Annotated in this window: 429 protein-coding genes, 9 rRNA genes, 4 pseudogenes and 5 riboswitches (2 of these 447 running past the window's edge); of the genes and pseudogenes, 293 read left to right on the forward strand and 149 right to left on the reverse strand. The window is 46.2% G+C overall.

The annotated features are described in order from the left end of the window. From CEF21_RS03260 to CEF21_RS03270, 4 genes are all read left to right on the forward strand, one after another. Nucleotides 1–40 carry the 3' portion of a twin-arginine translocase TatA/TatE family subunit gene (locus CEF21_RS03260; RefSeq protein WP_123913353.1) on the forward strand. It extends 167 nt beyond the left edge of the window, so 40 of the gene's 207 nt are visible here — the last part of the coding sequence; its start codon lies beyond the left edge, outside the window; it ends in the stop codon at nucleotides 38–40. A 69-nt stretch (nucleotides 41–109) separates the two neighbouring features. After that, nucleotides 110–829, forward strand: coding sequence for a twin-arginine translocase subunit TatC (tatC, locus tag CEF21_RS03265; RefSeq protein ID WP_123913354.1), 720 nt, complete (start codon nucleotides 110–112; stop codon nucleotides 827–829). Between the two features lie 306 nt (nucleotides 830–1135). Next, nucleotides 1136–1312 carry a hypothetical protein gene (locus tag CEF21_RS21175; protein ID WP_164462046.1) on the forward strand — a complete coding sequence of 59 codons (177 nt, stop codon included), beginning with the start codon at nucleotides 1136–1138 and terminating at the stop codon, nucleotides 1310–1312. A 4-nt stretch (nucleotides 1313–1316) separates the two neighbouring features. Then, on the forward strand, nucleotides 1317–1598 hold the full coding sequence (locus CEF21_RS03270) for a hypothetical protein (protein WP_123913355.1): 282 nt from the start codon (nucleotides 1317–1319) through the stop codon (nucleotides 1596–1598). Nucleotides 1599–1736: 138 nt separating this feature from the next. Here the strand turns inward: CEF21_RS03270 and CEF21_RS03275 are convergent, their stop codons facing one another. The 4 genes from CEF21_RS03275 to CEF21_RS03290 all read right to left on the reverse strand — a co-directional run bounded on the left by CEF21_RS03275 (nucleotide 1737) and on the right by CEF21_RS03290 (nucleotide 5201). Next, nucleotides 1737–2669 carry an NADP-dependent oxidoreductase gene (locus tag CEF21_RS03275; RefSeq protein ID WP_123913356.1) on the reverse strand — a complete coding sequence of 311 codons (933 nt, stop codon included), beginning with the start codon at nucleotides 2667–2669 and terminating at the stop codon, nucleotides 1737–1739. 20 nt (nucleotides 2670–2689) lie between these two features. Further along, nucleotides 2690–3181, reverse strand: coding sequence for a MarR family winged helix-turn-helix transcriptional regulator (locus CEF21_RS03280; RefSeq protein WP_123913357.1), 492 nt, complete (start codon nucleotides 3179–3181; stop codon nucleotides 2690–2692). 18 nt (nucleotides 3182–3199) lie between these two features. Next, nucleotides 3200–4267, reverse strand: a complete 1068-nt coding sequence (locus tag CEF21_RS03285; RefSeq protein ID WP_123913358.1) for an alkene reductase — start codon at nucleotides 4265–4267, stop codon at nucleotides 3200–3202. A 517-nt stretch (nucleotides 4268–4784) separates the two neighbouring features. Further along, nucleotides 4785–5201 carry a MerR family transcriptional regulator gene (locus tag CEF21_RS03290; RefSeq protein WP_123913359.1) on the reverse strand — a complete coding sequence of 139 codons (417 nt, stop codon included), beginning with the start codon at nucleotides 5199–5201 and terminating at the stop codon, nucleotides 4785–4787. Between the two features lie 242 nt (nucleotides 5202–5443). Between CEF21_RS03290 and CEF21_RS03295 the strand changes: the two genes are divergently transcribed. From CEF21_RS03295 to CEF21_RS03340, 10 genes are all read left to right on the forward strand, one after another. Continuing rightward, nucleotides 5444–6484 carry an NAD(P)-dependent alcohol dehydrogenase gene (locus CEF21_RS03295; RefSeq protein WP_123913360.1) on the forward strand — a complete coding sequence of 347 codons (1041 nt, stop codon included), beginning with the start codon at nucleotides 5444–5446 and terminating at the stop codon, nucleotides 6482–6484. 379 nt (nucleotides 6485–6863) lie between these two features. Beyond that, nucleotides 6864–7418, forward strand: coding sequence for an RNA polymerase sigma factor (locus CEF21_RS03300; RefSeq protein WP_123913361.1), 555 nt, complete (start codon nucleotides 6864–6866; stop codon nucleotides 7416–7418). Beyond that, entirely contained in the window at nucleotides 7411–8169 is a 759-nt protein-coding gene (locus tag CEF21_RS03305) for a hypothetical protein (RefSeq protein WP_123913362.1), read from the forward strand. Before CEF21_RS03300 ends, CEF21_RS03305 begins: the two co-directional genes overlap by 8 nt. A 1-nt stretch (nucleotide 8170) precedes the next feature. Continuing rightward, nucleotides 8171–9046, forward strand: a complete 876-nt coding sequence (locus CEF21_RS03310) for an ABC transporter ATP-binding protein (RefSeq protein WP_123913363.1) — start codon at nucleotides 8171–8173, stop codon at nucleotides 9044–9046. Between the two features lie 5 nt (nucleotides 9047–9051). Beyond that, nucleotides 9052–10314 carry an ABC transporter permease gene (locus CEF21_RS03315; RefSeq protein WP_123913364.1) on the forward strand — a complete coding sequence of 421 codons (1263 nt, stop codon included), beginning with the start codon at nucleotides 9052–9054 and terminating at the stop codon, nucleotides 10312–10314. A gap of 173 nt (nucleotides 10315–10487) precedes the next feature. Continuing rightward, nucleotides 10488–11465: an ABC transporter permease gene (locus CEF21_RS03320; protein ID WP_123913365.1), complete on the forward strand. Its 978-nt coding sequence runs from the start codon at nucleotides 10488–10490 to the stop codon at nucleotides 11463–11465. Between the two features lie 169 nt (nucleotides 11466–11634). Next, entirely contained in the window at nucleotides 11635–13086 is a 1452-nt protein-coding gene (locus CEF21_RS03325; RefSeq protein ID WP_123913366.1) for an alanine/glycine:cation symporter family protein, read from the forward strand. 188 nt (nucleotides 13087–13274) lie between these two features. Further along, nucleotides 13275–13532, forward strand: coding sequence for a hypothetical protein (locus tag CEF21_RS03330; RefSeq protein WP_123913367.1), 258 nt, complete (start codon nucleotides 13275–13277; stop codon nucleotides 13530–13532). A gap of 184 nt (nucleotides 13533–13716) precedes the next feature. Continuing rightward, the gene (locus tag CEF21_RS03335; RefSeq protein WP_123913368.1) at nucleotides 13717–14163 is read left to right on the forward strand and encodes a ribonuclease domain-containing protein; all 447 of its coding nucleotides are present in this window, start codon (nucleotides 13717–13719) and stop codon (nucleotides 14161–14163) included. An 80-nt stretch (nucleotides 14164–14243) separates the two neighbouring features. Then, complete coding sequence (locus CEF21_RS03340) at nucleotides 14244–14519, forward strand: barstar family protein (protein WP_164462065.1); 276 nt, start codon at nucleotides 14244–14246, stop codon at nucleotides 14517–14519. 37 nt (nucleotides 14520–14556) lie between these two features. On the opposite strand, the gene CEF21_RS03345 is transcribed toward CEF21_RS03340, so the two are convergent. The 5 genes from CEF21_RS03345 to CEF21_RS03365 all read right to left on the reverse strand — a co-directional run bounded on the left by CEF21_RS03345 (nucleotide 14557) and on the right by CEF21_RS03365 (nucleotide 21547). Further along, nucleotides 14557–15072 (reverse strand): hypothetical protein, encoded by a 516-nt coding sequence (locus CEF21_RS03345; protein ID WP_123913370.1) that lies wholly within the window; start codon nucleotides 15070–15072, stop codon nucleotides 14557–14559. A 162-nt stretch (nucleotides 15073–15234) separates the two neighbouring features. After that, nucleotides 15235–16725: a M1 family metallopeptidase gene (locus CEF21_RS03350; protein ID WP_164462066.1), complete on the reverse strand. Its 1491-nt coding sequence runs from the start codon at nucleotides 16723–16725 to the stop codon at nucleotides 15235–15237. Between the two features lie 556 nt (nucleotides 16726–17281). Next, on the reverse strand, nucleotides 17282–18232 hold the full coding sequence (locus CEF21_RS03355; RefSeq protein WP_123913372.1) for an LCP family protein: 951 nt from the start codon (nucleotides 18230–18232) through the stop codon (nucleotides 17282–17284). 202 nt (nucleotides 18233–18434) lie between these two features. Continuing rightward, on the reverse strand, nucleotides 18435–19961 hold the full coding sequence (locus CEF21_RS03360; protein ID WP_123919941.1) for a glycoside hydrolase family 32 protein: 1527 nt from the start codon (nucleotides 19959–19961) through the stop codon (nucleotides 18435–18437). A 122-nt stretch (nucleotides 19962–20083) separates the two neighbouring features. After that, nucleotides 20084–21547, reverse strand: a complete 1464-nt coding sequence (locus tag CEF21_RS03365; protein ID WP_123913373.1) for a glycoside hydrolase family 68 protein — start codon at nucleotides 21545–21547, stop codon at nucleotides 20084–20086. Nucleotides 21548–22249: 702 nt separating this feature from the next. On the opposite strand from CEF21_RS03365, the gene CEF21_RS03370 reads away from it, so the two are divergent. From CEF21_RS03370 to CEF21_RS03515, 30 genes are all read left to right on the forward strand, one after another. Next, nucleotides 22250–23575, forward strand: a complete 1326-nt coding sequence (locus CEF21_RS03370) for a phenylacetate--CoA ligase family protein (RefSeq protein WP_123913374.1) — start codon at nucleotides 22250–22252, stop codon at nucleotides 23573–23575. Nucleotides 23576–23716: 141 nt separating this feature from the next. Continuing rightward, the gene (gene paaA, locus CEF21_RS03375) at nucleotides 23717–24631 is read left to right on the forward strand and encodes a 1,2-phenylacetyl-CoA epoxidase subunit PaaA (RefSeq protein ID WP_481747652.1); all 915 of its coding nucleotides are present in this window, start codon (nucleotides 23717–23719) and stop codon (nucleotides 24629–24631) included. Between the two features lie 15 nt (nucleotides 24632–24646). Beyond that, nucleotides 24647–25000 (forward strand): 1,2-phenylacetyl-CoA epoxidase subunit PaaB, encoded by a 354-nt coding sequence (gene paaB, locus CEF21_RS03380; protein ID WP_123913376.1) that lies wholly within the window; start codon nucleotides 24647–24649, stop codon nucleotides 24998–25000. Continuing rightward, complete coding sequence (gene paaC, locus CEF21_RS03385) at nucleotides 24997–25821, forward strand: 1,2-phenylacetyl-CoA epoxidase subunit PaaC (protein ID WP_123913377.1); 825 nt, start codon at nucleotides 24997–24999, stop codon at nucleotides 25819–25821. The genes paaB and paaC overlap by 4 nt, the downstream gene beginning before the upstream one ends. Before the next feature lie 16 nt (nucleotides 25822–25837). Next, nucleotides 25838–26329, forward strand: a complete 492-nt coding sequence (gene paaD / locus CEF21_RS03390; RefSeq protein ID WP_123913378.1) for a 1,2-phenylacetyl-CoA epoxidase subunit PaaD — start codon at nucleotides 25838–25840, stop codon at nucleotides 26327–26329. Between the two features lie 18 nt (nucleotides 26330–26347). Beyond that, entirely contained in the window at nucleotides 26348–26653 is a 306-nt protein-coding gene (locus tag CEF21_RS03395; RefSeq protein WP_123913379.1) for an EthD family reductase, read from the forward strand. Next, complete coding sequence (locus CEF21_RS03400; protein ID WP_123913380.1) at nucleotides 26646–27416, forward strand: enoyl-CoA hydratase-related protein; 771 nt, start codon at nucleotides 26646–26648, stop codon at nucleotides 27414–27416. The genes CEF21_RS03395 and CEF21_RS03400 overlap by 8 nt, the downstream gene beginning before the upstream one ends. A gap of 9 nt (nucleotides 27417–27425) precedes the next feature. Beyond that, complete coding sequence (locus CEF21_RS03405; RefSeq protein ID WP_123913381.1) at nucleotides 27426–28199, forward strand: enoyl-CoA hydratase-related protein; 774 nt, start codon at nucleotides 27426–27428, stop codon at nucleotides 28197–28199. A gap of 18 nt (nucleotides 28200–28217) precedes the next feature. Further along, the gene (locus CEF21_RS03410) at nucleotides 28218–29735 is read left to right on the forward strand and encodes an aldehyde dehydrogenase family protein (protein WP_123913382.1); all 1518 of its coding nucleotides are present in this window, start codon (nucleotides 28218–28220) and stop codon (nucleotides 29733–29735) included. Between the two features lie 74 nt (nucleotides 29736–29809). Then, nucleotides 29810–30664 (forward strand): 3-hydroxyacyl-CoA dehydrogenase, encoded by an 855-nt coding sequence (locus tag CEF21_RS03415; protein ID WP_123913383.1) that lies wholly within the window; start codon nucleotides 29810–29812, stop codon nucleotides 30662–30664. A 14-nt stretch (nucleotides 30665–30678) separates the two neighbouring features. After that, nucleotides 30679–31875, forward strand: a complete 1197-nt coding sequence (locus CEF21_RS03420; protein ID WP_123913384.1) for a thiolase family protein — start codon at nucleotides 30679–30681, stop codon at nucleotides 31873–31875. Nucleotides 31876–31885: 10 nt separating this feature from the next. Then, nucleotides 31886–32662, forward strand: a complete 777-nt coding sequence (locus CEF21_RS03425; RefSeq protein ID WP_123913385.1) for an enoyl-CoA hydratase-related protein — start codon at nucleotides 31886–31888, stop codon at nucleotides 32660–32662. Between the two features lie 98 nt (nucleotides 32663–32760). Continuing rightward, nucleotides 32761–33642 (forward strand): phenylacetic acid degradation operon negative regulatory protein PaaX, encoded by an 882-nt coding sequence (gene paaX, locus CEF21_RS03430; protein WP_123919943.1) that lies wholly within the window; start codon nucleotides 32761–32763, stop codon nucleotides 33640–33642. 755 nt (nucleotides 33643–34397) lie between these two features. Continuing rightward, nucleotides 34398–35366, forward strand: coding sequence for an NAD(P)H-dependent flavin oxidoreductase (locus tag CEF21_RS03435; RefSeq protein WP_123913386.1), 969 nt, complete (start codon nucleotides 34398–34400; stop codon nucleotides 35364–35366). A 115-nt stretch (nucleotides 35367–35481) separates the two neighbouring features. Then, on the forward strand, nucleotides 35482–36483 hold the full coding sequence (locus CEF21_RS03440) for an ABC transporter substrate-binding protein (protein WP_123913387.1): 1002 nt from the start codon (nucleotides 35482–35484) through the stop codon (nucleotides 36481–36483). 19 nt (nucleotides 36484–36502) lie between these two features. Then, entirely contained in the window at nucleotides 36503–37552 is a 1050-nt protein-coding gene (locus tag CEF21_RS03445) for an ABC transporter permease (protein ID WP_123913388.1), read from the forward strand. After that, nucleotides 37530–38327, forward strand: coding sequence for an ABC transporter ATP-binding protein (locus CEF21_RS03450; RefSeq protein WP_123913389.1), 798 nt, complete (start codon nucleotides 37530–37532; stop codon nucleotides 38325–38327). Before CEF21_RS03445 ends, CEF21_RS03450 begins: the two co-directional genes overlap by 23 nt. A gap of 155 nt (nucleotides 38328–38482) precedes the next feature. Further along, entirely contained in the window at nucleotides 38483–39265 is a 783-nt protein-coding gene (locus CEF21_RS03455; RefSeq protein ID WP_123913390.1) for a hypothetical protein, read from the forward strand. Between the two features lie 124 nt (nucleotides 39266–39389). Further along, nucleotides 39390–39797: a thioesterase family protein gene (locus CEF21_RS03460; RefSeq protein ID WP_123913391.1), complete on the forward strand. Its 408-nt coding sequence runs from the start codon at nucleotides 39390–39392 to the stop codon at nucleotides 39795–39797. Nucleotides 39798–39835: 38 nt separating this feature from the next. Next, nucleotides 39836–40942 carry a Leu/Phe/Val dehydrogenase gene (locus CEF21_RS03465; protein ID WP_123919945.1) on the forward strand — a complete coding sequence of 369 codons (1107 nt, stop codon included), beginning with the start codon at nucleotides 39836–39838 and terminating at the stop codon, nucleotides 40940–40942. Nucleotides 40943–40958: 16 nt separating this feature from the next. Continuing rightward, nucleotides 40959–42029, forward strand: coding sequence for a pyruvate dehydrogenase (acetyl-transferring) E1 component subunit alpha (gene pdhA, locus CEF21_RS03470; RefSeq protein ID WP_123913392.1), 1071 nt, complete (start codon nucleotides 40959–40961; stop codon nucleotides 42027–42029). A gap of 2 nt (nucleotides 42030–42031) precedes the next feature. Continuing rightward, on the forward strand, nucleotides 42032–43027 hold the full coding sequence (locus CEF21_RS03475) for an alpha-ketoacid dehydrogenase subunit beta (RefSeq protein WP_123919947.1): 996 nt from the start codon (nucleotides 42032–42034) through the stop codon (nucleotides 43025–43027). Between the two features lie 17 nt (nucleotides 43028–43044). Next, nucleotides 43045–44223 carry a dihydrolipoamide acetyltransferase family protein gene (locus CEF21_RS03480; protein ID WP_206427794.1) on the forward strand — a complete coding sequence of 393 codons (1179 nt, stop codon included), beginning with the start codon at nucleotides 43045–43047 and terminating at the stop codon, nucleotides 44221–44223. Beyond that, nucleotides 44223–45656, forward strand: coding sequence for a dihydrolipoyl dehydrogenase family protein (locus tag CEF21_RS03485; protein WP_123913393.1), 1434 nt, complete (start codon nucleotides 44223–44225; stop codon nucleotides 45654–45656). The genes CEF21_RS03480 and CEF21_RS03485 overlap by 1 nt, the downstream gene beginning before the upstream one ends. Nucleotides 45657–45777: 121 nt before the next feature. Beyond that, nucleotides 45778–47895, forward strand: coding sequence for a type IA DNA topoisomerase (locus tag CEF21_RS03490; protein WP_206427795.1), 2118 nt, complete (start codon nucleotides 45778–45780; stop codon nucleotides 47893–47895). Between the two features lie 280 nt (nucleotides 47896–48175). Beyond that, nucleotides 48176–49138: an AAA family ATPase gene (locus tag CEF21_RS03495; RefSeq protein WP_123913394.1), complete on the forward strand. Its 963-nt coding sequence runs from the start codon at nucleotides 48176–48178 to the stop codon at nucleotides 49136–49138. Nucleotides 49139–49161: 23 nt separating this feature from the next. Beyond that, complete coding sequence (locus tag CEF21_RS03500; protein ID WP_164462067.1) at nucleotides 49162–50352, forward strand: DUF58 domain-containing protein; 1191 nt, start codon at nucleotides 49162–49164, stop codon at nucleotides 50350–50352. After that, nucleotides 50349–52547 carry a DUF4129 domain-containing transglutaminase family protein gene (locus tag CEF21_RS03505; RefSeq protein ID WP_241156756.1) on the forward strand — a complete coding sequence of 733 codons (2199 nt, stop codon included), beginning with the start codon at nucleotides 50349–50351 and terminating at the stop codon, nucleotides 52545–52547. Before CEF21_RS03500 ends, CEF21_RS03505 begins: the two co-directional genes overlap by 4 nt. A 31-nt stretch (nucleotides 52548–52578) precedes the next feature. Continuing rightward, a riboswitch (purine riboswitch) is annotated at nucleotides 52579–52680 on the forward strand. 233 nt (nucleotides 52681–52913) lie between these two features. Next, the gene (guaA, locus tag CEF21_RS03510; protein ID WP_123913396.1) at nucleotides 52914–54461 is read left to right on the forward strand and encodes a glutamine-hydrolyzing GMP synthase; all 1548 of its coding nucleotides are present in this window, start codon (nucleotides 52914–52916) and stop codon (nucleotides 54459–54461) included. An 86-nt stretch (nucleotides 54462–54547) separates the two neighbouring features. Beyond that, nucleotides 54548–54649: riboswitch (purine riboswitch) on the forward strand. 137 nt (nucleotides 54650–54786) lie between these two features. Next, complete coding sequence (locus CEF21_RS03515) at nucleotides 54787–56115, forward strand: NCS2 family permease (RefSeq protein ID WP_123913397.1); 1329 nt, start codon at nucleotides 54787–54789, stop codon at nucleotides 56113–56115. Nucleotides 56116–56158: 43 nt separating this feature from the next. Here the strand turns inward: CEF21_RS03515 and CEF21_RS03520 are convergent, their stop codons facing one another. From CEF21_RS03520 to CEF21_RS03540, 5 genes are all read right to left on the reverse strand, one after another. Beyond that, on the reverse strand, nucleotides 56159–57547 hold the full coding sequence (locus CEF21_RS03520) for a DUF4179 domain-containing protein (RefSeq protein ID WP_123913398.1): 1389 nt from the start codon (nucleotides 57545–57547) through the stop codon (nucleotides 56159–56161). Continuing rightward, the gene (locus tag CEF21_RS03525; RefSeq protein WP_164462068.1) at nucleotides 57540–58088 is read right to left on the reverse strand and encodes a sigma-70 family RNA polymerase sigma factor; all 549 of its coding nucleotides are present in this window, start codon (nucleotides 58086–58088) and stop codon (nucleotides 57540–57542) included. The genes CEF21_RS03520 and CEF21_RS03525 overlap by 8 nt, the downstream gene beginning before the upstream one ends. A 114-nt stretch (nucleotides 58089–58202) precedes the next feature. Beyond that, nucleotides 58203–59342 carry a glycerate kinase family protein gene (locus CEF21_RS03530; protein WP_123913400.1) on the reverse strand — a complete coding sequence of 380 codons (1140 nt, stop codon included), beginning with the start codon at nucleotides 59340–59342 and terminating at the stop codon, nucleotides 58203–58205. A gap of 15 nt (nucleotides 59343–59357) precedes the next feature. Then, entirely contained in the window at nucleotides 59358–60623 is a 1266-nt protein-coding gene (locus CEF21_RS03535; protein ID WP_123913401.1) for a GntP family permease, read from the reverse strand. 119 nt (nucleotides 60624–60742) lie between these two features. Then, nucleotides 60743–61870: a sugar diacid recognition domain-containing protein gene (locus CEF21_RS03540; protein ID WP_123913402.1), complete on the reverse strand. Its 1128-nt coding sequence runs from the start codon at nucleotides 61868–61870 to the stop codon at nucleotides 60743–60745. A gap of 305 nt (nucleotides 61871–62175) precedes the next feature. On the opposite strand from CEF21_RS03540, the gene CEF21_RS03545 reads away from it, so the two are divergent. The 24 genes from CEF21_RS03545 to CEF21_RS03660 all read left to right on the forward strand — a co-directional run bounded on the left by CEF21_RS03545 (nucleotide 62176) and on the right by CEF21_RS03660 (nucleotide 93574). Next, a 16S ribosomal RNA gene (locus CEF21_RS03545) occupies nucleotides 62176–63714 on the forward strand. A 242-nt stretch (nucleotides 63715–63956) separates the two neighbouring features. Continuing rightward, nucleotides 63957–66884: ribosomal RNA gene (locus CEF21_RS03550) — 23S ribosomal RNA — on the forward strand. 75 nt (nucleotides 66885–66959) lie between these two features. Continuing rightward, nucleotides 66960–67075 (forward strand): 5S ribosomal RNA (gene rrf / locus CEF21_RS03555). 710 nt (nucleotides 67076–67785) lie between these two features. Continuing rightward, nucleotides 67786–69324, forward strand: a 16S ribosomal RNA gene (locus CEF21_RS03560). A gap of 242 nt (nucleotides 69325–69566) precedes the next feature. Then, nucleotides 69567–72494, forward strand: a 23S ribosomal RNA gene (locus CEF21_RS03565). 75 nt (nucleotides 72495–72569) lie between these two features. Then, nucleotides 72570–72685, forward strand: a 5S ribosomal RNA gene (gene rrf / locus CEF21_RS03570). Between the two features lie 1095 nt (nucleotides 72686–73780). Beyond that, nucleotides 73781–75319 (forward strand): 16S ribosomal RNA (locus CEF21_RS03575). Between the two features lie 242 nt (nucleotides 75320–75561). Beyond that, nucleotides 75562–78489: ribosomal RNA gene (locus CEF21_RS03580) — 23S ribosomal RNA — on the forward strand. Between the two features lie 75 nt (nucleotides 78490–78564). Next, nucleotides 78565–78680, forward strand: a 5S ribosomal RNA gene (rrf, locus tag CEF21_RS03585). Together the 16S, 23S and 5S rRNA genes form the textbook arrangement of a ribosomal RNA operon. Before the next feature lie 527 nt (nucleotides 78681–79207). Beyond that, entirely contained in the window at nucleotides 79208–79636 is a 429-nt protein-coding gene (locus CEF21_RS03590) for a cytidine deaminase (protein ID WP_123913403.1), read from the forward strand. Between the two features lie 27 nt (nucleotides 79637–79663). Continuing rightward, complete coding sequence (locus tag CEF21_RS03595) at nucleotides 79664–79864, forward strand: NETI motif-containing protein (RefSeq protein ID WP_123913404.1); 201 nt, start codon at nucleotides 79664–79666, stop codon at nucleotides 79862–79864. 82 nt (nucleotides 79865–79946) lie between these two features. Continuing rightward, nucleotides 79947–80048: riboswitch (purine riboswitch) on the forward strand. A gap of 102 nt (nucleotides 80049–80150) precedes the next feature. Then, on the forward strand, nucleotides 80151–80639 hold the full coding sequence (gene purE, locus CEF21_RS03600; RefSeq protein ID WP_123913405.1) for a 5-(carboxyamino)imidazole ribonucleotide mutase: 489 nt from the start codon (nucleotides 80151–80153) through the stop codon (nucleotides 80637–80639). Next, nucleotides 80632–81750, forward strand: a complete 1119-nt coding sequence (gene purK, locus CEF21_RS03605; protein WP_123913406.1) for a 5-(carboxyamino)imidazole ribonucleotide synthase — start codon at nucleotides 80632–80634, stop codon at nucleotides 81748–81750. Before purE ends, purK begins: the two co-directional genes overlap by 8 nt. Nucleotides 81751–81768: 18 nt before the next feature. Beyond that, the gene (gene purB / locus CEF21_RS03610) at nucleotides 81769–83061 is read left to right on the forward strand and encodes an adenylosuccinate lyase (RefSeq protein ID WP_123913407.1); all 1293 of its coding nucleotides are present in this window, start codon (nucleotides 81769–81771) and stop codon (nucleotides 83059–83061) included. An 80-nt stretch (nucleotides 83062–83141) separates the two neighbouring features. Continuing rightward, the gene (purC, locus tag CEF21_RS03615) at nucleotides 83142–83852 is read left to right on the forward strand and encodes a phosphoribosylaminoimidazolesuccinocarboxamide synthase (RefSeq protein ID WP_123913408.1); all 711 of its coding nucleotides are present in this window, start codon (nucleotides 83142–83144) and stop codon (nucleotides 83850–83852) included. Then, entirely contained in the window at nucleotides 83845–84099 is a 255-nt protein-coding gene (gene purS, locus CEF21_RS03620; protein WP_123913409.1) for a phosphoribosylformylglycinamidine synthase subunit PurS, read from the forward strand. The genes purC and purS overlap by 8 nt, the downstream gene beginning before the upstream one ends. Beyond that, complete coding sequence (gene purQ, locus CEF21_RS03625; RefSeq protein WP_123913410.1) at nucleotides 84096–84779, forward strand: phosphoribosylformylglycinamidine synthase subunit PurQ; 684 nt, start codon at nucleotides 84096–84098, stop codon at nucleotides 84777–84779. Before purS ends, purQ begins: the two co-directional genes overlap by 4 nt. After that, nucleotides 84763–86991: a phosphoribosylformylglycinamidine synthase subunit PurL gene (gene purL / locus CEF21_RS03630; protein ID WP_123913411.1), complete on the forward strand. Its 2229-nt coding sequence runs from the start codon at nucleotides 84763–84765 to the stop codon at nucleotides 86989–86991. Before purQ ends, purL begins: the two co-directional genes overlap by 17 nt. Then, on the forward strand, nucleotides 86967–88397 hold the full coding sequence (gene purF / locus CEF21_RS03635) for an amidophosphoribosyltransferase (protein WP_123913412.1): 1431 nt from the start codon (nucleotides 86967–86969) through the stop codon (nucleotides 88395–88397). The genes purL and purF overlap by 25 nt, the downstream gene beginning before the upstream one ends. Before the next feature lie 12 nt (nucleotides 88398–88409). Then, complete coding sequence (purM, locus tag CEF21_RS03640; RefSeq protein ID WP_123913413.1) at nucleotides 88410–89447, forward strand: phosphoribosylformylglycinamidine cyclo-ligase; 1038 nt, start codon at nucleotides 88410–88412, stop codon at nucleotides 89445–89447. Continuing rightward, on the forward strand, nucleotides 89444–90034 hold the full coding sequence (gene purN / locus CEF21_RS03645) for a phosphoribosylglycinamide formyltransferase (protein ID WP_123913414.1): 591 nt from the start codon (nucleotides 89444–89446) through the stop codon (nucleotides 90032–90034). The genes purM and purN overlap by 4 nt, the downstream gene beginning before the upstream one ends. Next, the gene (gene purH / locus CEF21_RS03650) at nucleotides 90031–91569 is read left to right on the forward strand and encodes a bifunctional phosphoribosylaminoimidazolecarboxamide formyltransferase/IMP cyclohydrolase (protein ID WP_123913415.1); all 1539 of its coding nucleotides are present in this window, start codon (nucleotides 90031–90033) and stop codon (nucleotides 91567–91569) included. The genes purN and purH overlap by 4 nt, the downstream gene beginning before the upstream one ends. An 18-nt stretch (nucleotides 91570–91587) precedes the next feature. Next, entirely contained in the window at nucleotides 91588–92859 is a 1272-nt protein-coding gene (purD, locus tag CEF21_RS03655) for a phosphoribosylamine--glycine ligase (protein ID WP_123913416.1), read from the forward strand. Between the two features lie 211 nt (nucleotides 92860–93070). Continuing rightward, a complete protein-coding gene (locus CEF21_RS03660) occupies nucleotides 93071–93574 on the forward strand; it encodes a YfiT family bacillithiol transferase (protein WP_123913417.1) in 504 nt (167 codons plus the stop codon). A gap of 405 nt (nucleotides 93575–93979) precedes the next feature. Here CEF21_RS03660 and CEF21_RS21830 read toward each other — a convergent pair whose 3' ends face one another. The 4 genes and pseudogenes from CEF21_RS21830 to CEF21_RS03670 all read right to left on the reverse strand — a co-directional run bounded on the left by CEF21_RS21830 (nucleotide 93980) and on the right by CEF21_RS03670 (nucleotide 95377). After that, nucleotides 93980–94372: a methyl-accepting chemotaxis protein gene (locus CEF21_RS21830; protein WP_481747653.1), complete on the reverse strand. Its 393-nt coding sequence runs from the start codon at nucleotides 94370–94372 to the stop codon at nucleotides 93980–93982. 45 nt (nucleotides 94373–94417) lie between these two features. Next, nucleotides 94418–94783, reverse strand: a pseudogene (locus CEF21_RS21835) (PAS domain-containing protein); the annotation flags it as partial. A 99-nt stretch (nucleotides 94784–94882) separates the two neighbouring features. Then, nucleotides 94883–94993 carry an EYxxD motif small membrane protein gene (locus CEF21_RS21770; RefSeq protein WP_346773365.1) on the reverse strand — a complete coding sequence of 37 codons (111 nt, stop codon included), beginning with the start codon at nucleotides 94991–94993 and terminating at the stop codon, nucleotides 94883–94885. Between the two features lie 132 nt (nucleotides 94994–95125). Next, nucleotides 95126–95377, reverse strand: coding sequence for a YgaP family membrane protein (locus CEF21_RS03670; protein ID WP_123913419.1), 252 nt, complete (start codon nucleotides 95375–95377; stop codon nucleotides 95126–95128). A 157-nt stretch (nucleotides 95378–95534) separates the two neighbouring features. Between CEF21_RS03670 and CEF21_RS03675 the strand changes: the two genes are divergently transcribed. The 6 genes from CEF21_RS03675 (at nucleotide 95535) to CEF21_RS03700 (ending at nucleotide 104028) form a co-directional block, all read left to right on the forward strand. Beyond that, the gene (locus CEF21_RS03675) at nucleotides 95535–97277 is read left to right on the forward strand and encodes an adenine deaminase C-terminal domain-containing protein (protein WP_123913420.1); all 1743 of its coding nucleotides are present in this window, start codon (nucleotides 95535–95537) and stop codon (nucleotides 97275–97277) included. Nucleotides 97278–97392: 115 nt separating this feature from the next. Further along, nucleotides 97393–97698 carry a YerC/YecD family TrpR-related protein gene (locus CEF21_RS03680; protein WP_123913421.1) on the forward strand — a complete coding sequence of 102 codons (306 nt, stop codon included), beginning with the start codon at nucleotides 97393–97395 and terminating at the stop codon, nucleotides 97696–97698. Nucleotides 97699–97821: 123 nt separating this feature from the next. Next, nucleotides 97822–98508 carry a heptaprenylglyceryl phosphate synthase gene (gene pcrB, locus CEF21_RS03685; protein ID WP_123919955.1) on the forward strand — a complete coding sequence of 229 codons (687 nt, stop codon included), beginning with the start codon at nucleotides 97822–97824 and terminating at the stop codon, nucleotides 98506–98508. Between the two features lie 67 nt (nucleotides 98509–98575). Beyond that, nucleotides 98576–100795: a DNA helicase PcrA gene (pcrA, locus tag CEF21_RS03690; protein ID WP_123913422.1), complete on the forward strand. Its 2220-nt coding sequence runs from the start codon at nucleotides 98576–98578 to the stop codon at nucleotides 100793–100795. Between the two features lie 26 nt (nucleotides 100796–100821). Beyond that, a complete protein-coding gene (ligA, locus tag CEF21_RS03695; RefSeq protein WP_123913423.1) occupies nucleotides 100822–102831 on the forward strand; it encodes an NAD-dependent DNA ligase LigA in 2010 nt (669 codons plus the stop codon). 60 nt (nucleotides 102832–102891) lie between these two features. Next, the gene (locus CEF21_RS03700; RefSeq protein ID WP_123919957.1) at nucleotides 102892–104028 is read left to right on the forward strand and encodes a CamS family sex pheromone protein; all 1137 of its coding nucleotides are present in this window, start codon (nucleotides 102892–102894) and stop codon (nucleotides 104026–104028) included. Nucleotides 104029–104427: 399 nt separating this feature from the next. On the opposite strand, the gene CEF21_RS03705 is transcribed toward CEF21_RS03700, so the two are convergent. Then, entirely contained in the window at nucleotides 104428–105384 is a 957-nt protein-coding gene (locus CEF21_RS03705; protein ID WP_123913123.1) for an IS3 family transposase, read from the reverse strand. Further along, complete coding sequence (locus CEF21_RS03710; protein ID WP_123913424.1) at nucleotides 105372–105680, reverse strand: transposase; 309 nt, start codon at nucleotides 105678–105680, stop codon at nucleotides 105372–105374. Before CEF21_RS03710 ends, CEF21_RS03705 begins: the two co-directional genes overlap by 13 nt. Nucleotides 105681–106218: 538 nt before the next feature. Between CEF21_RS03710 and pruA the strand changes: the two genes are divergently transcribed. Then, nucleotides 106219–107766 (forward strand): L-glutamate gamma-semialdehyde dehydrogenase, encoded by a 1548-nt coding sequence (gene pruA, locus CEF21_RS03715; RefSeq protein WP_123913425.1) that lies wholly within the window; start codon nucleotides 106219–106221, stop codon nucleotides 107764–107766. A gap of 60 nt (nucleotides 107767–107826) precedes the next feature. Here the strand turns inward: pruA and putP are convergent, their stop codons facing one another. Beyond that, nucleotides 107827–109308: a sodium/proline symporter PutP gene (gene putP / locus CEF21_RS03720; protein ID WP_123913426.1), complete on the reverse strand. Its 1482-nt coding sequence runs from the start codon at nucleotides 109306–109308 to the stop codon at nucleotides 107827–107829. Between the two features lie 1450 nt (nucleotides 109309–110758). On the opposite strand from putP, the gene gatC reads away from it, so the two are divergent. From gatC to CEF21_RS03745, 5 genes are all read left to right on the forward strand, one after another. Next, nucleotides 110759–111049, forward strand: a complete 291-nt coding sequence (gene gatC / locus CEF21_RS03725; RefSeq protein ID WP_035407683.1) for an Asp-tRNA(Asn)/Glu-tRNA(Gln) amidotransferase subunit GatC — start codon at nucleotides 110759–110761, stop codon at nucleotides 111047–111049. 15 nt (nucleotides 111050–111064) lie between these two features. Continuing rightward, nucleotides 111065–112522, forward strand: a complete 1458-nt coding sequence (gene gatA, locus CEF21_RS03730) for an Asp-tRNA(Asn)/Glu-tRNA(Gln) amidotransferase subunit GatA (protein ID WP_123913427.1) — start codon at nucleotides 111065–111067, stop codon at nucleotides 112520–112522. A gap of 14 nt (nucleotides 112523–112536) precedes the next feature. Then, nucleotides 112537–113967, forward strand: a complete 1431-nt coding sequence (gatB, locus tag CEF21_RS03735; RefSeq protein ID WP_123913428.1) for an Asp-tRNA(Asn)/Glu-tRNA(Gln) amidotransferase subunit GatB — start codon at nucleotides 112537–112539, stop codon at nucleotides 113965–113967. 200 nt (nucleotides 113968–114167) lie between these two features. After that, nucleotides 114168–114551, forward strand: coding sequence for a hypothetical protein (locus tag CEF21_RS03740; RefSeq protein ID WP_123913429.1), 384 nt, complete (start codon nucleotides 114168–114170; stop codon nucleotides 114549–114551). Between the two features lie 577 nt (nucleotides 114552–115128). Next, nucleotides 115129–115668: a GNAT family N-acetyltransferase gene (locus CEF21_RS03745; protein WP_123913430.1), complete on the forward strand. Its 540-nt coding sequence runs from the start codon at nucleotides 115129–115131 to the stop codon at nucleotides 115666–115668. A 358-nt stretch (nucleotides 115669–116026) separates the two neighbouring features. Here the strand turns inward: CEF21_RS03745 and CEF21_RS03750 are convergent, their stop codons facing one another. Together CEF21_RS03750 and CEF21_RS03755 are read right to left on the reverse strand one after the other, a co-directional pair. Further along, on the reverse strand, nucleotides 116027–117925 hold the full coding sequence (locus tag CEF21_RS03750) for an endonuclease MutS2 (protein ID WP_123913431.1): 1899 nt from the start codon (nucleotides 117923–117925) through the stop codon (nucleotides 116027–116029). Nucleotides 117926–118310: 385 nt separating this feature from the next. Continuing rightward, entirely contained in the window at nucleotides 118311–119264 is a 954-nt protein-coding gene (locus tag CEF21_RS03755; RefSeq protein ID WP_164462069.1) for a serine hydrolase domain-containing protein, read from the reverse strand. A gap of 117 nt (nucleotides 119265–119381) precedes the next feature. Here CEF21_RS03755 and CEF21_RS03760 point away from each other — a divergent pair, with 117 nt between their 5' ends. Together CEF21_RS03760 and CEF21_RS03765 are read left to right on the forward strand one after the other, a co-directional pair. Beyond that, on the forward strand, nucleotides 119382–119948 hold the full coding sequence (locus tag CEF21_RS03760) for a sigma-70 family RNA polymerase sigma factor (RefSeq protein WP_123913433.1): 567 nt from the start codon (nucleotides 119382–119384) through the stop codon (nucleotides 119946–119948). Beyond that, the gene (locus CEF21_RS03765) at nucleotides 119945–121048 is read left to right on the forward strand and encodes a DUF4179 domain-containing protein (protein WP_123913434.1); all 1104 of its coding nucleotides are present in this window, start codon (nucleotides 119945–119947) and stop codon (nucleotides 121046–121048) included. The genes CEF21_RS03760 and CEF21_RS03765 overlap by 4 nt, the downstream gene beginning before the upstream one ends. An 88-nt stretch (nucleotides 121049–121136) precedes the next feature. Here CEF21_RS03765 and CEF21_RS03770 read toward each other — a convergent pair whose 3' ends face one another. Further along, on the reverse strand, nucleotides 121137–122864 hold the full coding sequence (locus CEF21_RS03770) for an ABC transporter ATP-binding protein (protein ID WP_123913435.1): 1728 nt from the start codon (nucleotides 122862–122864) through the stop codon (nucleotides 121137–121139). Between the two features lie 188 nt (nucleotides 122865–123052). Here CEF21_RS03770 and CEF21_RS03775 point away from each other — a divergent pair, with 188 nt between their 5' ends. Beyond that, nucleotides 123053–123439 carry a hypothetical protein gene (locus tag CEF21_RS03775; RefSeq protein WP_123913436.1) on the forward strand — a complete coding sequence of 129 codons (387 nt, stop codon included), beginning with the start codon at nucleotides 123053–123055 and terminating at the stop codon, nucleotides 123437–123439. On the opposite strand, the gene CEF21_RS03780 is transcribed toward CEF21_RS03775, so the two are convergent. The 3 genes from CEF21_RS03780 to CEF21_RS03790 all read right to left on the reverse strand — a co-directional run bounded on the left by CEF21_RS03780 (nucleotide 123436) and on the right by CEF21_RS03790 (nucleotide 125781). Further along, nucleotides 123436–124776 (reverse strand): amino acid permease, encoded by a 1341-nt coding sequence (locus CEF21_RS03780; RefSeq protein ID WP_123913437.1) that lies wholly within the window; start codon nucleotides 124774–124776, stop codon nucleotides 123436–123438. The two genes, CEF21_RS03775 and CEF21_RS03780, sit on opposite strands and share 4 nt — an antisense overlap. Nucleotides 124777–124816: 40 nt before the next feature. Beyond that, complete coding sequence (locus tag CEF21_RS03785) at nucleotides 124817–125449, reverse strand: LysE family transporter (RefSeq protein ID WP_123913438.1); 633 nt, start codon at nucleotides 125447–125449, stop codon at nucleotides 124817–124819. Between the two features lie 86 nt (nucleotides 125450–125535). Further along, the gene (locus tag CEF21_RS03790) at nucleotides 125536–125781 is read right to left on the reverse strand and encodes a hypothetical protein (RefSeq protein ID WP_123913439.1); all 246 of its coding nucleotides are present in this window, start codon (nucleotides 125779–125781) and stop codon (nucleotides 125536–125538) included. Nucleotides 125782–125900: 119 nt separating this feature from the next. Between CEF21_RS03790 and CEF21_RS03795 the strand changes: the two genes are divergently transcribed. Next, the gene (locus tag CEF21_RS03795) at nucleotides 125901–126809 is read left to right on the forward strand and encodes a magnesium transporter CorA family protein (protein WP_123913440.1); all 909 of its coding nucleotides are present in this window, start codon (nucleotides 125901–125903) and stop codon (nucleotides 126807–126809) included. Between the two features lie 109 nt (nucleotides 126810–126918). Continuing rightward, on the forward strand, nucleotides 126919–127650 hold the full coding sequence (locus CEF21_RS03800; RefSeq protein WP_123913441.1) for a gamma-glutamyl-gamma-aminobutyrate hydrolase family protein: 732 nt from the start codon (nucleotides 126919–126921) through the stop codon (nucleotides 127648–127650). Between the two features lie 43 nt (nucleotides 127651–127693). Here CEF21_RS03800 and CEF21_RS03805 read toward each other — a convergent pair whose 3' ends face one another. Both CEF21_RS03805 and CEF21_RS03810 read right to left on the reverse strand, forming a co-directional pair. Continuing rightward, nucleotides 127694–128065 carry a DUF5412 domain-containing protein gene (locus CEF21_RS03805; RefSeq protein WP_123913442.1) on the reverse strand — a complete coding sequence of 124 codons (372 nt, stop codon included), beginning with the start codon at nucleotides 128063–128065 and terminating at the stop codon, nucleotides 127694–127696. A 61-nt stretch (nucleotides 128066–128126) separates the two neighbouring features. Beyond that, nucleotides 128127–128555, reverse strand: coding sequence for an NUDIX hydrolase (locus tag CEF21_RS03810; RefSeq protein ID WP_123913443.1), 429 nt, complete (start codon nucleotides 128553–128555; stop codon nucleotides 128127–128129). An 86-nt stretch (nucleotides 128556–128641) separates the two neighbouring features. On the opposite strand from CEF21_RS03810, the gene CEF21_RS03815 reads away from it, so the two are divergent. Both CEF21_RS03815 and CEF21_RS03820 read left to right on the forward strand, forming a co-directional pair. Further along, nucleotides 128642–129112 (forward strand): DUF2306 domain-containing protein, encoded by a 471-nt coding sequence (locus tag CEF21_RS03815; RefSeq protein WP_123919959.1) that lies wholly within the window; start codon nucleotides 128642–128644, stop codon nucleotides 129110–129112. 90 nt (nucleotides 129113–129202) lie between these two features. Then, a complete protein-coding gene (locus CEF21_RS03820; protein ID WP_123913444.1) occupies nucleotides 129203–129862 on the forward strand; it encodes a suppressor of fused domain protein in 660 nt (219 codons plus the stop codon). Nucleotides 129863–129962: 100 nt separating this feature from the next. On the opposite strand, the gene CEF21_RS03825 is transcribed toward CEF21_RS03820, so the two are convergent. Then, nucleotides 129963–130565, reverse strand: a complete 603-nt coding sequence (locus CEF21_RS03825; RefSeq protein ID WP_164462070.1) for a TetR/AcrR family transcriptional regulator — start codon at nucleotides 130563–130565, stop codon at nucleotides 129963–129965. Nucleotides 130566–130734: 169 nt separating this feature from the next. Between CEF21_RS03825 and CEF21_RS03830 the strand changes: the two genes are divergently transcribed. Further along, nucleotides 130735–131925: a YhgE/Pip domain-containing protein gene (locus CEF21_RS03830; RefSeq protein ID WP_123913446.1), complete on the forward strand. Its 1191-nt coding sequence runs from the start codon at nucleotides 130735–130737 to the stop codon at nucleotides 131923–131925. A 992-nt stretch (nucleotides 131926–132917) separates the two neighbouring features. Then, nucleotides 132918–133904 carry a diacylglycerol kinase gene (locus CEF21_RS03835; protein ID WP_123913447.1) on the forward strand — a complete coding sequence of 329 codons (987 nt, stop codon included), beginning with the start codon at nucleotides 132918–132920 and terminating at the stop codon, nucleotides 133902–133904. Nucleotides 133905–133937: 33 nt separating this feature from the next. On the opposite strand, the gene CEF21_RS03840 is transcribed toward CEF21_RS03835, so the two are convergent. From CEF21_RS03840 to CEF21_RS03850, 3 genes are all read right to left on the reverse strand, one after another. Next, entirely contained in the window at nucleotides 133938–134399 is a 462-nt protein-coding gene (locus tag CEF21_RS03840; protein ID WP_123913448.1) for a hypothetical protein, read from the reverse strand. Between the two features lie 130 nt (nucleotides 134400–134529). Continuing rightward, nucleotides 134530–135930 carry an APC family permease gene (locus CEF21_RS03845; RefSeq protein WP_123913449.1) on the reverse strand — a complete coding sequence of 467 codons (1401 nt, stop codon included), beginning with the start codon at nucleotides 135928–135930 and terminating at the stop codon, nucleotides 134530–134532. A gap of 159 nt (nucleotides 135931–136089) precedes the next feature. Continuing rightward, the gene (locus CEF21_RS03850; RefSeq protein WP_123913450.1) at nucleotides 136090–136338 is read right to left on the reverse strand and encodes a hypothetical protein; all 249 of its coding nucleotides are present in this window, start codon (nucleotides 136336–136338) and stop codon (nucleotides 136090–136092) included. Between the two features lie 213 nt (nucleotides 136339–136551). Between CEF21_RS03850 and rlmD (CEF21_RS03855) the strand changes: the two genes are divergently transcribed. Together rlmD (CEF21_RS03855) and dcm are read left to right on the forward strand one after the other, a co-directional pair. Next, complete coding sequence (rlmD, locus tag CEF21_RS03855) at nucleotides 136552–137931, forward strand: 23S rRNA (uracil(1939)-C(5))-methyltransferase RlmD (RefSeq protein ID WP_123913451.1); 1380 nt, start codon at nucleotides 136552–136554, stop codon at nucleotides 137929–137931. 986 nt (nucleotides 137932–138917) lie between these two features. Next, nucleotides 138918–140189 carry a DNA (cytosine-5-)-methyltransferase gene (gene dcm, locus CEF21_RS03865; RefSeq protein ID WP_123913452.1) on the forward strand — a complete coding sequence of 424 codons (1272 nt, stop codon included), beginning with the start codon at nucleotides 138918–138920 and terminating at the stop codon, nucleotides 140187–140189. Here dcm and CEF21_RS03870 read toward each other — a convergent pair. Continuing rightward, nucleotides 140178–141542, reverse strand: a complete 1365-nt coding sequence (locus CEF21_RS03870; protein ID WP_123913453.1) for a Sau3AI family type II restriction endonuclease — start codon at nucleotides 141540–141542, stop codon at nucleotides 140178–140180. The two genes, dcm and CEF21_RS03870, sit on opposite strands and share 12 nt — an antisense overlap. 80 nt (nucleotides 141543–141622) lie before the next feature. Between CEF21_RS03870 and CEF21_RS03875 the strand changes: the two genes are divergently transcribed. The 6 genes and pseudogenes from CEF21_RS03875 to CEF21_RS03900 form a co-directional block, all read left to right on the forward strand. After that, the gene (locus CEF21_RS03875) at nucleotides 141623–142267 is read left to right on the forward strand and encodes an HhH-GPD family protein (RefSeq protein WP_123913454.1); all 645 of its coding nucleotides are present in this window, start codon (nucleotides 141623–141625) and stop codon (nucleotides 142265–142267) included. Between the two features lie 396 nt (nucleotides 142268–142663). Further along, a complete protein-coding gene (locus CEF21_RS03880; protein ID WP_123913455.1) occupies nucleotides 142664–143374 on the forward strand; it encodes a PDDEXK family nuclease in 711 nt (236 codons plus the stop codon). Nucleotides 143375–143386: 12 nt separating this feature from the next. Continuing rightward, a complete protein-coding gene (locus CEF21_RS03885; RefSeq protein WP_123913456.1) occupies nucleotides 143387–144655 on the forward strand; it encodes a ParB/RepB/Spo0J family partition protein in 1269 nt (422 codons plus the stop codon). A 6-nt stretch (nucleotides 144656–144661) separates the two neighbouring features. Next, entirely contained in the window at nucleotides 144662–147250 is a 2589-nt protein-coding gene (locus tag CEF21_RS03890) for an SNF2-related protein (protein WP_123913457.1), read from the forward strand. 413 nt (nucleotides 147251–147663) lie between these two features. After that, entirely contained in the window at nucleotides 147664–149970 is a 2307-nt protein-coding gene (locus tag CEF21_RS03895) for a HelD family protein (protein ID WP_123913458.1), read from the forward strand. A 36-nt stretch (nucleotides 149971–150006) separates the two neighbouring features. Beyond that, nucleotides 150007–150444 (forward strand): annotated as a pseudogene (locus CEF21_RS03900) (DUF3427 domain-containing protein); the annotation flags it as partial. A gap of 232 nt (nucleotides 150445–150676) precedes the next feature. Here CEF21_RS03900 and CEF21_RS03905 read toward each other — a convergent pair. Next, nucleotides 150677–151147 carry a MarR family winged helix-turn-helix transcriptional regulator gene (locus CEF21_RS03905; protein WP_123913459.1) on the reverse strand — a complete coding sequence of 157 codons (471 nt, stop codon included), beginning with the start codon at nucleotides 151145–151147 and terminating at the stop codon, nucleotides 150677–150679. Between the two features lie 95 nt (nucleotides 151148–151242). Between CEF21_RS03905 and CEF21_RS03910 the strand changes: the two genes are divergently transcribed. Next, a complete protein-coding gene (locus CEF21_RS03910) occupies nucleotides 151243–152214 on the forward strand; it encodes an aldo/keto reductase (RefSeq protein ID WP_123913460.1) in 972 nt (323 codons plus the stop codon). Between the two features lie 119 nt (nucleotides 152215–152333). Here the strand turns inward: CEF21_RS03910 and mnmH are convergent, their stop codons facing one another. Together mnmH and selD are read right to left on the reverse strand one after the other, a co-directional pair. Further along, a complete protein-coding gene (gene mnmH / locus CEF21_RS03915) occupies nucleotides 152334–153377 on the reverse strand; it encodes a tRNA 2-selenouridine(34) synthase MnmH (RefSeq protein WP_123913461.1) in 1044 nt (347 codons plus the stop codon). 21 nt (nucleotides 153378–153398) lie between these two features. Continuing rightward, entirely contained in the window at nucleotides 153399–154451 is a 1053-nt protein-coding gene (gene selD, locus CEF21_RS03920; protein WP_123913462.1) for a selenide, water dikinase SelD, read from the reverse strand. 134 nt (nucleotides 154452–154585) lie between these two features. Between selD and CEF21_RS03925 the strand changes: the two genes are divergently transcribed. Beyond that, the gene (locus CEF21_RS03925) at nucleotides 154586–155653 is read left to right on the forward strand and encodes a permease (RefSeq protein WP_481747626.1); all 1068 of its coding nucleotides are present in this window, start codon (nucleotides 154586–154588) and stop codon (nucleotides 155651–155653) included. A 193-nt stretch (nucleotides 155654–155846) separates the two neighbouring features. Here the strand turns inward: CEF21_RS03925 and CEF21_RS03930 are convergent, their stop codons facing one another. Beyond that, a complete protein-coding gene (locus CEF21_RS03930; protein WP_123913464.1) occupies nucleotides 155847–157184 on the reverse strand; it encodes an amino acid permease in 1338 nt (445 codons plus the stop codon). Between the two features lie 939 nt (nucleotides 157185–158123). Here CEF21_RS03930 and CEF21_RS21840 point away from each other — a divergent pair. The 3 genes and pseudogenes from CEF21_RS21840 to CEF21_RS03940 all read left to right on the forward strand — a co-directional run. After that, nucleotides 158124–158330, forward strand: a pseudogene (locus CEF21_RS21840) (HAMP domain-containing protein); the annotation flags it as partial. 12 nt (nucleotides 158331–158342) lie between these two features. Further along, the gene (locus CEF21_RS21845; RefSeq protein ID WP_481747654.1) at nucleotides 158343–159269 is read left to right on the forward strand and encodes a methyl-accepting chemotaxis protein; all 927 of its coding nucleotides are present in this window, start codon (nucleotides 158343–158345) and stop codon (nucleotides 159267–159269) included. 20 nt (nucleotides 159270–159289) lie between these two features. Beyond that, the gene (locus CEF21_RS03940) at nucleotides 159290–160360 is read left to right on the forward strand and encodes a sugar ABC transporter substrate-binding protein (RefSeq protein WP_241156758.1); all 1071 of its coding nucleotides are present in this window, start codon (nucleotides 159290–159292) and stop codon (nucleotides 160358–160360) included. 56 nt (nucleotides 160361–160416) lie between these two features. Here the strand turns inward: CEF21_RS03940 and CEF21_RS03945 are convergent, their stop codons facing one another. Both CEF21_RS03945 and CEF21_RS03950 read right to left on the reverse strand, forming a co-directional pair. Further along, a complete protein-coding gene (locus CEF21_RS03945) occupies nucleotides 160417–160845 on the reverse strand; it encodes a YfmQ family protein (protein WP_123913466.1) in 429 nt (142 codons plus the stop codon). Between the two features lie 196 nt (nucleotides 160846–161041). After that, entirely contained in the window at nucleotides 161042–161713 is a 672-nt protein-coding gene (locus CEF21_RS03950; RefSeq protein WP_123913467.1) for an SGNH/GDSL hydrolase family protein, read from the reverse strand. 177 nt (nucleotides 161714–161890) lie between these two features. Between CEF21_RS03950 and CEF21_RS03955 the strand changes: the two genes are divergently transcribed. After that, complete coding sequence (locus CEF21_RS03955; RefSeq protein WP_123913468.1) at nucleotides 161891–163177, forward strand: esterase-like activity of phytase family protein; 1287 nt, start codon at nucleotides 161891–161893, stop codon at nucleotides 163175–163177. Nucleotides 163178–163220: 43 nt separating this feature from the next. Here CEF21_RS03955 and CEF21_RS03960 read toward each other — a convergent pair whose 3' ends face one another. Then, on the reverse strand, nucleotides 163221–164114 hold the full coding sequence (locus CEF21_RS03960; protein ID WP_123913469.1) for an aldo/keto reductase: 894 nt from the start codon (nucleotides 164112–164114) through the stop codon (nucleotides 163221–163223). A 49-nt stretch (nucleotides 164115–164163) separates the two neighbouring features. Next, on the reverse strand, nucleotides 164164–164784 hold the full coding sequence (locus tag CEF21_RS03965) for a GntR family transcriptional regulator (protein ID WP_123913470.1): 621 nt from the start codon (nucleotides 164782–164784) through the stop codon (nucleotides 164164–164166). Nucleotides 164785–164996: 212 nt separating this feature from the next. Here CEF21_RS03965 and garR point away from each other — a divergent pair, with 212 nt between their 5' ends. The 4 genes from garR to CEF21_RS03985 all read left to right on the forward strand — a co-directional run bounded on the left by garR (nucleotide 164997) and on the right by CEF21_RS03985 (nucleotide 169697). Then, nucleotides 164997–165890, forward strand: a complete 894-nt coding sequence (gene garR, locus CEF21_RS03970; RefSeq protein ID WP_123913471.1) for a 2-hydroxy-3-oxopropionate reductase — start codon at nucleotides 164997–164999, stop codon at nucleotides 165888–165890. A gap of 2 nt (nucleotides 165891–165892) precedes the next feature. Then, the gene (locus tag CEF21_RS03975) at nucleotides 165893–167326 is read left to right on the forward strand and encodes a four-carbon acid sugar kinase family protein (RefSeq protein WP_123913472.1); all 1434 of its coding nucleotides are present in this window, start codon (nucleotides 165893–165895) and stop codon (nucleotides 167324–167326) included. Between the two features lie 66 nt (nucleotides 167327–167392). After that, complete coding sequence (locus CEF21_RS03980; protein ID WP_123913473.1) at nucleotides 167393–168712, forward strand: gluconate:H+ symporter; 1320 nt, start codon at nucleotides 167393–167395, stop codon at nucleotides 168710–168712. A gap of 199 nt (nucleotides 168713–168911) precedes the next feature. Next, nucleotides 168912–169697, forward strand: coding sequence for an SDR family oxidoreductase (locus CEF21_RS03985; RefSeq protein ID WP_123913474.1), 786 nt, complete (start codon nucleotides 168912–168914; stop codon nucleotides 169695–169697). Nucleotides 169698–169825: 128 nt separating this feature from the next. Here the strand turns inward: CEF21_RS03985 and CEF21_RS03990 are convergent, their stop codons facing one another. From CEF21_RS03990 to CEF21_RS04000, 3 genes are all read right to left on the reverse strand, one after another. Beyond that, nucleotides 169826–170740 carry an HD-GYP domain-containing protein gene (locus CEF21_RS03990; RefSeq protein WP_123913475.1) on the reverse strand — a complete coding sequence of 305 codons (915 nt, stop codon included), beginning with the start codon at nucleotides 170738–170740 and terminating at the stop codon, nucleotides 169826–169828. A 22-nt stretch (nucleotides 170741–170762) separates the two neighbouring features. Beyond that, nucleotides 170763–171452 carry a hypothetical protein gene (locus CEF21_RS03995; protein ID WP_123913476.1) on the reverse strand — a complete coding sequence of 230 codons (690 nt, stop codon included), beginning with the start codon at nucleotides 171450–171452 and terminating at the stop codon, nucleotides 170763–170765. A gap of 302 nt (nucleotides 171453–171754) precedes the next feature. After that, nucleotides 171755–172189 (reverse strand): Lrp/AsnC family transcriptional regulator, encoded by a 435-nt coding sequence (locus tag CEF21_RS04000; RefSeq protein ID WP_123913477.1) that lies wholly within the window; start codon nucleotides 172187–172189, stop codon nucleotides 171755–171757. A gap of 262 nt (nucleotides 172190–172451) precedes the next feature. On the opposite strand from CEF21_RS04000, the gene CEF21_RS04005 reads away from it, so the two are divergent. Next, the gene (locus tag CEF21_RS04005) at nucleotides 172452–172649 is read left to right on the forward strand and encodes a DUF1272 domain-containing protein (RefSeq protein ID WP_123913478.1); all 198 of its coding nucleotides are present in this window, start codon (nucleotides 172452–172454) and stop codon (nucleotides 172647–172649) included. A gap of 54 nt (nucleotides 172650–172703) precedes the next feature. Here CEF21_RS04005 and CEF21_RS04010 read toward each other — a convergent pair whose 3' ends face one another. Further along, nucleotides 172704–173924, reverse strand: a complete 1221-nt coding sequence (locus CEF21_RS04010; RefSeq protein ID WP_123913479.1) for a hypothetical protein — start codon at nucleotides 173922–173924, stop codon at nucleotides 172704–172706. 135 nt (nucleotides 173925–174059) lie between these two features. Here CEF21_RS04010 and CEF21_RS04015 point away from each other — a divergent pair, with 135 nt between their 5' ends. Continuing rightward, a complete protein-coding gene (locus tag CEF21_RS04015) occupies nucleotides 174060–174683 on the forward strand; it encodes a class I SAM-dependent methyltransferase (RefSeq protein ID WP_123913480.1) in 624 nt (207 codons plus the stop codon). Nucleotides 174684–175137: 454 nt separating this feature from the next. Here CEF21_RS04015 and CEF21_RS04020 read toward each other — a convergent pair whose 3' ends face one another. Further along, nucleotides 175138–175827 carry an alpha/beta fold hydrolase gene (locus tag CEF21_RS04020; protein WP_123913481.1) on the reverse strand — a complete coding sequence of 230 codons (690 nt, stop codon included), beginning with the start codon at nucleotides 175825–175827 and terminating at the stop codon, nucleotides 175138–175140. 203 nt (nucleotides 175828–176030) lie between these two features. Between CEF21_RS04020 and CEF21_RS04025 the strand changes: the two genes are divergently transcribed. Next, nucleotides 176031–176348, forward strand: a complete 318-nt coding sequence (locus CEF21_RS04025) for an ArsR/SmtB family transcription factor (RefSeq protein WP_123913482.1) — start codon at nucleotides 176031–176033, stop codon at nucleotides 176346–176348. A 142-nt stretch (nucleotides 176349–176490) separates the two neighbouring features. Next, entirely contained in the window at nucleotides 176491–177423 is a 933-nt protein-coding gene (locus CEF21_RS04030; protein ID WP_123913483.1) for an aldo/keto reductase, read from the forward strand. 177 nt (nucleotides 177424–177600) lie between these two features. Here CEF21_RS04030 and CEF21_RS04035 read toward each other — a convergent pair whose 3' ends face one another. Both CEF21_RS04035 and CEF21_RS04040 read right to left on the reverse strand, forming a co-directional pair. After that, nucleotides 177601–177927 (reverse strand): hypothetical protein, encoded by a 327-nt coding sequence (locus tag CEF21_RS04035; RefSeq protein ID WP_123913484.1) that lies wholly within the window; start codon nucleotides 177925–177927, stop codon nucleotides 177601–177603. A gap of 47 nt (nucleotides 177928–177974) precedes the next feature. Beyond that, the gene (locus tag CEF21_RS04040) at nucleotides 177975–178226 is read right to left on the reverse strand and encodes a sensor histidine kinase (RefSeq protein WP_123913485.1); all 252 of its coding nucleotides are present in this window, start codon (nucleotides 178224–178226) and stop codon (nucleotides 177975–177977) included. A gap of 168 nt (nucleotides 178227–178394) precedes the next feature. Between CEF21_RS04040 and CEF21_RS04045 the strand changes: the two genes are divergently transcribed. Then, nucleotides 178395–179090 (forward strand): ABC transporter ATP-binding protein, encoded by a 696-nt coding sequence (locus CEF21_RS04045; RefSeq protein WP_123913486.1) that lies wholly within the window; start codon nucleotides 178395–178397, stop codon nucleotides 179088–179090. Further along, entirely contained in the window at nucleotides 179083–182322 is a 3240-nt protein-coding gene (locus CEF21_RS04050; protein ID WP_164462071.1) for an ABC transporter permease, read from the forward strand. Before CEF21_RS04045 ends, CEF21_RS04050 begins: the two co-directional genes overlap by 8 nt. Before the next feature lie 64 nt (nucleotides 182323–182386). On the opposite strand, the gene CEF21_RS04055 is transcribed toward CEF21_RS04050, so the two are convergent. From CEF21_RS04055 to CEF21_RS04065, 3 genes are all read right to left on the reverse strand, one after another. Continuing rightward, on the reverse strand, nucleotides 182387–183778 hold the full coding sequence (locus tag CEF21_RS04055; protein WP_123913488.1) for a HAMP domain-containing sensor histidine kinase: 1392 nt from the start codon (nucleotides 183776–183778) through the stop codon (nucleotides 182387–182389). Continuing rightward, on the reverse strand, nucleotides 183762–184451 hold the full coding sequence (locus CEF21_RS04060; protein ID WP_241156760.1) for a response regulator transcription factor: 690 nt from the start codon (nucleotides 184449–184451) through the stop codon (nucleotides 183762–183764). The genes CEF21_RS04055 and CEF21_RS04060 overlap by 17 nt, the downstream gene beginning before the upstream one ends. Nucleotides 184452–184526: 75 nt before the next feature. After that, nucleotides 184527–185579: a hypothetical protein gene (locus CEF21_RS04065; protein WP_123913490.1), complete on the reverse strand. Its 1053-nt coding sequence runs from the start codon at nucleotides 185577–185579 to the stop codon at nucleotides 184527–184529. A 361-nt stretch (nucleotides 185580–185940) separates the two neighbouring features. On the opposite strand from CEF21_RS04065, the gene CEF21_RS04070 reads away from it, so the two are divergent. From CEF21_RS04070 to CEF21_RS04140, 15 genes are all read left to right on the forward strand, one after another. Then, on the forward strand, nucleotides 185941–187122 hold the full coding sequence (locus CEF21_RS04070; protein ID WP_123913491.1) for an IS256 family transposase: 1182 nt from the start codon (nucleotides 185941–185943) through the stop codon (nucleotides 187120–187122). A 445-nt stretch (nucleotides 187123–187567) separates the two neighbouring features. Beyond that, nucleotides 187568–189043, forward strand: coding sequence for an N-acetylglucosamine-specific PTS transporter subunit IIBC (nagE, locus tag CEF21_RS04075; protein ID WP_123913492.1), 1476 nt, complete (start codon nucleotides 187568–187570; stop codon nucleotides 189041–189043). A gap of 147 nt (nucleotides 189044–189190) precedes the next feature. After that, the gene (locus tag CEF21_RS04080; protein ID WP_123913493.1) at nucleotides 189191–189706 is read left to right on the forward strand and encodes a DinB family protein; all 516 of its coding nucleotides are present in this window, start codon (nucleotides 189191–189193) and stop codon (nucleotides 189704–189706) included. 308 nt (nucleotides 189707–190014) lie between these two features. Beyond that, nucleotides 190015–190935, forward strand: a complete 921-nt coding sequence (locus tag CEF21_RS04085) for an ABC transporter ATP-binding protein (RefSeq protein WP_123913494.1) — start codon at nucleotides 190015–190017, stop codon at nucleotides 190933–190935. Then, the gene (locus tag CEF21_RS04090) at nucleotides 190932–192020 is read left to right on the forward strand and encodes an ABC transporter permease (protein ID WP_123913495.1); all 1089 of its coding nucleotides are present in this window, start codon (nucleotides 190932–190934) and stop codon (nucleotides 192018–192020) included. Before CEF21_RS04085 ends, CEF21_RS04090 begins: the two co-directional genes overlap by 4 nt. A gap of 32 nt (nucleotides 192021–192052) precedes the next feature. Beyond that, entirely contained in the window at nucleotides 192053–192295 is a 243-nt protein-coding gene (locus tag CEF21_RS04095) for a group-specific protein (protein WP_123913496.1), read from the forward strand. A gap of 187 nt (nucleotides 192296–192482) precedes the next feature. After that, a complete protein-coding gene (locus CEF21_RS04100; protein WP_164462072.1) occupies nucleotides 192483–193589 on the forward strand; it encodes an ABC transporter permease in 1107 nt (368 codons plus the stop codon). After that, nucleotides 193576–194832 carry an ABC transporter permease gene (locus tag CEF21_RS04105; protein ID WP_123913498.1) on the forward strand — a complete coding sequence of 419 codons (1257 nt, stop codon included), beginning with the start codon at nucleotides 193576–193578 and terminating at the stop codon, nucleotides 194830–194832. The genes CEF21_RS04100 and CEF21_RS04105 overlap by 14 nt, the downstream gene beginning before the upstream one ends. Before the next feature lies 1 nt (nucleotide 194833). Next, complete coding sequence (locus CEF21_RS04110) at nucleotides 194834–195559, forward strand: ABC transporter ATP-binding protein (protein ID WP_123913499.1); 726 nt, start codon at nucleotides 194834–194836, stop codon at nucleotides 195557–195559. Next, nucleotides 195560–196057, forward strand: coding sequence for an NUDIX domain-containing protein (locus CEF21_RS04115; protein ID WP_123913500.1), 498 nt, complete (start codon nucleotides 195560–195562; stop codon nucleotides 196055–196057). Nucleotides 196058–196144: 87 nt separating this feature from the next. Further along, nucleotides 196145–198172: a catalase gene (locus tag CEF21_RS04120; protein WP_123913501.1), complete on the forward strand. Its 2028-nt coding sequence runs from the start codon at nucleotides 196145–196147 to the stop codon at nucleotides 198170–198172. Nucleotides 198173–199858: 1686 nt separating this feature from the next. After that, nucleotides 199859–201142, forward strand: coding sequence for a kynureninase (kynU, locus tag CEF21_RS04125; protein ID WP_123913502.1), 1284 nt, complete (start codon nucleotides 199859–199861; stop codon nucleotides 201140–201142). Further along, on the forward strand, nucleotides 201143–201775 hold the full coding sequence (gene kynB, locus CEF21_RS04130) for an arylformamidase (RefSeq protein WP_123913503.1): 633 nt from the start codon (nucleotides 201143–201145) through the stop codon (nucleotides 201773–201775). It abuts the gene before it with no gap. Then, nucleotides 201772–202614, forward strand: a complete 843-nt coding sequence (gene kynA, locus CEF21_RS04135; protein WP_123913504.1) for a tryptophan 2,3-dioxygenase — start codon at nucleotides 201772–201774, stop codon at nucleotides 202612–202614. The genes kynB and kynA overlap by 4 nt, the downstream gene beginning before the upstream one ends. Nucleotides 202615–202764: 150 nt before the next feature. Further along, nucleotides 202765–204024, forward strand: a complete 1260-nt coding sequence (locus CEF21_RS04140) for a M48 family metallopeptidase (RefSeq protein ID WP_123913505.1) — start codon at nucleotides 202765–202767, stop codon at nucleotides 204022–204024. A 34-nt stretch (nucleotides 204025–204058) separates the two neighbouring features. On the opposite strand, the gene CEF21_RS04145 is transcribed toward CEF21_RS04140, so the two are convergent. Further along, nucleotides 204059–204571 (reverse strand): DinB family protein, encoded by a 513-nt coding sequence (locus tag CEF21_RS04145; RefSeq protein WP_123913506.1) that lies wholly within the window; start codon nucleotides 204569–204571, stop codon nucleotides 204059–204061. A 232-nt stretch (nucleotides 204572–204803) separates the two neighbouring features. Here CEF21_RS04145 and CEF21_RS04150 point away from each other — a divergent pair, with 232 nt between their 5' ends. Together CEF21_RS04150 and CEF21_RS04155 are read left to right on the forward strand one after the other, a co-directional pair. Then, complete coding sequence (locus tag CEF21_RS04150) at nucleotides 204804–205433, forward strand: 5-bromo-4-chloroindolyl phosphate hydrolysis family protein (RefSeq protein WP_123913507.1); 630 nt, start codon at nucleotides 204804–204806, stop codon at nucleotides 205431–205433. Continuing rightward, the gene (locus CEF21_RS04155; RefSeq protein ID WP_123913508.1) at nucleotides 205430–206326 is read left to right on the forward strand and encodes a toxic anion resistance protein; all 897 of its coding nucleotides are present in this window, start codon (nucleotides 205430–205432) and stop codon (nucleotides 206324–206326) included. Before CEF21_RS04150 ends, CEF21_RS04155 begins: the two co-directional genes overlap by 4 nt. Nucleotides 206327–206442: 116 nt before the next feature. On the opposite strand, the gene CEF21_RS04160 is transcribed toward CEF21_RS04155, so the two are convergent. Next, nucleotides 206443–207564 carry a histidine kinase N-terminal domain-containing protein gene (locus CEF21_RS04160; RefSeq protein ID WP_123913509.1) on the reverse strand — a complete coding sequence of 374 codons (1122 nt, stop codon included), beginning with the start codon at nucleotides 207562–207564 and terminating at the stop codon, nucleotides 206443–206445. 169 nt (nucleotides 207565–207733) lie between these two features. Further along, entirely contained in the window at nucleotides 207734–209017 is a 1284-nt protein-coding gene (locus CEF21_RS04165; protein ID WP_123913511.1) for a trypsin-like peptidase domain-containing protein, read from the reverse strand. A gap of 187 nt (nucleotides 209018–209204) precedes the next feature. On the opposite strand from CEF21_RS04165, the gene recQ reads away from it, so the two are divergent. The 5 genes from recQ to CEF21_RS04190 all read left to right on the forward strand — a co-directional run bounded on the left by recQ (nucleotide 209205) and on the right by CEF21_RS04190 (nucleotide 213938). Continuing rightward, a complete protein-coding gene (gene recQ / locus CEF21_RS04170) occupies nucleotides 209205–211343 on the forward strand; it encodes a DNA helicase RecQ (protein ID WP_123913513.1) in 2139 nt (712 codons plus the stop codon). Nucleotides 211344–211357: 14 nt separating this feature from the next. Next, nucleotides 211358–211663 carry a putative quinol monooxygenase gene (locus tag CEF21_RS04175; protein WP_123913515.1) on the forward strand — a complete coding sequence of 102 codons (306 nt, stop codon included), beginning with the start codon at nucleotides 211358–211360 and terminating at the stop codon, nucleotides 211661–211663. 56 nt (nucleotides 211664–211719) lie between these two features. Further along, complete coding sequence (locus CEF21_RS04180) at nucleotides 211720–211950, forward strand: hypothetical protein (RefSeq protein WP_123913517.1); 231 nt, start codon at nucleotides 211720–211722, stop codon at nucleotides 211948–211950. A 284-nt stretch (nucleotides 211951–212234) separates the two neighbouring features. Then, entirely contained in the window at nucleotides 212235–212843 is a 609-nt protein-coding gene (locus CEF21_RS04185; RefSeq protein WP_123913519.1) for a TetR/AcrR family transcriptional regulator, read from the forward strand. Nucleotides 212844–212900: 57 nt separating this feature from the next. Further along, nucleotides 212901–213938, forward strand: coding sequence for an SDR family oxidoreductase (locus tag CEF21_RS04190; RefSeq protein ID WP_123913521.1), 1038 nt, complete (start codon nucleotides 212901–212903; stop codon nucleotides 213936–213938). Nucleotides 213939–213991: 53 nt separating this feature from the next. On the opposite strand, the gene CEF21_RS04195 is transcribed toward CEF21_RS04190, so the two are convergent. The 4 genes from CEF21_RS04195 to bacA all read right to left on the reverse strand — a co-directional run bounded on the left by CEF21_RS04195 (nucleotide 213992) and on the right by bacA (nucleotide 216523). Further along, complete coding sequence (locus tag CEF21_RS04195; RefSeq protein ID WP_123913523.1) at nucleotides 213992–214441, reverse strand: RDD family protein; 450 nt, start codon at nucleotides 214439–214441, stop codon at nucleotides 213992–213994. Beyond that, nucleotides 214438–214929 (reverse strand): RDD family protein, encoded by a 492-nt coding sequence (locus CEF21_RS04200; protein WP_123913525.1) that lies wholly within the window; start codon nucleotides 214927–214929, stop codon nucleotides 214438–214440. Before CEF21_RS04200 ends, CEF21_RS04195 begins: the two co-directional genes overlap by 4 nt. Next, nucleotides 214913–215428, reverse strand: coding sequence for an RDD family protein (locus CEF21_RS04205; protein ID WP_164462073.1), 516 nt, complete (start codon nucleotides 215426–215428; stop codon nucleotides 214913–214915). Before CEF21_RS04205 ends, CEF21_RS04200 begins: the two co-directional genes overlap by 17 nt. Nucleotides 215429–215722: 294 nt before the next feature. Beyond that, nucleotides 215723–216523 carry an undecaprenyl-diphosphate phosphatase gene (bacA, locus tag CEF21_RS04210; RefSeq protein ID WP_123913529.1) on the reverse strand — a complete coding sequence of 267 codons (801 nt, stop codon included), beginning with the start codon at nucleotides 216521–216523 and terminating at the stop codon, nucleotides 215723–215725. Between the two features lie 169 nt (nucleotides 216524–216692). Here bacA and CEF21_RS04215 point away from each other — a divergent pair, with 169 nt between their 5' ends. Next, nucleotides 216693–217346: a YkvA family protein gene (locus CEF21_RS04215; protein WP_346773366.1), complete on the forward strand. Its 654-nt coding sequence runs from the start codon at nucleotides 216693–216695 to the stop codon at nucleotides 217344–217346. 202 nt (nucleotides 217347–217548) lie between these two features. Then, nucleotides 217549–220008 carry a YhgE/Pip family protein gene (locus tag CEF21_RS04220; RefSeq protein ID WP_164462074.1) on the forward strand — a complete coding sequence of 820 codons (2460 nt, stop codon included), beginning with the start codon at nucleotides 217549–217551 and terminating at the stop codon, nucleotides 220006–220008. A 41-nt stretch (nucleotides 220009–220049) separates the two neighbouring features. Here CEF21_RS04220 and CEF21_RS04225 read toward each other — a convergent pair whose 3' ends face one another. Continuing rightward, nucleotides 220050–220487: an Lrp/AsnC family transcriptional regulator gene (locus CEF21_RS04225; protein ID WP_123913534.1), complete on the reverse strand. Its 438-nt coding sequence runs from the start codon at nucleotides 220485–220487 to the stop codon at nucleotides 220050–220052. Between the two features lie 118 nt (nucleotides 220488–220605). On the opposite strand from CEF21_RS04225, the gene CEF21_RS04230 reads away from it, so the two are divergent. From CEF21_RS04230 to CEF21_RS04270, 9 genes are all read left to right on the forward strand, one after another. Further along, a complete protein-coding gene (locus tag CEF21_RS04230) occupies nucleotides 220606–221019 on the forward strand; it encodes a carboxymuconolactone decarboxylase family protein (RefSeq protein ID WP_123913536.1) in 414 nt (137 codons plus the stop codon). 181 nt (nucleotides 221020–221200) lie between these two features. Continuing rightward, a riboswitch (SAM riboswitch) is annotated at nucleotides 221201–221364 on the forward strand. A gap of 125 nt (nucleotides 221365–221489) precedes the next feature. After that, on the forward strand, nucleotides 221490–222563 hold the full coding sequence (locus CEF21_RS04235) for a sugar ABC transporter substrate-binding protein (protein ID WP_123913538.1): 1074 nt from the start codon (nucleotides 221490–221492) through the stop codon (nucleotides 222561–222563). A 19-nt stretch (nucleotides 222564–222582) separates the two neighbouring features. After that, nucleotides 222583–224115, forward strand: coding sequence for a sugar ABC transporter ATP-binding protein (locus CEF21_RS04240; protein ID WP_123913540.1), 1533 nt, complete (start codon nucleotides 222583–222585; stop codon nucleotides 224113–224115). Next, complete coding sequence (locus CEF21_RS04245; RefSeq protein ID WP_123913542.1) at nucleotides 224084–225067, forward strand: ABC transporter permease; 984 nt, start codon at nucleotides 224084–224086, stop codon at nucleotides 225065–225067. The genes CEF21_RS04240 and CEF21_RS04245 overlap by 32 nt, the downstream gene beginning before the upstream one ends. A gap of 117 nt (nucleotides 225068–225184) precedes the next feature. Continuing rightward, nucleotides 225185–225643 (forward strand): Lrp/AsnC family transcriptional regulator, encoded by a 459-nt coding sequence (locus tag CEF21_RS04250; RefSeq protein WP_123913544.1) that lies wholly within the window; start codon nucleotides 225185–225187, stop codon nucleotides 225641–225643. Further along, nucleotides 225644–226270 (forward strand): LysE family translocator, encoded by a 627-nt coding sequence (locus CEF21_RS04255; RefSeq protein WP_123913546.1) that lies wholly within the window; start codon nucleotides 225644–225646, stop codon nucleotides 226268–226270. Further along, nucleotides 226257–226838, forward strand: a complete 582-nt coding sequence (locus CEF21_RS04260; protein WP_123913548.1) for a LysE family translocator — start codon at nucleotides 226257–226259, stop codon at nucleotides 226836–226838. Before CEF21_RS04255 ends, CEF21_RS04260 begins: the two co-directional genes overlap by 14 nt. Before the next feature lie 78 nt (nucleotides 226839–226916). After that, entirely contained in the window at nucleotides 226917–227654 is a 738-nt protein-coding gene (locus tag CEF21_RS04265) for a UDP-galactose-lipid carrier transferase (RefSeq protein ID WP_481747627.1), read from the forward strand. A gap of 81 nt (nucleotides 227655–227735) precedes the next feature. Further along, nucleotides 227736–229187 carry an NAD(P)H-binding protein gene (locus CEF21_RS04270; RefSeq protein WP_123913550.1) on the forward strand — a complete coding sequence of 484 codons (1452 nt, stop codon included), beginning with the start codon at nucleotides 227736–227738 and terminating at the stop codon, nucleotides 229185–229187. Nucleotides 229188–229324: 137 nt separating this feature from the next. Here the strand turns inward: CEF21_RS04270 and CEF21_RS04275 are convergent, their stop codons facing one another. Further along, nucleotides 229325–229810: a QueT transporter family protein gene (locus CEF21_RS04275; protein WP_123913552.1), complete on the reverse strand. Its 486-nt coding sequence runs from the start codon at nucleotides 229808–229810 to the stop codon at nucleotides 229325–229327. A 6-nt stretch (nucleotides 229811–229816) separates the two neighbouring features. Further along, nucleotides 229817–229861, reverse strand: a riboswitch (PreQ1 riboswitch). Between the two features lie 9 nt (nucleotides 229862–229870). Continuing rightward, nucleotides 229871–230104 carry a hypothetical protein gene (locus CEF21_RS04280; protein WP_123913554.1) on the reverse strand — a complete coding sequence of 78 codons (234 nt, stop codon included), beginning with the start codon at nucleotides 230102–230104 and terminating at the stop codon, nucleotides 229871–229873. Between the two features lie 84 nt (nucleotides 230105–230188). Here CEF21_RS04280 and CEF21_RS04285 point away from each other — a divergent pair, with 84 nt between their 5' ends. The 3 genes from CEF21_RS04285 (at nucleotide 230189) to CEF21_RS04295 (ending at nucleotide 235129) form a co-directional block, all read left to right on the forward strand. After that, complete coding sequence (locus CEF21_RS04285) at nucleotides 230189–230419, forward strand: helix-turn-helix domain-containing protein (RefSeq protein WP_123913556.1); 231 nt, start codon at nucleotides 230189–230191, stop codon at nucleotides 230417–230419. A 545-nt stretch (nucleotides 230420–230964) separates the two neighbouring features. Next, entirely contained in the window at nucleotides 230965–233655 is a 2691-nt protein-coding gene (locus tag CEF21_RS04290) for a dynamin family protein (RefSeq protein ID WP_123913558.1), read from the forward strand. A 94-nt stretch (nucleotides 233656–233749) separates the two neighbouring features. After that, nucleotides 233750–235129 carry a tetratricopeptide repeat protein gene (locus CEF21_RS04295; protein ID WP_123913560.1) on the forward strand — a complete coding sequence of 460 codons (1380 nt, stop codon included), beginning with the start codon at nucleotides 233750–233752 and terminating at the stop codon, nucleotides 235127–235129. Nucleotides 235130–235134: 5 nt separating this feature from the next. Here CEF21_RS04295 and CEF21_RS04300 read toward each other — a convergent pair whose 3' ends face one another. Next, nucleotides 235135–235932, reverse strand: coding sequence for an SDR family NAD(P)-dependent oxidoreductase (locus CEF21_RS04300; protein ID WP_123913562.1), 798 nt, complete (start codon nucleotides 235930–235932; stop codon nucleotides 235135–235137). A 130-nt stretch (nucleotides 235933–236062) separates the two neighbouring features. On the opposite strand from CEF21_RS04300, the gene CEF21_RS04305 reads away from it, so the two are divergent. Beyond that, complete coding sequence (locus CEF21_RS04305; protein ID WP_241156761.1) at nucleotides 236063–236686, forward strand: exonuclease domain-containing protein; 624 nt, start codon at nucleotides 236063–236065, stop codon at nucleotides 236684–236686. Nucleotides 236687–236824: 138 nt separating this feature from the next. On the opposite strand, the gene CEF21_RS04310 is transcribed toward CEF21_RS04305, so the two are convergent. Together CEF21_RS04310 and CEF21_RS04315 are read right to left on the reverse strand one after the other, a co-directional pair. Then, nucleotides 236825–237022, reverse strand: coding sequence for a YwbE family protein (locus CEF21_RS04310; RefSeq protein ID WP_123913564.1), 198 nt, complete (start codon nucleotides 237020–237022; stop codon nucleotides 236825–236827). Beyond that, on the reverse strand, nucleotides 237022–237228 hold the full coding sequence (locus CEF21_RS04315; protein ID WP_123913567.1) for a hypothetical protein: 207 nt from the start codon (nucleotides 237226–237228) through the stop codon (nucleotides 237022–237024). The genes CEF21_RS04310 and CEF21_RS04315 overlap by 1 nt, the downstream gene beginning before the upstream one ends. A 151-nt stretch (nucleotides 237229–237379) precedes the next feature. Between CEF21_RS04315 and CEF21_RS04320 the strand changes: the two genes are divergently transcribed. Next, nucleotides 237380–239731 carry a sensor domain-containing protein gene (locus tag CEF21_RS04320; protein WP_123913569.1) on the forward strand — a complete coding sequence of 784 codons (2352 nt, stop codon included), beginning with the start codon at nucleotides 237380–237382 and terminating at the stop codon, nucleotides 239729–239731. Between the two features lie 183 nt (nucleotides 239732–239914). On the opposite strand, the gene CEF21_RS04325 is transcribed toward CEF21_RS04320, so the two are convergent. Both CEF21_RS04325 and CEF21_RS04330 read right to left on the reverse strand, forming a co-directional pair. Continuing rightward, entirely contained in the window at nucleotides 239915–240760 is an 846-nt protein-coding gene (locus CEF21_RS04325; protein ID WP_123913571.1) for an STAS domain-containing protein, read from the reverse strand. Nucleotides 240761–240864: 104 nt separating this feature from the next. Then, on the reverse strand, nucleotides 240865–241428 hold the full coding sequence (locus CEF21_RS04330) for a hypothetical protein (protein ID WP_123913573.1): 564 nt from the start codon (nucleotides 241426–241428) through the stop codon (nucleotides 240865–240867). Between the two features lie 175 nt (nucleotides 241429–241603). Here CEF21_RS04330 and CEF21_RS04335 point away from each other — a divergent pair, with 175 nt between their 5' ends. The 12 genes from CEF21_RS04335 to CEF21_RS04385 all read left to right on the forward strand — a co-directional run bounded on the left by CEF21_RS04335 (nucleotide 241604) and on the right by CEF21_RS04385 (nucleotide 251794). Next, the gene (locus CEF21_RS04335) at nucleotides 241604–242371 is read left to right on the forward strand and encodes a threonine/serine exporter family protein (protein WP_123913575.1); all 768 of its coding nucleotides are present in this window, start codon (nucleotides 241604–241606) and stop codon (nucleotides 242369–242371) included. A gap of 13 nt (nucleotides 242372–242384) precedes the next feature. Beyond that, nucleotides 242385–242837, forward strand: a complete 453-nt coding sequence (locus CEF21_RS04340; RefSeq protein WP_123919969.1) for a threonine/serine exporter family protein — start codon at nucleotides 242385–242387, stop codon at nucleotides 242835–242837. A 64-nt stretch (nucleotides 242838–242901) separates the two neighbouring features. Next, the gene (locus tag CEF21_RS04345) at nucleotides 242902–243315 is read left to right on the forward strand and encodes a BlaI/MecI/CopY family transcriptional regulator (RefSeq protein ID WP_123913577.1); all 414 of its coding nucleotides are present in this window, start codon (nucleotides 242902–242904) and stop codon (nucleotides 243313–243315) included. Between the two features lie 3 nt (nucleotides 243316–243318). After that, entirely contained in the window at nucleotides 243319–244152 is an 834-nt protein-coding gene (locus CEF21_RS04350; protein WP_123913579.1) for a M56 family metallopeptidase, read from the forward strand. A gap of 62 nt (nucleotides 244153–244214) precedes the next feature. After that, nucleotides 244215–244601, forward strand: coding sequence for a DoxX family protein (locus CEF21_RS04355; protein ID WP_123913581.1), 387 nt, complete (start codon nucleotides 244215–244217; stop codon nucleotides 244599–244601). 20 nt (nucleotides 244602–244621) lie between these two features. Beyond that, complete coding sequence (locus CEF21_RS04360; RefSeq protein WP_123913583.1) at nucleotides 244622–245323, forward strand: DsbA family protein; 702 nt, start codon at nucleotides 244622–244624, stop codon at nucleotides 245321–245323. A gap of 299 nt (nucleotides 245324–245622) precedes the next feature. Continuing rightward, entirely contained in the window at nucleotides 245623–246408 is a 786-nt protein-coding gene (locus tag CEF21_RS04365) for a YhfC family intramembrane metalloprotease (protein ID WP_123913585.1), read from the forward strand. A gap of 500 nt (nucleotides 246409–246908) precedes the next feature. After that, nucleotides 246909–248642 carry an ABC transporter ATP-binding protein gene (locus CEF21_RS04370; RefSeq protein ID WP_123913587.1) on the forward strand — a complete coding sequence of 578 codons (1734 nt, stop codon included), beginning with the start codon at nucleotides 246909–246911 and terminating at the stop codon, nucleotides 248640–248642. Beyond that, nucleotides 248629–250410 carry an ABC transporter ATP-binding protein gene (locus CEF21_RS04375; protein ID WP_241156762.1) on the forward strand — a complete coding sequence of 594 codons (1782 nt, stop codon included), beginning with the start codon at nucleotides 248629–248631 and terminating at the stop codon, nucleotides 250408–250410. The genes CEF21_RS04370 and CEF21_RS04375 overlap by 14 nt, the downstream gene beginning before the upstream one ends. Nucleotides 250411–250481: 71 nt before the next feature. Beyond that, complete coding sequence (locus CEF21_RS21695) at nucleotides 250482–250607, forward strand: hypothetical protein (protein ID WP_277423925.1); 126 nt, start codon at nucleotides 250482–250484, stop codon at nucleotides 250605–250607. 242 nt (nucleotides 250608–250849) lie between these two features. Further along, on the forward strand, nucleotides 250850–251191 hold the full coding sequence (locus CEF21_RS04380; protein ID WP_123913591.1) for a helix-turn-helix transcriptional regulator: 342 nt from the start codon (nucleotides 250850–250852) through the stop codon (nucleotides 251189–251191). A 78-nt stretch (nucleotides 251192–251269) separates the two neighbouring features. Next, on the forward strand, nucleotides 251270–251794 hold the full coding sequence (locus tag CEF21_RS04385; RefSeq protein WP_123913593.1) for a type 1 glutamine amidotransferase domain-containing protein: 525 nt from the start codon (nucleotides 251270–251272) through the stop codon (nucleotides 251792–251794). 456 nt (nucleotides 251795–252250) lie between these two features. Here CEF21_RS04385 and CEF21_RS04390 read toward each other — a convergent pair whose 3' ends face one another. From CEF21_RS04390 to CEF21_RS04400, 3 genes are all read right to left on the reverse strand, one after another. Then, entirely contained in the window at nucleotides 252251–252454 is a 204-nt protein-coding gene (locus CEF21_RS04390) for a YbdD/YjiX family protein (RefSeq protein WP_123913595.1), read from the reverse strand. Then, entirely contained in the window at nucleotides 252447–254522 is a 2076-nt protein-coding gene (locus CEF21_RS04395) for a carbon starvation CstA family protein (protein WP_123913597.1), read from the reverse strand. The genes CEF21_RS04390 and CEF21_RS04395 overlap by 8 nt, the downstream gene beginning before the upstream one ends. A gap of 104 nt (nucleotides 254523–254626) precedes the next feature. After that, a complete protein-coding gene (locus CEF21_RS04400) occupies nucleotides 254627–255379 on the reverse strand; it encodes a lipase family protein (protein ID WP_123913599.1) in 753 nt (250 codons plus the stop codon). A gap of 157 nt (nucleotides 255380–255536) precedes the next feature. On the opposite strand from CEF21_RS04400, the gene CEF21_RS04405 reads away from it, so the two are divergent. After that, entirely contained in the window at nucleotides 255537–256805 is a 1269-nt protein-coding gene (locus CEF21_RS04405) for an ATP-binding protein (protein ID WP_123913601.1), read from the forward strand. A 210-nt stretch (nucleotides 256806–257015) separates the two neighbouring features. On the opposite strand, the gene CEF21_RS04410 is transcribed toward CEF21_RS04405, so the two are convergent. Then, the gene (locus CEF21_RS04410; RefSeq protein WP_123913603.1) at nucleotides 257016–257570 is read right to left on the reverse strand and encodes a LysM peptidoglycan-binding domain-containing protein; all 555 of its coding nucleotides are present in this window, start codon (nucleotides 257568–257570) and stop codon (nucleotides 257016–257018) included. A 513-nt stretch (nucleotides 257571–258083) separates the two neighbouring features. Here CEF21_RS04410 and CEF21_RS04415 point away from each other — a divergent pair. Further along, nucleotides 258084–258374 (forward strand): annotated as a pseudogene (locus tag CEF21_RS04415) (GNAT family N-acetyltransferase); the annotation flags it as partial. A gap of 21 nt (nucleotides 258375–258395) precedes the next feature. Here the strand turns inward: CEF21_RS04415 and CEF21_RS04420 are convergent. After that, complete coding sequence (locus CEF21_RS04420) at nucleotides 258396–259115, reverse strand: 3-ketoacyl-ACP reductase (protein ID WP_123913605.1); 720 nt, start codon at nucleotides 259113–259115, stop codon at nucleotides 258396–258398. A gap of 74 nt (nucleotides 259116–259189) precedes the next feature. Beyond that, a complete protein-coding gene (locus CEF21_RS04425; RefSeq protein ID WP_123913607.1) occupies nucleotides 259190–260113 on the reverse strand; it encodes a DMT family transporter in 924 nt (307 codons plus the stop codon). A gap of 110 nt (nucleotides 260114–260223) precedes the next feature. Between CEF21_RS04425 and CEF21_RS04430 the strand changes: the two genes are divergently transcribed. Beyond that, the gene (locus tag CEF21_RS04430) at nucleotides 260224–260979 is read left to right on the forward strand and encodes an SDR family NAD(P)-dependent oxidoreductase (RefSeq protein ID WP_123913609.1); all 756 of its coding nucleotides are present in this window, start codon (nucleotides 260224–260226) and stop codon (nucleotides 260977–260979) included. A 124-nt stretch (nucleotides 260980–261103) separates the two neighbouring features. Here CEF21_RS04430 and CEF21_RS04435 read toward each other — a convergent pair whose 3' ends face one another. Beyond that, nucleotides 261104–261754 carry a nitroreductase family protein gene (locus tag CEF21_RS04435; RefSeq protein ID WP_123913611.1) on the reverse strand — a complete coding sequence of 217 codons (651 nt, stop codon included), beginning with the start codon at nucleotides 261752–261754 and terminating at the stop codon, nucleotides 261104–261106. A 49-nt stretch (nucleotides 261755–261803) separates the two neighbouring features. Next, complete coding sequence (locus tag CEF21_RS04440) at nucleotides 261804–262655, reverse strand: VOC family protein (protein WP_123913613.1); 852 nt, start codon at nucleotides 262653–262655, stop codon at nucleotides 261804–261806. A gap of 157 nt (nucleotides 262656–262812) precedes the next feature. Here CEF21_RS04440 and CEF21_RS04445 point away from each other — a divergent pair, with 157 nt between their 5' ends. Then, nucleotides 262813–263145, forward strand: a complete 333-nt coding sequence (locus CEF21_RS04445) for a winged helix-turn-helix transcriptional regulator (protein ID WP_123913615.1) — start codon at nucleotides 262813–262815, stop codon at nucleotides 263143–263145. Between the two features lie 470 nt (nucleotides 263146–263615). Here CEF21_RS04445 and CEF21_RS04450 read toward each other — a convergent pair whose 3' ends face one another. Beyond that, nucleotides 263616–263972, reverse strand: coding sequence for a hypothetical protein (locus CEF21_RS04450; RefSeq protein WP_123913617.1), 357 nt, complete (start codon nucleotides 263970–263972; stop codon nucleotides 263616–263618). A 55-nt stretch (nucleotides 263973–264027) separates the two neighbouring features. Between CEF21_RS04450 and CEF21_RS04455 the strand changes: the two genes are divergently transcribed. Next, complete coding sequence (locus CEF21_RS04455) at nucleotides 264028–265209, forward strand: IS256 family transposase (protein ID WP_123913619.1); 1182 nt, start codon at nucleotides 264028–264030, stop codon at nucleotides 265207–265209. A 30-nt stretch (nucleotides 265210–265239) separates the two neighbouring features. Here the strand turns inward: CEF21_RS04455 and CEF21_RS21465 are convergent, their stop codons facing one another. Next, nucleotides 265240–265563, reverse strand: a complete 324-nt coding sequence (locus tag CEF21_RS21465; RefSeq protein ID WP_206427796.1) for a hypothetical protein — start codon at nucleotides 265561–265563, stop codon at nucleotides 265240–265242. 99 nt (nucleotides 265564–265662) lie between these two features. Here CEF21_RS21465 and CEF21_RS04465 point away from each other — a divergent pair, with 99 nt between their 5' ends. Beyond that, entirely contained in the window at nucleotides 265663–266445 is a 783-nt protein-coding gene (locus tag CEF21_RS04465; protein WP_164462075.1) for a MerR family transcriptional regulator, read from the forward strand. Next, on the forward strand, nucleotides 266438–268192 hold the full coding sequence (locus CEF21_RS04470) for an ABC transporter ATP-binding protein (protein ID WP_164462076.1): 1755 nt from the start codon (nucleotides 266438–266440) through the stop codon (nucleotides 268190–268192). The genes CEF21_RS04465 and CEF21_RS04470 overlap by 8 nt, the downstream gene beginning before the upstream one ends. Before the next feature lie 45 nt (nucleotides 268193–268237). On the opposite strand, the gene CEF21_RS04475 is transcribed toward CEF21_RS04470, so the two are convergent. The 5 genes from CEF21_RS04475 to CEF21_RS04495 form a co-directional block, all read right to left on the reverse strand. Next, nucleotides 268238–269467 carry a cation:proton antiporter gene (locus tag CEF21_RS04475; RefSeq protein WP_123913623.1) on the reverse strand — a complete coding sequence of 410 codons (1230 nt, stop codon included), beginning with the start codon at nucleotides 269465–269467 and terminating at the stop codon, nucleotides 268238–268240. A 6-nt stretch (nucleotides 269468–269473) separates the two neighbouring features. Next, nucleotides 269474–269971, reverse strand: a complete 498-nt coding sequence (locus CEF21_RS04480; RefSeq protein ID WP_123913625.1) for a cation:proton antiporter regulatory subunit — start codon at nucleotides 269969–269971, stop codon at nucleotides 269474–269476. 16 nt (nucleotides 269972–269987) lie between these two features. Next, nucleotides 269988–270212, reverse strand: coding sequence for an AbrB/MazE/SpoVT family DNA-binding domain-containing protein (locus CEF21_RS04485; protein ID WP_123913627.1), 225 nt, complete (start codon nucleotides 270210–270212; stop codon nucleotides 269988–269990). A 246-nt stretch (nucleotides 270213–270458) separates the two neighbouring features. Next, complete coding sequence (locus CEF21_RS04490) at nucleotides 270459–271649, reverse strand: MFS transporter (protein ID WP_123913629.1); 1191 nt, start codon at nucleotides 271647–271649, stop codon at nucleotides 270459–270461. A 70-nt stretch (nucleotides 271650–271719) separates the two neighbouring features. Continuing rightward, entirely contained in the window at nucleotides 271720–272133 is a 414-nt protein-coding gene (locus CEF21_RS04495; RefSeq protein ID WP_123913631.1) for a MarR family winged helix-turn-helix transcriptional regulator, read from the reverse strand. A gap of 227 nt (nucleotides 272134–272360) precedes the next feature. Between CEF21_RS04495 and CEF21_RS04500 the strand changes: the two genes are divergently transcribed. Continuing rightward, nucleotides 272361–272978 (forward strand): cell wall hydrolase, encoded by a 618-nt coding sequence (locus CEF21_RS04500; protein WP_123913633.1) that lies wholly within the window; start codon nucleotides 272361–272363, stop codon nucleotides 272976–272978. Nucleotides 272979–273040: 62 nt separating this feature from the next. On the opposite strand, the gene CEF21_RS04505 is transcribed toward CEF21_RS04500, so the two are convergent. Beyond that, complete coding sequence (locus tag CEF21_RS04505) at nucleotides 273041–273223, reverse strand: hypothetical protein (RefSeq protein WP_123913635.1); 183 nt, start codon at nucleotides 273221–273223, stop codon at nucleotides 273041–273043. A 211-nt stretch (nucleotides 273224–273434) separates the two neighbouring features. On the opposite strand from CEF21_RS04505, the gene CEF21_RS04510 reads away from it, so the two are divergent. Further along, nucleotides 273435–274724, forward strand: coding sequence for an ATP-binding protein (locus tag CEF21_RS04510; RefSeq protein WP_241156763.1), 1290 nt, complete (start codon nucleotides 273435–273437; stop codon nucleotides 274722–274724). Between the two features lie 363 nt (nucleotides 274725–275087). Here CEF21_RS04510 and CEF21_RS04515 read toward each other — a convergent pair whose 3' ends face one another. The 3 genes from CEF21_RS04515 to CEF21_RS04525 are packed head-to-tail and all read right to left on the reverse strand — an operon-like array spanning nucleotide 275088 to nucleotide 276303. After that, nucleotides 275088–275402, reverse strand: coding sequence for a DMT family transporter (locus CEF21_RS04515; RefSeq protein WP_123913637.1), 315 nt, complete (start codon nucleotides 275400–275402; stop codon nucleotides 275088–275090). Next, nucleotides 275402–275737: a DMT family transporter gene (locus CEF21_RS04520; protein ID WP_241156764.1), complete on the reverse strand. Its 336-nt coding sequence runs from the start codon at nucleotides 275735–275737 to the stop codon at nucleotides 275402–275404. Before CEF21_RS04520 ends, CEF21_RS04515 begins: the two co-directional genes overlap by 1 nt. 2 nt (nucleotides 275738–275739) lie before the next feature. Then, entirely contained in the window at nucleotides 275740–276303 is a 564-nt protein-coding gene (locus CEF21_RS04525) for a TetR/AcrR family transcriptional regulator (RefSeq protein WP_123913641.1), read from the reverse strand. A 153-nt stretch (nucleotides 276304–276456) separates the two neighbouring features. Between CEF21_RS04525 and CEF21_RS04530 the strand changes: the two genes are divergently transcribed. From CEF21_RS04530 to CEF21_RS04550, 5 genes are all read left to right on the forward strand, one after another. Next, a complete protein-coding gene (locus tag CEF21_RS04530; protein WP_123913643.1) occupies nucleotides 276457–277626 on the forward strand; it encodes a DEAD/DEAH box helicase in 1170 nt (389 codons plus the stop codon). A 920-nt stretch (nucleotides 277627–278546) separates the two neighbouring features. Next, the gene (locus CEF21_RS04535) at nucleotides 278547–280715 is read left to right on the forward strand and encodes a DNA topoisomerase III (RefSeq protein ID WP_123913645.1); all 2169 of its coding nucleotides are present in this window, start codon (nucleotides 278547–278549) and stop codon (nucleotides 280713–280715) included. A 21-nt stretch (nucleotides 280716–280736) separates the two neighbouring features. Continuing rightward, nucleotides 280737–282632 (forward strand): ABC-F family ATP-binding cassette domain-containing protein, encoded by a 1896-nt coding sequence (locus tag CEF21_RS04540; protein WP_123913647.1) that lies wholly within the window; start codon nucleotides 280737–280739, stop codon nucleotides 282630–282632. A gap of 227 nt (nucleotides 282633–282859) precedes the next feature. Beyond that, nucleotides 282860–283522 carry a cobalamin B12-binding domain-containing protein gene (locus CEF21_RS04545; protein WP_123913649.1) on the forward strand — a complete coding sequence of 221 codons (663 nt, stop codon included), beginning with the start codon at nucleotides 282860–282862 and terminating at the stop codon, nucleotides 283520–283522. After that, nucleotides 283512–284267, forward strand: coding sequence for an STAS domain-containing protein (locus CEF21_RS04550; protein WP_123913651.1), 756 nt, complete (start codon nucleotides 283512–283514; stop codon nucleotides 284265–284267). The genes CEF21_RS04545 and CEF21_RS04550 overlap by 11 nt, the downstream gene beginning before the upstream one ends. Before the next feature lie 40 nt (nucleotides 284268–284307). Here the strand turns inward: CEF21_RS04550 and CEF21_RS04555 are convergent, their stop codons facing one another. Together CEF21_RS04555 and CEF21_RS04560 are read right to left on the reverse strand one after the other, a co-directional pair. Further along, entirely contained in the window at nucleotides 284308–284805 is a 498-nt protein-coding gene (locus CEF21_RS04555; protein WP_123913653.1) for a hypothetical protein, read from the reverse strand. Between the two features lie 433 nt (nucleotides 284806–285238). Further along, a complete protein-coding gene (locus tag CEF21_RS04560; protein ID WP_123913655.1) occupies nucleotides 285239–286795 on the reverse strand; it encodes an ABC-F family ATP-binding cassette domain-containing protein in 1557 nt (518 codons plus the stop codon). A 368-nt stretch (nucleotides 286796–287163) separates the two neighbouring features. On the opposite strand from CEF21_RS04560, the gene CEF21_RS04565 reads away from it, so the two are divergent. Next, entirely contained in the window at nucleotides 287164–287892 is a 729-nt protein-coding gene (locus CEF21_RS04565) for a 5-formyltetrahydrofolate cyclo-ligase (RefSeq protein WP_123913657.1), read from the forward strand. Between the two features lie 31 nt (nucleotides 287893–287923). Here the strand turns inward: CEF21_RS04565 and CEF21_RS04570 are convergent, their stop codons facing one another. After that, nucleotides 287924–288949, reverse strand: a complete 1026-nt coding sequence (locus CEF21_RS04570) for an NADP-dependent oxidoreductase (RefSeq protein ID WP_123913659.1) — start codon at nucleotides 288947–288949, stop codon at nucleotides 287924–287926. 145 nt (nucleotides 288950–289094) lie between these two features. On the opposite strand from CEF21_RS04570, the gene CEF21_RS04575 reads away from it, so the two are divergent. Next, complete coding sequence (locus tag CEF21_RS04575) at nucleotides 289095–290063, forward strand: NAD(P)/FAD-dependent oxidoreductase (protein WP_164462077.1); 969 nt, start codon at nucleotides 289095–289097, stop codon at nucleotides 290061–290063. Between the two features lie 165 nt (nucleotides 290064–290228). Here CEF21_RS04575 and CEF21_RS04580 read toward each other — a convergent pair whose 3' ends face one another. Beyond that, nucleotides 290229–291686, reverse strand: a complete 1458-nt coding sequence (locus tag CEF21_RS04580) for an aldehyde dehydrogenase family protein (protein ID WP_241156765.1) — start codon at nucleotides 291684–291686, stop codon at nucleotides 290229–290231. Between the two features lie 176 nt (nucleotides 291687–291862). On the opposite strand from CEF21_RS04580, the gene CEF21_RS04585 reads away from it, so the two are divergent. Continuing rightward, the gene (locus CEF21_RS04585) at nucleotides 291863–292948 is read left to right on the forward strand and encodes a nitric oxide synthase oxygenase (RefSeq protein WP_123913663.1); all 1086 of its coding nucleotides are present in this window, start codon (nucleotides 291863–291865) and stop codon (nucleotides 292946–292948) included. A gap of 165 nt (nucleotides 292949–293113) precedes the next feature. Here CEF21_RS04585 and CEF21_RS04590 read toward each other — a convergent pair whose 3' ends face one another. From CEF21_RS04590 to CEF21_RS04605, 4 genes are all read right to left on the reverse strand, one after another. Continuing rightward, the gene (locus CEF21_RS04590; protein WP_164462078.1) at nucleotides 293114–294406 is read right to left on the reverse strand and encodes an O-antigen ligase family protein; all 1293 of its coding nucleotides are present in this window, start codon (nucleotides 294404–294406) and stop codon (nucleotides 293114–293116) included. Nucleotides 294407–294916: 510 nt separating this feature from the next. Beyond that, nucleotides 294917–295186 carry an acylphosphatase gene (locus tag CEF21_RS04595; protein WP_241156766.1) on the reverse strand — a complete coding sequence of 90 codons (270 nt, stop codon included), beginning with the start codon at nucleotides 295184–295186 and terminating at the stop codon, nucleotides 294917–294919. A 14-nt stretch (nucleotides 295187–295200) separates the two neighbouring features. Beyond that, nucleotides 295201–295764: a thioredoxin family protein gene (locus tag CEF21_RS04600; RefSeq protein WP_123919977.1), complete on the reverse strand. Its 564-nt coding sequence runs from the start codon at nucleotides 295762–295764 to the stop codon at nucleotides 295201–295203. 70 nt (nucleotides 295765–295834) lie between these two features. Then, nucleotides 295835–297118, reverse strand: coding sequence for an MDR family MFS transporter (locus CEF21_RS04605; protein ID WP_123913669.1), 1284 nt, complete (start codon nucleotides 297116–297118; stop codon nucleotides 295835–295837). A 122-nt stretch (nucleotides 297119–297240) separates the two neighbouring features. On the opposite strand from CEF21_RS04605, the gene fosB reads away from it, so the two are divergent. The 3 genes from fosB (at nucleotide 297241) to CEF21_RS04620 (ending at nucleotide 298712) form a co-directional block, all read left to right on the forward strand. Beyond that, nucleotides 297241–297660, forward strand: coding sequence for a metallothiol transferase FosB (fosB, locus tag CEF21_RS04610; protein WP_123913671.1), 420 nt, complete (start codon nucleotides 297241–297243; stop codon nucleotides 297658–297660). 321 nt (nucleotides 297661–297981) lie between these two features. Further along, complete coding sequence (locus tag CEF21_RS04615) at nucleotides 297982–298374, forward strand: hypothetical protein (RefSeq protein WP_123913673.1); 393 nt, start codon at nucleotides 297982–297984, stop codon at nucleotides 298372–298374. A 35-nt stretch (nucleotides 298375–298409) separates the two neighbouring features. After that, on the forward strand, nucleotides 298410–298712 hold the full coding sequence (locus CEF21_RS04620; protein WP_123913675.1) for a hypothetical protein: 303 nt from the start codon (nucleotides 298410–298412) through the stop codon (nucleotides 298710–298712). Nucleotides 298713–298732: 20 nt separating this feature from the next. Here CEF21_RS04620 and CEF21_RS04625 read toward each other — a convergent pair whose 3' ends face one another. Then, nucleotides 298733–300571, reverse strand: a complete 1839-nt coding sequence (locus tag CEF21_RS04625) for a solute:sodium symporter family transporter (protein ID WP_123913677.1) — start codon at nucleotides 300569–300571, stop codon at nucleotides 298733–298735. A gap of 212 nt (nucleotides 300572–300783) precedes the next feature. Beyond that, entirely contained in the window at nucleotides 300784–301158 is a 375-nt protein-coding gene (locus tag CEF21_RS04630; RefSeq protein ID WP_123913679.1) for a host-nuclease inhibitor Gam family protein, read from the reverse strand. 229 nt (nucleotides 301159–301387) lie between these two features. Here CEF21_RS04630 and CEF21_RS04635 point away from each other — a divergent pair, with 229 nt between their 5' ends. From CEF21_RS04635 to treR, 8 genes are all read left to right on the forward strand, one after another. Next, the gene (locus CEF21_RS04635) at nucleotides 301388–302218 is read left to right on the forward strand and encodes a glycerophosphodiester phosphodiesterase (RefSeq protein WP_123913681.1); all 831 of its coding nucleotides are present in this window, start codon (nucleotides 301388–301390) and stop codon (nucleotides 302216–302218) included. A 4-nt stretch (nucleotides 302219–302222) separates the two neighbouring features. Next, the gene (locus CEF21_RS04640; RefSeq protein ID WP_123913683.1) at nucleotides 302223–302597 is read left to right on the forward strand and encodes a DnaJ family domain-containing protein; all 375 of its coding nucleotides are present in this window, start codon (nucleotides 302223–302225) and stop codon (nucleotides 302595–302597) included. Between the two features lie 287 nt (nucleotides 302598–302884). After that, entirely contained in the window at nucleotides 302885–303229 is a 345-nt protein-coding gene (locus tag CEF21_RS04645) for a hypothetical protein (protein WP_123913685.1), read from the forward strand. Nucleotides 303230–303417: 188 nt separating this feature from the next. After that, the gene (locus CEF21_RS04650; RefSeq protein WP_164462079.1) at nucleotides 303418–304056 is read left to right on the forward strand and encodes a DUF429 domain-containing protein; all 639 of its coding nucleotides are present in this window, start codon (nucleotides 303418–303420) and stop codon (nucleotides 304054–304056) included. A gap of 143 nt (nucleotides 304057–304199) precedes the next feature. Then, nucleotides 304200–305090, forward strand: coding sequence for a cation diffusion facilitator family transporter (locus tag CEF21_RS04655; RefSeq protein WP_123913689.1), 891 nt, complete (start codon nucleotides 304200–304202; stop codon nucleotides 305088–305090). Nucleotides 305091–305278: 188 nt separating this feature from the next. Continuing rightward, a complete protein-coding gene (gene treP / locus CEF21_RS04660; RefSeq protein ID WP_123913691.1) occupies nucleotides 305279–306676 on the forward strand; it encodes a PTS system trehalose-specific EIIBC component in 1398 nt (465 codons plus the stop codon). 78 nt (nucleotides 306677–306754) lie between these two features. Next, nucleotides 306755–308443: an alpha,alpha-phosphotrehalase gene (gene treC / locus CEF21_RS04665; protein ID WP_123913693.1), complete on the forward strand. Its 1689-nt coding sequence runs from the start codon at nucleotides 306755–306757 to the stop codon at nucleotides 308441–308443. 21 nt (nucleotides 308444–308464) lie between these two features. Continuing rightward, nucleotides 308465–309184: a trehalose operon repressor gene (gene treR, locus CEF21_RS04670; protein WP_123913695.1), complete on the forward strand. Its 720-nt coding sequence runs from the start codon at nucleotides 308465–308467 to the stop codon at nucleotides 309182–309184. Between the two features lie 460 nt (nucleotides 309185–309644). Here treR and CEF21_RS04675 read toward each other — a convergent pair whose 3' ends face one another. Next, a complete protein-coding gene (locus CEF21_RS04675; RefSeq protein ID WP_123913697.1) occupies nucleotides 309645–311144 on the reverse strand; it encodes an FAD-dependent oxidoreductase in 1500 nt (499 codons plus the stop codon). Between the two features lie 237 nt (nucleotides 311145–311381). On the opposite strand from CEF21_RS04675, the gene CEF21_RS04680 reads away from it, so the two are divergent. The 3 genes from CEF21_RS04680 (at nucleotide 311382) to CEF21_RS04690 (ending at nucleotide 314294) form a co-directional block, all read left to right on the forward strand. Next, nucleotides 311382–312323 (forward strand): alpha/beta hydrolase, encoded by a 942-nt coding sequence (locus tag CEF21_RS04680; RefSeq protein ID WP_164462080.1) that lies wholly within the window; start codon nucleotides 311382–311384, stop codon nucleotides 312321–312323. A gap of 106 nt (nucleotides 312324–312429) precedes the next feature. Further along, nucleotides 312430–313713 (forward strand): lysine N(6)-hydroxylase/L-ornithine N(5)-oxygenase family protein, encoded by a 1284-nt coding sequence (locus tag CEF21_RS04685; protein WP_123913701.1) that lies wholly within the window; start codon nucleotides 312430–312432, stop codon nucleotides 313711–313713. A 65-nt stretch (nucleotides 313714–313778) separates the two neighbouring features. Next, complete coding sequence (locus CEF21_RS04690; RefSeq protein ID WP_123913703.1) at nucleotides 313779–314294, forward strand: type 1 glutamine amidotransferase domain-containing protein; 516 nt, start codon at nucleotides 313779–313781, stop codon at nucleotides 314292–314294. Nucleotides 314295–314330: 36 nt separating this feature from the next. Here the strand turns inward: CEF21_RS04690 and CEF21_RS21180 are convergent, their stop codons facing one another. Beyond that, the gene (locus tag CEF21_RS21180) at nucleotides 314331–314504 is read right to left on the reverse strand and encodes a hypothetical protein (RefSeq protein ID WP_164462081.1); all 174 of its coding nucleotides are present in this window, start codon (nucleotides 314502–314504) and stop codon (nucleotides 314331–314333) included. A 57-nt stretch (nucleotides 314505–314561) separates the two neighbouring features. Then, on the reverse strand, nucleotides 314562–314783 hold the full coding sequence (locus CEF21_RS04695) for a DUF1128 domain-containing protein (RefSeq protein ID WP_123913704.1): 222 nt from the start codon (nucleotides 314781–314783) through the stop codon (nucleotides 314562–314564). Nucleotides 314784–314897: 114 nt separating this feature from the next. On the opposite strand from CEF21_RS04695, the gene CEF21_RS04700 reads away from it, so the two are divergent. The 5 genes from CEF21_RS04700 (at nucleotide 314898) to CEF21_RS21185 (ending at nucleotide 318269) form a co-directional block, all read left to right on the forward strand. Further along, complete coding sequence (locus CEF21_RS04700; RefSeq protein ID WP_123913705.1) at nucleotides 314898–315344, forward strand: GNAT family N-acetyltransferase; 447 nt, start codon at nucleotides 314898–314900, stop codon at nucleotides 315342–315344. A 69-nt stretch (nucleotides 315345–315413) separates the two neighbouring features. Next, the gene (locus tag CEF21_RS04705; RefSeq protein ID WP_123913706.1) at nucleotides 315414–315887 is read left to right on the forward strand and encodes a low molecular weight protein-tyrosine-phosphatase; all 474 of its coding nucleotides are present in this window, start codon (nucleotides 315414–315416) and stop codon (nucleotides 315885–315887) included. 19 nt (nucleotides 315888–315906) lie between these two features. Next, nucleotides 315907–316236 (forward strand): hypothetical protein, encoded by a 330-nt coding sequence (locus tag CEF21_RS04710; protein WP_123913707.1) that lies wholly within the window; start codon nucleotides 315907–315909, stop codon nucleotides 316234–316236. 11 nt (nucleotides 316237–316247) lie between these two features. Beyond that, nucleotides 316248–317084, forward strand: coding sequence for a YihY/virulence factor BrkB family protein (locus tag CEF21_RS04715; RefSeq protein WP_123913708.1), 837 nt, complete (start codon nucleotides 316248–316250; stop codon nucleotides 317082–317084). 1047 nt (nucleotides 317085–318131) lie between these two features. Next, nucleotides 318132–318269: a hypothetical protein gene (locus CEF21_RS21185; RefSeq protein ID WP_164462082.1), complete on the forward strand. Its 138-nt coding sequence runs from the start codon at nucleotides 318132–318134 to the stop codon at nucleotides 318267–318269. Between the two features lie 42 nt (nucleotides 318270–318311). Here CEF21_RS21185 and CEF21_RS04720 read toward each other — a convergent pair whose 3' ends face one another. Together CEF21_RS04720 and CEF21_RS04725 are read right to left on the reverse strand one after the other, a co-directional pair. Continuing rightward, entirely contained in the window at nucleotides 318312–318458 is a 147-nt protein-coding gene (locus CEF21_RS04720; protein WP_123913710.1) for a BH0509 family protein, read from the reverse strand. Between the two features lie 108 nt (nucleotides 318459–318566). Beyond that, the gene (locus CEF21_RS04725) at nucleotides 318567–319727 is read right to left on the reverse strand and encodes an MFS transporter (protein WP_123913712.1); all 1161 of its coding nucleotides are present in this window, start codon (nucleotides 319725–319727) and stop codon (nucleotides 318567–318569) included. Nucleotides 319728–319850: 123 nt separating this feature from the next. Between CEF21_RS04725 and CEF21_RS04730 the strand changes: the two genes are divergently transcribed. Continuing rightward, on the forward strand, nucleotides 319851–320234 hold the full coding sequence (locus tag CEF21_RS04730) for an OsmC family protein (protein WP_123913714.1): 384 nt from the start codon (nucleotides 319851–319853) through the stop codon (nucleotides 320232–320234). A 434-nt stretch (nucleotides 320235–320668) separates the two neighbouring features. On the opposite strand, the gene CEF21_RS04735 is transcribed toward CEF21_RS04730, so the two are convergent. Next, the gene (locus tag CEF21_RS04735) at nucleotides 320669–321091 is read right to left on the reverse strand and encodes a pyridoxamine 5'-phosphate oxidase family protein (protein ID WP_123913716.1); all 423 of its coding nucleotides are present in this window, start codon (nucleotides 321089–321091) and stop codon (nucleotides 320669–320671) included. A 113-nt stretch (nucleotides 321092–321204) separates the two neighbouring features. Between CEF21_RS04735 and cax the strand changes: the two genes are divergently transcribed. After that, nucleotides 321205–322260, forward strand: a complete 1056-nt coding sequence (gene cax / locus CEF21_RS04740) for a calcium/proton exchanger (RefSeq protein WP_123919979.1) — start codon at nucleotides 321205–321207, stop codon at nucleotides 322258–322260. Between the two features lie 240 nt (nucleotides 322261–322500). Here cax and CEF21_RS04745 read toward each other — a convergent pair whose 3' ends face one another. Beyond that, nucleotides 322501–323505: a copper resistance D family protein gene (locus CEF21_RS04745; protein WP_164462083.1), complete on the reverse strand. Its 1005-nt coding sequence runs from the start codon at nucleotides 323503–323505 to the stop codon at nucleotides 322501–322503. Nucleotides 323506–323575: 70 nt separating this feature from the next. After that, nucleotides 323576–324139 carry a copper resistance CopC family protein gene (locus CEF21_RS04750; protein ID WP_123913720.1) on the reverse strand — a complete coding sequence of 188 codons (564 nt, stop codon included), beginning with the start codon at nucleotides 324137–324139 and terminating at the stop codon, nucleotides 323576–323578. 166 nt (nucleotides 324140–324305) lie between these two features. On the opposite strand from CEF21_RS04750, the gene CEF21_RS04755 reads away from it, so the two are divergent. After that, the gene (locus CEF21_RS04755) at nucleotides 324306–325094 is read left to right on the forward strand and encodes a YfkD famly protein (protein ID WP_123913722.1); all 789 of its coding nucleotides are present in this window, start codon (nucleotides 324306–324308) and stop codon (nucleotides 325092–325094) included. Nucleotides 325095–325298: 204 nt separating this feature from the next. On the opposite strand, the gene CEF21_RS04760 is transcribed toward CEF21_RS04755, so the two are convergent. Next, entirely contained in the window at nucleotides 325299–326255 is a 957-nt protein-coding gene (locus CEF21_RS04760) for an IS3 family transposase (RefSeq protein ID WP_123913123.1), read from the reverse strand. Further along, complete coding sequence (locus tag CEF21_RS04765) at nucleotides 326243–326551, reverse strand: transposase (RefSeq protein WP_123913424.1); 309 nt, start codon at nucleotides 326549–326551, stop codon at nucleotides 326243–326245. Before CEF21_RS04765 ends, CEF21_RS04760 begins: the two co-directional genes overlap by 13 nt. 46 nt (nucleotides 326552–326597) lie before the next feature. Here CEF21_RS04765 and CEF21_RS04770 point away from each other — a divergent pair, with 46 nt between their 5' ends. Then, nucleotides 326598–326861, forward strand: a complete 264-nt coding sequence (locus CEF21_RS04770; RefSeq protein ID WP_164462084.1) for a hypothetical protein — start codon at nucleotides 326598–326600, stop codon at nucleotides 326859–326861. 36 nt (nucleotides 326862–326897) lie between these two features. Here the strand turns inward: CEF21_RS04770 and yfkAB are convergent, their stop codons facing one another. Continuing rightward, nucleotides 326898–328019, reverse strand: coding sequence for a radical SAM/CxCxxxxC motif protein YfkAB (gene yfkAB, locus CEF21_RS04775; RefSeq protein WP_123913726.1), 1122 nt, complete (start codon nucleotides 328017–328019; stop codon nucleotides 326898–326900). 136 nt (nucleotides 328020–328155) lie between these two features. On the opposite strand from yfkAB, the gene CEF21_RS04780 reads away from it, so the two are divergent. The 30 genes from CEF21_RS04780 to CEF21_RS04935 all read left to right on the forward strand — a co-directional run bounded on the left by CEF21_RS04780 (nucleotide 328156) and on the right by CEF21_RS04935 (nucleotide 359207). Further along, entirely contained in the window at nucleotides 328156–328353 is a 198-nt protein-coding gene (locus tag CEF21_RS04780) for an SE1561 family protein (protein ID WP_123913729.1), read from the forward strand. A 113-nt stretch (nucleotides 328354–328466) separates the two neighbouring features. Further along, a complete protein-coding gene (gene manA / locus CEF21_RS04785; protein WP_123913731.1) occupies nucleotides 328467–329414 on the forward strand; it encodes a mannose-6-phosphate isomerase, class I in 948 nt (315 codons plus the stop codon). A gap of 324 nt (nucleotides 329415–329738) precedes the next feature. Next, a complete protein-coding gene (locus CEF21_RS04790) occupies nucleotides 329739–332102 on the forward strand; it encodes a glycoside hydrolase family 10-like protein (protein WP_123913733.1) in 2364 nt (787 codons plus the stop codon). A 331-nt stretch (nucleotides 332103–332433) separates the two neighbouring features. Beyond that, on the forward strand, nucleotides 332434–333759 hold the full coding sequence (locus CEF21_RS04795) for an ABC transporter substrate-binding protein (protein ID WP_123913735.1): 1326 nt from the start codon (nucleotides 332434–332436) through the stop codon (nucleotides 333757–333759). Between the two features lie 71 nt (nucleotides 333760–333830). Further along, on the forward strand, nucleotides 333831–334778 hold the full coding sequence (locus CEF21_RS04800) for a carbohydrate ABC transporter permease (RefSeq protein ID WP_123913737.1): 948 nt from the start codon (nucleotides 333831–333833) through the stop codon (nucleotides 334776–334778). A 20-nt stretch (nucleotides 334779–334798) separates the two neighbouring features. Next, nucleotides 334799–335623, forward strand: coding sequence for a carbohydrate ABC transporter permease (locus CEF21_RS04805; RefSeq protein WP_123913739.1), 825 nt, complete (start codon nucleotides 334799–334801; stop codon nucleotides 335621–335623). A 35-nt stretch (nucleotides 335624–335658) separates the two neighbouring features. Further along, nucleotides 335659–337017 (forward strand): FAD-dependent oxidoreductase, encoded by a 1359-nt coding sequence (locus CEF21_RS04810; RefSeq protein ID WP_123913741.1) that lies wholly within the window; start codon nucleotides 335659–335661, stop codon nucleotides 337015–337017. Further along, nucleotides 337014–339575, forward strand: a complete 2562-nt coding sequence (locus tag CEF21_RS04815) for a glycoside hydrolase family 38 N-terminal domain-containing protein (RefSeq protein ID WP_123913743.1) — start codon at nucleotides 337014–337016, stop codon at nucleotides 339573–339575. The genes CEF21_RS04810 and CEF21_RS04815 overlap by 4 nt, the downstream gene beginning before the upstream one ends. A 33-nt stretch (nucleotides 339576–339608) precedes the next feature. Beyond that, entirely contained in the window at nucleotides 339609–341285 is a 1677-nt protein-coding gene (locus CEF21_RS04820; RefSeq protein WP_123913745.1) for an ROK family protein, read from the forward strand. A gap of 17 nt (nucleotides 341286–341302) precedes the next feature. Next, nucleotides 341303–342190 (forward strand): ROK family protein, encoded by an 888-nt coding sequence (locus CEF21_RS04825; RefSeq protein ID WP_123913747.1) that lies wholly within the window; start codon nucleotides 341303–341305, stop codon nucleotides 342188–342190. A 19-nt stretch (nucleotides 342191–342209) separates the two neighbouring features. Next, the gene (locus CEF21_RS04830; RefSeq protein ID WP_123913749.1) at nucleotides 342210–343175 is read left to right on the forward strand and encodes an acetylxylan esterase; all 966 of its coding nucleotides are present in this window, start codon (nucleotides 342210–342212) and stop codon (nucleotides 343173–343175) included. Nucleotide 343176: 1 nt separating this feature from the next. After that, on the forward strand, nucleotides 343177–344712 hold the full coding sequence (locus CEF21_RS04835) for a DUF4127 family protein (RefSeq protein WP_123913751.1): 1536 nt from the start codon (nucleotides 343177–343179) through the stop codon (nucleotides 344710–344712). Further along, a complete protein-coding gene (locus CEF21_RS04840; protein ID WP_123913753.1) occupies nucleotides 344706–345389 on the forward strand; it encodes an N-acetylmannosamine-6-phosphate 2-epimerase in 684 nt (227 codons plus the stop codon). Before CEF21_RS04835 ends, CEF21_RS04840 begins: the two co-directional genes overlap by 7 nt. Nucleotides 345390–345612: 223 nt before the next feature. Then, nucleotides 345613–345915: a hypothetical protein gene (locus CEF21_RS04845; RefSeq protein WP_123913755.1), complete on the forward strand. Its 303-nt coding sequence runs from the start codon at nucleotides 345613–345615 to the stop codon at nucleotides 345913–345915. 5 nt (nucleotides 345916–345920) lie between these two features. Further along, nucleotides 345921–346568, forward strand: a complete 648-nt coding sequence (locus CEF21_RS04850) for an HAD family hydrolase (protein WP_123913757.1) — start codon at nucleotides 345921–345923, stop codon at nucleotides 346566–346568. 22 nt (nucleotides 346569–346590) lie between these two features. After that, complete coding sequence (locus CEF21_RS04855) at nucleotides 346591–346998, forward strand: hypothetical protein (protein WP_123913759.1); 408 nt, start codon at nucleotides 346591–346593, stop codon at nucleotides 346996–346998. After that, nucleotides 346986–347903, forward strand: a complete 918-nt coding sequence (locus tag CEF21_RS21850; protein WP_481747628.1) for a GNAT family N-acetyltransferase — start codon at nucleotides 346986–346988, stop codon at nucleotides 347901–347903. Before CEF21_RS04855 ends, CEF21_RS21850 begins: the two co-directional genes overlap by 13 nt. Before the next feature lie 141 nt (nucleotides 347904–348044). Then, nucleotides 348045–348581, forward strand: a complete 537-nt coding sequence (locus CEF21_RS04870) for a helix-turn-helix domain-containing protein (RefSeq protein ID WP_123913761.1) — start codon at nucleotides 348045–348047, stop codon at nucleotides 348579–348581. Nucleotides 348582–348601: 20 nt separating this feature from the next. Then, nucleotides 348602–349516, forward strand: coding sequence for an ABC transporter ATP-binding protein (locus tag CEF21_RS04875; RefSeq protein ID WP_164462085.1), 915 nt, complete (start codon nucleotides 348602–348604; stop codon nucleotides 349514–349516). Next, on the forward strand, nucleotides 349485–350306 hold the full coding sequence (locus CEF21_RS04880) for an ABC transporter permease subunit (RefSeq protein ID WP_123913765.1): 822 nt from the start codon (nucleotides 349485–349487) through the stop codon (nucleotides 350304–350306). Before CEF21_RS04875 ends, CEF21_RS04880 begins: the two co-directional genes overlap by 32 nt. A gap of 831 nt (nucleotides 350307–351137) precedes the next feature. Further along, nucleotides 351138–351845, forward strand: a complete 708-nt coding sequence (locus CEF21_RS04890; protein ID WP_123913769.1) for an SDR family oxidoreductase — start codon at nucleotides 351138–351140, stop codon at nucleotides 351843–351845. Nucleotides 351846–351952: 107 nt separating this feature from the next. Continuing rightward, nucleotides 351953–352816 carry an MBL fold metallo-hydrolase gene (locus tag CEF21_RS04895; protein ID WP_123913771.1) on the forward strand — a complete coding sequence of 288 codons (864 nt, stop codon included), beginning with the start codon at nucleotides 351953–351955 and terminating at the stop codon, nucleotides 352814–352816. A gap of 15 nt (nucleotides 352817–352831) precedes the next feature. Beyond that, the gene (locus CEF21_RS04900) at nucleotides 352832–353092 is read left to right on the forward strand and encodes a hypothetical protein (RefSeq protein ID WP_123913773.1); all 261 of its coding nucleotides are present in this window, start codon (nucleotides 352832–352834) and stop codon (nucleotides 353090–353092) included. Nucleotides 353093–353178: 86 nt separating this feature from the next. Then, entirely contained in the window at nucleotides 353179–354714 is a 1536-nt protein-coding gene (locus tag CEF21_RS04905) for a fumarate hydratase (protein ID WP_123913775.1), read from the forward strand. A 190-nt stretch (nucleotides 354715–354904) separates the two neighbouring features. Next, nucleotides 354905–355213, forward strand: coding sequence for a transposase (locus tag CEF21_RS04910; RefSeq protein ID WP_123913424.1), 309 nt, complete (start codon nucleotides 354905–354907; stop codon nucleotides 355211–355213). Next, entirely contained in the window at nucleotides 355201–356157 is a 957-nt protein-coding gene (locus CEF21_RS04915) for an IS3 family transposase (RefSeq protein ID WP_123913777.1), read from the forward strand. The genes CEF21_RS04910 and CEF21_RS04915 overlap by 13 nt, the downstream gene beginning before the upstream one ends. A gap of 236 nt (nucleotides 356158–356393) precedes the next feature. Next, nucleotides 356394–357206, forward strand: coding sequence for a pentapeptide repeat-containing protein (locus CEF21_RS04920; protein WP_123913779.1), 813 nt, complete (start codon nucleotides 356394–356396; stop codon nucleotides 357204–357206). 21 nt (nucleotides 357207–357227) lie between these two features. Further along, nucleotides 357228–357767, forward strand: a complete 540-nt coding sequence (locus CEF21_RS04925) for a GNAT family N-acetyltransferase (protein ID WP_123913781.1) — start codon at nucleotides 357228–357230, stop codon at nucleotides 357765–357767. Continuing rightward, nucleotides 357757–358356 carry a kinase gene (locus CEF21_RS04930; protein WP_123913783.1) on the forward strand — a complete coding sequence of 200 codons (600 nt, stop codon included), beginning with the start codon at nucleotides 357757–357759 and terminating at the stop codon, nucleotides 358354–358356. The genes CEF21_RS04925 and CEF21_RS04930 overlap by 11 nt, the downstream gene beginning before the upstream one ends. Nucleotides 358357–358556: 200 nt before the next feature. Then, the gene (locus tag CEF21_RS04935; RefSeq protein WP_123913784.1) at nucleotides 358557–359207 is read left to right on the forward strand and encodes a GNAT family N-acetyltransferase; all 651 of its coding nucleotides are present in this window, start codon (nucleotides 358557–358559) and stop codon (nucleotides 359205–359207) included. 21 nt (nucleotides 359208–359228) lie between these two features. Here CEF21_RS04935 and CEF21_RS04940 read toward each other — a convergent pair whose 3' ends face one another. Beyond that, nucleotides 359229–359528, reverse strand: a complete 300-nt coding sequence (locus CEF21_RS04940; protein WP_123913786.1) for a hypothetical protein — start codon at nucleotides 359526–359528, stop codon at nucleotides 359229–359231. A gap of 157 nt (nucleotides 359529–359685) precedes the next feature. Between CEF21_RS04940 and pdaA the strand changes: the two genes are divergently transcribed. Beyond that, complete coding sequence (pdaA, locus tag CEF21_RS04945) at nucleotides 359686–360465, forward strand: delta-lactam-biosynthetic de-N-acetylase (RefSeq protein WP_123913788.1); 780 nt, start codon at nucleotides 359686–359688, stop codon at nucleotides 360463–360465. 102 nt (nucleotides 360466–360567) lie between these two features. Next, nucleotides 360568–361428: a PPK2 family polyphosphate kinase gene (locus CEF21_RS04950; RefSeq protein ID WP_123913790.1), complete on the forward strand. Its 861-nt coding sequence runs from the start codon at nucleotides 360568–360570 to the stop codon at nucleotides 361426–361428. Between the two features lie 110 nt (nucleotides 361429–361538). On the opposite strand, the gene CEF21_RS04955 is transcribed toward CEF21_RS04950, so the two are convergent. Together CEF21_RS04955 and CEF21_RS04960 are read right to left on the reverse strand one after the other, a co-directional pair. Continuing rightward, the gene (locus CEF21_RS04955) at nucleotides 361539–362081 is read right to left on the reverse strand and encodes a GNAT family N-acetyltransferase (RefSeq protein WP_123913792.1); all 543 of its coding nucleotides are present in this window, start codon (nucleotides 362079–362081) and stop codon (nucleotides 361539–361541) included. A 91-nt stretch (nucleotides 362082–362172) separates the two neighbouring features. Next, entirely contained in the window at nucleotides 362173–362439 is a 267-nt protein-coding gene (locus tag CEF21_RS04960; RefSeq protein ID WP_123913794.1) for a hypothetical protein, read from the reverse strand. A 292-nt stretch (nucleotides 362440–362731) separates the two neighbouring features. Here CEF21_RS04960 and CEF21_RS04965 point away from each other — a divergent pair, with 292 nt between their 5' ends. Continuing rightward, entirely contained in the window at nucleotides 362732–363607 is an 876-nt protein-coding gene (locus tag CEF21_RS04965) for an alpha/beta fold hydrolase (RefSeq protein WP_123913796.1), read from the forward strand. Between the two features lie 340 nt (nucleotides 363608–363947). Here the strand turns inward: CEF21_RS04965 and CEF21_RS04970 are convergent, their stop codons facing one another. Beyond that, nucleotides 363948–364502 carry a helix-turn-helix domain-containing protein gene (locus CEF21_RS04970; protein ID WP_123913798.1) on the reverse strand — a complete coding sequence of 185 codons (555 nt, stop codon included), beginning with the start codon at nucleotides 364500–364502 and terminating at the stop codon, nucleotides 363948–363950. Between the two features lie 116 nt (nucleotides 364503–364618). On the opposite strand from CEF21_RS04970, the gene CEF21_RS04975 reads away from it, so the two are divergent. The 3 genes from CEF21_RS04975 (at nucleotide 364619) to CEF21_RS04985 (ending at nucleotide 366053) form a co-directional block, all read left to right on the forward strand. Continuing rightward, nucleotides 364619–365200: a LysE family transporter gene (locus CEF21_RS04975; RefSeq protein WP_123913800.1), complete on the forward strand. Its 582-nt coding sequence runs from the start codon at nucleotides 364619–364621 to the stop codon at nucleotides 365198–365200. 145 nt (nucleotides 365201–365345) lie between these two features. Further along, entirely contained in the window at nucleotides 365346–365699 is a 354-nt protein-coding gene (locus CEF21_RS04980) for a hypothetical protein (protein WP_123913802.1), read from the forward strand. Between the two features lie 24 nt (nucleotides 365700–365723). After that, nucleotides 365724–366053, forward strand: a complete 330-nt coding sequence (locus tag CEF21_RS04985; RefSeq protein ID WP_123913804.1) for a hypothetical protein — start codon at nucleotides 365724–365726, stop codon at nucleotides 366051–366053. 109 nt (nucleotides 366054–366162) lie between these two features. Here CEF21_RS04985 and CEF21_RS04990 read toward each other — a convergent pair whose 3' ends face one another. Together CEF21_RS04990 and CEF21_RS04995 are read right to left on the reverse strand one after the other, a co-directional pair. Then, nucleotides 366163–366408: a hypothetical protein gene (locus CEF21_RS04990; RefSeq protein ID WP_123913806.1), complete on the reverse strand. Its 246-nt coding sequence runs from the start codon at nucleotides 366406–366408 to the stop codon at nucleotides 366163–366165. Nucleotides 366409–366853: 445 nt separating this feature from the next. Beyond that, the gene (locus CEF21_RS04995) at nucleotides 366854–367123 is read right to left on the reverse strand and encodes a hypothetical protein (protein ID WP_123913808.1); all 270 of its coding nucleotides are present in this window, start codon (nucleotides 367121–367123) and stop codon (nucleotides 366854–366856) included. 282 nt (nucleotides 367124–367405) lie between these two features. On the opposite strand from CEF21_RS04995, the gene CEF21_RS05000 reads away from it, so the two are divergent. From CEF21_RS05000 to CEF21_RS05030, 7 genes are all read left to right on the forward strand, one after another. Further along, nucleotides 367406–368290, forward strand: a complete 885-nt coding sequence (locus CEF21_RS05000) for a DNA-3-methyladenine glycosylase family protein (protein ID WP_123913810.1) — start codon at nucleotides 367406–367408, stop codon at nucleotides 368288–368290. A 1-nt stretch (nucleotide 368291) separates the two neighbouring features. Further along, complete coding sequence (rlmD, locus tag CEF21_RS05005; protein ID WP_123913812.1) at nucleotides 368292–369713, forward strand: 23S rRNA (uracil(1939)-C(5))-methyltransferase RlmD; 1422 nt, start codon at nucleotides 368292–368294, stop codon at nucleotides 369711–369713. Between the two features lie 218 nt (nucleotides 369714–369931). Then, nucleotides 369932–371845, forward strand: a complete 1914-nt coding sequence (locus CEF21_RS05010; RefSeq protein ID WP_206427797.1) for an AAA family ATPase — start codon at nucleotides 369932–369934, stop codon at nucleotides 371843–371845. Continuing rightward, nucleotides 371842–373092: an McrC family protein gene (locus tag CEF21_RS05015; RefSeq protein WP_123913814.1), complete on the forward strand. Its 1251-nt coding sequence runs from the start codon at nucleotides 371842–371844 to the stop codon at nucleotides 373090–373092. The genes CEF21_RS05010 and CEF21_RS05015 overlap by 4 nt, the downstream gene beginning before the upstream one ends. Nucleotides 373093–373349: 257 nt before the next feature. Then, the gene (locus tag CEF21_RS05020) at nucleotides 373350–373952 is read left to right on the forward strand and encodes a hypothetical protein (RefSeq protein ID WP_123913816.1); all 603 of its coding nucleotides are present in this window, start codon (nucleotides 373350–373352) and stop codon (nucleotides 373950–373952) included. A gap of 574 nt (nucleotides 373953–374526) precedes the next feature. Next, nucleotides 374527–375864, forward strand: coding sequence for a NosD domain-containing protein (locus tag CEF21_RS05025; RefSeq protein ID WP_123913818.1), 1338 nt, complete (start codon nucleotides 374527–374529; stop codon nucleotides 375862–375864). Between the two features lie 285 nt (nucleotides 375865–376149). Beyond that, complete coding sequence (locus CEF21_RS05030; protein WP_123913820.1) at nucleotides 376150–376551, forward strand: hypothetical protein; 402 nt, start codon at nucleotides 376150–376152, stop codon at nucleotides 376549–376551. Nucleotides 376552–376739: 188 nt separating this feature from the next. On the opposite strand, the gene CEF21_RS05035 is transcribed toward CEF21_RS05030, so the two are convergent. Next, a complete protein-coding gene (locus CEF21_RS05035) occupies nucleotides 376740–377633 on the reverse strand; it encodes a LysR family transcriptional regulator (protein ID WP_123913822.1) in 894 nt (297 codons plus the stop codon). Nucleotides 377634–377765: 132 nt separating this feature from the next. Between CEF21_RS05035 and CEF21_RS05040 the strand changes: the two genes are divergently transcribed. Continuing rightward, nucleotides 377766–378344, forward strand: coding sequence for a LysE family translocator (locus CEF21_RS05040; RefSeq protein WP_123913824.1), 579 nt, complete (start codon nucleotides 377766–377768; stop codon nucleotides 378342–378344). 431 nt (nucleotides 378345–378775) lie between these two features. Here the strand turns inward: CEF21_RS05040 and CEF21_RS05045 are convergent, their stop codons facing one another. From CEF21_RS05045 to CEF21_RS05070, 6 genes are all read right to left on the reverse strand, one after another. Further along, nucleotides 378776–379267, reverse strand: a complete 492-nt coding sequence (locus CEF21_RS05045) for a DinB family protein (protein WP_123913826.1) — start codon at nucleotides 379265–379267, stop codon at nucleotides 378776–378778. A 434-nt stretch (nucleotides 379268–379701) separates the two neighbouring features. Next, entirely contained in the window at nucleotides 379702–380361 is a 660-nt protein-coding gene (locus CEF21_RS05050) for a hypothetical protein (protein WP_123913829.1), read from the reverse strand. Nucleotides 380362–380440: 79 nt separating this feature from the next. Continuing rightward, the gene (locus CEF21_RS05055; RefSeq protein ID WP_123913831.1) at nucleotides 380441–381277 is read right to left on the reverse strand and encodes a DUF4097 family beta strand repeat-containing protein; all 837 of its coding nucleotides are present in this window, start codon (nucleotides 381275–381277) and stop codon (nucleotides 380441–380443) included. A 53-nt stretch (nucleotides 381278–381330) separates the two neighbouring features. Then, the gene (locus CEF21_RS05060) at nucleotides 381331–382365 is read right to left on the reverse strand and encodes a DUF418 domain-containing protein (protein WP_123913833.1); all 1035 of its coding nucleotides are present in this window, start codon (nucleotides 382363–382365) and stop codon (nucleotides 381331–381333) included. Between the two features lie 49 nt (nucleotides 382366–382414). After that, the gene (locus CEF21_RS05065; RefSeq protein ID WP_123913835.1) at nucleotides 382415–383131 is read right to left on the reverse strand and encodes a CPBP family intramembrane glutamic endopeptidase; all 717 of its coding nucleotides are present in this window, start codon (nucleotides 383129–383131) and stop codon (nucleotides 382415–382417) included. Between the two features lie 244 nt (nucleotides 383132–383375). Continuing rightward, entirely contained in the window at nucleotides 383376–384332 is a 957-nt protein-coding gene (locus CEF21_RS05070) for a CPBP family intramembrane glutamic endopeptidase (protein ID WP_123913837.1), read from the reverse strand. Nucleotides 384333–384511: 179 nt separating this feature from the next. On the opposite strand from CEF21_RS05070, the gene CEF21_RS05075 reads away from it, so the two are divergent. The 3 genes from CEF21_RS05075 (at nucleotide 384512) to CEF21_RS05085 (ending at nucleotide 388205) form a co-directional block, all read left to right on the forward strand. Continuing rightward, nucleotides 384512–385222 (forward strand): response regulator transcription factor, encoded by a 711-nt coding sequence (locus tag CEF21_RS05075; protein WP_123913839.1) that lies wholly within the window; start codon nucleotides 384512–384514, stop codon nucleotides 385220–385222. Continuing rightward, nucleotides 385222–386961, forward strand: a complete 1740-nt coding sequence (locus CEF21_RS05080; RefSeq protein ID WP_123913841.1) for a sensor histidine kinase — start codon at nucleotides 385222–385224, stop codon at nucleotides 386959–386961. Before CEF21_RS05075 ends, CEF21_RS05080 begins: the two co-directional genes overlap by 1 nt. Before the next feature lie 287 nt (nucleotides 386962–387248). Then, the gene (locus tag CEF21_RS05085; RefSeq protein ID WP_123913843.1) at nucleotides 387249–388205 is read left to right on the forward strand and encodes a tRNA dihydrouridine synthase; all 957 of its coding nucleotides are present in this window, start codon (nucleotides 387249–387251) and stop codon (nucleotides 388203–388205) included. 98 nt (nucleotides 388206–388303) lie between these two features. Here CEF21_RS05085 and CEF21_RS05090 read toward each other — a convergent pair whose 3' ends face one another. After that, nucleotides 388304–388813 (reverse strand): hypothetical protein, encoded by a 510-nt coding sequence (locus tag CEF21_RS05090; RefSeq protein WP_123913845.1) that lies wholly within the window; start codon nucleotides 388811–388813, stop codon nucleotides 388304–388306. A 221-nt stretch (nucleotides 388814–389034) separates the two neighbouring features. Between CEF21_RS05090 and CEF21_RS05095 the strand changes: the two genes are divergently transcribed. The 3 genes from CEF21_RS05095 (at nucleotide 389035) to CEF21_RS05105 (ending at nucleotide 391337) form a co-directional block, all read left to right on the forward strand. Next, nucleotides 389035–389814: a polysaccharide deacetylase family protein gene (locus tag CEF21_RS05095; protein WP_123913847.1), complete on the forward strand. Its 780-nt coding sequence runs from the start codon at nucleotides 389035–389037 to the stop codon at nucleotides 389812–389814. 314 nt (nucleotides 389815–390128) lie between these two features. Beyond that, nucleotides 390129–390458: a PadR family transcriptional regulator gene (locus tag CEF21_RS05100; protein ID WP_123913849.1), complete on the forward strand. Its 330-nt coding sequence runs from the start codon at nucleotides 390129–390131 to the stop codon at nucleotides 390456–390458. 15 nt (nucleotides 390459–390473) lie between these two features. Beyond that, complete coding sequence (locus CEF21_RS05105) at nucleotides 390474–391337, forward strand: pentapeptide repeat-containing protein (protein ID WP_123913851.1); 864 nt, start codon at nucleotides 390474–390476, stop codon at nucleotides 391335–391337. 207 nt (nucleotides 391338–391544) lie between these two features. On the opposite strand, the gene CEF21_RS21510 is transcribed toward CEF21_RS05105, so the two are convergent. Both CEF21_RS21510 and CEF21_RS05115 read right to left on the reverse strand, forming a co-directional pair. Then, nucleotides 391545–391988 carry a DUF5412 family protein gene (locus tag CEF21_RS21510; protein ID WP_346773367.1) on the reverse strand — a complete coding sequence of 148 codons (444 nt, stop codon included), beginning with the start codon at nucleotides 391986–391988 and terminating at the stop codon, nucleotides 391545–391547. Between the two features lie 505 nt (nucleotides 391989–392493). After that, nucleotides 392494–393324 carry an alpha/beta fold hydrolase gene (locus CEF21_RS05115; protein ID WP_123913853.1) on the reverse strand — a complete coding sequence of 277 codons (831 nt, stop codon included), beginning with the start codon at nucleotides 393322–393324 and terminating at the stop codon, nucleotides 392494–392496. Between the two features lie 282 nt (nucleotides 393325–393606). Between CEF21_RS05115 and CEF21_RS05120 the strand changes: the two genes are divergently transcribed. The 3 genes from CEF21_RS05120 (at nucleotide 393607) to CEF21_RS05130 (ending at nucleotide 396272) form a co-directional block, all read left to right on the forward strand. Further along, entirely contained in the window at nucleotides 393607–394170 is a 564-nt protein-coding gene (locus CEF21_RS05120; protein WP_123913855.1) for a sigma-70 family RNA polymerase sigma factor, read from the forward strand. After that, entirely contained in the window at nucleotides 394163–395575 is a 1413-nt protein-coding gene (locus tag CEF21_RS05125) for a DUF4179 domain-containing protein (RefSeq protein WP_123913857.1), read from the forward strand. Before CEF21_RS05120 ends, CEF21_RS05125 begins: the two co-directional genes overlap by 8 nt. 106 nt (nucleotides 395576–395681) lie before the next feature. Further along, complete coding sequence (locus CEF21_RS05130) at nucleotides 395682–396272, forward strand: sugar O-acetyltransferase (protein WP_123913859.1); 591 nt, start codon at nucleotides 395682–395684, stop codon at nucleotides 396270–396272. A 57-nt stretch (nucleotides 396273–396329) separates the two neighbouring features. Here CEF21_RS05130 and CEF21_RS05135 read toward each other — a convergent pair whose 3' ends face one another. From CEF21_RS05135 to CEF21_RS05145, 3 genes are all read right to left on the reverse strand, one after another. Further along, complete coding sequence (locus tag CEF21_RS05135; protein WP_123913861.1) at nucleotides 396330–396701, reverse strand: iron chaperone; 372 nt, start codon at nucleotides 396699–396701, stop codon at nucleotides 396330–396332. A 15-nt stretch (nucleotides 396702–396716) separates the two neighbouring features. Continuing rightward, entirely contained in the window at nucleotides 396717–397085 is a 369-nt protein-coding gene (locus CEF21_RS05140) for a YciI family protein (RefSeq protein ID WP_123913863.1), read from the reverse strand. A gap of 128 nt (nucleotides 397086–397213) precedes the next feature. Then, nucleotides 397214–397708, reverse strand: coding sequence for a hypothetical protein (locus CEF21_RS05145; protein WP_123913865.1), 495 nt, complete (start codon nucleotides 397706–397708; stop codon nucleotides 397214–397216). Nucleotides 397709–397835: 127 nt separating this feature from the next. Here CEF21_RS05145 and CEF21_RS05150 point away from each other — a divergent pair, with 127 nt between their 5' ends. Beyond that, nucleotides 397836–398312 carry a DinB family protein gene (locus tag CEF21_RS05150; protein WP_123913867.1) on the forward strand — a complete coding sequence of 159 codons (477 nt, stop codon included), beginning with the start codon at nucleotides 397836–397838 and terminating at the stop codon, nucleotides 398310–398312. Between the two features lie 98 nt (nucleotides 398313–398410). Here CEF21_RS05150 and CEF21_RS05155 read toward each other — a convergent pair whose 3' ends face one another. From CEF21_RS05155 to CEF21_RS05165, 3 genes are all read right to left on the reverse strand, one after another. Further along, nucleotides 398411–399073 (reverse strand): DUF1801 domain-containing protein, encoded by a 663-nt coding sequence (locus CEF21_RS05155; protein ID WP_123913869.1) that lies wholly within the window; start codon nucleotides 399071–399073, stop codon nucleotides 398411–398413. Nucleotides 399074–399190: 117 nt separating this feature from the next. After that, nucleotides 399191–399394 carry a hypothetical protein gene (locus tag CEF21_RS05160; protein ID WP_123913871.1) on the reverse strand — a complete coding sequence of 68 codons (204 nt, stop codon included), beginning with the start codon at nucleotides 399392–399394 and terminating at the stop codon, nucleotides 399191–399193. 335 nt (nucleotides 399395–399729) lie between these two features. After that, complete coding sequence (locus tag CEF21_RS05165; protein WP_241156767.1) at nucleotides 399730–400662, reverse strand: GNAT family N-acetyltransferase; 933 nt, start codon at nucleotides 400660–400662, stop codon at nucleotides 399730–399732. 205 nt (nucleotides 400663–400867) lie between these two features. Here CEF21_RS05165 and CEF21_RS21775 point away from each other — a divergent pair, with 205 nt between their 5' ends. The 11 genes from CEF21_RS21775 (at nucleotide 400868) to CEF21_RS05215 (ending at nucleotide 411036) form a co-directional block, all read left to right on the forward strand. Next, complete coding sequence (locus tag CEF21_RS21775; protein ID WP_346773368.1) at nucleotides 400868–401077, forward strand: Uma2 family endonuclease; 210 nt, start codon at nucleotides 400868–400870, stop codon at nucleotides 401075–401077. 27 nt (nucleotides 401078–401104) lie between these two features. Continuing rightward, nucleotides 401105–401425 (forward strand): Uma2 family endonuclease, encoded by a 321-nt coding sequence (locus CEF21_RS21780; protein WP_346773369.1) that lies wholly within the window; start codon nucleotides 401105–401107, stop codon nucleotides 401423–401425. Nucleotides 401426–401520: 95 nt separating this feature from the next. Next, nucleotides 401521–402240 (forward strand): VCBS repeat-containing protein, encoded by a 720-nt coding sequence (locus CEF21_RS05175; RefSeq protein ID WP_123913873.1) that lies wholly within the window; start codon nucleotides 401521–401523, stop codon nucleotides 402238–402240. 138 nt (nucleotides 402241–402378) lie between these two features. Further along, nucleotides 402379–403668, forward strand: a complete 1290-nt coding sequence (locus tag CEF21_RS05180) for a glycosyltransferase (protein ID WP_123913875.1) — start codon at nucleotides 402379–402381, stop codon at nucleotides 403666–403668. Next, nucleotides 403652–404287, forward strand: coding sequence for a TetR/AcrR family transcriptional regulator (locus CEF21_RS05185; RefSeq protein ID WP_164462086.1), 636 nt, complete (start codon nucleotides 403652–403654; stop codon nucleotides 404285–404287). Before CEF21_RS05180 ends, CEF21_RS05185 begins: the two co-directional genes overlap by 17 nt. A 95-nt stretch (nucleotides 404288–404382) precedes the next feature. Next, entirely contained in the window at nucleotides 404383–405318 is a 936-nt protein-coding gene (locus tag CEF21_RS05190) for a sensor domain-containing diguanylate cyclase (RefSeq protein ID WP_123913879.1), read from the forward strand. 258 nt (nucleotides 405319–405576) lie between these two features. Then, nucleotides 405577–406353, forward strand: a complete 777-nt coding sequence (locus tag CEF21_RS05195; protein ID WP_123913881.1) for a hypothetical protein — start codon at nucleotides 405577–405579, stop codon at nucleotides 406351–406353. Next, the gene (locus CEF21_RS05200) at nucleotides 406350–407099 is read left to right on the forward strand and encodes a hypothetical protein (protein ID WP_123913883.1); all 750 of its coding nucleotides are present in this window, start codon (nucleotides 406350–406352) and stop codon (nucleotides 407097–407099) included. The genes CEF21_RS05195 and CEF21_RS05200 overlap by 4 nt, the downstream gene beginning before the upstream one ends. Nucleotides 407100–407281: 182 nt before the next feature. Then, on the forward strand, nucleotides 407282–408856 hold the full coding sequence (locus tag CEF21_RS05205) for a flagellar assembly protein A (RefSeq protein WP_123913884.1): 1575 nt from the start codon (nucleotides 407282–407284) through the stop codon (nucleotides 408854–408856). Between the two features lie 12 nt (nucleotides 408857–408868). Beyond that, nucleotides 408869–410428: a GAF domain-containing protein gene (locus CEF21_RS05210; RefSeq protein WP_123913886.1), complete on the forward strand. Its 1560-nt coding sequence runs from the start codon at nucleotides 408869–408871 to the stop codon at nucleotides 410426–410428. Beyond that, nucleotides 410428–411036: a PilZ domain-containing protein gene (locus CEF21_RS05215; RefSeq protein ID WP_123913888.1), complete on the forward strand. Its 609-nt coding sequence runs from the start codon at nucleotides 410428–410430 to the stop codon at nucleotides 411034–411036. The genes CEF21_RS05210 and CEF21_RS05215 overlap by 1 nt, the downstream gene beginning before the upstream one ends. Nucleotides 411037–411042: 6 nt before the next feature. Here the strand turns inward: CEF21_RS05215 and CEF21_RS05220 are convergent, their stop codons facing one another. From CEF21_RS05220 to CEF21_RS05235, 4 genes are all read right to left on the reverse strand, one after another. Continuing rightward, nucleotides 411043–411501: a hypothetical protein gene (locus CEF21_RS05220; protein ID WP_123913890.1), complete on the reverse strand. Its 459-nt coding sequence runs from the start codon at nucleotides 411499–411501 to the stop codon at nucleotides 411043–411045. 347 nt (nucleotides 411502–411848) lie between these two features. After that, on the reverse strand, nucleotides 411849–413030 hold the full coding sequence (locus CEF21_RS05225) for an IS256 family transposase (protein WP_123913892.1): 1182 nt from the start codon (nucleotides 413028–413030) through the stop codon (nucleotides 411849–411851). A gap of 90 nt (nucleotides 413031–413120) precedes the next feature. Next, nucleotides 413121–413402: a hypothetical protein gene (locus CEF21_RS05230; RefSeq protein ID WP_123913894.1), complete on the reverse strand. Its 282-nt coding sequence runs from the start codon at nucleotides 413400–413402 to the stop codon at nucleotides 413121–413123. Between the two features lie 39 nt (nucleotides 413403–413441). After that, nucleotides 413442–414188 (reverse strand): SDR family NAD(P)-dependent oxidoreductase, encoded by a 747-nt coding sequence (locus CEF21_RS05235; protein WP_123913896.1) that lies wholly within the window; start codon nucleotides 414186–414188, stop codon nucleotides 413442–413444. Nucleotides 414189–414299: 111 nt separating this feature from the next. Between CEF21_RS05235 and CEF21_RS05240 the strand changes: the two genes are divergently transcribed. From CEF21_RS05240 to CEF21_RS05260, 5 genes are all read left to right on the forward strand, one after another. Then, nucleotides 414300–415196 carry a LysR family transcriptional regulator gene (locus tag CEF21_RS05240; protein WP_164462087.1) on the forward strand — a complete coding sequence of 299 codons (897 nt, stop codon included), beginning with the start codon at nucleotides 414300–414302 and terminating at the stop codon, nucleotides 415194–415196. Between the two features lie 334 nt (nucleotides 415197–415530). Continuing rightward, nucleotides 415531–416781: an MFS transporter gene (locus tag CEF21_RS05245; protein WP_123913900.1), complete on the forward strand. Its 1251-nt coding sequence runs from the start codon at nucleotides 415531–415533 to the stop codon at nucleotides 416779–416781. A gap of 173 nt (nucleotides 416782–416954) precedes the next feature. Further along, the gene (locus CEF21_RS05250; protein ID WP_123913902.1) at nucleotides 416955–418409 is read left to right on the forward strand and encodes a protein adenylyltransferase SelO; all 1455 of its coding nucleotides are present in this window, start codon (nucleotides 416955–416957) and stop codon (nucleotides 418407–418409) included. 509 nt (nucleotides 418410–418918) lie between these two features. Continuing rightward, complete coding sequence (locus CEF21_RS05255) at nucleotides 418919–419758, forward strand: aldo/keto reductase (RefSeq protein ID WP_123913904.1); 840 nt, start codon at nucleotides 418919–418921, stop codon at nucleotides 419756–419758. A gap of 78 nt (nucleotides 419759–419836) precedes the next feature. Continuing rightward, a complete protein-coding gene (locus tag CEF21_RS05260) occupies nucleotides 419837–420640 on the forward strand; it encodes a class I SAM-dependent DNA methyltransferase (protein WP_123913906.1) in 804 nt (267 codons plus the stop codon). Here CEF21_RS05260 and CEF21_RS05265 read toward each other — a convergent pair. Continuing rightward, entirely contained in the window at nucleotides 420637–421479 is an 843-nt protein-coding gene (locus CEF21_RS05265) for an STAS domain-containing protein (RefSeq protein WP_123913908.1), read from the reverse strand. The genes CEF21_RS05260 and CEF21_RS05265 overlap by 4 nt on opposite strands. Nucleotides 421480–421720: 241 nt before the next feature. Here CEF21_RS05265 and CEF21_RS05270 point away from each other — a divergent pair, with 241 nt between their 5' ends. After that, nucleotides 421721–422392: a VanZ family protein gene (locus CEF21_RS05270; protein ID WP_123913910.1), complete on the forward strand. Its 672-nt coding sequence runs from the start codon at nucleotides 421721–421723 to the stop codon at nucleotides 422390–422392. A gap of 20 nt (nucleotides 422393–422412) precedes the next feature. Continuing rightward, on the forward strand, nucleotides 422413–423504 hold the full coding sequence (locus CEF21_RS05275) for a D-alanyl-D-alanine carboxypeptidase family protein (protein WP_123913912.1): 1092 nt from the start codon (nucleotides 422413–422415) through the stop codon (nucleotides 423502–423504). Nucleotides 423505–423580: 76 nt separating this feature from the next. Here the strand turns inward: CEF21_RS05275 and CEF21_RS05280 are convergent, their stop codons facing one another. After that, complete coding sequence (locus tag CEF21_RS05280; protein WP_123913914.1) at nucleotides 423581–424048, reverse strand: DUF2691 family protein; 468 nt, start codon at nucleotides 424046–424048, stop codon at nucleotides 423581–423583. Between the two features lie 548 nt (nucleotides 424049–424596). Here CEF21_RS05280 and CEF21_RS05285 point away from each other — a divergent pair. The 4 genes from CEF21_RS05285 (at nucleotide 424597) to CEF21_RS05300 (ending at nucleotide 430216) form a co-directional block, all read left to right on the forward strand. Next, complete coding sequence (locus CEF21_RS05285; RefSeq protein WP_123913916.1) at nucleotides 424597–425718, forward strand: sugar ABC transporter substrate-binding protein; 1122 nt, start codon at nucleotides 424597–424599, stop codon at nucleotides 425716–425718. A gap of 85 nt (nucleotides 425719–425803) precedes the next feature. Continuing rightward, nucleotides 425804–427324, forward strand: a complete 1521-nt coding sequence (locus CEF21_RS05290; protein WP_123919987.1) for a sugar ABC transporter ATP-binding protein — start codon at nucleotides 425804–425806, stop codon at nucleotides 427322–427324. A gap of 12 nt (nucleotides 427325–427336) precedes the next feature. Beyond that, nucleotides 427337–428509 carry a sugar ABC transporter permease gene (locus CEF21_RS05295; RefSeq protein WP_123913918.1) on the forward strand — a complete coding sequence of 391 codons (1173 nt, stop codon included), beginning with the start codon at nucleotides 427337–427339 and terminating at the stop codon, nucleotides 428507–428509. Between the two features lie 174 nt (nucleotides 428510–428683). Further along, a complete protein-coding gene (locus tag CEF21_RS05300; RefSeq protein ID WP_123913920.1) occupies nucleotides 428684–430216 on the forward strand; it encodes a response regulator in 1533 nt (510 codons plus the stop codon). 56 nt (nucleotides 430217–430272) lie between these two features. Here CEF21_RS05300 and CEF21_RS05305 read toward each other — a convergent pair whose 3' ends face one another. Together CEF21_RS05305 and CEF21_RS05310 are read right to left on the reverse strand one after the other, a co-directional pair. Next, complete coding sequence (locus CEF21_RS05305; protein ID WP_123913922.1) at nucleotides 430273–432699, reverse strand: DEAD/DEAH box helicase family protein; 2427 nt, start codon at nucleotides 432697–432699, stop codon at nucleotides 430273–430275. Next, nucleotides 432700–433023: a nucleoside triphosphate pyrophosphohydrolase gene (locus tag CEF21_RS05310; RefSeq protein ID WP_123913924.1), complete on the reverse strand. Its 324-nt coding sequence runs from the start codon at nucleotides 433021–433023 to the stop codon at nucleotides 432700–432702. Nucleotides 433024–433342: 319 nt separating this feature from the next. Here CEF21_RS05310 and CEF21_RS05315 point away from each other — a divergent pair, with 319 nt between their 5' ends. After that, the gene (locus CEF21_RS05315; protein ID WP_123913926.1) at nucleotides 433343–433789 is read left to right on the forward strand and encodes a hypothetical protein; all 447 of its coding nucleotides are present in this window, start codon (nucleotides 433343–433345) and stop codon (nucleotides 433787–433789) included. A 669-nt stretch (nucleotides 433790–434458) separates the two neighbouring features. Here CEF21_RS05315 and CEF21_RS05320 read toward each other — a convergent pair. Together CEF21_RS05320 and CEF21_RS05325 are read right to left on the reverse strand one after the other, a co-directional pair. After that, on the reverse strand, nucleotides 434459–435337 hold the full coding sequence (locus CEF21_RS05320; protein WP_164462088.1) for an ATP-dependent nuclease: 879 nt from the start codon (nucleotides 435335–435337) through the stop codon (nucleotides 434459–434461). Beyond that, entirely contained in the window at nucleotides 435313–436026 is a 714-nt protein-coding gene (locus CEF21_RS05325; protein ID WP_123913930.1) for a hypothetical protein, read from the reverse strand. The genes CEF21_RS05320 and CEF21_RS05325 overlap by 25 nt, the downstream gene beginning before the upstream one ends. A gap of 190 nt (nucleotides 436027–436216) precedes the next feature. Between CEF21_RS05325 and CEF21_RS05330 the strand changes: the two genes are divergently transcribed. The 3 genes from CEF21_RS05330 to CEF21_RS05340 all read left to right on the forward strand — a co-directional run bounded on the left by CEF21_RS05330 (nucleotide 436217) and on the right by CEF21_RS05340 (nucleotide 438578). Further along, entirely contained in the window at nucleotides 436217–437125 is a 909-nt protein-coding gene (locus tag CEF21_RS05330; RefSeq protein ID WP_123913932.1) for an RNA helicase, read from the forward strand. 695 nt (nucleotides 437126–437820) lie between these two features. Next, complete coding sequence (locus CEF21_RS21515) at nucleotides 437821–437988, forward strand: helix-turn-helix domain-containing protein (RefSeq protein WP_241156832.1); 168 nt, start codon at nucleotides 437821–437823, stop codon at nucleotides 437986–437988. Between the two features lie 107 nt (nucleotides 437989–438095). Continuing rightward, the gene (locus CEF21_RS05340) at nucleotides 438096–438578 is read left to right on the forward strand and encodes a GNAT family N-acetyltransferase (RefSeq protein WP_123913934.1); all 483 of its coding nucleotides are present in this window, start codon (nucleotides 438096–438098) and stop codon (nucleotides 438576–438578) included. An 89-nt stretch (nucleotides 438579–438667) separates the two neighbouring features. On the opposite strand, the gene CEF21_RS05345 is transcribed toward CEF21_RS05340, so the two are convergent. From CEF21_RS05345 to CEF21_RS05365, 5 genes are all read right to left on the reverse strand, one after another. Beyond that, nucleotides 438668–439540 carry an RNA polymerase sigma-70 factor gene (locus tag CEF21_RS05345; protein WP_123913936.1) on the reverse strand — a complete coding sequence of 291 codons (873 nt, stop codon included), beginning with the start codon at nucleotides 439538–439540 and terminating at the stop codon, nucleotides 438668–438670. Nucleotide 439541: 1 nt separating this feature from the next. Continuing rightward, nucleotides 439542–440828, reverse strand: coding sequence for a phytoene desaturase family protein (locus CEF21_RS05350; protein WP_164462089.1), 1287 nt, complete (start codon nucleotides 440826–440828; stop codon nucleotides 439542–439544). A gap of 246 nt (nucleotides 440829–441074) precedes the next feature. Then, the gene (locus CEF21_RS05355) at nucleotides 441075–442112 is read right to left on the reverse strand and encodes a DUF4179 domain-containing protein (RefSeq protein ID WP_123913940.1); all 1038 of its coding nucleotides are present in this window, start codon (nucleotides 442110–442112) and stop codon (nucleotides 441075–441077) included. Beyond that, entirely contained in the window at nucleotides 442102–442632 is a 531-nt protein-coding gene (locus tag CEF21_RS05360) for an RNA polymerase sigma factor (protein WP_123913942.1), read from the reverse strand. The genes CEF21_RS05355 and CEF21_RS05360 overlap by 11 nt, the downstream gene beginning before the upstream one ends. Nucleotides 442633–442740: 108 nt before the next feature. Further along, nucleotides 442741–443253: a hypothetical protein gene (locus CEF21_RS05365; protein WP_206427798.1), complete on the reverse strand. Its 513-nt coding sequence runs from the start codon at nucleotides 443251–443253 to the stop codon at nucleotides 442741–442743. A gap of 73 nt (nucleotides 443254–443326) precedes the next feature. Between CEF21_RS05365 and CEF21_RS05370 the strand changes: the two genes are divergently transcribed. After that, nucleotides 443327–444304, forward strand: a complete 978-nt coding sequence (locus CEF21_RS05370; protein WP_123913946.1) for a ring-cleaving dioxygenase — start codon at nucleotides 443327–443329, stop codon at nucleotides 444302–444304. A gap of 58 nt (nucleotides 444305–444362) precedes the next feature. On the opposite strand, the gene CEF21_RS05375 is transcribed toward CEF21_RS05370, so the two are convergent. Then, nucleotides 444363–444992, reverse strand: a complete 630-nt coding sequence (locus CEF21_RS05375) for a response regulator (RefSeq protein ID WP_123913948.1) — start codon at nucleotides 444990–444992, stop codon at nucleotides 444363–444365. A gap of 230 nt (nucleotides 444993–445222) precedes the next feature. Between CEF21_RS05375 and CEF21_RS05380 the strand changes: the two genes are divergently transcribed. Next, on the forward strand, nucleotides 445223–446650 hold the full coding sequence (locus CEF21_RS05380) for a DNA/RNA non-specific endonuclease (RefSeq protein ID WP_123913950.1): 1428 nt from the start codon (nucleotides 445223–445225) through the stop codon (nucleotides 446648–446650). 180 nt (nucleotides 446651–446830) lie between these two features. Then, nucleotides 446831–447814 carry a DUF3231 family protein gene (locus CEF21_RS05385; RefSeq protein ID WP_123913952.1) on the forward strand — a complete coding sequence of 328 codons (984 nt, stop codon included), beginning with the start codon at nucleotides 446831–446833 and terminating at the stop codon, nucleotides 447812–447814. Between the two features lie 94 nt (nucleotides 447815–447908). Here the strand turns inward: CEF21_RS05385 and map are convergent, their stop codons facing one another. Together map and CEF21_RS05395 are read right to left on the reverse strand one after the other, a co-directional pair. After that, complete coding sequence (map, locus tag CEF21_RS05390; RefSeq protein WP_123913954.1) at nucleotides 447909–448649, reverse strand: type I methionyl aminopeptidase; 741 nt, start codon at nucleotides 448647–448649, stop codon at nucleotides 447909–447911. Nucleotides 448650–449023: 374 nt separating this feature from the next. Continuing rightward, complete coding sequence (locus CEF21_RS05395) at nucleotides 449024–449974, reverse strand: MBL fold metallo-hydrolase (protein WP_123913956.1); 951 nt, start codon at nucleotides 449972–449974, stop codon at nucleotides 449024–449026. Nucleotides 449975–450186: 212 nt separating this feature from the next. Here CEF21_RS05395 and CEF21_RS05400 point away from each other — a divergent pair, with 212 nt between their 5' ends. Both CEF21_RS05400 and CEF21_RS05405 read left to right on the forward strand, forming a co-directional pair. Next, nucleotides 450187–451032 (forward strand): AraC family transcriptional regulator, encoded by an 846-nt coding sequence (locus tag CEF21_RS05400; RefSeq protein WP_123913958.1) that lies wholly within the window; start codon nucleotides 450187–450189, stop codon nucleotides 451030–451032. Nucleotides 451033–451094: 62 nt separating this feature from the next. Beyond that, a complete protein-coding gene (locus tag CEF21_RS05405; protein ID WP_123913960.1) occupies nucleotides 451095–452756 on the forward strand; it encodes an SWIM zinc finger family protein in 1662 nt (553 codons plus the stop codon). A 79-nt stretch (nucleotides 452757–452835) separates the two neighbouring features. Here the strand turns inward: CEF21_RS05405 and CEF21_RS05410 are convergent, their stop codons facing one another. Continuing rightward, a complete protein-coding gene (locus CEF21_RS05410) occupies nucleotides 452836–453426 on the reverse strand; it encodes a hypothetical protein (RefSeq protein WP_123913962.1) in 591 nt (196 codons plus the stop codon). A 193-nt stretch (nucleotides 453427–453619) separates the two neighbouring features. Between CEF21_RS05410 and CEF21_RS05415 the strand changes: the two genes are divergently transcribed. Beyond that, nucleotides 453620–454549, forward strand: a complete 930-nt coding sequence (locus CEF21_RS05415) for a transglycosylase SLT domain-containing protein (RefSeq protein WP_241156769.1) — start codon at nucleotides 453620–453622, stop codon at nucleotides 454547–454549. A 323-nt stretch (nucleotides 454550–454872) separates the two neighbouring features. Here CEF21_RS05415 and CEF21_RS05420 read toward each other — a convergent pair whose 3' ends face one another. Beyond that, complete coding sequence (locus CEF21_RS05420; protein WP_123913964.1) at nucleotides 454873–455973, reverse strand: AI-2E family transporter; 1101 nt, start codon at nucleotides 455971–455973, stop codon at nucleotides 454873–454875. 536 nt (nucleotides 455974–456509) lie between these two features. Between CEF21_RS05420 and CEF21_RS05425 the strand changes: the two genes are divergently transcribed. The 4 genes from CEF21_RS05425 to CEF21_RS05440 all read left to right on the forward strand — a co-directional run. Beyond that, a complete protein-coding gene (locus CEF21_RS05425) occupies nucleotides 456510–457850 on the forward strand; it encodes an ABC transporter substrate-binding protein (RefSeq protein ID WP_123913966.1) in 1341 nt (446 codons plus the stop codon). Between the two features lie 78 nt (nucleotides 457851–457928). Next, nucleotides 457929–458819: a carbohydrate ABC transporter permease gene (locus CEF21_RS05430; RefSeq protein ID WP_241156770.1), complete on the forward strand. Its 891-nt coding sequence runs from the start codon at nucleotides 457929–457931 to the stop codon at nucleotides 458817–458819. A gap of 22 nt (nucleotides 458820–458841) precedes the next feature. Next, nucleotides 458842–459732, forward strand: a complete 891-nt coding sequence (locus CEF21_RS05435) for a carbohydrate ABC transporter permease (protein WP_123913968.1) — start codon at nucleotides 458842–458844, stop codon at nucleotides 459730–459732. Between the two features lie 148 nt (nucleotides 459733–459880). Next, nucleotides 459881–461373 carry the 5' portion of a sensor histidine kinase gene (locus tag CEF21_RS05440; RefSeq protein WP_164462090.1) on the forward strand. It continues 262 nt past the right edge of the window, so the window shows 1493 of its 1755 coding nt (coding positions 1–1493); the start codon lies at nucleotides 459881–459883; its stop codon lies beyond the right edge, outside the window.

The following is a 461373-nucleotide window of genomic DNA, read 5'->3' on the forward strand; positions in this document are numbered from 1 at the left end:
CAGCAAGGAAGACACAATGGCTGTAAAAAGAGAATCTTAGGAAATAAAAGAGAGGGACGTGGCTGGTTGTCCAGGCGGGTTCCTCTTTTTCTAACATGGAGGGATAAACATGACACAACAGGAGTTTATTCAGAACCATTTGATGGAATTGCGGAAGCGGATCATAATCGTTGCTGTGGCTTATGCGGTCCTATTGATCGCCTGCTTTTTAAATGTAGAAAATATTTACCGCTGGATCCTTAATGATGCGGAGCTTAAACTTACGGTGCTGGGTCCTTCTGATATCCTGTGGATTTATTTTACGCTTGCGAGCATTTGTGCGTTTGCATGCTGTATTCCGCTGATCACCTACCATGTGTGGGCATTTATAAAACCTGCGCTGAAACCGGCGGAACGGACGGCAGCTTTACTGTTCATTCCATTGTTATTCTTACTATTTATTACCGGAGCGGCATTTGGCTATTTTTTAGTTTTTCCGATGGTATTTAAGTTTATTGTCTCGCTGTCGGATGGAATGGTTGAAACCATGTTCACAGCGGAAAAATATTTCCGGTTTTTATTTCAGATTGTCTTGCCTATGGGGCTGCTCTTTGAACTGCCGGCTGTCGTTTTATTTCTAACGGAAATCAGCCTGTTAACTCCCGGTTTTATGAGAAAATACCGGAAATATGTCTATTTCGGACTTGTTGTGCTGTCGGCTGTCATCACGCCCCCAGACTTCGTATCCCAGCTATTCATATTCATTCCCATGTGCCTGCTTTACGAAATCAGCATTTTACTCTGCTCATGGCGCTTGCAAAAAAAGTCGGGAATATCTTATAATCTGTGATTGATCTATACACATACATGTCACGATTCTTTAAAATCAGCATTGCATCATTCCTTCTGGTAAGTGATCATGAGCAGTCAAATCCCGAAATGAAAGAATGAGGCTTCTTACAAGTTGAGCAAACTTGCGGGAAGCTTTTTTATATAGACTGAGAGGTATTGAATTTCAGAAGAACTTCTATTACCGTTTAATATTCCGCTGCCACGTATTAATGTGTGATCTCTTATTTTTATGGATCTCCTCTGTCCCGGCCTCCATGTCGCGGCCCATGCAAACTCAGGAAGTCAGAATGGATCAGGAAGAGATTTGGTTTATTACCAAGTGGCTGGCCACGGAATCGCTTCGAGTATTCCTGAATCTCAAAAATACGTGAAGGATATAGACATTAATCTATTGATTGAAGCCATCGAAAACGAATTGGATGGCCAAATCGTTGATGTGAAGTCGGCAAACGGGGATACCGTTTCGGTCATCATCGAGTAGTGCCATGGTGCAAATAAAGGTGAAAACGAAAGGTGTACAATTCACGATTCCCCTCCCATATGCCATTCTTCATATCGGGATTGCGATTCTCTCCTCGAAATTTTTCCGGCGGAATGTAAACAGGTGGACCAAGGATTATTTGGCGGAAAAGAATTGGAGCTACATGATTCCGCCCATCGACAAAAAGCTGCTAAAACCATTCGTCAGCGAACTAAAAAATTATAAAGGCCTCCTCCTGGTTGATGTCAAAGCGAAGGACGGTACTGAAGTCAGGGTAAGGCTGTAGCTGACCCTGACAAAACGATCATGGAGAATTATTTCACCATAGTGAACCGCCCATACGAATGGGAATCCCCATGGAATTGCGGCCAGGAACGGATAAAGACCCCTGGATATAGGGGTCTGTGTACTCCATATTCAAAAGCTAGTTCATTTGCAGCAAAATTCTTCCGCGTCCGTGTCTTGCTTCGCTTTTCTCCAGTGCTTTGCCTGTTTCGCTGAGCGGGAATATGGAATCAAGCTCCGCCTTGATTGTACCGTCGGCGATTAGTTGGGCAATGGTCCGGAGATCTTCGTGAGTCGGGAATTTGGTGTTGAATTTGGCTGTAATGCCATACTTTTCTGCGTTTTCCTGAGAAGGATCCTGTGTCAGAGAGACAAGCATTCCGCCTCTCTTCAGAACAGCCCATGATCGATTCTCCGTGTCTCCCCCAACGGTATCGACAACGAGATCGGCGTCTTTGACAATATTTTCGAAAGCTGCCTCGGTATAATCGATGACTTGATCTGCGCCAAGAGATTTGACGAAATCGACGTTTTTGGCTGAAGCTGTTCCGATGACAGTGGCTCCCTTCCATTTAGCCAGTTGAACTGCATATTGTCCGACGCCGCCGGCTGCGGCATGGATCAGGACCGTTTGACCGGCTTCCAGTTCGCCTTCCGTAAATAAGGCTTTCCATGCTGCATCCGCGCCAGCCCTAATGGATGCGCCATCCTCGAAGGAAAGACCATCCGGCATTTTCATCAATTCCTTCACCGGAGCGATGGCATAATTCGCATAGGCTCCATTGACCATTCCGAAGACACGGTCGCCGGCAGCAAATTCGGTCACTCCAGGGCCGGCTGATTCAATCGTTCCGGATGCGTAAAACCCTGGAATGTAAGGAAGAGTTTTAGGGAATACGTCCTTCAGCCATCCATTTCGGATTTTGAAGTCAAGAGGAATGGCAGCAGCATATTTGATATGAACAAGTACTTCTCCCGCTCCCGGGTTTGGGCGATTGACTTCCTCAAGACTATATACTTCCGGACCGCCATATTCATTTACAAGAATGGCCTTCATTTTAGATTCAGACATTTACAATGACCTCCATATTTTTATGATTTTAAATTCTCATCTACCTTTAGCGCTACTTTGTTCAGCATTTCGATAAACAGGGTCTTTTCGTGATCCGTCAGGGCATCCGATGTAACGTCCTCCAATTTGTTCCAGGCTCCTAATACACTGGATTCCAGTTCCCGCCCTGCTTCGGTGAGTGTTACAAGGGTCACCCGTCCATCCTCTGGAGAGCGGCTCCGAGTAACGAGACCTGCATCCTGCAAACGTTTAACGGACTTTGCGATAGTCGAGTGGTCCAGACCGAGGGCCTGTGTGAGCCGATTCTGCGATTGGCGGTCGCGCTGCCAGAGCTGCATGAGCAAGAGTTCCTGCCCGGGAAACAAATCGATCTCACGGAGTAAATGTGCCGCTAATGCTCGGTGTGAACGTGCAAGTGCAAAAATGGAAAAACTGATTGGGTATTGCTGCTGAGTTGCGTTAACAGTGTCTTCGGTTTTTTCGGTATCGTTCGTGTTGTTTACGTGTTTCATGTCATAACCTCGTCTTTATTAATTTTTATTACTCAGTATAGCGTAGTCCGTGTAGCCTTTACTATCACCTCCATAAAAGGAAGCGTAGTCCGGTTCATTCAGCGGTGCACCGGTTTTTAGCCGTTCGATAAAATCAGGATTGGCTAATGCCCAAGTCCCGACAGGTGAGAGATCGGCAAGTCCGCTGTCTATGTCGTCTGTTAAGTTTTCAAGCGGTCTGCCGGCCCGGTTAACCAGCAGTGCCGTCGGCCACATGGAACGGACGTCTTGCAGGAAGGCATCGTTTCCGTCATGCACGAGGTGAAGATAAGCCAAATTCAAATTCGCTAATTGCGGGATCAGATATCGATATAAGTCCGTACTGCTTTTTCCTTCATCCAATCCGCCAAGCGGAATCCGCGGAGAAATTCTAAAGCCGGTCCGGTCGGCTCCAATTTCATGCACGATTGCCCTCGTAACCTCGATGGCGAAGCGTGCCCTGTTTTCAATGGATCCCCCGTATTCATCGCTGCGTTTGTTTGAATTCTCGGCAATGAATTGCTGCAGCAGGTACCCGTTCGCTCCATGGATTTCAACACCGTCCGCGCCGGCCTGAATGGCTGCAGCAGCTGCTTTTCGGAAATCATCGATGGTTGTTTCAATGTCTTCTTTGCTCATCTCCCGCGGGATCGGGATATCCTTCATCCCGGTGCCTGTGAACATTTCCAAACCCGGTGCAATGGCTGAAGGTGCAAGCGGCTGACGATGGTGAGGCGTATTGTCCGGATGCGACATCCGCCCGACGTGCATCAATTGAATGAAGAGGTGACCGCCAGCTTCGTGAACGCTGTCCGTGACTTTCCGCCATCCTTCAATATGCGATTCCGTGTAAATTCCCGGTGTTTGTAAATATCCCTGTCCGTCGTCAGAGGGTTGTGCCCCTTCGCTGATCAGCAATCCTAAGGATGCACGCTGTGAGTAATAAACAGAAGCAAGATCATTAGGCGTTCCGTCGGAATTAGCCCTGCTTCTTGTCATGGGAGCCATTGCCAAACGGTGGGAAAGCTTCATACGTCCAATCTCTATGGGAGTCCATAATTTTGTCATTGATTCAACCTCTTTCCAATTTGTGTTGCCGGCAACATAAATATAACACGCTATTATGTGGCTGGCAACATATTTATTGGAAAAATTTATAATTATTCTGGCGGACATTCCTTAATACAAATATGATTACTGCCAAACGCTTTAAATATAAGGTTTTTTATTTCTTTTTAAAGGGAACTGATGACTCATTATTGCGAAGCAGATGGAAGAAAAGGCTGATGAACGGAAGCAAAAATAGAGGCAAGAGAAGATGGGAAAGCAGAGAAATTCGTAATAAACATAGCCTGAAGCAGGGTGGAAGCAAATTAGGACCGTCTGAAAAGGTTAAACAGGGAGACACATTCTATGCGTCTCCCTGTTTAAGTTTAAATGCTGAGTCAGGCTGATTGAAGCGGAAGGGCGACACTCCTGCTTAGAGCAGCGGGACAGATGAGACCCCGCAGTCGCGAAGCGAAGGGGAGGCTCGCCACCCCTGAGCCCTGCAGCGGAAATCAGCCCAAATAATTTAAGGGTTAAATTAATATGGAACAGGAATCTCAATTTTTCCGCTCTTATGAATCTCCTCTGTCCCGGCCTCCATTGCTGTCTTGTAATAGAAGCATTTATGTTCAATAACCTCCATGGTTTTCTTCAGTTCATCCATCTGTGCTTCAACCGCCGCTTTTCTTTCTATGAACATGTCGTACCGCTGATGAAGGGTGGAATCCCCGTCAGAACACCAATCAATGAAACGTTTAATCTCTTTTATAGGCATCCCCGTGGATTTCAGGCATTCAATCACTTTTAACGCATTGATATCGGACTCTTTAAACAATCGCGTTCCGCTTGCTGTCCGTTCTACAAAAGGGAGGAGTCCTTCCTTGTCGTAGTATCGCAGCGTATAGACGGTTAGATTCAGTTCTTTTGCCGCTTCGCTGATCGAATAGGTTTTCATTCGTGATCTCCCTTTCCGGTTTAAGTATAGACCTTGAGCTAACTCTATGTTTGAAGGTATCACGAGAGTGAATGCATGTCAAAACCCGCAGATTGAAAAAAGCTTATCTCTTGACCTAGAGTTAACTATAGGAGGTAACATGGTTTCGTAAGAGAAAAAACAGGTATATAGATAAAGGAAGAATGTTTTCCTGTACCATGATTCTCTTAAAAATGAATCTACTACTTACTGGAGGTTTTTCTATGATTACTGCTAAAGCAAGAGCTGTTGACGGTCCGGACAAACCCTTTAAAGAAGCCGAAATTACACGGCGCGATCTAGATTCGAAAGATGTTCTGATTGAAATTAAATTTGCGGGAATCTGCCATTCTGACATTCATACGGCTCACGGGGAGTGGGGCGAGGTAAACTATCCGCTCGTGCCTGGCCATGAGATCGCAGGTATTGTCACAGATGTTGGACCCGAGGTAACCAAATACAAGGTCGGTGACCGGGTAGGAGTCGGATGTATGGTTGACTCCTGCGGTGAATGCGAGAACTGCCAAAAGGGTGAAGAGCAATACTGCCTAAAAGGAAATATTCCGACCTACGCGGGTGTTGATAAATACGGGGAGCCGACTCAAGGCGGCTATTCTACTCATATCGTGGTTGTTGAGGACTTTGTCTTAAGCATTCCGGATAATATTGAGCTGGATGCAGCAGCACCGCTTCTTTGTGCGGGAATTACGACTTTTTCCCCGCTTCATCACTGGAAAGCAGGCCCGGGCAAAAAAGTAGCGGTTATTGGACTCGGCGGTCTTGGCCATATGGCTGTTAAGATTGCCCACGCGATGGGTGCAGAAGTGACGGTCCTTTCTCAATCATTGAAGAAAAAAGAAGACGGCATGCGGTTCGGTGCTGCTGATTACCATGCGACAAGTGATCCGGAGACGTTTGAAAAGCTTGCCGGAAAGTTTGATTTGATCATTAACACGGTAAGTGCCAAGCTTAACCTGGATTCCTATCTTTCTCTTCTAACGCTAGACGGCAGCTTAGTAAATGTCGGGGCTCCTGCAGAACCGCTTTCCTTAAACGTGTTCTCTTTGATTGGCCACCGCCGTTCATTTGCCGGCTCCCTGATCGGCGGAATCCGTGAAACGCAGGAGATGCTGAATTTCTGTGCAGAGCATAACATTGCTCCTGAAATTGAGGTTATTTCTGCCGATCAAATTAACGAAGCATACGAACGTGTATTGGCTTCAGATGTGAAATACCGTTTTGTCATTGATATCAGCACAATGTAATTGAATATAAAAAGGGTGTCCGCGACTGGACACCCTTTTTTGTGTGCGAAAAATCTGAACGATTTGCAAATTCCCCCATTCCTTCGTCCTCAGCTAATCTTTTTTATTTTCCGGAATCAATTTTTAGCGTTTGGGGAATGGGCCGTGCATCTACTATAAGAGGGAAGATTGTGAGACTGGGATTTCTCTTTTGTCGTGATGCTCTGGCTGAATGTCCTTTTTTTTTGTCAGCTCCAGCCCTTTTATTTTTTCTCGCTCGTTAAGACGGACTCTGATAGTGTCATAGATGGAAAATATTTTTAAAAACGCTAAAACTTTTTTCAGCATCAATTCGAATATATAAATAGATGCAGCAAAATGTAAAATACGTGGTGAAGAAATGGACAAAGAGAAACAGTGGATTAAAAAGGTACAAAAGAATGGAAACAGTGAAGCGGCGAATATGCTGATATCCAAGTACTATCAAGAAATCTATTCATTTGTGTATAAACAGTCGCTCGATAGTGAGCTTTCCCTTGATTTAACTCAGGAGATTTTTATTCGTGTGCTTAAATCCATTCATCATTACAATGCTGCAAAAGCCTCCTTCAGAACTTGGCTTTACAGGATTGCCTCCAATAGACTGATTGATTACTATCGGTCGAAAAGCTATAAGTACAGACAGCTTTCAGAACCCATTAATGATCATGATTTTGAGATGGAAGAAGATATGATGCTTTCCTTGGAGTATAAAGAAGATGTTCAAAATATTTTAAGGCTCCTTAATCAGCTGGAGATGAGCTCCCAGCAAATTGTCAGGCTGAAGCTGTTTGCAGAGTATACCCTGAAGGAAATTGCTGAAATTGTCCAAGTTCCTTTATCAACAGTGAAGTCAAGGTACTATACGGCGCTGAAACTAATAAAAAAAGAAATGAAGGAGGACCGCGATGAATAAAGAAAAATTCGATATCCCTATGCCAGACCGCCAATCCATAACCGATGAGATTCAGCAGATTGTCACTGCGGGTGTCCGGAAAAAAGAATCGTTCCCGGCTTACCTTTATAAGCTGCAAAAGCAAATTGGAATGAAAAACTTGCTTCCATCCCGATTGGAAGAGATAGGAATTTTATTAACGGTCATAGTCATTTTGCTCATCTTGTCAGGCAGTATGAAAGGAGAGGTTGGAAATCAGGATTTATATGCTTTCATATTCCTTCTCTCCCCTTTGCTGTATCTTTCTTTATCCGTTTATTACTTTGCTCTAAGGCGCAGTACAGGTACTTATGAAGTAGAGATGATTTGCAAGTATAACTTGTACCAAATCTCAGCATTTCGGATGCTTGCCTTAAGTGTGATATCAATAGCAGTAAACAGCATCAGTATATTCCTATTAGCTATGTCACATAGTGAGCTGAGCTTTTTGAGGGCCCTGTTAATATCTATTGCATCGCTGTTCCTCTTTTCTGTTTTCTTTCTCTTTATCTTAATGAAAAAGCAGTCTTTAATGGCTGTCGTCTTTGTCACAGGAAGCTGGGTGGTTGTCAATGCAGGATTTAAGGTTATCCAGAGTGAGTTATACCTTGGGCTTTTAATGAAGGCACCGCTATTCGTTTATGTGATTGTTTTCACTGTTAGTTTTTTGGTCTATATCAACTACTTAAGCAAGCTTGTGTATTTTAGATCTTCGGAGGAGGGAGCACATTAAGATGCTGATGGTTAAAGATGTAAGCAAGCAATATGGGAGTTTTTCTGCGGTAAATAGAATAAACCTTGAATTTAATGACGGTCTCTATGCATTGCTTGCCCCTAATGGAGCGGGCAAAACTACATTATTAAAAATGATGGTTACCTTAATCACCCCAAGTGAGGGGGAAATTCTGTATAACGGAGATAACATTATTGATTTAGACGAGGATTACCGGGACATTCTTGGGTATTTGCCTCAGCACTTCGGTTTTTATAAAAACTATTCCCCAAAGCAATACTTATTGTATTTAGCCGCATTAAAGGGGATCGACAAGAAGCAAGCATTGACTAGGATATCGGAGTTATTGGAAAAAGTGGCTTTATCTGATGTAGCGAACAAGAAGATGAAAAAGTTCTCAGGGGGGATGATTCAAAGGGTAGGGATTGCACAGGCGCTTTTAAACGATCCGAAGGTATTAATCCTTGATGAGCCTACAGCTGGTCTTGACCCTAAGGAACGCGCCCGGTTCCGGCAGCTGTTATCAGATCTTGCACGGGAGAGGCTGGTCATTCTTTCGACTCATATTGTTTCAGACATTGAATCGATTGCCAATGAAGTCATTATGATTAAGAACCAGCAAGTATTATATAAAGATTCCGTTAAGAACATTTGCAAAACGCTGGAGGAAAGTGTTTATGAGACGACGATCAGCTATCAGCAGCTGGAAAATTTCCGCAGCCAATACGTTCTCCTTTCAGAAAAGCAGGAGCAGGGGGAAATGATTGTCCGGTTTGTCCACAGAGGGGAACCAGAAACAGATTGGGTCCCGGTGAATCCCCACTTGGAAGATGTCTTTATTTATGAATATCATGATGATTCCGTTTCAGGTGTGTGATGGTAATGAAGGTTATTTACTATGAATGCAGAAAGGCTGTGACATCCCCCGTCATTCTCTCTTTGCTGGTCTTGTTTACCCTTTATAACATCCAATTAATTTATAACGCTCCAACATTTAAAGATGAATTACATGTCGCTAATGAGCTGGCTGATCAATATGGGAGAACAATTACGTCTTCATCTCTTGAAAAACTAAGACAGGATTTGCAAAAGCCATTAGCAGATTTGAACGAAATCACCGAAAAGAAAACGTCTCAAACATTTCACAGTGCCACTGAGTTTTTTAATCAATTTCGGGTAGGAGAGACTGAGGTATATACGGAAAATGAAATGAGGGCTTTTAACCAGCTTTTTGTAAAAGAACAATATCTGGCTAAGGCGGAAACGCTGGATCAGCGATATGAACAGTTCGATGGTCATCAGATGGGTGAAGCAGCAATAAATAAATTCAGGATAACTGGTGATGCAGCTGAAACCTTGAGAAAGCAATATGATCAATTCTCTGCACGTTTGGAAGAGCTGCAAAAGAACAGCGAGCACAAACAATGGTTTTTTGATGGAGAAACCAACCAGATGCATTCGCTTCTATTCAAGACTGTGTTCAGACACTTACTCTTAGAAACCCTTATTATCATTGTACTGGCAACAGCGTTTATTTCAAATTTTGAGTTTGAAAACCGGACGAGTCAAGTCTCATTCTCATCAAAAAGAGGCCGGATGCTGATGAGGGATAAATTATTTGCAGCTCTGCTCGTTTCAGCAGGGATCACAGCGTTTATGTTCCTGGTTACATTGGGATTCTACTTCATAAATTTTGATTACTCTAACTTAATGATGTCTGCTGTGAGCAGCGGTTTTAATTGGGAGTTTGGTTTTTCTTATCTATCATGGTGGAAGATGTCTGTATTTTCCTATTTAATATGGGCGGTCGTACTTAGTTTTGTATGTGTGCTTTTGTTCGCCGCCTTAACGTTTGCTGTTTCGGTTTTGGTAAAGAACAGCTACTACACCTTTATCCTTGTTGCAGTGATCTTCGCGGCTCTATACCTGCTTCCGGGAGCAATGCTTTCTTCCTCTAACTTGATCTTTGCTGCCAGTTTCAATCCGTCGGTCCTTTTATTAAACCCTCAAACCTGGTTCATGGGGAATAAAGAACTCCTTATGTTTAAATATTTTGAGATGGTTACAGTGCTTGCATGGGCCATTATGTTAGGAGTATTATGCATGATCTGTTTAAAACGATTTAAAAAACAATCCATTGTATAAGGAGATTAGGGATGCGAATTGTAAAAAATGAAATGAAAAGGCTGTTTAATTGGAAGATGATCGCGGTCCTTATTCTGATTAATAGTATCCTTTATTTCTTGCTGATCGATTTTCATATAAAGTACTTCCCGAATGGACGACCCGATTTAGATTCCTATCGTGTTGGAGTGGAAATGGTCAATAAATACGGAAATACCATGGATAAAGCAGAAAATGCTGATTTTAAGAGAACGTATCAATATCGGGTGCAGGAAGCCGACCGGTTTTTCCAAAGTAGAGAAGATTTTAACAAGATAGGGATACGTACATACGAAGGGTTTAAGAGTATGGATATGGAAAATGAAAAAGCATCTGCTCTCAACAGTAAAGTCATGTTTGATGAACAAGTAGATTTGCTGTGGGAGCTGCAGGCAAGAAATACATTAATTGAATTCCACAATTTAAATGAGGAGGGTATTCAAAATGAAATTGCCTCCTCAAATTCCTGGCAGAAGGAGAGATTAGAAGAAATAAAGTCTAATGGGAGTTATCATGTATATCCGGAACTTGTGCTAGATAATTTTAAAGACTTCATCATATCTGTGGCGATAACGATTATGATTAGTGTTGTGCTGGTGATTTCACCTTTATTCATTCAGGATCGCTCCCGAAAAGTTGTTCATTTACAATATACGTCTAAAGCAGGAAGGAAGTTTTACAAAAAGAAGGTTACTGCCGGATTGCTATCTTCTTTTTTATTAATAACCGTTCTCCTAAGCGTTTATTTCAGCTTTTATTTTCAGAATAAAACATCTATGTTCTTTCAAGTTCCAGTCAATGCGTTTATAGGAAGTTATGATTGGTACGATTTTTCTCTTGGTCATTATATGTTGCTGAGTATATTAGCTATTTATATACTGGGGCTGGTTTTTGCCCTGCTTGCTATGTCCTTTTCAACTTTTGCTTCCAGCTTCATTGCACTGATTGGTTTTCAAATTCCCATTATCCTTGCATTCCTTATGTTTGGCACAGCTTTTTTTATTAATCATATGATTGATTACGTGTATCCTAAATGGGTAATCCCCACTGCCTATTTCTGTACAGCAGCCATAGGGCTATTATTTATAATCCTTCTTTGGAAGAGGGAGAAAAAATTGGACATTGTTCAATAATGGTAATAGGAACTTTACGGGTAATAGTATGACAGAAAGGGAGCAAGATGCTAAAGCGATCAATTTCTGCTTCAATGTGAGGAATTGTGACAAAAAATATTGTGGAAATATTCCGCCTAATCTATAATAAAAAGTAGGAATTTTCAGATAGTTAAAGGGAGTGAATAGGTTGGCGGAATTCGTTTCTGGTTTAAACAGCATCTTATGGAGCACCCCGGTGATATACATATTGCTTGGCGTAGGACTTTTATTTTCTATTTTAACCCGGTTTTTGCAGGTGCGGCACATTAAGGATATGATCATGCTGATGTTCCAGGGGAAAAGCTCGGAAGCCGGTGTTTCATCCTTTCAGGCGCTTTCCATTGCGCTTTCCGGACGTGTCGGCACGGGGAACATTGCCGGTGTGGCCACAGCGATCGCTTTTGGCGGTCCCGGTGCGGTTTTCTGGATGTGGGCGATTGCCTTCATAGGGGCTTCGAGTGCATTCGTAGAGTCTACTCTGGCCCAGATTTACAAAGTAAAGCAGGACGGTCAATATCGTGGAGGACCGGCTTATTACATTGAAAAGGGCATAGGCTGGAAATGGTTTGCGGTTCTTTTTGCGATTGCCGCGATCATTGCGATGGCTATTCTGATGCCGGGCGTGCAGGCCAATTCGATTGCCCTGGGGATGAAGAATGCGTTCGGACTATCTCCGGCCATCAGCGGGATTGCAGTTGTCGTTCTGTTAGGCTTCATCATCTTTGGTGGTACCAAAAGGATTGCGAACGCGGCACAGCTGATTGTTCCGTTCATGGCACTTGGATACATACTCTTATCCGTTATTATCGTTATTATGAACATTTCGGAATTGCCGAATGTGATCGGCTTAATTTTCAGAAGTGCCTTTGGTGCAGATTCTGCTTTCGGCGGGCTGATTGGAATGGCTGTTGCCTGGGGAGTAAAACGGGGAATCTACTCGAATGAGGCTGGCCAGGGGACGGGAGCCCATCCGGCCGCAGCGGCTGAGGTGTCCCATCCGGCAAAGCAGGGGTTGGTACAGGCCTTTTCGGTTTACATTGATACGCTGTTCGTATGCTCAGCGACTGCGTTTATGATTTTGTTTACAGGAATGTACAATACGCAGGCGGAAAACGGTTCGTTCATTGTCAATAATCTTAAAGGAATCGAAGCGGGTCCTGGCTATACACAGGCGGCCATTGACAGTGTACTTCCAGGGTTTGGTGCAGGATTTGTCGCCATCGCTCTTTTCTTTTTTGCCTTCACGACGATTATGGCCTACTACTATATTGCGGAGACGAACCTGACTTATTTGTTCAGAAAAAACAGCAAATGGACTTCGCTCGTATTAAAGGTGGTCATCATGGCAGCGACTTTTTACGGGTCAGTCAAAACAGCTGAAGTCGCATGGGCGCTGGGGGATGCGGGACTGGGCATCATGGTTTGGCTGAATGTCATTGCGATTTTGATTCTGGCCAAGCCGGCACTTCTTGCACTGAAGGATTATGAAAGACAGAAAAAGCAGGGACTGGATCCGGTATTTGATCCTAAGGCATTAGGGATAAAGAATGCAAGCTACTGGGAAACGAGCCAAACAGTCAAGAAAGAGAACATTTCATAGCGTTCACTCTAAAAATAGGCATCTCCATCTATGGGAGAAGCCTTTTTTTATGGTTTTTTTCTTAGAAAGGCGGCTATCCCTTCTGATTTGAAAATATATGATTCTGAAACCAACAGGCTTGTGGGATTTTATGGTTATTTTTTTCCTGGACAGGGAAAAGCATGCATGGGGAAAGGAGGGGAAAAACAATGAGTGAAGAGAAGAAGAAATTATATCTGTACCTCGCAGCAGGGACGGCTGGAAATATCATGGTTGGACTTGGCATTCTTCAGTATTTTATAGCCCGTCAAGATGCAGATGTCTATTTTCTGCCTCTTATTGGCTTTGCGCTCGTTACGAACTACATCTATTTTCTGGAAAAGAAGGCCGGTGTAGGCAAAAAGGTGATATGGATTCAGTCAGGGGCGGCTATTTTAATTTTTGGAGCAGCCCTCCTGTTTCTATGAGAAAAAGGATGGACTGGCTAGAGCAGGGAAAAAGATTCGCTCGTCTTTTTTCCTGCCTGCCGCTAGGAGCATCCTATCATTTTTAACCATCTATCCCATTCTTTACAATCACTTAACCATCTTTACAAGCCCCGCCTGTATAATTCAGCTTGTATTCAAAATGAACAAAACGGAGGCTGAAAGAATGAACAAGCTGTTAAAGTTTGGTGCGATGATTGCTCTTGTTTTTGCCCTGACGTTTGGTGGAGTAAGTGCTGGATCTTTAAAGGAAGCTCCTGAAGCGAAGGCGGCTGCTCTGGAAATGTATCCAACTAGTTTTACCGGTATTATTGATTACCTGAAAGCGTATGGAGAATTGCCCGCGAATTTTGTAACGAAATCGGTCGCTTCCCAGTATGGCTGGGTATCTAGCCAATGCAACCTGGCAGACGTTCTTCCCGGATACAGCATCGGCGGAGATGTGTTTTCGAACCGGGAAGGAAAGCTTCCTTCTAAATCGGGCCGTGTGTATTATGAAGCGGATGCCTATTATACATCCGGGTGCAGGAACGCATCTAGAGTGGTTTATTCCAATGACGGCCTTTACTACACAACAAGCGATCACTACGCTACGTTTAAAAGAGTCTATTAATAAACATGAGGGGACTTGCTTCTTAACAGCAAGTCCTATTTAATGAAAATGAATACATACTTAGCCTTGAGGTGAATCAAGTGACTGAACTGGTAGTGAACGGGAAAAATCTGCAGACCGTGAAGGAGATTCATCAGTTTTTCAAGACCGGGCTTTCCTTCCCGGATTTTTACGGCGAAAACCTGGATGCCCTGTACGATTGTTTACTGGATTATGCGATGCCCCCGATGGTGATCAAATGGGTTCATTTTGATGAAAGTCTGAAAAACCTCGGGGATCAGGCGAACAAGCTGGCAGATGTTCTGATGGAGGCATCAGAGGAAGTCAGCGGGCTGAAGGTTATCATTGAAAAATAGAGAGAAAAGACTTCCCATTGAACCGGGAAGTCTTTTCTTATTTGCGCAATGGTACTTGCACGGTTTCGTTCTCATCAAAATCTCTCAATGGGGACTCCGGGTGAAAAGAGGTGAGTTCTTCCTGTCTTCTTGTTTCAGGGTAAGGCTGTCTCCCTAATGAGCGGTACCGGATATGGAATTCTTCTTCGTATTCAGGGGTGTCGGATTTGGGAGGGGATTGTTTCATGCCTTCGATCCATGTCTCGAACCGGTACGTTCCCCGGTCGATAATGGCGCACAGGTCTTCAAGGGATTCGGTCAGATCGTTTAAGCAGTCCATTCCGTTTCGCAGCAGGATGCCCTTCGCATTGGCTTTTTCAATTGAATGCTCGAGTCTGTATGCTTCCTGGTTGTAAATAAACTGAATATAGCAGCTGTTGCGGTCCCAATTGAACTCGTAGTCTTCGATTTTCAGGCGCTTTATCACTTTTACAAGCTTTAATTCACAAACGTTTTGTTCTTTGTGGGGGAGGCCCCTGAATAGAACATTTTTGAAAAAACGATTCTTGAACATGTCCGTCACCGTCCTTTAAATTTGTGCCAAGCTTTTCTCTTGTTCTAGTAATTTCTACAAAAGGGACAAAATCCCTGCATAAAAAGTGTGCGGAATAAGGATAAATGGAGACTCCCTAAAGGAAGTCTCCATTTGTTAACACGAGCGGCTATCCGTCCTGCCTTAATACTGATCCGAAGGAAACACCCGATGCGCTCTGAAAAACGGGCTCAAGTCCTGGCCGGTGGATTTCTCCATGGCGGCAATAAAGTCTTTTGTCGTCGTAATCCCGAATTTCTTTTCGTTAAAATAGGCTTTCATCGCTTTATAAAACGCATCATCGCCGACTTCGAGGCGGAGGTCGTTCAGCGTTGTGGAGCCGTAGTCATAGATGGTGTAGTAGTAGGCATTGATCCCTTCGTCACCTCTGGCGGTAAAGTCAGATACTTTGCTTGAGACGTGATAGGACTCATCCGGAAGCGGAGGGACATTTAATTCATCCAGGCTGTTGTCATAAAGGGCTGCGGCATAGCTTGCGAATGATTCATCCAGCCATGGCTCATCGTATTCGTTATCGCCGATAATGCCGTAGAACCATTGGTGGCCGATTTCGTGGGCGTTCACTGATTTTACCCATTCCTGGCTTCTTCGTTCATTTAAGCTGATCATGACAAGCTGAGGATATTCCATGCCGCCGAACCAGCCTTCCATTGACACGACATCAAGCTCCGGCCAAGGGTATTTCCCGAATTTTTCACTGAACAGCTCGATGCTGTCTATGCCCGATTCAAGGAGCGAAGCGGCATATTTCGAATATTTGTCATCGTAATAAACGTTCACTTTTACCCCGTTTACTTTAGATGACAAGATTTTGTAGGTCGGATTCATTTCCATCGCAAAGTCACGCACATTTTCTGCTTTGTAGCGGTGGGTGGCAAGCTCTCCGTTTATACGTGGTTTCCCTTCTTCTGTACCCGTTGCCGCGATGACCTGCTTGCGGTCAGTTGTAACCGTGACGTCGTATTTGCCTGTTAGTGAATAGAACGATTCCCCCGCGTTAAAATAAGGGTCGACATTCCAGCCTTCCTCGTCATACACCGATAAAATCGGGAACCAGTTGCCCATTGAGACGGTGTCGCCATACCAGCCGAAGCGGTCCTGCTGCTCAGGGAACGCAACGCTGAAATTCATGGATACAGAGGCTTTTCTATTTTTTGCAAGAGATAAGTTCTGAATATGCAAGGCGGTATCCTTTACTTCGAATGCCGCTTTTGTCCCGTTTACCCGGATATCCGAGACATCCATACTGCCGCCTTTTTCTTTAAAGATATCCGCTTTTCCCCATAGATTGAAGTACAGTTCACTGAGGTTGTTCTTTACATTGTTTTTGAAGGTGACAGTCATTTTCCCTGTCAGTTTATGCGTTTTGGAATCGTACTTCACATCCATTATGTAGGATGGATCCGCAGGTCCCCTGACGTTGTCCCCGACGGTCTTATCTTTTTTCCCGGAGCTTTTGAAAACGGGCAGCGGTGCAGGATTAGAAGATGGTTTGTAAGCGGCCTGACTGGTACTGTACCCCTCTTGTTTTGCCTGTGCCGGCAGTGTAAATCCTGCCGACAATGCGGCGATGGACAGGCATGCGGCCCATTTTTTCAAAGTGAGCTTATTCATCCAATCAATTCCTCCTTCTACTCGGTTAGGTAAGTAATTCGATATTCGAAATAACTTCCCTTGAACCGTTTGTAGGATTTTGGGAAAATCAGGAGATAGGAAAGGAATCCTGTGCAGGGCCGTCAAGAGGTGTCGAATGAAGCCGCAAGCCATTAAAAAGAAGGGGGAAAGGAGTGGTTAAAAAGACCAAGGCCTTTCCGGCGGGAAAGGCATTAGGAAGAAACGGTTTTTACTTCAGCCCCGTCTGATAGTCTCAGAGAGCTTTCCTTCCTGAAAGCTTTTAGCGGCATAGCTGATATCCCAGCCTTTTTTTCTTTCTTTAGAAGGTATAGGCAACGGTATGGAATTTATCGCAATCTTCTCCGTCTTCCCTGGCTAAGCTTTCTTTTCCGCCGGCGATTTGTTCTGCTTCTTCAAGACTGCTATTGAAGGAAAAAGGGCTTTATCATTCTGTGCTTTTCTCCTTAAAAGCTAGTAAATGAACGGCTCCGATACTTTTTTCCCTCTTCTGTGTCAAATAAAAAGGCTGCCGGCAATTTGCCCGGCAGCCTGCTTATTATTCGGTTTCTCCTAAAAATTCCTTTAGTGCCGTTTGATTTTTTTCAAGATCCAGGTCCAGAACCGCTCCCGCCCGCTGGAAAGTCTTCGGTTCATAGGTCCCGTCCGCCGGAATTCGAAGAGTTTCAATGCCTTCATCCCGGTTTGTAAGGTAAGAGGTGGCGAGAGACAGCACTTCGCCTGAATCGATATTCGTATTGATATAAGGCTGAATGGTCCCGAGCAATTGTGGTGCCTTTACGACGCCGTTTAGGGTCAGGAGCTCACTGGTCACCTTGCCGATAATCTCCTGCTGCCGTTTAATCCGGCCGAAGTCGCTTTGGGCATCTTTTCTGAACCGGACATAGGCCAGGGTCTGTTTTCCATCAAGCCGCTGCAATCCCGGCTCAAGAATCATCCCAATATCCTTGGACATCCGTTTTTCGACATTGACTTCCAGTCCATCCGGGAAAGCGGTATCGATAATTTGAGAGAATCCTTTAAAATCGACTAATGCATAGTATTGGACATCGACATCAAAGTTTTCTTTGATGGTTTTTCTGAGAAGCTCAGCTCCGCCTATGGAATAGGCTGAATTGATTTTCATTTTTTCGTGACCCGGAATATCAACATAGGAATCCCGCATGATGGAGACAAGTTTAGCTGTTTTTGCATCGTGATCGTATTGGCCAATCATAATGGTATCGGTCCGGGATTTTTCTTCTCCCCGGGAGTCGATTCCAAGCAGCAGAACATTTACCTTGCCTTTTGTCATTACGCCATTAAAATCAACTTCCTGTTTATGAACATCTGTTGCTTTCATGGATTGATCGAGTGCTGTTTTATATTGAATATAGAAAAAGAGGACGGTGCTTGCTAGGAGAAGGAGGAATATGAGTAAAAAGACTTTGCGTGTTTTCCGGCTGCTTTTCTTTTTCTTGCCTCGGTCCAGGCGGCTTGTTTCAATCATCGCGGCTTCCTTTCATAAAGCGTCTTGTGCATATTATATCAAAAATTGTCAAAACGCGGAAAAGTTTTTGAAGCCGGGAAATACTTGGGCAGGCAATTCGGACAGGCAGTGAAGCGGTCCTGCAGCAGGATTGCTGCGTCTAAAGGCGCTTTTCAGAGCAAAAGGAAAAAGAGGCCGGTTTCATACCAGCCTCTTGATCGTATCATGATGATTGGGCTCCCGAACGGAAGTGTTTGATCTCTATTTTTTCAAACACAGCCGGCCCGCCTTCAGAGAATAGGGTGATTCCCTGATCAGACGGTTCTGGAAACACCTGATTGGACAGAACGCTTTTCCCGTCATCTACAAATACCTCGACGCTTGTCCGGTCCACCAATATTTTAACATGGACCTTTTTCTTGCCTGCGTCAAAAGGCGCTTTGCTTTCCACATATTTTTTGCTTTCATCCGGCTGTCCCGTGAAGCCCCTGTTCACATACGCGAGCCCCTGATCAGGGAGAAAACCGATATCAATGTGACGCTTTTGATCATCGGATTCGCGCAGCCGCAATCCGATGTTCTTAGCCTGGTCCCATGTCATATCGGCATCCATCTGATAGGTGTCCCCCTTCGTATCGAGTGTTTTGGATCCATTCACTTCTAGGCGGCTGATCGTATCCGCTGACTCGGTTAATTGACCGAGTGTCTGGACAGGCTGGGAAGTTAAGCTGTAGCTTTGATCTGCCTGCTTTTTAAGCCCAATCTCACGGACAATGGAATCCACTCCGTTGAACCCTTCCTTTACGGTTGGGGTGTTGTGGGGATAATCCCAGTTATTCATCCATGCCAATGCAAAACGCTTAGTCAATGGGTCTTCGCTTTTTCCATCTTCAAACGTCACGCCGCCGTACCAGTCAAAACCGTAATCCAGCCACTGGGGCTCCTGGTTTTCGGCAGTAAACGTTTTTCCGTCATAGGTGCCTGTCCAATACGCATACGTATTTGGTTTTCCGGCAGCTTTCCCATTTGCACTTGCCCCCATAACCCATTTGACCGTGCCGTCATCGGCACGCATCTGGAAAAGGTCCGGACATTCAATCAGCCCGATGTTTTCTGTTTTGAATTCTCCGGTATACGTCCAATCTTTCAAATTCCCGGACTCATAAAAACCGATTTTATCTCCTTCCGCCATGGTCATGACCCACTTCTGATGTTCATCATCCTTAATCACTTTCGGATCACGGAAAACTTCTGTTCCGGGATTGGATAGGACAGGTTCATCGCTGAAGGATTGAAACGTTTTTCCCCGATCGGTACTGTACCATAAATATTGTTCCTGTTTGCCGCCATCAGCTGAAGGCTGGGTAACAAGGGAAACAATTGCCCCTTCCCCGAAGCCGGCTGTATTTTTTTTATCTTCGACGACAGACCCGGACCAAATATCCCCGTTTTTGTTTGTAAATTTAGGGATGGCGACTCCTTCGTCTTTCCATGAAGCAAGGTCCTCAGAGGAAGCATGGCGCCATTCCGTTCCGCCCCCGTCTGGATAATTGCCGTTGTATAAATAATAGTAATGGTATTTCCCGTCAAAAAAGACCGGTTTCTGCGGATCGTTTTTCCATTTATCGGGCGTGCTGAAATGAAAAGCCGGCCGATAAGAAGACGATTCCTGAGGAGGTGCAGGTTTTGGGTCAGGCTGTTTTTTCCCATCCTGCCATTTGATCGTCATCATGGTGAAAAGACCCAGCATCAAAGCAGCAAGAGCGATCCATATGAAGGATTTTTTCGTGCTGTTCACTTCAATTGCCCCTTTCATGAACAGATAAAAGAAAATGGTGAGGATCATCACTCACCATTTTCTCTGCTATTGTTTTATTTGGATTTTTCATCCGCCTGAACTTCAAGCTGTCCTTGCTCAAGTACGCTGTTTTTGACAACAGAAGTCTGATCGCCGTCAATGTTCAATAAGAAGCTTGGTGCGAAAGAAGACTTCTGATCCTCGAAGAATCCTCTGTTTGTAATGTAGCTTGTGACAACAAAGTCATCACCGGATTTTTGCGGGATCGCATAGTGTGCATAGTTGAACGTTTTGTCATTCGGGTCCAGGTCATGATGGAGCACAATGCCTGTACCGTTCAGCGGCTTGAATTTGCCGTTAAGAGAATCGGCTACATAACCAAGCATATAGATATCTTCATTATCTACACCATCAATCGTCATCTTAGCACCGCGTGTATCAGTGAAGAGGTACCATTTGCCGTTGTGCTTGAAAATGTTCGGACGTTCAATTTCATCTGTTACGGTGTTAGAAGTAAGCAATGGCTTTTTCACGTTTTTCAATGTGTAGTCATCATTTAGTTCGATGATTCCCATAGCGCCGTTTGCAAGCTCCGCTGTTTTCTTTTTATCACTGTTCATCAGCTTTTCTTTTTCTGCTTCATAGAAAGATTTATCTCCGCCGTAGTAGGCACGGTTAAATAGAGATTGTTCCCCTTGGTAGCCTGTTTCAGTACCTGTATTTGCTTCAAATACAAGATATTTTTTTCCGTTTTCTTCAATATAGTGAGGGTCTCTCAGTGTATGGTTATCGCCGGATTCCATTCCGCCGCCATCCGTGAACTGTTTGATTGTCTGATAGAGTTCGCCGTCTCCGTCAAAGATGGACTTGTGATCGGATACTCCGTTCACTTTCAATTGGCCGGATGCAGGCTGTGACATGTTCACTTGTGCCGTTGTAATCGTTTGTTTACCAGCTTCACGGTCCGAGCGGTTCGTATAGAACAAACGGATTTCGCCGTCCTCTGTCATAATCGCAGAACCGGACCAGTCCTGATCCTTGTTTTTCAGATGCGGATCATTCGGGTTCACTTTATCGTTCTCGAATACTTTTCCTGCATTTTTCCATGCATCGATGGATTCATTGCCTTTTTTCTTATAGAACATATAGATGGATGTATCGTTGGCATCCTTCGGGTCACCGGCAAGGCCGAAAACGATGTCGTATCCTTTATAATCCGCAACGGTTCCGTCAGCGTTCGCTAGAGGCCAAGTGTCCCACACATCCAGCTTGATTTTGTTTCCATCTTTATCATAGCCGACTGCTGATTCAATATTTTTGATTTTTGTCTCATCGAACTGAGGGACAGTGTAGCGGGCTTTATCTTTTGCGATTTGGCCGGGAATTTTGCCCATATCTTCACGTGTCAGTTCGCCTTGCCCGTATGTTTTATTTTGATCTTTGTATTCTTGAGCAAAAGCCTGAGCGCCTCCGCCTAATACAATAGCAGAAGTAAGAGTTAATGCCGTTGTTCGTTTAAGAATCGTCTGGATGTTCATAATCGTCCTCATTTCTTAAATGTTTTATTAACTATCCTTCCAAAATCTGCAGTGACAAGGAACTGAATGAATATTTAAATGATAGCTGCAGCGCTGAAGCAGCTTTTGCAGAACCGGTTCCGCATGCAACTACAGAATACTGGCTGCACATTTTTCCGTCAAAGAGGACGAAAGTAACCGTTCCCTCTTTTTGAGGAATTTTGGTTGTATTTTCACAGGACTAAAGACTTAGTTTCAGTAAAGAAACACTTTCTATAAAATGAGCGGTTATGTATTCGTTTACTTTGAATAGATGGATCCGTCTGTGTGGAACCGGTTCCCCTCTGTTGGCGTTTTCAAATTCGATGAGCGTAATATAAACGTTGGCAAGGAGAAAAGGAGGGTGATGATCCGACTATTCTGAAAAAGAGGGCTTGTGAGAAAAACATGAGATGAATTCTTTTACATTCAGATTACAGTTGTGCCTCCTATGTTAAGGAATCTGATTCGAAAGAACGGATTTTAAAGAATGCCAATGATAAAGTGTGCCGGCTGGTTCTCTGCAAAAGATCTGAACTAGGTTTGAAGGATATAGATGGAATTTTCAGAAATTAATTGACGGTCTATTGCGTCCAATGTATGCTGGAAATAAAATATGACGTTTTTATTTATGTCGATAAATAAACGTTATAAATGACAGTAGGAGTAAGAGGGGGGATATGGTTGATTTTGCACAGGGAAGAGACACTGTCACGGATGGAAATGGAGAAACTGCAGCTCAAACATTTGAAAAAAACGGTTCATGCTGCTTTTGAAAAAAGCCCATTTTATAAGGAACGCTTTAAAACAGCGGGGATTACTCCGGACGTGATCCAGCAGCTCGATGATATCCAAAAGCTGCCGTTTACCCAGAAAAAGCACTTGCGCGAGCATTACCCGTTCGGATTATTTGCGGCTGACCGGAAGGACCTCATCCGGATCCATGCCTCCTCAGGGACGTCAGGGAAGCCGACGATTGTGGGATATACGAAACAGGATATCGAAAGCTGGGCGGATTTAGCCGCAAGAGGAATCGCGTTAGGAGGCGGAACTCCGGATGGGATTCTGCACAATGCTTATGGCTACGGCCTTTTCACAGGCGGACTCGGGCTGCATGCCGGCGGCGAAAAGCTTGGAATGGCGGTTATCCCGGTGTCCGTCGGGAATACAGACCGCCAGATTACGCTGATCGAGGATTTGCAGCCTGAGGTGATTTGCTGTACGCCTTCCTATGCGCTGAATATCGCGGAACGGATGAGGGAGCTTGGCAAGGATTCCTGTGCCACTTCTCTTCAGTACGGTATTTTCGGGGCAGAGCCGTGGTCGGAGGAGATGCGGAAAACGCTTGAGGAACGGCTCGGAATCAAAGCCTGCGACATATACGGGCTGAGTGAGGTGATGGGGCCGGGCGTGGCGGTGGAATGCCGAGAAGCGCAGGACGGACTGCATCTGGCAGAGGATCATTTTCTCACAGAAGTGATTGATCCGGATACATTGGAGCCGGTACCCGAAGGACAGCTTGGCGAACTCGTCTTCACGAGTCTGAAGAAAGAAGCGATTCCAATGATCCGCTACCGGACGGGAGACATCGCTTCCATTACAAGAGAGCCGTGTAAATGCGGGAGAACGACGGCGCGCATGTCCAGAATCAAGGGACGTATGGATGACATGCTGATTATCAGAGGGGTCAATGTATTTCCGTCAGAAATTGAACACTATCTGATCAAGGTACCGGAAATCAGTCCTCACTATCAGCTGCACCTGAATAAGCAGGGGCCGCTTGATGAAGTGACTCTTCATGTGGAGTTAAGCGATAGCGTTTACGCAGAAGCGGAGATGGATCTTGCCCATGAGAAAATTGAGGATCTCCGGAGGCGCATTCAGCAGCTGATGCGGGAGTCCTGTCTTGTATCCATTGATGTGCGTATTCTTGCACCGAAGTCGATCCCGAGGTCGGAGGGAAAGGCTGTGAGAATCGTAGATGCACGTTTTCCGCAGGCTTTTGCCTAGCTTCAGGAAAATTATTGAATTTAATATAATAATAATATATAATACCGTTATAAAATCGTCATATAAATAGAGAGGGGTATTGCGGTGAGTGTTGCTTCCTCGTTTAATCAGCGGACCGATGAGGAGAAGTATAAACGGTTTATGGAAAGAATTGAAGCCGGGGAAAAGATTGAAGCCGATGACTGGATGCCGGATGATTACAGACTGACCCTGATCAAACTGATTTCCATGCATGGCATCAGCGAAATAATGGGAGCGCTTCCGGAAAAGGAGTGGGTTCCAAAAGCTCCGTCTTTGAGACGGAAGCTTGGCATTATGGCAAAGGTTCAGGATGAAATGGGACACGGGCAGATGCTGCTTCGCGTGACAGAAGATTTAATGACTCCTCTTGGGAAAACAAGAGAGGACATAATGGACGATCTGTTCAGCGGAGATTTAAAGTTTCATAATGTCTTCCACATGGAAGCTCCGACATGGGCGGATGCCGGACTGATCGGCTGGCTTGTGGATGGCGCGGCGATTATTTCACAGACGAATATGCTCGGAGCCTCATACGGCCCATATGCAAAAGCGCTGCAGCGAATTTGTGCAGAAGAGGTTTTTCATGCCCAGCATGGGGAATCCATTATTCTCGCATTAACAGAAGGTACACCGGAACAAAAGGCGATGATTCAGGATTCCCTGAACCGCTGGTGGGAGGCGCTGCTTATGTTTTTCGGTCCGGCCAGTGCCGCCACAACCGGTTCATCCAAACAGGATACCACCATTAAATACAAAATCAGGACAAAAACAAATGAACAGCTCCGCCAGGACTTTTTTACAAAATATATTCCAAGGGTGCTGTCCATTGGCTTGAAGCTTCCGGATGAAACGATGCATTTCGATGAAGAGCAGAAGCTTTGGATCTATAAGCAGCCGGACTGGAATGAGTTCAAAAACATCATTAAAAACAACGGGCCGAAATCGAAGGACCGTCTCCGTCTTCGCAGGCTCGCCTATGAAAACAATAAATGGGTGCTTGATGCCCTGAACATGAAAAGCCAGAATGCTGTTTAGCAAGGGGTTGACCACATGACAGATAAGCAGAGGACAGAGTTTTTTGAGGTATTTGAAGTGTTCAGCAAGCGAACGCCATCATCTAATATGCAATACCAGTTCAGCCTGCTTGCGCCGAATCATGAGCTCGCGGCTGTGATGGCTCAGGAAAATTTTATGCGCCGGGAGCCGGTTGCGGACATTTGGGTCGTCAAACGGTCAGACATCCGGAAAATGACAGAGGATGAGCGCGAATCGCTTGCGCGTCTGGATAACAAAGATTACCGGACAACGAAGGGCTACGGCTATTTAAAGAAAAAATGGCGGGAATATGAGCAGGGGATGCTTGATGAAAAAGAGATTTTGTCCTGGGGTGAGGAGAGCAAATGACAAACGTTCACGATGCGCTTGAGGCAAAACAAAATGATGAATACAGGAAGGCTTTGTCAGAGCTCCTCTTCCAGCTCGCAGATGATGATTTCATTACGGCTTACAGAGGTTCGGAGTGGCTCGGCCTTGCCCCGCATATTGAAGAGGATATTGCCTACTCTTCCATCAATCAGGATACGATGGGGCATGCGGCCATTTACTATCAGCTGCTCGAACAGCTTGGAGCTGGGGCGGCTGACGCTCTAGCCCATGCCCGCCCTGTTCAGGATCGGAAAAATGCCATTATTTTAGAGGAAGTGAACGGGCCGGGCACTTATTTAGAGGAACCGAAGTATGACTGGGCCTTCACCGTCGTCCGGAACTATTTTTACGATCTCTATAAAAAAATCAAACTCGAATCCTTGAAAAACTCCTCCTATGAACCTCTTTCCCAGGCGGCCGTGAAAATTAACATGGAGCAGTATTATCATTTGATGCACTGGGAAACGTGGTTCAGGCAGCTGATCCTCTCAGGAGGGGAAGCAAAGACGAGGATGGTAAGAGCCATTGAGAAGGTGTGGCAGGATTTTGAGGGAGTGCTGACGCTTGGTGCTTTTGGCGGGGAGCTGGCGAAGCATGGACTGATTGAAGGAGAAGAACTGCTGAAGCAGCGGTTTTACTCCAAAATCAAGCTGATTTTCAGTCAGGTCCAGCTTCCTGAGCCGGCACCATGCGGCATGAAATCCGGAAATGGACGGAACGGTGAGCATACAGAGGATTTGAAGTCGGCGCTTGAAGTGTTATCGGAGGTTTACCGAAGTGACCCTTCGGCCGTCTGGTAAAGGGGCGTTCACACAAATGAATCAAGACGTAATCGGAAAAATAAGAGCTGTGCTCGAAACCGTGAAGGATCCTGAGATTAACTCTGTCAGTGTCATAGACTTGGGGATGATTGAATCCATCTGCTATCAATCTGGAAAAGCGGTCATTCAGGCGCTTCCGACATTCATGGGGTGCCCGGCCCTGGAAATCATTCAAAAGAATATTGTAAGCGCTGTTATGGAGCTGGATGAAATCAGCTCTGTCCAGGTTGAATTTATTTACAGTCCGCCGTGGACCTCTGACCGGATTACCGATGAAGGCCGTGAACGGCTGAAGGAATTCGGGATTGCCCCGCCGCCGGTATTTCTCGAAGAAGCCGGCATGTGGAAGGTGGATTGCCCTTACTGCGGGTCAGGTTATACAACCTTGGAAAATATATTCGGCCCGACAGCCTGCCGAAGCATTTTGTACTGCAAATCATGCAAGAACCCGTTTGAAGCGATGAAACCAATCTCTACTTTAATGTAGAAAAAGGAGAAGATGAACATGTTCAAAATGGTCGCCCTATTTAAAAAACCAGAGGATCCCCAAAGCTTTGATGAGTACTATTTCAACACTCACATTCCGCTGACACAGAAAATCCCCGGCCTTCAGGACGTGAAAATCACGAAAATCACCGGTTCTCCAATGGGGGAAAGCGAGTACTACTTAATGTGCGAAATGTTTTATGAAAGCAAGCAGGCCTTCAAGGAAGCATCTAAAACAGATGAATCCAAGGCTTCAGGAAAGGACGTTATGAAATTTGCCGGGAACCTTGTTACCTTCTTCTTCGGTGAAGAGCATAATGGATAACCTGCTTGAAACGGCGGTACACGGAAACATCGGTCTGATTACACTGAACCGGCCTAAGGTTCTGAATGCCCTGAACCGGCAAATGATCCGTGAAATTGCCGAAACACTGGAAGAATACGACCGGCGGGACGATGTCCGGGTGACCGTTCTGACGGGCAGCGGCAGAGCGTTCGCTGCGGGAGCCGATATTGATGAAATGGCGAATGAAGACCCGGTCCGGATGGAGCTGCTCAATCAGTTTGTGGATTGGGACCGGATGACCGTCATCAAGAAGCCGATCATTGGGGCGGTTCATGGCTTTGCTTTAGGCGGAGGGTTTGAACTGGCGCTTGCCTGCGACCTGCTGTTTGCTGCGGACACCGCAAAATTCGGTTTTCCGGAAGTGAATCTCGGCGTCATGCCGGGAGCCGGCGGAACCCAGCGGCTGACAAAGCTGATGGGGAAGACAAAGGCACTCGAGTATATTTGGACAGGGGAAATGATGACCGCACAGGAAGCCGAACGCTTTGGAGTCGTCAACCGCCTGTTCGCACCGGAGCTTTTAATAGAAGAAACGATGAAATTTGCAGCACGCCTGGCAGAAAAAGCGCCTCTTTCCATCCGGTTAAGCAAAGAGGCCGTATACAAGGCGCTGGATTATTCCGTTTATGAAGGGATGCAATTTGAGCGGAAGAACTTCAGCCTGCTGTTTTCATCGGAAGACCAGAAAGAAGGCATGCTTGCATTTCAGGAAAAGCGGCGTCCTTCATTTAAGGGGAAGTAGGGGGTCTGTATGTACGGAACGATCAAGTTCGAGCCGAAAAACGGTGTGGCCTGGCTTACGCTGAACCGGCCCGATAAACTTAATGCTTTTACCGGGCAGATGAATAAAGAAATCATTCAGGCACTAAAGGGAGCAGCCTCGGATGAAGCCATCCGCTGTGTGGTGATCACGGGGGAAGGAAGGGCATTTTGCTCGGGTGAGGATTTAGGAAGCATCGGTGAGGAAACGAATCATGGAGATATTCTAAGGAACCGCTACAACCCGATGGTCCGGGCACTGGCTGTTTTTGAAAAACCGGTCATTGCAGCGGTTAATGGAGTGGCCGCCGGCGCCGGATTCAGTTTGGCGCTTGGCTGTGATTTTCGGATTGCTTCAGAGAAAGCGAGTTTTATTCAGTCCTTTATCCACGTCGGACTTGTCCCGGATTCCGGGAATCACTACTACCTCCCGAGAATTGTAGGCACGGCTAAAGCGCTGGAGCTTGCGATCCTTGGCGAAAAAGTGACCGCACAGCAGGCGAAGGAGCTTGGGCTTGTGTACCGTGTCACAGAGGCTGAACTGCTGGAGCAGGAAGTGACCGCATTTGCGGAGAGGCTTGCGGCTATGCCGACATCAGCGATTGGCTTGATTAAACGGGCGGTCCGCGAAAGCTTTACTTCAAGCCTGGATGACATGCTTGAAAAAGAGGCGCAGTATCAGCGGATCGCCGGTCTGTCAGCCGACCACCGTGAAGGGACCGCAGCCTTTTTGGAAAAAAGAAAACCGCAGTTTTCCGGAAAATAAAAATCAGGAGTGATGAACATGAGTACAGTGAAAGACAAAAAGTTCGAAACATCTCCAACGATTCGCGAAACGTATCAGCTATTGATTAACGGAGAAAGGGTGGACAGCAAATCCGGAGAAACCTTTACTACATACAACCCGGCAACCGGTGATGCCGTAGCGGTTGTGGCGAAAGCTTCCATTGAAGACGCAGACCGCGCGGTGAAAGCAGCCAGGGCCGCATTTGATGCCGGCAAATGGAAACGGACACCGATCGGCAAACGCTCCCGCGTCCTGAACAAAATTGCTTCGATTATGAGATTGCGCTTCAATGAACTGGTGGAGCTTGAAATTCTGGATACGGGAAAAGCCCTTTCCGCAGCCCAGGGCCAGGTTATGCAGGCGATTGAGGATTTCGAATTTTACGCAGGCGCGATTGTCGGCCACCGCGGAGATGTCAACAACGTTCCGGGTCAATTTTTCAACTATACGCAAAAGGAGCCGGTCGGCGTCTGCGCGCAGATTATTCCATGGAACTATCCGCTGATGATGGCGGCCTGGAAGGTTGCCCCGGCCATCGCCGCAGGATGCTGTGTCGTCCTGAAACCGGCAAGCCTGACGCCGCTTACGGCGATCGTCCTTACAGAGATCTGCCATGAAGCGGGACTTCCTGCAGGAGTTGTCAACGTGATTCCGGGCGCAGGCTCCACTGTCGGAAATTACCTCGTTGAACATCCGGAAGTGGATAAAGTGGCCTTTACCGGTTCAACACCAATCGGAAAGGATATTATGGCGAAAGCAAGCCAGACGCTGAAACGGGTTACGCTGGAGCTTGGCGGAAAATCCCCGAACATCGTTTTTGAAGACGCGGATATCGAGGCGGCGGTTGCGGGTTCCCTTTACGGAATTTTTTACAACACGGGCCAGTCCTGTGAAGCGAGATCCCGCCTTTATGTAGAAGAAAGCATCTATGACGAGTTCATGGAGAAGTTTACTGAAAAGGCGAAAAAGCTGAAGCTCGGCAATCCATTTAATGAAGGAACGCATATCGGTGCCATCATCAGCAAGGATCAGCTTGAAACCATTGATGGCTACGTTCAGTCGGCAATCGCGGACGGAGCGACCATTGTGACCGGAGGAAAAGCAGCGGCAGTAGAAGGGTTTGAAGAGGGATACTGGTATGAGCCGACCATCATCACGAACGTGAACCATGACATGAAATCCGTTCAGGAGGAAATCTTCGGACCGGTTGTCGTGGTGATGAAATTTAATGGCGAAAAAGAAGCACTCGCGCTTGCCAATGATACGATCTACGGATTAGGCTCTGCCATTTGGACGACAAACCAGGCGCGCGCTACTCGCGTGGCAAACGAAATCAAAGCCGGCATCGTGATGGTAAACAGCCCGATTTCCGCTTTCCCGGGCACACCGTTCGGCGGCTACAAGCAGTCCGGGTTCGGACGCGAGCTTTGTGTCGAAACACTTGATCTCTACACAGAAACGAAAAGTGTGCTTTCCTATTTCGGCACCCGTCCGCTGAATTTTTTTAACGTATAAAAATCCATCCTATAGCGAGCGTTTCTCCCTAACCGGGGACCGCTCGCATTTTTTCGATCAAAGGGGGAAACGGTGTGATTGAACAGATAATGGTTGCCGGATCCGGAGTCATGGGAAGAGGCATCGCCTATGTTGCGGCAGCCGGAGGATTCCGCGTCGTGCTTGCGGATGTAAAAAAAGAAGCGCTTGAGAGCGCAGAAAAAGAAATCAATCTCATTTTTCAAAAGGCTGTCAGCCGGAATATCATGACGGAGGAACAGGCAGCATCGGCAAAAGACCGTCTCCAATACACAGCAAGCCTTGAAGACGGGGCTAAGCGTGCGGACCTGATTATTGAAGCGGTTCCGGAGAAAAAAGAAATCAAGCAGGCCGTCTTTGAAATCCTGGATGCCCATGCACCAGAGCACTGCTTTTTTGCAACGAATACGTCGACGATGAGTCCGACTGAAATCGGCTCCTTTACAAAAAGGCCGCAAAACGTCATCGCGATGCACTTTTTCAACCCTGTACATAAAATGCCGCTCATCGAAATCATCCGTGGACTTGAAACAAGTGATGAAACAGCGGAAGCGATTAAGGAAGCGGCGAGAAAAATGAAGAAGGAAACGGTTGTGATTAACGAATTTCCCGGATTCGTAACGAGCAGAATCAGTGCCCTCGTCGGGAACGAAGCATTTTACATGCTTCAGGAAGGCGTCGGTTCAGCAAAAGAAATCGATAAAGCCATCCGCCTCGGGCTGAACTACCCGATGGGGCCGTTTGAGCTTGGAGACCTCGTTGGGCTGGATACAAGGCTCAATAACCTAAACTACCTCCATGAAACGCTGGGGGAAAAATACAGGCCGGCTCCTCTTCTTGTCCAATACGTAAAAGCGGGAAGGCTCGGGCGCAAATCAGGGAAAGGCGTTTATGATTATCCAGAAAAGTAAAGGAGGGGCTTACAGTGCATGAAGCGGTCATAGTGGATGCCGTCCGGACACCGATCGGCCGGTACAAGGGGGCATTAAAAACCGTCCGGCCGGATGATTTGGGTGCAATTGTAATTAAAGGGCTGCTCGATCGGAACAAAGGCATTGAAGGCATCGAAGAAGTCGTTTTCGGATGCGCAAATCAGGCGGGAGAGGATAACCGGAATGTTGCCCGCATGTCCGCGCTTCTTGCCGGTCTTCCTGTTGAAACGGCCGGAACAACCATCAACCGTCTGTGCGGATCGGGACTTGATGCCGTCAACTATGCCGCTCGCGCCATTATGGCCGGGGAAGGCGATATCTTCATTGCCGGCGGAACCGAAAGCATGACTCGGGCGCCCTATGTCATGGGAAAACCCGAAGCCGATTATCCGCGCGGGAATATGGAACTGCTCGATACGACCATCGGCTGGCGTTTTATTAACAGAGCGCTGGAGGAGAAATACGGAACAGATTCTATGCCTGAAACGGCCGAAAACGTAGCTCGGCAGTTCGGCATTACAAGAGAAGAACAGGACCAGTTCGCCTATGAAAGTCAAATGAAAGCGGCAAAAGCGATGGAAAGCGGACGGTTCCATCAGGAAATCGTTCCGGTTGTGTTCCGCGATCGGAAAGGGAAGGAACATACGGTGAATCAGGATGAACATCCCCGTCCTGAAACCGTTCTTGAAAAACTCGCATCCCTGAAGCCGCTTTTTCCCGAAGGAACCGTAACAGCGGGAAATGCATCCGGAGTAAACGACGGGGCGGCTGCGCTGCTGATGATGAGCCTGGAAAAAGCGAAAGAGCTTGGTTTGAAGCCGCTCGCGAAATATAAAGTGTCCGCAGTTGCCGGACTCGAACCGTCCATCATGGGAATGGGGCCGGTGCATGCTGTGAAAAAGGCGCTTTCCCGGTCAGGGCTGACCATCGCCGATATCGGACTCACTGAACTGAACGAAGCCTTCGCGTCCCAAGCGCTCGCGTGCATAAACGAGCTTGGACTAGACCGGCGGAAGGTGAATGTGAATGGCGGCGCCATTGCGTTCGGCCATCCCCTCGGAGCAAGCGGAGCCCGTATATTAACAACTCTTTTACACGAAATGAAAAGGCAGCAAGTTCCGTTCGGACTCGCCGCCATGTGTGTCGGCGTAGGTCAGGGAATAGCGACCATTATTGAAAACATCGAATAGGAGGATTCCAGTGAAGAACCTGATTTTAGAAAAGAAAGACGGGCTGGCTTATGTCACCCTGAATCGTCCCGAATCACTAAACTGCTTTAACTATGAGATGCTGTCAGAGCTTGGTGAACTGGCTGAAAGACTCCGCTATGACCGGGAAATCAGGGTCATCATGTTTACCGGGGCCGGCGATAAATCCTTCAGCTCCGGCGCTGACCTAAAGGAAAGACGCACTCTTGGCGAGGAGGATGTTCGCCGCAATGTATCCAAAATCAGAACCGTTTTTCATGAAATCTCCAAGCTTCCCCAGGTGACCATTGCGGCCGTTAACGGCTATGCATTTGGCGGAGGCTTCGAGCTGATGCTCGCCTGCGATTTCCGTCTTGCAGCCGATCATGCCAAAATGGGCCTGACGGAAACAAGCTGGGCGATCATTCCCGGAGCAGGCGGAACCCAGCGCCTGCCGCGTTTGATTGGCGAAGCCCGGGCAAAGGAACTGATTCTGACCGCACGAAAAATAAATGCTGAACAGGCTTATCAGTACGGTATTGTAACAAAGGCCGTCCCGGGACCTTTATTAATGAAGGAGTGCGAGCAACTTGCCAATGAAATCCTGAGAAACGGCCCCGTGGCGGTGGAGCAGGCAAAATACGCCATCCGCAATGGGATGGATACGGATCTCGAGAGCGGACTGACCATTGAAGCGGAAGCCTATGAGCAGACGATACCGACGTACGATAGAAGAGAAGCGCTTCTCGCCTTTTCCGAAAAACGAACCCCTCAGTTTATGGGGAAGTAGTGGAAATGTATTGACAGAGGGGAACCTTTCATTGTCAAATGGAGGATAATAGAGCGCTTAACTTTTGATAGAGAGTAGTGAACGCAATGAATAGCACGATCAACACGAGATCCATGATTTTCACCCTATACGGAGATTACATCCGCCATTATGGCAATGAAATCTGGATCGGCAGCCTGATCCGCCTTCTGAAGGAATTCGGCCACAACGAGCAATCCGTCCGCGCCGCCATATCCAGAATGAACAAACAGGGCTGGGTCACATCCAAAAAAAACGGCAACAAAAGTTATTATTATTTAACCGAACGGGGTTCCATCCGGATGGAAGAAGCGGCCAAACGAATCTTTAAGCTCAGTCCGGACCAGTGGGACGGCAAATGGCGGCTTTTCATCTATTCCATTCCCGAAGAAAAGCGGGCCATCCGTGACGAATTGCGCAAAGAACTCGTCTGGAGCGGATTCGGAACCATGGCCAACAGCTGCTGGGTATCGCCGAACGAGCTCACAAAAGAAGTCTATGCCCTCATGGATAAATATGAAATCCGTCCATACGTTCACTTTTTCGTATCCCAATACGACGGGCCTCATGAAAACAAAAAGCTCGTCGAAGAATGCTGGGACTTAAACGAAATCAACAACCGCTACGAAGCCTTCATCGCCGAATACAGCCAGAAATACATCATCGATAAAAACAAAATTCAAAAAGGCGAAATGACCGACGCCGAATGCTTCGTCGAACGCACAAAACTCGTCCACGAATACCGCAAATTCCTGTTCAGCGACCCGGGACTGCCAGAAGAACTGCTCCCCGAAAAATGGCTCGGCAGCCACGCCGCCTCCCTGTTCAGCAGCTACTACCGCGAACTCGCCGAACCGGCAAGCCGCTTCTTTGAAGAGGTATTCCAAGAAGGCAACGAGCTGACCAACAAAGACTCCGAATACGATATCTTTCAGCATCCTTTGCTGGTAGAGGAGAAGTAGGGATTCGGTGATTTTAGTAGGACGGTGAATTTTTCTCTCTCTCTCTGCTTGCACTGACCCTCAGCACAGTACCGCGCCGGGGGAACAAGCAAGGAGCGAGCGACCCCTTATCCGAGCTCACTTGAACAGCAGGGGGGACGGAGGTTTCGTGCTTTAGCGGAGCGGGGGTCAGTGCATTGCACTGACCCCCAGTACAGTACCGTGCCGGGGGAACAAGCAAGGAGCGTGCAACCCCTTATCCAAACTCACTTGAACAGCAGGGGGGACGGAGGTTTCGTGCTTTAGCGGGGCGGGGGTCAGTGCAAAAATATGCGACGGTGCACTCTGCCAGCCTTCCGGTGTATGTGGTGGCGGGTGCCGGTTCTCAGTTCCCAGTTTTCCGTCGCTTGCGCTGGCGGGTGCCAGTCCCCACATCCTTCACCGCAGCGGGGGACAGAGGGAGCCCTCTTTGAAGCCTTGCGCTGCAAGGGATAGGAGAGCAGGTGCCGGAGCTTTATTTTGCTAATAGACAGCGGGTCAGGCACGGTGCCAGTCCCCACATTCTTCACCGCAGCGGGGGACAGAGGGGACCCTCTTTAAAGCCTTGTGCCGCAAGGAATCAGAGAGCGAGTGCCGGAGCTTTAACACTCTAATAGGTCGCGGGTCAGGCACCAGGCACCAATCCCCCTCCGGCACAACACAACCAAACACCAGCCCCCGCCTTCCCTGCCTCATAAAAATGTAAGCGTTACCAAAAAACAAAGGAGAACCAGCCAATGAACAGATTATGCGAGATCCTGGATATTGACGTCCCCATCATCCAGGGCGGAATGGGGAATATTAGCAATGCGCAGCTGACGGCGGCGATTTCGGAAGCGGGAGCGCTCGGTACGATTGGGGCGGGTACCCGGACACCGGAAGAAGTGGAACGGATCATTCTGGAGACGAAGGAGCGGACGAACCGTCCCTTTGCCGTGAATATTGCGTTATCTGTTTCCGCTCATGCAAAGGGCATTGCCGAACTAATTGTAAAGCACGATGTTCATGCGGTCTCTCTTTCCGCAGGGAACCCTGCTCCCTATATCCCGTTTTTTAAAGAGCGGGGGATAAAAATCCTTGCGGTGACGGCTTCTGTGAAGCAGGCGCTAAAGGCGGAAGCAGGCGGAGCCGATGCAGTCGTTGGAGAAGGGTATGAAGCGGCAGGTCTGAATTCTCCGCTGGAAACGACGACGCTTACACTGATTCCGCAGCTCGCGGATGCAGTAAGCATTCCTATAGCGGCGGCTGGCGGAATTGCAGATGGAAGGGGACTTGCGGCGATGCTTGCGCTTGGAGCGGAAGGGGTTCAGATGGGAACCCGGTTCATTGCGACGAAGGAAGCCCCGTTTTCGTCTCTTTATAAACAGCGCCTCCTTGAGTCAGACGATGCCGGAACGATGATCATCGGGCGTTCTGTCGGCCGTGTCAGAAGAGTGCTAAGAAATCCGTATTCGGGCTTTATTGCAGACCTGGAGCGGGAAGGCATGACGCTTGAGGAGTACAATGAGCGGACGAATGAAGACTTTCACATTTCCGGGGCTGTCCACGGAAACGAGGAAACGGGTTTTTGGAACAGCGGCCAAATCGCAGGGCTGATCAGAGAGATACCTTCCGTAAAGGATTTGATCGGAGAGATGAAAGCGGACATGGAGAAAACGATTGCCGGAATGGCGAGGTACAGCCGGAGTGGCCAAAGTTTAGATTGATAATTTTAAATATTCAAAAAACAAATTGACGGACTAATTTCCTGATGATACCATTACGGTAAAATAACGAGCTTCATATTTTCGGCACATAAGAGATTTTTAAAGGGGGATCTGAATGGGGAAGAAAACAGGAGTTTGGGTAAGCATGGCGGTAGCTGCGGGTCTGATGCTGAGTGGATGCGGAAATAAAGAGGGGGCGTCCGGAGGAGAAAGCGGCAGCGGAGGCGATTCAGGAAAAACGTACAAAATCGGCGTGACTCAAATCGTTGAGCATCCATCCCTGGATGATGCCTATAAAGGCTTCAAAGAGGCACTGAAGGATAAAGGAATTAAAGCGGAATTTGACGTCAAGAACGCGCAGGGCGATGCAAGTACAAATACCACGATTGCGGCAACACTGGTGAGCCAGAAGCCAGACCTCATCTTTGCGAATTCCACCCCAAGTGCCCAGGCGGCTCTAAGTGCAACGAAGGATATTCCCATTGTGTTCAGTTCTGTCACAGATCCGGTCGGAGCGGAGCTTGTCGCTTCTCTGGAAAAGCCGGGCGGCAATGTAACGGGTACGATTGATTCCCATCCGGAAGCCATTCCCAGCACGATGAAATTCATTAAGGACGAGCTTGGCGGGAAGAAGGTCGGCATGCTTTACAATGCGGGCGAGCAAAACTCTGTTTCCCAGGTGGAAGCGGTCAAAAAGCTGATGGGGGAGATGGGACTTGAAGCGGTAACGGCGTCCGTCTCAACGACTGCAGACGTCAAGCAGGCGGCCGAAGCATTGGCAGGCAAAATAGATGCCTTTTATATTGTGACGGATAACACGGTCATCTCCGCCATTGAATCGGTCGTATCTGTTTCCAATGATAAAAAGATTCCTCTTTTGACAGCTGATTTGGACTCGCTGAAACGCGGAGCTTTTGCAGCGTACGGCTTTCAGTACCATGATATCGGCTACCAGGCTGGCGAAATGGCGGCGGACATTCTGAAAGGGAAGAAAGCGGGGGAAATCGCGGTCGAAGTTCCTAAAAACCTGAAGCTCATGATTAATAAAAAAGCCGCGGAAGCGATGGGCGTTAAAATCAAACCGGAGTGGGATAAAAACGCGGAGTATACTGAATAAAAGTTAGGGGCGATTCACCATGTTTTCTGCATTATTCGGCTCAGTGGAACTGGGCGTTATTTATGCGATTATGGCGCTTGGCGTCTATCTTTCCTTCAGGGTTCTCGATTTTCCGGATCTGACCGTAGACGGAAGCTTTGTCACAGGAGCTGCTGTTGCGGCCGCGATGATTGTTCTTGGCTTTAACCCGGTTGCAGCAACGGCTGCCTCCCTTGCTGCAGGATTCGCCGCGGGGTGCATCACAGGGGTTCTTCATACGAAGGGGAAAATTAACCCGCTCCTATCAGGGATTTTGATGATGATTGCTTTGTATTCAATCAACCTGAGGATTATGGGGACGACTTCTGAAACGTCCATCGGAGTCCCGAACATCCCTCTTTTAAACTCGGAAACGCTTTTTACATCCATCTCTGATTTTACAAAAAATATCGGCTTGGACGCTCCGCTGAACAGTCTGCTATCGGCGATCGGGCTTGGGGATAGTCTCCCATCGACCTGGGGGATTCTGCTGTTTATGATGGTGATCACGATGCTCATTAAATTCCTGACAGACTTTTTCCTTAAAACAGAAACCGGTCTGGCCATTAGGGCAACGGGTGATAATCAGCGGATGATCCGCAGCTTCTCAGCCAATACGGATTATCTGATCATCCTGGGGCTGGGACTGTCCAATGCGCTTGTTGCCCTTTCCGGTGCCCTCGTTGCCCAATATGCGAAGTTCTCGGACATTGGAATGGGGATTGGAATGATCATTATCGGACTTGCATCGGTGATTATCGGAGAGGCGATTTTTGGGACGAAAACCATTGCGAGAACAACGCTTGCCGTTATTGGAGGAGCGGTCATTTACCGGATTGTCATTACCCTTTCTCTTCAAGTGAAAGGACTGGATACGGGTGACTTGAAGCTCATTACAGCGGTCATTGTTATCTTCGCCCTTGTGCTGCCCAAGCTGCTGGAACGGCGCAGGCAAAAGCTGCGGAAGGCGCGGAGATACAAAGAACGCATGCAGGAGCTGAACGGTGTCAGCGGAAAGGGGGAGGCCATTGCTGCATCTAAAGCAGATTAATAAAATTTTCAATGAAGGGACGCCCGATGAAAAAATTGCCCTTGATTCGATTCACCTTTCTCTCGAAAAAGGGGATTTTGTAACGATTATCGGAAGCAACGGGGCTGGAAAGTCGACGATGATGAATGTCATTTCAGGCGTAATTCCGCCGGATGTCGGAATCGTAGAAATTGAGGGGAAAGATGTGACACTCCTCCCGGAATACAAGCGCTCCAATCTGATCGGCCGGGTATTTCAGGATCCGATGGCAGGAACCGCTCCTTCGATGTCGATAGAAGAAAATCTGGCGATGGCCTATTCGAGAAACAAAAAGCGGGGGTTTAAAAAAGCGGTCACAAAAGGAAGACGGGATTTTTTTAAAGAATCACTGGAATCCCTTCATCTTGGACTTGAAAACCGGATGAATGCAAAAGTAGGGATGCTTTCGGGCGGGGAGAGGCAGGCACTCTCCCTTCTGATGGCAACCTTTACAGAGCCGGCGATTCTTCTGCTGGATGAACATACAGCGGCACTCGATCCTTCAAGAGCCGAGCTGATTACGAAATTAACGAGGGAAATCGTCAGCAAATACCGGCTCACCACGATGATGGTGACCCATAATATGCAGCAGGCACTCGATCTTGGCAACCGGCTGATTATGATGGACAAAGGACAAATCATTTTATCGGTAGACGAGGAAAAGAAAAAGGATCTCACCATTGAAAAGCTAATGAGCGAGTTCCAGCGAATACGGGGCGAGCAGATGGCGAACGACCGTGCTCTGCTGAATGCCTGATAGGAAGGGGGGGACCTCTTCCTTTTTTAGCTTTAGTTCCCAATGGAACGAAGACAAGAAGATTATAGCGACACGGAAGGGAAAGGCTTATGTTGGTCATTCAGTACCTCATTTATTGGACTCAAATCAAAAAAATCAAGTAGAGGGGGATGTTGATGGATACACAGCTGAGTATTTCAATTGTTATTTTAACGGCGATCGCTGAAGCGGCTGGTGTATTTCTTTTTGTGCAATATAAACGGGGAAATATTGAGGGGAATCCTTTTTTAGCCCTATTAAAAAAGGAATGGCTTGTCCTCTTTTATGCCTTTTTCAGATGGAAAAGAGGGAGGAAGGATACTGAAAGCAGTGCCCGGTCCTTTTTCTATCATAAAGGTTCTCTTTACACAGGCTTATTCATCGCGCTTCTCCATGAGCAAGTAATTGAGGCTATTGTGTTCCATATCTATTTAAAAGAAGAAGAGCCTATTAAAGCAGATATTCTCCTGGCACTCCATGTTTATAGCATTTTGTATATGCTGGGAGATTACAACCTTGTCAGAAACTCCCCCATACAGATTGTTCATAATAAGGTCCGCATGGTAATTGGAGCAAGAAGGTCGTTATCGTTTCATCTGAAGGATGTAGAAACCATTCAGCCAGCGAAAATAAAGTATCATAAAAACGGCGGGATGGTTCATGAAAAGAATGTATTTCATGCATCGGTCCTTCCACGGGTACTGACAAAGATTTTTGGAGTAACAGATGAGCTGAAATATGAAATTGTTTTTAAAGAGCCAGTCCTTTCCAGAGGATATTTTGGCCAACAAAAACCGGTTGCGAAAGCCTGGGTTTACATGGACCAGCCGGAACCTTTTATCGAAGCTCTAAAGGCAGAGATCGAAAATTTAGAGGATAATGCTGGAGATATTCATTGCGTGAAGGTCTTGCCAACGTAACTGATGGGACTTCCTTTTTTTATCCTTGAAATATATATAACGAAATGATAAGATTGCGTTAAATAAACGTTATTAGAAATAAATGTAAGATTGTGTCGAATCCAGCAGGTAAGGGCGGGGTTTTATGAAAAAGGGGATGGAGATTGGCTGCCAGGCTTCCTGTGATGTGACCGTGACACCGGATTTATTTGCCCAATTTGAAGGGAAGGTTGTTCATCCTGTCTATTCAACTGTCTCGATGGTGCACAGTATGGAATGGGCCTCGAGGAAGATCATTCTTCCTTTTTTGGAGGAAGGCGAAGAGGGGATGGGGGCTTCCGTTCAGGTTAAGCATATAGGCCCTGCAGGTGAAGGGGCGGTCATCCGGGTAGTTGCAACACTTGTTAAAAAAGAGAAGAATCTTGTGTATACGGAAGTAGAAGCCTTTACAGAAGCAAGGCTGATCGGAAAGGGAGAAGTCATCCAAATCATCCTCCCAAAGACCGAAATTCAGTCAAAAATTGAGCAGGCGGTTAAAGGAGAGACAAAATGAAAGCGTTTACTTTATTGGGGGAACGAGGGACAGCGGGAATGGATGTGTTCACGAAAATCAGCGGCCACGAGCAGGTTGTCTTCTGCAACGATCCTCATACAGGACTTAAAGCGATCATCGCGATACATAATACAACACTTGGACCCGCGCTTGGAGGCTGCAGAATGCGTCCGTATGCAACCGTGGAGGATGCCGTGAACGATGTCCTGAGGCTCTCCAAAGGCATGACGTATAAATGCGCTGCGGCCGATGTGGATTTCGGCGGCGGGAAATCGGTGATCATCGGTAATCCGCTTACCGATAAATCTCCGGAAATGTTCAGGGCATTCGGACAGTTTGTCGAGTCGCTTAAGGGTCGCTTTTATACAGGAACCGATATGGGAACGACTCCGGAGGATTTTGTCCATGCCGCGAAAGAAACACACTGCATTGTCGGTATTCCGGAAGAATACGGAGGAAGCGGGGATTCATCGATTCCGACAGCGCTTGGAGTCATCTATGGAATTAAAGCGACCAATAAAGCGGTGTGGGGAAATGATGCGCTTCAAGGCAGAACGTATGCGGTTCAGGGGCTTGGGAAAGTCGGTTTCAAGGTGGCGGAGCGTCTGCTGGAAGAGGGGGCGGATCTGTTTGTGACGGATATCAATGATCAGGCAGTAGAGGGATTGATTCAAAAGGCCTCGGATCTTCCCGGTTCTGTCAAAGCGGTGAGGGGGGAAGATATCTATTCCTGTGAGGCGGATGTCTTTGTTCCATGCGCCCTTGGCGGAATCATCAATGATGAGACGATTGGAAAACTAAAGGTGAAGGCTGTTGCGGGTTCGGCTAATAATCAGCTGGAACAGGAATTTCACGGAGAGGATCTGTGGAGAAGAGGCATTCTCTATGCTCCCGATTACATCGTCAATGCAGGGGGACTCATTCAAGTTGCAGATGAGCTGTATGAACCGAATAAGCAGCGGGTGCTGACAAAGACCAAAGCCATTTATACGTCCCTTTTGGAAGTATACAGGCATTCGGATGACCGGAGTATTTCAACAGCGGAAGCTGCCGACCTGTTTTGTGAAGAAAGGATTGAAGCAAGGAAGCACCGCAGCAGTTTCTTTACAGCCGGCCGAAAACCGAAGTGGGATGTAAAACGATAGAGCGGGAGGGGAAGGTATGGAAACCGGATTTGAAAAAATTCAGATTGTGGATGAAAACGGAAACCTCGTAAACCATGAATTCAGATCGCTGATCTCTGAATCTCTTACTAAAGAAATGTATCAAAAAATGATTCTTGTCCGTACGTTTGACCGCAAGGCAATTTCTCTGCAGAGACAGGGGCGGCTTGGGACGTATGCTCCGTTTGAAGGACAGGAGGCCGCTCAAGTTGGGAGCGCTTCTGCGCTGAAGGAGAAGGACTGGCTGTTTCCGACCTACAGGGACCATGCCGCCTCTATTACATTCGGACATTCCCTTCCACATGTCCTTCTTTATTGGAATGGAAGAATGGAAGGCTGCACCGTTCCAAGCGGCAAGAAGATTTTCCCGCCGGCTGTTCCGATTGCGACTCAGCTCCCGCATGCAGCCGGGGCGGCACTTGCTGAAAAAAGGAGAGGCACTGGCAATGCGGCGATTGTTTATTTCGGGGACGGAGCCACGTCTGAAGGCGATTTTCACGAAGGGCTGAATTTTGCCAGCGTGTTTAAATCTCCTGTTGTTTTCTTTAACCAAAACAATCATTTTGCGATTTCGGTCCCGATTGAAAAGCAGATGAACTCAAAGACCATTGCCCAAAAGTCTGTAGCTTACGGTATTCCCGGCTATAGACTGGATGGAAATGATATTTTTGCCGTTTATTTTTACACCTTGCAGGCTCTTGAACGCGCCCGCAGCGGGGAAGGACCGACGCTTCTGGAGGCGGTCACGTGGAGATACGGCGCCCATACAACGGCAGATGATCCGAAGAAATACCGCGATCAGGAGGAGAGCCTCAGCAAAAAAAGAACCATCGATCCGCTGCTTCGGCTCGAGCGCTTTATGAAAAATGAAGGAATGTGGGAAGACACTTGGGCGGAGCAGGTTCAAAAGGAAGCAGAGGAAATCATTGAAGCCGCTGTTGCAGAGATGGAGGCGTTTCCTCCGCCGGATGTGAATCATCTGTTTGACTATGTGTTTGCTGAGCCGACCTGGACGATCCGCGATCAGAAGGAAGAATACATGAACCATATGAGAGGTGCAGGCCGATGAGTATGGAGATGAAGGTGAAAACGAACAAGCTGACGATGGTTCAGGCGGTAACCGATGCACTCAGAACGATGCTTCAAAAAAATGATGAGGTCGTTCTTCTCGGGGAAGACATCGGGAGCAACGGCGGCGTATTCCGGGCAACGGAAGGTCTTATGGAAGAGTTCGGAGAAGAACGTGTGATGGATACCCCGCTGAGCGAAGCCGGGCTGATGGGAACGGCGGTCGGCATGGCGGTGAACGGGATGATTCCGGTAGCGGAAATCCAGTTCCTCGGGTTTATTTATCCGGCTTATGAACAGATTGCAACGCACGTTACCCGGATCCGGATGAGAACGATGGGCCGGTATACCGTGCCAATGGTGATCCGTGCACCATACGGAGCGGGGATTCGAGCGCCGGAAATTCACTCGGACAGTGCGGAGGCGCTTTTTACCCATATGCCGGGAATAAAGGTGGTTTGCCCCTCTACTCCGTATGATGCGAAGGGGCTGCTCATCGCAAGCATTGAGGACCCGGACCCCGTTTTGTTCCTGGAACCGCTCCGGCTTTACCGCGCAGGAAAAGAGGATGTGCCGGAGGGGGAATATACGGTTGAGATCGGGAAGGCAGTGAAGCGGAAAGAAGGCAGCGATGTCACGCTCATCTCATGGGGAGCGATGGCTGTACAGACAGCAAAGGCTGCGGAAAAACTGGAACAAACGGGAGTCAGCTGCGAGGTCATTGATTTACGGACGCTTTATCCTCTCGATCGGGAGACGATCGCACAGTCTGTTCAAAAGACGGGCCGGGCGGTTATCGTGCAGGAGGCGCACGCAACAGGGGGCCTTGCGAATGATGTCATGGGAGTAATCAATGACACGTCCTTCCTCTATTTGAGAGCCCCGATTGCAAGAGTAAGCGGCTTTGATGTGCCGGTTCCTTTTTTCGCACTGGAGGAGCACTATCTGCCTGGCACGGACCGGATTATCAAGGCCGTTGAAAACGTCATTCATTTTTAAGGGGAGCGGGTGAAAACATGCTGGAAGTCAAACTTCATGATATTGGAGAAGGAATGACAGAGGGGGATGTTCTCCACTATTTCGTCAAACAGGGGGAACGGGTGGAACGCGATCAGCCTCTGATTGAAGTGCAAACGGATAAAATGACAGCCGAGCTTCCCTCTCCTGGAGCGGGAATTGTAAAAGAGATTCTGATTGATCCCGGTACAACTGTTACGGTCGGCACGACGCTTTTAGTCATTGACCCGGCTACCGCAGGGGATGTAAAAGCTGCGGAAGTTCCTTCGGCGCCGCGCCTCGTTTCAGCCCGGGTGCTCGCCACTCCATTTACACGGAAGCTTGCAAGGGAACACGGAATTGACATTGAACAGCTGAAGGGAACGGGCCCGGCAGGCAGGGTAACAGATGAAGATGTTCTCGGCTGGGCGGGAAGAGAAGAGGAGCCAAAAGCCAAACCGGTATCTGCCGAGCCGCTTTCTTCAGAACCGTCCATGAAACCGGCCTCCGAAAACCGGACCATACCATTTAAAGGAAGAAGAAAGCAGATCGCGAAGAAAATGGTGCAGTCACTGAAAATCATCCCTCATGTCACCCATTTTGAAGAAATCGATATGACGGAATTGATGTCCTTCCGGAAAGAACTGAAGGAAGCGGGCCGCCCGGTTTCTGCGGCTGCCTTTTTTATTAAAGCTGCGGCCATCGCCTTGAAGGACTTCCCTGTTTTCAATGCCAGGCTGGATGAAGAAAAGGAAGTCATCATCCTTGAATCGCGATACAACATCGGTCTTGCCGTGGATTCTCCGGAAGGGCTGATTGTACCCGTCCTTCACCATGCCGAATCAAAATCCATTCTTCAGATCCACCGGGAAATGAAGGAGCTGAACGAAAAGGCGAGGGAAAACCGTCTTTCAAGAAGCGAACTGACAGGCGGCACGTTCACCATCAGCAACGTCGGTCCGCTCGGAAGCATGGGGGCGACACCGGTCATCAACCATCCGGAAACGGGACTTATGGCGTTTCATGCGACGAAGGAGAAGCCGGTCGTCCGGAACGGGGAAATCGTGATCGGTTTGATGATGAACCTTTCGATGTCCTTTGACCACCGCGTCGCCGACGGGGCGACGGCGGTTGCTTTTACAAACCGGTTTAAAGAGCTGATTGAACATCCAAAATTGCTGATAGTGGAGCTGGTGTAATGGTTGTAGGAGAATTGGCACAGGAGCGGGAAGTCGTCATCATCGGAGGCGGTCCGGGAGGCTATACCGCAGCCATCCGGGCGGCGCAGCTTGGATTGGAAGTCACGCTCATAGAAAAAGGGAATCTCGGTGGTGTCTGCCTGAACCAGGGCTGCATTCCTTCTAAAGTGTTTGCGAATGTTTCGTCCAAATTCAGCGGACTCCAGAAGCTCGGGAGCATGGGGATTGGAACGTCGGGGATCGCCCTCGATCTTGCCCAAACGGCTGAATACAGCCGGCAGGTAACGGCAGGATTGAGAAAAGGAGTGGAAGCCTTATGCCGGCAGGCGAAGGTAGAAATCGTCCCGGGCAAGGCAGCCTTTTTATCGGATGACCGGATCGGCGTGGAAAACGGCGATGATTTTCAGGTATTTACCTTTAAACAGGCCATTATCGCTGCCGGCTGTTCACCCCTTCCGCATCCGGCGATTGCCCCTGATCATCAGCATGTATTGGATTCGCGCTCACTTTATGCGCTTGATCAGCTGCCGGAGCATCTCATGGTATACGGAAACGATTATATGGCGGTCGAAGCCGCCTTCAGCTACCGTCATTTAGGATGCGAGGTGACGCTAATACATGAGGATGGACTGGCCGGACTGGATGCATCCATAGAAAAAGAACTGCTCAGAGTGATGAAAAAAGCGAAAATCAAGTGGAAGCAGGGAATGGTTTTAGAGAATCTTGAAAAACAGGATGACCGTCTGCACGTCTTTTTTAAAGGAGAGGACGGATCCGCCTTTGAGCTCGAAGGCAGCCATTTATATATCCAGACCGAGTATAGAGGAAATGCAGCAGACCTTGGATTGGCACGCCTTGGTGTCAAAACGGACGGCAGCGGATTCATTGAGATCGACCGGGAATGCAGGACATCCGCCGCCGGCATCTGGGCGGCCGGTGATATTACAGGCGGGAAGCGGCTTGCCGTTCAGGCGATCAGTCAGGGGAAAGCCGCCGCCGCCTCCATCGCGGGGCTGCCGGCAGAATGGAATGAAGGATTTCCTCCGCTTGTCATCCGAAGCCAGCCGCCGGTTGCCTGTGCGGGGTTAACAGAAGCAGAAGCAAGAAACCAGGGCTACAGGGTGAAAACAGGTCAGTTCTCATTTGCCGGTAACGGCTTCGCTTCCCTAACCGGTCAAAAAGACGGCATCGCCAAGGTCATTTCCGATGCGGAAAACGAAGTCATCCTTGGCATTCATCTCATGGGGGACGGGGCTCCGGAATTAATCAGCACAGGCATCACTGCTCTTGAGATGGCGGCGAGGGAAGAAGACCTGACGTTTCCGCTTTATCCGCATCCCAGCATGAATGAAGGCCTTCTTGAAGCGATGGAGGACCTGCAGGGAATGGCCATCCACAAGCCTCCCGCAAGAATAGTGTCACACCAAAAATGAACACGAAACGGACGATGCCGGATGCTCGTCCGTTTTTCCATTGGAAAAAAGAACCGGAACGTGAGAAAATAGAAAAAGAAACACGTGTTTGCTTTTTGGTGCATCCACTAAAAGGGGGAGAATGGATTTGATCGTCATTTTGGCAGAAAAACCGGATCAGGGGAAACTGCTTGCTGCTCCTTTTCCATCCGCGAAAAGAGAGGGCTATATTGAAATCAAGCCTTGCGGACCGTTTCCGCAGGGGGCCCTCGTCACTTGGGCTATCGGTCATCTAGTCGAATTGAGAAATCCCCAGGAATACGATCCGTCCTGGAAGAAGTGGTCGCTTGAAAGCCTGCCGATCATTCCTGAACGGTTTCAATATAAAGTTTCCAGAGATAAAGCAAAGCAATTTAATGTCGTCAAATCGCTTTTGAAGGACGCATCCGAAATTATTATCGGAACGGATGCCGCGCGGGAGGGTGAAAACATCGCCCGGCTCCTCATCATGATGGCAGGTGCTTCCCATAAGCCGGTGAAGCGGCTCTGGCTCTCTTCCTATACAGAAAATGCTGTGAGAAATGGCTTTGCCAACTTGAGAGACGGGAAAGAAAGCGAGTCTCTATTTTATGAAGCCCAGGCAAGACAGATCGGCGACTGGCTTGTCGGAATCAACGCAAGCAGGCTGTACACGCTTCTGCTCCAGCAAAAGGGAGTAAAAGAAAATTTCAGTGTCGGCCGCGTCCAGACACCTGTGCTGAAGCTGATTTATGACCGGCAAAAAGAAATTGAAACCTTCAAACCGGAGCCGTTTTTTGAACTCGAAGGTAAATTTAAGGTAGAAAACGGCACATACAAAGGCAAAATCCAGAAGAAGTTTAAAACCGAAGAGGAACTGCGGAAGGAAGTCAGTCCGGATATCACACCGGAAACGAACCGCTATCAGGCGGCGGTAAAGGACAAAACGGTACAGGAGAAGCGGATGAAGCCGCCTCAGCTCCACAGCTTATCCACTCTCCAGTCCAATCTGAACAGGCGAACGAAGATGAGCCCGACTACGGTACTGAAAACCGTTCAGAAACTGTATGAAAAAGGCTATGTCTCCTATCCGCGAACGGACAGCCAGCACATAACGAATGAGGAATTCTCTTATTTGAAGGTGAATCTGGAAGGCTATCAAAAAACCTTTTCCGTGAACTTTGCCCCGGCCTCGCTTTTCCCGTCCAGAAGATTCGTAGATGCAGGCAAGGTAAAGGATCACTATGCCATTGTTCCGACCGAAAAGCTCGTGACTCCCGCCAAGTTCGCATCTTTCACTCCGGCGGAAAAAACGGTGTATGAAGAAATTGCAAAAAGCGTTTTGAAAATGTTTATGGAAGACCACGTCTACGACGAGACAGTCATCACCACGTCCATTGGGAAAAATGATTTCATCACCAAAGGAAAAACGGTAAAAGTAAACGGGTGGAAAAGCTTAGAAGGCAGAGAAGACAAAAAGGAAGGAGAAGAGCCTTTGCCGGAAGTCCGAAAAGGCGAACCGGCTGAGGCGGTCCTTGAAGTGAAGAATGGGATGACCCAGCCGCCTAAGCCTTATACGCTCGGCCAGCTCATTACGTTAATGAAGACGGCCGGGAAGTACATTGAGGACAAAGAAATGAAGGATGCGTTAAACGCGGCAGAGGGACTCGGAACAGAGGCCACGAGGGCGGGAATTATCGATACGCTGATTCTGCGCGAATTCATAGAAGTAAACAAAAATAGTGTGTTTGTCACCCAAAAAGGGAGCATCCTCTGTGACGCCGTGGAAGGAACGCTCCTTTCAAAACCGGAAATGACAGCGAAGTGGGAGACTTTCCTGAAAGGGATTGGGGCAGGGCTGAAATCAAAGGATGTTTTTATTGAGAATGCAGGCAAGCTCTGCTTCTCCCTTATGGATCAGGCGAGGACGGACGTAGGCCGCCTGACACTTGAAGGAAGAGTGGAGCCTGCCCAGCATGAAGGCGCGATTTGCCGCTGTCCCGCCTGTAAGGAAGGGGATATTCTGGACCGGAGAACCTTTTATGGATGTTCCGCCTATTTGGAAGGCTGCAAGCAATCTTTTAATAAAAAAATCTTAAACAAAACGGTGAGCCCGGCTCAAATCAAACTTTTGTGCGAAAAAGGGAAAACGAGAAAAATTAAAGGATTTAAAGGGAAGAAAAATAGTTTCGATGCCTATTTGATCTTACGGGACGGAAAAATAGAATTTTCTTTTAAGTAGGCGCTGGTGCGGGCTGTATGACCGGGCAGGCTGAACTAAAAGAACAGGGACGGACGATGCGTTTGCACGTCCGTCTTTGTATTGGAAAAATGCTGCGGAACGTGCGAAAATAGGAAAGAAGACAAGTTTGTTTTTAATTGTTGAAATATTTCGAGATTTTAATAGGACTTAAGCACGGAAATGTCTGCCATTCCTGTCTTATTTTTAGACAAGTTTTGCAGGTTTTCACCGGCTCGCTTCGAATATAGTAAAAATAACGGATGTGGATGAGGAGGATACGATGGATTATTTAGAGACGATACACCCTCAGCTTGGCAGAGTAGTAGAAAATATCGAAAAGGTGATGGCCGGAAAACGGGAGGCGGCGATCCTCTGTTTAACGGCGTTATTGGCTAAGGGCCACGTTCTTTTGGAAGATGTTCCGGGAGTCGGAAAAACAATGATGGTCCGATCCCTTGCGAAATCCGTCGGAGCCGATTTCAAGCGGATCCAGTTTACACCGGACCTTTTGCCTTCAGATGTCACGGGCATCTCCATATACAACCCTCAGAAAATGGAGTTTGAATACCGGCCGGGGCCGATTATGGGAAACATTGTTCTTGCGGACGAAATCAACCGGACGTCCCCGAAAACCCAGTCTTCTCTTTTGGAAGGGATGGAGGAAGGAAACGTAACGATTGATGGGGTGACAATGCCTCTGGACAAGCCTTTCTTTGTGCTCGCTACCCAGAATCCGATTGAATACGAGGGAACATACCCGCTTCCGGAAGCCCAGCTGGACCGCTTCTTATTTAAAATAAAAATGGGATACCCGACTCCTCAGGAAGAGCTGCTCGTTCTGAACCGGCTTGACGGGGATGTGCCGATTACCCGGATTGAATCGGTTATTACAAAGGAAGAGCTTGTCAGCCTTCAGGATGAGATGGAAAAAGTATATATGGATGAAACCGTCAAGCGCTACATTATCGACATTGTCACGAAAACGAGAAACCACCCCTCCATATACCTCGGTGCAAGTCCGCGGGGATCGGTCGCATTGATGAAAGCGTCTAAAGCCTACGCCTTTTTATCAGGCCGTGATTATGTCATCCCGGATGACATTCAATATTTAGCGCCGTATGCTTTGCCGCACCGGATGATTCTCAAATCAGAGGCACGATACGACGGACAGTCAGCTGCTGACCTTGTGCAGGAAATCATCAGCCGCACTCCGGTGCCGGTCAAAAGGTCCATGACACCCTGATGGAAATTTTAAGAAGCTTGAAGTTGATCTGGAAACTGATTCTGCTGCTTCTTTTAACTTCTATGGCCTTTTGCTATGCCATGTTTCAGGGAGGGTTTGTAAGCTGGTTTCTCTTCTATGCCTTTCTTCCGTTTGCCGTCTATTCCATTCTGCTGGCGGTTTATCCAATCCAAACTTTTCAGGCATCCAGATGGATCAGCCAGGATCAGTTTTCAGCCGGAGACGTTTTAAAAGGGGAAGTGACACTGGAAAGGACGTTTCCATTCCCTCTTATTTATGTAATCGCAGAGGAATGTCTGCCTGCAGGACTAAAACAGACAGCCGCGGATCAGCCTGCTAGAAAGTGGTTCTTCCTTGGATTCCGCCGGAAGGCCGTGTTCTCCTATACCGTTCAGTCGATGAGGCGCGGGGAACATCATTTTTCCCATATCCGCATTAAAACAGGGGATTTCCTCGGGTTGTTTGAAAAAGAGACAAGAATCAGAACGGAAAAAACGATTTTAGTGTATCCCTCTGTTTTTCCGGTGACCTACAAACACTCCAAGCCCAAATATGAACAGGGAGCAAGCTCCTCTTCCCAGCGCTATATAAAAGACACATCGATGGCTTCGGGAATCAGGGAATACCAGCCCGGAGACCGGATGTCCTGGATTGACTGGAAGGCAACCGCAAAAAGGGATTCCTTCATGACGAAAGAGTTCGAACAGAACCGCACCCATGATGCCATTCTGATAATGGATCTGCAGGAATCAGATTCCTTTGAACCAATGATTACCTTCGGAGCCTCTATGGCAAAAGCCATCATTAAAACAGGGGCCCCGCTCGGATTTGTGCTGCTTGGTTCAGATTTGGACGCAATGCCTGTCCAGCCGGGGGAAAAACAGCTGCAAGCGATTTTCCGGAAGCTTGCAAAAACAGTGCCTGAACCAAGCGGAAGCTCCTTTTCCATCTGGGAGGAGCGGATGGCAAGCCAGGGAGGCTACCGTTCGGCCAATCTTTTTATCGTTTCGGTTTTGACGCTTGAACTCGTACGGAAGCTTGAATACCGGGCAAGCTACGGAGATTTAAAGCTTTATCTGGTCCGTAAAAAAAATGAGAAGCTTACCCATGAAGAAGAGGTTTTGCTGGATCGCCTGAACAAACGGGGAATCGCTGCCGAAGCGGTGTTTGAAGAAAGCTTCGGCCGTTCCTTGAAAGAGGTGAAGAGTCTGTGAAAGTTTTGACTTTGCCAAGAGGGGACTTCTTTTCGAAAGCCGCCGCCTTGCTGTATTATCTGTTTGCCTTCTTTTTGCTTTGGGAATGGCTCGTTCCTTTGGATATTTATACAGATACCGGATCGACACGTATTTTTGTTTTATTTATTGCCCTGAATTTTGTTCTGACGTATTTAAGGGTATCGTGGCTGATTTCCCTGCCGCTTCAATTTATTTATCTCATGATCGCGCTGGAGCAGCTGTTTTATAAGGGCCAGCCGCTGATGGAAGGATTCAGGAATTTCGCCGGGGAATTCGTTTACAATGTCGGACTGATTCCGGCCTCCTCCTGGATGGAGATGACCTCGCCATTCCGGACGTTCCTGTTTTTTGTTCTTCTCTGGCTGCTTGTTTACCTTCTCCATTACTGGATCATCGTCCAGAAACGCATCTTGTTTTTCTTCGTGATGACGCTGATCTATGTTACGATTCTTGACACGTTTACAGAATACGATGCTTCCTTTGCTGTGATCCGGATTGTCATCGCCGGGTTTTTCCTTCTCGGCATGCTTAACTTTGACCGCCTGAAAGGAACAGAGCAGCTGAAGGTGAAAAAATACACCCGCCTTAAATGGACAATGATGCTCTGTATCTTTGTTGCAGCCTCTATCCTGGCAGGAGTGGCTGCACCGAAAGCCGCTCCTCAATGGGAGGATCCCGTTCCGTTTCTGACTGCATATGGCTCGCTTGATGAAGCACTCAATGGTTCCGGCATGAAGAAAATCGGCTACGGCACAAATGATGAGAGTCTTGGAGGAGCCTTCATGCAGGATGATACGCCTGTATTAACGGCATCCGCGGAAAGACGCCATTACTGGAGAGTGGAGACGAAGGATGTGTATTCCGGAAAGGGATGGACAGCTTCTCAAAACGAAACCCAGCTTACTCTAGCCGAGAAGGATGGGATCCGAATCAGATGGTCTGAAGAGGGAACGAAAACGGAAAAGCTGAAGGCGGAAATAAAAATAGCGAATGAATACCGCTACAATCATGTAATTTATCCTCTCGGCCTGACGGAATATGTATCGGATGAAGCGAAAGGGCTGCTCGTGAACTTGAACACGGAGCAGATTACCCCATCCGGATTATCTTCAGGGGAAAAAATCAAGAGCTATGAAGTCCGTTATGACTATCCGAGCTATGACATTCCCTTTCTTCAGGGGATAAAAGGAACGGAAAATGTACCGGACGACATGATGGCCCGCTACACGCAGCTCCCTGATATGCCGCAGCGGGTTCTGGATTTATCCAAACAGCTGACTTCAATGGACGACAATCTATATGATAAAGCGAAAGCAATCGAGCGCCATTTAAATGGCCCGGATTTTACGTACAATACTCAGGAGGTAGGGATCCCGGCAAAAGACCAGGATTATGTGGATCAGTTTCTATTTGAAACAAAGCAGGGCTACTGTGATAACTTTTCCACCTCGATGACCGTTCTATTGCGGGCATCCGGAATTCCTGCAAGATGGGTAAAGGGCTATACCGAAGGGAATTACAAAGGGGCGGATACAGAAGGCTCCGGCCGCATCTATGAAGTGACCAATAATAATGCCCACTCATGGGTGGAGGTGTACTTTCCGGGAGCGGGATGGGTTCCGTTTGAGCCGACAAAATCGTTCACCAATCCATATAATTTTACGAGAGAGAGCGAAACGAATGCACAGCAGACCCCTGTTCCTCTGCCGAAGCCGGAAGAACCAAAGCCTGAAAAACCTGAAACTGCACCGGTTCAGGAGAAGTCCGGTCCATCTAAACAAACGTTTGATTGGAGCCAGATCAGCATAGGCAGCACAGGTTTTTACATCCTTATTGGCGCAGCTGTGCTGATGGCGGGATTTCTGTACGTGACAAGAAAAAAATGGATCACCCTGATTATGCTCCTGAAGTATAAAAATCGAAGAGATGATGAAGTCTTTTTTGCCGCCTATCCCGCCCTTCTGAAACAGCTGGAACGGTTCGGCTTCAAGAGGAAGGAAGGAGAAACGCTGAGAGAATTTGCGAAATCCGTGGATAACTCGCTGCAGTCTCATGATATGCTTCATATAACGAGCAGCTATGAGAAAGCCCTTTACAAGAGAGATGATGCCTTGGCGGAATGGGATAAAGTGGCGGAATTGTGGAAAAATTTAATTAAAAGGACATCATCTTGACCGGATGGGTTATGGTTGTTAGAATGGGGAAAATTAAACGAATAGTTTCCTTCATATATCCTCGATAATATGGTTCGAGAGTCTCTACCGGATTACCTTAAATGATCTGACTATGAAGGCAGGATACAGTCTGTGAAAAGCTGGGATTCTGCCTTCTTATATTTTTTTATATGAGGGCTGTCCCGGCTTTTTTATTTTTTCAATAAGGTGTTGATTTTTAACACCTGCTGACTGAAATGGAAGGCGTGACAACCCGGAAGGCAAAACGGCGGGGAGGTTCAAGCGGCCCGCCTGAATGCCTGCGTGCAAGCAGCAGCCGGATTTAACAAAGTTTACTAAATAAATAGCCAAAGAAGAGGTGCCGTTATGACAATTTCAATTCAAGACCAGGAAATGATTCTAGTACTGGATTTCGGAAGCCAGTATAACCAGCTGATCACACGCAGAATTCGTGAATTCGGTGTATACAGCGAGCTTCATCCCCATACGCTGACAGCAGATATGATTAAGAAAATCAATCCGAAAGGAATCATCCTTTCCGGCGGGCCGAACAGCGTGTATGGCGAGAATGCGTTCCGCTGTGACGAACGGATTTTTGACCTTGGCATTCCGGTCCTTGGAATTTGCTATGGTATGCAGCTTATGACGCATTACCTTGGCGGACGCGTTGAAGCAGCGGGCCATAGAGAATACGGTAAAGCCCGCATCAAAGTTCAGGATACCCCTGCTTTGTTCACGCAGCTTCCGGAGGAGCAAACCGTTTGGATGAGCCACGGAGACCTGGTTGCGGAAATTCCGCCTGAATTCAAAGTGGATGCCATCTCACCATCTTGTCCTTTTGCTGCGATGAGCAATGAAGAGCGCCGTCTGTATGGAGTGCAGTTCCACCCTGAAGTCCGCCACTCCGAGTTCGGAAACGACCTGCTGAAAAACTTCGTTCATGAAATCTGCCAGTGCCATGACGAGTGGACAATGGAGAACTTCATTGAAATTGAAATGCAAAAAATCCGCGAAACGGTTGGAGATAAAAAAGTGCTTTGTGCGCTGAGCGGCGGAGTGGATTCTTCCGTTGTAGCTGTCCTCATTCATAAAGCCATCGGTGATCAGCTCACATGTATCTTCGTAGATCACGGCCTTCTCCGCAAAGATGAAGCGGAAGGCGTTATGAAAACGTTCAGCGAAGGCTTTAATATGAACGTTATCAAGGTTGATGCGAAGGAACGGTTTATGGACAAGCTGAAAGGCGTCTCTGATCCCGAGAAAAAACGCAAAATCATCGGCAACGAGTTTATTTATGTATTTGACGATGAAGCAACGAAGCTTGAAGGCATTGAATTCCTTGCACAGGGTACGCTGTATACGGATATTATCGAGAGCGGGACGGCAACGGCTCAAACCATCAAATCCCATCATAACGTCGGCGGACTTCCAGAGGACATGCAGTTCAAGCTGATTGAGCCTTTGAACACGCTGTTTAAAGACGAAGTCCGCGCCCTTGGAAGCGAGATGGGGATCCCGGATGAAATCGTCTGGCGCCAGCCGTTCCCGGGTCCTGGTCTTGGAATCCGTGTGCTTGGTGAAATTACGGAAGAAAAACTGGAGATTGTCCGCGAATCCGATGCCATCCTTCGTGAAGAAGTGGCAAAAGCAGATCTTGAGCGTGAGATTTGGCAGTACTTTACCGTTCTTCCTGATATCCGCAGCGTAGGGGTTATGGGAGATGCGAGAACGTATGACTACACAATCGGAATCCGTGCCGTTACGTCGATTGATGGAATGACCTCTGACTGGGCGAGAATTCCCTGGGATGTGCTTGAGGTGATTTCAACACGAATCGTGAATGAAGTCAGCCATGTGAACCGCGTAGTGTACGATATCACGAGCAAGCCGCCTGCAACAATTGAATGGGAATAAAAGGGACACGAACGAAAACGAACATTTTTAATTAAATGTTCGTTTTTTCTATTGATTTTGTCGAATTATGCTGATAAAATGTTCATATAAGTGAATAGGTAATACGTCGTATAATATTGGGGATATGGCCCGAGAGTTTCTACCAAGCTACCTTAAATGGCTTGACTACGGCGATAGGACGGATGCGTTTTTTGCGCATTCATTGTATCGTAAACGGTCAAGCGCTCTCTGTATTTTTACAGGGGCGCTTTTTGTTTGAAATCATCCAATCTTATAAACTCCCAGTATGTGCGGCGGATTCCTTACTAATAGGAGGAACCACAAAATGAAAAAGTATTTTCAGTTCGAGGAGCTCGGAACGAATTACCGGAAAGAGATCATCGGCGGACTAACCACCTTCCTTTCCATGGCGTACATCCTGTTCGTGAACCCGAATACCCTCTCACTCAGCACGGTACCGGATCTTCCGGCAAGCATGAGAATGGATCCGGGAGCAGTCTTTACCGCAACGGCCCTTGCTGCCGCAGTTGGCACCCTGCTTATGGGATTGCTTGCCCGGTATCCTGTAGCCCTTGCGCCAGGTATGGGTTTGAACGCATTCTTTGCTTTCTCGGTTGTTCTCACAATGGGCATTCCATGGCAGACTGCATTATCCGGTGTGCTCGTGTCCGGACTCTTCTTTACGGTCCTAACCCTTTCAGGTCTTCGTGAAAAAATCATTAATGCGATACCGGCTGAACTGAAATTTGCGGTCGGAGCGGGAATTGGCCTTTTCATTACCTTTGTTGGGTTCCAAAGTGCAGGAATCATTGTCAATAACGATGCGGTCCTTGTCGGACTTGGCGATTTCCGTGATGGAAAAACCCTTCTTGCTGTTTTTGGAGTCATCATTACCGTGATTCTTCTTGTGAAAAAAGTAAACGGCGGGATCTTCTTCGGAATGCTGATTACAGCCGTAGTGGGAATGGTTACAGGTCTCATTGATCTTCCGACAAAGGTCGTTGGTGCCGCTCCAAGTCTTGCGCCGACTTTCGGTGCAGCCATCACCCATTTTGACCAAATCTTTACGCTGCAAATGCTTGTCGTGATTCTGACCTTCCTATTCGTTGATTTCTTTGATACAGCGGGTACCCTTGTTGCTGTATCCCACCAGGCTGGACTGACAAAAGATAATAAGCTGCCGCGTGCAGGAAAAGCGCTTTTTGCTGATGCAGGAGCAACGGTTGTCGGAGCGATTCTCGGGACATCCACGACGACTTCATACATTGAATCATCCGCTGGAGTAGCAGCGGGAGCAAGAACCGGATTCGCATCCGTTGTCACAGCTGTGTTATTCCTGCTGGCGTTATTCTTCTCGCCGCTTCTCTCTGTTATCACGCCATCTGTTACCGCTCCGGCATTAATCATCGTCGGAGTCCTGATGGTCTCCTCCCTCGGAGAAATCGACTGGAAGCGATTTGAAATCGCCGTTCCATCGTTCCTGACCATCATTGCCATGCCGCTTAGCTACAGCATCGCAACCGGAATCGCGATGGGCTTCATCTTCTACCCGATCACAATGATCATGAGCGGAAGAAGAAAAGAAATCCATCCGGTCATGTACGGACTGTTTGTGATCTTTGTACTGTACTTTGTGTTTCTCGCGCATCATTGATAGGAGAAAAAAACCGGGGCTATGGGAGCTCCGGTTTTTTCGTTTATCTTTTTTCCAGGTATTCTTTTTTGAGCGGTACTTTGACCTCGAATTCCTCAAGTGTTACAGGAGGGGGGCTGACAACAAGCTGCAAGTCCTTGCTGTAGGATGTTTTGAACTTTGCAATATGTGTCCTTCCGCTGTCGGCGGAATTCAGAGCTTGATCATCCAGCCATTTGGTTTCGTGTTTATCTTCTTTCACCATATTGAAAAAATATTTCCTCATTTGCGGGTCGTTGCCCTTAACCTCATAATGAATCCATACTTCATTCTTCTTTGGTTCAACCTTTGTAACTGTAATGCCGCCTTCTTTATTTTGCGGCATGTAGAGCGGAAGGTTTTCGGTAATGTCTTTCTTCACACTCTTATTCGGTTCAGGATAATAGTACTTTTTAGTCCGGATCATGATGTATTCCGGAATTCGCTGCTTCGGTTTAAAGATGGATATGGTCTTTTCGTTTATCTTGCCGTCTTTTCGTTCATGATCTGTGTGTTCGAAGTTCTTCATTTCGTAAGGTTTGCCTTTATCGTCAAACAGCCGGTAGCTCGTGTGGGCTCCATCAATATATTTTCCTCTCCAGTTGGACATGAGGGTGGAAAGCTGAATGCCAGTCGGAGCGAATACCACCTCTTTGACAGTGAATTCTGATTCTTTCTTCGCTTTTATATTCGGAGTGTAGCGGTATTCGGTTCCTTTTTTCTCCACCGGAAATGAGAATGCCCATTTTCCCATTAACTCTTTTGGAAATCCTTTATCATTTTTGTTGGATACGAATACAGATTTTGATTTAACCTCAAGGTTGATTTTTTCCGGCATTTTCTGCTTGAATTCAATGGTTGCAAAATTAAGGTTCTTCGGGGCCTCCTTTGGCATGCCCATACCCATCATGTCTTCTCCAAGTAGATGCTTATGGCGCATGTCTTCCCCGTTTGCGGTAAAGGTAAAGTTCGTTTGGATGCGGTCATATTTCTTACCTGTAAAGTCCACTGTATAGTACATGGACATTCGGGGGCCGTCATAAAGCACTTCTTTAATCGTGATTTTAATGCCTTTGTCCTCTGCTGACTGATTGATAATTTGCGGCTTGACCTTTTGAACTGCGTTCTTTAGTTCCGGACTTCCATATTGAGAAGAAAGAGAGCCGAGAGCGGGAAAGGCTGAAATCACTTCATCTTTAATCGGTGTTTGCACGGTTACCAGAAGGGCAATTAATCCGACGGCTACCGGGGTCAGGATGTAGGACATGGCTTTTTTAAAGCGAGGCTGGCGTTCTTTTAACGGCTCCTGCTTTCTGATTTTTTCAAATACCATATTTCGGTCCTGCGTGCTGAACTTCAGCTGCTGCCGCTCTTGATCACTAAGGTAGTCTTTTTTGTTAAATGATTCATTCATATCCAAGGGCCTCCTTTTGAAGAAGAGGCGTCAATTTGTCTTTAGCTCTGCGAAGTCTCGTCCGGACTGACGCCTCCGGTATTTTAAGCACTTCTGCTATTTCTTTTGTGGTGAGATCCTGATAGTACATCATAACCATGACTTCTCTGTATTTAACGGGCAGTTTTTCGAGAGAATGCCGAATGGCTGAGGCTTGTTCTTTCCGCTCAAATTGACTGGCAGGATTGGCTTCTGTATCTGCATGTTCCTTCGTTTTACCAGTCAGCACCATTCTTTTGTAGGCTGAGCTTTTCAGGTAATCCTTGCATTTATTAATCGTAATCCGGTACAGCCATGTTTTTATGTTTGAGTTTCCCTCAAACTGATCGAGATGGGTATAAGCTGAAACGAACGTATTCTGCACCAAGTCCTTTGCTGTTTCTATGTTTTTTACATAGGAGTAGGCAAGATAGGACAGTTCATCCGCATAGTGATCCATCAAGTCATGAAGGATTTCTTCTTTATCTAAGGGATAGGTTTCGTTTAATTTGCCGGCGTTCATTGGTTGCCCCCTTTCAAAACTTAGACGACGGCTTTTGAGAATACCGTTCATATTTTCAAGAGAATTTATGGAAAAAGAAAAAAGCTGCCGTAATGATCCAGGCAGCTGTCCATCTTAACCATTCTTTTTTAACTGTAGAATTCCTGCAAGGCTATAGGCGAATTGCTCCATGTTTTTTGGTCCGTCTGCCAAAGCCTGTTCAAGAGAGATCGCTCCCGGTGAGATAGAAAAGAGAGAGGTAAACCCTTTTTCCAGGAGGATATCTGAACGATTTCCAAGCGTACCGGCAACCCCGATAACGGGGATGTTTTGTTTCAGAGCCCGCTTTGCCGCGCCCATCGGGGTTTTTCCATACATGGTCTGCCCGTCTATTTTCCCCTCACCGGTAATCACTAAATCGGCTCCTGCAATCAGTCGGTCAAAATGAATCGCATCGAGAACGAGCTCGATTCCTCTTTCAAGCTTTGCATCAAGGAATGCCATCAGTCCTGCGCCAAGTCCTCCGGCCGCCCCGGAACCCGGGCAATTTTTTACTTCGATTCCGACATCCCTGCTTATAATAGAAGAAAGGTGGAGGAGGTTCTGATCAAGTTCCTTCACCATTTCAGGAGTGGCGCCTTTTTGCGGACCGAACACAGCAGAAGCCCCTTTTTCTCCGGTTAAAGGGTTGTCTACATCGCAAGCGGCTATAATTTCAATATCCTTTAGTTCAGGAAGCACCCCGCTTATTTCAATAGATGAAAGATCTCTTAACCCCCCGCCGCCAGGCTGGATCGAATCTCCTTCGCTATTGAGCAGACGGATACCTAACGCTTGCGCCATCCCGGCTCCGCCATCATTTGTAGCGCTGCCCCCAATCCCGAGGATGATTTTCTTTACCCCTTTGGATGCCGCGTCTTTAATCAATTCCCCTGTCCCCTTTGTGGTGGTATGCAGGGGGTTTCTAGAAGCGGGAGGAACGAGATGAAGACCGGATGCTTCCGCCATTTCAATGACCGCCGTTTTGCCTTCGTCGATCAATCCGTATACGGCTTTGACCGGAGTTGAAAGCGGACCGGTCACCGTTTTTTCAATCAGTACTCCGTTTGAAGAATGCACGATGGCCTTCACCATGCCCTCTCCGCCATCGGCGATTGGGATCTCTATAACGTTTGCATCAGGCCATTTCTTTTTAAATCCTTTTGAAAAAGCTCCCGCTGCTTCGGATGCGGTCATGCTTTCTTTAAAAGAGTCTGGAGCGATGACGATATTCATTCCTGCTCATCCTTTCTATAGAAACTTAAACACTCCAAAAATGAGAGTGGAGATAATCGCGAGCGCAAGTCCAATGAGTGTTTCGTATGGAATCAGCTTCAGGCGTTCCTTCGTGCTCATAAAAACGCTTCCTCCGGTTGCATGAAAAAAGCTTCCGTGAGGGAGATGGTCCAGAACCGTGGCGCCTGCATGAATCATCGCAGCACCCGCAAGTCCTGCCACGCCGAGATCCATAATAGCCGGACCGAAGACAGTGCTTGCAACGGTTGTTCCTGCAGTCGTTGAAGCTGTTGCCATGGACATAAGAATTCCCGAAGCCGGCGCCAGAATAAATGCCGGCAAACCAAGCGCTGTTAGTCCGTCGACCAAAGCGTCTTTTAAAGCAGAGTTGGCAATGATTCCTGCTAGTGTACCGGTACCGATCAGCATCACAGCGACCCCGGACATTTTTCCGAGACCATATGAAGCGAACTCGGTTATCTTTTTTGAATTGCGGGTGAAAATGGCCGTTACGATTCCTCCGATCGGCAATGCCAGAATCGGATCAACTTCGATGCCGGCGAGAGGTCTCAGTGATAACAGAATAATAGCGGCAGCCGGACCGCTAATGGCAGCAGCGAATGATGGCAGGTGTTCTTCGTTTTTCACCTCGATGTCCGAGTCCTTCACGGCTTCTCCTTTCTGGACGAGCCTCTTGGCAAGCAAATAGGTAACGGCGGCGCCAAAAATGGCAGGAATGATTCCGGCCGCCATCACAGATGTCAGCGGCACATGAAATGCATCCGCTGCAGCAATCGCATTTGGATTCGGAGACATCAGGTTCCCGGCTTTTCCTCCGCCGATCATAGCAAGAAGGATAGCTGTCTTGCTGATACCGGTACGCTTCGCCACAGCGAGTGCGATGGGAGCCACCGTAATAACGGCGACATCGATAAACACGCCAACAGCTGTTAAAATCAGAGTGGCGAGAAGGAGTGCGAGCAATGCGCGTTTCTCTCCAATTTTGGCAACAATCGTTTCTGCCATTACAGTGGCGGAACCCGATTCAATCAGGACCCCCGCCAAAACGCCTGCGGCCAATATTCTTAAAACAGCCGGGGTAATATCCTTTGCCCCTGTAATCATCAGCTGAATCGTATCGGAAAGACTGACCCCTCCTATAAGTCCGCCGATTAAAGCCCCTGCAATCATCCCGTAAGCAGGCGGCACTTTCTTTAATATGAGAAAAATAGCGACGGCAAGCGAAGCGAGCGCCCCTAGTAAAGATACTTCAACATTCATTTGTCTCATCCCCCTTTGACTAAATTGTAAGCGTTTTCTATAGAGGAGTCATCGTGCGGAAGGACAAAAAACAGCATTGAAAAACGCCTCTTAATGTGCAAGTGCACACTGGGAGGCGTTTATGATCTTTCTGCCATAACGGCTATTGTGAGCGCGGTAATCCCTTTAATGGTCTTGGGATTGTATCCTGTAATCTCCTCTATTTTCTGCAGCCGGTACCTGAGCGTGTTTCTATGGATGAAAAGAGTTTCGGAGATTCTGCTGATTTCTCCATCCATTTCAATAAAGGAGAAAAGCGTTTCTAATAAAACCTCACTTTGATCTGAGCTTTGCAGACAGGACAGAATTCGCTTATATTCATGAACGAGTGCCTGATTGCCTAAAGTCGATTCAAGAACAGGCAGGGCAAGCTCGCGATAGTCATACAAGTCTTGCTGGGGGTGTAGGCGTTCTCCGCAGTGTAAAGATTTTTCAGCTAACCGGAAGGAGTCCTGCAGCACTCCATCCGCATAATCTCCAAATCCTGCAGACAGGACATTCTGATCGTGATTGCAGCGGGCTAAAAAAGCAGACGTCCTTTCAAACAGCTGATTTCTGCTGTTCTCTGAAAAAGGTACGTTCACATCGATAAGGGCAACCAATTCTGTTTCGCTGAGAGGGATGACCAGACCGTTTCCTTTAAGCCATTGCTCAATGCGGCTTTTAGCAGCCGGCAGATCAAGCACAAGGGGGCTGCGTAAATGAAAGAAGACAGAAAACCTCGGCAAGGATAAATCAATCCCGAGTCTTGACCCGCGGTTCATCCATTTTTCTTTTTGTTCATCTGATGCATTCAGAAACTGAATAATGGTTTCATCCCTCATCCGGCTGTTTATATGAAGCTGGGCAGTCAGTTGATTCTGTTCTACTATCAGTTCAGCCGTCATTTTAACAATTTCGCCAAAGGATCCAACCTCGGATGGGGCGCCCGTGATTCCGATTACGCCGATTATCTCCTTTCTATAGAAGATAGGAAGGTTGACGCCCGGCTTTGCTCCCTTGTACAAAGAGACATTCTCATCACTGATGTCGATGCGCCCGTTCTTTTCCAGCGCGAACAGCGCCCCTTCATGCATCTTGTGAAGACGGGCTTTTTCACCAGTTGCAATAATGGTTCCTGCCTCATCCATAATATTTATATTGTAGGGGATGATTTTCATGGTTCGAGTGATAATCTCTTCAGCAATCTTTCGGGTAAGCATTCCCATGCAGGTCACTCCAAGTGGTTTTCTATTATCATAACAATCTATTTCTAAAGGAGGATAAACTTTTTTGAAAATAAGATTGACTCATTGAAAATATCATGGTAAAGTTTATTTCTTGCCTCATCAAAGGAGAAACACATCAGCGAATAAAACTTTTAAAAAAAGTTGTTGACGAATATCTGGAGATATGGTAAAGTAATAAAGTTGCTTCCGAACGAAGCGAACGAAACAAAATGATCTTTGAAAACTAAACAAATCGAAGTGCCAACGTTAATTCTAGAGCAACAAACAAGAGCTAGTCAAACTACTTTTTGGAGAGTTTGATCCTGGCTCAGGACGAACGCTGGCGGCGTGCCTAATACATGCAAGTCGAGCGGATCTCTTCGGAGATCAGCGGCGGACGGGTGAGTAACACGTGGGCAACCTGCCTGTAAGACTGGGATAACTCCGGGAAACCGGAGCTAATACCGGATAACCTTTCGAACCGCATGGTTCGGAATTGAAAGACGGTTATGCTGTCACTTACAGATGGGCCCGCGGTGCATTAGCTAGTTGGTGAGGTAATGGCTCACCAAGGCGACGATGCGTAGCCGACCTGAGAGGGTGATCGGCCACACTGGGACTGAGACACGGCCCAGACTCCTACGGGAGGCAGCAGTAGGGAATCTTCCGCAATGGACGAAAGTCTGACGGAGCAACGCCGCGTGAGTGATGAAGGTTTTCGGATCGTAAAGCTCTGTTGTTAGGGAAGAACAAGTGCGGGAGTCACTGCCCGCGCCTTGACGGTACCTAACCAGAAAGCCACGGCTAACTACGTGCCAGCAGCCGCGGTAATACGTAGGTGGCAAGCGTTGTCCGGAATTATTGGGCGTAAAGCGCGCGCAGGCGGTCTTTTAAGTCTGATGTGAAAGCCCCCGGCTCAACCGGGGAGGGTCATTGGAAACTGGAGGACTTGAGTGCAGAAGAGGAGAGTGGAATTCCACGTGTAGCGGTGAAATGCGTAGAGATGTGGAGGAACACCAGTGGCGAAGGCGACTCTCTGGTCTGTAACTGACGCTGAGGCGCGAAAGCGTGGGGAGCGAACAGGATTAGATACCCTGGTAGTCCACGCCGTAAACGATGAGTGCTAAGTGTTAGAGGGTTTCCGCCCTTTAGTGCTGCAGCTAACGCATTAAGCACTCCGCCTGGGGAGTACGGTCGCAAGACTGAAACTCAAAGGAATTGACGGGGGCCCGCACAAGCGGTGGAGCATGTGGTTTAATTCGAAGCAACGCGAAGAACCTTACCAGGTCTTGACATCCTCTGCCACTTCTAGAGATAGAAGGTTCCCCTTCGGGGGACAGAGTGACAGGTGGTGCATGGTTGTCGTCAGCTCGTGTCGTGAGATGTTGGGTTAAGTCCCGCAACGAGCGCAACCCTTGATCTTAGTTGCCAGCATTCAGTTGGGCACTCTAAGGTGACTGCCGGTGACAAACCGGAGGAAGGTGGGGATGACGTCAAATCATCATGCCCCTTATGACCTGGGCTACACACGTGCTACAATGGATGGTACAAAGGGCAGCGAAACCGCGAGGTTCAGCGAATCCCATAAAACCATTCTCAGTTCGGATTGCAGGCTGCAACTCGCCTGCATGAAGCCGGAATCGCTAGTAATCGCGGATCAGCATGCCGCGGTGAATACGTTCCCGGGCCTTGTACACACCGCCCGTCACACCACGAGAGTTTGCAACACCCGAAGTCGGTGGGGTAACCCGTAAGGGAGCCAGCCGCCTAAGGTGGGGCAGATGATTGGGGTGAAGTCGTAACAAGGTAGCCGTATCGGAAGGTGCGGCTGGATCACCTCCTTTCTAAGGAAGAATTATCAGCACCCATGCGGTGCAGCGATTAACGGACGCACTTCGAATTTGTTTAGTTTTGAGAGATCATTCTCTCTTAACTTGTTCTTTGAAAACTAGATAACGATATGAATGTCAAACATTCACACGAGTAAGAAAGAACCTTACGATTTTCTTCTGCGTCTATCGCAGAATGAAATGAAAAGTCTGAAGACATCTGTTTTCAGCTTCTAACGAAGATAACTCCGTTATCAGGTTAAGTTAGAAAGGGCGCACGGTGGATGCCTTGGCACTAGGAGCCGATGAAGGACGGTACGAACACCGATATGCTTCGGGGAGCTGTAAGTAAGCGTTGATCCGGAGATTTCCGAATGGGGAAACCCGCTGCTCGTAATGGAGCAGCATCCTGACTTGAATACATAGAGTCTGGAAGGCATACCCGGGGAACTGAAACATCTAAGTACCCGGAGGAAGAGAAAGCAAATGCGATTCCCTGAGTAGCGGCGAGCGAAACGGGATCAGCCCAAACCAGAAGGCTTGCCTTCTGGGGTTGTAGGACACTCAACACGGAGTTACAAAGGAACGGGGTAGGCGAAGCGGTCTGGAAAGGCCCGCCAGAGAAGGTAACAGCCCTGTAATCGAAACTTCGTTCCCTCCTGAGTGGATCCTGAGTACGGCGGGACACGAGAAATCCCGTCGGAATCCGGGAGGACCATCTCCCAAGGCTAAATACTCCCTAGTGACCGATAGTGAACCAGTACCGTGAGGGAAAGGTGAAAAGCACCCCGGAAGGGGAGTGAAACAGATCCTGAAACCGTGTGCCTACAAGTAGTCAGAGCCCGTTAACGGGTGATGGCGTGCCTTTTGTAGAATGAACCGGCGAGTTACGATTACGTGCAAGGTTAAGTTGAAGAGACGGAGCCGCAGCGAAAGCGAGTCTGAATAGGGCGAATGAGTACGTGGTCGTAGACCCGAAACCAGGTGATCTACCCATGTCCAGGGTGAAGTTCAGGTAACACTGAATGGAGGCCCGAACCCACGCACGTTGAAAAGTGCGGGGATGAGGTGTGGGTAGCGGAGAAATTCCAATCGAACCTGGAGATAGCTGGTTCTCTCCGAAATAGCTTTAGGGCTAGCCTCATAGCAAGAGTCTTGGAGGTAGAGCACTGATTGGACTAGGGGCCCTCATCGGGTTACCGAATTCAGTCAAACTCCGAATGCCAAAGACTTATCTATGGGAGTCAGACTGCGAGTGATAAGATCCGTAGTCAAAAGGGAAACAGCCCAGACCACCAGCTAAGGTCCCCAAGTATCCGTTAAGTGGAAAAGGATGTGGGGTTGCTTAGACAACCAGGATGTTGGCTTAGAAGCAGCCACCATTTAAAGAGTGCGTAATAGCTCACTGGTCGAGTGACCCTGCGCCGAAAATGTACCGGGGCTAAACGGATCACCGAAGCTGTGGACTGTTCTTTCAGAACAGTGGTAGGAGAGCGTTCTAAGGGCTGTGAAGCCAGACCGGAAGGACTGGTGGAGCGCTTAGAAGTGAGAATGCCGGTATGAGTAGCGAAAGAGGGGTGAGAATCCCCTCCACCGAATGCCTAAGGTTTCCTGAGGAAGGCTCGTCCGCTCAGGGTTAGTCGGGACCTAAGCCGAGGCCGAAAGGCGTAGGCGATGGACAACAGGTTGAGATTCCTGTACCACCTCTTTTCCGTTTGAGCAATGGAGGGACGCAGGAGGATAGGGTAAGCGCGCTGTTGGATATGCGCGTCCAAGCAGGTAGGCTCAAGGGATAGGCAAATCCGTCCCTTGGTTAAGGCTGAGCTGTGATGGCGAGGGAAATTAAGTACCGAAGTTCCTGATTCCACACTGCCTAGAAAAGCTTCTAGCGAGGAAAATGGTGCCCGTACCGCAAACCGACACAGGTAGGCGAGGAGAGAATCCTAAGGTGATCGAGAGAACTCTCGTTAAGGAACTCGGCAAAATGACCCCGTAACTTCGGGAGAAGGGGTGCTCTTTAGGGTGAATAGCCTTGAAGAGCCGCAGTGAATAGGCCCAGGCGACTGTTTAGCAAAAACACAGGTCTCTGCGAAGCCGCAAGGCGAAGTATAGGGGCTGACGCCTGCCCGGTGCTGGAAGGTTAAGAGGAGAGGTTAGCGCAAGCGAAGCTTTGAATTGAAGCCCCAGTAAACGGCGGCCGTAACTATAACGGTCCTAAGGTAGCGAAATTCCTTGTCGGGTAAGTTCCGACCCGCACGAAAGGCGTAACGATCTGGGCACTGTCTCAACGAGAGACTCGGTGAAATTATAGTACCTGTGAAGATGCAGGTTACCCGCGACAGGACGGAAAGACCCCGTGGAGCTTTACTGCAGCCTGATATTGAATTTTGGCACAGCTTGTACAGGATAGGTAGGAGCCTTGGAAACCGGAGCGCCAGCTTCGGTGGAGGCATCGGTGGGATACTACCCTGGCTGTGTTGAACTTCTAACCCGCGGCCCTGATCGGGCCGGGAGACAGTGTCAGGCGGGCAGTTTGACTGGGGCGGTCGCCTCCTAAAATGTAACGGAGGCGCCCAAAGGTTCCCTCAGAATGGTTGGAAATCATTCGCAGAGTGTAAAGGCACAAGGGAGCTTGACTGCGAGACCTACAAGTCGAGCAGGGACGAAAGTCGGGCTTAGTGATCCGGTGGTTCCGCATGGAAGGGCCATCGCTCAACGGATAAAAGCTACCCCGGGGATAACAGGCTTATCTCCCCCAAGAGTCCACATCGACGGGGAGGTTTGGCACCTCGATGTCGGCTCATCGCATCCTGGGGCTGTAGTCGGTCCCAAGGGTTGGGCTGTTCGCCCATTAAAGCGGTACGCGAGCTGGGTTCAGAACGTCGTGAGACAGTTCGGTCCCTATCCGTCGCGGGCGCAGGAAATTTGAGAGGAGCTGTCCTTAGTACGAGAGGACCGGGATGGACGCACCGCTGGTGTACCAGTTGTCTTGCCAAAGGCATCGCTGGGTAGCTATGTGCGGACGGGATAAGTGCTGAAAGCATCTAAGCATGAAGCCCCCCTCAAGATGAGATTTCCCATCATTTGAGTAAGACCCCTGAAAGATGATCAGGTTGATAGGTTCGAGGTGGAAGCGTGGCGACACGTGCAGCTGACGAATACTAATCGGTCGAGGACTTAACCTTTATTCAAGTAAGGCTTCCATTACTCGTGAAGCACATCGTTATCTAGTTTTGAAAGAGCAATCTTTCAACCTTATATCTGGTAATTATGGCAAAGAGGTCACACCCGTTCCCATACCGAACACGGAAGTTAAGCTCTTTAGCGCCGATGGTAGTTGGGGGTTTCCCCCTGTGAGAGTAGGACATTGCCAGGTACAAGAAAAAAAGGCTTGCCCCCTGGGGCAGGCCTTTTTTTGTGTTTGGTGTGAAAATGCACTGGGATCATCAGCAAAAAAACTGGCAGCTCAAGATACGCAGGGGGTGTTGGGTTAGGGGTATCCGTAAAAATATGTACTTTAGAATATAGAAGCAGTTAATTGGCTGAAATTCAAATTTGCGATAATACATAGGCTGGGATGATTTAAGAAGGTCCGGACAGCCGGAGATTTGATATTCTTGTGTACTGGTCGTGAGACCAAAGGGCACTTTCTTATCCGGCTATTATATAGTAAGGCAGATTTAACGATTAACAACATGAATAGTATTCACTACTCATTCCTTCGATATTTAGCTTTCCAAATGAGAACGTTCATAGGACTATATTTTTTATCCGGAATGTGAATTCGCTTGATTTCTTTTCTTTCTGTTGCGGAATGGATGAGGGGTAGATTGAGTGAGTTAACTGAGTGAGTTAACTGAGTTACAAGGGCTAGGTTGTTATTCAGGATTATTCTGCATGGGTGAATGTGCAGTTTCATTCTGGATATAAACTTTTCCAAAAAAGTATTGACCGGAAATGATACAGGTGGTATATTGTTAAAGTCGCTTCTGAGGAAACGGCCGAAACAAAATGATCTTTGAAAACTAAACAAATCGAAGTGCCAACGTTAATTCTAGAGCAACAAACAAGAGCTAGCCAAACTACTTTTTGGAGAGTTTGATCCTGGCTCAGGACGAACGCTGGCGGCGTGCCTAATACATGCAAGTCGAGCGGATCTCTTCGGAGATCAGCGGCGGACGGGTGAGTAACACGTGGGCAACCTGCCTGTAAGACTGGGATAACTCCGGGAAACCGGAGCTAATACCGGATAACCTTTCGAACCGCATGGTTCGGAATTGAAAGACGGTTATGCTGTCACTTACAGATGGGCCCGCGGCGCATTAGCTAGTTGGTGAGGTAATGGCTCACCAAGGCGACGATGCGTAGCCGACCTGAGAGGGTGATCGGCCACACTGGGACTGAGACACGGCCCAGACTCCTACGGGAGGCAGCAGTAGGGAATCTTCCGCAATGGACGAAAGTCTGACGGAGCAACGCCGCGTGAGTGATGAAGGTTTTCGGATCGTAAAGCTCTGTTGTTAGGGAAGAACAAGTGCGGGAGTCACTGCCCGCGCCTTGACGGTACCTAACCAGAAAGCCACGGCTAACTACGTGCCAGCAGCCGCGGTAATACGTAGGTGGCAAGCGTTGTCCGGAATTATTGGGCGTAAAGCGCGCGCAGGCGGTCTTTTAAGTCTGATGTGAAAGCCCCCGGCTCAACCGGGGAGGGTCATTGGAAACTGGAGGACTTGAGTGCAGAAGAGGAGAGTGGAATTCCACGTGTAGCGGTGAAATGCGTAGAGATGTGGAGGAACACCAGTGGCGAAGGCGACTCTCTGGTCTGTAACTGACGCTGAGGCGCGAAAGCGTGGGGAGCGAACAGGATTAGATACCCTGGTAGTCCACGCCGTAAACGATGAGTGCTAAGTGTTAGAGGGTTTCCGCCCTTTAGTGCTGCAGCTAACGCATTAAGCACTCCGCCTGGGGAGTACGGTCGCAAGACTGAAACTCAAAGGAATTGACGGGGGCCCGCACAAGCGGTGGAGCATGTGGTTTAATTCGAAGCAACGCGAAGAACCTTACCAGGTCTTGACATCCTCTGCCACTTCTAGAGATAGAAGGTTCCCCTTCGGGGGACAGAGTGACAGGTGGTGCATGGTTGTCGTCAGCTCGTGTCGTGAGATGTTGGGTTAAGTCCCGCAACGAGCGCAACCCTTGATCTTAGTTGCCAGCATTCAGTTGGGCACTCTAAGGTGACTGCCGGTGACAAACCGGAGGAAGGTGGGGATGACGTCAAATCATCATGCCCCTTATGACCTGGGCTACACACGTGCTACAATGGATGGTACAAAGGGCAGCGAAACCGCGAGGTTCAGCGAATCCCATAAAACCATTCTCAGTTCGGATTGCAGGCTGCAACTCGCCTGCATGAAGCCGGAATCGCTAGTAATCGCGGATCAGCATGCCGCGGTGAATACGTTCCCGGGCCTTGTACACACCGCCCGTCACACCACGAGAGTTTGCAACACCCGAAGTCGGTGGGGTAACCCGTAAGGGAGCCAGCCGCCTAAGGTGGGGCAGATGATTGGGGTGAAGTCGTAACAAGGTAGCCGTATCGGAAGGTGCGGCTGGATCACCTCCTTTCTAAGGAAGAATTATCAGCACCCATGCGGTGCAGCGATTAACGGACGCACTTCGAATTTGTTTAGTTTTGAGAGATCATTCTCTCTTAACTTGTTCTTTGAAAACTAGATAACGATATGAATGTCAAACATTCACACGAGTAAGAAAGAACCTTACGATTTTCTTCTGCGTCTATCGCAGAATGAAATGAAAAGTCTGAAGACATCTGTTTTCAGCTTCTAACGAAGATAACTCCGTTATCAGGTTAAGTTAGAAAGGGCGCACGGTGGATGCCTTGGCACTAGGAGCCGATGAAGGACGGTACGAACACCGATATGCTTCGGGGAGCTGTAAGTAAGCGTTGATCCGGAGATTTCCGAATGGGGAAACCCGCTGCTCGTAATGGAGCAGCATCCTGACTTGAATACATAGAGTCTGGAAGGCATACCCGGGGAACTGAAACATCTAAGTACCCGGAGGAAGAGAAAGCAAATGCGATTCCCTGAGTAGCGGCGAGCGAAACGGGATCAGCCCAAACCAGAAGGCTTGCCTTCTGGGGTTGTAGGACACTCAACACGGAGTTACAAAGGAACGGGGTAGGCGAAGCGGTCTGGAAAGGCCCGCCAGAGAAGGTAACAGCCCTGTAATCGAAACTTCGTTCCCTCCTGAGTGGATCCTGAGTACGGCGGGACACGAGAAATCCCGTCGGAATCCGGGAGGACCATCTCCCAAGGCTAAATACTCCCTAGTGACCGATAGTGAACCAGTACCGTGAGGGAAAGGTGAAAAGCACCCCGGAAGGGGAGTGAAACAGATCCTGAAACCGTGTGCCTACAAGTAGTCAGAGCCCGTTAACGGGTGATGGCGTGCCTTTTGTAGAATGAACCGGCGAGTTACGATTACGTGCAAGGTTAAGTTGAAGAGACGGAGCCGCAGCGAAAGCGAGTCTGAATAGGGCGAATGAGTACGTGGTCGTAGACCCGAAACCAGGTGATCTACCCATGTCCAGGGTGAAGTTCAGGTAACACTGAATGGAGGCCCGAACCCACGCACGTTGAAAAGTGCGGGGATGAGGTGTGGGTAGCGGAGAAATTCCAATCGAACCTGGAGATAGCTGGTTCTCTCCGAAATAGCTTTAGGGCTAGCCTCATAGCAAGAGTCTTGGAGGTAGAGCACTGATTGGACTAGGGGCCCTCATCGGGTTACCGAATTCAGTCAAACTCCGAATGCCAAAGACTTATCTATGGGAGTCAGACTGCGAGTGATAAGATCCGTAGTCAAAAGGGAAACAGCCCAGACCACCAGCTAAGGTCCCCAAGTATCCGTTAAGTGGAAAAGGATGTGGGGTTGCTTAGACAACCAGGATGTTGGCTTAGAAGCAGCCACCATTTAAAGAGTGCGTAATAGCTCACTGGTCGAGTGACCCTGCGCCGAAAATGTACCGGGGCTAAACGGATCACCGAAGCTGTGGACTGTTCTTTCAGAACAGTGGTAGGAGAGCGTTCTAAGGGCTGTGAAGCCAGACCGGAAGGACTGGTGGAGCGCTTAGAAGTGAGAATGCCGGTATGAGTAGCGAAAGAGGGGTGAGAATCCCCTCCACCGAATGCCTAAGGTTTCCTGAGGAAGGCTCGTCCGCTCAGGGTTAGTCGGGACCTAAGCCGAGGCCGAAAGGCGTAGGCGATGGACAACAGGTTGAGATTCCTGTACCACCTCTTTTCCGTTTGAGCAATGGAGGGACGCAGGAGGATAGGGTAAGCGCGCTGTTGGATATGCGCGTCCAAGCAGGTAGGCTCAAGGGATAGGCAAATCCGTCCCTTGGTTAAGGCTGAGCTGTGATGGCGAGGGAAATGAAGTACCGAAGTTCCTGATTCCACACTGCCTAGAAAAGCTTCTAGCGAGGAAAATGGTGCCCGTACCGCAAACCGACACAGGTAGGCGAGGAGAGAATCCTAAGGTGATCGAGAGAACTCTCGTTAAGGAACTCGGCAAAATGACCCCGTAACTTCGGGAGAAGGGGTGCTCTTTAGGGTGAATAGCCTTGAAGAGCCGCAGTGAATAGGCCCAGGCGACTGTTTAGCAAAAACACAGGTCTCTGCGAAGCCGCAAGGCGAAGTATAGGGGCTGACGCCTGCCCGGTGCTGGAAGGTTAAGAGGAGAGGTTAGCGCAAGCGAAGCTTTGAATTGAAGCCCCAGTAAACGGCGGCCGTAACTATAACGGTCCTAAGGTAGCGAAATTCCTTGTCGGGTAAGTTCCGACCCGCACGAAAGGCGTAACGATCTGGGCACTGTCTCAACGAGAGACTCGGTGAAATTATAGTACCTGTGAAGATGCAGGTTACCCGCGACAGGACGGAAAGACCCCGTGGAGCTTTACTGCAGCCTGATATTGAATTTTGGCACAGCTTGTACAGGATAGGTAGGAGCCTTGGAAACCGGAGCGCCAGCTTCGGTGGAGGCATCGGTGGGATACTACCCTGGCTGTGTTGAACTTCTAACCCGCGGCCCTGATCGGGCCGGGAGACAGTGTCAGGCGGGCAGTTTGACTGGGGCGGTCGCCTCCTAAAATGTAACGGAGGCGCCCAAAGGTTCCCTCAGAATGGTTGGAAATCATTCGCAGAGTGTAAAGGCACAAGGGAGCTTGACTGCGAGACCTACAAGTCGAGCAGGGACGAAAGTCGGGCTTAGTGATCCGGTGGTTCCGCATGGAAGGGCCATCGCTCAACGGATAAAAGCTACCCCGGGGATAACAGGCTTATCTCCCCCAAGAGTCCACATCGACGGGGAGGTTTGGCACCTCGATGTCGGCTCATCGCATCCTGGGGCTGTAGTCGGTCCCAAGGGTTGGGCTGTTCGCCCATTAAAGCGGTACGCGAGCTGGGTTCAGAACGTCGTGAGACAGTTCGGTCCCTATCCGTCGCGGGCGCAGGAAATTTGAGAGGAGCTGTCCTTAGTACGAGAGGACCGGGATGGACGCACCGCTGGTGTACCAGTTGTCTTGCCAAAGGCATCGCTGGGTAGCTATGTGCGGACGGGATAAGTGCTGAAAGCATCTAAGCATGAAGCCCCCCTCAAGATGAGATTTCCCATCATTTGAGTAAGACCCCTGAAAGATGATCAGGTTGATAGGTTCGAGGTGGAAGCGTGGCGACACGTGCAGCTGACGAATACTAATCGGTCGAGGACTTAACCTTTATTCAAGTAAGGCTTCCATTACTCGTGAAGCACATCGTTATCTAGTTTTGAAAGAGCAATCTTTCAACTTTATATCTGGTAATTATGGCAAAGAGGTCACACCCGTTCCCATACCGAACACGGAAGTTAAGCTCTTTAGCGCCGATGGTAGTTGGGGGTTTCCCCCTGTGAGAGTAGGACATTGCCAGGTACAAGAAAAAAAGGCTTGCCCCCTGGGGCAGGCCTTTTTTGTGTTTGAAAAACGAGGGGATGCGCTTATCGGCCGGGAATTCTGGAAACGAAGGGGGGGTGAGGTTATAATGGATCGTTCCCGTTCCAGGAGGAACGTTGTTGTTAGCAAATAACCATGGTTCTGCAAAAAGGTTTAGAGGAGAAGACGGATCCTTCAGACTGTGTGAGGTCATTTTAAGGGAAGAAGCGATATAATGGCGCTGTCTGCAGCTGGATAGGAGTGGTTCTGGAAGGAACTATGGGACAGTCCCCTCTGTCGAATTCTCTTGAAAAGTCGATATAATCCTATATTCGTCGATATATCAAAAAAATCGCCGATATACTTAAATTTTCGACGATATCCTTTCGGTAATCGTCGATTTATGGTTGCTTGGCTTCCTAAAATAAAGCTAAAACCTATATTCAGATGGATTTTTTCTTTTAACTCAGCAAAATGGCCCGGGGCGCCACGTTATTCAGCTGATATTGGCAGAGTTTTGTTTTTAATTGCTCTTTTCCATTTGTTTGTCGGTTCAGGAGGACATATATTTTGGCAGACTGTAATTTTTCAAAACTTATTTTATGGTGGGAGGAGCAGGTGGGACCTCTAGTTTGCTGCGTTTCTGGGCGGATTAATAATAGTTGGAGGCAGTACTGGCGAGTTAAAAGTATAAAGATACAGGGGCTTTAAATAAGTATGCATTCATTTCGCTGAGTTTCCGCTGCCGCAAAACCTGGATTGAATCGGGGACAAAGCATCAAAGTAAGACTGAGGAATGCAGAATATAAGAGGTTCATAGCCCTGCAGTTCAATAAAAAATATTCTAATATAAATCTGTTTTAAAAAAGTAGTTGACCAGGTTTATTTCAGGTGGTATATTATTAAAGTCGCTTCTGAGCGAAGCTGATAACGCCGGCAACGGCAAGAAAAAAGTGTTGACTCAAGCTTCCTTAAATGATATATTAATAAAGTCGCTTCTGAGGAAACGAACGAAACAAAATGATCTTTGAAAACTAAACAAATCGAAGTGCCAACGTTAATTCTAGAGCAACAAACAAGAGCTAGTCAAACTACTTTTTGGAGAGTTTGATCCTGGCTCAGGACGAACGCTGGCGGCGTGCCTAATACATGCAAGTCGAGCGGATCTCTTCGGAGATCAGCGGCGGACGGGTGAGTAACACGTGGGCAACCTGCCTGTAAGACTGGGATAACTCCGGGAAACCGGAGCTAATACCGGATAACCTTTCGAACCGCATGGTTCGGAATTGAAAGACGGTTATGCTGTCACTTACAGATGGGCCCGCGGCGCATTAGCTAGTTGGTGAGGTAATGGCTCACCAAGGCGACGATGCGTAGCCGACCTGAGAGGGTGATCGGCCACACTGGGACTGAGACACGGCCCAGACTCCTACGGGAGGCAGCAGTAGGGAATCTTCCGCAATGGACGAAAGTCTGACGGAGCAACGCCGCGTGAGTGATGAAGGTTTTCGGATCGTAAAGCTCTGTTGTTAGGGAAGAACAAGTGCGGGAGTCACTGCTCGCGCCTTGACGGTACCTAACCAGAAAGCCACGGCTAACTACGTGCCAGCAGCCGCGGTAATACGTAGGTGGCAAGCGTTGTCCGGAATTATTGGGCGTAAAGCGCGCGCAGGCGGTCTTTTAAGTCTGATGTGAAAGCCCCCGGCTCAACCGGGGAGGGTCATTGGAAACTGGAGGACTTGAGTGCAGAAGAGGAGAGTGGAATTCCACGTGTAGCGGTGAAATGCGTAGAGATGTGGAGGAACACCAGTGGCGAAGGCGACTCTCTGGTCTGTAACTGACGCTGAGGCGCGAAAGCGTGGGGAGCGAACAGGATTAGATACCCTGGTAGTCCACGCCGTAAACGATGAGTGCTAAGTGTTAGAGGGTTTCCGCCCTTTAGTGCTGCAGCTAACGCATTAAGCACTCCGCCTGGGGAGTACGGTCGCAAGACTGAAACTCAAAGGAATTGACGGGGGCCCGCACAAGCGGTGGAGCATGTGGTTTAATTCGAAGCAACGCGAAGAACCTTACCAGGTCTTGACATCCTCTGCCACTTCTAGAGATAGAAGGTTCCCCTTCGGGGGACAGAGTGACAGGTGGTGCATGGTTGTCGTCAGCTCGTGTCGTGAGATGTTGGGTTAAGTCCCGCAACGAGCGCAACCCTTGATCTTAGTTGCCAGCATTCAGTTGGGCACTCTAAGGTGACTGCCGGTGACAAACCGGAGGAAGGTGGGGATGACGTCAAATCATCATGCCCCTTATGACCTGGGCTACACACGTGCTACAATGGATGGTACAAAGGGCAGCGAAACCGCGAGGTTCAGCGAATCCCATAAAACCATTCTCAGTTCGGATTGCAGGCTGCAACTCGCCTGCATGAAGCCGGAATCGCTAGTAATCGCGGATCAGCATGCCGCGGTGAATACGTTCCCGGGCCTTGTACACACCGCCCGTCACACCACGAGAGTTTGCAACACCCGAAGTCGGTGGGGTAACCCGTAAGGGAGCCAGCCGCCTAAGGTGGGGCAGATGATTGGGGTGAAGTCGTAACAAGGTAGCCGTATCGGAAGGTGCGGCTGGATCACCTCCTTTCTAAGGAAGAATTATCAGCACCCATGCGGTGCAGCGATTAACGGACGCACTTCGAATTTGTTTAGTTTTGAGAGATCATTCTCTCTTAACTTGTTCTTTGAAAACTAGATAACGATATGAATGTCAAACATTCACACGAGTAAGAAAGAACCTTACGATTTTCTTCTGCGTCTATCGCAGAATGAAATGAAAAGTCTGAAGACATCTGTTTTCAGCTTCTAACGAAGATAACTCCGTTATCAGGTTAAGTTAGAAAGGGCGCACGGTGGATGCCTTGGCACTAGGAGCCGATGAAGGACGGTACGAACACCGATATGCTTCGGGGAGCTGTAAGTAAGCGTTGATCCGGAGATTTCCGAATGGGGAAACCCGCTGCTCGTAATGGAGCAGCATCCTGACTTGAATACATAGAGTCTGGAAGGCATACCCGGGGAACTGAAACATCTAAGTACCCGGAGGAAGAGAAAGCAAATGCGATTCCCTGAGTAGCGGCGAGCGAAACGGGATCAGCCCAAACCAGAAGGCTTGCCTTCTGGGGTTGTAGGACACTCAACACGGAGTTACAAAGGAACGGGGTAGGCGAAGCGGTCTGGAAAGGCCCGCCAGAGAAGGTAACAGCCCTGTAATCGAAACTTCGTTCCCTCCTGAGTGGATCCTGAGTACGGCGGGACACGAGAAATCCCGTCGGAATCCGGGAGGACCATCTCCCAAGGCTAAATACTCCCTAGTGACCGATAGTGAACCAGTACCGTGAGGGAAAGGTGAAAAGCACCCCGGAAGGGGAGTGAAACAGATCCTGAAACCGTGTGCCTACAAGTAGTCAGAGCCCGTTAACGGGTGATGGCGTGCCTTTTGTAGAATGAACCGGCGAGTTACGATTACGTGCAAGGTTAAGTTGAAGAGACGGAGCCGCAGCGAAAGCGAGTCTGAATAGGGCGAATGAGTACGTGGTCGTAGACCCGAAACCAGGTGATCTACCCATGTCCAGGGTGAAGTTCAGGTAACACTGAATGGAGGCCCGAACCCACGCACGTTGAAAAGTGCGGGGATGAGGTGTGGGTAGCGGAGAAATTCCAATCGAACCTGGAGATAGCTGGTTCTCTCCGAAATAGCTTTAGGGCTAGCCTCATAGCAAGAGTCTTGGAGGTAGAGCACTGATTGGACTAGGGGCCCTCATCGGGTTACCGAATTCAGTCAAACTCCGAATGCCAAAGACTTATCTATGGGAGTCAGACTGCGAGTGATAAGATCCGTAGTCAAAAGGGAAACAGCCCAGACCACCAGCTAAGGTCCCCAAGTATCCGTTAAGTGGAAAAGGATGTGGGGTTGCTTAGACAACCAGGATGTTGGCTTAGAAGCAGCCACCATTTAAAGAGTGCGTAATAGCTCACTGGTCGAGTGACCCTGCGCCGAAAATGTACCGGGGCTAAACGGATCACCGAAGCTGTGGACTGTTCTTTCAGAACAGTGGTAGGAGAGCGTTCTAAGGGCTGTGAAGCCAGACCGGAAGGACTGGTGGAGCGCTTAGAAGTGAGAATGCCGGTATGAGTAGCGAAAGAGGGGTGAGAATCCCCTCCACCGAATGCCTAAGGTTTCCTGAGGAAGGCTCGTCCGCTCAGGGTTAGTCGGGACCTAAGCCGAGGCCGAAAGGCGTAGGCGATGGACAACAGGTTGAGATTCCTGTACCACCTCTTTTCCGTTTGAGCAATGGAGGGACGCAGGAGGATAGGGTAAGCGCGCTGTTGGATATGCGCGTCCAAGCAGGTAGGCTCAAGGGATAGGCAAATCCGTCCCTTGGTTAAGGCTGAGCTGTGATGGCGAGGGAAATGAAGTACCGAAGTTCCTGATTCCACACTGCCTAGAAAAGCTTCTAGCGAGGAAAATGGTGCCCGTACCGCAAACCGACACAGGTAGGCGAGGAGAGAATCCTAAGGTGATCGAGAGAACTCTCGTTAAGGAACTCGGCAAAATGACCCCGTAACTTCGGGAGAAGGGGTGCTCTTTAGGGTGAATAGCCTTGAAGAGCCGCAGTGAATAGGCCCAGGCGACTGTTTAGCAAAAACACAGGTCTCTGCGAAGCCGCAAGGCGAAGTATAGGGGCTGACGCCTGCCCGGTGCTGGAAGGTTAAGAGGAGAGGTTAGCGCAAGCGAAGCTTTGAATTGAAGCCCCAGTAAACGGCGGCCGTAACTATAACGGTCCTAAGGTAGCGAAATTCCTTGTCGGGTAAGTTCCGACCCGCACGAAAGGCGTAACGATCTGGGCACTGTCTCAACGAGAGACTCGGTGAAATTATAGTACCTGTGAAGATGCAGGTTACCCGCGACAGGACGGAAAGACCCCGTGGAGCTTTACTGCAGCCTGATATTGAATTTTGGCACAGCTTGTACAGGATAGGTAGGAGCCTTGGAAACCGGAGCGCCAGCTTCGGTGGAGGCATCGGTGGGATACTACCCTGGCTGTGTTGAACTTCTAACCCGCGGCCCTGATCGGGCCGGGAGACAGTGTCAGGCGGGCAGTTTGACTGGGGCGGTCGCCTCCTAAAATGTAACGGAGGCGCCCAAAGGTTCCCTCAGAATGGTTGGAAATCATTCGCAGAGTGTAAAGGCACAAGGGAGCTTGACTGCGAGACCTACAAGTCGAGCAGGGACGAAAGTCGGGCTTAGTGATCCGGTGGTTCCGCATGGAAGGGCCATCGCTCAACGGATAAAAGCTACCCCGGGGATAACAGGCTTATCTCCCCCAAGAGTCCACATCGACGGGGAGGTTTGGCACCTCGATGTCGGCTCATCGCATCCTGGGGCTGTAGTCGGTCCCAAGGGTTGGGCTGTTCGCCCATTAAAGCGGTACGCGAGCTGGGTTCAGAACGTCGTGAGACAGTTCGGTCCCTATCCGTCGCGGGCGCAGGAAATTTGAGAGGAGCTGTCCTTAGTACGAGAGGACCGGGATGGACGCACCGCTGGTGTACCAGTTGTCTTGCCAAAGGCATCGCTGGGTAGCTATGTGCGGACGGGATAAGTGCTGAAAGCATCTAAGCATGAAGCCCCCCTCAAGATGAGATTTCCCATCATTTGAGTAAGACCCCTGAAAGATGATCAGGTTGATAGGTTCGAGGTGGAAGCGTGGCGACACGTGCAGCTGACGAATACTAATCGGTCGAGGACTTAACCTTTATTCAAGTAAGGCTTCCATTACTCGTGAAGCACATCGTTATCTAGTTTTGAAAGAGCAATCTTTCAACCTTATATCTGGTAATTATGGCAAAGAGGTCACACCCGTTCCCATACCGAACACGGAAGTTAAGCTCTTTAGCGCCGATGGTAGTTGGGGGTTTCCCCCTGTGAGAGTAGGACATTGCCAGGTACAAGAAAAAAAGGCTTGCCCCCTGGGGCGGGCCTTTTTTGTGTTTTGGATGGCATGCAAACGCTAAGGGTAAATGATCCTGCTGCTGATCATGTCGATTTTTAGGGTTTCGATAATAAATGGGGCATTTTCGAGAATATATGAAGATTTTCGATAATAAATCGGCCTGTTTCGATAATATATCCCCTGCGAAGGGAGATGCTGTTTTCTCAAGTGGCTGCTGGATGCATCTAATCCAGTCGAAAAGTCGATATCCCAGCCATTTTTGCCGGAAAATCAAAATAATAGCCGATATATTGCTAGCAGCCTATAATGTCGTATATCTTACGGACGACTTTAATTCAATTATCGTCCCAAGCTCCATTCCCTATTCCACGTGGTCTGTCCATTTTAGAGGTTTCAAATAGAATTGGACGAGTTTTAATCGATAATCCAGAAAGCCGATCATCTGGGACGGCAAAACCCAAACCCGATTTGTCCCCTTCAACATTCCCTATTATAATGAAACAAACAGAGGTGAAGATAAAATGCACACAGAAATTAGCTTACAGGATGAAGAATTGATTAAAGCTGCAAAAGAAATCATTATCCGTCACTATGAATACGGGAAGCACCATGTCGGAGCGGCTTTAAGAACAGCTGAAGGAGACATTATAACAGCTGTTCACATCGAAGCTTATATAGGCAGGGTAACCGTATGTGCTGAAGCCATTGCCATTGGCAAAGCGATATCGGAGGGGCACCGCACGTTCGATTCCATAGTAGCGGTAAGGCATCCGGGACCGGATGAAGCGGACCGCGAAATCAGGGTGGTCGCTCCGTGCGGAATGTGCAGAGAGCTGATTGGAGATTATGGAGAGAATATGAAGGTGATTTTGGATACGGAGGACGGTCTATCTAAACGGAGCATTCAGGACCTTCTTCCGCTGAAATACACCAGGCCTACTGAAACCTGATATAAATAATAAAAGAGGGATCTATTCATGAAAGATAAGCCTAATAAAAAGAAATTTGAGCTTGGAGAAAACGAAAGCATTGCTGATGTTCTGGATCGCATGAAAGAGGAGGGTTACAGCCCTGTCCGGCGAATAGAAGAGCCGATTTTCCAGGAAGTGAAAGAGAATGGAAAAACAGAGATTATTCCGGTGGGGAGATCCATTGTATTTGAAGGGAAACTGCTCTAAAACCGAACATTCATTATTCTGGATTGAATAACGTTCGATATTTTAAGTTGACATGTGACAAAATCTCTTGTTATGATAGACATGAAAATAACAACGAAACCTTCATATAAAATTGGGGATATGGCCCAAAAGTTTCTACCCGGACACCGTAAATGACCGGACTATGAGGGAAAGTGGATTAGCCAGCTTAGTAGATATACATACTATGCCCGGTTCGTATTGCTTTCTCTTAAGCATACGGCCGGGCTTTTTTATTTCACCTAAACGATGAGAGCGGGGGATTGCTGTGATTGAAGAAGTTGGAGTCATCATGGGAAGCCAGTCAGATTGGGAAACGATGAGACATACGTGTGAGGTGCTGGATGAGCTGGAGATTTTTTACGAAAAGAAAGTGGTTTCGGCTCATCGGACACCGGAGCTGATGTTTGATTACGCAGAGACAGCCCGTGAACGCGGAATCAAAGTCATCATAGCAGGAGCAGGAGGTGCCGCTCATTTGCCGGGGATGGCTGCCGCCAAAACCACGCTGCCGGTGATTGGCGTACCTGTTCAGTCGAAGGCTCTGAACGGACTGGATTCTCTTCTTTCAATTGTGCAAATGCCAGGAGGCGTTCCTGTAGCAACGGTTGCAATCGGAAAAGCTGGAGCCGTGAATGCCGCCCTTCTTGCTGCACAGATTCTTTCCATTACGGACACCCGGATTCAAACCCTGTTGGTAAAGAGGAGAGAGGCGACCCGGCAGGCCGTTCTCGAAAGCAGTGATGCCCTTGTTTAAGCGAATCGTACCCGGACAGACGATTGGAATCATCGGCGGAGGCCAGCTTGGCCGGATGATGGCACTGGATGCAAAAAATATGGGGTACCGGATTGCTGTACTTGATCCGACGCCTGATTGTCCGTGCGGGCAGGTTGCCGATATGGAGATTACAGCAGCTTATAACGATTTAGATGCGATTAAACAGCTTGCCGCTGTAAGTGACGTCATCACGTATGAATTCGAAAATATTGATTATGATGCTCTCGTGTGGCTTGAGAACAACGCCTATCTGCCGCAGGGAAGCCGGCTGCTCTCGCTGACGCAGGATAGGCAAACAGAAAAAGAAGCCATTCAGGAAACCGGCTGCCAAGTGGCGCCATACATCATTCTTGAGAACGGAAATGGGCTTGAGGATGCCCTTGAGGACATCGGTTTCCCTGCCGTATTAAAGACATGCAGAGGCGGCTACGATGGAAAAGGGCAGGCGGTAATCAAGAGTCCGGATGATATAGAAGAGGCGGAAAGGCTTTTGAATCTGGGGAAATGCATTCTTGAAAAATGGGTTCCCTTTGAGAAAGAGCTTTCCATCATTGTGACGAGGAATCCAAGCGGCGATGTTAAGGTCTTTCCGGCAGCTGAGAATGTTCACCGTGAAAATATCCTTCATCTAAGCATAGTTCCAGCGAGAGTAACAGCCGGCATCGAAAAAAGAGCTAAGGATGCGGCGCTGAAGCTGGCAGAACGCTTTGAGTTGGTTGGAACCCTTGCGGTTGAAATGTTTTTGACTGAAGATGGGGAAATTTTCATTAACGAGCTGGCTCCGAGACCGCACAATTCAGGCCATTACACCATGGATTTATGCGAGACATCCCAGTTCGAGCAGCATGTCCGGTCTGTTTGTGATTTACCGCTCGGAAGGACGGATTTAGTAAAAAAAGGACTCATGGTGAACGTGTTAGGCGAACATCTGGAGGCCGTTTTAAATAATCTTTCGTTTTTAGATGAAGCTGCGTTATACTTGTACGGTAAAAAAGAAAACAAGCCCAAGAGAAAAATGGGGCATGTTACCTTTAAAACGGACTTCATTGAAAAAACGATGGAGCAGATAGAAAATCAATGGGGTCAATAGAAGAACGGAGGATTTACAATGATTGAACGTTATACAAGACCGGAAATGGGAGCCATCTGGACAGAGGAAAACCGTTTCCAGGCATGGCTTGAAGTGGAGATTCTTGCATGCGAAGCATGGGCTGAGCTTGGGGTCATTCCTAAGGAGGATACGGTGCGCCTTCGTGAAAATGCTTCTTTTGATATCAATCGCGTTAAAGAAATAGAAGAGGAAACGAGACATGATGTCGTGGCCTTTACAAGAGCCGTTTCTGAAACGCTTGGCGAAGAGCGCAAGTGGGTGCATTACGGTCTTACTTCTACAGATGTCGTGGATACAGCGCTGTCTTACCTGCTGAAGCAGGCAAATAATATTTTGAGAGCTGACCTTGAACGCTTTGTTGAGATTCTTAAAAATAAAGCGATTGAACACAAGTATACGGTCATGATGGGCCGCACTCATGGTGTCCATGCAGAACCGACAACCTTTGGCCTGAAGCTTGGCCTGTGGTACGAAGAGATGAAACGGAATCTGGAGCGTTTCAACCGCTCTGCGGAAGGCATTGAATTCGGGAAAATGTCCGGTGCAGTCGGAACATATGCCAATATTGATCCGTTTGTTGAAACATATGTGTGCGAAAAGCTGGGTCTGAAGCCGGCTCCTATTTCCACTCAAACCCTGCAGCGCGACCGCCACGCTGACTACATGAGCACCCTTGCCCTGATCGCAACGTCGATTGAAAAGTTCGCCGTGGAAGTACGCGGACTTCAGAAGAGTGAAACGCGCGAGGTAGAGGAATTTTTCGCAAAAGGACAAAAGGGCTCCTCAGCAATGCCGCATAAACGCAATCCGATTGGTTCGGAAAATATGACAGGTCTAGCCCGTGTCATCCGCGGCTACATGATGACCGCTTATGAAAATGTACCGCTGTGGCATGAGCGTGATATTTCCCATTCCTCTGCGGAACGGATCATTTTGCCGGATGCTACGATTGCACTGAACTATATGCTGAACCGTTTCGGAAACATAATCAAGAACCTGACTGTGTTCCCTGAAAACATGAAGCGCAACATGGACCGTACCCTTGGGCTGATTTACTCCCAGCGTGTCCTGCTAGCTCTTATTGACTCCGGCATGGCTCGTGAAGCAGCGTACGATCTTGTTCAGCCGAAAGCCATGGAGGCTTGGGAAACGCAAGTCCACTTCCGTACGTTAGTAGAAGCGGATCCGGCTGTTACTGAACGGTTAACACCGGCTGTAATTGATGACTGCTTCGATTACAACTACCATTTGAAAAATGTAGATGCCATTTTTAACAGGCTCGGTCTATAGAAACTGAAGGGGCAAAGCAAAACTTTGCCTCTTTCCAATCTTAAGATTCCCAATATTCCGACTACAGGAGGGCGAAATCGATGGAATTGCTTTATGAGGGAAAAGCGAAGCGCATTTACAGAACAGAGCATGAGGGCGAATTTCTTGTCTCCTATAAGGACTCCGCTACGGCATTTAACGGAGAGAAAAAAACAGAGATAACCGGAAAGGGCCGTTTAAACAACGAGATTTCCGTTCTGATTTTTGAAAAGCTGAAAGAAGCGGGCGTTGCCAACCACCTGATCCGCAAAGTTTCTGAAACCGAGCAGCTGGTCGAGGAAGTCACCATTATTCCGCTTGAAGTCGTTGTGCGGAACACGGTCGCCGGAAGTATGGCGAAGCGTCTCGGCATCGAGGAAGGAACACCGATCCCTGAACCGATTGTTGAGTTTTATTACAAAGATGATGCGCTCGGAGATCCGCTTATCACAGAGAGCCATATCAAACTATTGAATGCGGCCACACCGGAACAAACAGAGGAACTGAAAACAAAAGCCCTCAAAGTAAATGAAGTCCTCATTCCGTATTTTGCTGAGAGAAATGTAAGACTGATAGATTTCAAACTTGAATTCGGCCTCCGTAAAGACGGAACGGTTTTGCTGGCGGACGAAATTTCCCCGGATACATGCCGCCTGTGGGACAAAGAGACAAACGAAAAGTTTGATAAAGATGTTTTCCGCCGCGATCTCGGCAGTTTGACGGAAGCGTATGAAGAAATCTTAAAACGATTGGGAGGACCCGCACATGTATAAAGTGAAGGTGTATGTCAGTTTAAGAGAAAGCATTTTGGATCCGCAGGGGAACGCTGTAAAAAATGCGCTGCACAGCATGTCCTACAGCGAGGTTCAGGATGTCCGCATCGGGAAATACATGGAGCTGATGATTGAGAAGACAGACCGTCCGCTTGAGGAAACAGTAAAGGAAATGTGTGAAAAGCTTTTAGCGAATACGGTCATCGAAGACTACCGCTTTGAAGCAGAGGAGGTTGTCGTTCAGTGAAATTCGCGGTGATTGTGTTTCCTGGCTCCAACTGTGACGTGGATATGTATCATGCGATTAAGGATGAGCTTGGTGAAGAAGCAGAATATGTTTGGCACGACGCAAACGATTTGAGCGGCTTCGACGGCATTCTTTTGCCTGGAGGCTTCTCTTACGGGGATTACCTGCGCTCCGGCTCCATTGCCCATTTTTCAAATGTCATGGCGGAAGTAAAAAAAGCGGCTGAACAGGGGAAGCCGGTGCTTGGCGTCTGCAACGGATTTCAAATTCTCCTTGAAGCAGGGCTGCTTCCGGGTGCGATGAAACGGAACGAAGGGCTGAAATTCAAGTGCGAATCTGCTTCTTTGAAGGTAGTCAATGCCAATACTCCGTTCACATCCGCTTATGAAGAAAATCAGGTCATCTCTGTACCGATTGCCCACGGAGAAGGGAATTACTTCTGTGACGAAACGACGCTGAAAAGACTGAAAGAGAACGGTCAAATCATTTTTACGTACAGCGAAAATCCGAACGGAAGTCTGGAGGATATCGCAGGGATTGTCAATGAACGAGGCAATGTCCTCGGCATGATGCCTCACCCCGAGCGAGCTGTGGACGCTATGCTAGGAAGCGCGGACGGCATTAAGCTGTTTCAATCGATCGTAAAAAACTGGAGGGAAGCACATGTCACTACTTCTTGAGCCAAATCCTGAACAAATCAAAGCAGAAAAAGTGTATCAGCAGATGGGAATCAGCGACGAAGAATTTGCGATGGTTGAATCCATTCTCGGACGCCTGCCCAACTATACGGAAACGGGAATTTTCTCCGTTATGTGGTCTGAGCACTGCAGCTATAAAAACTCCAAACCGGTTCTGAAAAAGTTCCCTGTCACAGGGGAGCACGTTCTGCAGGGACCGGGCGAGGGAGCGGGGATCGTGGATATCGGCGATAACCAGGCGGTTGTTTTTAAAATTGAGAGCCATAATCACCCCTCTGCTGTTGAGCCTTACCAGGGCGCTGCAACGGGTGTCGGCGGCATCATCCGTGATGTGTTCTCGATGGGTGCGCGCCCGATCGCTCTATTAAATTCGCTGAGATTCGGTGAACTGAAAACACCGCGCGTAAAGTATTTGTTTGAAGAAGTAGTAGCAGGGATTGCCGGCTACGGAAACTGCATCGGTATTCCGACCGTTGGCGGCGAAATCCAGTTTGATGCCTCCTATGAAGGAAATCCGCTTGTGAACGCTATGTGTGTCGGACTCATCGACCATAAGGATATAAAGAAAGGCCAGGCAAAGGGTGTCGGCAATACGGTCATGTACGTCGGTGCCAAAACAGGCCGTGACGGCATTCACGGAGCGACATTCGCTTCAGAGGAACTGAACGAGAAATCGGATGAAAAGCGACCGGCCGTTCAGGTAGGGGATCCGTTCATGGAAAAGCTTCTATTGGAAGCCTGTCTTGAAGTGATCCAAAATGATGCGCTTGTCGGCATTCAGGATATGGGGGCGGCGGGCCTTACGAGTTCGTCTGCTGAAATGGCGAGCAAAGCAGGCTCTGGAATCGAAATGAACCTCGATTTGATTCCGCAGCGCGAGTACGGAATGACGCCGTATGAAATGATGCTGTCCGAGTCCCAGGAGCGGATGCTGCTTGTGATTGAGAAAGGCCGCGAGCATGAGATTGAAGCGATCTTCGCGAAGTATGACCTTGAAGCCGTTTCAGTCGGGACGGTAACGAATGATAAAATGCTCCGCCTTGTTCATAGAGGGGAGGTTGTCGTTGAGATTCCGGTCGATGCGCTGGCAGAGGAAGCGCCGGTTTATCACAAACCTTCTTCAGAGCCGGCTTATTTCCGGGAGTTTCAGCAAATGGAGGAAACCGTTCCAGAGGTTGAAAACCTTGAGGATACACTGATCAGCCTTCTCAAGCAGCCGACGATTGCGAGCAAGGAATGGGTCTACAATCAGTATGACTATATGGTCCGCACGAATACAGTGGTCGCACCGGGATCCGATGCTGCGGTGCTGCGCATCCGCGGAACGAAGAAGGCGCTTGCGATGACAACGGACTGCAACTCGCGCTACCTGTACCTTGACCCGGAAACGGGCGGGAAAATTGCCGTGGCAGAAGCAGCCCGCAACATTGTTTGCTCGGGAGGAACACCGCTTGCCATCACGGATTGTCTGAACTTCGGGAATCCGGAAAAGCCGGAGATTTTCTGGCAGCTTGAAAAGGCGGCGGACGGGATGAGCGAGGCATGTACCGTTCTCGGTGCTCCGGTTATCGGGGGCAATGTTTCTCTTTATAACGAAACGAACGGAACGGCAATCTACCCTACACCCGTCATCGGAATGGTCGGTCTGATTGAGGATACGGATTACATTACCACTCAGGACTTCAAAGATGCGGGCGATTTTATTTATGTGCTTGGCGAAACGAAGGCTGAATTCGGAGGAAGCGAGCTGCAGAAGCTTGTGTACGGCGGCATTTCCGGAAAAGCCCCGGCCCTTGATTTAGCGGTTGAAAAGGAACGGATGGGCCTTTTATCAAAAGCCATCCGCGAAGGTCTTGTTCAGTCGGCGCATGATGCAGCAGAAGGCGGTCTTGCGGTGGCGCTGGCTGAATCGGCCTTTTCAGGAAAAGGACTCGGAGCAGATGTGGAGTTTAACGGTGATGCGGTAACGGCACTGTTCAGTGAAACTCAATCCCGTTATGTCATTACAGTAAATCCTGAAAAGAAAGAGCGTTTTGAGGAGTTAACGAAGGCTGCAAGAATCGGCCGGGTCACGGACAGCGGAAAACTAACCATTCGCGGAAGCCAAGGGGAACAGTGGGTGGATTTAAGCATCGAGAAGCTTGAAGACGCCTGGAGAGGAGCCATCCCATGCTTGCTGAAATTAAAGGATTAAACGAGGAATGCGGCGTTTTTGGAATCTGGGGTCATCCTGATTCCGCTCAGATTACGTATTACGGCTTGCACAGTTTGCAGCACCGCGGCCAGGAGGGAGCGGGCATTGTAACGACAGACGGAAAGACGATGGACTGCGAGAAAGGTCTTGGCCTGATTACGGATGTGTTCAACAAAGGCCAGCTTGGCGATATGAGCGGGAAGGCGGCGATTGGCCATGTACGCTATGCAACTGCGGGTGGCGGAGGCTTTGAGAACGTGCAGCCGCTTATGTTCCGTTCGCAAAACGGCGGTCTGGCGCTTGCACATAACGGGAATCTGGTGAACGCGAATCACTTAAAGCACCAACTTGAAAGCCAGGGGAGCATTTTTCAGACAACGTCCGATACGGAAGTGCTGGCTCATTTAATTAAACGAAGCGGCCATTTTTCTTTGAAGGATAAGGTGAAAAACGCGTTATCCATGATTAAAGGCGCTTACGCGTTTGTGATTTTAACCGAAACGGAAATGATGGTGGCGCTTGATCCGAACAGCCTCCGTCCGCTGTCGATCGGCCTGCTTGGGGATGCATATGTGGTCGCATCGGAAACGTGTGCCTTTGATATTGTCGGAGCGGATTACCTTCGAGAGGTCCAGCCGGGTGAACTGCTTATCATCAACGATGACGGGCTGAAGTCCGAACGGTTCTCCATGAACAGCAACCGAACCATCTGCAGCATGGAATACATTTATTTTTCCAGGCCGGACAGCAACATTGACGGAATCAATGTGCATACCGCACGCAAAAACCTCGGCAAGCGTTTGGCCCAGGAAGCGGCAGTGGAAGCGGACGTTGTGACAGGGGTCCCTGATTCCTCTATTTCAGCCGCCATTGGCTATGCGGAAGCATCCGGCATTCCGTACGAGCTTGGATTAATTAAAAATCGTTATGTCGGCCGGACATTTATTCAGCCGTCCCAGTCTTTAAGAGAGCAAGGGGTAAAAATGAAGCTTTCTGCCGTCCGCGGGGTTGTAGAGGGCAAGCGGGTCGTGATGGTCGATGATTCGATCGTACGCGGAACGACAAGCAGACGGATTGTGCAGATGCTGAAGGAAGCGGGAGCAACCGAAGTTCACGTCCGCATCAGCTCTCCGCCGATTGCCCATCCGTGCTTTTACGGAATTGACACATCGACTCATGAGGAACTGATTGCGTCTTCTCATAGCGCAGAAGAGATTCGTGAATTGATTGGTGCCGACTCCATTGCGTTCATCAGTCCGGAGGGCTTGCTTGATGGAATCGGGCGCCCGTATGAAGGCGAAACAAGAGGACAGTGCATGGCGTGCTTCACCGGCCGCTATCCGACGGAAATTTATGCCGACACGCTGCTGCCTCATGAAAAAGAAGCAAATACAGGTGCACGATAAGGAGGAACGGACATGTCAAAAGCCTATCAGGATGCAGGAGTGAACATCGAAGCCGGCTATGAAGCGGTTTCGAGAATGAAAAAACACGTGGAGCGTACGAAACGCGAGGGTGCCATCGGTCTGCTCGGCGGCTTTGGCGGTGTCTTCGACCTGTCGGCCCTGAATTACCGGAAGCCTGTTCTCGTATCAGGTACAGACGGCGTCGGAACGAAGCTTAAGCTCGCTTTTATGGCGGACCGCCATGATACAATTGGAATTGACGCAGTGGCGATGTGCGTGAACGATATATTGGCGCAGGGTGCGGAACCGCTTTTCTTCCTGGATTATTTAGCCCTTGGGAAAGCAGATCCTGAAAAAATTGAGCAGATTGTCAAAGGGATTGCCGACGGCTGCGAGGAAGCAGGCTGCGCGCTGATCGGCGGCGAGACGGCTGAGATGCCGGGTCTGTACGATGAGGACGAATACGATGTCGCCGGCTTCAGCGTCGGCGGAGCGGAAAAGGATGGGCTCGTGACCGGTGAAGACATTAAACCGGGTCATGTGCTGATCGGACTCACCTCAAGCGGTCTTCACAGCAACGGCTTCTCCCTCGTCCGGAAAATTCTCCTTGAAGAAGGCGGACTCCAGCTGAATCAGACAGTTGAGCCATTGCAAAAGCCGCTCGGCGAGGAGCTATTAACACCAACAAGAATTTATGTGAAACCTGTTTTAAACGTATTAAAGAATGTAAAAGTCGATGGAATGGCGCATATTACCGGCGGCGGTTTTATTGAAAACATTCCAAGAATGCTGCCGGAAGGAATGGGTGCAGAGATTGATTACGGTTCATGGCCGATCCATAAGATTTTTGACCTACTTGAGGAAAAAGGCAGCCTGAACCGGGAAGAAATGTTCAACATTTTCAATATGGGCATTGGTTTTGTTCTTGCCCTCAGTCCGGAGCGAATTCATGAAGCGATTGGAATTCTGGAAGAGCATGGCGAAAAAGCCTTTATTATCGGACGGGTCAAAGAAGGGTCTGGAGTCACTTTCGGCGGTGCCGCCCTATGATCGATAAACCGAAAATAGCCGTTTTTGCTTCAGGCAGCGGCAGTAATTTTCAGTCCATTGCCGACCATGTAAAACGCGGATGGCTCGATGCAGAAATTGTCCTTCTCGTCTGCGATAAGCCCGGTGCCCCTGTGACGGAGAAAGCAAGATTGGCAGAGGTCCCGGTTCTGGAGCTGTCGCTAAAATCATTTGAAAGCAAGGCAGCCTATGAAGCTGAAATTCTTTCAAAACTAAATGATCAAGGAGCCGAGTGGCTTATTCTGGCAGGATACATGCGTCTCATCGGACCTGTTCTGCTCGATGCTTTTCCAACAAAAATAATCAATCTCCATCCATCGCTGCTTCCGAAATTTCCGGGGAAGGACGCAATTGAACGCGCCTTTGAATCAGGAGATACGGAAACCGGCATCACCATTCATTATGTGGATGAGGGGATGGACACCGGTCCGATTATCGACCAGCTGACCGTGGCAATCCCGGAGTCCCTTGAACAGCTGAAAAGCAGCATCCATAAGGCAGAGCATGCTTTTTTTCCTGCCGTCCTGCAGCATGTACTGAAAATCAAGACAGAGGTGAAGCAATCATGACGATTAAACGAGCACTGATCAGCGTATCCAATAAAGAGAATCTTGTTCCGTTCGCGAAGCGCCTTGGCGAACTTGGAATTGAAGTGATTTCAACCGGCGGAACGAAAAAAATGCTTCAGGAAGCAGGCGTCAACGCAATTGGAATCTCTGACGTAACCGGCTTCCCTGAAATCATGGATGGCCGCGTCAAAACGCTTCATCCGGCCATTCACGGTGGACTTCTTGCTGTAAGAGACAACGAGAGTCATATGAACCAGCTGCACGAGAACGGCATTCAGCCGATCGACTTGGTTGTCGTAAATCTATATCCGTTCAAAGAAACGATTTCCAAGCCGGATTTCACTTTTGAGGAAGCCGTTGAAAACATCGATATTGGCGGCCCCGGCATGCTTCGCGCATCAGCAAAAAATCATGGAGACGTCACAGTCATTGTGGATCCGGCTGATTATGATTCCGTACTGGAACAGATTGAAAAAGACGGAGACACAAATCTGGATTTCAGACGCAGGCTTGCTGCGAAAGTATTCAGACACACCGCTGCCTATGATGCGCTGATTGCAGAATACATGACATCAGTGACCGGAGAAGAAAACCCGGAAACGATGACCGTTACATATGAAAAGAAACAGGATTTGCGCTATGGAGAAAACCCTCATCAGCAGGCGGTTTTCTATCAGACGCCCCTGAAACGGAAGGCATCCATTGCGGAAGCGAAGCAGCTTCACGGCAAAGAGCTTTCCTATAACAATATTAAAGATGCCGACGCTGCTCTTCAGATTGTCCGTGAATTCGATGCCCCTGCAGCGGTCGCTGTTAAGCATATGAATCCATGCGGAGTCGGAACAGCCAATACAATTGAACAAGCCTATCAGCGTGCGTTTGAAGCAGATCCTACTTCTATTTTCGGAGGAATCATCGCGTTGAACAGAGAAGTGAATGCGGCAGCCGCTGAAAAACTGCATGAGATTTTCCTTGAGATTATTATTGCGCCTTCCTTTTCGGAGGAGGCATTGGAAATTTTGACGTCGAAAAAGAACCTCCGCCTCCTGACGATTGAAGAGGAGGAAAAAGGAGCAGCAGCCAAGCAGCTTGTGTCCGTTGCAGGCGGTATGCTGATACAGGATGAGGATTCCCTCACCTTTGATGATGCGGTCATTTCCATTCCGACTAAGCGTGAGCCGACGGAGCAGGAGTGGAAAGATTTGAAGCTTGCCTGGAAGGTAGTCAAGCATGTGAAATCCAATGCGATCGTTTTGGCGAAGGACGAAATGACCATTGGAATCGGGGCAGGACAGATGAACCGAGTAGGCTCTGCTAAAATTGCAATCGAACAAGCAGGAGCAAAAGCAGAAGGAAGCGCAATGGGATCCGACGCCTTCTTCCCGATGGGTGATACAGTCGAAGCCGCAGCAAAAGCCGGCGTGACCGCGATCATTCAGCCAGGGGGATCCATTAAAGACGAAGAATCCATCCGTGCTGCAGATGAGCATGGCATCACCATGGTATTCACAGGCATTCGCCATTTCAAGCATTAAGAAGGGAGAGCGATCCTTTTGAACGTACTCGTAATCGGACGGGGAGGCCGCGAGCATACCATCGCATGGAAGCTCGCTCAATCCGGCAGGACAGAAAAAGTATTTGCAGCACCGGGAAATGACGGAATGACCGATTGTGCAGTAAGAGTTCCGTTGGACGAGCTTGATTTTGACGGTCTTATTGCGTTTGCAAAAGCGAATGGAGTTGGCCTGACGGTAGTGGGGCCGGAGGTTCCTTTGCTCGAGGGAATAGTCGAAGCTTTTGAAAAAGAGGGTCTGAAGATTTTCGGACCGGCGAGCGATGCCGCGATGGTGGAAGGCAGCAAGCAGTTTGCGAAAGAGCTGATGGAGAAGTACCGCATTCCGACAGCGGGATACGCCGCTTTCACCTCCTATGAAGAAGCAAGGGCGTACGTGGAGAAAAACGGGGTCCCCATTGTCATCAAAGCGGACGGACTGGCAGCCGGAAAAGGGGTAACAGTTGCTCTGACCATGGAGGACGCGCTTCAGTGCCTGAACGATTTCCTTCTCGATGAAAAGTTCGGAGAAGCGAGTAAATCTGTTGTCATTGAAGAGTTTCTCGAGGGAGAGGAATTTTCCCTCATGGCCTTCGTAAATGGAGAGAAAGTATATCCGATGGTCATTGCCCAGGATCATAAACGGGCGTTTGACGGTGACCTCGGACCGAACACGGGAGGAATGGGTGCCTACTCTCCTGTTCCGCAAATACCGGAAGAGGCTGTAGGGGAAGCCATTCGATCCGTGCTGGAGCCGGCTGCGAAGGGTCTTGTTCAGGAAGGCAGCCCGTTTACCGGGATTCTGTACGCCGGCCTTATGCTGACGGCAGACGGCCCGAAGGTGATCGAATTCAACGCGCGCTTCGGCGATCCCGAAACACAGGCCGTTCTTCCGAGAATGAAGAGTGACCTGGTGGACGTGATCGGAGCAGTGATGGAAGGCCGGGACTTTGAAATAGAGTGGAGTGAGGAAGCCGCTGTTGCCGTAGTGCTTGCTTCAGAAGGATATCCGGAAGCGTACGAAAAAGGAACGGTGCTGAACGGATTGGAGGATGCCGCTGGAGAAGCGGCTGTGTTCCATGCCGGCACCAAGCTTTCCGGAGACCGCTTTGTTTCAGACGGCGGGCGGATTCTTGCTGTTTCTGCAAACGGGAGGAGCATAAAGGAAGCACAGGAAAAAGCATATAAAGCGATTCGATATATGGACGGGAACGGCGTTTTTTACCGGACGGATATTGGACATAAAGCTTTTACAGCAAAAACCCCCTACTAAAAAGGGGGTTTTTCGTATTCGCTAATGGATATCTACGAAAAAAATGATAGATCTGCGAAAATATCAATATATCGGCGATTTTTAAAATTTTTCGACGAAAACAGAGAGATATCGATTTTTCGGGGGGATTCGACAATGCGCTGCCCATCCAAAACAAGCCATACTAAAAAGAATCCTCATCAAATAAAATAAGAGAAAGGAGGAATGAGCCATGGACGAAAAATATCCGATTGGACCGTTTCAGCATGAGGGAGTGATAACAAACGAACAGGTGGAGAAATGGATCGCCCAAATAGAAGAACTGCCCGGGCTGCTGCGCCAGGCGGTTGGCCATCTCACGGATCAGCAGCTGGATACACCGTACCGTCCCGGAGGATGGACCGTACGCCAGGTCGTTCACCATTTGGCGGACAGCCATATGAATGCGTTTATCCGGTTCAAGCTTGCCATGACAGAAGAGCGGCCCCTTATCAAACCGTATAACGAAGGAGCGTGGGCCAGGCTTTCAGATTCCCGCTTGCCTGTGGAGCCTTCACTTCAGCTGATCGAAGCCCTGCATATCCGCCTAGTGAACGTACTGCGCAGCCTGACCCATTCTGACCGTAAACGTGTTTTCGTTCATCCGGACTCCGGCGAGGTTTCACTGGGAAGAAACATTGGTCTGTATGCCTGGCACGGAAGGCACCATCTTGCCCATATTAAGAGCGCCATATAAAACAAGCCTCCGCACATGCGGAGGCTTGTCCTCATTTTTATAGGATGCTGCCGAGCAGTCCGCCAAGCAGACCATCGTCATCGTCATCGTCATTCAAAATCTCCTAATCACCAAGCTTACGGAGGCGGGATAAAAAAAGATCAGAATGTTTCAAGGGTTGGGAGGAAGGGGCGATCTGTAAACGCTGTTATTTCGCTGTCATCATGATTCGATTTAGACGGGGTTTTGAAATGACTGTGTAATGGAAGCATAAAAGCAGGGGGAGGTAATCTGTCTGTTTTAGTGAAAGGTTTTAGTGCAAGCTTTAACAATTGCCATTCAAAAGGACGTGTGAGCAGGTTATCATTTCTGACGAGGGTAAAAGCCGCTCTTAGTCTTTCAGCTTTTACCTTCGAAAGCGATTCGTTATGTGGCGGCCCCTTCAAATTCGGTAATGGTCGCGGTAAATTTAATTTGTGTCTCTTGGATGATTGCTTGAAGGGTGTTTGTCAGACTGCTGACTTTATGCGCTTCTTTTGTGATGTGCTCTACGTTGGAGTTTACTTTATCAATAGCTTCGTCAACGCTAGTTGATAATCTGCGGATTTCGTCTGCGACCACTTTAAAGCCTTTCCCTTGCTCACCGACACGTGCTGCTTCTATGGCTGCATTTAAAGCAACCATATTCGTCTGCGATGAAATATGGCTGATGGCCTTAGAGGTCTGGCTGATCAAATCGGTCTGTTTTTGCAGAGCCAGCACTGCCTGGCTGCTTTCCTTTGTATTGGCAACGACCAGTTCTGCCAATTCTTCAGGCATGCTCTTAAGCTCCGAAATAATGTTGAGCGTTCTGTTTTCCTGTTCCGTGATATTGGTGGCGATTTTTAAAACGGCTGTTACTTCTCCGGTTTCATCTGCCACGGGAATATAGGTAGCTTCAAACCAAAGCAGACTCCCGTTTTTGCTCACGCGCTCAATTTTCTCCTGAAACTTTTTCCCTTTTTTCAAATTAGACCACAGTGCCTTGTATTCCTCACTTTTTTGAAATGCGTCGGTACAAAAACTCTGGTGCTTCATTCCGCTCATCTCTTCCGGCCGGTAGCCCATCGCCGAAGCAAAGTTGCGGTTTACCCATATGACTTCTTTGTTCAAATTGAATTCAATCATAGCCAGATGTGTTTCAAGAGCTGTTATAACCGCATCTGTGTGTAAAACCTGAGTCATTATCATTCAATTGTCCTCCAAATATCTCTTTATACATTAGGTATATCGGACTATTCAGTGAATTCTTTAGTAAAATAAAGAACGTCCTGCAAACAGGACGTCCGACTATCTTACACGCCTTTTCCGCCTGACAAAAACAAACGCCAGTGCCACAATTCCTCCAATTAGAGAGGCATAAACGAAAAGCATATCTTTCATGTATTCGAGAAAATCCATCCAATCACCTCATTTTAAAGGGTCTGTCCCTGCTTTGCTAACGGAACTTAACTGCCGCTTAAGGGTTTGCAGCTAAAAACAGTACAGGACTGGCTAAGGCTCAGTCCCGTACTTTCAAAAAGGGACTGAACCTTAAGAAGGATTATAGGTGTCCCCGCTGTGTTCATCATCCTGATTCATTTCTTTCGCCTGATCATACAGAAGTGTCAGCGGACAAAAACGCAAAATGCCTTCCCCGACTTTCATGGCTCCAAGCATGATAAGGAGAATAAGCGATTCTCTCCAAGGTTTTTTAGCATACTTAGCGGAAGCGACTGCTAGTACCGTCAGTCCGACTGTAATGCGGACCAAAGCATTTACAATGCCGATATTTGGCTTTAACATTTGGAAACCTCCCTTAATTGTGAAAAATTTTCAAATTTATTTGATTCTTTCATGCATTAACGTATTAATTGTGATAACATGAAAAGGAAAATTAAGGGCCTGCGCCTCCAAACTAGTGAAAGCGTTTGCCTAATGATTCCAGAAGGAGGATTCAACGATGCCCGAACACCGATCCGCATGGAAAAATCACCAGATCCGTGAACAAATCCAAGTACTAGACCATGAACAAGCACCGACGGTCCTCTTGAAGAATGCGTTTATTTTGAACTCCTACATTAAACAATGGATCCGCGGGAACGTATGGATTTACGGCGACCGGATTGTATATATAGGCGAAGAACTGCCGAAAAATACCACTCAAACTGAAATCATGGACTGTGAAGGGCTTTATCTTGTACCGGGGTACATTGAGCCGCATGCGCATCCTTTTCAGTTATATAATCCCCAGACGCTAGCGAGGTATGCGGCGCAGCATGGGACAACGACTATGATTAGCGATAACTTAAATTTGCTGTTTCAAAACGATAAAAAGAAAGCGCTTACTTTGCTGAGGAAATGCAAGGAGGAACCCTTTCATCATTTCTGGTGGGCAAGGTTTGATCTTCAATCGGAAGTAAAGGGTGAGGATCTGATCCTTTCGCCTGACTGTGTTTCGTCCTGGCTGGATCATGACTGTGTCCTTCAGGGAGGGGAACTGACGGGCTGGCCGAGCCTGCTTGCCGGCGATGATTTAATGCTGGACCGGATTCAGGAAGCCAAAAAGAAACGAAAACGGGTAGAAGGGCATTTTCCGGGTGCATCGGAACGGACCCTTACGAAAATGAAGCTTTTCGGAATTGATGGCGATCACGAAGCCATGACCGGAAAAGAAGTGTATACACGTCTTTTGGCGGGCTATACCGTTGCTCTTAGACATTCATCGATCCGGCCGGATTTGCCAAAGCTTTTAAAAGAAATAAAGGAAATTCCAATTTCTTCTTATGAACACTTGTTTTTTACAACAGATGGAGCAACCCCTGCTTTTTATCAGGAGGGAGTGACGAATCCTCTAATTGAGATGGCACTGAGTGAGGGGTTTGATCCGATTGAGGTCTATCATATGGCGAGCTTCAATATTGCCCGCTACTACGGAATTGATCATATGCTGGGCTCGGTTACGGCTGGCCGGTTTGCAACATTAAACTTCCTGACAGATCCGTGCAAGCCCAATCCGGTTCATGTGATGGCTAAAGGAAAATGGCTGAAAAGGGAGGGGGTTAATGTCCAAAAGGATGTGCATGAGCTTCCCTGGAAGGAATGCGGATTTTCTCCGCTTCAGATGAACTGGGGGCTGACGATGGATGATCTCCAGTTTTCCATGCCGCTCGGACTCCAGATGGTGAATGGAGTTATTTTAAAGCCTTACTCCATCAGCCGGGATTTGGCGACGGATGAATTGTCAGCCGATCATGATGAATCGTTTCTCGCTCTGATTGACCGGAATGGAAATTGGAGGATCAATACCGTTTTGAAGGGTTTTGGAGGGGTGAAAGGCATGGCAAGTTCCTTCTCTGCAACAGGGGACCTTCTCTTGATCGGCAAAAGCAAAGCGGACATGGTGGCCGCATGGAAGCAAATGGTTGAAATTGGCGGGGGGATTGTGATTTGCGAAGACGGCCGCATTGTTTTTGAGCTTCCGCTCGAATTGAGCGGTACAGCTTCAAAAGCGGAACTGCCTGAATTAATGGAAAAATACAGGGAGTTTCACGGGTGCTTAAAAGAGAGAGGGTATGCGTTTGAAGATCCGGTCTATACACTGTTTTTCCTCTCTTCAACCCATCTGCCGTTTGTCAGGATTACCCCGCGGGGGATTTTTGATGTGAAGAAAAAAACGATACTCTTTCCATCGATAATGCGTTAAAATAGGAAAGGATAACGAATATTTATTCGTGTTCAGTGATTTTTACTCCAATCCCTTTTGACTTACTATTAGACCCGGCTAAATAGATGAACCTAAAATAAAGGAGAATGTCTGCATGCAAATTGATAAACTGCGCGGCAAAGAGCTTGATCAGTTATTTGAATCCGTGCTCTCCCTGAAAGACTTGGACGAGTGCTATCGATTTTTTGATGATTTGTGCACGGTGAATGAAATTCAATCACTGGCACAGCGTCTGGAAGTGGCAAGAATGCTCCGCGAAGGGTTTACGTATCATAAAATTGAAACGGAAACAGGAGCAAGCACCGCAACCATCTCACGCGTCAAGCGCTGCCTGAACTACGGAAATGATGCCTATACAATGGCACTTGAACGGATCCACAAACAGCCAAACGAATCATAAGAAGACGCCCGCTGCGGTGTCTTTTTTTTGCGCGCTTTTTCCAAAAATGAATGCCGCCCAGAAGGTGTTCTGCACCTCCGAATTTGATATAATAATGAAATGGTTAAAAGGGAGGCGTACATGATGTACGATGTGAAAGAATGGCGCCACGCGTTTAAGCTGGACCCGGACAAGCCGATAACGGATGAAGATCTTGAGAAGGTCTGCGAATCCGGGACAGATGCGGTAATTATTGGCGGAAGCGATCATATAGACGAAGAAGATATTTTAAATCTGATGGCCCGTGTCAGACGGTACCTCGTTCCTTGCGTACTCGAGGTTTCCACTCTTGAAGCCATCGTGCCGGGATTTGATTTGTATTTTATCCCGACTGTGCTGAACAGCCGGGATCCGAAGTGGATTGTAGAGCTCCATAAAAATGCAGTCAAAGAGTACGGGGAACTGATGGATTGGGATGAAATGCTCGTCGAGGGTTATTGCATTTTAAATGAAGACTGCAAGGCAGCGAAGCTAACAGACGCGGATACGGAGATTGATCTTGAAGATGTGAAGGCCTATGCCCGTATGTCTGAAAATATGTTCCACTTGCCGGTCTTTTATATGGAATACAGCGGCACTTATGGAAATCCGCAGTGGGTTCAGGAAGTCAGTGCAGTCCTCAATAAGACGAAATTGTTCTACGGGGGCGGAATCGCATCTCCGGAACAGGCAGCAGAGATGGGAAGCTTTGCAGATACGGTAATAGTGGGAAACATTATTTACGACGATTTGAAGGCAGCACTGAAAACGGTCAGCGCCGTGAAAAGCTGATTGCAAAAACAAGGGCACCGATTTAAAATAAAGGTAAGAACAAACGTTTGGTTAGGCGGTGGACAAATTGGATTTTATAGCGCAGCAGCTATTAAATGGATTGAATGAAGAACAGGGGAATGCCGTAAAGGCGACGGACGGTCCCCTTTTAATCATGGCAGGAGCGGGAAGCGGAAAAACGAGGGTGCTTACTCACCGGATTGCCTATCTTATGGCAGAGAAGCGGGTTGCTCCGTGGAACATTCTTGCCCTGACCTTTACGAACAAAGCGGCTCGGGAAATGAAAGAGCGGATCGGGCGCCTGCTCGGACCGGGGGCAGACGATATCTGGATCTCCACGTTCCACTCCATGTGTGTCCGTATTTTAAGAAGAGACATCGACCGCATCGGAGTCAGCCGGAATTTCTCCATTCTGGATTCAGCAGACCAGCTGTCGGTCGTTAAATCCATCCTGAAGGAACGGAACCTTGATCCGAAAAAATACGATCCAAGGGCGATTCTCGGTTCGATCAGCAGTGCGAAAAATGAACTGATTGATGCAGAGGAGTATGCTAAATCCTCAACAGGAGGAATGTTCGAGCAGATCGTAAGTGATATTTACACAGATTATCAAAAAAAGCTTCTGAAAAACCAGTCGCTTGATTTTGACGACCTCATTATGACAACCATCCGGCTGTTTGAACGAGTGCCGGAAGTGCTTGAGTTTTATCAGCGGAAGTTCCAGTACATTCATGTGGATGAGTATCAGGATACGAACCGGGCCCAGTACCTGCTTGTCAAAATGATGGCGTCCAGGTTCCGGAATCTGTGCGTAGTAGGGGACTCGGATCAGTCCATCTATGCATGGCGCGGAGCGGATATCTCCAACATTCTTTCCTTCGAAAAAGACTATCCGAATGCAGAAGTGATTATGCTTGAACAAAACTACCGCTCCACACAGAGAATTTTGAATGCAGCGAATCAGGTTATTCAAAACAACTCGAACCGCAAGCCGAAAAACTTGTGGACGGAAAACGATGAGGGGACGAAAATCACGTATTACCGCGCGGACTCTGAATCGGCCGAGGGGCAGTTTGTGGCAGGCAAAATTAAAGAGCTTTACGATCAGGGCAAAAGAAAATTCTCCGACTGTGCGATTCTATACCGGACGAATGCCCAGTCACGGGTGATGGAGGAAATCCTGATTAAGTCAAACATCCAGTACCAGATTGTCGGAGGCATTAAGTTCTACGACAGAAAAGAGATTAAGGACTTGCTTGCCTATCTCCGCATGATTGCCAATCCCGATGATGACATCAGTTTTGCCCGGATTGTAAATGTGCCGAAGCGGGGAATCGGGGCCACCTCGATCGACCGGGTGGCCGGCTATGCGGCGAATAACGACCTGTCCATGTATCAGGCCATTCACGAAGTTGATTTTATCGGTCTGCCAGCAAAAGCGACGAATGCCCTGATCGAATTCCGGGACTTGATCCGCAACCTTACTGGAATGCAGGATTACTTATCTGTTACGGAATTAACAGAAGAAATTTTAGAGAGATCCGGCTACAGAGAAATGCTGAAGACGGAAAAAAGCATTGAGGCGCAGAGCCGTCTTGAAAATATTGACGAGTTTTTATCTGTTACGCAAAACTTTGAGAAAAACAACGAAGACAAAAGCCTCGTCTCATTCCTGACCGACCTCGCCCTGATCGCCGATATCGATTCTTTAAGCGAGGAAGAGCAGGAACAGCAGGATGCGGTCGTACTGATGACTCTTCACTCAGCAAAAGGACTGGAATTCCCGGTCGTTTTCCTGATGGGGATGGAGGAGGGCGTGTTCCCTCACAGCCGTTCTCTTATGGAAGAAGGCGAGATGGAAGAAGAGCGCCGGCTTGCTTATGTAGGGATTACGAGAGCGGAGGAAGAACTGTATTTAACAAACGCTCAAATGAGGACCCTTTTCGGACGGACGAACATGAATCCGGAATCCCGTTTTATTGCGGAAATACCTGAAGAATTATTGGAAAACCTAAATGAGAAAAGAAAAGCCATGACGACTCCGTTCGGAAACACGAAGCGTGACCGGAAAGTTATGGCGCAGGTGAAACGTCCGGTGAAAGCATCCACCGGAGGAGAAGGCTTTGACTGGGGCGTCGGCGACAAAGCCGAGCACAAAAAATGGGGCACTGGAACAGTTGTCAGCGTAAAAGGCGAAGGGGACAGCAAGGAGCTGGATATCGCCTTCCCGAGTCCTGTTGGCATTAAGCGTCTGCTCGCTGCATTTGCTCCGATCAAAAAAGGATAAGATAGCCATAGGAAAGGGTTGGGATTATGACCGATTTTCAATCATCCCAGACAAGAGTTCAAGAGCTGCACGAACTGTTAAACCAATACAATTATGAATACCACGTTCTCGATAAGCCGAGCGTTCCGGATTCCGAGTACGATCAGCGGCTTCATGAGCTGATTGCCATCGAAGAGCAGTTCCCTGAGCTGAAGACACCGGATTCTCCATCGCAGCGTGTAGGCGGGGCAATTTTGGAAGGCTTCAGCAAGGTTGAGCATAAAACACCGATGCTGAGCCTTGGCAATGCCTTCAACGATCAGGATTTGCGGGATTTTGACCGCCGTGTCCGCCAGAATGCCGGAGACGATGTGCAGTACGTCGCAGAATTGAAGATTGATGGCCTTGCTGTTTCCCTCCGCTATGAAAATGGCGTGTTTGTCCAGGGAGCGACAAGGGGAGACGGTTCGATTGGAGAGGATATCACCGATAACCTGAAAACGATCCGCTCCATTCCGCTCCGGCTGAAAAAAGCGCTATCCATTGAGGTTCGCGGAGAAGCATTCATGCCTAAAAGATCGTTTGAAAAGCTGAATGAGAAAAAAATCGAGCTGGAGGAAGAACCATTTGCCAACCCGCGCAACGCGGCAGCAGGTTCTCTAAGACAGCTTGATCCGAAAATTGCCGCGAAACGAAATCTCGATATTTTCGTCTATGGTATAGGAGACCTTGGTGAAACTGGCGTCGAAAAACAGAGTGAAGGTCTCGATCTTCTGGACGAGCTTGGCTTTAAGACAAACCTTGAGAGAAAAAAATGCGAAAACATAGAAGAAGTCATTGAGATGCTGCACACGATTCAGGAGCAGCGCAATTCCCTTCCCTATGAAATTGACGGTGTCGTGATCAAGGTCGATGCATTAAGCCAGCAGCAGCAGCTCGGATTTACCGCGAAGAGTCCCCGGTGGGCCATTGCCTACAAATTCCCGGCTGAAGAAGTCATGACGAAGCTTCTTGATATTGAACTGAACGTCGGCCGTACCGGTGTCATCACCCCAACGGCCATCCTTGAACCGGTCCGTGTGGCGGGAACGACTGTCCAGCGTGCGTCCCTGCATAATGAAGACCTGATTCGCGAAAAGGATATCCGTTTAGGAGATTATGTGATCGTAAAAAAAGCCGGCGATATCATCCCGGAGGTCGTCAATGTTCTGGCCGAACACCGCACCGGAGATGAAAAGGAATTTTCCATGCCTGAGGCCTGTCCGGAATGCGAAAGCGAGCTTGTACGGATTGAAGGCGAAGTGGCTTTGCGCTGCATCAATCCAATGTGTCCGGCTCAACTGCGTGAAGGATTGATTCATTTCGTATCCAGAAATGCAATGAATATTGACGGTCTTGGCGAGCGCGTCATTGCCCAGCTTTTCAAAGAAGGACTGATTACAGACGTAGCGGATTTGTATGAACTCACAAGAGAGCAGCTTCTGTCCCTCGAACGAATGGGAGAGAAATCAACGGAAAATCTGCTGAATGCCATTTTGAAATCGAAAGAGAACTCCCTTGAAAAGCTTTTGTTCGGCCTTGGAATCCGCCATGTCGGATCAAAAGCGGCAAAAACGCTTGCCCAGACATTTGAAACGATGGACCGCCTCATGACAGCAAGCCGTGAAGACCTGCTGTCCATCAATGAAATCGGGGATAAAATGGCCGACGCGGTCGTGACGTATTTTGAAAAACCGGAAGTAGCCCAGCTGATCGATGAGCTGAAAAGCCATGAAGTGAATATGGACTATAAAGGACCGAAGCTTGTATCGCCTGAGGAAATCGACTCCGTTTTTGCCGGCAAAACCATTGTGCTGACCGGAAAGCTCGAGCAGCTGAGCCGCAATGAGGCAAAAGCAGAAATCGAAGCGCTTGGCGGGAAAGTAACGGGCAGTGTCAGCAAAACGACCGATCTTGTGATTGCAGGGGAAGCAGCGGGAAGCAAGCTGTCTAAAGCACAGGAGCTTGGAATTGAAGTATGGGATGAACAAAGAATGATTGAGGAATTAAAGAAATAGAGCAGAGCAGGGAGTGGGCATCTTTTGAAAAAATGGGCAGTCATACTGGCGGCGTGCAGCATGCTTTTAAGTGCATGCACGCCAAGCTTTGGTGACGACAATGAAGTAGTTCAGGAAACAGACAATGAGAAACAGAAAGCCATCATTCCGAAAAGCAGCATCTCCGACTCGGAATACAGTGTGGTTCTCCCCTTTAAAGCGGGGGCCGCAAGAGGACTGACAGCAGAAAACCTGAACACCCGACTCGATTTGGATAAATTTGAAACAGGTCTGATGGACATTGCGCAGGAACCTTTTCCTTCTGACAAAGATTTTTATTATCAGGAGGGCCAGTACCTGACGGAAGAACAAGTCAGCGGTTGGCTACGCTACAAATATGAAGGCGAAGCGTTAAAAACCAAGCAGGACGAAGCGAAAAAACAAAAAAAAGAATTTAAAAACACAGGGCTCAACCCCGCCATCTCGGATCTTGAACGAACTGATACGAAAAAATACCTGGCAAGCGTTCTTGAGCAGGACTATTTAAAACGGGTCGACAAGAATACGGTGAAGCTAGGCGGAGTTGTTATTGGCGTGGCGCTGAATTCTGTTCACTACTACAAACAGGACGACATTGCCAAGGAACAGAAACTGGATAATGCCACAATCCGCAAAGAAGGCGAAAAAATCGCAGCGGAAATCGTCAAGCAAACCCGGCAAAACAAAGAGCTCAACGATGTGCCGATTACCATCGCCCTATACCAGCAGGAGCCGAAATCTTCGATCGTCCCAGGACGTTTCATCGCTCAAAGCCAGGCCCGTCCCGGCAGCAGCAATCTGGATGGCTGGAAAGATATCAATGAAAGCTATCAATTTTTCCCGTCTCCAGAATCAAAAGAACAAAAACCGGAAGACGCCGACACCTTTGAACGGTTAAAGGAAGACATCGGAGACTACTTCCCGAATTACACGGGTGTCATCGGCAAGGCCTATTACAAAGATGACGAAATGAAATCTTTGAAAATCGAAATTCCGATGCAATTCTACGGAAAAGCCGAAGTCATCGCCCTGACCCAATTCGTCAACGACAAAATCAATCAGTACTTCCCGCAGGACTACATCGACCTTGAGGTCAACATCACCTCAACAAGCGGCCAGGAAGCACTAATCGTCCGAAAATCTGGAAGTGAAAAAGCGACGACACATATCTTTAAATAATGAGTGGAGACTGCCGATTTTGTTTGGCAGTCTTTTTTTGTGTGAGTGTTAGAGGCATAAGTTTTGAAGCTGTACTGGTATGGGCAGTCCTGGTGCAGGGGCCCTTACTTTGCTAAAGGATGAAAGCTCTGGCACCACTCCTTAAAACAGCTGGTTTATAAAGGATTGGAGATCAAAGCCTCCGTCCCCTGCAGTTTTTAAGAAGAGCGGGTGAGCTGCTCCTGATGCAACGTCCGAAGGCATTGATGAAGTTAGGTATTATTGAAAATCAAAATTTATTATCGATTTCGGGCCTTATATTATCGGAAAATAGAATATATTATCGAAATTAGCCTTTATATCGGCTGAGCCCCCTAATTTTGGACACGCTCTTCCGAATTCTAATGTTTTCTCCGTTTTTCAAAGAGCGATCTTTCTGGGTTTTACTTCACCCTTTTTATGTTTCTGAAAATAGACAGCTGGAGGCCAGTCCTCAAGGCTTCCATGCAGTCTTTTGTTATTGTAAAACTGAATGTATTCCTTCACGACTTCATTGGCCTCTTCGAATGTCTGGAATTCGTGCCGCTGGTAACACTCTCGTTCGAGGACGCTATGAAAGGACTCGATATAAGCATTCAAATTAGGTGACTTTGGAGGAATTCGTTCATGCTCCAGCCTCTCTTTGTTTTCCAGGCAGAACTCTTGAAATTGGATCCCGATAAACTGGGGTCCATTATCGGTTCTAAGCACCAGCTTCTCTTCGCCGGAATTTTCTATTTTACGGGCTCTCAGAGCCGTCTTAAGCATTTTTGTGATATCTTTCCCGCCACATGTTCTCCCTAAATAAAAGCCGACAATCTTCCGATCGTACACGTCTATCGCGCTTGCCAGGTAGAAAAAACGCTCTATGCCTGGGATGTATCCATATTTGATGTCAATCTGCCACATTTGATTTGGACCTGTGACGATTCGATTCCTGGCAATCTTTCTGGGGTACTTATTGTTTCGAATTTTTAAAGGGAACAGGATCCCCATTTCCTTGCACAGACGGTACACCTTCTTTTTACTGATGGTCAGATGGTGCTTCCGTTTTAGGCAGCTTGTCAGTTTCCGATACCCATAGACCGCCTCCATACCACCGATCAGCTTGACCAGGTACGCTTTGATTTGCTCGTCAGATACACGTTTTCCTTTTGAGTCTAAGGAAAAACCGGGGATAGGCCTTCCGCCAGCTACCCTTTTCGCCGGAATGGGATTGGCCTGTTGATAATAGTAAGTGGACTTAGATATTCCCACAATGTTGATTACCCGAGTGACCGCAAACCCGGCTTCTACCCATTCTTTTGCGAATTCGACTTTATCGGTTAGCGTTTCGATTTTTTTTTTATCATTTCTCGAAGCATTTCAACTTCCAGCTCTTTTTCCCCTAACAGTTTCATGGCTTGATCATATTTTTTCTGGATCTCATCCGTACCAGAGTTTTCAGAAAGGGGAGAGACACCCTCCATTTTCATCTCTAATTCGACTTCATCCCGATACTGGCGCACCCACCCAGACAGAGTAGAAGGAGCTACTGATAATTTCCTGGCTAGGAAAGCCGTATTGCCGGACTCTAATGCCATTCTGACATATTTCTTCTTTACGTCCTCAATCGGACCATTCTTTCTCTTCATCTTGGCCTCATCTCCTCTGCCCTCATTATATTTAGAATGAGTGGAGGTGTCCAAACTAGTTAGGGGGCCTGAGAGATATTATCGAAAATCAAAATTTATTATCGATTCCTCTTATTTCGACAAAATTTGTTTGGAACGACTAATCCTTAGCGTAAGCTCCTCAGTAGAAGTGGTTAGAACTTAGTTTCGGTGTCCAGCTCCGGGCGCTAGCTGTTCGGCCGCTTCACTGGCCCTGTCAAAGTAAAAGAGCGACTTTGTCAGTTCCAGCTCCACCGTCTCTCACAGCTGAGCAAGCGCCCTCCGCTTTTCTTCGGTGTCCAGCTCCGGGCGCTAGCGCTTCGGCCGCTTCGCTTCTTCTGTCGAGGCAAAGAGCGCCTCTCTGTCAGAAGCTCCACCGTCTCTCAGCGCTGATCAAGCGCCCTTCGCTTTTCTTAGTAAAATAAAATTTGTAACAATCGTTTCTATGTTTGAATGGTTGTGAATAATCAGTTAGAATAGATTTTGTAACCGTTTTATTTCAAAAGGAGGCGTATTTTAAATGGTAGTACCTTACAAGCATGAGCCGTTTACGGATTTTTCGGTAGATTCGAATAAAAGTGATTTTGAGAAAGGATTAGCGACAGTAGAATCCTATCTTGGTAGAGACTACGATTTGATTGTTGGCGGAGAAAGAATTTCCACTGAAGATAAAATCGTTTCTGTTAACCCTGCTAATAAAGAAGAGGTAGTCGGACGCGTTTCGAAGGCGAGCCGTGAGATCGCTGAGAAGGCGATGAAGATTGCCGATGAGACTTTTAATACATGGCGCAAGACGAAGCCTGAGGTTCGTGCAGATATTCTATTCCGCGCTGCTGCCATTGTACGCCGCCGCAAGCATGAGTTTTCTGCACTTCTTTTAAAGGAAGCGGGTAAACCATGGAATGAAGCGGATGCAGATACGGCGGAAGCTATTGATTTTATGGAATATTATGCGCGTCAAATGCTGAAGCTGAAAGACGGACAGCCGGTTGAGAGCCGTCCTGGTGAGTACAACCGCTACAGTTACATACCGCTTGGAGTAGGTGTTGTTATATCTCCGTGGAACTTCGCATTTGCGATTATGGCTGGAACGACGGTTGCTGCGCTTGTTGCAGGAAATACAGTTTTATTAAAACCAGCTTCCACGACACCGGTTGTGGCAGCTAAATTCATAGAAGTTTTAGAAGAAGCAGGCCTTCCAAAAGGCGTTGTCAACTATATTCCTGGAAGCGGAGCAGAGGTAGGCGACTATTTGGTCGATCACCCGCGCACTCGTTTCATTTCTTTCACAGGTTCCCGTGATGTCGGTCTGCGCATTTATGAGCGTGCATCCAAATTGAGCGAAGGCCAAATCTGGCTGAAGCGTGTAATCGCTGAAATGGGCGGTAAGGATACGATTGTTGTAGATAAAGAGGCAGATCTTGAGCTGGCTGCCCAATCCATCGTGAAATCAGCGTTTGGTTTCTCAGGACAAAAGTGCTCCGCTTGCTCCCGTGCGGTTATCGTAGAAGATGTGTACGATCAAGTGGTGGATCGTGTAGTTGAACTGACAAAAGAACTGACAGTCGGCGATACGACAGACGGATCCATCTTCATGGGGCCGGTTATCGATCAGGCTGCGTTTGATAAAATTATGGAATATGTGGAAATTGGACGCAATGAAGGACGCCTTCTTGCGGGCGGCGAAGGGGACAGCTCAAAAGGCTACTTCATCCAGCCGACTGTTGTGGCGGACGTTGATCCGAATGCCCGTGTGATGCAGGAAGAAATCTTCGGACCATTCGTTGCAATTGCGAAAGCGAAAGATTTCAATGAAGCCATTGAGATTGCCAATAACACAGAGTACGGTTTGACAGGTGCTGTTATCACGAACAACCGCGATCATATCGAGCAGGCGAGAGAAGATTTCCACGTAGGAAACCTTTACTTCAACCGCGGCTGCACAGGTGCGATTGTAGGGTATCAGCCGTTTGGAGGATTCAACATGTCCGGAACCGACTCTAAAGCGGGCGGTCCAGATTATCTTGTTCTTCATATGCAAGCGAAAACCACTTCTGAAACGCTCTAATCGAATATAGAAAAAGCCTGCTGACTTAGTTCAGCAGGCTTTTCTTATTTAAACAAACGTTTATTTGGTTTCTCTGGCCAATACCGTTTCCATCTCTTTAAAGTGATTCACTACTTCTTCAGATGGCGGTGCCGTCATCTTGCTGACCACAATAACCGCAATGAGACTCAGGAAGAATCCTGGAATCATTTCATATAAGAAATCGGTCAGGCCAGGTACTGTAAGCCAGATCAGAACGGTAACGGCTCCAGTAATCATACCGGCGAGTGCGCCCCATTTCGTCATGCGTTTCCAGTAGAGGCTCAGCAGGATCGCGGGTCCGAAAGCAGAACCGAATCCGGCCCATGCATTTCCGACAAGATCAAGAATTGTCCCGCTTGGCTTAAGGGAAAGCAGGATTGAAATGACCGCTACAACAAGTACAGCCAGTCTTCCGACCATAACGAGTTCCTTATCGGAAGCGTTGCGTTTAAAGAACGTTTTATAGAAATCCTCTGTCAGCGCGCTGGATGTAACAAGGAGCTGAGAGGAAATGGTACTCATAATCGCTGCTAGAATGGCTGATAGCAGGAATCCGGTAATCAGCGGATGGAATAATACATCTGAAAATTTGATGAAGATGGTTTCCGGATTGCCTAAGTCGATTTGATTGGCTTTTACATAAGCGATTCCGACAAGTCCGGTCATTAAGGCACCAACGATTGAAACAATCATCCAGCTCATTCCGATGCGGCGGGCCGGCTTTAATTCTTTAATGGAATTGATGGCCATAAAGCGGACGATAATATGCGGCTGTCCGAAATAGCCGAGTCCCCATGCAAGGAAACCAATTATTCCAAGTACAGTCGTTCCGCGGAATACATCAAACAGCTTTGGATCAATCGCTTTAACCTGATCAACCGTTGTACCAAGGCCGCCTAAATCAATCAGGGCAACAACAGGCACTAAGATAAGAGCCAGGAACATGATAATTCCCTGTACAAAGTCTGTCAGACTGACTGCAAGGAATCCGCCGAATAGCGTATAGGCAATGACAACACCGGCCGTAATCAGAAGACCGGTCATATAGCTTAATCCAAAGGAAGACTCAAACAGCGTTCCTCCGGAGACCATACCTGCAGAACAGTAAAGCGTAAAGAATATCACGATGACAATTCCAGAAAATAGTCGAAGCATTTTGGATTTGTCGTGAAAACGATTTTCGAAGAAATCCGGGATTGTAATCGAGTTATTCGCAACAATCGTATAAGTTCTAAGGCGCGGAGCAAGAATCAAATAGTTCGCATAGGCTCCGAGTGTTAAACCAATGGCAATCCACATAGCAGCAAGACCCGTAGAATACATTTCTCCCGGCAGTCCCATGAGCATCCATCCGCTCATGTCGGAAGCACCTGCGGAAAGGGCGGTTACAGCAGGACCGAGTCCGCGTCCTCCCAGCATATACCCTTCAACATCACCAGTAGATTGCTTGAAAGCATAAAACCCGATACCGAGCATCATGATGAAGTAGAGAGCTAATGATATATAAACTCCAATTTCCACAATATCTCTCCTATTCTCATTTTATTTTGCTACTAAACAAACCGCTCAATACCCTTCACACGGGATGAACCATCCCTCCGCACGCTGGACTAGCCGTGCGTTTCCGCTATAAGGACAGCGGCCATCCATTTTTTTGTCGTCATTTCATTGGAGCAAGGAAAGTGATCCTGCCCACCCCTCAAAGCGTTCAGCCCTCTTCGCCGGCATTCCGGCTTACCCCCTCCTGAAAATTAGCGCAGATTTGTCATCTGGAGAACCAGACGCTGAGTCAAAACAAAGATGTATGACAAATCAGGGTTACTTTTTACAGGAAGGACAGATCGAAAAAAGGGAAATCGCTGAAGCTTTATCGGTGTGTGAAATGGCGGCGAGCACCGTTCGCAGCTTACGGTTTCTTAACCTAACAAATTTATCCCCGGTCTTCAAGCAGTCTAAACGTGTCGAAAATTGGAAATGGAAGGCATGAGGTGTTCATGCTAAGGATATGGAAGCGGTTACTAGTAAAAATAAAAGTAAAACTATTCAGAAAATAAAAACAGGTGATTCTACCAAAAATTAAGACTGGGGATTTGTTTTGCACTGACCCTCAACAAGGTAACGCAGCGGGGGGCAGAGGAAGAATCGTAAGAAGTGTTGGAGCGCAAAGGCCGGCGAGGGATGGGGACGGAGGTTTAGTACGGTAGCGAAGCGGGGGTCAGTGCAGTGCACTGACCCCCAACAAGGTAACGCAGCGGGGGGCAGAGGAAGAATCGTAAGAAGTGTTGGAGCGCAAGGGCCGGCGAGGAGTGGGGACGGAGGTTTAGTACGGTAGCGAAGCGGGGGTCAGTGCAAACTTTTTATTATCGGTCCACCCAAACATCAGCGGCGGCGCCTGACCCCACTTCCTTCACCGCAGCGGGGGACGTAGGAAGAAACGTATGAAGCCTTATGTATCAACGGGTTACAAAGACGGTGCCGGAGCTTTAGTTCGGCAGCGGACAGCGGGACTGGCACCGTGCCTGACCCCACATTCTTTACAGCAAAAGGGGACAGAGACCGAAGCCGCCCAAACCTTACGTACCAATGGTTCACAAAATCGGTGCCGGAGCTTTCATCCTTTAGCGAACTGCGGGTCAGGCGCCGCCGAGTCGATCTGTCTCTACTGAGCTTTTCCGCCGCCAAGTCGATCTGTCTCTGCTGAGCTTTTCCGCCGGCGAGTCGATCTGTCTCTGGTGAGCTTTTCCGCCGGCGAGCCGATCTGTCTCTACTGAGCTTTTCCGCCGGCGAGCTGATCTGTCTCAGTCTTTGCTTTTCCGCCCCCGAGCATCCTCCTGCCTTCCATCAACCGGCCGTACAGCTTTTGCTCATCCGCCAATCCTTGCCTGCCACTGCAATGCCTTGCTTTATAGCACTAAATTTTGTTATCATCAGAGTATTGTTTGTGCACGATTTTATTGGAGGTGAACAGTTGATGTCACGCATTTCGACTGATCAGGTTAAGCACGTTGCGCACCTTGCCCGTCTTGCGATTACTGAAGAGGAAGCTCAGATGTTTTCCAAGCAGCTTGATGCCATTATTTCATTTGCAGAGCAGCTGAATGAGCTCGATACGGATAACGTTGAGCCGACGACTCACGTATTGGATATGAAAAACGTAATGAGAGAGGACAAGCCGGCTAAAGGTCTTCCGGTTGAGGACGTTGTGAAAAACGCTCCGGACCAGAAAGACGGATACATCCGCGTTCCGACCATTCTTGAATAAGGGAGGGAAACCTAGGTGTCATTATTTGACCATAAGATTTCCGAGTTAAAGCAGCGTTTACATAAAAAAGACATTACCGTTACGGATCTCGTTGACGAGTCCTACAAACGGATTAGCGAAGTAGAAGATAAAGTTCAGGCGTTCATGACGCTTGATGAAGAGCGCGCGCGTTCTTATGCGAAGCAACTGGACGAGGCAGTCGGTACACGCGATGAGTTCGGTCTCCTTTTTGGAATGCCGATCGGCGTAAAGGACAACATCGTCACGAAGGACCTTCGTACAACGTGCTCCAGTAAAATCCTTGAGAATTTCATGCCGATTTACGATGCAACGGTTGTGCAAAAGCTTCAGCAGGCAGAATCCGTTACAATCGGAAAATTGAACATGGATGAGTTCGCGATGGGTTCTTCTACAGAGAACTCCGGGTTCAAGCCGACAAGAAATCCGTGGAATCTTGAAACCGTACCAGGCGGATCAAGCGGCGGTTCGGCTGCATCTGTTGCAGCAGGCGAGGTTCCGTTCTCCCTTGGATCTGATACAGGCGGTTCGATCCGTCAGCCGGCAGCATACTGCGGCGTAGTCGGATTAAAGCCTACGTATGGCCGTGTCTCCCGTTACGGACTTGTGGCATTTGCGTCTTCTCTGGACCAGATCGGCCCGATTACCCGTACCGTTGAAGACAATGCGTATCTTCTTCAGGCAATTGCGGGCGGAGACCAAATGGATACAACCTCTGCAAATGTGGATGTTCCAGACTATGTTTCTTCCTTAACAGGCGATATTAAAGGCCTGAAAATCGCGGTTCCAAAAGAATACCTTGGTGAAGGTGTCAGTGAAGAAGCGAAAAACTCTGTCCTTGAAGCGCTAAAAGTTCTTGAGGCTCAAGGCGCAACATGGGAAGAAGTATCGCTTCCGCATTCCAAATATGCGCTTGCGACTTACTACCTGCTGGCATCATCTGAGGCTTCATCCAACCTTTCCCGCTTTGACGGAATCCGCTACGGATACCGTACAGACAATGCGGAAAACCTGATCGATCTTTACAAGCAGACCCGTGCGGAAGGCTTCGGAAATGAAGTAAAGCGCCGGATCATGCTTGGAACGTTCGCACTGAGCTCCGGCTACTATGATGCGTACTATAAAAAGGCGCAAAAAGTCCGTACGCTCATTAAAAAAGATTTCGAAGATGTTTTTGAAAAGTACGATGTCATTGTTGGGCCGACCACTCCGACTCCTGCTTTCAAAATCGGCGAAAAAACAAACGATCCGCTTACGATGTATGCGAATGATATTTTAACAATTCCGGTTAACCTTGCAGGTGTACCTGGAATTTCCGTCCCTTGCGGATTCTCAAACGGTCTTCCGCTCGGACTTCAAATCATCGGCAAGCACTTTGACGAAAGCACGATTTACCGTGTTGCCCATGTATTTGAGCAGGCGACAGACCATCATAAAGCAAAACCTGAACTGTAAGGGGTGAGAAACGAATGAACTTTGAAACGGTGATTGGACTTGAAGTCCACGTTGAGCTTAAAACGAATTCAAAAATCTTTTCCGCTTCTCCGAACCATTTCGGAGCGGATCCGAATACAAACACGTCCGTGATCGACCTCGGTTACCCGGGCGTCCTTCCGGTGCTGAATAAAGAAGCGGTGAACTTCGCGATGAAGGCTGCGATGGCGCTGAACTGTGAAATCGCAACGGATACGAAGTTTGACCGCAAAAACTATTTTTATCCGGATAACCCGAAAGCTTATCAAATCTCTCAATTTGACAAGCCAATCGGCGAAAACGGCTGGATTGAAATTGAAGTGGGCGGCAAAAAGAAGAAAATCGGGATTACGCGTCTTCACCTTGAAGAGGACGCGGGCAAGCTGAACCATACGGGCGACGGCTTCTCCCTTGTTGACTTCAACCGTCAGGGTACACCGCTTGTCGAGATCGTTTCCGAGCCGGATATCCGTACACCGGAAGAAGCGTATGCGTATCTTGAAAAATTAAAATCCATTATCCAATACACAGGTGTTTCTGACTGTAAAATGGAAGAGGGTTCTCTTCGCTGCGATGCGAACATTTCCCTTCGTCCAGTCGGCCAGGAGCAGTTCGGTACGAAAGCCGAGCTGAAAAACCTAAACTCCTTCAACTTCGTCCGCAAAGGATTGGAGCACGAGGAAAAACGCCAGGCAGAGGTTCTATTGTCCGGCGGGATCATCGAGCAGGAAACACGCCGCTTTGATGAATCCACAGGCAAAACAATCCTCATGCGTGTAAAAGAAGGATCTGACGACTACCGTTACTTCCCGGAACCGGATCTTGTGTCTCTTTACATCGATGAAGAGTGGAAAGAGCGCATCCGTGCGGAAATTCCTGAGCTTCCGGATGAGCGCAAAGCGCGCTATGTATCGGAGCTTGGTCTTCCTGCATACGATGCCATGGTTCTGACTCTTACAAAAGAAATGTCCGATTTCTTTGAAGCTACTGTCAAAACCGGTGCGGATGCAAAACAGGCATCCAACTGGCTGATGGGAGAAGTATCAGCTTACCTGAACTCAGAGAACAAGGAGCTTGAAGACACAGCTCTTACTCCTGAAGGACTGGCAGGCATGATCAAGCTGATCGAAGCAGGAACCATCTCTTCTAAAATCGCGAAAAAAGTCTTTAAAGAGCTGATCGAAAACGGCGGCGACGCAGAGAAGATCGTGAAGGACAAAGGACTTGTCCAAATCTCGGACGAAGGCGCCCTTCGCACATTCGTAAACGATGCGCTTGACGCTAATCCGCAGTCGATCGAAGACTTCAAAAACGGGAAGGACCGCGCAATCGGATTCCTTGTCGGCCAAATCATGAAAGCATCCAAAGGCCAGGCGAACCCGCCAATGGTCAACAAGCTTCTCATGGAAGAAATCAATAAACGATAAGAAACAAGCTTCCGGGGCGTTTGCTCTGGAAGCTTTTTTATGTCGAATCTTGCAGAATCGATCATATATCTGGATATTCGATAATAAATGGGTGAAATTCGATCATATATTCAGATTTTCGATAATAGATGGGACGAAATCGATAATAAACGGTCCGATCCCCCTTTCTGTTGTAAAATATATACAAGGAGGTGTGCAAATTGATCCGATTCCAGCAAAAAATGAGAACGGCCGCTGTCTGCTCGGTATGCGGGGCCTTGTTATTTGTGCTCGCGTTTATCCTAGAAGGTGGACGAGAGGCTGAAAACCCAGGTACGTTAATTGCGGTGCTTATCACTCTCTCCGTCTATGCCTTTATCATTTTTGGCATCATCGGGATCCCGGTTTCATACCTCGTAGATGTCATCACGAATCGCAAAAATCTGAAATTCCTTGTCTACTTCATGGCTGGGGCACTGATTCTTCAGCTCACCCATCTCTTTACGGACAATCAAACCTTACAATCCTCTCTTTTTCTTAGTTTGCTTGGAGGCATTACGGCTGCAGCCTTTTATTTATGCGAGAGGCTTCTTCTGCGCCATTAAAAAACGATCTGGTTGTGTTCTAACGGGTTCGGTTTTCGAGTACAAAAACTTAATTCGCACACTAATTGACAGTCCAATTTGAAACTAATTCGTACTGCTTTTTTTTGTTGAATATTAAGGTTTTCTGTGACATTGTGGGTGTTTTAGCACCCGAATTCACACCACTTTTAGCAGAGTGATTAAAATTCTCGACAGTATGCTAATTACTATGCGAATTGGTGTGTAAAAAGATTGTAAGTGGGTTTTTGGATATTTAGAGGAGCTTATTTAACAAACGTAGCAGGATTGTTGAACTTGAACCAACTGAAGACCACGCCTCTTATAGATATGAGAAAGAACCTGTTCAACATAAAATTTATGAAGTCTTAGCATATGAAGTTGCTTCTCTTTTATCTAAAGTTGAAGAGTGGTGGAATTCGGATAAAACAGCTCGTATTATTAAGAAAAAGACCAAACAACAAGGTGACATAAATTTTGATTGAACATCTATCCCGTTATTAAGCTATCGGGTACGTTTCTGCATAAAAAGTTGTGCTTTTTATTAATATAATTGTAGCTGAACATTGGAGGTGTATTGATGAAAATAAGAATAGTTACTAAAGAAGAATATAGTTTTATTGAAGACTTTGTATATGAGATATTCAAAAATACCAATTATTCGGACGGAGTAGCTGAAAAAGCTTTAGTAAGAGAAATCCGAGAAAAACCCTATTACATTCCCAGGCTTGATTTAGTTGTTGAGGAAAGAGGTGCAATTATAGGACACTTTATCCTTTCAAAACTTCCAATTAGTAATAAGTATGAAAATGAGATATTGATGTTATCACCAGTTTCAGTAGCAATTAATCATCAACGTCAGGGTGTAGGTAAGTATATGTTGGAGGAAGGAATTAAATTGGCTGCTAAAATGGGATATAAGGGAATAATTGTTGAAGGGGATTATCGTTACTATGAACGCTTTGGATTTAGAACATCAACGGAATTCGGAATATATGCATCCAAGAAAAATCTTCCACCTTCTGAGGAGAATTTGATGGCTATGGAGTTGTGTGAAAATGGCATGGAAAATATTTCAGGTGAAGTGGATTATTCAATTTATGATGCCTTGAGACATTAACAGGTAAGTACGCATGTTACTCTTTAATTATAGTATCCTTTGAACTAAAGGATGTTTTCTTTCAATAATGATCTTCCGCAATCGGGTGCTAATCTTCAACAAAGTAATACGGTAAAAAAGCTCGAGCGTAATGACTCCGAGCTTTTTTGTGTACTAATTTTACCGCTAAAAGGTCTGCTAATTCAACTGCGAATTACACTGATAATTAGAATTTTGCACTTCAAAACCAAACCCGTTATTTGTGTTCGGATCATTTTTCTTTTTATAAAGTATAGGTTAAATACCGCACCATTCATGTTGAGCTCCCATTTTATTTCCTCGTTCTCCACAGATTATAAGGGGAATTTCGAACTGACCTCTAGTCACTTTTCTTAATTTCTTTATAAATTTTCCGCAGTGCCTTTTTCGATCCCCGTTCGATATCGTGCCGCAGCTTTCTTGTCTGATAATCGGTGAAAAGCTGTTCCAAATCGTAGCCATCCGGATATAATTCGGCTGCTTTTAATTTTGGCGTAAGCTTCTTGTCGTTGATTTCGAGCATCTCCCCCTTATAGAAGACCGTTACATTACGGAATTTGTCCCGCTCTTTGTAAACAATCGCGGTGTCCTCGTAGTCAAGAAGCGTTACCTTGTCTCCCTTTTGATAATCAGCGGTTTGTGCAGGCGGTACTTTGTCAGCTTTCGGCTTTCTGACTTTGTTTGCATCCACTCTTTCCAGACGATATGCTTTGTTATCCATATAGGCTTCCGCTCTTTCAAGGACAGCGCTTCTCATGTTCATTTTCCTGGAGATCCAAAGGGCGTTGCTGTCCCCGGATTTTCCAATAATCAGCCGATAGGCAGGCTCAAGTGTTTCCTGATCAAACTGCATCGCGGCATTCATGAAGTCGGGATGCAATTCTGAGAAACGCTTGATCTCTCCGTAATGGGTAGTTGCAACCGTCATGCAGCCCATGTGATAAAATTCCTCCAAAATCGATATAGCAAGGGCGGCACCTTCGTTTGGTTCCGTTCCGCTCCCAATTTCATCGAACAGGAGGAGGGTATGATTAGTTGCTGCACTCATAATCTCCGATAGATTTTTCATATGCGAGGAGAAGGTGCTCAATGCATTTTCGATACTCTGGTTATCACCGATATCCGCAAAGATCTGATTAAATACAGAAATTTCTGTGCCTTTATCGGCCGGGATGTGAAAACCTGACATAACGGCAAGCGTGAGAAGTCCGATCGTTTTCAGAACGATGGTTTTTCCTCCGGCATTCGGCCCCGTGATTACAAGGCTGCGGTACTCGTTCCCGATCTCAAAATCAAGCGGCACAGCTTTTCCCGTCAGCAGCGGGTGACGGCACTGAACAAGTCTGATATGGCCCGTATCATTCAGCGCCGGTTCAATTCCCTGGATATGCTGGCTGTACTTTGCCTTTGCAAACACCATGTCGTACTGGCTGATCAGCTCCATGTTGATATGAATCCCGTGAAGGTTTTCGGATATGATGCCAATGAGGGTGGCAAGGATCTGATACTCCTCCACAGATTCCTCGGCTTTCAGCATTTCAAGCTCCCCGTTTAGCTTCCCCGCACCGGGTGGCTCCATGAAAACCGTCGAGCCCGTTGATGAAGCCTCTACTATGGAACCGGATACCTGATTTTTAAAAGATGCCTTGATGGGAATAGTGAACCGGTCATTTTTCCGGGTTATAAAGAAGTCTTGGATATATTTCTTGTTTTCACTGCTGTTCATAAATTTTGTCAGCAGCGCTTTTATTTTTTCTTCCTTTATCTCAATCTGTCCTCGAATTCGCCGCAGCACCCTGCTTGCTGAGGAATCCACAATTCCGTCTTTAATCGCCGTGTTGATTTCATCTTCTGCATCCATGTATTCAGACATGGATTGGGCGTAGGAGGCGAGAACAGGGGCAAAAAATTCGCGCTCAAGCATAAACCGCTTCAATTTCCGGCAGCCCCTTAGAAAATCGGAAAGACTGACTAATTCTCCGGGATTCAAAATCATGCCTTTTTGAGCATTCTGGAGGATTCCTTCAATGTTCGTTACGCCGGAGAATGGAACGTGTCCATCAGCATTTAAAATGGCCCGGGCCTCAGACGTTTCGTTTAAACGGTTTTTTACTGCTTTAAGGCTGGAAACGGGCTCCAGCTTATCCAGCAGATTTTTTCCGAGGCCGCTGACGCAATGGGATTTAATCATGTCCTTTAGCTTGCTGTACTGTAATTTATCAAATGTGTGTGTGTTCATTTTCATAGCTCCTCATTGTGATTTTTACCATCCATAATGAAGATACCTTGCTTCAGATTTCATGAACGTGCCGATTTTTAAACACAAAAAAAGCTGCAGAGATACCGCAGCTTTCCTTTTATAAGAAATAGACAAATAAAACGGCATCGATCCAGCCGGTTTGTCTGCTTTTTAAAAGGTGTAGGTATCTTCATAGGTTCGAAATGAATCCATAGCAAAATAAACGGCCTAAACCCGCATTTTTCATCAGATTCATTTCATTAAATTCGCCTAATTAGAACCTATACACACTCACAAAAGCACCCTCTTGTTTTATTTGGCTTCGTTCATTGCATCTGAAATACGATTTCATTTTATTCTATGAATTGAAAATAGTAAAGCCTTCTCAATTAACCATCCCGGCTGCCAAATCACCAAATGTCCTGACATCATCCATATAATCGAAATTCCGGTTCTGCCATGCTTGATTCAGCATTCTTACCGCAACGGCATTATACTCCGGCATGACAAGGCAAATGCAGCCCGTTATGCCGAGGAGCTGATAGGAGCCTTTTGGGACGTTGGGGCCGATTTCGTTCTTTGGAAAATCCTCTTCCTTCACCCACCAGAAGTATCCGTGCTTCGGCAATTGAGGCAATTCCGTAAATTGCACCGAAGTCATTTCATTGAAAGCATCTGGAGTTAATATTCCGGCATTTTTTCCTCTTGCAAGAAATAATTCTCCCCATTTAGCGAGATCTCTTGTGCTGCAATACAGGTTGCTGTCTACGCCGCTGTCATCCAGGTGCCGGGAAGGGTCCGATAGAAAATTTACAACTAAATTTTCCTCAGACTTTTCCCAGCCGCTCTCGGAAAATCCTGCTTTTTGAAACACCTGCTCGTTCAGTATCAGGGCCACGGTCTTTCCTGAGACGGTTTGAAGAAGGCTGATCAGCAAATTCACTCCGGCATTGTTATAAAACCAGTTTTCACCAGGAGGAAACATGCGGATCCAGTTTCCATCCTTTTCTGCGAGGCCATGTGTATGAGTAAGAACATGGCGGATGGTTATTCCTTCAATGACGGGAATTTCAGGAAAATAAGCGTAAAGATCCTCATCCAGCCCCCGGATTTTCCCCTCTGCGATCATGCAGGCAAGTGCAAAGCCGATATAGGATTTCCGTATGGATGCAATGTTGAACCTGGAGTCTTCCTGTACCTTCTGTGCACCGTATTCTCGGCTATGAGTCCCTGTATAGGATTCATAAACCGTCTTTCCGTCTTGAAGAATCAGGCAGGATAGCGCGGTTGCACCGGTTTCGTCATAAACTTTTACATTATGCTTTTCAATTGAATTCAAGTCTTCCACCCCCATTTTATTATAATAGAAATAAATTGAAAAAAATGAGAGATTCATCGATTACCATCGTTATATATAGTGTAAAAGCTTTTACAAAAAAATAAGGGGATTCATCAAATGAAGTGTAACGAGTCAAATTTTATAAAGCGCCTGCAGCGCAAAGATGAACAGGCATTGGAGTATATCGTTGATCAGTATTTGCCTCTTATAAAAGGGATTGTGGCGAAGGTTCTGACTCCGGTCAGGAACAGCGGGTTAATGGAGGAGTGCATCAATGATGTTTTTCTTTCCGTTTGGGATCACTCGAAGAAATTTCAAGGGGACCATACGGATTTCAGGAAATGGATTTGTTCAGTGGCTAAGTTTAAAGCGATTGACTACTACCGGAAAGCGAGCAAAAAACCAGAATACTCAGCTGAATATGTGGATGTGGGAACGGGCCGGTCTGCAGAAGACGAATGGATCAATTCAGAGGAAAGAACGGAAATCATTCAGTTGATGAATACTCTGGAATCGGTGGATCGGGAAATTTTCATGATGAAGTTTTTTATGGGATGTAAAACTGAGGATATTTCCAAGAAGCTTGGTTTAACCAAAACGGCAATCGATAACCGGATATACCGGGGGAAAAGGAAACTCCATGGCAAAGCGGCAAATCTGAGATTGGGAGAGAACGGTCTATGAAGGATATTTATGAGTTATTAAATGGCATGGATTTCGATGAGTCTGAATTTGAACCGATGGAAGTCAGTGAAGTTGAGAATGAAAAAGTCAAACGAGCATTGAAAAAATCCATTAAGCAAAAGAACAGGAGCAGCTGGAAGAAGGGAGCGGCAGCGGCTGCCATCTTCGCTTGCCTGTCAGCGGGAATGGTTGGAATGACGTTTCCTGCCTATGCAAGCAGTATTCCGGTTGTAGGAGACCTTTTTAAGTTTTTGGATACCGGAAAAACGGGGATGTACGATCACTATAAGGAATTCTCGACCGGACTGAATCTGACGGAAGAAAGCAGCGGGATTAAAGTAACCATTCAGGATGCGGTCTACGACGGGAAAACCGTCTCGATGACTTATGTCATTGAGAGTGATAAAAAGCTTGCTGAAAATCTTCTGATTGGTGGTTCTCCTGAAATAAAGGGCTCTCAAGCTAGTGCAGGCAGTTCGCAGATCACCAAGGTAGATGATCATCACTATGTGGGTCTATTCAAGTCTACCAATCTAAATCAAATGGATGCGGATCAGGTAAACATGGAATGGAAGATAAACTCGCTTTCCCTTCCTGATAGTCATACCAAGATAAAAGGTGATTGGAATTTTGCCTTTTCGTTAAATGCGGCGGAACAAAAGGAAGAGGTTTTCAATCTTAGTGCCAAGAAAGGCGGCGTTCAGGTCAGCATAACGAAAATCTCCCAAACCCCTATGTCCTTCAGCATCTTATATATTCAAAAAGCGGATGAAAAAATTCGGGATCAATGGGATGATATGATGGTTGAATTGGACGTAAAAGACAACTTAGGAAACAGCTATTCCGGGGAAGGGAATGGGGGATCCGGAAAGGATGCCTATTCGATTAGCTCGAGCAGCACCTTTGAAAAGCTTGATCCTAAAGCAACGGAGCTGATTGTCACCCCGCATGTGCAGCTCAGAAAGCACACTCCTGAAAATCATGGGGAAGCGGTCATTACTGAAGATGGGGAAAAGAGAGAAATTCCAGTTAAACAAAAGCCAGGGAAGGTCAAGGAAGAGATCGTGCTGGATGCTATGGTCATACCTTTAAGAGACTGATCAATAGAAAAAAGAGCGGACTGCATCTGTCCGCTCTTATACTTAAAGAGGCAGGGTAACGTTCCTGCCTCTTTTCTTTGTAAGATATCTATTGCACCCCCTGCAGCCTGGCATATGCACCATTTTTGGCCATCAGCTCCTGGTGCGTACCTTCTTCAGCAATCCCGTTATCCTTCAGCACGATAATCCGTTCAGCATTCCGGATTGTCGACAGCCTATGGGCAATGACGAGGGTGGTGCGGTCTTTGGCGAGCCGTTCGAGTGAGTCTTTGACTACCTTTTCGCTTTCGTTGTCCAGGGCGCTTGTCGCTTCGTCAAAAATGACGATCGGCGGGTTTTTCAGGAAGACGCGGGCGATGCTGAGCCGCTGCTTCTGGCCGCCGGAAAGCCTTACACCGCGCTGGCCGATGTCGGTGTCATAGCCTCTTGGCAGCTTCATGATGAACTCATGGGCGTGGGCGTTTTTAGCGGCTTGGATGATTTCTTCATCTGACGCATCCCGGTTTCCGTAGCGAATGTTCTCAAGGACCGTTCCGGCAAACAGATACACATCCTGCTGAACGATGCCGATATTTTTCCTTAGTGATGACAGGGTGATATCCTGAATGCTGATCCCGTCAATCGTAATTTCCCCTTGCTGAATGTTGTAGAAGCGGGGAATGAGCGAACAGATCGTTGTTTTTCCGGCACCCGACGGACCAACGAGTGCGGCATATTCTCCGGCTTCGATCTTGAGCGAAAGATGATTTACCACATTTGGCTGATCGTCCCCGTAGCGGAAGCAGACATTCCGAAATTCGATTTTCCCGCTGGCGTGCTTAAGTTCAATGGCGTCAGGAGAATCTTTAATATCCGGCTCAATCTCCATCATCTCTACAAACCGTTCAAAGCCTGTCATCCCTTCCTGATAGAGAACGGCCACATTGATCATCCTCTGAATCGGCTCAATCAGGAAGCCGACATACAGTAAGAACGTAATCAAATCGGCAAGATCCAATGAGGAATGAACAATCGCTGCTCCTCCTGCCACAATGACGGTGATGCTGATCAGCTGAATAAATACTTCAAATCCATTGGAAAACCAGGCTTCGTATTTGTAGCCGGCTTTTCTGCTTTCGAGGAAGCGGCTGTTTTCGTATTCGAATTTTTCTTTTTCCAGCTCTTCATTTGTATACGATTGGACGACCCGGATGCCGGCAAGATTATCCTCAACCTGTGCGTTAATGTCACTGATCCGGACTTTGTTTCGTTTTAAAGCAGCATTCACTTTCTTGTTAAAATATATCGCAAATGCAGCCATGAAGGGCAGGAAGGCGAAGATGGCCATGGTCAATGGAACGTTGATGGTCAGCAGGATGATAAAGGTTCCGATAAACTTTACAGAGTATTTCAGTAAGTCCTCCGGTCCGTGGTGATACAATTCGGATAGCCAGAAGAGATCGTTTGTCATCCGTGACATCAGCTGCCCGGTTTTTTGACTGTCATAAAAAGGAAAGGAGAGACTCTGGTAATGGCTGAAGAGCTCGCTGCGCAGGTCGCTCTCCATCAGTGCTCCCATCCGGTGCCCGTGATAGTCCATCACAAAGTTGAATCCCATTTGAAAGACAGCGAGGACGAGCATCGCCGCTCCAGTCAGCAGAATCTGATTGAGAGCATGCTCATCCACCCCTTCCAGAACATCCTTCGTGATGTACCGGGTGAGCAGCGGATAAACAAGGGAAATCCCAGATCCGAGAATGGAACAGGCCATTACGGCAGCAAACAAACGCCTGTAAGGCTTATAGTAAGAAAGGAATTTTTTCAATCGGTTAGTCAATTCATTTACCCCTCTGTCGTGCAGATTTCACGGAGCTGCACAGGCCAGGGGAACGAGCGGTACGTTACTTGCTGCCCCCTTTATGTGCGTGTGATGTTCCGGCCAATAAGAAGTTTTTCATTCGAATTCCTCCTAAAGTTTGTTAAGTAAAGTATACTGGATTTGGCGATTAATTCCAGGGGGTTTTTATGAAGATTTTTATTAGAAAGGTTATAACCGCTGCTGTTTCTGCGTTCATTTTCTCCATCGGGCTGCAGGCTTTTATTATGATAAATGCCCATTTAAGGGGTTTTCCCCCACCGGATGGGGCGGTGTTTTTTTTCCTGTATTCTTTCGGATTTTACGTGCTGACAGGAATTCCTGTTTCGGTGATGATCGATTTTTTGACGAAAGAAATGAGCAGCCGCTCAGCTGCCGCAGGTACCCGGATGACTCTTTATTTCCTTACTGGCGGGGCGGTCCTGAATCTGTTTTTTCGTTTTCATATTGGGGGATTTGTGATGGGCGGATGCGCGGCTTTATTATTTTTAGCAGTGGAATCCATCATAAAAAAGAGGAGAAGCATCTCCTCTTAGCATCCTGACTCACTTTGTTTCCACTTCTTTTTCATCACAAGGCACATCACACCGATGATGGCTGCGAACAGCAGGCTCAGGAAAAATCCGGAGCGGCCGGTTTTCTCCAAAAGGGTTCCCGCTATTGCGGCAGCGAGCAACAGGATACCGGCGACAGCGATCACTTTTTCCATGATGGCGAGCTTTAAGATTTTCAGAGACGAGAGGATAATGAAGCTCCAGTTATACAGCAGCATGATTCCGGCTGCCGTTGTGATGTATTCGTAGATTTTGCCGGGCAATATCAGGGCTGCGAGGATAGAGAGCAGCATACCGGCGGTGGCAAGGCCAAGTGACGGAAGGGCGAGCTTCCGTTTGCCTTTTGTTGTTTTGGCGAAAAATTTCGGCGCATCCCCGCCTTCCCCCAGTGTGACGAGCAGAGTCGTGACGCCGAACAGGGCGGCAGTGAGGGTGGAGAAGCCGGCAATAATGATGGCCGCATTGAAGACGTGCGGGAAAAAGGATAGATCGTACCCGCTGAGAGCCGTGACAAACGGGCTCTCTTTCTCGTTAAAGGCACCGATGGACGTCATGCTGACAGCAAGGGCGAGGGAGGCGATATAAATCGCCGTCAGCAAAATCAGCATGACGGAGCCTGCTTTCGGGGCGTCTTCCTTTTTCTCCAATTGCATCGCCATCAGTCCGATGACTTCAATTCCACCAAAAGCATAAAATGCATAAATGAGGGACGAGCCGAAGCCCTTCCAACCGTCACGGAAAAGCTGATCCTGTCCGAGCGGGAGGGACGGCTTCTGCGCCTCGCCGGGGATCCAGCCGGCAATAGCGGCAATAGCAAGAATAATAAACATGACAATCGCTGCCACCTTGGCAATGGCCATGATGTTTTCGAGACGGTCGAAGCCTTTTGTTCCGGCAAGAACGACAAGTATGGAAAGCACCGCGTACCCGGATGCGAACAGCCAGAGCGGCACATGGGGAAACCAGAATTTCGAAAGTATCGCAAGCGCCGTGAGCTGGCTGCCCATAATCAGGATGTTCGACATCCAGTAATTCCACCCGCAGCTAAACCCGGCCCAGCGTCCGAACGCTTTTCCCGAGTAGTAGCAAAACGAGCCCTTCTGCGGATCTTTGGCAGTCATTTTAGCAAGCAGTCTGTAAACGATATAGGTACCGAGCGCCGCAAGCAGGAACGAGATAATGATGGACGCTCCCGTAACTTTGATTCCAATGCTCGACCCGAGAAAATAGCCCGTCCCGATTGTGCAGCCAATTCCGATCAGCGACAGCTGCCACCACTTTAATTGTTCTTCCTTTTGATTTTTCTCCGTCACGGTCACTCCCCCAGTCTAGCCTTTATTTTTTCCGGGGGAGCTGATTTTATGTGTGATAGAAAAAAAGACGGAACGCTTCGTAACCAAAATACAAACCGAACCCGACAAGAGACAGGCCGGATAGACAGGAGATGACCTGCAGGGTCCGGCTGTTCAAAAATCCGCGTGCGAAGCTTGATGCTCCGGCCATGCAGACATCCCAAATAAGCAATCCGAGAAGGATTGAGCCGCTGTAAAAAAGCAGTTCTGTCTTTTCGTACATGGAGGCGGTTTTAGCGAGAACCGATCCGTAAATCCCGACCCAGAACATAATCGTCAGGGGGTTTGTCAGCGACATCATAAAGCCCGTCAAGTAAGATTTGGCTAGCGAATGCGAAAGCTCCTTCCTCAGTTCCAGACTTTTGCTTGCCTGAAGCAGGCTTTCAATGCCGGTATAGGTTAAAACGAAGAAGCCGAACAGCCAGACAAACGCTTTAACAATCGGAATTTCGATAAATTGGACGAGCCCCATAAAAACCGCAAGCATATAGAGAATATCAGCCGTAATCGATCCGAGGCCAATCAGCCAGGAATGGAAGAATCCGCGGTTAAATCCCCGTTCGATTTGTGCCGCATTGATTGGGCCGATGGGTGCTGCAAGAGAAATCCCGAGCAGGATATGACTAATAAAAGTATTCATTCGTCCTCTCCTTGTATGTTTTCTCTATATGTATTCCGGGGCTGTCCAAATATCCCAAAAATGAAGAAAAGCTATAACCATTCCGGTTATAGCGGACTTTGATCTTCAAGTGATTCCAGTGTTTCGTGCAGATGGATGGCCTGTTCCGCTGCAAGGTCGAGGTGATGCCGCTCTTCCGGATCAAGCTCCGCGTTTTGATGTTTCTCGATTTGCTCCTTAGCGAGCTGCAGCTTTTGAAGCGCATGCTGAAATTCCTGTGATCCCGGGTTTCCCTGGGCGTCCGTGACTGCTTTTTCCGCATGGTGAAGGGCATGCAAGGCATCTTCGATCATCGTCATTCCTCCTTTTTCCTCTAGCTTTCACCTGTGGGAAACCAACTATTCCGTTCCGCTGTTTACGTGGAAAATTTTTCGGCTATATAATACGAAACAGCGTAACAGGGGGGAAGTTCATGGGGGACAGCAGGGAGTATGTAAATTGGAAGTGGCTTTCTCTGGATTCATTTGACGACGAGCTTTTAGGGACACTTGACTATGCGGATCAATGGAAAAGCCTCATCCAGTACGGCCATGAAAATCAAATGCACGTACAGGCACTGAAGCTGGATGGGGAAGTTGTGTACGGTTCTCTCGTCTACAGTGATGAGGGCGAGGATGTTCAAAAAATACTCCGCTATTACATAAACAAACATCAGTTAGTAACGATTGGACTGGATACCCGGTCGCTGAAGCGGGTGAATGAACGGGACCTGCAACAGAAGCTTCAGGAATCAGAGCAGGCGCCGGAAGGTTTTTTCGTGCTTTTGCACGGATTGGCGAAGCATTACCTGGACGGGATTGATGAGTTTGAACAAAAGATGGAGAAGGTCCTGAAGGAAGTGCAGCGCAACAATAAATCGAATATCCTCAACAAAATCTATGATCTGCGGCATTCTCTCCTGTTCTGGAAAAGTCTGCTCCTGAAGGTCGTGGAAGTGAAAAAAGGAATCGAGGAAGCGTTCTTAGGTGAAACGGATTCGTGGACGGAGTATAAACGGATCGATAAGCAGCTGGAGAGGGCGATGTCGCTTCTGAAGGAATACCAGGAGGAAATTGACACCATTATCCGCCTTGAGGAAGTCATCTCCACGAACAATGGAAATGAAATTATGAAATCCCTCACCATCATTACGATCCTGTTTACCCCATTAACCGCATGGAGTGCGCTGTGGGGAATGAATTTCGAAAAAATGCCCGAGCTGAAATGGGAACTTGGCTACCCGCTCGCCATTCTCATTATTGTGGCTACAACGATTTTCATCTATTGGTATATGAACTCAAAAGGGTATATGAAGGATTTATTGAAGCGGAGGAAGGAATGAGTCTGGCCCGATTGAGGGCTTTTTTTATACGGGGAAATGGCTAAAGCACACGTGTAGACAAAATTTAATTAGGGTAAGGAAAGGGTATACGGGAAAAAAGGAGACGGAAATGATGGGACGCAAACCGATTATAGGAATTACAGGATCACAGAAAGAAGTGAACGGCATTGATCATTCCTTCGTGCATGCCAAATATCCGGAAGCGGTCTTGAGAGCGGGCGGCATTCCGGTTATTCTGCCGCTTGGAAATGAAGAAGCGGCAAAGGCCTGGGTGGATACGATTGATGGATTGCTGTTAAGCGGTGGAGAGGATGTCGATCCCCAATCATATGGAGCGAACCCGCATCCTGAGCTCGGCAAAGTGATTTTGGAACGGGATGAAACAGAAATTGCCCTCGTGAAGGAAGCGGAAAAGCAGCGGACGCCGATTTTCGCCATCTGCCGCGGAATCGCTTCGTTAAATGTGGCTCTCGGAGGCACGCTTACCCAGGACATTCACAGTCAGCTCAAAGACGGGATCAAACATCATCAGGAAGGCTCCCGCATTAACGCTACCCATGAGTGTGTGGTGGAAGAGGGAAGCCGGCTGCACAGCATTCTTGGGGAAACAAGGGTGAGCATCAACAGTATGCATCACCAGGCACTCGACAAAGTCGCCGCTAACCTGAAAGTGACAGCCAAAGCACCGGACGGCGTCATCGAAGCGGTAGAAGGCACAGACTCAGACTGGTCGCTCCTGGCCGTTCAGTGGCACCCGGAAGAAATGGCCGTGAAATACGAAAGCATGCAGCGGCTGTTTCATGCGTTTGTGGAAGAGTGCTCGGCGAAAGAAAAGGTGTAAACAGAAAAAAGCGGAACTCGCGTTATAAGGAGTTCCGCTTTTTTCAGTCATTTCTAAAATCATAGGTCTCATATGGTACATTGAGAATTCGGCCGTTGATTTGGACTGTATCGCTGTCGATCCATTTCATGCTTGCGGTTTCTTCCCGGTAATTCCAGTAAATATTTTTAGGCTTTCGATTCCCTTTGTTAAAATTCAGTTCTCCGCGTACGGCATAGCTTGTGGTCGCTCCCCCGTCTGATACATATGCTTTAAGTGTATAGGTGCCATCGGGTGACTGTGCCTCTTCAATCAGCTCTCCTTTTGGCAAACGGCTCATATCAAAAAAAGCCCAGTAAACTCCGCAGCTAATAAGCCCGACTAGCAGGAATAAAACAATCGTAATCTTCTTCAACCCTTTTTCCCTCCAGATCATCTAACGGCGGAAATGACACATCGATGGTGCCCGCAATGACACGCCCAGCAATCGTCAGCTGTCATTCATTCTCCCATTCTCTTAATTCAAAAACCCCGTGCTTTTCAAAATCCTCTAAGATGGCAGCGGGCATTTTACGCTTCGCCTGTTCCTTTGATGCCCATAAGTAATGAGCATGCTCCGGAGAAAGGGTGACGTCCTGTTCCTGCGTACGGCACAGGTATGTAAGGAGGACGACTTGTCTGGATGGATCGGTTTGGAAGGAGGATGCGTAGAGGATGTTCTCTACTTGAACCGTTATTCCGGTTTCCTCCCTGATCTCCCTTACAAGTGCCGCTTCTAATTCTTCACCGAAATCTATCTTGCCCCCTGGACATTCCCAGCTGCCTGCACCGGTTTCATCCTGTGCAGAACGCTGAACCATCAGGATCTTCCCTTCGTTTACGATGACTCCTTTTACGGCTGCGACCGTTCTTTCTGCTGCATTCATAGAAAAATCCCCTAACCTAATATTGTTAATAATTAACATTTTACAATAAAAAGCTGGTAAAATAATAGGGAATTGGGGGGACCATGATGTTTTCTGGAATTTTAATGATTCATATCGCAGCTGGATTCATCTGTTTGGTAACCGGCCTCGGTGCCATGCTGTCGCCGAAAAGAAACGGAAAGCACAGCTGGTTTGGTGAGGTGTACCACGGATCGTTCGTGGTGATTTTTCTAAGCTCCATAACGATGGCAGTCCTGCACTGGGAGGAAAGTGCGTACTTGTTTTACATCGGATTCTTTTCCTATTCCTTTGCCGTCATCGGGTACGCGGCGGTGAAAAAGAAATGGAAAAACTGGCTGCGATACCATATCAGCGGGATGCTCGGATCCTACATCGCAGTCATAACGGCAGTTTTAGTCGTGAACGCACCGAAAATCGCATTCCTTCAGTCCATTCCGGCTCTTTGGATCTGGTTTATCCCGACGATAATCGGCAGTCCGCTTATTGCCCTCACAAATGTTAAATACCGCACGAAGAAACCGTCAGCGGCCGGCTGATGGGTTTTTCTATTGGCCTCTTTTGCGTAGAGAACAATGAGTTTTATCGGGAATACAATCAGGCTTGCGGTCAAAGAGAGGGGATATCGAATGAAATTAGAGGAGTATAGAAGAAAAGCAGCGGAGGCAGAGGATTGGGCTCCGGGCTGGTTAGCCGTTGATGAGGTGTTCGACACCCTTTATCCGAACCAGGAACCGGCACATTTTGCGACAGATCTTCATAAACGGGCCATTCTCGGCGGGGACCAATATTTGGATGGCTATAGCATCTATCAATCTCCAAACGGCTACAAGCATATATTGACCTACGGGATGACAGAGCTTTACGCAAATGAAGAAGCGTTCGGAGGCGAATACAGCCGCTGGGGGTATGAAATGACCATCAAGCTGTACGAAGAGTCGAGCGAAGAATGCATGTGGGCAATTGATCTGCTCTCCAACCTTGCCCGCTATACCTTTACTCAAAAAAGATACTTTGAACCTTTTCAGTATATCGGAGGGAACGTGACCTCCATCCATATTGGGGAAGAATCAGCCATAACGGGCCTTCTCGTCGTTCCTGATACGGAAGCAGGAGGGGTAGACTCGGTCCACGGCCGGGTGGATTTTCTCCAACTGACAGGAATTACGCAAAGAGAATTGGACGTGCTGATCGAAGACCGCTCACAAGCGGAAAGCCTGATGGAGAGGATGAAAAAAGACAATCCTCATTTAGTGACAGACATGAAACGGACCCAGTCTTATTTGTGAGAACGGGTACACTGGATCGGGACTGGCACCCGGTCATCCAATTATGAACGCACATGGCCTTTTTTATTATCAGGGCCATGTGCGTTTTTTACATCTCATCCTAAAGAATCTCCACCCCAAAGCTGCGGGCCGGCCCATTGGTCATGAGTGTGACGATGCTGTTTGCCATATACCCCGGTGAATACATCATCCCGTTTTGCAGCCACCAGATGATCATACCGTGACAGGCCGATGCAATAAAGGTCAGGATAAGCTCTCGTGGCAAAAGCATGTTCTCTTCCTTTAATCCGGACTTGGAATATTCGGAATCGAAGCGGCCTTTAATAATCCCCAGCATTTTATGCGAGAAATCCTGACTGCCTTTTCCTCCAAGCATCGCCTGGAAAAAATTAGTGTGGCTGGAGACGGCCTCAAAAACGGAGGCGATCGAAACCTTTAAATTGCCGGTATGCAGCTTTCCGTCCATCAAATGCATGGACGGATTGATATTGCCGATTACATCCCCGAGTATGTCTTCTGTCAGCTTCTCCATCAAATCAAATTTATCCTGATAATGCAGATAAAACGTCCCGCGGTTGATCATCGCATGTTCAGTAATATCATGGATGGTCATGGCATCGAACCCTTTTTCCATCACAAGCTGGATAAAAGCGTCTTTGATCATTTTCCGGGTGCGGATGATCCGCAGATCTGTTTTCGTCATTTGCCATCCTCCCATTGACTATAATGAACAATTTATCTCTAAATGTTGTTTATCCGGCAAAGTGTATGTTTTTGATGATTGTAAGGATCTCCTATATAGAATACCATGTTTTATGTACAGTATGTAAGTTAAAGGACAAGGTGTTTATTATAATCAAGGAGGTAGACCAATGAATGTACTTAAACGGTTTTTTACCCAGCGGATGTTCTGGGGAGGACTTGCAGGTCTTGCAGCAGCTGCCCTTATTTTTACTTTCGCCTTTCTCGGGTCGGTTGTGAACCCGGCTCCGAAAGACTTGCCTGTCGCCCTGGTTGTCCAGGATGAAGGCATCCAGCTTCCAACCGGTCAAAAACTTGAAATAGGGAAACAGCTCGAGGACAAACTCACAGGCAATAAAGAGCTGCCGTTTAAATGGACGGCAGTAAAGGACGAGAAGACAGCCAAAGAGGGGATGAAAGACCGTGACTACTATGCGGCCCTCATTCTCCCTGCCGGCCTTTCTCAAAAAGCCGCGTCCATTCAGTCACCGAAGCCAGTCCAGGCAGAGGCAAAACTAATCCTCAATCAGGGGAAAAACCTGAACGCAGCGAACAGCATCGGAAGTATTATGGATAAAGTGTTTACAGGGGTTAACGGACAAATTCGCGAGCAGATGCTTGCTCCGATGAAAGCACAGGGAAAAATGATTTCTCCGGATCAGGCAAGCCTGCTTGCGAATCCTATCCAGCTGAAACTGGAAACGGTGAATAAGGTAGGCGAGAATAACGGGGGAGGGAACTCTCCGGTCATGATGACGCAAATCCTTTGGCTGACGACAATCATCAGCTCCATCCTCATTTTCCTGGCGATGAAAAAAGCATCGGATAACCGGATTACAGCCGGATTCATAACAGGCCAGCTGATCGCAGGACTCCTCTTTGTTGCGATGAACTCGCTCATCATTCTTTCCATTGCAACGGGAATCCTGGGACTGGAAGTGCCGGACTTCGCCGCTGCATATGGATTTATGGTGTTCACAGCCTTTATGTTCTTCCTTATGCAGGGAGCCCTTCTCAACTGGATTGGATATGGCGCGATGCCCATTCTCATTCTATTGTTCTTCTTCTCAAGCCCGGTCTTAAGCCTGGCTCCTGAATTCCTGCCGGAGGCAACGAGAACGTGGCTATTGTCGTGGATTCCGTTTACCCACACGGTGGAGGGCTTCCGCAGCTTATTCTTCTTTGGCGGCAGCGGGTTTGAAGAACAGCGCTGGATCCTTGGCATGATCGGCCTTGGGGCATTTGCCGTCATGGCTGTATCGATGGTCAAGGGGCTGAAGAAACAGCCGGTTTCACAAGAAAAAGCAGCAGCAGAAAATTAAAAAAATAGAAGGCTAGGGTAAAAAAACGAATGGAAGTGCCGATAAAAAGACTGAGCCGGTAAAACGGTGCAAAAACAAGAATATATCTCATCCAGAATCGTTTACCCCCTGAATCTTCTTCAATACCTCCAATCCAGACAGCAGCCATCACCGGCCGCTGTCTTTTCTTTTCGCTTTCAAAAAAGTTTAGGGGGAATTTTTCGGAGAAGCGATGTACACTTAAATAAAAATTAAAATGGAAAGGTCAGAATACATTGTCCCTTTTTATAAAAAAACTTCTTGCGGCTATTTTATCTTCTGTACTTGTCAGCTTTCTTTTTTCCCTCTATCAAAATACGTTTCGGCCAAGCCCTGATCCGGTCTCTGCTTTTTTAGATGACTGGGTGTTCGGATTAATTTATTTACCAGTTTTTTATATCCTGATCGGGGTACCATTTGCCGCTTTCATGGATCAATTTAGATCCCTCTCGTATGTTACAAAGTTGACTTTGTATTCACTATCGGGTGCTTTGCTTGGGGGAATCGTATCTTTTTTCCTTATGCTTGACGGCTTTCCGGCTCAAATTATTTTCTATCTCCCAATTTTAGCAATGGTTTGTTCAATCGTTTTTTTACATATTTATATGTTGTTAACAAAAAGCAGATTTAATGAAACTCAATGGAAACACGGAAGATGAGGCCATTCCATAACGGAATGGCTGTTTTTATATTTTCATCCACAATCACAGGTAAATTCTGGCTGACGCAGGCGGACAACTGACAGCATCAATCGGCTAAATAAGGGGGGAGGACGGCCAAATCATGTGGCCGATTGGACAATTAAAATAGAAGAGGCAAAATTAAACCTTCCCGTTCTTTTTTTGGAAGGATTGGTTTCAAAAACCAGTATTTGGGGGATTTTAAAGGAGCGGGCTAATTGAAGGTCTGGGTCAAAAATGGTAGACTGAATGGAGCATAATGGTACGAGAAATCACGTATAGGATGATGGGGAAATGAAAAGAGCGAGAATTATTTACAATCCAACCTCCGGAAGGGAAGCGTTCAAGCGCCATCTGCCGGAAGTATTAGCTAAATTCGAGAATGCGGGATATGAAACATCCTGCCATGCAACAACGTGCGAAGGCGATGCGACGGAAGCGGCGAAGGCTGCGGCGGAGCGCGGATTTGATCTCGTTGTGGCAGCCGGGGGAGACGGTACGGTCAATGAGGTGGTCAATGGGATTGCCAAGTTCGAGAAACGCCCTCAGCTTGGGATTATTCCGGTTGGGACGACCAATGACTTTGCACGGGCGATCGCCCTTCCGCTGAACGATGTACTGGCAGCGGTGGATATGCTGGTAGCGGGAGTCGCGATTCCGATTGATATCGGACGCGTCAACGACGGCTATTTCATTAACATTGCAGGCGGAGGGAAGCTGACGGAGCTGACCTATGAAGTTCCGAGCAAGCTGAAAACGATGCTCGGCCAGCTTGCTTATTACTTAAAAGGGATGGAAATGCTTCCGTCCATCCGTCCGACAGAGGTCGAGATTGAATATGACGGGAAGCTGTTTGAAGGCGAGATCATGCTCTTCCTGGTTTCTCTTACGAACTCAGTGGGAGGATTCGAAAAGCTTGCCCCGGATTCCAAGCTGAACGATGGATTGTTCGATCTCCTCATCCTGAAAAAGGCGAACCTAGCCGAATTCATCCGGGTTGCTTCATTGGCCCTGCGCGGGGAGCATATGAATGATGAGCACGTCATTTATACGAAAGCGAGCCGTGTGAAGGTCACGACGAAGGATAAAATGCAGCTTAACCTGGATGGAGAATACGGCGGACTTCTGCCGGCTGAATTTGAAAATCTTTATCAGCACCTGGACATCGTCATGTCCAAGGAAAAAGCGCACGAAATGTCCGAGCCTTCTGCTGAAGAGAAGGAAGAAAAAGTGGATAAAGGCCCGGTTAAAAAAGAAGAAAAACAGGCCGAAAAACAATAACAAGCAGACCGTTCGCGGCCTGCTTGTCTTTTTTTATGCCGATTGTTCCTTCAGCAAATCAAGGATTTCCCGCATTTGAACGACTTCTCTCGGAATCTCATCCTCTGCCTTTTCTGCTTTGGCGATTGGCTTAAGAAAATGTTCATAGGCGCTGGTAAACTCTTTATAAAAAACGGCAGCTGGAAAGGACGTCTTCTCAATCGTATCCAGAGATTGTACCGGCATTTTTTTAATATCGACCTGGCTGCGGTCTTTGCTGAACTGAAAGGCCACCACGTTTTCCGCTTCCACTCCGAACGGCGTCACTTTAAACGATTCAAATTTCCGGATCAGCTTCATCGCCATATCGTATAAAACCGTCTTGGAAACCTCCGTCAAAAACTGAACCGACTTTGCCTCATATGTAAAAACAAAACGTGTGTCCCCGTTCAGATACGTGAGGAAATGATCTCCCTCTGTCAGGTTCTCCGCGCCCAATGTTTCAATTTGAATCATCGTATTCCCTCCTTTCTGATTGGTCCATTATACATACCTTGTGTTACACGCTGGTATCATTTGGTTAACATATATATGTTTTCCCAAACGTTGCCCCCAAAAAAAAAGAGTGCCTGATTGGCACTCCGCGTTAACTCGCTTTTTTCATTTCTCTCTTTTTTTCTTTCGTTCCGGCTTTATAAAAGACCAAGCCGAGGATGATAAACAGCACAGGTCCGATTACCATCGGCGCATATTCGGAAACGGTTGTATCCGATGAGGGAATCAAAGTCAGGATGATGGTACCGACAACGGACAGCAGTCCGACTCCGGCGACGATGTATGCGGCTGTATTGTGTTTGATTTTAAACGGACGGACCGACGTCTTATCTGTGATCCGCAGCTTCACATAAGCGGAAATGAGGAACAGATACGGGATAAAGAATGCAAGGGTCGCCATGAGAATCAGCATGTTCAGGGCAGCTGAAATCGTCGGGATAAAAGCAGAGAATAAAAGGATGACCGTAACGCCTGCTGCCTGCCAGAGAATCAGATTCACCGGCATTTTGTCTTTATTGGTTTTCAGCAGCGCTTTAGGCAATACCTTTTTTCCGCTTTCGTACATCATGACGCTCGGATTCAATATCAGGAAGGATAGAGATCCGACGACGGCAACAACGAAACAAATTCCAAGAAGCTGCGATAAGCTAAACGGCAGGTTGAACTGGGCCGTCACTTTATCCGCGAACAGGTAGAGCGCATTCGCTGTCTGATCCGGTGTGATTTGAATCACAAATTGGAACGCGACGGTTGCCATGATGTAAATAACGGCAATGATCGCGGATGTGATGAAAATCGCTTTCGGGAATGTTTTTTGCGGATTTTTCACGTCCTCCGCAATCGTTCCGAGCATCTCCATGCCGGAGAAAGCAAACATGAGCGTCGATAAAAACATGATCGTATCAAAGGAAACGGAATTCGGCATCACCGATTCAGCCGAAAACGGAGTGGCGGAAGGCTGTCCGCTCACAAGACTCGCAATCCCGAAGCCGAAAATGAGAAGGGCCGGTACGACTACGCCCAGCGGTGCACCGATGGATGCGAGCTTTTCGCTCATCTGCGTTCCTTTCAGAGTCAGGAGTGTGATGAGCCAGAAAATCACGATGGAGATGATGTTCGTCGTCCATGTGCTGTCCATAATCTGCTGCTGGTTGATGGCATACGCCAGATTGACGGTAATGCCGATCAAGAGCGATGGGTAGTACGTAAAGTTCGCCACCCAGAAAAACCAGCCGGCGAGGAAGCTCGCCTTTTCGCCGAACGCACGCTTCACCCAGGCGCTGATTCCGCCCTGATCCGGGTAGGTGGTCGAAAGCTCGGCCACAATTAAACTGATAGGAATGAAATATAGGAAAGCTGCCGCGATCCAGAAGACAATCGCCGAGGGCCCGATCGTAGAGGCAAACGGGATGTTCTTCAATCCGAGAATCGCGTTGATGCTGATGAGGGACAGCCCCATCAAGCCCAGCTTTTTCGATTTGATCGTAGTCATGATAGTAACCTGCCTTTTGTGAGTATTTATTCACTTGATAGAATTATTATACACCTACTGTTTAAAAAGTTCCGATAAAAGTATATTGGGATTGTTTTGAAAATTTTGTTTGGGTTTAAATTTTTGGAGTGGCAGAAATATAGAGTAGGATTGACTCAATTACGAATTAATAAGGTTGTAAATATTAAATGCAAATATAACGGTGGTGATGACCACGGTGAATGCGTACACCGCAGCTAGTTTTTTATCTGTTTTATAAACATCTAATGCTTTAAGAAAGGAATAAATAGCAAAAATTCCTGCAAATGATTTTAAAATTAGGTCAGAGTAATCCCTGAAAATAAAACCTAAGATAGATAAAGCAGCAATGATGAGATAACCTATATCTAATTTGCTGAATTTAGCCAAATAACACAACTCCTTAACGTAATAATTTTTATATTATAGGTACAAGGCAATCGATATCCAATGTGAAAATCCGTCCACTTACAGGAAACATTGGTGATTTATATTATACCATTATTTGTCAGGTGTTATCAGCCTTAAGAGAACTTCCCCATGAATGCTTTGGTCTGGAATATGGTAAGATGATAGAAGCGAAAATTGAAAAGGACGATATGAATGCCAAATATAGATGTACCGGTTATGAAAAATGAATTGTATGATGTGACGTTCGAGGACCTGACCCATGAAGGAGCAGGAGTCGCCAAGGTCGAGGGCTTCCCGATTTTCGTGCAGAACGCCCTGCCAGGCGAACGCGCCAGCATTAAAATTGTTAAGGTGAAAAAAGGCTTTGCCTTTGGCCGCCTGATGGAAATAAAGGAACAAAGCCCCGAGCGAAGAGAAGCTCCATGCCCGATCTACAAGGAATGCGGAGGCTGCCAGCTTCAGCACCTGAGCTATGAAGGTCAGCTCGATTTCAAACGCAAGCAGGTCGAAAACGTCCTCAGCCGGATCGGCAAGCTCAACCTGGATGAAGTCACCGTCCACCCGACACTCGGCATGGATAACCCGTGGAACTACCGCAACAAAGCCCAGGTCCCGGTCGGCGAACGCGAAGGCGGCTTAGTCGCAGGCTTCTACCAGCAGCGCTCGCATGAGATCATCGATATGCAGAAATGCCTCATCCAGCAGGCTGAAAACGACGACGTCGTCCAGGCTGTAAAGGAAATCTGCAGCCGACACGGCATCCGTGCTTATAATGAAGAAAAGCACAAAGGCTGGCTCCGCCACATCATGGTCCGCTACGGCCAGATGACCGGCGAAATGATGGTCGTCTTCGTCACCAGAACGAACGACTTCCCGGACAAAAACGAAATCATCGAAGAAATCACAAGCCGATTCGGACAAGTGAAATCCATCGTCCAAAACGTGAACAATAAACGCACGAACGTGATATTCGGCGACGAAACAAACGTCCTCTGGGGCGAAGAATACATCTACGACAGCATCGGCGGCATCCGCTTCGCCATCTCGGCAAGATCGTTCTACCAGGTCAACCCGGAGCAGACAAAGGTGCTGTATGACAAAGCACTCGAATATGCCCAGCTGACCGGTGAAGAAACCGTCATCGACGCCTACTGCGGCATCGGAACCATCTCCCTGTTCCTCGCCCAGAAAGCGAAAAAAGTGTATGGCGTCGAAATCGTACCCGAAGCCATCGAAGACGCCAAACGCAATGCCGAGCTCAACGGACTGACCAACGCAGAATTTGGAGTCGGTGAAGCCGAAGTCGTCATCCCGAACTGGTACAAGCAGGGGATTAAAGCAGACACCATCGTCGTAGATCCGCCACGTAAAGGCTGCGATGAAGCGCTGCTTAAGACCATCTTGGATATGAAGCCGAAGCGGGTTGTGTACGTAAGCTGCAATCCGGGCACTTTAGCGAGAGACTTGCATGTGTTGGAGCAGGGAGGATATCAGACGGTTGAGGTTCAGCCGGTGGATATGTTTCCGCATACGATGCATTGTGAGGCGGTTGTTCGGATAGAGAGAAAATAGTCTAATATCTAGGCTTTCAAGGTTTTAAATTATATAGTGGTAAAGATCCCTCAGACTCAAAGTTTGGGGGATTTTTGCTTTTTCATATTTGAATGGAGGAAAACGGCAACCCTTGCATAATAAAATAGTCAATTAGAATAGGGTAATAAAGATTATGAAAATTGTAGGTTAAAATCAAATAATTCGATTAAATTATAGAAAAGTAAATGTAGGTAGCTACTCTCAACATATTTTGCTCTAGGTATAAAATCTAAAAATTAAATATTGATTTTAATTGTCTTATGAAAATAGGATAAATAAATAGTGATTATAGAATAGAGGATAAATTAGAAGAAATGAATGATTATGATTTAATTGGTGTTTATGGAGTGTGGGTAGATGAGTTGAAAGCTATGGAAATGATTAGTACGAATAGGTGATTGGTGAACTTGGAGTATATTTAGCGATTAAATATTATAAAGAAAACCCTGTACTACCTAGAGTTTAAGCTGCACCAACAGGAGCACAGAATATAGATGCAATCAGTATTAATGGAATCGATCTAGTATTAAATCTACGACCAGAAAGATTACAAGTGTATTCTACGGTTTAAATGAACCTGATAGCAAACTAGAAGGAGTGCAACAGTTTGAATACGTAATGATAGTTGTTTTTAATAAAGATATAACTGTAAATTCACTCTATGAATTAACATGGAAGTATTTCTTGAAGCATAAACGATGTCATAGTAGAATGAGAGCTTGGAACTGATATGTTAGTGAGGCGCTATTAGAAGATTGTAATAAGATACTCTAGAACCCAATTGTATTTCGGTGGTCGCTGATGGTTTTATCAGAAGAGTATAATTAAGAAGCTAGCGTTTTTATTGTTGTTAAAAAAGGTTTTTTATTATAAGATTATACATCTTTAGTAAGTTAATCCCTTGATCTTATACGAAAAATAGGGTATTATGTATATAAGGATTACCGAAAGGATGTTCGTATTGTATGCTGAACGTAATCGAACTTTTCGCAGGTGTTGGTGGCTTCCGGTTGGGACTAGAACGCAACGGCAACTTTCAGGTCGTTTGGGGAAACCAGTGGGAACCATCTAAAAAAGCACAAGATGCATTTGACTGTTATTCTAATAACTTTAAAGATAATGGAATTCATTCTAACGAGGACATCTCAACTGTTAGTGGCTCAGACATTCCTAGAGCAGAAGTTCTTGTAGGAGGCTTTCCATGCCAAGACTATTCAGTCGCTAGGTCCTTGAGCGGGGAGATGGGTATCCAAGGGAAAAAGGGTGTACTTTTCTGGGAGATCATGCGTTTGATCGAAGAACGTAGTCAAATCGGTATGAAACCCAAATATGTGCTGCTCGAGAACGTAGACAGGCTGTTGAAATCTCCTTCCAAACAAAGGGGTAGAGACTTTGGAATCATGTTGGCAGCTTTCAACGTAGCAGGGTATAACGTTGAATGGCGAGTGATCAACGCAGCAGATTATGGGATGGCACAAAGACGTAGGAGAGTGTTCATCTTCGCTTATGATAAAAATCTTAAGTATGCAAAGCGGATCCTGAAGAAGACGGATTTGAAAGTTCTAGAGAGTGAAGGGTTCTTTGCTGCTAAATTTCCAGTGACGCTGCCGTTAGAGAATATCAACAAGACGACAGAAGGAGAGTTAACGGAAGATATTGTTTCTGTATCGGATTCATATAATGGTAACTTCTATAACTCGGGAATCATGAGAGACGGCAAGTTCACTTCGATGGAACTGATTCCGATTAAGAAAGATCCTGTTCCACTTCTGAACATCCTAGAAGAAGAGGTAGATGAGAAATATTACCTCACCGATTTGGCGAAGGAAAAGTTTATCTACTTAAAGGGTCCCAAGAAAGTGGAAAGGACGGCAGCTAGTGGGCACAGTTACATCTTTTCTGAAGGGGGCATGTCTTTACCTGAGGTCATGACGATGCCTGGCAGGACGATGCTGACTAGTGAAGGTACTGTTAATAGGAGTACACATGTGGTACCAGATAAAAAAACCGGAAGGTGGCGTTACCTTACACCTATTGAATGTGAGAGGCTTAACGGTTTTCCGGATGACTGGACGGATACAGGGATGTCAGAGAGAATGCGATATTTCTGCATGGGGAACGCTCTTGTCGTCAACCTCATTCAATTGATGGCAGATAGGATATTCGAGATAGAAAATTTAGAACCTAGGAATCAAGAGCTTGATTCCAAAGAAGAACAGATTACCCTATTTGGGTAATCTGTTCTTTGTTGTTGGAGAGTTTTTTAGCACTTCACCTAGGATATAGGAGTTATTGAGCCAAAAGCATTTCTTAACAATGTTTACTCCATAGTGAGTAGGATAAGTGTCTTCACTATTAGCAGCATGAGGACGAACATGAGCGACTCTATTCTCGCTTGAACCAGGCAAACGGTCCGCTCTGTGTGCCAATATTCGATTTACGGTCTCTTCCCAGACTCTCCTCACTTCTTCCTCAAGATCTTCCTCAGGTAAACTCCAGAAGAATGCATCAGTCAGTTTGTAATCATCGTTTTCGGTTTGTACGTACAGTGTGAAGAGGAAACGCGTCTCTTGGAACATTAACCTTAAAGACGAGTCCTCCCAATCTTCTTGTATTATTTCCTTATACTTAAAGGACGGGAAGGACATACTCTCCTTGATCTTACAGTTCTTTTGAATCCGGATAGCTTTTATTTTAGTGTTTGATTTAATAAATTCCTCTGACTTGTTAAGATCTTTTAAATCTTTACTCACCATCCGTGCAATGACTTGTTGAGTTCTAGATTTGTTGTGATGAGGGACACCGAACTCATCACACAAGTCAGATAGTCTTTTCCCGAGATTAGGTCGGATTGAGTTTAGAACATATTCATCGATTGTAACTCTTTTAGCTAGCTCTGTATCCAAGATAGGTTGATAAGTCTTTTTCCTATTGAGGATGTATTGGTTCAGGATAAACGTCATATAAGAAGATTTTAATGAGAATGCACGTTGCATCGCTCGTTCACTAGAGAAGGGTTGATTTCTTAGGCTGTTTTTATTCATACCTTTTGTAGCTGCACTCAAGTAAACTGTATCCTTTTCTGACAGTTCATGAGCTCGGCCTTCTTTAATCTTATTGATGATAATCTCCCAGTCTTGTTTAATGATTTCAAGGTCTTTCTCGTAAAACGCAAAGAGCTGAGAATGAGTGAACTTAAAATCGTGACGGTTTAAATTTTCATCATATAAGTAAAAAATCAAGAGCAACAGTTTATTCTTTTTCCAGAACGAACTATCTTCGAAAGAATGTTTATACTCATCCATATAATTGATGATGTTTAAGACTAAACGTTCTTTCGCTGAGAATGTACCTCTTTTATTCTTTCGATAAGGTGTCACTTTTAGTTCAACCCCAGCTTCCGGAAAATCAGCTTCGTTTTTAGAGTTGGGCTTATAGCCGAAATGATGTTCCTCAATTAGTGTCCCGATGCCTCCTTTTTTGTTCACTTTCTCGATGAGGTCAGTTGGGATCACTTCATATATCGCTTTGTTTTCAAGAAGTTTTGCATATTGTTCAATCGAGGTAGGCGATGTTATATCGTAAAGCATGAAAGGGCTCCTTTACATGTTTTTTTTTCGAACGATGGGGTAGTTTATAAACACTCATTTAACTAGGAGGACTACCCTAGATGAAGTATAAAGAAAACGATATCACTTATTTTAGAGCCAAATTATTGGGATGGGGGAGAGAAAACTTCTATGATTTCTCATGGAGATCTATAGATAACCTCTGGCATGCTCTAGTCGCTGAAGTCATGCTTCAAAGGACCCGCTCTGACGTAGTTGAGCCAGAGTTCATCAAATTTGTCGAAAAGTACCCCACCCCAGAAGTGTATATAAATGATAAAGGACGAGATACGTTTAAAAACCTTGGATTGCCCTCAAGAGAGAATATCCTGATTGAAATAGCCAATCGTTTAGTGAAGGAGGAGCCTCTTTTTGAAAAGAATGACCTCCTCGCCATACCTGGTATAGGAAACTACACTGCTGCAGCTGTTAGGTCAATGTTCTTCAAAGTCAGGGACACTATTATCGATGGTAATGTTATAAGGGTGTATTCTAGATTTTTTGGGTTTATACGCAGTGAGAAACTATATAGGGATAAAGATTTCCTTGCTTTAGCCGAAAATGTGACTCCAGTAAAGAAATTTAGATTTTACAATTATGCTTTACTCGACTTTGGAAGAGAAATCTGTGCTCCTATCCCCAAGTGTCCGATTTGTCCTGTAAAGAGGAAGTGTGAGTACTATAAGAATAACAAGAAATCATTTTAATAATACATCGTTTAGTATTAGAATCTCAGAAGGGGATAACCATTTCTGTTTAATTTATAGCGGTAGATTGTTCTTTACAGTTGGCCAATGGGTAAGTATCTGCCCTAAACTTAATTTTCGGGAACAGAATTCTGTTTATTTCTCGACTTTACCCTCCTCATGAAATTTTCTCTTCTTTTTTATAGGGGATTTCATCGTATAGGTAGCCTCTTGAAAGTTCTTTAACATAATTAGTAACAAGTTCTTATATAAACGTCAATGATTTCAATTTTTAGTAGGTAATAATCTATTGCATTTTTGATATTGTAGCTTAATGACTAGATCATTCACTGATGATATAATCGATAAGAACTACGAATAGTTTATTTAAAACTATGAATACAGGAGAATATACTTGTGAATCAAAATGAAGAGTTAATTGTTTCTGCTCAAATTGAGATAGAAAATAGGATATCTAAGTATAAAGGAATGAAAGTTTCAGAAATAAAAGAGAGTATGTCCATGTCGCTGAAGGATAATAAAGCCTCATTTGTACAGTTAGCTAGGAAGATGATTGGAATAACAACTAATAAGTTTACTTTATGTGATAATAGGGTCAATGTTGTTTTAAAGACAGTTCGTTTAACAGGTATGGAAAAACCTGCAGAAGCCATGTCATTCATGCCAGTGGACTTCAAAGAATGGTCGGAAGCATCGTCTTGGGAAAGTAGTTCTCTATATAGGTATTTTAATGAAAAGACACTTTTACTATTCATTTTTCAACAATATCCTACCGGAAAGCGTGTTGATGATAGTGAAATGACTTTTCTAGATGTTAAGGTTTGGAAGATGTCAACATACGATTTAAGCCATGGTCTAAAAGATGTGTGGGAACAAGTTCGATATTTAATTAATGCAGGAAAATTAGAAGTCAATCCTGTGAAACAAAAAAACGGTAAAATCATTTATAAGAATAATTTACCTTCCAGTCAATTTAACTCACTAGGTCACTTAAGACCTGGTGCAATAAATGGCGATGATAAAGTACTTTTGTCAACGGGTCAAAGAATTGTAAAACAGAGATTTTGGTTTAACAGTGAATACGTAAAAGAAATAATAGAATTATAGGAGAAGCGAAAGATGGAGAATATAAACTTGTTTGATTTGTATAAGGAAGGCTTTGTTAAAGAAGGCGGACATAATGTAAATGTTCCAATTAAAAAGGCAAGTGGAGAAAAATACGATGGTAGAACTTACGCCATTCCACTTAAGTACCTATATTATAATGAGCAGAATGGTCGGATAGGGGTTTCACTTTCTGATTACGAAAGTACTACTGGTAAATTAAATGCAGGTCATAATGAAGAATACAATATGGTCATACAAAAAATGTTAGCAGATGATGCTGATGATATGACCAGAAAAGAAATGAAAAAGTTGATGCGAGATATTGCCATGAAAGGCCAAGATGAACCTGGTTATGTTTTAAGTGATGGACGAGTAATAGATGGTAATCGTCGGTTCACGGCAAAGCGCTTACTTGAACAGGATCCTTCAATAACAGAGCAGCAATATTTTGAAGCAGTCATCTTGGACGATTTATCGGTACAAAATTATGATGATCAAAAGAAAATAAAATCACTTGAATTGCAAATCCAATTCGGTAAACTTGGTAAAGTTGATTATAACCCAATTGACAGAGCTATTGATGCTTATAAGACGATTGTTAAAAATAATATTATGAGTGTTAAAGAATATACTGATTATGCTGGCCTGACACAGAACGAAGTTAGCAAACGGATATTAGAAGCTGAACTAATTATTAAATTTTTGGAATTTGCGAATACGAATCCAGATAACTATGCTTTAGCGAAACAGTTGGACTTGGATGGACCGCTCCAAGATATGATTCCTCAATATAAAAAGATTAAAGACTCGGATAACTTAGATCAACTATTAAATAGTTTATTTGCCAAAATAATCCAAATGCGCTCTTCCAAAGAAGATTTCAAGGCTGAGTTTAGACAAATAGTCAAAAATGTTGTGGGCACAAAAGATGAAGGAAAATTTATTGTTGATATGGAAGATGCCACAGATACGATAGTGGAAGCCTTGGATAAAGAAGATATTATAAAAAATAACGTAGATTTATTTGCTACCTTACAAAATAATCAGGAAGCTGTACAAGCTTTATCAGAAATTCAAACAATATCTACTAATCATTCTGAAAAGGCTAAGAACTATAAAGAACAAAATAAACCAGTTAAACTCGCTGAGAAGGCAATTAGTAGCATTGAGGCTATTGATAAAAGAGTTGTTACAGGGTTACCTAAAAATGAAAAGGCTAAACTAATGAGTGTTTTTGAGAAGTTAAAATTAAAAATTGATGACCTTCTTTCTGAGGAGTGACAAGCTTTGTTAAAAAGATTGCAAGGGAGACTCAAATCTAGTTATAACTCAATGATACAACATGTAGCACAGGAGTTTTATAATCCTGTATTAAGTGAATCTATTAGCTATAAACGAGTTAGTGGCTACTTCTCATCTAAAGCTCTTTCCATATACGCTGAAGGATTAGATAAAATATCAGAGAATGACGGATACATTCAATTTATTATTTCTCAAAATATTTCAGAAAAAGATTATGAAGACATTAAGGCGGGGTATCATGAACGCTCAAAAGGAGAAACCTTAACGTTATGTGATAAACAGCGGTTAGGAAATTTGGCTTTTTTAATTGCGCAAGGCAAAGCCGATGTAAAGTTTGGCCTAGTGAAGAACGGATTGTTTCATACTAAGTGGGGTTTGTTTCAAGATAGACAAAATGATGTTGTTTATTTTAATGGGTCTTTAAATGAGACAGCAAGTGCAATGGAAAACAATTTTGATTCATTTGATGTTGATTTCTCATGGGATGTAAGTGTCAATGTCCGCCAGCGTGTCCTGCAGAAAAAAGAGGAATTTTCTCGTTTGTGGAACGATGATTATCCTGGTGTCCAAGTGGTTGATGCTACAAAGATTATTTATAAGTTACTTCAAGAATTTGATACAGGTAAGATACAAAAGATACCAAACCCGGAACAGAATACAGTTATCTTTGATATGGATGAGGAGCATTTCTTTTTCATCGATAAAAGCGATGAAGAAGTAACTTTAAAAAAAACTTATAAGAACAAATTCAGTTTTTATGTAGATGAAGATAAGGGATATCCTTTTTTCAGGGGAGACTTATCATATCGAGAGATTGAAAAAATTATTGAGTTAGCAAATAATCAGTCGATTAAACGTCAATTTAACTTTATAGTCACATCACGAGTCGATAATCTTATAAATGCTCAGAAGTATTCAATTGGAGAATATCGAAAGTCTGGTTTGACACTAAAGAATCGAGATGAACGCTGGGAAGAAGAGTTTACAGAGTTTAAGAACGTTGTTGAAGAGGAAATTGCTCGTCCACTCAAGCCTCTGCAACTTCAGTCTGCCATGTACATGCTCACTCAAAAAAGAGCTGCAAACTTCTCTGTTCCAGGTTCTGGAAAAACAGCTATGTTATTGGGTGTCTTTGCTTATCTAAACAGTAAGCAAAAAGGAGAGCCAATAAAGCGAATATTAGTAGTGAGTCCAATTAATGCCTTTTTATCTTGGAAGGATGAATTTAAGGCAGTCTTTCAATCAAAAAAAGAGCTAAGGCTACTTAATATCCATGATCAGTCTATAAATGGAAATAAATATGCCTTCGAAGCTCAATGGGCAGCAGCTAATTTAGTCTTAATTAACTATGAATCATTGCCTAAATTTAAAGAATCAATAATTAAATGTCTTTCGAATAATTCAGATACAATGCTAGTTTATGACGAAGTACACCGTGTAAAGGGTGTACAAGCAAAGCGTGCGGTTGCTGCTTTAGAAATCGCGGATAAAGTAGATTATCGTTATGTTTTAACAGGAACACCTATTCCTAATGGATACTTAGATATTTATAATTTATTGCATATTTTATTTAAAAAGGAGTATAGTTCTTATTTTGGATTTGAGCAAAACATGTTAAAAAATCCAGATGGATGGCAAGTTGAAGAGATTAATGAGAAATTAGCTCCATATTTTTGGAGGACTAGCAAGGATGATTTAGGGGTTCCACCAGCTGATTTAGACAATATCATAAAGGTTTTACCCTCCGAAGAACAACTTCGCCTTGCAGAGATAATTTATACCACAGCCCAGAATCCATTAGCAACTTTGATTAGAATGATTCAATTATCAACAAATCCAGAAATCATAAATCAAGCGATAAGTTATAGCGATTTAGGATTTAGTGAATTTGACAGTGCTGACAATGATTCTTATGACCAGGTTAGCGCCAAGGTTAGAAAAGAGCTAGAGAATAGCATTCATGCTGCTGTTATTGGTGAGGTAAGTGAGTGGGATTTAGCTAATATAAGCTCTCCAAAGTTCGATGCAGGAATTAAACTTGTAATTGATATAGTGAAAAAACATGGGAAAGTTGTCGTCTGGGGATTATTTGTCGACACTTTAAATAAGATTACATGTAAGTTAAACGAACATGGAATTAATGCAAAAGTTATCTATGGTGCTACCCCTCGTGATGAAAGAGAAGATATTATTAATACATTTAAACAGGACACAGATGAAATACAAGTATTAGTCTCTAACCCAAATACTTTGGGAGAGTCAGTGTCCCTTCATACTATTGCTCATGATGCCGTTTATTTTGAATATAACTATAATCTCACTTTTATGTTACAGTCTCGAGACCGAATTCATCGACTTGGTTTAGCAGACAGTCAAAGAACCAGGTATTACTATTTAATGACAGTCAGCGATAGGGAGCTTTATAATTTTATTGATCAAAAAATTTACGATAAATTAGCTGATAAAGAAAAAACAATGAAGGAAGCTATTGATGGCGATTATCTTCTTCCTGAGTTTGTAGATAATGAGATTGAGGAAATGAAACGAATTATTGAATCGGAACGTATGTTTTAATATCAGCTCTATAAAAATTTTGTTTCATAGTACGATGTGATTTAGTAGTTCATTGATAGGTACACACATACTATCATCACTACTCAAACCAACTCAATTAAAAGTTTTCCGGTACATCACTAATGTGAAGTACCGGTGGCCTGATCTATTATTTACATAACTTAAGAATATTCAGATATTTAGAAATTAAATGTTGTCTTATATGATACGTGCTTGGTTAAAAAGTTGTATTAAAAACTCTCAAATTATCCATTTGGGAGTTTTTTCACTTGTTATTAAGTGTTTTGTAAAGCGTAATTGTTTAAGTGACAAAGATATACATTCGATATTATGTATTTTCTCCTATTAACATTATCCATATAGTGCTAAAATATGATTAAATTAGCACTATATGGATAAAGGGGTATCTTAGAATGAATAAAGAGGATTTAAAGGCTGAGCAAAATGTTTTGGATGAAACGATTAAACATATTAAGAATCAATCATATTTTATCTGGGAGTTATTAGAGAAAAAAAGAGAACAATTCAGTAATCGTGACAATTCACCAGGCGATGAGATTGTTTATAGAAGAGGTACTAAAGATAGGGCGCTTTTAAGGAATGCTGAAAAGGAGCCATACTTTGGCAGGATTGATATTATTGCTGATGATAACGAGATTGAAACGTACTATATAGGCAAGCAAGGAATAAGAGATAGAGCAGAAAATGTAATAGTTGTAGATTGGAGAATGCCTCTGGCATCTGTCTTCTACAATTTTATACCTGGCCATAGCAAACAATCATATTTTGTAGGTGAAGAGAAAAACAAAAACAAACAAACAGTAGAAGTACTGAAAAAGAAAGAATTTACTATTAGTAATCAAAAGCTTTTAAGAATAGTTCAGCAAATGAGTGATACCCAAAGTGCTCTAAATTATACACTTAGTGAATCTGGAGAAGAAATTTCTATAAAAGATGCTTTTTTAAAAGAAATTATTCAAAACAGTGAAACAACAGGGTATTTAAAAGAAATTATAGCTACGATTCAAAGGGAGCAGGATGTTGCTATTAGACAGCCTATAAATAAAGATGTAATTATTCAGGGCGTTGCAGGTTCTGGAAAATCTTCGATTGCACTTCACCGATTATCCTATCTTCTATTTAATAATAAACATATAAACCCAAAAGATATAATAATTTTAGGTCCTTCTAATCTATTTATTAGCTCAGTAAAAGAATTATTGCCAGAACTAAATTTAAATGGAATAAAGCAATCAACTGTCCACCATTTAATACTTGAGTTTATAAAACCTTATCTTAATAAGCCTGTAAACCTATCCTATCAAGAATATTTTGAAAGCATCTTATCTAAAGATAAAAACACTAATCAGCAAAAGTTGATTGAATTTAAAGGTTCTAAGAAGTTCGCAAATATATTAGAAACGTTTGTAGAAGACTTGAAAATTCAATATTTTAACAGAATCAAACCAATCGTATTATTACAAGAAATAATGGATACGGAATCTTTAATTAAAATATTTGAAGGGTACAAATATTTATCCTTCACAAATCAAATACAAAGATTCTTAAGGCATGTTGAGAATCACTTTGAAAGGGTTGCTGAAGAAAAAATAAACGAATTAAAAAAGCAATATGAATTTATTTCTCGAAGTTATTTACAGGATGCGGGGCTGGATCCATTTGAATTTAAACAGTTAAATAAGAGGATGAAGGAAATTTATGATTTTAAAGCTGGAAAAGTTCGGGAAGAGTTTAAAACCGTTATTTCTGAGTGGAAAGAGTCCCATAAAGCTCCTTCATTACTGAATATTTATAATCAAGTTACTTCATATGAAATACTGAAGATGTTTGGCAAGGAGATAGAACGTGACATTCCTGAGTTGTTTAAAGAGAATAAACTTAGTGAAATTACTTACTTTGATATAGCTCCCCTCTTTTATATTTATTTATTAATTTATGACAGACCTGTAGTTTTTGCACATATGGTTATAGATGAGGCTCAAGATTTAAGCTATGTTCATTTTGCTGCACTGAAGAAAATCACAAAAACTATGACGATATTAGGCGATACAGATCAATCCCTCTTTATGGGGTATGGGCAATGTGATTGGACTGGAATAAGCAAATCGCTGTTAAACATCGAGAAGGATTACTTGCTGAATTTAGATACCAGTTACCGATCAACGAGAGAAATAGTTGAGGCCGCAAATAAAGTGCTGCAAAATCATTTTGGTTCAGAGCACAAGAAAGTAGTACCTTTGAATCGAAGTGGGGAAGCAATTGAATATACAAAAGTAGAATCAGGAAAACAGCTAGTTGATGGGATTATAACTACAATTAAAAGTTGGAAGAGGAAGTATAAAAGGATAGCTATTATCCATAAAGACGAACAAAAAGCAAAAAAATTAGCTGAAATTTTAAGCAAAGAATATAACCGGGATGTAACTTATGTTAGCCCTGATCAGGAAGTTAACAATAAGGCAATAACCGTTTTAGCATCCTACTACACAAAAGGTATGGAATTTGATGCAGTTGTATTAGTGAATGTTAATGATAGTAGCTTTCCTAAGAATGATTTTAATGCCAAGTTATTATACGTTATGTTTACCAGAGCTCAGCAAAAGGCTAAGGTATTTTATCAAGGGGAGCCATCCTTACTCTTAGAAGGATTAATAGAAAAAATCCCACAGTATAGTTCTGTATTTGATGACATCCTATGAACATAGTCAATAAAAAAATGGAGGTAAGATTTTTTTCTCAATTGGGAAAATGACGAAAGTTCAACGGTATATGGGTACAAAACAAAGCACCAAACATGCCCTATTTTCATTACGTATCATAAGAAAAATGAAGTAGAAGAAAGCATCAACTATGGGGATGAATTTTTAAGTCAGGATCTACTAAAATGGTTTACGAGAAGCAATCGAACGCTTGAATCAAAAGAAGTAAAGGAAATCATCCAGGCTGACGAAGCCAACATTGATCTCCATATCTTTGTGAAAAAGGAAGATGGAGAAGGTAGTGATTTTTATTACTTAGGCAAGGCACACCCCGATAAGGAGAACATTAACCAAAGCAAGATGATCGCGAATGGAAAAGAGCTTCCGGTTGTTCATGTTCATATGGTGATGGAGCAGCCGATCGATTATAAGATTTATCAGTACCTTGTGAATGGGGAAGAGGAAATAAATTAATAAGCATAAAATAAAAATTAGTACCTGTAGATTGGAGTATTCATCTACAGGTATTTCTTATATATAAATTTCAAATTACGGGAGAAACCAGGAGTTAATATTTTGAGAAAATAGATAACGCCATTGGAGAAAAATCCAAGTGTATAACGTTTCAGGAGCATCCTATTATCTAAATGGAACTGACCAAAATAAGAAGGGAAAACCTGCATTTTCCCTTTTTCAATTTATTTAACTAAGAAGAGGGGTTATCAGAGAAGCTAATAGTCCCTCTTTTCACCCTCTCCCCAATCCTCCCAATCGACTCCACATCCTCCTCCGTCAACAAACTCAAAAAATGCTCCCTTATAGCCTCCGAAACAACCGGCCGGGCTTCATTCAAAGCGGTTTTTCCAGCTTCCGTAATAATAACTTGAACTCCCCGATCTGAGTCTGATGGTTTTCTTCGAACAAGTCCGCGCTTTTCCATTCGTGTCAGGTGGTGGGATAGCCTGCTTTTGTCCCAGGTCATGGAGTCGGCGAGTTCCTGCTGGCGGAGTTCTCCGTTTCCAAACTGATCGAGCCGGTCGAGGATTCCGAAATCCCCTTCAGAGAGGCCGGTTTGGTCTGTCAGGTCTTTGACGACGCGGCCGAAGATGCTCTGATAGGAGCCTTTCCACATATGCCATATATTCATTTCTTCTTGACTGATTTGTTTTTTCTTCATGCCGCTATCATATCACGGTTGACGTATCAACCTCAAGGTGCTACGATGTGTTTAAGTTGACGTGTCAACCTAATGACAAAGGGGTGGATGATGAAATGAACTATGTAAAGCTTGGAAGATCTGGGTTGGATGTTTCGCGGCTGTGTCTTGGTTGTATGAGCTTCGGTGTGCCGGAACGCGGCAATACTCCGTGGTCGCTAAATGAAGAGGAGAGCAGGCCTATTATTAAAAAAGCACTGGATATGGGCATTAATTTTTTTAGCACGGCAAATATGTATTCTGATGGAACGAGTGAAGAAATCGTAGGGCGTGCTTTAAAAGATTTTGCCCGGCGGGATGAGGTGGTCGTTGCCACGAAGGTATTTGTTCCAATGCGGAAGGGTCCGAATGGAATGGGGCTTTCCCGTAAAGCGATCATGACTGAGATTGATAACAGTCTGCAGAGGCTTGGAACGGACTACATCGATTTGTACCAGATTCATCGCTGGGATCCGCATACCCCGATTGAAGAAACGATGGAGGCTCTTCACGATCTAGTCAAGGCAGGAAAAGTGCGTTACATCGGAGCTTCCTCTATGCTTGCCTGGCAGTTCCTGAAAGCTCAGCATACGGCGGAGCTTCATGGCTGGACCCGCTTTATCTCCATGGAAAACAGGCTCAACCTGCTTTACCGGGAGGAAGAAAGGGAAATGCTGCCGCTTTGCAAGGAGGAGGGAGTGGGCGTCACCCCATACCTGCCGCTGGCTGCCGGCCGGTTAACACGGGAATGGAGTGAGCAGACCCACCGATCTGAAAATGATCAGGTTGCAAAGGCGCTGTTTTCAAGAACAGAGGGAGCGGACCGGAAAGTAGCGGAGAGAGTAGCGGAAGTGGCAGCTGGACGTGGCGTTCCGCGTGCACAAATTGCACTTGCCTGGATTCTGCAGAAGGAGGAAGTCACATCTCCAATCATCGGAGCGACGAAGGTGAACCATCTTGAAGATGCGGTTTCGGCATTGTCGGTTCGATTGACAGAGGAAGAGATGCATAGTTTGGAAGAGTTGTATGTGCCGCATACGCTTGTTTGAACAAACAAAAAACCACCTTCGCAGGTGGTTTTTTCAAAAACCTTAACCCTTCATTCCCCGCAGCATTTCTTCTTCAGAAAAGCTAAGTGAAAATTGATGGGCTTCATATCTTAATTTTATTACACCGTCTTCACAGGCACCGGCAAAATCCTAACCAGCTCAGTCAGCGCTTCCTCCGCATTTCTTACAGAAAGCGTGATTCTGTTTTCCTCCGGATACCGCATTGCAGTATGCTCGTAGCGCGGATCGTAGTAGTACTCAAGCAGCAGCATGACCGCGTCCTCGTACTCACGGGCGCTGAGGGACGCTTCAATTTGAGCAGCTGCCGGTGTATGAATTCGGGCCTTGATCCGGTAGAAGGCCTTCATGCATTCTTCATGGTGCTTCCATGGCTGGTAGTCTTCGACTAGGAACCTTGCGCGTTCCGTCCGGGGAATATCAAGGAACAGCTGGGTTCCCTGTTCTTTCTTTTCCGCGATGAATTCCGGGAGGACGGCTTTTCCGATTCGCTTGCTTTCCGCTTCCAGGACAACGAAAGAAGAGGACTGGAGCGGGAGGGCATCTTTTATGAGCAGAGAGTCGAACGTTTTTTGGTTGTGGGGATTCAGGCCGATCTGACCGAAGATGGAGCCTCTGTGATTCGCCATTCCTTCCAGATCAAGCACCGGATAGCCCTCCGCTTGAAGTTGATGGAGCAGCCATGTTTTTCCTGAGCCGGTATAGCCGTTCAGTACATAGGCCTTCGGTTTGAAGTCCATCGTTTCGATTTGATCGACGATCCACCGGCGGTATGCCCGCACTCCGCCATTCAGCCGGAACGTTTTGATGCCCATTAAATCGAGGACAGTAGCGGACGTTCTGCTCCGCATACCGCCTCTCCAGCAGAAAACCGCCTTGGATTCGGGGATCGCGCTGAAGGTTTTAATGAACTCCGGAAGCTTCGCGGATACGATTTCCAGGCCGCGGTCTTTTGCCGCCTGAACGCTGACCTGCTTATAAATCGTACCGATCTCAGCGCGTTCCTCGTCGTTAAAGAGGGGGATGTTCAAAGCGCCGGGAATGGATGCCTCTCTGTATTCAGACGGAGACCGGACATCCACTGCCACAATTTTCTTTTCTTTTTGCATCGCTAATAGCTGTTCAACTGAGAGATCCTGAAACACTGTTATTCCGCCCTTCTTTCATCAAAACTTCTCAGAAACGACAATATGGCCGGGATGATCCGCCGTTACTTCTCCGATCATAGCCGCTTCCACACCGGCGTCCAGAAGGTCTTTCAGCAGGGCATCTGCTTCTTCGTCGGCTGCTGAAATGAGCAGCCCGCCGGACGTCACCGCATCGCACAAAATAAACTGATCGATCTGATCCATGTTTTCCGGGAACGTCACATCTCCCTGCAGATGGGCGAAGTTGTTTTTCGTTCCGCCCGGGATGACGCCCTGCTCGGCAAGCTCGCGCACTCTCGGAAGGACAGGGACCGCTGTCTTTGCAATCCGGATGCCCGCTTTGCTTCCTTTCGCCATCTCAGACGTGTGTCCGAGCAGTCCGAAGCCTGTAACGTCCGTGCACGCATGAACGTCATAGGCAGCCATCGTTTCTGCTGCTGTTTTATTTAATGTGGCCATCACTTCTGTAACCCGGGCGATTTCTTCTTCGTTCAGCAAGTCTCTTTTAATAGAAGAAGTCAGGATGCCGACCCCGATTGGTTTCGTTAAAATCAGTTTATCACCGGGCTTCGCGCCTGCATTGGCCCTCACTTTATCAGGATGGACCGTTCCGGTTACCGCCAAACCAAACTTCGGCTCTTTATCTTCGATAGAGTGGCCTCCGACAAGGGTCGCGCCGGCTTCTTTCAGCTTATCGCCTGCCCCGCGGAGGATGTCTGCGAGGATTTGCTTGTCCAGATCCGCAATCGGGAAAGCAACAATGTTCAGGGCCGTAAGCGGTTTGCCTCCCATCGCATAAATGTCGCTGATGGCGTTCGCCGCGGCCACCTGGCCGAAGGAGTATGGGTCATCAACGATGGGAGTGAAGAAATCAAGTGTCTGGACAATCGCTAGGTCGTCCGTCAGACGGTACACGCCCGCATCATCGCTCGTATCAAGCCCGACGAGCAAATCGGGATTCGGCATGGCAGGGGGGAGGGAGCGGATGACCTCCTGCAGATCAGCCGGTCCGATTTTGCAGCCGCAGCCGCCTTTAGTTGATAAGGATGTTAATTTTATTTTTTGTGTCATAAGCCGCCAACCTTTCTGTATTCACTAAGATTATTATAAAGGACCTTTCCCGAAAAAGCATGGCAGAGGCATACTGCCTGTCTGCCGTGATATAATTTACTATTGTCCTGATTCTATAAAAAAGGGGAATGAAAATGGCTCAAAGTGCTCTTCAGCAACCACAGCCGTCGTCGGGTAAAAAAACCGCATGGCTTGTGATTCTATTTCTTGTGATTGCGGCGGCAGGTCTTTTTTATGTCAAATGGTGGCCTTATTATCAAAAAACATGGCTTGCTGCTTCCACACATTCAATTGGCGATTCAATTCTTGGCAGCGGAGAAGCCGGCGGGGCTCCTTCTTGGAGCGCTGCATGGGAATACGCCGTGGTTTATTTCAACGCTGTATGGAAAGCGGCTATCCTCGGGATTGTGCTCGGCTCGCTCATTCAGGTGCTGATTCCGTCCCAATGGCTGCTGCGTGTTCTCGGTAAAACAACCTTCGGAAGCACGGCTGCAGGCGGACTGGCTTCCCTTCCCGGAATGATGTGCACGTGCTGTGCCGCCCCGATGGCGGTAGGCATGCGGAAAAAGCACGTATCAGCGGGAGCAAGCCTTGCTTTCTGGATTGGCAACCCGGTGCTAAACCCTGCCGTTCTTGTCTTCATGACGTTTGTGCTGTCATGGAAATTCACGCTTCTTCGCTTAGTATTCGGTCTTATTTTAACGTTCGGCGTCAGCTACCTGGCTAACCGCTTTATGAAAGAAGAGGCACCGCTTCAGGCTGAAAAGATGGTGGAGGAAGCCGAAAAGGCTCAATCAGGTTCCTTCCTGTCAAGGTGGGGGAAAAGTTTGGGCAGCATGCTGCTGTACGTCGTTCCGGCTTATGTAATCTCCGTTCTTCTGCTCGGGGCGGCACGGGTATGGCTGTTCCCGAATGTGGGTGAAGCAGCGGCGAACAGCATCCTTGTCCTGATTCTCTTTGCGGTTGCCGGCATGCTCTTCGTCATTCCAACCGCAGCCGAAATTCCAATCATCCAGACCTTCATGGCGATGGGTCTCGGTGCAGGACCGGCCGGAGCGCTTCTCATCACGCTTCCAGCCATCAGTCTCCCGTCCCTGCTGATTGTGGCAGGTTCTTTTCCGAAGAGGGTACTTGCCTTTGTGGCCGGTTCCGTCGTGTTGCTTGGGATTGCGGCCGGGTTAATCGGGATGCTTATATTGTAGGAGAGAAACCAGCTGTGTTCCGCTTTTATGCGGGGCGGGGCTGGTTTTTATTATAACGAAAGGGTGGAAATGGACTTATTCACGTTGATTTTCTGGCTTTTCCGCCGTACATTGCTCACTTAAATATACGTTTTTCCCCACACAAAAACACCTCCAAAGAGCAGTTCCCCGCTCCCGAAGGTGTTCCTCATCATTACTTCACTCTCTTTGAATAAACCATCGAAACAACCACCAACACAGCCAAAATGCTGATGCATACAACAGTCCCGATCACATTGTCACGATTGAAGACAAAGGAAATGAAAATGACGGCCAAAGACAGGCTTGCCGCAATCGTTGTAAATGGCGCCCATTTCAGCTTGAAATACGGCTCTTTCGGATAGTGTTTGCGAAGCTTGATTTGGGCAAGGCAGATGCCGAGCCAGATCAGCAGGACGGTAAATCCGGGAATGGTCATCAAGTAGCTGATGACTTCATCAGGTGTCTGATAGGCCAGGAACACTCCGAAGATCAGGGCTATGGCAGTCAGGGCAATTCCGTTCACCGGAATATCCTGTTTAGACAGCCTGGCAAGCTTTTTTGGTGCTTCACCGTTTTGGGCCATGGAGTACAGGGTCCTGGATGTGGCATAAATGCCGGAATTGGCTGCGGATAAAACAGCGGTCAGGAGCACGAAATTCATGACGTGGGCTGCCCCCGGAATGCCTGTTGCCGTAAATACCTGGACGAATGGACTTTCCTTGCCGGAAACCTCGTTCCACGGAATCAGCCCGCAAATGATGAGAATCGGCAATACGTAAAAGAGGATGACCCGGATGACGGTGCTTTTAATGACTTTCGGAAGCACTTTTTCGGCATCCTTTGTTTCAGTAACGGCCACTCCGATTAATTCAGCTCCGCCGTATGAGAACATGACAACAAGGAGGGCGCTGAACACACCGGCTGCGCCGTTCGGGAAAAATCCGCCGTGCGCTGTGTAATTGGAAAGCGGTTCTTCAACAGGGCTTGGGATCACGCCGAAGATCATGCAAAGACCGAGAATAATAAACAGGGTAAGCGTAATGATCTTAATCCCGGCAAAGTAAAATTCAAATTCCCCGTAAAACTTTACCTGGGTCAGGTTAATCGCAATGATAAAGACCGCACAGATAAGAGCGAGCACCCACAACGGCACGGAGGCAAACCAGAATTGCAGAAAGCTTCCGGCTGCCAAAACCTCGACCACTGTTACAATAATCCAGTTGATCCAGTAAAGCCAGCCGGCGATAAAGGAGGTTCTGGCCCCAAAAGCCTTTGAAAGCAAATGCTGGGTGTTGTGATTCGGATAGACGGAGGCCATCTCCCCCAGTGCCGACATCACGATAAACAGCAGAAGCCCGCCAAGCAGATACGCAAACACAACGCTCGGTCCTGCCATATTCAATGTATCGGAACTGCCTTTAAAGATCCCTGTCCCAATCATCCCGGCGAGCGCGATGAATTGGACATGTCTTGGCAGCAAGCCTTTTCTAAGTGTTTTGTCCTGTTCCATAATTGTCCTGCCTTCCTGATAAACCATCTATCTATATTGCTTAAACGCTTTTATGCTTTTGCGCATTCAAGTTTCTAGTATAAGTGCGCGTCTGCCCGCCGTCAATTTGGATCTTTTTTATAAGAGGGTTCGTTCCAGTTATTTCTTAAAAACAGAGAAATTATAATCCGATGAAAGGCCGCTTCTCCTATTCAGCAAAAAAAAGTGCAGGATAACTTATGGCAATCGATGCATGGGCTTCAGCCACAGGACAAAAATTTAAATGACCTCCCCTCTATATAACTGGGTATTTCGACCGATATAAAAATTAGTACCAAATTGGTGGAAGCGGATACAAAGAGATCGCTGCTTCCGTTTTGTTTAGGGGGAGGGAATCATTTGTTTCAAACGATAAAGTGGAGAAATATCAAGATCCGCGGAAAATACAACCTTATTTTTTCATTTGCTGCGGCTGCCTTTTTAGTATCTGTCCTTATTACGTATTTTTATTTGGATTTATCAAGCCGAGAGCTGAAAGAAACAAGATCAAAAAATGAACTGTCCACGTATGCGGAAGACCTGGTCTCTCTCTATCAGGAGAAATACCTGCTCATTCCGGAATACATTTTGCTTTCGGATGATGAGAAGCTGGATCAGTATTTGCAGTACAGCAGCCAATTCGTGAAGACGGCGAAAAAGCTAAAGCCCCGCTTGGACAGGGGGCAGATGGACACCTTCAACAAGCTGATCGGCAATAACAACCAATTGGATCAGCAGTTTTTCAGCGTGGTCGTTCCAAATGTCCAGCAGATCAATACCGCCGAGTATAAGGAAATGCAGGCATTGGTCAATCAGCTGAAAGAGGATACATCAAAGCTTGGGAAGGAGCTGAAACATGCGGCAGCAAGCTCCAGTGAACAAGCGATGGATACGTCCCTGCACCATCTGTCAAATGTGACAATGATTCTCATCATTACCGCCGCAGCTTCCATCGGGCTATCGTTTTTGCTGCTTTATTTAGTCAGCGTGAACATAAGGAAGAATCTGAATAACGTCATTACGGTGAGTGAGGAGATTGCCGGAGGGAATTTGAATGTAAAGAATTTGGATTATGAGGGGACCGATGAAATCGGCCAGCTGTCAAAATCCATTAACTACATGGGACAGCGTCTTCGAGACATGATTTCCTCTATATCCAATCTCTCCAAAGAGGTGGACCTGCAAAGTGTGACGCTTCTTGAATCAACGGAAGAAGTGAAACAGGGAAGCGAACAGATTGCCTTAACCATTGAAGATATTTCGAAAAATGGCCATTCGCAGGCGGAGAACGCGGCCAAAATTTCCATGAATACGCAAGCGTTTAGTGACGAAATGGCAAACGCCAAAGAAAATACGGTGAAGCTTGTAGACTTTACGAATCAGATTCTTCAAGTTTCCATTCATGGCGATCAGCAGATGCATGAATCACAAAAGCAAATGACAATCATCAATGAGCTTGTAGAAACCTCTGTTCATAAAGTGAATGGGCTGGAAGCGAAGACACAATCCATTTCAGAGATTGTAGGTGTCATAAGGTCCATCGCCGATCAGACAAACCTTTTGGCGCTCAATGCTTCCATTGAAGCAGCCAGAGCTGGAGAGGCAGGGAAAGGATTTGCGGTTGTGGCAAGCGAGGTCCGAAAACTGGCTGAACAAGTATCAAATTCCATTCAGAGTATTTCCGCCATTGTTTACAGTGTCAAAGAAGAAACGACAGGCATCGCAAAGGATTTGACACAGGGATTTACCGAGGTTCATAAAGGATCGGAACAATTTGAGCGGACAAGGAAACAATTTTCGGATATAAAAAACCAGGTTGCGGATATGTCCGATCAGGTTAAGAACATTTCCGCCATTTTTAGCTCCGTTCAGGAATCGGGACAGGAAATCAATGAATCTGTCGAGCAGATTGCGGGGGCATCCGAACAAGCAGCTGCAGGATCTGAAGAAATTTCGGCAGCTGCACATGAACAAAGCCACTCCATCGACAGCATCTTCTCCAGTGCAAAAATGCTGACCGGCATGGTGGAACAAATGAACGGTTTGATTAAGAAATTTCAGCTCTAAGAAGGATGGGGGAAAAAGAATTGCTTAAGGTTCTTCATAAAAAAAGACTGGTGGGCATCCTGGTTTTAGCCATGCTTCTCCTCATTTCAGCCTGTACCGGTCAAACGGCCCGTAAACCGGAAAAAGCAGACCGGGTCAAGCTCGTGTCTGATGCGGGAAAGCCTTATATCGGTTTTGTGCTGGATACACTGAAAGAAGAGCGCTGGTATAAGGATAAAGCCTTATTCGAAGAGAAGGTCATTCAAATGGGCGGACAGGTAAAGACGCTTGCCGCCAATGGTCTGGATGATATTCAATTCAGGCAGGCTGAACTGCTTATCCAGGAGGGAGCGGATGTGTTAGTCGTCGTCCCTCATAATGCCGAACAATCAGCGAAGATTGCGGAAATGGCTCATAAAGCGGGCGTGAAGGTGATTTCCTATGACAGGCTGATAAAAAATGCAAACGTTGATTATTATATTTCCTTTGATAATGAAAAGGTAGGAGAACTTCAGGCGACTGAAATCGTCAAACGGGCGGCAAAAGGCAACTTCGCCTACATCGGAGGAGCAGAATCAGACAATAATGCGCTGCTGTTCCGCGAAGGGGCGATGAAGGTGATTCAGCCGCTCATCGACAAAGGCGATATTAAAGTCGTTTATGACCAATACACCGATGAATGGAAACCGGAAACGGCCCAAAAGAACATGCAGGCAGCCCTGGCTCAAAATTCAAATCGAATTGATGCGGTCATTGCCGCAAATGACGGAACAGCCGGCGGTGTCATCAATGCTCTGTCCTCTTCCGGTTTATCAGGGAAAATCCCTGTATCCGGGCAGGATGCTGAATTGATGGCAATAAAGCGCATTATAGAAGGTTCCCAGACGATGACCGTTTATAAGCCGATCACCCGGCTGGCAGAGGAAGCAGCGCAAGTGGCGGTGAAGGCTGCAAAGGGTGAAAAAGTAGCAGCGGATCGAACGGTGAATAATGGGAAAATCGACGTTCCATCCATCCTGTTGGATCCTATAGCCGTTACAAAAGAGAATATTAAAGACACCGTCATTAAAGACGGCTATTTAACGGAAGAAGAAATTTTTAGCGGCCAATAAATTTGTTTCAACGGGAAAAGCTGCCGGGCACGAAGCCCGGCAGCTTTTCTTAATAATCAATGGTTCCCCGCTAACGTGATCGAACCGTTTTGAAGACTCTCAGACAGCAGACTATAGGCGGCTGCCTTCTTGCTGGATTGTTTGAATACATCCACATGGTCGCTGTAGATATAGACAGAGAGCCTGACTTTCTTTTTCCCCTTCTTTGTAACCATAACAAGGGGAATGCCGGTGTTCGTTCCAGGAACATCGTATTCATCATACCGGTCAAAAAAGACCGCTTCATTAAAATGCTGGATAAATTGGATTTTTTCTTCTCCCTCCAGCGATTTTCCCATGTGCGTTACAGTGGTGTCCTCCTCAAGGACCTTTGCATGCAGTGCAAATTTGGCAAGCAGCCAATCCATAACAAAGGTCGGGGGGCTAGCCAGTACCACTTTAAGAGTGCTGACGCATATCAGCACGATAATCAGCCAGGTTGCCATTTATTGTTCATCTCCATATCAGCAGCAAACATACCGTTCTGTTATTCCATCGTAGCACAGGATCGGTTGTTCATCTTTGTCCATTGTATGAAATCTGAATGCATGTTTGCTGAGTAAACCGGAGGAGCGAGTCTCCTTTGAGAGGGAGTGATTTCACGGGCATCTTTGATTCAGTCCTTCATTCAGGCGCCGTCTCTTATGTTTTCCGCTTAATTAAATGAGAGATCTCCCTGCCGGCTACTCTGTAACCGGCAGAGGTTAAATGGATCCCATCGCCGCTGATTAATTCGTTCAGGGTGCCGGCTTGTCTCAAAGCGGTCCGGACGTCTGCGACCGCCACGTGCATTTCATCCGCCAAGGTCAGCAAGCGTTCATTATACATGCCGTGCCAATGCTCCATGCCGCCCTTCATACTGATCCAGTGGCCGATGGTGCTGCCGTATTGCCTGAACAGGTATTGGTAGTACCGCACGGGGTCGAGAGGGAGAAGTGTCATCACGATTGGTGTAATCCCGGCCATTATCATTTTCTCTATCATGGTTTTCATATTAGCGGTGAAACGGCCGGCGGGAACGATGGGCTGATGCTCCATTTCAGGATTCAGCACCACTTCCTTCCAATTGAAATTGCAGTCATTCCCTCCTATTCCAATGATCACGTAATCCGGATTTTCATCCAAAACGTCCTTCTGCAGTCTTTTTAAAAGAGAATCGGAATGATCGTTAAATACCCCCTTATTGACCACGGTTGAATCGAATTTTAAACATTCCTCCAGGTAATAGGGGTAATTCTTTTTGGTTATTCTTAATCGCCCTTTGACAGACGTTACGCCCCTCGTCAAACTGTCACCGAAGCAAATGATTTTCATCGCTGCATTTCCCCATCTTCTATAGTTTGATGATCCTATGAGCTGAAAGGTCAACCCTTTACTGTATTCACGGGATCAGAAGAAGATATAGACAGAAGGAAAAAACCGCTAAAATGATGCGGTTGCACTAATAATCCCGCCTTTATTGCCCATCATAAAAGAAAAAGGGGGATTAGGATGAATCTGCAAAATGCACTTAAAATGATCATTACGTCAGCCATTTGCTTTACTCTGTTCGCATGCTCCAACAATCAGCAGGAGACCAGGAAAGAGAAGGAGAGCGCTTCCGGCTCTTCTTCGGTAAAGCTGATCGGAAAATACCAGCTCGAAAATCCGCCGGTTTTAGCGAAAGGGATCCATGCGGGGATGGGATCATCTCTTGTACATCTCCCGGGAGATCCGGATCATGTTTTTTACTCTTCTTCCGACCGGGGCCCGAACGGGGAACTGACCGTAAACAAGGAAGAACGGAGAACGTTCCCGATTCCCGCCTATACTCCTGTCGTTTACCGGATCGAAATTTCCGAAGGGAAAATAAACATTACAGATACCATTCCGTTAAAGCTGCCCAAGGGGTCCGATCCCGTAACGGGAAAATCCCTTATTACAGGTCTGCCTAATGTGAAGGGGAAGGATGAAATCCCTTACGATGCGAAAGGGAAAAGGGTTTTGTCCTACGATCCGTATGGCCTGGATACAGAAGGTCTTGCCTACAATCCAGCGGATGAAACGTTTTGGTTAAGTGATGAATACGGGCCAAGTCTCGTTCAGATGAAAAAAGACGGAACCCTTATCCAGCGGTTCGTCCCATCGGGAATGGAAACGGCATTCAAAAACGCATCCCTTCTTCCTGTAAAAGGGAATTTGCCGGCGGTTTTATCAAAGCGGGCGGATAATAGAGGCTTTGAATCCGCAGCGATTACGCCGGACGGGCGCTATCTTTTCACCATGACACAAAGTGCCCTGGAGAATCCGGATGACAGCTCTCGAATCACCAGACTGTTAAAAATCGATCTAAAAGCTTCCAAGGTCATTGCTGAATACACCTATAGGTTTGAAGATGGCAAAAAGTTCGGAGTGGATCAGGAAGACATCGTTGCCTCTGATCTATATGCGATCGATGAGCACCGCCTGCTGGTGGATGAACGGGATACCGCTTCTGGAAAAGAAGCGAAATACAAGAAAATCTATCAAATTGATTTGCAGGAAGCAACCAATGTTTTAGACAAGGATCAGGCAAAGGGAAAAACGCTTGAACAAATGAACACAAAGGATTTGAAGGCTGAAGGAATTAAAACAGCGGCTAAAAAAGAAGTGCTCGATCTGTTAAAGTTCGGGTATCCTTACGAAAAGGCAGAGGGCATCACGCTCGTCGGCAAAAAACTGGCGGTCATCAATGACGATGACTTTGGCATGGCGGATTCGAACAGCAAAACGGAACTATGGCTGTTCCGTTTGCCGTAAATAGAAGGGGGAGAAGCTGTCTGAACGAAGCTTCTCCCCGGATTTAAATGATATCCAATGGCATTTTACTGTTTGGCTCAGGAAAGGCTTGATCTAAACGGTGAAGATCCTCATCTGTAAACTTTATGGAAGCGGCTTCTGCATTGGCCAGCACATGCTCCTCCTGAACCGCTTTTGGAATAGCGATGACTTGATTCGAACGGATGGTCCACGCCAGTGCGATTTGCAGGGGCTGAACATGATATTTTTCAGCAAGCTCTTGAATCACTGAATCCGATAAGAGCTGTTTTCTTAAAGAACCTCCCTGGGCAAGAGGACTGTAGGCCATGATTGGCATACGATGTGTTTGATGCCAAGGCATGAGATCGAATTCGATGCCTCTTGAACCCAGATGATAGAGGACCTGATTTGTCACACCATTTTTCCCGTCAGGCAAGGATTTAAGCTCTTCCATATCAGCGGTGTCAAAATTGGAGACTCCCCATCTGAGAATTTTACCCTCCGCCCGGAGTTTTTCCATTCCCTCAATGGTTTCCGTCAAGCTGACACGGCCTCTCCAGTGAAGAAGGTATAAATCCAGCCGGTCGGTTCCGAGCCGTTTCAAGCTGTGTTCACAAGCCTCAGTGATTTTATTAAGACCTGCATGATGAGGATATACTTTTGAAACTAAAAAGACGTCATCCCTGCGGCCTTTAATGGCTTCTCCTACTAAACGTTCAGAGGCGCCCTCCCCGTACATTTCTGCCGTATCAATGAGAGTCATACCCAAATCCAGCCCGAGTCTCAGCGCTCTGATTTCTTTCTCGGCATCGTTTGAATTGTCCCCAATATTCCACGTGCCTTGTCCGATAGCAGGCAAGGAAGTTCCGTCGGGCAGTGTAACTTGGCGTTCGGCTAACGACTGTTTGATTTCCTCTAAACCTTTCACATCCCTCATCCTTCCTCATTTTAGCTTTTCAGATCGAAAATCAAGAATATGAAAACGGCTAACTTCCCAGCAAATGCAGACAAAACTCCAAATCCGCTTTTAGATGCTCTTTCATCAGGTGCTCGGCTTTGTCTCCGTCTCTTTCGCGGATGGCGCTGTAGATTCCTTCATGTTCCTCAATTAAAAAGGGGCGATTGTAGAATACGACTGTCCTCCGGAATAGATAAATCATGGATTGCATCCGATCGATGATATCAATCATATGAGAGTTGTAGCTCGCTTTTACAATAATATCGTGAAAGCGCTGATTTGCCTGCATGATCTCGTCAGTGGTGCCGCTTTTTCCAACTTCAATGCATTCATAAAGTTCCTGCAGTTCATCTTCCTTTAAAAAGGAGGCTGCGCAGTTAGCGGAGTAACCTTCAAGTAAAATGCGGACGTGAAACATATTCCTCAGGTCTTTTTCAGTCGGAACGACCACTTTTTTGTTTACAATGAGTCCTTCATATTCCAGTTTCTTTATAGACTCTCTAATTGGTGTCCGGCTGACGCCCAATTCAGCTGCAAGTTTTTCTTCTACGATTTTCGTACCGCCAGGCAGCTCGCCGTTTAAGATCTTATCCCTGATGGCCTCATAGGAAGGGTGGCTGATCCGCTGGGTCCGGTCATTTCCAAACATGTTTTTCACCTCAAACTCTTTTGTTTTAACGTACTGCTATCTTATCAAATTCACTTATAAAAAAACTATAAACCAAATAAACGATTATAGAATGTTCTGTTTTGTATACGTTTTATAAATAATTGTATACAAATATTTATTAATTGTGTACAATACCATTTATAAAGAATGTTGGAAGCGATTTCAACCGAACGAAACAGGAGGCGTAAAAAATGGAACGGAAAATTGGATTTATAGGACTGGGAATCATGGGGAAACCGATGGCGCTCAATTTAATAAAAGCGGGACACAAACTGACAGTGTGTGATATTAATCAGGAAGCCGTAAATACTCTCGTTGAAAATGGTGCGGAATCCGCCGCTACTCCCAGAGAGGCAGCGGAAAAAAGCGAGATTATCATTACGGTTCTGCCTGCTTCCCAGCACGTAAAAGCAGTTGTTTTAGGTGATAACGGAATCCTGGCAGGCTCAAAAGAAGGCTCTGTCATCATCGATATGAGTTCCATCACACCGGAAGTGAGCCGTGAACTTGCTGCAGAGGCAGCGAAGTACGGGGTTGGCATGCTGGATGCGCCGGTAAGCGGCGGAGAGCCGAAAGCGATTGACGGGACACTGGCCATTATGGTCGGCGGGAAGGAAGACGTTTTTCAGAGCGTTGAAACGGTTTTATCCGGAATGGGGAAAGAGATAACGCTTGTAGGCGACAACGGATGCGGAGTGACAGCGAAGCTTGCAAACCAAATTATTGTCAACCTAAACATTGCGGCAATGTCGGAAGCACTTGTTTTGGCTTCAAAAGCGGGAATTGATATTGAAAAAATGTACAAAGCGATCAGAGGAGGCCTTGCTGGGAGCGCCGTGCTGGATGCGAAGGTTCCAATGATTCTTGACCGCAATTTTGTTGCCGGCGGGAGTATTGCGATTAACTTGAAGGACATCACAAATGTCATGGACACAGCTCATGAAATTGGCGTTCCGCTTCCTCTGTCCAGCCAGCTGCTTGAAATATTTCATGCATTAAAGATTGACGGCAAACTCAATGACGATCACGGAAGCATTGTCCGCTACTATGAGAAACTGGCTAATACGGAAGTAAAGAGGGGCTGACTATGAGGGAAAAACGTTTATCAGCACAGTATCTAACATCGTTTCCGCAGGCTGACAGCAAAAAGGCAGATGCAATGCTTGCTGAAACGCTAAAAACTTTAAATAAAAAAATTATTGTTTTGGATGATGATCCTACAGGTGTCCAAACGGTACATAACATTTCAGTTTATACAGACTGGAAGGCAGAGACCATCGAAGAGGGCTTCAAGGAAGAACAGTCCATGTTTTTCATTCTGACTAATTCCAGAGGATTCTCGGCTGAAGAAACAAAGAAAGTCCACCGTGAGATTGCAGAAAATATCGGGGTAGCCGCTGCCAAATTGAAGCAGGATTTCATCATCATCAGCCGGGGTGATTCCACGCTGAGAGGGCACTATCCACTTGAAACGGAAGTTCTGAAAGAGACGCTTGAAGCATCTTCAGACAAGACAGTGGATGGAGAAGTACTGCTTCCGTTCTTTCAGGAAGGCGGCCGGTTTACAGTCAACAATGTCCATTATGTCCAATCAGGTGAAGAGCTTGTACCGGCAGGGGAAACCGAGTTTGCGAAGGATCGCACGTTTGGCTACGCCAACTCCCACTTAGGGGAATGGGTGGAGGAAAAAACAAAAGGCAACTATCCGGCAGAAAGCACGCTGTATATCTCGCTGGAACAATTGCGCTCTTTCCAAGTGGATCAGATTGCGGAACAATTGTGCAGGGTGGAGAACTTTAACAAAATTGTTGTAAACGCAATCGATCAGACGGATGTGAAGATTTTCACGATTGCGCTGATTCAGGCAATGAATGCGGGGAAAGATTTTCTTTTCAGAACAGCCGCAGCCCTTCCGAAGATTATTGGCGGGGTACCTGATAAGCCCCTTCTCACACGGAACGAGCTGATAACAAATGAAACAGGAAACGGCGGACTCATTGTGGTTGGCTCGCATGTCCGAAAGACTACCGAACAGCTTAATGAGTTAAAAAAATTGAGCTGGATTGAATTTATTGAATTCAACAGCCACCTCGTCCTTCAGCCTGAAAAATTTAAAGAAGAAACAAACCGGGTCATTGAAACAGCAGAGGCCCATATTCAATCAGGCAAAACGGTTGCGGTTTATACAAGCCGGGAGCGCCTGGATCTTGGCGAAAACAAAAAAGAAGAAGAATTGAAATTGTCTGTGACCATCTCGGATGCCGTCACAAGCATTGTAAAAAGACTCGAAGTCACACCGGAATTTTTGATTGCCAAAGGAGGCATCACGTCCAGTGATGTTGGAACAAAAGGCCTCTCCGTGAAGCGCGCGACGGTTTCCGGTCAGGTGCGCCCCGGAATTCCCGTTTGGAAGACTGGAAAGGAAAGCAAATATCCAGGCATGTCCTATGTGATTTTCCCCGGCAATGTAGGGTCGGTTACTGACTTAAGGGAAGTCGTTGAAATGTTAAGCGGAAAATAAAAGATAGATTCGGAATGCAGGCTGCGTGCCTGCACTCCGGAATAGTAGGAGGAAAGGGAGAGAGTTATGCCGATATTGTTTATCACAATTGGAGTCGTCCTATTGTTGCTGCTCATGATTGTTTTTAAGTTAAACGCTTTCTTATCATTGATCATCGTGTCGCTGTTAGTCGGTATTATGGAGGGCATGAGCCCGGTTGAAGCGGTCGAGTCGATTACAAACGGGTTAGGCAGTACGCTCGGTCATCTCGTTCTTGTGCTCGGTTTTGGAGGGATGCTTGGTAAGTTGATGGCTGATTCCGGCGGTGCGCAGCGGATTGCCATAACACTTGTCCGTTCTTTTGGTCAAAAAAGAGTCCAGCTTGCAGCGGTGATTACAGCCATGATTGTTGGAATTGCGTTGTTCTTTGAGACCGGAGTCGTCGTGCTCATTCCGCTTGTATTCACGATTGCAGCGAGTGCCGGCGTACCGATTTTGTATATTGGAATGCCGGTAATCGCGGCTTTAATTACGATGCACGGCTTTGTTCCCCCGCATCCTGGACCTACGGCTGTCGCGGCTGTCTATGATGCGAATCTTGGGATGACACTGCTTTATGGCGTGCTGATTGCCATTCCAGCTATTTTTATAAGTGGTCCATTATACACAAGGCTATTTAAAAAAGAAGACTTAGAAGTACAGATTCCAAAAGGTTTATACAATCCTAAAGAGTTCACAGAAGAGGAAATGCCAAGCTTTTCTGTAAGCGTTTTTACTGCTCTCATCCCGGTCATCCTGATTGCCTTCCTGGCATTTGTAGAAATCGTGATTCCCGACTCCGGTCTTTTAGAGACAGCACAATTCCTGGGGGATCCCGGAATCGCTCTTTTAATATCTGTTGTTGTGGCCATTTTTACCTTTGGGATCAGCCGCGGCAAAAAAATGCCGGAAATTATGCAATCAATCACTGAATCAGTCAGCAGCATTGCCATGATTCTATTAATTATCGGAGGGGGCGGCGCCTTCAAACAAGTCTTAATTGACAGTGGAGTAGATAAATACGTAGCAGGGTTAATGGAAGGGTCCACACTTTCTCCATTGATTCTCGCGTGGTCTATTGCTGCAATTTTGAGAGTTGTATTGGGTTCTGCAACGGTCGCAGGATTGACCGCTGCCGGTATTGCTGCTCCTTTAGTGGGTGCCGCTCATGTCAGTCCCGAGCTGATGGTGCTTGCGACCGGAGCCGGAAGCATGACCTTCTCTCATGTAAACGATGCAGGTTTCTGGATTTACAAGGAATACTTTAATCTTACCATCGGCAAAACCATTAAAACGTGGTCGGTTATGGTAACAATCGCTTCCCTTGTTGGACTTGCAGGGGTGCTCATAATTAATCTGTTTATTTAAAGAATAAGAGAATAATAGATTGAAAGAAGGGCTGCCCGAAGCAGCCCTTTTTATGTGAAATAATCTGTTCGAGCATGGGTGAATGAGATGACCCTGCTTTTAAAATAGGCTAGTTAATCACAGGTAAGCAGATAGGTGTTTGATTCTTCTTGCCTATAGGGAAGAGAAGAAGTAGAGCATGATAAGGAGGAAATGAAGAATGAGCAAAACTATTTTTATCACAGGCGCGGGCACCGGACTTGGGAGGGGGGCAGCGCTGGGCCTCGCTAAAAAAGGCCACCGCGTCATAGCGACAACAGAAATCACTGCCCAGAAAACAGATTTGATGCAGGAGGCGCAAAGCCAAGGACTTGATATCGAAGTGTTCAAACTCGATATCACCAATGAGCGGGACCGGGCCCAGATTGAAAAATACGACATCGATGTATTTGTGGCCAATGCGGCCATCAATGAAGGCGGTCCTCTTGCAGAAGTGCCGATGGACCGGTTCAGGGCACTTTTTGAAGTGAACGTGTTTGCAACGCTTGAAACCGTTCAGGCTGCAGCCCGGAACATGGTGAAGAGGGGAAGCGGGAAAATCATCTTCATGAGTTCGATGGCGGGGATATCGGCCACTCCGTATGTAGGGCCGTATACAGCAACCAAACATGCGATTGAAGGAATTGCCCAAACGATGCAGTCTGAGCTGAAAGAATTCGGTGTCCAGGTCGCGACCATCAATCCAGGGGCGTACGATACAGGCTTCAACGACCGGAGTGCGGAGGAAAAATGGAAATGGTTTGATGAAGAAAAGCACTTCACGAAGAAGGAAGACATGCTGGAGCAGGCAGAAGGGCTGAAGGATCAGTTCGATCCGCAGGACATGATTGAAAAAATGATTGAAATCATCCCGGCCGATCATCACAAATTCCGCACCGTCCACCCGGAGGAAACCGAGAAACAGCTGAAGGAAACCGAACAGGAATGGTGGGGGATGGAGATTTGACAGCAGTTACTAGATAACGAAGAAAACGGACTCCTGTAAAAGGGGTCCGTCTTTTTGTTCCTTTTCTTATTTTTCAGCAGGTCCAAATAATAAAGAAACCGCAACTCCGCCCTTGATACAGAACACCCTTATTCTTTAGGAAGGACCCCATCAGAAATCAGCACTTGTTCAAGGGCATCAACAATCGGCTTTCTGTAATGACGGTTCGTTAATCCTTTTATTTCTTTCATGGCATCAACAGGGTTCAAGCCTTTTCTGTATACCCGGTCGGAGGTCATGGCATCGTATGTGTCTGCAATGGCAATGATTTGGGCTTCGGTTGAGATTTGGTCACCTTTCAGTCCGTATGGATACCCGGAACCGTCTAATCGCTCATGATGCTGAAGGATAATGTCACCAATGTAATGGTAGTAGGTAGCCTTTATCATTTCAGCGCCATCAAAGGAATGTTTCTTTAAAATCTCAAACTCTTCAAGAGTTAGCCGTCCAGGTTTGTTTAAGATCTCTTCAGGTACGTGAATCTTTCCCACATCATGGAATAATGAAGCGAAATATAGATTTTCCAAACTGTCTTTGGAAAGATGAAGTTGTTTTGCTATCTGTACAGAGTAGGTTTGAACGCGGGCACTGTGCTGATAAGTGTATTTATCTTTTTCCTCTACTTTTTGTACAATTTTAGTCAATTCATTAACACTCTCACTCATATAGTGAAAAGCAGGCTGTGTTGTAAACCACAAGAGTTTCATTTCAGATAATGATTTGAAATAGGTTGCTTCTTCAAGGTGCTGAAAATAGAAAAAATCTCCTGCTTTCAATATTATAGTGCTTTCTCCATCCTCATAAGAGCATTCCCCATTTAATATGTAGAAAAATTCCATTGTATAGGGCGAATCCCCGGGATAAACATAAAAGGTCTTTCCTTCAAGTATTGTCTGCAGGATGACTTCAGAGCCGTCTCCTTTAGCTAAAAGACTGTAATCGGATACTGAATCCGCTACTTTTTCCAGAAAGTTACCCTGCAATCCGAGATGAAGACCTTTCATGTCCAATCCCTCCAGAGTTTTATTAGTGGCAGACTCTTATAGGATCAATCCAGACTAAACGTCCTCCCAATTCAACCAGAGTCCACGAAGCTTCAGCTTGGATGCCTTTTTCTGCTGCTTTTTGAATCATGTCATTGGACATTTTTAGAGTCGTATCATATAAGTCGGTTATTAATTTATCAAGTTCGCGGGTGAACTTTTCTGTGCGGTCGTTGTATTTTTCTGTGTTTTTATCAAGGTTTTCTTTCAGTCTGGAAATTTTTTCGTCCAGTTTCTTTTGGTCTTTTCCTTCTGCCGGAGCCATAAGAGAAAGAGCATCGATTTCTTTTTTAATAGAAGTCATTTTAGCGCTGATTTTGTCAGTTTCTTTTTCTAGTTTACCATTAAGTTCAGCTAATTCCTTCTGAATTTTTTCGACTTTACCGGAATCGTTCGTTTTAGATAAATCGCTTTCAAGCTTGCTTTTTTGATCTTTTAATTTTACAACTGTGTCGCCTTCTTCTAATTTCTGAATATCCGCTAAATAATCTGCTTCAAGCTCGTCCGCCTCGATGACCGCCTTTGCGATTTTCTCTTCGATGGCCAAGTTTGTTTTTTCAATGGATGCCAGCACTTTTTCGGTGTCCGTGCTTGTTGAAGCTGCAAGTGCGCTTGTTCCAAAAGACGCGGACAGCCATACAGAAATAGAAATAACCAGAGCTTTCTTTAACATGTTTTTTCCCTCCGTTTTTTCATCCCATTAGGCCTTCAAGACGTGTTTAAGAGGCGGTGACAGATGGAGACTTATGCGGCATGCTCAAATGATGTTAAAGGAATCGCTCCGAATGCAATGCATCCTAATTCATATAGTGAATGAGCCAGGCAGGAAATCGGTTTCAAAAATCAGTATAAACTATCTAGTAGTATTTGACTATCTTAAATTGCTTTATAAAGAACAATAATCTAAGAAAATTCAATATATTGAAAATATGTGTTTGATTTTGTCGGATACAGGGTAATATATCACTTCTTTTTCTAGTGTTCGACATCGAAAAACGGCTTGTATGTTAAAGATGAGGACAAATTAATCAGAGTGGAAGGCTGTCCATATTCCATCGCCGCATCAATGAAATCCTCCAGCGTATGGACGGATTCGGTCACAACTTTAACAAGGTAGCTGTATTGCCCCGCAAGCCGGTGGCATTCCATCACCTCTTGATGATCGCTGCAGAATTCGCGGAAAGCCTTGCATCTTTTGGAATCAAACAAAATAAATGCGGTCACGTATTTATTGATTTTCTCCGGGTTGATCACGGCTCTGTAGCCGGTAATCACGCCCTTATCCTCAAGCTTTTTAACCCGTTCCTTCACAGCCGGCACAGATAAATTGATCCGGTGGCCAAGCTCGGTCATCGAAACGCGGGCATCCTCCTGAAGATGAAAAATGATTTTTTGATCCAGTGCGTCCATCCTTCAAACCACTCCTTAAAATATAAATCAATCAGATGAAAAGAACGTAAAAAATGAAGTTTTATCCGATTATTCCCTCACAAACTGTATGTTAAATGATTCCAGTTAGAAATACAATAAGAGGGCAGCTAGTTGAACGGGCTGCTGATGGCAAACGTTACAGGGCAGAAGAGATTCACAAAATGACTCTCGTCAATCTGCATTAAAAAATTCGCGGAAATCATGAAAAACGAAGTGTTAAAAAGAGAGAGGAGCTTGAACGATGGGACTTGAAATGAGAACGAACTGTGAGAAATGCGAGCATACACTGGATGCTCATTCTGCCGCATATATATGTGTTCATGAATGCACGTTCTGTGAAGAGTGTACGGAAGATATGCACGGGGTTTGCCCGAACTGCGGCGGGGAATTGGTGAAGCGCCCGAGAGCGGGCGGTGCCTGTCCGATTGGCCAGTCTTAATAGAAGAAACTCCCGGTCCATCCCTTTTCAAGTGAATCGGGATGGATTTTCTGATTAAATGCAAATACGGCCGTTTTTCTTTAGCCAAATGCGCTCATAAGCATCTGTGTAGCGTTCTTTCCAGCACTGTTTGTACCACTTTATATGTTCAGCAGGGACTTGTTCACCAATGAGTGTCCGGTTAAAACCGATGCCCAGCTGGATATTAGGATAGGAGGCTTTCTTCAGCCATAACCGCAGCAGTTCCACAATATCCCCGGCAGAGCGGTTTTCTGCAAACTCGATACTGTCCAAAACGAGCACGGCTCCGTCTTCACTTAGCCAAATCCAAGATTGAGCCAGTAAGTTTGAATTTTTTTCAAAGACTAAAAAGCCGCTTTCCGGGTTTATTAGCCCTTCCATCATGGAAGCTTCCCCGCTCCCATTTAATCGCTGGCAGCAAACGGTCAAATAGCCCAATATGACCTGCTTATGATCGTCAGGCTCCAAAATATAAGCGATCCCACGGCTGGAATCTGCTTTTTCTCGGTTAATGCTGCACATAAACGGAGTGTCGAAAGAAAACGGATATTTTGCTTTACACCGCTCCCATTCTCTTTCTTTCCGGTTTAGAGCGAAGTACGCTCTCTGCATGGATAAACTTCCTTCCCGGGGAAAATCCGGTTCCTCCCAATAGGCGATCCCATCAAGAACGGTTTCATTTTTGGTTTTCCCTGCCTTTGATAAAACCCACTGCTCCAATTCAGGATTCTCAAAAGGGTATTTGCAGGCGATGCCAGCGGCAAAGCTGTGTATATTTCGTTTATTCTGCCTCATGTGCCGGATGACAGATGGCAAGCGCTCTCTGAAAATAAGGCCGTATGTGATCCGGTCATATATAGAAGGGATTTCTTTATCGAGGGATAGGGCGAAGCGTATGCTGGAAATATGAAAGGTCCGGATCAGCATTGGGACATTCAGTTCCCCAATCATCTCTACTAAATAGATGAATATGTTTGGAATGCGATGGAACTTGCATTGAAAGCCCGTATACATTTTCCAGATAGAGAAAGCGGCAGGAAACTCGTTAAATTGCTTCTCGTATTCAACGTCATCCCGGCTTAATTTGTCCAGCACATCCATTACGTTTTCTGGAATGCTGAATTGGAACAGCAATTGAAATAATGGGTATTTTCTTTCGTATGCTTTCGCTATATCCTCAGGGCTGAAAGCAATTTCCTCCTCCTTCTCTCTGCTGTCGAAAGGATAAGAATGGCAGGATTCTTGAGAGGACATGGCCATGAACTCCTTTTTTCTATCAGTTTATTGACCAAGGAGTTTTTGCGTGCCATTTTAAACGAAGCTGCCCGTAAATTGCTATAGAATGTACGTGAGTCTATAATAACAGTAGACATATTTTAGGAGTGACCCATGAAGGAAGCCTATTATGACCACATCATGAATGTAAAAACAGAAAGATATCAGAAAGAAATCCTGCAGGCCGTGCACTATCATTATCATCGCTATGAGCCGACTCCCTATCGCGCGCTCGACGCCTTATTTGAATATTATAAGCTGGAAAGCGATGATCACGTGGTTGATTTCGGCTGCGGAATGGGACGCTTAATTTTTTATATCCATTATCATTTCCATGCTTCCGTTACCGGAATTGAAATGAACAAAGGGCTGTATGAAGCAGCACTTGAAAACCTGGACCGCTACGGCAAAAAAACAAAAAAGAACAAAGACAAAATCCAGTTCCAATGCTGCCTGGCTGAAGAATACCCGATTGGACCGGAAGATAATAAATTCTACTTTTTCAATCCTTTTTCCATCCAGGTATTTATTAAAATCGTTCACAACATTCTTCTTTCAGTGGAAAAAGAACCGCGTGAAACGGAACTTGTTTTGTATTATCCTTCCGAGGAATACATTCTCTTTTTAGAGAACCAGACAGGCTATGAGCTGAAAGAAGAGGTGTATGTACCTGAGCTCTACGAAAACAATCCGGCGGAAAAGTTTATGATTTACAGGCTTTCTTTCCTATTGGATTAAAATGATTAGAAAAGAATGGGTATCTTTCAATGGATTCCGCATAAGTGAGCCATTTTTCATCATAAAGTGAATAAAATTCATTATAAGGAAGCTATTTTTCATCATAAATTAAAAAAAATTCATCATAAACGGAAAAAATTCATTATAACTACTAGCCAAATGCAATTTCTGGTGATAAATCAGCAATTATACTCAGTGGAATTGATAACGAGGGGGTTCAAAAAGAATTAAGCACCCCTTCCTGATAATGTGCAGTATGAAAAAGCCAGCAGATGCAACGTTCTCCTGGCTTTTTTTATTATTTGGGTCTGTTAAAGCCTGATGTTGATTTTTAACACCTGTTGTTTGGAGTGGAAGGTGCGAGACTCCTGCGGGAACTGCAGCGGGACAGGTGAGACGCCGCAGGCGCAAAGCGCCTGCAACGGAAATTAACAGCCAATTTTAACAGAGCCCATTATTTAGAAAGAAAGTATTCAACTGCCGCCAAAAATTCAGGGAGCTTCTCATCATGAACAAAGTGTCCGGCGCCTTCAATCGTCACGAGTTCACAATCAGGAATCAACTCTGATACTTCCTTCAATTTATCCTGAGGGATGTGACTGGCCCCGCCGCCGATGATCAGAGTTGGAGCAGAAATGTCCGGAAGACGTGCCCACCAATTGGGATTGGGCTCATTCAGCTGCCTCATAATCGAAGGCACCACAGCCCAATCGAATGGAAGCGGATCGGAAGGTTCAGAAGGTATATCCAGCGGCTTATCCGGAAAGGGAGGCGGTGTGTCTTCGACAATCAGCTGTTCTACTCTTTCAGGAAAGATTTCCGAAAAGAGATAGGATACTGTCCCGCCCATGGAATGCCCCAAAAGGGTAAAGGTCTCCAAATTCATTGCATCTGCAAAATGAAGCAGGTCTTCGCACATTAGTTCAAACGAGTATTTCCCCGGCCTTGCACTTCCGCCTTGCCCCCTTTGATCAAGGGCCAGAACGCGGTATTTCTCTCCCAAAACAGCAGCGGCATGATCCCACGATTCACCACTCATCCCAAGTGCATGAAGCGCAACAATCGGCGGGGCAGAAGCTTCTCCTGTTTCCCGGTATTGGAAGGAAAGTCCGTTCAATTCCAGATGGTTTACGCGTGTTTCCATTCGATCATCTCCTTGGACAGTTTTGTCTGCTTGATGTACCAACTATGATTTAATTCAGCGGATAGGGGGGAATTCCCTTCCGGCCAAAATATTTATGCCAGCTGGAGGTGTAGTATGACACGCCAGACAGCTAAGATATAACGAGCAGAAGCTGTATTGCACTTTCTAGACATATGCTTTCTGGATACGATATAATATGGCACATGAGAATTCCTAATCATCCATCAGCTGAAAGTATACAGTTAACGAAAGTTCTTCACGCTTTAAGTGACCCAAATAGATTGAGGATTGTAAAGAGTATAGCTAGTAAGGGTGAAGAAGTTTGTACGTATTACTCTTATGAATTTAATATTTCAAAATCGACGGTTTCTCACCACATTAAAACGTTAAGAGAAGCCGGTATTATCAAGGTGCGTGTAGAAGGTTCCCAGCATTTCTACTCCATCAGAATGGAGGATCTGAACGGGAAATTTCCTGGATTAATGGAGATTGTTCTCTCAGCAGATCCTGAATCATATTAAAAAAGTCCTGGTCTATCCAGGGCTTTTTCTTTTTGGTTGTTAAAATAAATGAAGCATGATAACATTCTTTAAGTGTTCGATAATCATAGAATACTAGAACTCTAGAATGTAAAAAGTTAGCTTCAATGAGGAGGAAAAATCAATGAAAGAAGTTCTCTTAAATAAAGCAAATATAAAAGTGACGCAAATCGGGTTAGGGACCAATGCAGTAGGCGGTCATAATCTATTTACAGATTTAGATGAGGAACAGGGAAAAAATTTAGTAAAAGAGGCATTGAATCTGGGCATTGCATTTATTGATACAGCTGACGTCTACGGATTCGGACGGTCGGAAGAACTGGTAGGAGAAGTAATTAAACCCCATCGTTCTGAGCTAAAGCTTGCTACTAAAGGTGCTGTAGAAAAAATAGGGGAGAATACAAGGATTAACAACAAACCGGAGTATTTACGCGCAGCAATAGAGAAGAGTTTAAAAAGGCTTCAAACGGATTTTATTGATTTATATTACTTGCATTATCCGGACAACGAAACGCCTTTAACTGAATCAATCGGTGAATTATCCCGCTTAAAAGAAGAGGGGAAAATCGGGGCTATAGGAGTCTCCAACGTCAATCTGAATCAGCTAAAAGAAGCAAACCAGCACGGAGAAATTGATGTGATTCAATCCCCTTACAACATGCTGGACCGTTCGGCAGAAGAAGGCCTTCTTCCTTACAGCAGGGAACATAACATCTCCTTTGTTCCATATGGACCGCTGGCATTCGGAATTCTGGGTGGTAAATACAGCCGTTCACTGACATTAAAAGAGGGGGACTGGAGAAAGGAAGAACCTTTATTTCAACCGGAAACCTTTTTAACTGTTTTAGATAAGGTCGAAAAATTAAAAGCGATAGCCGAAGATAAAGAAGCCAGTCTATCCAATTTAGCACTCGCATGGCTCCTGTCACAAGACGGAATTGACACCGTAATCCCCGGCGGCAAGCGGGCTGAGCAGGTAAGAGAGAATGTGAAAGCAGATTCTTTAATTCTGTCATCTGGGGATTTGATTAAAATCGGATCTATACTCGGTAAATAAACATGTATCATAAGAATGACGAAAGCAAAAAAGCGGCTGGTGCTCCAGTCGCTTTTTATATTACGAGAGTTCCAAGCGGCTGCCCAGAAGGGGGGGATATAGCCGTTATGCAGTTAGATTAACCCTTCCCGCTGGTTTGCAGGGGCACCCCTTTGACGAGAATCCATGCAGTGCGGACTAAACGGCTTTTTTTTGATAAAACCTCCTGACTGTCCAAAATTCAATAACCAACAGGATAAATGCAGTTAGATAAATGAGACCGAACAATAGTAGGAACCAGATGATAAATGGCAGTGAGATCAAGGAAAGAATAAATGAACCGGTTTCAAGGAATTGCAGCCAAAAACTCACATCTTCTTTCTGTATTTCAAGCCAAACACTTGTCAGGGATGGAATAAGCGGGAGAATAACAAAAGAAGTATAATAGATGATTCGTTTTTTTGTTTTAATAAGGACATAAAAGTTGATCAGCAAAATCAACAGAATAAGAGATAGAATGACCATAACTAGACCTCCAAAATTGACAGGCTTTGCCCGAAAGCATAGCCTTCTTACTTCAACAACACCGAAAACACACTCCCGCCAGAATTACTCTCCTTCAGCACCAAATCTCCTCCCAGAGCCTTCGCAAGCATCCTGCTGAACGGCAGTCCGAGGCCGCGCACCTTCACTTTTTTCTTTACACCCCGAAAGAAGCGTTCGAATATATATGGCTGCTCACCTTCAGGTATACCTGGTCCGCTGTCGGCCAATTCGATCCGCTCTTCAAATAAAGACACTGTAATCCGTCCTTTCCCTTCCATCTCCTTGGACAGGCTTCGTTAATAGAAGTCTAAATGATTTACTGACTATGATTTATTTCGAGAGACAGCGGATCATTCCCTTTTAGCCAAACGATTTATCTATAAAATGGTAGATTGTGATATATTTACAATATACAGAATATACAAAAAATAAAAGGGGTCTATACTATGAACCAGACAATTGAATGCAAAAGGGTGGAAAAGGTATTTGAAGGGGACGGAATTCATACAGCTGCGCTTCAGGAAATTTCTATTACATTCCAAGAGAAAGAATTTGTTTCCATTGCAGGGCCATCGGGCTCAGGGAAATCAACGCTGCTAAGCCTGCTGGGGACACTGGACTTGCCGAGCAAAGGGGACATTTTTTATGGGGAAAGGAGTATTCGCGGGCTGAAAAAGAATGAACTCGCTGATTTTCGATTTGAGCAGATCGGATTTGTTTTTCAGCAGTTTCATCTGCTTCCGACACTGACCGCGCTTGAAAACATCCTTTCTCCTTTGATGGGACGGAAAGTTGCCTATAACAAAAAGGAAAGAGCGGAGCAGCTCTTGGAGCAGGTTGGACTAAAGGAAAAGGCCAATGCATTGCCGTCCCAGCTTTCAGGAGGACAGCAGCAGCGGGTGGCCATTGCAAGGGCTTTAATAAATGAACCAGGCTGGCTTCTGGCAGATGAACCGACGGGTAATCTTGATACGGAGACGGGAGAAATGGTATTTGAACTTCTTGCTGACCTGAATCGGAAGAAAGGCTGCGGGGTGATTTTTGTTACCCACGATCCGGAGCTTGCTGCAAGAGCACGGGTACAGATTGCAATGAAGGATGGAAACATTGTTTCGGTTCACCGGGAGAATCTCTATGTTTAAGTTCATCTGGAATAGCTGGTGGAGAAACAAGGAAAAATTTATTCTTCTTATGATCGGTGTGCTGATTATCAGCGTCGGGCTTAGTTTTCTAGTGGGGGTGTCCCAGGCAAACAACGGGACCATTGTTGATGCGCTTCAAAAGCGTTGGAAATCCTCTTATGACATTGTCGTCCGGCCCCCGGAAAGCAGAAGTGTAACCGAGGATATGAAGCTGTTGGAGCCGAACTTCATGAGCGGAATTGACGGCGGCATTTCAATGGAGCAGTACGAGGAAATTAAAGCCATGTCAGATATTGATGTTGCTGCTCCAATCGCCATGATTGGGAACTACAATAACGAAATCAGCTTAGGGAAAATGACCATAAAAGAGCCGGGAGTTTACCGGATGAAGCGGACGGAGAAGGATCACACGGGGGCAGGAGAGGAATCCTTTTCGAGCAACTTTTATTTTACTGTTGGAGCCTGGGCTCCGAGCGGGACAGGAAGGGAGTATGGAACGGGAATATTTTCAGGAGTCCTGAATTATGAAACTCAAATAATGATGGCTGCCATAGACCCTGAGGCTGAATCCCGATTAGTTGGAATTGACCAAGCGGTTATTAAAGGAGAAAACAGCCGTTTTTTTCAAACAGGGGACCATGCAGAAGTATATGATCTGGGAGATGGAGTGATAGAAAATCATGTTCCGGTTCTGATCAGCAGCAAATCGTTTTTAGATGGCGAGGTAACGTATACGGCGGAAAAGCTTGATTTGCCATTTAACACAAGTGAGCAGGCGAAAACAATGGAGAAGGTGGCTAAAGAGGGAGGAGAAGCCTATTTAGAAAAGCAAACAGGGACAGCTGTTGCCTCTGAAACCTTTACGACCGGCCAGGTTCAGCAAAAAACGCTTCAGCGGATTATGAACCCCGGTCAGAATGTAAAAGGAGCCGCATTAGAGGGGGCTGCGAGCGGATGGATGGGGTACAAGCCAACACCGGTGAATTACCGCCCGGTGACGAGTCCTTTTGGGGAGCGCTGGCCTTTCGCCTATGAAGTAAAGCCGTTTATCCAGCCGCAGGATTCACAATTCTACCTGTCCCAAACATATCGTCCGGTCAAATTATTCAGCGAAGATATCATGGATTGGCCAAGGGTAAAACCGAATTTTATCGGTGTTTTTGATCCTCAAAAGCTAAACCTGTCAAAGGATCCGCTGACCGAACTGCCGATGGAAACCTATTTTCCTTCAAAGGCGCAGTGGGTGCTGGATGAAAACCAAAAGCCGGTCAATCCACCTGTCACAATGAAGCCTGTGAATAACCCCTATGGATTTTTAACTAAGCCGCCTCTTATTTTAACCACACTGGATGCAGCCGAAAAAATTCTTGGCGATAAGCCGATCGCAGCGATCCGTGTGAAGGTAAAAGGTGTAGCTTCACTTGATGAAGCAAGCCAGAATCTGCTTAAAAAAACAGCGGAGAAAATTGAAAAGGAGACGGGCCTGGAAACCGATATCACCCTTGGTTCCTCCCCGCAGCCGGCACTTACTCATATTCCTGGTCTTGAAGGGAAGGAAGCGCTTGGCTGGATTGAACAGCCATGGATTAAAATCGGATCCTCTTTTGCCATTTTTAAAGAAGCGAAGGCAGGATTGTCAGCTGTTATCGGAAGTGTGATCCTCGTTGCGATTGTGTATGTATTCTCCTCCAATCTAATGATGATGTACGCCCGTAAAAAAGAATTCGCCGTTTTGCTTTCGCTGGGATGGAGACCGGGTCAGCTCTCAAAGCTGCTATTCCTGGAATCAACGATTCTCGGTCTGATTGTCTCCGTGATCAGCTGGCTGATTTTAGGCTGGATTACCATCACCAATGATCTCAAAACAGATGCTGTCAGGGTTCTGCTGATTGGATTTTTCGGGCTGCTCATCTACTGGCTTGGAACCATCATCCCATCTCTTGCAGTACGGAGAATCAAGCCTTACGAAAGCATGAAGGCTGGCGAAATCTCCAATCAGAAGCGATACGTAAAAACGGATCATTTGGCAGGGATGAGTTTAAATTATATGTTAGCGAGATGGAAAAGGAGCCTGTTAGCGATTGCCTCCATTGCAGTCCCATCCGCTATGTTTATGTTTTTTATCTTTATTACCTTCCGGCTGCGCGGAGTGATGTACACAACATGGCTCGGCCAATATGTTGCGGTTGAAATTGGGGTGATGCAGTATGTGGCGATGGGGATTGCCTTTCTGATTGCGATCCTGACTACTGTAGAAATCATCTGGCAAAACGTTGTTGAACGCCAGCCGGAGCTTGCGGTCATGAAAGCGATTGGCTGGAGAAACGGAACCATCCGCAAAATGATCTTGCTTGAGGGTGCGATCAACGGACTGGCTGCGGGTGTGATTGGCTTTATACTTGCTCTTTTCGCCATCAGGCAAGTGTATGGGCAAGTTCCGGGAGCTGAACTGCCGATTCTGTCCCTGACCATTCTGCTGCCGGTTCTGGCCGGAATGATTTCCGCCGTATTCCCTGCACAAAAAGCGGTGGGCATCCAGCCATATCAGGCTCTGAGCGGAGGCGTTCAAAACTCGAAAAAAACAGAGAAACAATTCAAGATCATCTTCTCTGGAGCCGGTGTCCTGCTGGCGACGGGGGTTATTCTTTTATTGGCTTCGGCCATACCATCCGCTCAGCCATCGAACGAGACAGCGGTTTCCGCTCCCGCAGCTGAAGGAACGAAAGGAGCCGCGATCAAAACGTATCATGCCAATAACAAAAAGGAAGAAACCCCTGACAAAAAAGAAAACAAAAAAAATGCGTTTAGCACGACGATCAGCGGTGCGGGATACATTATAAAACCGGGTGCCACACATGGAAATGATCCCTATTTAACCATTGGAGCAAAAACAGCATCCCCTGACAGGTTATCCGTGAAAAAGAAGGAAGCCGAGCTGATTACGCTCCCGGTAACAGTCGAAACCAAAAACGCCGATTCCGGCACACAAGTCTTTTATCCGCAGGGCTACACGATGCTGGATAGTCAGGGAAACATCTATGAACCGGTTGACGTTACTATTCTAGAGAAGAAAAATTTAGTCAGCACAAGACTGAAGAGTCCGGGTATGGCCAAAGTGCTTGTCACCTTTGAAGTCCCGAAAAAAGCTGAAAAACTGATTTTATCACCGAAGGAACTGTTCTTAGCAAGAAATGTAGTAGTAGAGGTAAAGGGGAAAATAATAGATAAATAATGGCTTTCTGACTGTGTTTATAAAGGACTGCCCCCTGTCTGGGAGCAGTCCTTTTTCAATTCTTTTACCGCAGCTTAACCGAAAACACACTCCCGCCCCGACCGCTTTCCTTCAGCACCAACTCCCCGCCCATAGCCTTCGCAAGCATCCTGCTGAACGGCAGTCCGAGTCCGAGACCGCGAACCTTCAATTTTTTCTCTTCACCGCGGAAGAAGCGTTCGAAGATATACGGCTGCTCACTTACGGGTATACCTGGCCCATTGTCCGCTACTTCAATCCGGTCTTCAAATAAAGACACGGTAATTTGTCCTTTCCCGGCCATTGCCTGGCTGGAGTTGTTCAATAAATTAATAAGGATCTGTTCCAGTCTGAGCGAGTCGGTTTCGAGGATGACGATTTGTTCTGGTGTGTTTACTTCATAATGAACCTCGTTTTGCTGGGTGACGCTCCATTGCCTGACAATTGTATGAATGAGTTCGTTCATATTGCATGTTTCCGGATGAATGGTAAAGGCGCCGGCAGACAGGGAGTTAAAGTCCAAAAGGTCGGCAATCATCGTTTGAAGACGGTGGATTTCTTTAAGCGTAATGTCCAGGAATTCCTGCCGTTCTTCACCGGTAACGATTCCGTCTCTTACGGCCTGGACAAGTCCGCTAATGGAGGTGACGGGTGTTTTTAAATCATGGGTCACGCCCGCGAGCAGCTCGGCTCTCAATTTTTCAAGCTGAATAAGCCGCTGTGTCATGTCTTCAAATGAAGTAACGAGGTCATAGATTTCCTGTTCCCGTACGTCAGAATTCAGCTTGACCTCGTATTGCCCTTCTTTGATTTCAGCTGCAGCAAGGGCAACCTCCTGAATCGGCTTTAAGATCCGCTTGGAGAGAAGATAAATCACGAGCCAGCCTAAAAGCCCGAGTCCAATCAGTAAAATAGCGATTAAGCGGTATTCCTGGTTGACATCTGCAAGCTCGTCCTCGGTCTGCATGACAACAATCCAGCCTTTTTGTTCCGAACCAATGACAATCGGCTCTTTAATGGTATAGACAGACGTTCCGTTAATCGTTAATCTCTGAACGGTATCATTATTGGAAAAAAAGGCTGCAGGAAGCTTCAGCTTTTCAGGTCCCATCTCGGGTCCGGGACCCCTGTGCGGCCCTCTTACCAGAACGCCTTTGTTATTCGCAATGAATATTTGAGGGGGGCGGCCCATATCCAAAACCCGGGCCCGCTGATCCATCCGCCTGTCAAAGTCTTTAAAATTTGTTTGGCCGTCAGCCGCGTCAGCCGATTCAGCGGCCAAATACTCCAGCAAATTCAGCCGGTTCTCAATCGTCGTCTGGCGGATCCACCAGAAGGAGCCGATACCTAGAATGAGCAGACCGATACAGAGGGAAAAAAGGTACCGGGTCGTCCAATATTTTAATAGAGTCGTCCGTTTCTTATTTTTCGTAAACACTGAACTGATACCCCAATCCTCTGAGCGTTCTGATTTCACCGCAGGCGGATGACCAATGGACGAGCGCCTGGCGGATCCGCTTCACCGCAAGGTCCACAGCCCGGTCGCTGCCTTCATAATCCATTCCCCATACGTGTTCGATTAAGTCTTCTCTCGTGAAGGTCCTGTTTGGCCTTGCTGCGAGGAAAAGGAGCAGCGAGAGATCCTTCGGAGTTAAGATGACGGATTCCCCGTTAATGGTGACGAGACGGGAATCAAAATAAATGCTCAAGTTGCCGAATTGCTTTCGGTCCTCGGATTCCAGGATTTTCGGCGAACGCCTTAGGACTGCGTTTACTCTCGCAATGACTTCTTCGCCGATAAACGGTTTTGAAATGTAATCATCCGCTCCCTGATTGAGTCCTTTTAATTTATAATCAATGTCGCCGAGCGCCGTCAGCATGATGACCGGACAGGCACTGACTTTTCTGATTTCCTCCAAAACCTCCCAGCCTTCTATACCCGGGAGCATCACATCGAGCAGCACAAGGTTAGGCGATTTTTCACGGAATACTGTAACGGCATCATTTCCGTTAAAGGCATGAAGCACCTCATATCCTTCATGCTTTAAATAAACGCTCAGCACTCTTGAGATGGTTTCCTCATCTTCTGCAACTAAAATGGTTTTATTCACGGGCGCTCCTCCTGTTTCTTCCACTATACAAGAAAACTCCCCGGCGATAAATACCAGGGAGTTCCTCATGTATTGTTAGATTCCCATTCCTTGAGGCGCAGCATCCGGTCCGTCTTGATCAGGCCCGCCTTCTCCCATACCGCCGTGTCCGCGTCCGCCGCCATCCGGCCCGCCATGTCCGTGTCCGAACCCATGTCCGAATCCGCCCAAACCTAAACCGAATCCGTCTTTATCTAGCAAATCGTTCAGTTTATCCGGATTCTTCGTTTTGATTTCTTCCGCCAAGTCACGAGTTGTTTTATTCGCCGTCGAAATGTTCAGCTCTTTTGCAAGCTTGGCAACTTTTTTATCCATCACTTCCGATGCGATTTGCTGAACGGTTTTGCCATCCACTGTGATTCCGTATTGTTTTGCATCCGCTTTTACTTTTGCAATGCGGACTTCCTGAGCCAGGTCGCGGATGTCTTTCCCGCTTGCTGAAATGCCGAGTTCTTTTGCTTCTTTGTTAACAGCTGCTGTGAAAACTTCCTGCCGGATTGTTTGCTGATCCTTGCCGCTTGTGGAAACACCAAGTTCTTTTGCTTTTTTATTCAGAGCGGCTGTGAACACATCCTGTCTGAGGGTTTGCTCATCTTTATTGTCAGCAGACACGCCGAGTTCTTTTGCTTTTTTCTTCAGCTGGGCAAGCTCGATCTCATGATGGAGGGTTTGCTCATCCTTGTTCGCTGTAGAAAGACCAAGCGCTTTTGCCTCTTTTTGAAGCTTCGCCAAGCGGACTTCCTGTGCCAGTGTTTCAAGATCTTTGCCTGATGTTTTAATGCCAAGAGCCTTCGCTTCTTTATTTAGAGCCGCAGTCCTGATTTCTTTCATAATTTCAGGAGCTGTTTTGCCGCTCGTGCTGATCCCGAAGGACTTTGCCTGAGCCAAAAGCTCGTCTGTATTTCCGCCGAAGAATCCTTTAGGGCCATGTCCTTTATGTCCGAATCCCTTTCCGGCGAATTCCTGTTTAACATTGCTTGAATCTGCCGTCTTCGTATTTGTATCGCTTGCCGCAAAAGCCGATGAAGCGGCATAGCCTCCAAGTAATACGGTTCCTGCAACCGCAAAGCTGATCACGGATTTTTTCATTTGTATTTCCTCCTAAGTATGTGGTTAAGGTTTTTCCTGCTGAACCTTATACTCATACTTTACCGGGCGAATGTGTCAGGCAAATGTCAGGGGCAAACTTTTTTTATCTCGGAAGGATAGCAGAGCTTGTTTGTGCAATTAATTCAGATTTTGTGCAATGTATGGGGAAAGTTCTGCAATTAATTCAGATTTTGTGCAAATTATGAGGAAAGTTCTGCAATTAATTCAGATTTTGTGCAAATTATGAGGAAAGTTCTGCAATTAATGATAGAGTCCATATAATTGTGTAAATAGAAAAAGGGTCATATCACCCTCATGTTACAATGTTTTCGACCAAGAAAAAATGTAATGGAGGATGAATATGACCCAAATTAATCTTACCCTAAATGTGGAGGACTTAAAAGACCACCTCTTGAATTCTAATCTGGACGCTGTCGTGAAATCATCACTTGTTTTGATTCTGAATCAAGTGATGGAAAGCGAACGGGATGAGCACCTGAACGCGGATGCTTATGAAAGAACGAGTGGCAGGACTGACTACCGGAACGGCTATTATGAACGAGACTTTCTTGTTTCTATCGGAAAGATTAACCTGAAGGTTCCCCGTACCCGAAACGGTGAGTTTTCCACCTCTGTGTTCGAGAAATATAAGCGGGCTGACCAAGCCCTCGTCCTGTCTATGATGGAAATGGTCGTCAACGGCGTTTCAACTCGCAAAGTGACGAAGATTATGGAACAGCTTTGCGGGGAAAGTGTGTCCAAGTCCCTTGTCTCCTCCATCACCAAAAAACTTGATCCCATTGTGAACGAGTGGGCTAGCCGCCCTCTGAATGTCATGTACTACAAGTATGTGTTTGTGGATGCTTTGTATATTAAGGTCCGCGAACATCAGCGTGTGGTTTCAAAAGCAGTTTATGTGGCCGTTGGGGTCAACTCTCAGCTTAAACGGGAAGTCATTGGGCTGGCTGTCAATCATTCCGAATCCAAAGAAGGCTGGACCCAATTCTTTAGCCACCTTAAATCTAGGGGATTTCAGTCTCCCAAACTGATGATTTCGGACGCCCATAAGGGCTTGAAGGCAGCCATTCAGGAATCCTTTGTCGGAACAAGCTGGCAGAGATGCACGTTTCACTTTAAAAAGAACCTGTTTGACCGCATGCCGAAGAAACAGGCAGAAGAATTAAAACACGCCCTCCTCCGTATTTTTGATGCCGCGAAACCAGAAGACGCAAGAGCTTTAAAAGAGGAGTTTATGCACACCTATGATGGAGAGCGCGGATATGAAACGGTGCTGACACTGTTGGACGATGGTTTTGAGGATGCCATCCAATTTATGAATGAACCTCTGGGCTTCCAAAAAAAGCTGCGGACCACCAATAACCTGGAACGCCTGAATGCTGAAATCAGAAGAAGAGAGCGCGTCATTCGAATCTTCCCCAATACCCAGTCTGCTTTTCGTCTGATCGGAGCTGTCTTGATGGACTATGAAAAATCCCTCGACCCTGGAGATCGAAAGTACATGTACGACGTGAAAGAGAACTAAGTTCTCTTCCTCTATAAAAAAATGCCCTATCTATTTTATAAGGTTGAAAACATGGTATGAATATTTACACAAGATAATGGACTTGACCCAATTAATTCGGATTTTGTGCAATAAATGAAGAAAGTTCTGCAATTATCCAGAAACTTGTGTAATGGATGATACAGGTTGTGCAATGAAGGAACGCTGTCGCCCAACCTATCCGTTATTTATGTGTCAAACAGCCATTTTTCTCCATTATCTCCTATCAACAATCAGAAAATTCTGTTATGATCATTTATGTATACGCTTACATAATCCGTCATACCTATATGTTAACAGGGAGGAAGCAAGCCGTTTTACTGAACTTATTTCTTTTATTGCAGAAAATGTTCCAGCGTAAAGGAACAACAGGCAGCGTTTATGGTACAACTAACAAAAAAGATGGTCTATGGGGGGAGTTTTCAGCATGATGAACTATTTGCAAAGGATTGGCCGTTCGTTAATGCTTCCGGTTGCGGTATTGCCGGCGGCGGCTATATTAATGGGGATCGGCTATTGGATGGATCCGGCTGGATGGGGGGCGTCGATTCCGGCCGCTGCTTTCCTGATAAAAGCGGGTTCCTCCATTATTGATAACATGGGAATACTGTTTGCAGTAGGAGTGGCTTTGGGGATGGCCAAGGAACGGGATGGTTCCGCTGCACTTAGCGGACTTGTAGCCTTCCTTGTGATCACGACCTTGCTATCAACGGATACAGTGGCCATGCTCCAGGGAGTAGATGCGGCAAAAGTAAATCCGGCCTTTGGTAAAATCGAGAACCAATTTATCGGAATTCTATCCGGTATCGTCGCGTCCGTTATGTATAACCGCTTCAGTCATGTGAAGCTTGTGGATGCACTGGCCTTCTTCAGCGGAAAGCGACTTGTTCCGATTATGTCCGCCGTTGCAATGCTTGTGGTTTCTGGTATATTGCTATTTGTTTGGCCGGTTGTATTTTCAGGCCTTGTTTCCTTCGGTGAAGCAATCAGTAAGCTCGGATTTGTTGGTGCCGGTCTGTACGGATTTTTTAATCGATTATTAATTCCTACAGGACTTCATCATGCACTAAACTCGGTCTTCTGGTTTGACGTAGCGGGAATCAATGACATTGGAAACTTCTGGTCCGGTAAAGGAACAAAAGGTGTGACAGGAATGTATCAGGCTGGCTTCTTCCCGGTGATGATGTTTGGTCTTCCGGCAGCGGGGCTTGCGATGTACCATACAGCAAAAACAAAGAATAAAAAGCAAGTCGCTTCCCTGATGCTTGCGGCAGGTGTGGCTTCCTTCTTTACAGGTGTAACAGAGCCTCTGGAATTCGCCTTCATGTTTGTGGCGCCGCTATTGTTTGTTGCCCATGCTGTTTTAACAGGATTATCCCTGGCAGTTGCGGCCTTTTTCCACTGGACGGCAGGCTTTGGTTTCAGTGCCGGGTTCATTGACTTCTTCTTAAGCTCAAGACTTCCTTTAGCAAACAGCCCGTACATGCTGATTGTTCAAGGACTGGTCTTTGCCGTCCTCTACTACTTTATCTTCCGCTTCCTGATTGTTAAATTCAACTTGATGACACCGGGAAGAGAAGAAGAGGATGCAGCTAAATTAGATGAAGGACTCGTACTAAACGAAGCAGCACCTGCAGCAGCAGGAGTGGATACAGAAAACAAATTCACCCTGATGGCTGCCAGAATCTACGAAGGACTCGGCGGGGACGAAAACGTCACATCCATCGACAACTGTGTCACCCGGCTTCGGATTGAAGTGAAAGACATGAAAGCCGTCGATCAGCAAAAAATCAAAGCAACCGGTGTACCGGGAATCAACATCGTCGGCGCCAGCAGCATTCAGGTCATTGTAGGGACGAATGTACAGTTTGTGGCGGATGAGATGCACAAGATCCGGAAGTGACTGGAGAAATTGGAAAGGGGTGCAGACTCCTTTCTTTTTTCTTTGTTTTATAAGGAATGATTGCCTTTTTATGGTACTGTTACAGAGGTACCCAGCGTAAGAACAGGAGTACCGAAATTTCTGCTTGTGTAAAGAGGGGTAGGTTTTATGGAATTTAAGGTGGAAAAAGTAAAAGGGTTTAGCCTGCAAATCGGCCATCTTGTCTCACAAATGAATTATGCCAGGAAAACAACTTTAGAAGCTGTACATGGCTTAACTACTGCTGAATTAGATTATTTGCCTGGCAAGGAAGGGAATAGTATCGGAGCCCTTTTATTCCATATGGCTGCTGTTGAAAAAGGATTTCAAATCGAGATTTTTGATGGCAGGAGACCGAATGAACAAGAGATGGAGGAATGGGGTGCACCCTATAGTCTTGGCGATACAGGGAGAGCACAGATCAAGGGAAACCCTTTAGATTTTTATCTCGGCAAACTAGAGGAAGTCAGAAGCAGAACCTTAAGAGAATTTGCCAATCTGGATGATGACTGGCTTTATGAAAACAGACCATGGGATAACCATCCATCGAATAACTACTTCATTTGGTTTCACGTATTCGAAGACGAGATTAACCATAGAGGCCAAATAAGAATGATTAGAAAAATGCTGTCCCGGAACGGCTGATATTGGTTACTTTCCCCCGGTATAGGAATTTAGGGGGGGTCACTGTTTTTTCAGTTCCGTTATAAAGTTACATGGTAGATCAAGAGAGAGGTGAACAAATGAAAGAGCGTATGGAAACGAGGGGTTCAAAAAGCAAAGCGGGGAAACTAATGAATGCTATTCTATATATTCTCATAGGCTTAGCCTTCTTACGTTTTATAGCAAACTATGTTTTGTGAAGAAGGGATAAATGCTAAACAGCAAGAATACATACCTATGTAAAAGATATTTGGGGCAGCGGGAAACTGCCTCATTTTGGAGTGTGAAAAATGAGCGAATCGATTATCAGTGTAAATGGCCTGGTCAAAAAATACGGAGATTTCACGGCTGTGAATGGAATCAATTTTGATGTAGATAGAGGCGAAGTGTTTGGTGTGCTCGGCCCGAATGGAGCAGGGAAAACGACGACGCTTGAAATGCTCGTCGGCCTCCGTAAGCCGGACGGCGGATCTGCTGATATCGGCGGATTTGATGTGGTGCGGGATTTGAATAAGGTGAAAGAAGTTATTGGGGTTCAGCTCCAGTCGACGACGCTGTTTGAGCTGCTGACGGTCGAGGAGATTTTGGTCCTGTATGCGAGCTTTTATAAAAAGCATATTCCGATCCATCCCCTCATTGAGGATATGCTGCTGACGGACAAAACGAAAAGCCGGATTAAGAGCTTATCCGGCGGACAGAAGCAGAGGCTTGCGATTGCGCTTGCTCTTGTTCACGACCCGTGGATTATTTTCCTTGATGAGCCAACGACGGGTCTCGATCCGCAGGCGAGGAGAACGCTGTGGGACATTATTTTTAGTTTGAAGGAAAAAGGGAAAACGGTAGTGCTGACGACGCATTATATGGATGAAGCCCACGTCCTTTGCGACCGGATTGCGATTATGGATCAGGGAAATCTGATCGCGCTGGATACACCGGCTGAGCTTGTCCGGAGCCTTCACTCTGAAAATGCGGTGGAGTTCCGTTTTGAAGAGGAAGCCGAACTGGATTTGACTCAAATAGAGGGAGTCAAGCAGGTCGGCAGTCAAAAGGACGCAACGATTCTGTATACGGATAATCTGCAGGCAACCTTAACGAGTCTCATCCAGACAGCTGCGGATCATGGCTTGAAGCTCGCTGATTTGCAGATCCGGACAGCAACGCTTGAGGACGTCTTTATCCATATGACCGGAAGGAGTTTGAGGGAAGCATGAAGGCATATTGGCAATTGACGTTAACCCAGCTGCGGATCTTTATCCGGAACCGCCAGGTCTTATTCTGGACGCTTGCGTTTCCAATTTTTCTGATGGTTATGCTCGGATCCTTTCTTGGAGGCTGCAACAGCATGTCTGTCACGGTCGGAGTGGTCGATGAGGATCAGTCGGCGGAGTCCAAAGCATTTGTTGAAGCACTCAAGAAAAATCAGGCGATGGAGCTTGAAAAGGAATCAAATGAAGAAAAAGCTTTCAGCGCAGTAAAAAAAGGCGACCTGCAAATCGCCATTGTCATTCCAAAGGATTATGCAGAAAAGCTCGGCAAGGGCGCCCCATTTAAAATGCCGGTCTACTATGATGAAACAAACGCGGCCGCGTCCCAAATCGGGCTTCAGCTCGTAAACGGAGCGGTGGATCAAATCAGCAAAGAGCAGGTCAATTACAAGCCCGTTGTTGTGACGGAAGCAAAAGGAATTGAAACGCTCAACCTCCAGTACATTGACTTCCTCGTACCCGGAATCGTTGCGATGATGATCATGAGCAACAATATGAACGGGGTAGCCGGTCAGATTGCAGCGTGGAGAGAGCGCGGGATTTTGAGAAGGATGCAGGGAACGACACTTAAAGCTTCGACCTTTATTGCCGCTCAAATTACCGCCCGCCTCATGCTGAACGGTTTGCAGGCACTGCTGGTGCTTATCATCGCCCAGCTCATCTTCGGGGTCGATGTCCGGGGCTCTTGGCTGACACTTGTCGGATTTGTTATTTTAGGAACACTGGCCTTCATGGCCATCGGATTTATCATCGCGGGAATTGCGAAAACACCGGAAAGCGCCGCGCCAATCGCTGGTTTCCTATCCTTCCCGATGCTTTTTCTTGGCGGCGTCTTTTTTCCAATCAAAGACATGCCGGATTTCCTGCAGCCGATCGTGTACGTTCTCCCGATTTCCCATTTAAGCCATGCGCTGAGGGAAGTCATGAACGTCGGCGCGTCCCTCATGACGCTTGGTACGGAAGCGCTGATCCTCGCCTGCTGGGTAGTAGGGGCTTTTATCATCGCGAGCTTTACGTTTAAATGGGAGTAAGAATAAGGAATAGATAGAGAGAGGTGATTTCTATGGGAATCTGCAGCATCGATCATTCACGTGAAGACGTCCTGAAAAAGCTTATGCAGCAGCAGGAACACCTGCCGCATAAAACGGCAATGGACACCGGGTTTTTTTTGCAGAACGAGCAGCCCCAGGAGACATTGAATGACGTCTTTCATCTACTGAAAAAATACGATCTCGCTTCTGCAGAAGAGCGGGAAGAACGCAATGACCGGCTGAACGCGCTGGTTTCCGGAGGAACAGAATCCTGAGGGGTTCTGTTTTTTTATGCAGAAAACACTATACTCGGTCAGAATTAGGCAGGAATCGTAAATTTATTGTTAAAAATTGTAATAAAATGTAGCTGGTAAATGTATTTTTCTGTAAAGTGAGGAGAGAGAAACACATTAGATTTCAGGCCGCGTCATTCGAGGTTTGATTATGCTTAGGGGGGACAACATGAGGGCCGTTCTTAAAGAGATAGCAGTGAACAAAAGGATCTTTACACTTCTATTTACAGGTTTTCTTTTATCACAGGCTCCAATCTTGATCGCTTTCTCAACACAAGATTATTACAATGAATTATTTTACGATTCGAAAAACGGCAAATTCGAAGACTACACTTTCATAACTTTTTCGGGAGTGAAAAAATTGGATCTGAACGAACTCCAAAGGCTGGCCCAATCTTCCTTCAAGTCTTCGAGCGTCATTACAGCGGACCGTTTCGTCACAACTTCCGCATTAGGAACGGTAAACATCGTGGGCATTTTAACGGGCAATGAAACTTGGAGTCCTCCTATCTTAAAAGGATCAACATTAGATGGTGAGAGTGACGGTATACTTGTCGGAAAAGATCTTTCTGACAATCTGGGAAACTTACATATGATGGATCAGGACTTTATTGTTACAGGAATAGCAGGGAAAGAGGAAAGCAGCAGCTATGATCAAAAAGTATACATGCCTTTCTGCGCTTTTCCCCCTGTCATGGAGCAGGAAATAAAAAGAGACAGAACGCTTCAGCTCCTTGTCCGATCCAACGAAGACAATAAAAACGAACTGAATGCTTTCCTGCAAAAGGTAAAGCAGACAGGCAGTTTCTACTCAGTCGAAGTCGCAAACGAAACAAAAAACTACGATAAAGAAAGACGCTCCAGACAAGATGTTAAAGAGCTATTAAGTCTTCCTTATGAACTGTCAGTTATGGCAATAAGCAGCTGTCTTCTTGTAAGTTCCTTATGGATCCATCTGAAAAGGCGGGATATTTCCACCAGGAAAGCGTTTGGAGCAAGCAATGCCGGCTTGTTTCTGTTTGTATTCTCTCAGGCATTCGTATGTGCCATGCTCTCCTCCGGACTTTCGCTAGTGATACAGTGGCTGCTGGCTGAAGCAGGCAATGATATGTTTGCGTACACCGGTTTAATGAGTCAGCTGAATCCTTCTCAATGGATTCTTTACCTCGTCATCCCAGTTGTTCTTTCACTTATTGCATCCCTGATCCCCGCCATTTATATAGTAAAAATTGAACCCGTTCAGCCGGTAAAGGAGTATTCGTATGTTTCGTATTAAACGTGCTCTGCTCGCAATAAAAAAGAGATGGGTTCTTTCTTTGCTCCTTCTCCTTCAGTTTACGATTGGATTATCGATTCTTACAGGTGCCGCCAGTCTGTTTAACAGCATCTTTTATATAAAAAACAGCGCAAACTCTATGTTGGATCCGGCATATACGTATCTGCCTTTATATGAAAATTTGGATCCCGCTTCCAATCAGTTGAAGAAAGAAGAAATGGATGAAGTTTTTAAGAGGCTTGAGGCAAATAAAGATGTTAAAGCGTATGGAACGTATTCCCAAGAGATCATTCCTCTTGATAAGACTACAGCTGTATTTAAAAAAGAAATGCTGGAGGAACTAACAATCGGTCCACTTTCGGAGTCTGACCCGATGGTGCGGGCTTTGGTAATAGATGAAAACTACAGCCGCTTTTTAAACCTTTCCTTATCTGAAGGAAAGGGATTTTCCTCCCGTGATTTTGAGACGGGCGGGACGATAACGAATGTCATAGCAGGCTCCTTTTTTAAGAAATACTTTCAAGTTGGAGATACCATCCATAACCAATACAAAATCATTGGTTTTTTGCCCGAAAACCAATTTATTGTATATGTGAATTTTTCCAATGCTTATCAGAAATCGGATAAGCTTATGCTGCTTCCTATGCCAGTAGAAAGGGCAGCTGATCCGGATGATCTGCTTATTAGACTGAAGCAAAATACGGTGCTCCAGCTCCGGGAAAATGCAGATTTAACGAAACTAAAGAGGGAAATGAAGCTGGATCGTACAGATGGGAAGGCAACGATCAATCATATGGAAAAGGCAATCAGCGATACCGTTCGTAATGCTCTTTCTAATAAAATTCCTCTATTCATTGCAAGTATAGGTGTTCTGTTTTTCTCTATAACAGGCATAGTCATTACTTCTATTGTTTCAATGAAGATGAGAAAACGGGAATTTGGCATCAGAATGGCTGTTGGAGAAAGTAAAGCAGGTATTCTGGTTCAGCTCGCTTTGGAAAACGTCTTTATTGCCATTGCCGGCTTTGGCCTGTCACAGCTTTACTTTTACTGCAAAAATCAGGTGTTTTTCCAGCTGTCCAGCCAGTTGGATGACGTTTATGCATCCAGCTTAACTTATAATACCCCTGTTGTTTTAACGGATTTGGGGGGATTGCTGTGTCTCCTTTTCGTTTCAAATCTGATCGTTTTTTTCTTTTTGCGGAAGCTTGAACCAAGGTCATTTACCGGAGGAATCAGCTAGAATGCATATGATAGAGTTAAAGAATATAGAAAATTTATATGGCTGTAGCGGAAATAAGACACTGGCTTTAAACGGTATATCACTGGAAGTTAAAAAGGGGGAGTGCCTCTCCATTTTTGGGCCATCCGGATCGGGGAAAAGTACGTTATTAAATATATTAGGATTGCTGGATGTCCCGGATAACGGAGAATATTCCTTAAACGGGAAAAGGATGAGCGGAGAAAATAAAATGCATCAGGCGAGAAACCAAATGATTGGTTTCATTTTTCAAAACTTCGCTCTGTTAAAGGATTACACCATTCTTGAGAATGTGGTCTTGCCTCTGAACTATAGAAGGATGCCTCAAAAAGAAAGAAATTCAAAGGCCGTTGCATGGCTAGAAAAGGTAGGATTGAAGGAGCATATACATAAAAAACCAGATGAATTATCCGGCGGACAGCAGCAAAGAGCAGCCATTGCGAGGGCGTTAATAGGGGACCCCGAACTGATATTGGCAGATGAGCCGACCGGAAATCTCGATCGGCAGACGAGCGATGACATCATGAGACTGCTGGTGCAATTAAATAGAGAGGGAAAAACCATGATTATTGCAACCCATAATATAGATATTGCAAAAAAGTGTGACAGGGTCATAGAAATCGCTGACGGAAGTGTGGTTGATTTTAATACGATTGAACGGGAGAGACTTAGTTTTCGGAGACCGCAGGTCAGCTCTGGCGATAAATAGATGCTTATTTCCGGAGGAGGCGAAGCTGTAACATTTCATATAAGAGTAAGAGCGGGTGGAATTATTGTAGAAGATGAATCCATTCTTTTAATCGAGTTTAATGACGAAAACGGTCTGCATTATAATTTGCCTGGCGGCGGAGTGGAGGAGGGAGTAACGGTGAAAGCTGCGGCTGCCAGAGAAGTGATGGAAGAGGCGTCGGTGCAGGTTGATGTCGGCGAACTCGTCTTCGTCTATGAATATGAACCGGAGATCAACACAAATAAGTATGGAGAAACATCATCTTTAACGTTATGGTTCGAGTGCACCCTGAAGGAGAATTCCAGACCCGAAATGCCGCTGAAGCCTGATTTCAGCCAAACTGGTGTGAAGTGGATCAAACTGTCTGAGTTAAATACTATCACCCTTTTTCCGGATGTGAAGGAGCAGATCGTACAATATGCAATCCGCCGAACCAGCATTCCATTGCTCGAGGAACATAGTCTCAAAGTGAACTAGCTGAAAATTCCCTGTTTCCCTGCCAACTTCCAAGGGTAGAGTACAAGACACGATTTACATACTTATCCAAAGGGGTGGCGAAACGAAGTGAGCAATCGCAAGGATGAACAGCTGGAACAGTACCGGGTTGACGATGAGGGGAAAAAACTGACGACGAATCAGGGGTTAAAGGTTTCTGAGGATGAGTTTTCGCTTAAGGCAGGAGAACGCGGACCGACGCTGCTTGAGGATTTTCATTTCCGCGAGAAGATGACGCACTTTGACCATGAGCGGATACCGGAGCGGATTGTGCATGCGCGCGGGTTTGCGGCTCACGGGGAGTTTGAAGTTTACGAGTCGATGAAAGAGTACACGAGAGCAGGATTTTTACAGGATCCTTCTGTGAAGACACCTGTTTTTGTGCGTTTTTCAACCGTTGCCGGGTCACGCGGTTCTGCTGAAACGGTCCGTGATGCCCGCGGTTTTGCGACGAAGTTTTATACGGAAGAAGGCAACTACGATTTAGTTGGCAACAACATTCCGGTGTTTTTTATTCAGGATGCCATCAAGTTTCCGGATTTGATTCATGCGGTAAAACCGGAGCCTCATAACGAGATCCCCCAGGCTGCATCCGCACACGATACGTTCTGGGATTTCGTTGCGAACAATCAGGAAGCGGCGCACATGGTGATGTGGACAATGTCCGACCGGGCGATTCCAAGAAGTCTGCGCATGATGGAGGGCTTTGGTGTCCATACGTTCCGCTTTGTAAATGAAGAAGGAAAAGCGCGGTTTGTCAAATTCCACTGGAAACCGCTGCTCGGCACGCATTCCCTCGTTTGGGATGAAGCGCAGAAGATCAACGGGAAGGATCCGGATTTCCACCGCCGCGACTTATATGATTCCATTGAAAACGGGGATTATCCGGAGTATGAGCTTGGAGTTCAGATGATTGAGGAAGAGGACGAGTTCAAATTTGACTTTGATTTGCTCGATCCGACGAAGCTGTGGCCGGAAGAGGACATTCCTGTTAAAATCATCGGGAAAATGACGCTGAACCGCAATGTGGACAATGTGTTTGCAGAAACGGAGCAGGTCGCCTTCCATCCAGGGTCCGTTGTACCGGGAATTGATTTCTCCAATGATCCGCTTTTGCAGGGACGTCTCTTTTCCTACACGGACACGCAGCTGATCCGCCTCGGCGGACCGAACTTCCATGAGCTGCCGATCAACCGTCCGGTGTGCCCGTTCTTTAACAATCAGCGTGACGGCTACGGAAGGCATACGATTAACCGCGGCCAGGTCGCGTACCATAAAAACTCGCTCGCAGCGAATACACCGGCTCCGGCCAGTGCGGACGAAGGCGGTTATGTTCATTACCAGGAAAGAGTGGAAGGGTATAAGATTCGCGCGCGCAGCGACAGCTTCAAGGATCATTTTTCCCAGGCCACGCTATTCTGGAACAGCATGAGCAAGCCTGAAAAGGAGCATATCATTGATGCGTTCAGCTTCGAGCTTGGAAAAGTGAAGAGCGAATCTGTTCAGCAGCAGGTTGTCGATATGTTCGCCAATGTCAGCCTGGAGCTCGCGCAAGGTTTTGCTGAAGCGATTGGCGTAACGCCGCCGGAGCAGGGCGGTTCCAACGTAACGAAATCTTCTCCTGCACTGAGCCAGGAAAAAACAGCGAAAAGTCCGGATACCCGGAAAGTCGGTGTGATTTTGGATGAAGGATTCAACGGACAGGAAGTCAGCTCGGTTCTTGAAAGCCTGAAAGCAAAAGGCATCCAGCCGGAAATCATCAGCAGCAAGCTCGGCAAGCTGAAGGGCACAGACGGAAGCGAGCAGAAAGTGGACCACACCTTCCTGACTTGCGACTCCGTTTTGTTTGATGCCATCTACGCAGTCGGAGGAAAGGGAGCTGGTAAGCGATTCTACCGTGATGCCTCCGCATTCCTTCAGGAAGCATTTATGCATTACAAACCGATTGGGGCGACCCATGAAGGGGAGAAATGGATTGAGGCGAATGAGATGAAGAATAGCCCAGGCGTTGTAAGCGGGCAAAATCCAGAAAAGTTTGCTGCTGCGTTTATCGGGGCGATTTCGGAACACCGCCATTGGGATCGGGAAGTAGTTTAATAGATAGAGTGGATGGCGGCCTTCCGATGGGAGGCCGCTGTTTTTGTAGGTACCTTCCCCGCGTGCGGTGGTCGAACCATGTCGGAAAATCGATATATCGAAAAAATCGCCGATATAATTTAAAAATCGCCGATATAATTTTATTTTAGTCGATATATCAAAAAAATCGCCGATATATCGCCAGAATAGCCGATAAATGCTCCATCCGGTCTGCCGGGTATGAGGCAAACCGTTGCATTTCGGTTGTCAATGTCCCTCTATCCAGCAGTGTTGGAGTCGAACCATTGAAAGCCAGCGGTGTCCTAGACTCCAACATTTGCAAATTCGTTCATAAAACTCACTGGCCCCCTCACTAGTTTAGACACCTTCCAACTTTAAATATAATGAGGGCAGAGGAGATGAGGCCAAGATGAAAAGAAAGAATGATCTGATAGAGGATTTTAAAAATATGTAAGATTGGCATTGGGATCCAGCAATACGGCTTTTCTAGCCAGGAAACTAGCGGCAGCTCCTTCCATCCTACATAGATGGGTGAATCCGTCAATATCGGGATAAAGTCAAATTTGCTGGCTTACTTACCTGATTTGGACTGCGAAAGTTGAGTTCATTATTTAGGAAATATTTAATTTTTATTTTTTGTTTTTGAAACTATCTAATAAAACTCCAAATCCAAATAAGATTATACCCACAAAAAAAGAATATTTAAGATAAATAGAATTGTAGTAACCTAATTGGTTTATCAAACCTAATAGGATTAAAATGATTCCTAAAATAAAAATAAATTTTCCGATTTTAAAATTATTCATAGAGTACCTCCAAATAAGCTGTAAAAATCCAATGAATTTATTAATTTTTTTTATTTCATGCGAATAAAGAGATGGTAGAAGAAACGGTATCAAGATCCAATTTATCACCTTAAGTAAATAAATGAAATTATAGGTTTATTATCCCTTATATGCTGATTTAATAATAACACTTAAAGATTTTTATTGTTGTTAAGATTCCTTATTTTGTAATAAAAACCAATTAATTAGCAGTTTGTGACCTCTCTGTTTTTATGATCCACAATCCCTGGCCAAATGCCCTCGAATAAAAAGCGAGAAGGAATGGGAGAACAAATAGAATAAACAAATAATATAAAACTTTTAAGGGACTACCATATGTGAAAAACTTGAACTTTCTCCCGGTTATGAAGAAATTAGAAATCATTCCTCGAGCATCAGGGGGATCAGGGTGCATGAACTTCTGGAAGACGTAACGCAATTTGTTTCAGTTCATCTGGAGACACATAATTCCGAAAAGGCAAAAATTTCTAACTATACGCCTACTATTGCGACATCAGGAAATAATGAGTTTCTGCTTAGGGCATTGCAATGTGTTAAAACGGTTCTGGGTCTTAGAAAATAACCTCAAGCAATCATTGCTACTTTCTCTCTACCCAGTTCGATCTTTTAAACGTCAGGAGGTATACCATTTTTCTGGTCACGAACATTTCCCGATTCGATAATAAAAGGTTCGCTTTCGATAATATCTGGTGATTTTCGATAATAAATCAGCCGATTTCGATAATAAATCAGGAAATTCGATAATAAACCGCCGCCCATTTAATTCCAACCTCTTTTGACAGCGTTATCATACGTAAAATATAATTCTACTAAACCCGAAACTGAAAGGACTGACTGAAAAATGTCCGCACAAATAGAACAAAACAGCCTGGAATTCGCTCAAAAGCTTGATCAGCAGGATCCGCTATCCCATTTCCGCGAAGAATTCTACATATCCGCAGATACCATCTATCTCGACGGCAACTCTCTCGGCCTGCTCTCCAAACGTTCCGAGCAGGCGGTCCACGATCTCCTGAACTCGTGGAAAACGTACGGAATTGACGGGTGGACAGAGGGGGAGCATCCATGGTTTTACCTTCCTGAAAAGCTTGGCGGACAAATGGCTCCGCTGCTCGGTGCCGAACCGGAGGAAGTTATCGTTACGGGGTCCACTACAGCGAACCTTCACCAGCTGATCGCCACTTTTTACAAGCCAAAAGGCGCGAGAACGAAAATCGTTACAGACGATATCACCTTTCCAACCGATATCTACGCCCTCCAAAGTCAGCTCAACCTAAAAGGATACAATCCGGATGACCACCTCATCAAAGTAAAAAGCCGCGACGGCCACACCTTAAACGAGGAGGACATCATCAAAGCGATGACAGATGAAATCGCCATCGTCATCCTATCTGGCGTCCAATACCGGAGCGGCCAGGTGCTGGACATGGAAAGACTAACCAGAGAAGCGCACAAGCGAGGAATACTGATCGGTTTCGATTTGTGCCATTCGGTCGGTTCCATCCCGCATCATCTGTCACAATGGGACGTGGATTTTGCCTTCTGGTGCACGTATAAACATTTAAACGGCGGTCCCGGTGCCGTCGGCGCACTTTATGTGAACAAGCGTCATTTCGGCTCAGCTCCGGGTCTCGCCGGCTGGTTCAGCTCGGATAAATCGAAGCAGTTTGATATGGAGCATGAGCTGACCGCAGCACCGCATGCAGGGGCTTACCAAATGGGAACTCCTCACATCTTGAGCATAGCGCCGCTGCTCGGGTCCCTATCCATTTTCAATGAAGCCGGTATAGAACCCATCCGCAGAAAATCGCTGAAGCTGACTGAATACATGATGGACCTGATCGGCCGGGAGCTATCGGAATACGGCTTCACCATCCGCAACCCAATCGATGAGACGAGAGGCGGGCATCTTTTCATGGAGCATCCGGAAGCGGCAAGAATCTGCCGGGCGTTAAAAGAAGAGAAGATCATTCCCGATTTCCGCTCGCCAAACGGAATCCGTCTCGCGCCGGTCGCCCTTTACAACACATATGAAGAGGTTTGGCGCACCATTCAAAAACTCAAAACCATTATGAAAGACGAAACGTATAAAAAATTCGAAAACAAGCGCGGAGTGGTGGCTTAAATGAAATGGATCGATATTTCCCAGCCGCTGAACCCGAAAATCGGCCACTGGCCGGGTGATACACCGTTTTCCTATGAAACGGTTTATACAAAGGAGCAGACCGGCTCCGTCAACATTGGAAAAATAACGACAAGCCTGCATACCGGAACCCATGTGGATGCACCGTTTCACTTCGATGACCGCGGACCGAAAGTAAATGAGCTGGACCTCAGCCTGTTTATCGGACCGGCGAGAGTCATCGATCTCACCAATGAAATTCAAATCAGCCGGGAAACACTAAGCCGCCATCACGTAGAAGGCGTTTCCCGTCTGCTGATTAAAACGGCCATTCCCAACAAACCGGAGACCTTCCCGGAAAACATTGTACCCCTTGATCCGGACTGCGGTGCCTTTTTGAACGAGAAAGGAATCTTCCTGATCGGGGTAGATGTTCCTTCCGTCGACCAGCTGGACAGCAAGGATATGGCCGCGCATCATGCTCTTTACGAAAACGGTGTCCACATTCTTGAAAACATCATGCTCGATGGGATTGAACCAGGGGACTATGACCTGATTGCGCTTCCTCTGCCAATTGAAGGTGGAGACGGTAGTCCGGTCAGGGCGGTCATCAGAAAAAGGGGGAATGGCGGATGACGGACAAACAGCAGCCAGCCGACTCGGAAAAATCCATCCATACCGATTTTAAGAACAACATGACCTACGGGGAGTACCTGCAATTGGATAAAATTCTAGCCGGTCAGGTGAGGCTCTCTGATCATCATGATGAAATGCTGTTTATTATCATTCATCAAGTGAGCGAGCTCTGGATGAAGCTCATTCTGCATGAACTGGAATCGTCTATCTCAGCGATTATTAAAGAAGATCTGCCGACTGCATTCAAGCAGCTGGCGAGGGTATCGAAAACCCAGTCTCAAATTATTCAGGCATGGGACGTGCTTTCTACTCTCACGCCTTCTGAATACATGGAGTTCCGCGATAAGCTTGGTCAGGCGTCCGGTTTTCAATCGTACCAGTACCGCCTGATTGAATTTGCGCTGGGGTATAAAACGCCGCATGTGCTGAAGATTTATGAAAAGGACCAAGAGCTTCATACCCGATTGGAAAAAGCGTTCCGTGAACCGGGCCTTTATGATGTGTCCATTCAGGCGCTGGCAAAAGCGGGTCTTACAATCAGCCCGGATGTCCTGAAAAGGGACTATACGAAGCCTTATCAAAAAGACAGCTCTGTTCAGGCTGCCTGGCTCACCGTCTACCGGAATACGGGTCAGTACTGGAATCTGTATCAGCTCGCCGAAAAGCTTGTCGATATTGAGGACTGGCTTCAGCAGTGGAGATTCCGCCATATGAAAACGGTGGAGAGGATTATCGGGTTCAAGCAGGGGACCGGAGGCTCGTCAGGCGTCCATTATTTAAAAAAGGTACTGGATCAGCGTTTCTTTCCGGAGCTTTGGGATTTGCGGACAGACATATAAGAAAGGCACTCCCGCGGTCAGGGGGTGTCTTTTTCTGCTGCTTAATCAGCTGCGCTTTTTAACCAAAAAATACTATTTTGTAAGAGAAAAGGATGATAGAATGATTTTTTGTGAAGAATATTTTAGTCGAAGAGGAGAACGGCCTAAACGATGAATCCCCCCAATAAACCGCTGATCCATAAGTATGAGGAATTGCTATTTGTTTTTTGTTTAATTACGAGCATTACAATTGTTCTTTCCCTAATGATTTCCGTTATCGGCGCAATCATCCTTGCTGTACTCGGTCTGTTGACCTGGTTCAGCCACGCGATGTCCATGGCGCATATCCAGGTAAACGGTGTACGATTAAGAGAAACCCAGTTTCCATCCCTGTATGAAAAAACAAAGAACCTGACTGAGAAGATGGGCCTCAAAAAAATGCCGGAGGTGTATATTGTAGAATCCGGCGGAATCCTGAATGCTTTTGCCACAAGAGTATTTGCTCTGTTCGGGAAAAATTTTGTTGTGCTTTATTCGGATTTTGCAGAGCTTGCAGAGGAATCGCATGACGATGAAGTAGAGTATGTGCTGGCGCATGAGCTGGCCCACATCAAAAGAAACCATGTCGGAAAGAATTTTTATGTTTTCCCAGCGATGTGGGTACCGTTTCTGGGTGAGGCGTATTCCCGTGCATGCGAGTATACGTGTGACCGGATGGCCGTTCATTATACTCAGAAGCCGGAAAGTGCAATCCGGGCACTGCTTGTTTTTGCTGCCGGAAAACGCATGTTTCAAAAGGTCAACGTGGCGGATTATCTGGAGCAGTACAACGAAAAAAAAGGGTTTTTGGTTACGCTGATGGAGCTGTTATCCACCCATCCTCCCCTTCCGAAACGAATTAGTGCAATTGAACAGTTTGCCGGTCTTCCGGAAACAGCGGTTCTCGGTAAGGCAACGAAGTATATTGTGACCTTGGCGGTTGGGGCCGGAATTCTCCTTCCCGCTGCTTTGACCGGAATTGGCATCTATGGGTTTGAAAAAATTTCCGGCTTGCTAAATGATGATACCCCGCTCAATACAGCTGTTTATGATGCGGATGTGGAAGAGGTGAACAGGCTCCTGGAAGAAGGAGCCGATCCCAATGAGCAAAATGATAACGGCGAGTCCCCGCTGGATCAGGCTATTTTTAATGAAGATGCCGAGATGGTCAGCCTTTTAATTGAAAACGGGGCGGACCCCAACAAAAAAGATGACTACGGCTGGATTCCTTTAATGACAGCAGTGGATTACGAATTAATGGATATTAGTGAATTGCTCCTTGAAGCAGGCGCTGATCCGAATCATGAGGATGAGGAAGGGCAATCCGCATTCAGCCTTGCAAAGCAGCTGGAGAATCAGGAGTTAACAGAGCTTTTGAAGAAGTATGAGTAAAAAAGGAGACACTCCATGGGAGTGTCTCCTTTTTTCAAAGATACCGCTCTTCCAAAATCCTCACATGATGCCGCTCATGCCCCGCAATGATCGCGGCAAGCGCAAGGACGGTGACTCGAGCTCCGTTCGCTTTTCCCTCCATCTTCCACGCTTCCGGATGCAAGCCTCTGAGCAGCGTCAATGTGGCCTTCCGGACAGCCGAGAGGTCTTCGATCCGTTCCTTCACACTGCGCTCATCAAAACGGGCGTTCCGAACGTAGCTGTCATCATCATATCCCGGAAACTCACGTGTCTCTCCACGGGAAATTCCGAGCAGGCGATAAGCCATAATTCTTTCCGTATCAGCGATGTGCCCCGCCACTTCCTTGATGCTCCACTTTCCGGGTGCATACTGGTGAAGCGCCTTCTCCTCCGGTAAGTTCTCAAGAAGGCGGATGGTTTGTTTCATTTGTTCTTCAAGAATTTCAAATATGTTCCCTTTCGGAAGCTGTTCAATATAGGGCTGATAATGCGGATGATAGTCATTTCGTTCAGGCCGCAGCAGCAAGGTGTTCCCTCCTTTTTAAGGATTCCTCTCCATTATACGCGAGCCGGCATGATGAGACGGCTGTATGTCTATAATGAATGTATGTAAGCCTTAAGCCGTATAGCCTTCTACCATCCAGGTTCTATGGAAGAAAAGGGGAAAATCGTGTACGATAAGAAGAAAGATAAATGAAACCGGAAACCGTTTTCTTACGTAGGAAAAGTAAGATATTTATGTCAGGAGTCGATTGAATATGAATCGGTTAATCCCGCATGTTGCAGGGGTATTTACAGCTTTGCCCGTTATGATGACGGTTTGGCTGATCAGTTTTTTCCCTATGTCCCAGCCTTATTTAGCCGCGTCGGGTATTTCCATGCTTGGAGGGGCAGCCGCATACGGTATGGCTGCTGCCATCGTCCATGCCCGTTTTTTGAAGAAACATGAACTGACGAGAAGCGAGTACCGTTTCATCCAGAAAAATCTAAAAGAGGCGAAACGGAAAATCAGCCGCCTCAGCCGGGCGCTTTTTTCAATTCGAAGTATTTCTGTACTCAAGCAGAGGGTGGATCTGCTCCGGGTCGTGAGGAAAATTTACCGCCTGGCTGAAAAGGATCCTAAGCGTTTTTACCGGGCTGAACCATTTTTTTATAAGCATCTGGATTCGGCGGTCGAACTGACGGAACGCTATGCGTTTTTGTCTACCCAGCCAAAAAAGAGCGATGAGATCCATTCCTCTTTAAAGGAATCAAACCGGACGTTAAGAGAACTCCTGTTTACGATTGAACAGGATCTGTACCACATTCTTTCCGACGACATTTCCCAGCTTCATTTTGAATTGGATGTCGCCAAGCACTCAATTCATGAAGCGAAGGATTTAAAATGAGCATGGAATCAAGCCCGTTTACAGAATCAGAACGGAAGCGGGTGCAGGAGCTGGCCGCTGAAATTAAGCCGGGGATGGGGGAGGAAATTGCATCCTTCGGTGTCCCGGCCCAGTCCGGGATTCTATCGCTGTCCAGTCAAATGATGAACTATGTAAAGGAAAAGGACCGGGGGAATGCAGGGCTGATTATCCGGGACCTTATGAAAAAGCTGGATAAAGCAGATCCTGACCGGGACCGGAAAGCTGGTTTTCTCACCAGGCTTTTCCCAAAGAAGTACGCCTCCCGTGAGGTCATATCGAGGTACCACCAAATGAGTGCGCAGCTTGACCGGGCCGTGATGAAACTGGAAAAGGGCAGGAACGTTCTCCAGGATGATCTTGCGATGCTTGATGAATGGTTTGCCCGCAACCAGGCGTATTTTAACGAGCTGAACTTGTATATAGGAGCGGCTGAGACGAAATTGTCGGAACTGAATAAGGCTCTGCCTGACTTGGAGAAGGCTGAAGACCGGCAAAAGTATGAGGATACCGCCCGGTTTGCAGAGCGATTGGACCGCCGTTTATATGATCTAAAAGTCAGCAGGGAAATTACACGTCAAAGTGCTCCTCAGATCAGACTGATTCAGCAGACCAATCAGCTGCTGATTGATAAAATACAAACATCCATTTTAACCTCGATTCCGCTCTGGAAAAATCAGATTACGATGGCATCCTCCGCCTTGAGGCGCAAGAACGCAGGAGAAACAAAAAGAACGATGGGAAGGCTTGACGGGAGAGCTGGAACACAGGGAAATCTTCTGAAACATTTAGAAGAATCTCTGGAAATTCAGCAGGAAGGCCAAAAACAAAGAGAAACCGCAGAAAAGAAGCTTGCCGGTTTAAACGGCGCATAAAAAATCGAGTGCTTAAACCGTCTGGTTTTTCACTCGATTTTTTATGTGCCACCCGAAACAACCGGGACTTTATATGGATTTATAATGGGTAATATGGTATAATAACCCATATGTATTTAACGGGCTGGCAAAACAATGGTAAAGGTTGTGAGGTGTTCATTCGATTCACATGATATGGATCCCCCGTGCTTCTCCACAATTTTTTTGCATACAAATAGACCGATTCCCGTGCCAAGCTCCTTTGTTGTGAAAAAAGGTTCAAAGATGGTTTTAATATTTTCTGAGGGGATTGCAGGTCCGTTGTTTGAAATGGAGATGACTGCCTGGCTGTTCTCGATGTATCCATTCACTGTGAGATTGCGGGGCTTTTCTTTATGCTTCAGCGCATCAATGGAATTAATGAAAAGATTGAGCATGACCTGCTTTAGTTCATCCCGATAGGTGGAAATCACCAAATCCTGATCCATCCTGCTGATCACATTCACATCCGTATCCACGATGCTTGGATATGTAAGCTCCCGGATATCTTCAAACAGCTTTGAAATCGAGGTATCTTCCTTTTCGGTTCCGTTAAAATCAGCTTTTGACGTATGAAGGAATTGAGTAATCCGGAAGTTCAGCTGATTGAGCTCGTGATTGATGATATCAAGATATTGAAAGTTTGGATAATCATTTCTTAAAAGTTTGATAAAACCCATGACAGAGGTGAGCGGATTCCGGAATTCATGGACAAAGCTTGAAGACATCTGACCCAGCAGGGCGAGCTTATCCTTATGGTTCTCATGAATATACGTGTTTTTCTCACTCAGTTCCTTGTTTTTCAAGTTTGTGTAAATCGTCACGGCATGGTAAGAAAACAAATCAAATTGATGATTAATATGATCAATAAAAAAGTGCAAGTCCTGAACCGGGATGGAAGAATGAAAAATGTTCCTGATAATGATGCTTCTCCCGGCGTTCACGTTGAAGACAAAATCCCCAATGTTGATGTCGGCCTGCAGCCGTTCATTTGCCACTTTGAAAGCCAGCTGCTTCAATTCCTCCTCTGATAAAGATCCGGCAATCGCCTGTTTGATTAAAGAGAACATTGTCGAGCCATTCTCCTTAATTTTTTCCTTATGCGGATCAATCTGTCCAATGAAAATCGTTTCATGCCATTCATTCAAAAAGGCAGACTGCTGCTCTTCCAGAAAACGAACCAAAAGTTTTTTGTGAGATTCGAGCAATGACCGTTTCATAGTTCTCCTCATTTCGCAGGATAATCATCTACTACTTTCCGAATAGTTAGTTTTTAAGAGTATTCGACAAAAAGAGCTAACTTCCTCTTTTGTTCACCATACATGAAACAAGAAAAGACAAAGCAAATTCATATAAATGAACGGCTCTGTCTGTTTTTTTATAAAAAATTTATGGAGTTTCTGTTATTGGAGGTGCTTCTTCATCCATCGTCTCATCGTCATAGGTCTCATCTGCTAGAGAGTCATCTGAGGATTCATCATTCCAGTCCTCGGTTTCTTCGGGAAGATCGGGATTCTCCTCTTCAGGAATGTCATCGGAGTAAGAATTCTCATTCTCTTCATCCTGCCACTCTTCCGAATACGATCCATTGTCATCATAGGAATCACTTTCTTCATAAGATTCGTCCCCGTCATACTCGTCCCCGTCTTCTGCAGAAGGGGCTTCGTATTCATCGCCGCTATCGAACTCATCACTGTAATCGCCCCCGTTAAAATACGGTTCGCTGTCTTCATATAAATCCTGATAATAATAGGTGCCTTCTTCTGTGTAGAAAAGGGTGGTGATTTCCTCTTCTGTCATCGGCTGGCTGACCCAGCCATGAATAACCGGCATCACTTTATAGAGCGGAATACTGAAGCCAATCGCTGCTTCCGTTGTGTGGCGGGCTGAATTAATGGCAATCACTTTTTCTGTTTTCTTATCCAGAAGGGGTCCGCCGCTGCTGCCGGGAGCAATCGGAGCAGAGATTTGATAGATTCCCTCATAAATTCGCGGTTCAATGGTAAACGTCCGGTTTACCCCGCTGATATTGCCGATTGTCGCTGTATTTTCAAACCCTTGCGGACTGCCGAGTGCAATGACCTCATCACCAAGCTCCGAAGAATCGGTCTCCTCAAGAGCAAACGGGGCCTGTCCCGCCAGACTTTCCACTCGAATAACGGCTATATCAACATCATTGCTGTAGCCGATCAGAGTTCCTGGATGGTCATTTCCTTTAGAATCCCTGACTGTCAGCGAGAGGGATCCTTCTGCTACATGCGCATTTGTCAGCACATCTCCTCGGTCATTAATAAGGAACCCTGAACCTTGCGAATGATCGCTAAGAATCGTGAATACTTTTGGCTGCGCATCTTCTATAATTTGGGATGTTTCTTTTGGCGGTGCGGGATTCTCTTTTTTTACGTTTGGAGAGTCCGTTTCCGCTTTTGCCGCAGTCTGCCTTACTTCTGCTGCTTGTACGTCTACTTGTGTTTTTTCTGAGGCTTTTGAGACAGCCTGATCCGGCTCTTTCATCCATTCCAGGTACAGGGCACTGAAAACACCCGCGCAGGCAAAAATCGATAAAATGAGCAGAGTAAGAAGCTTATAGGGTTTGGTTTTAAGAGAACGGCCGCATTGAGGGCAATATTTAGACCGTTCGGTAAGGGAGGATCCGCAATTTTTGCAATACATATGAGTTCTCCTTTTTGGGACTATTTAACTATTTTTCAGTTTAATGCAGTTTGGGAGTTTTTTCAATAAAAACCTAAAAGAAGAAAGAGCAAGGAAATTCGGCTTGAAAAATCATTTTCCGCTTTTTGCACCAGCAGACTCAGACTCTTATAATAAAAAAAGAAGTGGACAGAGAGGATGAAGAGACATGCTTGAACAGGCTCGATTGCTGCTCGAAAAGCATTACGGGTACTCGTCTTTCCGGAAAGGCCAGGAGGAGGCGATCCAATCTGCACTGGATGGAAACGATACGATGTGTGTGATGCCGACAGGGGGCGGGAAATCCATTTGTTATCAGATCCCTGCGCTTGTTTTTTCAGGTACAACCATTGTCATTTCACCGCTTATTTCCCTGATGAAGGATCAGGTGGATACCCTGCTGCAGGCAGGGATCCCAGCGGCCTATATCAATAGTTCTCTATCAGCCGGAGAGGTACAGGATCGTATGATGCGGGCAAAGCACGGGGAGTACCGGATGCTGTATATTGCTCCTGAACGGCTGGAGTCCTATGAGTTTATTAATCAGCTCCGTGAGCTATCCATTCCTCTTGTGGCAGTGGACGAGGCCCATTGTATTTCCCAGTGGGGCCACGATTTCCGTCCAAGCTATCAGCGGATTCACACAATGATTGAGAAACTCCCGGAGAAACCTGTGGTGATGGCGCTCACTGCAACCGCAACTCCGAAGGTTCGGGAAGACATTTGCCGCTCACTGAATATTGATGAAGACCATTCGATCCTTACCGGTTTTGCCAGGGAGAATTTATCTTTTTCCGTCATAAAAGGGCAGGACCGTCTTCGATATCTGAAGGATTTCTTGAAGAAAAATGAAACAGAGTCCGGAATAATTTATGCGGCGACGCGGAAAAACGTGGATCAGCTGCACGATGTCCTAAACAAAAGCGGCATTCGTGTATCCAAGTATCACGCTGGTATGAGCGATGAAGACCGGATTAGCGGACAGGAGGACTTTCTTCTGGACCGGACAGCGGTGATGGTCGCAACGTCCGCATTTGGGATGGGAATTGATAAATCCAACATTCGGTACGTTATCCATTTTCAGCTCCCTAAAAACATGGAAAGCTACTATCAGGAAGCAGGCCGTGCGGGGCGGGATGGTCTCGACAGTGAATGCATTTTGCTTTATTCCCCTCAGGACGTTCAAGTGCAGCGTTTCTTAATTGATCAGTCGAGTGACCGGATGCGGATGCCGCAGGAGCTCGAAAAACTGCAGCTTATGGTGGATTACTGTCATACGGAAAACTGCCTTCAGCGAAAAATCGTTCATTACTTCAGTGATTCGGACATGCCTCCATGCGGACGCTGCGGGAACTGCACAGACTCCAGAGAGAGCAAAGATGTGACAAAGGAGGCGCAAATGGTGCTCTCCTGTGTCATCCGGATGGGGCAGAAGCGCTTTGGCAAGGCGCTTGTGGCCCAGGTACTCACCGGATCACAAAACAAAAAAGTCGGCGAGCTTGGGTTCAATCGTCTGCCGACATACGGAATCATGAAGGACAAGAGTGCGAAGGAAGTCACTTCTTTTATAGAGTTCCTGATTTCACAGGACCTCATAGGAGTGGAGCATGGAACCTACCCCGTCATTTTTGTGAATCCGTCAGGGAAGGAAGTCCTCATGGGGAACGTGCCGGTTCAGCGGAAGGAAGCGGTGGAAACCAGGCAGCTTGCAGCGGACGACCCGCTGTTTGAAGAGCTCCGGATCGTAAGGAAACGGCTCGCTGAACAGGAAAAAGTGCCTCCGTTTGTCATTTTTTCCGATACGGCGCTTAAAAGTATGTGCGTGAAGCAGCCGGAAACACCGGAGGCCTTCCTTCAGGTTTCCGGAGTCGGTCAGCATAAGGCGGATAAATACGGCGAGACATTTATACAGGCTATTCAATTGTTTAAATCGCAAAATCCGGAGTACCAAAATGATCTTTCTGAAGATTCGCCGAGTGCAGGCAAGCCCGTCCGCAAACCATCTGCAAATTCACATTTAGATACACTTAAGCTCTATAAGGAAGGAAAGACCTTTAAGGAAATAGCAGAGGAGAGGGACCTTTCCATTCAGACGGTTGAAAATCATCTGCTGAAATGTCTGGAAGCAGGAGAAAACATTACGTATGAAGAATTTGTACCTGAAATCTATACGGACCAGATTGCGCAGGCGGTTGAGGAGACAGGCGCAGACCGGTTAAAGCCAATTAAAGAACAGCTTCCTGAAGACATAACGTATTTTATGATTAAAGCGTTTCTGTCCAGGAAAAAAGCAGAGCAAACCCGGTAAACGGAGGGGAAAAGATGGAGAAATTCGGATTGTTCGGCAAGATTCTCGCAAAAGAGGGGCAGGGCGGACAGCTCGCAGCTATTTTATTAGAAGCAGCAGAAGCGATGAAAGAAGTGCAGGGATGCGAATTGTATGTCGTCAGCACCGCGCAAAATGAACCCGACGCTGTAATGGTTTACGAGGTATGGAAGAGTGAGGAAGCCCATCAGGCATCGCTCACACTTGAGTCGACTCAAAACCTGATCAAACAAGCAAAGCCAATCATGGCCGGGATGGAAAGAATCAGCACATTGAAGCCGCTTGGCGGAAAAGGACTTTAAATTTTGGGGGCCGGCTTAAACGCTGGCCTCTTTTTGATGCTGGGGGAGTGTCGGGGATGAAGGGGGGAGCGTTTGTATCGGTTTTAGCAGTTATATTGGTTTTGATGGTTTCAGCAGTTTTAGCAGTTTTAGCAGGTTTAGCAGTTATATCGGTTTTGATGGTTTCAGTAGTTTTAGCAGGTTTAGCGGTGCCAGTCCCGCTGTGCTTCACCGCAGCGGGGGACAAAGGCTTGGAACTGTGGAGCCTTATGTACCAAGGGATGAGAGGGTCGGTGCCGGAGCTTTAGTACGGCAGTATAGTGCGGGTCAGGAACGGTGCCAGTCCCGTCATCCTTCACCGCAGCGGGGGACAGAGGCTAGAAACTGTGAGGCCTTATGTACCAAGGGATTGCGCTGGCTGGTGCCAGAGCTTTAGTACGGTGAAAGAGCGCGGGTCAGGCACCCGCCCTCCGACTATGTACGCCCCGCCAACCGTAAAGCCTACCGGCTTCTCCCTTTTCTCTATTCTTTCGACATTTTTCGATAAAAATCTTCCTTATGATGGACAGTTGCTCCAAAAGAAGGTACTATATTGAATGAACATTCAATCAAGGAAGGGGCGATCCGGCCTTTGGATTCAAAAGAAGGGAAATATGCTTCAATCTTGAGAGCGACCTTGGAGCTGATTTCCGAATATGGATTTCATGGTACATCTATGGCCAAGGTGGCGAAAAAGGCCGGAGTAAGCGCCGGCATTATTTATCATTATTTCAGCAATAAAGATGAATTGATTGAGGAATTATATATAAAAGTGAAACGGGAGTTTTCAGAGAAGATTATTACCGGGCTTGATGAAAAGCAGTCACTGAGAAAGCAAATACGCGAGCTTGTGAGACGGACAATTGAGGTGTCGGTAAACAGGCCGGAAGAGACGATTTTTATGGAGCAGTTTTTGCAGTCGCCCTATAACCGCCAGGCTATTCAGGAAACGGTGGATCCATACTACGAACCGATTATGCAAGTGTTCTATAAAGCAAAGCATGAACAGATGATTAAGCCTCTCCCGGATCCGGTCATCTTTGCGCTGACGCTTGAGGTGGCAATCACTCTAGCAAAACAGCATGCGGCTGGTGATATTTTTATGGATGAAAAGCTGATCGAAAAAGTAACGGAAGCTTGCTGGGAAGCCATTAGACAATAATACTCGTTTCATTGTTGAATGAACGTTCAATCTGTAAGCGAAGAGAGGACTTAGAAAATGGTAAAAAAAACCGTATTGGTCACCGGGGGAACGGGATACGTTGCCTCATGGCTGATTAAAGAGTTATTGGAAGAAGGTCATGAAGTAAGAATTACGGTGCGTGATAAATCCAGAACTGCAAATTATGAGCACCTGCTTCAGGCAGAAAGAGAATCGGCCGGAACCCTTCATGTTTATGAGGCGAATTTGTTAAGAGAGGGAAGTTTTGATGAAGCCGTAAACGGAAGTGAATATGTATTCCACACAGCTTCGCCCTTTTTTATCAGCGGATTTAGGGATGCAAAGAAAGACTTAATTAAACCGGCTCTGGAAGGGACACGGAATGTCCTCCGTTCTGTGGATCAATTCGATTCCGTAAGGCGCGTTATTCTTACAAGCAGCGCCGTCGCTATTTTTGGAGATAATGCAGACATGGATGGCAAGCCTGCCTTTACGGAGAGAGACTGGAATACAACCAGTTCCGCAGACCACCAGCCGTACAGCTTCTCTAAAACGGCAGCGGAGAAAGAGGCATGGGAGATGGCTGAAAAGCAGGACCGATGGGACCTGGTGACAATCAACCCAACCTTTATTCTTGGTCCCTCCCTTTCGAAAAGGACGGATTCCACAAGTATTGCGACGGTCCTGGATCTGCTGAAAGGCAAATACAAAACGGGTGTCCCCCGCTTGGTGAATGGAATCGTCGATGTAAGGGATGTTGCGAAAGCACACAGGCTTGCTGCTTTCAAAAATACGGCATCCGGACGGTATTTGCTGTCCAATGAAGAAGCCACTCTGCTCGATATGGCGAAAATTTTTGAAAAGAACTTCCCTAATCAGTATCCGCTCCCTAAATGGGAAGTGCCGAAGTTTCTGATTTGGCTTCTGGCACCGAAGATTGGGCTTACCCGCCCATTCGTGTCCAAAAATGTCGGGCTGCCGGCGAAATTTGATCACAGTAAAAGCGTGCGTGAACTGGGGATGACCTACCGGAGCCTTGAAACAACGCTGACCGATCAAAAGGAACAAATGGCGGAGGACGGGCTGATTGGATAGCTGTTCTGTCGAAAAAGAAAAACCGGATTCAGATTATCCTGAATCCGGTTTTTTTAAATATTGACTTGTCTATTTACCGGTTCGGGATAAGATTCTGTCCGGCTTTTAACCACATACGTATGGGCCATCATATCATGTAGCGCTCTTTTTCGATTCGTAAAGGCTGCCATTATAAATCCAATATATAGAACGAGTGCGCTGATAATCTGACCGATGTAGCGCAAGACGGCTCGTCCAGCTGTTAAACGTCCCCCGTTTTCATCGACTATTTTTAATCCGAGCAATTTCTTTCCAATAGTGCCCTGCCATTTGGTCGTAGGCATTAAAATCACATAAAGAGCAGATAAGGTTCCTATGAATAAGCGGATTGCCGTATTGGCTGCTGGATCTCCTCCTATCAGTAAAAAGCTTGGAATTCCAAAAATAATGAGAAAGATTACACCATCAATCAAGTAAGCTCCAAACCGAACCCAAAACCCTGCATATTTTACAGAATCATTCATGTGTATGTCTCCTTATCTAATCTGAATTTCTTTGAATCCCCGTATACCTCTACTCTGCTTTGAATCACATACGTTTTGACCATTAAGTCGTGAAGTGCCTGCTTCTTTGGGGTGAAGGCCGTAATGAGATAACCGATTCCAAAAGTGGCGTAGCTTACAGCGGAGCCTAAAAACCGCAATGCGGATTTTCCTCCTGTTAATTTTTCGCCATTCTGATCGACAATTTTAATGCCCACCAGCTTTTTGCCGATGGTTCCCTGCCAGTTAGTTGCCGGCATGTAGATGTCATAGCCGACGTACAAAAGCAATGCTATGAAAACGAACAGAATGCCAATCGGGCCGCTGATCGTTTCATCGTTGTCTATGAGGGAGGAAGTCAGGCCAATTGAAAAAAAGCAAAAATAAAAAACGATGGTTACAATAAAGTTATCAATGATTTGAGCTGCTGTTCTCAGCCAAAACCCTGCATGATTAACGGAATGTTTCATGCGTAATACTTCCTGTTTCCCCCGTTTTTTCCATTGCCGGCTGTACTTCAATCCGGCTCTGAATGACGTAGGTTTTCACCATTAAATCATGTAAAGCCTGCTTGCGCTCTGTGAAGGCTGTGATGATGTAGCCGACTCCGAACGTGAATCCAGTGACAATCATCGATAAATAGCGGAGGACAGATTTCCCAATGGTCAGTTTTTGTCCATATCGGTCGACAATTTTGATTCCTACCAGTTTCTTTCCGATGGTGCCCTGCCACTTTGTAACGGGCATTGCGATGTAATAGGCGAGAACGACCAGGAGGAAAAATGCGTAGCCCGCTATAACGACGACAATATTTATGTCATCAGGATTCCCGCTTAAAATGGAACTGCCCATAGCGGCACCGGCGATTAAAAAAATGAAAAGGTACATAAAGATGGAAACGATAAAACCATCAATGACATATGCAGCGAATCTTAGCCAAAACCCTGCGTGTTTAACTGGATATTCCATTACTAAATCCTCACCTTCCTTCCTTTTAAGGGAAATAATTGAAATTACTGGTTTCATTTACCCTGTCCGCATCCAGGGTAAACGGCCCTTTTAAAAAATGCTGGATTTGTCGTTTTTTCTGGACCCAAGGCCATTTCACTCACCTGGAACCGCCCGGCGCAGGTCTCACCTGTCCCGCTGCTCTCGGAAGAGTCTTATGCCCCTCGCTCCAATCCCCAGGTGTTAAAAATCATAAAAAAACCCCCGGATGAATATCGGGAGTTTACCATTCTATTATTTTTCGTAAACATAAGTCTATAGGACTTGGAAGATGAAGAAGACGATTGCCAGAATGAAACGGTAGATGGCAAATGGCGTTAGTTTTACTTTTGACAGAATCTTTAAGAAAGAGACGATGGCGATCATCGCAACGATGAAGGCGGTGATAAAACCGGCGGCAAACATGGGAATGTCTGCTGCAGAAAGAACGTCCATATTTTTTACTAAATCCAGCCCGCTTGCTGCGAACATGATGGGTACGGCTACGATAAACGTGAACTCTGCCGCGGTTTTGTGCGAAAGTCCGAGAAGCAGTCCGCCGGCAATGGTTGAACCCGACCGGGAAAATCCGGACCAAAGGGCGAGGATTTGAAACAGTCCGATACCGAAAGCCTGTTTGTATGTAACGTCATCAAGAGTGGCCGCAGTGACCGGTTTCTTCTTTTTTTCGGCAAATATCATGAAAATACCTCCCGCTATGAGCGCGCACAGAACGGGGATCGGCGAGAACAGGACCGTTTTGATAAAATCATGAAGAACAAGGCCGATTACGACGGCAGGCAGCATCGCCAGAATGATATGGATCAAATTTAAATTTCCCTTTATAGCGCTTTGATCATGTTTATAGAATCCGAACAAACTCCAAAGCCTCTTCCAGAAAACAACGACTACAGCCAAAATTGAACCGAGCTGAATGACCACTTCAAACACACTCGCTTTCTGACCGGTAAAACCAAGTAAGTGTCCAGCCAGGATTAAGTGGCCTGTAGATGACACGGGCAAAAATTCGGTCAAGCCTTCAACAAGACCTAAAATGATCGCTTGAATGATTTCCAAATGATAACACTTCCTCTTTCTCTGATTGTCCTGAAAACATGAGCTGAATTCTATCTTTCTTCACTATTTCCGATAAAAAAGGCATCATTTGCAGGATGCTGACATTACTGTATAGAATCGTTGACAAATTGTCAACGTCTGTTTAAGGTAAGGGGATAAATGCTAATAAATGAGATTGGCAGAAAGCGTGAGGGAAGAAAAGATGTGCGAACAAACAGACCGTGAGCTCGGTCCGCTCCTTAAATCACTATTAAAAGAGAAATCTTTATCCATAAGGAAATTCAGTGAATTGACAAAGATCGATAAATCTATCATTTCAAAAATCATCAACGGAAAACGGAAGGCGCGTCCCGAACATTTAAAGGTATTCGCTGACCATCTTGAATGGCCGCTCCCCCGTCTGTTTGCTGCGGCCGGCTATTCCGTTCAATCTGAACCGGCCCTTTCGGCAGAAGCGATCAGCAGCCTATTAAAATCGTCCGGTCTAGACGATGAAGTGTTTACGATAGCAAACGTTGAAAAGCAATTAGCCGTTTTTGAAGCGTATGGGCAAACGGAGGAAGGGAAAGAAACGATTTTGAATCGTTTTAAAAATAAAATCCAGCTTCTGGGCAGTGCAGGGCCTTTTATCCATACCCTGAAAGGCATGTATGAGAAATTCTGTTTGAATGCCGGTTCACCCGGTCAGATCGCTTCCTTTGCCGGGGTTCTTCTTTATTTTATTGTGCCGGTTGATGTTTTGCCGGATTACCTGTTTGCAGTCGGTTACCTGGATGATGCCATGGCCGTTCATTTGGTATCAGGCATGCTGCAAAGTAAATAGACATTTTCCTTTGGCCGGCTGTTTTGAACCCGGCAATCTTTTAAGAAAACAGATAGGTTATTACATAACAGAAAATATTTTCCCGCTCTATCCTAAAACAGGCAGGAATATTTACTAAATATTCAGTATATAAAAAGGGAGAGTGAATGAGTCCTTATTCACTTTTTTATATAGATATTTAGATGGATAACGGGGGATGTGCATGGGAAGATTTGAGGGATTAAGAGGAAGGTTCCAAAGCGGGGGCAGGAAAGGGATGCTGCTGGCGCTGATTGCCGTGCTGCTCGTCCCGCTTGTTTACTCGGGCGTGCTGCTGTCATCACGGTCAGGTCCTTATGATCATTTGGACAATCTGCCGGTAGCAGTCGTGAACAAGGATAAAGGGGCTGTATCCGGGAATGACTCCATTCATGCCGGAGACGATCTTGTAGCAGATTTAAAGAAAAGCAGCAGTCTCGGATGGAAATTTGTCAGTCCTGAAGAGGCTTCAGATGGGCTTAAAAACGAAAAGTACTATATGGTGATTGAAATTCCGGAGGATTTTTCTGAAAAGGTGACGACGGTTCTCGGCGATAATCCGGAAGTGCCGGAGCTCCGCTATATTCAAAACGAAGGACTCAGCTTCACGGCGGCACAAATTACAAAAGGAGCGGCTGAAAAAATCAAGGAACAGCTCGGAGATAAAATTACCGAAAACTATACGTCGAAGCTGTTCGCCCAGCTTGGGGATGTAGCGGACGGATTTAAATCAGGCGCAGATGGATCCAGTCAGATTTTCACCGGAACGGGTGATCTTCAGAAGGGGACAGGTCAGATTCTTGCCTCTTTAACAGGCAAATCAGCGGATATTGCGAAGCTTGCAGACGGTTCGAAAAAACTGGAGGCCGGCTCTAAGGAAATGCTGAATTCGCTTTCTGCAAAGCAGGGGAATATTTCGGCTCTTGCAGCCGGAACGAAGCAGGTGAAAGACGGAACGGGGACGCTGCTTCAATCTCTAACCGGAAAATCGGGGGATATTGAAAAGCTTGCAGCCGGATCTAAGCAGGTGAAAGATGGAACAGGACTTCTTTATCAATCATTAAAGCAGGGAACAGGGAAAATTGATTTGCTTGCGGGCGGAGCGGGCAGTGCAGCAAAAGGAGCGGCGGATCTGGATAAAGGAGCTGCTCAAGTGCTTGAAGGATTGAAGCAGTCCGAAGCCGGAAGCGCAAAGCTCAAGGAGGGCCTTGCCGTTCTTGCGCCTGGAAGCAGTGCCGCAGCAAAGGGCATGAGCGACCTGGATGCAGGAGCCGCCCAGGTAAATATGGGGGCGAAAGGCCTCGCGCAGGGACTGGAAGCCTATTTAGCTAAAAATCCCCAGCTGAAAACGGACCGCGAATTTTTAACACTCCTTCAAACGAGTAAAATTGTGGCGGGGGGTACGGAGAGCATCTCTAAAAACACCCAGCTCCTCAAAGCGGGAACCGCTCAAGTCGCAGGCGGCGTGCAGCAGGCGTCAGAAGGGGCAAATGCTCTTGCGGACGGCATGGCGAAGCTGAAGGATGGGCAGTCGCAGGTGAGCGGCGGGGCAGCCAAGCTCGCAGCGGGAACGAAAGCAATTGCGGATGGTAATCAGACTCTTTCCGCTTCATGGAAAGAACTGACCTCATCTGTAGCAAAACTGAACGCCGGGGCTTCTAAAGTAAGTGATGGCAATCAATCGGTGAACTCTGGCTGGAAGGAAATGCAGTCAGGTGTATCCGTGCTTTACAGCGGAACGCAGAAAATCTACAGCGGGAACACAGAAGTGGATGCAGGGTGGAAGACGCTGACGGCCGGGGCAGGAGATCTTCACACTGGACTCGTGCAGGTGAGTGGAGGAAACGAAACCGTGAAAAACGGCTGGAGCAAGCTCACCGATGGAGTAACCCAGCTGGATGCCGGAGTGATCAAGCTGAAGGATGGAAGCGGCCAGCTTGCAGCGGGTCTCGCGAGCGGAGCGGAACAAACCGGAGGCATTCATGCAGGGGATCAAAATATCAGCATGTTTTCTTCACCGGTTAAGCTGTCAGCGGAAAAAGTGAACAGCTATGAATTTTACCGTGACTCAACAGCCCCTTATATTTTGTCATTGGCTCTATTTGTAGGAATCTTGCTTCTTACGTTTGTTACGGACTTCAGGAAGCCGGCGGAAGCATCAGGCATTGGATGGTATGCAGGCAAGCTTGGCGAGCTGTCCCTGTTTGCTGTTTTACAGGCACTTGTCCTTTCAATTTTTACCCTTGTCATTTTGCAGCTTCAAGTTGAAAACGCTTTCTATTTTGTGCTGTTTACTATATTCACAAGTCTTGTCTTTATGTTCATTGTCTTTGCTTTAACATCTCTTGCGGGGAACATCGGGCGCTTTCTTGCCTTTGTCCTCGCTGTCGCACAAATCACCACAACCGGCGCGAGCCTCCCGGTCATTCTTCTTCCGGAAGGGGTTCAGGCATTAAGCGCATGGCTGCCGTTTACGTATTCGATTGCCGGGTTCAAAGCGGTGATCTCGCTTGGGAATACGAGCGTGCTTTGGGGCAATGCGCTCGTGCTGCTTGCCTTTGCAGCCGTATTTGCTCTTTTATCAGCAGGATCTATTTTTACTCCAGGGCGTTCCAGGGATGAGAATATGGAGCTTGAGGCATAAGTGTAAGAAAAAAGAACCAGTTTTTGGACTGGTTCTTTTTTTCATTTTGTAAAACGGAATCCCGTTTCCACTTCCGAGAAAACGATGTGAGTGACGGTTTGAGCAAGGCTTGAAATTCCGTCGATAAATTCCTCTATTTGCTGAAGGCTCTCAGCATGCATTTTGAGCATAAAGCAGGCGTTTCCGGCAATCCGGTGGCAAAACGCTGCGTTTGGCAGGCTTTCAATATGCCGTCTGAAAAGATTGTATTCTCCATTTTTCACGGTTGCTTCGATGATGCAGCTGACCGGATACCCCGCTTTGCCGTAATCGATATCCAATGTATAGCCTTTAATAATCCCGTATGATTCCATTTGCTTGATCCGTTCGGTCACAGCGGGAGCGGACATACCGATGCTGCGGCCCAGTTCTCTCATGGAAATCCGGCTGTTTTTGCTTAATTCATTTAAAATTTTCCGGTCTTTATCGTCGATTTTCATATGTAAAGTTTTTTCTCCTTTTACAAGTCTTTTTTGTCTATTAATCTTCATTTTTCCTTATGTAAATTATGTAATATACGAATCAACCTCTTTATTATTATGGAGAGGAGGAATGAAAATGACAACCATTCACTTTGCAGCACATGGAGATACACCCTTTCAAAAACTATTGGGTCACAATCAGGATATTATGATTCAGTGGACGAAACTTGGTGAAGTACTGGAGACGGACGGCGCACTATCCGCTGAGCTGAAAGAACAGGTAAGAAGAACGCTGGCCCAGGGAAACGGCTGTGAATACTGCAAGGCAAAGGGAAAGCCGGACCCCGCTTTGTTTGATGAGAAAACCTCTTTAGCGGCCGGATTTGCGGAAGTATTTCTTAAGCATAAAGGTTTCGTTCCAACAGCCGTCTTTGACGTAGTAAAAGAGGTGTTTACCGACAGGGAAATAAGCGAGCTCTGTGCTTTTATCAGCTTCAGCACGGCTTCCCAGTATTTCGGTGCAATGATGGCGCTGAAACCTGCGGAATAAAAAGATTTTGAACACTTAAGGAAACTGGGATGACTGCACATAAGAGGGCACACAGACGTGTATGATTCGGAGTCCGTTTATTTGCGCATGAATGAAAAATTTTCAAAAAAATGTTGCAGGCCGGTAAAAATGGTGATAATATTCAGCTCAGGCAATAAAATTTCATACTATTCAGATTGCACTCTTATCCAGAGCAGGCGGAGGGATTTGGCCCTATGATGCCCAGCAACCGACCGTAATTCCGTCGCGAGACGGGGCGCGAAAGCAAGACGCGCCAGGGTTTTAAACCCTGAAGGCACGGTGCTAATTCCAACAGAAAGTTTTTCACTTTCTGAGAGATAAGAGGCTTACGAAGACGACTTTAATTCTTCAAGCCTCTTTCTTTATGAGAAAGGGGCTTTTCCTATTTTTCCGGTAAGAAAAGCCCTCGAAAGGACGTCCGGAACATTTCTTTTAGGGGGAGTACGAACATGACAAAAAAATATGCAAAGATCATTTTGGCGGCGCTTTTCATTCTCGCCATGCTTGCGGGCTGCCAGCCGAAAGTGGGCGAGCAGGCAGGAACAAAAGCAAAGGCAAGCAAAGACAATCCGCTTGCAGGAAAGAAAATCGCCCTTATTATGCAGCAGAACCTTGGAACATTCTCAGCTCAATACATAGAAGGCGTTAAAGAGCAGACCGAAAAGTTTGGCGGCAAGACCGTTGTGTTCACATCTGACGGCGATCTGGCAAAAATGGCGTCCAATGTGGATGCCGCGGTTAATCAAGGATTTGACGCGATTCTGATTGATCACGGAACGAAGGAAGCGCTGACTGCCGGTGTCGAAAAAGCGATCAGCAAAAACATTCCGGTTGTCGCGTTTGATGCAGGCGTGGAATCAAAGGGTGTAACGTCCATTGAACAGGGTGACCAGCAAATGGCACAGATGACGCTTGATCAGCTGGCCAAAGATTCAGGCGGAAAAGCGAACATCGTGAAAATCTGGGTGGCCGGATTTGCTCCGATGGAACGCCGCCAGATCGCGTACCAGCAATTTTTGAAAGAAAACACAGGCATAAAAGAAGTGGCTGCATTCGGAGCCGCGACCCAAAACACAGCGCTTGATACACAGGCACAAATGGAAGCAATTCTGAAGCAATATCCGAATAAAGGTGAAATCACGGCCGTTTGGGCGGCTTGGGATGAGTTTGCTAAAGGAGCTGTCCGTGCTCTTGAACAGGCGGGAAGAACCGATATTAAGGTTTATGGAATCGATATGAGTGATGAGGATCTTCAGATGATTCAAAAGGAAAACAGCCCATGGGTCGCTTCCGCCGCTGTCGATCCGAAAGACATCGGACGCATTCAGGTCCGCTATGCTTATCAGAAAATCAATGGAGACACGGTTGAGGAAAAGGTAAAACTGAACCCTGTTTTTGTGAAAAAGGATGATCTCCCGAAAGAACAGGTGACGACGAATGATCTCGATCAGCACGTGGAAGGCTGGGGCAAAAGCGAACAGGGGTATACGGATGAGCTGAAAAAGCTCGAAGAAGGAAAATAATAGAGAAGGAGGGAGAAGGATGAGTCTTCTGCAAATGAAGAACATCTCCAAATCATTCGGCCGTGTCCGGGCGCTTGAGGATGCTCAATTTGAACTGAGAGCCGGGGAAGTTCATGCGCTGCTTGGAGCGAATGGAGCAGGGAAAAGCACGCTGATGAAAATTCTGTCCGGAGCGTACACGCAGGATAGCGGAGAAATCTCCATAAACGGGAAGCCTGTTCAAATCCGCTCGCCCAGGGAAGCGAAGGAACTCGGCATCGACTGTGTGTACCAGGAAGTGGATACAGCCCTCGTTCCCACGCTTACGGTTGCCGACAACATCATGCTTGATTCCTTCTCCTCCTCAAAAAAATGGACGGTTTCCCGAAAGAAACTGAATCAGGAGGCGAAGGAGGCTCTAAGGCTGCTGCAGGAGGACCGCATTCCTGCAGAAAAGCAGGCCTCAGAGCTAACCCTTGCCCAGAAGCAGATGGTCCTCATTGCGCGGGCGCTTGTCCGCAAGGCGAAAATCATTATTTTTGATGAACCGACGGCGCCGCTGTCGATTGAAGAAACGAAGCATTACTTCACAATTGTCCAAAGGCTTGTGAAGCAGGGAGTCGGCTGTATTTTTATCTCCCACAGGCTTCCTGAAGTGTTCGAAATTTGTGACCGGATCACGGTGATGAGAGACGGATCAGCGATTCAAACCTTTGAAACCGCAGATGTCAGCCAGGAACAGATTATTGAAACGATGCTTGGCCGCGCACTCGTACAGGAAATGGAGGAAGAGGGGACGGGGATCGGCCGGACCCTTCTCCAAGTAGATGGACTCGAGGATGAAGACCGCCTGAAGGACATCTCGTTCTCTGTTGCAGAGGGGGAAGTCGTAGCCGTTGCCGGATTGGTTGGGGCTGGAAAAACAGAGCTTGCCAAAACGCTATTCGGTTTGACCCGCTGGAAGAAAGGAACGCTTCTGCTAAACGGCAAGCCATTCCGTTTCAAGGAGCCAGCCGAAGCGATTAAAGCAGGATTGGCACTCGTTCCTGAAGAGCGGAGAAAGGAAGGGCTGTTCATCCATGAATCCATCCAGGCAAACATGTCCTTCCCTCATTTGAAATCCTTTTCTTCGTTTTTAAAAATGAACCGGAAAAAAGAAAAACAGCACGCTGAACAGATCATCACGGAGCTTGGAATCAAAACGGATTCTCCTTCGGCTCCAGCTGAAAATTTAAGCGGGGGCAACCAGCAGAAGGTGGCCATCGGGAAGTGGATGTCCGGGGACGCGAACGTTTACCTCTTTGATGAACCAACGAAGGGTGTGGACGTTGGAGCGAAAAAGGATATATTCCAGCTCATCCGCCGATTGGCTGAAGCAAGGAAAGGGATTCTTTATTTCTCCTGTGAAATCAATGAAATCCTCGGCATCGCGGACCGAGTCCTGATCATGTATGACGGCAGGATCGTAAAAGAACTATCAAAAGAAGAAGCCACACAGGACAGGATCCTGCTCTATGCAAGCGGCGGAAAGGAAGACATCCATGAAGGAAAAGCTCATCGGATTTTTGTTTAAATACGGCGCCATCGTCCTGATGGCGGTCATCTTGATTTATTTTAGCTTTGTCAACCACGCCTTTTTTTCTTATGGCAATCTATCCGATATTCTGCGTTCGATTTCGATTGTTACGCTGCTCGCCCTTGGCGTTACGTTCACACTCATCGTAGACGGGTTCGACTTGTCGGTTGGAGCGACCATGTCGCTTGCTACCGTCATTTCCTCCTCTCTCATGGTCTGGTATGAGCTGCCGCTGTGGCTCGTTTTGCTTCTGCCAATCGGAGTCGGAATCCTGGTCGGAATCTTTAATTCTATTTTAATCGTGAAAATCGGCATACCGGATTTGCTCGCAACGCTTGGTGCGATGTATATCATTACCGGGATCCACCGGACATACACGGAAGGATACTCGATTTACAGCCATATGCCGCTGACAGCGGGAGGCACCGCGCCCGGAGAGTTTTACAAATCGTTCCTGTGGATCGGACAGGGACAGATTGCGGGCATACCGGTTCCGGTTGTCATCATGCTTCTCTTTACTGCCATCGTCTATTGGATCTTAAGCCACACCCGCTGGGGCCGGATCCTCTACATGACCGGCGGAAACGCAGAAGCAGCCAGGCTGTCTGGAATCAGCGTGAATAAAGTGAAATTCGCAGCCTATACGGTATCAGGTGTGTTCGCATCGATGGCAGGTATTCTATTTGCCGCCCGCGTCGGCTCCGGACAAATCGACGCAGGCGCATCTATGCTCATGGAAGCAGTCGCCGCCGTCTTCGTCGGCTTCTCCGTTCTCGGAGCCGGAAAGCCGAACGCCCTCGGAACCTTTTTTGGAGCGGCACTGATCGGAGTGCTGCTCAACGGTCTCACCATGATGAACCTTCCCTATTATGCGTTTGAAATTGTGAAGGGAACGGTTTTGGTGCTGGCGCTTGCGGTTACGTATTTTCATGTGAAAAAGAAAGCTTAATAGAAGAAAAAAGGCTGGCTCCGGGCTGGCCTTTTTTGTTTGGCATATTTTTCATAGATGTTATTTATAAAAATAAGATATAATTAAAAAATACTTATTAAAAGAAGGTGAAATACATTGGATTCCTACGATATAAAAATAATTAAGCTTCTCATGGACAACTCCAGAATAAAATGGGCGGACCTTGCGGCTCAAATCGGATTATCCGCTCCATCGGCTGCAGAGAGGGTCAGCCGTCTGCAGGAGCAGGGGGTAATCAAGAAATTCGGAGCCGTTATTGATCCGGATTCAGCCGGGTGTGAGCTAACCGCATTTGTTGCGGTTTCATTAGCCCGACCCGAACACAGGACTCCCTTTTTGGAATTGATGAATCAGCTCACAGAGGTTCAGGAATGCCACCATATTGCAGGAGAGGATGACTATCTCCTGAAAATCCGCTGCCGGAATACGAAAGATCTGGACCGGGTGATCAGTCACGAAATTAAGTCGCTCCAGGGAATTGTAAGAACGAGAACGACGATTGTGATGGATACGGCAAAAGAAACGGCCATGCTGCCGATACATGGGGATAAGTAGATGGACTTTTTTCTTTATTTAAAAGGGGTCATCATTGGGCTTTCAATTGCAGCGCCTGTCGGTCCAATCGGATTGCTTTGCATTCAGAGGACGCTTTCGTTTGGGAGAATGTCGGGTTTCAGTACAGGATTGGGGGCTGCTTCGGCTGATGCGGTCTATGGGCTGATCGCTGGATTGGGATTGACGGTTATTTCGGATATTCTGATCGGGAACCAAATTTGGTTTCAGCTCCTCGGCACGCTCTTTCTTTTCTATTTAGGGGTGAAAGCCTTCTTGTCGAAGCCTGTCCCCATGGCGGAAAATGCCTCCGAACAAAACATTGTGATGAGTTATTTTTCGAGCTTTCTCCTGACACTGGCCAATCCGGTGACGATTCTATCCTTTGCGGCCATCTTCGGTGCATTTGGAATTGTCCATTCAGACGGCACCTTCACGACAGCGCTCATTCTCGTTCTCGGTATCTTCTCTGGATCCGCGCTGTGGTGGGGAATCCTAACCCTTGGTGCCGGCTGGTTCAGGAGGCGGATGAAGGAAAATGCCTTAACGGTGGTTAACCTTATATCCGGAGCGATCATGATGATTTTCGGAATTTATATTTTGGCAGGTGTCATTTATGCTCTTTCTTAAAGCTTTGATTCTTGGTTTTTCCGTTTCGGCCCCTGTTGGGCCAATCGGGATCTTGTGTATTCAGCGGACGCTCTCAAAGGGGAAGAGAGCGGGATTTTTAACGGGATTTGGAGCCGTTACAGCGAACATCATCTATGCAGGTGTTGCGGCGTTTGGATTTTCGGCTGTTTCTTCTTTTCTGCTGAAATATGAATTTTACTTAAAAATATTCGGCTCTGCATTTTTAATCTACCTTGGGATTAAGACGTTTTTTAAAAAACCGGCGAGCCAGGCCGCTCAATTAGAGGGGGAGACATTGTCCCGTATGTACGCTTCCACCTTTCTGCTCATGATCACCAACCCGGCAACGATCCTGAACTTTGCGGCTATGTTTACCGGCCTTGGGTTTGATAAGGGAATCGATTCCAGTGTGGCCCTGATCGGCGGGGTATTTCTCGGTGCAACCTTCTGGTGGATGCTTCTGTCCACTGGAGTGAGTGTTTTTAAGAAAAGGATCGTTCCCCATCTTTCGTTTGTAAACAAGGCTGCCGGGGCTTTAATTGTTCTGCTTGGCATCTTAGCCTTTTAGCCTTCCATCACGTTTTTTTTCATTCTTGCAGGGAAAAGAACGGTAAAGTTGATTTTACTTAATATGGAGGGAAAAGAGATGCTGGATCAAATTGATTTGTCTCAGACGATCGGGGATAAGGAGTACAAAAGCGAGCTGAAGGCGCTGCAGCTGAAACTGATGGGACTGCAGCGTGCGCTCGTTGAGAATAAAATCGGCTGCGTTCTTGTTTTTGAAGGATGGGATGCGGCAGGCAAGGGGGGATCCATTAAGCGGATTACGGAAGGGCTTGATCCAAGGGGCTACCATGTTCACCCGGTTTCCGCTCCGTCCGCAGAGGAAAAGGACCATCATTACTTACACCGTTTTTGGACGCAGATGCCGAAAAAAGGCGGAATTACGATTTTTGACCGCTCCTGGTATGGAAGAGTGCTCGTGGAAAGGGTGGAAGGATTCGCTTCCCGGGAAGAGTGGATGAGAGCGTATGAACAAATCAATCAGTTTGAGAAATTGATGACGGAAGAGGATTATGTGGTTCAGAAATTCTGGTTTCACATTTCAAAGGATGAACAGCTGAAACGGTTTAAAGAACGGGAAAAGAATCCTCTTAAGAAATGGAAGATTACAGACGAGGACTGGCGAAACCGGGAGAAATGGGATGCCTACGTGCCGGCAGTGGAGGATATGCTGCAGAAGACAAACACCACAGGTGCCCCGTGGCATGTCATTGAAGGAGAAGATAAGAAATTTGCCCGGGTCAAAACGCTTCAGCTTTTAACGCAGGCTTTGGAAATGAAAGCTTCGGAGAAAGGAATCAGTCTGAAAAACGACCGTTGAATGTTCCCTGTTCCGTTTAGCGGATTCCGATTTAAGGAAAACCAGGAGTATACGGATTTCAAACAGAGCGGAGTGGTTGAAATGGAACAGCGCGAGAAAATCGCCTTAACCGGGGCAAGCGGGTATATCGGAAATAATTTGCTGCAAAAACTTACAGGGTATTCAGACGTCATCGCCCTGTCAAGAAACGGGGATGACCGTGAAAACAGCGAGCATGTGGAATGGCGTTCGTGCGATTTATATTCTCTGGATTCGGCTGAAAAGGGGCTGGAAGGAGCCGACTATGCCGTTTATCTTGTCCACTCCATGATGCCGTCCGCCAAACTGACACAGGCAAAGTTTGAGGACATGGATCTGATTCTGGCGGATAACTTTGCGAGAGCCGCTAAGAAAAATGGCATTAAACAAATTATTTATATGAGCGGAATCATTCCGCAGGACACGGAAGAACTTTCACGCCATCTGAAAAGCAGGCTTGAGGTCGAAAAGGTGCTCGGGGCATACGGCACACCGGTTACAACCATTCGGGCAGGACTGATTGTCGGTCCGAAGGGTTCGTCCTTTCCGATTCTGACCAAGCTCGTGAAACGTCTTCCGATGATGCTGCTGCCGAAGTGGACAAGAACGAAAACCCATCCGATTGCCCTGAAGGATGTCCTGACTGCTTTGAAAAAGAGCATCGGGAACAAAAAGCTTTCCGGGAAGTCCATTGATGTCGGCGGTCCTGAAGTCATGACGTATGAGGAAATGATGATTCAGACAGCTGAAGTGATGGGCAGGAATCCAAAGGTTATTGAAATTCCCCTGATGACGGTCAGCCTATCAAGGCTTTGGGTCAGTTTGATTACCCAGTCCCCTAAATCGACCGTCTATCCGTTAATCGAGAGCCTGAAGCATCCGATGGTCGCCCAGGAGGAAAATATGGATGAAGAGATCAGCTACGGCCAGACTCCTTTTAAAGAAGCAGCGAAAGAAGCTTTAGAAGAGGAGAAAAAAGAGCAGGAGAAAGAGAAGGCTTCATCCTCTTCTTCAAAACGTTCAGGCGTTTCCGATGTCCGGTCCGTTCAGCGAATCCTGCTTCCGGAAGGAAAAGATGCTGACTGGACAGGCGACCATTACATGAACTGGCTGTCAAAGCTTGCCCGCCCTCTTCTGAAGGTAGAGACGAATCAGCAGCGGGTAAGCCGGTTCAAGTTAATCGGCTTCAAACAGCCGATTATGGAACTGAGCTATGCTCCTGAACGGAGCTCGTCGAACCGGGCGCTCTATTATATAACCGGCGGTTCTTTTGCCAAAGTAATCGATGGCAGCAGGGGAAGAATCGAGTTCCGGCAAATACCGGGTACACAGGAATGCATCATTGCCATTCATGAGTACAGGCCGTCCCTCCCTTGGATTCTATACCGGATTTCCCAGGCAAAGGTGCATATCATAGTGATGTACCTTTATAAAAGACATTTGCAGCACTTAATTGAGAAGTCAGAGGAACATAAACAGGAAGGTCCGGTTAAGAAGGTTGTTCATATAAATTAGGCTCTGTTAAAGCGCGAAGCTGATTTTTAATACCTGGAGCGGAAGGCTAGCGCCTGCAGCGGAAAATCAGCAGCCAAGTTTGACAGAGCTATAAATGAAAAAAACTGCTTCCCGGTTTGGGCAGCAGTTTTTTTGTATTAGACGAAATCTTTGAATTTCAGGCGTTTGTTCAAAGCATATACAATCGGCATCCCGGCGGCCATCACGACAAACTCGCCAACCGCAGTGGTCGCCCATGTGATCCAAAACGGAAGATCGAAGGCTAAGTGGAGCTCCCAGGCAATGATGAACATCGTGAAGGTAAAAACAAGCGTATTCACAATCATCAGGGCCCATGTGTTTTTAATGAATTTTGCTGCCAGAATTGTAATCAGCAGCGCCAGAATGGATTGGCCTGTCCCAAAAATAAGGTCATAGGCTTTCATTGGAGAAAAAAGAAGATTGGATAGAAACACTCCGAGCACAATGCCGAAAAAGTATTTTTTATTAAAGACGATCAGATGATTCAGCATTTCCGGCACCCGGAACTGAAATGCCGCAAAGGCAATCGGCTGTATAATAAACGAAACGGCAATATAAATCGCCGCTAAAATACCATTGGCTACTACTGTTTTTGTATTCATTTGTCCTGCTCCTTAGTTTTTTTTCGTGGGAGGATCTCGAACCACGTCCGAAAGTAGATATTATAGTACGATTGAGAGTTTTTGTAAATAGAAAGATGGTTCCGAAAGCGGTTTGCCCGTAATCGACAGGAAAATGCCCGTAATCGACAGGGAAATGCCCGTAATCGACAGGAAACTGCCCGTAATCGACAGGAAACTGCCCGTCATCGACATGAGACTGCCCGTCATCGCCGCGAAACCGCCCGTCATCACCACAAAACCGCCAGAGACCGCCCCGAAACTGCCTGCAATCACCACGACCCCCCCTCAATCCCGTTCTCCCTGTTTACCCATCCTCCCCCTATTCGTTATAATCATGCTAAGAGGAGGGGATTTCGCGTGTATTTAACGATTCAGGAAACAGCCGAATATCTTTCCCTGCCGGAATCGTACATTGAGATGCTGATTCATCAGAACCGGATCCGCTTCGTGTATGATGGACAGGTTTATCTGATTAATAGAGAGCAGTTCAACGGACACCTTGACCAGCTTGAGAAGGCGAAGAAGCAGCTGGAGGAGTGGAAGAACGAGCCGATTCCGGAGGATCCGGATGTAAAGGATGAGGATTGAACAGACAGCGTACGGTTGGTGAGAAGTATTTAAATCGACTATTAACCCGAACAATTAGGCGGGAGGTTCATGAATCGATCGCCTTATCGTTCGGGTTTTGTTTGTATTTCCTTTAAGAGTTTGTACATTTTATATGTTTTAAAACGAGTGGAATGAAGCGGAAAGGCACTCGACTCCTGCGGGAAGCAGAGGACGCTTAAGACCCCGCAGGCAAAGCCGAGGAGGCTTAAGCCTTCCTCCCCGCGGAAAGCGAGTGTCTGAAGCGTAATGGAACGGCTTACTTGATAGAACTAGGATTTGTTTTTGTGGCTCATTCATCTTGTAATGTCCAGGCCCCATTTTCTTTTCCACATAATCCTGAGCTTCGTTGGAAAATCACCCCGTAAATTTTACATAGATGTCGTATCTGTATTACAAATGAAATCATTTTGCAATGTGCCGGAAAAAATCAATGATAAAATATGAGAATAGATACCTATGAGGTGTAAAGGACTCATAGACGGGGAATTTCATTCTTACATACTCAATTTTTTTGGAGGTCACTCATGACGGTAGAAACGCAATTAAGCAAGAAAACATATTACGAAGAGCTCGCACCGGATGCAGGCATTCATCCTGTTCAAGTACTCGGTTCCATGCTGCTTGAGGAGCATATGAAGGAAGATGGAGATGCTTCCGGTATCCGGTTTGCTCAAGGTGAGGTTTATTTTCACAATAAGGATTATGAAGCAGCGATCTTTAAATGGGAGCATATCACGGACGGTCTGGATCAATGGGCGAAGAAAAACATGGCGGATGCGTACATGGAGCTTGGCATGGAGGCGTCGGCGCTTGATTTGTATAAGGGGATTGAGACGGACAGTCTTGTGCTGAAGGTGGAAGTGGCGCTGCAGCTGTTTTCTCTGTATCTTCAGCAGGAAAAGCAGGAGGCAGCGGTCCAATCCATTAAACGGGCGGTGGCGCTTGATCCGGATTATCAGAACATCGCCATGATTGCCCGCGCCTTTTTTGAAGAGCATGAGGATTGGGAAAACGCGGTCGAGCTTGCAGCGAATGAGACCATCCGCACTCAGTCACTCGACTGGGCAGAGGTGCTGAAATCATACATAGACCGAGAGCTGACAGAAAGGTTTGAGCCTTCTTATTTTAACGATGTGCTTGTGAGCCTGTACCATGTTAGCCCCAGCCATTTTGAGGATATGGTTCTTTCCCTGTGGAATGCCTATTCGGGCAAACCGAATCATTTGCCATGGCTCGTTAACTTTAATGACCTGTATCAATCCATCGATGGGGAGCAGTCTCACTCTTGGAAAAAGCTTTCAAAGCGGTATGAAGAGACCTATTTGCAGCTGATTGGCGGCCGTTATTCGACGAAAGAGCTTTCGAATGTCCTGCCGGCCTTCCTTGTAAACTGGCTGAGCCTGTCCGAATCAAATCATGCGATTTTATCATCGGCTGCCGTGCTCGCCTGGAATGATTTGTTTCCGGAAAGTATATCGGCTGAACATGTTTATCGTGCAGAGAATCTGGTGAGCTGGAAGCATCCGAATGGACAAACCGGTTTGGAGGAGAGTCTGGAACTTTTCGATGCAGTCAAAAAGTGGAGCCTTGAAAATGAGGTGGAAACCGGCCAGCAGACCAACTGGATGGTCGAAGAGCTTCTTGATCTGAATACGCGCCACCTCCTTGTAGCGGGTTCTGCGAGCTCCGGAAAATCTTCCTTTATTAACTCGGTGTTGGATGAGCCTGTACTGGGCGAGGAGAGCTCAACCGTTGTCATTGTCAAGGATCATCACGAGACCGAAATTAATGAGGTGAAGTCAGGTGTGCCATCAGACGGCCAGCCGGGCGAACGGTTTATTGAGTACAAGCTTCCATCTTCCTTCCTGAGGAAGCACGGCTTCTCCATGATTGATTCCCCGGGTTTTAACAGCAGGCTTGGCGGAAGAAACGAAGTCCATAACTATATTAACCTTGCAGACAGTATGTTGTTTGTTCTATCTGCCAACGCGCCTTTCACTGCGCAGGAAGCAGAGTTTCTTGTGAGAATCAGGGATCTTGCTCCTTCTATGCCGATCCACTTCCTATTAAATAAAATGGATACGGTCTACGGAGAGGAAGAGGTGGAGAGAGTTCTGGCTGATACGGAACAGAGAATTGCAGCCGTTTTCCCGGAGGCGAATGTATTCGCTTATTCTTCCCACTATAAGAGCAGTCAGCAGCTCGCGCGGTTCAATGAATTTTTGACGCGGAATTTTGAGCCGGCAAGAATGGCGGACCGTGTGGCGAAGCTGCTGTACGTCATCCGGACAACGATTACCGACCTTTTCGACAAGCGCCTTGAGCATGAGCGGGCGCTGGATAAATCGATTGCCTGGAATGAGGATATGGTGTCCAAGCTGAATGGCGCGCTTCACCAGCTGGAGGATCTGGAAAAAGAGAAAACGGCTGAAATCCGCCGTTATTTCCATACGGTGAAGACAGAAATCAGACAGGATATGAAGGTGAAAATTCCGGAAATGATCCGCAGCTGTGCGAAGCTTGTGCGGGAGGATAGTGATTTTGGCAAAATCCATCTCCAGCTGAATGAAGAAATGAACAGCAGGATCCAGCTTTATATGGAGGATACCATTCTGCCTATGTACCGGGATTCGCTTTATGAATGGATCGCTTCCTCTCAGGACGAACTGAAGCAAAGCCAGGTGTTTCTTGATGAAATGAGCAGCGGCTTCAACAAGCTGTTTGAAATGGACCGGATCGAGCTTGGATGTGATTTTAGAGTAATTGAGGACTGGCGCAGAGACGTTCAGCGCATGACAAGCGGGGTAACCGTGGAGAAAGTGAACATTCTCCTTCGTCACACGCCATCCCAGCTGCTTCTGAAAAGTGCAGGAAGACTGATTAATGCGATCGCGCAAAATAAAACAGTGATGGTAAACCGTTATACTCAATATATTGAGAATGAAGACTATTCGGAATTGGCCGAGTCGATCATTTCAAAATTCCTGCTGCCGTTCGATGTTTTTGAAAGTGGAATTGACCGTGACTTGGCACTGTTCTTCCAGCATCCGAATGATGTACTGAAGCAGACCATCGATGAAACGAGAGCGGACATTTCAGCGAAACAGGCAAAACTACTGGATATGAAGCAGAATCTGGCTCCATTCAAAGAGTCCCTGACTCTATTCGAATTGCGCCTTCGCCAATATGAGTGGATGCTTCTCACCAGCCGTTAAGGAACATGGGCAGACTTAAGAGCTGCCCTGTTTTTTTATGAGATTCTGTACATAAGTGGTAAACTAATAGAAAAGAACATTTGGAGGGATTCAATTGAGCGGACATACGGAATATGCAAGCGTGGCTCAAAGCGGAGAAAAGCCCGTAAAGCTCTTAGTGAAAAGACTGGCTTTTTACAACCGGATGCGAATCGCTGAAGCGGTTCACCCGGAAAAAGGCACCTACTATTTGTTCTTCTATCAAAATCAGTTTCTTACAGGCAAACAAACCACCCCGAAAAAAGGTTCGATGCTCAGCAGAGCGTTCCGGAAAGGAACGGTGCTGGATGCGCCCCATCCTCTTATAGATGCTCTATTTTCACCCCCGCAAGTGCTGCAGTTAAAAACGGTAACCCAGCTGTTCAAGGCAATATCCAAACAGCTGTCCCCCCAGGAAACGGTTTATATTCTTTCCCAGTTCGATTCGTTTATTTCAAAAGAGAAAATTACAGAAGCAGCTAAATCGTTCTTCTTCCATTACCGGAGAAGCGGACAGTTCCGAATGGCTCATCAGGTGCTGATCACCCTGCTTGATGCCGATCCCAAAAATCAGTGGGCCCATGATTTATCCCAGCACATGGACTATTTGAAATACCGCAAGCCCTATGAAGGCGGGTATCCGGAAATGAAGGCGGCCGATCCGCTTCATGCAGAAGTGCTGTCAAGAAAGAAGAAAAACACGGAACCGTCCTTTAAAAGACTGCAAAAGCTCCTGGCGGAACAAAACAGATGGATGGATCAGACCGCGCTTTATATTCACTATTTCAAAAAGGAAGAGGACCCATCGCCGGAATACTATGAAGCTTTTGCAAACCTGCTGTCTGCCCATTTTTCAGATAGGGAACGCGCCATCATTTTGTGGGACAGCTGCAAGGATCAGCTGAAAGAGGGAAGGGCGAAGCAGGATTTAATCGATGCGCTCTTAAGCGATCACCGTCTTGAGGATGCGGTATCCGTCCTGATCGGATCGGAAAATTGCGATTCTGCCAAACTTCTGTCCTTGCTTTCGAGTCCGGATATGGATTATAAAAAGCTGGATGAGGAGAAGCTTCAGAGTTTCTTCATCGCCAGGCAAAAGGAGGAAGCATGCGGGCAAATGCTTGGAATCATTGTGCCGAACATGCTGAAGCACCGTGATTTCACGTCCGTTCTGAACTGGCTTCTTCCCATACCGTCTCTCATGACGGAAAACTTCAAAAAAATGGCTGCCTACCAGGATGACCCGGAGCAGCAGCTTGAGCTTGGAAGGCTGTATCATGAACTGAAGCAGTATCAAAAAGCGATTGACTGCTTCAGCTGGGAGATGGAATTGAATCCATCCAGCCCGGAACCGGTCCAGTGTCTTTCAAAAACGTATCAAGAGATGGGCATGGCTCACGAGGCAAAAGCATACATGTCTATTCTGCATACGATGCAGAAGGCGTCGAGCAGCTGAAAAAGCTACATGACGCTGCCGCCTGATATTTTAATCGATTCTCCAACAATGTTGCCGGCTGCATGGGTGAGCAGAAACAAGATGGTTTGGGCTACTTCCTCCGGAGTGCTGATCCGTCCGGAAGGGATGCCTGCCGTTGCTGTTTTCAGCTGTTCTTCATAGCTGCGGCCCATTTTTTCGCCCTTTCGCTCGATGCTGTCCCGCCCCATTTTGGTATCCACATAGCCAGGGCAGACAGCATTGACACGGATGCCATGTTCAATCGCTTCAACAGCAAAAGACTGTGTAAATCCGATTAGCGCAAATTTAGAGCCGGCATATGCACTGTTTCCGGATGTGCCACGGAGGCCGGATAGAGAGGAGACATTCACCACGGCTCCTTTGCCGGCTTTCCGCATCTCTTTGTATACCGCTTGAGTGAAGAGAACGGTGGAGGTGAAATTCAGCTCCATAATTCTTCTTAAATCCTGTTCATCAAGCTCATCAAGAGGAGCACCGCCGGCAATTCCGGCTCCATTTACAAGACCTGTAATCGGGCCGTTCTCGAGGGAAGCTGCTTCAATGAGGCTTTGCCGGTCATCGGCGTCATCCAAATCCGCGCTGAACAGAAAAACGTTCGATTGGGGACTGATTTCCTCGCAATCTCCTTTTAGCAGAGAAAGCCTGTCCTCGTTCCTGCCGGTAATCGTCAGGTGGGCACCGGCTGCTGCACAGGCTTTTGCTGTTTCATAGCCGATTCCGCCTGTTGCACCTGTAATGAGAATGTGCTGGTCTTTTAATGCTTCACGAGAAAAGATGGTCATCGTTTATCCCCCTTGTTTTAATAGTAACCACATTCCCTTTCCTTAAAAGGGGGAAACACATGGATGATAGAGAGTTTGATACATATCGGTTAAGGTTAATAGAAATGAAAAAGCAGAAAGAGGGATCGTATTGATTGGAAACAAAGAGGTTATAACAGGAATGCTCCTGGATGTTGAAACGACAGGACTTTCACCAAAAACAGATGAAATGATTGAAATTGGGATTTTGCTGTTCCGCTATAATCAGATAACAGATGAGTTTTTAGAAATAGAAGAAGAGCACTCGTATTTGAGGGAGCCTCAATCCGAGACCGCTCTTGCAAACTATCCGCACGCACAGCGTGTCCACGGCATCCCGTTCGAATCTGTCGAGGGACAGGCTTTTGAAGATGAGCGTGTGCAGCAGGCCTTTGAAAAAGCGGACTTTGCCATGGCGCACAACGCCTCCTTTGACAGAAGCTTTATTTGTACGATGTACCCGGAAGCGGCCGATTTGAGGTGGCATTGCTCCGTCCGCCATATTCCATGGAAAGAATACGGCTTTTCCAACTCCAAGCTCTTGTACCTGATTCAGCAGCATGGACTTGGACATAATCAGACCCACCGTGCACTTGATGATGTCAAGCAGCTCCATCTGCTTCTTCAATGCAAGAACGAAGAAGGAGAATCCTACCTTAGCGCTGCGCTCTCCCGGCGGCCGATGGGGAAATATGGAGAGAAGAAGACAGGGTACAGGCGGTATGGGACGAGATAAACTAGTCCGGGAGTGAGGATACATGTTTATGGCTGTCCTGCAAAGTTCATAACTGCAGCATTCACCATAAAAAAAAGCGGCTTATACAAAAGGGAACTGCACCGTTCCTTTTTGCTAAGCCGCTTTTTTTAGTTTTGATTATTCTCCCAGGATTTCCTGCACCCGTCCTACTTGTCCATCCTGAAGACGGACTTTGATACCGTGGGGATGATTAGGGGAGTTCGTCAAAATATCCTTAACGACCCCTTCTGTCAGCTTTCCGGTGCGCTGGTCTGCTTTCAGAACAATGTTTACCCGTATGCCCGGCTGAATGCTGCTCCGTTTGCGGCCGTCCATCAGACGCCCGTCCGGCGGCGCTGATTGTTCGGTTTTTTGGTCAGCTGGTTAGTCATTTTTTTTGTTGATTTCACAAGACCATTATCGGCCTGTCCTCCGGATTGTTCTTTTTTCTTTGCCGCAAGCTTGTTTTTCATCGCTTCCTGCAGGCTCATCTTCGGTTTTGGCTGATCATTGGTTTGCTTGTTCTTCTCTTCCTGGCTCATTAAAAGCCCTCCTTTATGGTGAAGTGGTTAACTATTTCTGTGAAAAAGCTAAAAAAATAGTGAGATTGTCCCGATAATTATAATACGCAATCCTTTATTAACTAGATTAACATGCTTTGTGCATGAATGAGAGAGAAAAGGAAGATGAACAGTGGATCCTAATGGAGCAGAATATCTCGGAAGCTTTGTAGATCCCGTCATCTATGGAGTATGTGCATTCCTGAGTGTCTTAAGTGTATTTGGAATTTTAGCATATGCCATTAAACTGAAAAACAGCCCGTATACATCCGTTCTAAAAAAGATCATCGTATCAGCAGGAATCGGGTTTTTATTTTGGATCACTCAGCTTCTATTTTACACGTCTTTACGCGTTTCGGTTAGTCCTGATGGTGCAAGCATCGCTTTTTTGCCGATTTTTATTTTACTGCTGTTTATTTTGATTCAATTTATCGACTCCAGAAAAGCGGGCCGGAGAAATACGTACCACTATGCAAGAGTGTGCTTATACATGACGATTGCCCTTCTAGCGGCGGATTATGCCGGATTTTATCCCATTTATGCGGGCCAGATGGATTGGAACATCCTCCTGATGATTATCTGTGCGGCCATTGTGGTCGGAACGGTTTTTTCAGGGGCACAGCTGCTGTTTCTGATACTCGATGAAGAATCGATCAAGTCAGCCTTTTACTGGGGAGTGGCCGGGAGTGTGCTCATTGGAAGTGCTTTGTCTGTCATTCCGTACATGGTGATTTTTTCAGTCGTGAGTATCAGTGATCAGCATCATCCATTCGTTCTGCTTCCTTATACGATCGGTCTGATTTCGATGGCGGCACTGGAGTTTATTCCCTCTTACTATTCATATCGAAAATTGAATGTTAAAAAAGAAGAATATGCCTCTCTTTATCAGAACAACCTTGATGCCGTGTTTACGCTTGATCCGAGTGGGATCATTACGGGGTGCAACCGCGCGGCCGTCTTACTGACCGGTTATTCAGAAAAGGAAGTAGAGGGGGAAAGCTACAGCCTGATCGGAAGAAGCGAAGAAATCAGTAAAATGTATAAGAAAAAAGCCATAGCAGGAGAAGCTTTTTCTGTAGAGGTCAATATCAGGAAAAAGGACGGGTCCCTGCTTACGGCGATTGCTTCGGTGATCTCCATTACGGCTCACGGGAAGGCGACCGGTATTTATGTCATTTTAAAGGATGTTACTGAAATCAAAAAGGCCGAACAAACGATTCAGCAGCTTGCCTATTATGATGACCTGACAGGACTTCCGAACCTGAAACGATTCAGAGACCTGATCAGCACTTTCTCAGAACCATACACGCTTCTCTCCATTGAGATTGTGAACCTTCTTAGCATTGAGGAGCTATATGGGGAGAGGGCAGCGGATGAAGTGATTAAGGCTGCGGCCGGGAAACTGAAAACAAGCATGCCAGAAGGGTCTATTCTGGCCATCACCGATACCGGCGTTTTTTCTCTGGTGCTGTTTGGAAAGAAGCCGGAAGACTTGAACCGGAACAATTATTACGCACTGGAAAAACCGGTTTGCTATAAGGAAACGGTCATTAACATTACCGCTGCAGCAGGAGCAGCCATCTATCCGATGCACAGCAAGAGCCATGAAGAAGTATTTAAATATGCCAATATGGCTCTGAACGTTGCAAAAAACAGGAGTACAGAAAGGCAATTGGTTTTTTCCAATGAGCTGAATGAGGAATACCATAAAGCCTTATATATGGAGAATGAGTTAAGGAAAGCGATTCAGGAAGAGGAACTGTTTGTTCACTATCAGCCGAAATTCAATCTGGAATCAGGACAGTTTAACAGTGCAGAAGCGCTTGTAAGGTGGGTGCATCCTGAACTCGGATTTATTTCTCCTGGGGTATTTATTCCGATTGCGGAGAAAAAGGGCCTCATTCCAAGTCTTGAAAAGTTTGTGCTGAAAACCGCCTTCCTGCAAATGAGAAAATGGAAGCAATCAGGATATCCTTTCCAGCGGGTAGCGGTCAATTTCTCCCATTATCATTTTTATGATGACGGCATCGTGGATACAGTGAAAGAGGTTCTTGGAATGACGGGACTGAATCCGGAATGCGCGGAAATAGAAATCACGGAAAGCGCGATGATTGAAAATAAAGACGATACAATCCGAAAGCTGAATGAGCTGAAGAAATTGGGGATTAAAATCAGCCTGGATGACTTCGGGACGGGCTACAGCTCATTAAGCTATTTGCAGGAGCTTCCGATCGATGTATTAAAAATTGACCGGTCCTTCATCAATAAAATCAATTCGAGCAGGCAGAGCAATGCCATTCTCTCAAGCATCATCTCAATGGCAAGAGACCTGGACCTTGAGATTGTCGCTGAAGGAGTCGAGACAAAGGAGCAGCTTGATTTTCTTGATGCGCTTCATTGTCCGTCCATTCAGGGGTTTTACTTCAGCCCTCCGCTATCCCCTGCGGACCTTGATAAAATCGTTTATAAAACCACGTTCTCTTAAAAAAAGCAGCATCCGGTTGTCCGGATGCTGCTTTTTAATCTCTGTTAAACTTGGCTGTTTTGCGCCTGCTGGGTCCCGCCTGTCCCGCAGCTCTCAGCTCGGAGTCGCGCGCCTTCTACTTGAATCAACTGGTGTTAAAATCAACATCAGGCTTTAATAGAGCCTAATAGTAAATCACGGATTTTATAAATCTCTTGCCAATTTCCTTACCGCTTTTTGAAGGGTGCTTTCCGTTTTGATGCCGGAGAAATCAACGCCGAGCTGAATGGCTGTCTGAGCGACTTCAGGGCGGATTCCGCAAATGATGGTTTCCACGCCGATCAGTTTCAATGCTTCAACCAGCTGGAAGATCTCCTTCGCTACCATGGTATCGACTGTCACCACTCCGGACAAATCAAGAATCAGGTAATTGATTCCCAATTCAATGCTTTGCTGAAGGGAGGATTCCATGATGTTTTTTGCCCGTGCCGTATCAATGTCTCCGATGATTGGAAGAAGGCCGATATCCTTTGTCAGTTCAATGACAGGTGCACTGAGCTCCATAATCAGGGAAGATTGGGCTTCCAGCCGTGTTATCATAATTTTCATGAATTCACTTGTAAACGACTCAATGACATAATCCAAAGCCGAGTTCAATTTTCTTTCCCAGTAAAAAAGGTCCTGAATGGTTATGGGCAAATCCGTTTGACTTGCGAACCGTTCGACAAACTGCCAAAATACACGGCGGAACACGCCGAAATTGCGGGTAACCTCGGAGATGGATGTACGGGACTGGGCGCGGTCGGCTGCGGTTCTTTTTGTCCAGGCTGCGATGCCCTTTTTCATGTCTTCCTCGGACTGATCAAGAGACTTGGCCACGAGTCTTACGTAATTGGTATTTTGGTCCTTTATTTTTTGAGATACCTGCGGCGGGGCATCAAGCGAATAATCTGAACCTGGCTTAATCGACTGATGATTATACCATTCCTCGGTAAACTGGGGGGCTGTTTCCACAAGATACTGATAGAGTGCTTTCGCTTTTGTTTCCATAAAATCTCCTCGGTTGGTAAGTCATGCTTTGCTTCGTTTGAGATAAGGAAGGTATGAGTGCAAGAAATACATTATATGAAAATTATAACAGATTTATCAGGCGGTCAGTCACTTAAAACCTTTGGAAGCCCAATAGCCGCAGATAATTTCCAGCCATCCGGATCTTTTTTCGCGATAACCACCTCTTCATAATTCTCGGTTTGTCTTACATTAGGAATGCTTGCTTCAAAAAAAGTATAAATGGCCGCGGTTTTCAGATCACGGCCTGTTTTGTACACACGTGCGTCTTTTAAACGGATGTGAAAGTCATACTGCTTTAAAAAGATGCGGAAGGCGGACTGCTCATGATTATAATTGTACGTTTGGGCCGTCCTGGAGAGAGTGGTTTGATACAAAGCCAAATCTTCTGTCTGCAGAGCTTTGATGTGGTTCGTTAAAACCTCCATGATTTCCGCTTCCTCTTTTTTTGAAAGGGATGGTTTCCCTGATGCGCTCTTTTTAACTTGGACTCTGGAAGGACGCTGGCCGGATTCTTCTTTTATAAGGATGGGTTCCTTCGGTTTTAATGGGATAGCCGGGACAGAGATTGGTTTCACAGCCTTCTCCTGATCGCCGCATCCGGCAAGGAGAGAAAGCAGAAGAAGGATGACTGGTGCAATGTGTTTCATAATCGTTCCCTTTCTTGTTTGTGTAACTTTTGACTTAAGTTAACCACTTCTTTTTGCTGGGTCTAAAATCCTTCTTTGCTAAAAGAAAAATGGGAATTTCCTTTAAAAATTGTCCGCATTGCATTTTTCGGCTAAACTATAGGTGCTTAAACAATGCAAACTCAGGGAGATTTTTATGGATAAACAATTAACCTTTACATACGAAATCATGGATGTCTGTCTGCTGGCTGGAAAAATTATGCTTCAGAGCGGAGCAGAAACCTACCGGGTAGAGGACACGATGACGCGGATGGCCGCCGCTTTTGGATTCAGCCATTCCCACAGCTATGTGACACCGACAGGGATTATCTTTTCCGTCGAAGGGAAGGAACCGACGAAAACAAAATTGATTCGGATTGCCGAACGGACGACGGACCTTGAAAAGGTTGCACTCGTCAATGGAATCTCCCGGAAAATCAGCAGCGGGGAATTGAATGCAGACGATGCCTATCATGAATTGAAAATTGTCGAGAAAGCGAGCCATACATATCCCTTTTGGATGCAGGCGCTGGCAGCCGCCGTCTCGAGCGGATGCTTTCTCATTATGTTCATGGGGAAATGGCCGGATTTCTTCCCTGCCATTGTGACAGGCGGCATCGGGTTTATCAGCCTCATCTACTTTCACAGGCTCGTCCCGATTAAATTTTTCTCAGAGTTCCTGGCCTCGTTCATTATCGGTCTTCTTGCTTTTATTTTCGTTAAAACCGGTGCTGGCATGGAAGTGGATAAAATCATTATCGGTTCTGTCATGCCGCTTGTACCGGGACTTCTCATCACGAATGCAGTGAGGGATTTAATGGCCGGCCATCTGGTTTCCGGTCTTTCAAAAGGGGCGGAAGCTTTTTTAACCGCCTTCGCAATCGGATCTGGAATCGCCCTCGTTTTTTCTATTTTTGCAGCATAAGGGGAATCGGATGATGTTTGAACAGTTAATCACGAGCTTTATCGCCTCAGCCGCATTCGGCATGATTTTTAACGCACCCAGGAAATCTCTCATTAAATGCGGATTTGTCGGGATGCTTGGCTGGGTCATTTACTATGCAATGGTTGAAAATCACATGGATACGATCTTTTCTACCGTTGTCGCATCTTTTGTCATTGCCGTAACCGGACAGGTATTTGCAAAAATCTACCGGACGCCCGTTATTATTTTCAGTGTGGCAGGGGTGATTCCGCTTGTTCCGGGCGGGATGGCCTATGATGCCATGCTGAATTTTGTACAGAACGATTACAATACCGCATTAAGTCTCGCCGCAAAAGCATTTATGGTGTCCGGATCGATCGCAATCGGACTCGTATTTTCAGAAGTCATCAACCAGGCCATCCGTCAAACTCAGCTGAACAGGCTGAACAAGGTGCGCGGAAGGTGAGACAAAAAGAGGATTGACTTCCTCTCTTTATTTGCACTACAATCTGTAGTGTGAGGTGAAATGCATGAAAATCAATCGCTTCAAGTCCAATGAATCAGGTTTAAACCGCTTTTTCGGGCCGCTCGAGGCTAAAATTATGGAGATTCTCTGGAGCCGCGAGGAAATGTCGATTAAAGATGTGCAGGAGCAGCTGGAAAAGGAAAAGCCGATCAGCTTCAACACAGTCATGACCGTATTAAAACGTCTTCAGGAAAAAGAAGTAGTAGTCAGAAAGATTGAAAAAAGGACGTCCTATTACAGACCGGCTGTAACCAAAGACCATTTTCTTCAGGCACAGTCAAGAGAGCTTACGAACGATTTGCTGGATGAGTTCGGCCCTCTAGCCGTCAGCCACATGCTGGATGCTCTGGACGAAGCCGATCAGGAGCTCATTGAGAGACTCGAAGACAAGCTGAAACAGCTGAAAAAGGACGTGTAGTTCATGTGGGAAAAGCGTTCTAAACAAACATTCGCATTTGCGACGGTCCTGTCTGCGCTCCTTATGATGCAGATGATTCTGTACGCGTATCAAATGGTCTGCCAAGGAACCTTCGGATTCAGCATGTACGGCGCATGCCACAGCTTTCTGAAACAGGCTGGCCTTTCTGCTGTTGCGATCATGCTCGATGTCCTGATTCTTTTTACGCTGATGAGCCTCTTTTACCACCTTGGGAAACAGGTGCTGCTGTACAAAAGGTTTTCCCATAAACTCGAGTTAATCAAGGACCATGACGAGAGCAGCCGACTGGAAGAAAGGTTCGGGATGAAGGTCTCCGTTATCCCCAGCCCTGACCCCGCCGCGTTCACAGCCGGATTCTTAAAACCTGTTATTGTGCTTTCATCCGGCCTCCTTCAGCTTCTGAATGAGAAAGAGCTGGAAGCGGTCATCTATCATGAACAATTTCATCAGCTGCAAAAGGATCCGCTCAAGAAATGCATTCTTCAATTCATTGCCGGAACGCTCTGGTACATTCCGATTTTCAAATGGTGGAAAAAGCATTACGAGCTTTCAAAAGAAGTGCTCGCAGACCGCTGGGCAATTCAGGCAACCGGTGGAATTGCGGATTTAAGCCATGCCCTGCTGAAAATGATGAAGCACGGGAAGAAACAGAGGAGCTCCTTTACCGTTTCCATTAATCAGACAGCGATTAATTACCGCATTATGCACTTGCTTGATCCTGAAACGAGTGAACCGGTCAAGACCCCGCGTTCTGTCGTCATCGCATCTGTACAAGTTGTGCTTGTTATAGCGGGAATGTTCATCATCTCGCCATAACTTTTTTTATAAACAACTGCACTACGCTTTGTAGTGTGTTGTAAAATAAGGAGGAATGTATCATGCTAAATCATATGGGAACATTCATTATTCGAATTGTACTGGGAATCACATTTATTCTTCACGGGTATATGAAGTTTTCCGGAGGAATCGGTCAAACGGCCGGATTTTTTGAAAGTCTTGGAATTCCAGGCTTTATGGCATATGCAGTCGCCGTCATTGAACTTGTTGGAGGCATCCTGGTTCTAATCGGACTTGGGACAAGAGTCGTTTCCGTTCTGATGGCAATCGTTATGCTTGGAGCTATTTTTACGGTAGGATTAAAAAAGGGGTTCATCGGAGGCTTTGAATTGGACACAGCGCTGCTGGCAATGGCTCTCAGCCTGGTATTTACAGGAGCCGGCATGTATTCGGCTGAAGGGGCCCTGAAAAAAAAGCATCATGATTAAGAACAATAGGAAGTGAGCTAATGAAAAACGAACAAAATAAACATACATTTTCCCAAAAGCCTTTCGTATTCGGGCTGTTATTCGCGCTTCTGTTAGCTATTTTAATCGGCGGACTGTTCGTCGGCTACAACCGCTCTTCAATGAGCAACCCGGGAATCATCTCGTATGAGAACGAGCCCTACCTGGGTGATAAGGATGCACCGGTCAAAATTATCGAATTCGGTGACTACAAATGCCCGGTATGCAAAGGGTTCAATGATACATTCTTCAAGGAAATCGACAAGGAATTAATCCAGACCGGGAAGGTGCAGTTCTATTTCTTCCACCATCCATTTATTAATGTGGATTCCTACCGTTCAGCAGAATTCGCGGAGAGTGTCTACAAAGTACTCGGCAACGACAAGTTCTGGGAATTCCACGAAAAACTGTACGATGCCCAGCCGGCTGATCCGGAGGCAGAGAACCGGGACATTTATAAAAAAGATTACTTAACCAACCTCCTCAGCACGATGGCAAGCAAGGAAGAAGTGGCCAAGGTCGTTGAATCATACGACAAAAAAGAAGGCAAGCTTGCTTCCAACGAAGACGATGCCCTGGCTGTCCAGCTTGGTGTCACATCAACTCCGACCTTATTCGTGAACGGCAAGATGTTCCTCGGCAAGAACTTGGATGATTTGAAGACGAGAGTGGACGCAGCGGCGAAAGAGCAGTCAGAGGAATAGAAAGGTCAGACCCCTATGTGGTGGTCTGGCTTTTTTTATGGACAGGCTATGGTAAAGCATGTTGTTGATTTTAAAAGCGGAAGGCGTGAATTTCCGGGCTGAGAGCAGCGGGGCAGGTAAGACTCCGCAGTCGCAAAGCGTCGAGGAGCCAAGGACAAGCGAACGGCTGTAGCGGAAATCACCAACCAAGTTTAATGGAGCTTGTGGAAAAGATAGGAAACGCTGTTTGACGGTGATAAAATAGAAAGAAAAGCAGAAGAAGCCCCTTTTTGAGGAGCTCTGTGTAAGGGGGAAAATCCATGGTTTCACAATCCGCCATAATCGGCCTAGTATTCCAGCTCGCCTTATCGGTGATATTGCCGGCAGCCGGGTACATCTATTTGAGAAAAAAATATAAAATCGCTTTCCGTCCGGTTTTAGTTGGAATCCTCATCTTCTTTGTTTTTGCCAACGTATTGGGCGGAGCATTTAATCAGTTTATTTTAGTTGCCAATAAAGCGACTTCCCAAATTACAGAGAATCCGATTCTTTTTGCGGTTTACGGCGGACTCTCTGCCGGTTTTTTTGAAGAAATGGGAAGATTCATCGCGTTTGCATGGCTTCTTAAGCTATACCGGGAACGGAAGGATGGCCTTGCTTACGGGGTGGGCCATGGGGGGATTGAGGCACTGCTCGTTGGTGCACTTGGGAGCATTCAGCTTATCGTACTCTCCGGCCTGCAGAATTCAGGAAAATTGGAGGAAACAGTATCCGGACAAAATCTTCCCCCGGAAGTGCTGGATCAGCTGGCATCCGCTCTTGCTGGACTGACTTTTCCAACTGCCGTCATGGGCGGACTTGAGAGGGTGGCGGCATTCTTCCTGCAGATTGCCTTGTCACTCCTTGTGCTTTACGCTGTGAAAAACAAAAAATATCTGTACTTGCTTGCAGCCATTCTTCTGCATGCGCTCATTGACTTTTTCCCCGGGCTTTATCAGGCGAAAGTGCTCAATTTGTATGTAACGGAGATCATCATTTATCTTATTGGAATTGGTGCCTGGTTCTTTATTAAGAGGAGCAGCCGGATGAAGGGGCTGGATGGGTAAAGTGCCTGCGGTATAGAGAAGGTGCCTGGTACAGAAGAGGTGCCAGTCCCGCGATTCTTCACCGCAGCGGGGGACAGAGGGATAGAGTTTGGAAGCCTTATGCATCAAGGGTTTAAAGAGTTGGTGCCGGAGCTTTAGTCCGGTAAAATTTATGGGGACTGGCACGGTGCCAGTCCCCATAAATTTTACCGCAGCGGGGGACAGAGGAAGAAGCGTTGGAAGCCTTATGCATCAAGGGTTTGCGAAGGTGGTGCCATAGCTTTAGTTCACTGCTGGAGCGCGGGTCAGTCCCCAAAAAACCCGTCCGCACCAGAAACTAAATTGTTTATAAGCTATGAAGGCGGGTCAGCCCCCGCCAGCCGCCCCGATTTTCCCTAAGTCTCCCCCAAAAATCAAGTCCTCTTGTTTAAATTCTGCACATACCACAATCAAAATAATTAAATATTTTCCTGCATAAGGATATGATAGGAGTAACAAACCATACATAGAGAAGGGATCTTATGAAAAGGGTATTTTCGTTTTTAAAGCCGTACCGTTTGCCGGCAGGGCTTGCGCTGCTGCTTATGCTTGTCGAACTGACGGTTGAATTGCTGCAGCCGCTCATCATTGCCAGAATGATTGATCAGGGAATTCTTCAAAAGGATATGAGTGTGATTTGGCTTTGGGGAGCCGTTCTTCTTGGGATGTCTCTTTTCGCTTTTGCGGCCGGAGTGACGAATTCTTTTTTAGCAAGCCGTGTCAGTCAGGGTTTTGCGTATGATTTACGGAGCAGCCTCTTTAAAAAGGTACAGGCTTTCTCTTTTTCAAACCTCGATGAATTTCAGACCTCTTCCTTGATTACAAGGGTGACAAACGATGTTAATACGATCCAGATGACTGTTTTTATGAGTCTCCGGATTATGCTCCGTGCTCCGCTGCTTGTTATTGGCGGGACCATCATGGCTTTATTTGTGAATGCTAAGCTTGCCCTGATCCTTGTCATCGCGATCCCTATCCTTCTTTTTTTCCTTTTATGGGTGCTGAAAGTAGGCGGAGCGATGTTCCGGGCCGTTCAGGAACGACTCGATAAAGTGAACGGTGTGATGAAAGAGAACCTTGCAGGCATGAGAATCATCAAAGCTTTTTTAAATTCCGGGTATGAAATTCGCCGTTTTAACGGAGCCGCGGAGGACCTGAGAAAGAGAACGGCGACGGTTCTCCGCCTGATTGAAATGACGATGCCAATCCTGTATTTTGTCATGAATGCAGGGATTATTGCGATTCTTTGGTTTGGTGCCGGGGAGGTAACGTCCGGTGGAGCAAAAGTTGGAGAAGTAGTGGCGATCGTCAACTACAGTTTAAGAATCACCGCCGCAATTTCCATGTTTTCTTTCATTATTATGGCGTTTTCGAGAACGAGGGCATCATCCCGCCGTGTATCCGACGTGCTGAAAACGGAACCGGATCTTCATGATACCGAGCATGCAGCGGATGTACCGGAAATATCCGATGGGGAGGTGGAGTTTCGCGATGTCACGTTTTCCTATCCCGGAAGTGACACGCCTGTCCTGAGAGGGGTGAGTTTTTCGGCCGGCAAAGGAACGACCACGGCGATCATGGGCGCGACCGGTTCGGGAAAATCTACCCTCTTTCAGCTGATTCCCAGACTGTACGATGCAGCCGGGGGGAAGGTAATGCTTGACGGGACATCTGCAGAAAAGTACAGGCTGAAAAGCTTAAGGAACCGAATCGGCTATGTACCTCAGGAGTCTGTTCTTTTTACAGGCACGATTAAAGAAAACATTATGTGGGGCAAGCCCGATGCATCAATGGAGGAAGTCATCCAGGCTGCAAAAGACGCTCAAATCCATGAAACAATCGAGGCACTTCCGAAAGGCTACGATACGGTGGTGGGGCAGAAGGGGGTCAACCTTTCAGGGGGGCAGAAACAAAGAATGTCCATTGCCCGGGCATTGATCCGGAAGCCCGCCATTCTCCTGTTGGATGATAGCACAAGTGCCCTCGATTTGAAAACGGAAGGAAAGCTTTTAAAAGCGCTTGCCGGCTATTCGTGCACGACATTTTTGATTACCCAGAAAATCAGCACAGCTGCCGCATCCGATCAGATTCTTATCTTGGAAGACGGAGAGCTCGCTGAGCAGGGAGCGCATGAAGATTTGCTTGAAACCTCATCGATTTACCGCAGGATCTGGCAATCTCAAAGAAGGGGGGAGCATGCGCATGAGACCCTCTAATCATCAGCTGAAAGGAACAAAGCCGGCAAGACCGAATAACTGGCCGGCCGTTATCAGACGGATTTGGAACTATATGGACGGAAACAGGAGACTGCTCGGTCTTGTAGTGGTGATGATCATTGCAAGCTCCGGACTTGGCCTCCTCGGACCTTATCTAATCGGACAGACCATTGACCATTATATTGTGCCGTTAAAAACCGGGGGTCTTTCTGTGCAGCTTCTGCTGCTGGTTGCCGTTTACGCCGGCTTTTCTCTCGCAACCTGGCTGCAGAACTTTTGGATGGCGGGCATTGCCCAGCAGGCTGTTTATCGAATGAGAGTGCAGCTCTTTGAACATGTTCAGCAGCTGCCGATTGCTTTCTTTGACAAACGTCAGCATGGAGAGCTGATGAGCAGAATAACCAATGATATGGATAACGTCAGCCAAACGCTGAACAGTTCGTTTATACAAATCCTCTCCAGTGTGCTGACGCTTGTAGGCACCGTGGTGCTGATGCTCATATTAAGCCCGCTGCTGACCCTTCTCTCCATGATCATCATTCCTCTGATGGTATTCGGGATGAAGTGGATCACAAGCCGGACAGGGGAGAAATTTAAAGAGCAGCAAAAGCATCTCGGTTCTCTGAATGGGTACATTGAAGAAACGTTCTCCGGACAGAAAATTGTGAAGGCTTTCTCGCAGGAGGAAAGAGTGACGGAAGAATTTCTGGAACGGAGCGCTAAACTCAGGGAAGCGGGCTTTTGGGCTCAAACGTATTCGGGTTTTATTCCGAAGCTTATGAACGTCCTCAATAATCTCAGCTTCGCCATTATTGCGGCAGCCGGAGGATATATGGCGGTCAAAGGATATATTACCATCGGCACCATCGTGATTTTTATTGAATATTCGAGACAGTTTACGAGGCCTTTGAATGACCTGGCCAATCAGTTCAATACCATTCTTTCTGCTGTGGCAGGCGCAGAGCGCGTGTTTGAAATACTGGATGAAAAACAGGAAGAGCAGACGGGCAGCAAGAATCTTGAATCAGGAGTTACCGAAGGGGATGTCTCGTTCCGGAGCGTTTCGTTCGGATATGATGAAGAAGCTCTCATTTTAAAAGAGATTAATTTTCATGCGAAGAAGGGGGAAGTCGTTGCTTTTGTAGGGGCAACCGGCGCGGGTAAGACAACCATCATTAACCTTTTGTCGAGATTTTATGATCCAAGTGCCGGGACGATTTTGATGGACGGGCAGGACATTACGAAAATAAGCAGGACTGATTTACGAAAAAACATGGGTTTTGTGCTTCAGGATCCGTTTTTATTTGAAGGAACCATCAAAGAAAACATCAGGTACGGCCGTCTGCATGCTTCGGATCAGGAAGTAGAGGAAGCAGCCAGGCAGGCCAATGCTCATTCTTTTATCATGAAACTGCCGAAAAAATACGATACGCCGCTTAAACAGGACGGAAGCGGAATCAGCCAGGGACAGAAACAGCTCCTTTCCATTGCAAGAGCCATATTGGCAAACCCGGTTGTGCTCATCCTTGATGAAGCGACGAGCAGCATTGATACAATCACCGAGCTTAAAATACAGGATGCGCTTCGTCATTTAATGGACGGTAGAACAAGCTTTGTGATCGCCCATCGTTTAAATACGATCCAGCAGGCCGACCAGATTATCGTTCTTGACCACGGAGAGATTGTGGAGAAAGGCTCGCATGAACAATTGTTGTCCAATCGGGGCCCCTATTACAGCCTTTATCAATCTGCTGAGGATATAAGCTGATCTTCCATCATATGCTTAGAATTGAAAGAACTGGGGAATAACGTAACAAATGACTCAGTGGAGGGAACGGCATGCGGAAGATAACCGTCTGGCTTGAGAGAACAGCAACCTGGTTTGGCCGCAAAACGATACACGGTATTTTTTATACGAGTTTATTAGAGGCGAATATAAAAGAACAGGATTCCGCACGCAATTGAAGCGCTGCGCACATCCTGTTCTTTTTTTTGGAAAGGCACTGCTCCTCAATAGCAGTACGCAGAAGAAGTGAGAAGAGGTTTTCCTTTAAAAAAAGGTATCCTCATCAATATCCTATTCGCAATATTGGTTATCGACACCAAAACATCAAAAAAATTTTCTAGAATACCCAAATGAAGTATTGCAATATTCACTGAAACGTGCGTTATGGTTACAATAGGATAGAAGTGAGGTCGTGCCTGTCATGGAAAACCGTATTAAAGAAATAAGAAAATGCAATGGTGATACTCTGCAAAGCCTTGCGAAAAAAGTAAATTATGATTATAGCAATTTATCAAAAATCGAACGCGGTCTTTATGTGCCCTCCATTTCGCTTTTGAAAAAAATAGCAGAGGTTTACGAAGTCGAAATCAGCGATTTGCTTGTCTCAGAAAAACGAAGCAAAGAGGTTATTGATCTTCAATCAAATAATCTCTTAGTGAAGTATGATCTGGAGCTCGATGGCAGGAAAATTTCATCTGATGAAATCAGTGTCATTACCTCCATCATCCGAAAGCTTCGCAATGCATCATCGCAAAGTGAATAACGGGGAATGAAACTGGACAGCCCGCAATAGTTTTGCCCTTGCCACCCCCGTGATATACTGAATCCGGAGGTGTTTTGCATGCGTTTAGAAAACAAAAAAATCATTCAGCTCGCAAGCAGCGAATTTGAAGATCTGGAGCTGTGGTATCCGGTACTCCGTTTAAAGGAAGAAGGAGCCACTGTTCACATAGCTGGAGAAAAGCAGAATGAAACCTATATAGGGAAATACGGTGTCCCTGTCACAACAGACATCGCCTTTTCCGATGTGAAGCCTGAAGAATACGATGGCATTCTTGTGCCTGGCGGCTGGTCTCCGGACAAGCTTCGCCGCTACCCTGAAGTACTTGAAATGGTGCGCTATATGGATCAGCATGAAAAGCCGATCGGACAGATCTGCCATGCAGGATGGGTTCTGATTTCAGCAGGCATTCTAAAAGGCCGTAACGTGACAAGCACACCGGGCATCAAAGATGATATGACAAACGCGGGTGCCATCTGGCACGACGTGGCTGTTATTACCGACGGCCATATCGTATCCAGCCGCAGGCCCCCGGATCTCCCGCAATATGCAAAAGAATTTGCTGACTTGCTGGCAGGCCAATAAGAAGTACGCAAGAAAGCCCCCTTTTATGGGGGCTTTTTATTGTTTTTTTTGGGGAGGGGATCCATTTTTTGCACTGACCCCCGGTGTGCTAAAGGACGAAATCTCCGTCCCCTTAAACAACAGAAGCAGAAGAGAGAAGGGGCAACTGACTTTTTCCTCATTCCCCCGTTGCTGTACAGAAGTGGGGGTCAGTGCATTGCACTGACCCCCACTTCGCTAAAGGACGAAACCTCCGTCCCCCCAGCACCAAAACCCATACAGCAGACGGGGCAGATAAGTTATTCCTCTGCCCCCCGTTCCTTTAAAGGATGGAGGGTCAGTGCTATGCAAATCTGTTAGCTCCCCGATTATCCCTCTGTGAACTGGCTAAAGTAAATGTTTAGTATGGGCCCTCAATATGTTGAGAGCAGCGGGCATCCGCCTGCTTGGTTGAGCAGGCAGTCCCACTTCCAATCCTCAGCAGCACCTCGAAACCTTCCCGCCCTTTGCATTGTAGCGTTCCTCCTGTGCTTCGCAGAAGAATTCTTTCCTGGATTTCACGGGTTCCCCGGGGTGAACGGCTGTCATATGGGCGACGTATGTTTCGTAGCAGGGTACCCCGACAAGCAGGTTGAAAAATTGTTTCCGGTGGCTGAAGATGGCCGTTAATGTTTTAAGCATAGTGTTTATACTCTCCTTCCTCGCGTGGAATGTAAGGAGCTTCGTGCAGCTTGACATCTTGCTTTTTAAAGACGCGGATCCACATTCTCACAGCGGAGATAAGGACGGCGATGACGACGAGCATGAAGACCGCACACAGGGCTGCATCGACATAGTCGTTTACGATAATCTGGTTCATTTGAGTTTGATTAGCCGCCGGAGCGAGCACCTCTCCGCTGTTTCTTGCATCGCTGAATACCTTGGCATGAGCAAGGAAGCCGATTTTAGGATTGCTGTGGAAAAGCTTTTGCCAGCCTGCGGTCATCGTGACAATCAAAATCCATGTAGTCGGAAGAAGCGTGACCCACACATATGCTTTTTTCCCCATCTTAAAGAGGATGGTCGTTCCAAGAAGCAGGGCAATTCCGGCGAGCATTTGATTGGCGATCCCAAATAGAGGCCATAACGTATTGATGCCGCCAAGCGGATCGATGACTCCCTGGTAGAGGAAATAGCCCCATCCCAATACACAGATGGCCGTCGCAAGAATATTAGCCGGCAAATAGTCTGTTCTGGCAAGAGGTTTATACACTTGTCCGAGCAGATCCTGAATCATAAAACGTCCGACACGGGTCCCGGCGTCAATCGTTGTCAGGATAAACAGGGCTTCAAAGAGGATGGCAAAATGGTACCAGAAAGCCATAAGCGCTTTTCCGCCGAGAAAGCTTGAGAAGATGACAGACATTCCAATTGCAAGCGTAGGCGCTCCGCCCGTTCTCGACTGGATTGTTTCTTCTCCTACATCTTTTGCAAGTGTGGTTAAATCATCCGGGGTAATGGTGAATCCCCAGTTGGATACAGCGGCAGCGGCTGAAACCGCATCTGTGCCGATCACAGCGGGCGGGCTATTAATGGCAAAATAGATCCCCGGGGTAAGCACACAGGCAGCAATCAGAGCCATAACAGCGACGAAGGACTCTGTCAGCATCGCCCCATAGCCAATGGGTCTTGCGTGGCTTTCCCTTTCAATCATTTTTGGAGTCGTACCGGAGGAAACGAGCGCATGGAATCCGGAAACAGATCCGCAGGCGATGGTAATGAATAAAAACGGAAACAGATTTCCGGCAAAAACGGGACCTGTCCCATCAATAAATTGAGTAGCAGCGGGCATCTGAAGGTCCGGCGCAACGACTAAAATCCCAATGGCGAGACCGGCAATGGTTCCGACTTTTAAAAAAGTGCTCAAATAATCACGTGGAGCAAGAAGAAGCCATACCGGTATAACGGAGGCAATAAAACCGTACGCAATCATGAGAATGGCAATGGTTTCTCCATTAAATGTGAACATTGCGGCAAGAGCTGGATTCAAAGAAACATACTGTCCGAGCATAATCGAGCCGATCAGCAGCACACCGCCGATAACCGACCCTTCTCCGACACGGCCTGGCCTGATGTAGCGCATATAGATCCCCATGAAAATGGCAATCGGAATGGTGGCCGCAATGGTAAACATGCCCCACGGACTTCCAATAAGCGCTTTTACAACAACGAGCGCCAGAACGGCAAGAAGGATAATCATAATGCCGAGGATACCGATCATCGCGATGATCCCGGTGACCGGTCCGATTTCTTCTTTAATCATTTCTCCAAGCGATTTGCCTTTTCTTCTCATAGACCCAAACAGAATAATAAAATCCTGAACGGCTCCGGCAAGTACAACGCCTGCTACAATCCAGATTGTACCGGGAAGGTACCCCATTTGAGCCGCCAGAATAGGGCCGACGAGCGGACCCGCTCCGGCAATGGCGGCAAAGTGATGTCCGAACAGCACCCACTTGTTTGTCGGAACATAATCTTTCCCGTCATTCTGTGTCTCGGCGGGTGTCTTGCGGTTATCATCCAGTTCAAATACCTTTCTTGCAATAAAACGGCTATAAAAGCGGTAAGCGATGGCGTATACACTAAGGGCGGCGACGAGGAGCCAGATGGCGTTTATGGATTCCCCGCGGTTTAAAGCGAGGACTCCGAAGCCTGCTGCCCCCGCTGCTGAGATGAGCCCCCAGATCAAAATGGACCGAATAGCTTTCATATGTACATTCACCCCTTTGTTTTGTATAAGGGTAATTGTATTATACTATTCTGAAAATTTAAATAAATATTTAGATTTATTGGAATGAAATCTGCCAGACTGCTTTACATGTAAATCAGTCTGGTTAGTCCTTCAATTCCGATAAAATAGGTGTCTGGCATATGATTGCCGGCTAAAGAGCCTGTTTCAATCGTAAAGGTATAGGGCGTGTCAACATGCTGGTAAAAGTATTTCAGCTTACTCATTGGATTATAGACGAAAAAAGGAGGAAGCTTTGGCACCAGATCGGCCGTGTTGACAAAACGGATGCTGTTTGGAACGAGGCGGTCAAAAAGAGCCGCGAACCGTCCATCTCCCGTTCTTGGAGCCCCATAGTTATACATGACAATTGACCGGAATCCTGCGTTTGCGGCAGCATCGGCTGCGTGAAGAACGGCTAGTGCCCCGCCGAGACTGTGCCCTGTAATAAATAGATTTTTCTCTTTGGAAAGGGAAGAATACGTCTGGAAAATCTCGTCCCGGCACTTGGAATAGATGGATTGAAACCCTTGATGCACGAGGCCGCTGTTTTGGATATATGGATAGGGGGTCTGGCGGATGGTGGCATCGGCAATCCAGTCTGCGTCCGATTGTGTGCCCCTGAATGCAATGACCACTGCATCTTCTGATTCAAGGATAAATCCGAACCATTCCATCACACCGTTTGCACTCGATTTGAAAGCTTTGACCAGCTTAAAACCCGGAACAGGGTCAACCGGCCCGTTGCTTAAAAACTGGCGGTATGAATATACACACATATGAAGGAGGAACTCAGAAAGTTCCTTATTGTAAAAAGGCTTCTGTCTCTGCCGGTACATATTCGCATCACTCCGCAGCATGAGGCTTATGTATTACCATACGCGGAATGACGGGAGGGGTGCATGTATGAGGGGATGCTAAAAAATCCCAACTGAAAAAGAGGTGAAAGGGAAGGGGCTGTCGTATTTACTTTAAAAAAACCTGAGGGGTAATGAAATGATCGTAGAAAAATTGCTTCTTCACGTTCTGATTGTCCTTGCTCCGATCCTTGTTCACAGTTTGTTTATCTCCCACCGGCCTATTCCAATCGGACGTCCGTCTTACCTGATTGGCGCGGTGTACGGCATCACGGCTACGATTTGCATGGTGTTTGCCTATAAAATTTTTGGTTTGTACTGGGACCTGCGCTATGTGCCTCTGCTGCTTGCTGTCCTTTACGGAGGGGTGCGGGGAGGAATGACGGCACTCGGTATAATCCTCGTGACCCGCTTTTTCCTGGGGGGAGATGCCATCATTTATGGCATGACAGCAGTCCTTCTTTCGGCATTCAGCATATTTCTTATAGCAGCCAGGTTCAGGCGCTCTGAAACAAAGGGAAAGAAGACGGGCTGGGTGTTCTTTGCGGCAGTATGGCCGGTGCTGTTCCAGTTTTCTGTGCTCTCCCTCTATCTTCATTTCCATACAGATAATCCGGTGCTTCAAAGGAAAATGATTTATGTCTTGGCGGCCTTTGGATTGATTCAAATCGCGGCTTCCGTATTTGCGGCTCTTCTTCACGAGGCAAGCCTGGAACGGTCCCGGCTGCAGGAAGAGGTGTTCCGGTCAGAAAAACTGAATACCCTTGGAGAAATGGCTGCCTCCATTGCCCATGAAGTAAGAAATCCGCTCACCGTTGTGAAGGGATTTTTGCAGCTCATGCAGGCGGATCACCCAAAAACACAATTCCCCTATATCCCCCTTGTTTTAAGTGAACTGGAGCGTGCGGAATCCATCATCAGCGAGTATTTGAACTTTGCCAAACCGCAGCTTGAGAAACTGGAACAGTTTGAGCTTGGGGGATTTTTGGAAGATGTTGTCCAGCTGCTGAATCCGCTCGCAACAAAAGACGGTGTCCACTTAACCTGCCAGACAGAGGCGGAAATCCTTCTTGAAACAGACCGGAACCAGCTTTGCCAGGCAATGATCAATCTTATCAAAAATGCCATTGAAGCGACACCTGAGGGCGGGAATGTCCATGTATCAATGATTGCCTTCGGCAGGGAGGCAGAAATTAAAATTGCCGATACAGGCTCAGGAATGACGAAGGAGCAGCTCGCTAAAATCGGAAGTCTCTACTACACAACAAAAGAAAAAGGGACAGGTCTTGGAACGATGGTTTCTCTCGGGATTATTGATGCGATGGGAGGAAAGACGGTGTACTCAAGCCTGCCGGGAAAGGGAACAGAAGTCAGAATTTCTCTGAAGGCGAAGGGTTACTTGGAATAAGTGGGGAAAAAGTGCGGGTGTTCCAGTAAGTCTGTTTTTAAAGCTTCCCCCTTTGGCTGTATCTGCAGCATGCTGCTTCGCTTTTCCTGGGCGGTCGGTGCTCGCCGCCTAACCCATTCCTTTAGATCGACCCATTTTTACAAAGAAAACCCCCGGTATGCTGACCGGGGGTTTTCACTTCGATTATTTTCTTTGAAGCAGGTGCGCTATTTATTTTTTATAAACTTTAATCGTTACTTTTTTTGATCCCCACTTAAGGGCTGTGCTTTTGGAGGCGAAGAAAACATCGATTTTTCCGCGTTTGATGGCGCTGCCCTTGTCAGCAGCAATCGCTGTGCCGTACCCTGGCACATATACTTTTGAACCTAGCGGAATGACTCTTGGGTCAACAGAAATGACTTTTGCCCCGGGATTCTTTTTTAAGTTAATGCCTGTCGCTGTAATTCCGCTGCATCCTCTGCAGCTCGCTGTATAGGCAGTGGCTGTGACAGTGTAGGTTTTATATGCCCCTTGTGGAGCGGCTGCTTTAGCAGGTGCTTTTTTCTTGGAGGTAGACGGTGAAATGGTCAACTTTTGATTTGCTTTAATAACGTCTGTTTTCAATTTGTTCCAGGATTTGATCTGGTTCACAGTAACTTTATGCTTCTGAGCAATTTTCCATAGAGTATCCCCGGATTTAACTGTGTATGTAGCTGCGAAGGCATTGGCTGAGAATCCAAACGACAAGAACAAAACTGCACTGACTGTCAAAATAAACTTCTTCAAAAGTCCTAGTCCCCTTTATGTATATGATGGCTAATATTACTAGATTAATATGACAGATCTGTTTCAAACAGTTTCTATTTATGTTACAAAAACATTTCATTTAGTAATAATAGGTTTAAAAAAGATGTAATTTATCCCTTCTTGTTGCCCATCATGAAGGGATTGAAAGAGGATTCAGAAAAAAGATTATGCTGTAAAAGGAATTTGTTAACATACGATAGCATTAAGAAAACATGACTTTAGGAGGAGGGAGAGAGGGTTTGAAAAAGATGATGAGAATAATAGACTACAGCCTTGTTAAGAAATGAATAGATGGTGGAAAATTTCCTGATGAATGAAGGAGGTTTTAAGGAGGTCTTGTCAAATAACAGTAAATAATGCGAATAAGATAAAGGGATAGCGTGTTGGGATATAGAATGATCGAACAATTTAGCGGAGAGCAATTAAACGAATTGCATCAGCTGTTCCCAAAAAGAATGGCGGACTGAAAAACGGAATGCAAAGAAATTCACCCGGACATTCGTCAACTCAGAGTGCAAATTCCTGCTGCTTACCTATTGTTTTGAAGTGCTGCAGCTTTTAAGGGTGCAGATAAAAACCGATGAACGGAACGTAACGTCGCAAAGAGCGATTGAAAGGCTTGGGGCGGTTAAGGAAGGGGTGCTTCGGAATGAGAGGATTCTTGAGAACGGGTATGTCCGGAACGCCGTGCTGTATTCCATCATTAGTGAGGAATGGCCGTCTGTGAAGCAAGGATTGCTTGAAAGAGCTTTGTCATTCAATAAAAAAACAGCCCCCTTGTAAGGGAGCCGCTATAGCTGCGTTTTAAGGATTCGTTGACCACAGGCCAGCCGATTTAATAAACGTCCGTTTGTTTAACTTGAGCTGAGCCACCATGAATTCAGCGATGTCTTCCGCCTGCATGACGGAATCGGGGTTTCCGTCCGTCAGCTTGTTTTCAATAGCTAAATCCGTCGCCACGGTGCTCGGGGTAAGGGCGGATACCCTTATATTATGCTTGCGGACCTCCATGGCAAGAGATTCTGTCAGTCCGAGCAGTCCGAATTTGGAGGCGCTGTAAGCACTTGTTACAGGCGCACCTTTTTGGCCGGCTGTGGAGGAGACGTTAATAATGTCGCCTGCTTTTCGTTCCACCATTCCGGGAAGCACAGCATGGGTCACGTAGTAAGCTCCCATCAAATTCACTTGAATGATTTGCTCCCAGTCTGCCGGATCCAGCTCAAGGAAGCCGCCGAATTTAGCGATGCCTGCGTTATTGATGAGAATGTCCACGGAACCGAGGCTTGATTCCAGTTCTGCGACAGCCTTTTTCACTTGCTCATGGTCTGCCACGTCTGCTGTTGCATAATAGGCTTTAACTCCCAGCGCTTCTGCTTCTTCCGCCACTTGTTTTACATGCTCCTCTGTTCTTGCAAGAAGTCCGACATTCACGCCTTCCTTCGCAAGATGAAGAGCGGCGGCACGGCCGATTCCGCGTCCTGCCCCTGTAATGAGCGCTGTTTTGCCTTGTAGCGATTCACCCATTCTAAAAACCTCCTCAAAATTTAGTCCATGTGTTAATCATAATGTCTGCCTGCTATCCGTTCAAAACATCTGCTTTACCTCACTGAATCATAGCCATGTTTCCGGCGCAGTCTCATACGCATATCTTCATAGGCTCCAGAGCCGAGAATCACGCCTGAAATAATCAGAACGAGACCAATCAGGTGAGAGGCATGAACCGTTTCATTCAGGATCAGGACCGATCCTGCCAGCGCAAACAATGTATTCAGGTTCATAAAGATCGCCGATTCCGCAGCACCAACACGGGCGATGGCAAAATTATAGGTCATATGTCCGATCGCTGTGGCAAATACGGCCGACAGGAAGAACGCTGTCCAGACTCTCGGACTTCCGTTTGCCAGCGAAGAAAGGCCATTTTTTTCAGTAATCAGGCTGATGATGAACAGCATGACGGAACCGAAAAGCAGCATATAACCGGTAAGCAGCCGGGGATCAATGGTTTTACAGAACTTATTGATGATGACGAAGCTGCATGCCTGGGTCAGAATAGAGAAGAAAATGGAGATGTCTCCCGCATTCACAGCACTCATTCCGCCTCCGGCAAGGACCGTAAAGGATACACCGGCAAGCCCGAGGATAAATCCGGCCAGCCGGATGAAGGTCAGCCGTTTATTCAGGAAAATAATCGATAAAACAGCGACAAGTATAGGACCGAGTCCCAAAATGAGGCCTCCGTTTGTGGAGCTTGTCAGTGAAAGGCCGACAGACAGAAAATAATGGTGGGCGACCACGTTCAGCAGACCGCAGCACACAATCAGAACGGTTTCCCGAAAAGTCGGCAGCCGAAGCAATTTTAAAAAGGCAAGAATAATAAAAACACAAATACTGGCTGTGAAAATTCTCAGCGCTGTGATGGTTACGGGAGTAAATGTTCCAACGATGATCTTGAGCAGAGGAACATTAAACCCCCAGAGCATCATAATGCCGACGAGGATAAAATAAATGCGAGCGTTTTTCACCGGGTTCCCTTCTTTCAGAAGTCTTCATGTATCAGAGTATCACACTGTTTTTTCCATCACAAAGAAAGTTCTGATTTTTTGCTGATATAATAAAAAAGGAGGCGATAAGAATGAGACTAAAAGATCAGCTGGCGGTCGTAACCGGCGGTTCACGCGGGTTAGGTGCGGCGATATGCAGGGCGCTGGGCAGAGAAGGCGCCTTTGTTGCCGTCAACTATATGTACAATGAAGCAAAGGCGCAGGAAGTAGTGGATGGGATTATTTCAAAAGGCGGCATGGCAGCTGCAATTCGGGCGGATGTGACAGACGAAGCAGCCGTTCTCGAATTGCTGCAAAAGGCTGAAGCGGTTTCCGGACGGAAGGTAAGCATCCTTGTCAACAATGCAACGGGTCCGCAGCCGGAACTTTCCATGGAAGAGCTTAATTGGAAGGACTATGAGGATCAGCTGAACTTTTTTGTGAAAGCTCCTTTTCTCCTGATGAAAGCCTGTCTGCCTTCCATGAAGGCGCAGAAAAAAGGATCGGTCATCAATATCGGAAGTGAGGTTGTGCAGATGGGCAACGGCCACTTTTCCAATTATGTCACAGCCAAATCCGCAATGCTTGGCATGACGCGCTCATGGGCAAGTGAATTCGGGGAGCATGGGATCCGTGTCAATCTGCTTAACCCAGGGTTTATTCCTGTCGAGCGGCATGCAGATGTTTCGGGAGATGCCATTGAACAATACCGGTTGAGCATCCCGTTAAAAAGGATGGGCGTGCCTGAGGATGCAGCCAATACGGCCGTGTATCTCGCTTCTGAGGAGTCTTCTTTTATCACCGGACAAAGTTTATCGGTGAACGGCGGGAATACATACGGAATATAAAGCGATTTCACCTCGCGCGGGAGTCACAGCATGACCCATTAAACTATCTATGTAAAAATCAAAACCCCCTGAATGCTCAAAACAAAGCGTTCAGGGGGTTTTGAATTCAATCGTTTCTCTTTGCTTACTTATGAAATTTTACGCGTTCTTCAAGCGGCTTGTATTCCTTCGGTCCCGGAGGGGTTACCGGTTTTCCGAACGGCATTTGGGCAATCAGCTTCCAGCTGGCCGGAATATGCCATTCCCTTTGAATGTCTTCATCCGCAAGCGGGTTGTAATGCTGAAGGGAAGCGCCGAAGCCTTCAAGCTCAAGAGCTGTCCATACAACGTATTGAAGCATTCCGGAAGACTGCTGGGACCAGATCGGGAAGTTTTCGCGATATAAGGCGAATTGCTGCTGAAGAGATTCGACTACAGCTTGATCCTCAAAGAAAAGAACCGTTCCGTATCCGCTGCTGAATGAGTTCATTTTTTCCTCAGTCGGTCCGAATTGATCAGCCGGAACGATTTTACGGAGAGCGTCCGATGTGAAATTCCAGAGCTTTTCATGCTGCTCTCCAACTAAAATCACCACTCTTGCACTTTGGGAATTAAAGGCAGAGGGAGTATGTTTTACAGCATGCTCCACCACTTCTCTGATGCGTTCATCCGGAACAACGATGTCCTTGCTGATATCATAAAAGGAGCGTCTTTCTTCGATAGCTGTTTGAAAATCCTTCTTTCCCGTACTTCCTGCCTGTTCATTGCTCCCAAATACTTTATCGAAAAATCCCATATGTTTTCCTCTTTTCTGAATAGGTTTTTATAAACATAGCCTGCCCTTTTTATACGAGCAGATGAATCCAATTTCCGGAAGGGTCTGCTGTAATCAGAGCACCGTCTTTGAAGATTGTTTCTGTGCCCAGTTTTTCCAATCTTTCAGCTGCCTTCCGCCGTTCTTCCCCGCTGGGATAAACGATGGAGTAAGAGGCCATTCTGACGCTGTTTTCAGAGGGAGCGGGAGCACTGGTGCCATTCCAGGTATTCAGACCAATATGGTGATGGTATCCCCCTGTCGAAAGGAAAAGGGCCTGATTGCCGTATTTCGTGACGACTTCAAAACCGAGGCCTTCCGTGTAAAAGGTTTCTGCCTGGGCTAGGTCTGAGACATGCAGATGAATGTGGCCCATGACGGTGCCGGCTGGGATACCCCTCCAATCGTCAGCTGAGCTTTCGGCAAGCAGGTTTTCAGCCTGAAGCGGATCGGTCGCCATCTCCACCTGTCCGTTTGTCCAGTTCCACTTTTCATCCGAACGATCCGCATACACTTCAATTCCGTTTCCGTCCGGATCTGCAAAATATATCGCTTCGCTGACAAGATGGTCAGAAGCGCCCTGAATCGGATATCCGGACCCTAGAAGGTGGTGCAGGAACGCAGATAATTCCTTTCTGGATGGAAGGAGAATGGCGAAATGATAAAGACCGGTCCGGCGGGGTTCTTTTGGCAAAATGTATTTCTGAAGTTTCACGGTTAGGATCGGATGAGAGCCATCTGCCGTGAATGTGGCAGATTCATCCGTTTTTTGCAGAATAGCCAGGCCGATAATCGATGTATAAAATTCCACTGCCCGCTGCAGGCTGCCAGTCAAAAGGGTAACGCTGCTTACATAGGTGTTTGGATGCTGCTGAAACTTCAAGGGGATGCCTCCTTTTTTTGTTACAAATAATTAATAAGTTACTTTATGTAAGTAAATATATAATGAATAGTTTGTAGTGTCAAGGAAGTCGATTGTAAATTGTAACTTTTTTATTTTAAGTAATCATGAGGTATAATAAAAACAGGAGTGAGGATAAATGGAACAATCAAACATATGCCCGCGGTTTGAGCAAGCCATCAACATGCTCGGAAAACGATGGACGGGTCTGATCATCCATCAGCTGCTGGATGGTCCGAAACGATTCAGCGTCCTTGAATCTGCGACCGCCATCAGCGGAAGAGTCCTTTCAGACAGACTGAAAGACCTTGAACAAAATGGCGTCGTAACACGTAACATCATCCCTGAATCCCCTGTGCGCATCGAATACTCGCTTACAGCGAAAGGCTTGGCGCTCGAACCTATACTCAAAGAAATCGAAAACTGGTCCCAAGATTGGATCGAACAGGATCAGAACCAAACCGGCCAATGACCCCAATAGGGGGATTGGCTTTTTTTATGGAGTAAGGAAGTGGACTTCGGGTGGCATTTATCGGAATGCAGCACGGATGATTCGGATAGCGATGAGGATGCGTCGAGTGGAAAAGCTTACTAAAAGATGGTTGCGTACCCTAATTTGTCATCAACCCAGGGTCATGTCCATTATTTTGTGTAAAAACTCAATACTAATTTCAACCGTATAAATTAGATAGGGCATTTATCTACACAAGATCCGGATTAATTGCACAAGATTTGGGTTTATTTTAAAAAATTTCCGATTTATTGCACAAGATTTGAATTTATTTGAACAAAATTCTGATTTATTGCACAAGATTTGAATTTATTTGAACAAAATTCTGATTTATTGCACAAGATTTGGATTTATTTAAACAAGATTCCGATTTATTGCACAACATCTGGAATATTTGCATAAAATTCCAATTATTTGCGCGAAATCTGAATTTATCGCAAAAAAAAACCTATCCAGGTCGGGTTCAACGGAATACGGGCCAAGTTCACCGAAATACGGGCCAGGTTCACCGAGATATGGGCCAGGTTCAGCGAGATACGGGCCAGGTTCACCGGAATACGGGCCAGGTTCAGCGAAAAACGGGCCAGGTTCAGCAAAATACGGGCCAGGTTCAGCGAAATACGAGCCAGGTTCAGCGAAAAACGGGCCAAGTTCAGCAAAATGCGGGCCAGGTTCAGCGAAATACGGGCCAGGTTCAGCAAAATGCGGGCCAACTTCAGCGGAAAACGGGCCAAGTTCACCTGAATACGATAGAGTCCATATAATTGTGTAAATAGAAAAAGGGTCATATCACCCTCATGTTACAATGTTTTCGACCAAGAAAAAATGTAATGGAGGATGAATATGACCCAAATTAATCTTACCCTAAATGTGGAGGACTTAAAAGACCACCTCTTGAATTCTAATCTGGAAGCTGTCGTGAAATCATCACTTGTTTTGATTCTGAATCAAGTGATGGAAAGCGAACGGGATGAGCACCTGAACGCGGATGCTTATGAAAGAACGAGTGGCAGGACTGACTACCGGAACGGCTATTATGAACGAGACTTTCTTGTTTCTATCGGAAAGATTAACCTGAAGGTTCCCCGTACCCGAAACGGTGAGTTTTCCACCTCTGTGTTCGAGAAATATAAGCGGGCTGACCAAGCCCTCGTCCTGTCTATGATGGAAATGGTCGTCAACGGCGTTTCAACTCGCAAAGTGACGAAGATTATGGAACAGCTTTGCGGGGAAAGTGTGTCCAAGTCCCTTGTCTCCTCCATCACCAAAAAACTTGATCCCATTGTGAACGAGTGGGCTAGCCGCCCTCTGAATGTCATGTACTACAAGTATGTGTTTGTGGATGCTTTGTATATTAAGGTCCGCGAACATCAGCGTGTGGTTTCAAAAGCAGTTTATGTGGCCGTTGGGGTCAACTCTCAGCTTAAACGGGAAGTCATTGGGCTGGCTGTCAATCATTCCGAATCCAAAGAAGGCTGGACCCAATTCTTTAGCCACCTTAAATCTAGGGGATTTCAGTCTCCCAAACTGATGATTTCGGACGCCCATAAGGGCTTGAAGGCAGCCATTCAGGAATCCTTTGTCGGAACAAGCTGGCAGAGATGCACGTTTCACTTTAAAAAGAACCTGTTTGACCGCATGCCGAAGAAACAGGCAGAAGAATTAAAACACGCCCTCCTCCGTATTTTTGATGCCGCGAAACCAGAAGACGCAAGAGCTTTAAAAGAGGAGTTTATGCACACCTATGATGGAGAGCGCGGATATGAAACGGTGCTGACACTGTTGGACGATGGTTTTGAGGATGCCATCCAATTTATGAATGAACCTCTGGGCTTCCAAAAAAAGCTGCGGACCACCAATAACCTGGAACGCCTGAATGCTGAAATCAGAAGAAGAGAGCGCGTCATTCGAATCTTCCCCAACACCCAGTCTGCTTTTCGTCTGATCGGAGCTGTCTTGATGGACTATGAAAAATCCCTCGACCCTGGAGATCGAAAGTACATGTACGACGTGAAAGAGAACTAAGTTCTCTTCCTCTATAAAAAAATGCCCTATCTATTTTATAAGGTTGAAAACATGGTATGAATATTTACACAAGATAATGGACTTGACCCTGAATACGGGCCAAGCGACTCGTTTCGGCAAAATACGCAGCCGCGCGCCCGCGAGGCAAAATAAAAAAGCGATTCCTTCGTCACCAGTACCGTGAAGGGATCGCTTTTTATGTTTTTCGTATTCTTTTTTCCGTTTTTCCTGTTTCGTCATGGTTTTGCGTTCGTGCATGCTGTAATCAGGGGCTGCGCCTCTCCATGCTGCCGGGTCGGACCCGCCGCTGCGTATGTTGTGCTCTCTCTGTTTCCTGGCTTTGCTTTTCGCCATGTTTTATCACCTCGTAAATAGTATACCATTTTTATCCGGATGAGACTTGATTCTGACGTTACGTCAGGTTATATAATGAGTTTATGGGAGGGTGTGCCAATGAGTGAAGCCTTATATACGATTGGACAATTTGCAAAAAAGACCGGCGTAACCGTCCGGACACTCCGCTATTATGATCAGCAGGAAATGCTCAAGCCAAGCTTCGTCAGCGAATCGGGGCGGAGGTATTACAAGGATGATGATTTAATTGTGCTTCAGCAAATTCTTTCGCTTAAGTTCCTGGATTTCAGTCTCGGGCAGATCCGGGAACTGCTGGCAGCGGCTGATGGGGATTTAACGTCCTCGCTTACTATGCAAAAGGAGCTAATGCTGCAAAAGCAGAATCATATAAACCGGGTTATTCTCTCTTTGGATCATGCGATTGGCGTTCTCGAGACAGAAAAGCGGCCGAACCTGCAGATTCTCTCGTTTGTAATCGACAGCATTCAAAATGAAGAGGAGCATTTGGACTGGATTAAAGAAAATTTACCTGAAAAATATGCGAAGCGGGTAGGGGATATTACGGGGGAAGAATGGCTGGATCTCCATAAGAAGACCGCTTTGCTTTTCCAGGAGATGAAGGATGCGCTGAAGACCCGGAATCCTGAATCATCAGAGGTTCAGCGTCTTGCTGGTGAATGCCTGAATATGCTTGCCGGAATACTGGGGGAACAGGACATGCTGACTGACATGAATTCTTTGGACCTTGACTGGGAGCGTTTAGCGGAGGGGGCAGAACAGTCCATGTTTTCCGTTTCTCCCTTTACAAGGCAGGAAGAGAAGTTGATTGAACAGGCTTTTGAACATTATTACAGAGTGAAGGGGGAGGACAATCATGTCTGAACAAGGGAAGCAAGCAGATAAACAGCAGCTGTCCGCATTTATTGGCCTGCTGAAAAAACATAAACCCGCCACGTGGATGATTGCTGCCGTATTAATTTTAAGCCTGCTGGAAACAGGGGCCGGTTTGATTGTGCCAATCTTTACAAAGCAGCTGGTCGATCAGGCAGGGGCTGCTGCATTAAGCTCGGGGATGGTTTTCCTTCTGATTGGTGCATTTGTGCTGCAATCCATTGGAGCAGGATTTTCCTATTATATGCTCATGTATATTGGTGAGGTGATTGTAAAAGGAATCCGGGAGCAGCTCTGGGGACAAATTCTAAGGCTGCCTGTTCCTTATTTTGACCAGCATCAGTCCGGGGAAACGATGAGCCGGGTTACGCAGGATACAAATACGATTAAAACGCTGATTACCAGCCATCTTGTTACATTTGTATCCGGAATCATTGCCATTGCCGGTTCGGTTATCATCCTCTTTATGCTCGACTGGAAAATGACCGCCATCATGCTTGCCGTTATTCCATTATCCATGCTTATCCTGTGGCCAATAGGCAGGAAAATGTATAAGATTTCGAAGGAAACGCAAGATGGAATGGCCTCTTTCAGCGGTGATCTTGGACGGGTTCTTGGCGAGGTCCGACTCGTGAAGGCTTATAGCGGAGAAGAGATCGAAGAAGAAAAGGGCAGAAACGGAATTGGGCATTTGTTCAGACTGGGCCTTCGTGAAGCGAAAATCCAGGCAGTGGTCAGTCCGTTCATGACAACGATTATGATGGTCATTCTTGTCATCCTGATCGGCTATGGAGGAGTGAGGGTAGCGACAGGAAGCTTAAGTGCGGGTACATTGGTTGCCATCATCATCTACGTTTTTCAGATCATCGTTCCATTCACCCAGCTTGCTTCGTTTTTTACGGCCTTTCAAAAAGCGATGGGGGCGACAGACCGGATTCATGAATTGTTCAGTCTGAACACAGAAGATAAGGGATCTTCAGAAGCGGTTGTGGTGAATAAAGTCATGCAGTTTGAGAACGTTCACTTCAGTTATTCGGAGGATAAACCGATCTTGACCGATCTTTCGTTTACCATTGCACCAAGTAAGACGATTGCCCTTGTCGGACCGAGCGGCGGCGGGAAAACAACGATATTTTCACTGATTGAACGCTTTTACAAACCGGTGTCAGGTTCGGTGAAAATCGGGGGGCAGGATATCAGCACGCTAGACCTGCGCAGCTGGAGGAAGCAGATCGGCTATGTGTCTCAGGATAGCCCGATTATGTCGGGATCGATCAGGGATAATATCTGCTACGGCATAGAGCGGGAAATGGCGGATTCGGAAGTGGAAAATGCGGCACGGCTTGCCAATGCCGCAGAGTTTATTGAGAAAATGCCGGATGGGTATGAAACGGAAGTTGGAGAGCGGGGAGTGAAGCTTTCGGGCGGGCAAAGGCAGCGAATTGCCATCGCAAGAGCGATATTAAAAAATCCGTCGCTGCTCCTGCTTGATGAAGCAACGTCCAATCTGGACAGCGCATCAGAGGTTCTCGTTCAGCACGCGCTGAAAAACCTGATGAAGGGCCGGACTACTTTTGTCATTGCCCACAGGTTATCCACAGTCGTGGATGCAGATCAGATTTTAGTCCTGGAAAACGGAAAACTGACTGGGCAGGGGACACACGAAGAATTACTGAACGATCATGCATTATACAGGAAACTTGCCGAAAAGCAGCTTCAGCTGGAAACGGCAAATTGACTCCATAAATAAAAAGCCCAAGGGTATCTTGGGCTTTTCGCTTCTTTACGGAAGGGGTGTTTCTTTTACTTTCACTTTTTCCTTCGGCTGCTTCCATTTGAAAACCTTGTTCAGCGCGTTGTAGATATGCTTGGATTCCTTTGTGAGCAATGGTCCAAGGATGGCGAGGATGAGCACATAGAGGGCTGAAAAGGGCTGGAGCACAGCCATGAGTCCGCCTGAAAGGCCCAGATTCGCCATAATGATGGAAAATTCCCCGCGGGATACAATGGTCAGTCCGATATTGGCGGACGCTTTGTGTGACAAACCCGCTCTTCTTCCGGCAATCATCCCGGCAACGAAGTTCCCGATAATGGTAATCGCGACAGCTCCAAGTGCCAGCCATACAGCACCTCCAAGGGTGAATGGATCAATACTCAACCCGAAGCTGAAAAAGAAGATGGCGCCGAAAAAATCACGGAATGGGACAACGAGATGTTCGATCCGTTCACCCTGATCCGTTTCAGAAAAAACGAGTCCGAGCAGCAGGGCACCAATGGCTTCCGCCACATGGATGGTTTCTGAAAATCCGGCTATGAAGAAGAGAGCCGCAAACACGACGATGATAAAAATTTCATCAGACGAGATGTTGAGTAATTTGTTTAAAAGAGGTGTGGCTTTTCTTGCAATAATGAAGAAAGCCAGCATATAGCCAAGGGCAATCAGAACGGACAGGATGGTTCCGCCGATTGACGTGGAGTCTCCCAAAATCAAGCCGGAGACAACGGAGAGGTAGACTGCCAAAAAGATGTCCTCAAACATGATAATGCCCAGGATCAGTTCGGTTTCTTTATTCCCGGTACGCCGGAGATCTACAAGTACTTTTGCTACAATCGCACTTGACGAGATCGTAATGATTCCAGCGATGATCAAGACTTCTAATATCGGAAAGCCCATAATAAGAGCATAAAGGAATCCAAGAGCGAAGTTGATGCCTATATAGATGCTTCCGCCGACAACAATGGATTTTCCTGATTTTATGAGTTTTCCGACAGAGAATTCAAGGCCAAGATAAAAGAGCAGAAACAGAATTCCGATCCTGCCGAGAAAATCAATAAACTCGGCGCTCTCTATGAACCTCAGGTTGATAATGCCGATGACAGGAGCATGAGGTCCGACAAGCATCCCGATGACAATGAGAAACGGGATAATGGAGAAATTCAGCTTACCTGCCAAAATCGCGGCGAGAGCTACTAATAATAATGCGGTTCCTACTTCAAAAATTAGATGATCCATCTATACTTATCCCCCCTTATTCGATAGCAAATCCTTAATGATATTTTTCAAATCCTTTCTTTCTCCGGAGATTACGAGTGTATCTCCTGCTTCAATGATGGAATCCGGTCCGGGTGTCAGCTGTTTAGACTGGTTCTTTTTAATAATGGCGATGATGGTGATTCCATAGTTGCTGCGGACGTCGATATCCCCGATGGACTGATTGACAGCAGCTGCTCCCGGCTCTACTTTAAACCATTCGATAATCAAATCATCGAACGCAAGCTCAATGTTTTCCATCGCTTTTGGCTTGTATGTCATCCCGCCGAGGATCGCTGCAATCTGCCTTGCTTCTGCATCATTCATTGTGATATTGGAGATGCTTTCTTCGTGATCATCATCATCATAATGATACATTTCACGCCGCCCGTCATCATGAATGATGACAACAATTTTGTCATTGTTCCTCGTTACCGCTTCAAATTTCCGCCCGATTCCCGGTAAATCGCCTTCTCGAATGTTCATGATATGAACCCCTTTCTTATTCCTCTAATTGAGTTTTTGCCTTGCGCATCAGCTGCTTAAATTTTTCGTCGCTGACGATGTCCTGAACCTTATGAAGGGACTCCAAATCTGCTTTTGTCATAATCACAAGCCCGTCTTCTTCAATAAAAGCCACTCTTTCCCCTTCATGCAGGTCAAGCGTCTCTCGAACATGCTTCGGGATCGTGATCTGCCCCTTCGAGCTCAGTTTAGAAAATTCCATGTTCATTCTCCTTGTTTTCTTGGTTTTCTAGGAATTCCTTACTTTCCTTACTTTTATTCTAACAGAAATTTGGAAAATTAGCTAATGATAAGTATGAAAAGGTGTGAACCAGGCTAAATTCCGCGGCAGGCCGGTTGCTTTCCGGCAAGTGTTGTGATGGCATAAAAAAACCCCCGGGATGCTTATACAGCGTCCCGGGGGAGGGGGGTCATGATGTTTTATCTGAACCTGGCTTTTTAGTCAGGTTCACGATACGTGTTCTTTCGGTACATAATTCGATTGTTTTTTCCGGGTCACGGCAGTGAAAAGCACAAGCGTGACAATAATCAGTCCGGATGCATACAAGTACAGGTTTGAAAGCCCGAGATTCGCAGCGAGCATGCCAAGGATATAAGAGCCAAAGGCAATGCCGATATCAAAAAATGTAAAGAATGTTGACGTTGCATGACCGCTTCTGGAAGGATGGGCTTTTTGAATAGCCAGTGTCTGGAAGCAGGGAACAAGTGAACCATAGCCGAGTCCGATCAGCGCGCCTGATGCAAGGAGCATCCATGAGGAGTCTGTAAAGCTGAGCATGAGCATCCCGGCAGCAAAAATGATGAAGGATGGAATCATGACAATCGCGGGCCCTCTTCGGTCGAATGCCCGCCCGACGAACGGTCTTGATAAAAGCATGACCACGGCGAACACGACGAAAAAGTAGCTCGCTGTGTGGGCAAGGCCAAGGCTTTTTGCATACAGGGAAATAAATGAAATAATCCCGGAGTATGAGAATGCAACCAGTCCGCCAATCAAGGCAATGGGGATGACGGTTTTTTCAAAAAGATCCGAAGCCGTGAATTTCCTTGCCGGTACTTTGACATGTTCGATTTTAATAAGAAAGCTGAACAGAACGCCTGCAACTGCCAGGATGGAAAAAATCATGAACAGCACAGTAAACGTGGTGAACTGAAGAAGGGTCAGGGCCAGGAATGGGCCGAAAACGACGGCAAGGTTCATGGACATTGCATGGTAGCCGAGTCCTTCCCCGCGGCGCTCTTTCGGTATAATGTCCGCAGCAATTGCACCGGTTGCGGTTGTAATCAGGCTGAATGAAATCCCGTGAATAAATCTGAGTACAAGCAGGCCTGTGAACTGATCCACCCAGACGTAGACGACTGTGGTGAGCATGAAAACAATCATTCCCACAATAAGACAAAGCTTTTTCCCGTACCGTTCGAGAAGTTTTCCCCATACAGGCCGGACAAGGATAGCGGAAAGCATGAACGCCGTAATGACCAGACCGGCTTCTGTGTTTGATCTATTTAAATCTTCAATGACATAGATAGGAAGAGCAGTGAGCAGTGCGTAGAACGTTAAGAAGATGAAGAAGTTGATCAGAAAATTGCTGATAAAGCTCTTCGTCCAAATGGGAGCCTTTGTTGCAGATGATGTCATGTTGTACCTCCTTTGATGATTTTATCTTATAGAAGAAACGGGTTTTTTCCTAATAGAATGACTTGCAGATTTAATTCCAGCTGCCGATTTTCCCGAGAAGGGAAGTAAGAGTGCGGCGGTCATTTTCGTTTAAATCCCGGAGCATTTCTTCCTCGAATGCTTTAATAGACTGTTTGATCTGTTCAAGCTTTTCATCCGCCAGAGGAGTAAGACTGACAATCTTCTCCCGTTTGTCCGCCCCCGGCTCTCTATTAATCCAGCCGCTCTCTTCTAATCTGGCAATCGTCCTTGTAACGGTAGGAGCTTCCACATTTAAATAACGCCAGATTTCAGTTTGGGACATCGGTCCGAACCGGTCGAGACAATATAGAACAGACCATTGTGAACTATATATTCCGTGTTCCTGGAGCCTGGAGTTGGATTCCTTTGTTAAATAGCGGACCGCCTGATGAAGATTATGGATAATGTTGCTAGTATCCTCCATTTTTTCACCTCTATTATTTACCTAAGTAAACATTTTATCGGCATTTTAGACGAAAATCAACAGAAATAGCCGAATAAGTGTGAAATAGTGAAAAAACTTATGGGTCAATTGGCGAGAAGTGGATAGATTCCCTGTGAAACTCTTTACAGGGAAGTCCTATCCTTTGAAACCATATTTTATTTCTGTTAGGGTTGTTTAGGAGCAAACACAAAGGGAGGAAAACGAATATGAAAGCCAAAGGTCTAGTATTAGTTTCAAGCCTTGCGATAGGAGCTCTTACATTTGCGGGGCAAACGAACACAGCGAGTGCAGCTGAAAATTATAAAGTACAACAAGGTGACTCTTATTATAAAATCGGACAAGAATACGGCGTTGCAATTGATGCGTTAAAAGAAGCAAACGGCCGTGCCGATAATATGATTTACACAGGTGAAACCCTTCAAATTCCTGTTGCCGGCGCAGTGGATGTAAAAGGTGCTGAGCAAGCAGTTTCAGATGAAGATAAAGATCTAATGGCCCGTCTTGTAGAAGCGGAAGCAAAAGGCGAATCGTATGAAGGAAAAGTAGCGGTAGCCACTGTAATCATGAACCGGGTGGAAAGCGACAAATTCCCGGATAACGTCAAAGATGTAATCTATGAAAACGGCCAATTTTCACCGGTAGCCAACGGAGCGATTAATAATCCGGCAAGCCAGGAGTCTAAAGATGCGGTAAATGAAGCCATCTCTTATTCCAGCATCAGCAAAGGCGCACTCTATTTCTATAATCCGGATAAGGCAGGCTCAAGCTTCCTTGATGGAAAAGAAGTGACGACAACAATCGGCAACCACGTATTTGCTAAATAAATAATAGTAAAAAAGGAGCGGACCCACTCAAGGGATCCGCTCCTTTTTCTTATTGCAGGCATCTAGGCAGGCATCGTGTTCATCAGAACGAGCACGGCTCCGGCAAGTGCGCCAATCCCGATGCCGTAAAGCAGCCACGCCATCCGTTTGTTTCCTCTTGGGGCGTTCTTCATCCGTACAACGGTCACAAGCCGAAAGGTCATCAATAGAAAGGCTGCAGCAGCAAATAAGATAATTCCATTCATATTCTATTCCTCCCCGCTCTCAAAGCTCATGTAAACTATGTACCCATTTCCCCATCTTTTCAAATACCATTTTACCGATAAATTTTTCCCGAAACAAAAGGGAAATTCATCCTCTTTGAAGCATTCTATGATTTACCATAAGAATTTTCACATAACCGCATTTCTTTTCGTTACAATGAGAGAAGAATATTTGATTGCTAGGTGGACGATTATGGAACCCTCCAAAAAAATTGCTTTGCGAATTGCACTGATCTATTTAATCATCGGTATTTTCTGGATTTTTCTCACAGACCATCTATCGTTGCTGATGGCCAAAAGGGATCTGGATCTATACGATTTTTTTCAGCGCAATAAGGGCTGGATCTATATTCTGCTGACCTGTATCGGACTGTATATTCTTGTTTACAGGCGGACAAAACGAATTTTCCTTTCAAAGGAAAAGCTTGAGCAAAAAGAAAAAGAGCTTGAGAGAAGCAATGAGCATTACCGCTCCCTATTCCATCATAATCCTGACGGGGTATTTGAGACGGATACGAAGGGCAGTCTGACCGCTCTTAATCCGGAGGGGGAACTGATTCTCAATTGCAAAGAGTCTTATATAAAGGGAAGAGATGCCCGGGAATTCATTATTCCTTCTGAATGGGAACGGGCCAGCGCCCTTTTTCAGCAAGTGCTCTCAGGTTCTCCTCAAAAGTTTGAACTGACAGTCCGCAACCGGCTAAAGCAGGAGCGCATTTTACGGTGTTCACTCCTTCCCATCATCATAAAAGGGGAAATACAGGGGGTATTCGGAATTGGCCGGGATATTACAGAATATAAGGCCAACGAAGAGCTCATGATTGCTGCCGAAAAGATGTCAGTGATCGGAGAACTTGCCGCATCTGTCGCGCATGAAATACGAAATCCGCTTACCTCATTAAAAGGATTTGTCCAGCTCATGTCCTCGACAAGATCAGTAGACGACCAGCACTTGGATATCATGATGTCAGAAATAGACAGGATCAACCTGATCTCCGGCGAAATGCTTGCTCTTGGGAAGAAGCAGGATGTCCTGTTCAGGCAGGAGAATGTAAGGTCCATCCTCAATCACGTGATGGTTCTCCTTGAAGGAGAGGCCCACATGAAAAACGTCATGGTCCGGTTTGAAGATGACAGCGGAGAGCCGCTCAGCATTTACTGTGATCAAAATCAGATTAAGCAAGTCTTCCTTAATCTCCTGAAAAATGCCATAGAAGCTATCCCTGAATGCGGAGAGATTGTCATCAGCCTTTCCCGCAGCAAGGAAAACGTGAGAATTCGCATTGAGGACGATGGAACCGGCATGGAAAAAGAACGGCTGGAAAAACTCGGAGAGCCCTTTTACTCAACGAAGGAAAGAGGCACCGGCCTTGGTCTCGCCGTCTGTTTCAGCATCGTCAAACGGCACAAAGGCTCCATCCATTTTAAAAGTACAGTGGGAATCGGTACAAGCGTCATCGTTGAATTCCCGTTTGTAAAATAAAAAGAGGCGGGGACAAAAGGTTTCCGGCTCATAAACAAGCACTGTTAAACTTGGCTGTTGATTTCCGCTGCAGGCGCTCAGCGACCAGCGGGGCGTGTGGCGAGCCTCCTCGCCGCTTTGCGACTGCGGGTCTCACCTTCCCGCTGCTCCCGCAGGAGTCTCACGCCTTCCGCTTCAATCAACAGAGTTTAAAAAATCAGCAACATGCTTTAACATAGCGAAAAAAAACCGAACGATTATTTGAAACTCTGGTATAGAGTTTCGTAATCGTTCGGTTTTATTGTTTTTCATGCTTTTTAAAAAAAATATTCGGCATAGGGACAATAATTTCAGTTATGTCCCAGCCCCTTTTTGCACCGTCACTTACGCAATGATTTTTAAACCGATCGTTGAACCCAGAATGAGGGCGATGAACAAAATCCGCTGCCAGTCTTTCGATTCCCCGTACAGAATCATGCCAAGCACCGCCCCGCCGGCGGCCCCGATCCCTGTCCAGATTGCGTAAGCCGTTCCCATCGGGAGTGATTTCATTGCGATGGAAAGAAGAGTAAAGCTCGCCATAAACGATACAGCCAGCAGAAGGATGTTGGCTGCACTGCGCTTCCTGGCTACTCTATTCAGAAGGACAACGCCCAGCATTTCAAATAATCCTGCAGCGACAATCACAAACCATGCCATTAACCAGTCTCTCCTTCCGGATCTTTTGTTACCGCCTTAAGCCCGATGACCCCAACAAGCAGCGTGCCAATCAGCATCATTTTCGCCAAGTCGAAAGGCTCGCTGAAAAACAGGATATCCGCCAAAATCGTACCAGCTGTCCCAAGTCCGACGAATACGGCATAGACCGTTCCGACCGGAAGCTTGGAACTTGCCACAATCATCACGGTAAAACTCACCGCAATGGCAACAACCGTTCCGCTCCATGAGAGCCAGTCATTTGCGTGTTTTAAACCGATTACCCATGCCACTTCAAACACAGAAGCAAGCACAACATATACCCAATAACGGTTCACTCTTATTCCTCCCTTGTAATACCGGACCAGAAAATATTCCATGAAGCATCCAGCCTTTTAAGCTGTCTTTCTTTACCGCCGTAAAGCATTTCCACAAACAGGCTGTCGAGCACTCCGAGAAAGGCAATCGCCGCCTGCTCGGGGTCAACCTGGATCGGGGAGGCTTTAAAAAGGGCGGTCAGCGCCTCTTCCAGCGCATCAAGATGTTTATATACCTGAACCATGACATCTTCATACAAATGACTTGGCGGGAAAAACGACATGCGCAGCCAGAATCGTGTTTCCGGTGCTTCCTCATATTTTTTCATATAATCAGTCAGAAACGGATAGAGCATATTTTTCAAGTTTGCCCCGCCGGCGCTTAAATAAGCAATGGCACGCTCCAGCTCGCGCTGAAATACATCCTCCGCCGCCTTCAGAAAAAGCTCATCCTTGCTTTTGAAATGAGAGTAAATGGATTGTTTTTTAATCCCGGCCTCCTCTGCAATAAGCGAAAGGGAAGCCCCCTCATATCCGTGCTCAGAAAAAATCAGCAATGCTTTTTGTTTCAGCTCTTCACCAGTCATGCATATCCTCTCCCTTACGACCGTTCGTAAGTAAATGTAGCACACCCGGTTTTTCCAGTCAAATCTCTCATAGGGACATGGCTTTTCCAATTGAATAATGCTATGATTTACAATGTTCATTTGAAAAAAATTAAGAGAAAAGGTGTTGAAGGAATGTCTCAGGAAACCGTCTTTATACAAACATTCCAGCCATTTATCCAGGAAACATGGAATCAGTCTGCTTTTGAAGCCCCGACCTCGATACAAGTTCAATCGGTCCAGCCGGTTATGGAAAATAAAGATATTTTAGCGAAATCACCGACAGGAAGCGGCAAGACGCTTGCTTATCTCCTGCCCGTCCTTGAACGGCTGAATGCTGCAGGAAAACAGCCGCAGGCCGTTATCCTCGCATCCTCCCATGAGCTCGTGATGCAAATCCATTCCGTCATCCAGGATTGGATAAAGGGAAGCGAACTAAGAACCGCATCCTTCATCGGAGGCGCCAATCCGAAGCGCCAGCTTGAAAAACTGAAGAAAAATCCGCATATCATCAGCGGAACACCTGGAAAGATCCACGAGCTGATTAAAATGAAAAAACTCAAAATGCATGAAGTCAAAACCATTGTGCTGGATGAAGGCGATCAGCTGCTCGTCCCTGAACATCTGAAAACGATCACCGAAGTCATCAAAAGCACCCAGCGCGACCGCCAGATTCTCCTTTATTCGGCAACCCTTTCTGCAAAAACAGAAGAATTGGCAGCGGAAATGATGAACGAACCTGTCAAAATCAGTGTAGACCGTGAACAGGCCATCAAAGCCGAAGTACGCCACCTCTACATTGTCAGCGAACAGCGCGACAAGCTGAAGGCATTGGAGAAAATCATGCGGGCTGCACCAGTTAAAACCCTCGCTTTCATGAAAGACATCGGCAGCGTCAATGTAGCGGCGGAAAAGCTTGCCTACGACCGCGTTCCTGTCAGCATTCTTCACAGTGAAAGCGGAAAAACCGACCGTGAAGCAGCCTTAAGAAAATTCCGGAAAGGCGAAACGCCGCTGCTCATTGCCACGGACGTCGCCGCAAGAGGCCTTGACATCCAAAACCTCCAGCAGGTCGTCCACCTCGACTTCCCGGAAGACATCGACCAATTCGTTCACCGCTCCGGCCGCACCGGCAGACTCGGTTCCACCGCAGCCGGAACCGTCATCTCCCTCGTCACCGAACGGGAAGAACGCGAATTGAAACAATATGCTAAAAAGCTCGGCATCGAGCTCGAACGCAACGTATTGTTCGGCGGAAATATTCTAAGTGAAGAAGAACGGCTGCGGAATGGCCGGAAGAGATAATTTGGGAGGACCCTTGCTTAAATAGCAGGGGTCTTTTTTTGAGGGGAAACGGGGCTGCTGGAGATTGTGCGGGGGTCTGGAGGGTGACCGTTTTTGGTGGAGGGGGAGGCGATTGACCGTTTCGGGGGTCTGACCCGCTCTCTGATAAAGGGTGAAAGCTCTGGCACCTTCTCTGTAAATCGCTGGGGCGCAAGGGATAGGGATGGATGATCTCCGTCCCCCGCTGCGGTGAAGGATGTGGGGACTGGCACGGTGCCAGTCCCGCATTTCTGCATCAGACTAAAGCTCCGGCACCGGATCTTCAAACCGTTGCGGCGCATGGGATGAAGAAGGCAGACCTCTGTCCCCCGATGCGTTAAAGCAGCTGGGGTCAGGCACAGGATGAGACTCTGTAAACAAACATCGCCGCTGCTCCAACAGGCGCGGGGGGATGTTTGTGTGCATGCATGTTTTGCACTGACCCCCGCTCAGCTAAAGCACTAAACCTCCGTCCCCCTCCTCGAAAACTGCAGGCGGCACAGGTGATACTGCTCTCAATGCTTGTTCCCCTTTTGCTTTAAAGGGCCGGGGGTCAGAGTCATGCACTGACCCCCGCCTAGCTAAAGCACTAAACCTCCGTCCCCGCCTCCATAAAAACAAGTGTTCACTCCGCCCCCGTCATCCTTTGCTCCATCCCCCGCCGCGGTACCGTATTGGGGGTCAGTGCACCCGCCAGGTCCCGCCAGACCCCGCCATCCAATCAGAAGCCAATTCTCCTCCCCCAGAAAAGCGCACCCATTCCCCACTGGCCGGTATCGATTCTCCGATTCCTTGCACCAACCCCAATTTCTGATAAACTGTAAGAAGGTTATTTTCGCACGCTTGGATGCGATTTATATAGAAAAAAAGGCAGGAGGTTTCTGCCTTGAAAGGATGTTGACATGAGTAAGACAGTGGTTTTGGCTGAAAAGCCTTCTGTTGCGAGGGATATTGCGCGGGTGCTGAAGGCGGATCGGAAAGGCAATGGTTATTTGGAGGGCGGACAGTATATTGTGACGTGGGCTCTTGGGCATTTGGTGACACTTGCGGATCCTGAGGCGTATGATCAGAAGTTCAAGACGTGGGATTTGAATGAGCTGCCGATTATGCCGGATCGTTTAAAGCTGACGGTCATTAAGCAGAGCAGCAGGCAGTTTAATGCGGTAAAGGCCGTTTTGAACCGGGGAGACGTGAAAGAGATTGTCATTGCAACCGATGCCGGGCGTGAAGGGGAGCTTGTCGCGCGCTGGATTCTGGAAAAGGCGAAGGTGAATAAGCCGCTGAAGCGTCTGTGGATTTCTTCTGTGACAGACCAGGCGATTCGCCAGGGATTCAAAAACCTGAAGGACGGAAAGGAATATGAGTTTCTCTATCATTCAGCCGTTGCCCGTTCTGAAGCGGATTGGTTCGTCGGGATCAACGCTACCCGCGCGCTGACGACGAAGTTTAATGCGCAGCTTTCCTGCGGACGTGTGCAAACGCCGACGCTTGCGATGATTGCCAAACGGGAAGAGGAAATCAGCCAGTTTAAGCCGAAGCCATTTTACGGCATTTCTGCATCGGCAAACAATGGCCTGAAGCTGACATGGCGCCACAAGAAGACGAACGAAACGAGAATGTTCGACAAAGCCGAGGCCGACAGCCTGCTGAAAAAGCTTCAGCATGAAGAGGCAGTTATAAAGGAAGTAAAAAGAACAAACAAAAAAAGCTTTGCCCCTGCACTGTATGATTTAACGGAACTGCAGAGGGATGCATATAAGCGTTTCGAGTACTCGGCGAAACAGACATTGTCCATTATGCAAAAGCTTTATGAACAGCATAAGGCTGTTACGTACCCGCGTACCGATTCGAGGTATTTGACATCGGATATGGCCGGGACGCTGATGGATCGTGTCAAAGCGGTTGAAGTTAAACCGTACGCGCCTTATGCGGCAGCCATTTTGAGAAAAGGTATCAAGGTCAGCAAGGCGTTTGTGGATGACGCGAAGGTTTCGGATCACCATGCAATCATCCCAACAGAAGAAACGCCGCTGCTGTCTTCGCTTACAAGTCAGGAGCGGAATATTTATGACCTGATTGTGAGACGGTTCCTTGCTGTTCTCTCTGATCCTTATGAATATGAACAAACGTCCATTACGGCCGTAATCGGCGGCGAAGAATTTACAGCGAAGGGGAACCGTGTTCTTTCCCTGGGCTGGAAAGAGGCGGCGGGAAAAGAGGCGGATGAGGAATCTGCTTCAGATGTTCCGCTTGTAAAAGAAGGAGACCGTTTGAATCCGAAGCTTGTTCAGACGGCTGGAGAAACAAAACCGCCTGAACGCTTTAATGAAGGAACGCTTCTTTCAGCGATGGAAAACCCGGCGAAATTTATGGCAGGGGAGAATAAAGAGTTAATCAAGACCATCGGGGAAACGGGAGGTCTTGGAACTGTTGCGACCCGTGCGGATATTATTGAAAAACTGTTCAGCTCATTTGTCATTGAGAAGCGGGGCCGTGACATTGCGGTCACATCGAAGGGCAAGCAGCTTCTCGGACTCGTTCCGGAAGAACTGAAGTCTCCCGTACTGACGGCTGAATGGGAGCAGAAGCTTGCGGCTATTGCGAAAGGCAAGCTTCCGAAGGACCGGTTTATTTCAGAAATGAAGACGTATGCCGGTCAGGTCGTTACAGACATAAAGAACAGCGGGCAAAAATTCAAGCACGACAATGTGACGGGAACAAAATGTCCGGATTGCGGCAAGCTGATGCTTGAAGTGAAAGGGAAAAAGGGCAAAATGCTTGTCTGTCAGGACCGGGAGTGCGGCAGCCGGAAAAACATTTCGAAGACGACAAATGCGCGCTGTCCAAAATGCCATAAGCGTCTTGAGCTCCGCGGAGAAGGAGAAGGCCAAATTTTCACGTGTGTGTGCGGCCACCGCGAGAAGCTTTCCACATTTAATGAACGGAAAAAGAAAGAGAAGAATCATAAAGTATCAAAAAAAGAAGTCGCCAACTATATGAAAAAACAAGATGATGATGATTTTTCCAATAATGCTTTAGCGGATGCGCTTGCCAAGCTGAAGCTCAAATAAAAACCAAAGGTTGATCTTAGTATGAGCATGTTATCGGTTGAAAATTTATATAAAACATACGGGGAAAAGGTGCTTTTCGACCACCTTTCTTTCTCCATATCAGAAAAGCAGCGCATCGGTTTGATTGGTGTGAACGGAACGGGGAAGTCAACGCTTCTGAAATATTTGGCAGGTCAGGAAACGGCAGAATCCGGTTCGATGACCCATGCCAACCAGTTTCACATTGAATATCTGCCTCAAGCATCGGATCTGAACGAGGAGTTAACGGTGCTTGACCAGATTTATTTCGGGGAGGCCGCGATTATGAGAGGGATGAGGGACTATGAAAAAGCCCTCGCCCTCCTTGAACAGGATCCTGCGGATGAAAAAAAGCAGGCTTCCCTCATGGCCATGCAGCAAACAGTCGATGAACTGAATGCGTGGGACGCCATTACGACAGCTAAAACCGTCCTGACCCGTCTTGGAATTACGAGCTTTACCAAAAAAATAAGCGAGCTTTCAGGCGGCCAGAAAAAACGGGTCGCCATCGCGAAGGCCCTGATTCAGCCTGCCAATCTACTGATTCTGGATGAGCCGACGAACCATCTTGACCAGGATACGATCGAGTGGCTTGAAGCGTTTCTTGCCCAGTACAAAGGCGCTTTTATTGTTGTGACGCATGACCGGTATTTCCTGAACCGGGTGACGAACCAGATTTTTGAGCTTGATAAAGGAAAACTGTATACGTACGAAGGCAACTATGAAATGTTTTTGGAGAAAAAAGCGGAGCGGGAAGAACAGGAAATTCAAAGTGAAGTAAAGCATCACAATACCCTGAGACGGGAACTTGCCTGGCTGCGCCGCGGGGCGAAGGCGAGAACGACGAAACAAAAGGCACGCATCCAGCGTGTGGAAGATATGAAAGAGCAAAAGTTTGATACAGCGAAGCATGATCTTCAGTTTGCCCTCGGAAGTACAAGGCTCGGGAAAAAGGTCATGGAGCTCACAGACGTAAGTAAGCAATTCGGAGATGTGCCGCTCGTAAAAGATTTCAGCTACCTGGTCGTTCCCGGTGACCGCCTTGGACTGATCGGTCCGAATGGAACGGGAAAAACCACCCTGCTGAATATGCTGGCAGGGAAAATCCAGCCGGACAGCGGAGTGATTGAAACGGGAGAGACTGTGAAAATCGGGTATTACACACAGGACCATTCCGATATGGATGAGAACCTTCGTATGATTGATTACATTAAAGAAACAGCGGAGATTGTCCATACCATCGATGGAACGGCGATAACCGCCGAGCAGATGCTGGAGCGTTTTCTATTCCCGAGATCGATGCAGTATACCTACATCCGCAAGCTATCCGGGGGGGAACGCCGCCGTCTTTACCTTTTAAATGTACTGATGCAGGAACCGAATGTTCTATTCCTGGATGAGCCGACAAACGATCTGGATACGCAGACGCTCAGCGTGCTGGAGGAATACCTGGATCATTTCCCGGGCGTCGTGATTACCGTATCCCATGACCGGTACTTTTTGGACCGGGTCATTGATCAGCTGTTCATCTTTAAAGGACACGGCCTGATCGAACGTTTTTACGGGAACTACACAGAGTATGTGGAAGAGCGGAAAATCCAGACGGCCGAGAAAAAAGCAGCTAAACCCGCTGAAACGGCAAAACCCGTGAAAGAAACGAGGAAAAAGCTTTCCTATAAGGAGCAGCAGGAATGGAACGGTCTGGAAGATCAAATTGCAGCATTGGAAGAAAAACTGAGTGAACTTCAGACCGGGATTGATCAGGCCGGAAGTGATTTCGGCAAAATTCAAAAGCTGATGCAGGAGCAAAAGGAAACGGAAGAGAAGCTCGAATACTCAATGGAGCGGTGGGAAGAGCTCTCCCTGATCCTTGAGGAAATTGACCAGGCTAAATCCTGACAAAAACCGCCGGATGATCCGGCGGTTTTTACTGTACTATGGACGGATTCTGCTGTAAAATTCTAGTCATACTCTATTTTTGTTTTGACCCTGGCAGAGGCACAATCATTGCTAAGAATTGTTGGAATCCGCCGTCAGAATACTTAATTTACCAGTCTGATCTATTCGTTTTTTTGAATAAAAAATGATAGGGTAGTAAATAGAACGAATCAGTAAGGGGTGAAACGATGAAACCTCCTGAGAAATTTGCACACAGTCTTCTTGAGGGAGATCATAAATCCGCGTGGGATATGATTCATCGTCAAATGAACGAAGGTGCAAGTACCCTTGATTTATTTGAGGGGCTAATAACAAAAGCAATGAGATATATAGGCGAACTGTGGGAGAATAATGAGGTAACCGTGGCGGATGAGCATTTGGCTACGTCGACCTGCGATTATATCCTGGCAAAATATCACTATCTTTTGAGAGAGAAAAATGGGAACCCTTCTTCAGATAAAAAGAAAGCTATGTTTTTGTGCGTGCAGGATGAAGACCATTACCTTGGTCTGAAAATGGTCCATATTTTATTCGAGGAAAATGGCTGGGAAACGAAGTTTATGGGTCCCAACCTGCCGCTTGAATATGCAGTATCTGCGGCTCAGAGCTGGCAGCCGCATGTAATCGGTCTGTCTTTTAGTTTGAGCTACCGTGCAGGGGTGCTTAAATATTATATTGAGAAGCTCGAGGCCATAGAAACCGAACCGACCGTGCTGCTTGGAGGCCGTCTTCTTGCTACCCATGATTTTACCCAATATGGTTCTGAACGGACATGCTTCGTCCCGTCTCTTTATCAGCTTGCTGACTGGTTCCATTTAGAGCAGTCCGGAGGAGGTCAAGTTGTCAAATAGCAAACATATGCCTTTGGCATACTTCTTAATCAACAGGCAATTCGAGATCCTTGAATGCTCTGATGAAGCCAGGGATCTTTTTTCATTTCAGGATGATTCATCAATTCTTGAACTTGCTGATAGTGAGAGCCGCCCAAAGGCTATGAAATTTTTGACGGGGGACGGAAAAAAAGAGGCGGAGCTTGCTCTGCTCACAAAAAGCGGGACACTCGCAACCTTTAAGCTTGCGGTTAAGTGGGATGGTGAAATCGGGCATTTAGTCTGTCACCCCCAGGATTTGCATATGGCAGAGCTCATCAGCAAAATCAGTGATCAGCAGAGACGCCTTGCCGAGACGGATTTGGAGCTGCTTTTCCAAAAAGAAGCGCTTGAAAAATCATTGGAGAAAATCACCGAACTGTCTGGACCTGCGATTACAATATCACCGAAGCTGGTGCTCATTCCTCTGTTTGGAAATTTGGAGGAAAACTTGATCAGCAGGAACCGGACTAGATTGCTGAACAGTCTTTTTGAAAAAGACTTTGAACATGCCATCTTAGATTTTCACGGGATCGGATCGCTGACAGGAGACGGACTGGAAGAACTCGGGAAACTGACGGCTGAATTCAGGCTCATGGGTGTGGAACCGATGTTTACAGGCCTTACACCTTCCCATGTGAAAGCGATGAACCAATCGGAAGCCGCTCTTGATGTCCTGTCTGTCAGTACCTTGCCAAAAGCCATTCAAACCTATTTTTCTTCCTAATAAAAGCCGCCGGTTTATAAACCGGCGGCTTTTTCGCTTTCTATTCAATATTTTGCCATTCCAGGTCAATAAAGTTCTGGGATGCAAGCTTTTCTAGCCTTTTTTCAAAAGTTTCAGAGATTGAGGCCGCTTCCTCAGACTTGGCAGAGAACTCTTGGTCCAGCCGGTTTTGTTCATCCTCCGTATCCGCTTCATAATAGGCTCTATCCAGTTTCATCGATTCTAAGTAGCTTTTCAGCGATTTCATGTACAATCGGTGAATATCCGCCAGCCGTTCAGAATCCGGCCGAAACGCTTCTACTTTTTGCAGAAAGCCGGGATAGTTTTTATAGGCCTTATCAAGGATGGCTATATATTCCTCTTCGGACATCTTTTCATTTTGATACGCATCCTCGTATTCACTGATAATCTTATACTCGGCTGTATTCCAATCGGTCACTTGATCAATATAGGAATCAATTTCTTTTTGCTCCGGGCTGCACGCTGTAAGGAGAAGCGCCCCCAGCATAAAAAGGAAAAGCATGATCAGTCGGTTCATCTATTGTCTCCCTCGTCTGTTTTAATTTAGATGGGGCGGTTAGCCGCCGGTTGAGGTATATTGAAACAGGGATCGTACCCTGTCACACTTAGTGCAGCTATGAGGGCGTTCCTTTTTCCTTGGGCGGGCGCATGAAAGAGTCTTCCGCCTTCCGCTTCAATCAACAGTGAATAAATTAGCTCTCTTAAACTTGGCTGTTGCTTTCCGCTGCAGGCGCTCAGCGACCAGCGGGGCGGGCGGTGAGCCTCCTCGCCGCTATGCGTCTGCGGGTTCTCACCTGTCCCGCTGCTCTAAGCAGGAGTCTCGCGCCTTCCACTTCAATCAACTAGTTTTAAAAATCAACATTAGGCTTTAACCGAGCCAATAAATTAAAAACCCCCGGAATGCTCTCGCAGCCTTCCGAGGGAATCCATTTCCATCCAATGTTTTATGATTAAAATACCTTCGTCGTCCAGCTTTCGCAGTTCCACACCTCTGTCGCCAGTCCCTGATAAAATTCAGGTTCATGGGAGATCATGAGGATGCTTCCTTTATAAGCAAGGAGGGCACGCTTTAATTCTTCCTTTGCATCTACGTCCAGGTGATTGGTCGGCTCATCGAGTACGAGAAGGTTGCTCTCCGTGTTCATCAATTTGCAGAAACGGACCTTTGCTTTTTCCCCTCCGCTCAGCACTTCAATTTTGCTTTCAATGTGCTTCGTCGTCAGGCCGCATTTGGCAAGGGCTGCACGGACTTCCGCCTGATTAAGAGAGGGGAATGCGTTCCATACTTCCTCTATGCACGTATTATAATTGCTTGTTTTCACTTCCTGCTCGAAATAGCCGATGTTGAGATAATCCCCGCGTTCCACTGCGCCTGACAGCGGTTTGATTTCTCCAAGGATGCTGCGGAGGAGGGTTGTTTTACCGATTCCGTTTGCACCGACAAGAGCGATCTTCTGTCCGCGTTCCATCCGGAGGTTAAGAGGGTTTGAGAGGGGCTCATTGTACCCGATCACCAAATCCTTCGTTTCGAAAATCACTTTTCCTGCTGCGCGGGACTCTTTGAAGTTGAACTGAGGCTTTGGTTTTTCCGCAGCAAGCTCAATGACATCCATTTTATCCAGCTTCTTTTGACGGGACATAGCCATATTACGTGTAGAAACGCGCGCTTTGTTCCGGGCAACGAAGTCCTTTAAATCGGCAATTTCGGCCTGCTGTTTTTTAAAGGCTGATTCAAGCTGCTGTTTTTTCACTTCATATACTTTCATGAAATCATGATAATCGCCGACATAGCGGTTCAGTTCCTGATTCTCCATATGATAGATCAGGTTGATTACGCTGTTCAAAAAGGGAATATCATGCGAAATCAGGATAAAAGCATTCTCATATTCCTGCAGATAGCGCTTCAGCCACTCAATGTGCTGTTCGTCCAAGTAGTTCGTCGGCTCATCAAGTAAAAGAATGTCCGGCTTTTCTAAAAGAAGCTTGGCGAGAAGGACTTTTGTCCGCTGGCCTCCGCTTAAATCCTGAACCTCACGCTCAAGGCCGATATCGGTCAGGCCCAGTCCGCGGGCAACCTCTTCCACCTTTGAATCAATGACATAAAAGTCATTATTCGTAAGGGTGTCCTGCAATACTCCTACATCCTCCAGAAGTTTTTCAAGCTCTTCCGGAGTGGCACTGCCCATTTTATCGTACATGCCGTTCATTTCAGCTTCGATATCAAACAAATACTGAAAAGCGCCTTGCAAAACCTGGCGCATCGTCTGGCCCTTTTCCAATTGAGTATGCTGATCCAGATAGCCGACACGCACTTTTTTGGACCATTCCACTTTTCCTTCATCCGGCTCAAGCTTTCCGGTAATGATGTTCATGAACGTGGATTTACCTTCCCCGTTCGCTCCGATCAATCCGATGTGCTCGCCCTTCAAAAGACGGAAGGAAACGTTGTTGAATATAGCCCGGTCACCAAAACCGTGGCTGAGATCTTTAACTGATAATACACTCATTTTATACACCTTTTCCTTTTATATAGGCTATGTTCAAGCATGGTGCTGTAACGCCTGTTGATTGGAGAGGAAAGAAATCGGCGGAAACGGAAATCAGCAGGCAGTTTACCCGTACTTGTATAGTCAAAATGATTAGATTTATGCTCACTCCATGATTATATCGAACCAGGCTGTTTAGTTAAAGAGAGAGGAGGAAGAAAAAGAAAGAGAATTTCCGGAAAGAATGAAGGGGAATGCCGTTGCAATTTGATTATTTCCCGGGAAAAACTGCGGTAATTCATGTGTAATTTAGCGATTCAAGGCTGGATGGCTGACATCATGCTGTATTTCCTGATAATTTAAAGGAAAAACAAAAAAGGGGCTAAAACATGTCAAATAAAAAAGAAATCCGCGAAAAGGTATGGAGCCTTTTAGAAGAAGAGAAGCTCGGCAGGTTTCCGTTTCCTCTCAAGGGAAGAATTCCAAATGTGAAAGGGGCAGAAAAAGCCGCGGCGTTCGTTGTGCAGATGCCAGAATATAAACAGGCAAAGGTCGTCAAAGTGAATCCTGACGCGCCTCAGCTGCCATTGAGGGCACAGGTGCTGAAAGACGGGAAAACTCTTCTGGTGCCGACGCCGAGGCTGAAAGCAGGGTTTATCCAGGTGAAACCGGAATGGGTGCCGGCAGGGGAAGAACGAAGAGCAGCCAGTTTAAGTCATATAAAGGACTATGGAAAGCTATTGCCGTTATCAGAGATGCCGCAAATCGACCTGATTGTCGTCGGGTCTGTTGCGATGACCTCAGATGGCAGACGGCTCGGAAAGGGAGAAGGCTATGCCGACAGGGAATATGCCATCATAAGAGAACTTGGCAATCCGGAGGTCCCGGTCGTGACAACCGTCAACAGCCGGCAGGTTGTAGAGGATGATATTCCGGTGGAAGAATTTGATTTAACGGCGGATTGGATTGCAACAGAGGAAGGGCTGTTTAAGACAGGCTCGAATGTCAGGAAGCCTGAGGGCATTGTATGGAGCCGGGTTACAGAGGAAGAGCTTCATGAAATGCCGGTGCTGCAGGAAATCAAAGAATGGACGAAACATAAAAAAAATCCCCTTTAAGCCTTTATGCTTAAAGGGGATTTCTTCGTGATCAGATTTTCGCATAAAGCGGATCGGTCACTTTAACGAGCTGTTTCCCAAGGTTAGAGCCTTTGAACAGACCAAGGAATGCCTCCGGAATGTTTTCAAAGCCTTCGACGATGGTTTCTTCATATTTCAGGCTGCCATTCTGCACCCATGCTCCCAGCTCATGGGAGCCTTCTTCAAAGCGGTCTGCGTAGTCTCCGACAACAAACCCTTTCATCAAAGCACTTGATTTGATGAGCTTCGTTTGAACGCGGGGACCTAAATCTTCCCCGGCTTTATTATAAGAGGAGATGGCTCCGCAGATTGGAACACGCGCAAATTTGTTCAACAGGCTGTATACGGCATCGGAAATTTCACCGCCGACGTTGTCGAAATACACATCGACTCCATTTGGACACGCTTTTTCAAGCGCTTTTTCAACATCATCGGTTTTGTAATTAATGGTTTCATCGAACCCGATTTCTTTCAGGTACTTAATTTTGTCATCGGAGCCTGCAATTCCAACGACGCGGGCGCCTTTAATCTTTGCAATTTGACCGACAATGGAACCGACGGCCCCTGCAGCACCGGAGACAACGACGGTTTCGCCTTCCTGAGGCTGTCCGATATGAAGAAGCCCGAAATAGGCTGTCAGTCCGGGCATCCCTAAAACGCCAAGCGCAGTCGTGATCGGTGCCACATTCGGATCAATTTTGCGGACAGCTTTTGCCGGAACTGCGGAATATTCCTGCCAGCCAAGCATGCCGACAATGGTGTCTCCGCGTTTAAAGTCAGGAGAATTCGACTGAACGATTTCGCCGACAGCTCCTCCATGAATGACTTCATTAAGAGGGAAAGGCTCTACGTACGATTTCGTATCCTGCATTCTGCCCCTCATATAAGGGTCTACAGATAGGTAAAGGGTGCGGACGAGCACTTCTCCTTCTTTCGGTTCGGGGACATTGGTTTCAGTAAAGCGGAATGTGCTTGCATCCGGCATTCCGTTCGGACGCTGTGCAAGCTGGATTTGCTTTTGAGTTGTTTTTTCCATTGTCAATTCCTCCTTGAATTCGCGTATCTATATTTACCCTATCATCATGCACAAGCTTGTTCAAAGAATACACCTTGAAAAAGGCATATTCATTTTGGCGTGCAGGAAAGTTTCAGGGTAAAGTGGAAAAAGGGAGGGATTGAATGTGAAAATTGTCATTGTTGGTGCCGGCCTTTCAGGTTTAACGGCCGCAGCGGTATTAAAAGAAAATGGTCTGACAGATGTAACCCTGATTGATAAAGGGAGAAGTCCGGGCGGAAGGCTTGCTACACGGAGAATCGGCGGCGGAAGAGCAGATCATGGAGCGCAGTTTTTTACCGTAAGGACAGATGAACTGAAAAAAAGAACAGCTCAATGGCTGGAAGCCGGGTGGATAAAAGAATGGTACGCGGATCCATATCCCCGATATACCGGTACGGAAGGGATGAACAGTCTGGCAAAAAAACTGGCGGCCGATCTTGATGTGAGAACGGACATGAAGATTGTCCGCGTGGAGGAGGTGCCCGGAGGATTTCAGCTATTCTCTGAAAAAGGGGAAAGCATCCAAAGCGCTGCAGTCCTACTGACCATTCCAGCCCCGCAGGCAGCTGAACTGCTGAATGCAAGCTCAATACCCGGTGCGAAGGAGCTTGAGGAGATAAAATTTAATCCGTGCCTGGCTGCTTTAGTGACAGTGAAAGAGAAAAGCAGCATTGGCGATCACGGGCATCTTGACCGCTCGCTGCCGGACGGGATCGAAAGAATGGCCGATCAGTCCGCAAAAGGAATTTCACCTGTGCCGATTACAGTCATTTATATGACGGGTGAATGGTCGAAAGAGCATTTTGAAATGGCGGACGATGAAATTTTATCGCTGATTTTAAAGAAGGCAGAAGCGTATATAGGCGAAGGAAATGTGGAAGCAGTTCAGCTGAAGAAATGGCGGTATGCTGAAGCAGTAAAGCCTTATCAACACCCTTTTCTGGATTTGAATCAGAAGCATCCTTTCCTTATAGCAGGAGATGCCTTCTTGAAAGAAAACGATCCGGCCGGGCGGACAAGGTTCGAAAGCGCGTATCTGTCAGGGACAGCGGCAGGAGAAGAACTGGTTCGAAGAATGAGAGACAGTATATAAATCAAACGTTTGTTTAAGTCCCTGGGCACAGCCATTCACGCAGACAGCCCCGCTGGAATGGGCTGAAAAGAGAAAGAAAACCGTGCTTAAGCCATTGTGCATGGTTTCTGGCATAAGAAAACGCCGGATACAAATATCCGGCGTTTTTTACTGGATTGATATGAATTAAAAAGGATATTTCCTCGGCTCATCCATGACCCCGATCCATTTCACGGTTGTGAATTTTTCGATGGCCCACTCTCCGCCGAAGCGTCCGATTCCTGAGTGCTTCTCTCCTCCGAAGGCAACGTGTGCTTCGTCGTTTACGGATTGGTCATTTACATGAATCATGCCTGTCTCGATTTCTTTAGCGGCGCGGACCCCGCGGTGAACGTCTCCGCTGAAAATTGAGCCGCTCAGGCCGTATTCAGAATCATTGGCGATGGCAATGGCTTCCTCCTCATTTTTGGCACGGAGGAGCGGTGCCACAGGGCCGAAGATTTCTTTTTTGGCAATGGGCATGTCATTCGTTACTTCACCAAGGACAATCGGATGGAGGACATTTCCGTCCGCTTTGCCGGAGACGAGCATTTTTGCCCCCATCGCCGTGCTGTCTTCCACATCTTTGTGAATGCGGCTTAAAGCGTCTTCGTTAATCAATGGACCGACAGCCGTATTCTTGTCATTCGGGTCTCCTGCTGCAAGACTCTTCGCTTTTTCTATGAATTTTTCGGCAAAGGCATCGTACACCTCATCCACGACAATAATCCGGTTCAGTGCCATGCAGATTTGACCCTGGTGAAGGAACTTTCCAAAGACCGCTGCGTTTGCCGCCTGTTCTAGATCAGCATCCTCCAAAACGATCATTACATTATTGCCGCCAAGCTCGAGAGCCGTTTCCTTCAACCCTTTAGCTGCAAGCTCTGCGATACGCTGCCCAACTTCTGTAGAACCGGTAAAGGAAATGACTTTCGGAATGGGATGGAGAACAAATTCATCGCCGATTTCAGAGCCCCTGCCGGCTACAACATTAAGGACGCCTTTTGGCAGCTCTGCTTTTTCAAACAAATCAGCGAGCAGGAATCCGGATGTAACGAGAGTGTCGGAAGAAGGCTTCAGCACGACGGTATTCCCTGTAGCGATTGCCGGTGCAACCGATCTCATCGCTAAATGAAGCGGGAAATTCCACGGGCCGATTACACCGACAACTCCTTTCGCAGTAAGATATACACGGTTTTCTTTTCCGGGAATGTTTGAAGGAAGGATTTTGCCCTCCATCCGGTTAGGGAAGCTTGCTGATTCCTGAACGATATTTAAGGTAGCAGACCACTCGGCCTCCGCCTTAATCCGGGTGCTTCCTGATTCCTGAACAAGCCAGCTGATGATTTCCTCTCTCCGCTCGTTCAGCTGCCGGGCGACATTGTCAAGAATCGTTCTCCGTTCGGCAGGCAATGTCCGGCTCCAGCTTTTCTGAGCCTGTTTCGCTGATTGGTATGCCAGATCCAAATCGTTTTTGTCTGCCGAGCGTATCTCAAACAGCAGCTCTCCTGTAAAGGGATTCACATTCTCAATGGTTTTGTCGCTCGATCCATCTGTCCATTCACCGTTTATATAATGTTTCGTATAAGTCATTTGACCAGTCATCGTTCATTTCCTCCTTTTTTCTTACCGTATAAAAGTACCCGATTGGAGAGGGGCCAAAACGGCTGAATGTTTTCCGTCTGGATGATTTTACCTCTTTTGAACCATTGGACATTGTGAACCATTTCTACTATTGTTAAAATGGTAAAAAGTATAGTACGACACATAGGAGGACAGCGGTGACAGAATCAAATGACCTGTTCCTGAAGGCAAAAGAATTCATTCATATCAGTTATCATGAACTTGGGAAAGAAGCAGAAATCGAAGACCGCCTGCTCCGGATAAAAGAAGAGATTGCAACGTGCGGACAGTATGAACACACAATCGAAGAGCTTGAATATGGAGCGAAAATGGCATGGCGCAACAGCAACCGCTGCATCGGCAGGCTGTTCTGGCAATCCATGCACGTAATGGATGAACGCCAGGCAGAAACGGAAGAACAAGTGGCGGAAGCCCTAATCCGCCATATTGAATACGCATCGAACGGAGGAAAAATCCGTCCGGCTATTACGATATTTAAACCGAAAAAGGGGGAAGTCCACCCTATTCGCATTTGGAACCATCAGCTGATCCGCTATGCCGGCTATGAATCAGCCGAAGGGTACAGGGGCGATCCTGCATCTGTGCCGTTCACTAATGTGTGCAGGGAGCTTGGATGGGAAGGGGAAGGAACGGATTACGATATTCTCCCGCTTGTCATATCGACAGCGGACAACCCGCCGAAATGGTTTTCAATCCCTGATCGCGCGGTCATTGAGGTGCCGATTGTTCATCCGGAGCTCCCGGCTTTCGAGGATCTTTTCCTGAAATGGTACGGGATTCCGATCATTTCGGATATGAGCCTTGAAATCGGCGGCATCATTTATGGGGCAGCCCCCTTCAACGGCTGGTATATGGGTACGGAAATCGGAGCGAGAAACCTGGCGGACGAAAACCGCTACAATATGCTTCCGAAGGTCGCTTCCATAATGGGGCTGAAAACCGAACTGAATTCCTCCTTATGGAAGGACCGGGCGCTTGTAGAGCTTAACGCCGCCGTTCTTTATTCCTTCAAAGAAGCAGGAGTCAGTATTGTCGATCATCATACCGCAGCGGCCCAATTTAAGAAATTCGAAGAACGGGAAGAGCGGAGCGGGCGAGAAGTGACAGGGGACTGGACTTGGCTCATCCCGCCCATGTCTCCGGCAGCCACGCATATTTTTCATAAACACTATAACAATGAAATAAAGACACCGAATTATTTTTACCAGGAAAAACCTTATTAGAATGGAAAGAACCCGTCCTGCCTGAATTGGACGGGTTCTTTTTTGAATCAGCCGTTTAGCCGTTTAGTTCCCGGCTGAATGGCTGATTATCTCGTCCATTTACCATTTGTGAAAAAGAAAAAGACGTGCAGGCTTTCACACGTCTTTTCAGGTCTTTTATAAGAACTAATATTTTCCCTTATTCTTCTGGGACTTTGAAACATGATGGGACTTTTCGGTCTGAAGACTGCTTCTCAGGAACGCCCGCTTAATATAGGCTGCTGATTTTTGCACAACATGGACAGGCTCAGTGTAGCGGTCCCAGCTAGCAAGCAGGATGACGGTAATTAAGGCCGTCTGCGGCGAAACGAGCGGGTGATCGAGGATTCCTGTAAGGAAGATCACAGGAATCGAAATCATGAACAAATTGAGCAGCTGTTTCCGTTTTGATTCCATAAAATACAGACAGCAGAACTTAAAGGCAATCCCTCCGGCAAGAAGCAGGAAGGCCAGTCCGCCGATTGTTCCGTATTCCGCAAAAAAGGCGAGGAACATGTTATGGGCATGAGGGACGACTTTTCCGGTCAGCTGCACATACGATTCGGAAAATCCGAGCGGAGTTGTACCGAAAAAGGTGTTGTCCTTCCAAATGCTTAAGCTGTTCAGCCAGATTTCTTTCCTGGCAAGGGCCGAATGGTCAATCACTTCGGTTCTCGGGATGAGGGCAATCAGGTGATCCCTGACCGCATAGAGCATACCGAGACATGTAATCCCAAGCTTCGGGTTTAATTTGATTAATAAGAACAGAGATAAAATAAACATGGCTGCAACACCGGACCGGGATCCGGTTTGGAAAATCGCAGCGGCAATAATCAGAATCAGAGGAATCTGGTAAAACAATACCCGGTGCCCTCTGTTTTTTAAGTGGCCAATTATACTTGTTAAGACAAAAGTAAAGGTCAGCAGAAGCAAAAACGCTGTAAAGTTCGGGTTATAGGCACTCCCGAACAGTCTTGCTTCACTGTCTCCCGAACCTCCGATAAATTGGGTGCCGGTTAATAAGGCGAAAATCCCGTTAAACGTGTGATCTTTCAGCAGCAATCCGGATAAAAATAAATAAAACCCCCCGGCAATGACAATACGCTTATAGCGCTGAAACGATCCTAAGGTTAAGGTTTCTTTAATGTATAAGTACAATCCTAAATATCCGGCAATGAGTGCAACAATAAGCAGGTACGATCCGTTGCGGTGAACAATCGTTGAACCCGCGGCCGAAACGAGAAGGCAAAGAAAGAAAAATGTAGTTAAATTGAGCGTAAAGGATGCTCTGCGATAGACAGCTTTATTTAAATGATTCCATCCAATGACCACCAGCCACAAAATACCGGCAGGGGGCAGGATAAAGCAAAGACCTACACCAATCTCTAAGTGATAAGCTTGAATCCATGCTAACAGTTTTTGATATTTTAATTTAATCATGATTCTCCTCTTTCTTACCTTACCTTGGATCATCTTCAGGCAATGGTGAAGAATTTGCATTCACATGAAAGACTAAAAATTTCCAATTGGACAGTTTTTTAATCTTAATTCTTAATATATATCTATTTTTTAGGTGAATGAAACCCTCTTCCCCAATTCTTAACTAAAAATACACAAATCATACATAAAATCATTACACTTTTTTTACAATTCGCCTTGCCTATAAGGGTCCGGCAACCAACTTAAACACTTTACTGCTTTTCGATTGGCTCGTCAACTCGATGAAACAAAGATGCTGCCCGAAGAACTTTACCCGCTGCGGTGGCGGGGTAAACTAAGCAAATTATCCCAGCACGCTGAACCGGCTTGGCGGCAGGGCCCGCCGTCCTTTGCCTTCCGGAAAGGCGGCATCCGTCCAGAGGAAAGGGATTGTATGGATTTGGTAAAAAGATTGGGGAACGGATTGAAAGAAAAACCGGCCTGTCCAATGGCGGACAGGCCGGTTTTTTGTCAGTATCTAATATCAAAAGCGCTAAGCGCCTCGTCACTCTCGTAATCCATTTGCTCAATGTTTTCAACTTGTGCAAGCGGGCTTCCCGTTTTCATTTTCTCAATAAAAGAGGCAACCTGCTTCCCTTCTCCGTCCGCCACAATCTCGACGGACCCGTTGTCCATATTTTTGGCCCAGCCTTTAATATTGTGCTGGATCGCCATGGTTTGTGCATAATACCGGAAACCGACGCCCTGGACATGTCCATGTACAAAAAGCTTCGTTTTCACGGATATCACTCTCCTTATTGAATGCGATTTTTAATCGTTTCGATCAGATCGTCTTTAATTTGATTCCAAAAATCTGTGTCTGATGTGAAACGCTTTGCTACGGTTTCTGCAAATACAGCAAAGGCCTCTTTAAACTCAGGTGCATCCTTCTCGGGAAGAGATTGCTTTTGTTCATCCACCCATTCCTGGACAGCCGCAGTACGCGGACCCCACTTCGCCACTTCTTCTCCGTTCTCATTTGTGAAGATGATAATCGGAATGGAGCGGGCTGTTCCGTTTGTCAAATATTGATCCATCAATTCCAGGTTTTCATCGCGGATCAGGTAGCGTGTTTCAATAAGCGCCTCTTCCGATAGTCTCATGAGAATAGGCAGGTTCACCATCGCATCCCCGCACCAGTCGGCAGTCAGGACAATGGCGCGCAGATTTTCTTTTTGCAGAGTCTGCAGAAAGACACGGTCCTCTTCCTTCATTTGAAAACTATTATAAATGTGAAGCAGATTCTCCTGATGAACATTCATCCTGCTTATATACGTTTCCTTTGTCCAGCCTTTTTCAAACCATTCATTTAGCATGATGAACAGCCTCCTGTATAATTTTCTCATCTTCTACTATATAAAAGAACCTGGGCAATTGCGAGTATAGCGGCTAGCCCTGAACGTTCAGACCTTTCGCAGATGGATTGTCATAGCGCTGAAACATCACATAATAAAGGACAGCACCCGCACAGGCAAGCACGGAAAGGATGATAAACGTCCAATTGTATCCAAACCAGACGGTCATCGGGATCGAAAGGGGCGCAATCGTACGGCCAATCGTAAACCGCAGGCTCGCTGCAGCAAAATACTGGCCGCGCATGTCTTCCGGAGCAATTCTTGAGATGAAGCTCTGCTGAAGGCCCGCTGTCATCAGCTCGGCAAAGGTAAACAAGGCCATCGCTCCAAGGAATCCGATGGTACTCGACATTTGTCCGAACCAGAGGATGGATATCGCGTAAAAGACGGAAGACAAAATGAATACATTCCGTTCCCGGTATCTTGTCATCCAACGTGTAACAGAAATCGTGAAAATGGCCACAAGAAGCCCGTTTTCAGACAGCACAATCCCGAAGGACTGTTCTCCGTTCACTGTCAAATCCCAGCCGGGAAGGTTCCAGATCGTCTCATTTGAAATCATCTCTTTTATATAAACGGGCATCAGCAAATCAAGCTGCATAAAGGTCTGGGCACCGAGAACCCCTGCAAGGATATAAAGCATAAACGTTTTGTCGCGGAAAATAACCCCGTAATCCTTCACTTGGGAGCGAATCGCATGATACCATTTGAACTGTTCCGGCCTGTCGCTTTTTTCCAGAACAAGCGGAGCGGTTTCCCTTGTCCATTTAAACAGGATGAAAGCAAGCAGCATACATACCAGGCCTGAAACGACAAGCAGCTCCACCTTGTATTGAACATAAAAAATACTTCCGAGAATCGGTCCAAGAACAACGGCGATATTTAATGAAGTATAAAAAACGGCAAATACATCACTTCTGTCTTTTTCCGGCACCACATCCGCAATCATCGCCTGGCTCGCAGGCCAGTAAAGGGCGCCGAACACACCTGCAAGCGCAAAGCAGACAAACGCAATCGAAGGCATATCAACTGCCGGTGAAACGGCGATGCCGAAAACGATAAAGGAAATCCCCTGTCCGACAGAGGCAAGCACCATCATTTTCTTCCGCCCAAAACGATCGGCACTGTACCCGCCAAGCAAATTCGCAAAAACTGAAAAAACCTGTGCCGCTATTAAGAAAAGGCCAGCTGTCTCTTTGCCGAACTCATCTGAAAAATAAATCGCAAGAAAGGGGAAAAACATCCAGAACGTAATATTCATCAGCGCTTCCCCGAAAAGCCGTACTTTTAAATTCGCATCCCAATCTCTAATTCTCATCGCTGTACTACCCCAATTCCTGTAAAGTCACTTCTTCATCATAACTCGAAACGGCAGGAACCGGAACTGTTTAAGAGAAATATATCAGGAACGTTCATGTAGAACGGGAAAGGAGCAGAAGGATGAAAATCAACGGTCTTAACCACATGCTGTTTTCGGTATCCAGCCTGTCCCGTTCCATCTCCTTTTACGAGCAGGTCCTGGGCGCAAAACTGCTGGTAAAAGGAAAAACAACCGCCTATTTTGATCTCAGCGGAATCTGGCTCGCATTAAATGAAGAATCGGATATTCCAAGAAAGGAAATAAACAGCTCATACACACACATTGCTTTTTCAATAGAAGAAAAGGATCTTGGAATGTGGCTTGAGAAACTGGAACGACTGACTGTCCCTGTCCTCCCCGGGCGGGAACGGAACGAAAAAGACAAAAAATCGATCTATTTCACAGACCCTGACGGCCATAAATTTGAACTGCACACCGGCACCCTTCAGGACCGGCTGGAGTATTACAGGGCGGAAAAGGATCATATGGAGTTTTTTTAAGCTTCATTTTGGGATTTGGGGCATCGCGTCAGGCAGGGTTTAGGATGTGCGGCAGGAAGGTGAGCGGGCTGGAAAAGTTTGAGTTTTGGCAGGAAAAAGGCCTAATTCGGCAGGAAAATGAAGGCTGGCGGGAAAACGTTCGAGAACGGCCGGAAAAGGAACCGGACCGGCCGGAAAAGTCTGAGCTTTGGCCGGATAAAGGCCGGGTTCGGCGGGAAAATGGAGTTTGGCGGGAAAACGTTCAAGAACGGTAGGAAAAGGAACCGGGCCGGCCGGAAAAGATTGTGGTTCGGCAGGATATAGGCATGATTCGGCGGGAAAATGAAGGTAGGCGGGAAAACGTTCGAGAACGGCAGGAAAAGGAACCGGGCCGGCCGGAAAAGTCCGAGTTTTGGCAGGATAAAGTCCTGGTTCGGCGGGAAAATGGAGTTTGGCGGGAAAACGTTCGAGAACGGCAGGAAAAGGAACCGGACCGGCCGGAAAAGGAACCGTGCCGGCCGGAAAAGTCTGAGTTTTGGCCGGAAAAAGGCCGGGTTCGGCGGGAAAATGAAGGTTGGCGGGAAAACATTCGAGAACGGCAGGAAAAGGAACCGGGCCGGCCTGAAAAGTCTGAGTTTTGGCAGGATAAAGGCCTGGTTCGGCAGGAAAAGGAAGGTAGGCGGGAAAACGTTCGAGAACGGCAGGAAAAGGAACCGTGCCGGCCGGAAAGTCTGAATTTTGGCCGGAAAAAGGCCGGGTTCGGCAGGAAAATGGAGTTTGGCGGGAAAACGTTCGAGAACGGCAGGAAAAGGAACAGGGCCGGCCGGAAAAGTCTGAGTTTTGGCAGGAAAAAGGCCGGGTACGGCAGGAAAATGAAGGTTGGCGGGAAAACGTTCGAGAACGGCAGGAAAAGGAACCGGGCCGGCCGGAAAAGTCTGAATTTTGGCAGGAAAAAGGCCGGGTTCGGCGGGAAAATGGAGTCCTCCGGAATAGCAGAGTACGACAGGATATCAAGCTTCAAAAATAACAAGGCTTCCCCAAAGAGGCTCAACGCTAAAATCCCCTCACCGTAAAGCGGGAGGGGATAGAGTCATCAAATTTCCTGTTTGCTGCTGTATTTGACGAAGCTTGGGGTTACTCCATGCGGTACAAGCTTGCCGCGCTTCTTTATATCGTTCAGATTCATCTGCTGTTTTGCTACATAATCGGAATATCGCTTGTTCCAGAACTTCACGGACCATACCATGAAGAAGGCTGCAATGGCTGCGACTCCGGCCATGGCGGGCCAGAAATAAGGCGATACGATTGCCTGCTCGTACGCGAGTCCGATTGGTGAGAAAACGATGTAGGTCATGGCTACTAAAGCGATTAATAGAACGGAAGTGGACAAAGCATATTTCCATGGCACCATATCGACGGCCGCTCTGGATTTAAATTCGAATGGAGTCGACCTCGGTTTCATCCATCCAAAAGCCAGCATGATGGCAATTTCGACTGCAAATAGAATGGCGTAAATGTAGATGAAGTTGATTTCCCATTTAAATCCGAATAGCTGATCGGTTCCCCAGATAAGCATATAGTACGCGATCACATGGAAAATGATGATGAATTTGCATGCGATGGCCGGTACGTATTTGGTCAGTACACCAATCAGGACAATGGCGATAATCGGAACGTTAAAGAATCCGGTGAATTTCCTGATTAAATCCCAGAGTCCATTAGGAGCGTACATCAGCAAAGGGGCAATGAATAAGGTGACGAGTGCTAAAAATGTCCCGAACCATTGGCTGACCATGATGAGCCTTTTATCGCTTACCTTCGGATTGAATCGTGCTTTGTAGACGTCAAGTGCGAACATCGTGGCTGCACTGTTTAATAAAGAGTTAAAGGAACTGAATACCGCTCCAAGCAAGACGGCAAGGAAAATTCCTGACAGCCATGTCGGGAGCACTTCCGCAATCAATGTCGGGTAGGCAAGGTCAACTGATTTCAGTGAATCTCCGTACTGGTGGAAGACAATGACACCCGGGATCATCATGAATAAAGGAATCAGCAGCTTATAGAAACCGGAGATGATGACGCCTTTCTGGCCTTCAGCCAGGTTCTGAGCCCCGAGGGTCCGCTGGATGACATATTGATTGGATGCCCAGTAGAACAGATTGGCAATAATCATTCCCGTGAAAATTGTGCCAAATGGAACGGAATCCTGAGGACCGCCTATGGCATTCAGTTTTTCCGAATGGTTAGTCGTCAGTTCCTTAACTCCGTCAAGGAAATTTCCGCCGCCCAATGCGACAAATCCAAGAATCGGAACGAGTGCCCCGATTACGAGCAATCCGATTCCGTTTAACGTATCGGAGATGGCAACGGCCTTTAACCCGCCGAAGATGGCGTAGACGGCACCGATTATTCCAATCCCCCAAACAACGACCCAAATGGATTGTTCATAGCTGATTCCGAAAATAGAAGGAACATCAAATAGTTTAAGAACGGCGATGGCCCCGGAGTAAAGCATGGAGGGACTTGTAACGAATACATAGCCGAGCATGAAAAGAATGACCGTATATAGCCGAACGCCTTCATCAAAGCGTTTGCTCAAAAATTCAGGAAGGGTGGTGAAATTTCCGCCGAGGTATTTCGGCAAAAGGTAGAGAGCCATAATAATGATGGGAATCGCTGCGGTTACCTCCCAAGCCATGTTGGTAAGGTTCGTGCGGTAAGCTTGTCCATTCAAACCGACAAGCTGCTCAGCGGACAGGTTTGTAAGCAGAAGAGACCCGGCGATAAATGTACCGTTCAAACCCCGTCCCGCAAGAAAATATCCGTCTGAATCCCCTACGTCATTTTTGGATTTTTTATATGAAATCCAGGCGACGATGCCCATAAAAAGTGCACAAGTTAATAGTGTAAACCAGAGATTTCCCGCACTCATGTTGTTCTCCCCTTTAATAAAAATTCATCTTGCTGCTGTATGCGTACTGGTTAAATAACCAAATCAGAGGAAGTTTAAACGCTAAATATTTATATTGAAAACATAATTAGTTTAAAAGACTCACAGATTTATGCAGTGGTTTCTATCTGTACAAGGAAAAAGGAATTATTCTAATCTAAAAAACCGAACCCGGATGGATTCGGCGCTGGATTCTATTTTTCTTTTACGACAAGTGCTTTCGAAAGCTTTTGAAGAATACAGCCCTTCAGCTGCTCTCCGGATAAAATACCGAGAGTGAGAGCTGCATCAATTTTTTCTTTATCCGGTTTTTTCACCGTCCTGATGCAATCCTCCATGCGGAGCTCCTCGAGCCTGGCGACCAGCGTATCATCTGTATAAGCCTCAGTGGAACGGATTTGCCGCTGCACCACATAATCTCCAATTTGCGCCTTTCCCTTCTGGTTTTCGCCAAACCGGCCGTCAAAATAAGCATGCAGCTCTTCCTTCAGCTGCCCCAGTTCGGATTCAAGCTCTTTTATTTGCAGCGAAACAGCCCGGTAGCGAGCGACCTTATTTTCCATACTCATTAACTTGTCCCCCTCATGCCTTCTCTTACTAGATTCATATGGCAGTTGATCAGGAAATATGCTGAAAAGAAGAGCCGAAATAGTTCCTTCCTCACCGCCTCTATTGTAAATTTCCTGGTTCTGAGCTCCTTTTTTCCTTCACACAAAAATTGAAAAATCATCACAATCCCTTTATGATGAGTTAAAACGAAAGAGGTACGCTGTAGGAAAACGGTTAGGAGAGATTCTCTTGAAAAATTCCTTCCTCATTCTCTGCAGCGTCATACTCACAGGGCTCCTCCTGTCACATGCGGTAAAGGCATATGGAGAGCCGGTTACGGGAGGGGCAGAAAACAATATGCTGACAATTGCTCACCGAGGGGCATCAGGGTATGCACCTGAAAATACGAAGGCTTCCTTTGACAAAGCGCTTGAAATCGGAACAGATCTGATTGAATTTGATGTTCAGCGTACACGGGACGGCGAATTGGTCGTCATCCACGATACGAGTGTAAACCGGACAACGAATGGCAGCGGCGAGGTACGGGATTTACTTGCAGCCGACTTGAAAAAGCTTGATGCGGGAAGCTGGTTTTCCCCTGAATTTAAAGGGGAACGGATCATGACTTTTTCTGAGGTGCTTAAACGCTATAACGGGAAAGCAGGCATGCTGATCGAGTTGAAAAGCCCGTCGCTGTATCCCGGGATTGAACAGCAGGTAGCGGAGGAGTTAGCGAAATACCCGCTATCTGATAAAGTGGTCCAGTCTTTTGAGCAGGAGTCTATGAAAAAAATGCACCGGATTTTGCCTTATCTTCAGATTGGCGTGCTTATGAAATACCGTCCTCTCGGAATTCCGGTTAGGCAGCTGGAAGAGATGTCGGACTATGCTTCCTTTATTAATCCGAATAAAAAACTCGTTAATCGGGGTCTTGTGCAAAAAATCCATGCGCTTGGAATGAAAATCACTCCTTATACCGTGAGGGACAGAGCCTCTGCTGCTTCTCTGAAAAAGATGGAAGTGGATGGCATCATTTCGGATTATCCGGATTACATCAACGATATAAAGAGGGAGGAGTGAGGCGATGGATTTTATCACATTGGCCGCTGAGGATAAAATAAAAAAAGCGATCAAGGATGGCGAGCTGGACAACCTGGAGGGAATGGGCAAGCCGCTGAAGCTTGAAGACCTTTCGGGAATTCCGGAAAACCTCCGTATGGCTTACAAAATCATGAAAAATGCGGGAATGCTCACAGAAACGGACGTAAAAAAGGAATTAATGACAATCGATCATCTGATCAGCAGCGCTTCCAACGAGAAGGAAAAGCGGGAACTGACAGCGAAGCGGATGATCAAAGAACAGGAACTCGAGAAGCTCTTCAAAAAACGAAACGCGTTTTCCTCCCCCGCGTCAAGCTTTTATAAAGAAAAGGCAAAGCATGCGCTGTTGGGTAAGTAGGAAATCCTCTTTTTTTGGCTAGGTGCATCGTGCTGATTGGACAGGAACGGTCCCCTCAGACGCAAAGCGGAGAAGTGAGGATCAGGGAACGCCAGACAGCTAGTCAAAAGCCAAGTTTAACCTGCTGCTGAAGGCGTTCGCTCATTTTACAGTCCGGGTCTAATCAATAGAAAACCGCTGTGTGTCAGTAAGGTGAAAATTTTTTTCCGGGCCACTTATACATGCCCTCTCCCTTTGTCCTCTTCCGGAATAAGATACTACTATCTTACTAGAGAGGAGAGTGCGCAGTGGCAGGAGTAAAAACACTTATCAATACGACGGCAGCTACTCTTCAAATCACATTATACGGCCGCTTAGGCAGTAATCCTGTTAATCAGGGACCGGCAGTGAATGTAACACTGCTTCCAAACCAGACGCTGACCGTACAATACGGAAGTGATGCAAATCCGTTTTTGAATGGAATTGCGGTGTTCACCATTGCAAATAATGATCTGTACAGCAAAGTACAATTCGTTCTTGCAAATGATAGCGAATTGGACAGGGTGCTCAATACAAACAATGTGCTTGTGTTTTCAAAAGTACTGACAGACTATCTCGTTACAGGAGTAGTCAGCCCGTTTTTCCCTTCCTAAAGGAAGAAAGGCCAGGAAATGCTCTGGTCTTTTATTTTTGCTCATTTTTGCATGTTTCTCCCGATGTATAGACCGGGAAAGGAAGGGGGAAACATGCCATTATTTCAAAGCCATCAGGGTACATATAAACAAAAGAAAAATCTGTCGATGTTCCACGGGAAACATGTCGGAAAATGGAGGTAATGGAAATGTTTGTGCTAGGGGTTGATTTATCCGGGCCGTCTAATCATAAAGATACGGCAGCAGCTCTCTTTCACTTGGAGGGGAAAGACTTGAACCTCCTTTCGCTGAAATCAGGGCTCAGCGATTCGGACATTCTTGAAATCGTCTCCGGCACAGCAGGTGCCCCTCTTGCAGCCGGACTGGATGCTCCTCTTTCTTATAACGACGGCGGAGGGGACAGGCCGTCCGACAGCTGGTTCAGGAAAGAACTGTCCAGGCATGGCTTGCGCCCAAGCTCCATTATGCCTCCAACGTTAACGAGAATGGTGTATTTAACGGTAAGAGGGATCTCGCTTGCTTCGATGATGGAGAGGGTAAAGCCCGGAGTCTGGATTGCTGAAGTTCATCCGGGTGCAGCGCTGATGACACGGCTGTCAGAAAAGGAGAAAGAGCACGGGCTTCTGTATAAAAAGTCCGATGAATCAAGAAGCTATCTTATAGACTGGTTTCGAACGCAGCATATCCATGGCGTTACCGGCGCCTTGTCCACTCATGAAACCGACGCCGTCGCAGCCGCAATGGCTGTCCGGGACTGGATTCTCGCGCAGCCAAAAGCATTCTTTCCAAAAGAGCCTCCCCATCATCCGTATGACCTTTTGTGCTGATTTGTAATCAGTCATGAAATTTTGCCCCGGAAAACTTTTTTACACACCTCCCATATTCGTGTAACCCCCTAAAAAGGTTGCTGTAGACCCACACGAATTTGATCTGGTAGGATAAATCAGGATTAAAAAATGGAGGTCGGGTTATGAATGCACCAAAAATTGCTTTTCTTTCCGTACTAAGCAATTCATTTATTGTTATTTTAAAAGTTGTGGTAGGAATCCTTACCGGGTCTGTAGCGGTCCTATCTGAAGCGATTCACTCCTCGTTGGATCTTCTTGCCTCCCTTATCGCCTTTTTTTCCGTCAGGCTCTCAAACAGACCGGCTGACAAGGAACATCCGTATGGTCACGGCAAGGTTGAAAACATATCAGGGACCATTGAAACGCTGCTGATTTTCGTAGCGGGGATTTGGATCATTTATGAATGTGTGCATAAACTGCTCAATCCTGAACCGCTCCAGCTGCCTATGCTTGGCATCGGGGTCATGGTTCTCGGCGCCATCATCAATTTCATCGTTTCCCGGGTAGTCGGAAATGTAGCGAAAAAAACCAATTCGGTGGCGATGAAGTCAAACGCTCTTCATCTTTTAACGGACGTGTATACATCCCTTGGAGTTGCCTTCAGTCTGCTTTTAGTCAGCCTGACAGGATGGTATTTCCTCGATCCGATTATCGGGATCATTCTCGCGATTTACATTATGACAGAAGCGTATAAGCTGATGAAGGAATCGTTCCCTCCGCTGCTGGATGCCCGTCTTTCACCTGCTGACGAACAGCAGATTGTGGAAATTGTAGAGGCCTACAGCGACCGCTATATCGAGTTCCATAATTTCCGTACGCGCCAGGCAGGACCGGAAAACTATGTAGATTTCCATCTTGTTGTTCCATCTGCTATGGATATTGAAACGGCCCATAAGCTATGCGACCAAATTGAGGCCGATATCAACGAGCAGTTCGATAAAATCGAGGTTCTGATTCACTTGGAGCCTGAGCATGAACAGCTAAACAGTGAAGAAGAAATAAGCAGGAAATAATCCTGCTTATTTTTTTTGAGCGATTTTAGTTGAAAACGTGTACATACATGTTTATAATAACTGTATAACTTGTATATACATGTTGTTTGATGAAGAATGGAAGCGGATAGCATTTACCCGAAAGATCCATTCTTAAAATGAGCACAATTTGAATCACATAAATGAAAACGATTACGGGAGGGAAAGAGATGAGCAGCAACAAGCAATCAGCGAAAGAGATTGTAGAAGCAATCGGCGGAAAAGAAAATATAGCCGCTGCTACCCACTGTGTCACGCGGCTCCGCTTCGCTTTGAAGGACGAGAGTCTGGTAGATAAAGAAAAACTTGAGGGAATCGATGTCGTAAAAGGTTCTTTTTCCACGAACGGGCAATTCCAGGTTGTCATCGGGCAAGGAACCGTTAATAAAGTTTACAATGAAATGGCGGCTCAAACCGGAATCGGCGAAGCCTCTAAAGAAGACGTGAAATCGGCTTCCGAACAAAACCTGAATCCGCTGCAGCGGGCTGTTAAAATGCTTGCGGATATCTTTATTCCGATCCTTCCAGCTATCATTACGGCTGGTTTACTGCTGGGGATCAACAATCTGCTGACTGGAAAAGGCATCTTTTTCAAAGCCCCGCTGATTGAGGTATACCCGCAATGGGCCGATCTTGCAGGAATCATTAACCTGATTGCAAGCACCGCCTTCACCTTCCTGCCGGTGCTCATCGGCTGGTCGGCTGTCAAGCGGTTCGGAGGGACTCCGCTGCTTGGGATCGTTTTAGGGTTAATTCTTGTCAATCCTGAGCTGCTCAGCGCCTATGCCTACGGAACAGCAAAGGAAATTCCCGTCTGGAACCTCTTCGGACTTGAAATCGAGAAAATCGGCTATCAGGGCCAGGTGCTTCCAATTCTTGTTGCTTCCTACCTGCTTGCCGTTATTGAGAAATTCCTGACAAAACGGGTACCGGATGCGATTCAGATGCTGATCGTACCCCCTGTTACGCTTTTAATCACCGGGTTTGCGTCCTTCATTGCGATTGGACCGCTTACCTTTGCACTTGGAAACCTGCTGACAGACGGCGTTATCGCCCTGTTCGCAAACTTCGCTGCCATTGGCGGATTGCTTTACGGAGGATTGTACGCGGTGCTCGTTATTACCGGGATGCACCATACCTTCCTTGCGGTGGATCTGCAGCTTGCGGCTAAAGGCGGAACCTTCCTGTGGCCGATGCTTGCACTATCCAATATTGCCCAAGGATCTGCTGCCCTCGCGATGATGCTGACGGCAAAGGATGAAAAACAAAAGGGTCTTGCCGGAACAGCGGCCCTGTCTGCCTACCTTGGTGTGACAGAGCCTGCCATGTTCGGGGTGAACCTGCGATACCGCTATCCTTTCATCGCAGCAATCATTGCCTCCGCAATCGGCGGTCTCGTCATCAGCATCGGCGGAGTAAAGGCGTTCTCCATCGGCATTGGCGGAGTTCCTGCCTTCCTGTCTATTTCAAAGGAATACTGGCTGACTTTCGGAATCGGCGTACTGATCGTACTCATCGTCCCATTTGTCCTGACTTATATTATGGCGAAAACTAAGAAAGAAAAATAAAAAGGACGGGGACAAGCAATTGTCCCTTTCCCATTTTCAAAATCAAGCGAAAAAAACTATTAATGGTGGTGCATTCAAATGAAACATCCATGGTGGAAAAAAGCAACGGTCTATCAAATTTATCCGAAAAGCTTTAATGATACATCCGGAAACGGAACAGGCGATATTCAGGGCATAATCGAAAAACTCGACTACTTGAAGGAGCTTGGTGTGGATGTCGTTTGGCTGACCCCGATTTATTCGTCTCCGCAAAAGGATAATGGCTATGACATAAGCGATTACTATTCCATTCATCATGAATACGGCACGATGGAGGACTTCGACCGCCTCCTTGCTGAAGCGCACAAACGAGACTTGAAGATCATTATGGATATCGTCGTCAACCATACATCCACGGAGCATGAATGGTTTAAACAAGCTTCCGAATCCAAAGACAGTCCATACCGGGACTATTACATCTGGAAGGAGTCGAAAGAGGATGGCAGCGCGCCGACGAACTGGGTTTCCAAGTTCGGCGGTTCCGCATGGCAGCTCGATCCGAAAACAGGGGAAAACTATCTTCACCTTTTTGATGTGACACAAGCCGACCTTAACTGGGAGAATGAACAGCTCCGCAAAGAGGTTTACGACATGATGACCTTCTGGTTTGAAAAAGGAGTCGACGGCTTCCGGCTGGATGTCATCAACCTGATTTCAAAAAATCAGGACTTTCCTGATGATGACGGTTCCCTGGCACCCGGAGACGGAAGAAAATTTTATACAGACGGACCGCGCGTGCATGAATTTATGCAGGAGATGAACCGCGAAGTTTTCTCCAAATACGACGCGATGACGGTCGGTGAAATGTCTTCCACAACCATTGACCACTGCATCCGCTATTCAAACAAGGAAGGTACGGAGCTCAGCATGACCTTTAACTTCCACCACTTGAAAGTGGATTACCCGAACGGAGAAAAATGGGCACTGGCCGACTTTGATTTTCTAAAGCTGAAAGACATCCTCTCTTCCTGGCAGGTCAAAATGAACGAAGGCGGCGGCTGGAACGCCCTGTTCTGGTGCAACCATGACCAGCCCCGGATTGTGTCCCGATACGGAAATGACGGAGAGTACTGGAAAGAGTCAGCGAAGATGCTGGCAACAGTGATCCATATGATGCAGGGGACGCCATACATCTACCAGGGCGAAGAATTTGGCATGACCAATCCGAAATTCAGCCACATCAGTCAGTACCGTGACGTAGAATCATTGAATATGTACAAGATCATGCAGCAGGAAGGAAAAAACGAGGAACAAATTCTCGAAATCCTGAAAAGCAAATCAAGGGACAATTCACGGACACCGGTCCAATGGAATGCGGATCCGCAAGCAGGATTTACATCCGGCATCCCTTGGATTCCGGTTGCGGCCAACTATCCGCAAATCAATGCGGCAGCGGCAGTCGGGGAGAAAGATTCGATTTTCTACCATTATCAAAAACTAACCCGTCTCCGCAAAGAAGTAGACGTCATTACCGATGGAGACTACGAGCTGATTTTAGAAGATCATCCTGAAATTTTTGCCTATTTCCGCAATGGGGAAGGCGAAAAACTGCTTTCTGTAAACAATTTCTACGGCAAAGAAACAGAGTTCAAGCTGCCGTCTGACTATACTGTTGAAGGCTATCAATCCAAAATTCTCATCAGCAATTATGAAGACAGCCCGGCTGATTTTGAAAAAATTTCATTGCGGCCTTATGAATCCATCGTTTATCATCTAACCAAACAGTAAATACAGAAAATGGTGAAGAGGATGGCAAAAACAAAGTATCAAGTAGTCTATCAGGAACTTCTGGCAACCATTCAAGAAGGCAGGCTCAATCCGGGGGACGTACTCCCATCCGAAAATGTGCTGTCCGAAAAATATGAAGCATCGCGGGAAACCATCCGCAAAGCTCTTAATGTACTGGCCCAAAACGGACACATCCAGAAAATCAAAGGAAAAGGCTCGGTGGTCCTCGATACCCAGCGGATGAGCTTTCCGGTATCCGGACTGGTCAGCTTCAAGGAACTCTCCAAAACGTTCGGAGGAGAGGCGGTCACAGCCGTTCACCAATTCGCTCTCATCCAGGCAGACGAACGGATTGCCAAACACCTGACGTGCGGAGAAGGAACAGAAGTCTGGAAAATCGTCCGCTCCAGAGAGATTAGAGGGGAAAAAATTATTCTGGATAAAGACTACCTGGACAAGCGTGCCGTCCCGTTTCTCTCAAAAGAAATCTGTGAAAACAGCATCTACGAATACCTGGAAGGGGAGCTTGGCCTGAAAATCGGCTACGCCGAAAAAGAAATCACCGTCGAGGAATGCACAAACGAAGACCGCGCCTACCTCGACCTCCACGACTTCACCCACGTCGTCGTCGTGAAAAACTACGTCTATTTAGAAGATACCACCCTCTTCCAATACACAGAATCCCGGCATCGGCTCGATAAATTCCGATTCGTGGACTTTGCAAGGCGCGGCCAGATGTAAAAACCGGCACCAAAAGGATTCATATGACCTTTTGGTGCTGGTTTTTTTTATTGAAGGGTTAGTTTTGCGGGGGTGTTGTTTTGTTCCTGGTTTGGTTCTCGGGCTAAATGTTGCGGGGTCTGTCCCGGCATGCTTCACCGCATCGGGGGACAGAGGAAGCGGGCTGCGGGCCTTTATGTGTCAAGGACTTCCGTGCTCAGTGCCGGAGCTTTAGTACGGTAAAGATTTGCGGGCCAGGCACGGTGCCAGTCCCGCTGTGCTTCACCGCATCGGGGGACAGAGGAAGAAGACTGTGGGCCCTTATGCATCAACGGTTTGCGGTGCCGGTGCCGGAGGTTTAGTACTGCACAGAACAGCGGGTCAGACCCCGCGTTTGTCTGGGCATCGCATCCCCGAAAATCAACACTAAACTTCATAACAAATAAAGCAGCCAGATACGTCCACGGCTGCTTTTTACCAGTTATAAATACCCCCGCTTCAATTCACGCATCACCGATCTGTATACATGATACCCGCTTACGGATACGCCGGCTGTTCCTGCACCGGGAAACACGCTGTCTCCGCAAACCCATAATCCTTTTACACCCGTACGGTGGGAGAGGCTGTTGAATAAGGCATTGTCGAGCGTCTGGGGGAGGCCGCCGACCATGCCGTCTTTTCGTTTTGTGAACCTCTCCCATGCTTTCGGGGCGCCGGTTTCCTCTTTGACGATGCCTTCTTCGATTAAAGGGATGGCTCGCTGTATGCCAAGCATCATTTTGTCGCGGAGCTGCTGCTTGTAGGCGTCATATTTTTCTTTTGTGTCCCATAAGTCCAAGCTGGTGTGTGTACTGGCATTCAAAGTGCGGTATCCTTCAGGGGCACGGAGACGGTCTGCTGCCGAGGAAAGGGATAGGAAGAGGTGGTCTCCCTCTGTCATTTTCCCTTTATCATCGAGCAGCACCTGCTGGAAAAGGGGGCTTCCTTTCGGGATGGCCTCTTCCTTTACAGCCATATACATGGTCATTGTCCCCCATTGCCGGGACGCTGCTTTCTTGCCATACCGGTTTCCGATTTTCTCTTTGAGCGGTTCGTCCAGCACCTCAAGCAGATTCTGAACAGGAAGGGTGGAGATGAAGTGTCTGGCTGTCCACACCTTTCCTTTCTGATCGACGGCTTCGAACAGTCCCTCTGCGTTTTGGGATATGGATTGAATCCACGTTCGTTTTGATAAGACCGCTCCGTTTTTATATGCGTCATTCCTGAGAACCTCTGCCAGCTGATTGAGTCCTCCTTCTATATAAAAAGCTCCTTCATGATAAATGGTCAGGGCATAAGCCCCCATAATGGCGGAGCAACGGGATGTATCTGTCTGCATGGAGTCTATGAGCTGTGCATCCAGAAGATGGACGAAGGCGGGCACATCATGAAGGGTGTGTTTGTTCAGAAGCTGGCCGATTGTTTTCCTGAAATAGGGAAGCATCTTCATACTGCTTGGCTTCAGTGAAAATAACAGATCGGCGGTGTCCCTGAAATTTTTCAATGGCAGGACAGGAAGGGGGCCGAGCAATTTTTTCACTTCTGCTCCGATTTGCCACACTTCTCTATAGAAAGAGCGGATCCGGCCGGATGCCTCCGGGAAAACACGGGCCATTTCTTCAAGGTGCCGGGACCGGTCCTGTTTGTACTCTAAATATCCGCGGGGGGTGTGGATTCCCATTACTGTGTCAAGAGGCTTGGCATAGGGGAACGGGATGCCGAGTTTGTCAAACAGCCGCTGATGGATGCCGCCTTGTTCGAAGCCCATTCCGAGTGTCGCTCCTGCAGGAAAAAGAAACGGTCCGCGCTGAAACTTGCCGGCACAGCCGCCCCATTCATTTGAAGCTTCCGCTATGGTTACTTGCACACCGCGTTCTGCAAGGAAAGCCGCCGCGGTCAACCCGCTGATGCCTCCCCCTGCAATCAATACCTCACTGTTCATCGCCGGTTCCTCCGTTCATTGACTATAGTTGCATTTTAGGACTCTTTCCGCCGTGATTCCACTCTCCGCTCTTTTGTGAAATTTTCGGCCGTTCACATTTGGATGAACAATGCTCACATATTATTCTATTGGCTAATAAGATATAAAAATCTCTTTGGAGGCCGCTTTCCCCGCATAGAGACCGGGGGAAGCCAGGACCGTGAAATCCTAAAGAACAAAATGGGAAGAGGGTGGCTTATGATCTTGTGGATTGCAATTCTGTCCGCTTGTTTTGTCCTTTGCCTGGCTGCTGCTGCGATTCCTTTGTATTTTAGCAATCTCATTATTTTCCCCCGGAAAGTGGAATATAAAGAAACCTATGCACTTGGCGTGAAAAGCGGGGAAATCAATCCGGACCATTTTCACAAAATTGATAAGGAAGAACTGTTTATCGATTCCAGGCATGGGTACCAGATTCACGGGATGTTTTTCCCGGTAGAAAACAGCCGGAAAGCCGTCATCATTGCGCATGGGATTACGTGGTCGCTCTTTGGCAGCTTTAAATATGTCGAGATGTTTCATAAAAGAGGGTATCATGTGCTGTTATGCGATCACCGCTATCATGGCTTAAGCGGGGGGAATCATACATCATTCGGCTATTTTGAAAAGGATGATCTCCGGGCATGGGTAGATTATTTGTATGGAACACTGGGAAACGATGCTCTCATCGGTCTGCTTGGTGAATCTCTGGGCGCCGCTTCTTCCCTTCAGTATATAAAAGAGGACAGCCGGGTTGGCTTTTGCATCGCAGACTGTCCGTTCAGTGATTTGACGGCGCTTATGCGGTTAAGGCTTGCCCTGGATTTCAAAATCCGGTTCTCGCCGCTCATTCTTTTGACGAGCTTTGTAACGAAGATCCGGTATGGATGGGGCTTTCGTGAAATATCGCCTATTCGTGAGATGGAGAAGGTGGAGACGCCGATTCTGTTCATCCATGGGAAGGATGACGGTTTCATCCCCCTGCAAATGTCTCTTGATCTTTTCCGCAAAAAGCGGAAAGGGAAGAAGCGTTTATATTTGGTGGAGAAAGCGGGCCACGCCCAGGCGTTTTTAACAGACCGGAAAAAATATGAGGAACGGGTCTTCGATTTTCTCCAGGAAATTGAGGGGATGCAGATCGAACGGGATCCGGCACAGTAGAAAACAGACGGTTTTTTGAAAACGGATTCATCATTCTGCGCCGGTTATGTTCATCCTCAATTGGGTAAAGTTTAGGAGAGAAAATCCCAAGTGAGGAGAACGGTCTATGTATGATGTAGCAGGGATCGGAATCGGTCCCTTTAACTTAAGTATGGCGGCGATGCTTGAAGACGTCCCGGAGATCAGCGCTGTTTTTTTCGATCAGAAACCGGAGTTTGTCTGGCATCCCGGCATGCTCATTGAAGGGACGGATCTTCAGGTTCCCTTTCTGGCTGATTTGGTTACGTTCTGGGATCCAAAAAGTCCGTACACCTTCCTGAATTATCTTCATGAGCAGGACAGGCTGTATCATTTTTTCTTTTTTCGTCAAATGGCTATACCAAGAAGAGAATACAACGACTATGGTTTCTGGGTGGCTGAGCAGCTGGAGTCCTGCCGGTTCAGCCATGAAGTGATATCGGCTGTATACAGGGGAGATCATTACGAACTGGCTGTTCATCATCATGGAATAAGGGAGACCATCCGGGCGAAGCATGTTTTGCTGGGAACGGGCAGTGTTCCGCTCATTCCGATGAAGCTTGATGGCGTCAAAGAGGACGATGTCTTTCATTCGATGGAATACCTGTACAGAGCAGAGTCTCTAAAGGAAGCGGAATCGATTACAGTCATCGGTTCAGGCCAGAGTGCCGCCGAAATTTTCCATGATCTGCTGAAGGCTCAAAAAGAAAAACGGTACCATCTAACCTGGTTTACGAGATCCTCCGAATTTCTCCAGCTGGAGTCGGCGAAACTTGCGCAGGAAGTATTCAGTCCGCAATATGTGGAGTATTTCCATCGGCTTGGCTATAAGGAGCGTATGGAAGCTCAGGAACAGCTTGGTCCGCTGAGGAATGGCGTGGATCAAAAGACGCTTACGGGCATTTATGAATTGCTGTATCACCGTTCCGTCTCCGGTCAGAAGCAAAAGGTCACCATTCAGCCTCTTACAGAAGTAAATGCGATCAAAGGAACGGAGGGAGGATGCAGTCTTTCCTGCCGCCAATGGCAGGCAGATCTCGAATTTACCCATCGAAGCGAAAAGGTCGTTCTTGCTACTGGCTATGAGCCGCATATGCCTGAATGGCTGGAAAGCATGAGGGAGGACATCATCTGGGAGGATGAGAAGCGGTTTAAAGTACATGATGATTTGAGAATAGCTTTTAAGGATGAGCGGAAAAATCACCTTTTCACCTTAACGAACATCGCCCATTCTCACGGAACAGGAGCAACCAACCTCGGTCTCTCCGTTTACCGGAATCAAAAAATCATCAATCGGATCCTTGGGGAAGAAAGGTACAAGCCCTCTAACCCGTCCATCTTTCAGCGATTTTTTCCAGAAGGCACACCTTGATGTTTGCAACTTAACAAAGCGGGTACATTTATTTATAGAGCACAATACAATTGGAGGTTTTACAAATGGGTAAAAAAGTAGCTGTTTTACTGACAAATGATTTTGAAGATGTAGAATACACAGATCCTGCGAAAGCCTTTAAAGAAGCAGGCCATGAATTAACCGTAATCGAAATGGAAAAAGGCAAAACGCTAAAAGGCAAGCAGGGGGAAGCAACGGTTACAACGGATGCTTCTATCGATGATGTAAGTCCAAGTGACTTTGATGCGCTGCTTCTGCCGGGAGGATTCTCTCCGGATCAGCTCCGGGCAGATGACCGTTTTGTCCAGTTTTCCAAGTCCTTTATGGATGACAAAAAACCGGTATTCGCGATTTGCCACGGACCTCAGCTGCTGATTACAGCGAAAGCACTGGAAGGCCGCGACGCAACCGGCTTCAAATCAATCCGTGTCGACATGGAATACGCAGGCGTGAACTTCCACGATAAAGAAGTGGTGGTATGCGGAAACCAGCTTGTAACAAGCCGTGAACCGGATGACATCCCTGCATTCAACCGCGAAGCATTGAACTTGCTGAAATAAAAAGACCACAAAAAGGCTTCCCGTTTAGCGGGAAGCCTATTTTTGTGCGTCGGTATCGTTTTCTTCCGGTTCATCTTCATCATCAATCGGATCAATATGCTCGGCATCCTCCGGCCGGATGCCGGTTTTTAAAGCAAAAAAGATCAGAAAAATAGCAGCAATCAGAAACAGGAACAGGGCAGCCGTGAGGAGCCACCAGCTTGTGAACATCAAGCATTCCCCCTTTGCCTACTTATATGCACAAAAAGGGGAGCTGATTCCGCAAGCTTATTTTTTCAGCTGGCCGAGCTCTTCAGCAATCGACTGCATTTCGCTTGGACTGAAGTTGTCTTTTTTCATTACGTAATCATAAAGCTCTTTCAATTCTGTATACATTTCTCCATCAAAATGCTCCGGCTTAATGGCTCCGATGTTAATCATGCGGAGTTTTGTTGTAATCTGGTCGACCATATATTGTACATTTTCAGATGATTTTTCTGTTAAATTCAAAGGTCTCTTCCTTTCTGGGGCTTTGTTTTTCTTATTGTACCATGCGGGAAGGAAAAAGGAGATGCCTGTCTAAATTTTAAGGGAGAGGATATTGAACAGAAGGAGTATGAATCCATGAAAGTGATAAAAGCGTCAATCGAAAACATCGGGGACATTGTTCCTTTATTTAATGAATACCGTCTGTTTTATAAGCAAAAAGAAGATCTGGATGGAGCCAGGCAGTTTATTGCCGAACGGCTGGAAAAGAACGAATCCGTCATCTTTTTGGCAGAGGATGAGCATGGCTATGCAGGATTTGTGCAGCTCTATCCTTCGTTTACCTCTGTTGGCATGAGCCGGACATGGATTTTAAATGATCTGTATGTCCAGGGGCGGGCAAGGAATAGGGGAGCCGGACAGATGCTGATCGACAGAGCCGCCGACTGGTGCAGGGAAACAGGTGCGATCAGGCTGAACCTGGAAACAGGCGCAGAAAACACAGGAGCACAAAGGCTTTATGAGAAAAATCAATTCGTAAAAAATGAGGATTGTTTCTTTTATTCAAGAGAAGTGGGACAGTAAGATTGGATTCTTTTTTAAAGTTGAGGTAAAGTTTTGAGTAGCGAAATAACTTGAAGAGAGGGCTGCTCATTGATACATGTTTTATTTGTCTGTCTCGGGAACATCTGCCGGTCACCGATGGCAGAAGCTGTATTCCGGGGAATGGTGAAAGAGGACGGATTGGAAGATAAAATTACGGCGGACTCAGCGGGGACTGGAGATTGGCATATCGGGAAAGCGCCCCATGAGGGGACTCAGGAAATTCTCACACGTCATTCCATTAGCTTTGAAGGCATGGCTGCCAGACAAGTGATCAAAGAAGATTTATCCCGCTTTGATTACATCATCTGCATGGATGCCGAAAACCTTGGCAATGTCCGCAGAATGGCGGGATACAGCCAAACCGGGCACATCGGACGCCTGCTTGATTATGTAGATGACGCGGAAGTGCTGGATGTGCCGGATCCTTATTTCACCGGCAACTTTGATGAAGTGTATGAACTTGTCGGAAAAGGATGCCGCGGGCTGCTTGAAGAAATCAAGAGGAATGATAAACTTTCATAATAGAAAAGGGGCATGCTAAATGGGAGAGAAGAATATACTTTTGCGGAATGTCTGCATCGGAGCAGCAGCAGGATTTGTGATTTCAATGTTTCATAAGCCGACGCGAGAAGCGGTGCTGGAAGAGGCAAGGGAAATCGGAGATATGGCTGCGCATTACTACCGCAATCCATCTCTATTATCAGAGGATGTTAAGCTGAAATTAAATGATGCGAAAGATATGGTTCAGCACGTAACGGAGGATCTCCGTTATGTAAACGAAAAAGTAAACGAACTGAAAGAAACCACTCCTGCCGTACTGGAAGCAATAAAAGACGCAAAGGAGCGGATTATCTCAAACAAAACGGACTGAAGGTGATGTGAGTGAGCAGAAGAAAAAATCCTAATATTTTAATTGAACTCCTCAGACGATTCTCAAGGGATGAGGTGGCCGGGCTGTCCGCAGAACTGGCCTATTTTTTTCTGCTTTCCCTGTTTCCTTTTATGATTGCCCTTATCACATTGATTGCGTTTATCCCATTATCCGTCGAAGACCTGCTGAAGTTTATCCGGCAATATGCGCCGGCCGATTCCATCATGGTGATGGAAAGTGCCCTCTATCAGCTCATGAATCAGGAAAGCGGCCTCCTGTTTACATTCGGGATTCTGGCTGCCATCTGGTCCGCTTCAAACGGAATCGATTCCATCATGCGTGCGTTCAACCGGGCCTATGACGTGAGGGAAAACCGCTCCTTTTTAAAATCACGAGCCATTGCTATCCTTTTGGCCATCGTGATGATGGCCGTCATTGTCATTGCCCTGCTGTTCCCTGTTTTTGGACAAGAAATCGGCCTGTTTGTCTTCAGTGCCTTTGGCATACCGGAGCTGTTTTTTACCGTTTGGAATATCATTCGCTGGGTGGCAAGTGCCATTATTATTTTCTTTATCTTCATCCTGCTTCACAAGCTCGCACCCAATAAGCGAATGATGTGGAGCCAAGCCTTTCCGGGCGCTCTTCTTTCAACCGTCGGATGGATCGTCGTTTCCTACCTGTTCTCCAATTACGTGAGCAACTTCGGGAACTACAGTGCCACCTATGGAAGCATCGGCGGCATCATTGTCTTTATGATCTGGTTTTATTTGACCGGCATGATCATCATCATGAGCGGGGAATTAAACGCCATTTTGGTAAAAAGAGACGAGGATACAGAAAAGCCGTGAGCGGAATTCTATAGGAGAAGCGATAAAGCTTCTTCAACCAGAACCGGGAGGAATGCACAATGGCAAACCAATCCAAAAAAGGCGGAAGCCACACAAAGCAAAACTCCAAAAGCAAACCAAGCCATAAAACAAGCGGCAGTGCAAACGGCCAAAATGGATACCATTAAAAAATGAAAAGCTGATCCTTAGGGGTCGGCTTTTTTTATTTTGCATGGACCCTCAGTACGGTACCAGACTAAAGGTCCGTACCTGTTTTGAGGGAAATGTTGCTGGAGAAGGGTTCAAACGGTGTCTCTTCGTTCCCCCGCTGCTTTAGAGGGGCGGGGGTCAGTGCTTTGCACTGACCCTCAGTACGGTACCAGACTAAAGCTCCGTCCCTATTTTGAGGGAAACGTTGCTGGAGAAGGGTTCAAACTGTGTCTCTTCGTTCCCCCGCTGCTTTAGAGGGGCGGGGGTCAGTGCGCTGCACTGACCCTCAATACACTACCAGACTAAAGCTCCGTCCCCGTTCGGCGAAAAACCTTGCTGCAGAAGGGTTCAAACGATGTCGCCCTGTTCCCCCGCTGCGTTAAAGGGGCGGGGGTCAGTGCTCTGCACTGACCCTCAATACACTACCAGACTAAAGCTCCGTCCCCGTTCGACGAAAAACCTTGCTGCAAAAGGCTTCAAACGATGTCCCCCCTGTTCCCCCGCTGCATTAAAGGCGCGGGGGTCAGTGCAAAACCAAACTGCGCTATACAAAAGAGAACAAACGTTCTATAATAAAAAGAGCACATTCATTTAAAATTTTGGTCTTAAATTAAATAAAACCGGGTATAGCATGAGTAGAGCAATTTACAAGGTTTTGCCGGTGAACTTTATAGGTCTGCATGACGTCATTTTTTGTGAAAAAAGTTCAGTCTATGGTAGGTGGACAAGTCTGGAATTTAAAAGTAAAGTTAAGACAGACTACCAAGCCTGCAAAGCGGGAACGGCACTCCTTGTAAGATCAGCATAGTCTTCCGCAAGATGTCACGGAAATTTGTGAAATGGAGAGGGCGATCGATAATGAAAACAGGGAACAGATTAAAAAGACTGGAAGCATTCGTTGAGAAGTATAAGAAGCTGGGTATGAGAATTGAAATCGCGAAGTCTCGCACGGAATGGTCGGATGAGACGAAAAGTTTAGCTGCCCTTAAACCATAAAAAATCACCCTCCTATTGCCGGGTGATTTTTTTTTTTGCTTTCTATTCCCCTAACTCAATATGGCGGCTGTATACATTTGTGTAGATATGCTCCACTTCTTCGTCGGTCATGTACATGAACATTTCTTTATCCATTTCTTTCATTGCTGCAATGTATTCCACCATGTTTTTCCGTTCCTGTCTGCTCATTTTCATCCGCTCCTTTTGTTATGGTACAGTTTTTATTTTATGTATTTATTATATAACAGATAATTCAGAATGTTCAACTGTTTTTTCCAATTCCATAAAAAAAGCCGCCTATTGTTTGCAGGCGACTGTTTTTTCTTGCTTTCTTCCCTTCAACATAAAAACGGCTAAGACAGACAGGAGCAGGAAGGCGACGATATGAAAGAAGCTGCTTCCGGGCATGTATTCCATGTAAAGCCCCCCGATGACCGGGCCGCTGATGCTCCCGACGCTGAAACAGATTCCGCACAGGAGATTTCCCGCTGGCAGCAAATGCTTCGGAAGCAAATCCGCCATATAGGTGAGGCCGAGTGAAAAAGTCGATCCCAGCACCATTCCGGCAAGGAAGAAACAAATGAGCAGCAGAATAAAGGAGTGGGTAAAGCTTGCTGCTAAAAAGGACAGGAATCCTAAGAACAAAACGATTGGAATGATGAGTTTTCTTCCGAATTTATCACTGAGAATTCCAAGAGGCAGCTGAAAAATAATGCCTCCGACTGCAAAAGCAGGGAGCAGGATCGCTACATTTTCAGGAGAAAACCCCTGCCTGAGGGCATAAACAGGGTAGTTCCCATTAAGGGAAGACTCGAGAAATCCGTAAACAAACGGAGGCAAAAACGCAATCCATGACAGCTTCCAAGCCTCTTTAAATCTCGCTGTGCTCCCGGCAGGCCCGGAAACCTCCTGCTCCGGAAAATCGTTTCTTAAAATAAAGGCAAGGCCCCAAATCAAGAGACTGACGGATCCGCTGATGATGAAAGGGAGATTTGGATTTACAGCAGCTAAACTAGTCAGAACAGGGCCTGCGGCAAATCCAAGTCCGAAGCAAAGTCCGTACAGGGAAATATTTTTCCCTCTGTTTTGGTCAGAAGAAATAGAGGTAATCCACGTTTGGGTGGAAAAGTGAAGCATATGATCCCCGATTCCGACAAGAAGCCTCAGGACAAACCAAATCCAGAAGGACTGCAGAACAGGAAAGGCGAAAAGGCTGGCCATGACGAGAAAGCCGCCAATGATAATCATTTTTTTATAGCCCAGCTTCTGCAGAGGCTTTTCCATAAAGGGGGAAGCGAGCAGTACGCCGATATAAAGGCCTGTTGCATGAAGCCCGTTTAATGAAGAGGGATAGCCCTGCTGTTCAAAGAGGATGGCAATCACAGGCAGCAGCATCCCTTGGGAAAAACCGGAAACGGTCACAATACTGATTAAGATGGCAAAGCGTATTTTATTCATAAGTTAACCCCGCTGATGTAAATTTCTCACTTTTTTAAGCCTATCACCGCCGGGAGCCTCAGGCAACAAATTTTAGAATATCGGTGAAAAAGGATATGATAAGGAAAAAGAGGGGGAAATCTGATGAACTTTAACATGACGGAAAAAGGATTTGCTGCGGACTTGGAGTTTGGGAATCTTCAGGTTTCAGGCGATGAACAATATGGGTTTAGACCTTATCAGCTAATGGTAGCTTCGGTTGCTGTATGCAGCGGCGGGGTTCTCCGGAAAATTCTCGAGAAAAAGCGTCTCCACATCGAAGACATTCAAATCGAGGCGAAAGCGGAAAGAAATGAAGCGGAAGCAAACCGGATTGAACGGATTCATGTTCACTTTGCGATTAAAGGGAAAGACCTTAAAGAAGAAGCGATTGCAAAGGCGATGGAGCTGACTCGGAAGAACTGTTCCATGGTCCGGTCTGTAGAAGGCAGCATAGACATACAAGAAACGTTTGAAATCATCGGGTAAGGAGTATCTGGTAAGTCCGGTTTAAAGCTTCTCTCCCTTTTTATCTAGCATTTGTTTTGCTGATTTCCGCTGCAGGCTGCTTGCTTTCCGCGGGGCGGGCGGTGAGCCTTCTCAGCGCTTTGCGCCTGCGGGGTCTCACCTGTCCCGCTATTCCCGCTGGAGTCAAGCACCTTCCGCTCCAATCAGCAATACCAAGTTTGTTCAGAAATAAGTGTTTTAAAAAACCCCCTGGGCACCCAGGGGGTTTTGGTTTTCATTATAATTCCTCTTCAAGATTCAAGACTTTTCAGACAGCCGCATTGTAAGGATTGTTCGAGGTGCGGGGCTCTTGAGTCAGCCAAGTAAAGTGAAGATGGCTTCTCTTGTTTAATAGGTATGATTCTGCTCAGATCGGGCGAAATTGAAAAAGAACGGTCATCAATGACCGTCCTTTTCTATTTCATTTCAAGTGTTTCCGGATCATCTCCGGCTTTTGCATAATAGCAGAACTTTTCAGGTTCAAGCTTCAGGAGCATGAAATCCGGATCGTCCGGACCTTTGATCCAGTCTTTCAGCTTCTCATTCCAGAATTTTTCTTTAAGGGAAGCGGACTCTTCAACAGATGCTTTCGCTTCCACCTCGGCATACTCATCCTGAAATCCTTTTCCTTCATAGCCAAGCAGAAGATGGACCGAAGGGTTTTCGTTAATATCCTCTGCCTTATGGGTTTTTTTGCTTGTAGCGGTATAAAGGGTCAGCCCTTCGTGAAAAAATAGCATGAAACGGGAGTAGGGCTTGCTGTTCCGGACGGTTGCCATCGAGCCGATTTGATGGTTGTCGAGCAGTTTTATAATTTTTGCTTCCAGGTGATTAGACATTTTTTCATTCCTCCTTGCTTTCTAGGTTAATTTGCATCAAAAGCGGGGAAACATACATGAGGACCGGCATCTGGAAATACATATTAATGATCAAAGAAAGTAAGGTGAAGGTAATGATGAATCGTATTTTTCTTATAGCTGTTATTGCAGGAATCCCGCTGTCTGTTCTTGGCAGCCTGCTCCACTGGCCTTCCTTGATCATGTTCGTCGTATACTGTTTGACGATTATTGCCCTTGCAGGATTTATGGGAAGGGCGACTGAAAGTTTAGCCATTGTGGCAGGGCCCAGAATCGGAGGCCTCCTTAATGCCACGTTCGGGAACGCCGTGGAGCTGATTATCTCGATTTTTGCCCTCCAGGCTGGCTTGAACGGGGTTGTTCTCGCTTCCCTGACCGGTTCTGTCATCGGAAACCTGCTGCTTGTTGGAGGATTATCCTTCCTTATCGGGGGATTGAAGTATAAGAGACAGGAATTTAATGTCTATGATGCCCGCCATAATTCAGGGCTCCTCATTTTTTCAATTATTGTCGCTTTTGTGATCCCGGAAGTTTTTTCAATGAATATGGAAGAAGCCAAGACGCTCTCATTCAGTGTCGGCATCTCGATCATTCTGATTCTTCTTTATCTTTGCGCCCTGTTCTTCAAACTTGTGACCCACCGCGGGGTGTATAAGCACAAAACCGATGAAGCGGGCGAACATGAAGAGCCGGAATGGAGTGCGAAAAAAGCGGTGGTTGTCCTGCTGCTTGCCACAATCGCGGTTGCCTATGTTTCGGAAAATCTGGTCCATACATTTGAAACTGTCGGAGAGCAGCTTGGATGGAGCGAGCTGTTTATCGGGATTATCATTGTCGCCATCGTCGGAAATGCTGCAGAGCATGCATCCGCGATTGTGATGGCGTTCAAAAACAAGATGAATGTCGCGGTAGAGATTGCCGTCGGATCCACCCTGCAGGTCGCTATGTTCGTAGCACCGCTACTAGTCCTGCTATCGCTCATGTTTGAAAAGAGCCTCACGCTTGTGTTCACGCTGCCTGAGCTGATTTCCATGGTCACTGCGGTCTTCCTGACGATTATCCTGACCAATGACGGAGATACGAACTGGTTCGAGGGGGCGACCCTGCTCGCGGCGTATTTTATTATGGGGATTGGATTTTACCTGCTTTAATTAAAAAAGAGAACTCCGCGATACGGGGTTCTCTTTTTTACGCCAGTTTCAGGCTTATGTGGCGGTTCCTGTTACACCTTCGCCATTAAAAAAAGCGGCTGGCCCGATAAGGAGCCAGCCAATCATTTGTAGGACGAAACCACAATCACACTTTAAATTGCTTACCTACATCATATAATTTTAGATTAAATTTGTAAATATTCAGATAAAAAATATAAAGAGGGCAGGAATCTGCCCTCTTTAAATGCTGGTCATGATAAAGAGATACGAAGAGACCGTAAACAGCAGTCCGAATAAAAAAGCGGATACGGCCGAGGCGTGTTTCCGGAACTGGAGGACCAGGAGAATCATGAAGACGATGGCGAGCAGTCCGAACAATACGCTCGATCCGCCTAATGAAAATCCGATGTCCGTGTCAGGGGACAGCAGCTTAAACAACGAGGAAAGCCCGTCGCTTGCCTTGACCACCTCGATATTATGAGGCGGGTTCTGCTGGCCGAGCACTCCGGTTACCGGGAAAACAAGGAGAAGAAACAAGCTCTCCGTCCTCGTCCATCTTCTCGGGTCCCTGTCGCTCCCTTGCTTTAAAACCCTCTTCATATAAAAACCATTCATGAATCCGAACACAAGCACTGGTACGATAATCAGATGCTTAATGAGCAAGTATTGGCCATAATCAATCGCCCACGTTTGGGGATAGTTGGCTACGTTCATAAGGAGCGTCATCATCAAAAAGCCCGTGAAAATGACTAGGGCAACCAGGATCCATGCAACGGGAGAAAACCACTTAAGGAAAGAAAGCCAGTTTCGGCTGTTTTTTGAAAACCAGCTCACTTGAAGAAGAATCCCGATCCATACACTCATGGTCAGAAAGTGAATGGCGTGGTACAGCACCCCGTAACCGCTGAGGGAGGCGGTGTGGCTGTTCACGCTGATCGAAAAAATAAGGCAAATCACAAAAAATAAAGAAATGGTCCGGTATTGTACATCGTCAAAAATCGGTGCAAACGTGATAAATAAATAAAACATAATGATAAGGACAAGCGAAAGGGCCCACATCTGCCCAATCTGGAAATCCTTGATCACCTGCACAACGGCCCCAAAAAATCCTTTTGTTTCATAAAAGCGGGAAGCAAGCTGCAGGACAGGAGAAATAGAAAAAACAGCCACTCCGAGCGTGGCGAGCTGCATCCATCTTTTCGGCATATGGATATCCGGTTTTTTGGACGCCGGTATATAGGACATAAAAAGGGCCCCCATAAGAATCGAAAAGCTGAAATAAAGCCCGACTTCGGAAATCATAATCCAAAGCATATTAACGGCGGCCTTTTCTCATGGAGAAAAAGATCGCGGCAACCGCAGCAACAGCCAATATGGAGCCGATGATCACGATGGTGCTGTCGTTCGCTGGCTCTGAAGCCGTCTTTTCTTTTGCTGCCGGTGCTTCTTTTTTCTCTGTAGCAGGAGCTTCTTTTTTCTCAGCAGCCGGAGCCTGCTCGGTTTTCTCCTCGGAATCTGCAGCAGGAGCGGGTACATTTAAGGTGAACTCCATGGAATCTTTTATGACGTGTCCATCAGCGCCAACGATATCCCAGTTTACCGTATACGAACCGTTCTCCATTTGTTCAGGAAGAGTTCCGGTAAGCGTACTGCCGTTTATTTGGACATTCTGAACCGGCACCTCTGTTCCATCTTTCGAAACTTTAAAGGTACTGGACTCTTCAATTTTCGTGCTGAACGTAAGATCAATCTGATTTAGTTTCTCAGTGACTTCTGCACCCTGTTCAGGGTTTGAACTCTCTAACTCAGAGTGGGCGAGAGCACCGGTCTGATGAAAGGTTAAAAAGGCGAATAATAAAAGAACAATGATTTTTTTCATATCACTTACTCCTTTCAGGGTCACTTTTTATTTTACCAATATTTCGGCCGGATACATGCATAAAGTGTGTTCAATTGTTGAAAAGCATCATTTTTTAGTGGATGGCGGATAATCCGGCCAATGCATGAAAAAACTATGGGAAATGAAGCTGGAAGGAGATTCTCCCATGAAAATGAAGCAAATCACGATTTGTTTAGCTGTGCTCTTATCTGTGTGTTTTTCAAGCATTTACATGACGGAAGCGAAAACAAAAGTTCCCTCATCGGTTCTTGATATTTCCAAGGAAAACACCTATCCCAATCCGGCACAGAACCTTCCGTATCTGCAGCCGAGTGAACTGGCAAGAGAGCTCGCTGAATCATCAACCGTACCTATAGAAAATCCGGACCTGATCAAACAGCTGAATGAAACAACGATTTCAGATTCGCCGCTTGCCGTCGGCTACCGGGCCACCATTTACCTTGGACACTGGGCTTTGAACTATGAATCCAGTGAGACAGCAGCCAACTGGGAATACCAGCGCATCAACTCGAATCTCTCTGACAACCGCGGAGGGAAAGCAGCAGCTCAAATTCACTACAAACAAAACGACCAGAAAAAAGTAAGAGGCGGCCTTACATCCGAAGTCCCTATGGTCGATGATGTCAAAAACATGATGCTGCTCAAAGCCATGAAAAAAACGAGCCTGCCGCTATCGTTTGAAACCATCATCGGCGCAGGAACCAAAAAGGACCAAATCTACAACGTACCGGTGAAGAAAATGGGCTACCTTTACGCCTACGCTCCAGCCATCAGCGAAAAAGGGAAAGTCACATATGGAGAAGTATACCTGGATCTAAAAGGGAACAAGCGGAAAATCATCGTGAAAAACGTGACCTCTCAAGGAATCGGAGCATGGATTCCTGTGCAGGACCATTTGTCATTCGGTTACATGGTATCGGACCGCCCGAGATAATCAGCGGGTAATCACCGTTCAGGGAAGCTGGACGGTGTTTTTTTAGCTTTGAAGAGAGGGAGTGTGACGGTTACGGGCGGGAGTTTGTCGGTTACGGGCAAAAGTGTGTCGGTTACGGGCAAAAGCTTGTCGATTGCGGGCAAAAGCGGTTGAGCCCCCTAATTTTGGACACGCTCTTCCGAATTCTAATGTTTTCTCCGTTTTTCAAAGAGCGATCTTTCTAGGTTTTACTTCACCCTTTTTATGTTTCTGAAAATAGACAGCTGGAGGCCAGTCCTCAAGGCTTCCATGCAGTCTTTTGTTATTGTAAAACTGAATGTATTCCTTCACGACTTCATTGGCCTCTTCGAATGTCTGGAATTCGTGCCGCTGGTAACACTCTCGTTCGAGGACGCTATGAAAGGACTCGATATAAGCATTCAAATTAGGTGACTTTGGAGGAATTCGTTCATGCTCCAGCCTTTCTTTGTTTTCCAGGCAGAACTCTTGAAATTGGATCCCGATAAACTGGGGTCCATTATCGGTTCTAAGCACCAGCTTCTCTTCGCCGGAATTTTCTATTTTACGGGCTCTCAGAGCCGTCTTAAGCATTTTTGTGATATCTTTCCCGCCACATGTTCTCCCTAAATAAAAGCCGACAATCTTCCGATCGTACACGTCTATCGCGCTTGCCAGGTAGAAAAAACGCTCTATGCCTGGGATGTATCCATATTTGATGTCAATCTGCCACATTTGATTTGGACCTGTGACGATTCGATTCCTGGCAATCTTTCTGGGGTACTTATTGTTTCGAATTTTTAAAGGGAACAGGATCCCCATTTCCTTGCACAGACGGTACACCTTCTTTTTACTGATGGTCAGATGGTGCTTCCGTTTTAGGCAGCTTGTCAGTTTCCGATACCCATAGACCGCCTCCATACCACCGATCAGCTTGACCAGGTACGCTTTGATTTGCTCGTCAGATACACGTTTTCCTTTTGAGTCTAAGGAAAAACCGGGGATAGGCCTTCCGCCAGCTACCCTTTTCGCCGGAATGGGATTGGCCTGTTGATAATAGTAAGTGGACTTAGATATTCCCACAATGTTGATTACCCGAGTGACCGCAAACCCGGCTTCTACCCATTCTTTTGCGAATTCGACTTTATCGGTTAGCGTTTCGATTTTTTTTTTATCATTTCTCGAAGCATTTCAACTTCCAGCTCTTTTTCCCCTAACAGTTTCATGGCTTGATCATATTTTTTCTGGATCTCATCCGTACCAGAGTTTTCAGAAAGGGGAGAGACACCCTCCATTTTCATCTCTAATTCGACTTCATCCCGATACTGGCGCACCCACCCAGACAGAGTAGAAGGAGCTACTGATAATTTCCTGGCTAGGAAAGCCGTATTGCCGGACTCTAATGCCATTCTGACATATTTCTTCTTTACGTCCTCAATCGGACCATTCTTTCTCTTCATCTTGGCCTCATCTCCTCTGCCCTCATTATATTTAGAATGAGTGGAGGTGTCCAAACTAGTTAGGGGGCCTGAGAGAAAGCTTGTCGATTGCGGGCAAAAGCTTGTCGATTACGGGCAAAAGTGTGTCGATTGCGGGCAAAAGCTTGTCGGTTACGAGCAAAAGCTTGTCGGTTACGAGCAAAAGCTTGTCGGTTACGGGCGGGAGTTTGTCGGTTATGGGCAAAAACGTGTCGATTACGGGCAAAATTATGTCGATTACGGCCAAAACAGGGATTTGCGTCTGCCATATGCAGGATTGAACAACATTTAAAACCGCATCCAAAAAAAACTGCAAAGCCCTAAGGCTTTACAGTTTAGCTTTCTTCACGGTGAAATCTTCATTGGCATAATAGCTGTTCTTCACCAGAATATTCGGACCGAGGCATTGCACGCTCGGACAGTGGCAGCTTAGGGACTTGGCGATCGCTGAACCGGACCACTTTTCATAGGCACTTTCAAGAGTGGATGTCTGAATATTCCCGAGTGGAGGGGTATCTCCAAAGTCTGTTACAATGACTTCGCCTGTAAAAATATTCACGTTCAGGCGGGAGCGGCCATCCGGATCATTCCGGACCGTTACATTTTTGGAAGCACGCAGTCTTCTCATCAGCTTCAAGTCTTCTTCGGAATCGCTGCATGCGTAAAACGGCAAGGTCCCGAACAGCATCCACACATCTTCATTCCGCACGTCCAGCAGATGATGGATCGCTTGGCGTGTTTCCTCAAGGGAAAGTGTTTCAAGCGCGCTTGCAAAGTCACTTGGGTACATAGGATGCACCTCATGCCTTTGACACAGCATTTCCTCTGTAATCTGCTTGTGGATTTTCTCGAGGTGAGGGAGTGTGCGCTTATTCAGCATCGTCTCTGCGGACACGGTTACACCGGCAGCCACAAGCGCCCGGCTGTTTTCGACCATCCGGTCAAAATACTTTGCCCGCTGCTCAAATGTCGGCTTTTTCTCCATCATCGCGAAGCCGCCTTCCGCGAAGTCCTCCATCGTACCCCAGTTATGGGAGATATGCAGAACATCCAGGTAAGGAATGATTTTTTCATACCGTGCCAAATCAAGCGTCAAGTTGGAATTAATCTGAGTGCGCACACCGCGTTCATGCGCATACTTCAACAGCGGTACCACATAGTTGTTCACCGACTTCATCGACATCATCGGCTCACCGCCTGTAATACTGAACGACCGCAGATTCGGAATTTCATCCAAACGGCGGATCAGCAGGTCCAAAGGAAGCGCGTTCGGATCCTTCGGTGTCAGCGTATAGCCGACGGCGCAATGCTCACACCTCATGTTGCAAAGCGTTGTCGTCGTGAACTCGACGTTGGTGAGCATCGGCTTTCCATATTGTTCTATGTCCATATAAGCTTCCCACGGGTCGTAGGAAGGAGTAATAGGGGGTAAACTGTGAGTAGTGCTCATCGAAAAAACTCCTTTAATAGACGTACATGTAAATAAAATCACAAAATTCATCTTATCACGAAACCTTGTATTCGTGCAGTTGTCAATTCCCGAGAAATCCGCTACCATGAAAACGGTGAAAGGAGTGAACAGAAAAATGGGAAACGCGACAAAAGATAAAGACTCACAAATAGATTATTTAAAAAACCGCCTGAATATGTTCATGGAGGTCATCGATTCAATGGATCCGGAATCAACGGATCTTGAAGATGTGGACCGCCTGATTCAGATGCTGGATGATTTAGAGGTTAAATTCGACCGTTTTAAAAAGGATTGGGATCAGGAAGAAGAGTGAGGAGATCATCTTAGGGTGGTCTTTTTTTTGCATGCAAAAAGAAAAACTTTTCTAGTATATGGAGAAATCATGTAATATAAGGAAGGGAATACATCAGATGGGAGAGAAGCATAATGCATGCACAGCCTTTATTTTTCGGGCCGGTCTTCAAAGAAAGAATTTGGGGAGGGAGCAATTTGGCTTCCTTTGGGTATGAGCTGCCTTTTGAACAGACTGGGGAATGCTGGGCTTTTTCAGCGCATCCAAACGGCCAGAGCACCGTGGAGAATGGAGAATTGGCAGGGAAAACGCTGGGAGAACTTTGGGAGCAGCACCGGGAATTGTTCGGTCATCTTCCAGGGGATCGTTTTCCGCTTTTGACAAAAATACTAGATGCAAACCATGATCTATCTGTACAGGTTCATCCTGACGATGGGTATGCAATGGAACATGAACAAGGTGAACTGGGCAAAACAGAGTGCTGGTATGTTATCGATTGTGAAGAAGGAGCAGAGCTCATTTTCGGCCATCATGCCCGGACAAAAGAAGAGCTTGAACAATGGATTGACGAAGGGACATGGGATCAGCTTCTGCGCAGGATTCCTATTAAAAAAGGGGATTTTTTCTATGTGCCGAGCGGAACCGTTCATGCTCTCTGCAAGGGATCGGTCGTTCTTGAAACTCAGCAGAATTCAGATACAACCTACCGGCTGTATGACTATGACAGAAGAGACGCATCCGGAAGCCTGCGTGAACTTCATCTTGATAAATCAAAGGACGTCATTACGGTTCCGCACGCCATGGATTCACTGAATATTCAAATAGATGCTGTTCCCGGTAAGAAGGTTACGCAATATGTGAATGTGAATCATTTTACTGTCTGCAAATGGGAGATTGATGGGGAAGCCGAGTTCGTTCAGGATCAGCCATTTTTACTTTGCTCTGTCATTGAAGGTGAGGGGACTCTTATTAAGGCCGGGATGAGCTACCGTTTGAAAAAAGGAATGCATTTCCTTGTTCCGCACGCATTTGGGGATTTTAAACTGAGCGGTTCAGCTCAATTAATTGTTTCACATGTATAGGAAAACTTGAAATTCAAACATAGAACTTATTTAAGAATAATAATTGTCAGGAAACTTACTGATAAAGACAATACTGGAAAACAGCTATTGTCTTTTTTTTTATGGGCGAAATAACTCAGGATGGTTTAAGGTCAAAGGACCTGTTCTTGAAGAATCCAAATGAAAATAAATTTCAGAAATTATTAATTTATTAAAATTTTTTCAAAAACTGCTTGTGCCATTTCGAACCTGCGTTTATTATAAAAACTTGAAAGCGCTACCAAGACATCTGTGACGATTCTTTCTTCCTCTTCCAGCGCAAATAACCGAAAAGGAGAACAAAGAATGAACAAAAAAACGAGAGTCATGTCCGGTTCCGTCCTTGTTTCAAGTCTTGTATTATCCTCGCTTGGGTTAACGGGAAATGCCGCTGACGCCCTGTCCAATCCGCCAGTAAATGTCATGACGGTTGAGGATCAATCAGGGGATCGAATGGCCATTAATGGTGTGAATCAGCTGGCTAATGACAATAAGCTCATTTTGTTCAATGATGCTTTCAGCTATTACACCGAAACAAGAAAAGGCAGCAAAGAAGCGGTTTTAGAAAAAATCGGCCTCAATCAGTACAAGGTTGTCAAGCGAACAGATGGCGACAGTGCCATACCGGAAAACGGATTGGTTCTTTCAACGGGGACTGTCCCTTCCGCAGAAGCTGCAAACTTCTTATCTCAGCTGAACATGGGGGAGACCATCAAGCTATATGAGCCGGTGGAAAAATCTCAGGAAAAAACCGCAAATGCCGTTGATCCAACGCGTGCATCAAATCCGGCAGGCGCCCCTTTCGATGGATTCAGAGGGCCGGATCAATTGATTGTTTATACACCTGCATTTGGTGAAACAACGAAGACCAATCCATACGGATATGAAATTACGGTGGAAAATGGATTTGTTACGAAGCTTGGCGGGGGAGGTTCAAAGATTCCAAAGAATGGATTTGTTGTAAGCGGACATGGCATCGCTTCACAGTGGATTTCCGCCAATTCCATCATCGGGGCTAAAGTGTCCGTCGATGCGAACGGATTAGTAAAAATAACGCAGGACGTAGACAGCTTTGCTTTCCAAAGTGAACAGGCGATTAACCAGGCAAAGGCTTCTATTGCCAAAGCAAAAGCAGAATTCATTGATGCCGATCTGCCAAATGCAGAGCAGGCCCTTCAATTGGGACAGGACCTGCTTGAAAAAGCAAAAGCGGAAACAGATTCTGCTGCAGCACTTGATTTTACCCGCCAGGCAACCCAGGCTGCTTATGATGCATATTACTATTCTCTGCCTTCTCATGCAGCTGAGCAGCGAGCGATTTGGTACCGGCCTGAAGAGACAACGCTTGAGGGAGTGAAACAGGTATTGGACCGGATGGAGAAGGCAGGCTTTAATTCCGTTTACCTGGAAACAACGTTCCATGGTTATACCATCTATCCAAGCAAAACAATGGAATCGTATGGGCTGCCTGCCCAGCATCCGAGATTCCAGAACGCTCAGTACGGCCAATACGGCAAAGACTTGCTGAAGGCGTATGTGAAGGAAGGGAAAAAGCGCGGTTTATCGATCCAGGCGTGGACAGATGGCTTTATGGTAGGGGAAAGCAGTCTTGGAACCCCATCCCAGTTTGTTAAATATCCGGAATGGGCAGCCATTCAGCGGAATAATACGACAGGGAAGCCGGCTCCTGATTCATCAAGCAAATATTATTGGCTGGATATTGCCCAGCCAAAGGTGCAGCAGTTTATGCTCGATATATATAAAGAGATGCAGGCAGATTACGATATTAAAGGGCTGAATATTGACTATATGCGCTACCCTCACCAGCCTTTTGAGAAGAGCTATGGGTTTAGCAGTGCGGTTCGGAAAGCATATACGGAGCAATTTGGAACCGACCCATACACCCTTGATCCAAAAACGGATCCCGAACAATGGGAGAGATGGACGAAATGGCTTCAATCCAGGGAAAATGAGTTCGTGGAAAAACTGCATGACCAGTCCAAACAATTGGATCCTAAATTTATGATGACAGCCACACCGGAGCCGGGACCTGAAGCGGCTCTTATAAGCGATTGGAAGGATGATATCGACGGGGTCATTCCGCAGGCGTACGGACACGATTTCAACAGCATTCAAAAAACGGTGCAGGATAGCAAAAAGCTGATGCCTGAAGGAACGATGTATTACACGGGAATCTATTCGTTTTACCATCATCTAAGCGAGATGGCGAGCGTGGATGATGTAATGTCGGCCAAGCACGGAACTTCAGGGGTGAACATGTTTGCATTCGGACAGGCAAGCGCTCCGTCTGTAGATGCTCTTGGCAAAGGGCCTTGGCGCGAAAAAGCGGTAAATCCGGGTGAAGAGCCCATTTTAGCCGCGCAAACTGTTTTGAAGAAGATGGATGAGCAGCTTAAATCTATTTATTTGAAGCAGGGGGCTGTAAACAAAAAAGAAGCCGATCATTTGAAGCAGGGAATCCGGATCATGACACTCGCAGTTCAGACAAATCCTGAAAAAAGCGGCAGGGCTTTCGAATCGTTCATCAGCTATATAACAACATTAATTGAACAAGATAAAATCAGCGCTGCTGCAGGCGAAAGGATGAAGGAGCAGGCGGGAGAAGCTTCATTCTGGGTGGAATATGCAGTAAATCATCAAAATCAATAAGGAAATCAGAGAGAGACTGGCTTTATAGGTTCCTGCTCAGCAGGGACATTAGAGTCAGTCTTTCTTTTCCGGAAGATTGATTCTGAATTTGAATTGATAACCGGCAGAAGCCTTGAAGCTGTTACTGAATCTGCAGAGTGGTTGCATAAAAAAGTCAAAATTCAATGTTTATATGCTCGAACCATTTCGTTTAGAAATTAATTTTCAAAATAAAAATAACTTGTAAAATAATTTTACAAAAGGATTGAAAAATATTTACAGCCCTTGTATGATGAATTTAAGTAAAGATAAGGAAACGCTTACAAAAATAGTTTGAGGGGGAATTGGGGATATGAGTAAATGGACAAAAAAGGTAGCAGCGGGTTCAATTGCAGCAGCACTCTCATTTAGTTTGGCTGCATGCAGCGGCAAGGAAGAGGCTTCAGGATCTGGTTCCAAATCTGAAGAGCTGTCAGGTAAGGTTACACTTTGGACAGCATCACTAAAAGGAGAACCGTTCGATACATACTTTAAAAAACTCGAAACAAACTTTGAAAAGCTTCATCCGAAGCTGGACGTTGTCATCGAAGACATACCTCAAAATGAAATGGAACAAAAGGTGCTGACTTCCCTGACAGGAGGGGATGTACCGGATGTCGTAAACTTGAATCCGCACTACATGTCCAATATTGCGGCTCAGGGCGGGCTCCTTGACTTAACAGACATGGTCAATGATGAAACGAAGAAATCGTTTGTTGAAGGACCTTATGAATCCGGAATGTATGACGGAAAATTATACGCACTGCCATGGTACTTAACAACTACCGTTTCCTGGTACAACGGCGGGCAGTTTGATAAAGCAGGCATTAAAGAACTGCCTAAAGATACTCAAGGGATTTATGAAACAGCTAAAGCCGTAACAAAAGCGACAGGAAAGCCTTCCTATTATCCTGTGATAAATGACGGAAATACCATCATGGAGAAAATGGTATCTCTTGCAAACGGCGAGCCAATCGTGAAAGACGGCAAAGCTTCATTTGAAGACAACCAAAAAATAGTGGAATTCTTCACCCTTACTCAGAAAATGTATAAAGAGGGCCTGATCCCGCAAGAGGCAGCGGAAGGTTCCCTTAATACAGGACAGCAATTATACATGGCGGGGAATGCATCCTTCCTTGAAGGCGGAGTGACGTTCCTTGGACCGGTTGAATCCGGTGCCCCGGATGTATATAAAGGTTCTAAAGCAGGGCAGCCGCTTGAATCCGGTGAAGCTCCTGTCAACGTTGCGGTTATGAACTTTGCCGTTCCGGCTAAAACGAAGAATAAAGAGGCTGCGGTAGAGCTTGCTGAATATGTAGCGAATGCTGAGAATCAATTGGAATTCGCGAAAACTGCCGGTACCGTTCTTCCTGCAACAAAAGAATCTCTGGAGGATGATTACTTTAAAAATCCAGGAGACTCACCGAAAGCACTTGGAATGCTTCAAGCGTCAGAGTCTCTGAGCCGCGCGAAAGTGTTGATTCCGCCAACTGAAAACAGTGCCGATCTCCGTGCTGCAACGAAGAATATTTTCGTGAAAAATCTCCAGGGCAAGCTTAAACCTGAAGAAGCGGTGAAGGAATTGGCATCTGAATGGAACAAAGCCTTTGAAAAATCCGGTGAAAAAGTAACCTTTTAAAGGTGTGTCAACAAAAGACTAGCTTTGTATTTTTAAAGGCTAGTCTTCATTTTTTGAAAGGGGAGACCGAAGTGAACAGAGAACCTGCTATCCTGCAAAATATCCAAACTAAAGCAGAACCTGTCCCAGAAAAGAAAAGACGATGGGGAATGAAGCTGCTTACACCATGGCTCTTTCTGCTTCCTGCCATTTTAATACTGGGGATTTTTTTAATCCTTCCAATTCTTGAAGCATTTAAATGGAGCTTTTTAGATTACAAAATTATCGCAGATACCGGTGAATTTGTTGGATTGGCCAACTTTAAAGAAATTTTCACCGACAAGAATTTCTGGCTGGCCCTCATAAATACGCTCGTGTTTCTGGCCATTGTCCTTCCACTGAATATTTTTCTGCCGATGATTCTTGCCGTTCTTGTAAATCAAAAGATTAAGGGAGTCGGTACATTCCGGATTCTATATTATCTTCCGGTCATTACCCCTATGGTGGTAGCAGCCCTAATGTGGAAAATGCTGTACTCGCAGAGCGGGTTAATTTCTAAATTTCTTGTTTCTATTGGCGTTTTTGATTCTCCTACGAACCTGCTTGTTCAATCATCCACAGCTCTGGCAGCTGTAGCCGCAATTACCGTCTGGAAGGGACTCGGCTATTACATGATCATTTATTTAGCGGGTCTGCAATCGATTCCAAAGGATGTCTATGAATCTGCAAGCATTGATGGAGCCTCGCTGTTTCAGCAGTTCCGTCATATTACGGTTCCCATGCTGGTGCCTTCTATCACACTCGTTTCTGTCATGACGATTATTGCGGGAATGAAGGTGTTCGAAGAAATTGCGCTGACAACAAACGGGGGGCCATCGGGTGCAACCACAACTCTTGTAATGTATATTTACGAAAAGTTCAAGAGCCTTGATGTCAGCATCGCATCTGCAGCCGGTCTGGTTTTGCTGGTGCTCGCCATTGCAGCGTCTCTCTTGCAGATGAAACTGACAAGCAAGCGTGAAGATGATTTAAGAGCGTAAAAAAGAAAGGAGAAATCAGGATGGAGAAAAAACGCTTCAGCCAAAAAATCGGCATTTATGCGGTCATGCTTTTCATTACCCTTCTTACAGTCGGGCCGTTTCTTATAACGCTCTTCATTGCCGTTAAATCGCCAAGTGAAGGAATCTATGAAAATATTCTTCCTGCAGATCCAACGATGGGAAACTTTTTCACGGCCTTTGAAAAAGCTAATTTCGGTACATATTTTTTGAATACGGTGATTGTCACAGTGATTGCGATTCCGCTAAATCTGCTGTTTTGCAGTCTTGCGGCCTATCCGCTGGCACGCATGGACTTTAGAGGACGCAGCGTCGTGCTCGCTTTGATCATTTCGACCATGATGGTTCCCTTCCAGCTTTATATGGCTCCTCTTTTTCAGCTTGCTGGAGAGCTCGGATTGCGCAACACACATATCGGATTAGTGGTCATGCAGGTATCCACGGCATTCGGAATTTTCCTGATGCGCCAAGCGTATCTAAGAATACCTAAGGAGCTTGAGGAGTCCGCTTATCTGGATGGTGCAAATAAATTCAAGGTTTGGTATATGGTAGCCATGCCGTTAGTAAAGCCGACACTCGTGACACTTGCCATCTTTACGTTTATGGGAACGTGGGGCGATTATTTATGGCCGCTGATCAATTCGACGGAGAGCAGCATGTATACACTTTCCATTGGACTGGCTCAGCTATCCCAGAATTTTGACGGGTCTAACTTAAAGCTTGTCAGCGCAGCGTCGATCCTGACAACGATTCCGACTTTGCTGATTTTCATCTGGCTGCAAAAGTACTTCATTTCAGGTGCCACAGACGGTGCGGTCAAAGGATAAGAATCTTCTATTATACAAACCTGGAGGCGGAACGGATGGACACACTATCTTTCTTTGGACGGGAACTGCCCGTTCTTTATAAAGCCGACTGTGTTGTGGCGGGCGGCGGAACAGCGGGTGCAGCGGCTGCCATCGCTGCGCTGGAGGAAGGGCTGCACACGGTCATTGTTGAAAAGACGATTGCTCTCGGAGGCACTCAGACAAATGCGCTCGTTTCACCGATGATGCCCACCTATATGAAAGGCAATCGGGTAAACCGTTTAATCATTGAAAGGCTGAATAAGGAAAACATACAGACGGATGATGGAACGACAGCATGCAGCTGGTTCAATACCGAGACGCTGAGCGGTGTATTGGAGCAGCTCATCACAGAGCGGGGAGGCAGCATTTTATATGATGCCAATATCGTCGATTGCATCAAAGAAGGCAGCCGGATTACGCACCTGATCATCAACACATGTGAGGGGCTTGCAGCCATAGAGGGCAAAACGTTTATTGATGCAACGGCGGATGCGCTTCTTTCCCGTACAGCAGGGGTTCCCGTCGAATCAGGAAACAAGGAAGGACACAACCAGCAAATTTCCTTCCGGTTCGAGATGGCCGGAATTGACATTGAAGCTTTGAGGACATTCATGCTTTCCAAAAATGAAACATTTTGCAAAATCGAAAATCCAGCCTTTTTTGAAATTGCGATGGTGCCTGGAAAAGGGCATGTACTGGAATCCTTTTTTCAAAAAGGACTGGAAAACGGGGATTTGATAGAAGAAGACCTGCGTTATTTTCAAGCCTTTACCCAGCCGGGAAAAACCGGGGTCATGTCGTTTAACTGTCCGCATATTCCGGGTATTCACCGGACGACAAGCGCCGTTCTCCGATCACAGGGTGTTACAAAAGGGCGGGAAATGATTCGCCGGCTAACCCGATTTTTGCCTAAATACATTCCGGGATTCGAACATTCCTTTTTAGTCAAAGAAGCCTCTCAGCTTGGCATTCGTGAATCATATCGAATCATTGGCCAATACGTACTCACCGAAAAAGACTATGTTCAGAGAGCCAGATTTCGCGATGGAATTGCAAGGGGCGACTGGTATATTGATGTACACAGTACGGCTGCCGAGCAAGTGGAAGAAGCGAAGTTCTCACGCGGAGAATATTATGAAATTCCCTACCGTTCCTTGATTACATATGAAATAAGCAATTTAATCGCAGCAGGAAGGCATATCTCCAGTACATTTTTTATGCAGGCATCCCTTCGGATTCAGCCGACAGTAAGAGAGGTCGCAGAGGCGGCAGGCGTTGCCTGTGCCTACTCGGTCCAAAACGGAATAAGCTTGAATGAATTAGACGGAGCGATTATTAAACAGCAGCTTAGTACAGCGGAGGGACAGCGATGAAATCAGTAAAGGAAGTTCATGTCTTAAACCATACTCACTGGGACCGAGAATGGTATGAATCGTTTGAAGAGTTCCGTTATAAATTGCGGAATGGCATGCGTTACGTTGACGAACTGCTTTCATCCGGACGCATCGAATCCTTTTTTCTGGATGGCCAGACCATCGTCCTGGATGATTATCAAGAGATTGTCAGTAAAGAGGAGTATGCCCGGCTGATCTCATGGATTGAAGAAGGAAAAATAGAAGCAGGCCCATGGTATCTCCTTGCGGACGAATTTTTAGTATCGGGTGAATCCATGCTGAAAAATCTGGAGATTGGCATCAAAAAAGCAAAGGAACTCGGCTCATCGTGGAACATTGGGTATTTGCCTGATACGTTCGGCCATGCAAGCCAGATGCCGCAAATCTTTAAAGGATACGGGATTGATACGGCCATAGTCTGGCGCGGCGCTGTTTCGGACCGATTTGAAAATATGTGGGAGGCTCCGGACGGGAGCGAAGTGTTTACATTTGTCCTTCCGTTATTTGACGGCTATTATCAAACCTTTTTAAAGCACGAGGATTTTACGGATAAAGCAAAGGCTTATCTTGATAAAAATGAACCGTTTTTAACCTATGGAAAAGCATTGTTTATGAACGGCGCGGATCATACGTTCACCGCAAACGATTTACATAAAAGAATGGATAGATTAAATGAGGCATTTCCGGACATTCATTTTAAACAGTCCCTTATGTCTGAATATGCAAAGGCGTTTAAGGGAGAGAAGCCGGTACGGAAAATACTGGGGGAACAGCGTGATGCCTCTAAAATATTTATTCTGCCGGGAGTTTACTCCACTCGTTCTTACCTGAAGAAACACAATCAAATGTGCGAGGATGCTGCGGTAGGAATGATGGAAGCGTTGAATGCATGGACAAACGGACGTACAAATTCAGAGCATTTTATGGATTACGTATGGAAGCTTATCCTGCAAAATCAGCCGCATGACAGCATTTGCGGCTGCAGCATTGATGAGGTCCACGAAGAAATGGAGACAAGGACGAAAAAAGTGCTGGGCGCAATCCGCCAATATGCGAAGGATACATTGAATGAGGAATATCCGTTTGACTATTTGGATGAGAAGACCGAAAAGCCATATCTGTATGTTGTAAACAATACCCCGATAAAGGATGTTTACCGGGTAAGAACGGAAATACGGATTCCGGCTGCCCTTGATTTGGGAGCAATTAAGCTTTATCACCACGATGCTGAAATCCCTTTCGATGTCATTAGAAGAGAAGTGAAAGAGGAATTCCTGCGGCACATCCTTGCAGAGCCGCATTACGCACAGTATGCGGTATATCATGTCGAATTCATGCTTCCATTTGCAGGAGTGGAAACGAAACGAATCAGGATTGAGACGGACACCTCAGAAACGGCCGTTTTAGAACATTCAGAGTCAGACTGGATAGAAAATGAATTCTATACCGTTCAATGGAATCAGAGCGGCTTGATCATTACGGATCGCGAAACCGGGGCTGTGTATGAAAATCAGCATGTATTCGTTTCATCAATGGACGCCGGGGATACATACAATTACTCTCCCCCGCTCCATGATTGCCAGAGCCGGTCTATATTGACAGCCGTAACCGATATAAAGAAGGGGAAGACGTCACAGTCCGCCATCCTCCATTATGAAATGGAACTTCCGGCTGCTCTAAACGAAAACAGGACGGGGCCAAATGGAGAAACAGTCATCAATAAGATGACCACCGCTATAACGCTTTATCATAAAAAACGGCTGATTGCCTTTCACACAACCATCCTCAATCAGGCGAAGGATCAAAAGCTCCGAATCGGGTTCGCTTCAGGGAAGACGGATAAGAGCTTTGCAGATACGGCATTTGATCTGATTGAACGAAAAACACTCCGTGAGAAGATTTGGGATGCTCCTGCAAATAAGGAAGCGGTCATGAATCAGTATCCAACCTACTCAACTGTCATCGCAAACGAACATCAGCTTGTTCAGCGCGGACTTCAGGAGTACGAAATTGATCAGGTCGATGGAGAGGATTATGCATTTCTTACCGCAATCCGAAGTGTAGGATGGCTTTCAAGACGGGATCTTCGGACAAGGGGGAACGGGGCTGGACCAGGCTTTGAAACTCCGGGAGCCCAATGTTCAGGAGAGCATGAATTTGAGTACGGGCTGACGCTTGGAAAACAGCATCAGTCGTTGAACGAAGCAAGATGGCTGCGCCACCCCGTTCTGACTCAGCAATCGGGTTCGCTGAAGGATGAAACGGTATTGTTTAAGCAAACATCGCCCGATATCGTGTTTTCATCCTTTATTCAAAAGGAAAAGAATTCTTTTGATATCAGGTGCTTTAACCCGGCATCGGAAACAAGAATGACGGAGCTGCACTTCGGATTTGATCCTGCCGCGGTTTTTGAAATTGATTTTTCCGGTGAAGTGCTGATGGCATATGAAGCGTCACCTGTAACGGCCGTTGCTTTTAAACCTAAACAAATAAAAACATTTCGTATAAAAAGAAGAGAGCAGCAAAGTGAAGACTGATTGCTCCTGCCATAGAAAAGAAGGTGATGACCAATGAGGAAATTTATAGCATTTGATATTGGCGGAACGTTAATCAAATACAGCGTCCTGCTGGAAGACGGAACATTCGCGGCGAAATATGAAACGGAAACAGAAGCCCACCTAGGTGGAGCGGCAATCGTTGAGAAAGTAAAAACGTATGGAAAGAAACTAGCCGATGAGCACGATATAAGCGGAATTTGCATTAGTACAGCGGGGCAAGTGGATTCCAGGGAAGGAAGTATTTTATATGCATCCTCGCTCATTCCCGAATACACGGGCATTCCTCTGAAAAAAGAATTGGAGGATTATTTCAGGCTTCCGGTTGAAGTGGAAAACGATGTAAATTGTGCGGGCCTGGCAGAATCCTGGATTGGCACCGGAAAAGATGCGAAAAGCATCTTTTGCTTAACGATTGGAACTGGAATCGGCGGGAGTTATATTTTGGATAACAAGCTTCATACGGGACACAGCTTCAGCGGAGGAGAAATCGGCTACATTCCGATTGAAGGAAGCCAGCTGCAGGAACTTGCTTCCACGCGTATTCTGATTCAAAACGTTGCAAAACTGAAAGGAATCAGGGAACAGGACATTGACGGAAAAGAAATTTTTGCACTTGCACAAGCAGGAGACGAAGTTTGCGTAAAACAGATTAACCGTCTTGTCTATTATCTATCGAAAGGCATAGCGACGATTGCTTATATGATGAATCCGGAAATGATTATCATCGGCGGCGGAATAACGGCCCAAAAGGATTATCTGTATCCGCTTATCATGGAGCAGCTCGGAAAAGACCTGATTCCGGCCATTTTGGACAAAACACAGATAGAAATTGCCAGAAATTTAAATGATGCGGGAATGATTGGCGCACTCCGGCATTTTCTCCTGCAGGAATCGCTTAAGCCCCTTAAAAGCATGACAGCGATGATTGAATCTAATATGCATAAGCTTACAAAACGGGAGCAGATGATTGCAAACTTTGTCATTCTTAATCTCGAAGCGGTTCCAAACAAAACCATTTCAGAAATGTCGCGGCAGATCAATGTTTCAGAAGCAACCATTACGAGATTTTGCCAGAAACTTGAGTTCGGCTCTTATAACAAGCTCCGGCTCATGGCGAAAGAGGCAACGGTCAGTACGAGGCTGTATGAACAAGCGAAGCCGTCGAGTCTGACAGAGGTAAAGCATACGTATATGAGTATGCTGAAAAAATGTGACAGCCTATACGATCTGACGGATATTCAAAAATTCTCAAGCCAGCTTCTTTCGGCAAAACAAATTTTTCTCTATGGAGCGGGAGAAATGTCAGTCGTTGCCAGTCAGCTCAAATTCAAACTAATGAAGCTCGGTATGGCAGCTGATACTTTTTCAAGCCATTACGAAAGAGAAATGTCCTCCTATGCCTTGACACCTGAAACGGTGGTAATCGGCCTCAGCGCATCCGGCTATGCTTCTGATATTGTCAGCATCATGGATACGGCAAGAAGCAGGGGAGCAGTAACAATTGGAATCACAAGTCAGCAGGATTCTCCATTATCAAGAGCTTCAGATATACGGATGCTGATACCTGCTGCAGAAGAAATAGAAGGAAACAGCAGCTCACTTAGCGAAGTTTCCGCCTATTATCTGCTTGATGTTGTATTCAAAGGCATGCAGGATCTTCAAATTAAACAGCTTAGCCGAAAGGTGTAGCGAAAGGGGGGCTTGATTTGGCGATAGGAGCTATCGAAGCAGGCGGAACGAAATTTGTATGCGGAGTCGGAACGGTCAATGGCGATATTACCGAACATTGTCAAATCCCAACGGGGGATCCGGAAGAAACTTTGGAACAGGTCATAGCATTCTTTTCCGATTTTCAATTAGAGGCACTTGGAGTCGGTACTTTTGGGCCGGCTGACCTTGATGAAACGAGTGCTTCCTATGGCAGCATTACAACGACTCCAAAGCTTAAATGGATGAACTTTCCTTTGTATAGCCGTCTTAAGCAGGAATTGGGTGTACAGATAGCGTTTGACACAGATGTGAACGCTGCTGCACTAGGAGAACTCACCTGGGGAGCTGCACAGGGGCTGGACAGCTGCATGTATATGACGGTCGGAACGGGAATCGGAGTGGGGGCTGTCGTAAAAGGAGAGCTGCTTCACGGAATGAGCCATCCGGAAATGGGGCACATTCTCGTGCGCCGTCACCCGGATGATTCTTTCCGCGGCAGCTGCCCATATCACGGCGATTGTCTGGAAGGACTTGCCGCAGGGCCTGCTCTTGAGAAAAGATGGGGGTCAAAGGGGGATGAACTTGCGAATCGCGCAGAGGTTTGGGAAATCGAAGCGGATTATATTGCCCAGGCACTCGTGAATTATGCGCTCATTCTCAATTCAAAGCGGCTGATCCTCGGAGGTGGAGTGATGAGGCAGAGGCAGCTCTTTCCGCTCATCCGCAAAAAATTCGGGGAATACATGAATGGCTACATTCAAAACCCATACGTCGACAATCTTGATACATATATCGTACCTCCGGCACTAAAAGACTTTTCAGGATTAAAGGGTGCCCTTGCATTGGCGGGCCGAACACTTGCCGCCTCATCCTTGCATCCATAATACTCATATTTGGAGGAAGATGATGAACCTGTTTGATATGCCGCTTGAAGAGCTGGAGGGATACAAACCTCCGCAGACGAAAAAAGAGAATTTTGATTCGTTTTGGGACAGGAGAATCGAAGAAAGCCGATCCCAGCCTCTGAATATCGGGACGAGTCAGCAGCCGTATTGGGTGCAGGGAATTGAAGTGCATACCGTGAGTTTCGACGGTTTCCAAAACTCTAAGATTAAGGGGATGTATGTGAAGCCTGTCAATGAGAGAACGGATACACCGGCTGCCGTTCTTTTTCATGGCTACAACTGGAACACTCTTCAGCCAAGCTATGCTTTCAAATATGCAGTTCAGGGAATTCCGGTTCTTATGGTACACGTGAGGGGTCAGAACATAGAGTCCCCTGATCACAGCCTTTACAGCAATGGAGGGCCTTCCGGCTGGATGACACAAGGGATTCTGGAACCGGATCAATATTATTACAGCCATGCCTATATGGATGCCTTTCGGAGCATAGACGCCGTAAAGCAAATTTCAGGAAAAACACGGGTGTTTGCTGAAGGGGGAAGCCAGGGAGGCGCACTTGCGATTGCGGCAGCTGCCCTTCAGGAGGATTTGCTGTTTTCCTGTGCGGATATTCCATTCCTCACTCACTTCAAGCGGTCTGTTCAACTTGCTTCAGAAGGTCCATATCAGGAAATCTACCATTATTTTAAAGTACACGATCCGCTCCATAAAACAGAGAAAACCGTCTATGAAACGCTCAGCTATGTAGATTGCATGAATCTTGCAAGCCGAGTTCAATGTCCTGTAATGGTAGGGATTGGTTTGGAGGACAATGTATGTCCGCCGTCAAGCGGATTCGCCTTGTACAATCATCTGTGCGGCGAGAAGCAGGTTAGAGTGTATCCGGAATTCGGCCACGCTCTCTCTGCCATTCATGAAGAAGAAAAATTGAAGTTTGCCGCATCTTTCATTAAAGGAGATTCCTAGCATGAATATCGTATATATTCCGATTGATGAACGCCCATGCAATATCGATTATGTCGAAAGGATGGCACGAACATCCTCCAAGATCGAGTTAATCTGCCCGGACAGAGCCCTTTTAGGCAGGAAAAAAGAAGCTGCGGACGTGGAACGTTTATGGTGCTGGCTGAAAGAATCAGCAAAAACGGCAGATGCTCTCATCATTAGTATCGATATGCTCGTTTACGGAGGCCTCCTTCCATCCCGCCTGCATCACCTTTCTGAAGACACGGCCAGCCGCTGGACAGAACGGCTCCGCTCACTGCGTGCCGATTATCCAAAACTGCCGGTTTATGCCTCGAACCTGATCATGCGCACGCCGAAATACAGTTCAAGCGATGAGGAACCCGACTACTATGAACACTGGGGCCGTGAATTGTTTCTTCGTGCCTTTTTAACAGACAAACAGAGTCGGGAAGGGCTCGCGGAAAAGGAAAAGGCTCAGCTTGACGACATCACAGCAAGGCTCCCGCACCTGTACATTCACGATTATGAGAAACGGCGCAGCTTTAATTCGCAAATGAATACGCACATGCTGGAGCTTGTAGCAGAGGGCGTTCTTACGTTCTTAGCGATTCCGCAGGACGATAGTGCGGAATATGGATACACCGCGATCGACCAAAAAGCGGTCTCGGAAAAACGCGAAGCACTCCGTCTTCATAAAAAAGTCCATATGTACCCAGGCGCAGATGAAGTGGGCGCAACGCTCCTCGCGCGGGCATACAACGATCTTAAAAGGCAAAACCCGAAAATCTATCCGATCTGGAGCAGCACGCTTGGCCCCGGGCTTATTCCGATGTATGAAGACCGACCCTTTGCCGAAAGCATGAAAGCGCATATTATGGCGGCAGGCTGTTCGCTTGCTGATTCTGCGGATGATGCCGACTTCATTCTTGCCTATAATACCCCTGGACGAATTATGCAGGAATCTTGGAATCAGAATCAGAAGGATATTACCTATACCAGCTTCCGGAACATGCTGATGTTTTCCGAGCAGATTACTGAATTTGTAGAAGAAGGAAAGAAAGTGATCGTCGCGGATTCCGCCTATGCAAACGGAGGAGACCGGGAGCTAATCACCCTGCTGGATGATGCCCGGGTACTGGACCGTCTGCTTTCCTATAAAGGCTGGAATACAAACTGCAATACTCTCGGTACAACGATCTGCCAGGGGATCCTTGCAGAAGCGGGTCAAGAGAAACTCATTAAAGAAAATCTGATTTATCACTTGCTCGATGATTATTTCTATCAGTCAGAGATTCGAATGGAGATGACGGCAGCCTTTTCTGAGGAGAGCGGTCTTACCTACTTTGATTTAAAAGAAGAAGCGGAACGAATCTGCCTCGATCGGAATGAACGGCTGAGAGAGAGATTCAATGCTCTAATCCTCTCAAGCTTTGAAAATATGGAGCTGGTGGAAATCAAAACCTTCGCCCCTTGGAACCGGATGTTTGAATGCGGAATTGAACTAAAAACAAAAATACGGGAGGAATCGCCATGCTGAACAAAATTCAATCTGGGCTGGTTGTTTCATGCCAGGCGCTTGAAGACGAGCCTCTGTTTGGAGCCGATATAATGAAAAGGATGGCGGATGCCGCTAAAAGAGGGGGCGCAGCAGCTATACGTGCAAATGGAGCCGCGGACATCCAGGCAATAAAGGACTACGTGCAGCTGCCCATCATCGGCATCATCAAAGCTGAATACGAGGATTCGCAAGTATACATAACGCCAACCATGAACGAAATCCAACAGCTTATTGAGACCGGTGCTGATTTAATTGCCCTTGACGCTACGAACCGAACACGCCCCGGAGGAATTGAGCTTCCTGAGTTTATGGAACAGCTGAAACGCACCTATCCCGAGCAAAAATGGATGGCCGACTGCTCGACCATTGAGGACTGCAAAACGGCGGAGCAGCTAGGCTTCGATTGCATAGGGACGACTCTTTACGGCTATACAGATGAAACAGCCGGAAAAAAATTGTATGACCAGGACTTTCAATTTTTAAAAGAAGTCATTCTAAATGTGAGCCTCCCCGTCATTGCAGAAGGAAACGTCCTGACACCGGAGATGGCTGCAAAAGCATTAGCCTGTGGAGCCCATGCTGTAGTGGTAGGCGGAGCAATTACGAGGCCCCAGCAAATCACGGAACGATTTGTGAAGGAAATGCAGACTTATTAGAGGTTTGAGATGTTTGAATGGGGATCATCCATCAGATTCAGCAATTGAGCAGGCAGTAGCGGAATGGAATGTTCCTTTGCTGCCTTTTTTGTGTTCAGACTAAGCTGGATGATGGCTGCTGAGAAAAGCAGGAATTGGAAAAAGGATTAAAGTCTCGTTGAGGAGAATTCAATCATATTGGCTTTTTGGAAGACAAGAATGAAGGAAAAAAGTGGGTGGACAAATGAAATTCAAGCAGATCCTGCTTGTGCTTGCCGAAATCCTTGCCATCCTTACCGCTTCAATCTATCTATACACTCAGTCAAAATTGAATTTCATTAAAGAGAAGGTTGTTTCCCTTCATCCTGAAATCACAAGAGTCAGCAAAACCGCAGCGCTTGGGAGCTGGGGAGAATTCTATTCAGAGTTCGTTCTGGAAGTGGAGGCGGATGGGGTGCATTACCGCTTATGGACGGATGGAGAAGGAAATCCGGACCCTTTTGGTGAATGGGAACGGATCGGAACCTCTAAATTGAAAGGAAAGTGAATGGAATGAAAGCCATAATTTTTGATTTTGACGGCACGCTTGCAAACACGCTGCCCATTTGCTTTGAAGCCTTTCAGGATGTATTCAGGAAATATGACCAAAGAGACGTGACCTCAGAGGACATTGTTGCGATGTTTGGACCTTCAGAGCCGGATATCATCCGCAAAAATCTTTTGCATGAAAACAAAGAGGAAGCAATCGAACACTTTTATTTCGTATACAAGGAAAACCATCATCAGCTTGTAAAGCCGAATGAGGAAATCAGTGACCTGCTGCAAATGGTAAAGGACCGCGGCATGAAACTCGCCATTGTAACAGGAAAAGCGAGAAGAAGTCTGGATCTATCTCTTGAGGAACTTAAGATGAACGTTTCATTTGATGTCATCATTACGGGAGACGATGTGGAAAAGCCAAAACCTGATCCGGAAGGCATTCTTAAAGTCCTTTCGCAATTAGGCATAGACCACACTGAAGCAATGTTTATAGGAGACAGCGACGCCGATATTGGAGCTGGACTTGGAGCGGGAGTGCTGACAGTCGGGGTTCAGTGGCTGCCGGAATTTCAGACGGCTGAATTCAGCCGTAAACCCGATGCAATGTATACAAGCATAGGGGAATTTAAAAAGACACTAATAGCCATGGAAGTTAGATAAACACCATTGAGGAGACATACATATGACGAAGACTAGACGCATTATTTATTGGATGTGGATGTTCGCATCCATGTTCCTTTCGCTAGCGGTTTGCAAGCTCGCCATACCGGTAAGAAGCGACTACTTTCCAGATGCGGTGGATTACCTTTTCAGTTTTATTTTCCTGATTGGGGCTGCGGTCTGCTGGAGTACGATTGTTTATGGAGCAGGGAACTATGTAAAGTCGAGAAATCAACAGGGGCTTTTGGGTCTGCTATTGTTTGTCCTGCTTGTCACTATTTACGCTTACTTTTTCAGGGGGATGTATTCCCGGCTGACTTATTTCCTACTGCCGTTTACCGGGACCCTTGTGATTGGATTTTTACATTACGGCCTTACCTATCTTTTACATAGAAAACGAACAAAGGGGAAACCAGAATGGACATTCTAGAAATCAGCGAGCATCCTGAACTTTTTGAGAAGGCTCTTCAAGTCTTCTGGGGAGAATGGGGAAGCGAAGAGAACCGCGCGTTTTACGAAGACTGTATGAAGCACTCGTGTAAAACTGAGTCCAATCTTCCGAGGTTTTATATCGGACTCCAAAACGATGAAATTATCGGTACATACGCATTGCTCAGAAATGATATAAACAGCCGCCAGGATTTGCATCCGTGGCTTGCCTGTCTGTATGTGCATCCGGACTACCGGGGAAAAGAGCTCGGAAGTCTGCTTCTTGAGCATGGGCTTCGGGAAGCTGCGGAAAAAGGATATAAGACTCTTTATTTGACTACGGATATAGAGGGCTATTATGAGAAATACGGTTGGATTCATTTCGGTGAGGCATATGGACCCGGCGGGGGATCGATTAAGGTTTATGCGAAAGAAACAGGTAAAGCTGAAAAACGGGGCCCCCTTCGTTCCAAGATTCGGCCCTTTACGGAGCAAGATCTTCCCATGATTCTTACCCATTCTTCTCAGGCTATGCGTGACGGTACCCTTGGCGAAGCCCGCCCGTCAGATGAAAAAGCGAGTAAGCTTGTTCAATCACTCTTGGATAAAGGGTGCACGTATCTCGTTGCTGGGGATGGAGACTCCTTTCACGGATGGGTGCTGATTGGAAAAGGGAAGGATTCGCTGACAGATAAAACATTTGGATTTGTCTATGAACTGTATGTACTTGAACCTTTCAGGAAAAATGGGCTTGGCAGGAAACTGATGGAAGAAGCTATGAACCAGTTTAAGTCGGAAGGTTATGAAGAAGTTCGTTTAAGCGTTTATGCAGGGAATCACGCGGTACTAATTTATGAAGAAATGGGATTTGCTCCGCGGACTTTAACAATGAACTGTAAAATATAATGAGACCTGTAGCGTTGATCAAATGGTAAATGGATACCATAAGAAGGAATATCTCCAATCATCGGGGGTATTTTTTTATTTGATTATTCTCGTTTTATATTATATTATCAAAAGTGATAATAATAAGAGGTGAGATTTGCAATGAATCAAACATCAAAAGCGAAGCTCCTCCTGCACCCGGTCAGGATGAAAATTGCCCAGGCTTTAATCAATGGGAGAGAGCTCAGTGCCCAGCAGCTTTCGGAACGGATGGACGAAGTTCCTCCGGCCACCCTGTACCGGCATATCAACAGGCTGCTGGAAGCTGACATTATTGAAGTCGTTCAGGAAAATCCGATCCGCGGAACAGTGGAAAAAATCTATGCGCTAAAGAAAATCGGGGATGCGACACCGGAAGACCTTGAAAAGATTACAAAGGAAGAGCACCTGGACTTGTTCGCTGCATTTACGAATCAGCTTGCGGGCATGTATGAAGACTATTTAAACCAGGAAGCCTTTAGTGTGATAAAAGATGGGGTCGGATACGGGGTGGCGAGCGTCCATTTAACGGATGAAGAGTTCATGGAACTGATGGGGAAAATGTCGGGCCTGCTCATGGAAGCGATGGAGAAGCAGCCGTCACCTGAACGGAGAACAAGGCATATTTCAACCATCATGATTCCGGATCCGAAAAAATAAAGGCAAGGGAGGCGGCTTTATTGTCCACTATTATTGAAGTTTCAGGAGCTGCGAAGTCGTTCGGCAAAGACATCGTGTTGGACGGAGTGGATTTCACTGTGAAAAAGGGAGAAATTCTTGGTCTGCTTGGACCGAACGGGGCAGGGAAGACGACACTGATCCGAATCCTGAACGGGGTCATCACTCCGGATACAGGAACAATCCGGGTTGCTGGTTTCGACCCTGCAGCAGAAGGCGATGACATCAGGAAAATTTCCGGTATTGTAACGGAAAACGCCGGTCTGTATCACGAGATGAGCGGACTGGATAATTTGAAGTTTTTCGCAGACCTTTATAAGGTACAGGACAAGAGCGAAATCGGCCGTCTGCTGAAGTTGTTTGATATGGAGGAGTATCAGCATAGACTGGCTGGAACGTACAGTACGGGGATGAAGAAGAGACTGGCCCTTGCGAAGGCGCTCCTCCATAAGCCGGAAATTTTATTCCTGGATGAACCAACGAACGGCCTCGATCCGAACGGAATCAATCTCGTTCTCTCCTACTTGAAAAAATACAACGAAGAAACAGGAACAACGATTATCATCTGCTCCCACGTATTGCACCAGCTGGAAACCATCTGCGATTCCTTTGCCTTTATGGAAAATCATACGATTGCAGAACAAGGCTCCTTATCCCAGCTTACCAATAAATATATAACGGAGCTCTCGGTTGTGATCGAGACGGATTGGCCGGGAAGGAACGGTATGGACATCGTTAAAGAAGGGTTTCTCCGCTGCCGGGTAAAATCCAAAAAGGAAATTTCTAATCTTCTAAAGGAAATCCTGCAAACCCATTTTGTCTATTCGGTCAGCATCGAAAACATCTCCATTGAAACGATCTACTTCAAAATAAGGGAGGCCCATCATGGACAAAACCGTCATCACAGCGATCTTTAAAAAAGACATCAAGCAGCTGGTCCGGACGAAAAACCTGTTTGTCACGCTTATCATCATCCCGCTGATGTTTAGCACGGTTTTCCCCGTCGCTATGTCCTGCTTCGTCCTGTTTGCGGACGTGGGAAGCATGATGGACCCGGCCATGCTTCAGCTGATCGATAAAATGATAACCGGGCTTCAAGCCGGTACAATGCCGGAGCTGAATCAGAAATTTTTCTACATCTTCACGAATTATCTGTATCCGTCCTTATTTTTGCTCATTCCAATCATCACGTCCTCTGTCATTGCCGCCAACAGCTTCGCCGGAGAAAAGGAGCGACGGACGCTGGAAAGCCTCCTGTTTTCACCAATCACCATAAGAGAGCTTTTCGCAGGGAAAGTACTGGCTTCCTTTATCCCATCGGCTGCCGTTTCCTTCATCAGCTTCATCATAGGAGGCATCATCATCAATGTGACCGGGTTCATCCTGTTTGAGAAATTAATCTTTCCGTCAGGCAAATGGCTTGTCCTGATCCTTTGTCTGTCACCGCTTGTCATGATGATGACCATCCTGTTAAACGTCATCATTTCAGCAAAAGTGAAAACCTATCAGGAAGCGCAAAATATCGGCGGAATCATCGTTCTTCCCGTCATCGGGATGCTCGTCGGCCAGCTGAGCGGGCTTTTCCTGCTTGGGATTGAGCTCATGCTGATGATATCGGCTGGAGTTCTGCTGCTGAATGTTTTCCTGTTTTACTGGATTATGAAGTTTAATAATCGGAATTCGCTGTTTGAGAATCAGATTGGATGAGAAGGGGCTATCCAGATATCAGTTTTTAAGAGAATTACTTGAAAGTAGAATGGTTTTGGCTGATTTCCGCTGCAGGCTGCTCGCTTTCCGCGGGGCGGGCGGTGAGCCTCCTCAGCGCTTTGCGCCTGCGGGGTCTCACCTGTCCCGCTGCTCCCGCAGGAGTCTCGCACCTTGCGCTACAATCAGCCCAACACAATTTTGCTAATAGCAATATTTATAAAACATCAGTCAGCGAGATGAAAATCCATGATTGTAGCTCGGACAGGCTAAATAAAGAAATTAGTGCAATTCAATTCCGGCAACCTATAGGATAAACTCTGAAAAAAATACTTCTATAGTTTTTTTCATAATCCTAATTAAAATAATAACCAGTCAATATCATAAAACCAAAAATACCAAATAGAAGAAAATACAAGTGAATGAGAAACAGCAATGTTGAGATGGCTTTCCAGATTATTCTTTTAGAACTAAATAATTTCGCTGTAAAATATAGTCCAATCAAAGCAAGGACGATATGGGGAAATCCGTATAAGTTTATAGAGACAGAAAATAAGATTAGGCAGATTATTAGAGCTGAGGCAAACCCAAATAGATATGGCTTATATTTATCCACAATTCGTCACCCTCTTTACCAAGTTGTAATATATGGTATTCCGATTTTATCATAAATAAACAGCCGGATTGTCTTGTCACCCAATCGCCTGACTCCTGCTTCAAGCGAAAACAGGGAAACACGTTCTATGTGTTTCCCTGTTTATTAGAGTAAATGAGACTTGCTGCTTTAATCTTCGGGTATAGAATAGCAAGGATCAATTCGAAAGGGGAAAGCATATGGAAAAGACGAAGGTTGCCGTTATTACGGGGGCAAGTGCCGGTCTTGGAAAGGGAACGGCGAAAGTGTTTTTGGAGAATGGCTGGAATGTGGTCATCGCAGCAAGAACGGAGGAAAAGCTCCTGAAAGCGAAGGGGGAGCTGTCAAAGGAAAAGGGCCGGGTTCTTGCCGTCCCGACGGATGTTTCCGATTACGGCCAGGTTAATCATCTGATTGAATCGGCGATAACGGAATTCGGGAGAGTGGACGTTTTGGTCAACAATGCAGCCATTGACTTTCCAGGCTCCATTGAGGAAGTGACAGCTGAACAGTGGACAAAAGTGATGGATGTGAATGTAAACGGAGTATTTTACTGCTCGAAGGCTGTATTTCCCTATATGAAAAAGCAAAAGTCCGGGTATATCATCAACATCTCTTCAGTGGCCGGAAAGAAAGGCTGGCCCAATGCGACAGCCTATTGCTCGTCGAAGTTTGCCCTCACCGGTTTTACACAGGCTCTGAACGGAGAAGGAAAGCCCCATAATATCCGCTGCTCCGTCGTGTATCCGGGCGGAATGGATACGGATTGGCACGGGGGAGACGCGCATCCTGAATTTTTGGCGCCGGAGGACTGTGGAAGATTCCTGTTTCATATGGTCACTCAAAACCCGGGCTTTGTCGTAAACGAAGCGGTGATTTCTCCCATTGTGGAAGTCGGGTACCCATAAGTTCAGACAGCCCTCCCGGAGTTTCGGCTCAAGGAGGTTTTTTTGTTTTCTATAAATTAACAACTCTTGTATGATGTTTATATAAATAAATAGGGGGGGCTTGGAAAATGAAAATCGAATTTCTTGGCACAGGCGGGGCGATGACGATCCCAAGGCCGCTATGCCGGTGCGCGGTTTGTGAGGAAGCGAGAGAGCTTGGTGTCCCCTACAGCCGTTCCGGTCCAAGTCTATTTATACACGGGCTCAATCTTCTCTTCGATACGCCCGAAGACATCTATTTTCAAATCAACCGGTCCTCCATTCCATCCATCGATGGTGTGTTTTATTCGCATTGGCATCCGGATCATGTGATGGGCCGACGGATTTTGGAGTCGCTGAATGCGGATTGGAGAAATCATCCGCCCAATCACACGAAGACAAAGGTGTATTTGCCGAAGCAGGTAGCCGTGGATTTTCAGCGCTTCCTTGGCAGCGGGGATCACTTTGCATTCTTCGAGCAGCAGGGATTTGTGGATCTTCGTGAATTAAAAGACGGCGATTCCGTCTGGGTGAAGGACACGATCATCACACCGTTCCGGCTGGCCGAAGACTATGTGTATGCCTTTTTACTCGAGAATTCCGGGGAAAAAGTCGTGATCGCCATGGATGAAACGAACAACTGGAAACCGGGTCCGGAGGTAAAGGGCGCGGACCTTGCTATCCTGCCGGCGGGCATTTTCGTGACGCATCCGCTGACCGGAGAGCGATTGATTGCAGCCGATCATCCTCTATTAAAAGAAGAATGTACGTTTACAGAAACCATTGAAATCATCAAAGCGCTTGGGGCGAAAAAAACCATGCTGACCCATATCGAAGAAATCAGCGGCTTGAGCCATGACGACCTGAAAGAGGTTGAAAAAGTACTGGCGGCAGAGAAGCTGAATGTGGAATTTGCCTACGATACCCTTATCGTCCATACGGATCATCAATAGAAAGAAGGATGAAGAATGCTGGACTTATTGGATGGATTGCTGGACATCCTCGACATTTTTCCTTCCAGAAGGGAAAGAATGTTTAGAAGAAAAATGAAAGAGCTTCGCCGGCTTGAATGGTTTGAACGGGAATATAGTTCTGCTGTAAATGGCTTTAATGACCGCTTTCAGGAGTATATTTTATCGATTGATTTAAAGCTTTTGGATGCCGATCCTGACTATGCCGTGAAAACCAGAGCGGAGCTTGACCAGCTGATGAAGCGGGAAAGACTATGAATCATGTATCCCCTTACAATTCCAAAAATGAAGGAGTATAATAAATTTAGAGATTACCATACATAAGCACAAAGGGGAGAGTACGGTTGGAGAAATTTTATGAGAGCATGGTTGAGCTGATTGTGGAAACATCCACACGGCTTCCAAAGGATGTAAGAAGAGCGATTCAAAAAGCAAAATTAGGTGAAAACGCAGGGACGCGCGCCGCGATGTCGCTCGACACCATTACCGATAATATCGCCATGGCGGACGAGAATGTCTCGCCAATCTGCCAGGATACGGGCCTGCCAACCTTTAAATTGAAGGTGCCGGTCGGTGCGAACCAGATCAAAATGAAGGAAGCGATCAAGCGGGCGATTGCCGAGGCGACGAAGACCGGGAAGCTCCGTCCGAACTCTGTAGACTCTTTAACGGGCGGCAATACCGGCGACAACCTTGGCGACGGGACACCGGTCATCAAGTTCGAGCAGTGGGAGAATGACTACATTGACGCGCGCCTCATCCTGAAGGGCGGCGGCTGTGAGAACAAAAACATCCAGTACAGCCTGCCTTGCGAGCTGGACGGGCTTGGCCGCGCGGGACGCGATCTGGACGGAATCCGCAAGTGTGTGATGCACTCCGTTTACCAGGCTCAAGGCCAGGGATGCAGTGCCGGATTTATCGGCGTCGGCATCGGCGGCGACCGGACGAGCGGGTATGAGCTTGCGAAGGAGCAGCTGTTCCGGAGCAATGAGGACGTCAACCCGATCCCGGAACTCCGGGAGCTTGAGGAGTATGTACTGGAAAACGCCAACAAACTGGGGATCGGCACAATGGGCTTCGGCGGCGAAACGACGCTGCTTGGCTGCAAGGCCGGCGCCATCAACCGCATTCCGGCGAGCTTCTTCGTTTCCGTTGCGTACAACTGCTGGGCCTTCAGACGCCTTGGCATGAAAATCAATCCGGAAACCGGCGACATTCAGGAATGGCTGTACCAGGAAGGCGAAGAAATCGATTTTGCCAAAGAGGTAGCGGCTGCGGCTGAGGAGATCGCTCCGGCTGAAGAAATTATTCTGGAAGCACCGATTACGGAAGAAAAAATCCGCTCCCTTAAAGTGGGCGATGTCGTGAAAATCACCGGCATGATGTACACAGGCCGTGACGCCATCCATAAATACCTGTCCGAAAACGATGCGCCGATCGATTTGAACGGGCAGATCATCTACCACTGCGGACCGGTCATGCTGAAGGATGAAAACGAGCAGTGGCACGTGAAAGCAGCGGGTCCGACAACAAGCATCCGCGAAGAGCCTTACCAGGGTGACATCATGAAACGCTTCGGCATCCGCGCCGTCATCGGAAAAGGCGGTATGGGCGCCAAAACGCTGAAGGCACTTGAAGAGCACGGCGGCGTCTACCTGAACGCTATCGGAGGCGCGGCCCAGTATTACGCCGACTGCATCAAATCCGTCGAAGGCGTCGACCTCATGCAATTCGGAATCCCGGAAGCGATGTGGCACCTGAAGGTACAGGACTTCAAAGCCGTTGTCACAATGGATTCCCACGGAAACAGCCTTCATCAAGACGTCGAACAGAGCTCGCTTGAGAGACTGGCGCAGTTTAAGGAGCCGGTTTTTAAATAAAACGGGGGCTGCGGGCTGTGTCCGTGTATCGAAATACGGCGGGCCAGCAGGATATCGGCGAAAATTCTGGGATATCGACGAAATTTTGATTATATCGACGAATTTCCCGGGATATCTCTCAGGCCCCCTAACTAGTTTGGACACCTCCACTCATTCTAAATATAATGAGGGCAGAGGAGATGAGGCCAAGATGAAGAGAAAGAATGGTCCGATTGAGGACGTAAAGAAGAAATATGTCAGAATGGCATTAGAGTCCGGCAATACGGCTTTCCTAGCCAGGAAATTATCAGTAGCTCCTTCTACTCTGTCTGGGTGGGTGCGCCAGTATCGGGATGAAGTCGAATTAGAGATGAAAATGGAGGGTGTCTCTCCCCTTTCTGAAAACTCTGGTACGGATGAGATCCAGAAAAAATATGATCAAGCCATGAAACTGTTAGGGGAAAAAGAGCTGGAAGTTGAAATGCTTCGAGAAATGATAAAAAAAAAATCGAAACGCTAACCGATAAAGTCGAATTCGCAAAAGAATGGGTAGAAGCCGGGTTTGCGGTCACTCGGGTAATCAACATTGTGGGAATATCTAAGTCCACTTACTATTATCAACAGGCCAATCCCATTCCGGCGAAAAGGGTAGCTGGCGGAAGGCCTATCCCCGGTTTTTCCTTGAACTCAAAAGGAAAACGTGTATCTGACGAGCAAATCAAAGCGTACTTGGTCAAGCTGATCGGTGGTATGGAGGCGGTCTATGGGTATCGGAAACTGACAAGCTGCCTAAAACGGAAGCACCATCTGACCATCAGTAAAAAGAAGGTGTACCGTCTGTGCAAGGAAATGGGGATCCTGTTCCCTTTAAAAATTCGAAACAATAAGTACCCCAGAAAGATTGCCAGGAATCGAATCGTCACAGGTCCAAATCAAATGTGGCAGATTGACATCAAATATGGATACATCCCAGGCATAGAGCGTTTTTTCTACCTGGCAAGCGCGATAGACGTGTACGATCGGAAGATTGTCGGCTTTTATTTAGGGAAAACATGCGGCGGGAAAGATATCACAAAAATGCTTAAGACGGCTCTCAGAGCCCGTAACATAGAAAATTCCGGCGAAGAGAAGCTGGTGCTTAGAACCGATAATGGACCCCAGTTTATCGGGATCCAATTTCAAGAGTTCTGCCTGGAAAACAAAGAGAGGCTGGAGCATGAACGAATTCCTCCAAAGTCACCTAATTTGAATGCTTATATCGAGTCCTTTCATAGCGTCCTCGAACGAGAGTGTTACCAGCGACACGAATTCCAGACATTCGAAGAGGCTAATGAAGTCGTGAAGGAATACATTCAGTTTTACAATAACAAAAGACTGCATGGAAGCCTTGAGGACTGGCCTCCAGCTGTCTATTTTCAGAAACATAAAAAGGGTGAAGTAAAACCCAGAAAGATCGCTCTTTGAAAAACAGAGAAAACATTAGAATTCGGAAGAGAGTGTCCAAAGTTAGGGGGCTCAGCCGATATCGACGAAATTTTGATTATATCGACGAATTTCCCAGGATATCGACGGAAATTCCGGGATATCGGCGAAAATCACGATATATCGATTTTTCGCAGAATTCGACAAAAAGCACCAATTACAAAAGGCAAGGATGCAGACGCATTCTTGCCTTTTATACAAGAAAGGAAGCGAAAAACGTGTCAGCAAAACCACTATCTCAGCTGCAGGCAGACTGCGAAAACTGCTTCGGCTTATGCTGTGTGGCACTTCCCTATGCGAAGTCAGCTGATTTTCCAATTGATAAAGATGGCGGAACCCCATGCCGTAACCTGCAGGCCGATTACCGGTGCGGGATTCATCAGGCTTTAAGAGAAAAAGGGTTCAAGGGCTGTACGGTGTTTGAATGCTTCGGGGCCGGCCAAAAAGTCTCCCAGGTTACATACGGAGGAAACGACTGGCGCGACCACCCGGATACGGCGAAGGAAATGTTTGAGGTGTTTCCGATCATGCAGCAGCTTCATGAAATGCTGGGCTACCTGCATGAAGCCCTCAACCGAAAAGAAACTGAGTCGATCTACAGGGATCTCCAGGCGGCTCTCGAACAGACGGCAGCCCTTACGGAACTCGATCCCGAATCCATCATCAGCCTTAATGTTCCAGCGCACCGATCCATCGTAAATGAACTCCTTATACGCACAAGTGAACTCGTCCGAAAAAACACAGCCCGTAAAAAACACAAGAAACTCGACTATATCGGAGCGAAGCTAAAGGGAGCCAACCTAAAGGGAGCAAGCTTAAGAGGGGCCCTGCTCATTGCCGCCGATCTCCGGAACGCCGATATAAGACTCGCCGACATGATTGGAGCCGACTTGCGGGATGCCGATTTAAGCGGAGCGGATTTAAGAGGGAGTATTTTTCTTACACAGGTGCAGGTGAATTCGGCAAGGGGAGACGGGGAGACGAAGCTGCCGGAAGGATTAAACAAGCCCCTCCACTGGTTTAAAAAATGAAAAAGGACAGGCGGTTATCAGATGATCCCAATTATTGAAACCAAAAGATTAATCCTGCGCCCCTACAGGCAGGATGATGCAGAACGGGTAGAAGAACTGGCAGGAGATGCGAAAGTGGCCGAAACAACGGCGGCCATTCCCCATCCGTATCCAAAGGGTCTCGCTTCTTCCTGGATCGGCAGGCATGAGGAAAAAGCGCGGACACTCGGCAGCTATACCTTTGCCGTCGCGTTAAAATCGACGGATGAACTGCTCGGGACCATGACGCTGAGAATCGATCAGGACGACAGAAAAGCAGAGCTTGGATACTGGTTCGGGGTCATGCACTGGGGGAACGGCTATTGCACGGAAGCGGCCGGTCAATTAGTGAAGTACGCATTTAATCAATTTAATTTGAATAAAATCTGGGCCGGTGTCATGACAAAAAATACGCCATCCATCCGGATCCTGCAAAAGCTCGGCTTTCATCATGAAGGAACGTTCAAGGAGGATATGCTGAAAGACGGAGTGTATGAAGATGTTGCCTATTACGGGCTTTTAAAGAGCGAATATGGACGATGACCAATTAACGGCTTTATTGACCCGCATCCCAAGCTCTTTACAAAAAGAGCGGTTTATTTTAGGTGTAGACGGCTTAAGCCGTTCAGGCAAAACAACCCTGGTAAAAAAACTAAAAACACTCCTGGAGCAGAATCACACTCCAGTATATGTCTTCCATATAGATGACTATATTGAAAAAAGAAATAAACGGTACAATACGGGCCAGAAAGAATGGTTTGAGTATTATGGACTTCAATGGAATGTAAACGGACTGAAGGAAACCTTTTTCAGCCGTTTAAGAAGCGAGTCCGAAATCACGCTCCCCTTTTACGAGAGTGAAACAGATACCATGATAAATCAGCTGGTCAAGCTTCCTGAAGCCTGCGTTATCATCATTGAAGGAGTCTTCCTTCAGCGAGGCGAATGGAGGGAGTTCTTTGACTTTATGGTGTTTCTGGACTGCCCGAGGGACAAACGGTTCTTGAGAGAAAGCGCCCATACCCAAGTGCTCATGGAGAAGTTCCAGAATCGATACTGGCCGGCAGAAGATTATTATGTAAAAATGGAAAAACCTGAAGAGAATGCGGACTTGGTGCTGATTGAAAAGTGAGAGGAACAATCCCTGAATGTGGTAAACTATAACCGGAAGGGGCTGTCACAATGGAAGCGATTTTGATAGTAATCGGTGATCTTGTCGGCGCCATTGCCACTGCGTTTTCTGCTGAAAAGCTGTCTGAAGAAGAATGATGTTTTGGCAGAAAAAGGCCTGAAAGCGAGGCCTTTTTTCATTTTTACATAGAGGTGAAATACATGACGGTTAGTTGGAAAGAGATCACTTTACATAATCAAGAGGGTTTTGCGGAAGCGATGGCGATGTATGATCAGGCATTTCCGATTGAGATCCGGGAGCCTCATGATGTGTTTCAAAATAGTATGCGCACCGGGTCGTACCGGTTTCTCCTTGGGATGGAGGGAGAGGAAATCCTTTCTTTTGCCACAGGGCATTATTTAAAAGAAGTGAATGCCGGGTTCATTGTCTACCTTCTTGCGAATCCGCTTGTCCGAAGCCGGGGGATTGGTACGCAGACCTTGCTGAAACTGGAGGAATGGCTTGAAGAGGATGCACGTTCAGCAGGATGTGATTCCATAGAAGCGATCATTTTGAAGACGGAAAAGCTGGAACTGGTTCATACGGAGGAAGAGAAAGAGGATTGCGTGAAAAGGACCCGTTTCTACAATAAAAACGGATACCAGGAGGCAAAGGGGATCCGTTATATACAGCCTCCTCTTTTCCAAGGCCAGATTCCAGTGCCGCTGAATCTGTATGTTAAAAATCATCAGCAAACCTTGCCCTCCAGAGAACGGATAGCTGAATATGTCCAGGCGATGTACCGTGGCAAATACAGCCTTGCCAACGGAGTGGATCAAGCGATTTTGTCTGATTTGCTCGCTAAAATATAAAAAAAGAAGCAAGCATGCCGCTTAAGCATCCTTGCCGCTTCTCTCTTTCGGTTTTAAAAACGCCAGCCACATGACGGCTGCGCTGAGGAGCACGACTTGAGTCAGGTCCCAGAAGGTTGATGTCCTTTTGACAATGGAGGCGGCGTCAAGAATGGGGATGAGTGCCAGATAAAGCCCGATGTAGGAGACAGGAATGACGTTGGTCCATTCTGCATCCTGCCGTTTGGAGTAGAGACGATATCCTGCCATCATCAGAAGGAAACCAGTTATTCCGCATGCCGCAAGTAAAGGAATCGGAAGGTCAAAATGAAGATTCACCATGCTGCACCTCGCTTTTAATTTTGCTCCATCTTCGTTTTTTCCTTTTCTGATTCATTTTATGCAGGAGATGGGACAACATTTATGTTTTTTTATGTAAATGTTTCGAAGCGTGTCTGCACATCCTATAGGACAAAGCGTTCGAAAAGGAGTGTTCAGGATGGGAAAACGATTATGGGTGTCCGTGTTAGTGTGTATGATTCTGTTCCCTAACGCTGCCCAGGCCGTATCCAATGCGCCGATTAACTGGGGATTTGCAAAAAGCAGAAATCATGAGCCGGCACAAGTGGGCAAAGAACGGGAGCAGCTGCTTGAGAAATACAGCTCCTTCTATCTTGGAAATCCGAAGAAGAAGGATATCTATCTTACATTTGATAACGGATATGAAAACGGATATACGCCAAAGGTGCTGGATGTCCTGAAGAAGCATCACGTTCCGGCGACCTTCTTTGTGACCGGACATTATTTGGAGGACCAGCCCGCGCTCGTTCAGCGGATGGCGAAAGAAGGCCATATCGTCGGCAACCATTCCTGGTTCCATCCCGATCTCACTGCTGTCGGGGATGCCCGTCTGAAAGCAGAGCTGGATAACGTCGGCAAGCGCGTGAAAAGCTTGACGGGACAGGATGCCCATTATCTTCGCCCGCCAAGAGGGGTGTTCAGCGAACGAGTGCTATCGCTTGCCAATGACTATGGCTATCAAACCGTCTTCTGGTCGCTTGCCTATGTGGACTGGAAAACCGATGCCCAGCGCGGCTGGCGCTATGCCTATGACAATATGATGAACCAGATTCACCCGGGAGCGATTATGCTGCTGCATACGGTGTCGAAGGATAACGCGGATGCATTGGAAAAAGCGGTCGTCGATTTGAAAAAACAAGGGTACCGATTCCGGAGCCTGGATGATTTGATGATGGAAAAGTCGGAGCTGCCAATCTAGAGAATGCAAAAAAGGAATTTCATCGTGAGATTCCTTTTTTGTTTGTCCCTCCCGAATCGCGGGTAAAACGGACTGAACAGCTCAAAGAACCAGGAGGGGCCAATGAACGTTAACGATTATAAAATTGAAGGCAATAAAGAAATTAACCTTAAAAATTATCCGACATCGGAAAACCACGGATACAGCGAAGAGGAATTGCTCAATCATCATATTCCCGAAAGTGTCGAGAAGCTGAAGGACCTGCACTGGAAACTTCATGCCGATGAGAAAAAAGGGATTGTTGTCGTGCTGCAGGCGATGGATGCAGCGGGGAAGGATGAGGCGATCAGCTATATCTTTTCGAATTTGAATGCACAGGGTTTGAAAACGACCTCGTTTCAAAAACCGTCTGATACAGAACGCAGCCATGACTATCTGTGGAGGATCCGGGAGGGGCTTCCTGAAAGAGGAGAGATCGGCATCCTGAACCGCTCGCATTATGAAGATGTCATTGCTCCAAGGGTGCACGATTTGCTGGAAGAAGGCATGATTCCGGATGATAAGAACGAGCACGACGTCTGGAAAATGCGCTACCGCCAGATCAATGATTTCGAACGGTACCTCGTGGAAAACGGATTTGAAGTCGTGAAATTCTTCTTTAATATGTCAAAGGAAGAACAGAAAAACAGACTGCTGGAGCGGATGAAAAATCCAAAAAAGAACTGGGAGTTCTCCTTCAGCGATGTTGAAGAGCGGGAGCACTGGGACAGCTACCAGCATATCTTTGAAGACATGCTGAACCACACCTCGACGGAATATGCCCCGTGGCACATCCTTCCGGCAGATGATGAATGGTATTCACGCTACATTATCACCCAAACCATGATTGAATGCCTGGAGAAAATTGATCCGCAATTTCCGGAAATCTCAGAGGAAAACCGGAAGAAGCTGGATGAGTATATTGAGAAACTAGAGAATGAGTAATTTCTAAATGGATGAGTTTTGGCTGATTTCCGCTGCAGTCAGCCTGGCCTCATTTTTTCAAAAAATCTATATTAATACTAAACCCCCCGGGATGACCAGGGGGTTATTACTTATGAAACAGCCATCCTTACATAATGATTATACTTTCCGCCCTCCAGAACAACCTTCCGAAGAAATCGAAAACCGCTTTTCTCAATCACCCGGTTCGAGGCAGGGTTGGTTTCAAGCGCAATCGCATTCAGGATATCCGCCTTTTTTTCTTCAAACAAATAGCGGCTCAGTCCTTTTACTGCAAGTGTCGTATAGCCGCGTCCGGTGAATTCTGCGGACACCGCGTACATCACTTCCCGGTTGGGAGCAGGCAGTTCATCTTTGATCCCTGTACAGCACCAGCCGATAAAGCGTCCGCTTTCTTTATCGATGATTCCGAGCTTCAAATGCTCGTCTGCCGCTTCTTCGGCCAGTAAAAATTCCTTGTTCGCCGGGATTTCATAATTCGTCACCCAATCCAGCCGCTGTTCCATCGTGGATTTCCAGTCGGGTAGGAAGGAGGCGACTTCCGGTTCGCTTGAGATCCGATAGATGTCACCCGCATCTTCTATGTTGAACTCGCAGAGAAGGATTTCCCCCAAGTCTAGAGTAAAGGTTGTCATTTTGTCCTCTCCTTCGTCATTCTTACATCAAAAACATACCGGTTATCCGGATGTGGATGGTTTGGGCCTCATAATAAGACCTCTTTTTTACTCATTTCTTCTTCTTTTTATATCTCTTCTCAAAGTTTTTATAGCTGCCATTTTCTATTTCTGCAAGAATGACGTTTTCGTCTTCATTGAAAGAGAAAAGGGATGTGCCTGCTTTAAGATAATTCGACTCGAAATTTCCATTCGGCTTTGAATTTGCCGCGGAGACTTGATCTTTCACTTTTCCAAGCTCTTTTCCAGGGGTATAGTTTTCCGGATTGTCATTTCCCGCCGCATCGTACCATTCGCCGTTGATCTGTACGGTAGCCACTTGAGATTCTTCAAGTTGAAAAGAACAGCCGGATAATAGAAAAATTCCTAACAAGAGGGGGAGTATCCTTTTCATAAGGGCTTCCTTCCTTTTCCATTTATATTAACTTAAATATGGGGTGGAATGGAGGTTTTTTACATAAAAGCTATTTTCAATAACTTTGCTGAAAAACAGACACCGCTGTTGAAAGCTGTCTGCTCTCAACGGATGTGACCTATGATAAACTCAGGTTATCAGTATTTTCCAAATGAGTATTACACGTATAACTTAAAAGCATAAGGGGGAATGGTTTTTGGGGAAAGGCACCATTTATAAAAGGGAAGGGAAAAGACTCATTACTCAACATTATGATCATTATCTAAAGTCGTTTGATTTTGATGTCGAGCAGATCTATGTTGATACAAGTTATGGCAAAACACATATTCTTGTAGCAGGACCACCAGAAGGAAAACCTATTTTTATATTTCAGGGTGGTAATTGTATAAATCCAATGACTTTATCTTGGTTTTTACCACTCGTAGATCAATACAGAGTTTATGCACCAGATACTATTGGTCATCCAGGATACAGTGGAGAAGATAGAATTTCGGCGAAGGACAATAGTTTTGCGCAGTGGATAAAGGAGCTAATGGATTACTTTAATATTAATAGCAGTGCATTTGTTGGTCCGTCCTACGGTGCCGGTATTATTTTGAGATTAGCCACATTTATGCCAGACAAAATTGACTGTTCTATATTGGTATCACCAGCAGGAATAAGGTTAGGTTCTAAAATTAGAATGATTAAAGATATCTTACTTCCTTTAGTCTTATTTAATGGTACTTCATCACAAAAATATCTCGATAAAATAACGGATGCGATGTCAGATAATAGTATGAAAGAAATGGATAAAAAAATTATTGGAGATGTGTTTAAATATATTAAACTTGAACAAGAAATGCCCAAATTAACCACGAAGGAAGAATTATCACATTATAGCGCGCCCACCTTAATCATAGCAGGGAGAAAAGATATCTTTTTTCCTGAAAGCAGATTAAACAAAGCGGCTAGAGAAATCATTCCAAATTTAATTGCATTTAAGACTTATGAGATGGGACATTTTCCATCTGACGAGCACCTGATAAAGATCAACAATGATATTGTAGAGTTTTTAAAGGAGCATTACTAACCCTGTATCTTTTTTTTTACTTATGAAGATTTAATGCAACAAGGGAACTTCAACAATATGAGGTTCTCTTTAATGTTTAGCTCTGTTAAACTTGGCTGTTGATTTCCGTTACAGGCGCTCGCTTTCCGCGGGGCGGGCGGTGAGCCTCCTCGCCGCTTTGCGCCTGCGGGGTCACACCTGTCCCGCTGCTCCCGCAGGAGTCTCGCGCCTTCCACTACAATCAACTGGTGTTAAAATCAACAAAATCTTTAACATAGCCTAATGTTTAAAAATCAAAACGATTCATTAACATAGCTTACATAAAAAAGCAGCCGCTCCATACGGAACGGCTGCTTGATGCTTATTCAGGATAATAAATGACCATACTCAACCGAACCTTGCTGTCGCCGGAATTATGATAGCTGTGCGGACCGTCTGCTTTGAAGCGGATGGAGTCGCCGGCTTTGATAGTGTGATCGTGCTGTTTGATCCGGACTGTCAGTTCGCCTTCAAAGACCGTGATGAATTCTTCGGTGCCTGGATTATGGGATTCGGAATCGAGATAGCCTTCCGGGTCAATTTCCACCCCGTACATCTCAAAGCGCCGCTCATCTTCAAAAGGGAAGTAAGGAAAAACCCGGTACCTTCCTTTGTCGATGGACAGCATATTGACGCTCTCTTTTTTGACGACTTCTGTGTCCGGCTGCTGGGCATGGATCAGGGAGGAAAAGGAGACCTTTAACCCGTTTGCAATTTTCCAGACCGTGGTGATCGTGGGACTGGACCCGCCCCGTTCAATCTGGCCAATCATCGTTTTGCTGACCCCAGTAAGCTCGGCAACCTTCTCCAGGCTGAGTTTCTTTTCTTCGCGAATCGTTTTTAAATTTTTTGCGAGAATGAGATTTAATTCCTCCACAAAAACACTCCTATTTTTTTATATACAATATAACGACCATAATGTACAATATAAAATAAATCATTATATAGACCGTTTTAGTCATTTTAACACACATCTAGAGGGGGATGAAGATTTTGTCAGTCGTTTCTTTTTTGGTTTTTGCGTTTGTTACATCCTTTACCCCGGGTCCCAATAATATTATGGCCATGGCATTTGCCAATCAATATGGATTTAAACGGACTCTGAAGTTCTGTCTCGGAGTCGGAGTCGGCTGCTTCTTAATCTTAATCGGCTGCAGTTCCTTCAACATGCTGCTCGGTACATACCTGCCAAAAGTAGAATTCTTCATGACGATTCTTGGAGCATCCTATATGCTGTATCTCGCTTTTAAAATCCTGAAAAGCAAACCGGACGGCAATAAAGACTCAGGAGATAAAAACATCTCGTTTTCAGCGGGCATGATGCTCCAGTTCATCAACCCGAAGCTGATCCTTTACGGAATTACCGCGATTTCCACATTCGTGCTTCCGTATTACTCATCTCCATCAAGCTTCTTCATGTTCTCCCTGTTCCTTGCATTCCTCGGATTTGCAGCCACAATCTGCTGGGCATTTTTCGGGGCACTGTTTCAAAAGGTTCTGCATCAGTACCGGACCCAGTTTAATGTACTGATGGCATTGCTGCTTGTTTATAGTGCGGGGAGTATATTGTTTTAGGAAAAAGGCCCTGGGTGGGTCTTTTTTTTTACTTCTAGATGGCAGGATGGCAATCAGACATAGTGAGATCTAGCTGCAAATAGTATACTTACGTAGTCATCTATTGGTTGTAAAGATAAAAATTAAACACTCGAAGGGGAATAAGATGCTGAAAAAAATAAAAGTACGAGATTTAGTGATGCTTTTTTTAGGGATTTTTATTTGCGCTGCAGGAGTATGGAGTTTTAAGGAAAAGCCCCCAGAACTGGATAGTACTCAAAATCGGCTTTTATCCGATGTAATTGTAAGTGGATCATCAAGCTATACGGGAATGTGGGAACGGGATTTTACGTTATCCATTCAAGAGAAAGAAAATGGACCCGAGAAAAAGTATAATGTAAGCGAGGAAATTCACGATAAAGTAATGAATCGTCTCATGAAACATGAGTACATCATTCATTGCATTGTAAACAATGACAGGATGATTGCCGTAACCTTTCCGGAAGAGGCTGATAAGTAAAGGAATTTGAGGGGGGAATAGGATATGAATACATTCATTTTCCTTTTTCAGATACTGCTGGGTTTAACAGGGGTTGGGTTATTCTTCTGGAAACATTCTGCCCCCTATTATTTACTGCACTTTTTCGTTACATTCCTTTTGCTTTCTTTCACAGCCCTCATTCTCTGGAACATTGATTCCGAAGTCAGCTATGTACTGACAGCTTTGGCATGTACTTATTTTGTTGCTTTAATACCTGGCATAAGCGAGGACCAATGGCCGTACTTTACTTTTCTCTTACTGCCTATAATCCTTGTCCTGCTGGCTGGAATTGGATTAATAGAAAAGATGATCAGAGTCATCGTGTTCAAATAAAGAGAAGCAAATGTGCCGAGAATTCGGTTTGCACTGTCCCCCGCTCTATCATCAGTTGGACCAATCTTTTCATTTTGTACCATTCATTATCTTGACATACCCTCCACCCTTATAAGAGGTAAAGAAGATCGTATAGCCAATATGAGCAAATACCTAAACCTATAGCAGCAATGCCGGTTACGACGGCTCGCGGCTTATCATCGCTGTGTCTGTACATCTGAATGCTTTGGATTAAAGTGTAAACGGAGAATACAGCTGATAACAAAACCGTATAAATACTGGCACCGTGTATGATTGCGAGAATAGACAGCGGGGCTACCAAGGCAAGAGCTGCATAGTCTATCTTTTTTTTCATCCTTCCACTCCTTTACCATTTTGTGTTCCATTCCCAAATTTATCTGATTCATAACTCTAAGGAGGCTGGAGAGTGTTGGTGAGAAAAATGAATTCCAGCATACGGATCTGGATCGTGTGCACTGACCCTCACTCTGATAAAGCACTAAACCTCCGTCCCTGCATCATCCAATGCCTTACTGGACAAAAGAAAGCGATGGTCTTCCTCTGGCCCCAGTTGCGGTGAAGGGATGAGGGTCAGTGCAATGCACTGACCCCCACTCTGATAAAGCGCTAAACCTCCGTCCCCTCACCATCCAATCCTATACAGGGTAAGAAAAAACGGCAGTCTTCCTCTGGCCCCCTTTGCGGTGAAGGAACGGGGGTCAGTGTAAACCAGCTACCCAATGTTTTTGAATCCACAAAAAAGACCCCTTCTCAAAGAAAAGGGGTCTAACTCTATACATTTAAAGAAAGTATTCATTCAGATCCTGCTGCATCAAATCTATTTTTGACTTAACAGCAGGCTTGGGAATCCTATAGTGCTTTTCATATTTACACATGGTACATGAGCAGTTTAATTTGGCCTTGGATAATTTGCCGGGGTGTTTCACATAAGGGTGAACCGGTTCCTCCCTGTCAGCTTCCCCCCAAACGTGTTTCATAATCATAAGCTTCCGGTTAACAGATCGCTTTCTTTGGTGCCGGTAATACGAACGTGATCGATTTTTCATCATTGAAAACCTCCCTAGAGTAGCGTACCTCCTGCAGGGATCCTCATAGGGAATGTTATAACCCCTGCAGGCAGGTACTAGAGGTTTTCAATGGTTTATTTGCTTTCTTCATTAGGTGTCCTCCATGTTGTTCCTTTTTATCCAACTTTATCATATACGATATGGTGCTGGAATGGTTGGTTTTTGCTTTACACTGATTAAAGCACCTCCGCCACACTTTCAGCTCCCACCCCAAACTATGCTATAATACAATCACCATTTCAGGCACGAAAAGAGGGATTCCGTATGTGGCAGGAACAGGTTCAGGTAACGCCTCCTTATGATTTTGACAGGGTTTTGGAAAGACTGGCAATTGATCCGCTGAATACGCTTGATCTGGATGAGCGGTATGTGAAGGTTCCGCTCCGGCTGAACGGATTTGAGCCGCATGTAATAACGGTTCAGGCGACCGGGAGCAAGCAGGCTCCGTCCTTTATGGTGTCGGGCAAAACCGATGCGGTGAAAAGTGAGGCGCTGAAGGAAGTGCGCCGGATTTTTCAGTGGGACCGGGAGCTGTCGGCGATCGGCGAGCATTTCAAGTCATCTGCCATTGCGCAGATTTTCGAGGAGCATGAGGGGACACCGCTTGTCCTGGATTTCAGTCTGTACGGAAGCCTCATTAAATGCATCATCCATCAGCAGCTCAATATGGCGTTCGCGATGACGCTGACGATGCGGTTTGTGAAAACGTATGGGGAAGAGGTGGATGGCGTTTGGTTCCATCCCCATCCGGAGAAATCAGCAGCCATTCCCGTGACAGAACTCCGGGAGCTGCAGTTCAGCGGCCGGAAAGCGGAGTATATTACGGGCATTTCCTCAATGATTGCAAGCGGGGAGCTCGATTTGAACAAGCTTCATGACCAGACAGATGAAGAGATTATGAATGAACTCATTAAGATAAAAGGCATCGGACCGTGGACGGTACAGAATATCCTTCTGTTCGGACTCGGACGGCCGAATTTGTTCCCGATTGCAGACATCGGCATTCAAAATGCCCTGAAGCAGCATTTCAACCTGGACGCAAAGCCGACTAAGGAAGACATGCTGGCCTACAGCAAAGAGTGGGAGCCATACTTGAGCTACGCCTCCCTATATTTATGGCGGAGCATTGAAAAAAGAACGGAGCGTTAACATGAGCAGCCAGCAAAAAAATAAGCAAAACAAAAAACCAAAACCGGCCCAGCAGCCATCCAACATTCACATGGAAATGGGACAAACCTTCCCATTAACGATAAAAAGACTCGGCATCAACGGAGAGGGAGTCGGCTATTTCAAAAAGCAGGTCGTCTTCGTCGCAGGCGCCTTGCCGGGGGAAGAAGTCGTAGCAAGAGTCACGAAAATCCAGCCGAAGTTCGCGGAAGCGGAAATCAAAAAGATCCGGAAGGCTTCACCGCACCGGGTAAAAGCGCCATGCCCGTATTTCGGCAAATGCGGAGGCTGCCAGCTTCAGCATCTTGACTACCAGCAGCAGCTGAAGGAAAAGCGCGACATCCTCATTCAGGCACTGGAGCGCCATACGAAGTTCGATGTAGCGAAACTGGATATCCGTACAACGATCGGCATGGACAACCCTTGGGAGTACCGGAACAAAAGCCAGTTCCAGGTCGGCCAGCAAAACGGGAAGCTTGTGGCCGGGCTATACGGCCTGAACTCCCACCAGCTTGTCGCCATCGACCACTGCATGGTTCAGACACCGGCAACCGATAAAGTGACGCAAGGAGTGAAACAGATTCTTCAGGATTTCAAGGCCGAGCCGTATGACGAACGGAAGCGCACCGGTGTCGTCCGGAACATCGTCACAAGGGCTGGAATCGAAACCGGAGAGGTACAGGTCGTTTTAGTCACGGAGAAAAACAACCTGCCAAGAAAAGACCTGATTGCCGATGAAATCATGAAGCGCCACCCGGAAGTGAAGTCTGTCGTTCAAAACGTCAACCCGGGCAAAACATCGATGATTTTCGGTGACAAGTCGACGAAGCTGAAAGGAAAAGGAACGATTGACGAAACAATGGGAGGCCTGTCCTTTGAACTCTCGCCAAGAGCCTTCTTCCAGCTCAATCCCGAGCAGACGAAAAAGCTATATAACGAAGTGAAAACTGCAGCCGCCCTGACCGGCAAAGAAAAAATCGCCGACGCCTACTGCGGAGTCGGAACGATTGGCCTGTGGCTCGCTGACGGAGCAAAAGAAATTCGCGGCATGGACGTCATCGAAGCATCCATCGAAGACGCCAACCAAAACGCTAAAAACCACGGCATCAACGCCACCTACGTAACCGGAACCGCCGAACACTGGCTCCCCAAATGGACCAAAGAAGGCTGGAAACCAGACGTCGTCGTCGTCGATCCTCCAAGAACCGGCTGTGACCGTGCCCTGTTGGATACGATCAAAAAAGTAAAACCGAAGAAATTTATCTATGTGAGCTGTAATCCATCCACTCTTGCAAAGGATCTGGAGTATTTGGCGAAGGAGTATAAAGTTGAGTATATGCAGCCGGTGGATATGTTTCCGCAGACAGCGCATGTGGAGTGTGTGGTGCAACTGATTTTAAAATAAAACCCACTCTCCAAAATAAATTTCTAAGTAAGCCTTAAAGAGTAAAATATAAAAAAGAATAAACAGATTAAAAAGTCACAATAAGAAATCCTTATTGTGGCTTTTTTGTTTTATTCAACACAGGATTTTTCAGCTTCAACAAAAACATTGAGTATGCTTCAATGTAAGGATAAAATTAAAAGGATATAAATGGATAAAATGGATAAAATGGAGGGCGTATGAAGGAAACAATTTTAAATAAAGTCAGAGAAAGTATCCGTCATAAAGATTACGTTATTGGTTTCGATACCGCCTACAAAATCATTACAGTCAAAATAACAAATGACACATACCATGTATTTCTAGTGGAAGACAATAAAGAAATAATGACAAGCGTAGAGGGTAGACTGGAACAAGCCAAACTAAAAGGTCTTCAGCTATGGATCGAAAAATCCACTTTGAAAAATACTGCAGAAGTGTCAATGTATCATTATAAAGATGATCGCCCCAGTCAAAAACCATGGCAAAAGGACAGGGAGTGGGTTATTAAGGGATTATTAGATAAATTAAATGTTAAGAGTCTTCAACATGAATACCAAAATCAAGAAGTTGAGGTGAAAGATGATATGTCACAAATAACACCCAAAAACATTATTATGTACGGACCTCCAGGCACTGGAAAAACGTATCAGACGATTTACAAAAGCTTAGAGCTTCTTGATCCTTCAGTTGATAGGGACTTGCTGAATAATCCAAATCGGAGAAGTGAAGCTGTTGAACTTTTTAATCAATATAAAGAGAAAAATCAAATAACGTTTTGTACGTTTCATCAGTCTTATAGTTATGAAGATTTTGTTGAGGGGTTTAGATTTATTCCTGAAAAAGATGGTTATGAGGTAAAGGATGGGCTTTTCAAAACTCTCTGCCATATGGCAAAGCCCCAAACTTCAGAACGGCAAACTACCTATCAATTTGATGAGAGTAAAATTAATTTCTTTAAAATGTCACTGGGTAATATTTACGACAGTAATACAGAGAACAAATTCAAATACTGCATTGAAAACAATGTGATTGCTTTAGGTTATGGCGGTGAGATTGATTACGAGAACTGCCATGATAAGAGTATGATTGAAAAAGAGTTTCGAGCCAAATATCCAACTGAAACTTCCTTTAATATTGATGCAATGGAAAGATTTAAGAATTGGATGGATGTTGATGATATTGTCATCATTTCTAGCGGGAACAAAAGAGCGAGGGCAATTGGAAAAATCACCGGGGACTATTACTACAATCCTAATTCTGAAATTGGATACAGGCATTTCCGGTCGGTCGAGTGGCTATATACGGACACCGAGCTGCCAGTCCAGAGTATTTTAACTGCAAAACGGTTCTCACAGCAAACCATATATATGTTTGGACGAGAGGATATCAACATTGAAAGTTTAAAGAGCCTATTGTCCGATCGAAGTGAAACAAGTCAGGATGAAAAACAATTTGTGCTGATAATAGATGAGATTAACCGGGGAAATGTTTCAAAAATTTTTGGCGAGTTGATTACGTTGATCGAGCCGGATAAAAGACTTGGGATGGAAAATGAACTTAGTGTAACCTTGCCGTATTCGAGTGACGATTTTGCCATTCCTAATAATATACATATTATTGGAACGATGAATACAGCGGACCGCTCAATCGCATTACTGGATACTGCTTTGAGAAGGCGTTTTGAGTTTGTTGAAATGCTGCCGGATTATTCTCTGCTACCAGAAGATGCAGAGGGAATTGACATTCGCCGTATGCTTCGGACAATCAATGAGAGAATTGAATACTTATATGATCGTGAGCACGTTTTAGGGCATGCTTTATTTTTGGGGAGCAAGGATACTGCTTTCTACTTAGAGGTCATGCAAACAAAAGTTATTCCTTTGCTTCAGGATTATTTTTATGAAAACTGGGAGCAGATTGAATTGGTTCTGGGAGGAAGCGGGAAGAACGAAGATCAAGATCGCTTTTTATGGAAAAATGAAATGGATTCGGAAAAGCTTTTTGGTAAAACGTTAAGAGGGCAGAATCAAGTAAAGTATGTATTAAACCCAGATCCTTCTCCAGCAGCAATGTCAAAAGTATATGAGAATGCAGCTGAATTTTTAAAATGAAACATTTAATTGTAACGGAGGGCTATGGTTCGCTATTAATAAACAACACGGCTGATGATGCTTTAACAAACCGCGAAGCTCAAGAGCTGCTTGATTATATTGAATTAAAAGAACTGGATAAAGATAATATTATACTTACGATTAACGAAGTAAAATTCATCAATTATGTGGGCTACATAAGGTTATCCAGTTGTTCCATTGAAATATTGCCTAAGGTCAACGGCAATGCAGAACAGTCTAGAAAAGTGCTGCTTGAGATGCTAAATACTTCCGGGTTTTTAAAGATTAGTGAATCAGAATTAAGTGAAGTAACCTTGATCAAGGAAAATCTTTTCGAAATTATTGGATATTTATTTTCAAGGAGATTGAACAAAGAAGTAAAAAAGGGTTTATATCGAAGCTATGTTTTAGAAAACGATCATCTTCATCGGCTTAGAGGGAAAATAAATATCAAGGAACAAATGAGTAATACCATCAGTAAGACAACCTCTGTTGCTTGTGAATATGATGAATTTAAGACCGATAACCTTTTAAACCAAATCTTAAAGAAAACCATGGATACTCTATTGAAAAGAGTTAGAAATAATGAAACAAAAAAGTTTTTAACACATGATATTGCGCATTTTGAAGAGGTTAGTGCCATTCCTGTATTAGTCTATCAGTTAGAAAATATTCATTTTAATCGGAATAATCAGCGCTTCTATAACAGTTATTTATTGGCTAAATTAATTCTACTAGAATCATCCAGCTTATTTCAAAACGGCTTGAATCAAAATTTTTCAATCCTCTTCAAAATGAATGAGTTATTTGAAGAATATATAGCCTATTTAGCAAAGCAGCTTTTTCAAGATGTAACAGTAAAAGACCGTTCTTATAAATTGCTGGTAAATGAAAATACAGGGCGTAAAAACTTTTTATTGGAACCTGATTTGTTAATCAATGGAGACTGCGGAAAACCGCTAATAATCGATACAAAGTGGAAAAGATATGATCCCTTCAGCTCATCCCATGGAATTCAAAGAAACGATTTATATCAAATGTACGCGTATTTAACTAGATATGATACGGTTCAGGCAGTGGTTCTCTTATATCCTCATGATCGTACCAGCAAATACAATAGTGGAGAATGTCTAAACACATGGTATTTAGAGGGAGATCATAGTAAGAAAATAAAATGCTATACAATAAATTATGAAACTAAAAAGGATACACTCTGCGAGTTGCAAAGAATTGTAAAAGAGTTGTAATGCAAAAAGGAAAGGAATGAGAGCTCCTTTCCTTTTTGCATTACTTGTTAATATAGTTTAAAACTGTGCTCACTGTTATCTTAATTGTATGTTGCTGATGTTGTTAATTAGTGTGTTAGTGATTCAGCAACACTATCAAAATTTTATATATTTGAACAGTAAAAAGAATGGGATACAAATTTTTTTATCTATCTGTGTGATTTTGTTCTCTTATTTTACATTATCTAATGAGAATAAATTTAAGGAGAGATAAGTAAATGAGTAAACCACGAAACATTTTTATAAAAACATTAATTAACAATAGCAAATCTCAAGTGTTAGATATTGCATTTAGTGAGTGGGTGTTTTCTGATGTAATATGCAGTGATAATAGTGATTTCAGCCCTAAGTGCCACTTATGCGGTGCAACAATATACAATCAAAACCTCCTATTAGTAAATGTAAAAACAATGAAGGAATTACTTATAGGTAGCGAGTGTGCCAAAAGATTTAAATCAAGTACCAAAGATAAATTAAGTTTAGATAGGATACTTAGTGAAAATCAATTAAGGAGAAAATTAATCGATCAATACCAGTTGATTTGTAACCAAGGAAATCCAGATAGAGATTTGTTTAAATCATTCCGCAAAAATTTATTTGTCTATTTAAAATCAAAAAATAAAGTACATTTAGTGAGAACCATTGAAGGTGCTGTAAAGATTTTGACTGAGATACTAGACAAAAATGTGTATACAAATAAAGAAATTAAAAGGATAAATTTAATTATCAGCGAGCCTAGAAAAGCACTAGCTATTCATGTAATGACTCCTAGAATCCAGACGAAAAAGGTTGATAAATATGGGATTGTTATTTCTCATTAAGAGGCGGTATAGAACTCCATCCAGAAAAGAAAAAATTAGCACTTTGATCGGGAACTGTGCTCTTCTCAATAGCTAAATTTTTTCCTGTCGTCAACATGTAACACACGTGGAGTGTATCTTGCAACTCATTTGAAACTAACCCGATTGGGTAGTCTTTTTATGTGTCCGCAAGGATTTTGTGAAATAAAATCACAAGCTATGCCTAGGGTTCCCAGCATATGGTCCCGAAGGTTTATGGATGAAATCTAAAAATATATAACCTATTCAAAATATCTTGGAATTTCTAATAATTTTTAAGCGCTATATTATAAAAATAAAAGGAGTAGAGGTCAAAGCATACAATTTGTAAGCGTTATTATTTTTTCTGTGGACTGTTGTGCGTATATTTAAAAACAGGGTGAGGTGCATTTGTTGATTCGGTCATTACAAAGGGGACTTAAGATCATAAGCTGTATGCTCTTACTCTTCCTAAATCAACAGTAGCTCTTTTTTCTAAATAATCAAGTGCTTGAGGATGGCAAAAGAAAAATGGGATTCATAAACAAACACCCCAAACAGACAGGAGAATGTATATATGCCCAGCAAAAACCATTACGACGTAACAGAGTGGCCAATCGGCAATCCGTATGAAGACATTGGCGAAGTAATCAATAGCATAATCGCGGATATAAAAAGCAGACAAACGGACACGGATGTAAAGAAAGGCGGAAAGCCGGGGGCGGTTATTTATATTCCGCCGGGGGATTATCATCTTGTCAGTCAAGTCGTGATTGATATCAGTTTTCTTAAAATTATGGGTTCTGGGCACGGGTTTACCTCTTCGAGTATTCGTTTTAATGCTTCTGAAAAGGAATGGGCGGATATGCATGAATTGTGGCCGGGCGGAAGCCGCATACTCGTCGATCTTCCCCTGGAAGAAAATGATGAGGAATCTAAAGGTGCAGCCTTTTATGTAGAGCGAAGCGGAAATCCCCGGATAAGCTCGGTGGAGTTTTCGAACTTTTGTATCGATGGTTTGCATTTCAAGGAAGATGGTTCAGGAATGGCCAATCCGGAAAACACCTATACGAATGGGAAAACAGGTATTTATGTGGCAAGTGCCTGTGACTCATTCCGGATTACAGGCATGGGGTTTGTGTATTTAGAGCATGGCATCACGATTTATCATGCAGATGCCCTGTCTATTCATTATAATTTCATAGCGGAATGCGGGAACTGCATCGAACTGCGAGGCTGGGGGCAGGCTTCCAAAATCACGGATAACCTGATCGGAGCGGGTTTTAAAGGATATTCCATTTACGCTGAAAACTTTGGCGGACTTTTGATTACAGCGAATAACATTTTCCCGCGGGGGGCGAGCAGTATCTATTTGGACGGTGTGACCCGTTCCAGTATCACAAACAACCGGCTTCATTCCTTTTATCCGGGAATGGTGGTACTCCAGGGGAATTGTTCGGAAAACCTGGTTTCTTCTAACCACTTTTTGCGTGACCATGAACCGTGGACCCCTTTTGTGGGTGTGGACAATGGCTTGGATGATGTGTATGGTCTTCTTTATATCAGCGGCCATCATAATTCTGTTATTGGCAATCATTTTTCTGAAGTTGTTCATGATATCAAGCCGAAAGGTGCAACACCTGTCATCATCCGGCTTGCTTCGGGGAATGGGAATTATATCTCGACGAATCATGTTGTGGCCACAGAGGTGCAGGCCAACACAAGCGACTCCTGTTACGCTGCGCAAGTAGAAGCATTGCTCGCGACCGAAGCTGCAGAGCCGCTTACCGTAACAACCGTATTGGTAGAAAAAGAATCGCTTCAAAATACGATTCTTGATTCGGGAAGTGACGCCCAGGTTGTGATGGACAAGACTGTAAATGCGTTCAGGGCTACTCCGGTGCCGGGAGTATAAATCCTTCATTTTTTGTTCGTTCCTCGATTGAGGTTTTTCGGGGATGATTAGGGAATTTTCATATCCAGTCTGGTCTAGGGTTTCTGGCCACTATTATACTGTACCCCGAATAATGGACATCTTTAAAGAAGCCCCTTATTCGGGGTTTTTGTATTTTCATAAATTATAAGAAACTAGGAACCGTGCTTATTCATTCATTTAAGATAGCCTGTAGTATTTTTTGCTTGGCTCATTCATAAATATTGAGAAGGATGTAGCTCGAAATAGCAAAAGCGGAGTGATTATATGTTGAAACTGCTCAGGAAAATGAACATGAATACAGCTGTATTCATGGGGATTAGTTTTTACTCTCTGACAATCTTACTCCATGTTTTAATCATAAGCGGCACTATTCCCTTTACATGGGTTAATGGGGGGCGGTCTGAATCCTTCTCTGCTCAGCTTCCGATATCTGTGATCAGTGCCTTTATTGCTGTTTTTGGCGGAGTTTTTACGCTGCTTGCCGGCGGAATTATTCCTAATCCGTTTAAAAGAGTTATAACCGTGATCTGTTGGTTTTTTGCGGCACTCTGGGCTTTCGGATTGATCCTTCAATTATTAGGGACACCTTTTGAAAAGATGGTCTGTTCATTCATTTTGCTTCTTGGTCTTATTTCAAATTTGCGGATGGCAATCGAGAGAAGGTAGCTATCCGTATCTGCCAATGCGAACGGATCATCCTTCACAAAATAAACATACCCCCACCTCCGCGTTGACATGAAGCATGGGGGAAGCAAAAGGACCATGGGAGGACGCGAGTATTCTATATTGGGTTCAGGTATAATACTGGATTGCGCTGTACTGCCGCTTCGTCCCTCTATTTAACTAGCTGATTCTTACCCCAGATTGTGCATTTCTTCTGTATCCCCTATTGATTTCATGACAACCTCAACAAACGCCTCTACTGCCGGGGAAAGCCACTTTTTCTTTTTTATGAGCATATGAGAATAAAAGGGATCGAATGTTCCAGAGTGATGCAGTATTTTCAGTTTGCCGTTCTGAATTTCTTCCTTGACTGTCATGTAAGGCAGGGCGGAAAATCCAAGTCCGCTCATCACAATTTGTTTAATGGCTTCGATACTCCAGAGTTCCATTGTTTGAAAATGGTGGATTCCTTGCTTGATCAGATATCTTTCAAACATGGAGCGGTAGCTGCAGCCTTCTTCATTGGTGATGAAATAGTGGCTGCCGTTATATTCGTTAAAATGGTCCGGGCCTTCCTTGCTGCTTACTAGTACGATTTTTTCTTCCCCCAGCGAATAGTGTAGGCATTTTTCATGTTTCACTTCCGGGTAGACCATGAAGGCTACATCTACCCGTCCGCTAATCAAGTTCATTTGATTTTGTCCGCATGTCCCGTTGGTTAATATTAATTTGACACGGGGATATTTGAGGGAGAATTCCTTGATGATTGGCGCTAGCTTGGAGATGGTTAAAGACTCGGGTGCCGCTACTTTTAATACGCCTTTCACTTCTTTTGTGCTCTTCATGCTCTTGATCTGATCGTGAGCAGAGAGTAAATCTTCTGCTAAGGGGATTAATTCCCTGCCTAGATGAGTAAGCTGCAGGTTTCGATTCGTGTAGGTGAAAAGTTCACCGCCTATCGCATGCTCCAGTGCCTGTATATGGGAAGTGATGGTGGATTGCGTATAGCCCAGTTTCGCAGCCGCACCTGTATAGCTGCCTATTTCTACGATAGATTGAAACGTTAGAATGTGCCTGATCTCCATTGGTTTTCTCCTTTCTGCTTCATGTATCGAAAAAAATGATAATGGAATTTTTAATTTCGATTTTATTAATTGATCGTTTCATCTTACAATAAAACAGTAGAATAGTAAATTCGTTCATAGAAGGTGAAGTTTATGAGTATAGTAGCGTTTCTTTCATATGTGATCATTACATCCATTACTCCTGGACCCAGTAACATTCTAATGATGAATGAAGCAAGAAGATTTGGCTTTATTGGATCATGGCGGTTTATAAGCGGGATTTTGGCAGGATTTGCGGTACTGGGGATACTAAGCGGAATCTTCACAGCAGGCCTGTACAAGTGGATTCCTGTTTTAGAACCGTATTTTAAGATTGCGGGAGCGGCCTATCTTTTATACTTAACTTGGCAGATCAGCAGGCCAAAGGGTTCGAAGAAGGATGGCAGAGAGGTGCAAACCTCGTTCCTATCAGGATTTATCTTTCAGCTCATCAATATCAAAAGCATATTGTTTTTCTTAACCGTGCTGAGTGCGTTCATTTTACCCTTTCATGATTCTCTCAAATCGATTGGCTTTTATTTGTTTTTATCCATTTTTCTGGGATGGTTAGCCTTACTCTTATGGTCCGGGTTTGGCTCGCTGTTTAAAAAGGTTTTTGTCAAATATGACAGATCATTCCGGCTGATTATGAGTGTATTTTTGCTGTACTCTGCGGTTACGATTTTTCTTTGATACCAGAACAGCCGCCATATACCACTTGAAAAAGAGTCTTTTCATCCCCTGTAAATTAAAAGAGGCTGGGACATAACTAAAATTATTGTCCTTAAAGCAGAATATTTCGTTTGAAAAAAAGCACTTTTGGACTTGGCTGTTGATTTCCGCAGCAGTCGTTCGCTTTCCGCGGGGCGGGCGGTGAGCCTCCTCCTGGCTTCGCCACTGCGGGGTCTCACCTGTCCCGCTGCTCCCGCAGGAGTCTCACGCCTTCCGCTCCAATCAATAGGTGTTTAAAAACAACCATATGCTTTAACATAGCCTTTGAAAAAAGCATGAAAAACAGTAAAACCGAACGATTACGAAGCTCTATATCAGAGTTTCAAATAATCGTTCGGTTTTTTACTAGCCGAAAACCTTTTGTCCCAGCCTCATTAATGCTTTGCTTAAAATCAATCAACCCCGCGCCAAGAGGATTGCAGCTTCTGCAGCAGAACAATTTGTCCGATATGATAGGAACCGTGCATCATGACATTGCTCAGTAAACGCTCAATGGAGTACCTGTCTGCTGCATACGGTTCTTTTAGCTTTTCATCGTTTAGTTCCGCGGTGACGGTTTTTAATTCATTCATGACTTCGCTAAGGCGCTTTACGGTTTGAGCCCAGCCCGTTTCGTCTTGTGAATCTCCAGGATTCGCGAAGGTTTCTTCATTACTCTTTGCATTATGCGAATTCTCTGTGCCCTTGATTCGATGGATGACATCTACATTCCAAAAAATCAAATGGTTCACAATCTGCCAAATTGAATTGCTTGTACCATCACTTGTCCATGACGCCTCAGCCGCGGTGACTCCATCAAGGGCCTGATCCAGGGATGCAAACCATTCATTCTCGTGCCAATGCATGTCGAGCTGTTCTAAAAACAGGTTGGTTTCATTTTGCATACAATTTCTTCTCCTCACTGGTTTAAGGTGATCTTTCAACGTACAAACACAGGGGACTACCTCATTCATTTATTCGGCTCATCCAGCTTTAATTCCTTCATGAAAACAGAAATTCCGGTGGCATATGAACCTGCAAATCTTCCATTAACCTCTGCAAGATTCAAAGTTAAACATCAAACCGGTATGATCTAAGGTAATTCCAAATTTTCTCTACCGATAGGCCCTGCATGAAGGAGGATGGAACTGTGTAAGAAAACGTTTGAAATGGTTCACCAGATCGAAGCGGAAGAAGGAATCCTCTTCAAAAAGAGCTTCTTTTCATTATTCCCACAAATTACACCCATCCCCCCCAAACGCTCTTCTGCAAAAGATTCATGTAGAATGGAATTCGGTTAAACCATGAAGAATTCCAGGAAGCATCTATCAATTGCCTGCTACAGGTTCCCGTCTAGAAATGCATTCCAATGCAGTCGCGTTGCGCGCTCCACGCTCCCTGCTGTGGCACAGAGACCGAGTCCAATGTTGATCCACATGGGCAGAGTAACGGGTGAGTTGAAGGTTCCGAAGCGCTGAGCGATCTGGGGTACGTGAGTGACCGCATCGATGATCTGAGGGATGGCTAGAACCATCGGAACAATGAGCATGATCAGCGAAATGAAACGGATCCAGCGGCTTAAAGTGGGGTGTTCGCGATCAAGACGGGCACGCCGTCCTTCAGCAGAACTTTCATCCGGGATAAGCTGGTGCACCGTTCCTTCGCCGGTTACGAAATGGCAGCGTTTGAGGCCAAAGACTGTGGACGCTACCTCGATCGTTCCTCCAGCCACGGGGAAGGCGGCAGGGAGTTTAGACTCGGCATAATGTTTGCCATCGAGGTATAGGTGGGCCGTTCCTTTATCGTCATCGGCTGAGAAAAACTGCTGCCAATACGGGACGTCAACTGCGAACACGACTTGCCGGCCAGCATCGTTTGCCAATGGGAGGTAAAACAGTGCACGGGAGAGGGGCTGCCACCAGCGGAAGTCCTTTAGCGGACGCCCGTTCCCGGCCTTGACCCGCCGCGCTGCTTTTTGTCGGCGTATCTCTTTGAACATTTCCTCACCTTCCTTTAATTAAAAGCAGGGAAAAACCTGCCTCAATTTTTTCACCATGCGCTTTCACTGACGATCCACATTACCGGATCCGAATATCACCCGAAACGGTCCTTACCTTGATCACATCTGTCGTCTTTTTAGGGGATTCGGGCGCTGTGATGCGTCCGGAAGTGGTCTTCAAGTCGAAGAATCCTTTGAACTCCGGATCGGGTGACAAAGTCACATCTCCGCTGCGAACGGAGATATCCAGGCTATCCGATTGTTGCCCCGTCACAGAAACGCTGCCGGAAGTGGACTGCGCAGTGAGAGCGCCCTTCAGCCCATCCACCCTGATATCGCCAGAGTGAAGCTGGATGTCTGCATCCCCCTGGATTTGGTCCGCCGTAATATCCCCGGATTTTGCAGTTAAACTCAATCGGTCGGCGCTGACAGCTTCCGCACCCAGATTGCCGGATGCAACGGACAAGTCGATATTTTTCGCCTTCAAGCCGGTAAAATGGGCATTGCCCAAGTCCGCTTTATAGCTGATCTGCTGCAGTCTGGTTTCATCTGCCAGCGCTACAGTAACCTTCGCCTTCATAGACTTATAGTTAGGTGCTGCTAATTTCACATCCTTTTGCAGTGGGAGTTCCAGCGTATTCCCTGTGATCTCTGTCTCTTTCAACTGATCGATCGTGTTCTGCTGCATATTGCCACTGACTTCCACATAGTTGGTGTCATCGGGGCTGGCGATGAACTCCATATTCACGTCATATTCGCTCTCGATGGTGAGCGCACTCAGTTCGTCCCGTTTAAACGCCCATTTTTGCTCGTGCGCCGGCAATGTGTCGACAAAATTAAGCGGCTGACAAGCCGTTCCAGCCAAGCTCAAGACAATCAATACGATTGCTGGGAAATACCACTTTTTAAAGGGCAAGAATAACTCACTCCTTTCAAATCTTCTGTTTCTTAATTTGAATTTTTGATTGTTTATCTTCGGATCGAAAGCCAACTTCCATACGTTCCGCATCTCCAAAGCCATTCTAACGGACCATATTTGAAATACTTAAGCCAATACGAAGAAGCGATGATTTGCACGATCACTACAAGGAGACACGTTATCGCTGAAGTCGTGTAGGAAACTATCGTATTAACTGGAATGAACATCGCAATGATAATCAGGATAACGGATTGGCCAATATAATTGGTAAACGCCATTCGTCCGAATGCATTTAATGGGGATAACATTTTCCGAATATGGGGTTCAAGCAAAACAAGAAAACTGACGTACAAAACAGAGAAAAACGGAGCAAATGCTAAGGACAATTCTGTAAAGGCATAAAAGGCAACATTCGAGTCGGTCTGTGCTTCGGATAACTCAATACCAGTCATACGGTTAGCCGATCCATTGTCAGGTGCTTCTTGCCAAAGAAAAACAGCTAGAATACATGTTGCTATAAATGAAAGAATAGCAGCTATCTTCCACATCTTTCGATTACTTATATAATTTTCAAAAACGCGATATTGCCCGAACGCCAGACCCAAGATGAAAAAGGGGAAAATGGCGAGCAGTTTATTTTCCAGATAACTCGCTAGAATGATCCCTGCTATCCCTAATATCAGGTTCATCTGTTTTGGAGCCTTATCAAGAAAAAACACAGGAAGCCCCATAATGGCATAGAGCAGCAAGGTTTCGCCATCGTATATTAGGTGATGCAAGACTCCTGCTGCAAGTAAAACCAGCATACGCCTAATAAAAAGGGTGGATGGATGGTCACTTTTCTCTTTCGCCCTGGATAAGAAAATCCAAAGTCCCAATCCGAACAAAAAGGAAAATATAGCGTAAAAGCGTCCTTCAACAAACAAATACAAGAAACGCTGAACCCAAATATCCTGTTGCGTTCCTGATAAATTAACGTTTGTTCTCCAAAGAGCCAGCACATTAACAAAAGGAAGACCCATTAACGCAAAACCTCTAATTAAATCAATAACATCAATTCGTTCCTTACTTATCGTTGGTTCCATTATGACTTACCCCTTCTTTATCAATTCCGCAACGATAGGAGCCCTGTCTTTAAAGAGAACTAGCCACAACGGCAGTCAGGATGGTTATCGATCCATTGTAGGTTGCATGGACGATAACCCCGGGCCACACGGAGCCCGTCCGGTAAAACAAATAACCAGTGGCCAAACCCGTTGCGAAAGCAGACAGCCATACTTCATTCAAACCGTGAACTACAGCAAAAATAAGAGCACTGCCAATTATGCTGATCCAGGGACCATACTTTTTCAGCGCATTGGTTAATACGGCGCGGAAAGCAAATTCTTCCCCGAGCGGTGTCAATACAGCAATCATCAGAAATTGAGCGATGAATGCGAGTGTTCCTCCGCTCGCTGCAGATTCATAAGACGCCTGGGTGTTATTGCCGCTGACTCCGATATAAAACATAACCAGGGCGACAATCCGAGTGAATAGTAAGACACCAATTCCAAAACCAATCCCAGCCAGCAGCCACCGTACAGATGTCCCCCGGATCCCAAAAGCTTCCCTTGAGCGAATACGTAAAACATAAGCCGCAAAAAAAGCACCTAACCCCGCTATACCGGATAATGCCGCAAAACTGATTCCGCTTATAACCGAAGCATCTTCCGTGGTCGAATTAATGATTTGGGCAACACCAAGCACAAGTACAAAATAGGTGAGGCCCATTATTCCGATTTCAGGCCATCCAGGCTCCTTGCTTTTCCTTATAGTTTTTTCTGATGTATTTAACTGATTGGAATTCAACATGCTTGATCACCCCTTCATTGAAAAACGGTTGTTTGCTTCTATCCTTTAAAATAATTGCATGTTAAAATCTTATTCTTTCATAAATGGATAGATTTTAGAGGCATGGATCATTTCAAGAATTAAACGCAACACTCTCAGGAAAAGTTGCACTCTATTGAACGGAAAGGCTTTTACTCTTAAATGAAGACCTCATACCAGCTCCATAACCAGTATGTGGAATGTAGTATGGGTACATTTTAAGTATTTATTTCATATCATTCGTCAATCCCGGCTGCTTCGCAACGCCCGCCCGCCGTTCGCGCATCCAGACCAATGCGACCATGGCGATGTTGACGGCGGCAAGGATAAGCAGCGACGCATCTCCGGTTTCAGTTGAACGGTCCAGGGTGTAAACTTTGCCGCCCGCCATGAGCGAGTTGACGGTCGACATCATGACGTTGTTGGCGACGTGAAACGCGATCGACGCCTCGATGCCGCGGCTGATGATCGCAATCAGCGCTGTCGAGGCGCCGACAACGAAGAAGTACCCAAACAGCCAGGGATCGGTCGACCCGTGCATCACCGCGAAGTGAAGGCTGGAAACCAAGAGCCCGATGGCCAAAGCAGGGAGGACTGGACGCACCCATGACGCAGCGGTCGGCATGACGGCGCTTCGATACATCAGCTCTTCCCCTGCGGACTGGATCGGAGTGAACAAGAAGGTGACCACAAGCATAGCCATCGTGGTGCCAGTAAAACCGAAGGTCGTCCATCCCGGTGCTTCGGGTGCGACGAGCGCGATCACACCGATCCCGACGCTCACAAGCAGCGCCGCACCGATCAAGTACTGCACGAAGCGCTGTCTGTCGAATGCCCGTGGTGAGCTGAGCAGGCTGCGCCATGGCACTTTGGCCATCCAGGCGAGGAGCAAGACCGCCAGTACACCTGTGACCCCTATGCTCAAGCTGTCGCTTAAAAACCTCAACGGTGTATAGGCAGGTGACAGCGGTTCGTCGCTGCCTTCAATGAGGCCAACGGCCAGGCGGAACAAGACCTGCACGACAACCAGCGCCACCGATGGCACAACGATGACTGCGAGTGGCTTCCACCAGCTCATACGGATGTGGGCACCGAACGGTCTGGTGCTTTCCAGGGACGGCCGGGTATTCTTCAATCCTGCACCTTCAGCTGTATCATTTTCTTCTCTTTTTTCTTTTGGCATAGGATTTCCTCCTTTATAGTCATTTTCTAGAGACTGGGAAGTTTAAATTCTACTACTCAGTATAGTCAGCCTCTATTTCCCCTGAAGAAACAGAAGTTTACTTTCTCATAAACTTTCTGGAAAGTTGTTAATATTCTGGTAATGTTTATGTGCTACGATATTCACCGAGGTGGATAAAAGTGGAGAATGCAGAAATTTTGTTAGTGGACGATGAAAAATCAATCGTTAAATTAATGGAAACGGTTCTTAGAAAAGAGGGATTTACCCATATACATACCGCTTATACGGCAGAAGAGGCGCTCGAGTGCGTTTCCCGGCACCCCATTGATATCGTGGTGCTAGATGTCACGCTTCCTGGACAGAGCGGTTTCACAATTTGTCCGAAAATCAGGGAAATCTCCGATGCTTACATTCTCTTTTTGACAGCCCGCGTCTCCGACCTTGATGTGCTGACAGGATTTGCGATCGGCGGGGACGATTACATTACGAAGCCCTTCAACCCGCTTGAAATTGCAGCGAGAATTAAGGCGAGGCTCCGGCGGAACCAGGCTCATGCCCCTTCCTTAAAAGAGACTGGCAGGAAGCATGATTTCGGGCGCTTTATCCTGGACGAAGAGGCAGGGGAACTGATCGTCGAGGGCAGAATCGTGCAGACGCCTGCCCAGGTATTTCTTCTGCTGCAGTATATGTGCCAGCATCCGAATACCGTCATTTCGAAGACAAAGATGCTTGAAGCTGTATGGGGCTTTGACAGCTTTGTGGATGACAATACGGTTACGGTACACATTCGAAGAATCCGGGAAAGAATCGAGAAAGATCCGAGCCAGCCTGAACTGCTCGTGACCGTGCGCGGACTGGGCTACAAGCTGGTCAAGGGGAATAAGGGTTAATGTCACTAAGAAGGAGACTGGCTCTTCACTTCTCCCTTCAGTTCATTTCCATCATGGTGTTTGTTGGGATTATTTCTCTGGTCCTTCTATTTGTGCTTCTGATGCATGTAAACAGAGAAGAAATGAAGCAAAACTTCCCTGAAGGCGCCGTTGAAAACATTGCAATTGATACACAGATCAAGGAAAATAAGGCCACCATCAGCGATGCGTGGAAACATCAGCTCGAAGAACGAAATCTCTGGGTGCAGGTTATTGATATGGAAGGAGACGTCATCGGATCAGAAAATACACCTGAATTCCTGCCTGACTCCTACTCGGTCAGCGAGATTCTCCAGATTGAAAAAACGAACCAATATGAAGGCTTCTACGTCTACTCCCAAGTCGATACCACCTTTGATAAGCCGTATTTTTATATGCTTGGATATGAAAACAATGAGCAGGAAAGTCTCCAGCACTTGTTTGCACGGTATTCAAGCAATGGCAGGATCTCTGATAAAAACCTTCAGCAGCTGGAAAGGGAATTAGAGAAAATGGAAGGCTCCATCCAGGTGATAAACGAGGAAGGGAGGGTTGTCCAGTCAACTGGCTCTGAAAAGAGGAAAGAAGACTACAAGCCGCTGGACGTGCTTGTCAGGACAACATCACCAGGTAAATTTGAAACCCACACAGCCATTTTCATGGATCCGAAATCTGGTCTTACTTGGGTTCTGCATACACCCAAGCAAGGTGCAGAGCCAGTGAGATTCTCCATTCTTAAAGAAATTGTTCGGCTCATTATTATCCTCACAGTTGTTCTGCTCACATTAACGTTAGCTATTTCCTTTTGGCAGGGATTCAGGTACAGCCAGCCCCTCCTGCTTTTCACCAGCTGGCTTGAAAGGATGGGCTACGGGAATTACGGGGAAGTACTGACAGAAAAAGAGCGCAAAAAAGTCTTCAAAAGAAATGGAAAGATGCGCCTGAAGTACAAGCTTTATAAAGAAGTGATCGGGGCTTTCTACGAAATGGCCGAAAATCTTTCTGCCGCAGACAAGGAAAGGGACCGGCTCGAAAAAACGCGTGAAGAATGGATGACCGGCATTTCCCATGATCTCAGGACACCTCTTTCAACGATCCAGGGCTACGCCCATTTGCTTGAAAGCGGACAGTACAGATGGGATGAAGAAGAGCTGCAGGACATGGGAAGGATGATCAGGGAAAAAGGAGATTATATGACGGCCTTAATTGAGGATTTCTCCCTTGCCTTCCAGCTCCAAAACCAGTCGCTTCCCCATCAGCTGAAGCCGGTCGACCTGCACGAACTTGTGCGCGGCATTATGCTTAAATTTGCCAACGACCGCACTCTTGAGGACGTTCCTTTCAATTTTAAAAGCGCAGATTTAAAAATTTATATACAAGCAGATAGACGCTGGTTTGAGCGAATGCTCGATAACCTCATCTATAATTGCATCAAGCATAACCCAAAGGGCACAAGCGTTACCGCCTCGGTCAGCAGACAGGGTGAATCCGCCGTTGTTACGATCGCTGACAACGGTGCGGGAATGGACGAAGAAACAGTCCGGCACCTCTTCGACCGCTACTTCCGCGGCACAAGCACAGATGAGCAGACAGAAGGAGCCGGCTTGGGCATGAGCATCGCCCGCGCCATCGCCGAGCTCCACGGCGGCAGCATTCAAGTCTCTTCTGTTAAACATAAGGGCACTGTTTTCCGGCTTGCATTTCCTTTGGGAGGGGAGTAGGAGAAAGAGAAGGTTTATAATTCCAGATGGTTTTTTCCCTTTTCTTTCTCCTGATTGTATGTAATCTTGATCCACGCGTTCATCCAGACAGCCGCACAAAACTCACTATACAAAACGAGTTTCCTTTAGATTAAAAAATCCCCGTCTCCGCACATTTTCCCCATAAATTAGAAGCATCCCCACCCACTCCTCATTGAAATCACCCCCAACCCATGATATTGTAAAAGGAGTTTTATTTTCATCCGAAATTAAAAGATGTACCCATATAGAGAGGAATGGACGTTAACATGAGTACTAATTTCTGGCGTGATTTGCCGCGGCCGTTTTTTGTGCTGGCACCGATGGAGGATGTGACGGATGTGGTGTTTCGTCATGTGGTGAGTGCAGCAGGGCGGCCGGATGTGTTTTTCACGGAGTTTACGAATTCAGATAGCTATTGTCATCCGGATGGCATTGAGAGTGTGCGCGGGCGTTTGACGTTCACGGAGGATGAGCAGCCGATGGTCGCCCACATTTGGGGGGATCGTCCTGACTATTTCCGTCAGATGAGTATTGGCATGGCGGAGATGGGGTTCAAGGGGATTGACATCAATATGGGCTGCCCGGTTCCGAATGTGGCACAAAGAGGAAAGGGCAGCGGCTTGATTCTGCGTCCGGATGTGGCGGCAGAGCTCGTTCAGGCGGCCAAAGCGGGCGGTCTTCCTGTCAGCGTGAAAACGCGTCTTGGCTTTAAGGAGATTGATGAGTGGAAGGAGTGGCTCGCGCATATTTTGAAGCAGGATATTGCCAACCTATCCATTCATTTGCGGACAAGAGATGAAATGAGCCAGGTGGACGCGCACTGGGAGCTCATTCCGGAAATCAAAGCACTGCGTGACGAGATTGCACCGGATACGCTGCTCACTATTAATGGCGATATCCCTGACCGTCAAAAAGGCTTGGAGCTTGCTGAAAAGTACGGAATCGACGGCGTGATGATCGGGCGGGGAATTTTCAAGAATCCATTCGCTTTTGAAAAAGAGCCGAAAGAGCACAGCAGTGAAGAATACCTGGATCTATTAAGGCTGCAGCTTGATCTTCAGGATCAATATGCGGAGACCGTGCCGCGCTCCGTCACGGGGCTTCACCGCTTTTTCAAAATTTATGTAAAGGGATTCCCTGGAGCGGCTGAATTGCGAAGCAAGCTGATGAACACGAAATCGACGGATGAAGTGCGGGCATTGCTTGATAATTTTGGTAAATAAGCTTGGTGGAACACGTACAGTTCTCGTGTCATAGTTAAGAAGAAGCAGGTTTCCCATATAAGCGGGAACCTGCTTTTATTCATATAGGGGCAATGATCTTAAAACCCCTCCACGATCTTCATCTTGTTGATGAGCTTTACTATTTTATCAGGATTGCCCTTATCGATCGAAACCAATTTTGTATTGTCGATGATCTCTTCATAAAATTTCTTGCCGGCAGGGTACTGGCCATCCCATCGCAAGGGGACGTTGTAAACATTGATCGTGCCGTCACCATTCCCTCTGTATGTGACGGAGCCATCTGCCAGTCGGGAACCTGCTAATTGGATCACATCTTCAGGATAGGCAGCACTGGTGCTGTCATCAGGATTAAGCGGCGTTCCGGCGGAGAGAAGGTGAACATTTAATTCATCAATCTCCTGATTGGGTCCAAGCTGCAGCCAGACTCTGGCATATTCGATCTGTTTAGAAGAATAGCTGGATAAAGGGTCTTCCCTTCTTGCTTCTGCTGAAGCTTTCGTTGAGCGCTCCCATTTATCCTCACTTGTACAACCTGTGAGCAGTAAAACGAGCAAAATTAGAGCGGCATAATTCAAACGTTTCTTCATTTCGGCGGATCCTTTCTTAGTAATCTTGCGCTGTGAAAAATTGTAACATATTAAACGTTATTCTCACCGTTACTGAGTCCATCTATTTATCAAACATGATTTCCATTGAAAGGACATAGAGATTCTTTTTAGGTAAAAACAACCAATCCACCGGACTAATTTGCTTTCCTCACCAATATAATCATTCGGCAGGGAAATTTCTCTACATTGGGAGGAATAAGATGAAATTCGTCCGGTTCTTCGTTTTCTTTCTGATTTTCGCGTTGTGGATCTCGGCGTCACACAGTCATGTCACCGCAGCTGAACAAACCCGAAACATACAGCTATCTAAAGGTTCGGTGAAGGGAGAAATCACCCTTAAGCCTGCCGCAAAGCTCAAGGTCGCCTATATCACATTTGATGACGGACCGAGCAGATATACCTCGCAAATTCTGGATATCTTAAAAAAGAAACAGGTGAAAGCGTCATTTTTCGCGGTGGAGCCGAATATTAGAGCTTACAGGACGAGTATGAACAGAGTGAACAGGGAAGGGCATTATATCGGCTTGCATAGTGTTTCCCACAGTGTGAAGAAGCTGTACCGGGGCAGTCCTAAAAATGTGGCATTGGAAATGGAAGCGACACGAAAAACACTGCAGTCGGTGGTTAAGGTTAACCATTATTTGGTCAGAGTGCCTTATGGCAGCAAGCCGTATATGACGAAGGCCTATAGAGACTGGCTCGTGCGGTATCATTTTAAAATGTGGGACTGGACGATTGACAGCAACGATTGGAGATATAAAACCAGTCAATACGGCACCATTATCAGGAACGTTAAAAATGCCGTGCCATCCGTGGAAAGACAAAATAAGCCCATCATCATCCTGATGCATGAGCGGCCGCAAACCGTTCGGGCGCTGCCCCAGATTATTGATTATCTGAAATCGAGAGGATACGTACTGGTGCCCTATAATCCGAAGCAGCATGTTGTGAGTAATTTTTGGAATGATGGGAGGTTGTAGACTAATAACCCTGTGTGCACAGTAAACTTAAGAAGTGCCTGTGCCTTTTCTCTTACCGTATTTTTTTCGAGATCAATTGATTTAACTAAAGGTAAGGACGTGACTTTGACTACCTGCAAAATCGGCTGAACCAACTAGCCAGCGGCCCGTCTCCTATTCCTAAAAGCTCTTCCGGCAGCGGACTGGGGGCTTTTTTTATTTTCACAAAAATAAATGCATAAAATAGGTGTTTCCATCAAATTAATATAATTAAAACATTACCTTGACACTCATAGTACTTTATTGCATAATACTGGTAAGGAGGAGGTGATGAGATGAGCAAGAGCAAAATCACATCCGACCTGCTGCGGGGCCATACGGATACGATGATTTTACGGGTCTTATCTGAAGCGGATCGTTATGGGTATGAGATTGTAAAGCTGATTGCTGAACGCTCTGGCGGGGAGTATGAATTAAAGGAAGCGACCATGTACTCAAGCGTCCGGCGGCTTGAAGCAGACGGTGACATTGAATGGTACTGGGGCGATGAATCACAGGGAGGACGGCGCAAATATTTCAGGATAACCGAAAAGGGGAAGTCAACTTACGCAAGCAACATCGACAATTGGGAGTATGCCAAGAAGGTTCTCGAAAAATTATTATAAGGGAGAAGTGACCGTATGAATGAGAAGCTGAACCAATATGTGCAGGGTGTATTCGCTCCATACAATGGAGTGAAGAGTGTGGATGAGCTGAAGGCGGATTTGCTGTCTGACCTTCAGGAGCGCTTTAGCGAACTCAAGAAAGAAGGAAAGGACGATGAAACGGCCCTGGCCATAACCATTGACAGCATCGGTGACATCGAACAAACGGTACTGGAGGTCGCGAATCTCTCGCGTTCACTTGAGCGTCAGGTGATTACAAACCTGAGTGCGAGCAATCTGGCAAACAGTGACTTTGCAGGTGTTACCGCGCATAATGGGAAATTTACCTCCACTGCGCTGCGGGGGTCTGACTTTACCGGAGCGGATTTGACCGGCAGCACATTTAAATCAAGCGATGTTCGCGAAGCAAATTTTAACAGCGCCAATTTAACAGACTGCAACTTTTCGACTCTTGATTTGACGAGTGCAGCCTTCCAAAAAACAATCCTGGTCCGCACGAACTTCAGTAAGTCAGGGCTTGCCGGAGCAACATTCAAAGATGCAACGCTGACAGATGTCATGCTGAATGCATGTGACGTCAAAAAAACCACGTTTGAAAACTGTGTTTTTGATGGGGTGGACTTTACTTACTCCGACCTGACAGGACTGCGTTTTGACGGCCAGACGTTTATCGGCGTCAAGTTTGACAAGGCAGGGCTCGAAAATGTTTCGTTCAAGGGGGCTACTCTTAAGAATGTCTCTTTTAAGGGCGGTGTCCTTTCTAAGAAATATTACCGCGCCATTAAAACGGTCAATTTTGACGGCGCCATGATGGATAAACTGACCTTCGCTGCGCTAAAAGGGATTGAAGCCAACCTTTCGAATGTGACCATTATATAAGGAGGGGAAGACATGCTGAAGAATGCCATTCAAGTTTCTTTGCCATGAAGGCTTATAAATGCCTGCAGTATTTGCAGGGGGCCGACCGATTCAACCATATTGCATTTATTGAGCTGCTGCACTTCGATGTTCACATTTTCACCAGAGCGGCAAACCGCTTTCATGTCCATATCAAGGCTGATCGCGGTCCGCTCAATTCCTCAAGGATCAATCCTGATAACACTTCTCATACTCATCCTTCATCAGCAGGCTCTGACAAGCCCGCCCGTTTTCATCGTAAATTTCTTTAGTCACATCCAACTTGATACTCCGGTCCGAATCGGGATACTCCGGATTGTCATTCAGGATATAGAGGGTATCTTCATCCATCCATTTCATTGAAAAATCATCTTTTGCATCACTATAGTAGATGGTTTTGATATTGCCTGCCTCATTATTCTCTGTGATTTCAACCCACACATTCACTCCCCCGGCGGCACCTCCATAGAGCTCATAAAAAGCATTCGCTGTGTATGTCTCTGAAGGGGATGATATAGGTCCGGGACCTTTTTGCATAGCCTGCCGGTCAATCTTGTTAAAGGTGAAGAAATGGTCTGATACAGAATAATCCCAACTACTAAAACGAAACCTGTCAAAGCGGCACCAAGCCATTTTTTTGGGAAGGGCTTCTTCTTGGTGATGGAAAGAGTGAGATTAAATAAAAACAGAATGATTAATAGAACAGTAGTAACAAAGAGAAGGCAAAACAGCAAAAATCCAATCAGATTGATAATAGCGGTATCCTCCTGTTCAACGAATAGGTAAATTATGATAAGTTTAGTTTATCAGAAGATCTTGGAAATTAACTGCCAAAAAAAGTGATTATAATCAAAAGTCAGGTGATATGTTCTTCCAGTGAGGCAGTCTTTATTTAGTGGCAAGTTTTTATTTGAAAAACAATGGAGAAACTCATCCAGCCTGCGATGGAAACCGATCCGGTAGATCCAAGACTATAACAAGATTCCTGTTAAAAAGGGGAGTGAAAATCAAACATTGATTTTCACTCCCCTTTGTTTTGATTGAACGTGACTGTCTTCTGAATAGCCTTCAACTAGGAGCCGCCATCCTCTCCTGCTTTTCCTCTTTCAGGAGCCTGCAGTGGCAACTTTACACGATGCTAGATCTTCACCGGTTCTTTCCGGTACACCGTCACCCCGTCATGGCTCTTAAATTCTCTGCCCTCCAGGAAATCGAGCACCATCTCATTAAACAGATCCTTCCTCATCGTGCTCAGCGGATCGAACGCGTCCTTAAATAACACAAGCACGGCATCCGGAATATGGGCGAACAGGTTCTGGGAGCCTTTCTTTTCATCGACGCCCATCACTTTCTTTTCACCGCCCATCACAAGTGTCGGAGAGGTGATGCGGTGCAGCTGGTCCGTATGGTAGGGGAACTCTGAATTTTTCGCCAGGATAAACATGTCCTTGTCAAAAGTGAACGAGTTCCTCAGCACGCTTTTCGTATATTCGTCTTTTCCGTAAACCTTCATCATCTGGTTGATGATGGTATCATAGGACAGCCTTTTAAAGATCGCGTTGGAAAGCTTCAATACCCATCCGGACACTTTGGAGGGAAACTCGCTGTATCCGTTCGACAGGACCAATTTATTTATATAATGGGGATATTTCAGTGCAAACAGCTGGGCTGTGACCGAACCATACGATAACCCCACCAAATGGATTTTCGAAAGATGAAGTTCATCCAATAGCATTTTAAGATCCTCTGCCATCACCCGTGCAGAGAACGTATTGTCAGGGAACGTCTTTGTTGATTCCCCGTGGCCTCTTAAATCGACCATAATCATTTGATACTTGGAGGAAAAGGCGTCGATTTGCGGCTCCCACATTCTCCAGCTGGCGCCCAGTCCGTGAAGGAATATAACAGGCGGCCCCTCACCGCGGACTTCATAGTTTAACTGAACGTGATCCATTTCCACTTTAGGCATATAGGCTCCTCCAAAACAAACAGAATGACATCATAATGAACAATTATAATCTGGTAAAATATGAAAGGGAAGAGGGTTTGGAAAAAATAGGTGAAGTCCTTATTGAGAATATAGAGGGAAACAGGAAGGCCTTTTATTCGTCGTAAAAAACGCCTGGAGCACAGCGAAATAAGCAGAGGCAGGCAGAACCCTCTGCTTATTTTGCTGTGCTGGCCAAAAAGTTTACAAAAAATGAGAAACCCCGCTGCTTCTCTCCGTCTAATGAATGAAAGGGGGAAACCAATGAATGCCGGCAAAAAAATTCCCATTGATACAAAAGCTGATCATCCGGATGAGCGTGAAGACTATTTCAGACAAGTGATGGAGGAACATGGGACCGACCTTTTAAAGTTGGCCTACTCGTATGTGAAAAATCAGGAGACAGCCAAGGATTTGGTCCAGAGCTCCTTTGTCTCTTTTTATTTGAATCTCCCGTCCTTTAAAGGGGACTCGTCTATTAAAACGTGGCTTTACCGGATCACCGCCAATAAATGCAAAGACCATTTAAGAAGTGCTTATGTGAGAAGGGTTTTCCCGGTCCATTACATGAAGGAAGCTCCCCATCATGAGAACCAGACGGAAAGAGCTCTTATGGATGGAGAATTTTCAGAATGGCTGAAGGACTGTATTTTCAAGCTCCCGGTTAAATACAGGGAAGTCATTATGTTCTATTATTATCAGGAGCTGAGTGCTGCAGAAATAGCGGAAGTGCTCCAAGTACCTGAGAGCACGGTAAGAACACGGCTCGACCGTGCCCGGAAAAAACTTGCACCCCTCATTAAAGAGGAGGAATTATTTAATGAATAAATTCAAAGAACAAATGGATCAAACGGAATTCGGTTCGATGAAGTTCGATAAGGTGGATCAGCTTGCGGTAATGAAGGAAGTAAGGGAAACACAAAACCGCGGCCGAAAGCGCAAGAAGAAGTTTCCATCTGTTATTCTGACCACGATGGCTGCAGCCGCCATCCTGTTTGTTTTATTGATGCAGTCGCCTATAAAAGATCAGATTGAAGCGGGAAAACCAAAGCCGAATACCTTGTTGAGCCAGTCCAACGATCCGGGGCTTGTCGCCTGGAGCCAAAAAAATGATCCGCAGAAGGTGAACCAAACATCCGAGAGCAGCGGCATCAAGGTAACCATCAAAGAAATCATGTACGACGGATACCGGATGGCCATCGGCTATGAAGTTCAATCAAAGACAAAATTTGTCGGCCCTGTTCATAATCCGAAGATTACGGTGAATGGGAAGGGGATCGATGTTTCCGATACAACCGATTCAGTTGAGTCACAACTCAACGCCTATGAAAAAGAAGCTCACTCTTTCAGTGGCGTAACAAGCTTCTTTATCAAGGAGAAGCTGCCGGAAAAATTTGAAGTGAAGCTGCAATTTTACGGAAATCAGAACCTCATGGAAGCTCGTAAAACGGCCGCGTTTGATAAGGCAAGAGGGACAAAGGGGAATTGGGCATTCTCAATTCCGGTTGATAAAAAAGGGGAAATCTATACCATTAAACCGAAAAAAAGTGTGACAAAGGATGCGACCAAACTAAGTGTGGATAAGGTCATTCTTGCCCCTTCTGTAACAGAGGTAACAGCTGTAAAAGAATCAAAGGGCAAAGATGCTTTCAAAGGATCTCAATACAGAATATTAGATGATAAAGGAAATCTGCTTGCTGGTTTCGGGGATATAGAGTTGTCTGGTGAAGAAAAGAACGGCAAATCTATTTTTCGATGCATCGGAAGGTTTGCCCCGGCAGATGGCATTCCATCTTATATTGCAGTGCAGCCGTTCACGTATAATGATGCCGAAAACAACCCTGATCAAGGAAAGATTACTGTAAAAAGAATCACAGATCCGCTCCCAATGGTCTTCCCGCAGAACGATAAATCGATTGTAGTAAACAAAATTGAGGAATCAAAGGATAAAAAACGGTTAAAAATTTATTATGAAGTAAAAGGCGATCTTCCAGAACTGAGAATCAGGTTCTTTCATCTCACCATTGGAAATTATGAAAGCGAGTCAAGGAAGGATCTATTAGATCAAAACTTATTCAAAAACATCACCAGCAATGAAAATGAAAAAGTAGCAGAATTTAATACGGGACTTAGAAACGATCTTTACTTATCAAGCCCGAATGTAAACCCAGTCCTCTATAAAGAGATGGAGCTGAAAATCCCGATCAACAAAAAGGACCTGATCAAAAAATAGGCAAAACCCCGGTGGCGTGTGCACCGGGGTTTTATTCCTGAGAGGCTAGGTATGGTATCTTGTAATCATGAGCACTTGAGAGAACAAATTGTCTGGAGGAATTCCAATGAATTTAGAAGAACAGAAAAAGTTTATCCTGACAGGTCAAATGTACAACGATTTAACTCCTGAACTAATTAAGGCAAGAGAGGATGCAGTTTTCCTTACAAATGAGTACAATAATAGCTTTAGCAAACCGCAGCATGAAAGGGAAGAGCTTTTAAAAAAGCTAGTGAAAAGCATGGGGAAAGGCGTTCATTTAGAACCGAATTTCAGATGTGAATTCGGGTTTAATATTACGATAGGGGATCATTTTTATGCTAATTTTGATTGCGTCATGCTGGACGGGGCAGATATCCATATAGGGGACAATGTTTTGTTTGGACCTCGAGTTGGAATTTATACCTCGAATCATGCAATAGATCCTAAGGAAAGAGCCGCAGGCGGATGTTATGCCAAGCCTGTACGTATTGGGGATAACGTGTGGATTGGTGCAGGCGTTCATATTAATCAAGGTGTAACGATTGGAGAAAATACAATCATTGGATCGGGCAGTGTGATTACAAAAAGTATTCCGGCTAATGTCATTGCAGCTGGTGTCCCATGTAAAGTAATCCGGGAAATTACAGAAGCCGACCGAACTGGATTTGTAGGATAAGGGCGGTGTCAGACACCACCCGTTGTTTGTCGAAGAGAACGTCTTATCCTAGAGGGCTCATTTCCGGAAAAAATGCGTATAGTCCGCCTTTTCCTGAATATTAAACGCAATCACTTTCTCAAGCAATTCATAGTTAACCGGCTTATTCCAAGGAATGCGGAACAGTCCTTTTGTAAAACTGTATCCGGCGTTTGAAATATCACCGGCAAAGTGCGCGATTCCTGCTTCCTCGGGGGAAACGCTCAAGTGCTGCTTGGCAGTTGCAATACCAAGGATAAAGGTGCCGTGATCCGTGAACATGGGGGTATTCCATTTGATCTGCGGCTGCAGATTCGGGAACTGGTTTGAGATCCAGGATAGAATCTCTTCTGTCCGGCTGCGATGCTCGGAATTTTCAATGCCTGCTAAATAGTCTGTAAAAACGTCCATATTTTTCTCCTCCAATTATTGCTTCAAATAGTGAACAGGCCGGATTTCAATACGCCAGTCAAAGTGTTCACCTTCCGGGATTTGCACGGTTGGATGAAGGGAGGCTACCCGAATCGCATCCTCCATGTCCTTTGCTTCAAGAAGGAATACACTGCCCAGTGATTCTTCTGTTTTTGCACTTGAACTGTCCGTAACCACGATCTGCCCGTTCTCCCGCTGCAAACCGATCATTTCTAATTCGACACCAGCATCCATCCGGACCTGGCCGCTCCTGTAGAATTCATCAAGATGAGGCTGGCATTGACTCATAACCGCCTCAATCTCTGCCTTAGGACGGGCGTCCATTTTTGCTGAATTTAAGTAGCCTAAGCATAGGTACATCATGTTCATCGCTCCAATCTATCCCTATGATGATGAATGCCCAATTCCTATTGCCTGCAAAATGAATTCATTGCCACCCTGGATCCCAATGCTTGCTAAAACAATAAAAAGTCCAAATGTTTCTTCTCTGATTAATTTTCAGAGGACCATTCTTTAGCTTGTGCTTTAATCATTCCGCCCAGTTCAGGTATATGGCCCGTGTCCTTTAATGCCTGCTGTGCATAATCCTTTGGAAACATCTTTTCAATCGAGGGTTGGTATTCCGATCCATCCCCGGGCTGTTTGTATTCCATGGCCTGATACTTGCCATTTTCTTTTTTGAGTTTAACCAATACAGGTGTAGAGTAGCCTGTTGCCCCAACTTTCTCCCCTTTATTGTAAACTTCATATTGGGTATACGTATATACAGAAATGACTCCGTCTTTTTCCCCGGCTCCATAGATTTTGTGAGCTTCAAATTCACGGGCGGATTTGGTATCAGTAAAGGAATTGGTCTTATCTAAAATTCCTGCTGAAACGGCTTCGTCCATTTCCTTGGTGATCTTTACTGGATTCCCGGCTTGAGCCGTGCTGCATCCTGCTATCCCAGCGGCTAATACAAATAAAATTGCCATTTCTGCTCTCAAAACACTTTGCCTCCTATCTGTATTCACTAAATATTTTTTTAGAGCAATCGAACTTCGCGGTGCAGAAGACACACTTGGTCGATATTGGTATACTTTACCTGTTAGTAAATAAGGGGAGGAAATGGAAATGGATGCTATTGATTTACTTGTTTTAAATTTTAAAGAAGTCAGACGCAGGAGTATAAAAGTATGGAAAGCGATTCCCCAAGAGAAGCTTGATTGGCGGCCGGATGAAAAGGCTCTTACTTGTGCTGAAATGATTAGGCACGCAGTTGAAAGTGAATTTTTTTATCACCACATTCTCATCAGGAGGGGAAGTCAGTCGTTATCTGATTTAATCAATCCCTTTGAGGCGAAGGAATTTACAACCGTTGAAGATGAACTTGCATTCGCTCAGCCATACCGTGAAGAATTTTTAAAGTATGTTATGTCCATATCTGCAAATGATTTAGAAAACATCCAAATTGATCGTTCGGATGCAGGCTACATCAGGACGCTTGGGGATATGTTATTGCGTATCGCTTACCACGAGTCTGTTCACACTGGTCAGCTGTTGGACTATATGAGAACAATGGACATTGACCGCCCCAAGGTCTGGGATTAATCATCGGTTTATGATTTCAGCTCAACTGAGCAATGACTCCTTCTTTTGAATGATGGACTAGAGAGTTTAGCTCAGCTGGGCATTTCCTGTAAGCCGCTTTATTGCGAATGGGAAATATTCTTATGTGATCCATCACAGGAAGGCATTTTTTGAGAATATCCACATGTGCAGTCTCTTAATCCTTTTCCGTTCAGGATTTGTGGGATGTACTTTTCGACCCTTGATGCACGGGTTTTCGATTGTTTAGGTGCTGTAAAATAAACAATATAGGCTTTCTGCCGCCCTGGGGTCAATGCGTCAAAAGCTGTTTTTAAAGAAGGAAGCTCATCTAATTTGTTCTGAAATTCCTCTGGAACCGTGTATTCGGTCTTCTCTTTTCCTTTCACGGACAGACCGGCTTTTTCCACTTCGATCGCTTCATGAATGTATTCTTTCAGAAGCGCTTCTCTATCGGCAATTTCCTGAACGCTTGTGAAACGGATTTGGCGCGCCGCCTGCGTATTCTCCGTCTGCTGAATCAGAATGCCATGGGGGTCTTTGAGTAAAGCCCCCTTATGGAACAGAAGGGCGCAATATTCTTTGAAACCATGGATTAAAACGACGTTTTTCCCGTCAAGTGTGTAACATGGATGCATCCATTTGAAATCTTCTGTAAGCCCGCAATCTAGAACCAATTTTCTCAGGGTCTCATATTCTTTCTTCCACTTGTCGGCTTTGCTGAGAAACTCATCCGCCTTAGGATGGGTCCGGCTGGTTGTCATTCAAAAACCCCCTCTAACAAAAAGTAATCTTTATTGGAACTTCAAGATGGACATTCTATATCCTTCTTTTCTGATGAAAAAAAGGAGTGTACGCAACCACTCCTTCCTCATGAAAACTCACGAGTTAAATCCATTCCCCTTCTCGATCCCTTCAATCGCCTTCAATATGATGGGATCGAAGTCCAGTGACTCAAGCAGCGCGATTCCTTCTACCAGTACGAGCGCTAAGGCAGCCGCCTGTTCATTCGACTCTCCTTCTCCCGTTTTTATGGTTTTTCTGTAAAATGCATAAAAGCTGTCGGGAAAATCTGGTTGAAGCAAATAGGGAAAAAGAAATCATGGGGTCCATCAATATTACGTTTATCAATGACGAACCCGATATAAGAATTCCGGTTCCTGCTATTCCGGGGTAAGAGGGTCCAACTTCAAATGCTAATGAGGGAAGCGGGAAAAGCGCTTTCCTTTTTTGAATTCCAATCCTTTGCAGAAGGACCATCAGGCTAAAAACGGCATGTTCAGTCCATCCACTAAGCTTCAGATGACTGTGGATAAGTTTTGCTGAGCAGCATGTTTCCACAGTTTAATAACAGGCCGTGTAATAGGAATTTAAAAGTTTAATGAAATCGATTTATCCACACTGTTGAGAGAATGATCTTTTAACCAAAAACTTGTGCAGCAATACCATACAAATGGCTGTTTCTAGTAGGCATGCTATCAGAATGGATGATCATGACTGGAGGCTGGCTGACTTTTTCAAAACCGCTGTTTCTTAAGTGATTCATAAACCTCTCATTCCTGGCTGGCAGATCAATCCTTAGCTTTCCCTTGTGATTAAGGGCCAATTGATGAAGCAGATAGGCGGCTGCTCTGTCATTCGGGGCAACAATCGGACCTAAAAGTAAATGGCATGGCCCTAAGACAGAAAGACCGAAACCAAGCACGTCTCCCATTTCATTTTTCAATACAAGAGATTGATGGGACTGTTTTATTCTATTTGTAAGGAATTTCCGCCGAAAATCGCCAAATGCAAATTTGTCTAATTCGAAAACTTTTTCAAACTCATCATCCTGTAAAACCTCTGCTTTTAATCCTTCATCAGGAAAACCATCAGAAGGTACATAATTCATACAAATGAATTTATGTACATCATCGACGACTTTGAATCCCATTTTTTCATACATAGGCTTGCCTTCAGGTGTAGCAATCAGCATAATCGATGTTTGAGCAGATACAGAATCTATACATGCCTTAGTCGTGTCTTTTCCAAGACCTTGTCCTCTATATCCCGGATTTACAATGACCATCCCGATCGAAGCTAAATCAGTGTCGTAAGGAATGATTGCGGCGCTTGATACAATTTGGCCCAACTCATTTTTATGTCCAAAAATTTTTCCGCAAGATAAAATGGTCTGAATATCGCTTCTGTCATAATCCCACCCTATGGACTGCGATAAAGATAGTAATCCTTCAATATCATTCTCACCGAAAATATGCAGCTTAAGATGATTTTTGGAATAGGTAACCATAGTAACTCCTTCACTAGTTTTGTCATTTAAATTTAACCTGTTTAATTTGTTATAAAAAGACACTTGATTGAATGAACCTGTCTGTTTTGGATGGAGGTGGATAATTAGATCCTATCTTTATTAAGTTCGTTTCTGCAATTGAATTTCTTTGCGAATTTTTCCACAGCTTATTAACAGTTAGCACAAAAGGACTGCCAAGCTCAGTTTATAAATGATCCACAATCCTGATATAATTGGGAAGAGTAGAATTCATCAAAAAGGGATGAGTATGCCTAAAGAAAACCATGTATCCATTGAAGAGTATTATAAACGCGAACAAAGTGATACGCTGATGGAATTTATAAATGGAGGAGTATTCATGACTCCTTTTCCATCAACCATTCACCAGCGAATTTCAGGCCGCTTATTTGTGCAGCTGTACCAGCTTTTAGAAGGAAAAGAGTGTGAAGTCTTTCATGCTCCGTTTGATATTGAATGATCGAAAGAAGAAAGATCGGAAAACAAAGTGGTTATTCCCGATCTTTCGGTCATCTGTGATAAATCCGGGTTAAGTGAGAGTAGATATACTGGAATTCCTGCTTTAATTATAGAAATTATTAGTCCCTCCAACCAATCGCATGACTTGGTAACGAAGTTAAATCTGTATATGCAGTACGGGGTCCAGGAATACTGGATTGTGAATCCGCTCATTCATACGATCCAGGTTTACACGCTTTCTAAAAATGAGCAATATGTGCAAACAGATGTAGTGAAAGAAATAGGGATTATTCAATCGAGTTTGTTTGAAGAGTTTTATGTAGATGCGAAAGTCTTGTTCAAGCAATAAAAATGCCTTTTTGGGGCTTTTTTTTGTTAGATTGGAAAATCACTCTTTCCCCAAACCGCCCATAGAATACATATCAGCGATTATGGGGGGAAGCTATGTACACTTATGATGCTAGAGCCAGTCAGCCGCAGGTTGTCGCGTTTGCGAGGAAAGATGTCACAGGGGACCGGGTGCCGGACAATGTGTATTTGACCGGGATTAAAACAGCAGACAGTCCATTTATTCAAAACATCACGCTTCTTGTACAGGATGGAAGAACGGGTGCAGCCACAAGGGTTCAGCTCAAGGAAAATGCCGGCTACAACCCGACCCTGTTTCTCGGGGATTTTACAGGGGATGGCATTGCCGATATTTTGATCAGGATCGAATCGGGTGGAAGCGGTGCGTTTACGTATGATGATCTTTATTCGTTTCTCCAAAATAAACCCCGGCTGCTTTTTGATTCCCAGAGGTATAACGGACAGTTCGAATATGAGGTCACGTATCAGGATGATTACAAGGTGAAACTGGTGAGCAAGACAAACAATCAGACTTACCTGATCGATATTTCTTTAAGGGATCCAGAGTATTTGAATGAAATCTATGACCGGAACGGCAAGCTGAAAACGCCTATAGAGGGATTCGTCAATCCATTGAGCGGCCTGTATCCTGTGGATTTTGATTCGAATGGAGTGTATGAATTGCTGGCGTATCAAAAGGCGGCGGGAAGATACAATGCGGACGCCCTGGGATATGTCCAGAATACGCTGGCATGGAAATCGGACCGGTTTGTGCTGCAAAATCAGTATGTAGCGATTTTTGGAGAGGGTCAATGAAGGCTTCCTGACATGGGAAGTTCTTTTTTTTAGGTAAAAAAACGACACATTTATCGTTTTTATTGACAGGCAAAACCAATCTGTTTTATATTGATAAACAACAACGATGTCGTTTTTAATCTCGAGGAGGTTATATAGATGCTGATTAGCATGCTGTCCACAGGTACCCGCGGGGATACACAGCCGTTTATTGCATTGGGGCTGGAGCTGAAGAAAAAGGGTTTTCAAGTTCGAATTGCAGCGTCACAATCGTATCGCACTCTTATAGAGGGGTACGGGTTTGATTTTGCTCCGCTCCGGGGAGATGTGGCGAAAATTATCGAGAGCGGGATGGTAAAAGAAGCAGACAATCCGCTCGCATTTTTTACGAGCCTGAAAAACGAAGAATTGATGGACTTAATGATAGAGAGTCAGGAAGATTTGCATAAAGCGTGCGACGGTTCGGATGCGATTGTGTACCACCCGGGCGCCTCCATTGGATACTTTGCCGCAAAGGAAATGGGAATTCCGAGCATTTTGGCTTCGCCTTTTCCGATGACGCCAACGAATGAATACCCGGCGATAATCTTTTATGACCGCGTCCGTTTCGGTAAAATGATCAATAAAGTGACCCACCGGATTTTTGAAATGGGGTTCTGGAAGATGTCGAACCCGGCTTTAAAGATGTATTGGAAAAAGAGGTACGGAAAGCTTCCGGAAGGATTCGGGAGTCCTTATCCAAGGCAGCGTACGAAAGAAAGTCCAACGCTTGTCTCCTTAAGTCCGAGTGTGTTTCCGGTTCCGCGTGACTGGCCAAACCATGTCTATTCATTCGGGTATTGGTTTATTGAAGACCATGAAGAGTATGAGCCTTCTGAGGAACTGCAGCAGTTCTTAAAGAACGGAGAGCCCCCGGTTTATGTCGGGTTCGGAAGCGTCGGGGGCAAGGATCAGGCGGCCGAAGCGACAGAACGTGTCGTTAAAGCGCTCAAGACTGCGGGAAAACGGGGATTGATTCATACAGGCGGAGGGCTGGAAAAGGGAGAGAATACGAAGGACCTCTTCTTTTTCAACGGCGCTCCCCATGAGTGGCTGTTCCCGCAGATGTCCGGTGTTGTTCATCACGGAGGAGCCGGGACGACGGCCGCCGCTTTAAGGGCAGGGGTTCCTCAGGCTGTCATTCCATTTGGAAATGACCAGTTCGCATGGGGGAAAAGGATGAATGAACTGGGTGTCAGCGCAAAGGCGATTCCACGGAAGGAATTAACCGCAGAAAAATTGGCCGATACGATTCTTTACTCCCAGACAGGCGAAGTTCTGGCTAAAGCGAAGGAAATAGGGGAGAGAGTGAGAGCTGAAAAAGGAGCTGAAAAGGCAGCGAATCTGATCATGAAGACGATTCATACCTTTAATGACAAGGAGAAGATGGTTCATGCCGAAAGTAAATGAGGAACACCTGCAAAAAAAGAAACAAGAGATTCTTGCCGCGGCGAAGCGTGTATGCAGCACAAAGCCCATCTATGAAGTAGCCATGCGGGATATCGTCATCGAATCCGGGATGAGCCAGGGCGGGGTGTATAAATATTTTTCCGGTATTGATGATGTATTTGCGGCTCTGCTCAACAAGGAGAGTCTTAGTCATTCTGTAAAAGAAAAGGTGGACGGCCTGGTAAAGGATGAGAAAGAGCCGATGGATAAGCTGGAAGCTTTCCTCCTTTATATAGGGGAGTATATCCGGGAATCGTTGACGGAGCATGGATCCTTCTTTTATGAGCTTCAGGCCATGTACGGAAAAGACCCTGAACGCTTCAAAAAAGTGAAAGATCAGCTGGACGATGTCTCGAATCTGCAGTATATTCACGGACAGTTCAGCGCATTTCTGACCAGTCAAATAGAGAAAGCGGTCTTTCATCCCCGCCTTCCGCAAGAGGATATCCAGTCCTTGATCGAAACATACCTGTCCGGCATGGTCCACCAGCCTGGGGTGGCCCAAAGACATGCGGAGATCAGCAGAAAAATAGCCATCTTATTGTCTGCACTGAAGGAGTTATTGAATTCAGGCATGTAACTGCTGATCAGGGACAGAAACATCAAATTCCTCTTTCTATTTTTTTCGCTTATTCGTATAATATCAACGGATGAGGAAAATAGGGGGTCGTACGAATGGGCATTCCATTAAACGAACTGCAAATGTATAAGGGTTTTGATGAATTAGCCGCAGATATTCTGGAGATGGCGAACGAGTTCATGCCGGACAAGCTGATTTTTATCAGTACGTTAACCGAGACGGAGCAGATTATTCTTAAAGTTCTCGATTCTCATATAAGCATCAATGTGAAGGAAGGGATGCGTGTAAACCTCCCTGAGACCGCTTGCAATCAAATGGATTTTAACCGGAATACCCCGCTCATTTTTGAAGACATGACGAAAGAATACCAGCTTGGGGCCCTGCAGCCGCTGCTTTTGGAACGAAACATTCATTCATACATGGGTGTACCCATTACGCTTGCGAACGGAGAGACGTTTGGAACGCTGTGTGCGGTCGATAAGGCTGCATCCGAATTCAATGTGAAGAGCATTAAGATGTTTCAGCGAATCGCGAAAATGTTTGCCTTTTACTTGGAGCTTGAGCGGAAAGCGTACAGGGACTCCCTGACCGGTTTGTACAACCGTGAGTTTTTGCACCGGTATTTCGATGATTATAAAGGCGGCAGGGGAGCGCTGTTTTTCCTGGACCTGGACGGCTTTAAAAAAGTAAACGACACATACGGGCATGACGCGGGCGATCGGCTGCTGAAAGAGGTCGCACACAGGCTCGAGGAGTTCATGAAACCGCACAGCGGAATAGCCGCCCGTCTGGGAGGAGATGAATTTATCCTTCTCTTCCCGGACCTCTATGACACGGAAGAAATGGAAAAACGCGCAAAATCCCTCCTGGACGGCCTGTCTCATACGGATACGAACCTGGAAAAATACAAGCTATCGGTGAGTATCGGTATTGCACGTGCCGGCTCAAGCCTGGACACGCTCCTAAAGCAGGCTGATCAGGCTTTATATTGGGCAAAAGCAGAGGGGAAGAACACCTTTCGCTTATACTGACTTTCCTTGAACCTGAAATAATAGAATGGAAAACCCCCGGTATGCGCCGGGGGTTTTCTTTGCTTGGTTGCGTACTTTTCTTGTTTGCTGAATTAGGAATTTTTGTTAGTATAGAAAACGGAGCTTATTTTTGGGATTTTTTAGAAAACGAGCATACTGTACGTTTTTATTTATGCTATACATTTTTCAGAAACAGGGGCGTACATAAGGTTTTATGGATTGGGTACAGTCGATCTGCTATTTTAGCAGGACTTCCTTTTGACGGAGCCTGAAACAGAAACGGAATACAGTAGGGGGCAGGTGTTCAATTTGATGGCTCAAATAGATTTTCCAAGAGATCCCATCTCGATCGGTGCTTCGGTAATCGCGCTGGGCGTGATCGCTTTTCTGGTCTTCAGGGTGTACAGGAAACAAGAGGTGAAACCGAAAGGATGGAAGATTCTTATTGTCCTGATCATAGGGCTTATTTCTTTTTCAACAGATTTTGTTCTGTTCGGCGAAGAGTATAAGCTGCCGATCATCCCGATTGGGGTCGGGGTTCTGTATTGGATGTTTCATAAAACCGGCGAGACGTGGAAGATTTACCGGCCATATACATGGCTTGGCTTTGCCGCGGCGTTTCTTTTCCTGATTGCCGATTTGATCAGCCTCCCGGTTCACCGTCTCGTGTACCCGGAAAATCAGCCTTCAACGTATCTCGCAAATGTGGAGAAGGCCTATGTCATTCCCATCCATCCATCTGCAGCGGAGCCCGGTTTAAATAAGGAGTCATTCATCAAACAGCTGCCTCTTTGGAAGCAAGACGATAGCCAAAGTGAAGAGTGGTACTACGAAACGGTCCGGAATGCTGCGGAAGGGAAAGGAATCAGCGAGCGATTCCCTTATATGCTAGCGGGAACCGTTCCGAAATGGGGAAGCTGGATAGATTCTGTCCTATATGTAGAAAGAGACGGAAAAGGGATTTTAATCACCACCTCAAAAAAGCAGCTGTATTTCCGCTCCGGCGAATCGGTCTTTCGGGAGGCGGTTAAATGACAAAGAAAAAAGGGTGGACTCTTGTCGGAATCGCTCTGGCTGCATCGCTATTCGTGTATTGGTTTTATTTTTCGCCGCCGGCTGCCTTTACGTCGAGTGAGCAGGAGATAAAAGAAGGCATTAAAAGCGCCTATCCTAAATCGTACCCGGCCAAGATCCAGGATGCGATTCCGGTGGACAGCGGGCATGTGCTCGTTCCTTTTGTATCCAAGGCGAATGATTATGGGCTCAGCTACTGGGTTTGGCGAAATCACCGCTGGACGGTGGCAGGAATCGATACGAAAGGCGCTCCTTCCATATGGAAATTGAGAAAGGATGATCCGTCGTCCTATTATTATGTGTGGAACCTTCATCCGAAAAATCACTTGAAATCAGTGGATTTTTATATGTTGAAAGATCGGTCGTTTCAATCTTCGGGCAAAACCGGGGAATACACGCCGCACGTGCAGATGAAGAAAAGCGTGTCTCTTCAGGAGAAATCGTACGGACTGCTGCAGATGCCGGAACAGTGGAGCATCCTAATGGAACAAACGGCAAGAGAAATCACCGCTGGACAAAGGATGGAAATAGCCGATTTTTTTGCGAATCCCTTTCTGGATTTCAGATGGATTCCAAACAGTGAAAGCGGGGAAGACCGCTTCAGCGTCGATACAATCAACGGTACGGGATACACAAACCATTATTCTAATATTCAAGAGATTGGCTGGATCAACGAGAGTGAGTTGGAAGGGCCGTCAAAGAAGTGAGAGGCTGAATCCTCTCACTCTTTTTTTGTCGAAAATTAGTTTTAATTGCCTAAGTTAATTATCAAAATTACGTGTTAAATATCTGTAAATTAAAATCAAAAGTCCTGTTTTGTGATATATTTTACTTAGCTAATTAATAATCTGTAAGTAAAAATACCTATAAAACGATTCGAGGAAGATGCATGATGATCCTGACGAAGAATGATTTTTTTCAGCTGGAAGTGGAACGTGATACGGTTTACTTAAACGTGGCGAGACCAGGCTATCCGCTCCCGGATTTTAATTCTCTGCTCACACTGTACCCCAGAATCTCTATTACCTCTTTCCCCAATCTGAAAAAAGGACTGGAGGAAGCAACGCATTCTAATGTAAACATTGGCCAATATCTCCCGGTGATCGTCCATACCGTCAGTAAAGACAAAATGTCCGCAAGTGTCAAAATTCTAGCAAGTACCGAAGAGTTTACCGGAATGCAAGGGGATTTGACCGGCATGGTGATGGAAGTCCTGGCGGATGCGGGCGTAACTGAAGGTCTAAGCCTTCAGGCGATTCAAAAAGAGCTGGTCCCGATGAAGTGGATCGAAGTGGCGAAAGGAATGGAGCCCGCTGACGGAACGGATGCCGTGATCCGCTACTATGAACTTTCCGAAAGAAAGCCCGTGATAGAAGAGACCGGCAAGGCGGACTTCTATAACATGAATTTCATCGATGAAGTGGAAAAAGGGGACTGGCTCGGAGAGAAAATTCCGCTGACAGAAGGAACGAGCGGTGTCAATGTGCTCGGGGAGGAACTGAAGCCGAGAAAAGGGAAGGATAAAAGACTTCACTATGATCCGAAGTCGGTTCTCAGTCTGGAGGAAGACGGAAAGACCGTCCTGAGAGCGGGCATCAAGGGAATCGTCTCCAAAACCGCCGGGAGAATTTCAATCGCAAACCACCTTCTCATTGAAGGGGATGTGGGCATCGGTACCGGAAACATTGAGTTCGATGGCTCGGTTACGGTGAAGGGGACGGTTCAGGAAGGCTTCTCGGTAACAGCAGGAATCGATATTGCGGTGCTGTCTGAGCTTGGCGTCAGACAGGTCGGGAAAATTGAGTCATTGAACGGTGATATTTTTATAAAAGGCGGGGTCTTCGGAAGCGGCACCATTCAAGCCGCCAAAAACATCTTCGTGAAGCATGCGAATGACTGTGAGCTAAAGGCGGGAGAGGATATCCACATCGGCTTTTATGCGAAAGGAAGCACCCTGGCTGCGAAAAATGTCATTACTGAACAGCATAAAGGGAAGATTATCGGCGGCCACATTATCGCCAAAGGAAAAGTGTTTGCCAATGAGATCGGGAACAAGATTGAGCTGAAAACGATCATTCAGGTAGAAGGCTTTGACCGGACCCTTCTTCAGGAAGACTATGTATCTTTGTTAAACGAGTACAAGCAGGTAATCCGGAACGTTGAGGAAATTCAGCGCCATATGGAAATCTATGAGAACTTTTCAAGCAAACTCAATGAATGGCAGCTCGTTCAGTTTGAAAAATTAAAGCAGGCCCATGAGGAGAAGCTGAAAGAAATCTCGCACTTTGAACACAAACGCCAGTCGCTCGTGAAAATGCTTGAAATCAAGGGAGACGGGGAGATATCGATTTTTCAGAAAGCCTACCCGGAAACGTATATTGAAATCAAAAACATCAAGAAAAAGGTAGATTCGTTAACGAAAGGTACTTTTTACGCGACAGGCCGCGAGTTGAAATATGAATGAGGAGCATCCGGAATGAGTCTTGAAAAATCCTATCGATACGAAATCCTGCTTCAGGCGATCGAAGTGTTTACCCAAAGGTATGAAAAAAACGCTTTATTTGAATTTGCCTTCGAATTTACGAACAAACTTCTGACCCTTCATCGATCCGCCCTTTTCAAAAGAAGCGGCGAGCGGTTTATCCTCGCTCATACGAAGGAATACGACACGCAAGAATACGAGATTCCGGTTAACGAAAAGCTGGAGGGGCTGCCTCTTTATTATGGCCGGCCGCTTTCAGCCGGTCAGCTTCCAGAGTATTTTTCTGAAGCCTTCATTCGCGGATTTTCCGCAGCCTGGGTGATTCCCCTGATTAATGATACCCGATTGGTGGGGCTCATTGTGACGGACGGTAAGACAGCGGGGGACATCACGAAGGACGATGAACTCGTTCTGACCATCATGATGAACCTCGTGAATGCCTCCCTTGAAAATAACCAGCGGTTTCTCGATTTCCAGACGATCAACGGGGAACTGGACCGCAAAGTATTCAGCCTTTTCGTCCTCAACCAGAGCATCAAGGCCCTTCTGTCCGAGCTCAATGTCGGCAAGCTGTACGAAATGGCAACGGATGTATTCAGCGAAGTGTCAGGCAGCCGGGTGACAAGCTTCGGAATCTATGATCCTCTCACCAATAAAATTAAATTAAAGGGCTACCGCAACGTTCATTCCTTCCAGTGCCGGTACGCTGAGCTTGAAATGAAAGAGCGCTTCTTCTGTCCCGACCGGATTGTGATCCGCATCAAGGAAGAACCGGAGCTGCTGAATGAGCTGTTTAAGGATCCATCCGTGTTAGCCGACCTGGAAGCGGAATATATCATTCTCATCCAGAAGGAAAAACTGATCGGGATGGTCACGCTGAGCGAATCAAGGCAAAACACCCCATATGATCATGGAACGATTGAGCTGATTGAAACACTCGCTTCCTCCACCTACATTGCCTTAAACAATGCCCAGATGTTTGAGAAGCAGGAAAAGCAGAAGCGGGAAGCGGAATCGAAGCTGAACGTCCTGCAGATGTACAACCGGCTCATTCGGACGATCAATTCCTGCAAAACAAAGGAAGAGCTTCTGAAGCTGTCGATGACGACCCTTGAACTGGGCTTCGGGGTAAGCAAAGCTTTTTTCGCTTTTGACAACGGGGAGGCTTACGAGATTGCCGCCTGCATTGGCGCAGACCTTACAGGCGAAACCTTTCTCCTTGAAGACCGCATCCAGCGAACCATCCGGGATGAAATATACTATGATTACTTTTCAGACCGGCTGCCGGCGTATTTTTCCGATGAACAGTTCTGCGAACGGCTCGGTGAATCCACAGGAATCGTCATTGCACCGATTCAGTGGCAGCATGAATACGACTATACAGAGAGCGGATTCCAGGCGCCGTACGGATACTTGATCGTAACAGAAACCGCGGCAAGCCTGAAGGAAGAAGACATCCTCCTAATGGATACAATCACCAGAAACATCACTCCATTAATCTATCATATGGATCAAAAAGACCCGCTCGCATTCCTGGAAAGCGGAACAAGCTGATGGACTATATGACCATACTCACGAAAGATCACCGGCCGGTTACAGCAGCCCTCCACCATATCGAAGGGGAACTGATGAACGTCATCGTAAAAGACACAGCCGGGATTGACCTCGGCGACCGGCTGACATGCAAGTTCGAAGGAAGAACCTTTCACGCCTATGTGCTGAAACAGGAAAACTTCAACCTGTATTTGTATCTCCCCATCCAGGAAGAAAAAGCACCAAACGACCGGAGACGCTTTTACCGCCACTCCTGCCAGATCACCGGCCACTTGTACATAAAAGACCGGGAACCGGCCGCGGTCAGTATTATCGACATCAGCCTCAACGGATTTGGATTTATAACAGAAAAATCCCTGGCCAAAGAAACCGCATATGAACTGCGGCTGCAGGTAAGAGATGAGGAAGACATCCTGCAGACCCATATCACCGTCCAAAACCGGCTGGAACTCCCCTCCCATCTCTTCCGGTACGGCTCCCAAATCAAGTCCATCCGCGAAAAAGACCTGCTACAGCTCCGGAAATATTTGATTAATCAGCAGCTGAGGGAAACCGGGGCAGGAAAAGGAGCCGCTGCCGGCGGATTGGGCGGGCGAACCGCTGAGTAAGGCGGGCTAAGATAGATTGGCAGGAGGAATGGCCAGATAATGCGGTGGACCGGCCGGATTCGGACCTGGAACGGCTGGATAATTGGAGTGAATGGCCGGATAAAATGGGTCGGCAAGATTAGTAGGAAGAATGGCCAAATAATAGAGTGGAACGGCAGGATTCGGACCGGGAACGGCCGGATAACCGGATTGAATGGCCAGATAAAATCGATCGGCCAGATTAGTAGGAAGAACGGCGAAATAATAGAGTGGAACGGCCAGATTCGGACCGGGAACGGCCGAATAACCGGATTGAATGGCCAGATAAAATGGGTCGGCAAGATTAGTGGGAAGAACGGCAAGATAATGCGTTGGAACGGCCAGATTCGGACCGGAAACGGCCGGATAACCGGAGTGAATGGCCAGATAAAATCGATTGGCCGGATTAGTAGGAAGACCGGCTAAATTATACGGTGTAACGGACAAATTCGGACCGGGAATGGCCGGATAAGCGGATTGAATGGCCAGATAAAATGGGTCGGCAAGATTAGTGGGAAGAACGGCAAGATAATGCGTTGGAACGGCCAGATTAATTTGATCGGCAAGATTAGTGGGAAGAACGGCAAGATAATGCGTTGGAACGGCCAGATTCGGACCTGTAACGGCCGGATAAGTGGATTGAATGGCCAGATTAATTTGATCGGCCAGATTAGTGGGAAGAACGGCCAGATAATGCGTTGGAACGGGTCAAGTCCATTATCTTGTGTAAATATTCATACCATGTTTTCAACCTTATAAAATAGATAGGGCATTTTTTTATAGAGGAAGAGAACTTAGTTCTCTTTCACGTCGTACATGTACTTTCGATCTCCAGGGTCGAGGGATTTTTCATAGTCCATCAAGACAGCTCCGATCAGACGAAAAGCAGACTGGGTATTGGGGAAGATTCGAATGACGCGCTCTCTTCTTCTGATTTCAGCATTCAGGCGTTCCAGGTTATTGGTGGTCCGCAGCTTTTTTTGGAAGCCCAGAGGTTCATTCATAAATTGGATGCGATCCTCAAAACCATCGTCCAACAGTGTCAGCACCGTTTCATATCCGCGCTCTCCATCATAGGTGTGCATAAACTCCTCTTTTAAAGCTCTTGCGTCTTCTGGTTTCGCGGCATCAAAAATACGGAGGAGGGCGTGTTTTAATTCTTCTGCCTGTTTCTTCGGCATGCGGTCAAACAGGTTCTTTTTAAAGTGAAACGTGCATCTCTGCCAGCTTGTTCCGACAAAGGATTCCTGAATGGCTGCCTTCAAGCCCTTATGGGCGTCCGAAATCATCAGTTTGGGAGACTGAAATCCCCTAGATTTAAGGTGGCTAAAGAATTGGGTCCAGCCTTCTTTGGATTCGGAATGATTGACAGCCAGCCCAATGACTTCCCGTTTAAGCTGAGAGTTGACCCCAACGGCCACATAAACTGCTTTTGAAACCACACGCTGATGTTCGCGGACCTTAATATACAAAGCATCCACAAACACATACTTGTAGTACATGACATTCAGAGGGCGGCTAGCCCACTCGTTCACAATGGGATCAAGTTTTTTGGTGATGGAGGAGACAAGGGACTTGGACACACTTTCCCCGCAAAGCTGTTCCATAATCTTCGTCACTTTGCGAGTTGAAACGCCGTTGACGACCATTTCCATCATAGACAGGACGAGGGCTTGGTCAGCCCGCTTATATTTCTCGAACACAGAGGTGGAAAACTCACCGTTTCGGGTACGGGGAACCTTCAGGTTAATCTTTCCGATAGAAACAAGAAAGTCTCGTTCATAATAGCCGTTCCGGTAGTCAGTCCTGCCACTCGTTCTTTCATAAGCATCCGCGTTCAGGTGCTCATCCCGTTCGCTTTCCATCACTTGATTCAGAATCAAAACAAGTGATGATTTCACGACAGCGTCCAGATTAGAATTCAAGAGGTGGTCTTTTAAGTCCTCCACATTTAGGGTAAGATTAATTTGGGTCATATTCATCCTCCATTACATTTTTTCTTGGTCGAAAACATTGTAACATGAGGGTGATATGACCCTTTTTCTATTTACACAATTATATGGACTCTATCTTGGAACGGCTAGATTCGGACCTGTAACGGCCGGATAACCGGATTGAATGGCCAGATAAAATCGATCGGCAAGATTAGTAGGAAGAACGGCGAAATAATAGAGTGGAACGGCCAGATTCGGACCGGGAACGGCCGGATAACCGGATTGAATGGCCAGATAAAATCGATCGGCCAGATTAGTAGGAAGAACGGCCAAATAATTGAGTGTAACGGCGAAATTCGGACCAGTAACAGCCACTAAACCAGAGCAAATGGACAAATTAACGTTCCGCACCATACAAAAATGCCCGGAGAGTCCCTCTCCGGGCTAAACGCTTTATTTAAAGGAAGCATATCCTTCATCAGCCATAACAACGCTGCCGTTGATGGCGTCGGCTTCTTCCAGTGAAAGAAGGTAGACAGCATTTGCAAGCTGTTCAGGCTGGGTAAGTTTGTTGCCCATGACCTTGGCTTTCATGGAATCGATGATGCCGTGGTCTCTGTAGCTTTGGATAATCGGTGTATCCACAACGCCAGGGGCAATGCCCACTACCCGGATTCCGTATGGAGCGAGTTCAAGGGCAGCTGATTTGGTCATCATGTTGACGGCCCCTTTAGTTGCGTGGTAGGCAAAGGTGCTTGGAGAGGCAAGAACTCCATAGACGGAGGTTGTATTGATAATAACTCCTTTAATGTTCAGTTCCTGCATTTTTTTGCTGGCTGCGATGATTCCGTACGCTACACCGTGCTGGTTAATATCGATAATTTTGTGGTAGGTGTCCATATCCATATCCGGAACGGGTGTGGATGTGCCGATTCCGGCGTTATTGAACATAATATCGATTCTTCCGTATTCTTCAACGGTTTTCTCGATTAATTGGATAACATCTTCATACTTGGAAACGTCTGTTTTAATGAAAATGGCTTCCCCATTGTTTGAACGGATCAGTTCCACTGTCTCATTTCCGGCTGCGTCATTAAAGTCAGCTACAACAACCCGGTCTCCTTTTTTGGCAAATTTAAGGCATGTTTCTCTTCCGATTCCGCTTGCTCCGCCTGTAATTACGGCTACTCTTTTCGTCATTTTCAATTTCCTCCCTGTTTCTAGCATAATTTGATTTTATCATTCCTGAAGATTCATTATAATTTAATAAAAGTGACATTTAGTTAAGTGCAGCTTAAGGAGGGAAGGACGTTGAATATTGAGCAATTGGAGCATGTGGCAGAAGCGGCGAAAGCGGGATCGCTTACGAAGGCTGCCGACCATCTGCATGTGAGCCTGTCCGCCATCAGCCAGTCGGTCAGTAAGCTGGAAAGAGAACTGGGTATCCAGCTTTTCATCCGCAATCGCCAAGGCACCGCGTTAACGGCCGAAGGGATGAAAATCATAGAAAAAGCGGAAAAAGTTCTCGCTGCCATCGGAGAATTGAAGGAAGAAGCGAATCGCTGCTCCGATACGCTTGCCGGAGATTTGAAAATTGGGATGATCCCGGGTCCGATTAATCTTTTAATCGATATGGTTTCCGCGTACAAAACCGATTATCCGAACGTGAAAGTGGAAATCTATGAAATGGGGCCCGTGAAAATTGCCGAAGGGATTCTGAATAATGATCTGGATATCGGGCTGATTTTAACCTCTCATTCATTTGCGGTTCAAAACCACGAACTGATTGCCGAGAAGATTCTGGAAGGGAAAATGGTGGCGGGTGTTCATAAACAATCTCCGCTCGCAGGGCTGGACCGGATCTCTCCGGAGCGTCTCATTAAGGAAACGCTCGTCCTGTATAACGATGACTACATCAAAAAGTTCGCGTACGATACTCTATCTCCTTATGGTCCAATCGATGTTCTCTTTACAACGAATAACACGGAAGCGATCAAGCGGGCCGTGCAAAGCGGGGTGGCCGTTACCCTCGGGATGGATTACTCTTTCCGCAGCCGTTCCCCCTATCCAAACGATACGGTCATACCGATTGAGATTGATGCGGCCGATAAAGAACCGCTTCACCTGGCTCTCATCAGGAGGAAAGACACGGTCCCTTCAAGAAAGGTAAAGGAGTTCATGAGAAGAATTCACAGGGAGCTTAAATAGAAGCGAGACCGATTAAAACACCGGAGAACTGACATACTGGTTACCAGCAGGTGTCGTCCGGATTTTAATCGGCATATTGATTTTTCATTCAGAATAGGTTAATATTGGCAATATCAGATGACGGAAGGGTGACCAAGAGGCGATGATTTGCTAATTCTTGTTTAGAAAAACAGTCGTACTCCATAACAAATACGGACTATTTTTCTGGATTGGATTAGTTTTGCCTTTTGAGCACTGGATAGAAATACAGGCAGGCCCTTTATGGGGATGCTCTGTTTTTTACATGTGATCGAAGCGAAACCTCTTGTCCAGGAATGGAAAAGGAGGTTTTTTTATGTCGGAAATAACAAGTCCGAAAAAGCTTGGGATGGGGGCTTTGTTTCAAAACCGGGTGATCAGAACGATCCTATTTTCGGTGTTTTTCCTGCAGATTGGGATTTGGGTGAGGAATTATTCGATTCTCCTGTATGTCATCGAAAAGACGAATGAAAATCCGATCGCGGTGTCGCTCATATCCGTTGCAGAATTTGCTCCGATCTTCTTGTTTTCCTTTATTGGCGGAACGTTCGCGGACAGGTGGCGGCCGAAAAGGACGATGGTGTGGTGTGACCTGTTAAGCGCGGTTTCCGTGTTTATGGTTCTGATTACGCTGTTCTTTGGGGACTGGAAAATTATTTTCTTCGCGACGCTCGTTTCCTCGATTCTCTCCCAGTTTTCCCAGCCGGCTGGGATGAAGCTCTTTAAGCTGCATGTTCCGGCAGAGCTTGTTCAAATGGGGATGTCGATGTACCAGACCGTTTTTGCCCTGTTTATGATTTTAGGTCCAATCCTTGGAACATTTGTGTTTCAGCGGTTCGGCATTCTCGCCGCTGTCGGAATAATGGGGGTTGCCTTCCTCGTCTCGGCGGCCATTCTTCTCATGCTGCCGCCGGATCCTGAACCGGCCAAGGAAAAACCGAAGACAACGTTAATGGAAGAAATGAAGGAAGGATTCCGCTATGTATTGAACAGCAAAGCGCTCACCCTTCTTGGAGCATGCTTTGCCGCGGCGGGGCTTGCCATCGGGTTGACGCAGCCGCTCGGTGTGTTCCTGATTACGGAAAGGCTCGGACTTCCTAAAGAAGAGCTGCAATGGCTCATGGCCGCCTTCGGAATCGGGATGATCCTCGGCGGGGGAATCACGATTGCTATTTCCAAAAAAGTGATGCCGCAAATGCTCCTTGCAATCGGGATGGCAGCGAGCGCGATTGGAATGGTCGGCATGGGGCTGTCCACAGAATTATGGCTCACCTTAGCCGCTCAATTTTTTGCAGGGTTGTTCATGCCGTGCATTCACATAGGAATCAACACTATGATTCTGCAAAATACGGAAGAGTCCTTCATCGGAAGGGTCAACGGTATTCTGAATCCGCTCTTTATGGGAGCGATGGTTATTACGATGTCCGCTTCAGGCGTGCTGAAAAAGAATCTTTCCATCGTGTACTTGTACGAAATATCCGCCATTCTCCTCGTGATTGGCGTGCTGGTCCTTGTGCCGATCATGAAGAAATCGTCCGTTAAACGGGAATTGAAGCAGGGGATGTAAGAGAAGGCATACAGTAATTCGGCTGTATGCCTTTTTTGGTGGAAACACAGTGCGGAGGCAGGATAAGCGGTCCAACCGGTAAGAAAAGTCTATAATCCAATACCGATCAATCAATAATCAGTCCTTGCAGTGTTAAAATAATACTAAACACGGAAAAAAGAAAGGAAGATACGATGGAAAAGGAATCAGCCACATCAGGATGGAACCTGGGCAGCAGCTACACCAGTCTGCCATCATCCTTTTACACAAAAATCGAGCCGAACCCAGTGAACCGTCCTGAGATGGTCATTTTTAATAGGAAGCTTGCTGCAAGTCTTGGTCTGGAGGCAGATGAGCTTCAGACGAATGCCGGCATTCTTTCCGGAAACGAGCTTCCGGAAGGAGCGGTTCCCCTCGCCCAAGCCTATGCTGGCCACCAATTCGGGAATTTTACGATGCTTGGAGACGGACGGGCGATGCTGATTGGGGAACAGATGACGTCTTCAGGGGAACGGGTGGATATCCAGCTGAAAGGCTCCGGTCCGACGCCATATTCCCGCCGAGGGGACGGCCGTGCGGCACTCGGTCCGATGCTGCGCGAATACATCATCAGTGAAGCGATGCATGGACTTCAGATTCCGACAACCCGGAGTCTCGCGGTGGTGGCAACGGGGGAACCGATTTACCGTGAAACCGCCCTGCCAGGTGCCATTTTAACGAGAACAGCCGCCAGCCATCTGCGTGTCGGCACCTTTCAATATGCCGCCAACTGGACGTCTGAGGAAGAACTGCGGGCGCTTGCTGACTATGCAATCAGCCGTCATTATCCGGAAATAAAGGATGATGATAACCGGTATTTGTCCCTTCTTCAGAAAGTCATGAAGCGGCAGGCAGAACTGATTTCCAAATGGATGCTAGTTGGATTCATCCACGGCGTCATGAACACGGACAACATGACGATCAGCGGCGAGACGATTGATTACGGACCATGTGCCTTTATAGATACGTATGATCCCGAAACGGTCTTCAGCTCCATTGATGTCCAAGGCCGGTACGCCTATGTCAACCAGCCGGGAATCGGCGGCTGGAACCTGGCCAGATTTGCGGAAAGCCTGCTGCCGCTTCTGCATAAAGAGCAGGAGGAAGCGGTAAACATCGCCCAAGACGCGATTTCTCACTACCCTGAGCTTTACAAGCAGGAGTGGTATAAAGGAATGAGAGCCAAGCTCGGCCTCTTTAATGAAGAAAAAAAGGATGAAACACTCATTCAGCACTTGCTCACAATGATGCAAAAGGAAAAGGCAGACTATACGAATACGTTTGTGGCTTTGACTTTTAACAGGGAATCAGCACTTTCGGCCAATCCGGATTTCGCCGGGTGGAAGGCGCGCTGGCAGGAAAGACTAGCCAGGCAGGAAGAATCGCAGGAGGCCGTTCATCAGCTGATGCGGAACAGCAACCCCGCCATCATCGCACGGAATCACCGGGTGGAAGAAGCCCTTGAAGCGGCGGCAAACGGAGATTTAACCGTGATGGAAAAACTGCTCGATGTCCTTGCAAATCCATATGAGCATTCGGAAAAACAAAAGACATATGCTGAGCCGCCGGGACCTGAATGCGGCCCTTATGCGACGTATTGCGGGACGTAAGAGAACGTAGTTGGTCGTTCCTGACCCGTTCTGCTTCACCGCAGCGGGGGACAGAGGCGATGGGCTGCGAGGCCTTATGCATCAAGGCATAACAGTACAGGTGCCAGAGCTTTCATTCGGTAAAATTTGTGGGGACTGGCACGGTGCCAGTCCCGTTTTGCTTCACCGCAGCGGGGGACAGAGGCAGTGTGCAGCGAGCCCTTATGCATCAAGGCTTAACAGTACAGGTGCGGGAGCTTTAGTGCGGTAAAATTTGAGGGGACTGACCCCGATTTTTTCTTACTCCAGACGATTTGGCTGTACATTGATGTGCAAAAGGAAAAACGGCAAAAAAGAAAGAATGTTGATTTATAGAGTGCTGGGAAGGCACTCTTTTTCTATTTGTTACTTTGAAGTTCCTATCCCACAAAAAAGTGCCTGCTGTTCATGGCTTCTCTGTGGATTTATAATGATAGCACCCTGTCCCCTGGGCAGATGTTAACAATCCACAAAAAAAGGGAGATTAAACAATGTCCATCAACTATATAGATTTAAACAACGGTACAAAAATGCCAGAACTCGGATACGGTGTTTTCCGCGTAGAGGAAGGCGCTGAACTGGAAAAAGCGATTGTGGCTGCGATCAAAATGGGCTACCGCAGCATCGATACCGCAGCCATTTACGGAAATGAAGCGAGCGTCGGCAGCGGCATCAGAAAAGCAATCGAAGAAGGGCTTGTTACGAGAGAAGAGTTGTTTGTGACTTCGAAAGTATGGAACGACGGACTTTCCTATGAAGAAACCATTGCGGCTTATGAAGAGAGCTTAAGCAAAATGGGCCTCGACTATCTGGACCTGTACCTGATTCACTGGCCCGGTCAGGATAAATATCAGGAAGCCTGGAAAGCCCTTGAGACACTTTATAAAGAGAAACGCGTCAAAGCGATCGGCGTCAGCAACTTCCAAGTGCACCATCTGGAAAACCTGCTTGAAACAGCAGAGGTAACACCGGTTATCAACCAAATTGAATTCCATCCGAAGCTTACCCAAACGGAAGTGAGGGCATATTGTCAAAAGCACAATATTCAGGTGGAAGCATGGTCTCCGCTCATGAACGGCGATCTATTGCAGAACGAAACCATTCAGGAAATCGCGAAAGCCCATCAGAAAACGGCAGCCCAGGTTGTTCTCCGCTATGACCTGCAGCATGGCGTCATTACAATCCCGAAATCGATGAACGAAGAGAGAATGCAGCAGAACCTGGATCTGTTTGATTTTGAACTGACAAAGGAACAAATGGACCAGCTTGACGCGATGAACGAAAATCTCCGCAGCGGTCCGCATCCGGATGAATTTGATTTTAAAATCTAATGCACGTAAAAAAGGAAGAGGTATCCGGCCTCATCCTTTTTTAGTATGCTTTTATATGAATCGAGAGGGAGATGGACCATGACAAACTACGGAAAAAATCTTTTTAAAGGCACCGCCGCCTATTACTCCAAATACCGCCCCGTTTATCCTTCTTCCTTAATCAGGATGCTGGTAGACCGGTTCCGTTTAGATGGGAAGGGGCAGCTGCTGGACCTTGGCTGCGGTACCGGGCAGCTCACACTCAGGCTTTCGGACTGGTTTGAAAAAATGATCGGAGTAGACCCTGAAGAAGAAATGCTTGGAGAAGCAGAGCGGAACCGCCTGGCAGCAAGGGTGGAGCATTGTGAGTGGAAACCTGGTAAAGCGGAGTGTTATTTGAAGGGGGTGCAGACTGAAAAATATCGTCTTGTGCTGATGGCAAAATCGTTTCACTGGATGGATCAGTCAGCTGTTTTAGCATCATTGTACAGCCAAGTTGATGAGGAGGGAGGAATTGCGATTGTAGATGCTTATGATTCGAATCAGGAGCCCGAACCATGGCAGCTTGAACTGGATCGAATCGTAAAGAAATGGTACGGGGAAGAGCGGAAGGCTGGAAAAACCGTATATGCGCACCCGTCAATGAGCTATGAAGAAAGGGTCTCCCGTTCAGGGTTTCATGCGGAGGTCCTCCGTCTGCCTGCTTATCAGCATGTTTGGACGGCCGATTCCATCATTGGTAATCTTTATTCAACCTCCTATGGGTCAATAAGATGGATAGAAGATCGGGAGTCATTTGAAACGGAACTGAGAGAAGCACTTTTGCGCATTCATCCGGATGATGCATTTATGGAAGAAATCCGGTTAACCGTCATTTTAGGCCAAAAGAAAAAAACGCCCTAAGGACGTCTGTCTTTCTCCACCAGCGCAAATCCAATATGGGATAACGCCGCTGCCAGAGATTTTTTTACTAAAATTCCGTCTACTATCAAATTGCTTTGGACCATATTTTGAGCCTGCACAGGCAGGATGCCCGTGAGGATTGGGGTGACTCCGATTAATGAGAGCATGTTCGCCAGCTGGACGAGGTGATGGATAACGTCTCTGTTAACGCGGAGAATCCCTGATAAATCAAGAATAAGGTATTGAAGCGAGCGGTCTGAGCTCTGTTTCAAGGTGGACTGGATGATAATCTGTGCCCTTTTTTCACTGATGTCGCCGATAATCGGCAGAACGGCCACTCCGTCTGTGAGCGGCACCATCGGAGCAGATAGCTCTTCGATTTCCCGGTTCACCTTGTCCAAATCGAGGACATAGCTTAAGAGGGAGGCCATCGTAGTGAAAAGTTCAACGTGCTCTTCTTCAAAGCTTACCGTTTTAGAATCAAGGCCGCAGATCGTCCCGTAGTTTTCCCCCGTGCTGTAATTGATCGGAATGCCGATAAAGCTTCCTCCCGCAAGATTTCGGGTAACGTCCATATCTTTTGTTAATTCATTTTGGTTCAAGTCCTCTATCAATAGGATGCGGTTCCCATGATCGACACTCAGTTTGCAGAATGTATCCTGAAACGGCATGGTTTCCCCGTTGCTCAGCAGCACATAATCCCGGTTCACAACCTTTTCAATTTCATTGAATCGCTGATCATTTTTCGCAATGAAAAGGGTGTTCAATGGGACAACACCACTCATAAAACGCAGAATCATTTCTGCCGCCTCGTCAAAATTTTTAATCGAATGAATCATGGGAATCCTCCCTTTCTATTGGCTAAAGTGTTGTGATTCAGTTCATCTTTTGAGAATCAATGAGAATTCCTGTGGATTAAAAAAATTAAATACCCTTTATTTCCTTCCTTTAAACATGAAATCTCCACTAAAACACCTAAAATTTCAAAAAAATACATATTTTTCTCCGCAAGTGTCTCATTCTCCTGTAAAATATAGGTTGTGTTTGTCAAATAATAGAATTTAATAGAAGGAATTTAAAATGGAAAAAACAAAGAGACTCATTCTCCTTCTTCCTCTGATTTTTACATGCCGGTACGTGCTTTCTGCCGTTCAATCTGCTTCTCCTGCAGTACTTGCGGATTGGGCAGCTAATACTCTCCTTCTTCTTGCGGCAGCCGTCCCCGTGGTGAAAAAAGCCCATGTGAACAAGGCAGCTGACTGGATTGTACTCGGAGGATTTGTATGGTTTTTATGCGTTCTCCATGAAAAGGTCACGTTTGTCTCCCTTTCTTCTTATTTAACTGCGGAACACACGCAAAGCCTGCATGTTCAAACAAACCTCATTAATCTTATTCCATTTAAAACCATCTGCATGACGTTCAGCCGGCCAGACATTCCTGCGGTAATGATGGTTCAAATTGCAGGGAATGCGCTTATGCTCGCTCCGGTTTCGTTCTGTGTCCAGCATTTAAAAATAGCGAAGGATTGGAGGACAGCCATGTTCATGACCTTTTTGGTTTCAGCGGGAATAGAGGGGGCCCAGCTGATTCTCGCTTTTTTCCAATCAGCCATTCCTTACGCAGAAGGACGGGCAACAGATATCGATGATGTCATTTTGAATACGTTCAGCGGACTCATTGGATGTCTGATGTTTTGGGCCGTTAAAACCGTCAAAAGCAAACCGGCCGATTCAGAGGTACACCATTATTAATTGTTACCAGGAGGATTTTCATGTTTAACAGAAAGCTAGTTTTCTATGTTCTTATTTTTCTTCTTTTCGCAGGACAAGCAAGTCCGGCCAAGGCAGCTGCAGCGGTGCCAAATGTGTACAGCCACTACGGTGTCGTTATGGATGCAAAGACCGGGGAACTGCTTTATACGAAAAGACAGGATGAAAAATGGTATCCGGCGAGCATGACCAAGGTGCTGACCGCGATGATTCTGATGGACCAAGTAAAGCCCGGCACAATGATGACGGCAAGCAAAAATGCCGTTAGCAAAGACGGCAGCAATTCCTACTTCCGGTTAAAGGCGGGCGAAAAAATGAGCCGGGACGATGCTTTGAAAGCCCTCCTCATCTTAAGCTGCAATGATGTCGCCGCGATGATCGCCGAGCATGTAGCAGGAAGCGAAGCGAAGTTCAGTGTCCTGATGAACGAGAAAGCAAAGGAAATCGGGGCTAAAAAGAGCCACTTTGTGACGCCGAATGGACTTCATCACAGCAAACACTACACAACCAGCCAGGACATGGCGCTGATTACAAGGGAAGCGTACTTAAACTATCCGGACGTCCTAAAAACGATGGGAACGAAGTCCGCGACGGTCCGTACGTCGAAGCGCACCGTAAAAGTGACAAACAAGTCCGCCTTCCACAGCATGCCGAATGTAATCGGCGGAAAGACGGGATACACGAATGCAGCCCGCAATGCCCTTGTGGAAATCGTCCAGAAAGGGGATGCCACCCTGATCGGAGTCGTCATGAAATCCACAAAGGCACATGCCGTCAAGGATCTTGCCGCGATGACAGCCTATTCCTTCTCGATGATGCAGACGATCCAGCCCGTTTTCGCCGGACAAGCCGTTGCCACCATTAATGTCCGGAATACTCCCGTTCCGCTCGTCGTGCAAAACGCCATTTCCTTTTCTGCCAAAAAGGACTCAAGGCTGCCGGTTACGATTAAAAATATTTACCCCAGAACGCCGATTGCATCCATTGCGGTTGGACAGCCGTTTGGTGAGGTGACGGTATGGAAGAACGGGGTGATGGTGGGGAGATCGCCGCTTATTTCGACCGTTGAAGTGCTGGGGCCGGTTAATCTGTAACTTTAAAAGACAGCCTGGTGTAAAGAGGGCTGTCTTTAGTCATTTATTGAAGGAAAACAGAAAAATAAATGGGGTATCACCAAACGGATAGACTTGTTCTTGAATCATTTTTGTCAGTAATATAGCGGAGATGATGAAACCCTTGAATGTCTGCCTGTTGGTACAAGTTTTCAAGCTTTTCCTTGTCTTTGCAATAAATCGTTACATTTATAGTATCGACCACTAAAAGAACCAGCTGACAATGGCTGTTTACAAATTCCTCATACGTATCAACCCGTTCGTAATGCTCCCCTCTCGGATAGGCTTGCAAATTTGCAAAGATGAGATAATACATATTGTTTTCCAGAAGTTTTCTAAGAAGCAAGCCGTCCATTCCGCTTTTCTCTTCCGGAAATAGAGGTCTCTCTAGTGCATTATCTTCCACAATATAGGACTCTTCATGCCCGATTGTCCAGACGAATTCAGTCATCTCAAACGGAGCCAATACTTCCCAAAGAAATCTTCCGTGTTCATTGGGGATTTCAAAATCAATGCCTCGTTTCATTTTATCTCCTGCCTTTTGTATTAAAACAACTTTTCCTATTAATAAGAGCCTAACATAAGCAGCGTCAGCAGAGAACAATCCCCATTTAAATACAGTTTTTTGGGGCGGTGCCTGACCCAACATCCTTCACCGCAGCGGGGGACAGAGGCAGCGGTCTGCGATCCCTTATGCGGCAGCGATTTGCAGAGGCGGTGCCGTAGCTTTCATACGGTAAAATTGTTGGGGACTGGCACGGTGCCAGTCCCGCGATTCTTCACCGTACCGGGGGACAGAGGCAGTGGTTTGTGAAGCCTTCTGGCCCAGCGGTTTGCGGAAAAGGTGCCAGAGCTTTAGTGCTGTAAAATTTGTGGGGACTGACCCCCGCCATTGCCCCGCCGCCACCAAGCTTCCCCACCCAATCCCCCTATTATAATAGGTCTTTTTTATACCCCAATATTAAAAAAGTACAGCTAATATTAAAAGATTGCTAGTTGTTAACGCTTTCAATCCGGGACCTTCAGCATATAATTGAGCTGTAATCATACAAAAACGTTCAAGGGGGTTTACAGATGAATAAGTTTTTAAAAGCGTTTTCATCTTTGATGGTTCTGATGCTGTTTGTCGGGATGCTTGCAGCATGCAACAGTAAAAGCACGGGCGGAGGCGGCGGTGGCGCCGGAGTCGATGTGGGGATTGTCCTTCCTACAAAAGATGAGCCAAGATGGGTACAGGATGAGCAGCGTTTTAAAGAAGCTCTGAAAGATTCGAAATATACAACGGAAATTCTGTTCAGCCAAGGTTCTTCCGCTAAGGAAAAAGAAAATGTGGAAACATTGCTGAATAAAGGAATCAAGGTTCTGATCATCAGCCCGCAGGATGGCGACGCGGCTGCAGCAGCGGTTGAAGCAGCGAAAAAAGATGGCGTTAAAGTTATTTCTTATGATCGTCTGATCACGAATACGGATGCCGTGGATTACTACGTAACATTCGACAGCCTGGCTGTTGGTGCAGCTCAGGGACAATACTTAATCGACCATGCAAAAGGCAAAGGGACTCCATTGTACCTGTATGCCGGTGCAGCGTCTGATAACAATGCGTTCTTGTTCTTCCAAGGTGCTTGGAGCGTTCTTCAGCCGAAAATCGCGGACGGAACATTCAAAGTGGCGAACTCAAGTGAAGCAGAAGGCTTGAAAGATACGGCTGAGCTTTCCCGTGACCAATTGAGCAAAATTCTTGGCCAGGTAACGACGAACTGGGATCCAAGTGAAGCGAAAAACAAAGCGCAAACTCACTTGACTGCAGCGAAAGCTGACATGAAGGGCGACGTTGCGGTTCTTGCTCCAAATGACGGAACAGCTCGTTCCATCGCTGATGTTTTCGGTTCTGACGGAGATGTGAAAAGCTTCGTAATCACTGGACAGGATGCAGAGAAAGCTTCCATCCAATACGTAATCGACGGCAAGCAGTCCATGACGGTCTTCAAAGACGTTCGTACGCTTGTAAAAGATGCAATGGGTATGGCAGTTGAAATCCTTGACGGCAAGAAACCGGAAACAACGGGTGAATACGATAACGGCAAGAAACAAGTTAAAGCAAAACAAACGGACGTCATTGTCGTGGATAAAGAAAACGTGAAAAAGGAATTGATCGATTCCAAGTATTACGAAGAGAAGGAATTCTCAGGTCTGTAAAAACTTAAAACAGGCGGAATAGTGGTAGAGCTTTCTATCACTATTTCGTGATTGTACCAGCTGTTTTGTTAAGGGGGATCACATGATGAGTGAATACATTCTGGAGATGAGACAGATCTCCAAGCATTTTACAGGCGTCAAAGCACTCGACAATGTCAACTTCAAGGTAAGAAAAGGCGAGATTCACTTCCTCGTCGGAGAAAACGGCGCGGGGAAATCCACGCTGATGAAGGTGCTCAGCGGGGTGTATCCGTATGGAACGTATGACGGAGACATCGTCTATGAGGGTGAAGTGCAGCAGTTTAATAAAATCAATGACAGTGTGAACGCAGGCATCGCGATTATTTATCAGGAGCTCGCGCTGTTCCCGGATCTCACCGTCTATGAAAATATTTTTGCCGGAAACGAAGTGAAAAAAGGCGGGGTCATCGACTGGAACGAGACGATCGTCGAAGCGAAGAAAATGCTGGCCAAAGTGAAGCTGGATGTGACACCGGATACGCTGATCAAGGATCTTGGCGTCGGGAAACGGCAGCTCGTGGAAATTGCGAAGGCACTGAGCAAGGATGTCAAATTGCTCATTCTCGATGAACCGACCGCGGCACTCAATGAAGACGATAGTGAAAACCTTCTCGAGCTTCTGTGTGAACTGAAAAAGCAGGGCATTACATGTATCATGATTTCGCACAAGTTAAAAGAAGTGATTTCCATTGCCGACCAGGCTACGGTTCTCCGTGATGGCCAAACCATCTGCACGCTGGACGGCCCTTCGGGAGAGATTACCGAAGCCGGCATCATCAAGAACATGGTGGGCCGTGCCATTGATGATATTTATCCGAAGCGCCCGAAGAAAGCACCGGGTGCAACAATCCTTGAATTATTCAATTGGTCTGCCTATGACCCGAAACTTGGGCGGAAGGTGATCAAGAGTGCAGACATTCATGTAAAGAAAGGCGAAATCGTCGGTCTCGCAGGACTGATGGGATCCGGCCGGACCGAGCTTGCCCTCAGTATTTTTGGGAATGCCAAGGGATACAAACTCGAGGGTGAAATGAAGCTCAACGGGAAGCCGGCGAATCTGAAGCATACGAGTGATGCGATCCGTGAAGGAATCGCTTATGTAACGGAAGACCGGAAAGGCGACGGGCTGTTCCTGATCCAGGATATCAAGAACAACATCAGCGCCGCGAACCTGAAAGGCATCTCCACTAAAGGGGTGCTGAACAACAACGAAGAAATCAAAATCGCTGACCATTATAAAAAGTCGCTTCATATTAAAACATCCTCACTCGAGCAGCTCGCCGGAAACTTGAGCGGAGGGAACCAGCAGAAGGTATCTCTCGGCAAATGGCTGTTCGTCGGGCCGAAGCTGCTCATTCTTGATGAGCCGACCCGTGGAATCGATGTCGGGGCGAAGTTTGAAATTTATACGGTGATGAACGAACTGATCGACGCCGGGATGAGCATCATCATGATTTCATCCGAGCTCGGGGAAGTGCTCGGCATGAGCGACCGGGTATACGTCATGGCCCAAGGCGCCATTAAGGGCGAGCTCGCCATCGAAAACGCCGATCAAGAAAAAATTATGCAGCTTGCGACGCAATAGGAGGTACTAACCATGAACTTTTTTCGTGAAGCCAGAACGCTAATCAGTGAAAACATTCGTGACTACGGCATGTATATTGCCCTGTTCGCTATTATCCTTACATTCTCCATCATGACGGACGGACTCTTCATGTCGTCCCGGAACATCAGCAACCTGATCGATTCCGCAGGGTATATCGCGGTGCTTGCCGTCGGGATGACCCTTGTCATCGTTATCCGCCACATCGACTTATCGGTGGGGTTCGTCGCCGGTTTCCTCGGCGCCATCGTCGCAATCCTGCTGACGAAGGCAGGACTGCCGATGCTTGTTGTCATACCGGTCATTCTCGTACTCGGGATTGCGGTCGGACTGTTCAACGGTCTGCTCGTTGCCCAAATCGGAATCCCGTCCTTCGTCGCGACGCTTGCCGGAATGCTGATCTTCAGGGGAGCGCTCCTTCAGGTGACGGAGAAAACCGGTACGATCATCATTCAAAATGATTCGTTCAATGCCATCGGGAACGGGTATATCCCGTCTCTTGTGGAAGCGGGCGGACTGCACGTGCTGTCCCTGCTTGTCGGGCTTGCCGGCATTCTGTATCTGATCTACAGTGAAATCAAAACACGCCGGAACAAAGTAAAGTATGGATTTGACGTAACGTCTGTCGGAATCTTTATTTTGAAACTTGTTTTCATCTCTGCCATCATTGCCTATATTACCTGGATCCTTGCAGGCTACAATGGCTTCTCATGGACCGTTATCATCATGCTGCTCGTCGTCATCGTGTATCACTTCCTGACAACGAAAACCGTTCTTGGCCGCCACATCTATGCGGTCGGAAGCAACCCGGAAGCGGCACATTTGAGCGGGATGAACGTGAAGAAAATTACGTATATCGTATTCGGTTCCATGGGGATGCTCGCTGCCCTGTCCGGAATCCTGTTCACCTCCCGACTTCAATCCGCGACCACGACAGCCGGAACGCTGTTTGAGCTTGATGCCATCGCGGCAGCCTATGTCGGCGGTGTATCCTCTGCCGGGGGAGTCGGAAAAGTAACGGGTGCCATCATTGGTGCGATCGTTATGGCCTCCCTCACAAGCGGGATGAACCTGCTTGGTGTCGGAATCTCCTATCAGTACATGATTCGCGGCGGCGTACTCGCCGGAGCGGTTATCTTTGATGTTATGACACGGAAAAAACGATAAGAAAAACGTTGAGGGACTGAAAATAGTCCCTCTTTTTTCTTGTTTTTGTAGATGGCCGGACAGGATATGGTTTATCATTAGGAAGAAGGGAACGTTTTCACTAAATGGGGAACAGGACTTAAGACACGGCGTACGATATTTAGATAACGCTTACATATAAAGGGGTGGATAGGGATGATCAAGCTCCTGATTACGGATGATGAACAGATTGAGCGGGACGGGATGCAGCTCATTTTACATAAACATTTTCCGGAACTCATCATCGAACAGGCGAGAAACGGGAACATGGCCGTTCAGATGGCAAATGAGTTCAAGCCGGATCTGATTTTAATGGATATCAAAATGCCGGGGATGAACGGGCTGGATGCGGTGGAACAAATCCGTTCCGGCGATCCAGGCATCAAGTTCATCATGGTCACGGCCTACGATACATTTGATTTTATGCGCCAGGCCATCAAGTTCGGGGTAAAGGACTATCTGCTGAAGCCGAGCAAGGCGGCGGACATCGTCATGACGATCGGCAAGATTCTGAAGGAAATCGAAGAAGAAAAGAGAGTGCAGGAAAGCAGCTTGCAGGAACGGCAAAGCACCCGGTCCCTCGCGGAAACGGATGCCGTCACCCAGCTGCTGTTCCACCATGTCCATGATGTCCGGGTGGACCGGCTGATGGACATGCTCGACATCCAGTCAGCAGATAAGATGTTTGCAATGGTCGTCCTGCTGCCGGATGGAGAGGACCATTTCTATCCGCTCGTCAAAGAAAAAGTAAGGCGGACCGGGAGCGGCTGGGTCGGGGCTTTGAACGGAAACCAGCTCCCCGTCATCCTCTTCAGGAAACCGGGCCAGACGTTCCGCGCCCAAGCCTCGACCCTCGCGCGGGACATTCTCTCCATCGCAAAATCAGGAGGGCAGGACAACTGGTTCGTCGGAATCGGGAACGTATATAAATCCCTCGACCAAATCAGGCAGTCCTATAAGGAAGCGCTCATGGCCGCGATGGATACAGCCGTCCCGTCCAAATTCAGGTTTTATGCCGATGTACCGGTCACGGGCGATGGAAGCGAAGAACCATTCGCCGGCCGGCAGGAGAATGAAATGTCCGACCATGTGCGCCGCGGCGAATGGACGCAGGTCCGCACAAGGCTGATGAATCTCATCCAGCACTTTGAGAACAAAGGAACCGACCTGATCCAAAGCCAGCAGCGCATGCTCGAAGTGCTCTGGATCGGATCCCGCGTCATGAGGGAAATGGGCATCGACACCATCACCCCCCTCTATTCCTACCAGACGTACCAGTACCGCCAGCTGCGCTCTGAAACCGACGCCCTGCTCGACCGGATGATCCAGGCCTACACAAGCCACTTCGAACGAACCGAAGCCGACACCATCCACCAAATCAAACAATACATCATTGACCACTCAAATGAAGACATGTCCCTGGACACACTGGCCACCAAAGTGGGACTAAGCCCCATCTACATCAGCAAAATGTTCAAAGAAAAACTCGGCATCAACTACATCGACCTCCTAACCGAATGCCGGATCGAAAAGGCGAAGAAGCTGCTCGGGAATCCCGAGAAAAGCATCAAGGAAATTACGTATGAGGTCGGGTACCATGATCCGAATTATTTCAGTAAGGTGTTTAAGAAGGTGTGCAGCGTGTCGCCGAAGGAGTATCGGCGGGGGATTTTGGGGAGGGCGAATTGATCTTAATAAGATAATAAGACAACCTGCTGATTAAGTAGGTTGTCTTATTTAAAAGGTTATGAGATTATTAGCTGTTTTCGCTCAAAGTACTGATGAAGCCGATACTCACAAATCTCCTTCGTCCAACGATAAAGCGTTTCTTGCGCGTTATTATCAGTTTCAATCTGAAAGGAAAATTCTCCTTCATTAAACCTCACTAATCCATCAGAACTCCCGCTCCATTTACTCATTGGCATTTTCTCAATTAATCCAGCCACTTTCTCCTGATTATATCCCCAAAGTTTTTTCCCCTGTCCATCTGAAAAGTCAATTCTCTTTCTATATTCCTTGGATGTGAGATAGGTATGAAAGAACGGAGCAACTTCAAGGGCAGTTATCGGTTTATACCAATCGTCTATTCCCCGTTCCAGCATTGCCAGCAGGACAATCATTTTATAGCTTTTATTCATCCCGGTGCGCTCTACTTCCTGCAGCCAGTTTTCATGTGATAGAAATACCTGCTGTTCATCGGCGGTTAATTCATGGGCCCAATTTAGAAAGCTAAAAAGAGTTTTAAATTCTGACTTATACTCATTTGCAGAAAGCTCGCCATATAAATGCAGCTCCAGATAAGTAGGTCTCCTGCCAAGCTCTTCTTTCACCATTTGATAGTTGCTGAGCAGTTTTTCTTTACGAGGCTGTCTTTTTTTTGTTAATTCTTTTAACAGGTTAATGACTTGAATATCCAAATCCACGGTACAGGAAAGCGGAACAACCGGCTGAATAACCTTTTCCTTTTTAGCGGTGGGAATACTGGTATCAAAGAGGCTCAGCTTAATATCGGCATTCCGGTAGTTTCCGATAAGATCAATGATGACACAGTGGTCTTTTTCAGGATGCAGCCGCAAGCCCCGTCCGATTTGCTGGGTGAAGATGGTGAGGGATTCGGTCGGTCTTACGAATAGCAGAGTGTCCACTGTTGGAATATCTACGCCTTCATTGAAAAGGTCCACGACGAATATGGCGTCGAGTTCACCATCCGCTAATGCACGGGCGGCGTCCTTCCGATTGACTTGTGTTTGCCTGGAGTGAAGGGAAACCGCCCGATAGCCATTGTCTGCAAAGTATGCAGACAGGAAATCTGCCTGGCGGATGGAGGAGCAAAAGACAAGCGTTCTTGTTTTCCTGTAGGTTTCCCATGACTGTAAGATATGAGCTGCCTGCTCCGTCCTTAGCTGGGCCGCCATCAGCTCTTCCTGGTCATATTGCGTTCCGCGCCATGTCAGCTTTGAATAGTCTGTTTCATCGTAAACACCATAATAGTGAAAAGGCGAAAGCCACGTTCTTTGGATAGCCTCAAGAAAATCAATTTTGTAGGCGACATTCCCTTCGCATAGCGCGTATACATCGCGGTTATCGGCACGGTCAGGTGTAGCTGTCACACCGAGCAGGAAGGAGGGGTTGAAATAATCCAGCACCTTCTTATAGGAGGCCGCCGCCGCATGGTGAAACTCATCGACTACAATCAAATCGAATTCCTCTGGATCAAATACCTCCAGATGGCGTTTCATGCTTAACGTTTGAATGGAAGCAAAGAGGAGCTCCGCATCCGGATTCTTTTGCCGGCCGTTATATATCCCGGCGGTTTTGTCAGGCATCACCTTCAGAAACGATTCAGCGGACTGGTGCAGGATCTCTTCTAAATGCGCAATGAACAGGACCTTGCCGAAATTCTTGGCGAAGAAACCGGCCAAATAGGTTTTCCCTAGACCGGTCGCCATTACCACCATGGCTTTTTTGTAGCCTTCTTCGACCGTACTGGTCAGCTGTTCAAGTGCTTCTATCTGAGCGAAGCGGGGTGCTAGAACGGAGTAGCTTTCCTGTGACTCCATCACAATCGAATCGGGATCAGGCTTCTCCTCATCCGGCAGCATGAGCTCCTGCTCTTCCTGCTTCGTCCACGTTCTTGCTAACTCCGGGTGCTGCTGATGAAAGTTTATGTATTCTTCTTCGTACCGTTTGGCGGTTTCAAAATTTATTGGAATCGTGTTTTCCGCTTGAAACAGATCAATGAATTTCCGGCTCGCTTCTTCAAATAGAAGCTTTTCCTCGTTTTCAAGAATGCCGACACTCCATTCCACCCCATTGGTTAAAGCGGATTTTGATAGATTGGAAGAGCCGATAATGGAATGGCCCTGCGCTTCGGATTCAAACAAATATGCCTTCGGATGAAAGCTGATTCCATTGCTGCGCCATAACCGGACTTCAATTTTTTCATGAATCGATGCCAGTTCTTTTAACGCATCCGGCTGGGTGACATATAAGTAATCTCCGGTCAGAAGCTTAATATCAGCTCCACGGTCAGCGGCTTGTGCCAATGCTGACTTAAGCAAGGAAACCCCTGACTTCATGGCAAAGGCAGTCAGAATATAAATCGTGCCGGACTGCTGAATCCGGTCAAGAACCGGATTCAGCAGCTTCTCTGTATATAAGGATACCTTCATTTAATCCTCAACCTGCACCAAAAAAATCTTCTCCTCAAACCCGCCGCGCTTTTCCGCTTTTTCCTGACGGATCTTTTCTACTTCGGCAAGACTTGAGCCGTGCACCTCTGCAAAGGCCTTGATGATTTCCATCAGGTCTGCCAATTCTTCAATTGCCTCTGCGTTTGTTTCAGCAGTCATGTACTCATCCAGTTCTTCGAAGCTCTTTTTCTTCAGTTCATTGATGTATTCCTCTTTTTCGAGGATCCGGGTTTCGAAAGACTTGCCGGTTGCTTGGATGATTTGGGGGATGTTGTCGCGTACGAGTTTGTTGTAGACAGGCATAGCTTGATTCCTCCGTTTTGGTTGTTTTTCTTATTTTACCATTTCTCGAACTCTTCATTTCAAAAGTCTATCGTAAAAAAAATGGAACATATTTACAGATTTAAGATTTAACGATAGGTGCTTATAGTTCAAAGGATGAGATTATATATAGAGTTTACGGTATTCATAGCTATTAAATAAAATTTATAATTCTATAAATTGCAAAAAAACACTTAGTATCACTACCAATTTTTATAAAATATGTTTATAATTTAGGTATATTTTACTACTGTGTTTACTATGGAGAAGTGTAACTCAAAATTGAAAAGGGAGCAGATTAATGGAGAGAGACTTGGAAATAATCAAAGATATAAAGAGAATTCAAAATGACCTTAATAAGAATAAAAATAGAATAAAAGACGATTCAATTAAAAGAAAATTTATAAATGTAAGTCAGCAATTAACTCAATTGATCTGTGATATAGAATCCAAAGCAAAAAACAGTTGCAACGTTAATAATAAGATAACTTCAAAGTCTGAAATTAATAGACAATCAAATAATAAAAAAAATAGCGGTAATAGTCTAAAGACGTCAAATACTAAAAAAGTAATTAACAAAACGAACAAATCAACAACTCCGAAAAAAACTAAATCGGTTCCTGTTAAAAACAATCAAATTCATTTAGCTCATAAAGGCAGGAATGCATCTAGAGTATCTAGTTTGTATAACCCTCAAGGAGGGTTTAAGTTTGGTTCAGGGTACCATATAAAAGAATATGAAGACTAAACTAATTTACTATTTCCTGAACAGTTTAAGACGAAGCCAAGTCAGGTATGAGAATAAAATCGATCTTAATACAGACTTCAAATTTAACAAAGTAAAATGAAGAAATCATGGACAGACAAGTCAGCATTCGTGTGGAAACTAGGGAAGAATAGAGAGGTTATGCCGGTTAAATACATTTAGTGTAGTACATGAAGATATTTATTACTTCTAAAAGGATAGGATATCCGTCGCCCAGCCTGGTGGAGCTGGAAGATCTTCTTCAAGCTCAGTATGTTCGAATCAGGAATCACTTGCCGGCCGGCTCGGGGAAAATGTTTCACCCTATACGACCTCTGCAGGGATGAAGCTTGAAACACCTGAGCAATTTATCAGTTTTAGCTTATATCATGAAGGGATGCATTTTAATACGTTTAATTTGTGTAAAAGGCTGCTGTCACGTCAGCAGGGAAAGGCCACTTTTTAATGTATGGTTTTTTTTGTTGTTTTTATATCTGCTGGCGAGTGTAAAATCCATCTCGACATTGACACCCCTTGATTAGTGATTTGTTATTATCTCAATATCTGTAAGTTTAAGAAAAACCTGTGAATTATCGGTATAAAAAAAGAGCCTGCTTAAACAGGACCTTTTTCAATTGCAATAGTTTTCAATGAACTTAATTTATAAAATATTTATGAGTAAGTGGTTACTCTATCTTGATAATGCCGTTCCAATTCTTCCAAACTACTCCACTCTAAGCATCCTGATGGAATAGGGGCTGAATGATTAATCAGGGCTAATAGTAATAGTCTTACATTTTCAGCTAACTCATGATTTCCACTTAACTCAAGTAAAGCATTATATGGTTTTTCCTCTGATACTTCCTTTGTTAAGAATGCAAATTCAAAGTTTTTCAATGAAGCTATTAATCTTACTCTAGATGGTTGCTTATGCTCATTCACAGCATTTATTATATTTTGATTAGTCGCCCATGCAGAGTTTCTATTACCATTTATTAATGTTGGGTAATCACTATCATGAAGAATAGCGTAGCTTGTACCAAAGTGGTTTAAAACTCTAACTAAGGAAACAATTGTTGCTTTGCCCCTAGCTTTAATGATATGAACATCCTTAAATTGTTCAGGATTATTGGCTATTATGTATTTAAAGGCAGTATACTCTGTATCTCCCTCTACAATAATTGAATGCCCGCCAAAAAAGAATTCAGCTACATAAGGATCGCATAGGTTTAGCAACTTCAAAAGTCTTCTATCATTGTCATCTAATTTTGCCCTTTGAGGCCTGAAAAGGGTAGTTCCTTTAATTTCACCTGACAAGTCACGCTCTACCCTGACTATCGTTGTATTGTCTCTTGAAAAATCTACAAAAGCCGGGGAATGCGTTGTAATCATAACCTGCCAATTACTCTCGCCTGGCAACTCATATAATACACGACAAGCTTCTCTTACTGCACTAGGATGTAAGTATAGCTCTGGCTCATCAAGTATCAATACGTTTGGTCTTTCATTTGTAGTTGAGGTTTCCTTTATATAACTAAGAGCAGCCCACAATAAAGTTCTTCTGCTCCACTTCCTTGCCTGTCTATGGTGCTCTGATATCCATTTTCTGGACCCATTAGCAGTTTTGAACCGGCTTTAAATAGATTAATACTTTTCTCAAGATCATCTTCAGGCCTGGCATCAAACTTAATTTTATAATTAGGGAAAATTTCTTTGACTAAGTTTGAAATTCCTTCTTCAGCTCTATCAATTTCTTCTTTTGATTCCTCAATAATCTTATTTTGTATTACTTTTACTTGTTCTAATAGCTTTCCAAACTCAGTTAATTCTTCCTGTTCTTCACCAGTTTTAACTGTTAAAGATTTAACACGATTAGTTATAATAGTAGAAAGCAATTTGATGATTTCAGATGCTTGATCCTCTGGATTTGAAAAAGCATCTACTTTGTGTTGCAAAGGTCGTCTAGAATTAGCAACATTGGCAGCTCCCCATGGTACCTCAGCTAAATCCCAATCTTGTATTTCTGCATTCCACCCACTTCTTTTTGGTTTTCCAATCGTTTCCCATTTCCATCTCTCTTTTACTACGTTTTCACCTGTTGTTCTGTCTATCCATTTTTCTCCTGGTAGGTTGTCATAAACCACTGTTTGAAGAACAATTTCAGGAGAGTTTTCAGAGCAAATAATCCCATTAGGGAAATCATCAAGAGTTAACTCACACTTCCTGGAACCTTCACTCATAACAACCTCATATGTACATATGTCCGCAAGGTCAAACCCTTTTATATAGAACGACCACTAAAAAGGGATCCCGGCAGTATTTTTCGGATCCAACGGTATATAACCTCACTTACCGAAATATAAATTTCTACTACCATTTTCTTGATTTTATTAGTAAAATATCCCTAACAATTAAAAGCAGGTGAGTGTTTTGACAGAAAAAAGAACTGGCGTAGTAGCAAATGATGAAACTTTAGAAAAAAATCAATTAAAATGCGGAATTATCATGCCTATTTCTGGATTAGATGGTTATCCAGAAACCCACTGGCTTGAAGTAAAAAATATTATTACTCAAGCGGCTAATCAAATTGAAACATTATCTTTTAAAACAGATATCGTTAGTAACTCTGAAGGTGAAGTTAATATCATTCACAACAATATTATTTCTAATATTTATAACTCTGATATCGTAGTTTGCGACATAAGTTCTAGAAATCCTAATGTTTTATTTGAACTCGGGATGAGATTAACCTTTGATAAACCAACTGTAATAATAAAAGATGATAATACACCTTATATTTTTGACACAAATTCAATCGAGACACTTGAATATCCGTATGATTTAAGGTTTAGTAAAATAGTAACTTTCAAGCAAAAATTAGCTGAAAAAATCGCTTCGACATATAAAGCATCCCAAAGTGATCCCACATATTCAGCATTCTTAGGACATTTCGGTAAATTTAAAGTAAAGAAATTAGATCAAACCGAAATTACAGAACCAGAGCAAGTTATCTTAGAAGAACTTGAATTTATACGGAAGGAGTTGAGAATATTATCAAGTGAAAGAGAAAACCAACATGTCGTAAAAAAGAATTCATTACCTAACTATAAACAGAATTCATTACCTAGCTATAAAATGAAACAATTACGTTCAAATATTGCTGCTTATTTTCAAATTTCTAAAGACGAGCGGTCACCAATGGAAATTTTAAATTCGTCTGAATTTGAAGATCATATGTTTGTAAATGGCCTAGAAAACTTTGTAAAACAAGTACATCCAAATCTGTTACCTCTCATAATTGAACAAGAACAAACTAGAGTAGGTATAAACAACTTTTAAATTCACTAAAAACATGGAAGCCTTTTTTAGGCTTCTTGTTTTTTGAGTCCTCGAAGCAGTTTGCCGTTTTCCAGTCGACGTACTTCGAACCGTTCATTACATTTCATATGGCTACAGATCAGGACCAGCTACCAAACCGTTCCTCCTGTACTTGGGGCGGAAAGGCTTTCTGAGAAGCTAATAAAGGAATTGGTGGAATGAGGGCTTCACAACATAATGTTCCATACAAAAAGTTGCAGCCGGCTCGATGCCAGCTGCAATTTTTTATTTCAATCCTGACTGCATTTTACTGTCCACTTTTCTATTCAGAAAGGAGATGTATACAAAGCTAAATTTAGTATTTCCTTCAAATTCATAGGAGGAAGCTGAAACTAGAGATACATTTAAACCAAAGGGAATTGTAAAAATAATAAAGTGAGGGATATATATGATAAAAACCAAGCATGCATATAGATAAGCAGTAGAAAAGCTTAAACAAGATAAGAAATTCATACTTGAACAAACTAAAAAATATAAAGAGATGGGCTTAGAGCCTGATCACATTGATTTAGCAATTCAGCCATATTTTTTCTTTCCATGAACAATTAAAAGAAGAGGTTGAATATTACGAGCGGATCAAGCGCGGGGATTTTGAGCCGGTTTTCAATTTGAGAACTATTGGTAAAACATTAATTGCGTATAGAATTTATATTGGAATGTCACAACAAGACTTAGCTAATAAACTCAACGTATCTCCATCTCAGGTATCTAGAGATGAGAGAAATGAATACTATGGAGCTACATTTGAACGTATACAAAGTGTTATGGACGCAATGATTATCAACTCTGTAACACGGATTGATTCATCATTAATCTCTGCATAAAGCAAAAGTAATCTAAACTTACAGGAGAACATAGATTTTTTCAACGTCTTGAAGAGCAGGGCCGGGGGCTTGCTCTTTTTGTATAATAAAAGAAAAGGAGGATAAATATGCAGTTAATCATTCGGCCTTCACAAAAGAAAGACATGCAGCAGCTGATGGAGCTGGATCGGCTGATCTGGAACAGCACGAATACGCCCGCTCTGCTCCATTGGGACTCTGTAGAGGATTATGAAAAATCGTATCCGGAGGGACAGCAGATGGTAGCGGCAGAGGGTGACCGGATAGCCGGATACATAAGCTTCAAGCATCCTTTTGATGTGCCGTCAAATCGGCACGTATTCGACTTGGCGATCGGGATTCATCCGGATTTCCAAGGCAAGAAAGTGGGCAGCCGGCTTATGGAGCACTTGAGGCAGATCGCCCGCGAACAGGGTGTCAGGAAAATTTCACTCAGAGTCCTTTCCACAAATGAAAAGGCCATCGCTTTTTATAAAGCAATCGGGTTCAAAGAGGAAGGGCGGCTCCACGAGGAATTCTTTCTGGATGGGAAGTATGTGGATGATTTGCTTTTGTATAAGATGGTGGATTGATTTGGGAGGGAGAACAGGGAGTTTATAAGTTTAACCGGACGGCCGCGTGATTTGTTTTAAAATAGAGCAGCCAGGCGGCTGCTCTATGATCAAGGAATATGAGTGAGCTTCTCCGGGTTCAAGACGGAGTAAATCGTTTTGATTTTGTTCTCCTTGATGTGAAGAGAGAGGACCGCGTACACGTGCTTCCCGGCGTATAGGATGAGGCCTGGATCTCCGTTTACGTAAGTGATGGTAAAGGTCATATCCTGAGGGGACTTTGACAATATCCCCATGTAAAAGCGGACGATGCGTTCCGCTCCAAGGATTGGGAAGATGGCTGCTTTCACTTTTCCTCCGCCGTCCGTTAAGAGGGAAGCGTCTGCAGACAGGAGGCTGAGCATTTTGCTTGTATCTCCTGAAGCGAGGGCTCCAAAAAATTGTTCGGCGAGCCATTTTCCCTTTTGGGTCATTTGGGGTTCTTCCTTTGGGGGGACGATGCTCCTTTTAGCCCGGGAGAAAATTTGCCGGCAGTTCGCGCTGCTTTTGCCGACGATTTCCGCGATTTCCTCATAGCTGTATTGCAGAACTTCTTTTAGGATGAAGACCGCACGCTCTGTTTCGGATAATTGCTGAAGCAGCAGCAGGTAGGCCATGGATACCGATTCTTTTAAAAAAATGTGGCCGGCCGGATCATCACTCGGGCGGTTTTCGGTAATCAGCGGTTCGGGCAGCCACATTCCTGTATACTGTTCCCGTTTCTTCGAAGCAGATTTTAGACGGTCGATACAGCGGTTTGTCACCATTTTGCATAGATAGGCTTTCTTATTTTGAATACTCCCTGTCTCTGTTTCGCTGAATGTGATATACACATCCTGAAGCAGATCCTCCGTATCCTGTACACTGCCGAGCATTCGGTATGCCAAAGAGAAAAGCAGGGGGTGGTGAGCGGTGAAAAGCAATTCGGATTCATTCGGACTCACATTATGCCTCCTTTAAAATTCCAGGGTTTGCACACTTTTGAATCATCAAGGCTGACGCTCTTTTCGCGCTCGCGAATGCGGCATCTGCAAGTAATTCGGTGCGGCCGGCTCCATCTCCTGCAATGTAAAGGCCGGGGATATCAGGGACCGATGGACCGAGAGGAAGGTAGCCATTCATTGCACAGGAACCGTTTGAGACCGTTATGTGAGGTAAGTACTGATAGCCTTCCAGTTCCTTTCTCCAGCCTGGCTGCATCAATTCCAGGAAATTCTCGAGCTCTCTTTGATCAGACTGGGCGTTTGAGGCTGAGTCCGTCCCTAAATACTTGATGAGGCTGATTACGGAAGAGCCGTTATCGCTTAATTGAGCGGCTCTCGATTGATTGGTGAACAGGATCGGCTGGTCGATGCCGATGGCAAATTGCTCGTTCGGTTTTGGGAGGTGACGGAGTGAAACGTCGAGACAGGCGGCATAAATCGGTTTGACGCGCTGCCTCCATGTTTCTAATGAGGTTCCAGCCGCTCCTTCGATTAAGGAGAAGGTTTGTTCAGGGCTTGCTGTCGAAAGAACCATCGGAACTTGGATGATGTCCCCGTTTTTTAAAGTAATCTCAAACCCTGATTTTTTCTTAATCGAAACAGCAGATTGATGAACGATGTCCGCGCCGAAATCTATAGCCTTTTTCTTTAAAGGATCGATCATGGATTGCCAGCCGCCGTCGATATAGAATACCCCATTCATCCCCCTCTGCACTTGATCGAGCACAATCGCGGCCTGCTGATTTTCGGGTCCGATGCAGTACGTTGAGGTTCTGCATAGTGCATAAAAAGCATGCCGGACCATGGGATCAGTCATCTCAGACTCAGCCCAATCCCGCAAGCTCCGTTCGCCGATTGATGCAGGCTTTAGATTCATCAGCTTTCTCATCACCTTTCCGAGCTCGATCTTACCGGATAGCGATAAAAGTTTTGTGGATAGGAGGGAGGGGAGGCTCGCGGGAAGCGAGAAGATCGAGCCGTTCCAAATAGCTCGGCCCTTCGTATCAGGTACACCGCCCGACAGTTCAATCCCCAGTTCATCTAATACCGCTTCCGCTGCTCCCCCTTTATAGAGAGCATGTGCTCCGATATTGAAATAGGCGCCGTTCTTCTTGACGGTTTTTGCCCGGCCCCCAAGTGCTTTTCCTTTTTCAATGACCACCGTTGAGATCCCGGCCTTTGCCAAATAAACGGCCGCCGTCAAACCAGAAATCCCTCCGCCAATAATCGCAGCTTCATATTTTTTCATCGTAAATTCCCTCTTTCTGTTTTTACAAACAAGACGAAGAGGGGAGGTGGTCTGTGACAAATTAAGAAAAAAATGTATCCGGAAAGGGTAAACTACCTCAAGTAATATGAGTTGGTTCATCCCGAAATTTATTACTAAATAAACCTATGTAGCAACCAAAACCGGTGGGAGAAAGAACCGTTTGATCAGCAGATGTGATATATAAAAAACCCCGAACCAGTAATAGGATTCGGGATTTGTATGTGTTTACTTTTTTAGCAGTTCGACTTCGCCAATTCCTTCAATAACCAGTGTTAGCTTGCTGGAATCGTTGTAAGAAGTGAATGGGAGGTTTGCGTAAATAATGGTTTTGTTTTTCTTTCTATCCATACTAAAGCTTCCGTCCGAAGCAAATTCATCCCCATCTGTATCAATGACTTTCATATGATCTGCAATAACGTTCTCGTCTTCATAGACCTTGTTCAATGAAAATATGAGATTTAAGGAGGTTGGGTTTGCTTCAGCTTTGGAAACGAGAATGTTTGACACAGCATCTTTCATAACATATTGAACCGTTTTACCTGTTGTTTCCTTATTTTTTTCGGTTACTTGAAGGTCCCAGCTGCCATTAATCTTCTTGAGTTTTTCTTTATCGTAGAAAACATTGACACTTTCCACCTCTACTACAGCCCCTTTTAAATCAGGCAGCATTCCGTCATTAGAAGTAGCCAGTACCTCATACTGAATGTTCCCTGATTTTACATCTTGTAGTGAATTCTGATGCTCAGAGCTGGATAGATATTGATTGTTCCCCTTTAATGGCTTTGTATCTGGAATATTTTCATCAATGTATTCGCCATCTCCGTTTCTCAATCGATAATCCATGCTTACTGCTTTTACATTCTTTAGGATGGAAGCATCTTCAAAGGATAGCTTGAAATACAACCCTATTTTGTTGTGATCCGAAAAATGCCTGTCCAGTGTGATGGTAATATTCTGATCGGCTGCCGTGCTATGATCTTCTTGTGTAAAACCGTTATTCACCGCTTGTTCAATCCCTTTATCTCCAAAGTGCAGGAATCCGTTTATCCCGGCCATTACATGCTCATTCGACAGGACCATGCCTGTAGCAATCAGCGCACAAGCAGCGGCCGCGGCCCTTTTCCAGATGAACTGGACTTTTTTCTTTTTGGACCTCGCACGGATCCGTTCATAAGATTGATCGAATGCCTGCCTTACTGGAACTGGAATTTCTTTTTCTTTATTCATGATTTGGCTAAGCTCTTTTTCGAAATCATTTTTCACAAGCCATCACTCCCTCGCTCTTATAATAGGTCGTTCTCAAAATCGTTTTCGCCCGGGAGAGTCTGGACTTAATCGTTCCCTCAGGCTCCTTCAGAAATTCACTGATTTCCTTCACGTTTAATCCCACGATATAGTACAAAATAAGAGCCAGCCGATAGACTTCATTCAAACTATTCAGCGCATCCTCTAATTCCAATTTGTGATATTCATCGTTTCTTTTCTCGGGAAGCAAGTGTTCATGGATAACCGATAAGTTTTTATTTTTGCTGAGCATACTGTTGCACTTATTAATGAGGATTTTACAAATCCATGTATTGAAGTACTCATCCTTTTTTAACGTATGTAAGTTTTCATAAGCCGAAATAATCGCATCCTGCACCGCGTCCGCTACATCCTCATCATTGCGCAGCAATCGGCTCGCTGTCCGGTACAGCACATCTTCGTACTGCTTCACCAGTGAAACAAACGCTTCTCCGTCTCCCTTTTTTGCCTTTTTAACCAAGGCTTTCAGTGATCCCATACAGGCACCCCCTTACTCATGTTTTGTTTTTCAATAGATTAGATAGGGAAGTGGATTGATTGGTTGCATGGCGGGTCTTTTTATTTTTAATTATAGCGGTTTTCTGGGCTATGCCGGACAAATGCCGGGTTCAGTGGTGATATCTGACATTAATCCCGGACATCGCAGCATGGAGTAGCTGATGCTGGACATGGATCCCGGACATTGTAGGATGGAGTGCTGATGCCGGACATTAATCCCGGACATCGCAGGATGGAGAACTGATGCCGGACATGGATCCCTGACATTGCAGGATGGAGTGCTGATGCCGGACATTAATCCCGGACATGGATCCCGGACATGGCAGGATGGAGTGCTGATGCCGGACATTATTCTCAGACATGGCAGGTTGGAGAACTGATGCCGGACAAGGATCCCGGACATGGCAGGATGGAGTGCTGATGCCGGACAAGGATCCCGGACATGGCAGGATGGAATGCTGATGCCGGACAAGGATCCCGGACATCGCAGGATGGAGTGCTGATGCCGGACATGAATCCCGGACATCGCAGGATGGAGAACTGATGCCGGACATGAATCCCGGACATCACAGAACAGGTGTACAAACCGCACGATGCGCATTCTTGACTTATCGGGCTCCCCATGTTAAATTTATCTTGAAATCGAGATAATTATTCAAAAGGAGCTGTGGACCATGAACCACTTGAAAGGCATCCACCATGTAACCGCAATTACGAGCAGTGCTGAAAAGAACTATGAGTTTTTCACATATGTATTGGGAATGAGACTAGTTAAGAAGACTGTGAACCAGGATGATATCCAGACGTACCATCTGTTTTTCGCAGATGATAAAGGAAGTGCTGGAACGGATATGACGTTCTTTGACTTCCCGGGGATCCAGAAAGGTGTGCACGGAACGAATGAAATCTCCAAAACGTCGTTCCGTGTTCCGACTGATGCAGCGCTTGATTATTGGGTGAAGCGGTTTGACCGTTTAGATGTAAAGCATGAGGGCATTACCGAGCAGTTCGGGAAAAAGACACTGTCGTTTGCTGATTTTGATGATCAAAAGTATCAGCTCATTTCCGATGAGCACAACGAAGGAATCGAATCCGGCACACCATGGCAAAAAGGGCCGGTTCCACTGGAATATGCGATCACCGGACTCGGACCGATCTTTGTCCGGATTGCAAATTTTGATTTCTTCAAGCAGATGCTGGAGAAGGTTCTCCTGTTTAAAGAAACGGCGCAGGAAGGTGCGTTCCACTTGTTTGAAGTCGGCAGAGGCGGGAACGGGGCTCAGGTCATTGTCGAGGATAACCCGGATCTTCCGGAAGCAGTTCAAGGCTTTGGAACGGTTCATCATGCAGCGTTCCGCGTGGAAGACCGGACTGTCCTGGATGAATGGACGGACAGGCTTTCAAGCTTCCGCCTGCCTAACTCCGGATATGTGAACCGCCACTTCTTCGAATCCCTATATGCAAGAGTCGCTCCGCAAGTGCTGTTCGAATTTGCGACAGACGGACCTGGCTTTATGGGGGACGAACCGTATGAAACACTGGGTGAGAAACTGTCTCTTCCTCCATTCTTGGAGCCGAAGCGCGAGCAGATTGAGGGATTGGTGCGGCCGATTGATACGGTGAGGAGCACGAAGGAGTTTGTGAAAGAATAAAGGAAGGCTGGAGATGATCTCTGTGTGGTACAGGGATCATCATTTTTTATGGGGAAAATTAAATATACCGCTTCTTAATCGCATACACCGCAAGCTGGGTCCGATGCTGCAAAGCGCTTTTTTTCAGGATTCCGGTGACGATATTTTTGACACGGCCTTCGCTTAAAAAGAGGAGCTTGGCGATTTCTTTATTGCTTTTGCCTTGTGCTATGTATTTGATCAGCTCCATTTCTCTTATTGTCAGGTTATCGGGCGGGTGTGATTCAGAAGTGTTCATCCATTCGTCTTCCATAACTTTGAATACCATCGGATGGAAAATCTTCATATGATTCGCTGCGCATTTGATGGCGAGTATAAGTTCGGATCCTGTTATGTTCTTTAATAGATAGCCGTCAGCCCCGGATTTAAGGGCAAAGAAACCGCTCTTTTTGTCTGCCTGACTGGCTAAAAAGATTACCTTTACTGCAGAGTGAAGGTGTTTAATCTGTTTTGCAGTCTCAAATACATCGCATCCAGGCATTTCTATATCGATCAGGATGACATCTGGAGCGAGGGTACTGCACAAGGCAAGCGTTTGCTCCTGGTTTTCCGCGCATCCGGTGACATGCAGTTCGCTGTCTTTTTCTATGAGGTACACTAAGCTTTCCCTTAGCAACCCTGACCCATTAACAACTACTATGTTGATCATTTGCCCACGCACTTTCCTTTCAAAATTACCTCTATCATAGCAATCCCGTTTTATGGTTTGACATGAAGTTTGTTAATTTTCAGTTAAAAAAATTAGGAATTTCGGGTCATGAAGCGTGCCGGAATCACAAACTGTCAAAAAAAGTCATGACTTCAGCGTGACGATTGCTGTCTTTCAACGTGATAGGCAGGACCCTATACTATTCTTAGATTGAATAGGAGGTTGTCCATATGAATCACAAAAAGCTCTCATTATTATTTTTAAGTGTCGTTCTGCTGTTTACTTCCGGAAGCTTTTTCAGCACACCCGTCCAAGCGGCTGGGGCTTCCCATGTTGTGATCAGTGAGGTGTATGGTGGAGGCGGTAACAGCGGTGCTTCCTACAAAAATGATTATATTGAACTTTACAATCCGACGGACTCTGCGGTTAATTTATCAGGATGGTCTGTTCAATATGCTTCAGCCAGCGGTTCGTTCTCAAACATAACGAATTTAACCGGAAGCATTGGTGCTCATGAGTATTATCTGGTTAAACAAGCGGGGGGAACCGGCGGAACAACGGATCTGCCGACTGCGAATGCAGCTGGTACCATCAATCTAAGTGCAAGCAGCGGAAAAGTGGCCCTTGCGAAGGTGACCACTTCTGTCACAGGTTCCAAGGATTTAAATGTGGTCGATTTTATTGGCTATGGTTCTGCCAATGATTTTGAAACAGCAAAAGCAGGGACCATTTCAGCCACTTCAAGCGCGGAGCGCAAAAATGATAATGGCGGAACAGCGAATGGACAGGGCAATGGCTGGGATACGAACAACAACTCTGCCGATATCGTTGTAACGGCCAGTCTGGATCCTCAGAACTCATCTTCCTCAGGAACTGGAACAGGCTCTGAGCCGTCAGTGACGGAGGATGACCATTTGGCGCTTGGGAATCCAAGCGGTGCAACAACCAATACAGCGAATTCCACGAATTATTTAATGACAAAGCCTCAATACGATCTTTCTTACAATGATTCAAAACGTACGCCAAACTGGGTGAGCTGGCATTTGGATGCGGATGACAGCGGAAGCACTCCGCGTCAGGATGACTTCCGCGCGGATACGTCCCTTCCTGCAGGGTGGTATGAAGTAACAGCAAGTGAATTCTCGGGATCAGGATTCGATAGAGGCCATATGTGTCCTTCAGCTGACCGTACCTCTTCTGTTGCTGATAATTCGGCTACATTCTTCATGACAAATATGATTCCGCAAGCACCGAACAACAATCAGGTGACTTGGGCGGATTTAGAGTCATACAGCCGCGAACTTGCTGCTGCCGGCAACGAATTGTATATCATCTCCGGTGGCTATGGAGTGGGAGGTACTGGTTCAAACGGATACAAAACGACCGTCGGAAATGGAGTTGTCGTCCCTGCAAAAACATGGAAGGTCATTGTCGTCCTGCCTAAAGGGGATAATGATGCCAGCCGTGTCTCAGCTTCAACGAGAGTCATCGCGGTTGTGGTACCAAACGACCAGACTGCTTCAAGCAAACCGTGGTCTTCCTACCGGGTAAGTGTCGACAGCATTGAATCGATGACTGGCTTCAATTTTATGTCATCTGTGCCTGCAAGCGTTCAGGATGCGATTGAAGGAACTGTGGATATCGGACCTGCAAACTAATTCGATAGAAAAAAGAGCATGCGAGAAGATGATTTCTGTAAAAACAGGAATCATCTTTTTTAGTTTCCCTTCTCACCCCTTCAGATTGATCGTCAGCCACTTTCCTCATTTAAGGATAGAAAGAGGGGATACACCGCATACTAAAAGAAAAAGTTTCAAATACGAAGGGATTGCTTCACCATGTCAAAGACCAGGAAAATGAGTGCGGCCGAGTTTGGTGCACTATGGACAACGTATCATAAAAAGACGATGATTCTTCGGATACTGGAGGGGCTAATCGGAAGTGCGGACGATGAGGAAGCGAAGAGTTTGATGTCTGATCTCCACCAGAAACTTGATAAGAAGGTTCTTGAAATGGAAACGCTGATCGCAAACGAAGGGGCAGCCGTTCCGGCAGGATTTACGAGTCAGGATGTTCATCCTGATGCACCCAAACTATTTGATAATGAATTGGATATTATGTTTTGCCGTGTGCTGAAGGAAATCAGCATGGGGATGTACGTCCTTCACATGACGATCTCTTACCGGGAAGACATTATAGAATACTACACGCAGCTGACGGAATTAACGCAGGCGTATTATTTAAAGTTCACTCAATATTTAACTAAAAAAAATCTGCTGCCGATTCCGAATTATAGCGCTATGCCCAAGTCAGGCGGATACATAACAGATCCAACGTACACAAAAGGCCTGCAGTTGTTCGGAGAAAAAAGACCTCTCAATACGATTGAATACGGCATTCTGTATCATTCGATCGAGACGAATATTTTCGGAATGGAACTGATGAAGGCTTTTGCCCAATGCAGCAAGGATGAAGAAGTAAAGAAATATTTCATCAAAGGGCATGAGCTGGCGAAGGAAATCTTACAAGAAACGAATAAGGTCCTGCTGAAAAATGATATTCAGCCGCCAGCTTCATCCGGCGGGACGTTGACAAGCTCCACAACGGCGCCTTTTTCCGAATATCTTATGCTCTATTGCACCTATCTGCTTGGCGGATTCGGGCTTGGAAGCCAGGGGTTTACCTCTGCTTTTGCTTTGCGGAGCGATTTGAGTGCGAAATCGGCCGTTTTTGCCAAAGACACATTTGAATATACGACCGAAGGGGCTAAATTAATGATGGAAAAAGGATGGCTGGAAGAGCCTCCTGGAATGCATGGCTGATTAGGAAGAAATGGATCATACCGGCGTGAGTGCTGCGGAAGAGTCTATAGCAATAAACACCCAGCTGCTTTAGCTGGGTGTTTATTGTTATGAATTAGAGAGTAACGATAACCGGACCGTTTTTCGTAAGGATGATGGTATGTTCGATTTGAGCTACATAGCTTTTTTCAGTTGCATAGGTCCAGCCATCTTCCTTTTGGAAAACTTCTTCTTCAAAGGTTGAGATGAATGGTTCAAACGCGATGACCATCCCTTCCTTTAACAGCTCCTGATCCCAAGGGTCATCATAATTTAGAATATGATCCGGTGCTTCATGTATTTTGCGTCCAACCCCATGTCCTGTAAGGTTTTTAATGACCGTGAATCCATGCTGTCTCGCTGTTTCGAAAACAGCCTTTCCGATTCTGCTTTTCTTTGAACCGGGTTTCGCTTTCTTCAGACCTGCTTCAAATGCCAATTTAGCCACTTCGCAAATCTTGGATAATACCTCTTCTCCATTTCCCACTACAAATGAGATTCCTGTATCGGCAAAATATCCGTTCTTTGATGCCGACACATCAATATTGACTAAATCGCCTTCACGGATCACCCGCTGGCCTGGAATCCCATGTGCCACTTCATCATTCACACTAATACATGTGTACCCGGGAAAGTCATATTCACCCTTTGGAGCCGATACGGCCCCGGCTTCTTCCAACCGTTCGCCCGCTAGATCATCAAGCTCTTTAGTCGTGATCCCTGGAACGGTTCTTTCTGCTAATTCATCTCTGATCGAGGCAATGATTCTGCCGATTTCCTTCAACCCATTAAAATCTTCTTCTGTTTTTGCAATCAATTTTTCCTACCTCACAATTCTTTTATCAACTTTTATTAAAAGACTGAACTGCTCATACAACGTACCAGCTAGGCTGGAAAGCAGTCAGGGCGCTATAGTGCGTATGAAGTAAGTATAAAGCAGTTAAAGCATAACGCACAAATCCATCTATTCCCTGCATCTCTTTAAAAATTAAGCTCAGTTAAAGCCTGATGTTGATTTTTAACACCAGTTGATTGAAGTGGAAGGCGCTAGACTCCTGCGGGAGCTGCGGGACAGGTGAGACCCCGCAGGCGCAAAGCGAGCGCCTGTAACGGAAATCAACAGCCAAGTTAAACAGAGCTGAAAATTAAAAAAGGGGTTCTCCGTTTCGCCACGGGATTCCCCTTTTTGATTTAAGCCTGGCTGATTAAGCCCTGCTCCACATAGTCATATAAGAACCGCACATTCCGTTCATACATGTGGGCGCTGTTCAAATGAGCATGCTTTAATGGAATCGGTCTGCAAAGTATTTCGTCTGCGGTCAGTCCTTTCCGCTTATTGTCTGAGACAACGCTCATCATGTCATTCAGGTAGGTTTTCATTTTATCGATCTGTTCACGCTTTCCGGCAGGGCCGTGACCCGGAATCACCGTATCGATTTCAAACGGTGCGAGGCGGTCGAGGATGGTGAGCCATTCTTCCGGGCGTCCATGTCCCATCCAGGCATGGTGATCGGCGAGCACCAGGTCTCCAGCGAACAGGATCTTTTCCTCCGGTACATACATCAGGAGATCGCTGCACGTGTGGCCGCAGCCGAAATGATGCAGCTCCACTCTCCGCCTGCTGCACTCCAGGACGAGTTTATCCTCTATCAGCAAGGTAGGGAGCGTCTGCTCGAGCAGGTCGATGGCTTCCCAAAGTCTCCGCTGGTCGGATCGTTGAATCTCGAGGGAGCGCCGCAGCTGATCGCTTTCGGTTTTCGCAAGCTGTTCCTCGGTTTTTTGAAGGGAAAGGATCAAAGCTGATTTCCGCTCGGCCCGACTCATTTCAGCAAAAGTCTCCGCCATCTTTTCCCTCGTTTTCGGGGTTGAAATAATCACACTGTCCCTGAAAAGCTGGTTTCCGTTCGTGTGGTCGCCGTGAAAATGGCTGTTGACCGCGTACTTCACAGGATTTCCCGTGAGGCTTTCAGCAGTAGCCCGAAGCTCGGCGGCTGCCTGGGGAAGGGCAAATGTATCAAACACAAGCGTAGCCTCTCCTAAATTGACGAATCCGGCATTGCCAAGCGCACCCATTCCTTCCTTCACAATGGCCGCATACACTCCCGGCCTCACTTCTTCGCACGTAAAGTAATGGTTCTCCATTAGGACCTCCTGGCTTTTTGGCGTTGCCTAACCAGTTCGGGATGAGATGGCTCAATCCCTTTTTCTAGAAAAAAATGAGAGATTTGGAGGAGGGAGGGAGGCATTTTGTCATAAAATGCTGAATACTAAGGATAACCGGCTTTTTTGTGCAAGAAAGATCGGACAGGCATTCGTGTCCTTAAATAGAATAGGAGAAGAAGGGAGGCTGGCGGATGGACTGGCTGGACCGGATGAACCGGGCACTGGATTACATAGAGCACCATTTAGAGGAAGAGATCGATTATAAGGAACTGGCAAAGGCCGCCTGCTCCTCGGAGTTCCATTTTTCGAGAATGTTTTCTGCCGTCGCTGGCATTTCCCTCTCTGAATACATTCGGAGGAGGCGCTTAACGATGGCCGCATTTGAGCTGCAAAAAAGCGACCGGCGGATTCTGGAGATTGCCAACCAATACGGGTATGAATCAGCGGATTCATTTTCACGCGCGTTTCATAAAACTCATGGAATCAAGCCGTCGGAAGCACGCCGTCAGGGAACTCAGCTGAAAGCCTTCCCGAAGCTGTCTTTTCAATTAACGATTAAAGGGGATACGGAGATGGAATATCGAATTGAGAATCTGGACTTTGAACTGATTTTGACAGGGAAAAGGGAGCCGGTGAAAACAAGCCGTGCCTTTAAAATCATCCCGAAGCTGTGGAGCCAGGCAAAAAAAGATGGATTTATGCAGCAATTAATCGATCTGTCATGGGAAGATCCTAAATGTAAAATAGAAGGCATATTAGGCGTCTGCGGCAAAGAAGCCGCGATCACGGATGAGGAATTCGACTACTTCATGGGCGTACGCTATGAAACCGGAGCTCCGGAAGGCCATGAAGTCCTGACCATCCCTCCCGCAACATGGGCGGTGTTCCCAAATATCCCGGACGCCTGGAAACGCCTCTATTCCGAATGGGTCCCCACCTCCGGCTATGAACTGGCCAACCTGCCATGCATCGAATGCTACTACGGCCCGGGCCGCAAGCCAAAGCATGAATTGTGGGTGCCGGTGATCCCGAAGTAATTTGGACGGACTGGGACTGACCTGTTACATTAATAGAAAGACAAAGCAACGGGGTGCTGATTATGTATTTAGCTAATTTCGAGGATTTTATCAATGAAACGATCCTGAAGCGCGGAAAAGATTATTATCATAAAGGCCAGGTTTTGAAAATTCGGGAAGCGGATGGTATTCATAAGGCTGTTGTAGAGGGCAGCAGCTATCCTTATCATGTTTCTATTAAGACGGCCGGCGGAATGGTTCTTGAAACGTATTGCGACTGTCCGTTCGACGGTCTGTACTGCAAGCATGAAGCGGCCGTGCTGTTTGCTCTTAGGGACGGCATGGCGGAAATGGATTCCAATGAACATCCGAAGAGGAATCCGAAGAAAAAAGAGCCAGCAATTGAAGACTTGCTTCCTCAAATGAAAAAAGAGGACCTCATACGTGTATTGATTGACCTTTCTGACACCTATCCGGAAATTGAGAAAAAGCTGCTGTTTGAATTTGCGCCTGTTGAAGACGAGGTGGCAGCGAGCAAAAAAATGATTCGCGAATACATCCGCAAGGCCAAGAAGCAAGGATTCATTTCATATGGCCGAGTGGATCAGGCACTCTATGGAGCGTTGCTGACCATTGAAAAAGCCCGGGCAAAAATGGATGCCGGCCAGCCTGAGAGTACGGTGCTCCTGAGTCTTGCCGTCATGTCGATCGTTATTGAGATGCTGCAGTATACAGATGACTCGAGCGGATCGATCGGCGATGTTTTGTTTACAGCCGTTAATCTCATCGATGAAGCCGTTGAAGAGGGTTTGGAGCAGTGGCCGGAAACGAAGCAGAAAGAATTGATGAAAGCCATTTTAAAAGAAGCCATGCATGCCAGATACGATGATTGGAGCGATCAGCGGGTTGATCTGCTTGGCGCATGTGTCCAGTTCGCTGATGATCCGGAACTCCGAAAAGAACTGGAAAAGCCGCTTTTGAAACGCCTGAAAGAACTGGATGGCGAAGATTATGGGGTTCGCTATGAGGAAGAAAGCATCATGGGCTTTTTGCTGGAACTATACGAAACGGCTGACCCGGAAGAGGCGGAAAAGTTTTTAAAAGAGAATCTAAGCTACCCGTCATTCAGGGAGATAGCGGTTCATCGCTGTTTGGAAAGCGGGGACTATCAGCAGGCAATTTCCCTCTGTGAAGAAGGGATCAATAAAGAACGGCATGGAAATACAGGCACCTGGAGAAAGCTTGAATATAAGGCCTATGAGCTCCTTGGCAACGGTGAAAAACAAAAAGAACTGGCAAGGAAGCTGATCAGCGGCAATGAAGGAATTCAGTACTACATCAAGCTGAAAGAACTCTATGATGCGGAAGAGTGGGCAGTTGTTCTGGAAGAGCTTATAATGGAACTTCACTCATCAAGTCCATATTCCCCTTACCTGGAAATCATTAAAATCGAGAACCGGAAAGATAAGATCCTGGAGTACTGCCATGCCTCCCCAAGTCAAATAGTGAGATTGCATCCATATATTCAGGAGGAATACCCGGAACAGGTCAATGAGATTTTTTCCAGGCACATTCGAAAGGAATCATCCCATGCCTCCAACCGCTCCCAGTATAAACAAGTAACCAAGATTTTTGAACCTTACAAAAAGGCATGCGGGGAAGCAAAGGCTAATGAGCTGGCGGAAGAACTGAAGAAGGAATACCACTACAGGCCGGCAATGGTGGACGAGCTGGAGAAGGTATAGGCAGGAGAAGCAGATCATGTGTGGTCTGCTTTTATAAGTCTTGAGTTTGTCTTACTCATAAACAAAAAGGACTATCTGTTTATTTTAAATTTGTATTAATAAAATCCACTAATTTTTCTGTGAAAATTACTGCTATTGGTTCATCATTTGTTTTATCGTTTAAATTAAGAACTGTAATTTTAAAAATGATATTCTTGTAAACTAACATTGATTCATCAAAACTGGATAAAACCTCTTTATTTTTTAAACCATAAGGTACAGATTGATTCCAATATAGCATATCATTATCCATTGGTTTTTCTAGATAAATTAAGTCAAGGGAAGTAACAACGTTAGTATTATTGTTTTCAAAAAATACTCTTTCATTAGTTTCCTTGCCGTCCATTTTGCCTCCAATGGTAAGAAATTCCCTTTTTCCAAAAGATTGTTTTTTTCCAACAATGGTTACTTGAGTATCTGTAGATGCCCCTTTAAATTGAAAACCTTCTACCTTAATTGACTTACCTAAATCATTTAATAAGGATTGATATCGATCATATGATATAAGTTCAGGTTTCTTTTTTTCGGCATGTATCTTTGTTGTTGTTTTAACACCCTGATGTTCATTAGAATTGCAGCCTGATAATATAATTAATGCTGAACAAATTAAAATCTTAATAAAATTCCCCATCGCCTCACCGATCCTATCGTTACTTATTACTTATAAATATAATACGCTTTTAAATGCAATTGTATATTTAAGTTAAAAAATGTTATTTTTGGATAAATTAAAAATCTTTTATATGTTTTATTTTTCCAAATCCGCTATTTCGCATGGTAATATTTACATAGACTCATAACGATGGAGATTGGAGAAAAATGATATGAAATTAATGGGGAAAATAAGCTTGGCTGCTGTTTTGGCTTTTGGGCTGTTTCAGCCAGCTATATCTGCAGACGCCGCGGTGACAGAATTTTCATCTAAGTGTACAAAGTATGGTGTATTAAAACCGAATGTAAATCCGTCTTTTCAGCATATGAATTGCTTATTAACGAATGCTGCATTAGCGGCTAATATCCCGCCAGAAGTAGTGAAGGCTGTTGCTACGCAGGAAAATGGCAAGTGGCAGCAATTCGGAATTAAACCAGTTGATAGCGGTCTCGGACTAATGCAAGTTACTAACTACCCTGGTTATTCCAAAGATAAATTGAAAAATGATGTAATCTATAACATTAACGCTGGTGTTAGCATTCTTTCAAAAAAATATGATGACAATGTTCCCAAGATAAAGGGGGCGGGCCGGAATATGATTGAAAACTGGTATTTCCCTGTTATGGCTTATAACGGGATCAAGCCTGTGAACAGTCCGCTTATACAAGCAACCGGCAAGAAAAATACAAAGGCGTATCAGGAAGAAGTGTTTAGCAAAATAGTGAAAAATAGCTGGATGGAGTCTGAAAATCTAACGCCATTTTCTTTCACTACGCAAGATTTTATATATGATCCAAAAAGCTCTCAGAATATCGTTTTTCGGAAGATGGAATATGCTATAAAAGATGCACTACATCCTACGGCTTATCATTTTAAAGCAGGAGATAAAGTGACAGTAACAGTGAAAAGCGGCAATGTAAGGGTTCATCCTGATACTAAAAATTCGAAGAAAAACGCGGGGAGAAACACCGTTTTATTCATTCGGGGAGATTTCGTTTATGACAAAAGTATGGCTAATCAATTTGTCTGGTACCCGGTAAGAACGGCTGATCAAAAGATTAAGGGATATATTTCATCCGCTTATATTAAAAAACTTAAATAGGTTATAAGAAAAAAAGAAGCGACCTAAAGGCCATCATAAACTTTATAAATGGTATAGGGCTTTTTTTTTGAGCAGGAATGTTTTGACCATATGTATTGAACAATAAACAGTTGGGCTGATTGGAGAGGAAGGTGCGAGACTCCTGCGGGAGCAGCGGGACAGGTGAGACCCCGCAGGCGTTTACGCCGAGGAGGCTCACCGCCCGCCCCGCGGAAAGCGAGCAGCCTGTAACGGAAATCAGCCATCCCCAATACTCATTCAAGAAACAGATTTCGAAAACTTCTAAAGAAAAGAGGCACTCTCTCAGCAGAGTGCCTCTTCCATTAGTCTTCCTTCAATTGCTTTTTCTCGATCTTATGCAGCTGGTACAGCCTGTAAATATGACTGACGACGACTTTCAGCACCGCGTATACCGGTACGGCGAGGATCATGAAAAGCAAGCCTCCCATGCTTCCTGCGACGAGCAAGAGCAGGATGATGGTCAGTGGGTGGATATCGAGTTTCCTTCCCATGATGAGCGGGGAGCTTACATTCCCGTCGATTTGCTGGACGATGATCGCGACAATGAGGACTTTGACGGCCATGAAAGGAGAGTCAATGAACCCGATAATTAACGCAGGAACAATCGCTAAGAACGGTCCAATAAACGGAATCACATTTGTAAACATGGCGACAATCGCAAGGATCAGCGAGTACTTGATCCCGATAATCAGGTAGCCTATGTACATCATCACGCCAACGATAAAGCAGATAATCGCCTGCCCCTGAATGTAGGAGCTGAGTGCAGAATCCATATCCTTCAGAATTTTTTTCGATTCATTTGCTTTTAGCGGGAAGAAGCGGGCAATTTTCCCTGACAGCCCTTCGCTGTCTTTCAGCAGGTAGAACAGGATAAACGGAACCGTCACAATAATGGTGGCAAGGCTTGAAATGATGCCGATGACCCCGGTTATGCCATTTCCGATATTGCTAACATTGCTTTTAAGATAATCAGAGACTTTGGTGGTCGCCTGTTCGACCGTCATGTTGCTGTTTTCCTCAAAACGGGACATCCATGAGCTTTGTCTGATTTCATTCGTTTTTGCCTGCAGTGTTTCAATGATGCCGGGTGCATTGTTAATCAGCGTCTTGAACTGCTTCTGAATTTCCGGCCCGATCAGGAAAAACAGCAGCGTGCCGATCCCGATAAACAAAACGTACAGAACAATAATCGACAGTGTCTTCGGAATGCGCTTTTTGTTCAGAAAAAGCACAATCGGCCGAAATAAATAAAAGATGACGCCGGCAATCAAAAATGGAAAGAACAGCGTCTGAAAAATGATGACAAGCGGTGTGAAGATAAACTGGACTTTCACAGAAAGCATGATAATGACCAAAATGATGATGATGGCATAACCAATTCTGAAAAATTTAGAGTTCGGCATATTTGAACACTCCCTTTAATGGAACGGCTGTGATACGTTCAGATTTAAAAAATGCAGACACCCTATTATATAAAAAAACGGACGGAAACGCATTTTTTTCCAAAAAAAGACGGACGGGCGGCCCGAATCGAATATCATGGAACCATTCATTATGCTGAAATGGTCCGATATCCATCACCGTGTCCCTTATGATGAAAGAGGTTTTACCTCGTCAAAAACATTCTAAATATCCCTGCCCATTTCAAAAGATAATGGAATGTTAAAACGGGTCTCCTCCCACTACAATAAAAGTATGGAACGTGAAAGAGATGGAGAGGGGGCTTTGTTTTTTGCTTTAAATGTAAACGCTATCATATTGTTTTTTTGAATGTGAAATAAGAGGGAGTCAGATGAAGTGCGGCAGACGAATAGTCTGCTTGGAGATTTTCTCCGGAATCGCGCATGCGACGTGCAAGCAAAATGTGCCGCTCCCGCTCAGCCTAATAATGGGGGCTGGAGCATGCAGCTAGTCAAAAAAGAAAAGGGGGCTTTAACGGATGGCGAAAAGAAAAGGGTTTGTCTGGTTTGTATCCATCCTAATGGTGCTTGTGCTGGGGTTAAGCGGCTGTTCAGGAGCGAAAACTGAAACCGCGCAATCCGCTGATGGCGGAAGCAAATCGATTACGGTTCTTGTTGAAGGGGGAAGCCCTGCTTTTAAGGTGGCGAAGGAAACGGCCGCTGAGTTTAAAGATAAGACTGGTTATGAAGTGAAAATCGAGTCCGTTCCCTATACAGGAGTGTACGACAAGCTGAAGGCGGAGGTCGCCTCCAGAGCGGGAGCATTTGATGTGGCAACGATTGATATTCTCTGGTTTCCGGCCCTTGCAGGCGGTCTGCTTCCGCTCGACGGCCTGATCACGGATGAAGTGAAAAACGACCTTTTCCCGGGTCTTGTCTCAGGAGGAAGCTTCCAGGGCAAGGAGTATGGGATGCCGGTTTGGACCAATGCGAAAAACCTGATTTACCGCAAGGATCTGTTTGAAGATCCGAAAAATAAAGAAGCGTTCAAGGCAAAATACGGCTATGACTTAAAGCCGCCGACAACTTGGCAGGAGTACCGGGATACCGCTGCTTTCTTTACGAAGGATACGGATAATGACGGGAAAGCGGATATGTATGGAACAACCGTTTTCGGTGCGAACAATGGGGATGCCGTGGCAAGCTGGCTCGATCATGCGACCCAGGCCGGAGCGGGACCGCTTGTGATCGGCGAGGATGGCAAGGTGAACGTGAATACGAAGCCTTATGTGGAATCCCTGCAGTTCCTTTCGGATTTGCTTTTAAAGGATAAGTCCGTTCCTCCTGGTGCACTGGAGATGGCATCGGCTGAGACGTCAGAGCTGTTCTGGAATGGCAAAGCCGCGATGATGCTTGCCTGGGGACATTTTTATGTACCTTCCAATGATGCAAGCCAGTCGAAAGTTGCCGGCAAAGTCGGCAGTGCACCGATGATTGGCGGAAGCTCCGGAATCGGTGCGGTACCGGGTCCATGGTATCAGGTTATCCCGAGTTCCTCCAAAAAACAGGACATCGCAAAAGAATACTTGGAATTCATTTACGGGAAAAATGAATCATTCATGAAAACCCTTGGTGTCGCTGCAAGAAAATCCGTTTTTGAAAAATACAGCAAGGAAAAAGGCTATGAGCATCTTGAGCCGCTGATGGCCACGTTGAGCGGACCGCAGACCCAAAACCGCCCGGCCATTAAAGAGTGGCAGCAAATCGAAAGCGAAGCCCTGATACCGGCTGTCCAGTATGTGCTTTCCGGAGAAAAAACGCCTCAGGAAGCGCTGGACTGGGCGAAGGAAATCATTGAGGGCATCGTTCCTCCTCAATAATGATGCGACTGGGATCTCCTATGAGGAATCTTCTGTTCCTTATAGGGGATTTTCTTGAAACGAAAAGGAGGTTAGGATGTGAAAATCAATAACGGACGGCTTTCCACCCTGTTTTTTTTGCCAGCCGGCCTGTTCATGCTTGTGTTCCTTGTTTACCCGATTGCCATGCTCGTGAAGGATAGCTTTTACCGGATTGATTTGCTGAATCCGGCGGCGGCTCAATTTGTGGGGCTTGCAAATTATACCGAAACCATTGTTTCCCCGAGGTTTTTGAAAGCGTTGTGGAATACGGTCATTTATATCGTCTGTGCGGTCGGAGCGGAGTTTTTGCTCGGTCTCGTCCTTGCCCTGCTTTTAAGCCATGCGTTTAAAGGCAGCCAGGTCATCCGGACCGTTTTGCTCAGTCCGCTTATGATTGCCCCGCTTGTCTCAGGGCTGATCTGGAAGTTCATGCTGAATGATCAATTTGGCATCATCAACTCGGTTCTTTATAAAATCGGCATTCTGTCAGACCCTCATCAAATCATGTGGCTGTCTGATCAGCGCTTTGCCCTTTATTCGACGATTATCGCGGATGTATGGCTGACGACCCCGTTTATGATGCTCGTTCTTCTTGCCGGGATCCAGGGGATTTCGAAAAGCCTGTATGAAGCGGCAGATATCGATGGGGCCAATCATTGGACAAAATTCCGCTATATTACGCTTCCATCTCTCGTGCCGGTTGCGGCCGTCGCTTTGCTGATCCGGACGATTGATGCAGCGAGGACGTTCGACATTGTCTGGGTCCTTACCCAGGGAGGCCCGGGTTTTTCTTCAGAAGTACTGAGCACGTATATGTACAAAACACTCACACGCTATGGACAAGTCGGGCAGTCGAGTGCGATGGCGGTCATTTTCATAGTCCTGCTGATGATCATCAGCTCGTTCTTTATTTCAAAAATCTGGTCTTCTAGAAAGAGCCATGCATAATGACCTGTGGAGGTGGCTGCAAATGTCTGATCTGCCAATAAACCGAACCTATCAGGAAAAACGGACAGTGATTCCCGTCTATCCCCGCCTTAAAAAGAGAGGGTGGACGCTATTCATTGTCACGCTTACCTGTTTTCTTGCCCTGCTCTTTATTTTGCCTTATGTGTATCTCCTTCTGACGTCATTGAAACCGTCGGCTGAAGCTGTCAGCTCTCCGCCGTCGTTTTGGCCATCAGAATTTTCAATTGAAAACTATAAAAATATGTTCGACTATTTGCCGATGGGCACTTACTTTTTCAACAGTCTCCTGACAGCGGGAGCGAGCACACTGATCAGTGTATTCTTAGGAGCGCTTGCCGCCTACGGGCTTTCCCGCTTTTCATCGGTCACCGGCCGTCTGTTCCTGCTGTTCACACTTGTGATCAGGATGGTCCCGATGATCAGCATTGCGATTCCGATGTACATGATTGTAAAAAATATCGGACTCATTGATACACAATTGGCGCTTATCCTTGTTTATACAGCCATCAATGTTCCGTTTGCCATCTGGCTGATGATCGGGTTTTTTGATTCGATTCCAAAAGAATACGATGAGGCTGCCAGAGTTGATGGCTGCGGCTGGTTCGGAAGCTTTATGCGCGTCATCCTGCCGGTATCGCTCCCGGGTCTTGCGACGACTGCCATCTTTACGTTCATGCTTGCCTGGAATGACTTTTTGATTTCCTTGCTTATGACAAGCACAAATGCAAAAACGGCCACAGTCGGCATTTCAGAATTTTTGACGGCCTACAATCTGGACCTTGGACCGATGACAGCCGCTGCCGTCTCCTTCAGTCTTCCGGTCATGATCTTCTCCTTCTTTGTACAGCGGTATATTGTCAGCGGCATGACTCTCGGGGCCGTAAAGGAATAGAGGACTCCGGCTTAGTTCCGTTCCTCTCTTCCTGATTCAGGCTGAGCGCGGACAGTTGTGAAAAAATTAAACAAAAACGGTGATTCTCCCTTACATGAAATCCCTTTACTGCCCGTCTTGTAGGAATTCAGGTAAGGGATGGAGAATTATGAAGGAGATGAGTGAAGGGGGAAGCGGGATGTTCCGAAGGCTGAAGCACTATTCCATTAAAAAGAAGATTATGCTGCTTGCCCTCTTTTCCGCTCTTCTTCCGCTTATTATCATCGGTCCCTTCACGTTTCTTTACTTTAGCAAAATCGTGGAGAACAAAGCATCCTCCGCTGCTGAAAGCATGCTCAATACAGCGGACGGAAACATCAATACATTTGCCGGGGACATAGAAGATATTTCGAATGTGATTTTCCTGTCAAATGATATTGAAGGATATCTGACCTACCGGAAGCGGGATGCCCGGCTTTACCAGCTGGAAACCGCCTCGAGGAATACACTGAACAGCATCACCGTCGTCAATAAGCCTTACATCAATTCGATTTTTATTGGAAATGGAACGCACAGCTTCGTCAAAATTAACCGCGGCGACAGTGCTTTTTCGAAAAATGCCTACGACGTCATCCGGCGTTCCTCCCTCTATCCGCGTTTATTAAACAGCAGGTGGGAAGGGGATTGGTTCTACGGAGATGACACGAGCCTTACCGCAGGGTCTCCGCATCCCCTCCTTTACGGCAGGATGATTCGCAATCTTGGAACGAACGATCCCCTCGGCATGCTTTTGATCAGCATCGATGATTCGATTTTTAAGACGATGTTTTCAGCGATGCCGGGAAGTATCATGATCATAGACAGCCGCACAAAAACCCCTGTTTATGCCCAGGGGGAGAAAGCTCTCTTAACGGACGGAAGTCTCTTTGATGCCATTCGGAATTCCGGGAGCAGCGGGAATGAAATCAGGGTCATCAATGGAGTTAAGTACATTATCAACGACCATTTTAATGAAAAAACAGGCTGGAAAGTGGTCAGCATTCTCCCTTACAGCAATCTCGTCAAAGAGGTGAATCAAGTCAGGCTGGTGACTATTTCCCTGCTCGCCGTCTCCCTTCTCCTATCCGTCATCATCGCTATGCTGATTACGAAAAAAATTATGGGGCAGCTCGAAATGCTCCGCCTCGTGACCGAGAAAATGGAGAAAAGGGAAGAGGTGCGGGATATTGAGTTTGACCAGCAGGATGAGATTGGGACGATTGGCCATCGTTTTGTGGAGCTTTACAGCCGGAATCAAGAGCTGACCGCCAAGCTTTATCAATCGGAGGTTAAGGAAAAGGAGGCTGAACTCAGGGCGCTTCAAAGCCATATCAATCCGCATTTCCTTTATAACACCTTGAACTCGATTTACTGGATGGCGGAAAAGTCGAATGCCAAGACGATTGCTAAAATGGCGATCAGTCTTTCGAAAATTTTTAAGCTGACCTTGAACAACGGCGATCCCATTACAACGGTAAAAAAGGAAATCGAGCAGGTTGAAAGCTACCTTCTTATACAGAATATCCGTTTTGATAACAAAATCCGCTATACCATCGAAATGGAGGAAGCCATTCTCGATAAAAAAATGATCAAGCTTGTCCTGCAGCCCCTCGTTGAAAATGC

The organism is Bacillus sp. FJAT-42376 (genome assembly GCF_003816055.1).
Classification (GTDB): Bacteria; Bacillota; Bacilli; order Bacillales; family Bacillaceae; genus Metabacillus_B.

Coding starts and splice junctions, on each gene's coding strand:
- tatC (WP_123913354.1), top strand. CDS start 110: ATGACACAACAGGAGTTTATTCAGAACCATTTGATGGAATTGCGGAAG.
- CEF21_RS03270 (WP_123913355.1), top strand. CDS start 1,317: ATGGTGCAAATAAAGGTGAAAACGAAAGGTGTACAATTCACGATTCCC.
- CEF21_RS03275 (WP_123913356.1), bottom strand. CDS start 2,669: ATGTCTGAATCTAAAATGAAGGCCATTCTTGTAAATGAATATGGCGGT.
- CEF21_RS03280 (WP_123913357.1), bottom strand. CDS start 3,181: ATGAAACACGTAAACAACACGAACGATACCGAAAAAACCGAAGACACT.
- CEF21_RS03285 (WP_123913358.1), bottom strand. CDS start 4,267: ATGACAAAATTATGGACTCCCATAGAGATTGGACGTATGAAGCTTTCC.
- CEF21_RS03290 (WP_123913359.1), bottom strand. CDS start 5,201: ATGAAAACCTATTCGATCAGCGAAGCGGCAAAAGAACTGAATCTAACC.
- CEF21_RS03295 (WP_123913360.1), top strand. CDS start 5,444: ATGATTACTGCTAAAGCAAGAGCTGTTGACGGTCCGGACAAACCCTTT.
- CEF21_RS03300 (WP_123913361.1), top strand. CDS start 6,864: ATGGACAAAGAGAAACAGTGGATTAAAAAGGTACAAAAGAATGGAAAC.
- CEF21_RS03305 (WP_123913362.1), top strand. CDS start 7,411: ATGAATAAAGAAAAATTCGATATCCCTATGCCAGACCGCCAATCCATA.
- CEF21_RS03310 (WP_123913363.1), top strand. CDS start 8,171: ATGCTGATGGTTAAAGATGTAAGCAAGCAATATGGGAGTTTTTCTGCG.
- CEF21_RS03315 (WP_123913364.1), top strand. CDS start 9,052: ATGAAGGTTATTTACTATGAATGCAGAAAGGCTGTGACATCCCCCGTC.
- CEF21_RS03320 (WP_123913365.1), top strand. CDS start 10,488: ATGGTCAATAAATACGGAAATACCATGGATAAAGCAGAAAATGCTGAT.
- CEF21_RS03330 (WP_123913367.1), top strand. CDS start 13,275: ATGAGTGAAGAGAAGAAGAAATTATATCTGTACCTCGCAGCAGGGACG.
- CEF21_RS03335 (WP_123913368.1), top strand. CDS start 13,717: ATGAACAAGCTGTTAAAGTTTGGTGCGATGATTGCTCTTGTTTTTGCC.
- CEF21_RS03345 (WP_123913370.1), bottom strand. CDS start 15,072: ATGTTCAAGAATCGTTTTTTCAAAAATGTTCTATTCAGGGGCCTCCCC.
- CEF21_RS03350 (WP_164462066.1), bottom strand. CDS start 16,725: ATGAATAAGCTCACTTTGAAAAAATGGGCCGCATGCCTGTCCATCGCC.
- CEF21_RS03355 (WP_123913372.1), bottom strand. CDS start 18,232: ATGATTGAAACAAGCCGCCTGGACCGAGGCAAGAAAAAGAAAAGCAGC.
- CEF21_RS03360 (WP_123919941.1), bottom strand. CDS start 19,961: ATGCTGGGTCTTTTCACCATGATGACGATCAAATGGCAGGATGGGAAA.
- CEF21_RS03365 (WP_123913373.1), bottom strand. CDS start 21,547: ATGAACATCCAGACGATTCTTAAACGAACAACGGCATTAACTCTTACT.
- paaA (WP_481747652.1), top strand. CDS start 23,717: ATGGAAAGAATTGAAGCCGGGGAAAAGATTGAAGCCGATGACTGGATG.
- paaB (WP_123913376.1), top strand. CDS start 24,647: ATGACAGATAAGCAGAGGACAGAGTTTTTTGAGGTATTTGAAGTGTTC.
- paaC (WP_123913377.1), top strand. CDS start 24,997: ATGACAAACGTTCACGATGCGCTTGAGGCAAAACAAAATGATGAATAC.
- paaD (WP_123913378.1), top strand. CDS start 25,838: ATGAATCAAGACGTAATCGGAAAAATAAGAGCTGTGCTCGAAACCGTG.
- CEF21_RS03395 (WP_123913379.1), top strand. CDS start 26,348: ATGTTCAAAATGGTCGCCCTATTTAAAAAACCAGAGGATCCCCAAAGC.
- CEF21_RS03400 (WP_123913380.1), top strand. CDS start 26,646: ATGGATAACCTGCTTGAAACGGCGGTACACGGAAACATCGGTCTGATT.
- CEF21_RS03405 (WP_123913381.1), top strand. CDS start 27,426: ATGTACGGAACGATCAAGTTCGAGCCGAAAAACGGTGTGGCCTGGCTT.
- CEF21_RS03410 (WP_123913382.1), top strand. CDS start 28,218: ATGAGTACAGTGAAAGACAAAAAGTTCGAAACATCTCCAACGATTCGC.
- CEF21_RS03435 (WP_123913386.1), top strand. CDS start 34,398: ATGAACAGATTATGCGAGATCCTGGATATTGACGTCCCCATCATCCAG.
- CEF21_RS03440 (WP_123913387.1), top strand. CDS start 35,482: ATGGGGAAGAAAACAGGAGTTTGGGTAAGCATGGCGGTAGCTGCGGGT.
- CEF21_RS03445 (WP_123913388.1), top strand. CDS start 36,503: ATGTTTTCTGCATTATTCGGCTCAGTGGAACTGGGCGTTATTTATGCG.
- CEF21_RS03455 (WP_123913390.1), top strand. CDS start 38,483: ATGGATACACAGCTGAGTATTTCAATTGTTATTTTAACGGCGATCGCT.
- CEF21_RS03460 (WP_123913391.1), top strand. CDS start 39,390: ATGAAAAAGGGGATGGAGATTGGCTGCCAGGCTTCCTGTGATGTGACC.
- CEF21_RS03465 (WP_123919945.1), top strand. CDS start 39,836: ATGGATGTGTTCACGAAAATCAGCGGCCACGAGCAGGTTGTCTTCTGC.
- pdhA (WP_123913392.1), top strand. CDS start 40,959: ATGGAAACCGGATTTGAAAAAATTCAGATTGTGGATGAAAACGGAAAC.
- CEF21_RS03475 (WP_123919947.1), top strand. CDS start 42,032: ATGGAGATGAAGGTGAAAACGAACAAGCTGACGATGGTTCAGGCGGTA.
- CEF21_RS03480 (WP_206427794.1), top strand. CDS start 43,045: ATGCTGGAAGTCAAACTTCATGATATTGGAGAAGGAATGACAGAGGGG.
- CEF21_RS03485 (WP_123913393.1), top strand. CDS start 44,223: ATGGTTGTAGGAGAATTGGCACAGGAGCGGGAAGTCGTCATCATCGGA.
- CEF21_RS03490 (WP_206427795.1), top strand. CDS start 45,778: ATGGATTTGATCGTCATTTTGGCAGAAAAACCGGATCAGGGGAAACTG.
- CEF21_RS03495 (WP_123913394.1), top strand. CDS start 48,176: ATGGATTATTTAGAGACGATACACCCTCAGCTTGGCAGAGTAGTAGAA.
- guaA (WP_123913396.1), top strand. CDS start 52,914: ATGACAATTTCAATTCAAGACCAGGAAATGATTCTAGTACTGGATTTC.
- CEF21_RS03515 (WP_123913397.1), top strand. CDS start 54,787: ATGAAAAAGTATTTTCAGTTCGAGGAGCTCGGAACGAATTACCGGAAA.
- CEF21_RS03520 (WP_123913398.1), bottom strand. CDS start 57,547: ATGAATGAATCATTTAACAAAAAAGACTACCTTAGTGATCAAGAGCGG.
- CEF21_RS03525 (WP_164462068.1), bottom strand. CDS start 58,088: ATGAACGCCGGCAAATTAAACGAAACCTATCCCTTAGATAAAGAAGAA.
- CEF21_RS03530 (WP_123913400.1), bottom strand. CDS start 59,342: ATGAATATCGTCATCGCTCCAGACTCTTTTAAAGAAAGCATGACCGCA.
- CEF21_RS03535 (WP_123913401.1), bottom strand. CDS start 60,623: ATGAATGTTGAAGTATCTTTACTAGGGGCGCTCGCTTCGCTTGCCGTC.
- CEF21_RS03540 (WP_123913402.1), bottom strand. CDS start 61,870: ATGGGAATGCTTACCCGAAAGATTGCTGAAGAGATTATCACTCGAACC.
- CEF21_RS03590 (WP_123913403.1), top strand. CDS start 79,208: ATGCACACAGAAATTAGCTTACAGGATGAAGAATTGATTAAAGCTGCA.
- CEF21_RS03595 (WP_123913404.1), top strand. CDS start 79,664: ATGAAAGATAAGCCTAATAAAAAGAAATTTGAGCTTGGAGAAAACGAA.
- purB (WP_123913407.1), top strand. CDS start 81,769: ATGATTGAACGTTATACAAGACCGGAAATGGGAGCCATCTGGACAGAG.
- purC (WP_123913408.1), top strand. CDS start 83,142: ATGGAATTGCTTTATGAGGGAAAAGCGAAGCGCATTTACAGAACAGAG.
- purS (WP_123913409.1), top strand. CDS start 83,845: ATGTATAAAGTGAAGGTGTATGTCAGTTTAAGAGAAAGCATTTTGGAT.
- purL (WP_123913411.1), top strand. CDS start 84,763: ATGTCACTACTTCTTGAGCCAAATCCTGAACAAATCAAAGCAGAAAAA.
- purF (WP_123913412.1), top strand. CDS start 86,967: ATGCTTGCTGAAATTAAAGGATTAAACGAGGAATGCGGCGTTTTTGGA.
- purM (WP_123913413.1), top strand. CDS start 88,410: ATGTCAAAAGCCTATCAGGATGCAGGAGTGAACATCGAAGCCGGCTAT.
- purN (WP_123913414.1), top strand. CDS start 89,444: ATGATCGATAAACCGAAAATAGCCGTTTTTGCTTCAGGCAGCGGCAGT.
- purH (WP_123913415.1), top strand. CDS start 90,031: ATGACGATTAAACGAGCACTGATCAGCGTATCCAATAAAGAGAATCTT.
- CEF21_RS03660 (WP_123913417.1), top strand. CDS start 93,071: ATGGACGAAAAATATCCGATTGGACCGTTTCAGCATGAGGGAGTGATA.
- CEF21_RS21830 (WP_481747653.1), bottom strand. CDS start 94,372: ATGCCTGAAGAATTGGCAGAACTGGTCGTTGCCAATACAAAGGAAAGC.
- CEF21_RS21770 (WP_346773365.1), bottom strand. CDS start 94,993: ATGGATTTTCTCGAATACATGAAAGATATGCTTTTCGTTTATGCCTCT.
- CEF21_RS03670 (WP_123913419.1), bottom strand. CDS start 95,377: ATGTTAAAGCCAAATATCGGCATTGTAAATGCTTTGGTCCGCATTACA.
- CEF21_RS03675 (WP_123913420.1), top strand. CDS start 95,535: ATGCCCGAACACCGATCCGCATGGAAAAATCACCAGATCCGTGAACAA.
- CEF21_RS03680 (WP_123913421.1), top strand. CDS start 97,393: ATGCAAATTGATAAACTGCGCGGCAAAGAGCTTGATCAGTTATTTGAA.
- pcrB (WP_123919955.1), top strand. CDS start 97,822: ATGTACGATGTGAAAGAATGGCGCCACGCGTTTAAGCTGGACCCGGAC.
- ligA (WP_123913423.1), top strand. CDS start 100,822: ATGACCGATTTTCAATCATCCCAGACAAGAGTTCAAGAGCTGCACGAA.
- CEF21_RS03700 (WP_123919957.1), top strand. CDS start 102,892: ATGCTTTTAAGTGCATGCACGCCAAGCTTTGGTGACGACAATGAAGTA.
- CEF21_RS03710 (WP_123913424.1), bottom strand. CDS start 105,680: ATGAAGAGAAAGAATGGTCCGATTGAGGACGTAAAGAAGAAATATGTC.
- pruA (WP_123913425.1), top strand. CDS start 106,219: ATGGTAGTACCTTACAAGCATGAGCCGTTTACGGATTTTTCGGTAGAT.
- gatC (WP_035407683.1), top strand. CDS start 110,759: ATGTCACGCATTTCGACTGATCAGGTTAAGCACGTTGCGCACCTTGCC.
- gatB (WP_123913428.1), top strand. CDS start 112,537: ATGAACTTTGAAACGGTGATTGGACTTGAAGTCCACGTTGAGCTTAAA.
- CEF21_RS03745 (WP_123913430.1), top strand. CDS start 115,129: ATGAAAATAAGAATAGTTACTAAAGAAGAATATAGTTTTATTGAAGAC.
- CEF21_RS03750 (WP_123913431.1), bottom strand. CDS start 117,925: ATGAACACACACACATTTGATAAATTACAGTACAGCAAGCTAAAGGAC.
- CEF21_RS03760 (WP_123913433.1), top strand. CDS start 119,382: ATGAAGTGTAACGAGTCAAATTTTATAAAGCGCCTGCAGCGCAAAGAT.
- CEF21_RS03765 (WP_123913434.1), top strand. CDS start 119,945: ATGAAGGATATTTATGAGTTATTAAATGGCATGGATTTCGATGAGTCT.
- CEF21_RS03775 (WP_123913436.1), top strand. CDS start 123,053: ATGAAGATTTTTATTAGAAAGGTTATAACCGCTGCTGTTTCTGCGTTC.
- CEF21_RS03785 (WP_123913438.1), bottom strand. CDS start 125,449: ATGAATACTTTTATTAGTCATATCCTGCTCGGGATTTCTCTTGCAGCA.
- CEF21_RS03790 (WP_123913439.1), bottom strand. CDS start 125,781: ATGATCGAAGATGCCTTGCATGCCCTTCACCATGCGGAAAAAGCAGTC.
- CEF21_RS03795 (WP_123913440.1), top strand. CDS start 125,901: ATGGGGGACAGCAGGGAGTATGTAAATTGGAAGTGGCTTTCTCTGGAT.
- CEF21_RS03800 (WP_123913441.1), top strand. CDS start 126,919: ATGATGGGACGCAAACCGATTATAGGAATTACAGGATCACAGAAAGAA.
- CEF21_RS03805 (WP_123913442.1), bottom strand. CDS start 128,065: ATGATCTGGAGGGAAAAAGGGTTGAAGAAGATTACGATTGTTTTATTC.
- CEF21_RS03810 (WP_123913443.1), bottom strand. CDS start 128,555: ATGAATGCAGCAGAAAGAACGGTCGCAGCCGTAAAAGGAGTCATCGTA.
- CEF21_RS03815 (WP_123919959.1), top strand. CDS start 128,642: ATGTTTTCTGGAATTTTAATGATTCATATCGCAGCTGGATTCATCTGT.
- CEF21_RS03820 (WP_123913444.1), top strand. CDS start 129,203: ATGAAATTAGAGGAGTATAGAAGAAAAGCAGCGGAGGCAGAGGATTGG.
- CEF21_RS03825 (WP_164462070.1), bottom strand. CDS start 130,565: ATGACGAAAACAGATCTGCGGATCATCCGCACCCGGAAAATGATCAAA.
- CEF21_RS03830 (WP_123913446.1), top strand. CDS start 130,735: ATGAATGTACTTAAACGGTTTTTTACCCAGCGGATGTTCTGGGGAGGA.
- CEF21_RS03835 (WP_123913447.1), top strand. CDS start 132,918: ATGAAAAGAGCGAGAATTATTTACAATCCAACCTCCGGAAGGGAAGCG.
- CEF21_RS03840 (WP_123913448.1), bottom strand. CDS start 134,399: ATGATTCAAATTGAAACATTGGGCGCGGAGAACCTGACAGAGGGAGAT.
- CEF21_RS03845 (WP_123913449.1), bottom strand. CDS start 135,930: ATGACTACGATCAAATCGAAAAAGCTGGGCTTGATGGGGCTGTCCCTC.
- rlmD (WP_123913451.1), top strand. CDS start 136,552: ATGCCAAATATAGATGTACCGGTTATGAAAAATGAATTGTATGATGTG.
- dcm (WP_123913452.1), top strand. CDS start 138,918: ATGCTGAACGTAATCGAACTTTTCGCAGGTGTTGGTGGCTTCCGGTTG.
- CEF21_RS03870 (WP_123913453.1), bottom strand. CDS start 141,542: ATGCTTTACGATATAACATCGCCTACCTCGATTGAACAATATGCAAAA.
- CEF21_RS03875 (WP_123913454.1), top strand. CDS start 141,623: ATGAAGTATAAAGAAAACGATATCACTTATTTTAGAGCCAAATTATTG.
- CEF21_RS03885 (WP_123913456.1), top strand. CDS start 143,387: ATGGAGAATATAAACTTGTTTGATTTGTATAAGGAAGGCTTTGTTAAA.
- CEF21_RS03895 (WP_123913458.1), top strand. CDS start 147,664: ATGAATAAAGAGGATTTAAAGGCTGAGCAAAATGTTTTGGATGAAACG.
- CEF21_RS03905 (WP_123913459.1), bottom strand. CDS start 151,147: ATGAAGAAAAAACAAATCAGTCAAGAAGAAATGAATATATGGCATATG.
- CEF21_RS03910 (WP_123913460.1), top strand. CDS start 151,243: ATGAACTATGTAAAGCTTGGAAGATCTGGGTTGGATGTTTCGCGGCTG.
- selD (WP_123913462.1), bottom strand. CDS start 154,451: ATGACACAAAAAATAAAATTAACATCCTTATCAACTAAAGGCGGCTGC.
- CEF21_RS03925 (WP_481747626.1), top strand. CDS start 154,586: ATGGCTCAAAGTGCTCTTCAGCAACCACAGCCGTCGTCGGGTAAAAAA.
- CEF21_RS03930 (WP_123913464.1), bottom strand. CDS start 157,184: ATGGAACAGGACAAAACACTTAGAAAAGGCTTGCTGCCAAGACATGTC.
- CEF21_RS21845 (WP_481747654.1), top strand. CDS start 158,343: ATGATTTCCTCTATATCCAATCTCTCCAAAGAGGTGGACCTGCAAAGT.
- CEF21_RS03945 (WP_123913466.1), bottom strand. CDS start 160,845: ATGGCAACCTGGCTGATTATCGTGCTGATATGCGTCAGCACTCTTAAA.
- CEF21_RS03950 (WP_123913467.1), bottom strand. CDS start 161,713: ATGAAAATCATTTGCTTCGGTGACAGTTTGACGAGGGGCGTAACGTCT.
- CEF21_RS03955 (WP_123913468.1), top strand. CDS start 161,891: ATGAATCTGCAAAATGCACTTAAAATGATCATTACGTCAGCCATTTGC.
- CEF21_RS03960 (WP_123913469.1), bottom strand. CDS start 164,114: ATGAGGGATGTGAAAGGTTTAGAGGAAATCAAACAGTCGTTAGCCGAA.
- CEF21_RS03965 (WP_123913470.1), bottom strand. CDS start 164,784: ATGTTTGGAAATGACCGGACCCAGCGGATCAGCCACCCTTCCTATGAG.
- garR (WP_123913471.1), top strand. CDS start 164,997: ATGGAACGGAAAATTGGATTTATAGGACTGGGAATCATGGGGAAACCG.
- CEF21_RS03975 (WP_123913472.1), top strand. CDS start 165,893: ATGAGGGAAAAACGTTTATCAGCACAGTATCTAACATCGTTTCCGCAG.
- CEF21_RS03980 (WP_123913473.1), top strand. CDS start 167,393: ATGCCGATATTGTTTATCACAATTGGAGTCGTCCTATTGTTGCTGCTC.
- CEF21_RS03985 (WP_123913474.1), top strand. CDS start 168,912: ATGAGCAAAACTATTTTTATCACAGGCGCGGGCACCGGACTTGGGAGG.
- CEF21_RS03990 (WP_123913475.1), bottom strand. CDS start 170,740: ATGAAAGGTCTTCATCTCGGATTGCAGGGTAACTTTCTGGAAAAAGTA.
- CEF21_RS03995 (WP_123913476.1), bottom strand. CDS start 171,452: ATGTTAAAGAAAGCTCTGGTTATTTCTATTTCTGTATGGCTGTCCGCG.
- CEF21_RS04000 (WP_123913477.1), bottom strand. CDS start 172,189: ATGGACGCACTGGATCAAAAAATCATTTTTCATCTTCAGGAGGATGCC.
- CEF21_RS04005 (WP_123913478.1), top strand. CDS start 172,452: ATGGGACTTGAAATGAGAACGAACTGTGAGAAATGCGAGCATACACTG.
- CEF21_RS04010 (WP_123913479.1), bottom strand. CDS start 173,924: ATGTCCTCTCAAGAATCCTGCCATTCTTATCCTTTCGACAGCAGAGAG.
- CEF21_RS04015 (WP_123913480.1), top strand. CDS start 174,060: ATGAAGGAAGCCTATTATGACCACATCATGAATGTAAAAACAGAAAGA.
- CEF21_RS04020 (WP_123913481.1), bottom strand. CDS start 175,827: ATGGAAACACGCGTAAACCATCTGGAATTGAACGGACTTTCCTTCCAA.
- CEF21_RS04025 (WP_123913482.1), top strand. CDS start 176,031: ATGAGAATTCCTAATCATCCATCAGCTGAAAGTATACAGTTAACGAAA.
- CEF21_RS04030 (WP_123913483.1), top strand. CDS start 176,491: ATGAAAGAAGTTCTCTTAAATAAAGCAAATATAAAAGTGACGCAAATC.
- CEF21_RS04035 (WP_123913484.1), bottom strand. CDS start 177,927: ATGGTCATTCTATCTCTTATTCTGTTGATTTTGCTGATCAACTTTTAT.
- CEF21_RS04040 (WP_123913485.1), bottom strand. CDS start 178,226: ATGGAAGGGAAAGGACGGATTACAGTGTCTTTATTTGAAGAGCGGATC.
- CEF21_RS04045 (WP_123913486.1), top strand. CDS start 178,395: ATGAACCAGACAATTGAATGCAAAAGGGTGGAAAAGGTATTTGAAGGG.
- CEF21_RS04050 (WP_164462071.1), top strand. CDS start 179,083: ATGTTTAAGTTCATCTGGAATAGCTGGTGGAGAAACAAGGAAAAATTT.
- CEF21_RS04065 (WP_123913490.1), bottom strand. CDS start 185,579: ATGAAAAAATCCGTGATCAGCTTTGCGGTTGCAGGAACCGTATTACTT.
- CEF21_RS04070 (WP_123913491.1), top strand. CDS start 185,941: ATGACCCAAATTAATCTTACCCTAAATGTGGAGGACTTAAAAGACCAC.
- nagE (WP_123913492.1), top strand. CDS start 187,568: ATGATGAACTATTTGCAAAGGATTGGCCGTTCGTTAATGCTTCCGGTT.
- CEF21_RS04080 (WP_123913493.1), top strand. CDS start 189,191: ATGGAATTTAAGGTGGAAAAAGTAAAAGGGTTTAGCCTGCAAATCGGC.
- CEF21_RS04085 (WP_123913494.1), top strand. CDS start 190,015: ATGAGCGAATCGATTATCAGTGTAAATGGCCTGGTCAAAAAATACGGA.
- CEF21_RS04090 (WP_123913495.1), top strand. CDS start 190,932: ATGAAGGCATATTGGCAATTGACGTTAACCCAGCTGCGGATCTTTATC.
- CEF21_RS04095 (WP_123913496.1), top strand. CDS start 192,053: ATGGGAATCTGCAGCATCGATCATTCACGTGAAGACGTCCTGAAAAAG.
- CEF21_RS04100 (WP_164462072.1), top strand. CDS start 192,483: ATGAGGGCCGTTCTTAAAGAGATAGCAGTGAACAAAAGGATCTTTACA.
- CEF21_RS04105 (WP_123913498.1), top strand. CDS start 193,576: ATGTTTCGTATTAAACGTGCTCTGCTCGCAATAAAAAAGAGATGGGTT.
- CEF21_RS04110 (WP_123913499.1), top strand. CDS start 194,834: ATGCATATGATAGAGTTAAAGAATATAGAAAATTTATATGGCTGTAGC.
- CEF21_RS04115 (WP_123913500.1), top strand. CDS start 195,560: ATGCTTATTTCCGGAGGAGGCGAAGCTGTAACATTTCATATAAGAGTA.
- kynU (WP_123913502.1), top strand. CDS start 199,859: ATGTCCGCACAAATAGAACAAAACAGCCTGGAATTCGCTCAAAAGCTT.
- kynB (WP_123913503.1), top strand. CDS start 201,143: ATGAAATGGATCGATATTTCCCAGCCGCTGAACCCGAAAATCGGCCAC.
- kynA (WP_123913504.1), top strand. CDS start 201,772: ATGACGGACAAACAGCAGCCAGCCGACTCGGAAAAATCCATCCATACC.
- CEF21_RS04140 (WP_123913505.1), top strand. CDS start 202,765: ATGAATCCCCCCAATAAACCGCTGATCCATAAGTATGAGGAATTGCTA.
- CEF21_RS04150 (WP_123913507.1), top strand. CDS start 204,804: ATGAATCGGTTAATCCCGCATGTTGCAGGGGTATTTACAGCTTTGCCC.
- CEF21_RS04155 (WP_123913508.1), top strand. CDS start 205,430: ATGAGCATGGAATCAAGCCCGTTTACAGAATCAGAACGGAAGCGGGTG.
- CEF21_RS04160 (WP_123913509.1), bottom strand. CDS start 207,564: ATGAAACGGTCATTGCTCGAATCTCACAAAAAACTTTTGGTTCGTTTT.
- CEF21_RS04165 (WP_123913511.1), bottom strand. CDS start 209,017: ATGTATTGCAAAAATTGCGGATCCTCCCTTACCGAACGGTCTAAATAT.
- recQ (WP_123913513.1), top strand. CDS start 209,205: ATGCTTGAACAGGCTCGATTGCTGCTCGAAAAGCATTACGGGTACTCG.
- CEF21_RS04175 (WP_123913515.1), top strand. CDS start 211,358: ATGGAGAAATTCGGATTGTTCGGCAAGATTCTCGCAAAAGAGGGGCAG.
- CEF21_RS04180 (WP_123913517.1), top strand. CDS start 211,720: ATGAAGGGGGGAGCGTTTGTATCGGTTTTAGCAGTTATATTGGTTTTG.
- CEF21_RS04190 (WP_123913521.1), top strand. CDS start 212,901: ATGGTAAAAAAAACCGTATTGGTCACCGGGGGAACGGGATACGTTGCC.
- CEF21_RS04195 (WP_123913523.1), bottom strand. CDS start 214,441: ATGAATGATTCTGTAAAATATGCAGGGTTTTGGGTTCGGTTTGGAGCT.
- CEF21_RS04200 (WP_123913525.1), bottom strand. CDS start 214,929: ATGAAACATTCCGTTAATCATGCAGGGTTTTGGCTGAGAACAGCAGCT.
- CEF21_RS04205 (WP_164462073.1), bottom strand. CDS start 215,428: ATGGAATATCCAGTTAAACACGCAGGGTTTTGGCTAAGATTCGCTGCA.
- CEF21_RS04215 (WP_346773366.1), top strand. CDS start 216,693: ATGAGATTGGCAGAAAGCGTGAGGGAAGAAAAGATGTGCGAACAAACA.
- CEF21_RS04220 (WP_164462074.1), top strand. CDS start 217,549: ATGGGAAGATTTGAGGGATTAAGAGGAAGGTTCCAAAGCGGGGGCAGG.
- CEF21_RS04225 (WP_123913534.1), bottom strand. CDS start 220,487: ATGAAAATCGACGATAAAGACCGGAAAATTTTAAATGAATTAAGCAAA.
- CEF21_RS04230 (WP_123913536.1), top strand. CDS start 220,606: ATGACAACCATTCACTTTGCAGCACATGGAGATACACCCTTTCAAAAA.
- CEF21_RS04235 (WP_123913538.1), top strand. CDS start 221,490: ATGACAAAAAAATATGCAAAGATCATTTTGGCGGCGCTTTTCATTCTC.
- CEF21_RS04240 (WP_123913540.1), top strand. CDS start 222,583: ATGAGTCTTCTGCAAATGAAGAACATCTCCAAATCATTCGGCCGTGTC.
- CEF21_RS04245 (WP_123913542.1), top strand. CDS start 224,084: ATGAAGGAAAAGCTCATCGGATTTTTGTTTAAATACGGCGCCATCGTC.
- CEF21_RS04255 (WP_123913546.1), top strand. CDS start 225,644: ATGGACTTTTTTCTTTATTTAAAAGGGGTCATCATTGGGCTTTCAATT.
- CEF21_RS04260 (WP_123913548.1), top strand. CDS start 226,257: ATGCTCTTTCTTAAAGCTTTGATTCTTGGTTTTTCCGTTTCGGCCCCT.
- CEF21_RS04265 (WP_481747627.1), top strand. CDS start 226,917: ATGCTGGATCAAATTGATTTGTCTCAGACGATCGGGGATAAGGAGTAC.
- CEF21_RS04270 (WP_123913550.1), top strand. CDS start 227,736: ATGGAACAGCGCGAGAAAATCGCCTTAACCGGGGCAAGCGGGTATATC.
- CEF21_RS04275 (WP_123913552.1), bottom strand. CDS start 229,810: ATGAATACAAAAACAGTAGTAGCCAATGGTATTTTAGCGGCGATTTAT.
- CEF21_RS04290 (WP_123913558.1), top strand. CDS start 230,965: ATGACGGTAGAAACGCAATTAAGCAAGAAAACATATTACGAAGAGCTC.
- CEF21_RS04300 (WP_123913562.1), bottom strand. CDS start 235,932: ATGACCATCTTTTCTCGTGAAGCATTAAAAGACCAGCACATTCTCATT.
- CEF21_RS04310 (WP_123913564.1), bottom strand. CDS start 237,022: ATGGACGGCCGCAAACGGAGCAGCATTCAGCCGGGCATACGGGTAAAC.
- CEF21_RS04315 (WP_123913567.1), bottom strand. CDS start 237,228: ATGAGCCAGGAAGAGAAGAACAAGCAAACCAATGATCAGCCAAAACCG.
- CEF21_RS04325 (WP_123913571.1), bottom strand. CDS start 240,760: ATGGAAACAAAAGCGAAAGCACTCTATCAGTATCTTGTGGAAACAGCC.
- CEF21_RS04330 (WP_123913573.1), bottom strand. CDS start 241,428: ATGAAACACATTGCACCAGTCATCCTTCTTCTGCTTTCTCTCCTTGCC.
- CEF21_RS04335 (WP_123913575.1), top strand. CDS start 241,604: ATGGATAAACAATTAACCTTTACATACGAAATCATGGATGTCTGTCTG.
- CEF21_RS04340 (WP_123919969.1), top strand. CDS start 242,385: ATGTTTGAACAGTTAATCACGAGCTTTATCGCCTCAGCCGCATTCGGC.
- CEF21_RS04345 (WP_123913577.1), top strand. CDS start 242,902: ATGAAAATCAATCGCTTCAAGTCCAATGAATCAGGTTTAAACCGCTTT.
- CEF21_RS04350 (WP_123913579.1), top strand. CDS start 243,319: ATGTGGGAAAAGCGTTCTAAACAAACATTCGCATTTGCGACGGTCCTG.
- CEF21_RS04355 (WP_123913581.1), top strand. CDS start 244,215: ATGCTAAATCATATGGGAACATTCATTATTCGAATTGTACTGGGAATC.
- CEF21_RS04360 (WP_123913583.1), top strand. CDS start 244,622: ATGAAAAACGAACAAAATAAACATACATTTTCCCAAAAGCCTTTCGTA.
- CEF21_RS04365 (WP_123913585.1), top strand. CDS start 245,623: ATGGTTTCACAATCCGCCATAATCGGCCTAGTATTCCAGCTCGCCTTA.
- CEF21_RS04370 (WP_123913587.1), top strand. CDS start 246,909: ATGAAAAGGGTATTTTCGTTTTTAAAGCCGTACCGTTTGCCGGCAGGG.
- CEF21_RS04375 (WP_241156762.1), top strand. CDS start 248,629: ATGAGACCCTCTAATCATCAGCTGAAAGGAACAAAGCCGGCAAGACCG.
- CEF21_RS21695 (WP_277423925.1), top strand. CDS start 250,482: ATGCGGAAGATAACCGTCTGGCTTGAGAGAACAGCAACCTGGTTTGGC.
- CEF21_RS04380 (WP_123913591.1), top strand. CDS start 250,850: ATGGAAAACCGTATTAAAGAAATAAGAAAATGCAATGGTGATACTCTG.
- CEF21_RS04385 (WP_123913593.1), top strand. CDS start 251,270: ATGCGTTTAGAAAACAAAAAAATCATTCAGCTCGCAAGCAGCGAATTT.
- CEF21_RS04390 (WP_123913595.1), bottom strand. CDS start 252,454: ATGCTTAAAACATTAACGGCCATCTTCAGCCACCGGAAACAATTTTTC.
- CEF21_RS04395 (WP_123913597.1), bottom strand. CDS start 254,522: ATGAAAGCTATTCGGTCCATTTTGATCTGGGGGCTCATCTCAGCAGCG.
- CEF21_RS04400 (WP_123913599.1), bottom strand. CDS start 255,379: ATGTACCGGCAGAGACAGAAGCCTTTTTACAATAAGGAACTTTCTGAG.
- CEF21_RS04405 (WP_123913601.1), top strand. CDS start 255,537: ATGATCGTAGAAAAATTGCTTCTTCACGTTCTGATTGTCCTTGCTCCG.
- CEF21_RS04420 (WP_123913605.1), bottom strand. CDS start 259,115: ATGGGTGAATCGCTACAAGGCAAAACAGCGCTCATTACAGGGGCAGGA.
- CEF21_RS04430 (WP_123913609.1), top strand. CDS start 260,224: ATGAGACTAAAAGATCAGCTGGCGGTCGTAACCGGCGGTTCACGCGGG.
- CEF21_RS04435 (WP_123913611.1), bottom strand. CDS start 261,754: ATGGGATTTTTCGATAAAGTATTTGGGAGCAATGAACAGGCAGGAAGT.
- CEF21_RS04445 (WP_123913615.1), top strand. CDS start 262,813: ATGGAACAATCAAACATATGCCCGCGGTTTGAGCAAGCCATCAACATG.
- CEF21_RS04450 (WP_123913617.1), bottom strand. CDS start 263,972: ATGACCCTTTTTCTATTTACACAATTATATGGACTCTATCGTATTCAG.
- CEF21_RS04455 (WP_123913619.1), top strand. CDS start 264,028: ATGACCCAAATTAATCTTACCCTAAATGTGGAGGACTTAAAAGACCAC.
- CEF21_RS21465 (WP_206427796.1), bottom strand. CDS start 265,563: ATGGCGAAAAGCAAAGCCAGGAAACAGAGAGAGCACAACATACGCAGC.
- CEF21_RS04465 (WP_164462075.1), top strand. CDS start 265,663: ATGAGTGAAGCCTTATATACGATTGGACAATTTGCAAAAAAGACCGGC.
- CEF21_RS04470 (WP_164462076.1), top strand. CDS start 266,438: ATGTCTGAACAAGGGAAGCAAGCAGATAAACAGCAGCTGTCCGCATTT.
- CEF21_RS04475 (WP_123913623.1), bottom strand. CDS start 269,467: ATGGATCATCTAATTTTTGAAGTAGGAACCGCATTATTATTAGTAGCT.
- CEF21_RS04480 (WP_123913625.1), bottom strand. CDS start 269,971: ATGAACATTCGAGAAGGCGATTTACCGGGAATCGGGCGGAAATTTGAA.
- CEF21_RS04485 (WP_123913627.1), bottom strand. CDS start 270,212: ATGGAATTTTCTAAACTGAGCTCGAAGGGGCAGATCACGATCCCGAAG.
- CEF21_RS04490 (WP_123913629.1), bottom strand. CDS start 271,649: ATGACATCATCTGCAACAAAGGCTCCCATTTGGACGAAGAGCTTTATC.
- CEF21_RS04495 (WP_123913631.1), bottom strand. CDS start 272,133: ATGGAGGATACTAGCAACATTATCCATAATCTTCATCAGGCGGTCCGC.
- CEF21_RS04500 (WP_123913633.1), top strand. CDS start 272,361: ATGAAAGCCAAAGGTCTAGTATTAGTTTCAAGCCTTGCGATAGGAGCT.
- CEF21_RS04505 (WP_123913635.1), bottom strand. CDS start 273,223: ATGAATGGAATTATCTTATTTGCTGCTGCAGCCTTTCTATTGATGACC.
- CEF21_RS04510 (WP_241156763.1), top strand. CDS start 273,435: ATGGAACCCTCCAAAAAAATTGCTTTGCGAATTGCACTGATCTATTTA.
- CEF21_RS04515 (WP_123913637.1), bottom strand. CDS start 275,402: ATGGCATGGTTTGTGATTGTCGCTGCAGGATTATTTGAAATGCTGGGC.
- CEF21_RS04525 (WP_123913641.1), bottom strand. CDS start 276,303: ATGACTGGTGAAGAGCTGAAACAAAAAGCATTGCTGATTTTTTCTGAG.
- CEF21_RS04530 (WP_123913643.1), top strand. CDS start 276,457: ATGTCTCAGGAAACCGTCTTTATACAAACATTCCAGCCATTTATCCAG.
- CEF21_RS04535 (WP_123913645.1), top strand. CDS start 278,547: ATGAGTAAGACAGTGGTTTTGGCTGAAAAGCCTTCTGTTGCGAGGGAT.
- CEF21_RS04540 (WP_123913647.1), top strand. CDS start 280,737: ATGAGCATGTTATCGGTTGAAAATTTATATAAAACATACGGGGAAAAG.
- CEF21_RS04545 (WP_123913649.1), top strand. CDS start 282,860: ATGAAACCTCCTGAGAAATTTGCACACAGTCTTCTTGAGGGAGATCAT.
- CEF21_RS04555 (WP_123913653.1), bottom strand. CDS start 284,805: ATGAACCGACTGATCATGCTTTTCCTTTTTATGCTGGGGGCGCTTCTC.
- CEF21_RS04560 (WP_123913655.1), bottom strand. CDS start 286,795: ATGAGTGTATTATCAGTTAAAGATCTCAGCCACGGTTTTGGTGACCGG.
- CEF21_RS04565 (WP_123913657.1), top strand. CDS start 287,164: ATGTCAAATAAAAAAGAAATCCGCGAAAAGGTATGGAGCCTTTTAGAA.
- CEF21_RS04570 (WP_123913659.1), bottom strand. CDS start 288,949: ATGGAAAAAACAACTCAAAAGCAAATCCAGCTTGCACAGCGTCCGAAC.
- CEF21_RS04580 (WP_241156765.1), bottom strand. CDS start 291,686: ATGACTGGTCAAATGACTTATACGAAACATTATATAAACGGTGAATGG.
- CEF21_RS04590 (WP_164462078.1), bottom strand. CDS start 294,406: ATGATTAAATTAAAATATCAAAAACTGTTAGCATGGATTCAAGCTTAT.
- CEF21_RS04605 (WP_123913669.1), bottom strand. CDS start 297,118: ATGAGAATTAGAGATTGGGATGCGAATTTAAAAGTACGGCTTTTCGGG.
- fosB (WP_123913671.1), top strand. CDS start 297,241: ATGAAAATCAACGGTCTTAACCACATGCTGTTTTCGGTATCCAGCCTG.
- CEF21_RS04615 (WP_123913673.1), top strand. CDS start 297,982: ATGAAGGTAGGCGGGAAAACGTTCGAGAACGGCAGGAAAAGGAACCGG.
- CEF21_RS04620 (WP_123913675.1), top strand. CDS start 298,410: ATGGAGTTTGGCGGGAAAACGTTCGAGAACGGCAGGAAAAGGAACAGG.
- CEF21_RS04625 (WP_123913677.1), bottom strand. CDS start 300,571: ATGAGTGCGGGAAATCTCTGGTTTACACTATTAACTTGTGCACTTTTT.
- CEF21_RS04630 (WP_123913679.1), bottom strand. CDS start 301,158: ATGAGTATGGAAAATAAGGTCGCTCGCTACCGGGCTGTTTCGCTGCAA.
- CEF21_RS04640 (WP_123913683.1), top strand. CDS start 302,223: ATGGATTTTATCACATTGGCCGCTGAGGATAAAATAAAAAAAGCGATC.
- CEF21_RS04650 (WP_164462079.1), top strand. CDS start 303,418: ATGTTTGTGCTAGGGGTTGATTTATCCGGGCCGTCTAATCATAAAGAT.
- CEF21_RS04655 (WP_123913689.1), top strand. CDS start 304,200: ATGAATGCACCAAAAATTGCTTTTCTTTCCGTACTAAGCAATTCATTT.
- treP (WP_123913691.1), top strand. CDS start 305,279: ATGAGCAGCAACAAGCAATCAGCGAAAGAGATTGTAGAAGCAATCGGC.
- treC (WP_123913693.1), top strand. CDS start 306,755: ATGAAACATCCATGGTGGAAAAAAGCAACGGTCTATCAAATTTATCCG.
- treR (WP_123913695.1), top strand. CDS start 308,465: ATGGCAAAAACAAAGTATCAAGTAGTCTATCAGGAACTTCTGGCAACC.
- CEF21_RS04675 (WP_123913697.1), bottom strand. CDS start 311,144: ATGAACAGTGAGGTATTGATTGCAGGGGGAGGCATCAGCGGGTTGACC.
- CEF21_RS04680 (WP_164462080.1), top strand. CDS start 311,382: ATGATCTTGTGGATTGCAATTCTGTCCGCTTGTTTTGTCCTTTGCCTG.
- CEF21_RS04685 (WP_123913701.1), top strand. CDS start 312,430: ATGTATGATGTAGCAGGGATCGGAATCGGTCCCTTTAACTTAAGTATG.
- CEF21_RS04690 (WP_123913703.1), top strand. CDS start 313,779: ATGGGTAAAAAAGTAGCTGTTTTACTGACAAATGATTTTGAAGATGTA.
- CEF21_RS21180 (WP_164462081.1), bottom strand. CDS start 314,504: ATGTTCACAAGCTGGTGGCTCCTCACGGCTGCCCTGTTCCTGTTTCTG.
- CEF21_RS04700 (WP_123913705.1), top strand. CDS start 314,898: ATGAAAGTGATAAAAGCGTCAATCGAAAACATCGGGGACATTGTTCCT.
- CEF21_RS04710 (WP_123913707.1), top strand. CDS start 315,907: ATGGGAGAGAAGAATATACTTTTGCGGAATGTCTGCATCGGAGCAGCA.
- CEF21_RS21185 (WP_164462082.1), top strand. CDS start 318,132: ATGAAAACAGGGAACAGATTAAAAAGACTGGAAGCATTCGTTGAGAAG.
- CEF21_RS04720 (WP_123913710.1), bottom strand. CDS start 318,458: ATGAGCAGACAGGAACGGAAAAACATGGTGGAATACATTGCAGCAATG.
- CEF21_RS04725 (WP_123913712.1), bottom strand. CDS start 319,727: ATGAATAAAATACGCTTTGCCATCTTAATCAGTATTGTGACCGTTTCC.
- CEF21_RS04730 (WP_123913714.1), top strand. CDS start 319,851: ATGAACTTTAACATGACGGAAAAAGGATTTGCTGCGGACTTGGAGTTT.
- CEF21_RS04735 (WP_123913716.1), bottom strand. CDS start 321,091: ATGTCTAATCACCTGGAAGCAAAAATTATAAAACTGCTCGACAACCAT.
- cax (WP_123919979.1), top strand. CDS start 321,205: ATGATGAATCGTATTTTTCTTATAGCTGTTATTGCAGGAATCCCGCTG.
- CEF21_RS04745 (WP_164462083.1), bottom strand. CDS start 323,505: ATGTCCTATATACCGGCGTCCAAAAAACCGGATATCCATATGCCGAAA.
- CEF21_RS04750 (WP_123913720.1), bottom strand. CDS start 324,139: ATGAAAAAAATCATTGTTCTTTTATTATTCGCCTTTTTAACCTTTCAT.
- CEF21_RS04755 (WP_123913722.1), top strand. CDS start 324,306: ATGAAAATGAAGCAAATCACGATTTGTTTAGCTGTGCTCTTATCTGTG.
- CEF21_RS04765 (WP_123913424.1), bottom strand. CDS start 326,551: ATGAAGAGAAAGAATGGTCCGATTGAGGACGTAAAGAAGAAATATGTC.
- yfkAB (WP_123913726.1), bottom strand. CDS start 328,019: ATGAGCACTACTCACAGTTTACCCCCTATTACTCCTTCCTACGACCCG.
- CEF21_RS04780 (WP_123913729.1), top strand. CDS start 328,156: ATGGGAAACGCGACAAAAGATAAAGACTCACAAATAGATTATTTAAAA.
- manA (WP_123913731.1), top strand. CDS start 328,467: ATGCATGCACAGCCTTTATTTTTCGGGCCGGTCTTCAAAGAAAGAATT.
- CEF21_RS04790 (WP_123913733.1), top strand. CDS start 329,739: ATGAACAAAAAAACGAGAGTCATGTCCGGTTCCGTCCTTGTTTCAAGT.
- CEF21_RS04795 (WP_123913735.1), top strand. CDS start 332,434: ATGAGTAAATGGACAAAAAAGGTAGCAGCGGGTTCAATTGCAGCAGCA.
- CEF21_RS04805 (WP_123913739.1), top strand. CDS start 334,799: ATGGAGAAAAAACGCTTCAGCCAAAAAATCGGCATTTATGCGGTCATG.
- CEF21_RS04810 (WP_123913741.1), top strand. CDS start 335,659: ATGGACACACTATCTTTCTTTGGACGGGAACTGCCCGTTCTTTATAAA.
- CEF21_RS04815 (WP_123913743.1), top strand. CDS start 337,014: ATGAAATCAGTAAAGGAAGTTCATGTCTTAAACCATACTCACTGGGAC.
- CEF21_RS04820 (WP_123913745.1), top strand. CDS start 339,609: ATGAGGAAATTTATAGCATTTGATATTGGCGGAACGTTAATCAAATAC.
- CEF21_RS04830 (WP_123913749.1), top strand. CDS start 342,210: ATGATGAACCTGTTTGATATGCCGCTTGAAGAGCTGGAGGGATACAAA.
- CEF21_RS04835 (WP_123913751.1), top strand. CDS start 343,177: ATGAATATCGTATATATTCCGATTGATGAACGCCCATGCAATATCGAT.
- CEF21_RS04840 (WP_123913753.1), top strand. CDS start 344,706: ATGCTGAACAAAATTCAATCTGGGCTGGTTGTTTCATGCCAGGCGCTT.
- CEF21_RS04845 (WP_123913755.1), top strand. CDS start 345,613: ATGAAATTCAAGCAGATCCTGCTTGTGCTTGCCGAAATCCTTGCCATC.
- CEF21_RS04850 (WP_123913757.1), top strand. CDS start 345,921: ATGAAAGCCATAATTTTTGATTTTGACGGCACGCTTGCAAACACGCTG.
- CEF21_RS04855 (WP_123913759.1), top strand. CDS start 346,591: ATGACGAAGACTAGACGCATTATTTATTGGATGTGGATGTTCGCATCC.
- CEF21_RS21850 (WP_481747628.1), top strand. CDS start 346,986: ATGGACATTCTAGAAATCAGCGAGCATCCTGAACTTTTTGAGAAGGCT.
- CEF21_RS04870 (WP_123913761.1), top strand. CDS start 348,045: ATGAATCAAACATCAAAAGCGAAGCTCCTCCTGCACCCGGTCAGGATG.
- CEF21_RS04880 (WP_123913765.1), top strand. CDS start 349,485: ATGGACAAAACCGTCATCACAGCGATCTTTAAAAAAGACATCAAGCAG.
- CEF21_RS04890 (WP_123913769.1), top strand. CDS start 351,138: ATGGAAAAGACGAAGGTTGCCGTTATTACGGGGGCAAGTGCCGGTCTT.
- CEF21_RS04895 (WP_123913771.1), top strand. CDS start 351,953: ATGAAAATCGAATTTCTTGGCACAGGCGGGGCGATGACGATCCCAAGG.
- CEF21_RS04900 (WP_123913773.1), top strand. CDS start 352,832: ATGCTGGACTTATTGGATGGATTGCTGGACATCCTCGACATTTTTCCT.
- CEF21_RS04910 (WP_123913424.1), top strand. CDS start 354,905: ATGAAGAGAAAGAATGGTCCGATTGAGGACGTAAAGAAGAAATATGTC.
- CEF21_RS04925 (WP_123913781.1), top strand. CDS start 357,228: ATGATCCCAATTATTGAAACCAAAAGATTAATCCTGCGCCCCTACAGG.
- CEF21_RS04930 (WP_123913783.1), top strand. CDS start 357,757: ATGGACGATGACCAATTAACGGCTTTATTGACCCGCATCCCAAGCTCT.
- CEF21_RS04935 (WP_123913784.1), top strand. CDS start 358,557: ATGACGGTTAGTTGGAAAGAGATCACTTTACATAATCAAGAGGGTTTT.
- CEF21_RS04940 (WP_123913786.1), bottom strand. CDS start 359,528: ATGGTGAATCTTCATTTTGACCTTCCGATTCCTTTACTTGCGGCATGC.
- pdaA (WP_123913788.1), top strand. CDS start 359,686: ATGGGAAAACGATTATGGGTGTCCGTGTTAGTGTGTATGATTCTGTTC.
- CEF21_RS04950 (WP_123913790.1), top strand. CDS start 360,568: ATGAACGTTAACGATTATAAAATTGAAGGCAATAAAGAAATTAACCTT.
- CEF21_RS04955 (WP_123913792.1), bottom strand. CDS start 362,081: ATGACAACCTTTACTCTAGACTTGGGGGAAATCCTTCTCTGCGAGTTC.
- CEF21_RS04980 (WP_123913802.1), top strand. CDS start 365,346: ATGCTGAAAAAAATAAAAGTACGAGATTTAGTGATGCTTTTTTTAGGG.
- CEF21_RS04985 (WP_123913804.1), top strand. CDS start 365,724: ATGAATACATTCATTTTCCTTTTTCAGATACTGCTGGGTTTAACAGGG.
- CEF21_RS04990 (WP_123913806.1), bottom strand. CDS start 366,408: ATGAAAAAAAAGATAGACTATGCAGCTCTTGCCTTGGTAGCCCCGCTG.
- CEF21_RS04995 (WP_123913808.1), bottom strand. CDS start 367,123: ATGATGAAAAATCGATCACGTTCGTATTACCGGCACCAAAGAAAGCGA.
- CEF21_RS05000 (WP_123913810.1), top strand. CDS start 367,406: ATGTGGCAGGAACAGGTTCAGGTAACGCCTCCTTATGATTTTGACAGG.
- rlmD (WP_123913812.1), top strand. CDS start 368,292: ATGAGCAGCCAGCAAAAAAATAAGCAAAACAAAAAACCAAAACCGGCC.
- CEF21_RS05010 (WP_206427797.1), top strand. CDS start 369,932: ATGAAGGAAACAATTTTAAATAAAGTCAGAGAAAGTATCCGTCATAAA.
- CEF21_RS05015 (WP_123913814.1), top strand. CDS start 371,842: ATGAAACATTTAATTGTAACGGAGGGCTATGGTTCGCTATTAATAAAC.
- CEF21_RS05020 (WP_123913816.1), top strand. CDS start 373,350: ATGAGTAAACCACGAAACATTTTTATAAAAACATTAATTAACAATAGC.
- CEF21_RS05025 (WP_123913818.1), top strand. CDS start 374,527: ATGCCCAGCAAAAACCATTACGACGTAACAGAGTGGCCAATCGGCAAT.
- CEF21_RS05030 (WP_123913820.1), top strand. CDS start 376,150: ATGTTGAAACTGCTCAGGAAAATGAACATGAATACAGCTGTATTCATG.
- CEF21_RS05035 (WP_123913822.1), bottom strand. CDS start 377,633: ATGGAGATCAGGCACATTCTAACGTTTCAATCTATCGTAGAAATAGGC.
- CEF21_RS05040 (WP_123913824.1), top strand. CDS start 377,766: ATGAGTATAGTAGCGTTTCTTTCATATGTGATCATTACATCCATTACT.
- CEF21_RS05045 (WP_123913826.1), bottom strand. CDS start 379,267: ATGCAAAATGAAACCAACCTGTTTTTAGAACAGCTCGACATGCATTGG.
- CEF21_RS05050 (WP_123913829.1), bottom strand. CDS start 380,361: ATGTTCAAAGAGATACGCCGACAAAAAGCAGCGCGGCGGGTCAAGGCC.
- CEF21_RS05060 (WP_123913833.1), bottom strand. CDS start 382,365: ATGGAACCAACGATAAGTAAGGAACGAATTGATGTTATTGATTTAATT.
- CEF21_RS05065 (WP_123913835.1), bottom strand. CDS start 383,131: ATGTTGAATTCCAATCAGTTAAATACATCAGAAAAAACTATAAGGAAA.
- CEF21_RS05070 (WP_123913837.1), bottom strand. CDS start 384,332: ATGCCAAAAGAAAAAAGAGAAGAAAATGATACAGCTGAAGGTGCAGGA.
- CEF21_RS05080 (WP_123913841.1), top strand. CDS start 385,222: ATGTCACTAAGAAGGAGACTGGCTCTTCACTTCTCCCTTCAGTTCATT.
- CEF21_RS05085 (WP_123913843.1), top strand. CDS start 387,249: ATGAGTACTAATTTCTGGCGTGATTTGCCGCGGCCGTTTTTTGTGCTG.
- CEF21_RS05090 (WP_123913845.1), bottom strand. CDS start 388,813: ATGAAGAAACGTTTGAATTATGCCGCTCTAATTTTGCTCGTTTTACTG.
- CEF21_RS05095 (WP_123913847.1), top strand. CDS start 389,035: ATGAAATTCGTCCGGTTCTTCGTTTTCTTTCTGATTTTCGCGTTGTGG.
- CEF21_RS05100 (WP_123913849.1), top strand. CDS start 390,129: ATGAGCAAGAGCAAAATCACATCCGACCTGCTGCGGGGCCATACGGAT.
- CEF21_RS05105 (WP_123913851.1), top strand. CDS start 390,474: ATGAATGAGAAGCTGAACCAATATGTGCAGGGTGTATTCGCTCCATAC.
- CEF21_RS21510 (WP_346773367.1), bottom strand. CDS start 391,988: ATGGCTTGGTGCCGCTTTGACAGGTTTCGTTTTAGTAGTTGGGATTAT.
- CEF21_RS05115 (WP_123913853.1), bottom strand. CDS start 393,324: ATGCCTAAAGTGGAAATGGATCACGTTCAGTTAAACTATGAAGTCCGC.
- CEF21_RS05120 (WP_123913855.1), top strand. CDS start 393,607: ATGAATGCCGGCAAAAAAATTCCCATTGATACAAAAGCTGATCATCCG.
- CEF21_RS05125 (WP_123913857.1), top strand. CDS start 394,163: ATGAATAAATTCAAAGAACAAATGGATCAAACGGAATTCGGTTCGATG.
- CEF21_RS05130 (WP_123913859.1), top strand. CDS start 395,682: ATGAATTTAGAAGAACAGAAAAAGTTTATCCTGACAGGTCAAATGTAC.
- CEF21_RS05135 (WP_123913861.1), bottom strand. CDS start 396,701: ATGGACGTTTTTACAGACTATTTAGCAGGCATTGAAAATTCCGAGCAT.
- CEF21_RS05140 (WP_123913863.1), bottom strand. CDS start 397,085: ATGATGTACCTATGCTTAGGCTACTTAAATTCAGCAAAAATGGACGCC.
- CEF21_RS05150 (WP_123913867.1), top strand. CDS start 397,836: ATGGATGCTATTGATTTACTTGTTTTAAATTTTAAAGAAGTCAGACGC.
- CEF21_RS05155 (WP_123913869.1), bottom strand. CDS start 399,073: ATGACAACCAGCCGGACCCATCCTAAGGCGGATGAGTTTCTCAGCAAA.
- CEF21_RS21775 (WP_346773368.1), top strand. CDS start 400,868: ATGCCTAAAGAAAACCATGTATCCATTGAAGAGTATTATAAACGCGAA.
- CEF21_RS05175 (WP_123913873.1), top strand. CDS start 401,521: ATGTACACTTATGATGCTAGAGCCAGTCAGCCGCAGGTTGTCGCGTTT.
- CEF21_RS05180 (WP_123913875.1), top strand. CDS start 402,379: ATGCTGATTAGCATGCTGTCCACAGGTACCCGCGGGGATACACAGCCG.
- CEF21_RS05185 (WP_164462086.1), top strand. CDS start 403,652: ATGCCGAAAGTAAATGAGGAACACCTGCAAAAAAAGAAACAAGAGATT.
- CEF21_RS05190 (WP_123913879.1), top strand. CDS start 404,383: ATGGGCATTCCATTAAACGAACTGCAAATGTATAAGGGTTTTGATGAA.
- CEF21_RS05200 (WP_123913883.1), top strand. CDS start 406,350: ATGACAAAGAAAAAAGGGTGGACTCTTGTCGGAATCGCTCTGGCTGCA.
- CEF21_RS05205 (WP_123913884.1), top strand. CDS start 407,282: ATGATGATCCTGACGAAGAATGATTTTTTTCAGCTGGAAGTGGAACGT.
- CEF21_RS05210 (WP_123913886.1), top strand. CDS start 408,869: ATGAGTCTTGAAAAATCCTATCGATACGAAATCCTGCTTCAGGCGATC.
- CEF21_RS05215 (WP_123913888.1), top strand. CDS start 410,428: ATGGACTATATGACCATACTCACGAAAGATCACCGGCCGGTTACAGCA.
- CEF21_RS05225 (WP_123913892.1), bottom strand. CDS start 413,030: ATGACCCAAATTAATCTTACCCTAAATGTGGAGGACTTAAAAGACCAC.
- CEF21_RS05230 (WP_123913894.1), bottom strand. CDS start 413,402: ATGGTGCGGAACGTTAATTTGTCCATTTGCTCTGGTTTAGTGGCTGTT.
- CEF21_RS05235 (WP_123913896.1), bottom strand. CDS start 414,188: ATGACGAAAAGAGTAGCCGTAATTACAGGCGGAGCAAGCGGAATCGGA.
- CEF21_RS05245 (WP_123913900.1), top strand. CDS start 415,531: ATGTCGGAAATAACAAGTCCGAAAAAGCTTGGGATGGGGGCTTTGTTT.
- CEF21_RS05250 (WP_123913902.1), top strand. CDS start 416,955: ATGGAAAAGGAATCAGCCACATCAGGATGGAACCTGGGCAGCAGCTAC.
- CEF21_RS05255 (WP_123913904.1), top strand. CDS start 418,919: ATGTCCATCAACTATATAGATTTAAACAACGGTACAAAAATGCCAGAA.
- CEF21_RS05260 (WP_123913906.1), top strand. CDS start 419,837: ATGACAAACTACGGAAAAAATCTTTTTAAAGGCACCGCCGCCTATTAC.
- CEF21_RS05265 (WP_123913908.1), bottom strand. CDS start 421,479: ATGATTCATTCGATTAAAAATTTTGACGAGGCGGCAGAAATGATTCTG.
- CEF21_RS05270 (WP_123913910.1), top strand. CDS start 421,721: ATGGAAAAAACAAAGAGACTCATTCTCCTTCTTCCTCTGATTTTTACA.
- CEF21_RS05275 (WP_123913912.1), top strand. CDS start 422,413: ATGTTTAACAGAAAGCTAGTTTTCTATGTTCTTATTTTTCTTCTTTTC.
- CEF21_RS05280 (WP_123913914.1), bottom strand. CDS start 424,048: ATGAAACGAGGCATTGATTTTGAAATCCCCAATGAACACGGAAGATTT.
- CEF21_RS05285 (WP_123913916.1), top strand. CDS start 424,597: ATGAATAAGTTTTTAAAAGCGTTTTCATCTTTGATGGTTCTGATGCTG.
- CEF21_RS05290 (WP_123919987.1), top strand. CDS start 425,804: ATGAGTGAATACATTCTGGAGATGAGACAGATCTCCAAGCATTTTACA.
- CEF21_RS05295 (WP_123913918.1), top strand. CDS start 427,337: ATGAACTTTTTTCGTGAAGCCAGAACGCTAATCAGTGAAAACATTCGT.
- CEF21_RS05300 (WP_123913920.1), top strand. CDS start 428,684: ATGATCAAGCTCCTGATTACGGATGATGAACAGATTGAGCGGGACGGG.
- CEF21_RS05305 (WP_123913922.1), bottom strand. CDS start 432,699: ATGAAGGTATCCTTATATACAGAGAAGCTGCTGAATCCGGTTCTTGAC.
- CEF21_RS05310 (WP_123913924.1), bottom strand. CDS start 433,023: ATGCCTGTCTACAACAAACTCGTACGCGACAACATCCCCCAAATCATC.
- CEF21_RS05315 (WP_123913926.1), top strand. CDS start 433,343: ATGGAGAGAGACTTGGAAATAATCAAAGATATAAAGAGAATTCAAAAT.
- CEF21_RS05325 (WP_123913930.1), bottom strand. CDS start 436,026: ATGAGTGAAGGTTCCAGGAAGTGTGAGTTAACTCTTGATGATTTCCCT.
- CEF21_RS21515 (WP_241156832.1), top strand. CDS start 437,821: ATGTCACAACAAGACTTAGCTAATAAACTCAACGTATCTCCATCTCAG.
- CEF21_RS05340 (WP_123913934.1), top strand. CDS start 438,096: ATGCAGTTAATCATTCGGCCTTCACAAAAGAAAGACATGCAGCAGCTG.
- CEF21_RS05350 (WP_164462089.1), bottom strand. CDS start 440,828: ATGAAAAAATATGAAGCTGCGATTATTGGCGGAGGGATTTCTGGTTTG.
- CEF21_RS05360 (WP_123913942.1), bottom strand. CDS start 442,632: ATGGGATCACTGAAAGCCTTGGTTAAAAAGGCAAAAAAGGGAGACGGA.
- CEF21_RS05365 (WP_206427798.1), bottom strand. CDS start 443,253: ATGCGCATCGTGCGGTTTGTACACCTGTTCTGTGATGTCCGGGATTCA.
- CEF21_RS05370 (WP_123913946.1), top strand. CDS start 443,327: ATGAACCACTTGAAAGGCATCCACCATGTAACCGCAATTACGAGCAGT.
- CEF21_RS05375 (WP_123913948.1), bottom strand. CDS start 444,992: ATGATCAACATAGTAGTTGTTAATGGGTCAGGGTTGCTAAGGGAAAGC.
- CEF21_RS05380 (WP_123913950.1), top strand. CDS start 445,223: ATGAATCACAAAAAGCTCTCATTATTATTTTTAAGTGTCGTTCTGCTG.
- CEF21_RS05385 (WP_123913952.1), top strand. CDS start 446,831: ATGTCAAAGACCAGGAAAATGAGTGCGGCCGAGTTTGGTGCACTATGG.
- CEF21_RS05395 (WP_123913956.1), bottom strand. CDS start 449,974: ATGGAGAACCATTACTTTACGTGCGAAGAAGTGAGGCCGGGAGTGTAT.
- CEF21_RS05400 (WP_123913958.1), top strand. CDS start 450,187: ATGGACTGGCTGGACCGGATGAACCGGGCACTGGATTACATAGAGCAC.
- CEF21_RS05405 (WP_123913960.1), top strand. CDS start 451,095: ATGTATTTAGCTAATTTCGAGGATTTTATCAATGAAACGATCCTGAAG.
- CEF21_RS05410 (WP_123913962.1), bottom strand. CDS start 453,426: ATGGGGAATTTTATTAAGATTTTAATTTGTTCAGCATTAATTATATTA.
- CEF21_RS05415 (WP_241156769.1), top strand. CDS start 453,620: ATGAAATTAATGGGGAAAATAAGCTTGGCTGCTGTTTTGGCTTTTGGG.
- CEF21_RS05420 (WP_123913964.1), bottom strand. CDS start 455,973: ATGCCGAACTCTAAATTTTTCAGAATTGGTTATGCCATCATCATCATT.
- CEF21_RS05425 (WP_123913966.1), top strand. CDS start 456,510: ATGGCGAAAAGAAAAGGGTTTGTCTGGTTTGTATCCATCCTAATGGTG.
- CEF21_RS05435 (WP_123913968.1), top strand. CDS start 458,842: ATGTCTGATCTGCCAATAAACCGAACCTATCAGGAAAAACGGACAGTG.